Consider the following 454,545-nt stretch of genomic DNA (forward strand, 5'->3'; position numbering starts at 1 on the left):
AGGCGCTTGAGCAGCGGCGTCAGCGTGGCCGAGTCCAGGAACAGCTTCTCGCCGATGGCCGACACCGTCTGCCCATCGCGCTCCCACAGCACCAGCATCACCAGATACTGCGGATAGGTCAGGCCCAGCTCGGCCAGCAGGCCGCGGTAGGTGCGGCTGAGCGCGAGGTTGGCCGAATACAGCGCAAAGCACAGCTGGTTGTCCAGCTGCAGCAAATCGCGGGTCGGGAGGTCCTGGGAGGCCATGGCGCGTAATTTATATCGCACGCGATTCAATTGCAAGCGATGCGGCGCTAGGCGTTCAGCTGCCGCCGACGAAGCCCTGCTGGCGCCAGGCTTCGAACACCATGATCGCCACGGTGTTGGACAGATTGAGGCTGCGGTTGTCCGGCCGCATCGGCAGGCGCAGGCGCTGTTCGTCCGGGACCGATTCGAGCACCTCGGCCGGCAGGCCGCGGGTCTCCGGGCCGAACAGGAATGCGTCGCCCGGGCCGTACGCGACCGCGTCATAGCGATGGCGTCCGCGGGTACTCAGGCAGAACAGGCGGCGTGGGGCGATGGCCGCCAATGCCGCCGGCAGGTCGTCGTGCACCTGCAGGGCGGCGTACTCGTGGTAATCCAGCCCGGCGCGCTTGAGCTGGCGATCTTCAAGAGCGAAACCGAGCGGGCGGATCAGGTGCAGGCGTGCGCCGGTGTTGGCGCACAGCCGGATCACGTTGCCCGTGTTGGGCGGGATCTCGGGCTGGTAGAGCAGGACATCGAGCTGGAACGGGGCACTCATGCGGTGCGCACAACGGTTGCAGCGATGGCGGAACTGAAGCGTTGAATCGACATCGAGGTCACAGGTCGGAAAAAGCGGCCTGCGCAAGTCTAGAGGCTGGTGGCCTCCTTCACGGCAGGCGGGCGCGGCGCAGGGGATAGCGCACGTCGTGCCCGCACTGCGGCGCTCAGCGGGTGGCAACCTCGCGGGCGATGCTGCCGGCACGGGCGATCTGGCTGTCGATCTGGCGGGTGCCGGCCTGCACGGCGCGGGCCTCGATATCGGCGACCTGGCCAGCCTGATGGGCCAGGTAATAGGCCAGATCGTCGGCCGTCGGGCGCACGGTCACCGCCGCCAGGGTCACCACGCGCTGGGCGCCCTGGGCCGCGTGGTAGTAGGCCAGGTCGGCCATGTCGGGGTGCACCGTCACCGCCGGCAGGTCGACGACGCGCTGGCTGCCGGCGGCTTCGAAATACGCGAGGTCGGCCGGATCGGGGCGGACGCTGACGCTCGGCAGGTCGACGATGGCCGGAGCCGAGGTGCTCGCCGCGAGGGTGCTGGCGGTGCCGAGGGTCGGCTGCGAGTCAGCGCGCTGGGACAGGACCATCGAGCCGGCGCACAGGGCGAACAGGGTGGCGGCGGTCAGCGGCAGCAGGACGTTGGTGTTCATGGTTGCTCTCCTATCGGTGTAGTTGCGTGGTGTGGTAGTAAGGTAGAACACCTAATCAGCAAGATCAAGCCGGGATTGAAGAAATCCCTCATGCATTCATTTAATGTTCAGCAAATGGACTGAGCTGGCTGGGTGCAGGTTTATTGAAGCAGGCAGCGTGCCAATCACATCCTTTTGTTTTTGTTGGATTTCTTATGGGCTGGCCGGCTGTCCGGTGTCCGCTACGGTGTCCGCGAACACCTCGTCCGATGCGGTGTCCGCCCGCAGGGTTTGAATCGAGCGACGCGCGCCGTGGTGCTGGGCGGCGGCTTGGGATGGTTGACGGTCGTGACATCCATGGCTTAAGGCCTAGTGAAATCGCCGTCGCCGCGGCCTAGCATCGTTGGCCGATTCCCCCGTTCCGCAGGCGTCGTCTCGTCGCGGGCTTATATAGACAAGGAGTTCCATGCGCATTTCGACGCGTCCCCAGATCCGCCTGCTTTCCCTGGCCCTGTCCACCGCCCTGTTGGGGGGCGTGACCGCCACGGCGGGCGCCCAGGCGCCGACCGCCGCCACCGCGCCGGCCAAGGTCGACATCCCCTACGAGCAGTTCACCCTGCCCAACGGCCTGCGCGTGATCGTGCATACCGACCGCAAGGCGCCGATCGTGGCGGTGAACCTCTGGTACCACGTGGGCAGCAAGGACGAGCCGGCCGGGCGCAGTGGCTTTGCGCATCTGTTCGAACACCTGATGTTCAACGGCAGCGAGAACGCGCCGGGCGAGTATTTCGCCCCGTTCGAGCAGGCCGGTGCCACCGACATGAACGGCACCACTAATTCGGACCGCACCAACTATTTCGAGAACGTGCCGACCACCGCGCTGGACATGGCGCTGTGGATGGAGTCCGACCGCATGGGCCACCTGGTCGGCGCGATCGACCAGAAGACGCTCGATGAGCAGCGCGGCGTGGTCCAGAACGAAAAGCGCCAGGGCGAGAACCAGCCCTATGGCCAGCTGCGCGAAGTCGTCGCGCACACCATGTATCCGGACGGCCACCCGTACCACCACACCACGATCGGCTCGATGAAAGATCTCAACGCCGCCTCGCTGGATGACGTCAAGCGTTGGTTCAAGACCTGGTACGGGCCTAACAACACCGTGCTAGTGCTGGCCGGCGACATCGACCTGGCCACGGCCAAGGAGAAGGTCGCCAAGTACTTCGGCGACATCCCCGCCACCCCGACGATGGCCCAGCCCAAGGTCGACCTGGCGGTCCTCAAGCAGTCCGGGCGCACCGTGCTGGAAGACAAGGTCCCGCAGGTGATGATCCAGCGCATCTGGAACACCCCGCAGGCCGGCACCCGCGATTCGGACCTGCTGGACCTGGTGTCCGACGTGCTGGGCGGCAGCGCCAGCTCGCGCCTGGACGCGCGCGTGGTCCACCAGGACCAGCTGGCCGACAGCATCGGCACGGCCAGCTACAGCCAGCAGCTCAGCGGCACGTTCTTCATCCGCACCATGGTCAAGCAGGGCGTGGACGAGGCGAAGGTGGAGTCGGTGATCGATGAGGAACTGCAGCGCCTGATCACCGAAGGTCCCACCGAGGAGGAGCTGGAGCGCGCAAAGACCAACTACCGTTCTGGCTTCATTCGCGGGATCGAGCGGATCGGCGGCTTCGGCGGCAAGGCCGACGCGCTGGCGTCGTGCGCGACCTTCACCGGTGACCCGGGCTGTTTCCGCGAATCGCTGGCCAACGTGCAGTCGGCCACGCGTGAGCAGGTGCGCGAGGTGGCCGCCAAGTGGCTGGGCAAGCCGAGCCACACCTTCGTGGTCGAACCGGGCGAGCGCAAGCCGCTGGACGAGGCGGACACGGTGAAGGCCGCGCCGCTGCCGTTGCCCAAGCCCGATCCCAAGTACGCCACCGAGGCCACCGGCGTGGACCGCAGCAAGGGCGTGCCCAAGGTGACGAGCTTCCCGGACCTGAAGTTCCCGGCACTGCAGCACGCCACGCTGAAGAACGGCAGCACCGTGGTCCTGGCCGAGCGCCACGACATCCCGGTGGTCAACATCAGCTACGAGTTCGACGGCGGATATGCCAGCGATGCCGGTGGCAAGCTGGGCACGGCCGGCTTTGCCAACGCGATGCTCGACGAGGGCGCCGGCGACCTGGGCTCGCTGGCGTTCAAGTCGCGCGCCGAGGAACTGGGCGCCAAGCTGGGCGCCGACGCCTCGCTGGACGGCGCCAGCGCTTCGGTCTCGGCACTGAAGGAGAATCTGGACGCCTCGATCGGCCTGTTCTCGACCATGCTGCGTGACCCGCGCTTCGACCAGTCCGAGATCGACCGGGTCAAGGCCCAGTGGATCGCCGGCATCGCCCAGGAAAAGGCGCGTCCGCAGACTGCGGCCCTGCGCGTGCTGCCGCCGCTGCTCTATGGCGACGCCCATCCTTACGGCATCCCGTTCACCGGCAGCGGCACCGCCGCGGCGATCAACTCCATCGACCGCAACGACCTGCTCAATTACCAGCAGCAGTGGCTGCGCCCGGAGAAGGCCACGGTCATCGTGGTCGGCGACACCACGCTGGGCAAGATCGTGCCGATGCTGGACAAGTATTTCGGTGACTGGAAGGGGACTGGCACGGCCAAGGCCGGGGTGGCGATCCCGGAGGTCAAGCGCCCGGCCAAGCCGCGGGTGTTCCTGATCGACCAGCCCGGTGCGGTGCAGGCCAATATCTATGCGGGCGAGCTGATGCCCTCCACCAAGGACCCGGGTGCGGTGAAGCTGGAGATGAGCAACGAGGTGCTGGGCGGCTCGTTCACCTCGCGCATGAACATGAACCTGCGCGAAGACAAGCACTGGTCCTACGGGGCTCGCACCGTCCTGGTCGGCGCGCTGGGCCAGCGCCCGTTCCTCTCCGTGGCTCCGGTGCAGATCGACAAGACCGCCGAGTCGGTGGCCGAGATGCAGCGTGAGATCGCCGACTACACCACCGGCAAGGCACCGGCCACCGCGGCTGAAGTCGACAAGGTGGTGGCCAACGAGCTGCGCAGCCAGCCCGGTGCCTATGAAACCGCCTCGGCGGTGATGGGCACCATTGGCAGCATCGTGCGTTACGGGCGCCCGGACAATTGGGTGCAGGTGCGCAACGCACAGGTCGAGGCCTTCACGCCGGAACAGGCCAACGCCGCGGCCAGGGGCATCGACCCCAACGCGCTGACCTGGGTGATCGTGGGCGACCTGTCCAAGATCGAGGCGCCGGTGCGCGCGCTGAAGCTGGGGCAGGTCAGCGTGATCGACGCCGACGGCCATCCGGTGACCAAGACGCCGGCCAAGTAAGCCGACGGCTGGTGTGATCCGAAAGCCCCGGCCCGCCGTGTGCGGGCCGGGGCTTTTGCGTGTTGGTGGGAGTCGCCATGGCGGCGACGTCGCGTTTCCCGCCGAGGCCTGATCGCCACTGCGGCGGCTCCACCCCGCCGGCCTTGTCTTCCCCATTCATCCTGGGTCCGGCACCATGCAGGCCTTCCTTACGTCCTGCCTTCGACCGGAGCCTCCATGCGCCTGATCGTCCTGACCGCCGCTTTGCTGCCCGTCCTGTCCGCCTGCACTTGGGTGGAGCTGACCCCGCAGGGCCAGGCGATCAAGGTCCTGCCGGCCGGCACGCCCAGCAGTTGCCCCAAGCTGGGCGAGGTGTCGGTCTCGGTGAAGGACAAGATCGCCTTCTACGACCGCAACCAGCTCAAGGTGCGCGACGAACTGGAAACCCTGGCCCGCAACGAGGCCCTGAGCCTGCAGGCCGACACCATCCAGCCGCTGACCCCGCCCACCGATGGCGAGCAGCGCTTCGCGGCCTACCGCTGCCGCTGAAAGGCCACGTAGCCCCGCCAACGCACGTTGCGCGCCCGTAGCGCGACGTAGCCGACGCCTGCGCAGACGTTGCGCATTGCGTCAAAGATGCGTGAACCCCCGGAACCGGCTACCCTTGGCGCCCCTTCGCCTCCAGCCTGGGCACCCGTCCAATGCTTTTCGAGAACGTCTCCATCGCGGGACTGGCGCACGTCGATGCGCCGCACACGCTGACCTCCAAGGAAATCAACGCCCGTCTGCAGCCGACCTTCGACCGGCTGGGCATCCGGACCGACGTGCTCAACGATGTCGCCGGCGTGCACGCCCGTCGCCTGTGGGACGACGAGACCCAGGCCTCCGATGCCGCGACGATGGCCGCCCGCAAGGCGCTGGCCGATGCCGGCATCGGCGCCGAGCGCGTGGGCCTGCTGATCAACACCTCGGTCAGCCGCGACTTCCTGGAGCCGTCCACCGCCTCGATCGTCTCGGGCAACCTGGGCGTGGGCGACCACTGCATGGCCTTCGACGTGGCCAATGCTTGCCTGGCCTTCATCAATGGCATGGACATCGCCGCGCGCATGATCGAGCGCGGCGAGATCGAATACGCGCTGGTCGTCGATGGCGAGACCGCCAACCTGGTTTACGAAAAGACCCTGGAGCGCATGACCGCCCCGGGCGTGACCGAGGCGCAGTTCCGTGACGAACTGGCCGCCCTGACCCTGGGCTGCGGCTCGGTGGCCATGGTGATGGCGCGCCGCGAGCTGGTGCCCGACGCACCGGTCTACAAGGGCGGCGTGACCCGCTCGGCGACCGAGTGGAACAAGCTGTGCCGCGGCAACCTGGACCGCATGGTCACCGACACCAAGATGCTGCTGATCGAGGGCATGAAGCTGGCCCAGAAGACCTTCGTGGCCGCGCGCCAGGCGCTGGGCTGGGCGGTGGACGAGATCGACCAGTTCATCATCCACCAGGTCAGCCAGCCGCACACCGCCGCCTTCATCAAGGCCTTCGGCATCGACCCGAAGAAGGTCATGACCATCTTCGGCGAGCACGGCAACATCGGCCCGGCCTCGGTGCCGATCGTGCTGAGCAAGCTCAAGGAACTGGGCCGCCTGAAGAAGGGCGACCGCATCGCCCTGCTGGGCATCGGCTCGGGCCTGAACTGCACGATGGCCGAAGTGGTGTGGTGAGTTGATCTTGCCAACGGGTGGGGCAAGAGTTTTCCTTGCCCGGCCGGTGGTTCGTCTTAAGTAAGAATTTGGGGTATAAATTTCCTTATATGGAGTCCGACCTCCTGTAAGGAAACCCGCATGACGCGGCAAACGACCGGACATTACGTCTCAGGCTCTCTTGCAGGGAGCCGTTACCAGGCCTTCATCCCCGATCCGCTGCCGCCGGACCCGCCGCTGGATTTTTCACGGGTGGAACTGGTGTCCCGCAAGGAGCGGGCCGACCAGGCTTTGGGGCGCTTGGATGGCATCACCCTGATGCTGCCCGATCCCGAGCTGTTCCTTTATCAGTACGTCCGTAAAGAAGCACTGCTGTCTTCGCAGATCGAGGGCACACAGTCCTCGCTGTCGGACCTGCTGCTTTTCGAAGTGGACGCCGCGCCAGGTGTGCCGATCGACGATGTGGAAGAGGTGTCCAACTATGTCGCTGCGCTCAATCACGGCTTGCGCCGAATGCGCGATGACGACTTCCCACTGTCGCTGCGGCTGATCCGGGAGATGCACGCGCTGCTGTTGAAGGGCGGGCGCGGTGCAAGCAAACAGCCTGGCGAGTTCCGCACAGGCCAAGTCTGGGTGGGCGGAGCGTCACCAGCGTTGGCGCATTTCGTGCCACCGCCGCCGGATGTGTTGCCGGACGCGTTGTCCAGGCTCGAGCAATTCCTGCATGCGCCTATCGGACAGGTGCCGCCGCTGGTCAAAGCGGCGCTGGCGCATGTGCAATTCGAGACCATCCATCCCTTCAGTGACGGTAACGGACGGCTCGGACGGCTGTTGATCACCCTGATCCTGTGCAGCGAGGGTGTATTGCGCGAGCCGAGCCTGTACCTCAGTTTGTACTTCAAGCGTCGCCGTTCGGATTACTACGACCGCCTCAATGCCGTCCGCGTTGCGGGTGACTGGGAGGGCTGGTTGGGCTTCTTTCTCGATGGCGTGGCGGAAACCGCGCAGCAGGCCGTGGAAACCGCGCAAAGGTTGCTGGCTCTGCTCGCGCGCGATCGTGCGCGCATTGCCGCGCTTGGGCAGCGTGCCGGCAACGTCGGCCTCGTGTTCGAACAATTCGCCCGTCGCGTTGTCCTGACGGTTCCGCAGGTCGCCCCGCAACTTGCGCTGAGCGGCCCGACGATCCGCGCGGCCGTACGCACGCTACAAGAACTGGAAATCGTTAACGAACTGACCGGCCAACAGCGCCATCGCGTGTTCGCTTATCAGCACTATCTCGACATCCTCAGCGAAGGAGCGCAGCCGCTATGAGGACAGCAGCCGGATGGCCACTAAGCCTTAGCGAGATCAGGGGCTGTGCGAGCCTTTGCCAAGGTTGGTCAGGGCTGGCCGCAAGGCGCCCAAGCTGTCCACGGACGCGGGGCGGGTCGCGTTCCTGTTCGAGCGTTACCAAGCGCTGACCTGTTGCCGGTAGGCAGCAGGCCCGCCAAACGCAGGAAGAGCGTTCCGTATCGAGCCGGAGTGGCGCACAGCGTGAGCCGTGGGGCACATGGCAAGTGGTCTTTCTGGGGACGGCTCAATCGCCGCTCAGTTCGCCCCGCAGCACTTCTTGTATTTCCTCCCGCTGCCGCAGGAGCACAGGTCGTTGCGGCCGGGGGCGGCGTCGCGGCGGACCGGCTCGCGCGGGGTCTGGGCGTCCACGCGGTGGTGGTTGAGGTCGGCCAGCATGGACGGGATGCCGGAGATGATTTCCAGGCGCTCGCGGTAGCTGACCGGCGTGCCCTCGGCGGTCGGGTCGTCGGGGTTGATCGTCTCGCCACTGGCCAGGCGGTCGAGGTAGTCGAACAGCTCCTCGATCCAGTCGTTGTCATCCAGCCATTGATCCCACTCGGCCTCGCGCAGCCCCACGGCAGTGAAGAAGCCCAGCGCCCAGTCGCCGCCGACATCGAGTTCGTCCTCGCGCAGCGCGTCCTCGCCGGTCAGTTCCGGGTCTTCGGGCAGCCACATCAGGGGCGCCAGGTGGTCGGGCAGGCTGTCGCCATCGTGGCGGACGCGGGCCGTGCACATGTTCCAGTGGCCCAGCAGCAACTGCTGCACCTGCGCGGCTTCCTCGGGGCTGTCCCAGCGCGGCGCCTTGCCACCCCAGACCACCGGCTCCCATTCGCTGGGCGGGACCTGCGAGGGCGATACCGCGAGCGCCGACAGGAACCCGTCCAGCGCCTCCAGGTTGAAGCCCTTGAACGGCACCGCGCGTCGATCCAGCAGGTCGGACAGGCGCTCGATCTGCTGATCGTCGAGATGGGAGGGAGGCGTGGGCGAGGCAGACATGGCATTCGGCAGCGGGGAGTTGTCTACATGGTAGTCCCTGCGATGCGGTCGCACCCTGCCGGTGCGTCAACGATCCAGGAGCGGGGGCGTCCCGCCCGGCCGCGCAAACCAGTGCCCTACAATGCGCGCCCGTCCGCCATTCCCTGACGTCGCCCGATGCAGCTGCCCGGTTATCCCTTCACCCCCAAGCGCTTCGAGGTGCGGCCGGGCGTGTCCATGTCCTACCTGGACGAAGGTCCGCGCGATGGCGAGGTCGTGGTGATGCTGCACGGCAATCCGTCCTGGAGCTATTACTGGCGCAAGCTGGTCAGCGGGCTGTCGGATCGCTACCGCTGCATCGTGCCCGACCACGTGGGCATGGGGTTTTCCGACAAGCCGGACGATGGCGGCGGGCTCTCGCATCCGCATGGCAGGGGCGCGCCGGCCTACGACTACACCCTGCAATCGCGCGTGGATGACCTGCAGGCGCTGCTGCGCCACGCCGGCATCGACGATGCCACGCCGGTGACGCTGGCGGTGCACGACTGGGGCGGGATGATCGGTTTCGGCTGGGCGCTGACCCACGCCGCCCAGGTCAAGCGCCTGGTGATCACCAACACCGCAGCCTTTCCGCTGCCGGCGGCCAAGGCGATGCCGTGGCAGATCGCGCTGGGCCGCGATTCGCGGTTCGGCAGCTTCATCATTCGCGCCTTCAACGCCTTCTCCGGCGGTGCCTCGTACCTGGGGATCGAGCACAAGCTACCGGCCGACGTGCGCCACGCCTATGTGGCGCCGTACGACAGCTGGGCCAACCGGATCTCCACGGTGCGCTTCATGCAGGACATTCCGCTCTCGGCGGCCGACCGCGCCTGGCCGCTGCTGGAGGCCGCCGGCAAGGCCCTGCCGTCCTTCGCCGACCGCCCGGCCTTCATTGGCTGGGGGCTGAAGGACTTCGTGTTCGACCGGCATTTCCTGGCGGGCTTCCGCCAGGCCCTGCCGCAGGCGCAGGTCACCGCGTTCGACGATGCCGGGCACTACGTGCTGGAGGACAAGGCCGCCGAACTGGTGCCGGCGATCCGCGCGTTCCTGGACGCCCACCCGCTGTAGGACGCGTCGCGCGGAGCTTGGCTCCGCTGCTTTTGGGGCGGTCGCGCAGCGGAGCGAGCTCCGCGCTACAAGTTCTTCGGTATCCGTCCAGCGGAGCAAGCTCCGCGCGACGTGTGCGTTGCGCGATGGGGACAAGTGGCCCTGCACGGGGAATTCCCGTGGCCCCTGCAGCAGGACATCGGCTCCCTCAGGCCACGCGCAGCGGGCGCGGGCGCTCTGGATCGTGGTCGTGGTCGTGGTCGATGCCCGGGTCATCGTTGGCCGGGCCGTCGTCGCGGTTGGGCACGGGCACCGCCGGCCAGTCCGCGGGGGATAGGGCCGCCATCCCGTGGGCGATGCGCGCCTTGTCGCATTGCGGGCTGGCCACGCCGTATTCCCAGGAGGCATCCACTTCGCGGCACACGCTGGGGCGGTTGGCGTGGATGGAGCAACGCGAATAGGTCCCGATCTGCGCATCCAGGGCCACGCAACGGATCGGCGCGGCGTAGGTCCCGCGCATGCACAGGCGATGCGCATCCAGCGGCTCGGACATCGCCGCCGGGACCCCGCCGGGGGTGACGCTGTCCGACTCGAGCCAGTGGAAGGCGACGCGGTACTGGGTGCAGCAGGCGCCGCAGGTCAGGCAGGGATGCATGGCGATGTCCACCGGGCGGAGCGCGGCGCTTAGGGTGAGCGGGAATGCCGCGGATTCTGCCCGAATCCGGCGGCCGCGCAATGGGGCCTCCATCCCGGCGCCATCCAGCGGCGATAATGGCCCGATGACTGGCCCCTGCAACATTGCCGCCCGCCTGCCGGAGCTGGCCCGCGAACGTCCCGACCAGGTCGCCCTGCGCTGTCCTGGCCGGCACGGCGACTACGCCATCGCGCTGACCTATGCGCAGCTGGATGCGCGCAGCGACGCCATTGCCGCCGGCCTGGCCATGCACGGCATCGGCCGTGGCACGCGCACGGTGGTGATGGTGCGGCCCTCGCCCGAGTTCTTCCTGCTGATGTTCGCCCTGTTCAAGGCCGGCGCAGTGCCGGTGCTGGTCGACCCGGGCATCGACCGGCGCGCGCTGAAGCAATGCCTGGACGAAGCGCAGCCGGAAGCGTTCATCGGCATCCCGCTGGCGCAGGTGGCGCGGCTGGCGCTGGGCTGGGCGCGCAGTGCGAAGAAGCTCGTCACCGCCGGCCCCAGGTTGGGCTGGGGCGGGGTGACCCTGGCCCGGGTCGAGCGTGACGGCGCCGGTGCGGGCCCGCAGCTAGCGGCCACCGACGGCGAGGACGTGGCCGGCATCCTGTTCACCAGCGGCTCGACCGGCGTGCCCAAGGGCGTGGTCTACCGGCATCGTCATTTCGTCGGCCAGGTCGACCTGCTGCGCAATGCCTTCGGCATGACGCCGGGGGGAGTGGACCTGCCGACCTTTCCACCGTTCGCCCTGTTCGATCCCGCGCTGGGGCTGACCAGTGTGATCCCGGACATGGATCCCACCCGGCCGGCCAAGGCCGACCCGGTCAAGCTGCATGCGGCCATCGCGCGCTTCGGGGTGACCCAGCTGTTCGGCTCGCCGGCACTGATGCGGGTGCTGGCCAAGCACGGCAAGCCGCTGCCCACGGTCAAGCGGGTGACCTCGGCCGGTGCGCCGGTGCCGCCGCAGATCGTGGAGCAGATCCGCGCGCTGCTGCCGGCCGATGCCCAGTTCTGGACCCCGTATGGCGCCACCGAATGCCTGCCGGTCGCGGTGATCGAGGGCCGTGAGCTGGTCGCCACCCGCGCGGCGACCGAGGCCGGCGCCGGCACTTGTGTCGGCCGTGCGGTGGCGCCCAACGTGGTGCGCATCATCGCCATCGACGATGCGCCGATCCCCGAATGGTCCGGCGTGCAAGAGGTCGCCGCAGGCAGCGTGGGCGAAATCACCGTGGCCGGGCCGACCGCCACCGACAGTTACTTCAACCGCGAGGCCGCCACGCGGGCCGCCAAGATCTGCGAGACGCTGCCCGACGGCAGCACGCGCGTGGTGCACCGCATGGGCGACGTGGGCTATTTCGACGCCGAGGGCCGGCTGTGGTTCTGCGGACGCAAGACCCAGCGGGTGGAAACGGTGCACGGGCCGATGTACACCGAGCAGGTCGAGCCGATCTTCAATGTGCTCAAGCACGTCGCACGCAGCGCGCTGGTGGGTGTCGGTGCGCCAGGACGCCAGGTCCCCGTGCTGTGTTACGAGCTTGGTGCCGAGACCTGGCAGCATGAGGAAATCGACGGCCCGCCGGTGGTCAGTCGCGAACAGCTGCGCGCGGCCGCCACCGCGCACGCACACACCGCGTCGATCGAGCATTTCCTGCCGCATCCGGGGTTTCCCGTCGATATCCGCCACAACGCCAAGATCGGCCGCGAGCAGCTGGCCCGCTGGGCCGCCGAACAGGGAGTCCCCACCGCATGAAGCTATTGGTCACCGGAGGCGGGGGATTCCTCGGCCAAGCGTTGTGTCGCGGGTTGGTCGAACGCGGGCATGAGGTCATCAGTTTTCAGCGAGGGGATTACCCGGCGCTGGCGGCGATGGGTGTGGGCCAGATCCGCGGCGACCTGGCCGACCTCCATGCCATCACCCATGCCGTGGCTGGCGTCGATGCGGTCTTCCACAACGCGGCCAAGGCCGGGGCGTGGGGCAGCTATGCCAGCTATCACCGCGCCAATGTCGTGGGCACCGACAACGTCATCGCCGCCTGTCGGGCCAATGGCGTGAGCAGGCTGGTCTATACCTCGACCCCCAGCGTGACCCATCGGGCCACCCATCCGGTGGAGGGCCTGGGCGCCGACGCGGTGCCTTACGGAGAGGATTTCCAGGCGCCCTATGCGGCGACCAAGGCGATCGCCGAGCAGCAGGTGCTGGCGGCTAACGATGCGGACCTGGCGACCATCGCCCTGCGCCCACGTCTGATCTGGGGGCCGGGCGATCACCAGATCCTGCCGCGGCTAGTCGCGCGCGCGCGCAGCGGGCGGTTGCGGATCGTCGGCGATGGCATGAACAAGGTCGACACCACCTATATCGACAACGCCGCGCAGGCGCATTTCGATGCCTTCGACCACCTGGCCCCGGGCGCGGTCTGCGCCGGTAAGGCCTATTTCATCTCCAACGGCGAGCCCTGGCCGATGCGCGAGGTGTTGAACGCGCTTCTGGCCGCCACCGGCACGCCGCCGGTGGACAAGACGCTGTCCTTCAAGACCGCCTACCGCGTCGGCGCGGCTTGCGAGACGCTGTGGAAGCTGCTGCCGCTCAAGGGCGAGCCGCCGCTGACGCGCTTTTTGGCCGAACAGCTGTGCACTCCGCACTGGTACAGCATGGAGCCGGCGCGACGCGACTTCGGCTATGTGCCGCGCGTATCGATGCGCGAAGGCATGGCGCGCCTGAAAGCCGCGTGGAGGGAAGGCGGCTGATTCCTCACGCCGCGCGCATGCCGGTGGCGGGATGGTAGGGCCGCGCCGATCCGGCGCGACAGGAGCCACGCCATGCTGCATTACGCCATCGTCTTCTTCGTCATCGCGCTGATCGCCGCGTTCCTGGGCTTCAGTGGCATTGCCGGTGCGGCGTCCAGCGTCGCGTGGATCTGCTTTGTGGTGTTCCTGATCCTGGCGGTGGTGTCGCTGTTCCGCAAAGGCAAGGTATGAGGCGTGGCCAAGGCGCTCACAGCGCGCAAGTGAAGTAACCCACGCGCTTGCCGTTGGGCAGGTCGGCCTGGCCGATTTGTTCGAACCCCAGGCGTCGGTGGAACGCCACCGAGCCGGGGTTGGGCGGTGAGAGATTGATCTCACATGCGAGACGCACCTGCCCGTTCGCACGTGCCTCACGCTTGAGCATCTCGTAGAGTGCGCCGGCCAAGCCGCGTCCTTGCGCATGCTCGGCCACGACCACGCGGTCGATGTAGACGAACCGCTCGAAGCGGGCGGAGAGCCAGGCGAAGTTGGGGTTGTCGTATGCCGCATCCTGATCCAGCGCGATCAGCAGCGCCTCGGCATCGCCGCTGGTCCGCGCGAAGCAGGCCTTCTCGATCAAAGAGGAAAATGACGCCGGTTCCAGCCAGGACAGCGCCGCGGCGTGTTGGTTGTTCAACGCCAGCAGCGCGGGCAGATCGTCCGAGTTGACTTGGCGTAGCTGCGCCGCCGACATCATGCGTTCAGTGCCACGCTGCTGTGCAGAACGGCGTCGTCTGCGTGGCGCTCCAGCGCCAGCTCGATCAGGCGCGTGACCAACTGCGGATAGGTCATGCCGCTGGCCTGCCATAGCTTGGGATACATGCTGATCCGGGTGAAGCCGGGCAGAGTATTGAGCTCATTGATAACCACCTCGCCCTGTGGCGTCAGGAACACATCCACCCGTGCCAGCCCGGCGCAGTCCAATGCCTGGTAGGCACGCAAGGCGATGGCCTGGATGCGGGCCTGGGTGTCGGCGTCCAATTCAGCCGGGACGACGACCTCGGCGCCATCCTCGTTGAGGTACTTGGTGTCGTAGGCGTAGAAGGCATCGTGCACGACGACCTCGCCACACACGCTGGCCTGCGGCGCATCGTTGCCCAGCACCGCGCATTCGATCTCGCGCCCGGCGACGGCCGCTTCGACCAGCACCTTGTGGTCGTATCGGAAGGCCTGCGCCAGCGCCGCCGCCAGCCCGGCGGCCTCGGTGACGCGGCTGACGCCGACCGATGAGCCCTGGTTGGCCGGCTTGACGAACAGCGGCAAGCCCAGGCGCGCGATCAGTGCCTCGGCGTCCAGCGCGGCGGCGCTGCGCCGGGTCAGGCATTCGAACGGGGCCACCTGCAGGCCGGCATCGCGCAACAAGCGCTTGGCCACATCCTTGTCCATCGCCACTGCCGAGCCAAGCACGCCGGAGCCGACGAAGGGCAGATTGGCCACGCGCAACAGGCCCTGAAACGCGCCGTCCTCGCCCAGGGTGCCGTGGACAATGTTGAACACCACGTCGACCTGGGCCAGCGCGGCGCCCGCCTCGACCGGCTGCAGCTGCAGCCGTGGGGCGCCGGGAATCAAGGCCACGCCCTGGCCGCCGGGTTGCAGCGCGATGCGCTTGGGGTCATGGGCGTGCTGCAGCCAGGCCTGCGGATCGCACAGGTGCCATTGGCCCTGTTTGTCGATGCCGATCAGCACCGGCTCGAAGCGCGTGGTGTCCAGGGCCTCGACGATGTTGCGCGCCGACTGCAGCGAGACCTCGTGTTCGGCCGATCTGCCGCCGAAGAGAATGCCCACGCGTGTCCTGCCCATCGCACCGCCCATCCACTGTTGCCCTCGAGGCGCACAGCATGAACCGTCACGCGGCCGCTTGCCCATTCGCAGATGCGGGCGTAGCGCATGGCCCGGTTAGAATGCCCGCCATGTCGCCGCCCCCTTTCGATGCCCTCAAGCCGCTGGCTGGCCGTGCGCTGGAAACCGCGCTCAACCGCGCCATCGCGCTGGACCCGGACACCCGCGATGCGCTGGCCCCGCTGGCCGGGCGGCGGATCGCCATCGCCCTGGCCTCGCCGCCGCTGGCGCTGGAGATCGCGGTGGAGGCCCAGCGCCTGCACGTGGGCCCGGTCGATGCCACCAGCGAGCCCGACCTGGCCGTGCGCAGCACTCTGGGCGGCCTGCTGGGACAACTGCCGTTCCTGCGTCGCGATGACGCCGCGCCGGTGGGCAAGCTGCGGGTCTCCGGCGATGCCGAACTGGCGCGCCGGCTGCAGACCCTGGCCACGCGCTTCGATCCGGACTGGGACCGCCCCTTCGTCACGGTCTTCGGCCAGGTGCTGGGCGTGCAGGTCGCCAGCGCGGTGCGCGCGACCCTGCTGAAGCTGCGCGACACCGGAGGCGAGCTGGCCACCAGCGCGGCCGAGTACGTCACCGAGGAATCCCGCGATGTGGTCGCCCGCGCCGAGCTGGAAGCCTTCTGCGACGACGTGGACATCGCGCGTGACGACGTGGAGCGACTGGCCGCGCGCGTGGCCCGACTGGCGCTGCGCGCATGATGTGGCCGGGCATGAAGAGCTGGCGCGCGGCCCTGCGCGCCAACAAGATTGGCCGCGTGCTGATCCGCTACCGCCTGGACGCGCTGCTGGACGACACCCCGGCCGGTCCGTGGCTCAAGCTGGCGCGGCCGTTCGTGCCACGCGCGCGCGACGACGTGGCCGCAATGAGCCGCGGCGCGCGCCTGCGCATGGTGCTGCAGGAGCTGGGGCCGATCTTCGTCAAGTTCGGGCAGATCCTCTCCACCCGCCGCGACCTGATCCCGCCGGACGTGGCCGAGGAACTGACCCTGCTGCAGGACCGGGTCAAGCCGTTCGACGGACTCAAGGCCCAGGCCATCGTCGAGCAGGCCCTGGGCATGCCGATCGACGCGGCGTTCGCGCACTTCGACACCACGCCGCTGGCCTCGGCCTCGATCGCCCAGGTGCACGCGGCCACGCTGCACGATGGGCGCCAGGTGGTGGTCAAGGTGCTGCGCCCGGAGATCGAGGCGCAGATCGCCGGTGACATCGCCTTGCTCAAGTCCGGCGCGGCCCTGGTCGACTACGCACACCCGTCCGCCGACAAGATCCGCCCGAAGGAGATCGTCGCCGAGATCGAGACCACCCTGGCCGCCGAGCTGGACCTGCAGCGCGAGGGCGCCAACGCCAGCGTGATGCGCCGGTTCTGGAAGGATTCGCCGGACCTGTACGTGCCGGAGATCATCTGGAGTCATACCGCCGAGCGCGCGCTGACCATGGAGCGGGTTAGCGGCATCCCCTCCGACGACATCGCCGCGCTGGACGCGGCCGGAATCGACCGCAAGGCCCTGGCGGCCAAGGGCGTGCGGGTGTTCTACACCCAGGTATTCCGCGACAACTTCTTCCACGCCGATGCGCACGCCGGCAACATCTGGGTCGATCCGGACCCGGCGCGCAAGGACAACCCGCGCTTCATCGCGCTGGATTTCGGCATCGTCGGACAGCTCTCGCAGCAGGACCAGTACTACCTGGCCGAGAACTTCATGGCCATCTTCAACAAGGATTACCGGCGCATCGCCGAGCTGCACGTGGAAGCCGGCTGGATGCCGGCCACCGTGCGCATCGACGAGCTGGAGGCCGCCGCGCGCGCGGTGTGCGAGCCGTACTTCACCCGGCCGCTGAGCGATATCTCACTGGCGCAGGTGCTGATCAAGCTGTTCCGCACCGCGCAGAAGTACGAGCTGACCCTGCAGCCGCAGCTGATCCTGCTGCAGAAAACCTTGCTCAACATCGAGGGCGTAGGCCGCCAGCTGGACCCGCAGCTGGACATCTGGGCGGTGGCCAAGCCGGTGCTCGAGCGCATCCTGATCCGCCGCTACAGCCCCATGCGTGCGGTGCACGAGCTGCGCAAGCGTCTGCCGGAGATCATGACCCACGCCCCGGACATGCCGCGCCTGGTACACAGCTGGCTCAGGCAGCAGGTGGAAGGCAAGCACGAGCTGGCGATGCGCTCCAAGGACCTGGCCGAACTCAACCTCACCCTGCAGCGCCTGCAACGCCGGGTGGTGACCGCCATCGGCGGCGCCGGTCTGCTGGTGGTGGCCGCGGTGCTGCACGCCTTCGGCGTGGGCGGCCCGAGTCTGTGGGGTGTGCCGCTGTGGACCTGGTTCACCGGCGTGGCCGGCACCCTGGCGCTGCTCTCAGCGTGGCTGCGGCGCTGAAAATGCAATGACGATGTCCGGCGCCGCGTCGCTGCAGGCCCTGAAGGCTGAGCTGTTCGCTCACGGCGAACGCAACGACGCCGTGCAGCAGGCGCGTGACGCACGGATGCTCAATATCACGCCTGACACCGGCGAGTTCCTGGCGGTGTTGGTACGTGCCACGGACGCGCGCCGGGTGCTGGAAATCGGCACATCCAACGGTTATTCGACGCTGTGGCTGGCCGAGGCGGCCGCTGCACTCAGCGGGCGGGTCACCACGCTGGAATTCGCGCCCGATAAATGGCAGCTGGCACAGGCCACGTTCGCGCGCAGCGGTCTGGCCAAGACGATCACCTCGGTGCAGGGCGATGCCGGTGACTGGCTAGCATCAGCGCAGGAGGCGTCGGCCGACTTGGTGTTCCTCGATGCCGACCGCAGTCGTTATCTGGCCTGGTGGTCGAACCTGCGCCGGATCTTGAGGCCCGGCGGCACGCTGGTGGTGGACAACGCGATCTCACACGCCGCCGAGCTGGCGGCGTTCGAGGCCACGCTGCGCGCGGATGCGGACTTCACCTGCGCGCTCCTTCCGGTGGGCAAGGGCGAACTGGTAGCCGTGCGTGCGCCGGGCTGAGTGTCCTCAGCCGCCGGCGGCGACCTTGCTGAAGAAGTCGTAGATGCCTTCGTCACTCATCTTGCGCGCGTTGGCCAGTTCGCCCAGCTTGGTGGTGTAGACGACCTTGCCTTCAGGCGAGACCACCACCGCGGCGGGGATGCCCTTCTCGATCGGGTTGCCGTAGGCGTTGGCGACGTCGAGGTTGTGGTCCCAGTTGCCCACGTCGACCTTGACCACCTCGAAGTGCTGCTTGACCAGCGCGGCGTTCTTCTCACTGTGCAGGGACTTGTCCAACGCCCGGCAATCGCCGCACCAGTTGGCGCCGAAGATCAGCAGGGTCGGCTTGTGCGCCTGCTTGGCGGTGGCCAGCGCGTGGGCGACCTCGGCCTTGGCATTGGCCTGGGGATCGTAGGGCAGGTCGGCGGCCAGCGCCGGCAGGGCAGCCATCAGCAGCAACAGGGGCAGCAGTCGCTTCATCGTGGGGATCTCGTCGGGGTGAGTCCCTGATCGTCGGGACGGGGAGGGGCCGCGTCAACCTGTCGGTGTGCCGGTGGCGCAACGCCGTGTCCCGCCGCGCGAACCGCGATACTAAGCGGCCCGTTCTTTATCCATGCCGCCATGTCTGCCGCGCCGCCCATTCCCGTGCTCTACCTGGACGACCAACTGGCCGTGGTCGACAAGCCGGCCGGGCTGATGGTCCACGACAGCGGGCTGGCGCGCGGGGAGGACCAGTTCCTGGCCGATCTGCTGCGCGAGCAGCTGGGCCGGCCGATCTTCCTGATCCACCGCCTGGACCGGGCCACCAGTGGCTGCCTGCTGGTCGCCTTCGACCGTGACACGGCATCGCGGCTGGGCCAGGTCTTCATGTCGCGCGAAGTGGAGAAGGACTACCTGGCGGTGTGTCGCGGTTGGCCGGAGGACCGGTTCACTATCGACCATGCGCTGGATGGCGGCCCGGGCAAGCCGGCCAAGAAGCCCGCGCTCACCGACTTCGTGCGCCTGGGCACTGGCGAACTGGACGTGCCTTCAGGCGGCTTTGAGACCTCGCGCTATGCGCTGCTGCGCTGCCGGCCGCAGACCGGACGCTTCCGCCAGATCCGCCGCCACTTGAAGCACGCGTTCCATCACCTGATCGGCGACACCAGTCATGGCGAAGGGCGCCACAACCGCGCTTTCCGCATGCGCGGCGTGCATCGCATGCTGCTGCACGCGCGGCGGCTGTCTGTTTTGCATCCACATACCGGCGTGCGCATCGAGGCACTAGCGCCGCTGGATACCGAATTCATCAAGGCATTGGATCTGTTCGGCTGGGATCACGACCTGCGCTAGGGCGCGACTGTGATGACCGATTCACCCCACGCGCAGCGCCGCCAGCACCATCAGGGCAAGGGTGCAGCCGAGGCCGACGAACCACACCCCACTGCGCAGGCTGGCCAGGTTGGCGATGTAGGCCACGCCGTGGGCGATGCGCGACACCAGGATCAGCAGCGCCAGCGTCGCGACCGTGGCCGCACCAACGCCTGCCGAATGCGCCATCAGCACACCGGCAGCGAACAGCGGGAAGGCTTCAAAACCGTTGAGCTGAGCCGCATGCGCACGCTGCGAACGTGGGTTGGCCTGCTGTGCCTGCCAGGCGCGCGGATTGTGGTTGTCGTAGCGTCCGCCGGCGCTGGCCTTGGCGACCGTGGTCCACAGGTAAGGCAGCAGCGCAACGATCAACACGCACCAATACGCAATCGAATAGGACATGACGGGGGCTCGAACGGGAGAAGGCGCGCAGCTTAGCCCTCGCCGCACGTGCGTGGCGCCTCGCCGCTCAGGCCCGGCCTGTCGTTCCCTTTAAAAGGCACGGGCCCGCGATCTGCGGGCCCGTGCTTGAATGCATGGCGACACCTCGTGTGGCGTTTACTTTGCCGTCGCCTTGGGCTGCATCATCGCGTCGCGCGCGGCCTTGAACGCATTGCCGTCATACCAGTTCGGCCATTGGCCGTCGCTGGCCAGCGTCTTGCCGACCCCGTAGAGCAGGTCCAGGTCCTGCACGGTGCCGTCCAGCTTCCAGGTCGCCGGATCGTATTGATCGGCGGGCGAGTGATAGCGATGTTCGCCGTAGTCCTTGGCATAGGCCTCGCCGGCGGCCTTGCCGCCCTCGACCAGGTCCTCGCCGCCATCGGCATACAGTGCCGGCACGCCGGCCTTGGCGAAGTTGAAGTGGTCCGAGCGGAAGTAGAAGCCGCTCTGCGGCGAGGACTCGGCATGCAGCGTGCGGCCTTGCGCCTCGGCCAGCGGCTTGAGCAGGTCCTCCAGCTGCGAGGCGCCCATGCCGGTCACGGTCAGGTCCCGGGCCTTGCCGGCCACCGACATGGCATCGATGTTGATCACCCCGGCGATCTTGTTGAGCGGGAAGGTCGGATGGGCGACGTAATACTTGGAGCCCAGCAGGCCTGATTCTTCCAGCGTCACCGCCAGGAACACCACCGAACGCTTGGGCTTGGGGTCCTGATGGGCGAACGCATCAGCCACCTCCAGGATGCCGGCCACGCCGGTCGCGTTGTCGACCGCGCCGTTGTAGATGTTGTCGCCCGGCTCGCCCTCATGCTTGCCCAGGTGGTCCCAGTGCGCCATGTACAGCACGGCCTCGTCCGGCGTCTCGCTCCCGGGCAGCACGCCGACCACGTTGTGCGAGGTCTTGCGCGTGGTCGTGCTCTTCAGCTCGAAGGAGACGGTGGCCTTCAGCGGTTCGGGCTTGAAGCCGGGCTTGGAGGCGTCCTTGTACGCCTGGTCCAGGTCCAGGCCGGCCTTGGCGAACAGGTCACGGGCCACGTCCTGGGTGATCCAGCCCTGCGCGGGCACGCGGGGCTCGGGGTCATCCTCGGCCGGCAGGTCGTACTGCGCGCCGGACCAGGAATGCTTGACCACGTCCCAGCCATAGCTGGCGCCGGGCGTGTCGTGGATGATGATCGCCGCGTCGGCGCCCTTGCGCGCGGCTTCCTCGAACTTGTAGGTCCAGCGCCCGTAGTAGGTCATCTTGTCGCCGTCGAACAGCGCCTGGTCGTGGGTGTGGAAGCCCGGGTCATTGACGAACATCACCACAGTCTTGCCGTGCCAGTCGTCGCTGCCGGCGTAATCGTTCCACTGGCGCTCGGGCGCATCCACGCCGTAGCCGACGAACACCAGCTCGCTGTCCTTGATGCTGATGTCCTGCTTGCCGGTGCGCGTGCCGATCACCATCTGGCTGCCGAAGGCCAGGGTGCGCGTGCTGCCGTCGGCCTCGGTGATGGTCAGGGTGGTGCCCGGGTCGGCCGTGGTCTCGACCATGGGGACTTCCTGGGTCCAGCTTTCGCCGTTGCCGGGCTTCAGGCCGATGCGCTGCATCTGCTCAGTGATGTAGGCCACCGTCTTGTCTTCGCCCGGCGTGCCCGGGCCGCGGCCCTCGAAGTCATCGGAGGCCAGTGTCTTGACCAGCTCGCCAAAGTCCTCGGCGTTGATCTGCGGCGAAAACGCGTGCGCCTGGCCTTGATCCGACGGCGGCGTGGTGGTCGTTGGCTTGGGGGCGTCGGGCTTGCAGGCGCACAGGGCGCTCAGCGTGACCAGACCCAGCAACAGCTTGCGGGACATGCGGGTTCCTTGCGGGTGGCGTTAAGGAACCCGGGATTCTAGCCACGTGCCGGCGGGTGCACGCGCCGGCCGGCTGTCGGTTTGGACAGGTGCGACGGTCTGTCGCGCCTGTTCCCATGCTTGGGCTCAGTCCTCCGGCGCGGTGTTGCCACTGTAGGACTGCGCGGTGGCGCCGGTGACCTTGCCGATCCTGGCGCTGCTGTGCACGTAGAGCTTGACCGGCCGCTCGAACACCAGCGGCCCGTCGACCACCGCGTTGGGGCCGATGACCACGCGCGGCTCGGAGGTGCGCTTGGACGACCAGCCGTGGTTCTTCTCGATCTTGATCCCACCGTGCACGTGCGAGCCAACGCCGACGGTCAGGTCGCCATTGACCATCCCGATGTCTTCACCGACCTCGGTGCCGACCAGCCCGATGGCGCCGTTGACGTTCTCCAGGCCCTTGCGCACCTTGCTGCCCTGGTCGAGAAAGATGCTGCCGTTGACCGTCTCGATGCCGCCTTCCACGCGCGCCTCGCGTCCCAGCCGGATGCTGCCGTTGACCGTCTCCAGGTCGGCGGTGGTGATCTTGTCGCCGCCCTTGATCGAGCCGTTGACGGTGCCGGCGTCGGCGGTGGTGGCGCCATCTTCGATGGAGATGCTGCCGTTGACGGTCTGCAAATCACCATAGGTCTGCCCGGACTGCGCGGTGATGCTGCCCATGACCTTGTCGATGGACTGCTGGGCGGTGGCGTTGCCGGTGGCCAGCAGCAAGGCCAGGGCCAAGGGGGCCAGGAGGGGGCGGAAGGCGAGGGTCATGGGACGGACTCCGTTGGGTGGATTGCCTGGTGGGATGCACGGCGGGGGCGCAGGGTTTAAATGTCTCCCCACGGGCATGCGGGCCGTTGTGTCGACGGTCGCTACAATCGGGCGCCTGTTCCGTTCGAAGACCTTGCCGTGCCCCAGTCTCCCTCTTCCGGTCCTCTTGCGCACTTGGCCTCGCTGGGACTGCTGGTCCTGGCGGCGTGCGCATGGACGCCGGCGTGGGCCCAGAGCCAGCACGAAGCGCAGAAGAAGCTCGAGACCGTGCGCAAGGAGCTCAAGTCCATCGCCGCCGAGCGACGCGACCTGGAAGGCAAGCGCGGCGCGGCCTCGCGCGAGCTGCGCGCCGCCGACGAGCAGGTCGGCAAGAGCAGCCGCGCCCTGGCCCAGACCCAGGCGGCGCTCAAGGCGCAGGCCGCCGCGCTGGCCGATCTGCAGGCCAAGCGCGCGGACATGCAGCAGCACCTGGCCGGCGAGCGCAAGGAGCTGTCCGAACTGGTCCGCGCCGCCTACATGACCGGCAGCAACGCCCCGTTGAAGGTGCTGCTGTCCCAGGACACGGTGGCCGACGCCAATCGCGCCATGGTCTACCACCGCTACGTGCAGGGCGATGTCGCCCGGCGCATCGACGGGCTGACCGGCCAGCTGGACGATCTGCGCGCGCTGGAGCAGGACATCCAGGCGCGCACCGCCGAGCTGGAAGCCACGCGTGCGCGCCAGCAAGGCCAGGTGGTCCAGCTCAAACGCGATCGTGGCGAACAGGCCAAGCTGGTTGCCCAGTTGGATGCGCAATACGAAGACCGGGCAGACCGGGCCGAGGCCCTGGGCCGCGATGCCAAGTCGCTAGAAACCCTGCTCGCCAACCTGCGCGCCGCCGCCGCGCGCGCAGCGGCCGAACGGCGCGCCGCCGCAGAACGCGCCCGCCGCGAGCAGGCGGCACGCGAAGCCGCCGCCGCCAAGGCCCGCGCCGAAGCCCTGGCCGAAGGGCGACCGGCGCCGCCGCCCAAGCCCGAGCCTGCGCCCCCGCCCAAGGTGGCGACCGCACCGGCGCTCAAGGTGGGTGGTCTGGGCTGGCCGGCCTCGGGCAACCTGCTGGCGCGTTTCGGAGGGCAGCTGCCGGACGGGCGGACCAGCCAGGGCGTGCTGATCGGCGCGCCGGTGGGCAGCACGGTCACCGCCGTGGCCGATGGCACCGTGGTGTTCTCCGAGTGGATGACCGGCTACGGCTTGATCCTGATCATCGACCACGGCAACGGCTACATGAGCCTGTACGCCCACAACGAGGCGCTGCTGCGCGACGCGGGCGATGTGGTGAAGAAGGGCGACGCGGTGGCCAAGGTCGGCAGCTCGGGGGGCTGGGGCACGCCGGCGCTGTACTTCGAGCTGCGCAAGGGGGGCTCGCCGGTGGATCCGAGCAGTTGGCTGCAGCGCCGCTGATGTTTCATCGCTTGTGAAGCTGCTTCGGTGGGAGCCACCGTGGCGGCGATGGGGCTTTGCCGGTCAGGCTTTTCGCCGCCATGGCGGCTCCCACAAACGCTACACAACGGGCTCTTAGCCCGGCTTCGCGCATAATCCCACGTGTTTCGAACCCCACGATCCATCCGGAGTAACCGCATGCGCGTGTCCTTGTTGCTGACGTCCCTGCTGCTGGCCATCGCGCCGGCCCTGGCCCAGGAGGCCGCGCCGCAGGCGCAGGACACCCCGCAACAGGCGCCGGCCGCGGCCCCGGCCGACCCGCAGTCCGACACCCCGACCGACCCGGACGCCGATGCCCCGCAGGTCGGTTCCAGCGACGACCCCGATGCGGCCGAATCCACCCCGGCCGATGTGCCGCTGGATGAGATCCGTCGCTTCGTGGCGGTCTTCAACGCGGTCAAGCAGGCCTATGTGGAGCCGGTGGACGACCAGAAGCTGATGCACTCGGCCATCCGTGGCCTGCTACTGGACCTGGACCCGCACAGCGCCTACCTGGACAAGGAGGACGCCGAGAATTTCGACGAGCAGGCCAACGGCGCCTACGACGGCATCGGCGTGGAACTGCTGGCCCAGCCCGATGGCACCCTGCAGGTGGTCTCGCCCATCGACGGCACCCCGGCCGCGCGCGCCGGCCTGCAGTCGGGGGATGTGATCATCGCCATCGACGGCAAGCCGCTGACCGGCATGGAGGATTCCATGGACCCGCTGCGCGGCAAGGTCGGCACCCAGGTCACCCTGACCATCGTGCGCGAGAAGACACCCAAGCCCTTCGACAAGACCCTGACCCGGGAAACCATCCGGGTGACCAGCGTGCGCTCGCGCCTGCTCGAGCCAGGCTATGGCTACATCCGTATCAGCGCCTTCCAGGCCGACACCGGTGCCGACTTCCAGAAGGCGGTCGACGGGCTCAAGGCCAAGGGCCCGCTCAAGGGCGTGGTGCTGGACCTGCGCAGCAATCCCGGCGGCCTGCTGACCAGCGCGGTGCAGGTGGCCGACGACCTGCTGGAGGCCGGCACCATCGTCACCACCAAGGGCCGCATCGCGGTCAGCGACGCCGAGTTCGACGCCACCCCGGGCGATCGCCTGTCAGGCGTGCCCGTCGTGGTGCTGGTGGACGCCGGATCGGCCAGCGCGGCCGAAGTGCTGGCCGGTGCGCTGCGCGACAACAAGCGCGTGCGCATCATCGGCAGCCGGACCTTCGGCAAGGGCTCGGTGCAGACCGTGCTGCCGCTGGACAACGGCGACTCGGTCAAGCTCACCACGGCGCGCTATTACACGCCCAGCGGCAAGTCGATCCAGGCCACCGGCATCGTGCCGGACGTGGTCCTGCATCCCGACGCGCCGGCCGACAAGGACCTGCCGCCGGCGTTGACCGACTACAGCGAGGCGACGTTGCCGGGCCACCTGCGCGGCGATCAGGAAGGTGCCGAGGGCTACAGCGCCGGCGAGGTGCTCAACGGCGACAAGCCGATCGAACAGGCGCTGGCCGAGCTGAAGCATCCGGGCTCGGTCGCCGCTGCGCAAAAGGCCGCCGCCGCCAAGGCCGCGGCGAGCCAGCCCAAGCCTGCGGCGAAGCGTGACGCCGCGACCAAGCCTGCCTCCGCGCCGGTCAAGCCCGCCGCAGCCACGCCCACCGCGCCGGCGAGCAATGCGGCCCCGGAACCGGAAGCCGCGACGCCGCCCTCCAACTAATCCGTGGGAGCCGCCATGGCGGCGATCGGGCGTTATCGGGAAAGTTTCATCGCCGCCGTGGCGCTTCCCCCGCGCTCAGCGTGGCGACGGCAGCGCTTCCGGATTGACCAGGTTGCGCGGGGTGCCGGCGGCGAAGGCACGGACGTTGTCCAGCGCCGTGCCCAGGTATAGCGCGTAGCTGTCCTGCTCGACATAGCCCAGGTGCGGCATCGCCAGCACGCGCGGGTGGGTGAGCAGCGGTTCGTTCGAGGGTGTGGCCGGCTCGTGTTCGAACACGTCCAAAGCGGCCAGGCCGGGGCGGCCGGCGTTTAACCCGTCCAGCAGTGCACCTGGCGCCACCAGCTCGGCACGGCTGGTGTTGACCAGCAGCGCATCGGGCTTCATCAATCCCAGCAGGGCGGCATCGACTTGATGGCGTGTCGCGGCGACCAGGCGGCGATGCAGGCTGAGCACGTCGCTGCGGGCGAACAGGTCCTCCACCGAGGCGGCGACCTCGAAACCGTCGGCCCGCGCGGCAGCGCGCGCTGCTTCGCCGCCCCAGACCAGCACCTGCATGCCGAACGCACGTCCGTAGCCGGCGACACGCTGGCCGATCTTGCCGTAGCTCCAGATGCCTAGCGTGCGGCCGTGCAGGGTGCGACCCAGCGTGGCATCGCCGGTGTCCTGCCAGCGGCCGGCCTGCAGCGCGGCCCCATAAGCGGGCAGGCGACGCATCGCCGCCATGACCAAGGCCCAGGTCAGCTCGGCGGGCGCGATGGGTGAGCCGCTGCCTTCGACCACGGCCACGCCGCGGGCGGTGCAGGCGGCGACATCGACATGCGCGCCAATCTTGCCGGTCTGGCTGACCAGGCACAGTTGCGGCAGGCGTTCGAGCAGGGCGGCGTCGATGCGGGTGCGCTCGCGGATCAGCACCAGCGCCTGTGCATCTCCCAGCGCTTCGACGCAGGCATCGAGGTCGTCGGGCAGGGCGCCAAGCACCCGCACGTCCAGGCCCTGGCGGTGAGTCGCCAACGCCGGCAGCGCGGCGCTGGCGCGCTGGTAGTCGTCGGGAATGACGACGCGCATCGGGCTCAGCGCGGCTTGGCCGGCATCGGGAACGGCGTGACGACCTTCTCGCCGCTGGCCGCATCGCGGATGGCACTGGTGCCCTTTTTCTCCACTTCCTCCACGCGCACGATGCTCTGCATCGGCAGGTGCAGCACGCGGGTGTTGCCGAACTCCTCGCGCAGGCGCTCTTCGGTCGGGTCGACCACCAGCCCGTCATGCACGTCGAAAACCAGCTCGCCTACCTCGGTGAAGCCCCACAGCGCGTTGGAGGAGGCCACCTGCCGGGCGTACAGCTCGTACACCTTGCCGTGGTTGAGGAAGGTCACCTTGTAGAGCGGCTTGGACATGGGACAAAACGCAACGGAGAGAGGGAATGTGAAATGGGGGCGCGGGGCAAGGATTCCAGCGGTCAGTAGCCATGGCGTCGGCGCATGCGTCGGGCGATGGCGGTACGGACGATCAGGGCGAACACGATGCCGAACACGAACCCGGCCAGGTGCGCCGACCAGGCGACGGTGCCGAAGGCCGGCCCGATATAGGCGAACACGACCTGCAGCACGGCCCAGACCCCGATCAGCAGGGCGGCCGGCGCCTTGACGAACTGCAGGAACAGCCCCAGCGGCACCACCACGCCCAGCTTGGCGCCGGGGAACAGCGCCAAGTACGCCCCGATCACTGCCGAGACCGCGCCGCTGGCGCCGATGATCGCCCGGTCCGGGGTCCCGATCACCAGCACCGCGGCCAGGTTGGACACCGCCCCGCCCAGCAGGAACAACAGCAGGAAGCGCCACGGCCCCATCGCCCGCTCGGCTGGCAGGCCAAAGATCAGCAAAAACACCAGGTTGCCCAGCAGATGGGCCCAGTCCGCATGCAGGAACAGTGCGGTGAACAGGCGCAGCACCGAGCCGTCCAGCAGCGCCGCGCGCCATTCGTCCGGGCTGTCCAGGCCCCCGGTCAGGGCCCCCCACTGCAGCACCAGGCTGCGGTAAAGCCCCGGTGGCCGGGTGATCGCCCACAGGAACGCCACCCACAGCAGGGCGAACAGGGTCGGCGTGGCCCAGCGCAGGGACGGCTTGCGGCGTGACGGGGTGGCGACGAACACAGTGTGCGGCAGTGTGGCGGCGGGAGTGCGGAAACGAGATGAAACGCTCCGAATCCGACTAAAATCTAATCCTAACGTTAGGGTTTTGTTATCCCCGACAGGTATACTGGCATACGGCGTCGTATGTCGGGAGGGCTTCCGGCGCGAAGGATGCAGCTGCGGCTGCGTCCGTCGCGACGACGCCGACAGTTCCACCATCTGTCTTTCCGGAGATCATCCACATGCTGTCTTCCGCTTCTTTGTTCCGTTTCTCGCTGCTGGCCGCCGGCGTCGCAGGTGTCCTGTTCAGTGGCCATGCCCATGCTGCCGCGTTCCAGCTGAAGGAAAACAGCGCCAAGGCCCAGGGCCGCGCATTCGCCGGCTCGGCCAGCGCCCCCGGCGACATCGCCGTGGTGGTGAACAACCCCGCCGCGATGCGCCTGCTCGACGGCCGCCAGTTCTCGGTGGGCGTCAGCGCCATCAGCTTCTCGGCCGATTTCGACGGCGAAGGCCGCTACGTGGGCCCGACCGGCCCGGGCACCGGCGCCCAGATCAGCGGCGGCAACGGTGGGGATGCCGGCACCATCGCGGCGGTTCCGGCGCTGTACTTCGCCACTCCGCTGGGCGACAAGATGCACCTGGGTGCCTCGCTCACCGTGCCCTACGGCTTCAAGACCGAGTACGACCGTGACTGGATCGGCCGCTACCAGGGCATCAAGACCGAGCTGCAGGCGATCGACGCCGGTCTCTCGTTCTCCTATGACGTCAATCCGTGGGTGTCCTTCGGTGCGTCGGTGTTCGCCGAGCGCCTGGACGTGGACCTGAGCAATGCCATCGACTTCGGCACCGCGCTCTACGCCCAGGGCGTGCCCGGCTTCGCCCCGGGCAGCCAGGACGGCTACTCGCGCATCAAGGGCGACAACACCGAGGTGGGCTTCACCCTGGGTGGCCTGTTCAGCGTCGACGAGCACACCCACATCGGCCTGACCTACCGCTCGCAGGTCGACCACAAGATCGATGACGGCAAGGCCTACTTCGACGTGCCGGCCGCCGCCAAGGCCGTGCTGGCTTTCGCTGCGCCGGGTCAGTACGTGGATACCTCGGGCAAGGCCAAGATCATCATGCCGGCCACCGCCACGGCCAGCTTCACCCACGACATCAACGACCAGTGGACGGTGATGGCGGACGTGACGCGCACGGCGTGGAGCAAGTTCGACACGGTGACCGTCGACTTCGGCTCGGCCCAGCCGGACAGCGAGCTGGAGTTCAACTACCGCGACACCACCTTCGTCTCCATCGGTACCGACTACCGCATGAGCGATACGCTGACCCTGCGTGGCGGCCTGGCTTACGACCAGACCCCGACCACCACCCAGTATCGCGATGTGCGCGTGCCCGACCAGACCCGCAAGTGGCTCTCGCTGGGCCTGACCTGGACCCCGTCCGAGCGCACCGAGTGGAATGTGGGCTATACCCACCTGTTCGTCAGCGATGCGGATGTGTCCGGTTACTCGGTCACGGCCAGCTCGATCAACGGCTCGTTCGACGTCGGCGGCGACATCCTCGCCGGTTCGATGACCTACAAGTTCTGATTGGCGGGCTGGCCCTGCGGCCAGCCTCGTGGTTCCGAAAGACCCCGCCTCACGGCGGGGTCTTTGTTTTGGGCGTCAATCCGGCAGGCGCAGTTCGACGCGGTTGCGTCCGCCGTGCTTGGCCGCGTACATGGCCTGGTCGGCCAGGTCCATCAGGCGCGACACCGGGATCGGGCGCGCGGCGAAGGCCACGCCCACGCTGACCCCGACGTGCACGTCGTGGGGCAGGGCCAGGCGCTCGGTGGCGCGGCGGATGCGTTCGCCCAGGTCCAGCGCATCGGCCTGCTCCAGCCCGGCGGTGACCACCACGAATTCCTCCCCACCGGTGCGCGCGAACAGGTCGTCGTGGCGAATGCAATGGCGGACCGAATCGCAGAACGCCTGCAGGACCTGGTCGCCGACCTGGTGTCCGTGTGCGTCGTTGATCGCCTTGAAGCGGTCCAGGTCCAGGGCCAGCACCGCCAGCCCGCCGACCTGGTGCGGCTTGCCTTGCGCGCGTCGTTCCACCAGTCCCTGTTGCAGGCCGCGGCGGTTGAGCGCGCCGGTCAACGGATCGAGCAGGGCGCTGCGGCGCAGGACACTGGCGGCGTGGAAGCTGCTCAGCGTCAGCATGCAGAAGTTGAGCATGAACCACAGCGCCAGATCGCTGTCGACCCACGCCACGTCCAAACCGAACCGGCCCTGCAGCCAGCTCGGCAGGGCAGTGCTGTAGATGCCGATCAGCAGGATGCAGCCGGCCATCATCAGCCGGGCCGGGACGCGGTCGGGCGCTTCGCGCAGCGTCCGCAGCTGCCAGATCATGATGCACAGCGAAACGACCTCGACCGCGCTGAGCGCGATGCCCTGGCCGTATTCGGTGCCGTCGAGCCCCCAGGCCGCCAGCGCTGGCAGCATGGCCACCGGCAGCCAGGCCAGTTCCCAACGATGGAGCGAGCGCTGCTGCACGAACATGGTCAGCGCAATGGCGATGCCGGCCATGCCGGCGCAGGCCAGGGCGGCGCCCAGATTCACCGACAGCGTCACCCCCAGGGGCGCGCCGCGCCCACGCAGCATCTCGGCCAGCACATCGATGCAGTTGGTACCCACCGTGTAGGCCAGATGGGCCGCGCCCCAGGCGCGGATGCCATGCAGGTTGCGCGAGACCCGTGAGACGTAGGCGAACAGGAACAGCAGCACCACGGCCAGGGCCGTGTCGCTGAGCAGGCTGAACTGGATCTCTCGGGTCATGCCGCCTTGCCTTGGGCCACGCGTGATGGGTCCAAAGCATGACGCAAAGAACGTGCCAGCCTGGTCATGCAGGCACCGCGCGTCGCTGGCGGGGCTACCATGCGCGGCTTGTCGGGGCGAAGGGGAAGACGCGTGCTGCTGCAGGGCTGGCTGTTGTTGCTGGTGTCGCTGGGCTATCTGGGCGTGCTGTTCTGCGTGGCCTGGTACGGCGATCGCCATGCCGTGTATCCCAGCCGCGCCTGGCTGCGGCCGGTGGTCTACAGCCTGGCGCTGGGCGTGTACTGCACAGCCTGGACCTTCTACGCCTCGGTCGGCAGCGTGGTCACCAGCGGTTGGTACTACCTGACCATCTACGTCGGGCCGATCCTGCTGCTGCTGTTCGGCCATGGCCTCTATGCGCGCCTGCTGCGTCTGGCGCGTGCCCACAACGTCACTTCCATCGCCGACTTCATCGGCGCGCGCTACAGCAAGAGTGCCGGGCTGGCGATGCTGGTGACCTTCGTGGCGCTGGTGGCAATGCTGCCCTACGTGGCCCTGCAGTACCGCGCGGTGGCCTTTTCGGTGCGTGCGCTGTTGGGACCACCGCCGGAAAACCTGCCGGCCTGGGCCGGCGATACCTCGCTGTATGCGGCCCTGGTGCTGGCACTGTTCGCCGCGCTGTTCGGCACGCGCAAGGTCGATGCCACCGAACATCACCAGGGCCTGATGCTGGCCGTGGCACTGGAATCGCTGGTCAAGCTGGTGGCTTTCGGCGTGGTGGCCTGGCTGGCCTGGAAGGTGCTGCCAACGCTGGACCAGGCGCAGCTGCGCGCGCGCGATCTGCCGCTGGACCGGCAGCAGTGGCTGGCGCCGGAGTTCTGGCTGCAGGGGCTGCTGGCCGCACTGGGGTTCTTCTGCCTGCCGCGGCAGTTCCAGGTGGGGGTGATCGAATGCGCAGACCCGCGCGACCTGCGCTGGGGGCGTTGGGTGATGATCGCCTACCTGGCGCTGTTCGCCGTCCTGGTGCTGCCCATCGCGGTGGCCTCCACCCAGGTGCTGCGCCCGACCGCGATGCCCACCGATGCCCTGGTGCTGTGGCTGACCCAGGTCGAGGGCGGGCGCGGGATCACGCTGGTGGCTTACCTGGGCGGTCTGGCCGCGGCCAGTGGCATGGTCCTGGTGGTCAGCGTGGCCACCGCCACCATGGTCAGCAACGAGCTGGTCATGCCGCTGCTCTCGCGGGTGCGCAGGCTGGGCCTGGAGCAGCGCGAGGATCTGAGCCGCATCGTGCTGTGGATCCGGCGCATCACCATCGGCTGCATCGCCCTGGGCGCCTACGCCTATGCGCGCAGCCAGGTGGGGCAGGAAAGTCTGGCGACGCTGGGGTTCATCTCGATGGTGGCCGTGGTCCAGATCGCACCGGCCCTGCTGGGTGGCCTGTGGTCGCGCCGGCCGACCCGGCTGGCGGCTGCGGCCGGGCTGGTGGTGGGCATGGCGCTATGGGCCTACACCCTGTTCCTGCCCAGCATGGTGGCCGGCACCGGCATTGGCCAGGACTGGCTCCAGCATGGGCCGTTCGGACTGGCGCTGCTGCGGCCGCAGGCGCTGCTGGTGGGCGAGGGGATCGACCCGATCACCCACGGGCTGCTGTGGTCGCTGGGCGCCAACCTGGTGGTCTACGTGGGCCTGAGCCGGCTGCGTGCGCCGCAGCTGCACGAGCGTTTGTGGGCCGATGCGTTCCTGGCGCGCGACTCGGGCGAGGCGGCCCAGCCCTCGCGTGAGCGCCTGCCGTCTTCGGTGCGGGTGGTGGACCTGGAAGCGCTGATGGCGCGCATCGTGGGCAATGAAGCCTCCACGCGTGCGCTGGACGAATACCGCCAGCGCGCCGACCAACCGCTGCCACCGGGCGCCCCGGCCGATCGCGGCCTGCTGCAGCACGTCGAACGCACCCTGGCCGGTGCGCTGGGCACGCGTACCGCGCGGGTCGTGCTGGCCAGTGCCCTGCATCGCACCGGCGTGCAGATCGAGCAGGTCATGGGCCTGCTGGATGTCACCGGACAGGAACTACGCGCCAGCCGCCGGTTGCTCGAAGCGATGATGGAAAACGTCAGCCATGGCATCTCGGTGGCCGATGCCGATCGCCGCCTGGCGGCATGGAACCGTCGCTACCAGGAGCTGTTCGATTACCCACCCGGCATGCTCTACGTGGGCCGCCCGATCGCCGACCTGATCCGCTACAACGTCGAACGCGGCGAACTGGGAGCGCTGACGCCCGAGCAGATCGACGCGCAGATCCGCAAGCGCGAATCGCACATGGCCAGCGGCTCGGCCTATCGCGCCCAGCGCATGCGCCGCAACGGGCAGGTGCTCGAATCGCGCGGAATGCCGATGCCCGGTGGCGGCTATGTCACCACCTTCACCGACGTCACCGACTACAAGCGGGTGGAAAGCGAGCTGCGCGCACTGACCGGCAACCTGGAAGCGCGCGTGGCCGAGCGCACTGCCGAACTGGAGCAGGCCCTGGAGGCGCAGCGCCGGGCCAAGCAGGAGGCGCAGGTGGCCAACGTCTCCAAGAACCGCCTGCTGGCCGCGGCCAGCCACGACCTGCTGCAGCCGATGAACGCCGCGCGCCTGTTCGTCTCGGCCTTGCGCGACCATCCCGGCCTGGATGCACAGGCCGCCAGCCTGGCCGAGCGCGTGGACGCCTCGCTGCGCGCGGCCGAGGACCTGCTCGACAGTCTGCTGGGCCTCTCGCGCCTGGAATCCGGTGCGCTGACCCCGGACGTGCGCGCCTTCGCCCTGCAGCCGTTCCTGGAGGCGCTGGCCGAACAATTCGCGCCGCTGGCCGCGCGTCGCGGCCTGCAGTTCCGCGTGCACGCGCCGCCGGGGCTGGTGGTGTCCAGCGATCGCAAGCTGCTCCTGCGCGTGGCCCAGAACCTGATCGGCAACGCGCTGCGCTATACCGCCCGCGGCGGTGTGCTGGTCGGCGTGCGCCGCCGCGGCGATGGCCTGCAGCTGCTGGTGGCCGACACCGGCCCGGGCATCGCCCAGGAGCTGCATGCGCGGATCTTCGAGGAGTTCAGCCGGGTCGAACAGGCCAGTCCCTGGGGCGAGAAGGGCATGGGCCTGGGCCTGAACATCTGCGTGCGCATCGCGCGTCTGCTGGAGGCGCCCTTGACCCTGCGCAGCACGCCGGGACGCGGCAGCGTGTTCGCCCTGGGCCTGCGCCTGGCCACCGTGGCGGCGCCGCGCGCCGATGCGCGCATCGAGGTGGCCCCGCGCGGGCGCCTGGCCGGTCTGCGCGTGCTGTGCCTGGACAACGATCCTGAGATCCTGCACGGCATGCAGGCGCTGCTGGAGCGCTGGGGCGTGCAGGTGCAGGTCGCGCAGGACGTGGAGCAGGCGCAAGAAGTGCTGCGGTGCGTGCAGGTCGACGCGATCCTGGCCGACTACCAGCTCGACGACGGCCAAACCTCGCTGGACGCCTTGCCCCGGCTCGCCGCCCTCAGCACCGCGCCGGTGGCGATCATCGCGGCCGATCCAGGCGAGGCGGTGGAACGCGACACCGAGCAGCGCGGCATCCCGCTGCTGCGCAAGCCGGTCAAGCCGGCGATGCTGCGCGCGTGGCTGGCGGCCCTGCCACGCCGCGCGGGCGAGGACGCCCAGGCGCCGGCCTGAGGCGTGCGGTCAGTCCTCGTCGCCGTCCTGCGGGACGGGCGGGGGCGAGGCCGGATCGGACGCCAGGCGATGCATCAGCATCACCGCCTGGGTGCGGGTGCCGACATCGAGCTTGCGCAGGATCGCGCTGACATGGACCTTCACCGTGGTCGGCGCCAGGCCCATTTCCCAGGCGATCTGCTTGTTGAGCAGGCCCTGGCAGACCATGCCCAGCACCCGGAACTGCTGCGGGGTCAGCTCGGAGACCCGACGGGCCAGCGCGGTTTCCTCCGCATCGGCGCAGGGCGCGGCGGTGATGCCCGGCGGCAGCCACTCGTCGCCGGCGAGCAAGGCGTCGAGCGCCTCGTCCAGAACCGACAGGTTGGCCGATTTGGGAATGAAGCCCGCCGCGCCCAGGGCCATCGCGCGCTGGATGGTGCCCTGATCCTCGCGTGCCGACACGATCACCACCGGCAGCTGCGGGCGCACGCCGCGCAGGTGGGCCAGCGCGCTGAAGCCGTGTGCCCCGGGGATGTCCAGGTCGAGCAGCAGCAGCTCCGCACCCGGATGCGCCTCGACCAGCGCCATCAGGGTTTCCACGCTGTCGGCCTCGTCCACGCGCGCGTGCGGCATCACCCGTTCGATGGCCCGCACCAGCGCCTCGCGGAACAGCGGATGGTCGTCGGCGATCAGCAGTTGGGTGGGCGTGGGATGCATGCGAGGCGTCGGGGGCGAGCGGGCGGCACTGTAGCGCGAGTGGCGTGCAGGCGCTGCCGCGCTACTTCCAATGGCGTATGGCCTCCTCCAGCGCCGCTGCCTAGCCTCTCCCCACCGCCGCCACCGGCGGAACACCGTCATTCGGGGAGAGGAAACCGATGAATATCAAACCAGTCCGTACCCAGGGGCTGCGCCGGCAGCGCCTGGCGCTGGCCGTGTTGTCCAGCCTGGCCGTCGCGCCGATGGCCCATGCGCAGAGCAATACCGAGGCCGAGCTGCGCGCGCGCATGAGCCAGATGGAAACGATGATGCAGGAGATGAAGACCGAGCTGGACGCGCTCAAGGCCGAGAAGGCCGCGGCGGTCGCCGCGCCGGCACCTGCGCCGACCGCCACCGCGGCGCAGCTGGACGGCATGGGCAAGTCCAAGTCGTCCATCCAGTCCACCACCATCGTGCCCAAGGGCGACGGGGCGACCTTCAGCTATGGCGGCTTCGTACGCGCCGAGGCCATCTACACCAAGACGCCCGATGGCGAGATCGCCGAGAACAGCCTGGGCCGCCGCCAGTACGCGCCCAGCTCCATCCCGATCGGCGGCGATGGCGAAGGCATCGACCTGAACACCACCGCCCAGCACTCGCGTTTCTGGTTCACCCTGGACAACACCACGGCCAATGGCGACAAGGTCAAGGGTCATATCGAGATGGACTTCGGCACCGATCTCAACGGCAACCAGTCCAGCACCAACAGCTACACCCCACGTCTGCGCCACGCCTACGTGAGCTGGAACAACTGGTTGGCCGGCCAGACCTGGTCCAACTTCCAGGATCCCTCGGTGCTGCCCGAAGCCGGCCCGATCCTGGGCCCGACCGAGGGCACGGTGTTCGTGCGCCAGGTCCAATTGCGCTACACCCGCGGGCCGTGGGTGTTCAGTATCGAAAATCCGGAAACCATCCTGGGGCCCTACCAGGGCGGCAGCCGCATCAGCAGCGACGACAACAACATCCCGGACGTCACCGCGCGCTACACCGCCAAGGGGAGCGACGGCCAGTTCAGCGTCGCCGGCATCGTGCGCCAGCTGCGTTACCAGACCCTGGCCGGCAGCACCAACGCGACCGGCTACGGCGTGAGCGCCTCGGGCAAGATGGCCCTGGGCAAGCGCGACGCGATCATGGGCATGCTCACCGCCGGCAAGGGCATTGGCCGCTACCTGGGCTATTCGCTCAATCCCGACGGCACCCTGGACGCCAGCGGCGACATCGACGCCCAGGGCGTGGTGGCCGGCTTCGTCGGCTGGCGGCATGGCTTCAGCCCCAAGCTGCGCAGCAACGTCTACTACTCGATGGCCAGCTACGACAACGACGTGGACATCACCGGCCTGGCGATCAACAAGTCCTCACGCTCGGCCCACGCCAACCTGATCTATTCGCCGGTCAGCAACGTGGACATCGGCAGTGAGCTGATCTGGGGCCGGCGCGAGATCGAGTCGGGCGATTCCGGCGAGCTCTACCGCATCCATTCGTTCGTCAAATACAGCTTCTGATCGACCGCCCGCGCCGCACATGCAGCGGCGCGGGCCCACGAGGAGACCCGCATGAAATCCAGTATCCGCAACACCCTGACCGCCCTGGCCTTGGGCGCAACCCTGTTCGGCGTGGCCGCCTGTTCCAAGCCGCAGCAGAACGTCACCGTCCTGACCGGCGGCACCAGCGGCATCTACTACCCGATCGGCGTAGGCATCACCCAGATCATCGACAAGAACATGCCCGACGTGCGCAGCTCGGTGCAGGCCACCAAGGCCACCGTGGAGAACGTCAACCTGATCGAGGCCGGGCGCGGCGAAGTGGCCATCGGCCTGGCCGACACCGTCGACGATGCCTACAAGGGCAACAAGGAAATCGGCTTCGACAAGCCGCTGACCAAGCTGCGCGCCATCGCCAACGCCTACCCCAACTACGTGCAGATCGTGGCCCGCGCCGATTCGGGCATCAAGACGCTGGCCGACCTGAAGGGTAAGCGCATCTCGGTGGGAGCGCCCAAGTCCGGCACCGAAGTCAACGCACGCACCATCTTCAGGGGCGCGGGCATGAGCTATGACGACATGACCGTGGAGTTCCTGCCCTACGCCGAGTCGGTGGAGCTGATGAAGAACCGCCAGCTCGACGCCACCCTGCAGTCCTCCGGCCTGGGCATGGCCGCCTACCGCGACCTGGCCGCGACCCTGCCGATCGTGTTCGTGCCGGTGCCCGAGGACGTGGTCAAGGCGATCGGCAACACCGCTTACCAGCCGGGCACCATCCCGGCCAACACCTACGACGGCCAGACCGAAGACGTGCCCACGGTGAAGATCCCCAACCTGTTCTTCACCAGCGCCGACGTGCCCGAGGACACCGTCTACCAGATCACCAAGAACATCTTCGAGCATCTGGACCAGCTGGTCACCGCGCACGCGGCGGCCAAGGTGATCACCCTGGAGAACGCGCCCAAGGGCTTGCCGATCCCGCTGCATCCGGGCGCGGAGAAGTACTACCGCGAGAAGGGCCTGATCAAGTAAGCCCGCCCGTACGACCGGCGCGGCGCGGAGAGGGTCCGCGCTGCGCCGCATCGCCCTGTCCGTTTGACCGATCCAAAGTGAAGTCCCATGTCCAACCAGCCCCTGCTTGCCCGCACCGAACCCACCGACTGGCCACGCATCCTGTTCTTCATCGCGCTGGCGTTTTCGGTCTTCCAGATCGCCACGGCCGGCTTCCACCTGGTGTCCTCGCAGGTCCTGCGTGCCATGCACGTGGGGTTCGCCCTGCTGCTGACCTTCCTGATCTTCCCGCTGCGCGGTGACGGCAAGCCCAATCCTGTCCTGGCCTGGGTGCTGGGAGCGCTGGCGATGGCCGGGGCGGCCTACCAATGGATCTTCGAGGGCGACCTGATCCAGCGTTCGGGCACGCTGACCCCGGCGGACATGGTGATCGGCGTGGTGACCATCGTGCTGGTGTTCGAGGCCGCGCGCCGGGTCATGGGCTGGGGCCTGCCGATCATCTGCCTGCTGTTCCTGCTCTATGCGATGTTCGGCGAGTACATCCCCGGCGCGATGGGGCACCGGCCGTTCGGCTTCGACCAGATCGTCAACCAGCTGTCCTTCGGCACCGAAGGGCTCTACGGCACGCCGACCTATGTTTCGGCGACCTACATCTTCCTGTTCGTGCTGTTCGGGGCCTTCCTTGAGCAGTCCGGCATGATCCAGCTGTTCACGGATTTCGCCATGGGCCTGTTTGGCCATCGTCGCGGCGGCCCGGCCAAGGTGGCCGTCGCCTCTTCGGCGTTCATGGGCACCATTTCCGGTTCAGGCGTGGCCAACGTGGTCACCACCGGCCAGTTCACCATCCCGCTGATGAAGCGCTTCGGTTACGGCTCGGCCTTCGCCGGTGGCGTGGAGGCTGCATCCAGCATGGGCAGCCAGCTGATGCCGCCGGTCATGGGCGCGGTGGCCTTCATCATGGCCGAGACCATCAACGTGGCCTATGTGGAGATCGTCAAGGCGGCGATCATTCCGGCCGCGCTGTACTTCGCGGCGATCTACTGGATGGTCCAACTGGAGGCCAACCGCTCGGATCTGCGCGGCCTGCCCAAGGACCAGTGCCCCAATCCGTGGGCCGCCATTCGCCTGCGCTGGTATCTGCTGATCCCCTTGGCGGTCCTGGTCGGCCTGCTGATGACCGGACGCACGCCGATGCTGGCCGGCACGATCGGTCTGGCGTTGACGGTGCTGGTGATCCTGGGCTCGGCCATCGCGCTGAACCTCAAGGGCATGCCGCTGCGGGTAGCCTTCTGGATCGCCCTGGGACTGATCGCCGCGCTAGCGCTCAAGCTGGGCAACGGCCCGATCTTCATCGTCCTGGCGGTGCTGGCCGTGGCCTGTTTCATGCTCAAGACCCACGGCCGCGAGACCCTGCGCCTGAGCGTGCTGGCCCTGGCCAACGGCGCGCGCCAGGCGCTGCCGGTGGCGGTGGCCTGCATCCTGGTCGGGGTGATCATCGGCGTGGTCTCGCTGACCGGCATCGCCAGCACCTTCGCCGGCTTTGTGATCGACGTGGGCCGCAACAGCCTGCTGCTGTCGCTGGTGCTGACCATGGTCACCTGCCTGGTGCTGGGCATGGGCATCCCCAGCATTCCCAACTACATCATCACCAGTTCCATCGCCGCTCCGGCACTGCTGGCCCTGGGCGTGCCGCTGCTGGTCTCGCACATGTTCGTCTTCTACTTCGGCATCCTGGCCGACCTGACCCCGCCGGTGGCGCTGGCCTGCTTCGCCGCCGCGCCGATCGCGCGCGAGTCGGGGTTGAAGATCAGCTTCTGGGCGATCCGGATCGTGTTGGCCGGGTTCGTGCTGCCGTTCATGGCGGTCTACACCCCGGCGCTGATGCTGCAGGGTGGCACGGTGATCGGCACGGTGTACGTGATCTTCAAGGCAGTGGTGGCCATCGGCCTGTGGGGGATCGCCGGCATCGGCTACTGGCGTGTCGCCTCTCCGCTGTGGGAGCGCCTGCTCATGGCCGCGGCCGGGGCGCTGCTGGTGACCGCACTGCCCATCACCGATGAGCTGGGCTTTGCCGTGGCGGTGGCGGCGGTGGCCATCCACCTGGTGCGCGCGCGCCGCGCCCATGCGGCCACGGCAGCGCCCGTCGCATGAGTGCGCTGTGCCTGGGGCTGGCGGGGGTGGTGGCCGCCGCCCTGGCCGTGCCCGACAGCGGCTTCACCCTGGCGTGGATGCACAGCGTGGAGAAGATCCGCTGGGAGGAGCACTACGTCGTCCACGACGACGGCCTGGTACTGGACCGGGCGCGGGTGCAGGGCAGCGGGGCGGGGATGGAGATCCCAGACGATGCCACGTTCGCCGATGGCTTCTGGACCTACCACCCCAAGCTGCCGTCCCTGCAGCCGTTGCGGCTGACCCGCAGCGGCTATACGCGCGACTACGAGCTGTGCATCCAGGGCCGATGTGAATCGATGACCGCGCTGCTCGGGCCGCCCGACGCGCGCGGCGAAAGCGCGGTCGAACTGTGGAGCTGCCGGGCGAACGGGGCGACCCTGCCGGCCAATACGCCACGGGTGCCTTCGACCAAAGACTGAATCGTGCCGGGCGCCTGCGAAATTGTGCACTTGCACAATTTCGGAAAAGTTGCTTAGCGCTCCTGCGCACGGCTACCATTCAAGCGTTTTCCGCAGCACCACGGTGCAGCAGGACACATGATCGAAATCGCGCGACAGGGTCCGGAAGGACGCGGCGCGCAGCTTACGCTGCGACCCCGCCGGGCCCTGACTGCGCGCCAGTTCGTGGTGGTGTTCGCGCTGTGTTCCGGACTGATGTGGGCGGTGGCCGCGATGGGCTGGTGGGCAGGCAACGTATTCGCCCCGGTCTTCGCGCTGGCGCACAGCATTCTGGTCGCGGTGGCGTTGCGGGCGGTGTGGAAATCCGGGGAGCGCGATGAGGTCATCGCGATCGCCCCGGAGGTGGTGGAGGTGCGGCGTGATGCACAGCCGACCCCCGCGTTCCGGGCCCATCCCTACTGGGTGCGGCTGGGCGTGCGGGAGGGCGGCGAGCGGATCACCTTGTCCTCCAGCGGGCGGTCGGTGGAGGTGGGAGCGCTTCTGGGGCCGGCCGAGCGACAGGAATTGGCAACACAGTTACGCGCTTTACTGGCGGCCGCGCTGCGGCCGTGACCGATGACACTGGGTGGGGTCTAGGCAATGACGCAACTGATGGCGGGATGCAAGCGCGCTGGCGTGCTGGCAGGACTGACGGCACTGCCGGGGATCGCGATGGCCCAGGCCGCCGATCCCAAGGAATGGCAGCTCAACATGGGCAAGGGCGTGACCCATACCGCCCGAATGGCCTATGAGGCGCACATGGTGGCGCTGTGGGTGTGCGTGGTCATCGGCGTCATCGTGTTCGGCGCGATGGGCTATGCGATGTTCAAGTTCCGCAAGTCCAAGGGCGCGGTGGCCGCGCAGTTCAGCCACAACACCACCGCCGAGCTGATCTGGACCATCGTGCCGGTGATCATCCTGGTGGCCATGGCGTGGCCGGCCACGGCCAAGCTGATCGCCATGTACGACACCCGCGATTCGGAAATGACCGTCAAGGTCACCGGCTACCAGTGGATGTGGAAGTACGAGTACCTGGGCCAGGGGGTGGAGTTCACCAGCCGCCTGGACCGCGCCTCGGACCAGATGCGCCAGTCCGGCAAGGTGCCGACCGCGGCCTCCAATCCGCACTACCTGCTGGACGTGGACCATCCGCTGGTGCTGCCGGTGGACACCAAGATCCGCTTCGTGATCACCGCCGATGACGTCATCCACTCGTGGTGGGTGCCGGCGCTGGGCTGGAAGCAGGACGCCATCCCGGGCCTGATCAACGAGGCCTGGACCAACATCGAGCAGCCCGGCGTGTACCGCGGCCAGTGCGCCGAGCTGTGCGGCAAGGACCATGGCTTCATGCCGATCGTGGTGCAGGCGGTGTCCAAGGCCGAGTTCCAGCGGTGGCTGGCCTCGAAGAAGCCGGCAGGCCCGGTGCCGCCGGCCCCGGCCGAAGGCTCGCCCGCCCCGGATGTCACGCCCGAGCAAGCCGCGCCGTCCGACGCTGGCGCCACGCCCACCGAAGCCACGCCTGCGCCCGCGCAGGCCTGACCTTCCGCCACATCGCTGCTTTCGAGGACACGCCCCATGGCCCATTCCGCCGCAGAGCACCACGACGACCACCACGGCCACAGGCAGGGGTTCGTCGAGCGCTGGTTCTTCTCCACGAACCACAAGGACATCGGCACGCTCTACCTGCTTTTCAGCTTCGTCATGTTCATCATCGGCGCGGCGATGAGCGTGGTGATCCGCGCCGAGCTGATGGAGCCGGGGCTGCAGTTCGTCAAGCCCGAGTTCTTCAACCAGATGACCACCGTGCATGCGCTGGTGATGATCTTCGGCGGGGTGATGCCGGCCTTCGTGGGCCTGGGCAACTGGATGATCCCGCTGCAGATCGGGGCGCCGGACATGGCCTTGCCGCGCATGAACAACTGGTCGTTCTGGCTGCTGCCGGTGGCCTTCTCGATGCTGCTGCTGACCCTGTTCCTGCCCGGCGGCGCGGTGGCCGGCGGCTGGACGCTGTATCCGCCGCTGTCGCTGCAGGGCGGGGCCAACGTGGCTTTCTCCGTGTTCGCCATCCACGTGGCCGGCATCAGCTCGATCATGGGCGCGATCAACATCATCGCCACCATCCTCAACATGCGCGCGCCCGGCCTGGACCTGTTGAAGATGCCGATCTTCACCTGGACCTGGCTGATCACCGCCTTCCTGCTGATCGCGGTGATGCCGGTGCTCGCCGGCGCGGTGACCATGCTGCTGACCGACCGCTTCTTCGGCACCAGCTTCTTCAATGCGGCCGGCGGCGGCGACCCGGTGATGTACCAGCACATCTTCTGGTTCTTCGGCCATCCCGAGGTCTACATCATGATCCTGCCCGCCTTCGGCGTGGCCAGCGAGATCATCCCGACCTTCAGTCGCAAGCCGCTGTTCGGCTACCAGGCGATGGTCTACGCGACCGCCTCGATCGCCTTTTTGAGCTTCATCGTGTGGGCCCACCACATGTTCGCCGTGGGCATGCCGCTGGGCGGCGAGATCTACTTCATGTTCGCCACCATGCTCATCGCCATCCCCACCGGGGTGAAGGTGTTCAACTGGGTCTCGACCATGTGGAAGGGCTCGCTGAGCTTCGAGACGCCGATGCTGTGGGCGGTCGCCTTCGTCATCCTGTTCACCATCGGCGGGTTCTCCGGGCTGATGCTGGCCATCGTGCCGGCCGACTTCCAATACCACGACACCTATTTCGTGGTGGCGCACTTCCACTACGTGCTGGTGACCGGCGCGGTGTTCTCGATCATCGCGGCCACCTATTACTGGTGGCCCAAGTGGACCGGGCGCATGTACAGCCAGTTCTGGAGCAAGTTCCATTTCTGGTGGACGGTGGTGTTCGTCAACGTGCTGTTCTTCCCGCAGCACTTCCTGGGCCTGGCCGGCATGCCGCGCCGCATCCCGGACTACAACGTGGTCTTTGCCGACTGGAACTTCGTCAGCTCCATCGGCGCGTTCGGCATGTTCGTGACCCCGTTCATGATGGCCGCCATCCTGGGCTGGTCGCTGCGCAAGGGTGAGCGGGCCGAGGCGCGCTCCTGGGAAGCGGCCAAGGGCCTGGAATGGACCGTGCCCTCGCCGGCACCGGCGCATACCTTCACCACCCCGCCGGTGCTCAAGCCGGGCGATCTGGCCCACGAGGACATCGGCCACTGATGACCGCGCCGCGTGCCCCCGTGGATGAGCAGCAGCGCCGCCGCCGCGCCGCGCGCACGACCGCGCTGGTGGTCGGGGCGATCGCCGTGGCGATCTACGCCGCCTTCATCCTGTCCGGGGTGCTGCGGGCATGAGTGAGCACGCCACCCCCGGCGCCGACGCCAAAAGCCAGGGCCGCACCGCCGGCCTGCCGCGTTTGATCGGCGTGGCCGTGGCGGTGTTCGTGCTGACCTTTTCGCTGGTGCCGCTGTATCGGCTGGCCTGCGAGAAGGTCTTCGGCGTGCGCATGGAAAAAGGCCCCACCCAGGCCGTGGGTGTTGGCCCGGCGACGCAGTCGCGCACGGTGACCGTGGAGTTCGACGGTGCGGTCAACTCCAAGCTGCCGTGGTCCTTCCATCCCGAGCAGACCCGTATGCAGGTCGTCCCCGGCGAGCTCTACGACGCGCAGTTCTTTGCCCGCAATGACGGCAAGCGCGCGATCGTGGGCAATGCGGTGCCGTCGGTGGCACCGGCGCGGGCCTCGCAGTACTTCATCAAGACCGAGTGCTTCTGCTTCACCTCGCAGGAGCTCGACGCCGGCGAGAGCCGCGACATGCCGCTGCGCTTCATGGTCGATCCGGACCTGCCGGCGGACGTCTCGACGATCACCCTGTCCTATACCTTCTTCAAGAACGATGTCCTGACCTCGCGCCTGGGCGCGGGGGCAGGCACTCCAGCGGCGCGCTCGGCGCCGTAGCCACTGACCGAAAGGAACGCGTGATGGCGCAGACCCATTCCCACGATGCCGACGTCTATTTCGTCCCGCACCAGAGCAAGTGGCCCTTCGTTGGCTCCATTGCGATGTTCGTGCTGATGATCGGCGTGGCCAGCTGGCTCAACGATGCGGCGTGGGGGCGTTGGATGTTCTTCGCCGGCATCGCGATGCTGGCCGCGACCTTGTTCATGTGGTTCGGCGACGTGATCCGCGAGTCGGTCGCCGGCCACTACAACAAGCAGGTCGATGTCTCTTTCCGCATGGGGATGGTGTGGTTCATCTTCTCGGAGGTGATGTTCTTCGCCGCGTTCTTCGGCGCGCTGTTCTACACCCGCACTTACTCGCTGCCGTGGCTGAGCGGGCAGGGCGACGGGGTGATGACCAACGCGCTGCTGTGGGAAGGTTATTCGGCCGGCTGGCCGACCAATGGCCCGGGCGAGATCGGCGGGCACTTCCAGACCATCCCGGCCTGGGGCCTGCCGCTGATCAACACCCTGATCCTGCTCAGTTCCGGTGTGACCCTGACCATCTCCCACCACGCGCTCAAGGCCGCGCACCGCGGCGCGGTGCTGGTGTGGCTGGGCATCACGGTGCTGTTGGGCATCACCTTCCTGTACTTCCAGGCCACCGAGTACCTGCATGCCTACCACGAGCTCAATCTGACCCTGGGTTCGGGTATCTACGGCTCGACCTTCTTCATGCTCACCGGCTTCCATGGTGCGCACGTGTTCCTGGGCACCCTGATGCTGGCCATCATGTGGCTGCGCGTGCTCAAGGGGCACTTCACCAAGGACAACCACTTCGCCTTCGAGGCGGCCGCGTGGTACTGGCACTTCGTGGATGTGGTGTGGTTGGCGCTGTTCCTGTTCGTCTACGTGCTGTAAGCGGCCAGCGGCGCGCGCAGGCCCGCGTGGCTTTGAGCCTTGATCGGGCCTCAGCGCCCGATGCCGTGTGGCTGGATCACGCCACTCCAGATGCCGGCGATCACCAACAGGATCAGGGCGACCGACAGGCCGATACGCCAGCTCAACGCACGCACGGTGCGCGTGGTCTGGCCGCGGTCGATCAGCAGGTAATACAGGCCGGCGCCGAGGTTCCACACGATCATGATCAGGAACGCGACGATCAGCAGGGTCTTGAGCGAGTCGTTCATCCAGGCCTCGGTGCGGCACCGCGCCGCATGAGCGCATTATCCGCCCCCGCGCCGCGAACGGCATGAGGCGTCGCCTGCCCACGCCGGTTGGTTGGCTGCTGGCCGTGGTGGTGGCCGCCGGCTTCAGCGCGCTGGGAAGCTGGCAACTGGGGCGTGCGCAGGCCAAGCGGGCGTTGCTCGATCAGGTGGCGCAGGTCCTGCGCGCGCGCCAGCCGCGACCGCTCTCCGCCGCGGCGCAGCACGATCGCGCGCAGCAGCTCGACTGGGCCGCCGGCCGCGGTCACTTCGCCCCTGGCCCGGCGGTGTTGCTGGACAACCAGTCCCATGACGGCCAGCCGGGAGTGCGGGCCTATCGTCCCTTCGTGCCGGATGACGGGGGGCCCGCATTGCTGGTGGACCTGGGCTGGCAGCCGCTGGATGCCGCCAGGACGATGCCCGTCGTGCCGCCCTTGACGGGATCGCGTCAGATCGCGGGCCTGCTGGCGCCGCCGCCCGCGCCCGGGCTGATCCGGGGCATGCCGGCCGTGCAGGAGGATGGCGACCTGCTGGCCGTGGCGCTGGAGCCGGCCGTCCTGGCTGCACCGCTGGGCCGCAAACGCCTTGCCCCAAGGGTTTTGCGGCTGGACCCGGCGCTGCCCATCGGCTTTGCGCGGGACCTGGACGTGTTGCCCAACACCCTCCCGCCTGCACGCCATCTGGGCTACGCCGTGCAATGGTTCGGCCTGGCCCTGGCGGTGCTGGTCACCGCCGTGGTGCTCACCTGGCGGCGCCGGGGCGCCACCCGTGAGAAAATGGGGCATGACCCTGCCTGATGCCCCGCCTGGCCGCCGCCGCGGCCGGTTGATCCTGATCGCGCTGTTCGTGCTGTTCTTCGGCAGCGTGGCCGGGGCCGGCGCGCTGCGTTTTGCCGGCTGGCGCCCGGCCGGATTGAAGAACCATGGCGAACTGCTGCAGCCGCCGCGCGACGTGCGCCAGGTGCATCCGGCGCTGGCGGGCGGCGGGACCTATGCCTGGCAGCAGCCCCAGCGCACCTGGCGCATCGTGCTGGCCCCGCCGGGCGACTGCGTGGCGTCCTGCGTGGTCCTGTCCGAGCAACTGGACACGGTGTGGCAGCTGTTCGGCCACAACGCCGACCAGGTGCACATCCTGTGGCTGGGCACGCCGCCGCCTGGCGCCGCGCACCCGGCCGCGCTGCGCGTGCTGGCACGAGACCCGGCGCTGCTGGCCGCCCTGCCCGGCGTGGACGATCCGACCGGCGTGCCGGTCTACGTCATCGATCCCAACGGCTTTGTGATCATGCGCTTCGCCCCGGGCTTCGACCCGGCCGACCTGCGCAGCGACGTCGCCAAGCTGCTGAAACTCCTTTAGAGCGAACCCCACCGTAATGCCTGCCTCCCTACGCCTGCCGTTCCGGCACTTCCACCGCATCGCCTGGCTGGCGGCCTTCATGACCGCCAGCACGATCGTTTTCGGCGGCTTCGTGCGCCTGTCCGATGCCGGCCTGAGCTGCCCGGACTGGCCGACCTGCTATGGCCGCGCCGCATGGCCCGAGGCGCCGTCGGAGATCATCGACCACGCGCAGCTGAAGATCCGTCCGCTGGAGACCCACAAGGCCTGGCGCGAGCAGGTTCACCGCTTCCTGGCGGGCATGCTCAGCATCGAGATCTTCGGCCTGGCCCTGATGGCGGTGCGCCGGCGGCGGCTGGGGGTGAGCCAGGTGATTGCCTCGGCGGTGCTGGTGGCCGCCGCCATTCCGCTGTACATGCAGGGCCAACACGCCGCCGCCAGCGTGGTGGCGGCGCTGGGCGAAGGCATCCTGCTGCTGGCGGCCTGGCGCTGGAGCCAGGCCTCGGCGCCCGGCGGAAGCGGCGACCTGGCGCGGGTGGCGGTGCTGACCCTGGCGATGATCGTCTTCCAGGCGCTGCTGGGCATGTGGACGGTGACCTGGTTGCTCAAGCCGATCGTGGTCATGGGCCATCTGCTCGGCGGCCTGGCCACCTTCTCCCTGCTGGTGTGGATGGCCTGGCGCGCGACCGATCTGCCGATTCACCTGGGCCAGGCGCGCGCGCTCAAGCGCGTGCTGGGCGTGGGCCTGGGCCTGCTGGTGCTGCAGATCGCGCTGGGTGGCTGGGTCAGCGCCAACTACGCCGCGCTGGCCTGCGGGGGCGGCAGCTGGCGCGTGGCGAATTTCCCGCAGTGCGTGGGGCAGTGGTGGCCGCCGCACGATTTCCATGAAGGCTTCACCCTGTGGCGCGGTATCGGCGTGGACTACGAAGGCGGCGTGCTCGACGGGGCCGCGCGCATCGCCATCCAGATGACCCATCGGCTGATGGCCATCGTGGTGTTCTGCTGGCTGGCGTTCTGCAGCCTGCGCCTGTGGAAGGTGCCGGGCATGCGCGGTTGGGCCGCCGGCCTGCTGCTGGCGCTTCTCGCGCAGGTGTGCCTGGGCATCCTCAACGTCAAGCTGGCGCTGCCGCTGGCCGTGGCGGTGCTGCACAACGCCGGGGCGGTCGTGCTGCTGTTCGTGATGGTCTCGCTGCTGGCGCGGCTGAAGGTGCCGGAATGAGCGCCACACGCACCACGCTCCGCGACTACTGGGACCTGACCAAGCCGCGCGTGGTCGCGTTGATCGTGTTCACTGCCTTCGTGGGGATGATCCTGGCCATTCCCGGCCTGCCGACCTGGCGCAACGTGCGCGACGGGCTGCTGGGCTTCTTGGGCATCTGGCTGGCGGCGTCGGCCGCCGCGGCGATCAACCAGCTGCTGGATGCGCGGATCGATGCGCAGATGGCGCGCACCTCGTGGCGTCCGCTGGTGGTGGGCAAGGTCCAGCCCTGGCAGGTGCTGGCCTTCGCCACGGTGCTGACCGTGATCTCGATGCTGATCCTGGTGCTGTGGGTCAACGTCATCACCGCGGTGCTGACCTTCTTCTCGCTGATCGGCTATGCGGTGATCTATACCGTCTACCTCAAGCGCGCCACGCCGCAGAACATCGTCATCGGCGGGCTGGCCGGTGCCATGCCGCCGCTGCTGGGCTGGGCCGCGGTGACCGGCATGCAGGGGCCATGGGACTGGGGCCACAGCTTGCTGCTGGTGCTGATCATCTTCGTGTGGACCCCGCCGCACTTCTGGGCGTTGGCGATCTTTCGCCGCGAGGATTACGCCAAGGCGCTGATCCCGATGCTGCCGGTCACCCACGGCGTGGTCTACACGCGCTGGCAGATCCTGTTCTATACCGTGCTGCTGGTGGAAGCCACGCTGCTGCCGGTGCTGTTCGGCCTCAGTGGGCTGTTCTACCTGGCCGGTGCGCTGGTGCTGGGCGTGGGGTTCCTGTGGTACGCCTGGAGGATGCTGGACCCGCCGGACGAGTTCTTCGCCATGCGCACCTTCCGCTATTCCATCGTGTACCTGATGGCGCTGTTCGCCTTCCTGCTGGTGGATCACTGGCTCTCGCCCTGGCTGCCCGGACTGGCCGGGCGCAGCCTGGGATGAGCATGGCGACATTGCACCTGGGCCCTTGGCGGGCGAGGATGAACAGGTCGGTCCGTTCGTGTGCGGGCCGGTCGATTCCCGTTCCGCTATGTCACCTGTTCCCATGAGCGCCGAAGGCCGACGCCGCACCAAACGCGCGCCCCGTTTCACCGAGATCGCCATCGAGGCCGGGGTCAGCCCCAGCACCGTGGATCGCGTGCTCAATGAGCGCGGCAGCGTGTCCGATGCCCTGCGCCGCAAGGTAGTCGATGCCGCCAAACGGCTGGGCACCAATCGCATGCTGCCCAGCGTGCGCCATGGCGTGCTGCATTTCGACGTGATCCTGGTGCATAGCGATGTGCCGCACTTCCAGCGGATCAACCGCGCGCTGGAGCGCTACGCCAGCCTGATCGGGCCGCGGGTGACCGTGCACCGCAGCGCCTGGGGCGAGCGCGACGACGAGCGCCTGGCCGCGTTCCTGGAGCATCCGCCGTACCCGCGCCATGGCCTGCTGATCGTGGCACGCGACAGCGACCGCATCCGCCGCGCCCTACAGGTGGTCAATGCCGCCGGCACGCCGGTGGTCACCCTGTCCACCGACATCACCGGCGTGCGCCGGCTGGCCTATACGGGCATCGACAACACCCTGGCCGGGCGCACGGCGGGCTATCTGATCGGGCGCTTCACCCGCCAGGCCGGCAAGGTCTGGATCCCGGTGACCTCGCTGGATTTCCGCGCGCACACCGAGCGGGTGGAAGGCTTCAACCAGATCCTGGCCGAGCAGTTCCCGCACCTGGACCCGCTGCCGCCGGTGGAGATGTTCGATGACGTCGAGCGCGCGTACGCCCAGCTGCACGACGCCTTGCGCCAGCACCACGACATCGTCGCGGTCTACAACACCGGCTCGGCCTCGGCTGGAATCAGGCGTGCGCTGCGACGCCATCCGCTGGCGGTCGCGCCGGTCTGGGTGGGCCACGAGGCCACGCGCGAACACGCCGAGCTGCTCAACGCCGGCGACATGGCCGCCACCCTGGACCAGGATCCGGAGAGTCAGGTCCTGGCCGGCCTGCAGCACCTGATGCATGCCAACGAGGAGCTCGAGCAGGCGCCGGAAGGCCTGACCCGCTTCCGCGTGGTCACCCCGGCCAATCTGGATCAGTACACGCTGGTGATCTGAGCCGGCCTCACTCGGTCGCCGCGACCGCGCGGCCGCCGGCGCGCGCGTAGCGCTGGGCCACCACCGCGCAGGTGATCAGCTGCACCTGGTGGAAGATCATCACCGGCAGCACGATGGCGCCCAGCGCGCCCCCTGCGAACATCACCTTGGCCATCGGCACACCGGTGGCCAGGCTCTTCTTGGAACCGCAGAACACGATGGCGATCTCGTCGGCGCGGCCAAAGCCCAGCCTGCGGGCCAGCAGCGTGATCAGGCCCATCACCATGCCCAGCAGCACCGCGGCGAACACCACCACGCCCAGCAGCGCCAGCACCGGGGTCTTGTGCCACAGGCCCTCGACCACCGCGGCGCTGAAGGCGGTGTAGACCACCAGCAGGATCGTGCCCTGGTCGGTGTACTTCAGGACCGGCCGGTGGCGATCGACCCAGCCACCGATCAACGGCCGCAGCAGGTGACCGGCCAGGAACGGTACCAGCAGCTGCAGCAGGATCTTGCCCATGGCCGCGACCGGATCAGACATCTGGCCCTGGGTGCCGGCCATGAGGGCCATGATCATCGGGGTCAGGAACACGCCCAGCAGGCTGGACGCCGAGGCCGAGACCACCGCGGCCGGGACGTTGCCGCCGGCCATGGAGGTGAAGGCGATCGAGGACTGCACGGTGGAGGGCAGGGCGCACAGGAACAGCAGCCCCAGGGCCAGGCCGGGCGTGAGCAGGCGTTCGGCGACGGGGTGCACGGCCAGCCCCAGCAGCGGGAACAGCACGAAGGTGCAACACAGGATGGTCAGGTGCAGGCGCCAGTGCGTGGCCCCGGCCAGGATCGACTGGCGCGAGAGCCGCGCGCCATGCAGGAAGAACAGCGCGGCGATGGCGATGTCGGTGACCACGTCCATCCACGCGGCGGCCGTACCGCGCACCGGCAGCAGCGAGGCCAACAGGACCGTGCCCAGCAGCGTCAGGGTGAAGGGATCGATGCGCAGGCGCTTGAGCAGGTTCACGGCAAGGGAGTACGACGAGGGGGGCCGCCATTCTAGCCTCGGCGCCCGTCAGGCCTTGCCGCGTGGGCCTTGGGACCCGCCATGGCGGCGATGGGGTTTCCCCAGGAAAGCCATTCGCCGCCATGGCGGCTCCCACGGGATGTTTCCAGCGGCGACCCATCACCGCTTGGTGGGAGCTGCTGCTGCAGCGATGGCTTACCGGGAAAGCCGCACACTCATAAGAAGACAGTTGCTCCCACGAGGCGGGTGCTCAATGCCCGCCGGCGCGCACCTTGAGCAGTTCGCGCAGTTCGTACTTGTCGGCCTCGTCCAGCCCCTGTGCACGCTGCTTGGCCAGCAGCTCGTCCAGGCGCTGTTGCAGGGTCTGCTTCTCCAGCTGCAGCACCGCGTCGTGCAGCTCCTGGCGCCAGGCGGCTTCCTCACCCGGGAGGTCCTGCACGACCAGTTTCTGCAGGGCGGGCAGTTCCTCGCGCTCGGCGAAGTGCTCCAGCAGCGCGCCCGGACTGATCTCCGGGCGGGCCTGGATGATGTCCAGCAGTTCGGTCAGCAAGGCCACCCCGGGCTGGCGCAGCCCGGCGAAGGTATAGGGCATCGGCACTTCCAGCGCCAGCGAGGGGGCATGCAGCAGACGCACGATGGCGCTGCGCACCAGGCTGGGGCGCTGCTGCGGGCCGCGCGCGGCCTGCGCGCGCGCTGGTGGCCGGGACGGCGCCTGGGCCTGCGGTGCGTTGGCGCCCACACCGGTGACCTGGGTCAGCTGCGCGCGCATCAGGTCGCCGAAGGCGCCATCGGGGATCTGCGCCAGCAGGGGCTTGGCTTTCTCGGCCAGGCGCGCCTTGCCGTCCAGCGTGGCCAGGTTGATGTCCCGGGAAAGCTCGTCGAAGAAGAACTGCGACAGCGGCGTGGCTTGCCCCAGCCGCGTGGCGAAGCCCGCAGCGCCCTCCTTGCGCACGATGGTGTCCGGGTCCTCGCCCTGCGGCAGGAACAGGAAGAACGCCTGGCGCCCGTCCTTCATGCGCGGCAGCACCGACTCCAGCGCGCGCCAGCCCGCGCGCTGGCCGGCGGCGTCGCCGTCGAAGCAGAAATACACGTCGGCCGCGTTGCGAAACAGCAGTTCGGCGTGGTCGGACGTGGTTGCCGTGCCCAGCGTGGCCACCGCATAGGGCACGCCGAACTGGAACAGGCTCACCACGTCCATGTAGCCCTCGACCACCACCAGCTTGTCGATCTTCTGGTTGGCCTGGCGCACCTGCCACAGCCCGTACAGCTCGCGGCCCTTGTGGAACAGCGTGGTCTCGGGACTGTTGAGGTATTTGGGCCCGTCGTCCTTGTCCAGCACGCGGCCGCCGAAGGCGATCGTGCGCCCGCGGCGGTCGGCGATGGGGAACATCACCCGGTCGCGGAACTTGTCATAGACGTGGCCGCGATCGTTCTTGGAGAACATGCCGCCGCGTTCGAGCAGCTGCATGCGCCGCGCATCCGTCCCTAGCGCGTCCTTCAGCGCCGAATAGCCATCGGGTGCATAGCCGATGCCGAACAGCGTGCGCGTGGCCTCGTCCACACCACGTCCGTCCAGGTAGGCGCGAGCCTTTTCGCTGCCGGCGAGCTGGCGCTGGAAGAATTTGGCGCTGGCGTCCATGGCCGCGTACAGGTCGCGGCTATCGTCGGTGACGGCGTTGCGCGCGGCGGCTTCGCGGGGGACCTCCATGCCGGCGCGCTTGGCCAGCTCGTCGACCGCGTCGAGGAACTCGAGGCGGTCGTAGTTCATCAGGAAGCTGATCGCCGTGCCGTGCGCACCGCAGCCGAAGCAGTGATAGAACTGCTTGGTCGGCGAGACGGTGAACGAGGCCGAGCGCTCGTCGTGGAACGGGCAGCGCGCGGCGTACTCGCGGCCCTGCTTCTTCAGCGGCACGCGCGTGCCGACCACCTCGACGATATCCGTCCGGGCCAGTAGGTCGTCGATGAAGGCGTCGGGGATGCGCGGCATGGACCGCAGATTATCCCCGATCCGGCGCCCCGCACGGGGTGGCGCTATGGGGCCGCCTGGCCGCGATCACGGCGGCGGGTTCGTTGCCTGCCCGGGCACGTCGGTCTGCGGCAGCGGGCGTGAGTCCGGATCGGCGCCCGGCGCGGCGTCGCTGACGGTCTCGTGCGCGCGCTCGGCCAGCCTGCGCGCATTGCGCGCGTCGATGCGCTCGTCGATCACCGCGGTGATCAGCGCGCCGATGAAGAACACCACGGTGGCGTAGTAGAGCCACACCAGCATGATCACCATCGCCCCCATGGTGCCGTAGGCGCTGCCCGGCTCGGTCTGGGCCAGGTACACGCCGATCCCGTAACGGCCCAGGACGAACAGCCCGGCGGTGATGATCCCGCCCAGCAGCGCCTGGCGCCATTCGACCCGGCGGTCGGGCAGGTAGTGGTAGAGGAAGGCGAATGCCGCCGCGTACAGGGCGAAGGTCATGGCGTTGCCCAGGACCGGCAGCAGCGAGGGCACGTTATTGAGCACTACCTGCAACGCGGTGGCGGCCATCATCGACACGATCAGCAGGAAGCCCAGGCCCAGCACCACGCCGAAGGAAAACACGCGCTTCTTCAGGAATTCCTTGATGCCGCCATGCAGGTCGTTGCGGTCGGTGTAGAAGATCACGTTGAGCGCTGCCTGCAGGCGCGCGAACACCGCCGTGGCGCCGACGAACAGCAGCAGCGTGCTCCACAGTCCGGCCAGCGAGCCGACGCTGGGCTCGCGGTTGGCGTTGTCCAGCACCGTGCGCGCGACCGCGCCCGCCTGCGGCCCGGCCAGCCCGCCGATCTGCCGGAGCAGTTCATCCTGCGCCGGTGGATACAGCGAGGCGGTCATCCACAGCAGCAGGACCAGCAGCGGCGCCAGCGACAGCAACGCGTAGAAGGTCAGCGCCGCGGCCTGGGTCATCAGGTCGCTCTCGGCAAAGCGTCGCGCCAGGGCCACCGGCAGGCTGTCCTGCAGGCGCTGGATCTGGTGCTGGAATTTGTCGGTTGGCAGGCGCACGGCGTTCCGGGTGGGGAGGACCCTTCTGAGCATGCCAAACCTGTCCGTCGCCGCCGGGTGAGCGATGGATTCAGATTTCGTGCTGCGGACGGCGTGCCCACACGCTGTTGGGGTCTCCTTCGCGCGCACGTCGCGCGGCGGCGCGGCCCATGCGCCAGTACGCCCAGGCCAGCAGCAGGGCGATCACGCCGACGCTGAAGCGCGTCCAGTGCGCGTTCCACAGCGCGGCAAAGAAGTGCTCACCGGTGCCGATCCAGCCAGCCACCGGCACCAGCGCGGTCAGCGCGGCGCAGGCGTAGAGCAGTTCGGCGCCGGCACGCGCCGGTGCGCGCAACACGGCCCAGGCCAGCATTGCGCAGAACACCACGTAGTAGGCCAGTGAGGCCTGGGCGTCGGGCAACAGCGCGCCGGCGATGAACAGCGCCGACACCCCGCCCACGCAGCCCAGGCACACGCCCAGAGTCAGCCGCGCCATCACCTGGGTGCGCACCGGCTGTTGCGGCGTGCGTCGCTTGCGCCGGGCCTCGATCCACAGCAGGTTGCCGCTGTAGAACAGGAACGCGCCGCCCAGGCCCAGCACGAAGTACAGCCATTTCACCGGCTGGTGCCCGTAGCTGCCGAAGTGCAGGGCCTGCAGGCCACGCAGCATGGCCGTCCCCAGCGACATCGTGCGTGGGTCCATGACCTGCTGCACCTGGCCGGTGGCGCCGTTGAGCGCCACCATGCCCAAGGTGTTGAGCCGACGCTGGTCGACCTCGCCGTACACCTCGATCTGGGCATTGGCATCGCCGGTGTCGTGATAGGCCAGTGAGCTGACTTCCAGTCCCGGCAGGGCAACCTGCGCGCGCGCGACCAGATCGGCCACCGGCAGCGTCGGTCGGGCCACGCCTGCGGCCTCGGCGTGCGGTTTCATCCAGAAGTCCGACTCCAGCACCTGCAGCAACTTGCCGTCGAAGACCAGCGACTGGAACGGCACCAGCAACAGCAGGCCCAGCGCCAGCACCGCACCGGACCAGGCGAACACCACGTGGAAGGGCAGGGACAGCATGCCGATCACGTTGTGCGCGTCCTGCCACAGGCGCTTGATGTTGCGCCCCGCGCGCAGGGCGAACAGGTCCTTGAGCATCACCGGCGCATAGATCACCACGCCGGAGACCAGCGCCAGGCCGTACAGGATGCTCACCACCCCAAACAGATAGGTGCCCAGGGTGCGGGGAAGCCCGGCGGTGAAATGCAGGTCGTAGAGAAAATCGACGAAGCCGGTGCGCTGCGGCAGGGTCTGCACGTGGCCCTGGGCATCGAACTGGTACTGGTAGGTGTGTCGGTCGCCGGGCGGCTGATGGAAGATGCGCGGAACCGGGCCGTGCTCCCCGGCCAGCACCAGGAACATCGCCTCGCGCGTACTCGGATGCGCGCGCGCGGTCGCGTCCACCAGCGCCTGGGCCTGGGCCATCTCGCGCGCGGGATCGGGCGCCGAGCCGCGCAGCGCCGCCGCTGGGCGGGGCGCCCACTGGGTCAGCTCATGGGTGAACACCGTGAAGGCCCCGGCATAGAAGGCGATGAACAGCGCCATGCCAGCGATCAGCCCGACCCAGGTATGCAGCGCCAGGAAACTGCGGAGCGTGGCGGCCTTCATGCCGGCAGGCCCGTCCAGCCCAGGGCCTTGACCAGATGCAGCGCGACAAAGGCCAGGACCGTGATTCCGCCCAGCCATCCCCAGGCCCGCGCGCCACTGCGGCAGGCGAAGGCCAGCGACATCGCGCCCACCCAGACCGGGACGGCCAGCAGCAGCCACGGCAGCGTGGTCCGTTCCACCGGGCCCGGCCACAGCAGGGCCAGCAGCCCGATCACGCCGGTCGTGGCCGGCAGGCCCAGCACGATGGCGGCTGTCCACCTAGCCCACATCGCGCGTGCCTCCCGGGCCAGGACGCCAGGCGTCCAGGTAGGGCAAGGCGACCATGCCCAGCATGAGCGCGGTCAGGGCGGAGGAGACGCCGGCCAGCGGGCCGAGCGCGGCGATTCCAGCGGCCAACGCGACGCCGCACAGGGCCGTGCCGAGCCAGCGCAACGCGCGGGCGTGGGCGCGCAGCGAGGGGCGGAGTCGCTGGTGGGCGGTGGCGGCATAGAAGGCCAAGGCGGCCAGCAGGCTGCAGCACAGGTACAGAAGCGTCATCAAGCAGGTTCCATCAGGACGACCGGGCCATCACCGACCGGCTTGCGGCCCGTGCCGGGCGCGCGGGGCGCCACGGGCATTGCATTGGGGGTCTCGGCCCCGTCGCTCATGTCGTGCCGGTGCTTGGCGAACAGAGAGGCATTCCCGCCGGGATGCGTCCGCGAACTTGTGGTTGAGCCGCGTCCGGTACGCGTCACGGTCCGCATGCCCGGCTCGATGGAAGCTTCGGCCTGGGCCGGAGGCTGCTGTGCCACGTGTGGTGAGGCAGCCAGCACGGCGAGCGAAAGCAGCGGCGCCGGACGCTGTCCGACGGGGCAAGTGGGTGCAGACACGCGGAACATGACCCCGAAATCCGGCGCACCGGACGGCTCTAGGGCGCGGCAGGTGGCGTGCGCCCAGCGTGTGCGATTCTATATGGGAATCAGTTGCATTGACAGGCGACGCGACCACCCTGTGGGCGCGTCGGGGCGTGTGGCGCCGCCCCGGGGCCGGCGCCACACGCGGCGAAGTCAGCCGGCCAGCTTGGCCTTCACCAGCTTGGAGACCACGCCCATGTCGGCCTGACCGGCCAGCTGCGGCTTGAGCACGCCCATCAGCTTGCCCATGTCGGCCGGGCCGCTGGCGCCGGTCTGGGCGATGGCCGCGTCGATCGCGGCGCCAATCGCAGCCTCGTCCAGCTTGGCCGGCAGGTAGCCGTCGATCACGACCAGCTCGGCACGCTCGATCGCGGCCAGGTCCTCGCGCCCGGCGGCCTCGTACTGGCTGACCGAATCCTTGCGCTGCTTGACCATCTTTTCCAGCACGGCCAGCACCGCTGCGTCGTCCAGTTCGATGCGCTCGTCCACTTCCCGCTGCTTGATCGCCGCGTTGATCAGGCGGATCACGCCCAGGCGGTCCTTTTCGCCGGCCTTCATGGCCGTCTTCATGTCATCGGTGAGCTGCTGCTTGAGGGTCATGGGAAAACTCCTGGCGAACGCGCGCGGCATGGGCCGCGCGAAAAGGAAACGAAGGGACGACAAAAAGCCGGCGACGCTCACGCGTGCCGGCTCTTGGTCTGGCTTTCCGTCGATGGCCGCAAGCGGCCATCGCGCGGAACGACCTGCCGTCGCTCAGTACAGGCGCTGGCGCTTGGTGACGTCGCGCGAGGAGCGACGCAGCTGGCGCTTCACCGCGGCAGCGGCCTTGCGCTTACGCTCCTGGGTCGGCTTTTCATAAAATTCGCGCTTGCGGGTTTCGGCCAGCACGCCGGCCTTTTCGCAGGTGCGCTTGAAACGACGGAGCGCAAACTCGAAGGGCTCGTTTTCGCGGACTTTGACGCTGGGCATGGAATCTCCGGGACACAAAAGTACCGGGATCAAACCCGGTGAGCCGCGCACTATAACGGCTCGATTGGGGCCGTGCAAGTACGCGTGGCTGGAAAAGCCAATGGCCCGGGCGCATCCTTGTGCCCATGAAAGTCCTCGGCATCGAAACCTCCTGCGACGAAACCGGCGTAGCCGTCTACGACACCGCCCTGACCGGCGCGGCCGGGCTGCGCGCCCACGCGGTCTATAGCCAGATCGCCCTGCATGCGCAGTACGGCGGTGTGGTCCCGGAACTGGCCAGCCGCGACCACGTGCGCAAGCTGCTGCCGCTGATCCGCCAGACCCTGGACGAGGCGGGACTGTCCACGCGCGAGCTGGATGGCGTGGCCTATACCGCCGGCCCCGGGCTGGTTGGCGCGCTGCTGGTCGGGGCGGGCGTGGCCCGCTCGCTGGCCTGGGCCTTGGACCTGCCGGCCATCGGCGTGCATCACATGGAAGGCCACCTGCTGGCGCCGCTGATGGAGGACGATCCGCCGCAGGCGCCGTTCGTGGCGCTGCTGGTGTCCGGCGGGCATACCCAGTTGGTCGCCGTGGAGCGGATCGGGGAATACCGGCTGTTGGGCGAGACCCTGGACGATGCGGCCGGCGAGGCCTTCGACAAGACCGCCAAGTTGATGGGCCTGCCGTATCCGGGCGGTCCGCAGCTGGCCAGGCTGGCCGAAACCGGCACGCCCGGCGCCTATAGGTTCTCGCGCCCGATGACCGATCGGCCGGGCCTGGATTTCAGTTTCTCCGGCCTGAAGACCCAGGTACTGCTGGCCTGGCGCGACAGCGACCAGTCCGAGACCACGCGCGCTGACATCGCGCGTGGGTTCGAGGACGCGGTGGTGGACACTCTGGCCATCAAGTGCGAGCGCGCGCTGGATGCGGCCGGTAGCGACACCCTGGTGATCGCCGGTGGCGTCGGTGCCAACAAGCGCCTGCGCGCCAAGCTCCAGGCGATGTGCGCACAGCGCGGTGGACGCGCCTGCTTCCCGCGACCGGCGCTGTGCACCGACAACGGCGCGATGATCGCCTTCGCCGGCGCGCTGCGCCTGGAGGCCGGCCAGCGCAGCGATGCGCAGGTGCAGGTCACCCCGCGCTGGGACATGGCCACGCTGCCGTCGGTGGCGTGAAGTCGACCGCACTACACTGCAGGCTTTGAAGAAACGAGTTCCGCCATGCGCCTGGTTGTCAGTTGCCTGTTGATGCTCGCCGCCGCGACCACGACAGGGGCAACACCTGACCTGCACCAACGCGAAGTCGTGGCGAGGCTATATCACGACTTCGCCTGGGAAGCCGTGGTGGTCACGAACGAGACCGGGCTCGCCGAACAACCGAAAGACGTGCTGCTGCGCTACTTCACACCTGGCCTGGCAGGGCTGCTGGTCGAGGACGCACGTTGCAAAGCGCGCCGTCGTGAAATCTGTCGCCTCGATTTCACCCCGCTTTGGGCCTCGCAAGATCCCGCGGCGGAAGGACTCACGATCGTGCAGGCCAGCGGCGACACCGTCGGCGTCCAGTACGTGGTGCCTTCGACGCGCGAACATGTTTCCCTGGTCTTCCATGTGGTGAAGACCGCCGCCGGCTGGCGCGTCGGCGACATCACCTATCCCCAAGGTTCCTCGCTTGCCGGGCTGCTCTCGGCACCGATGGACTGAATCGCGAGATCCTGTTGACTCATGACCGACGACGACGCTTCCAACGCCCGCATCCAGCTTGAGCCTTCCTGGAAGGCGCGGGTCGGTGATTACCTGTTGCGGCCAGAGATGCAGGCGCTGTCGACGTTCCTGCGCCAGCGCAAGCAGGCCGGGGCGCGCGTGTTTCCACCGGGCCCGCAGATCTTCGCCGCTTTCGATGCCACGCCGTTCGATGCGGTCAAGGTGGTGATCCTGGGGCAAGACCCGTATCACGGCGCCGGCCAGGCGCACGGGCTGTGCTTTTCGGTGCAGCCGGGCACGCCGGTGCCGCCCTCGCTGCAGAACATCTACAAGGAACTGGCCAGCGATCTCGGCTTCACGCCGCCGGATCACGGCTGCCTGACGCCGTGGGCAGAGCATGGCGTACTGCTGCTCAACTCGGTGCTGACCGTCGAGGAGGGCCGGGCCGGCGCGCATCAGGGCAAGGGCTGGGAAGGCTTCACCGACCACGTGATCCAGGCGCTGGCGGCCGAGCGTGAGCACCTGGTCTTCCTGCTGTGGGGCAGCTACGCGCAGGCCAAGGGCAAGGTGATCGACCCGCGCACGCATCGCGTGCTCAAGGCGCCGCATCCCTCGCCGCTGTCGGCGCATCGCGGCTTCCTGGGCTGCCGGCACTTCTCCCAGGCCAACGAGTACCTGGCCCGCCACGGCCTGGGCGCGGTCGACTGGCGGCTGCCGCCGCGCGCCAGCCTGCCAGGCTGATCCGCGCGGGGGCTTACTTCTTCTTCTTGCTGGAAGCCTTCTTGGTCGACTTCTTCTTGGTGGTGCTGTGCGTGGCCGCCTTGCGCCGCTCCTGCGGCGGGGACACCGGCGGGGCGGGGATCGGCTCGGCCGACACGGTCTTGACCTCGGCCTGCAGGGCTTCGAGCTGCGGGATCATCTTCTGCTGGATGGCCACCATCAGCGTCTGCATCATCGCCGGGGTCTTGTCGAGCAGGTGCTGGCCGGCCTTGCTCTCGTAGAACTTGGTCATCGCCTTGACATCGTCGTCGTCGAAGGTTTCCCGGTAGACCTGCAGATACACCGGGCGCATCTGGTCCCAGGCCAGGGACTGGCGCACGATTTCCGAGGTGCGCGCCTGGATGCTGGCGATCTCCTGCTGCTGCTGCGGGGTGAGGGTCTTGCCTTCGGTGAGCTCGGCGAACTGCTGGCGCTGGATGGCCTCGACCTGTGGCTGGATGGCGGCCAGCATGCTTTGCGCGCGCGAAGCCGCCAGCAGGCGTTCGATCTCCTTGTCGGTCGGCTCGCGGGCCTGCGCCGCCGGCGCCAGGGCCGTCAACAGCAGGCACAGCAGCATCAGGACGGGGATGGATCGACAGCGTGGCATCGCGGCTCCGGGACGTGGGGCGGGAAGCGATGGTGCCGAGCGCGGTCGGCGCCCGTGTAAAAATTTCACTAAACCGCCGGGGATGTCATCGGCCGGTACAGCTTGGCCATCGCCTACAATGCCGCCCATGCCCGCTGGATTTCTGCAGATCTCGCCCACGCTGTCCATCCCCGACGACGAACTCGTCGAGCGTTTCGTGCGCGCCAGCGGCGCGGGCGGCCAGAACGTGAACAAGGTCGCCACCGCGGTGGAGTTGCGCTTCGACGTGGCCGGCTCGCCCTCGCTGCCCGAGGTGCTGCGCAGCCGCCTGCTGGCGCGCCGCGACCGGCGCCTGACCGACGCCGGGGTGCTGGTGATCGACGCCCAGCGCTTCCGCACCCAGGACCGCAACCGCCAGGACGCGCGTGAGCGCCTGGCCGGCATCATCGCTGCCGGCCTGTCGGTGCCCAAGCCGCGGCTGGCGACCCGCCCGAGCCGGGCTTCCAAGCTGCGCCGGCTGGATGCCAAGAAGTCCCGCGGCCAGATCAAACGCAACCGGAACGCCCGTGATTGGGACTGACATGACCCCGCCGCGGCCGCCGGGCGAAGTCCCGGTCGCACCGCCCGACATGCCGCGCGTGAAGCCCAACCGCTTCAACCGCTGGTGTGCACGCACGCTGCTGCGCCTGAGCGGCTGGCGCATTGCCGGCGAGCTGCCGGACATTCCCAAGCTGGTGATGATCGTGGCCCCGCATTCGTCCAACTGGGACGGCCTGTGGGGCATGGCGGTGAAGATCGCCTGCGGTTTCGAGGTCAAGGTGCTGGGCAAGGCCAGCCTGTTCTGGTGGCCGCTGGGCCCGCTCCTACACAAGCTGGGCGTGGTGCCGGTGGACCGGGCCAATGCCGGCGGCGTGGTGCGCCAGGCGGTGGAGACCATCCACGGCTACGAGCGCATCTGGTTCGTGGTCACGCCCGAGGGCACCCGCAAGCGCGTGGACAAGTGGAAGACCGGTTTCTGGAAGATCGCCCGCGCCGCCGACGTACCGATCCTGCTGGCCTACTTCCACTACCCCGAGAAGATCGTCGGTGTCGGCCCGGTGTTCTATCCCACCGGCGACATGGAGGCGGACATGGCCGCCATCCGCGCGTGGTACCGCCCGTGGATGGGCAAGACCCGCGGCACGACGTGAGCGACCCAAGCAAAGCACATGCGGGCCCGGCCGGTCGGCGCTAGCGCCGGATCGACGGACCCGATTTCCCCGATGACACGATCGACGTTTCCAGGAAACATCATGACCCGAACCCTCGTTCTCGCCGCCGCCATCAGCCTGGCGCTGGCCGCCTGCCAGAGCAAACAGGAGGCAGATTCCGTGAAGACCGCCGATGCCGCACCGGCCGCCGATGCCAAGCCGCAGCGCGCCAACCCGCTGCTGAGCCAGAGCCCGCTGCCCTTCCACGCGCCGCAGTTCGACAAGATCCAGGATGCCGACTACTTGCCGGCCTTCGAGCAGGGCATGCGCGAACATCTGGAGCAGATCAACAAGATCGCCGACAACCCCGATGCGCCGACCTTCGCCAACACCATCGAGGCGATGGAGCAGACCGGGCAGACCCTGGACCGCGTCTCGCGCATCTTCTTCGGCCTGGTCCAGGCCGACACCAACGATGCGCGGCAGAAGATCCAGGAGGACATCGCGCCCAAGCTGGCCGCCCACCAGGACGAGATCAGCCTCAATCCCAAGCTGTTCGCGCGGATCAAGGCGGTCTACGACCAGCGCGACAGCCTGAACCTGGATCCGGTGTCCCTGCGCCTGGTGGAGCGCGATTACCAGGAGTTCGTGCGCGCCGGCGCGCAGCTGTCCGATGCCGACAAGGCCACCCTGCGCAAGCTCAACGTGGAAGAGACCACCCTGTCCACGCAGTTCCACCAGCGCCTGGTCGCCGCCGCGGCCGCCGGTGCGGTGACGGTGGACGACAAGTCCCAGCTGGCCGGCATGTCCGACGGCGCCATTGCTTCGGCTGCGCAGGACGCCAAGGCCCGCGGTGAGGACGGCAAGTACCTGCTGGCCCTGCAGAACACCACCCAGCAGCCCGAACTGGGCGCGCTGAGCAATCGCGACCTGCGCACCCGGATCCTCGAGGCTTCCGAGACCCGTACCGAGCACGGCGACGCCAACGACACCCGTCAGATCATCCAGCGCCTGGCCCAGCTGCGCGCGCAGAAGGCCAAGCTGCTGGGCTTTGACAGCTATGCCGCCTACAGCCTGGCCGACCAGATGGCCAAGACCCCCGATGCGGCGCTCAAGCTGCTGACCGACACGGTGCCGGCGGCGACGGCCAAGGCCAAGGGCGAGGCGGCCGAGATCCAGCAGGTCATCGATGCGCAGAACGGCGGCTTCAAGCTGACCGCCGCGGACTGGGACTACTACGCCGAGCAGGTGCGCAAGCAGAAGTACGACCTGGACGAGTCGCAGATCAAGCCGTACTTCGAGCTGGACAACGTGCTCAAGAACGGCGTGTTCTACGCGGCCAACCAGCTCTACGGGGTCACCTTCAAGGAGCGCAAGGACATCCCGGTGTACAACCCGGACGTGCGCGTCTACGAGGTGTTCGACGCCGACGGCAAGTCGCTGGCGCTGTTCTACACCGACTATTTCAAGCGTGACTCCAAGTCCGGCGGCGCGTGGATGGACGTGTTCGTCGAGCAGGACGGGCTCACCGGCGACAAGCCGGTAGTCTACAACGTGTGCAACTTCACCAAGCCGGTCGACGGCCAGCCGGCGCTGCTGAGCTTCGACGACGTCACCACGATGTTCCATGAGTTCGGCCATGCGCTGCACGGCATGTTCTCCAAGGTGAAGTACCCGTCCATCGCCGGGACCAGCACCTCGCGCGACTTCGTCGAGTTCCCCTCGCAGTTCAACGAGCACTGGGCGACCGATCCGAAGGTCTTCGCCCATTACGCCAAGCACTACCAGACCGGCGAGGCGATGCCCAAGGAACTGGTGGAGAAGATCCGCAAGTCCAAGACCTTCAACACCGGCTACGCCACCACCGAGTACCTGTCGGCGGCGCTGCTGGACATGGCCTGGCACACGCTGCCGGCCGATGCGCCGTTGGAGGACGTGGACGCCTTCGAGGCCCAGTCGCTGAAGAAGTACAAGGTCGACCTGGCCGAGGTCCCACCGCGCTACCGGACCAGCTACTTCGACCACATCTGGGGCGGCGGCTATGCGGCCGGCTATTACGCCTACTTCTGGGCCGAGGTGCTCGACGACGATGCGTTCGAGTGGTTCCAGGAGCATGGCGGCCTGACCCGCAAGAACGGCGACATCTTCCGCGACAAGATCCTCTCGCGCGGCAACACCGTGGACCTGGCCACGCTGTACCGCGACTTCCGCGGCAAGGATCCCAGCGTCGATGCGCTGCTGGAGAACCGTGGGCTGAAGTGAGCCGCGGTGTCGCTGCAGGAAAACGAAGAAGGGACGGCGCAAGCCGTCCCTTCTTCGTTGCAGCGTCTGCAGGCCGCGCTCAATCCATGTGCAGGCCGCCATTGACCGCGTAGTCGGCGCCGGTGACATAGGCGGCCTCGTCCGAGACCAGCCACGCACACAGGCCGGCGACTTCCTCGGCCTTGCCCAGGCGTCGCACCGGCACGCTGGAGGCCAGCCGCTCCAGCACGTCGGGCGGGAAGCTGCTGATCGCCGCGCTGGCGATGTAGCCCGGCGAGATGGTATTGACGGTGACGCCGCGCAGCGCGACTTCCTGCGCCAGCGCGCGGGTGAAGCCGGTCATCGCGGCCTTGGCGGTGGCGTAGTTGACCTGGCCGATCTGGCCCTTGTGCGCACTGACCGAGCCGATGTTGACAATGCGGCCCCAGCCGCGCGTGGTCATGCCGTCGATCACCTGCTTGGTGATGTTGAACAGCGCGTGCAGGTTGGAATTGATGACCGCCTGCCAGTCGGCACGCTCCATCTGCCGGAACAGCAGGTCGCGGTTGCCGCCGGCGTTGTTGACCAGCACGTCGATCTCGCCGACTTCCGCCTTGACCTCGCGGAAGGCGGCGACGGTGGAGTCCCAATCGGCGGCGTTGCCCTCGGAGACGATGAAGTCGAAGCCGAGCGCGCGCTGCTCGCGCAGCCAGCCGGCCTTGCGTGGCGAGTCCTGGCCGCAGCCGACCACCACGGTGTGGCCGCTGCGGGCCAGTTTCTGGCAGATGGCCGTGCCGATGCTGCCCATGCCGCTGGTGACGTAGGCGATGCGCAATGTCATGTGCGTGTCCTTGGAAGAGTGAGGGTCAGCCCGCGGCCAGCGGGAACAGCGAGAACAGCAGTCCGCCCGCCATCAGCAGCAGCGAGACCAGCACGGCCCACTTGAGCGTGAACTTCTGGTGGTCGGCGAAATCCACCTTGGCCAGGCCCACCAACAGGTAGGTCGAGGGCACCAGCGGGCTGAGCAGGTGCACCGGCTGCCCGGCCAGCGAGGCGCGCGCCATTTCCACCGGGCTGATGCCGTATTCGCCCGCCGCCTGCGACAGGATCGGCAGCACGCCGAAGTAGAAGGCGTCGTTGGACATGAAGAAGGTGAACGGCATGCTGGCCAGCGCGGTGATCACCGCCAGGTACGGGCCGCAGGCGTCGGGGATGATCGCCAGGAAGCTGCGCGACATCGCCTCGACCATGCCGGTGTTGGACAGGATGCCGGTGAAGATGCCGGCGGCGAAGATCAGCGACACCACCGACAGCACGTTGCCGGCGTGGTTGACCAGGCGGCGGCGCTGCTCGGCCAGGTCTGGATAGTTGATCACCAGCGCGATGGCGAAGCCGATCATGAACAGCACCGGCATCGGCAGCACGCCGATCACCAGCGCGGCCATCAGCACACAGGTCAGGGCGAAGTTCACCCACAGCAGCTTGGGTCGCTTGATGTGCTCGACGTCCTGGACAGTTGGCAACGCGTCGCTGCCGTCCTCGGCGACCGAGGCATCCATCCAGTCCTGGCCGACCGGCAGCTTGACCACCCCCAGCCGACGGCGCTCCTGCATGCCCAGCCACCACGCCAGCGCCAGGATGCCGAGCAGGGCGATGACCATCGACGGCACCATCGGCACGAACACGTCGGCCGGGTCCACGTGCAGCGCGGTGGCCGCGCGCGCGGTCGGGCCGCCCCACGGGGTCAGGTTCATCACGCCGCTGGCGAGCATGGTCAGGCAGGTCATCGCCAGGGCGTTCATGCCGAGGCGGCGATACAGCGGCAGCATCGCCGAGGCGGTGATCATGTAGGTGGTCGAGCCGTCGCCATCCAGCGAAATCAGCATCGCCAGCACCGCCGTGCCCATGACGATCTTCAGCGGATCGCCCTTGACCACGCGCAGGATGCGACCGACCAGCGGGTCGAACAGGCCCGCGTCGATCATCACGCCGAAGTAGAGGATCGCGAACATCAGCATCACGCCGGTCGGTGCGATCTTCTTGATGCCTTCCAGCATCATCTCGTTGATGCCGCCGCCGAAGCCGCCGATCAGCGCGAACACGATGGGCACCGTGACCAGTGCCACCAGCGGCGAGAGCCGCTTGGACATGATCAGGTACATGAAGGTGATGACCATTCCGAAGCCCAGCGCGGTCAGCATCGATGTTTCCTCGTCTTGCGTGAGGCGCCGCATGCGCGCGGCGCAGGCGGGTTAGAAGTCGTACTGGAAGCGGCCGGTGAGCGCGCGGGTGTGGTCCAGCGTGGTGGCGGTGCGGTGATCGCGATTGCGGCTGTCGATCAGGTCGAACATCAGCCGCAGGTTCGGCTTGAGGTACCAGTTGGCGCCCAACGTCACCGCTTCCATCGAAGCGTCGATCGTGTCGGGCAGGCCATCGGGCCGCTGCTGGCCCCACATGCGGTCGTAACGCAGTGCCAGCTCGAACGCGCCGGCCTTGTTGCGCAGGCCCTTGATGCGCGAGAAGCGCCCTGTCTTGCGGTCGTAGCCGCGCGACTCACCGGTGACGAACCAGCTGACCAAGCCGTAGGCCGCCTGGATGTCGGCGCGCTGCGCGCCATCGTCCAGCACCGCGCCGCTGTATTCGCCCTGCCACGACACCGGGCCGTGCACTTCGGCGTATTCCAGCGACCACTTGTCCACGTCGGTATCGCGCCCGGCATCGAAGCGCGCCAGCGTCAGGCGGCTGTTCTCGGCCAGGTCGTTGGCCGGACGCGGGCGTAGCACCAGCGCGGCTGCATCGCGCGTGCCGGGATGGTCGTAGGCCTCGTGCGCCAGCGACAGGCCGACGTGCCGCAGCCTGGTGCCGGCATCCAGCGGCAGCCACGTCGCGCGGCCGCCGACCGCCGCGCCCTTGGTGGCACTGTTGTCGATGCTCTCCAGGCTGTAGGCGCTGGCTGCCCAGGTGCCATGCGGCAGCGTGGCTTGCCACGACACCGCCTTGCGGTAGATGGGCGCCAGTGTGCTGGCGCCCATGCCACGCTCCAGGAATGCGCCGTAGTTGGAGCCGGTGCGATCGTCCAGGCTGAAGTACTGCTTGAACTGGCCGACCGTCAGCGTGCCGGCGGAGAATTTCTTGGCGATGAACACATCGCGCGCCACGATGCCGGCGCTGCCCGGTTCGTCCTGCAGACCGGCCAGGTCGACCTCGGCCTTGTATTCCAAGCCGTAGAACTTGCCCGAGACATCCAGCCACACGCGGCGGAACTGGGTATCGTCCCGGTTCGGCGTGCCGCGATCGTCGTTGTCGAACGTGGCGAAGTCCCAGTGGATGCGGCCGCCGAGTGCGGCGGTGACCGGTGCACCGTCGTCGCCTTCTGCGGCGAAGGCAGGCACCGCCAGGTACAGAAACAGGCAGGCGGCGAGACGGCGGATGGTGGTGTTCGGTACTGGCACAGACCCTCCCAGGTGCTGGCGTGTCCGTGCCGTGCGGAATGCGTGGTGCGGACCGTGGTGGCGACCTTAGGGGCGCGAAGCTGTCATCGGCCTGTCGCTGCAGCGCGGCATTTTCCCGGTGAAATCATGGGGTTAGACCTTGGTCGCAAGCGCCGCGCGATGACAGGTGCACGACAGGAAGCGGCCGCTAGCCTCGCGCGACATGCACAGCGCGATCCGCGGATCGCGTGCACCTGGGAGGGCGCCGGCATGCGGGACGGATCGACGATGGCAGCAAGCTTTTTTGTTTCGATCCCGAATGCGTGATGCGCCGGACTGCACCCGGGCCTTGTCTCGCGATGGGCTTGCGTCCATCGCGGCGCACCTCGGGAAGCAGGACACTCATGCGAGCAATCCGGATTGAGCAATACGGCGGGCCGGAGGTCATCCAACGCGTCGAATGCGACGCGCCCACGCCCAAGGCCGATGAGGTACTGGTGCGCGTGGCCTGCGCCGGCATCAACTTCATGGACGTGCACACGCGCCAGGGCAAGTACCGCGATTCGCGCTCGTATCCGGTGCGCATCCCGCTGACGCTGGGCATGGAGGGCGCCGGCGAGGTGGTCGCGGTCGGACACGATGTCACGCGGTTCGCGCCCGGCGACCGCGTCGCCTGGTGCATCGTCTGGGGCGCGTATGCCGAGTACGCGGTGGTGCCGGCGGCGAAGCTGGCCCGGATTCCCGACGACATCGGCTTCGACCTGGCCGCCGCAGCAATTTTCCAGGGCTCGACCGCGCATTACCTGCTCGATGACGTCGCGCGCCTCAAGGCCGGTGACACGTGCCTGATCCACGCGGCGTCCGGCGGCATCGGCCAGCTGCTGGTGCAGATGGCCAAGCGGCGCGGCGTGACCGTGTTCGCCACCACCAGCACGCCGGACAAGGCGCGGGTCGCGCGCCGGCATGGCGCCGACCACGTGCTGGCGTACGACCACGGCGGTTTTGCCGATCGCATCCGCGCGCTGACCGAGGGCGTCGGCGTGGACGTGGTGTTCGACGCGGTCGGCAGGCCCACGCTGCGCGACAGCTTCCGCGCCACGCGCACGCGCGGGCTGGTGGTGAACTACGGCGCGGTCGCCGGTTCGCTGGATGACCTGGATCCGTACGAGCTGGGCGAGGCGGGATCGCTGTTCCTGACTCGGCCGCGGCTGGCCGATCACCTGGCCGACCCGGTCGCGATCCAGCGCCGCGCGGACGAGATCTTCGCCGCGATGCGCGAAGGCGCCCTGCAGATCGAAATCGTCAGGCGCTACACCCTGGACGACTTCGAGGCTGCGCACGAGGCCCTGGAGGCGCGGCGCCAGGTCGGCAAGGCCGTGCTGGAGATCGCCCGATCCGCGTAGCGGTGGCGACGCGGTCATCGACATGTCGCTGCGCACATCCGCCGCCGGGATGGACGCGGCGGCGCCCAACTGGAATGCTGCAGCGCCTTACGCTGCCCGCGACGAGTCCCATGCGCATTTTGCTGGTGGAAGACAACGTGGACCTGGCCGATGCCATCGTGCGGCGTATGCGCCGCAGTGGGCATGCGGTCGACTGGCAGCACGACGGGGTGGGCGCGGCCAGCGTGCTGCGCTACCAGAGCTTCGACCTGGTGGTGCTGGACATCGGTCTGCCGCGCCTGGATGGGTTGTCGCTGCTGGGCGACCTGCGCGAACGTGGTGACGCCACGCCGGTGCTGATGCTGACCGCGCGCGATGGCATCGAGGACCGCGTCAACGCGCTGGATGTCGGAGCCGACGATTACCTGGCCAAGCCGTTCGACTTCCGCGAATTCGAGGCGCGCTGCCGCGTGCTGCTGCGCCGCAGCCGCGGCCAGGCCACCGCCGCGGTGCAGGTCGGCGGGCTGGTATTCGACAGCGCCGCGCATACGGTGCAGGTCGACGGCGTGGCGCTGGAGCTGCCCAACCGAGAATTCCGCCTGCTGGAGATCCTGCTGGGCCGGCTGGACCAGGTGGTGAGCAAGGACGAGATCGCCAAGGGCCTGTTCGGCTTCGACGACGAAGCCGGGCCCAATGCGATCGAGCTGTACATCGGCCGGCTGCGCAAGAAGCTGGGCGATGCAGCGCCGCTGCGCATCACCACGGTGCGCGGCGTCGGCTACAAGGCCGAAACCGCCACGCCATGAGCGCCGCGCCGTCGACCGCGCCTTCGCTGCGCCGCACGCTGCTGCTGTATCTGGGCGCGCTGTCGGTGCTGGCGATCACCGGGCTGTTCTTCGCTGCGCGCGCCTACGGCAATCGTGCGGCCAACCAATCCTATGATCACCTGCTGGTGTCCTCGGCGCTGTCGATCCTGGACAGCGTGGCGCTGGCCGACGGGCAATGGCAGGTGGACCTGCCGTACGCGGCGCTGGACCTGCTGTCGATGGCACCGGAGGACCGCGTTTTTTATCGCGTGCTGGACGGGCAGGGCCGCACCATCACCGGCTATGACGACCTGCCGATGGCGCGGCGCATGCCGCAGGAAGGCAAGCCGGAACTGTTCGATGCACGCTACAGCGGCGAGCCGGTGCGCTGGGTGGTGGTGGGTCGTCGCATCGCCACGCCTTCGGCGCAGGCTCAGGTGCTGGTGGAGGTTGGCCAGACCAGGCGCGCGCGCGATGCGCTGGCCAGCGATTTGGTGCTGCGCGCGCTGGCCGCGCTGGCGCTGCTGTCGGTGCTCAGCGGGCTGCTGGTGTGGCTGGGCGTGCAGCGTGCGCTGCGTCCGCTGGCGCGATTGGAACGCGACCTGGCCCGGCGCGAGCCGGCCGACCTGCGTCCGCTGCCGGACGGCGCGCCGCAGGAAATGCAGCAGATGGTCGGCGCGCTCAACCACTTCATGCAGCGCCTGCAGGCCAGTAACGAGAACCTGCGCGCGTTCATGGCCGAGGCCGCGCACCAGATGCGCACGCCACTGGCGGCGCTGCGCGCGCAGGCGCAGCTGGGCCTGGACGAGGACGATCCAGCCGACATGCGCCGCAGCCTGGTCGCGGTGGAGCGCAACGCCACCCACATGAGCCGCCTGCTCAACCAGCTGCTCAGTGATGCCAGCGTGCTGCACCGGGCCAACCTGCAGGACTTTGAACGCTGCGACCTGGCCGAGGTGGTGCATCACGCGCTGCAAGACGCCTTGCCCGCCGTCGGCGCGCAGCCGCGCGTGCAGCGGGTGATCGACCCGACGCCGGCCCAGGTACGCGGCGATCCGCTGCTGTTGCGCGAGGCGATCAAGAACCTGATCGACAACGCGCTCAAGCACGGCGGCGCCGAAGGCCCGCTGCAAGTGACGCTCAACGTCGATGCCACCCACTGCATCCTGACCATCGCCGATCACGGCCCAGGCATCCCGGCGGCCGAGGCGAATACCGTGTTCGAACGGTTTGCCCGCGGCCAGCATGCGGTGCCCGGCGGCGCCGGGCTGGGGCTGGCCATCGTCAAGCGGGTCGCCGACAGTCACGGCGCGCGTATCGACCTGAGCAACCGGCCCGAGGGCGGCCTGGTGGTGACGCTGTGGTTCCCGAGGATCGCCTGATGTCGCGCATGCGTGTGTTGATCGCCTTGCTGGTGCTGTGCCTGCCGCAGGCCGCGCTAGCCGATCCGGGCGACGTGCGGCGCTTTCCCGCGCCCTCGGGCAACGCCGCCGCGCAGCTGCGCGTGCAGGGATCGACCGACCTGGAGGTCTTCGCCACGGTGATCGCCGATTACCAGCGCCTGCATCCGGACACCGAAGTGGTGTACGAGGACGTGATCGCCTGGGACATCGCCGCGCGCTATCTCAAGGATCCCTACGCGGCACGGCGGCCGGACATCATGATCAGCGCCAGCATGGATCTGCAGACCAAGCTGGCCAACGACGGCTACGCGCTGGCGCATCGCTCGCCGCAGACCGATGCGCTGCCGGACTGGGCGCAGTGGCGCCACGAGGTGTTCGCCATCAGCACCGAGCCAGTCGCCATCGTCTACAACACGCGCCTGCTGCCCGCCACCAAGGCGCCGCACACGCGCCGCCAGCTGCTGGATCTGCTGCGCGACCCGGCCGGTCCGCTGCGCGGGCGCGTGGGCACCTACGACGTGGAACGCAGCGGCACTGGCTATCTGTTCGCGACCCAGGATGCGCAGGTCGGCAGCGTGTCGACGGCGCTGCTGGCGGAACTGGGCCGCAATGCGGTGCAGTTGGAGGAGCGCACCGGCGTGCTGCTGGATCGCGTGGCCAGCGGCAATCTGGTGCTGGCCTACAACGTGCTGGGGTCGTACGCGAAGGCGCGCATCGATGCGGGCGCGCCGCTGGCCATCGTCCAGCCCGAGGACTACACGCTGGTCGCGCTGCGCACTGCGGTGATTTCGCGCACGGCGATGCATCCGGCCCAAGCGCGGCAGTTCCTCGATTACCTGCTGTCGCCGCGCGGCCAGCGCGTGCTGACCGAGCAGGCGCGCCTGGGACCGGTGCTGCCGGCCAGCGTGACCGGAACGCCCGCGCGCACCATGCGTCCGATCGTGCTGGGGCCGGGCCTGCTGGTCTACCTGGATACGCTCAAGCGGCGGCAGTTCCTGGAGAACTGGCGCACCATCGTGCAGCCGCAGGCGGCCACACCGTAGCGTCGCGTTACGAACGGCCGTTCGGGTGGCGTGCCTTCACCAGGGCCACGTCGTCGTCCACGCTGATGTCGTCGGGCGAACCCAGCCACGCGCGGATCTGCATGTCGTCCACTTCCTTGTCCAGGTCCAGCTGCATCTCGATCTTGCCGGTCGGATCGGGCAGCGCCCAGTGCTGGGCCAGCACCTTGCCCTCGCTGTCCATCGCTTCGATCCAGAACGCATGGTTGGGGCGATGCGAGGTGCTCAACGTGATCTGGTAGCTGCCCGGCGCGGTCTGGCGCAGGGCCGAGCCGACCATCACCGGCTGGCGTGGCGCCAGCCGGGTGCCGGCCAGGCGCTGTAGCGGCGCATCCACGCGGACACCGTGGGCCAGTTCGCTGCTGCGGTACAGGCGCGCGTCGCGGGCGTTGTTGACCAGCAGCGCACACCAGCCGCTGTCGGGCGAATCGTTGTCGAAGGCCGTGCATCGGTCGACGTAGGCCAGCGTGTTTTCCGGGCTGGACTTGCGGAAGCGGCGCGGGGTGTCCTCCAGGGTGATGTTCTTGAGGTTCCACTGCGCGTCGTAGTCCAGCAGCACCGGCGGGCGGACTTCCTGCACGCCGACCACGATGCGGTCGTCATGCACGCGCAGCGTTCGGGTCTCGTGTCCGGTCCACAGCTCGCGGGCATAGGCCAGGTAGCGCGGATAGTCGCGGCCTTCGTCGCGCGCATAGGCCGCACTGGCCCCCTGCGCATGCCTGGCCGCGTCCAGCAGCGAGCGGCCGAAGCCGATCGAGGCCATCGACGGATCCAGCAGCGACAGCAGGGTGGCGCCGGTGTCCAGGGTGCTGGCGCTGGCCACGTCCACCTGGCGCGGCGCGATGCCCTTGCCGAGCATCAGCAGCAGGTTCTCGCGCTGCATCTTGGTCAAGGTATCGGTCAGGTCGTTGGGCATGGCCAGGTGGTCGGAGGACACCACGATCACGGTGTTATCGCCCCACGGGCTGCTGCGGATCTTGTCGACCAGCTCGGAGATCAGCCGGTCCGAGCAGTGCAGCGCATCGAGCATGCCGATCTGGCCGAAGTCGCCGCCGCGGTAATGCTGCCCCTGGCAGGACACCGGCAGGTGCCCGGCCGGGTGGTGGGTATCCATGGTCAGCGCGGTCAGCAGGAAGGGCTGGTCGCCGCGGGCCAGGGTCTGGAACTGGTCCCACACCTGGTCGAGCATCACATCGTCATGCACGCCCCACGCCGAGAAGTGCGAGGGATCGATCTTGCGCTGCTTGAACCAGGCCAGGTCGCGCACGTCGTCGAAGCCGTGGCTGGTCAGGAAGCTGGCCTTCCCGGCGAACGCGCCATCGGCGCCACCGACGAAATCGTTGCGATAGCCCTGGGTGCGTAAGTAATCGCCCAGGCACTGGGCCTCGGGCAGAAAGCTGCCCATCCGCCCGTAACTGTTCTCATCGCCCGGCGCGGCGGTCAGCGGCACGCCGCACTGCGAGGACACCATGCCGGCGATGGTCCAGCCGCCGCCATCGGCCGAGGTGACATGACGGAAGTCCAGGCCCTCGCTGGCGAGCTTGCGCAGGTGGGGCATCAGGCCGGGGAAGGTCTTCTGGTCGAAGTAGGTCCGCTCCAGGCTCTCGCCGTAGATCCACACGATGTTGCGGCGGTTGCCCAGCGTGCCGCGCGGTGTGCGGTATTCCCCGGCGACCACGCTGCCGTCCACCGGCTGGGACAGCCGGTACAGACGCTTGCCGTCGTGGTAGAGCGGACTGGCGATCACCGCCACCACGGCAGCGGCCATGAAGCCACCCAGCACGCTCAGCCCATGCCCTGGACGGCGGAACCGGCGCACGCGCACCAGCGCCAGCGGCAGCAGGGACAGCAGGAGCAGGCCCACGTAGACGGCGATATCACCAGAGAAGTCCGCCACGCCGGCGCCTTCCATCCCGGCCTTGAGGTGATAGAGCGTGGCGGCGTTGAGCCCGTCCCCGCTGAGCCGGTCGATGAACCACCAGCTGGACAGGGCCAGGCCCAGCACGCTCAGCACGGCCGCCTTGACCCAGGCCAGCCGGCCGGACACCAGCAGCAGGGCGATCATCGACAGCAGCGCGGCGACCAGGACGAGTGGGTGCATCGAAGTCCAGGTTTCTTGGACGGGGGAAAGTGGACGATAGGCGCCAAATGCGCGCACTTACAACTTTTACATGAACATTGAGTGACACGTGGATGTCGGCATCGCGACATCCAAGCGTTTGGTTTTACAGCTTTTTTACAAGGCGCGACACGCCCCGGAGGATTGGCTGGCAAGCCCTGGCACGCTTGCGCGTGGCGAAAAATTCGCCACCCGGCCGGACGCTGCCGGGTGCCGCTTTAACGGGGTCTTAGCGCGGCCGAAAAGCGTGGTCTGGATCACGTCAAGCGCCGCGCGGCGTCGTCGCGCCCGACATGCGGGGCTGGATGGCACGCCCTAGACTGTCGCCATGACGCCTCCCACCTTGCTGGTCGCCGACGACCATCCGCTGTTCCGTGCCGCCGTCCTGCATGCGCTGGTGACGCGTTTTCCAGGCGTGGTCACGGTGGAAGCCTCCAGCGTCTCGACCCTGGGCGTGGCCCTGGACGAACACCCGGAGGTCGCCCTGGTCCTGCTGGACCTGGCGATGCCCGGCGCGCGTGGCCTGTCGGCCCTGGCCCTGCTGCGCGGCGAGCGTCCCGACCTGCCGGTCGTGGTGATCTCCTCCAACGACGATTCGCGCGTGATCCGGCGTGCCCAGCAGTTCGGCGCGGCCGGATTCATCCCCAAATCCTCGCAGGTCGATGCCATCGGCGAGGCGGTGGCCACGGTGCTCGATGGCGGCACGTGGTTCCCGCCGCTGACCGCCGAGCGCTCCGAATCCGACGCCCAGCTGGCCGCGCGCCTGGCCCAACTGACCCCGCAGCAGTTCCGGGTGCTGATGCTGCTGGCCGAGGGCCTGCTCAACAAGCAGATCGCCGCGGCGATGGGCCTGGCCGAGAACACGGTGAAGATCCACGTCGGCGCGGTGCTGTCCAAGCTCAACTGCCGCTCGCGTACCCAGGCCGCGGTGATGGTGCGTTCGCTGGAACTGGATGACGTGCCCGCGCCGGACGAAGATCCGCTTTAAGCGCTTCTTCGTGGAAGTCGCCATGGCGGCGACAGGCTTTCCCGAGAATGCTTCATCGCGCCGCCCTGGCGGCTCCCCCGAATGCAATGTGCTGACGCCTCAGCGCAGTCGCCCTGTGGCCATCAGCCGCTGGGTCACGACCGCACGCAACGCGGCCGGCGTGACCGGGCGCGCGAGGAAGCCATAGCCGTGTTCCAGCGCCTGGCCGCGTTCACCGGGTGCACCGATCAGTACCAGCGGCGGCGCGTCCTCTGGCGCCAGACGCATCAGGACAGCCGGGCCGTCGCCGCCATGCCAGCGCAGGTCCATCAGCACCAGGTCGGGCAGGGCCTGCTCGCGCGCCAACGCCTCCAGGGTGTCGTCCGCGCCATCGCTGGCGACCTCGCAGCCCCAGCTGCGCAGCAGCGTTGCCAGCGCGTTGCCGGTTTCGACATCGTGATTGAGGCACCACACGCGCGCGCCCTGCAGCGGTAACGCGGCGGCAGGCGCGGCGGGCACCGCAGTGACGGCATTGCGCGCAGGCGGCGCATCGGTGGCCAGCGGCACGCTGATGGCGAACACGCTGCCGCGCCCGGGCCAGGAACGCAGCGACAGCGGGTGCTCCAGCAAGCGCGCGGTGCGCTCGACGATCGACAGGCCCAGGCCCGCGCTGCGGCGATCATGGCGCAGGCCGTTGTCCAGGCGCGAGAACTCCTCGAAGATCGCCGCGCGCTTGTTCTCCGGGATGCCCACGCCGGTGTCCCAGACCTCCACGCGCATGCGCCCGGGCTCGCGCCGGCAGCCCAGCAGCACCCGTCCGCGCGGCGTGTTGTGCAGGGCGTTGGACAGGAAGTTCTGCAGCACCCGACGCAGCAGGCCGGCATCGCTGCGCACGATCGCGCGGGTACTCACCGCGTGCAGGGACAAGCCCTGCGCCTGGGCGAGGATGCCGAACTGCGCGGCCAGTTCGGCCAGCAAGGCGCCCAGGTCCACGTCCTCGATCCGCGGCTGCAGCACGCCGGCTTCCAGGCGCGAGACTTCCAGCATGCTGGCCAGCAGGTCGTCCTGGGCGCCCAGCGCGGCTTCGGCGCGTTGCAACAGGTTGGCCTCCTCGGTGCCGCCCAGGCGCGTGCGCAGCACACCCAGGAACATCCGCGCCGCGTTGAGCGGCTGCAGCAGGTCATGCACGGCCGCGGCGACGAAGCGGGCCTTGTAGCGGTTGGCGTTTTCCGCGCGCGCGGTGGCCGCGCGCAGGTCGGCGGTGCTGACCTCCACCCGGCGCTCCAGCGAACTGGCCAGGGTGCGCAGGTCGCGCGCGGCAGCCACGTAGGTGGTGATGTCGGCGAAGCTGGTGACAAAGCCGCCGTCGGGCATCGGATTGCCGCGGATCTCCAGCACCGTGCCGTTGGGCAGCTCGCGCTCGTGCATGTGCGCACCGCCGCTGCGCAGGTGGTCCAGGCGGCGCTGGATCGCTTCCTCTACCTGGCCCGGGCCGAGCCAGCCCTTGCGCGCGTTGTGGCGGAAGAAGTCCTCGATCGGGCGACCGACCTGCATCAGCTCGTTGGGGAACTGGAACATCTCCTGGTAGCGGCTGTTCCAGGCGATCAGGCGCAGCTGCGCGTCGACCACGCTCACGCCTTGCGGCAGGTGCTCCAGGCTGGACTGGCCCGAAGCCGCGGCACGAGCGGCGTCGACCAGGCCATCCTGCGCTGAGCGCAGCGCCTCGGCATGGTGGGCGACCATGCGCTCGAGCTCCTCGCGGCTGCGCCGGCGATGTTCGGACAGGCGCATGCGCTGGCGCACGAACAACCCCAGCAGGATCAGCGGCAGCCAGGAGGCCACCACCACGATCGCCGCGGTCCAGCCCACCGCGGTGCTGCGGTCGCGGCGCAGCGCATGCAGGGTCCAGTGCGGCTCGCTGAGCGGCAGCGACTTCCACAGCCACAGGCCCTGGGCCGCGGGTTCGCGCAGGCGCACGCGCTGGTCGCCGGTGGCCACGGTGTCCACTGGCTCCAGCTGGGCCAGGTGCAGGCGCTGGCCGGCGTACTGGCGGGTGGCGCGCAGGTCCTGTTCGTCGCGCGCGGTCAGCGGGCGCAGTTCGCTGTATTCCCACTTGGCCTGGCTGGAGAGGAATACGATGTCGTGCACGTCACTGAGCAGCAGCAGATCACGGCTGTCGTGCCATTCGCTGCGCAGCGTGTCCAGGGTGATCTTGACCACCACCACGCCCAGGCGCCGGCCTTGCGCGTCATGCACCGCCTCGGAAATGAAGTAGCCGGCGACGTTGGTGGTCACGCCGATGGCGTAGAAGGTCGCCGACCCATCGCGCATGGCATTACGGAAGTACGGCCGGAAGCCATAGTTCTGGCCGACGTTGCTGGCCGGCTCGTCCCAGTTGCTGGCGGCGATGGCACGCCCGGTGTGGTCGAGCAGGGTCAGGGTGGAGACATGGGTGGCGCCATTGGCCACCACCAGCTTGTGGTTGAGTGCGGCCACGTCGATGGCGTCCGGCGGGGCCTGCAGCGCACGCCGCAGCTCCGGGTCCAGCGCCAGCACCGTCGGCAGCACGCGGTAGCGCTCGACCAGGCGTTGCAGGGATTGGGCGCGCAGGTGCAGTTGGTCCTCCAGCGCGCGCTGCTCGCTGGCCAGGGTGGCGTTGCGCGCGATCAGGCCGCCGGCCACCGAGGTGGTGGCGATCGCCGCGACCAGCAGCGACCGGCCGGCGATGCGGATCAGGCGCGGGGACATGCAGGGGCGCGGCAGGGGGACATGGCGCGGCATGGTCGCACAGGCGCGTGGCCGGGCCGAGACCGCAGCCGGTGCGGCCTCAGCCTGCCTGTGGGCGGCGCAAACGCAGGCGGGACGGGCCTTTGCGCGGTGTCGGCCGGCCTGGCGCGGGGCACCTTAGTACCAATGTGCTATCGGCGCTGACCGGGGCGCGGGCTACAAATGCGCCCGTCCCATGGGGAAGGGCCGCCCGGCCACCCCGTGTCCAGATCACCAGGGAGCCCTTCGTCACATGCACATCCCCAGCTCGGGCGTCGCGCCCACCAAACCGCTTCCGTTCTACCGTCACCTGTATTTCCAGGTGGTGGTGGCCATCGTCATCGGCGTGCTGGTCGGCTATTTCGACCCGCAGCTGGGTGAGTCGCTCAAGCCGCTGGGCGATGCCTTCGTCAAGCTGGTCAAGATGATCATTGGCCCGGTGATCTTCCTCACCATCGTCACCGGCATCGCCGGCATGACCCACCTCAAGAGCGTGGGCCGGGTGTTCGGCAAGGCGATGGTGTACTTCCTGTTCTTCTCCACCCTGGCGCTGATCGTCGGCATGATCGTGGCGCACGTGGTCCAGCCCGGCGCCGGGATGAACGTCAATCCGGCCGACCTGGACCACAGCAAGATCGACCAGTACGTCAGTGCCACCCACGACATGACGGTCACCGGCTTCCTGCTGGAGATCATCCCCAAGACGCTGATCAGCCCGTTCGTGGGGGACAACATCCTGCAGGTGCTGTTCGTGGCGGTGCTGTTCGGCATCGCCCTGGCGATGACCGGCGAGCGCGGCCGCCCGGTGCTGGACTTCCTCAACGCGCTGACCACGCCGGTGTTCCGCCTGGTCCACATCCTGATGAAGGCCGCCCCGATCGGTGCCTTCGGTGCGATCGCCTTCACCATCGGCAAGTACGGCCTGGGTGTGCTGGCCAACCTGGCCTGGCTGGTGGGCAGCTTCTACATCACCGCGCTGCTGTTCGTGCTGGTGATCCTGGGAATCGTCGCGCGCCTGTGCGGCTTCTCCATCGTCAAGCTGATCCTGTACCTCAAGGCCGAGCTGCTGCTGGTGCTGGGCACCTCCTCGTCCGAGTCGGCGTTGCCCTCGCTGATGGAGAAGATGGAACAGGCCGGCTGCGAGAAGTCGGTGGTGGGCCTGGTCGTGCCGACCGGCTACTCGTTCAATCTGGACGGCACCAACATCTACATGACCCTGGCGGCGCTGTTCATCGCCCAGGCCACCAACACCGAACTGACCCTGGGTCACCAGATCACCCTGCTGCTGGTGGCGATGCTCAGCTCCAAGGGCGCGGCTGGTGTGACCGGCGCGGGCTTCATCACCCTGGCCGCCACCCTGGCGGTGGTGCCGGAAGTGCCGGTGGCCGGCATGGCCCTGATCCTGGGCGTGGACCGCTTCATGTCCGAGTGCCGCTCGCTGACCAACTTCACCGGTAATGCGGTCGCCACCATCGTGGTCTCGCGCTGGGAGAACGCGCTGGATCGCGACAAGCTCAAGGCCGCCCTGGACGGCAAGCTGATCGAGGATCCGGACCGCCTGCCCACGCCGGCCTGATCGATCGCGCCACCACTTCGGAAAGTCCGCTTTACGCGTCATCGCATCACCGCGGCGCCCGTCATGGGCGCCGCCACCTGGGAGGGAACATCACCATGCAATCCACACGTAAGCTGGGCCTGGCGGCCCGTTTGGTCCTTGCTTTTGCCTGCATTCCGGGCATCGCCGCGGCGCAGGAGGCCGCGCCATCGCAGACGCTCGAACTGTGGCCGGCCGGCACGCTGCCGCAAGTCACCCACGGACCCGAGCAGGTCGGCACCGATGGCAGCGCCACCGGTTCAGTGCGCAACATCTCCAATCCGCGCATGGAGATCTACCGTGCGGCCAAGCCCAACGGCAGCGCGGTACTGGTCCTGGGCGGCGGCGGTTACTTCCGCATCCAGATCGGCACGGCCGCGCGCCCCATGGCGCAGTGGCTGGCGGCCACCGGCACCACCGCGGCGGTGCTGTACTACCGCCTGCCCAACGATGGCTGGAAGGCCGAGGCGCCGTATCAGGATGGCCAGCGCGCCATGCGCCTGCTGCGCAGCCACGCGACCGAGTGGGGCATCGACCCGCACAAGATCGGCGTGATGGGCTCTTCGGCCGGCGCCAACCTGGCCGGCATCACCGCCACCCGCTGGGATCATGATTTCTACGCGCCGGTGGACGCGGCCGACACCCTGTCCTCGCGGCCGGACTTTCTGGCCATGCTCTACCCGGTGGTGTCGGTGAAGCCGCCGCTGGACCAGACCCGCACCTCGCGCGAGGTCTCCACCCAGCCCGACTACCAGACCGCCTATTCGGTGGAAGACCACGTGCGTGCCGACATGCCGCCGGTATTCATCGCCCAGGCGGTCAACGATCCCATCGTCGATGTCGGTCACGGCCTGCTGCTCTACCAGACCGCCCACCAGGCCAAGGTGCCGGTGGAACTGCACCTGTTCGAGACCGGCGGTCACAGCTGGGGCCTGGGCAAGCCGGGCACCGAGCCGGCGCAGTGGCCGCGCCTGTTCGCCACCTGGGCGCGGATGCACGGCTTTCTGGGCGGCACGCCCACCGCTGCGGGCGCCGACGTCGCCGGCGAATGAGCCGCGCGCTTCTTCTTTCACCCATTCACCGGGGACACCTTATGAATCCGATCCGATCCTCCGCGCTGGCCGCGGCCGTGGCCGTCGCACTGGGCGCCACCTCCCTTCCCGCCCTGGCCGCCGACGCGGCCACCGAGGCGCAACTGCGCAAGATGGTCGAGCTGCAGGCCCAGCAGATCGCCCAGCAGCAACAGCAGATCGCCGCGATGAACGCGCGCCTGTCCGCGCTTGAGCAGGGCGCGCCGGCCCCGGCCGATGCCGCCACCGGTACCCAGGCGCAGGTCGCCGCGGCCGTGGCCGACACCCGCCAGGACGATGACCTGGCCATCCTCAAGGCGCAGGTCGCGCAGATGGCGGTCAAGGGCACCGGCGGCAACGGAAACGTCAGCTGGCGCAAGGGAGGCCCAGAGTTCAAGTCCGCCGACGGCTCATTCACCTTCCATCCCCGCGGCCGCGCGCTGATGGACTTTTCCACCACCCGCGGCTCGGGTTACGACGACCGTAATGTCACAGGCACCGACTTCTCCAGTGTTCGCCTGGGTGCCGAGGGCACGATGGGCGCGCTGGGCTACAAGGTCGAAGCCGACTTCGCGGGCAACGGGGTCACCCTCAAGGAGGTCTACGCTTCCTATGACACCCGCATTGGCGGCCTGCCCACCGAGTTCTACCTCGGCAACAAGCTCAAGGACCGCAGCATCGAAGGCGCCACCGGTGGCACCACCACGCCGTTCATGACCCGAAACGCGGTGGCCTCTGTCGGCGGCATGGACAGCGGCTTCTTCGGCCTGGGCCTGACCACCAAGGTCTATGGCGACAACTGGCACGCCAGCCTGGCGGTCACCGGCGATGACGCCGGCAACGACAGCGATGCCAACGACACCATCGCCTACCTGACCCGCGTCCACTGGAATCCGATCAAGCGCGCGTCGGGCTTCATGCACGTCGGCGGCTGGTACTGGTACGAGAACCTGGGCCGCGACGTCACCAGCATCAACAAGACCTCCCCGGTCGCGCTGGGCTGGAACGGCGAGGTGCGCATCTCGGCCAGTTCCATCTCCGATCCGACCAACGACCACGCCTGGGGCGCGGAGCTGGGCGGCGTGTGGCGCAGCGGCTGGGCGTTCGCCGAGACCACCGTGCGCACCATCAACTCCTCCACCGAGGCCTCGCGCGACCAGAAGGCCAGCAGCTATTCGGCCGGCTGGCTGCTCACCGGCGAGAAGCCTGGCTTTTCCGACCGCTCCGGCGTGTGGGGCACTACCAAGGTCCTCAACCCGGTCACCGACGGGGGCTGGGGCGCGTTCGAGCTGGCGGCCCGCTACGACGACTACGACTACACCGACACCGCCCGCGGCGGCGAGGGCGATGCCTGGACGGTGGGCGTGAACTGGTACCTGACCAACTGGTCGCGCCTGATGTTCAACGTCGTGCACTGGAGCACCGACAACAAGGTCGGCAGCTACCGGGGGCCGGATTCGGGCAATACCGTGGGCCTGCGCGCGCAGGTGGTGTTCTGATTCAGCTTGGGCGGTCGTGCGTCCCGGGAGACGGGACGCACGGGCCGCCGCCCTCCGGCCGCGCCGTGGCGCGGCGGTAAACTCCTGCGTCCCAGCGACCTCACTGCCCACACGCCGATGTCCAAAGAAGAATTCAAGCAAGCCGCCCTGGACTACCACAGCCAGCATCCGCCGGGAAAGATCAAGGTCACCGCGACCAAGCCGATGATCACCCAGCGCGACCTGGCCCTGGCCTATTCACCGGGCGTGGCCTACGCGTGCGAGGAGATCGCCGCCGATCCCAAGCTGGCCAGCAAGTACACCGCGCGCGGCAACCTGGTGGCGGTGATCACCAACGGCACCGCCGTGCTGGGCCTGGGCGACATCGGCCCGCTGGCGTCCAAGCCGGTGATGGAAGGCAAGGGCGTGCTGTTCCAGAAGTTCGCCGGCATCGACGTGTTCGACATCGAGATCAACGAGAAGGACCCGCACAAGCTGGTCGAGATCATCGCCTCGTTGGAGCCGTCCTTCGGTGGCGTGAACCTGGAGGACATCAAGGCGCCGGAGTGCTTCATCGTCGAGCGCGCGCTGCGCGAGAAGATGAACATCCCGGTGTTCCATGACGACCAGCACGGCACGGCGATCATCGTCGGCGCGGCGGTGCTCAACGCCATGGTGGTCACCGGCAAGAAGATCGAAGAGGTCAAGCTGGCCACCACCGGCATGGGCGCGGCGGGCATTTCCTGCGTCAACATGCTGGTCTCGCTGGGCCTCAAGCCCGAGAACATCCTGGCCCTGGACCGCGACGGGGTGATCCACACCGGCCGTACCGACCTGGACCCGGACAAGCAGCGCTACGCGCGCGACACCGACAAGCGCACCCTGGCCGAGATCGTCGAGGGGGCCGATATCTTCCTGGGGCTCTCCGCGCCGGGCATCCTGACCCAGGACATGGTCCGCTCGATGGCGCCGCAGCCGATCATCTTCGCGCTGGCCAACCCGAACCCGGAAATCATGCCGGAGGAGGCCAAGGCTGCGCGTCCGGACGCGATCATCGGCACCGGGCGTTCGGACTACGCCAACCAGATCAACAACGTCCTGTGCTTCCCCTACCTGTTCCGCGGCGCGCTGGACGTGGGCGCCACGGGCATCAACGAGGCAATGAAGGTCGCCTGCGTCAAGGCCATCGCCGCCCTGGCGCGGCGCGAGGCCTCCGACCTGGGCGCGGCCTACGGCGGCGAGACGCCGAGCTTCGGTCCTGAGTACCTGATCCCGCGCCCGCTGGACCCGCGCCTGCTGGTGGAGCTGTCATCGGCCGTGGCCCAGGCGGCGATGGACTCGGGCATCGCCGAGCGCCCGATCGCCGACATGGAGGCCTATCGCGAGACGCTCAGCCAGTTCGTCTACCGCACCAGCCTGATGATGAAGCCGGTGTACGACCAGGCGCGCGCGGACCGCAAGCGCGTGGTCTACGCCGAGGGCGAGGAGGAAGTCGTCCTGCGTGCGGTGCAGACGGTGGTCGACGAAGGCGTGGCCTTCCCGATCCTGATCGGGCGTCCGGAGATCATCGAGCAGCGCATCGCGCGCATGGGCCTGCGCCTGACCGCGGGCCAGGATTTCGAAGTCACCAACATCAACGACGATCCGCGCTTCAACGAGTACTGGCAGACCTACCATGCGCTGACCGAGCGCAAGGGCGTCACCGTGGCGGCGGCCAAGAACCTCATGCGCTCGCGTCCGACCCTGATCGCCGCGGTCATGGTGGCCCGCGGCGAGGCCGACGCGATGGTCTCGGGCATCGTCGGCCGCTTCCACAAGAAGCTCGGCTATGCGCGCAGCGTGATTCCGCTGGAGAAGGGCGTGACCTCCACCTCGGCCATGACCGGGGTGATCAACCAGCAGGGCACGTTCTTCTTCGTCGACACCCACGTGCAGGACGATCCCACTGCCGAGCAGCTGTGCGAGGCCACCCTGCAGGCGGCCTATCGCCTCAAGCTGTTCGGCATCGAGCCCAAGATCGCGCTGCTGTCGCATTCCAACTTCGGCAGCCACGATTCCAAGGACGCGCTGAAGATGCGTGCGGTGCGCGAGTTGCTGCTCAAGCGCAAGCCCGACCTCAACGTCGATGGCGAGATGCAGGGCGACACCGCCTGGGACGAGGTGCTGCGCAAGCAGATCATGCCCAATGGGACGCTCAAGGGCCGTGCCAACCTGTTCGTGCTGCCCAACCTGGAGGCGGCCAACATCGCCTACAACCTGGTGCGCGTGTTCACCGACGGCGTGGCGATCGGGCCGATCCTGATGGGCATTTCCAAGCCGGTGCACATCCTGACCACCAGTGCCACCCCGCGCCGCGTGCTCAACATGACCGCCATCGCCGCGGTCGATGCGCAGATCCGCGAGCAGCTGGCGGCCAAGAGCGAGGACGCATAGGCCGCCGCCAGCGCGGCTTCCAGCGACCAGGGCCCGGTGTTGACCGGGCCTTGGCGTTTCTGGGCCCCGAGGCCCTCACACCTGGGCCATGCCGCCGTCGATGGACAGCTCGGCGCCGGCGATGAAGCTGGCGTCGGGCCCGAGCAGAAACACCGTGGCGGCGGCGACTTCCTCAGGACGGGCCATGCGTCCCAGCGGGATCGGGGCGATCAGCGCTGCGCGCATCTCATCGGGGACGCGCGCCATCATCTCGGTGTCGGTGGGGCCGGGCGCGACGACATTGACGCGGATGCGGCGTGGCGCCAGTTCGCCCGTCCAGGTGCGGGCATACGAGCGCAGCGCGGCCTTGGTCGCGGCATAGGTGCCATAGGAAGGTACGCCGATGCCGCCGGCGATCGAGCCGACCAGCACCACGGCGGCCCCGTCGCGCAGGAGCGGCAAGGCCGCCTGCAGGCCGAACACCGCGCCGCGCACGTTGACCGCAAACAGCTGATCGAAGTGCGCCGGCGTTTCCTCCTCCAGCGTCGCCGGCTCGCTGGTGCCGGCGTTGAGCGCCAGGGCATCGATCGGTCCGGCCTGGTCGGCGACCTGCGCCAGCGAGCGCGCCAGGGCTTCCGGCGCGCCGGCATCGACCACCAGCCCCTGTGCGGCCGGGCCGAGACGCGCGGCGGCCTGTTCGACGGCTTCGGCGTTGCGTCCGGTGAGGAAGACCCGCGCACCCTCGGCCGCCAGGCGCTGGGCGATCGCAAAGCCGATGCCGCCTGCGCCGCCGACGACGACGGCGGTCCTGTCTTTCATCATGTCCATCGTGGGTTCCTTTGCTTGACGAGGACATCAAAGATATAACTCGTATATCTAAGATCAAGAACGCACTATGGCTCGCCTAGATATCACGCACGATACCGACCCCGACGCATGCGCCACGCTCAGGGAGATGGCCCGCATCCGCGCGGTGCTCGACAAGATCGGCGACAAGTGGACGATCTTGATCCTCACCGTGCTGTGCCCGCGGCCCTCGCGCTTCAACGAGATCAAGCGGCGTCTGGGCGGCATCACCCACAAGTCGCTGGCCGATGCGCTCAAGCGACTGGAGTGCAACGGGCTGGTGACGCGTACCGTGCTGCCCACGCGGCCGATCGGCGTGGAATACCGCATCACGCCGCTGGGCCATTCCCTGCGCGAACCCTTCGAAGCGTTGTGCGCGTGGGCGCTGGAACACGGTGATGCGATCGCCCGGGCCAGGTTGGACCACGACGGTCAGGCGTAGGCGCCTTCGTCCGCGCATCGTCGGGTCGCGCCTGGATCATCCGTTCCCCAACCAATGCGTGGGAGCCGCCATGGCGGCGATGAGGCTTTACACGGGAAGCCCGATCGCCGCCATGGCGGCTCCCACAAGAGCGCCATCAGGCCTCGTTCCCGCTGAAGAAGGGAACCATGGTCGCGCTGGGTGGCCCGCGCGATCCAGCGCACTGCCTGCGCGCTCATGCGCTCGTCCTTGTTTGTCCGATCCTGTCGGCCTCCACGCGGTGACGCAAGACGCGCATGCATGCACGTTGTGGGAAGAGCCACCGGCCTGCCCATCCACCGCACCCACGCGACAAACCTGCATCCCTGCCAACCGCGGGCCAGCAGTGCGCTTGAAACCCTGTCATCCCGAACGCATTCCGTTGGCGCGCCCGCGGTTGGGCGCTCTTAGGAGAAATGCATGCCGCACCATGAAAAAGTCGCGTTGACCGGGGTCATCGAACACGTCTTCGCGCATCGCTTCACCCTGTTGTCCGACGAGCAAGCTTACCTGGCCGACCTGGGTCCCAAAGGCGCCGAAGCCTTCCAACTCCAGCAAGGGCTGTCGGTGAAGCTGGAAGGCGAGCGTCGCCCTTCCGAAATCAAGGTCACCCGCATCGGCAAGAAGGGCGGGCGTTTTGTCGAGGTGGAGCACAAGAAGCCCCACCACGGGCCCAAGCACCACCATCATCACCCCGACCTGCCCGCCGATCCGCGTGCCGCCCTGGCCGCCGTCAAACAGGCTGGATGGACCGCGCACGGCAAGCCCGAGCGCAAGCCAAAGCACTTCGAAGTGCTGGCCTACCAGGGTGAAGGCGACTGGACCGAACTGCACGTCGATTTTGGCGGCACGATCTACAAGCAAAAGCCCGCCGACGCCGACAAATGGGGTCTGGAAACCTGATGCACCCAAGCGCCCCGGCACTGCCGGGGCGCTTGCGTTTGTGGCTGGCGACCCGCGTCGGTCAAGCAGTGAAGCGCTCGCCCTGGTTCAGCGCCAGCGGCGAGTCATACAGTGCGGACGGGCAGGCGACCGCACGGAAGCGACCAGGTCGCCGGGTCAGGATCGATCCACGCGGACGAGCCTGACGATGGCTGAGGAGGGTTGAAAACCAGCGCCTTGGGCGCACTTCCTTTCCGGGCCGGGCGCTCCGCCGGTCAGCGGTCACGGGGAACCGATGGACGAAACATGGCTGTACAGCGCGCGGCGCTTCGTACACGACGCGCTGGCACTGGTGTTCCCGCAGCGGCTCGCGCTGGCACAGGTGCGGGCGCGCTGTGGGCGGCGCGGGAGCAAGGATGCGCTGCTGGAGGCGGCCTGGTTCGCGCGGATGCGTGCGCAGGGTTCGCATGTCGATGACCGGACCTGGGACGACCTGGAACTGCCGCAGGTCTTCGCCGAGTTGGACACCACGGTCACGCCCCTGGGCAGCCAGGTGTTGTATCAGCGTCTGCGGACCTTTGAGGACGACGCCGACGCGCTGGCGGCCCGCCATGCGGTGCATCTGCGCCTAGTCGATGACGCAGCATTGCGCGAGCGCCTGCAGCGTGACCTGCTGCGCATACAGGACCCGCTCCATGCGCACGTGGCCGATACCCTGCACGCCGCGTCCCTGGAAACGTCGACCCGGCGCGGCTGGATCAGCCTGTGGAGCGCGTGCCTGCTCGGCTGGCTGGTCACGGTGGTGGCCTGCGGCCTGTCGCTGTGGTGGTGGGCCGCGCTGATCCCGGTGAACCTGCTGATCCTCTACCGCTACAGCGGGCGCCAGCAGCGCGAGGTGGCTGGACTCAATGGCTGCGTGCGCCTGATGCGCACCGCCGATGCGCTCGCGCGGCGGCCGCAGCTGCCCATGCAGTACCAGCTGCAGGCCGAACGTGCCGCGCGCGATGACGTGCGCCGCAAGCTGCTGCTGGCCGACATGTTCAACTGGGTACCGCCACAGATCACGCTGGTGTTGAACGTGTGCTTCCTGCTGGAACTGATCGTGTTCCTGTGGACCTTCGAACGCTTCGCCCGCGTGCGCCATCGGCTGCATGCCAGCTTCGCGCTGGTCGGTGGCATCGATGCCGATATCGCCCTGGCCTCGGCTCTGGTCCTGCATCCGCAGCACTGCGCCCCGACACTGGCCGACACGCCGATGCTGGAGATCGTCGAAGGCCGCCATCCGCTGCTGCGCGAGGCGGTGCCCAACAGCGTGGCGCTGGCGCGCAGTTCGGCGCTGGTCACCGGCTCCAACATGGCCGGCAAGACCACCTTCGTGAAGATGCTGGCCATCAACGCCATCCTCGGCCGCACCGCCGGCTTCTGCCTGGCCACGCGCGCGGTGCTGCCGCGCGTGCCGGTGGTGGCCTCCATCCAGGGGCATCACGCGGTGGCCTCGGGCAAGAGCCATTACTTCGCCCAGATCGAAGCGATCCGCGGCTTCCTGGACCAGGCCGCGCGCAACGAAGGTGCCCTGATCGTGCTGGACGAGCCCTTCAGCGGCACCAACACGGTCGAGCGCGTGGCCATCGCCAAGGCCGTGCTGCAGGCGCTGGGCGAACGTGCGCTGGTGCTGGTGACCACGCACGATGTGGAACTGCAGGCACTGCTGGGCGCGCGCTATGCGCTGTATCACTTCCAGGAGGACCCGGACGTGGACGGCTACTTCGACTACCGCCTGCGCCAGGGCCCGGCGCAGGCACGCAACGCGATCCGGATGCTGGCGCGCTTGGGCTTTCCGCAGGACGTGGTCGCCGAGGCGATGTCGGTGGCACATGACACCGAGGCAGCACACACGCCAACGTCCAGCCACGCCTGGTGAATATCGCAAGCCACGTGGGGTCACGGCCAGGCAGCTCGCGCGCCACGGAGAACAGGCCTCAAAAGAAGCCTACCTAGTGTCGTCTCAGTCGGTGAACCCCTCCGGACTTTTCGAAGTCAGCGCGTCTCGGGTGATATGCGGGTCGCGGCGTGCTGCGCGGTCTGCCGTCCGCTGACATCGCGGATCAATCGCGACGCCACGTGCGTTGCGTCATCAGCAGCATGGCCACCAGTCCTGGCAGCCCGAGGGTCGCGCAGAACAGGGTCCATGCGAGCCGCGCCGGGCCGGTCAGCCCGCCACGCTGCGCGCGATAGACCGCCATCGCAGCCGACGCCAGCATGAGACACCCGGCCAGGACCGCGATGGGCGTGGGAGTCGGAGCAGGCTTTGCAGCGGACAGCGGCGAGGGCGGCGCGAACAGTGCTTGCGCTTGCTTCACTGCAGTGTGCAGCGCTGGCGAAGGCCACCAGCTTCGATAGCGGTGCAGGGCGGGATAGTCGAACGACAGGGGGCTGGCATGCACCACGGCCGGCCGCCCGTCATCGAAGCCGCGCAGCAGCCACAGAGAAGGGCGCGCGCCGTCCTCGGTATGCGCCAGCTCAGAGGACACCAGGCTGATCAGGACGCCGTCGCTCAGCGCGATCATGTCGAGGTTGCTCAGTCGTGCATTGGGAATGGGCAAGGGAATGCGCGTGGGGCCCCGCGCCCCGGCAGAACCTGTGCGAAACACATACAGGGCCTTGTCGCTCATCAGTACCCAACGCCGGCCGACAGCGCCGACCCCGGCGATCAGCTCGCCCGCGCGCACGCTCAGCCAGGGCAGGATGACCTGCCCGGCGCTGTCGTAGCGGTACAAGGTATCGCCCGCGAGCAGCACCGTGTCGTCTTCGGGCAAACCGGGCAGGTGGCCGAGTGGCACGGCCACGTGCGGAAAGGCGGCACCGCCCGATCCAACGCCCAGCATGCCAACGGCGCGTCCATTGAGCAGGTTCTCGCCGACCAGACGCATGCGGTCGTGGCTGAAGGTCCAGCGGACGTGGCGTGCCGGATCGTTGAACTGCAAAGGCGTGAGGTTGCCCAACGCGTCGCGCTGCGGCTGTTCGCGCAGGCGGGCGGCCAGGCCCTGCGGCTTGCTCGCCTTGACTGCTGCCTCCAGTCGGTCGACATCGGCGGGCATCGCCTCGCGCAGCGCCCGGAGCATGCGCGCACGCGGCTCCATCTTCTCCACCTCGGTATGGCCCCCACGAGGCGGAACGGCCATGTTGAGCGGATGCGATCCTTGCGCGATCCACAGGAATTCCACCCCGAACAGCACCAGCATCGCGACCAGATAGGCGCCCGCGCTCAAGGGCAGCGCGAGCAGTGCGTTGGCCCAAGGTCCACGCGGTGTCGCCTCGACATCGGGCTTGAACGCGCACAGCACCAGGGCGAGCAGCCAGGCCACGACAAGCAGCTCGAGCGTCAACATCGCCACGCCGGTTGCCTCGGCGAACACCAGCCAGACCAACAGCGCCGCGGCCGCCAGCGCCAGGCGCATGCCGCGCAACGCCCAGAACGCACCGGCGAGATATCCCGCCACCGCGACCAGCCATGCCGAGCCAGGCAGCAGCCAATGGCGATGGTCGACCACGCGCGCGGTGGTGCCCTGCTGCCAGGCGGCGAGCAGCAACGTCGGCAGCATGATCGCGACCAGCAGCACCACCCCCGCCGCGGCGCAGAGCGTGAGCGCAATCCGCCCTGCCGGCACCGGGCGATGCAGCAGCGTGACCCAGTGACTCCCGCGCCGATATCCCCCGATCTGATGCAGACCCAGCAGCACACCCGCCAGCGCGTAGACGGCACCGATCCCGCGATAGATGGGCAGGGTCTGTTGCGCCAGATCCAGCATGCGGGTGCCGAATCCCAGCGCGCACAGGTGCACGGCCGCGGCGATGAGGGCCCAGGTGCGGAAGCGCAGGCATTCGACCTTGAACAGGCTCCACATGGTGTTTCTCCAGGACGGGCGTCAGTGCGCGGGCGGGGCCGCGTGGCGCATGGACAGGAAGGCGTTGACCGCGCGGTCCAGGCTGACCGGCATGGCATTGATCGATCGTGCGCCCGCGGCGCGCAGGAACTCGGCGAAGGTCTCGCCCTGGTCGAGTACCAGGTAGTGGTGCAGGCCATCGAGCCTGCGCGCTTCCATCAGGCCGGGGATCGTCTCGTGCGGCGGCCCCTTGAACGGAACATCCGCGATCCAATAGGTGACCCGCTCGCAGAAGCCTTCCGGCGCCGACATATGCCTGAGCTTGCCGTCCTCGAGCAGGATCAGGTTGTCGGCGACGCGCTCGATCTCTTCCATCTGGTGCGAGCAATAGATCACCGTGCGATCTTCCATGGCGTTGGTATGCAGCAGCGATTCCAGGAAGGCGCGCTTGGCGACCACGTCCAGGCCCAGCGTGGGCTCGTCCAGGATCAGCAGTTCCGGGCACTGGGCCAGGCTCAGGGCCAGGTTGAAGCCGGCGCGCTCGCCGCGTGAGAGCTGGGCGATCTTCTGCGTGGGCAGCAGCGGGTAATGGCCGATCACCTCATCGAAGACCGACTGGCGCCACTGCGGATACTGGCGGCGCTGCATCGCGGTGATCTCCTCGACCCGCATCCAGCCCGGCAGCGTGTGTTCTTCGTTGACGAACCCGATCCTGGCCCGGTCGCCCGGCGTCAACCGCTGGCTGTCGCGGCCGAGGATGCGCGCCTGTCCGCCGCTCGGCGAGAGAAAGCCCAGCAGGATGCGGAACAGCGTGGACTTGCCCGCGCCATTGGCGCCCACCATGGCGTGGATCTGTCCGCGCTGGATGCGCAGCTCCAGCCCGTCCAGGGCGAACTTGTCGCCATAGCGCTTGCTCAGCTGCACAGTTTCGATCGCCAGATCGTGTGCGCCGTCCATGGCGCCAAAATGGTCAGAAGTCTCCATCACGCACGCTTGCGCGGCAGCGCGCGCTCGAATGCATCGGCGATGCGCTGCTGCACGGTCTTGGCCGGCAGCCCGAGCGGGACGACATCGTTGACGAACGTGGCCACCGCCTCGTCCAGCCGGCGTTCGCGCTCGGCATCGGAGAGCCGTTGCCTGGGCGGGGCGACATAGAAGCCCATGCCTTGCCTCGCATCGAGCCAGCCTTCGGACACCAGCTCGGCATAGGCCTTGGCCACGGTGTTGGGATTGATCGTCAGTTGCTGCGCCAGCCCGCGCACGCTGGGCAGCTGCTGGCCGTGGGCCAGCTCCCCGGTCGCAATCCGCATGCGGACCGCATCGGTGATCTGCCGCACGATGGGGCGCGGGTCGCCGGTGGCGATCTGGATCATCAGCGCTGCGGTACGGGCCACGTCGTCGCTCCTGTTGAAGTGTGCTAGTACAAATAGTACAGTTGACTTCGACGGCTGTCCACACCGGCCGCCGCTCGCGACGACGCCTACAAATGGAGGCGTCTTTTTTTCTCCTATCTGTACTAATTGTAGTAGTACAGATCAGCCAAGGAATCTTCGATGGACGTCTTCCGCAAGCTTGGTCAGGGCATACCGCGCCTGGCCGTTGTCGCGTTGTCCTGCCTGGTCCTGCCCGCGATCGCACGCTCGCCCGACGCGGGCCCCACGCGGTCCGCCGAGGTCGCGCGCTATTTCGAGAACTGCCATGCCGTGAGGGTCTGCAACGGCAGCTTCCTGGTCACGCAGCACGGCCAGGTGGTCTATCAGGGCGCCCTGGGGAATGCCGACGCGGACGCGCAGACACCGCTGACAGTGGAGGATGCCTTCGACATCGGCTCGATCAGCAAGCAGTTCGCGGCTGCCGCCGTGCTACGCCTGGCCGACCGCGGCCAGCTGGCGCTGGATGATCCGGCCATCAAGTACCTGCCGCAGCTGCCCTATGCCGACATCACCCTGCGCCAGCTGCTGACCCACACCTCGGGGGTCCCCGATGTCTTCCCGATGTACACGCAGATGTTCAAGCGGGGCGAGGTCACCGCGCCGATGCGGGGCGATGAGGCGGTCGCGCTGCTGGTCGAACACAAGGCGCCGCTGCGGTTCGCGCCCGGCGCTGCGTTCGAGTACAGCAACACCGGCTACATCCTGCTGGCGCAGATCGTCGGCCATGTCGCGGGCATGGACTACGCCGATTTTCTGCAGCGCGAGTTCTTCGCCCCGCTGGGCATGACGCATACGCGCGTGCGCCTGCCGGGCAACGAGGCGCAGATCCAGCCACGCGCGTGGGGCTTCATCGTCCGGCCGGACGGCAGCCGCAAGCCGTTCGACCAAATCCCGAACTTCTATCCCGTCGGCCCAGGCGACATCTACTCCACCACGCACGATTTGCAGCGGTGGGCCGACGCGCTCCAGCAAGGCCGGGCGATGTCCAAGGCGAACTGGGCGCTGGCCACGACACCGGCCAGGCTATCCGATGGCAGCACGGTGCCGTACGGCTTCGGCTTCAAGCTGGTGGACTCCGCGCTTGGCCAGCCCATGGTGACCCATGGCGGGGATTGGCGTGGCTTCAAGTCGGACCTGACCCTGCTGCCCGAACAGGGGATCCAGATCGTGATGCTCACCAATAATTCCCAGGACGACAGTGTCGAGGCGGCGCGCGACGCGGTGGAGGCCATCCTGGCGGGCCAGCCGCGCCCCACGCTGCGCATGTCCGTGCATTGGGACCTGTACAAGCAGGCGGAGCGCCTGGATGCGGAGCAGCTCAAGCATTGGCTCGATCAGCAGTGGGTGGCGGTCCCGCAGCACTACGACTTCCCCGGTCAGCCGCTGGAACAGGTCGCCGGCGCGCTGCTCAAGCGCGAGGCGACGGACAAGGCGTTGACCGTGCTGGAGTTCAACGCGCGGATCCATCCCAGCTCGCTCGACGCCCTGGACAGCCTGGCCGATGTCTATCGCGAAATGGGAAATCGCCAGGCGGCCATCGAGCAGGTCCAGAAGATGATCGCGCTCAAGCCCGACTCCAGGCGCCTGCGCCAGCGGCTCGCCGAGTTGCAGGCGCACTGAGCCGCTTGGCATCTTCGAGAACGCTTCTACGGGCGTTCCGGCGAACGCGAGACGCCATGGGCCGACACGCGCAAACATCAGGGCGCGGGTGCCCCTGCGCGGGGACTGCGGTTTGCCGTGGCGCGCGGTTCCAGCCTGGCGCGTGGGATCCAGGCCAGGCCGCGCGCCGATGCGCTGCCTGGGGGCTCTCAGCCGTTGGCCGGCCGCACGCCGCCGCGTGCGATGACGTATCGATCCCACAGCGTTTCGACGGTCTCGCCGGTGGCCTGGGTCCACAGCTGTGGCGAATAGGTGCCGCCGCGCAGCGCCGCGTCCAGTTGCTTGACCAGGCCCGGATGTTTGGCGTCGGCCCATTTGAGAAACGCACCGCTGACCCGGTAGCCGGTGTCGTAATGCTGCTTGTCCTTGATCTGGGTCGGCAGCGCCCAGCCGCCAGCGGCGTTGTCGACGCCATAGCGGTCGCGCGCGTAGTCGGCGATGCCTTCCACCAGCCAGGTCGGCGCCTGGTCGTTGCCGTAGTCCGGATAGCTCTGGACGATGTGCATGGCCTCGTGGCTGACCAGGTCGGTATCGCCCGGATGCTTCACCAGCCAGGCCGGATTGATCGTCATCTTGGCCCAGTCGTCGCTGCTCACGTAAGCGATGCCGTCGTAGGACGGATCGATGGTGATGATCGCCTTGGTCGGCGCCGCGGTGTTGAAGTCCGCACGCTCCCGCGCATAGGCATGGAAGAAGGTCTCGAGGATCTTCTCCTGCATGGCCGTGTCCAGCGCGCCGCTGGCATCGCGATAGGTGATGGTCACCCCGTCCTGGGTTCGGGTCACATCCTCGCGTGCCTGCGCAGCGACAGACACGAGCAGGGTGGCGCAGAACAGGGCGCTGGCGAGCGGACGTGGCATAGCGGACATCAGGGCGCCTTCTTCAGCGGGACCGGGACGTGCGGGGCCAGCAACTCGACCTCGGCCAGGGCCATGCGGCCGGGCGCGGTGAAGTGCAGGCGATAGGCGGTATAGGTGCCAGGCGAGGCGATGCGGAACGGCCGGGCCTGCAGGGCCCAGCGGAAATCCTCGTCGCTGCGCGTGTCCAGGGTCTTCCAGGCCCCCTCGCCATTGCGTGCCTGCAGGCGCCAGCTGGCGCCCTGGATCGGGCGCTGTCCACTGGTGAGCGTATAGAAGGTCGGCTGCGCGCCTTGCCCCAGCGTGATGTCAACATCGACCTGCTTGCCCATGACCGGGGCGCTGGTGTCGGCGTCGTCGTCGACCAGGGCCGGGGCGGCCTGGCCGTTGACGCTGACGCGCGCCTGCGGGCCGATGACATCGGCCAACGTGGTCGGTGCCTGGCCAGCTGGGGTCAGCGAGGGCGGCGCGTCGCCCGGCGCGGAACCCCACTTGGAGGGCGCCGGTCCCATCACGAAATCCAGTGTCGCGCCCTGCGCCAGCAGCGCGTGTGGGATCCAGGTCTTGGTCCACGGCTTGCCGTTGACCTTGAGCGACTGCACGTAGACGTTCTTGGCCGAATTGTTCGGCGCGCGCACCACCAGCTCCTTGCCGCCCGGCAGGGACAGGGTGCTCTGCTTGAACAGCGGCGAGCCGATCACGTAATCCGGCGAGCCCATGCGCAGCGGGTACAGGCCCATCGAGGCCAGCACGTACCAGGCCGACATCTCGCCGTTGTCCTCATCGCCCGGATAGCCCTGGCCGATGTCGCTGCCCAGGTACAGGCGCGCGAGGATCTCGCGGGTGAGTGTCTGGGTCTTCCACGGCTGGCCGGCATAGAGGTACATCCAGGCGATGTGGTGCGCGGTCTGGTTGCTGTGCGCGTACATGCCCATGCGCACGTCGCGCGCCTCGGTCATCTCGTGGATCACGCCACCGTAGGAACCGGTGAAGTCCTCGCCGGCCGTTTCCGGCGTGGCGAAGTACTGATCGAGCTTGCGCGCCAGCGCGTCGCGCCCGCCGTACAGCGCGGCCAGGCCATTGCCGTCGTGCGCGGCGGTGAAGGCGAAGGTCCAGCCGGCCGACTCGGTGTAGTCGTGGCCCCATTCGCGCGGATCGTAGTCCTTGGCCGGCACGCGCCAGCTTCCATCGGGCTTGCGGCCCTGGAAGAACTCGATGCTGCGGTCGAACACATTGGCGTAGTCCGCCGCGCGGTAGCGGAAGTACGCGGCCTCCTCGGCGTAGCGCTGCTTGTCCTTGCCGCTGGCCGAGCGGGCCAGCTGCGCGGCCATGTTGGCGATGCCGAAATCGTTGAGCGCGCCCTCCATGGTCCAGGACATGCCCTCGTGGGTCTCGGTGTCGGCGTAGCCGCGATACAGCGAGCGGTCCATGCCCTTGCGCCCGACGTGGCGATCGGACGAGACCACCGTGGCGTTCTTCAGCGCGGCCTCGTAGGCCAGCTCCGGGTCGAAGCCGCCGATGCCCTTGGCATAAGCGTCGGCGAAGGCGACGTCCGAGCTGGTGCCGACCATCAGGTCCGCATAGCCCGGCGAGGACCAGCGCGCCACCCAGCCGCCGGCCCGGTACTGCTCCAGGAAGCCGCTGATCAGGCCGCCGGCATCCTGCGCATCGAGCAGGCCGTAGGCCGGCCACGCCGTGCGGAAGGTGTCCCACAGGCCGTTGTTGACGTAGATCTGGCCGTCGCGCACCGGCGCGAAGCTGCGCACCGCGCTGCCATCGGTGGCGTCATCGGACCAGCTGTTCTGGCTGGCGTAGCGCCAGTCCGGCCTGTCGGCGGTGCCGACGTTCTCCGAGCCGGAGTTGGGATACAGGAACAGGCGATAGAGGTTGGAGTACAGCGTGGTGCGCTGGTCGTCGCTGGCCCCGTCCACCTGCACCTTGCCCAGCACCGCATCCCACTGCACCTGCGCGCGCGCGGCCACCGTCTCCACCGTGTCGGACGCCTGTACTTCCAGGGCCAGGTTGTGCTTGGCCTGCTCCAGCGAGATCAGCGAGGTGGCGATGCGCATGGTGACCGTGCGCGTGCCTTCTTTTGCAGGGGTTGCCGCGAACTTCACATAGCCGGTGGGCCGGCCGGTGTCGAGCTTGCCGCTGCGCTGCCACGGCGTATCGAAGGTGGCGTAGACGAACATGCGCGTGGCCCCGGTGGACAGCCCGCTGCGCACGTCGGTGTAGCCGGAAAGGGTCTGGGTCTTCTCGTCCAGGGTCAGCCCGGCGCGTGCGTCGACATTGTCGAACAGCAGGTTGGCATCGCCGTGGTCGGGAAACGCGAACTGGAACACCGCCGCATGGTCGGTCGGGGCCAGCGCGGTGGTGATGCCGTTGGCGAAGCGCACGCGGTATTCCTGCGGACGGGCCAGCTCATCGGCATGCGAGAACGCCAGGGCGCGCTTGTCCCGATCGGCCTGCGGCACGCCGGAATCGAGCGAGGGCATGACCTGGAAGGTCTGCCGGTCGCCCATCCACGGGCTGGGCTCGTGGCTCAGGCCGAAGGCCTGCAGACGCGGCTGGTTGTCGGCGTCGTTCTGCTCGTTCCAGCTGTACAGCCAGGACAGCGAGCTGGCGTCGGTCATCGGCGTCCAGAAATTGAAGCCGTGTGGCACCGCCGTGGCCGGGAAGTTGTTGCCGCGCGAGAACGTGCTGTTGGCCTGGGTGCCGCGCGTGGTCAGCACCCAGTCGGTCGGCGCCTGGTGTGCGACCGGGGCCGTCTCGCCCAGGGCCACATCGTCGATCCAGCCACGCGCGGTCTTGCCGGCCGGCGCGGCGGTTTCAAGTTCGATTGCCACCACGCGCTTGCCGCGCAAGGCGGGCACCTCGCCCAGGCGCACGGCCTTGCGCGCCCACTGCTGTGGGTAGAGCGACTTGGAGTCGCCCTGCGCCTGCGCGCCCACGCCGAAACCGTACTGGTCCAGTGCGGGCGTGGCCGACACGCGGGTGCCGTCCTCCAGCACCGCATCCAGTGAAACATAGGTACTGGACACCGTGTCGCCGTCGACGATCTCCGGCAGCACCAGCCAGGACAGCGTGGTGTCCGCATCGATGGTGGCGTCGACCTTGAACAGCGTCGTGCGCCCGGCGCTGCCGTCGTAGGCCAGCGCGTGTAGGCCGCTGTAGCCGGCCTTGGCCTTGGCCGCGTAGGGCGCTTGGGGTCCATCGCCCACCTTCACCGACGGCCCGCCGCCGGCGGACTGTGGAGCGGGTTGCCCGGGCTCGAACGAACTCCGGAAGTCGGCCGCCAGGGCAGCGGGGGTGCCAAGGGCGAGCGCGACGGCGCACGCCAGCGAGCCGCGCAGCAAGCGCGGCGTGTGTGTGATCTGGGTCAAGCGGTCGATCCTCCGGGACGGCTGCCGCGCGTGGCGCGGGCCTTGGTGGGCTTGGCCGGCGTGGGGGACTCCAGCGTGCGGGTGAAACTGAGCGAACTCTCGCGCGGCACCAATTGCACCGGCGCGATGGTATTGCGGGGCTTGGCATCGACCGGACGGCTGGCCATCACCATGCCCACGGCCTGGCGACCCAACGCGCGGGGCGCGGTGGCCAGCGTGGTCAGTGCCGGCACCGTGGCGGCGGCCTCGGGAATGTCGTCGAATCCGGTCAGGGCGAACTCGCGACCCGGCGCGATGTTGCGCGCGCGCAGGCCCATCATCAGGCCCAGCGCCACCGCGTCGTTGTAGGTCACCGCCGCGGTCGGCGCCGGATCGCGCGCGAACAGCGCCGCGGTGGCCGTGGCCGCCTGCAGGCGAGTCGGCGCGCACTCGACGATCCAGCGCGGCTCGGGGGTGATGCCCGCGGCCTTGAGCGCGGCGGTATAGCCTTCCAGGCGCTGTCGGCAGGAGCTGGAATCGCGATGCCCGCCGAAGAAGGCGATGCGCGTATGCCCCTGGGCCAGCAGGTGTTCGGTGGCCATGCGCGCGCCGGCCACGTTGTCGGCGCCCAGGTAGTCCCAGCGCGACTGGGGCACCTGGCGGTTGAACAGCAGCAGCGGCGTATGCAGGCCGACCACCGGGCTCAGGTCGGCCACGCTGGTGCCCTCGGCGGGGGTCAGGATCACGCCGGCCGGGTTGTGTTCCAGCAGCGAGGACAGCACGGCGCGCTGGCGCTCGATCGATTCGCCCGAGCTGCCCAGCAGCATCACGCAGCCGGCCTCGGCCAGCGCCTCGTCCACGCCGGACGCGAACTCGGCCACGAACGGGTTGGACAGGTCATTGATCACCAGGGCGACGCTGGTGGAGACCTTGCGCCGCAGGTTGGCGGCGCTGCGGTTGTAGACATAGCCTTGGCGGCGCAGCTCGGTTTCCACCAGCCGACGGGTCTTGGCCGCCACGGCCGGGTTGCCGCTGAGCACCAGGGAGACCGTGGCCGAGGACACCCCGCAGGCGCGGGCAATGTCGGCCAGCGTGACGCGCCGACGGCGCTGGTTGGAATCGGTCATGAGCCCCTGAATCGTTTGAAGCGATCAGCCGATCGTGCAGAACTTTCACGCGCATGGCAATCCGCAGCGGGGATTTGGGGCATCTTGCCCACGTTTTGATTCCTTTTAAAGTGACAGAGTGGTCGAAATCAAGTTGTCAGAACAACTTATCGTCATCCCGTTGACATACTTCATTTAAACGATTTAGAAAGCAATCGGCGCGACTTGCCCGGTCCTCGATAGTGCGGTGTCCGGGCCGCCGTTCCTGCGTCTTGCGCCATGGCAGCCACCGCCAGTGCACGACGCCGGGCCGAGCGCTGCCCGCAACAGGGCTGGGGAAATGCCCGCAGTGTCCAGCCGTGCCGCCCGCCGCCCCCGCGGCCGGCGAGCGCAGTTCCTTGCACCTCGATGGAGAGACCCGGATGAAGTTGAGACTGTTGTCGTTGATGATTTCCACCGCCCTGCTGCCGTGCGTCGCCCACGCGCAGGACGATGCGCCGCAGGCCACCGATGTCCCCACAGAAGGTGCCACCAGGAAGGCCGCCGAGCTCGATGCGGTCAAGGTCACCGGCTCGCTGATCCCCCGGGCGCAGATCGAAGGCCCCTCGCCGATCACCAGCGTGACCGCGGCGGACATGGAGAAGCAGGGCTTCACCAACGTGTTCGACGCGCTGCGCTCGCTACCCCAGTCCAACGGCTCGGTGCAGGACTCGCAGGGCACCGGCAACTACACGCCCGGCGCCAAGACCATCAGCCTGTTCGGCCTGGACCCAAGCTACACGCTGACCCTGCTCAACGGCCGCCCGATGAGCAGCTATCCGCTGGCCTACAACGGCAACACCTCGATCGTGGACATCGCCAACATTCCCATGGGCATGGTCGAGCGCGTGGATGTGCTGACCGGCGGCCAGTCTTCGGTGTATGGCTCTTCGGCCATCGCCGGCGTGGTCAACATCATCCTGAAAGATCACGTCGAAGGCACCCACTTCAAGTACCGGGCCGGCGGTTACAGCGACGGCGGCGGTGCCAACCAGCGCTTCGAGTTCAGTACCGGCACCTCGATCGGCGACCTGGACCTGAGCTTCGGGCTGCAGTACGACAAGCAGAAGCCGATCTACGGATTCGATCGCAGCTACCTGGACAGCGCCGCCGATGCGCATACCGGCAAGGTGGTCGATCCCTCGCGCACCTTCCTGCGGCGCGACATCACCGCGGGGGCTTCGCGGTACATCGATCCCGGCGCCGCCGCGTGCGCGCCGCTGGAATACCTCTACGGCGGCACCACCCAGTACGCCGCGCGCTCTGACGGCAGCAATGGCCGCTACTGCGGCAGCCTGGCCAATGTCGGGACCGCCTCGTTGCTCAACAAGGCCGAGAACGTCAACGGCAGCCTGTTCGCGCGCTACCACCTGACGCCGCAGACCGAGTGGTACACCGACATCCTGCTCAGCTATGGCCGCCCGACCTACACCGGCGGCAGCCCGTTCTGGAACCAGGATTTCTACAACCAGACCACCGGGACCTACGAGAGCTGGCAGCGCATCTTCGCGCCCGAGGAGGTCGGCCTGAAGTCCAAGGACCAGCGCGTGTTCACCCGCAGCTACAACATCGCCACCGGCGTGCGCGGCCCGCTGGGCGATACCGGCTTCGACTACGACATCTACATCAATCGCTCCGGTACCAGCGCCATCCGCAAGGCGACCGACTTCCTCAAGTTCAACGGCGTGGACGATTACTACCTGGGGCCGCAGCTGGGCGAGATGAACGGCTATCCGGTGTTCGCGCCCAACGAGGACCTGCTGTACCAGCCGATCACCGCCGAGCAGTACTACGCCTGGAGTGGCACCAATCGGGCCAAGTCCGCGGCCTGGACCCAGTCCGAGACCGCCACGCTGACCAACACCTCCCTGTTCGAACTGCCCGCAGGTCCGGTCGGCTTCGCCGCGATCGTCCAGGGCCAGCGCGAGTACTTCAACAACCGCTCCTCGGCGCCCAACTCGGAGAACATCTTCCGCGGCAACGGCGGGGCCACGGTCGCCCAGGGCCAGCGTGACCTGTACGCGGCGGGCATGGAATTCCAGGTACCGGTGACCAGCACCTTCAACGCCAACCTGTCCGGTCGTTACGACAAGTATTCGCTGCAGGGCGGCGGCGGCAACGGCAAGTTCACCTACAAGGTGGGTCTGGAGTTCCGCCCCATCGACACCCTGCTGCTGCGCGGCAGCTACGCCACCGCGTTCCGTTCGCCGGACATGTATTACCTGTACTCGTCAGAGTCCAGCGGCTTCACCACGGCGACCGATTACTACCTCTGCCGCCAGGCCGGCTATACCTCCGACAACTACGACGCCTGCGCGCAATCGGACAGCTCCATCCGTTCGGTGAGCTCGGGCAATCGCAACCTCAAGGACATCACCGCCAAGACCTTCACCTATGGCGCGGTGTGGTCGACGCTGGACAATGCGCTGACGCTGTCGGTGGACTACAACCACATCGAGATCGACGACGAGGTGAACCTGCTCGGCCAGGGCGACATCCTGGAGCTGGAAGCCAACTGCCGCCTGGGTGTGTCCGAAAACGGCGCCACCGCCTATGACGTCAATTCGCCGACCTGCCAGGACGTGCTTGGCCAGGTCGCGCGCAAGCCGGCCAACGATCCGGTCAACCCCAACGGCATCAATGAGGTCCAGACCTATCCGATCAACCTGTCCAAGCAAACGCAGACCGGCCTGCAGGCCAATATCGGATACAAGTGGCGCATGGACACCCTGGGCAACTTCGACGTCCAGGTCGGCCATTACCGTGCACTGACCCACGAGACCCAGTACAAGGAAGGCGACCCCACCTACGACCAGCTGTGCTGCGCCAACTCCAACGAGCTCCACGATCGCACCAGCGCCACCATCAGCTGGTATCGCGGCCCGCTCGGCGCCACGCTCTACGGCCTGCGCAATGCGCCGACCTGGAACCAGGCCGGTGACGATCGCAACATCGGGCCGTGGACGACCTACAACGGCAGCGTCACCTACCGCTTCAACGACACGTTCGGGGTGATGCTCTCGGTCAACAATCTGACCAACAAGCGTCCTCCGGTCGATGTCACCAATGGTGGGTGGCCCTTCTACGACACCGGCATCTACAACGCCTACGGGCGCTCGGCGCAGATCGAGTTCTCGGTCGACCTGTAACCCGGCGTAGTCTGCCCAGGCGCAGGGACGCGTCTGTCGTATTGTCGGACAAGTCGGCACGATCCAGGGTAGGATGGCTCCGCGCCGCGCGAGGCGGGCATGACGTGGAGGCTTCGATTCCATGCAGCACGATCCTGTGTCCCCGAGCCGACGGCAGTGGTTGCGCGTTGCGGCCATCGGCGGCGTCGCGGCGGGCCTGCCATTGGGCGCAGCCGCGTCCGATGCACCCGCGCCGGCCGCGGCATCGGCTACGTGGTTTCCCGTGGCACCGCTGGCACCGCAACCCTTCCAGCTGCTGCCCACCGGCGCGATCAAGCCTGCCGGCTGGCTGCGTCGCCAGCTGGAGATCCAGGCCGCCGGCCTCGGCGGCCACCTGGACGAAACCTGGCCCGATGTCGGCCCGGACAGCGGCTGGCTCGGCGGCACGGGTGAGTCATGGGAGCGCGGTCCGTACTTCGTCGATGGCCTGCTGCCGCTGGCATGGCAGCTCGACGCGCCGGAACTGAAGGCCAAGGCACAGCGTTTCATCGACTGGACCCTGCAGAGCGACTGGGGCGATGGCATGTTCGGCCCGCGCAGCAACGATGACTGGTGGCCGCGCATGGTCATGCTCAAGGTACTCACCCAGTACCAGGAGCTCAGCGGCGACGCGCGCGTGGTGCCCTTCATGACGCGCTACTTCCACCACCAGCTGCAGGCGCTGCCGGCACGGCCCCTGCGCGACTGGGGCCGCATGCGCTGGCAGGACGAGGTGGTCAGCGTGCTGTGGCTGCATGCGCGCACGCAGGATCCCAAGCTGCTGCAACTGGCCAGGCTGCTCAAGGCGCAGGGTTACGACTGGCAGGCGATGTTCGCCGACTTCCCGTTCAAGGAGAAGGTCGATCCGGCCAGGCTCAAGGCGCACGCACACGGTGACGACGTGTTCATGGAAGACCTCGGCCTGCAAGTCCATGGCGTCAACAACGGGCAGGCGCTCAAGGCTTCGCCGGTCTGGTCGCTGGTGTCAGGCAGCGCGGCCGATCGCTCCGCCGTCCACCACCAGCTGGCGATGCTGGACCAGTACCACGGCCTGCCCAACGGCATGTTCTCCTGCGACGAACACCTGGCCGGGCGCAGTCCGTCGCAGGGCGTGGAGCTGTGCACCGTGGTCGAGACGATGTACTCGCTGGAGCTGGCGTTGGCGATCACCGGCGATGCCGCACTCGGCGACCGGCTGGAGCGCATCGCCTTCAATGCGTTGCCCGGCACCTTCACCGACGACATGTGGGCGCACCAGTACGACCAGCAGCCCAATCAGGTCGAATGCAGCCTGCACCGCTCCCCGTGGACGACCAACGGGCCGGAGGCGAACCTGTTCGGCCTCGATCCGCATTTCGGCTGCTGCACGGCCAACTTCCACCAGGGCTGGCCCAAGCTGACCGCTGCGGCGTGGATGGCCAGCGACGATGGCGGCCTGGCGGCGATGGTGTACGTGCCGTGCCGCATCGCCACGCGCATCGGCGCCACGGCAGTGGAACTGGAACAGGTCACCGACTATCCGTTCCGCGATCGCGTGCGCATCGTCCTCCGGCCCGAAGCGCCCACGCCCTTCCCGTTGCACCTGCGCATTCCCGGCTGGTCGAAGGCCACGCGCGTGCTGGTCAATGGCGAAGCGGTCACGGCCAAGGATGGTTTCACCCGCATCGCGCGCACCTGGAAGGCTGGCGATGTGGTGGAGCTGAAGTTCAACGCGCAGGTCATCGCCGAAACCGGGCCGAACGATGCGGTGACCTTTTCGCGCGGCGCGCTGGTGTTCTCGCTGCCCATCGGGGCGGCCTGGGTGCCCTGGCGCAAACGCGGCCTGACCACCGACTGGCAGGTGTATCCGACCACGCGTTGGAACTACGCCATCACCGGCACCGCGCCTCAAGTCAGCGAACACCCGATCGGGCCGATGCCGTTCGCCGCGCAATCCGCGCCGGTGCGCCTGCAGGTCGAAGGCCGCCCGGTGCCGGCGTGGGTGGCGATGGAAGGCGCGGCCGAGCCCGTGCCCACCGGGCCAAAGCCGGCCAGCGACGAGCCGGCCGTGCCATTGACCCTCATCCCCTATGGCGCGGCCAAGCTGCGCATCACTGCATTTCCGCGCTTGCATGGCGCCCTGGAGTCCACATGAACTCGCTCACCGACGCTCGCCGCGGGGCAACCATGAAGATCCTGCTGCTGGTCGCCAGCGCGCTGCTGTGTGTCAGCGCGCCGGCGCTGGCCGGCCCGGACGCGCATTGGGTGGTGTCCTGGGGGCAGGCGATGACCGCACAGGTCAGCGTGCCGCGCGATGCCGGGCATCAGCCGCAGCGCGACACGGGCGGTGATCCGCTCCATCGGGTGCCCACCGTGCGCCAGGTCACCGTGCGCCAGCGCGTACGCCTGAGCCTGGGCGGCAGCCAGCTGCGCGTGCGGCTGTCCAATGTGTTCGGGACCGCGCCGCTCGAGGTGGACGCGGCCAGCATCGCGCGGGCGGCGCAGGGCGCGGCCGTCGTGCCGGGCAGCAGCGTGCGCCTGACCTTCGACGGCAAGCCCCGGGCACTGGTGCCGGCCGGGGGCGAACTGCTGAGCGATCCGGTGGCCTTCGACGCCCCCGCGCTGGCGCCGCTGAGCGTGAGCCTGTACTTCAAGGCTCCGGCGGCTTTGGCCGATGCCCATCCGCTGGAGCAGGGGCGGGTGACCTGGGCCGTGCAGGGGGACGCGGTGGATGCCGTCGATCTGGAAGGCCGCACGCCCGCCCAGGGCCTCAGCCCGTGGCCGGGTGACCATGTCTACGCCCTGACCGCGGTGGAAGTGGCGGCCAAGCCCGGCACGCGCAGCGTGGTGGCCTTCGGCGATTCCATCACCGATGGCTACCAGGCCACCCGGCCGGATACGCCGTGGCCGGCCGTGCTGGCCACGCTGGGCAACGCACCGGGCGCGGGTGGTTTGGCCGTGGCCAACATGGGCATCAGCGCCGACGAGTTGGCCTTCGACCAGGTCGGCGAACCGGCTTCTGGCATCGCCGGCCTCAAGCGCTACTACCGCGATGTGATCGACCGCCCCGGCGTCACCGACATCGTGGTGCTGTTCGGCGCCAACGACATCAACCGCGGCCCGGATACCGCCCTGCTCACGGCCGGTGCGCAGCCACGAGAACTGATCGCCAGCTTCCGCCTGCTGGCCGACGTCGCGCACCAGCACGGGATCCGGATCTGGGCCGGCACGGTGCTGCCGTTCTCCGACGATCCCAACTGGTACTCGCCGCGCCGCGATGCCGCGCGCGTGCAGATCAACGCCTGGCTCAAAGATTCCGGCGTGTTCGATGGCGTGGTGGATTTCGCCGATGCGGTCGAAGGTCCCTACGACACGCCGACCCCGCCGCCGGGCGCCCCGGTGCCCCAGGGCATCGCCACGGTGTGCGTGGCCGACGAAGGCGTGCACCCCAACGACCGCGGCTACGCGGCCATGGGTCATGCCGCCTTCAACGCGCTCACCGGCGCGACCATGCAGCCCCAGGCCCCCTGCCGCGCGCGGTGAAGCCGGTGATCGCTTGACAGGTTGCGCAATTGAAGACTTTAGATGCGGCGTTGTTGCGTATCGGGTGCAGGCTTTGCGCTCGTGTGTCGATCAGGGAAGGAGTCCGAGATGATAGGTCTGCGTTTGAAGCCCTTCGCGTGGGGCGTGATGAGCTTGCTTGCTGGTGGTGTCGGTGGCTTCGGCCGAATCGCAACGTATCGAGACGGTGACGTACACCGGGTTTGATGCCAAGCAGTACACAAGACTCTTCCAGCCCTTGTTGGACAACCCTCACATGCGGTTTAGCGATAACGAAAATACTTGGAAGCTGCAGACGGAGCGCTTGCGGACCGGTGCGTACGCCGCATTGGTGGTGCAGTTCAACGTGCATCGCACAGGGCCAGCCACGATGGACGCTCCGCTGGTGTCTCCTGACCACTTGCCGAAAGGCGTCGATGATGTGGCCACGCTGGTGAGCTGTGGCGATGCGGTCGGTGGCAGTGGATACCAGGCGACCATCGAGACCAAGTACAAACGTGACTCGAATGGTTGGGAGCCTGAGGCTTATCACTATCAGCAGGTCAAGGATTGTGCGTCTGCGATGCAGGCTTATGCGAAGCAGTGATTTCGTTCGGGCGGTCTGATTTGGGGCTCTGAGGCAAACGCTTCAGCGCCGCTCTGCGGCGAAGGGAAAAGGCTCTCGCGCCTACGGGCGCGACCTTCTTTTGTCGCGGCAAAAGAAGGCAAAACCGCTACTCGCCGGTCCCAAAAAGGGGATTGAAAACACTCGCCGATGCTGCGCATCGGTTCCCTGTGCTTCTCGGAGGCCAGGGCATTTATCCCTTTTTAGGGACGTCGCCCAAACTCGCTGCGCTCAAACAGGGCGACTCTTCGACCCTGGCTTCCTGCGATGCTCGGCTCGCTTTACGGCTTAGACAGGTAAAGCTGCAAACAACAGCAACAGCAACAGCAATGCTCTGCATCGTCATTCAGACGGGAAAGCGGGCCTGGGCTTGACGCTCTCTGCTTTTGTTTTTGCTTTGCTCTCAGATCCCCGTAAGGCACGGCGAAGGGACGAGGTTAAGACCCGCAGGGCGCCACACAAGGATGTGTGGCGTTTTTGGAAGGGACATGGATGTCCCTTCCAAAAATCCTCGGCCCGTAGCGGACCTGCGAAGCAGGCGTGCCACCCGGGGCGTGTTTCTTTGCCCAGCTTTCTTTGCACGAGCAAAGAAAGTGGGTCGGGCGGCGAAGCCGCACGAAAGCTTCTGCTTGAAGGAAAAATCCGCTTCAAGCCATGGAACAGCGCTAATGGCCCTACGGCCCTTCAGCCGCAGCGCAGAAAGCCTATCCCCTCAATCCTCATCCTCCACGCTGTCGGCGTGCTTCCAGTACCCGGTCGAGCGGATCCACCCTTTGGGCACCGAACGGTGGCCTTCCAGGAACTTGCGCATCATCCGCGCACGACGCGACTCGCAGGCGATCCACCAGAACGCATCGCCCTGCGGTGCCAGGTCGTCCAGCACCTGTTCCAGCAGCTCGCTGCGCTGCGGCGGCACGCCGTTGCGCGGCAGCCAGCGGATGTCCGCGTCGGCCTGGGTGGGCAGGGCCTGGCGGTCGGCGTCCTCGGGGACCTCGATCACCGCGGTGACCTTGCGCCCGGCCGGCATCTCGCCCAGCCAGCGGCCGATGGCCGGCAATGCGGTTTCATCGCCGATCAGCACGTAGTGGTCGAAGTCCTCGGCCACCATGAACGATCCGCGCGGCCCGCCCAGCGCCAGCGTAGCGCCGGGCTGCGCGGCCGCCGCCCAGCTGGCGGCCGGGCCATCGCCGTGCATGACGAAATCGATCGCCAGCGTGCCGGCGGCCGCGTCGTGCAGGCGCGGGGTGTAATCGCGCATGGGCGAGGCGACCTTGCCGGCCGGATACTCCAGCCCGTGCGCACCCAGGGTGGGGGTGACGAATTCGCCGTCCGGGTTGGGGAAGAAGACCTTGACGTGGTCATCCGGCGCGGCGCTATGGAAGCCGGCCAACGCCGGCCCGCCGACCACGATGCGGCGCATGTGCGGGGTCAGGTCGTGGACCTCCAGCACCTGCAGCTGGCGGAAGACGACCGGGTGGCTGAGCCTGTGGCTCTCGTGCAATGTCATGGGAAGCAAGCTCCAAACAATCGAAGGGAAAGCCGGCGCCGGTTTTAGTGAATCGGCACCAGGCGATAGCCCAGGTCGGCGGCGAGCGCGCGCAGCCAGTGGCTGGTGGCGGCCTCGTCCCCGGGCGTGGAAGGGGCTGGCTGGCACAGGCGCCACAACGTGCGGCCATGCGGGCTCGCGATCGCGACGGCGAGGTGCTGTTGTTCCAGCACATGCAGTACGCGATAGACGGTTCCCAGGCTGACGCGGTGTCCCTGCGCGCGCAGCTGGTGGTGCAGTGAAATGGCATCGCACGGCGCCGGCTGCTGTAGCAGCAGCGCCAGCAACGCGCGCCGCGGCGCGGTCATGCGCAAGCCGGTGGCCTGGAGCGCATCGGCGCCGACGGTCTCAGTCATGCGGCACCTTGGCGATGTCGGCGGCCGCCTGCAGCAGAATCTGCGCAACGCGCTCGCCGGACTCCGGCGTCCAGTGGGCGTGGTGGCTGATCAGGGCGCGCTTGATCGCGCTCATGCCACCACGGACCGGGGCGGGCAGGCCGGCCTTCACCACCATCCGCGCGCTGCGCTCGGTGCGCAGGCGCGCATTGGCCAGCGTCTCGGCGTGGGCCCGGGCGAAGGCGTGGCCGGCCTCGGTCAGCGTGTGCAGGCGCCGCGCGCCGTCCTCGCTGCTGGTGACCAGGCCATCGGCCTGCAACTGCGCCAGCGCCGGGTACATCGCCCCGGCCGAGGGCGTGTACTGGCCTAGGAACATCTCGCCGATCAGCTGGATCAGCTCGTAGCCATGGCGCGGCTGCGCCTCCAGCAGGCCGAGCAGCAGCAGGCGCAGGTCGCCGTGGGCCAGCATCCGCGGCGTGCGCTGGCGCTCGCCGCGTTCGCCCCGGTGTCCGCCACGCCGGCCGTGGCCGCGGCCTTCCTCGTGCGCCGGGTCGCGATGACCGGCGCGCGTTTCCGTGTCCGACGAGGCGTCGTCGGGCCGGCCGACGCCATCGGCGCGACTGCGATGCCCGTGGCCTTCGCGATGCCCGCGCCCCGGGTGCGGGCCTTCGCCGTGATGGTGTCTGCGGCCGCGATGTCGTGCATGGGGATGCATGGGAACTCCTGGAGATTCATTAGTGCCGGGCCGAACCGGCGGCCTGGCCCGCCTGGCGGCTCGCGCTGCACGCGGCCATGGCGGGGTGCGGTGGCCGGGCAGGCCGCAGGCGCCGCGTCAGCCGCCATCCATGGGCCGCCGTGTGCCGGCGGAAAAAAGATATATCGAAGTTCTGAGAAAAGATATAGCGAAATACAGCCGCCGATCGGCCCATGACATTTCTTCGTCATACGAAATCCTCACAACTGCAAGGCTCCGGCCGGGCGAAAGACGAAATTTCGTCACGAAAACCCCCGTTTGCGGCCTCCCTCAATGGTCGAACCGACGCCGGCCCCTGGCCTGGCTTACAATCACCGGCTCAGACAGATATCAGATGCCGCGATCGCGTCGCGGCTCACAGGCGAGGAGATGGCAATGAACTGGTTGAACGAGATGCTGCTCAGCGATCCGGACCCGGCAGAAACCCAGGAATGGATGGAATCGCTCAAGGCGGTCATCGATGCCGAAGGGCCGCTGCGGGCGCATCAGCTGCTGGAGGACATGGTCGAGCTGACCCGCCGCTCCGGCGCCTACCTGCCGTTCTCGCCCACCACCGAGTACGTCAACACCATCGCCCCGGCCCTGGAGGCCAAGAGCCCCGGCGACAGCGCGATGGAGTGGAAGATCCGCTCCATCATCCGCTGGAACGCCATGGCCACCGTCGTGCGCGCCAACCGCAAGCCGGGCGACCTGGGCGGGCACATCGCCTCCTTCGCCTCGGCCGCCACGCTCTACGACGTGGGCTTCAACCACTTCTGGCGCGCGCCCTCGGACAACCACCCGGGCGACCTGCTCTACATCCAGGGCCACAGCGCCCCGGGCATCTACGCCCGCGCCTTCCTCGAGGGCCGCATCAGCGAGAAGCAGCTGGACCACTTCCGCATGGAAGTCGACGGCCAGGGCATCTCCTCCTACCCGCACCCGTGGCTGATGCCGGACTTCTGGCAGACCCCCACCGTGTCGATGGGCCTGGGGCCGCTGAGCGCCATCTACCAGGCGCAATTCATGAAGTACCTGGAAAACCGCGGCCTGATCGAGAAGTCCGACCGCAAGGTGTGGTGCTTCATCGGCGACGGCGAGTCCGATGAGCCCGAGACCCTGGGCGCCATCGCCCTGGCCGGCCGCGAAGGGCTGGACAACCTGATCTTCGTGGTCAACTGCAACCTGCAGCGCCTGGACGGCCCGGTGCGCGGCAACGGCAAGATCATCCAGGAGCTGGAAGGCGTGTTCCGCGGCGGTGGCTGGAACGTCATCAAGCTACTGTGGGGTTCGTACTGGGATCCGCTCCTGGCCCGCGACACCGACGGCGTGCTGCGCAAGCTGATGATGGAAACCGTCGACGGCGAGTACCAGAACTGCAAGGCCTTCGGCGGCGCCTACACGCGTGCCAACTTCTTCGGCAAGTACCCGGAGACCGCCGCCATGGTCGCCAACCTGTCCGATGACGACATCTGGCGCCTCAACCGCGGCGGCCACGACCCGCACAAGGTCTATGCGGCCTACGACGCGGCGGTGAAGACCCAGGGCATGCCCACCGTGATCCTGGCCAAGACGGTCAAGGGCTACGGCATGGGCTCGGCCGGCGAGTCGCTCAACCCGACCCACCAGACCAAGAAGCTCGACGACGACGCGGTGCGCACCTTCCGCGACCGCTTCAACATCCCGCTGAGCGACAAGCAGCTGGAAGAAGCCGAGCAGGTGCCCTTCTACCACCCCGGCCCGGACTCGCCTGAGGTGCAGTACCTCAAGTCGCGCCGCGAGGCCCTGGGCGGCTACCTCCCCGCACGTCGCCGCAAGGCCGACAAGTCCTTCACCGTGCCCGGCCTGGACAAGTACGAGCGCCTGCTCAAGTCCAGCGGCGAGCGCAGCTACTCCACCACCATGGCCTTCGTGCAGACGCTCAACATCGCCCTGCGCGACAAGGAGCTGGGCCCGCGCATCGTGCCCATCGTGGCCGACGAGGCCCGCACCTTCGGCATGGAGGGCATGTTCCGCCAGATCGGCATCTACGCCCCGTTCGGGCAGAAGTACAAGCCTGTCGATGCCGACCAGCTGATGTACTACCGCGAGGACCAGTCCGGCCAGGTGCTGCAGCAGGGCATCAGCGAGCCGGGCGCCATCTCCTCCTGGCTGGCCGCCGGCACCAGCTACTCGGTGTCCAACGTGCCGATGCTGCCGTTCTACATCTACTACTCGATGTTCGGCTTCCAGCGCGTGGGCGACATCGCCTGGCAGGCCGCCGACATGCGCACCCGCGGCTTCCTGCTGGGCGGCACCGCCGGGCGCACCACGCTCAACGGTGAAGGCCTGCAGCACGAGGACGGCTTCAGCCAGGTCATCGCCGGCTCCATCCCCAACGTGCGCAGCTACGACCCGACCTTCGGCTACGAGGTCACCGTCATCCTCCAGCACGGCATGAAGTCGATGATGGAAGAGCAGAAGGACGAGTACTACTACCTGACCCTGATGAACGAGAACTACGCACACCCGGAGATGCCGGCCGGTGCGGAGGAGGGGATTCTCAAGGGCATGTACCTGCTCACCGACGCCGGCAAGCCCAAGAAGGGCGAGCTGCGCGTGCAGCTGCTGGGCTCAGGCACCATCCTGCGCGAGGCCATCGCCGCGGCCGAACTGCTGGACAAGGACTTCGGCGTCACCGCCGACATCTGGTCCTGCCCCAGCTTCAACGAGCTGCGCCGTGACGGCTTCGACGCCGAGCGCTGGAACCGCATGAACCCGGAAGCCAAGACCCCGCGCAAGGCCTACGTGACCGAGCAGCTGGAAGGCCGCCAGGGCCCGGTGATCGCCGCCACCGACTACGTGCGCGCCTTCAGCGACCAGATCCGCGCCTTCGTCCCCACCACCAACTACACCGTGCTGGGCACCGACGGCTTTGGCCGCAGCGACACCCGGGCCAACCTGCGCCGCTTCTTCGAGGTGGACCGCTACTACATTGCCCACGCCGCCATCGCCGCCCTGGCCAAGGATGGCAAGATGACCGGCAAGGACGTCGCCCGCGCGATCAAGCAGTACAAGATCGACGTGGACAAGGTGAACCCGGACGGGGCTTGATGGCCTTAATTGCGAGAGAGTGGACGCCGCCTGAGTGCGCGGGCGGCTAGTCCCTTTAAGAGTTGATTGGACAACTACTATTGGATGTGATTTAAGTCATTTCGGAGCAGTGTATTGACAAGGAATCCGATTCCAAAACCATCTTTCCTTGACGGGTGCTCTCGTGTGTCGCGGAAAGGCGTGGCTCGATGGGAGTCAACCGCTCGTGATCGTTACTTCGAGTGGGATGGATACCACGGTGAGATAGAGGTCTATGATCGGCGTGGAAATCATCTTGGCGTGATTGATGCGATCAATGGACAGATCATCAAGGGCGCTGTCAAAGGGAGGAAAATCGATGTCTCCTAATATGAATTTCATAGATAAGTGCATTCGCGGGCTGTCCTTGCCCGCTGATATTGATGATGCTGTGCAAACTTGGCACGATGATCCTGAAATAAGGGTAGATCTTTCAGATTATCTTGGCTTCGATAAAGAGGAATATTCCGCGTGGCTGGCTGACGGCTCGATTATTCAGTCTGTGATTGCCGCGCGAGTGTCCGGCCTATCGCTGTTCGAATACTTGCAGAGTGCTATGGAGCTTCCGATGGCGGCCAGAGGGCAGGGGCTTTCTGCGGATAGTGCGGTTATTAAATGGCTGCGCAAAACTGGAAGGCTTGGGTGATAGGTATAGATCTTTGTGAATCGGCAAGGAATTTCGCTCGATTACTAATTGATAGGCACGGAATTGCTGCGCCCGTCAATATCGAGTCGCTTCTTAGTCAATATGCGGACTTGGAGGTTGTTGACATACCATTCGATTTCGATGGAATAGCTCTTGATATAGGTAATTCATCTCGCCCCAAGGTCGTAATAAATGGCAATATTCCAGAGGCGAGGCGAAGATTCACGGCGGCGCACGAGCTTGGCCATGTGATTATCCCGTGGCACCGAGGGGTTTTTCTAGATGATATTGCGCTCGATGACTCTCAGCGATTCGCAAATCTCGATGCGTACATGGAGATGGAGAGGCAGGCGAATGCTTTTGCTTCTGAAATTTTGATGCCTCAAGCTTGGCTCCTTGAGACGATGGCGCAAACAAGGTTTTCTGACCTTCATGCGCGCGTAATTGATGAGGCTGGAGTATCGCCGGTAGCAGCGGCAATTAATATAATGCGATCCCTCCCGCCAGGACACATTTACGCGGTTGTTGATTCTTCAGGCTTGGTGCTAAATGCTGGAAGATCAGAGGGTACGTTGGCATCTGCTCCAGCTTGGCATGAGCCTTTGCAGGCTGGTGCATACGATTATGCCGAAGATTTTGCCTCGCTAAAACGTGCAGGGCGCACGTATATGTGGTGGAAACTGCCATCTAGCTACGACTATCCTGTTGAAAGTGAGGGCCCGCCTCTTGATTGGCGCATCGTACTTGATGAGATGCTGGCTGATATTTGTAGCTCGCCCGAACAGATTTCAGCGTATAAGATGAAGGTAAATGGCGTGATCGGGTACGTTAATAGCGCATGTAAGCGAGGGGCTAACTATACGGAGGGGGGGGTTAGGGCTGCAGCTATTCAGCGGTTTACGGGGCGTACCGAATACGCTAACTTCTCGGCACATGAAAAATTTCATGCGTTTGTTGCTGCGAGAGTTTCATACTTGTTCCGGGTGGAATAATAATTATAAAAAGCCTTCACTTCCTGCGGCGAAACAGGGGTCAGGTTGCACTTTTATCTTAACAAGCTTTGATTTTCGGCGGCCTGCCTGTTCGGAAAGGGGGCAGGCGCGATGACCGTGTTGGTGTTCTATGGGCGCCTGGAAGCGCTCGTCGCCAAGCGTATTGGGATTGTTATCAGGATTGGGGCGAAGGTGAGTGGACGCAGTTCCACATCGGACTTGCCTGGCTATTACTGTGCTCTATTAGGAGGTCTTAGTATTGGCGATGGATCCGCGAACCATGTGAGGCTGGATGCTTTCTAGGCTGTGGGAATTTATCGCCATGATAGGGAGATCTTAAAGATGCGATATTCGACTAATTCGATTGTTGGGAAAGTAGGCGCCAAGGCAATCATGCTGATTGTCCAGTGGGGCTTACTAATGTGTGTCACGTATCTCTTTGCGGGCGGGGCTAAGAGGGATTTATTGCAAAAATTTGTAGAGCAGGCAGTTGAGAGCGGAAACTCCATAGTTCCTTTTTTGGCTTCCTTTATTTGCGTGATTTTTGTTCTTGTAGCGTGGCTAATTAACTCCAGGCAAGGCAATGTCAAAGCGCACGCGCTTGGACTTATTGCCGATGTTGCGGGAGATCTGGGCTCAGCCCTGTTCTTGTACGGATACGTTGTCCTGATATACGTGTTCGCAAAGCCGTCTATGCATTTTCTTGCTCAAGCTGCTTTCGGACTGCTGTTTGGTCTAACGTTAATGGTGGCTTCCAAAATTTACGAAAACTAAACTTAGTCTGAAACGCGGAACAGGGGGCAAACGAGTCACGGGGTCAGGTTCTAAGGTTTCCCCACGTTTTTCCCTAGATGGATTGGAAAGCAGGGGTCAGAGTGCACTTTCCTCCCCCGTGGTCTTCTTGATCTTCGGCTGCCTTCCCGTCCGCACCGCTGGGCCCGCGCGCCGTCCGAGCTGCCGTTCGGTGGCGTTGCGGAAGCTGTCGTTGCCCAGCGCGTGCTGGCGCTGCAGGTTGAGGCGGATGGCAGCGGTCTCGTCCGGGGCGATGGCTTCCAGCACGAAGCCAGTAACGGGGTCAGGTTCACTTCTCGCGGTCTTTGGTGGCGTTGTGTGGACGATGGGCGGGCCTGACGCCAGCGAAGCGTTGGGTCTTGGTCTGGATCATGGCTTGGAAGGCGCTGCTGCCTAGGCGCGCTGTTGTTGCAGGGTCGCGCGGATGGTGGCGAGGTCGTCGGGACCCAAGGCCGTGTTCAACAGGACGTGGTAGGCCGCAGCACGGGTTTCCCTGTCGGCGCCCAGCGCCAGAAAGCTGGGGTGCGGCTGCGGGGCCCGAGCAGCTAACGGAGTCAGGTTCACTTCGTGATTGAAGCGGCTGGCTTTTTGGGGCGATGCGCACGCCTAACACCTGCGAAGCGTTGGGTCTTGGTTTCGGCCATGGCTTGGAAGGCGGCGCTGGTGCCCAGGGCGCGCAGCTGCTGCACGGTGGCGCGGATGGCGACGAGGGCTTCCAGGTCCAGGGTTTCGTGGAGCAGGGTGTGGTAGGCGTCAGTCCGGCTGGGCGCGTCGGTCAGCAAGGCTCAGGGTAGAAAAAGCGCGCTTCTACCTCTGTTTTGTTCTGCCCTTACACTAAGATCAACCAACATCCATTTGAACGGACTCACCGATGACACAGATATCGCCTGATCTGGCAGCTAGTGCTCTAGAGCGCGCCTTCTTTCCGTGCATTGCAGCGGTTGAAAGAGGGTCGGACCCGCTATGGCTGAAAGTTGTGGCTCCCGACGGCAGTAAGCTCATCGAGCATGCCATTCCGCTAGACGAGGCTTGCGACAGCGAACGACTAAGTCGCTCTATCGAATATTTCCGCGAAACAATCATTGCTCAACGAGGAACAGAGCTGGAGCACTGGACGCTGAGGATCGCAAATGTTTAGTGAGAAGGCATGGCTACTGGCGTCGTCTATCGCGGGCGTTGGCTCAGCCCTATGTTGGCTGCGGGCAAGCACCGTCAAAGTGAGCTACGCACAAGCGCTGAAGAAGCGGCGTAAGAAAGCTGGGCGAGACGAGGGCTGGTCACAGGCTGGTATTGAGTTGCATGGAGCAGAGCTAGGAGAAACTTTTGCAGCGCAGACCAAATGGGGCGCGGCCGGGGCCGCGTTAGCAGCGGTGGCCGTTATCGTGCAAACATTGGCAGCTTGGTACCAACCTACATAACGCCGAGTAACGGGGTCAGGTTCACTTCTCGCGGTCTTTCGTGGCCTTGCGTGGACGATGGGCGGGCCTGACGCCAGCGAAGCGTTGGGTCTTGGCTTGGACCATGGCCTGGAAGGCGCTGCTGCCCAGGGCGCGCTGTTGTTGCAGGGTCGTGTGGATGGTGGCCAGGTCGTCGGGACCCAGGGCCGCGTTCAGCGGGGCGCGATAGGCCGCAGCGCGGCCTTCTATGTCGGCGCCCAGCGCCAGAAAGCTGGGGTGCGACTGTAAGCCTGAGTGCGGCCGCAGGGCCAAAAGTAGCTAGGCCAGCTCACTCATGCATTAATATGCTGTAATGTGGTGCTGCTGACGCAGGGATGGGTCGATGAAGCAACCGAAACATGATGAAGGGCTGGAATCATGCCCCACTGTCCGGGCGTCTGTGAGTCTTCCGCATGAGCTTCATGCCGAGTTGGAACGAATCGCACGCGGCAAAAAGGTGTCGCTTGCGTGGGTCATGCGAGAAGCGGCGAAAAAGTATGTCTCAGACCAGTGGCCACTGCTGACGCGGCCAAAATGACGTATGGACAACGTTCCTCCAGCCCGGCGCTCGGAAATCATGGCGCGCGTGCGTTCACGCGATACCAAGCCGGAGATGATAGTTCGGCGGTTGGTCTACGCGATGGGGTATCGATATCGCCTGCATGCGAAGGACTTACCAGGAAAGCCGGATCTAGTGTTTCGTTCTCGCAAGAAGGTTGTGTTCATCCATGGTTGTTTTTGGCATCGGCATGCGAAGTGCGCGCTGGCTCGACTGCCGAAGTCTCGTCAGGGCTTCTGGCTACCTAAACTTGAAGCGAATCGGCAGCGTGATGCAAAAAATGAATCGTCGCTCCTCGATGCGGGCTGGGATGTACTCACGATTTGGGAGTGCGATTTGGAAGATCTCGCTCAGATCAGAACAAGAATAAGAGGATTTCTCGATGCGTAGCGTTGAACTTTTCGCCGGCGCGGGGGGGCTCGCCATCGGCATGGCGAATGCAGGATTCCAGCATGCGGCCGTCGTCGAATGGGATCACGACGCATGTGAGACCTTCCGCGAGAACCAACGTCATCATGCACACGCGGTCGAGGGGTGGCCGGTGCACGAGGTCGATGCGCGGAGTTTCAAATTTGAATCGCTCGGACAGGATATTGCGGTGGTTTCCGGAGGACCACCATGCCAGCCGTTCTCGATGGGAGGTAAACATCAAGCGCAGCGCGACGATAGAAACATGTTCCCCGAGGCAGTTCGAGCAGTGCGTGAGTTGATGCCGAAAGCATTCATTTTTGAGAATGTCAAAGGGCTGACGCGCAAAAGCTTTGCGTCGTACTTCTCACACATTCTCCTTCAATTGCAATACCCGGAACTAGCGCGGCGCAAGGGTGAGAACTGGATTCAGCATCGTGCACGCCTCGAACAGCACCATTCGGCTAACAAAGGCGCCGCCACATATAATGTTTTGTTCGACGTGCTCAATGCCGCTGATTATGGCGTTCCACAAAAGCGGGAACGCGTTTTCTTCGTTGGGTTTCGTTCCGACTTGGGTGCGCGATGGTCGTTTCCCGACCCCACGCATTCTGAGGGCGCGCTGTTAGTTTCGAAATGGATTGACGGCAGCTACTGGGACGAGCACGGGATTAGCCAAAAGCGGAAAGCGGAAGTGCTCCCGCGCTACGCGAAACGGGTAGAGCTTTTGCGCTCCGCTCCGGTTTTGTTGACTCTAGACCGTTGGCAAACGACTCGTGACGCGTTGAAGAATCTTCCAGACCCGGAGGCCGTTCGCGATCATGGAATTTCCAACCATGTGTTCACCCCGGGAGCCAGAGCATATGTAGGCCACACGGGGAGCGTTCTGGATGAGCCATCCAAGACGTTGAAGGCTGGGTACCACGGGGTTCCCGGTGGCGAAAACATGTTTATCAAGGATGATGGAACGCTTCGCTATTTCACTGTCCGAGAGTCCGCGCGGCTGCAGAGTTTTCCTGATGAATATGAGTTTCGCGGCTCATGGAGCCAAACCATGCGCCAACTCGGAAACGCCGTTCCCGTGAAATTGGCCGAGGTGGTTGCCCGCTCTGTTGCGGCCAGTCTGGAGGCATGCGACACCCTTGCCCAAACCACGAATTGATTAAGAGACCAGGACCGTCATGACTAACGATTTCGATCTGACTCCAGATCCCCGCGTTCTTCAAATTCTTGGCGAGATCAATTTAGACCAATGGAAGTGTCTCGCGGAGCTAATCGACAACAGCGTGGATGCTTTCATAAATGCGCGCCGTGGTGGAGAGCAGGTTGGGTCGCCGTCAGTATCCATTAGTCTTCCCACACAAGATCGCGCTGATGCTGCGGTAACGATCCGAGACAACGGTCCAGGGATGACGATCGAGCAATTGGAGAGCGCTGTTCGAGCGGGATGGAGTGGAAATAATCCACTCGATAACCTTGGCTTATTCGGCATGGGCTTCAATATCGCAACCGCGCGTCTGGGCATGGTCACCGAGGTCTATGCTACCCGCGCGGGGGACCATGAGTGGACAGGGCTACGAATTGATCTCAACGAGCTGCGTCGAACGCGCAGCTATCAAACGCCACGCCTGACACGACCCAAGTCAGATCCGTCCTCACACGGAACCGAAATAAAGATTCTGCAACTCAAATCGGATCAGCGTGTTTATTTCGCTAAAAACGCCAATCACCAAAAGATTCGTAGGCAGTTGGCGCGGGTCTACGCGCCGTTGCTTTTGTCCAAGGATGATTCGTTCGCTCTACAACTGAATGGGCAGAACGTTCAACCGAAGCGCCCCTGCCATTGGGACCCCGATCGTTCGGTTCAAGGTGGCGATGGCAAGCCCGTGCACGCGGTGGAGGCCTTCGACTACGCGCTCCCGTCCCGACACTACTGCCTGACATGCATGATTTCTTTCTCAGGGCAGCAAGGCTGCCCGACCGCCAGCTCCGATTGTAAGACCATTGAGGTCAAGCGCCGACTGCACGGTTGGGTGGGGTTGCAGCGTTACATGCATGAGGAGGATTTCGGCATTGACATTGTCAGAAACGGGCGTGTCATTGAAGTCCAGAACAAAGACTTGTTCGTGTGGACTGGAGGTGAGAGACCGGAGCGTGAGTACCCGATTGACGATCAGAGAAATCGAGGGCGATTCATCGGCGAGGTGCACCTCGACCATTGCCGAGTAAGTTACACCAAGGATCGATTCGAACGGGATGACGCGTCCTGGGCGGAAATGGTGACCCTGATCAGAGGCGAGGGGCCACTACAGCCACAGAAAGCGCGCGCTTTGGGATTTGAACCGCCCGATGCTCCACTCTATCGCCTGTTTCAGGCGTTTCGTCGAAGCAGTCCGCAAGGAAAGACTGGACGCTGGTCACGGATTCTCGCTGTTAAGAATAACGAGCGGGCCATGGAGATGGCCGATCTATTCAACAAGGGCGATCCGGAATATCAAGCGGACGATAAATGGTATGCGCTTGTCGAGGAGGAGGATCGCGGGATCGTTGGCGCGACGCCGGCAGCCACCGGCCCCGGGGCTGCGGCACCTGCGGCACCCGACGGTTTCCTTGATGATGGGGGTGCGGTGTCCCCAGGTAATTCAGGCCCGGTCTCACCGCCTAGTGGTGGCACGGAACCAGGTGAGACGGTGGTCGCTCCTACTCGCCAGAAGTTGCATGAGCTGTCGCGAGTCTATAAACACCCGCTTCTCAAGGTGGAATTTGCCGTTGAAGCATTCGTGGTTGGTCCCGGAGATCCGGACTTGCCGCGCAAGGCGCCTTGGACCCTGAAGATCGAGGACCCGGGTACACGGACGTTCTTGTTTCTCTTCAATCCCGATCATCCGGTGTTCCGTTCCGTTACGATGACGCCGATGGACGCCGTTCTTTGCGAACTGGCATTCAAGACGTATGAGTTTCTTCGGGATACAAGTCCCGGTTCGGCCGTGTTCGCTACGATTCTCGCGGACCTACGGGGCGAGTACGCCGATGACACCAAACTCGATCCGAAAAGCATTATTGCCTTGGCCGACAAGGCAATGCGGGACGTCGCCCAATCCATTTGCACAATTGCCGACGCGAGCGCATTTGGCGCTTTGTTCGCCGACATGCCGCAATCCGCGCAAGACAAGTTGCGTCGCAAAATCGCGTCGACGGGGATATCGAGTGCTCAGTCTGTTGTTGATTCCGGTGAATTCCTTGCGTACGCCGAGGCGGCTGATATTCGGCTGTTCACTTGCCGGCATCCGGAGTTGTTCTTTGATGGAAAATTCTGGGCGCAGCCATACGCCAGCCTGGATTATGGTGATGCGAAAGTTAACGACGAAGCCAGGGCGCGAGTGATCGAACGTTATGCCGCTTACTTGGCCGACGCCGTTTGGCTAGCCTCGCAGAGTCCGCGCGACCTTGACCGATGTGACAGGGATGAACTGATCCGCGCAACGCTTTCCGTGCGGCTTCTTGGTTCGGACGGAAACACGTGAAATGGAGGGTTACTTTCTCGATTCGCGACGGCTTCTCAACGGCTCCTGGCGAGCCTTCGAACGAGATATTGCCCGCCTCCTGGTGCAGAATGCTTTTGAAGATGTTCGCATAGTTGGTGGCTCGGGAGATCGGGGCGCCGACGTTCTTGGGGTGAAGAACGGACAGCTCTGGGTCGTCCAATGCAAATTTACAAGTGACAGCTACCCCGATCCTCATGCGGTCGATGAGGTGGTTGAGGCCTCGCGCTATTACGAGGCGGATCGTCTGGCGATCGCGACATCGCGCGCTTTCGGACCAGCCCTGAATGGGGCGATCGATCGGTATGGCCGTCTCGGTATCCGCATCGAGTCACTTCCACCTGGTACCCTGATCGACATGATGCGGCGCAGCCCGGAGTATCCGAGGGCGCGGCGCGAACTGCGGGACTATCAGGATGACTGCGTTCAGCGCCTTGGCGCCTCGCTTCGAGAGACCGGCCGGGGTCAACTGGTTCTAGCGACGGGGCTCGGAAAGACGGTGGTGATGGCGGAAACTACCGCTCAATTGCTACGGGACGGAGTGATCGACTCCGGGCGCATATTGGTGCTGGCCGATAAGCGCGAATTAGTTGAGCAACTTCAGCGGGAATTCTGGCAACAGTTGCCCAAGAACATTCCCAGCCACCTCCTGGTTGGAGGCGAGCAACCGACATTTTGGGACGGCATTACGTTCGCCACGGTTCAGAGTGTTCTGCCGCGCCTGGGCGGCTTGCCACAGTTCGGCCTCGTGTGGGTGGACGAAGCGCACCACATCGGTTCGGAAAGCTTCCGTCGCGTGATCGACCAACTGGCGGCCCCCATGGTGGGTGGCGCAACGGCGACGCCTTGGCGGGGCGACCGTTTCGACATCGACACTGTTCTAGGGCAGCCTGTCGCGAAAATCGGCATTGACGAAGGCCTACGCCGGGGCTTCCTGTGCGAGGCGGATTACCGCTTGTTAGCGGACAACGTTGACTGGGATTTCGTGCGCAAGCAATCGCGACACGAATACTCAATCAAGGAGCTGAACACTCGCCTGCTCATCCCGACACGTGACGAAGAGGCCGCGCGCGTCATCGCGGACACATTCAAGGCCGAGGCACGTCGCAGCGTCATCGTGTTCTGCGCCGGCGTTGAACATGCGAAGATCTTTTCCGCCATGCTGCGCCTGTATGGTTTCAAGTCGGCCTATATCACTGGCGAAATGGATCCCCGTGAGAGGGAGAAGACAATGGCGGGGCTGCGCAGGGGCACCATCAACGCGGTAACGACGGTGGACATCTTCAATGAAGGTGTGGACGTGCCTGACGTGGATATGCTTGCGTTCATGCGCGTGACGCACAGCCGTCGCATCTTCGTTCAGCAACTCGGCCGAGGCTTGCGCCTGGCGCCGAACAAGGACAAGGTTGTGGTGCTCGATTTCGTGAGTGATCTACGCCGCATTTCCGAAGTGATTGATCTGCAGAAGTCGATTTCCGGCGACATGGAACGAATCGACTTGGTGGAGCGCGTGGTCCAATTCTCGGATCAAGGCGCCGGGCACTTCATGTTCGAGTGGCTCCTTGACCAAGCCGATCTCTTCAGTCGAGAGGGAGATGCAAAACTGGAGCTTCCGGAGTTCAATTTTCCAGTGCCCGCCTCGCCGGGGTCTGTCCAATGAGTGCCGCATTGCCAACCGATATCAGAAATTGTATTCGGCAGAAAATTTGGGCCAAGGCGGATGAGTTGGATTGGCCAAGAATTTCAGACCTTGAGCGTACCGTTTGGTATGAGAACTGGACCAAAGACAAGGATGTGGGTGGCGTGCTTTCCCACTTCATGGATGCGAGGAAGGTCCGAGTTTATATCAAGGACTCGCTGCTCAAGCCTTATCTCCGGTCTCGACTGCAGGGCGACTGGGGTCGAGTGCTGCTCGCCATAAATATGAAGTCGCGTGAGGCTCTTATTAAAAAATCATATGATAAGCCACATGGACGTCAACTTATTGACGGGAAAATTATATGTTGGGGCAATAGCAGGGAGTGGAAGTCGATCCTGATATCGGTTTTTGAACGAGCATATCAACTGGACTCAGGGTGTCCCTACGCGGCGGTGCTGGTGGAAAACGGAAAAACCACGAGCTCCGGAATGCGGGGAATGATTATGGATGCGAGCCAAAAGCTTGGATTACGGCACTTGGCGTGGATTGATTAACCCCTCAGGGTGGTCAATGCGGCACTTTAAAGGTGATGAGATAGGACTGCTTTGGCGTCGTAGAGGTCGCTAAAAATCGGAGTCCAAGATTAGCCCCCTGTTTTTATTGAACGACGTACCCGCTACTGAAGGCGGGGGGGCGTCGGTTTGCGCTCCAGATCGTGACCGCAGGATTTCCGTTACATCGGGCCAGAAATGTCTTACAGGACGTCGGGGCCTTGTCCTACATACCCGCTTACGGGGTAAATGCAACATATATCTGTCGCCCAAGCCATCACACCCGCGGGACGCGTAATCAGATGAGGTCTATTCCAGCCGGCCTGTTACCAGGTCAGGCGGAACTCTGAAGGGGGTCGGCGGAAGGGATACCCCGCCATCAAGCGCTGGGGCGACAAGCCCTCCTGTCAAAGGGAGGGTTTTTTTTGCGGCCATTCAAGCTTTGAGCAGCTCGGTGATGTCCACTTCCAGCGCCTCCGCAAGCCGGCCAAGGCCACTGATCGAGATGTTGGTGACACAGCGCTCAAGCTGCGACACGTAGGTCCGGTGGAACTCTGCGGCTTCGGCCAGTTGCTCCTGACTCAATCCCTTTGCCTTTCTCAAGCGGCGAAGGTTGGTCGAGACGCGCTTGGCGGCGGTTGAAGGGTCGCGGTGTGGCGTATACGGGCCGGGTGGTTCCAGGACGTGCCACATCTGCGCCTCCGCTGGGAGGCGCAGAGGCGCATAGGCGATCTGAGGGCTCGCGTTTGTCGACATGGTGAGGATCAAAGGTGGCGGTGATGATTGGGCATCTTTGGCCATTCGTTCGCTGAAGAGCCGACATGGCTGTGCTTTGGAATGCTAGGCGCTATCAGTGCTTCAGTCTGCTACGAGATACGTAGCGTTCTGGCTGTCGCTCGCGGCGGGGCAGATATGCGGCATCGGCCGGATGGCGGCTACGCCAATGCATCGTGGAATCAGTAGAGCAATATGCAGTAGAACAATAATCTGTAGATCAGGATCCATGGCCCAGAGATGCTGGGGGGATGAAACTCAGGTCATCACCGTCGTCTCTGCCTACGGCCCGTGAGCTGATCGCGGCCAATATCCGCCGCCTTCGCAAGGCGAAGAATTTGAGCCAGGAACAATTGGCCGAGCTGGCACACCTGCACCGGACCTACGTGTCCCAGCTCGAGCGGTGCGTGACCAACATCTCCATCAATCGACTCGAGCGACTGGCCCGTGTCCTTGGTGTTGAGGTTTCCGAACTGCTGCACCCGCTTAGGTGAGGATGTGCTTAAGGGTGGATAAGGTGGCGGGCGCAATGTAGAGTCAAAGGCAGTAGAGATATAGTCTGTAGAAGTTTCATGCAGGTCTCACCACGCTAGGAAGTGGCTGGTTTACACACACTTCTGGGGCTGGAGAGGTTGCATGAAAAAGCGTTTTGGGGGGAGTCCGTCAGGGTCCGAAGCTGCTACGATCTTCGTGGCGCTGACGTTGTGCAGAGGCACGAATATCAACCGGCCTCGCGTTGTCAGCGCGCCCGACGCGTTGAACGGCAATGTCCCGACAGCGATAACGGTTCGGGCATGGCCGACGTTCCTTACGGGACGCGGTGCGCAGGGCCTGCCGCCTTGCCAGGGCAGCGGTGCGGCGCTGCTGCGGGCGGCAGGCCTGGCGCTTGGTCCTCGCGGGTCGGCCGACAGATGGTGGGGTGGAAAGCGGGCGCTGACGCGCAGCGCCCTTGCCGCTGCCCTGGCGGCACTCCTTCCTTTCTACGGCGCAAGTGCGCAGGAAGCCCAGGCCGACGCCACGCGCGCTCCCGATGCGGCGGAGGACCGCGCCGCAGACGGGAAGGCCACGCAGCTGGACACCATCGTCGTCACCGGCACCCGCATCAAGGGCGGCACCACGCCCTCGCCGGTGATCACCATCGGCAGCGAGCGCATCCAGGAAGAAGGCTTCACCGACCTGGGCGAGGTGATCCGCAGCGTTTCGCAGAACTTCAGCGGCGGGCAGAACCCGGGGGTGATTGGGGCGGTGTCCGGGTTGGGCAATCAGGATCTCACCGGCGGGTCGGCACTGAACCTCCGTGGCCTGGGCGCCGATGCTTCGTTGACGCTCCTCAACGGGCGGCGCATGGCCTATGACGGGTTTTCCCAGGCGGTGGACATCAGTGCCATCCCGGTGGAGGCGGTCGAGCGGCTGGAGATCATCCCGGACGGGGCTTCGGCACTGTATGGCTCCGATGCGGTGGGCGGCGTCGCCAACGTCATCCTCAAGCGTGATTTTAAGGGCGTGGCGCTCTCGGCAGGATACGGAGGGGCGACTTCTGGCGGCTTGGGCACGCGCGAGTACAACGTCACGGCCGGGACCACCTGGGCCAGCGGCGGGCTGATGGCGGCGCTTCGCGCAGCCGATGTCGACCCCATCTCGGCGGACCAACGCACTTACACCCGATATCTACCGCAGCCCTACACCATATATAACGCGAGCGATGCGCGTAGCGGTCTGGTCACCGCCCACCAGGCGTTGGGAGATGGGGCAGAGCTGCATCTGGACGCGATGCGTACCGAGCGCGACATGATCCGGTACATCACCGTCCCGGGTGCCTATTACCGCTATACCCCCCAGACCGAGATCTCTGTCGTTGCTCCCAGTGCGACCTTCTTCCTGGGCAGTGACTGGTCTGTCACGGTCGGCGGCGCCTTGGGGCGAAATGAAAATATGGACGTGCGGCACTACGTGACCGCTGCGTCTACGCAGCTGATCTCCAGGACGTGCTATTGCAACAAGAGCAACAGCTATGAGGTGGGCTTGGAGGGGCCGCTGTACGCCACGCCTGCAGGAGAGGTGCGCCTTGCTACTGGCGCGGGCTTGCGCCGGGACGAATTGGCGGTGGTGGCCCACGTGAGCGGACGGCGCTACGGCGGCGGCGAGCGGGCTCGATTTGCCTACGCGGAGCTGGGATTGCCTGTGGTGTCGGATGCGATGGGCATCCCCGGCGTACGCAGGCTGGAATTCAGTGCTGCGGTCCGAACTGAGGACTACGACAGCTTTGGCCAAGTGACCACGCCCAAGCTGGGTGTCCTGTACGACCCCAGCTCGGATCTCACCATCAAGGTCTCGTGGGGAAAGTCTTTCAAAGCCCCGACGCTGCAACAGCGCTATACGAACAGGACAGCCTATCTGTACAGCGCGTCCACCGTGGGCGGGAGCGGATTTCCAGCGGATGCCACTGCGCTGATGTCCTACGGAGGCAATGCCGACTTGCGGGCCGAGCGTGCGCAGACCCTAGCGGCATCGCTGGCGTTGCATCCGGGTGCCTTGCCGGGGCTGGATGCGGAACTGACCTGGTTTGCGATCGACTATCGCGACCGCGTGGTGCAGCCAGTCAATTACATGCAGGCGTTGAGCGACCCGATCTATGCGGACTTTGTGGAGCGGGATCCAACGCAGCAGCAGATGGACGCCTTGTTGGCGAACTATGGCAGCGCCTTCTACAACTACGCCAACGCACCGTACGATGAAGCGAATGTCGTGGCGATCATTCGCGACCAGTACGTCAATGCGGCACGTCAGAAGATCCGCGGTGTCGATCTGACCGGAAGCTACCTGCTTGAGCTGGGTAGTGGGACGTTGACGGCGCGCGGCTCGGCCAGTTGGCTGGACAGTGCACAGCAGAACAGCGCGGGACAGCCAAAGTTCGACCTGGCCGGCACGCTTTCCAATCCGGCACGATTCAACAGCCGCCTTGGGATGGTATGGATTGCCGGCGGTCTCAGCGCCTCGGGCTTCGCCAACTACACCAGCGGTGTCGTCCATCGCCTGGCAACTACGACTGAAAAGACGGCCTCGTTTACGACGGTGGATGCAACGCTGCGCTACCAATTTGGCGCGATGCGAAGCTTGCCTGGCGGGCTTTCCCTGGCGCTGTCCGTGCAGAACCTATTCAACCGGTCGCCGCCATTGCACACGCCGCCTAACGACACCTATGTGCCATATGACGCCACCAACTACTCCGCCATCGGGCGCTTTGCCAACGTCACGGTGTCCGCGCAATGGTAGGGGCAGACGTGACGAGGCCCCCGCGGTGGAGCCTCCGTAGGCTGGCTCCGACACGGGTAGACGCACCGCGAGCCGGTGGTCGGCTGTTTGGGCTTGCGCTGATCATCGGCATGACGGCGACATCCCATGCCGCAGTCGTGTCGCCAAGGCGCTTGCTGGAAGTGATTGACCTGGGCAACCCGGTAATCTCCCCGGACGGACGGCAGGTCGCGTTCCGCGCCGAGCAAGCCTCGGTCGAGCGCAATACCGTCGACACCACCTGGTATGTGCAGTCCCTTGACGGACGCCGGCCACCGCACCGCATATCTGATGGGGGCGCTCCATTACGAGAATTCATCAGTGGAGTGGTTTTGCCTTCCCCGGCGGTATGGTCGCCTGATGGTCATTGGGTCTACTACCGGGCCCTCATCGATGGCCGGATCTCTGTCTGGCGTGCCGCTGCAGACGGCACGGGCGCACGCGAAGTCACGAAGGATCCGGCTGACGTCCGTCGCTTTGTCCTGGCATCAGACGGCGGGACATTGAGATACGCCGTGGGAGCGACACGCGAAGAAGTGACTCGTGCGGAAGAGTCTGAATACGCGCGCGGTGTACATATCGACAAGACCATCAATGCGGGGGCGGGGCTGTTCCGCTCCAGTCTCGCAGGGGGAAGGCCTGCGACACAGCGCTTCGTGGACGACTGGTTTGGCGCTGGGCCCCTCTTGTTCGAGTATGCCGATCAGTGGCGCGAGGTGAATCTGCGTACGATGACGACGCGCGACGTCCCTGCCTCTGGCACGCCGCCGCGCGCGATGCAGCCGAGCGATGTTGCCGTCACCGGCCTGCCGACGCCGAGCAAGATTGCGGTCAATCCTGGCGACGGACGTATTGCGGTGATGCTACCTCCACAGCCGGATGACCAGGCGGAGGACAGTGAGCCACGATTGGCCCTTTTGCCGAATCGTCGGTCATCGCAGGCGATACCTTGCACGGATCCACTATGCATGAAGGCACGCATCAGTGATATCCGGTGGAGGCCGGGGAGCGATGAGCTGCTCTTTACGTCTATCAACTACCGCAATGGACGCGCGCAGGAGATCCACGCGTGGAATGTCGTCACCGGCGCAGTGAGAGCAGTCGTGCTGGCGGATGGTCTGGTCAGTGGAAGTCAGCGCTACTGGGACGTCCCATGCGCGACGTCGTACGACGCGCTAGTTTGCGTGGCGGCCGAAGCGGATCGGCCGCCACGGCTGGAGTCCATCGATCTGACGGCCGGCGAAAGGAGTGTTCTATTTGCGCCCAACAAGGGGCTAGAGCTGGACATCGCCAGCACTGCGCCTGCAAGGCTGATCCGTTGGCATGATGGGCAGGGCCGCGAATTCACCGGTTACCTTTACGAGGCCCGCCGTCTCGGCCCCGGCGCTCCGCCCCCATTGTTTGTGACGTTCTATACCTGTTACGGATTTCTTCGTGGGGGAGTCGGGGACGAATGGCCACTGGCGAGTCTGGCCGAAATGGGCATCGCCGCGCTTTGCATCAACGCAATCCCGGATTCAAGCAAGGACTTTGCTGTTCGTGTCGACCAAGGTCGGGCAGCTGTGGAGAGTGCCGTGGCCTTTCTCGCCAAGGAGGGCCGCATCGACGGGAATCGTGTTGGGATGGGTGGCCTCAGCTATGGGGCAGAGGTCACCATGTGGACGCTTGCGAACTCCAAAGCAATAACGGCAGCCTCAATCAGTAGCGTCTCGTCGTCCCCCAGCTACTACTTATTCAACAGCCTAAGCGAAGCATTTCGCACAAAGGTGATGGAGCTCTGGCAATTGGGTACGCCGGAGGAGACGCCGAATGCTTGGCGTCAGAACTCGCCCGCGTATCAACTCGACAGGATCCACGCGCCGATTCTTTTTCAGTTGCCCGAGCAAGAGTATCGCATGACGCTGGAATACCTGTATCCCCTGATTCGAAGGCATCAGGGGGACGCTTACGTATTTCCTGATGAGCCACATATCAAGTTCCAGCCTCGGCACAAGCTTGCCGTCTATGAGCGGAATCTGGACTGGTTTCGCTTTTGGCTGCAGGGCTACGAGGACCCGACGCCAGAAAAGTTTGACCAATACCGCGCATGGGAAGAATTGAATACGAAGGGGGGGCATGTCGATGAAAAGAGGCATGAGCCCTCGTAGCGGTGTGACTTCTGAGGAATATCTGAAGCGCTCAGAGCTCAGCGATCATGCAGATCGATCGTCACAGGCGAGCTAGGGCGACTGCGCTGCTCCTATGACAGAAGCAGCACTCAGCGGGCCTGGTTCCTGACCCAGTTCTCCGTCGCACAAATGTCGAGGATCCGGATGAAAGTGGTATCACGGGGTGCCTGTTCCCGCTCAAAAATCTGCGCCAGCTTGGAGCGATCTATGAGACCATTCGAGTGTAGTTCGCCATCGGCAAGGAACCGCTGCATGGCATGTCTGTGGCGAGCGTATATACCCGCGAGAACGCCGGTGTAGGAGCCCTTGCTGCGCCGCTCGATAATGCCGGTCGGCAACTGGTCGGCAAAGGCATCGCGCGCAATGGCCCGATTACGACCATGTGAGATCCACATCCACGATGGGACCTTCAGGCAAGCCTCCATAACTGGTTGCGACAAGAGAGGGAAGTGAATCACTCGACCGGCGCCACGAGGCGTGGCGGGCCTGAAAAGTTGTGTGCTGATGAGCTGTCTGATTTTTTCTCGATCACCCGGCAGCGCGTGCGGAGGTGCATTCATCCAGGGATGGTCGCCAGAGAGGCCGGACAGCGATGATCCGTAAAGGAGGGTGGTGTCACGCTTCCAGGTCGATGGCCGCCGCTGTCTGATCTTCTTATAGGTCAGCACTGCTGCTTGCCAGATGGTGCATTGATGGAGCGAGGAGAGGTCTTGCACTGCGGCGATGCCTTTCGCAACGCCCCGCTCCAGAAAGGCATCAGCTGCTGGCGCTGCGGTGCTGAGGTAACAGAAGATGCTGTCGCCGCCGCCGCCAGAAAAGAAGCTGTCTACCTTATAGCGCTCCCCCGCGGCCTCCCAGGCTTCGTTAACTGCGTGCTGCAATATGCCAATGGCTGGGCGCGTTGAGGAAGGCGGTTCACGATACTCAAAGCCGATCTTGTCGAAGTCTATGTCGATCGAAGACAACGGCTTTCCAAGCATATCCGTCATCAGGCGGGCGTACGGGCGTTCATCGGTACCGGCTACTGTCATCACCAGCGTGCAGAAGGTCGCACTATCAGCGAACTCACGCAGGCAGGTTGATACGATGGATGAATCCAGCCCACCAGAGAGCTCGACGACGAACCGATGCTGCAGCTTCGCCAGAGCCTTAACTGCCATGGTCACTGCTTGCCTTACTTCGTAGGCTGCTTCAGTGGTGTCGGTGTGGCGAGCCGGCCGCTCCGTGAAATGCCAAGGGGACCAAGCGAGATGGGTCGAAGCTCTTTGTGCGCGGATCCGTAACTCGATACCGGGTAGCAGTTCCGAGATGTTTGCAAGGCCTGTGCGGGATGTCTTGAAGTATGGGAACTCGAGGATATGAGCGATTGTCTGCCAGTCGATTTCCCGCTTGTAGATGCCAAGTTCAACGGCCAGACTAATGTCTGAGCTCACGAACCCGCACCTGCCGACGATTGAGTATACGCAGGGCACCGCGCCAGAAGGATCTCGCAATAGGGTCACTTGTACGGCACTGGCGTGGATTGCCAGGTACTGTCCCCACATCTTTGTCAGCAGATGCTCATGCGCCCTTTCGGCCGGCCCACTAAGTGTGGCGGGGGCGGACGTGAGCTGTAGGCCGTCGCTGTTGAAAACTTGTCCGATGATCATCGCGTGTGCATGTAGACGAATTATCGGCGTGTCAGGAGACACATAGACTCGAGCAACGGCCGATTCGAGTCTGCATGCCATGCCCATCGCGCGTACGCGTTCGTCTAAAGACTTATCGTATCCGGCGCGCCCGTCGCTGAGCAGCATGATGTAAGCGTGCTTCATCAGATCACCCTGATGGGCGTGTGCGCATTGGCGACAGTGAGCGTCTCGTTCAAGGCGAGGTCTCCTGCTTGTATCCAGCAATGCGCTCCAAACGGCTGGTGGGTGACGCCGAATACGATGCTGGCCGGAAGTCCGCGGCGCGAGAGGTAGCGAAGCAGTGCAAGTGAATCCAGTAGGCAGTTGCGTTCGATGGGGACGTAACGCCTCGTGTTGGCGAACCGGATTGCCGCATCGATGGCTTGTGATTCAAGTCGGATCGGATCTTCAGAGCTGAGTCTGTTCTTGCGTCGCTGCGTCGCCACGCCCCACAAGACGGTTTTCAGGCTGCTGGCTTTGAGCCATAGACGGGTCGTGTAGACAAGCCAAAAGGTCTCAGGCAGGCCCGCGTGGCGAGATGAGGTGACTGTTGTAGGTAGCTCCAAGGCACTTCGCGCTGGAGGCTGGTGACCTGCTTCCTGGTCGCACCGGAACCGATGGTCAGCTTTGATTGGAATCCGTTGGCTGGAGAGGAAGAAAAGCAGCTCTGGAGCCAGATCGGCTTGCTTTAGATATGCCCGAAGAGCAGCTTCGAGTCGTTGATTCAGTCGGAAATATCGATCTTGGGCGATATCTAGAAGAATGATCGTTCCGTCCACTTCACAGAACGAAAGATCCTTGCTGAGAAGATGGGGCACGATGGTTCTCCAAGGAAGGGCGCGCACCGTAGTGCGAGTGCGCGCCCTGCTTTTGCTATTCCTCAGAGATACCTGGGAACGCGATGCCGCCGACGCCGCCCGGCTCATTGGTGCCTTCGGCCCCTTGGGTCACCACACTGGCGACGCCGAGCACGATGACCTCTTCCTGCGTGTTGCTGCGGATGTTCTCGTTGCTGTCCATCTCAGTCTCCTTCGGATGCGTCATGGCCAATCCATGACCAGGCCAGCCTAGGAGCGGGGATTTTGTGTTTTCAAATAACTTTTGTTGTGCACTCACGTAACTCTCTGGTTGCGTGACGCACATCGTTTTCCGGATGCATCGGGCGCTGCAGCGATGCCGATTGGGCCGCTGCTCGATCGGGCGTTGGCGCCTGGGGGATGGCGTGGATCAGTGCAGCTGGCTGCGGCGCTCGGCCATGTGCGCCACGATGCACGGCACCAGCTGCCTCCTGCGCTGGTGATACGCGCGCAGCGTGCTGTCGAGGCGTGGCATGTCGTGGGCCTGCCACGCCCCCTCGAGGTCCGCGAGCTCCTCGGCGGCGTGGTCGATGAGCGCATGCTTGGCGCGGCGGATCGCGGCCAGGCGGTCGTTGGTCCGCTTGATCGCATGGTGCAGCGCGCCGTGTCGCGCCTGGCGGCCGATGGTGTCGAACAGCTTCCAGGTCTGCTTGGGGATGTCGTCGTCGCCTGGCATGGGGGCCGGTGCGGCTTCAAGCGGCCTGGCGGCAGTGAACTCGCAGGCCATGACCAGCAGCCGTTCCATCCAGTCGTACAGGTCGCGCAGCTGCATTTCGGTGGGCATGGGGACGTGGAAGCCGGCCCGCGGCTGGTCGCAGAGCATGCCGTAGCCGACCAGGCGGGACAGCGCGAATCTCACGGGCGTCAGGCTGGTCCTGTACTCCCCGGCGACGGTGGCCGGATCGATGCGCTGGCCCGGGAGATAGCGGCCGGCCTGCAGGTCGCGCCTGATCTGGCCGTACAGATAGGAACTCTTGGAGTGGATCGCATTCATCATCGAAGTCCTTTGTCGATGGGCGCCTGCGGCGTCGGAATATTACAAGTATTTGAAAGCTCGAATTGCGTCATGGCGCACGCCGCGTCGTCTTTCTCCCGTGGCCGCGCGCGATGCGTAACTGACCCGCGACGCGATCGTCTGCATCCCTTGGACAACTGCCGTAACGGGGAGAGGATCACTTCTCGCCGCTTTCCGTGATCTTCCGTGGCCGATGGCTGGCCCTGACGCCGGCGAAGCGTTGGACTTTGGCTTGGGCCATGGGCTGAAAGGCGCTGCTGCCCTGTGTGCTTTGATCTTCGGCGGCGCTCCCATCCGCGCCGCCGGCCCTGCGCGTCGCCTGAGCTGGAGATGGATGGCAGGGAGCTGACTCTCGTCACCGCCCAAACGTGATGACCCAGAACTTTGAAGGCTGCATCATCTGCGACTGTCAGCACATTCGGTCGGCACTGCCAGGTCCTAAGATCTTCATCTTCATGGAAGGGGAGCAAAGCAATGGGTAATGTCGGGAATAAGCCACTGCCGTTGGTCGAGCAGGTGCTGCTCAAATCCGGAGTCGATACAAAAAGCGGGCCGGATGCCGCGACGCTTCAGGGCGTCAAGGAATTCGTCAGGTCCGATACGCAGCATGGATACGGCTCCGATACCTCGATTGTTGGTCGATATCAGGCTTATTCCAGTCTCATGAAAGACATCGGCATGAGCCCGGAGCGCCGCCGTGAACTTCTTTCGCCCCTTTACGACAACATGAATCGAGGCGGGCAGCTTAAAGACGCCGGCGTCGTCTCGCCGCGGTTTCAAGAAACTCAGCCTGAGTCTTCCGCCGCACGAGAAAGCAACCTGGATCCAAAGGTCCTGGCTGAACTCAAGCCCATGTTGAATGAAGAGCAAAGCATCTTCAGGATGAAGGGAGTCACGCTGGAGCAGTGCGAGAAGATGCCAGAAGGCGATCTGAAAAACGCCATGCAGGCGCAGGTGGACTTTCGGGACGCGAGCCAAAACTACTGGCCGAAGCCCAACGGGGCTTCTACGCCCAGGCCTTCGTCAGATGTTCTGGACAGGTTGAAGGAACAGATCGCACATCTGGATGATGAAAAAATAATCAGCATGGGGTTGGCCCATGCGACAAATAAGGCCCCGATGGAAGCCGTACGTCGGTCCGGCGATTTGGTGGTCGCTGCTGCAGCGCAGGGCTATAAATACACGGATGGCGAAGGAATGCAGACGCTTCTGCAGGCCGGGCAACGCTTCAACATGGCGATTGAGCCGGTCAACACCCTGGCCAGTCGGGGCGTGGACACCCAGATGGCGATATCTCACGGTTTCGACGGACAAGCAGAGGTTGCTGCGACGCGCCCGAAACAAATGTGATTCTCCAAAGCCTTCGTCGGGACAGTAACGGTTAGGTTGACCTGACTCTGTTACTGCGATTGGTGATGGCCGCGCGCACCGATTGAGCTAGATGTAGCGACAACAGCGCAGGAGGTACTCGTCGTTGTCCACCAGACAGGCTTTGCAGCGCACTTCCGACAAGGTGCCTGTGCACCCGTGGCGGCCGTTGAACAAGGCGACGTCGCTGCGCCCAGCCGCTCGTGAGCTGCTCCGTCGCATGTGCGGTTGGGGGCGTCAGCAGCAGGTGGACATGGATGTCCATGAGCACGTAGGCATGTAACACGCAGCGTGTCTTGTGGAGTGCATCGCGCAGCAGTTGCAGGTCGCGCAGGCGGTCGCCGTCATCGAGGAAGCGCGGCAACCGATTGTTGCCCCGCTGCACCACATGCTGCGGCCTGCCTGGCAGCCGAATGCGAGGAAGCCGCGCCGTGGCACCAGCTTCGCCGTCGCGGCGCGCTGATGTGTCCGCAGACGGGCTAGGGCAGTGACAGCATTCGAGGGGACGTCACGTAGGGGAAGTAAACCTGACCCTGTTCGTCCACCTCATTCGTCGCGATGGCAGACGCGCGGCAGCAGAACTGCACACCGGCTCCGCTTCTGATACAAGGCAGAGCCAGCGGCACCTATCGGAGGGATGGAGGATGCGAGGGATTGATTTGCTGTCGTTGCAGCGCCTGCTGATCGCCACTGTTGTGACCTTGCCGGCGGTCGCGTGGGCGGACACGTGCCCCACGCCTGGCGCGGTGGCGGGCGGGCCCAGCAACGTGCATACCCGATACGTCGAGAGCAAGCTGCTGCCCCCGGTCATCAAACCAGGCGACACGCCATCGACCTTGGTCGATGAGATGCGTCGCGACGACGTCCCCGGCATCAGCGTCGCGGTGATCCGCAACGGCAAGATCGCGTGGGCGCGCGGCTGGGGTGTGCGCGATCTGGGCAGTTGCGCGCCGGTGACGCCGGACACCGCCTTCCAGGCGGCTTCGATCAGCAAGGTCGTCACCGCGCTGACGGCGCTGCGGCTGGTGGAGCAGGGCAAGCTCGGGCTGGACCTGGACATCAACCAGTCGCTGCGCAGCTGGCAGTTGCCGAAAGATCCGAAGCTGGCGCCAGACGGGGTCACCCTGCGCGAGTTGCTGAGCCACACGGCGGGCTTGGGCGTGCATGGGTTTGCGCCCGATTTCCAGCCCGGCGCGGTGCTGCCGACGACAGTGCAGATCCTGGATGGCGCGCCGCCCAGCCGCAATCCGCCGGTGCGCAGCATCCTGCCGGCAGGGGCGCAGTTCGCCTACTCCGGCGGCGGCTACATGGTGACGCAGCTGGCGCTGTCCGATGTGAGCGGCATGCCGTTCGCCGACCTCGCGCAGCGTGAGGTGCTGGGGCCGCTGCACATGACGCGCAGCGCGTTTTCCATGCCGCCGTCGGAGGCGATCCAGATGAATATGGCCTTCGGTTCCGCTGGCGGCAAACCCATCCCCGGCCACTATGCCGTTTATCCGGAGCTTGCCCCCGCAGGCTTGTGGACGAGTGCGAAAGACCTGGCGCGCCTGCTGGTGGACATGCAGGCGTCCGCCGCAGGCGAGCGGGGCCACCGCCTGACGCCCGCCATGGCACGCCAGATGTTCACACCGATCAAGGACAACTGGGGCCTTGGCGTGGCGCTGTATCCGGAGGGGCCTGCGCGCTTCATGCACGATGGCGTCAACGCAGGCTTCGACGCCTTCATGGTCGCCGAGCTCGGCAAGGGCAACGGCATCGTCGTGCTCACCAATGGTGGCGACGGCCGCCGGCTGACGGCGGACGTGGTTCGCGCCATCGCCGCGGACTATGGCTGGACCGGCATGGCGGTGCCCGCGACGCAGGAACAGGCCCTGACCCTCGCGCAGCTGTCCAGGGCATCGGGTCACTTCATCGGCGGAGGTCTGGATGTGAAGCTGGAAGCGCGCCCCGAAGGCCTGTTCGCCAACGCCGGCGCCCCGGTTGCCGAACGCCTCATCGCGCTGTCACCACGGCGCTTCCGCTCGGAGGCCCTGGGTGTGACCGTCGAGTTCTCCCCCGACTTTTCCAGCTGCACCATGATCGAAGGCGCGCCGCCGATGAAGCTGGTGCGCGTGGCGGACGCTCCGGCCAAATAGAGGAGCTGTTCTCCAGCGTTCCAAGCGCGCGCCATTGATCGCTCACGGCGACGATAGGACGCGTAGTAGCGAATTTGCACGCTGACCCTGATGCGGAACTCGGGTGGTTCGCTTTGGTGTGACGCTGGTACCGGGTCTGCTGACTCTGGTGATCAGGGCGACGGGCCCTGTGCCATTGCAGATCTGCCTCACTACTCGTGCTAGTGCCAGGGGTCGCCGCCCGCACAAGACGCTTACGCGGTACCGGTCCCAGGCTGTGCTGGCAATGCGCCAGCCTGGTGCCAGTCCCCGGCATGCTGCTTAGGTGGCCTGCTTCCAGCGTTCCAGCTTCTAACACCCATGTCAAAAGTCAGGGGGGCGGGAGGCACGCTCGCCGCAAGCGCAGGCGGGCCAGTCTCATGTTCTGACCCAGCTTGGCGTTCAAGACAATGCGTACGATTACGTCGACCCCGGTGAACCGCCGGCGCGAATTCATCAGTGCGATGGCCGCCGCGATGGTTGCTGCCGGAGCGGGAGGGTTGAGTCGTCCTGCCAGCGCGAGGAGCAGGATGCCTGGGTGGCCGATCTGGAAGCTGGAAAACGGGGCAAGCAAGATCTTCCTTCTCGGCGAAACGCCGCCGCGGCCGATGGCATGGCACGACGCGAGCATCGAGACGCTCGTGCCGAGCTGTTCGGTCGTTTGGACAGAAACCAACCAGCGCTATAGGGCGCCGCAGAAGGCTTTGCTTGAAAAGTTCGCCTTCAATTCCGCCGGCACATTGAGCACTTGGCTGAGCCAAGCTGACATGGCAAGGCTCAAACAGGCGGCGGCCCGCTGCCGGGTGGAATTGGCGGACCTGCAACCCTATCGACCCTGGTGCGTTGCCTCGCTTCTGCAGGAGTCTTATTACCAAGCTTCGGGTGCAAAGGGGGCCGCAGCCGAACAGGTCCTCAGGACCAAAGCCGAAATGGCCGGCGTTCCGCTGCGCAGCGAGTTTGCCGCGAAAGACGATGTGTTTGCGTGGTTTGGCGGAATGTCACGTATCGAAGAGGTGCAATTCCTGCGCTACACGCTCGACGAAATCCTGTCCGGCCCGTCTGCCAATGCCAGGATCTACGATGACTGGTCAGAAGGCAAAACAGAGGCCGCGGCCGCGGAAGTCGAGCGTTATACCTTGGCGTATCCGGAACTTGCCGCGAAGCTGACCAAGCAGCGAAATCAGGACTGGATCCCGCGTTTCAAGTCGATGCTCGATCATCCCGGCACCAGCCTTGTGATCGTTGGCCTTTATCACATGGTGGGACGAGATGGCCTCATCGCGCTTGCTGGTCGGAGCGGCCTGTCCTTTAGCAGGTGATGAGTCTCACCGGGCGCGAAGAGAGGCACTGTGGGCCGCGCTGATTTCAAGAGGAGTGAGTCGTCCCACTTTGCATTCACCCCTCCAGCGATCGTTGCCTAGCCCGAAAGCGCACGTCGACACGCATCCGGTGTAACCGAAAAGCGTGCCGCATCCATCTCAATGTGCTGAACTCTTATCGTGTCCCGGCCGATGGGCTTGAAGTGAATGATGTGCTCGCCCGACGCATCCAGCGCGGTCAACGTGATCGGAATTTCTGGATCGCCGAGGTTCCCACCGGATTGGGAAAGCAGCTTCATCCCGTTCCGCAATCCAGCGGCGTACGCGCGCGAATCCGGGGCGAGCCCTGTCACGATGTCTCCCTGTCGTATGGTTCTCTCGGTATCCCAGCCCCTCTCAAACACCAGTGCGTCGACGGAGACCACGCGTGCGCAATCGCCAAACGTGTCTTGCGGCAGAAGCACAGGCACTGCGCGCTCTACGTATTGGGAGATGTCCGGACGCAAGTCCAGCCCGTAGTGAGCGGCTGAAGCGATCAGCGCATCCTGCAGCGAAAACCTGGGATTGGCCCCCGCCAGCCTGTGTTGGAGGTGAAGAACATCGTCGAGGGTGACCTGCCCGACAGATCGCTGGCGGAGGCGCCGGTCCCAGACGGCTGCCAACAGCGCACCGCGTTGGTAGGGCATCATCCGGGCGCGATCGTTGTTCCAGAAGTCATCAGCCGCGGTCGAATTGCTTGAGGACCTGTAGGGCGAGCGGGCGTAGTTGGTCAAGACCTCATTCCACTCCTTGACGAATTGGGTGGGTGAAAGAATGCCTGCTCTGAGCATCAACCTGCGTGCAAAGAAATCCGTGAATCCCTCGCTGATCCAGTAAGTCCGGGCCTCGGTTGCATCTTCGGTATGCCCAAGCTGGCCTGGATTCCAGCTGTGGAAATACTCGTGCGCAAGGAACCAAGTCAGGTCGGGCAGAGGAGTGTTGCGTCCAATCCATGTTGCAAAAGCATCCCCCAACCCCGTCCCGCTGAAGCCAGTCTGTCCTGGTCGCGACCCAAGGGGAACGGCCGTGATCAGAAACGGCCCCGCGTGTTCATCACCCCAGAAAGCGCGTTCGGTCGAAATGACGCTTTTTGCGAGTCGCGCGAATGCCTCCATGTCGAAGCCGAACCGGCCGATGTGGGCGACACGTAGCTCATCACTGCCGATGAGCGTGCTCGACACCTGCAAGTCATGCCCGCCGATGACGACGCTTTCCCTGATATCTTTGCCGGTGCGGGGCTTGCGCATCAATCCACGCCCATATTGCGCGTCTGAGGCGAACTTGATGTCAACAGGACCGCGCCAAGTGAACGCCGCAGGTAGATCGTCGCGTCCCGATGGCTGAGCGTAGAGTGCGAAGCCAACCGCATAGAACCAATCTGGAAGGATGATCGGATCTGGCTGCCGACTATTCGAGACTTCGGGATCGGTTTGGTAGGCCGACACCACCTGATAACGCATCACCAGCGGAGCGCCAGGAGCCGAGTCGACGATACGCCCGCCATGTGGGGCCACCGAGGTCTGATACCCGCCTTCAACCGTGATATTCCGCGCCCATCGGCCAAGATGCGTTTCGCCCGCCCATTGGTCAGGCCAGTCGATGACGGTGTGGCCAGATGCATCGGCATCCAGCCGGAGGGTCACATGCAGCGTGCGGATGCGATCACCATCGGTCTCGGCGCTGAGCTCATAGCGTGTCGGTGAGTTTTCATGCGGCTGGCTGGCCGCCAGCGACGACAGCAGCAAGATGCCGCTTAACGCGTAATCAAGCATTGCCCTGATCTTTCATGTCGCGGTCTACCGCCTCGTCAGATAACGAAGCACGCAACGTGCCAATCGTGAGCCCAGCAGAGAGGGCCACGCTGGCGAGTCAAAGTGTCCGAGCGGACAGTGCAAGTGTCCGAACGGACATCGGGCCCTGTGCGACAACGGCGCCCGACCAGGCTGGATATTCTCTTGATTGACGCTCGCCTTCTGCAATCCGACGGCTTCGGCCGCACGTCCTAGTTGGGTGCTGCGGCTGCATGCCGTTGAACGCGCTGCATGTGGCAGTAGCGGGGTCAGGAGTAGCGGTGTCAGCTTCACTTATAGCCGCCTTTCGTGGCCTTCTCTGGCCAATGGGCAGACCTGACGCCGACGAAGCGCTGGATCTTGGCTTGGGCCATCGCTTGGAAGGCACGGCTGCCGAGGGCCCGCTGTTGTTGCAGGGATGCTCGGGTGGTGGCGAGCTTGTCGGGGCGCAAGGCCGCCTCCGGCAGAGCGCGATAGGCTACGGCCCGGGTTTCCATGTCGGCGCCCAGCGCCAGGAAGCTGGCATGCGGCTGTAGGCTGAGTAGGGCCGCAGGCCAAGGTTGGCTTGGCAACTGGACCATCGATAGGCGGCTGGGTCATTGGTGAAGGTCGCGCGCGCCGGTTTGAGCTCGATGTATCAATAGAGGCGCAGGAGGTACCGTTGTTGTCCACCAGATAAGCTTTGTAGCCCACTCCCCAAAAAAAGTTGCCTGTACGCCCCGTACCGGCCATTGAACAAGGCGACGTCGCTGCGCCCCAGTCGCTGCTTGAGCTGTCCCGTCGCATGCGCGTTTGGGGGTGTCGGCAGCAGGTGAACGTGGATGTCCATGAGCACGTAGGTATGCAAGGCGCAGCGTGTCTGCAGCTGCGCCGGGCGCTCCACCCGATGCGTGGCACTAAGACGCCTTTCGGCGGTTCGGCGGGGCCGCGCGCCGCCTGACACACGCAGACAAAGCGCGCTGACCTGGCGTGCACGGCGCCGCCGATAGGGTCGATGCGCCCCAACCACCCAAGGAGTCGCCATGCGCATCGTTCGCCCCTCCGCGTTCATCGCCGCTGCCTGCTTCTCGCTGGCCGCCTGCGCTTCGCACCCGCGTCCCGATGGCCCGCCGCCACCTCCGCCGCATGCCCATGGCGACCGGCAGCCACCCCCGCCGCCGCCCGACGACATGCCGCCGCCCCCGCCACCTCCGCCCGCCGTGCCAACGCAGAACCCGTAGCCATCTCGGGCCGACCCGCCGAAGCGCCGCTTGGCGGGTCGAAGCGGTCTGACGGATTCCCTCCACAATGCGCCCTGGGTACCAGGGCTTTTCTTGTAGGACATGAGGAAACCAGGGGCATGCTGCAGGCTGCGCCTCCGCACCTTGGTCTTCGGCGCCTCTTCCATTCGCGCCGTTGGTCCCGCGCGGCTTCCGAGTGTCCGGTTGGTGGTGGCCCGGAAGCGCTCGTCACTTGCGCGTCTCGGCGCCAAAGGATTGGGTAGGTGGCGACAGCAGCGTTGGAGCGCAGATTTCGCCCCTGTCGCCCCAGTCTTGGTCTTCGGCGGCCACCCATCCCAGCGACTGGTCCCGCGCGCTCTCCAAGCTGCCGATTGATCGCGTCACGAACGCGGTCATTTCATGGTGCGTGCTGGCGCCGCTGGTAGGGGCGGATGGTGGCGGTCCTGTCCGCGTCGATGCCCTCCATTACCAAGCGGCGATGTGTCTCTGCGCGCTTCGTTTTATCGGCGATGGCGCTGCGCCGAGGCGCTGATGCCGCGCAGGATCAAGTCGATCCCGGCCAGGAAATCTGCCCGGTCATCGTGCGCGGGCAGTTGTGCGGACACCTGCCGGGTGAACGGGAATGCCCGGGCATCCAGCGCCGCCCAGGTCTGCGACATTTCCGTCAGCAGGCTGGTGCGGTCGAATCCCTGCTTGCGTGCCAGTTGCGAGTGCGCGGCGTTCTCCCCGCCCACGCCGGTGATGTAGCTCATCAGCGCGGACGTCGTGGACCACTGCTGCTTCTGCGGCACGCCGAGTGCCTGTACCTGCTGGCCCAGCGATTCCAGGATGCGGACCGCCGGCAGCGTGCCGCCCGCCTGGGTCAGGGCACCCCCAATCCACGGATGCGCGTCCATGGCGTCGAACAGGCGCCCGGCGATGGTGCGGATCCTGTTTTCGGGCATGGTCTTCGAGGCGGGCGCGTCGACGGCGCTGGCGATGATGGCGTCGCACGCGGCGATCAGCAGGTCGCGCTTGTCGTCGATGTGCCAGTAGATCGCGCCTGCGCCGGTGGCCAGTCGATCGGCCAGGGCGCGGAAGGTCAGTCCCGGCTCGCCGCCCTCGTCTAGCAGCGCGACCGCCTCGGCGACGATGCGCTCGCGCGAGAGCGCGGATTCCTTGCGGCGGCCTGATGGGGTCTTGCTCATGGCGCCATCTTGACACAAATGGAATGTGGTTCCACGATTGTGGAATGGCGTTCCATTCGGGCCGTCACTTTGAAGTGGAGGCAAGGCATGGACAACGGCATCGCGATCGTCGGCGCAGGGCTTGGCGGCCTGACGCTGGCGCGCGTCCTGCACGTGCACGGCATCGCCGCGACGGTCTACGAAGCCGAGGCGTCCAGCGATGCGCGTCCCCAGGGCGGCATGCTCGATATCCACACGCACAACGGACAGCGCGCCCTCGAGGCCGCAGGCTTGCTTGAGGCCTTCCGGCGGATCATCCATCCCGGGGGCGAGGCGGTGCGAGTGCTGGATCGGCACGCAGGAGTGTTGTACGAGGAAGCCGACGATGGTGCCGGCGGCAGGCCCGAGGTGCCGCGCGGCGCGCTGCGCCAGCTGCTGCTGGACGCGCTGCCGGATGGCACGGTGCGCTGGGGCCACAAGCTCACCGCGGTGGCTTCGCTCGGGGAGGGGTGCCATCGCCTCGAATTCGCACATGGTGCTTCGGTCGAGACCACGCTGCTGGTCGGTGCCGATGGTGCTTGGTCCAAGGTGCGCCCGCTGCTGTCCAGCGCCACGCCCGCCTATGCCGGACTGATGTTCTTTGAGACCTGGATGTCCAACAGCAAGCGGCATCGTCCAGCGTCCGCGCAGGCGGTCGGTCAAGGCGCGCTGTTTGCGGTCGAGCCGGGCAAGGGCATCCTCGCGCATGCCGAACCCGGCGATGTCCTGCACACCTACGTGCAACTGCAGCGGCCGTTGGCATGGGTCGAGCGGCTAGCCGACCTCGATGCCAGAACGGCCGCCCTGCGCGTGGTCAACGAGTTCGACGGATGGTCGCCTGCGTTGACTGCGCTCATCACCGACAGCCAGGCCGAGCCTGTGATCAGGCTGATCCATGCGTTGCCGGTCGGGCATCGCTGGGACCGGGTCAAAGGTGTCACCCTGCTGGGCGATGCGGCACACCTGATGATCCCTTCTGGTGAGGGTGCCAATCTGGCCATGTTGGGTGGCGCCGAACTCGCCGAGGCGATTGCGCTTCACCCAGGCGCGCCGGAAGCCGCGCTCGACACATACGAGCAGGCCATGTTCGCAAGAGGCGCACAGGAAGCGGCCGAAGCGCTGAAGCTCACGGACACCATGTTGGGGGCCGGCAGTCCAGGCACGCTGTTGGACTTCTTCAGATCACATGGAAGCGATTGTGCGGGTTGAAGGCGTCGTCACGCGCACCTCTTCATTTCTCGGTCGCTGGGTGCCCTGGGGCCGCAGAAGCGTTGTGGCTTCGCTTTGATGGGCGACCACGGCGATGCGAGCGCTCGACGGCAAGGTCGAAGCGGACGTCAGTATCGAAGAGAGCGTCCAAGGGCTGGCGAACGTTCTGATGGTCGAAATGGGATGCGGCGAACATCGCTTGCTGGACTGGAAAGGCGAGCCACTGTCTGGTGAGCCACGGAAGTCGCAATGGCTGTCCTTGGCTGGTGATCGAGTGACCGGATGGATGCGATTCAGGCCACGCTGTCCAACACGGCACGCACCCGCTTTGCGAGCTGTTCAACGGTGAAAGGCTTTCCGAGCAGATAGACATCCTCGCGTATCACGCCGCTGAGCAGCGTGTCCTGGCGGGTGTAGCCGCTGGCGAACAGCACCTTCAACCCGGGGATTCGCTGACGCGCCTGCTCGGCAAGCTGCGGGCCGTTGACGTCGGGCATCACCACGTCGGTGAAGAGCAGCGCGACATCATCGTGCGCATCGAGCGCCTGCAGCGCTTCGGCGGCGCCGCTGCATGCGATGACCCGGTAGTCCAACGCCGCGAGCGCTTCGCGCGTGAACTCCCGCACCGCTGGCTCGTCGTCGACGAGCACGATCAGTTCCTGGCCTCCTCGGATCGCCGTCGGAGCGACAAAGTCGGGCTGGTCGGCCTGCTGGGCTTCTGTCAGCAGGCGGGGCAGGTAGATCGTCACGGACGTTCCGTGGCCCAGCTCGGAGCAGATCCGGATATGGCCGGCGCATTGTTGAACGAAGCCGTACACCTGGGACAGACCAAGCCCGGTGCCCCGTCCGACCTTCTTTGTGGTGAAGAACGGATCGAACGCCTGCGCGCGCACTTCCGGCGACATGCCCGTGCCGGTGTCGGACACCTCGATGGCGACGTATTGGCCCATGGGCAGGTCCAGTGCCTCGCTGGTGGTGGCGTCCGTCACCTCCAGATTAGACGCCCGGATGGTCAGGCGTCCTGCGCCTTCCATTGCGTCGCGCCCATTGACCGCCAGGTTGAGGACTGCGTTCTCGAGCTGGTTGGCATCGGTGCGCGACCACCAAAGGTCCGGGCTCTGGCAAATCTGCAGGCTCACCGCGCCGCCAAGCGAGTGGGCGAGCAGATCGGACATGCCCTCCAGCAGGTGGCCCACATTGACCGGCTCGGGCTGCAGCGGCTGTTGCCTGGAAAACGCGAGCAGGCGCTGGGTGAGCTGCGCGGCCCGGCGCGCGCCTTCCAGGGCCATGTTGATGAAGCGTCTGGCACGTGGATCGCTTTCACCTATGGTCATGTCGAGCATGTCCAAGGGGCCGATCACCGAGGTGAGCATGTTGTTGAAATCATGCGCGATGCCGCCTGTCAGCTGGCCCACCGCCTCCATCTTCTGGCTTTGCCGAAGCGCGCTTTCGACTCGCATCCGCTCGGCAACCTCCGAGCGGATGCGGCTCTCCAACTGCTCATTGAGCTCCTGTAGTCGCATTTCCGCGGTCTTCTTGGCGGTGATGTCCACCACCACCCCGACCACACGCGTGCACACGCCTGCCTCGAACACGCCGCGCCCCTTGGCCGCGACCCAACGGATGATCCCGTCTTCCTTGCCGACCGTTCGGTACTCGACGTCATAAAAGGCCCGCCTGGCGGGGTCAGCGGCCGCGAGGAAGGCCTCGCTGGTGGCAGCGCGATCCTCAGGATGAAGGCCTTCGTAGAAATCGCGCAGGGAGACCTCCACGTGCGGAGAAATCCCGAACATCGCCTTGGTCCTGGCCGGCCAGATCAGCAGGTCCTGCGTCAGGTCGACATCCCAGAAGCCCATGTCGCCAGCTTCGGTCGCCAAGCGCAGCCGCTCCTCGCTTTCGGCCAAGGCCCGCTCTGCCGCCTTGCGCGCCGAGAGGTCCTGCATCGCGCCGATCATCCGCACCGGCGCACCGGCGGCGTCACGCAAGACAGTGCCCCGGTCCAGCACCGTCGCAAAGCTCCCATCCTGCCGGCGGAACCGATACTCCCCGATCCAGGCCGAGTCGGGTCCATTGATCACCGCATGGATGTCCGCGTCGATACGCCCGCGATCATCGGGGTGGATGTGATCCAGCCACCATTGCGCGTCGGCCTCGGCGTGCGGGTGGCCGAACAGGGCGGTCAGGGCCTCGTTCCAGATCACCTGGCCATCCTCGATATGCCAATCCCAGATGGCATCGTTGGTGGCCTGGGCTGCCAGCCGGTAGCGCTCCATGATCTCCTGCTGACGTAACTCCATGAGCCGGCGATCGGTCACGTCCAGCGATGTGCCCACCAGGCCAATGATCTCGCCAGCGGGATTGCGCAAGGGCGCTTTGGTGGACAGCCAATAGGCGTGCTTGCCGTCCGGGAAGCTCACTTCCTCTTCGAGCTGCTCGGCGCGGCCGGTGCGCATGATGCGTTGGTCGGTTGCCATGATCTTGGCGGCCTGGGCCGAGTCGCCCAGAAGCTCGGCATCGGTGCGACCGATATAGGCTTCAGGGGCAAGACCGAGCAGTTCGCTGGTCCCCCGGTTTCCGACCAGGAGCCGTCCCTTCAGGTCCTTGGCATAGACCACGCCTGGCGCTGCTTCGACACACGAGCGCAGCAGTGCTTCTGCATGATCACGCTCGCTTTCATCGCGCCGGCGGTCATCGATGTCGATCACGACACCGGAGAAGCGGCGTGCCTGGCCGCTTGCGTCCAGTTCGACCCGGCCAATGGACTCGTACCAGCGGTATCCACCGTCCTTGCCATGCGCGCGGTACTGCCAGGCATAACGGCCGCCGCGGCGAAGCGCCTCATCGACGGCTGCAGCCAGTCCGTGTCGATCGTCGGGATGCACCGCTTCCATGACCTGTTCGAGCTTGGCCGGACGGTTGGCGAGTGCGGGATCCAGCCTCCACGCGCACGCCAAGGCCTCGTCGATGACCAGCCCGTCGCTGGCCAAATCCCAGATCCAGGTGCCCACGATCGCGCCAGCGGCCACCGCCATCTTGACGCGCTCAGTGTCGGAGCCGGCGCCCAGGGGCATGTCGTACGGGTCGGTCATGCTGCGCTCGTTGTTTTCATGGCTCTCGGCCACCCCTCAGGCAGTCTACCGACCGGTCGGGACCTCAGGGGTTGGCGACGGCGCTATTGTGAATGAGCACAGGCTGCCTAGGCAGGGGGCCTTTGGTTCGACTCTAGGCGGCTACCGGCGGACGCGCGCGCGCAATCACGGCGTGCATGGCGATGGGAGATGAGGCCGCTGCCAGCCGCCTTCTTCTCAGCCAAGTGAATCGAGGGGGCGCATGAGCTGGCGGAACCCTGGGCCAGCGGTGCCCGCTCCATCACGTCGGATCAGGTGCCTGCTGCGAAGCGAGCGACGAGCCGGCGGACAGGAGGATCGCGGTTGTTTCTTCAAGGTGCTCGGACATCAGGCGCACGGCTTCGTCTGCGCGCTTGCCCAATGCAGCATCGAGCATGGCGCGATGCTCGCCATCCAGGTCACGATCGAATTCGGCGAGGGGAAGGGAAAGCCGCCGATAGCGCTCGCTCTGTGCATACAACTGGCGACGGATCTGGTTGAGCGTGGGACTGTCGCAGGCCGACACCAGCGCCTCATGGAACTCCTCATGGACCGCACTCCACAGGTCGTTCATCCGCCTTGGGTCGGCCGGTTCGCGCTTGGCGGTGCGCACCAGCCGATGAAAGGCCGCGACAAGCCGAGACTCCCAGGCCACATCGCCGATCTCGATCGCGCGCCTCAGGCACATTCCCTCGATGTGAACGCGCACTTCGGTGAGGTCACGCAGTTGGTCGGCCGACAGCGGTGCGGCACGGAAACCGCGCTGGGGCTCGTTGATCACCAGGCCGTCGGAGCTCAGGCGCGCGAGCGCCTCCCTGATGGCGCCCAGGCTGACGCCTCGCTGCACCGCCATGTCAGAAATCTTCAGTCGCTCGCCCGGGGCGATGCGGCAGGCCAGCAGATCGGCGCGCAGGTCCTGGTAAGCCTGTTCGGTCAGGCTGGAAGAGGCGCGGGCGATGCGGGCGTTCATGCGGAGAGTGTATGTCGTCCGCCAGGGGCAACCTATGATTCGTAATAAAATATATTTTTAGTTGACAAGTCGATTTTGCGAGTTCACTCTACGATTCCATTCACGGGAGGGCTGGATATGCGGTTCATTGCCTACAGAAACGCCCAGGGCGTCGGCTTGGCCGCCCGGCACGAGGACGGCTCCTACCGCGGGCTCCTTAAGCACGCCCCGTCCTACCCGGGAGACCTGAACCTGCTGATCGCCACCGGCGACGCCCGGGTCCTGGCCGAAGCGGGTCGCGTCCTGCTCAAGGAGGGCGAAAAAGTGCAGCCGGACGCGGTGTCCTACCTGCCGCCGGTGTCGCGACCGCCGAAAATCATCTGTATCGGCCTCAATTACGCCGATCACACCAACGAAAGCGGCTTCAAACCGCAGGAGTACCCCACGGTCTTTGCTCGCTTCGCCTCAAGCCTGATCGGCCACGGCGCCCCCATCATTCGTCCGGCCGCCTCAGACCAACTGGATTACGAGGGCGAGTTGGCTGCGATCATCGGCAAGCGCGGACGCAACATCAGTAAGGCCGATGCGTTGGACCATGTTGTGGGCTATGCGCTGTTCAACGACGCTTCGATACGCGATTACCAGTTCAAATCGCCACAGTGGACGGTCGGCAAGAATTTCGACGACACCGGCGCGTTCGGTCCCGAGTTCGTCACTGCCGATGAACTGCCGCCTGGGGCCCGTGGCCTGATGTTGCGCACCAAACTCAATGGCCAGGTCATGCAGGAAGCCTCCACCGACGACATGGTGTTCGACATTCCGACGCTGATCGAAACGCTGAGCGAGGCATTCACGCTCGAACCTGGCGACGTGATTGTGACCGGCACGCCTGCAGGCGTCGGACTTGCGCGCACACCACCGGTCTGGATGAAGCACGGCGATGTCTGCGAGGTCGAGGTCGATGGGTTCCAGACGCTGATCAATCCGATCCGCAACGCCAACGACGTGGCAACGGAAGACGCAGGCAGCCAGCGCGCCGCCTAGGCGTCGTGCGCGCCCGCAGGATGGGCGCGGGTCGGGGAAAATTCGGTTACGACTTCACATGGTTCCTGGGAGGGAAACGCCGTGAATGCATCGCTAGCGCCCGCCTCCAGGCTGGCCGTCCATTCGATCGATCATTTCGCTCTGGTCGTCCCCGACCTGGACGCAGCCGAGGGATTCTTCTCCGCGTTCGGCCTGCGCGTGAATCGCCAGGACGGGGCCCTGATGCTGCGTGCGGCCTCCAGTGACCATGTCTGGGCGAAGATCCTGCCGGGCGATTTCAAGCAGCTCGGTTATCTGGCGCTCAATTGCTACGCGGCGGATTTCGATGCCCTGGTGGAGCAGGTCATCGCCGGTGGCGCACGGCGCGCGGATGCCCATCCGCAAGCGACCCACCAGGACGGCGCCTGGTTCCAGGATCCCGAAGGGAATCTGCTCCAACTCCGCGTTGGGCCCAAGACCACGACTGATGCGCGCGATCCGGAGCGCCCGCCGCCGCGTGCCAATGCAGACCGCGGCGTCATCGACCGCACCGCAAGGCAGCGCGTCGAGCCGACGCGGCTGTCACATATCCTGCTGTTCGCCAGGGATGTCGAAGCCCAGGTCCGCTTCTACGAAAGCACGTTCGGCCTTGGTCTTTCCGACAAGTCCGAGGGCATCATCGCTTTCATGCATGGGCGCCACGGCAGCGACCATCACCTGCTGGCTTTCGCCAAGTCCCACGGACGCGGCTGGCATCATGCTTCCTGGGACGTGCCCGGCTTCGAGGATGTCGGTCTGGGCTGGATGCAGATGCAGGAGGCGGGATACGACCGCGTGTGGGGCCCCGGCCGCCACGTCCTTGGCTCCAACTACTTCTGCTATGTACAGGACCCCTGGGGTTCTTTCTGCGAGTACTCGGCACACATCGACTATGTGCCCGCGGGCCATGTCTGGCCGGGCGGGAACTATCCCCCGGAAGACTCCCTATATCTGTGGGGGCCGGTGCCGCTGCCCAACTTCATCACCAATACCGAGATCCACCCCGATCAATCGCGCGCTGGCGATGACGCCCTGCCTGCGATTGCAGAGGTTTCCCCGGTTTCGAACGAGAAAGGTCTTTGAGCATGTACGACGTCGTCATCGTGGGCTACGGGCCGGTCAGCCAGGCGCTGGCCATCATGCTGGGGCGGCAGGGCAGGAGCGTGGCGATCGTCGAGCGCTGGCAGGAACGTTATCCCTTGCCGCGTGCGGTATGCATCGATCACGAGATGTTCCGCATGCTCAGCGACATCGGGCTGCGCGACAAGCTGCCGGCCGTCAGCCATCCGGCCCCGCCGTACCGTTGGTTCAATGCGCAATGGAAGGAGCTGCTGTCCATCGACTGGTCCGCGGAATCGATCTCGGGCGGGACCGAAGTGAACTTCATCCACCAGCCGACGCTGGAAGCGATGTTCGATGTGGCCGTCTCCGAGCAGCAGACCGTGGACGTCAACCTCGGCTGGGAGGCGACCGAGGTGGGGCAGGATGACGACTCGGCCTACCTGGTGGCCCGCGACATGCAGACCGGCGAGTCGCGCACCTGGCGCGGGCGCTACCTGGTGGGTGCCGATGGTGCCAACAGCCTGACCCGCCGCAGCATCGGCAGCGCGCAGGAAGACCGCGGTTTCCAGGCCGATTGGCTTGTCATCGATATCCTCCCCAACCCAGGCGTCACGCTGGACATTCCGCCCGCTGCTCAGTATTGCAACCCGGAAAGGCCGACGACGATCGTGCCGGCCGGGGTCCGCGACGGGCAGTACTTCCGTCGGTGGGAGTTCATGCGCCTTCCGCATGAATCGGTGCAGGACATCGAGAATGAGGCCACGGCGTGGGCGCTGCTCAAGCCGTGGGTCACGCCGGACCAGGCGCAGATGGTCAGGCACAAGGTCTATACCTTCAGGTCCCTGATCGCCAGCAAGTGGCGCGAACGTCGCCTGCTGATCGCCGGCGATGCGGCGCATGTCATGCCGCCCTTCATGGGCCAGGGCATGTGCGCCGGACTGCGCGATGGATGGAACCTGGCGTGGAAGCTCGACCTCATCCTCGACGGAAAGTCCGACGATCGACTGCTGGACACCTATCAGGAAGAACGACGTCCGCATGCGAGCGACATCATCGATCTGTCCATGTACCTGGGCAAGGTGATCTGCATCCCCGACAAGGAGGAAGCGGCGCGACGCGACGCGGCGTTCTTCGACCGCTCCGCTCCGCCGCCGCCGCCGTTCCCTTCCTTGACCGATGGTGTCCTGCGGAAGGACGCAGACGGCGCGCTGGAGCCGTTGGCCGGGAAGCTCTCGCCACATGGCATGGTCCGTAGGTTGGGCCACGTCGGCAGGTTCGACGATCTGGTCGGCCTGGGCTGGGTGTTGCTGACGAGCGTGCGCGATCCATTGCGTGCGCTATCGCCGGAGCAGCACGAGGTTGCCGCTTCGCTGGGTTTGCGCACGGTGTGGATCGACGCCGAGGGATCGGATCAAGCGGCAGGCGCGATCGTCGATGTCGACGGCAAATATGCCGACTTCCTGAAGACCCATGCCCTGGCCGCGATCCTGATCCGGCCTGACTTCTACATCTATGGGACCGCTTCGGAACCGGCAGGCATCGGCGCGCTCATCGAGGATCTGACCAATGACCTGCGCCGGCGTGGCGTGATGGTCAGGCAGGCCGGGAGCGCCCATCCGTTGCACATGGCGGGTTGATCGAACCTCCAACGCGTTACAGCCCCGGGGAGGGCACGACGTGGACAATCAAGGCGAGTGGGATACGCGTTACGAGTGGAAGGCCGTCGTTCTGCTGGCACTGGGATTCGGGCTGGTCGGCGTGGATCGGTTCCTGATCCTGCCGATGTTCCCGGTGATGATGAAGGAGCTGCACCTGGGATATGCCGACCTCGGCCATATCACCGGCATTCTTGCCATCACCTGGGGCATCGCTTCGCTGTTCATGGGAAGGCTCGCCGACCGCGTCGGGCGCATCCGGGTCGTGGTCTGGTCGATGGTGGCGTTTTCACTGCTGGCCGGCTTCAGCGGGCTGGTGCATGGCCTGGTGGGCCTGCTCATCATCCGTGCGCTGCTCGGCTTCGCCGAAGGTGCCTACACCCCGCCCAGCATCACCGCAACGCTGGAAGCCTCCAAGCCCACGCGCCATGGCCTGAACCTGGGGCTCCAGCAGGCCGCCATGCCACTGTTCGGGCTGGCCATCGCCCCCATCATCGTCACCCAGCTGCGGGTCATGGACTGGCGCTGGATCTTCTTCCTGGTCTCGGTGCCTGGCCTGATCGTGGCCCTGTTGCTGCGCAAGACCTTGCGCGAATCCGCCGAACGACGCCTGCAGACCGTCGATGCGCGACTGCCGGCGATGCACGGGGCGCCTCCGAGGTGGAATGAGATCCTGCGCTATCGCAACGTCCCGCTCAACATGCTGGGAATGCTGTGCTGGCTGACCTGCCTGATGGTGAGCAGCGCGCTGATGCCGAACTACTTGATGGACCATCTGCACCTGACGCTGCAGCAGATGGGCCTGGTGATGTCCGCCCTGGGCTTCGGGGCGACCTTGGGGACCATCGTGATGCCGGCGCTGTCGGACAGGCTGGGCCGCAAGCCGGTGATGCTGGTGTCGGTGCTGGCGGCGATCGGCTTCATGATCGCATTGATCCAGACCGGAGCCGACCCGCTGCGCCTGTTCGGGCTGCTCTTCGGGACGTGCTTCTTCAACTTCGCGCTGATCTGCCTCACGGTGGGGCCGCTCACCGCCGAAGCGGTCCCGGCCGAACTGCGTGCGTCGGCCTCCGGCGCGGTCGTGGGCGTTGGCGAAATCTTCGGCGGCGGCATCGCCCCTGCGATCGGTGGCTACATCGCCGCCGGGTATGGCATCCAGTACATCCCCTGGCTGGCCATCGGGGGGCTCATCCTGGGAATCGGCGTGGTGATCTTCCTGAAGGAAACCGCGCCCGCGCCCGCACCGCCCAAGGTCATCGGCGCGCTTTCGTAAAACGCACGCAACACCCCGCCTTCGAACGAAGCGACCGACGGCGGCCACCAGACAGCTCGGAGATGTCCATGTTCAAGCATGCACTGGTCGCCACGGCGGCCGCGAGGGCGCTTTGCCTGAATTCCAGCAGATTGGGCACCGAAGGCGGCGTCCAACGGGAGGTCGACGTTCGATCGCGTGGCTTGAGTGGCGATCACCACAGGCAGCTGATCGATGACCAAGTGAGGGACAAGTGTTGGTCGCGACGGGGACGTCGGCCGCATCCATGCGCTGGGCCCGAACTGAAGTCCCGTCCCGAACACCACCAAGCTCCCTGGGCCGGCAGCGGGAATGCTCAATCGAGAACCGCAGCGCCGACGACCGGACGTCGCGGAAGTTTGCCGCACCGCTTTGAAAGAGAAGAGTGAAAACCCGTCATGAGTGAAAAGCGTCCCGCTGCCGGATCCACCGGCAAGCTCCGTCCCGATGCCGCGACCGCCCTGGCCGACATCACCGCCGATGGCCAGACCCTGGCGGTCGGTGGATTCGGCCTGTGCGGCATCCCCGAGGCGTTGATCGCCGCCTTGCGCGACACCGGGGTCAAGGGCCTGACGGTCATTTCCAACAACGCCGGCGTCGACGGCTTCGGCCTGGGCCAGCTGCTGGCCACCCGCCAGATCCGCAAGATGATTTCATCCTACGTGGGCGAGAACAAGGAGTTCGAGCGCCAGTTCCTGGCCGGCGAGCTGGAGCTGGAATTCAATCCCCAGGGCACGCTGGCCGAGCGCCTGCGCGCCGGTGGCGCGGGCATCCCGGCCTTCTTCACCGCCACCGGCTACGGCACGGTGATTGCCGAAGGCAAGGAAACCCGTGAGTTCAACGGCAAGCACTACGTGCTGGAGACCGCGCTCAAGGCGGACCTGGCCCTGGTCAAGGCGGCCAAGGCCGACACCGCCGGCAACCTGGTGTTCGACAAGACCGCGCGCAACTTCAATCCCGCCTGCGCGATGGCCGGCAAGGTCTGCGTGGCCGAAGTGGAAGAGACCGTCGAGGTCGGTGAGCTCGATCCGGATCACGTGCATCTGCCGGGCATCTACGTGGACCGCATCGTGTTGAACGCGCATCCGGAAAAGCGCATCGAACAGCGCACCGTGCGCGAGGGTCGGTAGGTGCGCTGAGCCGATGCCATCAGGCATTGGCTGCGCCTGCGGACGTCCGGCCATGGATGGCCGGGCTGGGGTTCGGTGACGCGACGCTGTTTCGCCAGGGATGGCTGATGGATTTCACACACTCAGAGGACTCAAGATGGCCTGGACCCGCGAACAGATGGCCGCGCGCGCCGCGCAGGAACTGACCGATGGCGCCTACGTCAACCTGGGCATCGGCCTGCCCACCCTGGTGGCCAACTACATCCCTGAGGGTGTGGACGTGTGGCTGCAGTCGGAGAACGGCCTGCTCGGCATTGGCCCGTTCCCGACCGAAGACGAGGTCGATCCCGACCTGATCAATGCCGGCAAGCAGACCGTGACCGCGCGCAAGGGCGCGAGCTTCTTCGGCAGCCACGACTCGTTCGCGATGATCCGTGGCGGGCACATTGACCTGGCGATCCTGGGCGCCATGCAGGTCACCGACAAGGGTGACCTGGCCAACTGGATGGTGCCGGGCAAGATGGTCAAGGGCATGGGCGGGGCGATGGACTTGGTCGCCGGCGTCAAGCGCGTCGTGGTGATCATGGAGCACGTCGCCAAGGACGGCAGCCACAAGCTGCTGCCCCAGTGCGATCTGCCCCTGACTGGCGTGGGCGTGGTCGATCGGGTCATCACCGACCTGGGCGTGTTCGACATCACCTCTGAAGGCCTGAAGCTGGTCGAGCTCGCCGTGGGGGTCAGCCGTGAGGACCTCAGCGGCATGCAGTCCGTTGCCTTGATTTGAATTGCACCGGGGCATGCCCGGACCTTCGGTCGAAGCCGACATTCGGAGCGGCATGTGGCCGCCTCAACAAGAGCGTCCTGCTGATCGCTCGACAACATGGGAGGGAAGTATGAAAGACCTCGATCAACACCCCGGTGATGCACCGCCCGTCGAAAGCCAGGCTTCAACCTCGCTCGGGCCGCTCGATGCGGGGCGCCGCAAGGTGTTCGCCGGCCTTGCCGGCGTTGCACTCGCCGGCGTCATTCCCGCGGGTGTCGCGCAGTCCGGGTCGACCAAATCCGGTACCACCGGGGCCAGCGGCGAGCCACCGGCCTCGATTGGCCGCATCGATGTCCACGCCCATTATCTGCCGGCGGAATATCGCCGGCAGGCAGCGGCTGCGGGGCACAGCAAGCCCGATGGCATGCCAGGCCTGCCCGACTGGAACGTGGGCCGTGCGCTGGCGGCGATGGACAAGTTCGGCATCGCCTCGGCCCTGCTGTCCATCTCTTCGCCAGGCGTGCATTTCGGAGACGACGCGGCGGCACGCAAGCTTGCGCGGTTGGTCAACGAGGAAGGCGCGCAGGCCGTGCACGACCATCCCAAGCGCTTCGGCCTGTTCGCCTCGTTGCCGCTGCCCGATATCGATGGCTCCCTGGCCGAGCTGGACTACGCGATGGACGTGCTGCATGCCGATGGCATCGTCATGGAAAGCAACCACAAGGGCATTTATCCCGGCGACCCGCGGCTGGACCCGGTCTTCGACGCGCTCAACCGCCGCAAGGCCGTGCTCTTCCTGCATCCGACCTCGCCCGACTGCGCCTGCTGCACCAACGGCGGACTGGACTATCCGCGTCCGATGATGGAATTCATGTTCGAGACCAGTCGTGCGGTGACCAACCTGATCCTTAAGGGCACCCTGGAGCGTTATCCGGATATCCGCCTTATCGTGCCGCACGCAGGCGCCATGATGCCGGTCCTCATCGACCGCATCGTCGGCCTGTCACCGGCACTGGGGCTCCCCAAGCCTCTGGATCCCGAGCACGTCATGTCCCTGATGCGCCGCATGCACTACGACCTGGCCGGCTATCCCGTGCCGCGCCTGCTGGGAGCACTGCTGCAGATCGCCGATCCGGACCGCCTCCACTATGGCAGTGACTGGCCATTCACGCCGGATCCGGTGGTCCAGCGCTGTTCCAGGCAGCTCGATGAGACGCCGCTGCTTGCGGGCGAACTGCGCTCCAAGGTCCTGCGCGACAACGCCGCGGCGTTGTTCCCACGCCTGGCCTGACCAACGCCCATCGGGGAGCGCTGCTCCCCTCATTCAAGCCTATGTGACGGCAGCCAAGCTGCTGAAGGGGGTTCTATGGAACATGAAAAGCCATCCATGAAGTGCCGGTACACGTTGCCCGCGGTCCTGATCGCCGCATCGATACAGGGCGCGAGCGCCGCGGCGCCAGCGGCGGTCGATGCGCCAGTGCATACGATTGCGTGGCTCAACGATTTCAGCTACCTGGCCGATGCGTCCCAGCGCGATACGCTCTGGGAAAAGATGCGCTACATCCCGCTTGGAGACAGTCCCCAGCGCTATCTTTCGCTTGGCGGCGAGCTGCGCTATCAGTACTTGGACATGGACCATGCCCAATTGGGAGTTCGACCGGCCGATGGCAACAGCATGCTCCAGCAACGTATCCGCCTATCGGCCGATCTGCACCTCTCCCGCAGCTTCCGGGCCTTTGTCGAACTTGGCGACGACCGGGAATACGGCGCTGAATCCGTCACGCCTCCCAACCGCGGCGAGCTGGACGTGCAGCAGGCCTTCTTCGACGCGACCTTCAAGCTCGGAAAGGGCGCGCTGACCCTGCGGCCCGGTCGATTCGTGATGCCACTGGGCAGCGGCAGGATCGTCGCCCTGCGCGAGGGGGTGAACAAGCGCTACAGCTACCAGGGCCTTCGGGCGACCTACCGCACCGACAGTGTGCGCGTGGATGCCTTCTCGGTCCGGCCGATGGAGCTTCGTCCGGGACGGTTCGATGATCGCGGCGACACCTCGCGCAGCTTCTCCGGCGTCTACGCGAGCTTTTCACCCAAGGGTGCCCAGGGCATCAACTTCGACGTGTATGGCTATAGCGTGTCGCGCGAGGTGGCGCGCTATTCCAATGTCGCCGGTCCCGAGCGCCGCAACAGCCTGGGCGTGCGCATGTGGCGCAAGGGATCTCCTTGGGACTACGACGTGGAGGGCATCTATCAGTTCGGCAATACGAATGGACTGAGTGCACGCGCGTGGGGCGCGATGTTCGACGCCGGCTACACCTTCGGCCAGGCGTCGCTCAAGCCGCGACTGGGCCTGAAGGCCAATGCCTTCAGTGGCGACCGGGACCGCAACGACGGCCGCCTGGAGACCTTCTCTCCTCCTTCGCCGGGAGCTTTTGTCTACACCGACTCGGGCTTCTTTACGATGATGAACCTGTCGGACATCTCCCCGGTGGTGTCGATCCAGGCCACCCCGACGGTGCGGGTCAGCGCCAACCTGGATGTCCTCTACAGGACCAGCACCAAGGACGGCATTTACTTTCTTCCTAGCAGCGCGCCCTATGGACCAGTCAACGGCAGCGCCCGGCATGTGGCGACCAATGCCAATGCCGTGGTCGATTGGCGGGCGAACCGGTTCCTGAACCTGCACTTCTACTACACCCACGTCGATGCAGGAGAAGCGCTGCTGCAGGCAGGCGGCAAGGATTCGCACTACGTCGGACTGTGGGCCCAGTTGCTCTTCTAGGTTTGTAAGTCCAGTGCGATGGTGGCGCACGCCGAGCCTGCGCAAGCGTGGAAGCAGCGGGTCGCCAGCCGCCGCGTAGGGCGAAGATCAGCTGCGTGCCATCTGGGATGTAGGCGCCTGCATGGGTCGCGGTCGTTCCCTGTCCAGGCCAATCACGACATCAGTGCAGGCTGTACGGGGCGCGCGCGTGCACGTTCCCTTCGTGCCAATCGAGCGTCCTCAGAAAACCAGGTAGACCACCAGCACCAGCGCGAAGGCGACCAGCGATTCGATGGTTTGCTGGACGGTCCAGGTCTTCAGGGTGGTCTTGACGTCCATGCCCACCAGGCGTCCGACCAGCCAGAAGCCCGAGTCGTTGACATGGCTGGCACAGACCGAGCCGGCGGCGGCGGCGAGCGTGATCGCAGCGGTCTGGAGGGTGCTGAAGCCGCCGCCGATCACCGCTGGTGCCATCAGGCCCGCGGTGGTGACCAGGGCGACCGTGGCCGAGCCCTGGGCCACGCGCAGCATGACGGCGATCAGGTAGGTCGCCAGGATGACGGGCAGGCCCAGGTCGGACAGGACGCCCGCCAGCGCGTTGCCGATCCCGGACGCGCGCAGCACCCCGCCGAACATGCCGCCGGCGCCGGTGATGAGGATGACCGACGCCACCGGGCCGAATGTGCCTTCGACCAGCTTCTCCAGCGCGCTGCCTTTTTCGCCGCGCACGGTGCCCAGCACGACGAGTGCGACCAGGACGGTCACCAGCAGCGCCACGGGCGAGGTGCCGATGAGCGTGAGCGCCTGGACCCAGGTCGCATCGCCATCGACGATGCCTACTGACGCGAGCGCGGCCAGGCCGGTGTTGAGGAAGATCAGCACCAGCGGCAGCAGGAGCACGGCAATGACCGTGCCGGCCTTGGCGGGATGCTTGGGCTGGTCCTCGTCGAGCGTGCCGAAGAACGCGGGCACGATCATGGGGAAGCGCTTGTTGACGAAGCGGCCCCACAGATACCCGGAGATGTACCAGGTGGGGAAGGCGATCACCAGGCCGAGCAGCAGCACGATGCCGAGGTTGGCGCCGAAGAACTCCGTGGCCGCAACCGGGCCGGGGTGCGGTGGCAGGAACACGTGCATGACCGAGAAGGCCGCGATGCCGCTGAAGCCATACAGCAGGAGGTTCTGGCCGCCGATCCTGCGCGCCACCGCGAAGATGATGGGCAGCATGATGATGAGCCCGGCATCGAAGAAGATCGGGAACCCGAGCAGCAGGGAGGTCACGCCCAGCGCAAAGGCCGCGCGCTTCTCGCCGAAGATGCGCACCATGAGATCGGCTGCGGCCTTCGCGCCACCGCTGGACTCGATGAGGCGCCCGAGAATGGCGCCCAGCCCGATGAGCAACGCCACCGACCCGAGCGCGTTGCCGAAGTTGGCGACCAGGACCTGGTTCACGATCGCGCCAAGCGGAATACGTGCCGCCAGCGCGGTGAGCAGGGACACGAGAATCAGGGCCAGGAAGGCGTGCACCCGCAGCACGATGATGAGCGTCAGCAGCAGGGCCACCGCGCCCGCGGCGATGCCGAGCAAAGGACCTGCGCCCAGCGTCTGCGTCCATGCAGCGAGCGTCACGGGCGGGCGCTCCATCGAGCGGGTGCGTTGAAGATCGGCATGTGCGTCTGCATGGGGATCGCCCTCCTGGTCAGCGCCCGTCATAGCACATCATCGCAGTGAGGTGCGGTTGCCGAAGGCCGCAGGCGAAGAACGCGTATCGGTGGCAAGAGCCGAAACATGGCGCGGGATGCAAAGGGCGGTTTCCAGGTCGCAGGCCCTGGCCTGCGGCCGCGATGCGCGTGACAAGGCGCCGGACGCCCGAGTGGACTGCGATCGCAGACAGGCCTGGGTTAGAATGGGGCACGGCGATGTCCTGCCGCACTGCTCCGGATACTCCTTGATCACCACGCCACCCTGACCCATTGCGCTCGCGCGCCGCATCACCGCATGCGGTCAGGTTTCTCGTGCATTTCCCTTGTGATCGCGCCGGCCGTTGGCTGAGCGCAGGAGTCATCCCTATGCGATTTGATACCCCGCTGCGTCAGCAGTGGCTCGGCAACGTGCGTGCCGACATTCTTTCCGGCGCCGTGGTCGCCCTGGCGCTGATCCCCGAAGCCATCGCCTTTTCGATCATTGCTGGCGTCGACCCCAAGGTCGGCCTCTACGCGTCCTTCTGCATCTGTGTGGTCATCGCCGTCGCGGGCGGACGGCCGGCGATGATCTCGGCCGCCACCGGCGCCATGGCCCTGTTGATGGTGGACCTGGTTCGCGACCATGGACTCCAGTACCTGCTGGCCGCGACGCTGCTGACCGGCGTGCTGCAGGTCGTGGCGGGGTTGCTGAAACTCGGTTCGCTGATGCGGTTCGTCTCGCGCTCGGTGATCACCGGCTTTGTGAATGCCCTGGCGATCCTGATCTTCCTCGCGCAGCTGCCCGAACTGATCCACGTGCCCTGGGCGGTCTACCCGCTTTGCCTGGGTGCGCTGGCCATCATTTACGGCCTGCCACGGCTGACCAAGGCCATCCCCGCGCCCCTGGTCGCCATCGCGGTCATGACCGCCATCACCCTATGGCTGAAGATCGACGTCCCCACCGTCGGCGACAAGGGGCAACTCCCCGACAGCCTGCCGCACTTCCTGTTCCCCGACGTGCCGCTCACGTGGGAAACGCTGCGGCTGCTGCTGCCCACCTCGGCCACGCTGGCCGTCGTCGGGCTGCTGGAAACACTCATGACGACGCAGATCGTGGAGGACATGACCGAGACCCCGAGCCAACGCAACCGCGAATGCGCCGGGCAAGGGCTGGCCAACATCGGGTCCGGGCTGATCGGCGGCATGGCGGGCTGCGCGATGATCGGCCAGTCCGTGATCAACGTGAAGTCCGGCGGCCGCAGCCGCCTTTCGACCCTGGTGGCCGGGGTCGTGCTGCTGCTGTTGGTCGTCTACGGCGCGCCCTTGGTCAAACAGATCCCGATGGCGGCGCTGGTGGCGGTGATGATCATGGTGTCGATCGGCACCTTCAGCTGGAGCTCGTTCGCGAACCTTCGGATCCATCCCAGGAGTTCGTCGATCGTCATGATCGGGACGGTCATCGTGACGGTCGCCACCCATGACCTGGCCAAGGGTGAACTGACCGGCGTGCTGCTCTCGGCGCTCTTCTTCGCGCGGAAGGTGGGGCGCTTGCTGCGGGTCGAGATTACGCAGGAGGGGGACACGCGTCGCTACAGCGTCTCCGGCCAGGTGTTCTTCGCCTCGGCGGCCCAGTTCGCAAGCGCGTTCGATGTGGCACATGCACCGGCGCAGGTGATCATCGATGTCTCTGCGGCCCACTTCTGGGACATCAGCGCGGTGGGTGCGTTGGATCGCGTGGTGCTCAAGCTCAAGGCGCACGGGAGCGCGGTCGAAGTGCGCGGCTTGAATGCGGCGAGTGCGACCATGGTGGATGCGCATGGCACGCACCAGGAAGGGCGGATGCCCCAGCGTGGCGCCCACTGACCGCACTGCGAGAGATCCGACGACGCCAAGCGGCCAGGCTTGCCGCCTGGCGTTCCCCAGCGCGTCGCGCTGCTCGTGCCGCACCGGCCCATGGACATCTTGATCGCCAATAAGTGGCGCTCTATTCGGATGGCTTCTGCTTCGAGCGTCCACTGGTGCGCTTGGCCACGCGTTTGGCCGCTTTCTTGGTTGTCTTCTTCGAAGCCTTTGTGGTGGCTTTCTTCGAAGTCTTCTTGGTCGTCTTTTTGGTGGCTTTCTTCGCTGATTTCTTGGTGGCCTTCTTTGCGACCACCATGTTGTCCACCAGATTGGGATAAGGCCGTCCGGCTTTCTTCGCTCGGGATTTGGCCTCTGCCTTTTGGCCACTGGACAGTGTCCTCCCCGAGGACTTCTTGGCCGGGCTGGCCTTCTTCCAGGGTGCCTTTCGCGCGTGCTTGGTCGCTGCCATGTCAGCGCTCCTCCGCCTTGCGCATGCGCTGTTCGATCCGCTCAGCCCAGCGCCTTCCCGCGTCGCCACCCCACAGGAGCCACGCGATGTAGCCAGCCGAGGGGTGTTTCCGGTCGGCCCAGCCCTTGCCCCGCTTGTCGACCTGGTGGCGCGCGAAATACGAGGTCATGCGGCGGATCGTCGTGGGCGAAAGCGTATTTCGTGCAGCGAGATCGCGTGCGCGCGCAACACCCACTGTCGTGCCGCCACGTCCGTGCGCCTGTCTCAACGTCAGGCCGCGGCTTGCCGCCTGCGCGGCCCCTTTGGTTGGGGTGAAGTCAATTGCGTCATAACGCGATGAGCGGGCCACCGCAGCACCTCGCATGGGGAAAATTCGAGTGTGCTCAAGGGGTCAAGGCGAGCGCGTGAAAGCGCGTCTTGCATGTCCTCAAGGCAGGGACAAGGCGAGGGAAGGCATCGCAGAAGTTCAGCCTTGGGCGAACCCCAGCGCAGCGGCCGTGGAGCTGGTCATGACTTCAATCGCGCTTGAGACACGCAGGGCAGCGGCTCATCGTTGGTTCGGCGTGGGCGCGCGGCAGGCGCCCGCCTGCGTGCCTTGCCAGCTCAAGGCAGCTGCGGCGGCGAGCGAGCCGGCGATGAGCAGTGAGGCGATCGCGAATCCGTTGGCGACGTCTTGTGGGCTGGCGCCATCGGGCACCATCGAGAAGAACACGCCGCCCACCAGGGCGACCGACAGGGCGGCGCTGATCTGCAGCACGGCGCTGACCACGCCGGCCGCGAGCCCGGCCCACTGCGCTTCCACCTGGTCCACATTGAGCCGGACCAGCGCAGGGTGCGCGACACCTTGGCCAACGCCGATCAGGAGCAGGGGAGCCGGCAGCCATGCAGGCTGGGAGACTGCCCCCAGCACCGCCGCGATCGTCAGCCCTGCGGCTTCCAGGCTCATTGCGCACGCGGCCGTGCGCGCATGAAGTCGTCGCGCGACCCGCGGGCCGCTCAGCGCGCCCAGAAGTAGTCCCACGCCAACCGGCAGAATCGCAACGCCCGCCGCCAAGGGGCCGTGGTGCAGCCCCGCTTGCTGATAGACCGAGAAGATCAGGAAGAAGGCCGCGAGTGCATAGAAGAACAGCGTCGCCAGCAGCGTGCGTCGAAGTGCGCGGGACGAAAGCGCCGTCGGGGAGACCAGCGGTGAGGCCCCCGTCCGCTCGCAGGCCTTCTGATAGCGCCAGAAGGCCATCAACAGCAGCGGCGACAGCGCCAGCGCGCCCAGGCTCCACAGCGGCCATGCGCGCTCCCGTCCCTCGATGAGGGGAACCACCAGAGCGATCAGGCCCGACGCCAGCAGCGCCGCGCCCGCCAGATCCAGGCGTCCAGGGTTCGAGGCCTTGCGCTCGGGAAGCAGGATGAGCGCGGCGGGAATCGCGACCGCGATGACGGGCAGGTTGACCAGGAAGACGCTCCTCCAGCCAAGACCCCACGGGCTTGCCGCCACCAGCACGCCGCCCAGGAGCTGGCCCGCGGCCGATGCGAGTCCGAACGTGGCCCCGTACCAACTGAGCGCGCGATTTTTCTCGCTGGCCTGGAAGAGCGCATGAATGAACGCCAGCGACTGCGGCGCCATCACCGCGGCCGAGATGCCCTGCAGCAGCCTGCCTGCGACGAGGACCTCGGCCGAGGGCGCCAGCCCGCACACGCCAGACGCCACGCCAAAGCCGACCATGCCCGCCAGGAACGCGCGCTTTCGACCGAACAGATCGCCCAGCCGACCGCCCAGCACAAGCGTGACCGCATAGGCGGTGGCGTACACCGACACCACCAGCTGGGACACGCCTGGCGAGGCGCGCAAGTCGTCACGAATCGCCGGAAGCGCGACATTGACGATGAAGAAATCCAGTGGCGGCAGCAGCGTGCCGGTCAGCAGGACGACCAGGGCCATCCAGCGGCGCGAGTCGGGGCTCTCCCCCTCTGGGTTGACGACGGATGCGTTGTTCATCGGAGGAACCTTGCCCTGCGCGCCGCGGTGCGCGATCGCCTCAGCGCATGCCGCCGGAGGCGACGATGCATTCGCCGGTCACCCAGCCCGCGTCCTCGGACGCCAGGAACGCGACGATCGATGCGATATCGGCGACCTGGCCGATGCGCCCCAGCGGCGTCTGCGCCACATTCCACGCATGGAAGTCGGACCCCATGACGCCCGCGGCGTGGGTCCCATCCGTCTCGATCAGGCCGGGATTGACCGCGTTGACGCGAATCCCGCGCGGGCCGAGCTCGCGGGACAGGACACCGGTGATCGCGTCGATCGCGCCCTTGGTGCCGCTGTAGATCGCGCTTTCCACGGGAAGATTGCGGGTGACGAACGAGCTGATATTGATGATGCTGCCGCCCTGCCGAAGGAGCGGCACCGCGGCGCCAGTGACGAGCAGCGGCCCGAGCACATTGAGGTCGAACTGCTGGTGGTACAGCGCTTCGGTGCTCGCCTCGATCTTGGCGAACTGATAGACGCCCGAGTTGTTCACCAACACATCCAGCCCGCCGAAACGCTCGACGGTCGCCTGGACCAGCGCCTGGACCTCGGACTGGATGCGGGCATCGGCCTGCACTGCCATCGCATCCCCACCTGCGGCTTGGATGTCGGCGACGACCTGCTCGGCCGCGCGCTTGTCGGTGGCGTAGTTGACGACGACCTGCGCCCCGTCACTGGCGAGTCGGCGGGCGATCCCCGCACCAATGCCTTTTGAAGCGCCTGTGACCAAGGCGACTTTGCCGTTTAACTTGCTCAAGTTGTCTGACTCCAGATGGGATCGGCGGTACCGGCCGGTGAAGGCCGCAAGTCCCAGCAGGGCGGTCAAGGCACGGCACGCGCCACGCCCAGCGGACTGACCAGGCCAGCGCCAGGCGCCAGTGCAGGGGCGGGCATCGTGCGACTAACAGTGTTGTTTGTGCACTGCCATTCCTGCATATTTCGCGTTCAAATTTGAACGGCTGATGGCGATGGAATGGAGCGATGTCAGGATCTTTCTGGCGGTCGCACGCGCGGGCTCCCTGGGTGAGGCGGGCCGGCGCCTGGGCGTGAGCCATCCCACGGTCGGTCGGCGGATCAAGGCGCTCGAAGCGGAAGCCCAGCAGCCACTCCTGCGCCGGACCAAGGACGGCCTGGTGCTCACCGACGCGGGCGACCGCGTGCTTTCGCTGGCCCAGTCCATGGAGCACTCGGCGCTCTCCATGGAGCGTCGCCTGGCGGGCAATCACGAAAGGCTTGAGGGTCTGCTTCGCATCTCGTCGGCGGACTGGTTCGCCGCCTTCGTCCTGGCGCCGGTCTTCGTGGAAATGGGGCGGCTTCATCCGGCCGTCGTGCCGGAAGTGATCGCGAGCTATCGCCTCCTGGACCTTGCCCGCCGCGAGGCCGACGTTGCCTTTCGCCTCGTGCCTTTCAGCGAACCCGACCTGGTCCAGCGACGCCTGATGACCATGCACTACGGCCTGTACGCAACGCCGGACGTGGCCGCGGCGACAAAGCGCGATCCCGCGTCCGTGGGCCTGATCCTGATGAACACCGCGCAGAGCCATTTCCCGGACGTGGCTTGGCTGATCGAGCGGTTTCCCGAGTCGCCGCGTGTCTTCACCAGCACCAGCCGCAGTGTGCAGGCGCAGATGTGCCTGCGCGGGCGCGGGCTTGCGGTGCTGCCGCGCCCGCTCGGCGACGGCACCGCGGGGCTCAAGCGCATCGAGACACGGGGCACCCCGCCCACCCGGGACATCTGGGTCGGATATCACCAGGATCTCAGGCACATGGACCGGCTCAGGGCCATGCTCGATGTCACCGAGAAAGTCTTGAGCAGCCGGTCGACTGCTTAGCGTCCGTCCCGCACGGCAGGAGATCGGCGAGGGCAACGCCACTTGGTGTTTACAGCGAAAACACCTAGAGGGACGCCGCCGCATTGAATCCGGGCGAGCGTGTCCTGGTTCATTCGTTCGCATGGAAGCCCTCATGCGCGCTAGCGGATCGACTTTTTAGACTTCCCTGCAATGACAACCGCAGCGGCCCGAATGGGCGCGACGACGGTCAACCATGTTTCGCCCTATTCCCCCTTGTGGAGGCTTGATGACTCGCACCCTGAAGACGGATTTACTGGACATCGCCTATGTGTGTGGCGGGCCTGAGGAAGGGATGCCCGTGCTGTTGCTGCATGGGTGGCCGGATGATGCGCATGGTTGGGACAGGGTTGCGCCGGCGCTGGAAGCCGCTGGCTATCGCTGGGTCGCGCCGTGGTTGCGCGGTTTCGGCCCGACCCGTTTCCGGTCAACAGACGCGCTGCGCGATGGCACGGGTGTGGCGCTTGCGCACGATGCGATCGCGCTTGTCGATGCGTTGGGGTGGGAGCGCTTCGCGGTTGTTGGGCACGACTGGGGCGGACGCACCGCTTATGTGCTTGCGGCGCTCTGGCCCGAACGTGTGGCCTCCATCGCCTCGCTGGCGATCGGCTATGCGTCGCGTGGGCGGTTCGAGATCCCCGCGTCCTTCGAGCAGAGCCAGCGCTGGTGGTATCAGTGGTTCATGGCGACAGAAGGCGGCGCCGCGGCCGTCGCTGCCGACCCCATTGGCTTTGCGCGCCTGCAATGGGCCAGCTGGAGTCCGCCGGGCTGGTATGACGAGGAGGCCTTTGACCAGGCGGCGGAGAGTTTCCGCAACCCTGATTGGGTGGCCGTCACGCTGCACGGTTATCGCAGCCGCTGGCGACCCGAGCCACTGGATCCCCGCTACGCGGCTGCCCGGCAGCGGCTCGATGCGATCGAGACGCTGCCTGTGCCGACCCTCATGATCCAGGGCGGCGAGGATCGCTGCGACCCGCCGGCGGAGTCTGAAAACGACGCGCGCTTCTTTACCGGGACGTATCGTCGCGTCGTGCTGCCGGGCGTTGGCCACTTCCCGGCGCGCGAGGCCCCGGCCGCGGTGGCCGAGGCGCTACTCCAGCACCTGGGCGATCTGCCGCGCGGACCGGGGGCGGGCTCACTTCCAGGATGAGGAGACCGACCTGTCGCCTGCAGGGTGCCGCGTTGGCCACGCTTCCCGCGCCCGGGGCAGCTGCGCGCCCCTGACCTGCAATGACGTTGCCGCACTGGCGGGCACGGCAGATTCGGACGCTTCGACGTCGGTGTCCCTGGCAAATTGTCCAATTGGTATCTATTCAAGATCCCCTCGTTATTCGCCGAAAAACGGGAGAAGAACCTTTGATTGTTATAGATGTAGCCACTCAAACTAATTGACTATCTATTCATGGATCTATTCAATCGAGCCATGGATTCGCCCTCGACTTCCGATCTGCTCGCCTTGCTGCGCCGCCAGGACACCGCCACGGCGGCGCAGATCGGTGCGGCTCTGGGTGTCAGCCAACCAACGGTCTCGCGGCTTGTGTCCGCCGCCGGCGATGCGGTGGTCCGCATCGGCAAGGCGCGGGCCTCGCGGTACGCGTTGCGCCGGGAGGTCGGGCGGGCCGGCAGCCAGTGGCCGCTGTTCCGCATCACGGCCGATGGCCGTGCGCAGACGCTGGGACAGCTGCAGGCGCTGCACGGTGCGGGCATGGTGTTCGCCCCGGCGGTGCGGTGCCCTGCGTTGATGCATGGCCAATTCGCGGACGGGGTGTTTCCCGACCTGCCCTGGTTCCTGGATGACCAGCGCCCCCAGGGCTTTCTCGGGCGCGCGTTCGCGCGGCGGGTGGCGGCGGAGATCGGGGCGTCGCCCGATCTGGCCCGCTGGCAGGCCGACGATGTCGTGCTCGCGCTCCTGCGCCACGGTGAGGACGCGCCTGGTGACCTGGTCCTGGGCGAGCATGCTTTGCAGCAGGCGCTGCAAGACCTTGTCCAGCCGCGCGACACAATCAGGTCCACCGCGCGTGCGCTGGCCTACCCGCAGCGCGCCGAGGCGGCGCTACGAGGTGAGGACATCGGCTCGTCGGCCGCAGGCGAGCAACCCAAGTTCACCGCCACACTGGCGCTGGAAGACGGCGGCGCGCAGGCGGTCATCGTGAAGTTCAGCGAACGGGCCGGGACGCCGGCCGCAGCGCGCTGGGCGGACCTGCTGCGCTGTGAGGCGCTTGCGGGTGAGGTGCTGCGCGCACATGGCCTGGCCGCCGCGCAGAGCGAGCTCTTCCAGGCCGATGAGCGGGTCTTCCTGCAGTCCACGCGCTTTGACCGGACGCCCGGGCTCGGGCGGCGCGGCTTTGTTTCGCTGGCCGCGCTGGATGCGGCCTATTACGGGCATGGCCGCATCGATTGGTGGACGTTTGCCACCCATCTGCTGCGCGATCGCTGGCTCGATCGGGATGACGCGCGGCGCCTGGCGCTATACGGATGGTTTGGCGCCTTGATCGCCAATACCGATATGCATCAGGGCAATGCAGGGCTGTTGCTTGGCGATACGCGTCCCTTGGCGCTGGCACCAGCCTACGACATGCTGCCGATGGCCTTCCGGCCGTTGGCGACAGGCGAGGTGGTGGCGCGCGGCGATGTCGCCTTACCGTTGCCGACGCCGGCAGAGCGGGAGCACTGGCACGATGCGGCCAGCATGGCGCTGGTGTTCTGGCGAAGCGTCGTAGAGTGTGCCGCGATCTCGCCAGACTTTCGGGAAATCGCGCAGCGTGCGTGGGAGCAGCTTTCGCGGGCGGTGCAGCGCCTTTAGACCACAAGGGCGGGGCCGTGTGTCAGCGAACCCTCCTGCGGGACGCGCCCCTCTCGGCGACCGCCTTCACGACGGCTGCACCGCAAGCGGGCTGCGCTCGGCGAACTGCCCGCGCCAGTACGGGTAGTAGGGATACGGCGGTTCCACCGCGCTGGCGGCGTCGAGGCGGGCGACCTGCTCGGGCGACAGCGACCAGCCGACCGCACCGAGGTTGTCGCGCAGCTGGTCTTCGGTGCGTGCCCCGATCAGCACGGTGCTCACGGTCGGGCGCTGCAGCAGCCAGTTGATCGCCACCTGGGGCACGGTGCGGCCGGTCTCGGCGGCGATCGCGTCCAGCACATCGACGATGGCGAACAGGCGTTCGTCGTCGATGGCAGGGGCGAAGGCGGCGGTGTCGTGCAGCCGGCTCTGTGCCGGCAGCGGCTGGCCGCGGCGCAATCGGCCGGTCAGGCGGCCCCAGCCCAGCGGGCTCCACACCACCGCACCCAGGCCCTGGTCCAGGCCCAGCGGCATCAACTCCCACTCGTAGTCGCGTCCGGCCAGCGAGTAGTAGGTCTGATTGGCCACGAAGCGGCTCCAGCCATTCGCATCGGCCACCGCGAGCGACTTCATCAGCTGCCAGCCGGCGTAGTTGGACGCGCCCAGATAGCGGACCTTGCCGGCCCTGACCAGGCCATCCAGCGTGGACAGCGTTTCCTCCATCGGGGTCATCGCATCGAAGGCGTGCAGCTGCAGCAGGTCGATGTAGTCGGTGCGCAGGCGCCTGAGCGAGGCGTCGACCGCGCGCAGCAGGCGCAGGCGCGAAGCACCGGCATCGTTGGGTCCCTCGCCCAGGCGCAGCCCGGTCTTGGTCGAGATCAACACCTGTTCGCGGCGCCCGGCCAGCGCCGCGCCGAGGATCTCTTCGGAGGCGCCATCGGAATATACGTCGGCCGTATCGAACAGCGTCGCGCCAGCCTCCAGGCACAGATCGATCAGGCGCCTGGCCTGCTCGACGCCGGTGTCGCCCCAGGCCGAGAACAGCGGCCCCTTGCCGCCGAAGGTGCCGGCACCAAAGCCCAGCACGGGGACCTTCAGGCCGGAGCGGCCAAGCAGTCGAGTTTCCATCGGCATGATCGTGATCCTGTGTCGAGAAGGGGGAATGGGGCTGCCGGGCTCAGCCGGCCTGCTCGCCTTCGAGCCGTTGCGGGCAGGCGATGGCCTTGGCCGAGGCGCGTGTTTCCAGGCGCAAGGCCCAGGCCGCCACGACCAGCGCCGACAGCGGCACCAGCGCGCCGATCCACGGCAGCGTGGTCAGGCCGGCGCCGCGCGCGAGCGCCATGCCACCGAGCCAGGCGCCCAGCGCATTGCCCAGGTTGAACGCGCCGATGTTCAGGCTCGAGGCCAGGCTCTGCGCGCCGCGTGCCTTCTGCAGGACCCACAGCTGCAAGGGCGACACGGTGGCGAAGGCCGCCGCGCCCAGCAGGCCGGTCAGCAGCACCATCGCCCAGCGGCTGTGCAGCACCACGCCCATCAACGCCATCGCCACGGCCAGCGCCAGCAGTGTGCCCAGCAGCGCGGGACGCAGGCTGCGGTCGGCCAGGCGCCCACCCACCAGGTTGCCCACGATCATGCCCACGCCGAACACCAGCAGGATCGGCGAGACCGCCGCCTCGCCAAAGCCCGTCACCTGGGTCAGCAAGGGCTGGATGTAGGTGTAGACGGTGAACATCCCGCCGAACCCCAGCACGGTCATGAGCAGGCCCAGCAGGACCGGCGCGCGCAGCACGGCCGCGGCCTCCTCGCGCAGCGAACCCGGCGCCGGCGCATTGCGATCGTGTGGCACCAGGGTCGCGATCACCAGCGTGGCCACCACGCCGATCAACGCCACCGCCCAGAAGGTTGCCCGCCAGCCATGGTGCAGCCCCAGCCACGCCCCGGCCGGCACGCCCAGCAGCGTGGCCACGGTCAGGCCGGTGAACATGATCGAGATCGCCGAGGCCTTGCGCACCTCGGCCACCAGCGAGGTGGCCACCACCGCGCCCACGCCGAAGAACGTGCCGTGCGCCAGTGCGGTGACCACGCGCGCGGCCATCAGCAGGGCGTAATTCGGGGCGAGCGCGCAGGCCAGGTTGCCCACGGTGAAGACCACCATCAAGGCCACCAGCACCGCCTTGCGCGGCATGCGCGCGGTGGCGGCGGTCAGCACCGGCGCGCCGACGAACACGCCCAGCGCGTAGCCGGAGATCAGCAGCCCGGCGCTGGCGATGCTCACGTGCAGGTCGGCGGCGACCTGCGTCAGCAGGCCCATGATCACAAATTCGGTCGTGCCGATGCCGAAGGCCCCGGCGGTCAGGGCATAGACCGCCAGCGGCATGCGTGAAGAAGAGGGGGAGGCCGGCATGGGGGCGCCTTGGCTGGAAGGAGGACGCCACAGCCTGCGCCCAAGGCCGCGCAAGAAAAACCGCTGTTATGCTGAATCACTTTCAATATTTCATTGAGAATGGCCATGGATCGCGTCGGCGACATCGCCTTGTTCCTGCGGGTGCTGGACCTGGGCTCGATCAGTGCCGCCGCCCGCCAGTTGGACCTCTCGCCCGCCGTGGCCAGCCAGCGGCTCAAGCGCCTGGAGCGAGAACTGGACGTGCGCCTGCTGCACCGGACCACGCGGCGCCTGCATCCCACGCCCGAGGGCCAGGCCCTGGCCGAGCGCGGCCGCGTGCTGGTCCGCGACCTGGAGGCCCTGGGCGAGGACCTGCGCGAAAGCGCCCAGCAGGTCTCGGGCACCTTGCGCGTCACCCTGTCGGCGTCGTTCGGCATGCTCTACATCGCGCCACTGCTGCCGGAGTTCCAGCGCCTGCATCCCAGGCTGCGCGTCAGCGCGCACTTGAGCGACCACCTGGTGGACCTGGTGAAGGAAGGCTTCGACCTGGCCATCCGCATCGGCCCGCTGGCCGATTCGGGCCTCTACGCCCGCAGCCTGGCCTCCAACGCGCGGGTGCTGTGCGCCTCGCCGGATTACCTGCGCCGGATGGGCACGCCGAAGACGCCGGCCGACCTGGCGACCCACGACGGCGTGCTGCTGATGGGCCGCGACGGCCGCCAGGACGTCTGGACCCTGATCGGCCCGGACGGCCAGAGCGTGCGGGTGCGCATGGCCAGCCGCTTCGAGAGCAACTTCGGTGAGGTCCTGCGCGAGGCCGTGCTGGCCGGGCAGGGCATCGCCGTGCACTCGCTGTGGCACGTGGCCGCCGATCTGCGTGCCGGGCGCATGGTCGCCGTGCTGCCAGACTGGCGCCCACCGGCCACTCACATCAGCGCCGTGACCCCGGCGCGGCTGCAGCCGCCGCGGGTGCGGCGCTTCGTCGAATTCCTGACCGCCCAGCTGGGCGATCCGCCGCCGTGGGAACGACTGGAAGGACCGTAAGACCGCCCAACTCGGGTGTTGCAGTGCCGGACGTCTTCTCCAGCGGCATAGCGAAAGCAAGCAATCTATTACCCGGGTTCGGACGTTCCAGAGACGCTCCCACTAACGCCGGACACCCAATGCCGGCCAAGCTTCCTTGCGAGGGAACAGGAGCAGGCTATCGGGCTCCTCACGTTCACAGCGTCAGCGCCATCCATTTGCCAATTGCCGCAGGCGGTACGCGTAGGCGTTGGCGCCAACGTAATACAGGCTGCTTCGGTCAGGGTCTGAGTAAGACGATGCGCGATAGCCGCGGTCCACCGAAAGTCGCGGGCTAAAGCGCGTCGCGACAGCGGGACGGAGCCGACCTCGCCCGCCCGACGCATCAGGTCGCACCTGATCAAGGCATCGGCCCAGCGTGCTCGATGAGGCTCACTTCATGAAATCTTCTGCGACTGGCTCGATCGCTTGGCCGCCAGGACTGCTTCGCGGTTCTCATCGGCCCAGCCCAGGAGCGCGCGCAGGTGGGGCTCCAAGGACCGTCCCAGTGCCGAGATCTCATAGACCACGGCCACTGGTGCGGTGCTGACGAGGGTGCGCGTGATGAAGCCGCTGGCTTCCAGGCGTCGCAGGCATTGGGTCAGCGCTTTTTGCGTCGCCTTGGGAATGGCGCGCCTGAGTGCATTAAAGCGCAGTGGACCACTGCACAGACATGCCAGGACAGGCAGCGACCACTTGGTGGTGATTTCTTCGAGCACCAAGCGATTGACTTCAAGTGCGTCGTCACCGGGATGCGCCATAGGGATACTCCGCGCTACCTGGTAGCCCCAAGGTGCGCAATTGCTTGTAGGTAGTATCTGTATACCATGAGGCGCCTCATCTCCCACGAGGTCCACCATGACGGCACTTCCCTTCAATGCAACTTCCGCCACGCCACTCGATCCTTCGGGCCGTACCGTTCTGGTGTTCGGTGCCACGGGGCAACAGGGCGGGGCGGTGGCCAACGCGTTACTGAGATCGGGGTGGGGCGTGCGTGCGCTCGTCCGTGATCCGAACAGCGACCGCTCCAGGGCGCTGTCCGGTGCTGGGGTGGAACTCCGCTCGGGCGACCTGTCCGATGCGGCTTCGATCCGCCGGGCCATGGCGGGCGTCCATGGCGTCTTCAGCGTGCAGCCCAGCTCTGGCCAGGGCGCGGTCTATGGCGTCACCGATGAGCAGGAAGTCCGATATGGCTGCACGATCGCCGACCTGGCCGTGGAGCTTGGCGTGCAGCACCTGGTCTACAGCTCGGTCAATGCTGCCGGCGACACCCCGACGGGGATGGGGCACTTCGACTCCAAATCCGCAATCGAAGGCCACATCCGCGCGCTTGCGCTGACCAGCACCATCGTGCGGCCAGCAGGCTTCATGGAGTTGCTGATGCTGCCAGGCATGGGGCTCGAACAGGGCTCCTACACTTCGTTCCTCAGGCCGGATCAGACGGGCCAGGTCATCGCGGTACAGGACATCGGCAAGATCACCGCCCAGATCTTCTCCAAGCCGGAGCGTTACGCGGGGTGCACTTTCGAGATCGCAGGCGACGCCATCACCGGGCAAGGGTTACAGGACAGCCTCAGCCGCGCCGTGGGATATCCGATCGCCTATCAGCGGTTTCCTGAGGCCTTGCTCAAGGAAAATCGCTTCCTGGGACGGCTCGCCGAGCTCTTCGACGACGGACGGCTTGCGGGCAACGCCAACATCGCAGCGCTGGTTGAAGAATTCGGACCGCTTCTGAGCTTCGATGCGTGGCTTGAAGGACCTGGAAAACAGCTGCTGCAAATCGCCTTGAACACAAAGGATGCGCCACTCGCGCTGCGCTGACACCGAGATTGAGCTCGCCTATGCGGCTCTCCACGGAGGATCCCGTCGGGCGTCCGACGGGAAATGTGTGCGCAGGCGCACTTGGCGGCGCACCTCCTCCCAGCGGAGCGAAGGATGATGGTTACCGGGGCGATGGAGAGGGGGCTTCCGCTTTTCTGGGGAAAACTTCTGCAGGAAGGTGGAAGCGGGCCGGGCTCCGTCGCCCTTGTGTATCGACCCAAACGGGATGAAGAACACCCTGCGGGTCGTCGCACCATGCGTGGCGGAGCCAGTACATGCCTTCGGTCAGGTCGCGCGGTCCGGCCCGGCCAAAATTGGAATCCAGCAGGCTGCTTCTTTCTACGGCATTAACAGACTTGCGCTCTATCGCGCTTGTTCCGGGAATCCGTCAGTCCACCGGTGCGTGCGGCGATCGTCACGATGCGAGCGAGGTGATGGCCGGCATCGCGTCGTGTGGCAGCGGCCCTCGCATCAACTGGTCCGCATCGAGGGGCACGGAAAAGTAATAGCCCTGGATCTCGTCGCAGCCGCACGTGGCCAGTAGCTCGGCTTCCGCCAGCTGCTCGACGCCCTCGGCGACCACGCGCCAGTTCAGCTGGTGACACAGCGAGATGATGGTCCTCACCACGCCCCGGCGGATGGTCGATCGCTCGAATCCGGAGATCAGGCTCCGATCCAGCTTGATCGTGTCGATCGGCAGGCTGTGCAGGTAAGCGAAATTGCTGTAGCCGGCGCCAAAGTCATCGATCGAGATCCTGACCCCCATCTCCCGCAGCGCCTCCATCTGCGCCGCCGCCGCTGGGAGGTTCTCCAGCCATAGTCCCTCGGTCACCTCGACCTCCAGGCGATCCGCGGCGATTCCACTGCGGCCAAGCGCCGCCAGGACACGCTCGGGCACGCGCCCGTCCTGGAAGTCGCTCGCGGAGAAATTGACAGAGATCGTGGCGTCGGCCAGGCGCGCTCCCCAGGCCCGGCACTGTTCCATTGCTGCTTGAAGCACCCAATCGGTGACGGCGGGCATCGCCGCGGTCCGCTCAAGGACAGGGATGAATTCGCCCGGAGAGAGCTGCCCCAGTTCGGGATGATTCCAGCGCAACAGCGCTTCCACGCCCGTCATCTCGCCCGACGGCAGCGCAAGCCGCGGCTGGTAGAGCAGATAGAGCTCGTTGTTGCGCATGGCCGAGCAGATGCCGCCGGCGATCTTGTACTCACGTTGCAGGCGCTCGTCACGCGACGCGGTATAGCGGACCCAGGGGCGTCGTGTCTCGACCGCCTCGTGCATGGCCACGATGGCGCGCCGCAGCGCATCTGGCGCGCCTTCAGCATGAAAGGTGGCCAGGCCTCCATGACACATCGGTTGCAGGACAAGTCCGTCAACGTGGACCGGCAGTGTGGCGACGTCGCGTACCGCTTCCAGCAGCGCCGCCGTCGCCTGCGCGTCCTGGTCGATCAGGAGGAACGCATAGCGCGTGACACCGACATGGTAGAGCAGCGACTGATGGGGGAGCTGGGCGGCGATCCTGCTGCCGACCTGGCGGATGATCGATTCCACCGGACGCATGCCCAGCGTCTGCCCCAGGCGATGCGCGCTATGGATGTCGAAGATATCCGCCAGCGCCAGCTGGAACTCGCTCTCCGGGGCCGCGTCCACCTGGGCGCGCAGGTCGATGGAGAACTGCTGCCGATTGGGGTAGCCGCTGACCGCGTCGCGACGGCCCACCGAGCTCAACAGCGCAATCTGGTCGACCACCATCGCAGCGAAGGCTTCCAGCTGTTCATGCTGGACCCCGGTGAGCCTGCGGGGCTTGTAATCGATGAGGCACAGCGTCCCGATCGCGATGCCATGGCTGGTCACCAGGGGCGCGCCGGCATAGAACCGCAACCTGGGTTCCTCCACGACGAGCCGATTGCGGGAAAAGCGCGAATCCACCGTCAGGTCGCAGACCTCAAACACACCCCGTTGCTCGATCGCGTGCGCGCAGACCGACACGCTTCGCTCGGTTTGATTCACGCTGAACCCATGGCGGCCGAGGAAGTGCTGATCGTGTTCACCGACAATGGAAATCAGCACGGTAGGCACATCGAACAGCTGGCTGACCAGCTTGGTGATGCGGGTGAGCGAAGGGGCGTCTTCCAGACCCAGGACGTTCAGACTCCGGATCAGCGCCAGGCGTTCAGCTTCTTTGGTGGGCATGGCAGGCGTCCTTGGGCAACCGGTGCTTGGCAGCAATTTATGTGCCAGTCCTTCGGTGGTTTCCGCGTTCGTCTCCAAACGCGTTCTTCCGTTATCGGAATCGTCCTGCAAGGCTTGAGTGGCCGTGCGCCTGTCGACCGGCGCTGGTTCAGCGAAGGCGAGAACACCACAGGGGCGTGCGACGCCGACCAGGCCCGTCAGGCGCAACCCAGACGGCATGGTCAGTCAATGACGCGCGATGTCGGGATGGACCGCGTTGGATAGCCGACGCAGCGATTCAGTCGCCGATGCGCTTTTCCGGGTTCACACAACCCGCTCCGCGACATCGCTCAGCTGAACACGCTGAACACATCGAGTACCCAAGGATGCGCGGAGAGACACCGTGCGGGTTTTGCGTCGGCGCACGCAATCGCCGTCGGATTACCGGGCGCCATATCGCGGTCTGCAAGCCGCGCAGACTCGCCGTCAAAAAAATGCCGAGTCCAATCCGCAGGCGGCCGTGCTTGCCCCCCATTACGCGCTGAATCAGGCCGCGCCCGATGTGTCGGGCACTGACCCAGGCGCTCCCGCGGCGTCCCTCGGCACGCCGCGCCGCATCGCTGCGCGCGCTCAGCGATTCCGGCGAGAGATCCGCGCCTCCAGCACGACCCTGCCCTGTTCATTCCGGGCGCCAAGCGTGCCACCGTGCGCGCGTGTGAACTGGTCGGCGATGTAGAGCCCGAGCCCTAGGCCGCTGCTCGCACTGAACCGCCCTTTGAATGGCTCGAACAGGCGGGGAAGCAGGTCGCCTGGAATCGCGCCAGCATTGCTGACCAGCAGACGAAGCGTCGCATCGTCGGTCCCGTCCAGCCGCACGACCACAGGTTCGGTGCCCCCGTGTTCGATGGCATTGCCCAACAGGTTCGAAAGGATCTGCGTCACGCGATCCGCATCGATGTCCGCCTTGGTGTCGCCGGTGCACTCGAGCACGAGCTGGGCATCCGGCTTGGTCTGGTGAAACTCCGCCAAGGTCGCCTCGGCGACGGCGGCCACGTCCTGGCGGACGAAGGTCAGGCGCAGCCCACCACTGCGGATCCGTGAGAAATCGAGCAGCTGGGTGACCATGCGCGCCATGCGCCGCCCGCTGCTTTCCAGGTACCCGAGCGTGCGCCTGGCGGCGGCATCGTCCGGAAGCTCCATGGCGAGCTTTTCCGCGCACAGCGTGACCACCGACAGGGGCGTACGCAGGTCGTGCGTCAATACCGCACTCATCGTTTCGTTGAGTTCCAGCGCCCGTTCCAGCTCGGCATTGCGTCGCGCGAGCAGTCGGCGCTGGGCATAGAGTTCGACGAAGACCTTGACCTTTCCTGCGATCACCCGTGGCTCGATCGGCTTGTGCAGAAAGTCCACCGCGCCCGCTTCATAGCCCTTGAACGCCCGCAACGGATCGCTGGGGGAGGCGGTGAGAAAGATGATGGGCACATGCCGGGTGCGCTGGCTGCCGCGCATCAGCTCGGCCAGGGTGAATCCGTCCATCTCCGGCATGTGGACATCCAGAAGCGCCAGGGCCACCTCGTTGTCCAGCAACAGTTCCAGCGCCTGCGCGCCGGAGGAGGCACACAAAAGGTTGAGGTGCGGCTCGCGCAGCAAGGCCTCCATGGCGGTCAGGTTTTCCTGGATGTCATCGACGATCAGTAGGTTGATCGGTTCCGATTCCAAGGTGTCCTGGTGCGAAGAAACGAGATTCATCATGAAAGACCCGTCAGGCGCTCGCAGATCTGCGAGAGGGAAAGGGTGGCGTCTGCGCCGGCGTGCGCCAGCGCGGAGGCGGGCATGAGCGGGGATGCTGCGTCGGCCGGGCACTGGATCCAGATGGTGCCACCCGCCCCGCGCACTGCGGCGACTCCGGCGCTGCCATCGCTGCTTGCCCCGGTCAGAAGGATGCCCAACAGCCGCTCGCCAAAGACCCCGGCGGCCGATTCGAAGAGCGGGTCGATCGCAGGCCGCGAGAACAGGACGGGCTCGTCCAGCGAAAGCGCGACGTGGCCCCTGTCCTCGACGAGCAGGTGGTAGTCCGGGGGCGCGACCAGGACCTGGCCAGCGCTCAGCGGCTGCTTGTCCTGCGCCTCGGCGACCTCCAGCGCACAGTGCGCGCCAATGACCTCGGCGATGCGGCTGGGCCGGTCCCTCGGAAGATGCAGGACGATCAGCACGACCTGGCGCAGGGTTGCAGGGAGGCTGCCCAGCAACGCCTGAAGTGCGATCACGCCACCGGCGGACGCGCCGATCACGATGGCATCGATGTCTGCGGCACAGGGCTTCACGATGCGGTCTTCCGGTAAAGCCGCTGTTCGCGGACCAGGACATCGAAAAGAGCCGCGTGCTTGCCGAACTGCAGCGACTCCTTGCTGCCTAGGCCGAGAAAGCCGCGATGGACCAGCGCCTCGTGGAAGAGCCCGATCGCGCGGTCCTGGAGCTGGCGATTGAAATAGATCAGCACGTTTCGGCAGGACACCAGGTGGACCTCGGAGAACACGCTGTCGGTGGCCAGGCTATGATCGGCGAACACGATCTGCTTACGGAGGCTGCGGTCGAAAACGGCGCCGTTATATCCGGTCGTGTAGTGATCGGACAGCGAGCCGGTTCCGCCGGAAGCCAGATAATTCCGACTGAACATCGCGATGCGCTCGACCGGGAAAACGCCGCTTTCCGCCTGCGCAAGTGCCTCTGGATTGATGTCTGTCGCATAGAGCAGGGTGCGCTCCAGCAGACCCTCCTCCCGAAGCGCGATCGCCAGCGACCACACTTCCTCGCCCGTACTGCATCCTGCGACCCACAGCTTGAGCGAGGGATAGGTGCGCAGCACCGGAAACACATCGGTGCGCAGGGCACGAAAGTACTCCGGGTCGCGAAACATTTCCGAGACCTGCACCGTGAAGTACTGCATCGCCTGGGAGAAGGTCGTCGGATCGTGGAGCAGGACGCGTTGAAGATCGGCGACATGCTCGCAGTCGAAGCGCGTCATCGCATGACGCACGCGACGGCGCAGGGAGGAGAGCGCGTACTGGCGAAAGTCGTAGTGGTAGCGGCGGTAGATCGCCTCCAGCAGCAGTCTCAACTCCAGGTCGAAGAGCTCGGCCTCGTTCATTGCCGGGAACACCACACCCGGCAGAGTGAGATCAACTTCTCCACATCGATCGGCTTGGCGATGTAATCGTTGGCGCCCGCATCCAGGCATTGCTCGCGATCATCGGCCATGGCCTTGGCGGTCAACGCGACAATGGGCAGGCTGCGATGCCGATGGTCCTTCCTGATTTCCCGCATGGCGGTCAACCCATCCATCTCCGGCATCATGATGTCCATCAACACCAGATCGACGTCCTGGGTCGAGAGCTTCTCAATCGCCTCACGCCCGTTGCGTGCGATCTCGAGCTTGACGCCGAGCGGCTCCAGCACGCTGGAAAGGGCAAAGATATTGCGGACGTCGTCTTCGGCAAGGAGGATCGTACGGCCATCCAGGACCGTGTCGCGCTTGCGCGCCTCTCGAAGCAGTCGCTGTTGATCGCTCGGCAGGGATGCCTCGACGCTGTGCAGGAACAGGGTGACCTCGTCCAGCAGGCGCTCGGGCGAGCGCGCGCCCTTGATGATGATGCTCTTGGAATAGCGACGCAGGCGCTGTTCCTCATCGCGCGTCAGGGCGCGCCCGGTATAGACGATGACCGGCGGAAAAGCGCCGGAATCCCGTTCGGCCATCCGCTCCAGCAGGTCGTAGCCGCTGCCATCGGGCAGCGCCAGGTCGGTCACCATGCAGTCGAAGGTCACCGCCGACAGTTGCTCCATCGCTTCGGCGATGCTGCCGATGGCCGTGATCTCCAGTCCTTCATGGGCCAGTAGCCGGCGCAGGTTCTCACGCAGGCTACGGTCGTCCTCGACGATCAGCAGGCGGCGCACCGCACGGGCGCTGGTCTGTTCGAGCTGACGAATCGCGCCGACCAGGCGCTCGCGCGTGGCGGGCTTGAGCAGAAATCCCACCGCGCCCAGTTCCATGGCGACCTGGGTGCGCTCCTGCGCGGAGACCACGTGGACCGGGATGTGCCGCGTCACAGGATCGCGCTTGAGCTGTTCCAGCACGCTCAGGCCCGAAACGTCCGGCAGGCCGATATCCAGCAGGACGCCGCTGGGCCGAACCTCGGCAGCGAGCGCGATCGCCTCCTCCGCGGAGCCGGCGACCACGCAATCGAAATCCATGTCGTGCGCCAGGTCGACCAGGGCTTTGGCAAACGCCGGATCGTCCTCGACCGCGAGGATGGCCCGGCCCGGCCGGGACCTGCGCTCGCGGTCATCGAAGCGCGACCCCGCGGAGGAACTTGGAACAGAATCCTCCTTGGCCACCGACGCGCGCGAGGCAGCCGGGCGCTGGGCGACCGGGGCGGGGACGGGGCTCTCGATCGGTGTCGGCGTCTCCTGGCCCGACGGCGCTGGCGCACCGGCGACCGGCAGCTCCAGCGTGAAAACGCTGCCCCTGCCGGGCTCGCTCTCGACCTCGATGGTGCCCCCCATGCGTTGGGCCAGATCCCTGGAGATCGACAGGCCCAGGCCGGTGCCGCCGAAGCGACGCTGGGTGCTGCCGTCGGCCTGGCGGAACGCCTCGAAGATCACACCGGTCTGCGCCTTGGCGATCCCGATCCCCGTGTCGCTCACACTGAACCGGACCCGATGCGGCCCGTGCGCCAGCACCGTGAGCGTGACTTGGCCGTGCTCGGTGAACTTGATGGCGTTGGCAAGCAGGTTCTTGAGGATCTGCTGCAGGCGCTGGGCGTCCACGGTCAGGTGGGCGGGTGCGTCACTGTCTGCCTTGATGTCCAGTTGCAACGCCTTCTGCCTGGCCAGCGGCTCGAAGGTCTCGCTCAGTCGCGAGAGCATGGGCGTCAGCGCGACCCGATCCTCGACAAGCTCGACCTGGCCTGCTTCGATGCGGGAGAGGTCCAGGATGTCGTTGATCAGCGCCAGCAGGTCGTTGTTGGATGAGTGGATGGCGTGGGCGTACTTGACCTGTTCCCCGGACAGGTTGCCATCGCGATTGTCCGCCAGCAGCTTGGCCAGGATCAGCGAGCTGTTGAGCGGGGTGCGCAGCTCGTGCGACATGTTGGCCAGAAACTCGGACTTGTAGCGCGAGGCGGCCTCCAACTCCTTGCCGCTGCGGACCAGCTCTTCCTGCGCAACCAGCAGGGTGCGTCTTTGCGATTCGAGCTCGTGGGTGCGCTCTTCAAGATGCACGTTGATCTGCTCGAGCTCGGTCTGTTGCTGCTCCAGATTGGCTTGTGACTGCTGCAGGCTGCGACTTTGCTCCTCCAGCTCCTCGTTGGCCACGCGCAGTTCCTCCTGCTGGGCCTGGAGTTCTTCGCTCTGGCGCTGGGTTTCTTCCAGCAGCTCCATCAGCTCGGCACGGAGCTGCGCCGTGCGCAGCGCCACCCCGACGATTTCCATGCAGCGTCCCACCAGGACCAGGTTGCGCGCCGCCGAGGGGCTGGGCTGACCGAACCCGAGTTCCATGGCGCCCACCACGCGGTCATCCGCCAGCAGCGGCGCCAGGAGCAGCTCGCGGGGCGTGGCCGCGACCAGGGCCGTTTCGATGCGCAGCCCGGACTCGGTGTCGGTGGTCAGCCGCTTGGGCGCGTGAGTGCGCAAGGCTTCGCCAAGTTGCCCGCGCGAGGCCGGGATGTCCTGGCTGATCTCGGCAGGCAGCGCGATGCCACCTGAGAGGATCAGCCGCTCGCCGGCCAACCGGTAGATCGCGCCGACTTGCGCACCGGTCGCTTCGCAAAGCCGCGCCAGGGCGCCTTGCGCAAGCTGCTCTGGGGTCAGCTCGCCCTGCATGGCCAGCGCGACCGCATTCTTCCGCTCCTGCAGCCACAGTGCATCGTGTGCTGCAAGCCGGTACCGAATGCCTTGCATGATGATGAAGGCCATGCCGAGACAACAGAGCCCGGCGAAAGCCCGGTTCACCGACGAAAAAGAGGCGCTGTTGCTTTCGGGGGCGAAATAAAAGCCAAGCGCCAGCATCACGCAGGCGATGATCGCGACCAGGATCGGCAGCTTCGGCCGGGACTGAAAGCTGGTCAGCCCGACGGCGATGAAGTGCAGCAGCCAAATGGCGTAACCCAGCGGGGTGACGAGTTCCAGACTGATCGTGACGAGCAGCAGCGCAACGACAGCAGCCCAGATCCAGGCGTCCCGCTTTGAACTTGAAGGTTGCATGAGGTCGGCGCAGTGGGCTACATGAAAAGGGGACGGAATGTTATCGGACCACGGTGGCGTTGGAACAGCAGCGGCCAAGCGCCCTGCACGTGGATTTCACAGGCGCTTCAGCAGATTGCGATAATTGCCACTCCCCACGATTCTGCGTCCAGTCATCGACTGGCGCATCAAGCCCCTGTCCGCCCATGACGTTACACGCATCAAAGTCGCTAAGCGTTCTGTTTGTCGAGGACCAGGACGACCTGCGCGAACTGATGTCCGACGTCTTCAAGCAGATGGGGATGCAGGTGAGGACCGCGCCCGATGCAATGGCCGCGCTCGACATGCTTTCGGAGGGTCCGCAGGTGGATGTCCTGTTTACGGACGTCTATATGCCGGGGAGGATGAGTGGCGCGGAATTGAGCATGGTGGCCTCGCAGCGCTGGCCTGACATGAGGATCGTGCTCGCCTCCGGGCACGCGCGCCACCAGCTACCGCAGTTGCCTGACTGCGTTCGCTTCGTCCAGAAGCCCTATAGCCTTCAACAGGCCGCCCGGTTGATCGGTAATCCGGAGCCGGTCGCTCGCACCGCCTAGGCCGCGCGTCCCGGGTGCCGGTGGAGGGGCTGCGTGTCGCAATCATGGTGGATGTGGCGAAAGCCGCTCCAGACGTGGTTGCGAAGACGCACACTCGATCTGACATCTGAAAGGCCGCCATCGGCCGATCTTTTCGCCAACCATCCCGATGCCACAAGCCGCCCGCTTCCAGGGAAATGGTGCGCCCAGCAGCGTGGCCAGTCTCGCCCAGCCAGGTCTGCTGGCGCATCCAGCGCCTTCACAATGCGGCACACGTGTGCTGCCACCCGGGCAGTTGCTCACCAGGCGTCGCGCCTCCTTTCGCAGTGACGCCACATCGCGTCGGCTTGTCCGGGCGCGTTTGGCCGGATCTTCCCGCCCTGCTGCTCCTGCGTTATTCACCGCGCATCACCCCGGGCCCTGGCCGGGTTGGCGGACCATCCGCCGCTGATTCCATGGGCGCCGCAGAGCGCCGTAGGTGTCGCGGGCCAGTGCGGCACCAAGGCGTGCCTCGCAAAGCTGGCCACAAGGAAGTCGACGCAACAAGGCGAAAAGCCGGCCCCGGCAACGCGGTGCCTAGGCGGGAACGGCTTGATGCATCCCACGTGCGGACACGACGCATCGGGAAGGCGGGATGCGTTACACGCCTCCTGCACACCTCGCCGAGGAAGCTCGCGCGTCACGAACCGCGACGCTCTGCGGCCCGCCGCCCACTTTGAGTCCGCCCAATGCCCGATCCTGCGAGCGTCAGCTACGACACCCCTTCCCGTGCGCGCGAGGGGCGTCCCTACCCGCGCGGTGCCACGTTTGATGGCGAAGGCACCAATTTCGCGCTGTTCAGCGCACATGCCACCCGTGTCGAGCTCTGCCTGTTCGATGACCAAGGCCAGGAGCAGCGCATCGAGCTGCCCGAGTACACCAACGAGATCTGGCACGGCTATCTCCCCGGCGTCGGGCCAGGGCAACGCTATGGGTATCGCGTCCATGGGCCCTACGAACCGCAGCAGGGCCACCGCTTCAACCACCACAAGCTCTTACTCGATCCATATGCGCGGGAGATAGATGGCGATCTGGTCTGGGCGGACGAACTCTATGGCTACACGATCGGGCATCCGGACGGAGACCTGAGCTTTGACGAGCGCGACAGCGCGCAGTTCATGCCTAAGGCGGTGGTTGTGCAGGACGACTACGACTGGCAGGGCGACGCGCGCCTGATGACGCCCTGGAGCCGGACGGTGATCTACGAGACCCATGTCCGCGGCTTCACCAAAGGCAATCCCCACGTTGAGGAGGCGCTCCGCGGCACGTTCGCCGGACTTGGATCCGAGCCGGCGCTGGACTACATCAAGTCGCTGGGCGTGAGCGCGGTCGAGCTGCTGCCGGTGCATGCCTACCTGGACGACCAGTATCTGCAGGACAGGGGGCTGCGCAATTATTGGGGGTACAACACGCTGGCCTTCTTTGCGCTCAAATCGCGCTACCTGGCCTCCGGCCACCGCGACGAATTCCGCGACATGGTCAAGGCGATGCACCGCCAGGGTCTGGAAGTCATCCTGGACGTGGTCTACAACCACACCGCCGAAGGCAACGAGCTCGGCCCGACCCTGTCCTTCAAGGGCATCGACAACGCGAGTTACTACCGTCTTGCGGACGACCGGCGCTATTACATCAACGATACGGGCACCGGCAACACCTTCAATCTCAGCAACTTTCGCGTGGTGCAGTTCGTCAACGACTCCCTGCGCTACTGGGTCGAGGAGATGCATGTCGATGGCTTTCGCTTCGATCTGGCCACCATTCTCGGGCGCGAGCCCAGCGGCTTCGATCAGCGCGGGGGCTTTTTGGATGCCTGCGGCCAGGACCCGCTGCTCGCCCAGGTCAAGCTGATCGCCGAGCCGTGGGACTGCGGTCCGGGCGGATACCAGGTGGGTCATTTCCCGCCGGGCTGGGCGGAATGGAACGACAAGTTCAGGGACAACGCACGCGCCTTCTGGAAAGGCGACGAGGGGCAACTGGCCGAGTTCGCCACGCGCTTTACTGGTTCGGCAGACCTGTTCGACCGACGTGGCCGCAGGCCGTGGTCCTCAGTGAATTTCATCACCGCCCACGATGGCTTCACGATGCATGACCTGGTCAGCTACAACGACAAGCACAACGAAGCCAACGGCGAAGGCAATCGCGATGGCTCCAACCATGATGCGTCCTGCAACCATGGCGCGGAAGGCGACACGCAGGATGCCGATATCCTGGCGCTGCGCGAGCGGCAGATGCGCAACTTGATGGCGACCCTGCTGCTTGCCCAGGGCACGCCCATGCTGCTGGCCGGCGACGAGCGCGCGCAGTCCCAAAGTGGCAACAACAACACCTATTGCCAGGACAACGAGATCGCCTGGATCGACTGGGAGCGCGATCGGACCGAAGGCCGGCTGACGGACTTCGTGCGGGGCCTGATCGAGGTCCGCCGACGTTACCCGATTCTGACGCGCGGGCGTTTCCTGAATGGCCAGTACAACGATGAAGCAGGGGTCAGGGACCTGACCTGGCTCAACCCCGGTGGCAGTGAAATGTCCGAGCAGGACTGGCGCGACGGTGGCGCGCGTGCTGTCGGGCTGGTGCTGGAGGGCAGGGCGCAGAGCTCGGGCGTGCGCGAGCATGCGACCGACGCGACCCTCCTGATCCTGATCAACGCCTACCACGAGGGCGTGGTCTTCAAACTGCCGGACGATGAGCAATCCACCTTGCACTGGAAGCTGGTGCTGTCGACTGACGATGAACTGCATCTCGACTCGCTGCCGAAGGGCTCCACGGATTTTCTGGCGCCTCCCCGCAGCGTCACCCTGTTCGAGTGCGAGGCCCGCGCAGCATGATGCCAGACGCTCCTGGGCATCGTGCCCTGGACGTCCGCAGTGCATTGGAGCATCCCATCTGCGACCATCAGGCGCCTCGCCGCGATCGTCGGCACCTTTTTTCGCGAGTCCAAATCGATGCAAGGATTTATCGCGGAATGAACCGCATCAACCCCAAGGCGGTGGCCACGGCCGCCAGCGCAGCCCTCGTCACCTTCCTCCCTTCGGCATTTGCACAGACCGCCAGCCCGGCGAGCGTGCAGATGGTGCAGACCGGCGGGCAACTCACTGCCTGTGCAGTGAGTTGTGGCAAGGCCACCTCCAGCCAGGCGGCAGACCAGCGAGCGGGCATGCGCAAGAAATTTCTCGCAGATGGTATGTCGGCTTCGGCTTTCGACAGTGCTTACGAGGCGGCCTACGCCAAGGTAGCCGCTGCCGCAAAGTCCGATCCTGCACGCATGCAGCAGCTATGCGCGTAGCTCGATGCCAGACTCAAGGCCATGCAGGCCCAGAGCAAGGCCACGCCGTGACGGATCGCTAAGCGAAGCGGCCCCAGCGTTTAGCCCCGCGCTGGTTCAAAGTGATGGCGCTTTCATCGGCTGATGTGCTTCCCGTCGCGCTGACGGCCAGCAGATGGAGCCGCTTCTGACCTTTCGAGCCAGCGCGCAGCACCGCGATGGCGTGGCCGAGTGGTCTCAGACCGCCATGTAGCCGCCAATGCCCAAGGCGTGCCATCGGGATCAATTGTTCGAAGAACGCCTCGGTGCCCGGGTTGTTGTCCAGGTAGCGGTCCATGGCGGGCGTCTTGATCATGCCGGGGGACACTGCGTTGACCCGGATGCCGCGGTCCTTGAGGTCCGTGGTCCAGGTGCGGGCGAAGGAGCGCAGCGCGGCCTTGGTTGCGCTGTAGACCGAAAGCCCGGCAAAGCCGCTGCTGCCAGCGCCCGAGCCGGTGATGATCACCGTGGCACCACGGCCCATCAGCGGCAGCGCCTTCTGGACGGTGTGGATCACGCCCTTGATGTTGGTCGAAAGCAGCCGATCGACATGCGCCTCGTCGATCTCGCCCAGTGCCGCCGACTCGGAGACACCGGCGTTGGCGAACACCACGTCCACGCGGCCTTGGTCCTGCCGGATCTGCGCATAGAGCCGATCCAGATCCTCTGGATTGCCGACATCGCACTGCACGGCGGTGACCGACGAGCCGAGCTCGTCCAGGACCTCATCGAGACGTTCCTTCCTGCGCGCACAGATGTAGACCGTGCCGCCTTCCTGGGCAAAGGCCTGGGCCGAGGCCAGCCCGATGCCGTCGCTGCCGCCGGTGACCACGATCACCTTGCCGTCGAAACGCTTTGCCATTTCCAGTCCCTTTTTAAGTGGAGGATTGCTCCACTTAGGATATGGAGGCATCCTCCACTTTGCAAGTCAGGAGAATCCGCATGACCACCCAGCCCCCGCTCCGCGCCGACGCCCAGCGCAACCGCGAGCGCATGCTCGCGGCGGCCGAACGCGTGTTCCAGGCCAAGGGCGCCGGCGCTTCGCTCGAGGATGTCGCCAAGGAGGCGGGTGTGGGGATTGGCACGCTGTACCGCCGCTTTCCTACCCGCGAGGAGCTGTTCGCGGCGGTGTTCAGCGACAAGTTCCTTGCCTTTGCCGAGCGCTGGCGCGCCAGGGAAGGCGAGCTTGCCCCCGACAAGGCCCTGCGCGTCTATCTGGTGGAGCTGATCGTCCAGACCAACATCTATCGCGATCTGGCCGCGTCGGTCGGGACCGTCCTGCAGAGCCAGACGCCGGGGTGCGATGCCAATGCGCGCGTGGCCCAGCAGCTGCTGCACAGCGCCAAGCGCGCCGGCCTGGTCAGGAAGGAGGTCAGCTACGACGACATCGTCGTGGTGATCACCGCCGTGTGCCTGGCCGCGGGCCAGGGGGCCAACGCCAAGACCCGGATCCGGCGCCTGGTGGACCTGTTTCTGGGTGGGATTCTTCGCCCCCAGGCCGAAGCGGTCTAGCGCTTCCTTTTAACGGGGACCAGCTCGAAAGTCGAGCGCGACACCAGCGTTGAACTTGGCGATTCTCTGCCAAGGCTTTTCCCGGTGTCTTCCGCCTCCCGTGTTGGAGGCAGCCTGCCGTTGAACAGGCCGGCAATGTCATCGAGCATGGTGTTGCCGGCTAATGACAGGTCCATGCGCCTGGCCCGCAACTGGCGCAGCAGGCTGGTGGTAGTTCCGTTGCCGGCACCCTGCCAAGGCGCGTACGGATCGCTGAAACCACGGGTCCAGTTCAGCCGCTTCCCACATTGGCGCGTGGCAGGCCATTTCGCTGCAGCGGTCGTAGGTGAGGCGCTCGCACAGGAAGGCTGGCAACTTCCTCATCTGGCGCGCGTAGGCTTTCGGCGCAGCAACCGCGGTGCGGCCCTCGCTCCGACATAGGGGCGGTGGACCAACACGCGCGGGCTGACACGCGGTCTGTTGGACTCGCAGATCGCTGCCACAGGCAAAAAGGGGGCGCCGCCTGACGCCGGTCCTGGCACGGCACAGGCCCACGCCGGTCAGGGACAATCGGGTTGGGCGTCGCGCTTTACCCGCGAGGCCGAGCTCGGCACGCACGCGCCTGACATGGCAGGACGACAGGCTTCGCGCTATCGACGGCGAAAGAGCATCCCGCCATGGTGAAGCGTATCCTCGTCGACGAAAACGCCGTCGGCGGTAAAGCCGGTGTCGTCCCAGTAATCGATCCGGTTTCCCTTCACCTCGTAGCGTCCTCGATAGGCACTTTCACGCGAGCCGCGCGCCTCGTCGTAACGGCCATCGGGAAGAAGCTCATGGCGGATGCGACCGTCATCGGTCACCCACATCCCGACGTAGGGGTGCTTGTTCACTTGTGCATCTCCTCGCTGATCGATTGGAATCCGCTTGATGACATCGTCGTAGGGCACCAGGTCGAGAAACGCGGTGACTTCCACCGCACGCAGATCCGCTATTCGGAGGATCCAGACGTAGCTGTTCTGGTAGGGCGTCCCGTCGGCGGCCGTTGCGGCGCCATCCCAATGCACGATGACGTGGTCGCCTTCGGCCCAGATGCCCTTCACCGTCGGCTTGACCGGCGAGGAAAGGCGGGCTGCGAAGGGCGCGACCGCCTGTTCCAGGAATACATCACGACCCCTGTAGTGCCCGGCCGCTGGGCTCGTGCCCTTGATCGTCCAGGTTGCGTCTGGCGCCAGGACATCTTGGAAGAATGATCCGCCGCCGGCCGCCCACTGCTCGAAGGCGTGTGCGATAAAGCGGCGATTGCGCTGGGCGGTCGCGTCGTCGCAACTGGCCAGCGCGCAGCCGCTGACCAGCATGGCCAGCGTCAACATCCCGGTTGTGATGAGCTTTGGCATCGTCATGTCGTGGACTCCTGGAGACGTTGGAGCGCGCGGGATGGTCCTCCTGCGCGCCTGATGGGTCTTGCATGGCCGCGCTTGACCGCCGGGCACCTGGATGAGCGGGGCGTGGTGCTCCAGCCGGTACGACATCACCCGCAGGACGCGCAGGGGTGAAACCGTGAAGCTGACCGGGCAACGCCACCGATGACGCTCAGGTCATCCACCGTGCCGGGCGGGTCAGTGCGATGCAACGGTCACCCCGCTTCTACGTCTAAGTTGGTCTATGGAATCGGGATGACGGAATTCTGCCGTTGACCAAGACAAGTCCCGTAGTCAAATCATCCCGCGTTCTTGCACGATCATCCGAAAGTTGGCATCCGGTTGGCTGGCACGTCGGTCCCATCATTGAGCGGGGCCAGGATTGGCTCAGGCTGTCGTGCCCTTCTATGCGCGGGCGTCGGCCTGCTCACCGCTCCGATGAGCGAGCTTGTCTGCGTGCCTTGCGGAAGATGAACGATTGCCGGTCGGCTGGGCTCGCCCTCAGCGACACCGCGCCCGCGTTGTCTGACGCGGCGTGCCGGCTTGCGGCCCGGGCGCGGCAGGCCGGGGGATAGCGAGGCGCTGGCCCCGCAGGCGATTTGCGGGATGCTGGATCTTCGAGCGGCCGGTAGATCGGCGGACTTTCGCCTGGGGTCAAGTTCCCGGTGGCCAGGCCGATAGAAATTGCACAGTCTTGCCAGGCACGATGCGTGAACGCATTTCCCGACGTCGAGAATGACCGTCTGGCGCTGATCCGCAGCATGGATCTGCTCAAATCGGTCAACAATCCGGAATTGGAGCGCATCGCGGACCTGGCGTCCCACGCGTTTTCCATGCCGACGGTGCTGATCTCGCTGGTGGACCGCGATGAGCAGATCTTTCTGTGCCGGATTGGCTTCGAAGCCGAACGCACGGATCGTTCGATCTCGGTCTGCACGCATGCCATCCAGCAGCGGGGCGTGTTCGAGGTCGACGACCTCACCCTGGATGCACGCTTCAAGGCCAATCCGCTTGTGATCTCCGGGCCGCGCATCCGCTTCTACGCCGGCGCGCCATTGATCACCGCGTCCGGGCATGCCATTGGCACCATCTGCCTGATCGATTACGAGCCGCGCACCTTGACCGAGAGGGACCGCCAGCGGCTCCAGGCCTACGCCGGGCTGGTGGTGGACCAGCTCTCGTTGCGTCGCCTGGTGGGCAGGGTCGACGCGGTGACCGGGCGACCCAATCGCCAGCAGTTCATGGCCGACTTTGCAGCACCGGAAGTCGCTGACCAGCAGCAAGCCGCCCTGTATCTGGTCGAATTCATCGACGTGCACAGTGCGCACCTGCTGTCCCAGTCGCGTGGCATGCAGCCGATCGAGTCGCTGATTCGCCAGGCTTGCCAGCGCATCCGGGAGGCCCTGCCGCAGGCGTGCGAGCTCTACCACGTGGCCGTTGCGCGCTTTGCCTTTGTCCTCCCGCATGGCGCCGAACATCCCGAACAGCCCGTGGTGCAGCGGTTGTGCGGTGCCTTTGCGGCACCAATGGAAGCCGACGGCTTGCGTCTGAACGCCTCCATTCGGATTGGCGTGGCGCCGTTCGATCGCCGCCCCTGCCATGACGTGCTGCGCCGCGCCATCTGCGCGATGCAGGAGGCCATCGAGCGGGACCGCCCGTATTCGCGTTACGACCCTGACTATGACGCCAGCAAACAGCGCGCGCTTGGCATTGCCATCGATGCGGATCGGGCCTTGGTCCAGGGCGAGTTCCACCTGGTGTATCAGCCGCGCTATAACGTCAGACAGGGTACTTTTGGAAAAGCCGAGGTGCTGTTGCGCTGGCGCCACCCCACGCTCGGCGAACTGAGCCCAGGTGAGTTCATCCCGCTGCTGCAAAAGACTGCGGTCATGCCGCGCATCACGGACTGGGTGATCGAGCAGGCGCTGGCGCAGCTGGCCAAATGGCGTCAGCGTGGACTGGAGATGGGGATCTCGATCAACGTGACGGCCGCCGATGTGACCGACGGCGCACTGGCTGCCCGCTTGCAGCAGACCCTTGCGCGACACCAGCTGCCACCAGCGGTCATCGAGCTTGAAATCACCGAGGGCGAATGGCTCAAACCCGGCGGCAGTGCAGCGATACAGTTGGCGGCGCTGCGGGCTTCAGGGGTCTGCGTGTCGCTGGATGACTTCGGTGCTGGCTTCTGCAACTTCGGCTATCTCCCGCGCCTGCCCATTGACGGGCTCAAGATCGACCGGGCCCTGGTGTCCAATGCCCATGCCGACCCGGTGTTGGGCGGCGTGGCCCAGGCCATCTTGCGCCTGGCCCATGTCATGGGATTAAACGTGGTGGCCGAAGGGGTGGAGACACCCGATGAGCGGCGCTTCTTCGAACGAGAGGGCTGCGATGAAATCCAGGGCTATCTGTTTTCAAGGCCACTGCCCGCGGAGGATTGCTTTACCTTCATCAACACGGCGCGCGACAACGCCAGCATGCAGGACGCCGCGAAAGCGCTGCCGTCCTGAATCGATGACCGCTGGCTAGGCCAGCGGCGGAGTGAGCGGGGAAGGCGGATCGCGTGTGCCACCGCGGTCGATGCCGCGGAACCCGCGCCGGACCAGGTGTGGGCTGCACATCACGCCGCGCCCGACCCACCGCGGAGGGCGCTGGCCTGGCAAGGCGGGGTGAGGACCCTCAACATCGACGAGCGTTCCGGGCAGCTGGCGGGAGGCCCGAATGATCAGTCGCATGGAGAACAGGGGCGCGGTGAGGCTCAGGTCGCGGCAGTCGGGGCTAAAGACCCAAGACCGAGGGGATATCCCGCGATCGCCTTTGGCCTCGCCGTCCCGCGCGGCTCATTTGCGCTTCTTCAGGATGGTGATCTTGCCGGAGGTTTCCAGGATGGCGATGTCGATGTTCACGTCGTCGCGGCAGTCGGCGGTCCGCTTGGACACCTCGAAATCCTCATAGCTGACGTTGCGCTTCTTCAGCTCATCCCAATAGATCTGCCCGTCCCGGGCCAGGATGGCTGGCGTGCCCTGCACAACCCGGTCGAATCGGCGATAACGGGCGGAGATGTAGCCGACCATCCAGTTCATGGTCAGCAGCGTGGCGGCCAGGATGAGCCCGCCCCCCAGCGAGGTATCCGAGCCGATCAGCGAGTTCTGCACCGCGGTGCCCAGCAGGACGATGACCAGCATGTCGAAGGGCGTCGACTGCCCGACGGCACGCTTGCCACTCAGTCGTGTCATGCAAAGGACCACCAGGTAAACGGCGACCGCCCTGAGAACGAACTCCCACCACGGCATACCGAGCTTCAGCAAACCGTCCATCGCTTACTCCGTCTCGTCGATAGGTCAATGATCCGGTGTGCATCAGACCGGCAGTCGGGTTGAGGCAGCATGAAGTCTTCACCTCTCGCGCACCGGCGGGGTCCTCCAATGCGGGGCAACACCCATTACGGTGGCAGACATGAAGCTTGGTCCCTGTTTCGGATGGCTGGTGGTCGCAGCTGGATTGACAGGCTGTGGCCCGAAAGCGCCCGACCAGGCGCTGCAGATTTCCGGGGCCGTGCAGGGCCAGGCGATCACGGGTTTCGTCCTGCCCCAGACCGGGCAGGTGTCGGTGATGTTGGGTGACCAGGCTTGCCAGGGCGTGCTGTCGGACTTCAAGGACGATCCGCGCACGGGACTGCTGCTGTGCAAGGAGGCCAACGGCAGCGCGGCCTACCTCCTCAGCGCGAGGATGGAGAGGACGGATGCCGGCCACCTCGTGTTGCGACGGCGCGCCGACCGGCAGTCCTTCACGACCGAGCTCTCCAGCCAATTCGATGCGCCGCTGCCGAAGCCGTCCGCGCCCTGACCCTGGGTAAACCGCGCCTAGGGGAAGGCCACGCAGGTGGATTTCCGCGGTCGGGCGATGATGCGCTGACAGGCATGCGCGCGCTCGTTCTGTCAATGTGCGCTCGCTGGGCGCGTCAGGCCTTTTTGCCGGGCGCCACGCGCTGGGCGCCTGGCGCGATCACATCGGACAGGGCACTGTGTCCCTCATCGGTCCTGCCGGTAATGACGCTGAAGCTGCCGTCGGTTTCCAGCACCACGGCCTGCACCTGCGACAAGGCGTCAACGCCGGCGGCGCGGATGGCCGAATGGATTTCGTCCTCGGTCACCCGTGCGGTACGCGCGGCGCCGCGCAGCAGACGCCCGTGGTGGAAGAGCAGGGCCGGCTCACCGGTGACCAGCCGACGAAACCATCCGGCGCGGACGCTGGACCAGGTGACCAAAAACTGCAGGGCGATCAACAGCGCCAGCGCCAGGCTGCCCTGTGCCAATGACACAGTTTTGTTGAGCAGGATGGTGGCGAAGGTCGAGCCCAGCGCCACGGTGATCACCAGGTCGAAGGCATTCATCTTGGACAGTGTGCGCAAGCCCGAGAGGCGCAGCAGGACCACCAGGTTGAAATAGGCCAGGACACCGATCACCAGCGTGCGCAGCAACGTCGGCCAGCCGCTGAAGAACATGTCGCCCATCTCAATCTCCTTTAAAGGAATCGCATTGCGTCCGGGAGCGCCCGGCATCCGCGCCTGGCCGCACGCGCGGCTGAGCCAGATGCATGGAGTCAGTGCGCGCAACAGCATCCTGACGCGATGACTGCTGGCTGCAGGTGATCGAGACGACAAAAGCCTTCACGCACGCGCGCTGCCAGGTGCGACCTTGCGCGCTTCGCATCCCCTTGGCTGGTGCAGGGTTAGGGTGTGCGACCCATCCGCTGCAAGTTCAGCCATGTTCGCTTTCCAGCCGCTGCGTATCGGCCTGATTTCAGACACCCATGGGTTGCTGCGCCCGCAGGCGCTGGAGGCGATGCGCGGTTGCAGCACCATCGTGCATGCCGGCGATGTGGGCAAGCCGGAGGTGCTCGATGCACTGCGCACGCTTGCTCCGGTCCATGCGATCCGCGGCAACATCGACACCGCACCGTGGGCGCAGGCTTTGCCAGAGGTGCTGGAGATCGAGATGGCCGGCATGCACCTGCACGTGCTGCATGATCTGAAGACGCTGGCGGCGCAGGCGCGCCGAGTGGATGTCGTGATCAGCGGTCATTCGCACAAGCCGATGACGCAAACCCGCGACGGGGTGCTGTATGTCAACCCAGGCAGCGCTGGGCCAAGACGCTTCAAGCTGCCCATCAGTGTGGGCTATCTGCATCTGGAGGCGGGCGGGATCCGCGCCGAGCTGCGCGAATTGTGCTGATCCGGCGGGCGACCCCGAGACGATTCAAAGCGCGGTGGACGTGGTGCTGCGATCAAGCGCGCTTGAGAGGGCTTGGCGTTGCGCTTGATGTGCAGATCAATCGAGACGCTTGTCGTTGAACGCCGAGATTTGTCCCAAGGCGGCGATCACGCGCGGGCATAGGCGGCCAACTCTTCCGGTGTTCCCAGGGGGAATGCCGCTTTCAGCAGTTCCAGGAACGCGCCGACCCGCGCGCTCAGCAGGCGGCGTGAGGGGTAGAGCGCCCAGATCTCGATCGGCGGCACCTTGGCATCGGCCCATCGCACCAGCGTGCCGGCCGTCAGGTCGTGGGCCACCAGCGACAGGGGCAGCACCGCCGCGCCAGCGCCGGTGCGCACCGCATCGCGGATCATGATCAGCGAGGCCAGCTGCAGGACGGGCTCGATCGGTTGGCGCCAATCGCCTTGCTCGGCGGTCAGGTGCCAGGCCGATGCGTTGCCCGCCACCCGCACGACCGCGCGGACCGCTTCGTCGGGGGCGGGACGCGGCAGCGCCGGGCTTGCCACGGCCACCAGGCGATCGCGCAGCAGGATGCGTCCGATCAGGCTGTCATCCGGGTCCGGGTTGACCCGGATCACCAGGTCGTAGCCCTCCTCCACCATGTCCACCGGCCGGTCCTCGGTGGTGATTTCCAGACGCACCTGCGGATAGCGCAGGGCGAACTCGGCCGCCAGCTTGCCCAGGGCCAGCTGTGAGAACAGCAGCGGCGCGCTGATCCGCAACCTGCCCCTGGGCGTCGCCCCGCCCGAAGCGATGGCCGTTGTGGCCTCGCCCAGTTCGGTCAGCAGCGTCTCGGTGCGTTCGAACAGGGCGCGCCCCTCCTGGGTCAGCTTCAAGGTGTGCGAGCCGCGCTCGAACAGGCGCACGCCCAGGCTGGCCTCCAGGTCCGCCACCCGCCGGGAAAGCGTGGCCTTGGGCCGCTCGGCCGCGCGGGCGGCACGGCCGAAGCCGCCGTGACGCGCCACCAGGTTGAAGTCGGCCAGGGCGAGCAGGTCCATGTGTTCCACCAGTGAGACGGGTGGTCCAAATATACGGGCTATCGGGCCGGGAGTGGATCGACAACGATGGGCCTCCCAACCCAACAGGAGTCCTCTCATGACCATGCTCGTCACTGGCGCCACCGGAAACATCGGCCGGCACGTCGTCCAGCAACTTCTCCAGCGCGGCGCCAAGGTGCGCGCGCTGGTCCGCAATCCAGACACGGCCCAGCTCCCCGCCCAGGTCGAGGTGGCCCAGGGCGAACTGCTGGATGTCGAGGCCCTGCGCGCTGCGTTCCAGGGCGTGTCCACGCTGTTCCTGCTCAACGCGGTGGTGGCCGACGAATTCACCCAGGCGCTGATCACGCTCAACGTGGCTCGCGAGGCAGGCGTCAAACGGGTGGTCTATCTGTCGGTCATCCACAGCGACCGCTACGTGAATGTCCCGCACTTTGCCGGCAAGTTCGGCGTGGAGCGGATGATCGAGCAGATGGGCTTCAGCGCCACCATCCTGCGCCCGGCCTACTTCATGGACAACGACCTGACCATCAAGGATGTGGTGCTGGGTCACGGCGTCTACCCGATGCCCATCGGGAGCAAGGGGCTTGCCATGATCGACGCACGCGACATCGGCGAAGTCGCCGCGCTTGAACTGCTCGCGCGCGACCAGGCCGAAGAGACCGCCGCCCTGACCCGCATCAACCTGGTCGGCCCGGACACGCTGACCGGCGCCGATGTCGCCGGGATCTGGTCGCACGCCCTGGGGCGTCCCATCGCCTACGGCGGCGATGACGCTGCGCTGTTCGAGCAGAACCTGCGCCAGTTCATGCCTGGCTGGATGGCCTACGACATGCGCCAGATGGCCGAGCGCTTTGTCAGCGACGGCATGGTGCCCGAGCCGGGCGATGTCGAGCGGCTGACCGCGTTGCTGGGCAGGCCCCTGCACGCCTATCGCGACCTCGCCGCTGCCGTGGCTGCAGTGGCCTGACCCACCCCATCCACTTCGAGGAATGCATCATGATCTATTCAACCGCCACCCTGCCGGTCAACGTACCTGGCCAGGCGCCCCTGACCCGCGAGCAGCTCTGGCAGGGGCTGGTCCACAAGGCACGCGCCCCCGGCTTGTTTTTCCCGCCCGGTGAATGCACCGACAGCCGGATCGTGGAAGAAGGCACCTCACACCTGGTGCGCCAGGCCACCATCCTGGGCGATGACATCACCGAGATCATCACCTTCGAGGCGCAGCAAAAGGTCACGTTCTTCCAGATGAAGAGCCCACGCGAGGGCGCCATCATCAACGAGCTGCTGGAAGACGAACAGGGTCAGCTGCAGCTGCGCTTCTATGCCTACCTGGGACTGCGCGGCAAGGTGCCCCATGGGCCGGAGGAGCAGGCCGCCCAGGCCTGGATGGACAGCGACAAGGGGTTCAAGGCCGCCATTGCCTCCACGCTCGCTCGCATCCGCGCACTGGCCGCCGAAGGCACGCGCTGAGCGCGGCCCGCCAGAGCAAGCCGGGTTGCAGGCGGCTCCCGCCCGCGCGCCATTCGGGCCTTCGTTCGATCGCGTCGCCGAAGCAGTCGTTGCCGCATCCAGGCTGGATGTGCGCTCACGCCTGGTCGCGTTGCTTGCCTGCGTTCGACACGCACTTGATCCGCCACCTCGCTGCCCGCGATCCGGGCAGCGGAGGCGGCGTGCATCACGCGGCCTTGTGCGCGAGGTGTTGGGTCAGTTGTAGTGAATGGCCCGGAGAGTCCGTTGCGGACCAGGCTTGGGCGCGCCCACCCAGGTGACGATTCAGGAAGTCCTCGCACAGGGCGTTGAACGACATGCGGTTGGCTTCCCGCACAAAACCGTGGCCCTCGTCGGTATACAGCGCATAGGTCACCGCGATGCCGCCACGCTGCAGCGCAGACACCATCTGCTCGGACTCGGCCTGCTTTACGCGCGGGTCGTTGGCGCCCTGGGCGATGAGCAGCGGCGCGCGGATCTGCGCGGCGCGGTGCAGCGGCGAGCGGTCATGCAACTGCGCACGGCCTGCTTCGGTGCCGGGATCGCCCAAGGCGCGGTGCTGGCGCACCCGATCCGCTTCCCAGTAGGGGGGAATGGAGGCCAGCAGTGTTTCCAGGTTGGAAGGGCCGATCACATCGATGCCGCAGGCGTAGCGCGACGGGTAGCGGGTGAGGGCCGACAGCACCGCGTAGCCGCCGTAGCTGGCGCCAAAGATCGCCAGGCGTTTCGGATCGGCGATGCCGCGCTCCAGCGCCCAGTCGACGGCGTCTTGTAGATCCTCGTCCATCTTGCGCCCCCACTCGCCATCGCCCGCATTGACGAAGCGCTTGCCGAAGCCGGTCGAGCCGCGGAAGTTGACGCTGAGCACCGCATAGCCGCGGTTGGCCAGCCACTGGTGCATGGGGTTGAAGCCGAAGGTATCGCGCGACCAGGGGCCGCCGTGCACCAGTAGCACCAGTGGCAGCGGCGCGGCGGTGCGCAGCGCGCCGGCCTCGGTGCCCACCGGGACGGTCAGGTAGGACACCAGTGGCAGGCCGTCGCGCGCGGAGATGACGACCGGCTGCATGCGCGCCAGCGGCGCATCCGCCAGTTGTGGGCGCAGGTCCATCAGGTGCTGCAGCGTGCGCGCCTGGCGGTCGTACAGCCACGTGGACGAGGGCCGCGTGTCGGAGGAGATGGCGACAATCCAGCGCTGGTCGTCCTCGGTGCGGGCGGTCATGCGCCATTCGCCGCCACTGGCATGAGCGCCAAGGAAGTCGATGTCCGGCCGGATCGTCTCATCCAGGACATGCAAACTGAAGCGCTCGTAGGTGACACCGTAGGCCAGCGGGCGGTCGCTGGCCGCATCGACGATCAGGCCGCCGACGTCCGCACGCGGGTCTTCGCCGAGCACGGTGGCGACGCCGTCGACCCAGTCGACCGCGACCAGGGCGGCGGTGTCGCGGCCGCGGCTGTCGTAGAGGTAGAGCGTGCGGCCCCGCGCGTCGAAATGGGAGGGCCCCGAGCTGCGCCCGTCCTCCGCGGAAAAGACTTGCCAGGGCTGCCAGGTCCCCGCGCCGTCACGCCGCAGCCATTCGCTGCCGCCATCGGCGGTGTTGCGCACGGCCAACCGCGCCTGGTAGTGCGCGTCCAGCACGAAGCCGGAAAAGCCCGTGTTCTCTTCCACGCACTGCAGGGCACCGCTGCGTAGGTTCAGCACGTACACGTCGAAGAACCGCGCATCACGCGCGTTCATCACGATCGCGATCTCCTCGCGCCGCTGCCGGCTGATGTGCTGCACGCCGGTGCGCACGCCTGGCGCGGCCGGGGTCAGGGCGCGGAGACTGCCGTCGGCCAGGTCGGCGCCGAACAGCTGGAAGTTCTCGTCGCCGTCGCGGTCCTGCGAGAACAGCAGCACGCCTGGCAGATAGGTCCAGTGGAAACCCTGGATGCCGCGCCGGCCATCCGTGGTGACCTGCAGGGCTTGCTGCGGGTGGCTGCTGGGCGCGGCCCAGATGTTCATCACGCCATCGCCGTCGGCCAGCCAGGCTAGCCACTGGCCATCCGGACTGATGCTGATGGATGCCCGAGCGGGGTTGGCGAACAGGTGCTCGCGCGGGATGAGCGCAGGCGCCGTGGAGTCATCGCCGGTCAGCAGGATGGTTTCCAGCGCCTCGGCGGCGCGGCGCCACTGCTCGGCATATTGGCCGTTGTGGTACCTGTTGTAGGCGACCAGCCGCTTGGCTTCTTCCGGGTGCTTCTGCTCCAGCAGGGTGAAGACGTTGGTGTACTCGGCGTCTCCGGGCGGGCGGCTGGCCTTGTCCTCCGCATGCAAGGTGTCCAATAGCCGCTTCATGTCTTCATCGTCCGCCTTGCCCCAGGGATAGGCGGCCATGTGTGTCGCGACCCGCGCGTTCATCCAACCGCGCAGTGTGTCGGACACCGCGCTGCGCGACTGCATCGGGTCCCAGGCGGCTGCTTCGATGCACGCTCCCACCGATGCGGCCACCGATCCAGGCGTCTGGTCGTTGGTCTGCGCGACCGCAGTCCGGCGCGCCTGGCGCCACTGCGCGCTGCCGACGTCCTGGCCTGACAAGCGCGCCGCGTGCAGCGCGGCCACGGCCTCCAGGGTTTCGGCCAGGCCAGCGGCCGCCTCCAGGTTGCGCAGTCCGTGGGTCTGACCATTCAACAGCTCAAGCAGGCACCGGCTGCCGGCGGTGTCCAGCGGCATGCCGGGCGCAATGCCCTGCAGCAGGCGAATGCCCCAGGCCACGCCGTCCTTCCAGTTGGCACCGATCATGGAATCGATCGCCAGGGCCAGCCACTTCGGCAGGCCGAACTGCGCCTCCCAGCGCTCCAGGTCCTCGCCCTGCAACAGGCTGCCAACGAAGCTGCCTGCCTCGCCGTTCCAGTGAATGGGCCGGTGTATCCACACGCCGGCCTGGTCCAGCGATCGCAATGTGTCGAGCACCTGCAGGCGCAACTGCGGATCGCTGTGGTATGCGCGCATGGTCATGTCAGGCTTCCAGGCATTCGTCGATGAGCTGGGCGATCCGGGTCTTGGAGACCAGCCCCACCAGGCGGGCTTTTTCCTTGCCATCCATGAAGAGAATCATGGTGGGTAGGCCTCGCACCTGGAACTGCTGAATGGACGCCTTGTTCTCGTCCGCATTGATCTTGCAGATGCGGGCCTCGCCGACGTATTCCTCGGCGATGTCGTCCATGACGGGGAGCAGCTGCTTGCAGGGGCCGCACCACTCGGCCCAGAAATCCACCAGGACGGGGCAGGAGGCCTGGAGCACTTGCTCTGCGAAGTCCGCATCGGTGAGCTGGACAATGTTGGAGGGCATGGTGGGTTCCTTTGACTGGAAGAAGGGGGAAGAAGAAGGGGGCGAGCGCCGACGCCGTTTCAGCCACGCACAGCGGCGGGGGCGGCACCATCGCGGCTGGCCTAGGCGCCGTCCTTGCCGCTGAGGTCCAGCACGTGATCGTGATAGGAGGCCAGCGATTGGCGGTGCGCCACGCTGATCAAGGTGCTGTCAGGCAGCGCGTGCAGCAGAGCCTGGTAAAGCGCCTGTTCTGTGTCCGGATCGAGCGCGCTGGTCGCCTCGTCCAGGAACAGGTAATCGGGGCGCTGCAGCAGCGCGCGGCAGATCGCCAGCCGCTGCTGCTCACCACCGGAGAGCTTCTGCTGCCAGCGGTCGCTGTCGTGCAGCCGGTCAGCCAGTGCGGGTAGCTGTACTTCATGCAGCGCCTTACGCACGCGCCGGTCGTTGAAATCCTCGGGTTGTCCGGGGTAGCACAGGGCGGCCTTGAGCGTGCCTTGCGGAATGTAGCTGCGCTGGGGCAGGAACATCAGCCGATCGCCCCGCGGGTGGTCGATCTCGCCTTCGCCATACGGCCAGATTCCGGCCACGGCGCGCAGCAGCGTGCTCTTGCCGGTGCCCGAGGTGCCCCGCACCAGCCAGCGTTCCCCACGGCGCAGGCGCAGTTGGTCGAAGGAGGCCAGCGATTCGCCGCCCGGCTTTCTCAGGGACAGGCCGTGTGTCTCGATGGCGGTGCCGGATGTCTTCGCCACGTGGATGCCCGAGGGGCGGTCGTTCACCTCACGGATGCTGCCCAGCAGGTCGCGCAATCGGTTGCCCAGCGCCCACCATTCGGTGAAGGTCACATAGGCCTGGCTGAAGTACGCCAGGTTGCCGCTGACCCCGGTGAAGGCGCCGCCCACCCGGGTCACGTCGCCCAGGGTGATGGCGCCGGAGAGATAGCGCGGCATCGCCGCCGCCGTCGGCAGGAACTGGGTGGAGAGGGTATGCGTGTAGGTCTCGCGTGCCAGGATCAGCTTCACGTTGCGCACGATGATGTCGCGCCAGTTGGCGCGCACCTCTTCAAAGGCGTCTTCAAGCCGCTTGCGCTCCTGCACGCCGCCGTCGTAGAAGGCGATCTGCTCGGCGTTCTCGCGCAGTTGCATGCCGCGGTAGCGGAAGTTGGCCTCGACGGTCTGGCGTCGATTGAACAGATAGATCAGCGGACGGCCGGTGAAATGCGAAATCAGCAGCGAACCGGCCGAATACGCATAGACCAGGTAGACCATGTAGCCGGGAATGGCGAAGTCGATGCCCCAGAGCGTGAAGCGCAGCGTGCCGGACAGATGCCACAGGACGACGGTGAAGGACGCGGCGGTGACCACCACCTGGATGGGGTTGAGGAACAGTTGCAGCGTCAGTTCGATGAATCGGGGCACATCCTGCGAAATGCGCTGGTCCGCGTTGTCCAGGCAGCCGTCGCGCTCGATGGCGTAGTAGGTCCGCCGGCGGGTCCATGCGCGCAGCAGCCAGCGCGTCATGGCGGTGCGCCACTCGTACTGCTGTAGCTGCTCGACCGCGAACAGCAACACCATCGACACCAGCATCGCGAACATGCCGGCGACCCACGACAGGCCCAGGCTGCGCCAGATTTCCCCCCACTCCCGCTTCACCAGCGCATCGACGACCTCGCCCGAGAGCCGGTTGGCCCAGACGGCCACGTAGACACTGGTGAACATGAGCACCAGCCGGATCGCGAGCAGGATCCAGCCGCGCCAGCTTTCCCGCGAGGTCCAGTAGGGCAGGATCAGCTCGCGAAGACGGGGGCGATTGTGGGCATTCATGGACGGTGGGAACCTGGAAGGGGCGCAGGCAGGCCTAGGGTGCATGACGCGCGGACTTGCCGCGCGTCATGCGGCTGGAGCGTCAGAGCTTGCGCTGGTAAGTCAGCATGAATGTGCGTTTGTCGTAAATGGGAACGAACATGGTCGTAGAGGAATAGCCGTACAGGGTCCGGTCCGCCAGATTCTTCACCCCCAGTCGCAGCGACCAGGCCGGCTGCGTGTAGGAGATACTGGTGTCGATGCGGGCACCGCCGGGCGCGCGTAGCGCCGTCGCGGTGGTCCCCAGCAGGGACTTGTCCCAGGCGCTGATGCCAAAGGCCACGCCCAGGTTCCGCAACCGATCCGACTGGAAGTCGTAAGTGCTCCACAGGCTGACCTGGCTGCGTGGTTGTGCTCCTGGGCGCTGCGTCGGGTCCGACAGGCTCTCGATCTTGGTGTAGGAGTAGTTGAAGATCAGGTTGAGCCCGTCCAGGAGCTTGCCCGCCGCCTCCAATTCCGCACCACGGGATCTCTGTCCATCGATCAGGTCGTTGCAGTTGAGCGGGCGATTGCGCCGCAGCAGGTTCACCTGGTCGATCTGGAACACGGCGGCCGACCAGGAGAAGCGGTCCTCGACGTTGCTCTTGATGCCCACCTCCTTGCTCTTGGATTGGGTCGTCGGCACGGAGGTCGAATTGGTGCCGCAGACAACCAGGTCGGAGAACAGGGGCGAGAAGCCTTCGGCATAGCTTGCGTAGAGGGACGTATCCCAGCCGAGGCTGTAGATCAGTCCGGCATTGACGGTGTTCTTGCTGAAGGACTGCTTGTCGACCACCGACACCGAGGCGGGCGACGACGGCGTCGCATACACCGTGTTGGTGCCGGGGCCGATGTCCACGACGTTGTGGCGCAGACCCGCCACCAGCGCCCACTTGTCCCACTTCACCGTGTCCTGCAGATACAGGCCGCGCTGGGTCTGCGGCGAATAAATGCGGTAGGAACGCGTGTCTTCACTGCGCACGAGCGCCGGGAAGGGGTATTGCGTGGTCGCGTCGAAGCGGGTTGTTACCCGTGGGCCGGCGTACTGCGTCTGCTCGAAGGTGTAGCGGCTGTGGTTGACCCCCACAACCAGGCGCTGTTCCAGCGGTCCGGTCTTGAACGCGTAGCTCAGATAATGATCGCCACTGGTGGTGACCTGCTGGGACTGATTGAGGGTGCCGCTGTAGTTCAGAAGCAGGTCGGCGGTGCTGATGGGAAATTGCGCCGTCCACAGCGAGAGATCCAGGTCAGTGCTGTTGCGCTGCATGCGGCTGGTGAACTGCAGCGCGTCGGAGAAGGAATGCTGCAGCGTGTAGAACACCGAGCGGGTGTCCGTATCGACCCCGTCGCCCGGGGTGCCCGGCAACGTGGACGGCGACGGCTCGATGTAACCGCGGATCGCGACGGTGTAGCGGTCCGGCGGAACGTGCGACTTGTCCAGCGAAACGCCCGCGATGACATCGGTATCCGCATTCTTCCAGCGCACTTCGCCCAGGCCATAGCGCTGCGTGCGCCCGTCAAAGCCCGCCGTGCTGCCGTTGGCGCGCGTGGCCGACAGGATCAGGCGATAGCTCAGTTCCTTGCTGTCGTTGATGGCGCCGGCCAGGTCGATGCTGCCCGTCCGTTCGGCATGGCTGCCGTAGCTGGCCGTCACCTCGCGGATGGGCTCGGTCGTTGGCTTCTTGGTGACGATGTTCAGGGTGCCACCCAGCGCATTGAGGCCTGCGAGCAGCGCTTGCGGGCCCTTCAGCACCTCCACCCGCTCCACGCCGGCGATGTTGGTCTTGACCGAATTGGGATCGCTCAGCCCATTGGACAGCGTGCTCGTGGATGCGCCGAAGCCGCGGATGTTGAAGCCGCTGGCCCCCTGCGCGCCGGGCCGCACGATCACGCCAGCGACGTTCCTGAGCGCATCTTCGACAGTCGTGGCCTGCTGGGTCTCGAATACCTTGGCCGTCAGCACCGTGATCGATTGCGGCACATCGAGCAGATTGGCGTCGCCGCGCGTGGCGGTGGCCGAGCTGGATGCGCGGAAGCCGGTTTCGGCCTCGTCGCGTTTGGCGGTCACGGTAACGGAATCCAATTGCTGCACAAACACGCGGATCGAGCCGTCCGGGTCCGAGCGCATGGTCAAGCCGCTGGCCGATACCGCCGCCTGGACAGCGCCCTGCGCGGTCGTCTGGCCGGAGACGGCCGGCGCGCGGACATGCTGCACGTCCGCTTCGTCGAACCGGATCCGTGCCCCGCTGATGCTTGCGATCGCCTGCAGGGTTTCAGACAGGGGACCTGCCGGGATGGAAAAGCTGCTGATGCCGTCCGGGATGGCCCGCGTCGTCTCGGTGGGGCTGCCGCCCGTCTGCTGGGCGTACACGCTGGTGGGCAAGGCGAGCGTGAGAGCGGCGAAGAGCGCGGTCGAACGAAGTGGAGCCTGGCCGAGTGCTGGGGACTTGATCGGAAGCACAGCGTGATCCTCTGGGGTGGCGTGGTTTACAAGATCGCGGTCAACAGGTGCGACTCAGGTGTTCCATACACTTTTAATTCGATCTGCCTCTGGCGATCCCCTCGACATGCCGGCCTAGTGGCCAGCAAGTGGGCCGAGCATGCCACGCGGAAAGTGTTTGGTACAGTTGATCTTCGCCTTATTCACATCCCGGTAGGAACCAGGGTGTATACGCACCGTCCGCATAACCCGCGTTGCACCTTCCTGGGGCACGGCGACGCCGGAAGGCCCACGTTGTGGCCGAACTGCGCCAGCGTGGTGCGCTGGTCCGCGCCGCGTGCGGGACCTTCCCGTACGGCGGATCACTGTCGTCATCAATGCGTCGGGCGCGCCCGACGCTGGTGCTGGCGGTCTATCATTCGTGCGCTTTGCCCCCTCCCATTTCCTGCCCGCACACGCGCCATTCAATGCCAGCTCCCCCTGCTTCGAAGACCGGCGCCAAGCCAAAGCGCAAGGCGGCCCCGCCGACAGCCCGCGCCAGCGGACCGCTCATTGACCGGATCTTCGATGACGTCAGGAGCCGGATCGAGCAGCAGGTGCTGGAGCCCGGCGAGCGCCTGCCGTCAGTCAGGGCGATGGCCGCCAGCATGGCCATCAGCAATGAAACCGTGCTGCGTGCCTACGACAAACTGACGGCTGCGGGGTACCTGCAAGCCCGTCGCGGCTCGGGCTTCTATGTGTCGCCCCAGGCGCGCCAGGCGGGCAAGTCGTTCCCGGCCGGACGATGGGCCGGACCGCCGGCTTTCTGTTCCTGGAACCACCTGCTGCATTCGGACCATGCCCACGGCGACTCGGCGCTCGGGACGCTGCCCGCCGAATGGCTCGGCACCGAGGCGCTGGCCGAGGCGCTCCGGGCGCTGGCCGCGCGACCCCGCAGGAGCCTGTTCGAGTATTCCGACGTGCGCGGCTGGCTGCCCCTGCGCGAAGCCTTGAGCGCCAAGCTGCGCACGGTCGGTATCGGCGCCGCCGCCGACCAGATCATGACCACGGCAGGTGCCACCGATGCCCTGGACCTGGTGGTCTGGTCATTCCTCTACCAGGGCCAGTATGTGGTGGTGGAGGAGCCGGCGCCTTTCATCCACACCCAGCGGCTCTTGGCCAGCGGCCTGTGGGTGCTGCGCGTGCGCCGGCTGCACGATGGCCCCGACCTGGAGCAGCTGGCCGAACTGTGCGAGAAGTATCAGCCCAAGGCATTGTTCTGTAGCGCGGTGCTCCACAATCCGACCTCCACCAGCCTGTCGCCACGCAAGGCCCACCAACTGCTCAAGCTCGCCGAGCAGCACGACATGTGGATCGTGGATGACGACACCTATGGCGACCTGCTACCGCGCAGCGAGCTGGGCTCGGTCACGCGCCTGGCGGCGCTCGATCACCTCGAGCGGGTAATCCATATCGGCAGCTTCTCCAAGACCGTGGCCCCGGGGCTGCGCGCCGGGTTCCTGGCCGCGGGCAACCAGCATATGGAGCGGCTGCTGCTGATGCGCTCGGTGAGGTCCATCCAGTCCTCGTTGCTCACCGATCAACTCGTGCACCACCTGCTCACTGAGGGCGGCTACGAGCAACACTGCGAGAAACTGCAGAAAAAGCTGGCCGCCAGCGGCAAGGCCCTGATGACCAAGATCCGTGCCCGCGGCTGGCAGGCCGTGGAAACCGGGGCCGGCATGTATCTGTGGATGTCGTTCGGCGAAGGGGTCGATGCCCGGCCGGTGTTGGATGCCCTGCGCGCGGACGGTGTGATGCTCGCGAGCGAAAGCACGTTCTCGAGCAGTGCCGTCCCCCACCACGTGCGCCTTAATGTCGCGCGCACCGACGATGCGATGCTCGATCGGATCGCCGCCGCCGTTGCCAGGGTCGCCGCGCACTAGCGGCGGCGGACACCCGCTGGCTTATGCAGCAGAGCGAGTGCGTTCTGCGCGGATTGCGTCACCCGCCAACACCCCGTCGCCCGGCGTCTGGCGAGAAGGGTGGGTCAAGCAGACGGGGCGCGGAACGCCGCCAGCAGGCGTGAGGCATCCTGGGAGGGCGGCAGGCCGAAGGCTCTGGCGTATTCACGGCTGAACTGGGTGGCGCTCTCATAGCCGACTTCCATCGCCGCGGCAGTCACGCTGGCGCCCCGGGCCGTGAGCAGGTGGCGTGCCTGCATCAGGCGCAGTTGCTTCTGGTACTGCAGTGGGCTGAGCGCCGTTGCCGCCTTGAAGTGGCGATGGAAGGCCGACTCGCTCATCGCGGCCAGGCGGGCGAGGGCGCCGATGCGCAAGGGCGCGCTGTAGTGTTCGCGGATCCACTGGATGGCCTTGCGGACGCGCGCAAGAGCCGAGTCCGGCGTGGCGATATCACGCAGGAGTTGTCCATGCGGCCCCTGGAGCACGCGGTAGAGAATCTCGCGTTCATAGACCGGTGCCAGGGCCGCGATGTCAGCCGGGCGTTCCATCAAACCCAGCATGCGCACCCAGGCATCCATCAGTTCGGGCGTGACGGTGGCCACCGAGAATGCGGCGGTGGGTCGCGAGGCCACGCCGGTGGGAACAGAATCGGGCAGGTCGTCCAGCAGGCGGCCGAGGATGCCTGCATCCAGGGTCAGTGCCACGGCCAGATAGGGACTGCCGTCCGATGCTGCATGGACCGCGCCAACGGCCGGAAGATCCACCGTCATGACGAAGTAGGTGGCCGGGTCGTAATGGAGGGTGCTCTCACCGACGGTCATGGACTTCCCGCCGCGCAGGATCAGGTTGATCATGGGCTCATAAACTGCAGAGAGCGCCTGCTCGGGAATCTTTCCCTGCACCATCGCCACCCGCGGAATGCCCGTCTCCGTTTGCCTGTTCTGGGCAGTCGAAGCCAACCTCCTGAGTTCGTTGAGCTGCGATGTCATGGAGCGGATGAGACCGCAGCGCCTGAGGGCACGCAAGTCGGAAAGCAGGATTGGGCAGGTTTCCGCCAAGATCGGGCAGGCCATGCCGGCATCGGCCCAATACCGTGGTGCTCCACATCGAAACAGGAGCACATCCATGGGTGTCATCGTCATCACCGGCGGGAGCCGGGGCATCGGGGCCGCCGCCGCAAGGGAGTGCGCCCGGCGTGGGCTTGGCGTCATCCTGACCTATCACCGCAATCCCCAGGCCGCGCAGGACGTGGTCGCACAGATCACCGACCAGGGCGGGTGCGCCCGCGCATTGCCGCTGGATGTGGCGGACGTGGCGAGCTTTGGCGCGTTTGGCCACGCTGTCGAGCTGCAACTGGACAGGGTCTGGCAGACCGACACGCTTTCTGGCCTGGTCAACAATGGCGGATATGGTCTGTTCAATCCGATGGAGACCGTGACCGAGCAGCAGTTCGATGGACTGTTCAATGTCCATCTCAGGGGGCCCTTCTTCCTGACCCAGCAGCTGCTGCCGCTCCTTGGCCGCGACGCTTCGATCGTCAACCTGACCAGTGCCACCGCGCGCGTGGCCACCGCGGGCGTGGCGCCCTATGCCGCGTTCAAGGGCGGGCTCGAAGTGCTGACGCGGTACATGGCCAAGGAATTCGGCGAGCGCGGGATTCGTGCCAACGCGGTTGCGCCGGGACCGATCCGCACCGAACTGGGGGGCGGCCTCGACGAGGAATACGAGGCGCTGTTGTCCTCGCAGACGGCTTTGGGGCGCATCGGTGAGCCCGAGGAAGTCGCACGGGTGATTGCCACGCTCCTGTCGGCCGATGGCGCGTGGATCAACGCACAGACCATCGAAGTCGGTGGCGGCTACTTCGTCTGAGGAGGACGGCATGCTCGACCATCTATTCCTGACCGTCGCCGATCTACGGCGCGCCATCGTGTTCTACGAGGCCGCGTTGAAGCCGCTTGGGATCGTCAATCGCCTGGATTACGACGGCCGGGACGGGCCGCCTGGCCACCCTGATCTCAAGGGCTTTGGCGCCAACGGCAGGATGTTTTTCTGGCTGCGGCAGGGACCATCCTGCGGTGCCGCGGCGCATGTGGGCTTCGTTGCCCAATCCCGGGAGAGGGTAGACGCGGCCTATCGCGCCGCGATGCTGGCCGGCGCAACCGAGATTCATCCCCCCGGCGTACAGCTGCACCACGACCCCCGCTACTACGCCGCGCAGGTCAGGGACCCGGACGGCTACAGCCTGGAGTTTGTCTACAAGCGTTGGCAGCACGAGGACTGAAACCATGACAGCAAAGCAGCCATTGCAATCGACTGCGAACCGCTTCATCGCGGCGACCAACGCCTTCGACGCGCCGGCCGTGCTGGCGCTGTTCGCGCCCGACGCGGTGATCGACGACCCCTCCACCGGTCACACCTTCGTCGGTCACCCCAGCATCCGCGATTACGTGGAGCGCTACTTCGTGGGCTACAACACAGCCACCCGTCTGTTGTCGTTGACGCAGTCGGGCAAGAACCAGGCCGCGGTCCGGGTGGATTTCAAAGGGGACTTTGGCCACGAGATCGGTCTGTTGGTCATCACGCTCGGCGCGGGTGGGTTGATCACCCGCATCGATGCGGATCTGGAGTGAAGAGGACGGGCCCAGATGAAACACCTGATGAGCTTCGGTGCCTCGAGGGGCGCCGCCCGCTTGGTGGCGCCCCTCGCTGCAGGATCGATGTGTGCCGACGCCGCTGAAATGCTTCAGATCCTCCCTTCATCCACGCCGGAGGTCACGTGACGATCATCGACCACATCGAGTTCGCTGTCAGCGACGCGACACGTTCGCGCCGCTTCTATGAGGCTGCGCTGGCGCCGCTGGGCTTTGTTTGCATCATCACAGTTGGGCCGGAGAAAAGCAGAACCGGAGGTTTCCGGCACGGCTTTGGCAAAGGGGGCTATCCGAGCCTCTGGATCCACGAGAGAGCGACGGTTGCCCCAGGGACGCATATCGCCCTTGCCTCCAAGAGCCGCCTGGTGGTGGATGCCTTTCACAGGGCGGCGGTGGGAGCCGGTGGCATCGACAACGGCCCGCCCGGCGTGCGCGAGCACTATCACCTGCGCTATTACGCGGCCTATGTGCTGGATCCGGACGGCATCAATGTCGAGGTGGTATGCCAGCGCTAGTTGAGGCGGGCGTCTCCTGCGGCCGTCTGTTCCACACATGCTGGTCCCAGTGGGCGAGGATGGTTTGCCAGGGGGGAGACCGTGGTTCGACGGCGCTGCGAATTCAACGGTGGGAAGATGTGCGTCGCCCGGTGTGTCGGCCTCCAGAGGTATGTGCCGCGCCGGCCGGACGATCGCTTGCTCGCCTCGCGCTGAGTGGTGGGTGGTTGGCGATGGCGCCCTCCAACCTGACCGGATGCTTGGTTTTCCCTCGTTTCCGGTGGAACGCCATGGGCCTGGCTCACCCGATCCGGTGCTGGGTCTGATGTTGCGTCGGGGAGGTCCGACCGCGCGAGGCTCGCTGTAGAGCTGAATGGCGTGCCCGCTCATGGGCGCGTGTCCAGATGAAGGTGTCCCAGCAACGGCATAAGAGGCCAGACGATGTCCCCGCGCGTCCGCATCATGCAAACCTTCCTGTGGGCCTCCACGCTCGCCTGGGGGATCGGGCTGGGGGCGAAGCTCTTCGACCTGCTGGTCGTTGCTGGCGCCTGGGGGGCCGCCCCGCCCGCGTCGTTCGCGCTACTGCCCTATGGCCCCAGGTATCCGGTCAGTCCAGGCGACTTTTTCCAGCCACTGTCGGCCTTGATGGCGCTCACCGTGGTCGGTGCACTGGTCGCTGGGTGGCGCCAGTCACGGCCACTTCGTCGCTGGTTGCTGGTGGGCGTATCCGCCTTCGTCCTGATCTGGGCGATCACGCCCACGATCTTCTGGCCGATGATCAATGCTCAGTACGCCATCGCGACGGGAAAGGCGACCGCCAGCGCCGCGGAGGCAGCCGCGCTGACTGCACGCTGGATCGCGTGGGACGGGTTTCGCATCGCGCTCATCGCCATCGGATTTCTCGCGTCCCTCCGGACCTTGACGCTCGCCACGCAAGGCCTGATTCATACGCAAGTTCGGCCCTGATCCGCCACCGGTGCGACTGCGCCTGGCGGTGTGGCGCGCCCCGTCATTGCCGAGGGCAAGTGCGTTCGTGGTTGGGTGCGGGCCTCGAAGTGCGCCACGGCGTGCGCCTGCCGGACCGCCGCGTCGGCGCGTGGTTGGATGGGGTGATGCGCAAGGCCACGGGTACTTCGCGCCTCAGTCTTGGGATCGTTCAAGCGCCGTGTGAATTTGCTGGGGGGCTCTTCACCCGTGCCCAACCCGTGCAGGTACACGTTTGCGCGGCCCGCTTGAGGGCGAACTGAAGTGGAGCTCCACGATGGACAAGAATCGGACCGAGGGTGCCAAGAATCAGGTCAAGGGCACCGCCAAGGAAGTGGCCGGCAAGGTCACCGGCAATACCGGGAAGGAAGTCGAGGGCAAGGTGCAGAAGGGCGTAGGCAAGGCCCAGAGCGCAGTGGGCAAGAGTCGCGACGAGGCCAGGACCCATCGCTGAACTCCCGACGCCGGCTCCCGGGTTTTCCGGGGCCGGCGTGTAGCGGTATGGGAGCGGTCACGCCCTGCGCGTTGGCGCGCCGCGCGCACTTGCGCCCTCCCTGCCCGGTCGCTCAATCGCCCAGGCTCATGGGCTTCTCGCCGCCCGGGGACAGGCCAAAGCGCGCCCGGGTCCAGTTGAGGAACGCCCCGTAGGGCCGTCCGGTGACCAGCATCAACACGGTGGCGCCCAAGACGCCGCGGACCAGGCCGGCACCGGAGGCCCCGCTGACGGCGATGATGGCCGCATAGATCGGGACCTGGAAACTGACCAGCGCCAGGCTGTCCCAAAACAGCTGCGATGCGCGCGACGGCCCTGCATGCCGCATCAGGCGGTCCCGCCAAAGGCCATAGGGCCTGGCCACCGGAATCATCAGTGCGGCGCCCAGCAGGCGCGCATGCAGGATTTCGTCCCATGACATCCCGGAAACGAAGCGCTCGTTGAGAACGCCGGTCGCGGTGAAGAACACGATCAGCGCGGTGGTATCGGCGATGAAGGCCCGCAGCCGAGGTGCTGCGAGCGGTGTTGTGTCATGCATGGCCGGCAGTGTCGGTCGCGCGACGCCAACAAGGGGTGATGCCGTGCAGGGGGCGGGAGCGTTCGCATTCGAAGACGGACTGCCCCATCCGGCTGGAGCGCGAGCGCCGCCCAGCCGAGATCAAGGTCACCCGCCGGGCCCAAAATGCGGGGGCTTTGTCGGGCCGAACATCAAGGTCCTTCACGGATCCAGGGCGCCCCGGCCGCGGCAAAGCCGGGCAAGCCAGATTGAGGTGCTCGGCAAGACCCACCGCGACCAAGCCGCATGGCGCGGCGCAAGCGTCGAGAAGGTCGTGCCGGGCTGCTCTGTTCCCAGGGCTGGGACCTCGCCAGATCTACGCGGATCCCCGGCAGGCACGGTGGGAGGGATTCGCGGTTGAGCCCAAGCGGCGGTTGAGCGATTGGCGGCACCTGTCGAGCATGATCACGCTGGAACAGGCGGCTGCGTATTGCGAAGTGGGAGCTGTCCGTTCTTGCGTCCTCTTGCCCGTCGTGCGGCCTGCTGTCCATCGGCTCGGACGGGCGTAGGGAGATGCGCTTTGCGGCCGGCTTTGCCATGCTGGCGCCCCTTCCCGCCCCCGTGAACGTGATCGACCCATGAGCGAAGCCAGCCTGGATCCAGGCAAGGACAGCGACGTCTACAAGACCCTGCTCGAATCGACCAAGGCGATCCCGTGGCGGATCGACTGGAACAGCATGACCTTCAGCTACGTCGGTCCGCAGATCGAAGCGTTGCTGGGTTGGGAGCAGGGCAGTTGGGTCGGCATCAACGACTGGGTCGAGCGCATGCATCCGGATGACCGCGATTACGTGGTCAATTTCTGCGTATCCCAGTCCAAGGCCGGTGTCGATCACGAAGCCGACTATCGGGCCATGACCAAGGACGGCGACTACGTCTGGATCCGCGACGTCGTGCACGTGGTGCGCAAGGACGGCGAGGTCGAGGCGCTGGTCGGTTTCATGTTCGACATCAGCGAGCGCAAGAAGACCGAAGACCACCTGATGCGCCTGCAGAAACAGCTCGAGGAGTTGTCCTATCAGGACGGGCTGACCGGCATCGCCAACCGACGCATGTTCGACATCGTGCTGGAACGCGAGTGGGCCGCCGCGCAGCAACGCCAGACCCCGCTGTCGCTGCTCATGATGGATATCGATTACTTCAAGCAGTACAACGACCACTACGGTCATATCCGGGGCGATGAGGCGCTGCGCACCGTGGCCAGCACCCTGGCCCAGGCCGCCAACAACCCGCGGGACTTCGTCGCCCGGATCGGCGGGGAGGAATTCATCTGGCTGCTGCCGGACACCTCCGCCGCCAATGCGCGCCAGGTTGCGGAAAAATGCATGCAGCTGGTGCGCCAGCAGCAGATTCCGCACGCGCGCTCCAGCGTCTCGCCCCTGCTGAGCTTGAGCGTGGGAGTCGGTACCGTGACACCAGGCGCGGAGGCGCCCGCGCTGTCGTTTGTCGAAGCCGTCGATGCGCTGTTGTACCAGGCCAAGCGCAACGGCCGGATGCGAGCGGAGTCCGGCACGTTCTGAGCGCTTCGTTGGGTGAGTGCTGGCGGCACGGATCCGGCCGGCCTCCGCTGCAGCATCGGCACCTCACACCGATTGCGTCGCCGATGCCGACGCCGGCACTGCCGGGCGGCCATGGCGGAAGCGTCGGCTGAGGAAGGCGCCGGCCAGCGTGGCCAGCGGGATGCCCAGCAGCCAGGGCAGGCGCGGCGAGGTGCCATAGAGGAAGGTGCCGATGGCCGGGCCAAGCGAATCCTGCAGGTCGTTGCTGACCGAAGCGGCGGCCATGTAGCGCGCACGTTGCTGTGCCGGGGCCAGCGCGCTGATCGTGGCGGGCACCAGGGGGCCCAGCACCATCTGGTTGCACGACAGCAAGGTCATGCCGATGACCAGGCCGGCCACGCCGTGCACCAGCAACATCGCGGCGAAGGCCAGCACCAGCATCAGCGTGCTCAGCAGCACCAGCCGGGCCCCGCTGATCCTGGCGAACCCGCGTGCGGTCACCAGCTGCAGGACGGCCACCAGCGCCGCGCCGTAGGTGAACAACGCGCCGACCTCGCCCACGCTCAGCATCCCGGTGTCATGCGAGTACAGCGGCAGCACCGAGGGCACCCAGCCGGCACAGATCTCCAGGCACAGCAGGCCAAGCAGCAGCAAGGCCAGATGGCGGTCGCGGAAGGCCGGCAGCAGGCTGGACAGGGTTTCCTCTTCGTCGTCCTCGGCCTGGACCACGGCGGGCCGCGTCTCGGCCAGCCACGCCCAGGCGACCACCGCGCCCAGGAGCGAGGCGCTCGCCGCGGCGTAGAACACCATTCCTGGCGCGCGCGCGACCAGCAGCGTGCCCAGCGCCGGCCCGGCGATGTGTCCCACGCTGTCGAAGCTGCGCGCGATCGCGAAGGCCTGGTGGCTGCGCGAGGGCGGGACCACGTCGGCAATGACGGTGAACACCGTCGGGTGCAGCACGCTTTCGAAGATGCCGATGCCAAGCAGGGTCAGGGCGACCCATCCCACGCCGTGGCAGGCCGGCAGCAGGGCGAAGCCGAGTCCGACGCCGAGCATGGACACGATGAGGACCGGGCGTCGACCGCGGCGGTCGGCGATTCCACCGAGGAAGGGCGTGGCCAGCAGCTCACCGGCCGAGTAACACGCCAACAGTGTGCCCACGTAGCGGGCCGGGACCTGGGCACTGTGTTCGGCCCAGAGCGCCAGGAACGGCAGGATCACCCCGCTGGTCAGGCCGATGCACAGGAACAGCACGGCGGCGCACCATACGGGCGCGGGAAGGGCGGTCAAGGAGCGGGCGAGCCCGCGAAGAGGCGTTTGCATAGGTCATCCAGGCGTAAGCGAGTCCGGCAGCGGCAAGGGCTGCAATCACGACTCGATTGACGCGTTGGTTGACGTAAACGCTTACGGCCGGCGGGCCACTCCCGACGACGACGCGCAGCCTAGGACGCGCGTGCGGCTCGGTCAATCCCTCGCGCCCACGACCACGCCGGTCGCACCCGAGCGCGGGTCCGTGGCGATCGTGTGGCGGCTGGCAAGCCGGGGGAGGGACACCCGGGATGCGGGCGCAGCGTGTGCGTCGCGGGGCCTGGCACGCGTGCGCGTCAGTCGCCTCGCGCCGCCTCCTGGTTCAGGACCGCACCGGTGACCAGGGCGAAGATCCGGTCTGCGCGGGCGGCATGGGAGGGCTGCTCGCGCAGCCACGCCAGGGCGGCGATCAGATCGAAGAGCGCATCGCCATCCAGGTCTGGCCGCGCGCTGCCCTGCCGCTGGGCGCGCATCAGCAGGGCGGCACCGGACGCGCGCAGCCTGACGCAGGATCCATGCAGCGCGGACGCCTCATCCTCGATGGCGTGCATCATCGGCGCGATCACGCCGCGCTGGCTGTGGGTGAACGCGATGATCTGCTGGAGCCAGGCGACCAGCGCCGCGTCGGCGCTCTCGGCCTGCAGCAGGGCATCGGCCTGGGCGGCGAGTGCTTCGAACCCGTCGCGCAGCAGCGCTTCCAGCAAGGCCTCGCGCGTGGGGAAATGGCGGTACAGCGTCCCCAGGCCAACCCCGGCCTTGCGCGCGATGTCACGCAGCGACGCCTCCGCGCCGCTCTCCTGGAACACCTCCCGCGCGACCGACAGCAGGCGTTGATAGTTTTTCTGGGCGTCAGCTCTCATGGCATTCTTTACATTCGGAGCAGTGCTCCATATATTCGGAGCACCGTTCCGTTAAAGATCGCACATCCGCGCATGGGAGTGCACATGAAATTGATGAAAGCCGTTCGCCAATCGCAGTTCGGAGGTCCGCAGGTCCTGCGGTACGAAGACGCGCCTGTCCCCCGCCTGCAGCCGGGCGAGGTGTTGATCCGGGTCAAGGCCGTGGGCCTGAATCCACCGGACTGGTATCTGCGTGAGGGTTACAAGACGCTGCCGCCCGAGTGGCGCCCAGCTGTGCAGTTCCCACTGATCCTTGGGACCGATGTCTCCGGCGTGGCGGCGGCCGTGGCCGACGATGTCGATGCCTTCGCCGTGGGCGAGGCGGTCTACGCGATGGTGCGCTTCCCCAGCGGGTTGGCCGGTGGCAGCCAGGCGTACGCACAGTTCGTCACCGCGCCGGTATCGGAGGTGGCGCGCAAGCCGGCCGGCATCGACCATCTCCACGCCGCCGGCGCACCGATGTCGCTGCTGACCGCGTGGCAGTTCCTGATCGAACAGGGACACATGGTGCCCAATCCCCTGCAGGACCGCGCCCACGTGCCAGTCCCGCTGGAAGGCAGGACCGTGCTGGTCAACGGCGCCGCCGGCGGCGTGGGGCACTTCGCGGTGCAATTGGCCAAGTGGAAGGGCGCGCGGGTGATCGCGGTGGCCTCGGGTCGGCATGAGGCGTTCCTCAAGGACATCGGCGCCGATGTGGTTATCGACTACAAACGGTGCAGGCCCGAGACGCAGGTGCGTGACGTGGACCTGGTGCTGGATGCCGTGGGCGGGCCGACCACCGGACGCTTCCTGCAGACACTCAAGCCGGGTGGCGCCCTGTTCCCGGTGTTTCCGCTGGGCTATGAGGACGATGGCGAGGCCGCGCATCTGAGCGTGACCGTCTCGACCACGCAGGTCCAATCCAGCGGCAGACAGTTGGCCGAGATGGCGCCCCTGCTCGACGCCGGCACGGTGCGCGTGGCCATCGATGGTGTGTTCGACCTGTCCGAGGCCGCGCAGGCGCACGCGCGTGCCGCCGAAGGCCACGTGCAGGGCAAGCTCGTCATGACGGTGGCGTGAGCCATGGTCGCGCACGATGCGGGCACGGGCCGCCTCAAGGCGGCCATCGAGGACCTGCTCAACCACCGCCGGCTCAGCGTCGAGGATGCGATGTCCCGGCATTTCGATCCGGCGTTTCGGCAGCGGACCAACGGCGTGTGGGAAACCTATGCCCAGGCAGGCCAGCGCATCACTGGCCTGCGCGCCGTCCTGGACCATGCCACGCTCGCCGTCCTGGACGAGCACGTGTCTTTGGACCGTTATGCCCAGCGCCATCGCATCGTGCTGGCCATGCGTGATGGCAGCCGCCTGGACATTGAAGTGTTCGTCTTCGCCCGGCTCGCCGCGGACGGGCGGTTCCTGCAGATCGACGAGATGACCTGCGAATCTGCGTAGGCGGACAGACGCAAGCGTGAGGCTGGCTTGCGCTTGCTCCAGTATCCGCGCTCGCATTGGCCAACGGGGGCCATCGTCGCGTGGGATGAAGTCTTTCCTGGATTCCACAGTCCATCGGCCGGTGCCGACCCACCCAGGGGACACGCCTTCGACACGAGGGAATGGCTAGTCGCCCACCTGCCGCCAGAGGCTTGTCGACGGCGGTGCCCACCGGCCGAGCACGGAACCATGAATGGAGGTGGCGCAGGCCCCCGATCCGGGGCCTCGCCTGGAGGGTCCTGCTGATCTTCGTGCCGTTGCCGAAGGACGGCGCAAATGGACGATGCGCCCGCCCACCCACCGTGAGGCGGCGATTCTTCGCATGCACGCGCAGTGCAGGTGGTGTCGTCCGCTGGTCCCTCGAATGAAGCCACGGGCACGAGCGTCGGGGCGGCAGCGAGCGGCTAGACGCGGTCAGCGGACAAGGCGCAACGCCTCAGATCTGCCAAACCCAAGCAAGGCAGGACATCTAGTGACACAAGGGAGCAGGGACGACCCGCAAATTCCGTCACTTTGCGCCGATCGGCATTGGCGCTCGAAGGCGTCCAGCTGACACCCGGTGTCAAGAATCTGTCTTACCGGTGTCACGTGAAGTGGCACGCAACTTGCTCTGGCCATTCCGACCCTGCCATCGAGCAGGGCGCTCTGGGGATTGGACAGCCGATGTCCCGCGACGGCGGCGGTCCACACTATTCATGTCAGGAACTTTATGAACCGCATCTTTAAGATCGTCTGGAACGCTGCGTTGAATCAATTTGTCGTTGCATCCGAACTGGTGGGCTCGCGCAAGGCCTCCGGCCGGTCTGGGGGGACCCGTTTGATGACGCCGCTACGCCGCGGCGCGCTGGTGGCCGCACTGGCATCGGTGGTGCCGTTGGTCCAGGCGCATACGGTGTCGGTGGGCTACATCGCGCCGCTGGGAAGCAACAACACCATTACCTTCTGGTATGGCACGTACCACACCACCTCCGACAGTGGCGGACAAATCACGTTCGAAGGGCAGTTCCAGCTTACGGGTACCAACGGGTTTTCCCAGACGGTCGACTTCAGCCAGATCGCAGGATCCGGTCAGGCCGATCCGAATCGACCTGTCGGGCTCGAGGATGGCGCCAACAACTTTTACGCCGTTTCCCAGAGTGGTAGCGAGCTGACCGGCGTCGCGCCGTCTGCGGGCAGGTCGATGACCTGGCAGGGCGTGACCTTCAGCGGGCTCACTGCCGGTACCTACACCTATACCTATCTGCCGATCGCCAACCCGTCCGCCGTCTGGCATCCCTGGGACGCAGTGCTGAGCAACACGCTGGTGGTCACCGCCGCGGATCTCAACGGCTTCCCGATGCTTCCCGGCCATGTGTATACCCAGATCGATCCCGAGCTCAACCAGACTGACTCGATCGTGTTCAACGGCGGAACCTATGCGCCTACCGAGGACACCACCCACGATCAGCTGGTCACGATCCGCTCGGGTAATGGCACGGTCGATACCACCGGGGGCGATGTGACCTTTACCGGTGGAGTGGACGGGACCGGTGCACTGACCAAGGCTGGCGACGGGACACTCATCCTGGACGGCAACAGCACCTACACCGGTGGTACGACGGTCCAGGCCGGCACGCTGCAGGGTGACACCGACAGCCTGCAGGGCGACATTGCCAATAACGGCACGGTGGCCTTCGACCAGGGCAGCACCGGCACTTACGCCGGTGACATGACCGGAACCGGCGGCCTGGTGAAGGGCGGCAGCGGCACGCTGTTGCTGACTGGCGACAACACCTACAGCGGCGGCACGATGGTCCAGAGCGGCACGCTGCAGGGCGACACCGGCAGCCTGCAGGGCGACATCGCCAACAACGGCACGGTGGCCTTCAACCAGGGCAGCACCGGCACCTACGCCGGTGACTTGAGCGGAACCGGCAGCCTGGTGAAGGGCGGCAGCGGCACGCTGGTGCTGACCGGCGACAACACCTACAGCGGCGGCACGACCGTCCAGAGCGGCACGCTGCAGGGCGACACCGGCAGCCTGCAGGGCGACATCGCCAACAACGGGACGGTGGCCTTCAACCAGGGCGGCACCGGGACCTATGCCGGTGACATGACCGGAACCGGCGGCTTGGTGAAGGGCGGTAACGGCACGCTGGTGCTGACCGGCGACAACACCTACACCGGTGGCACGACGGTCCAGTCCGGCACGCTCCAGGTCAGCGCCGACGGCAACCTGGGCGATCTGTCCTCGGGCCTGGTCCTGAATGGCGGCGTCCTGCAGACCAGCGGCACGTTCCAGACCGGACGGGCGATGACCTTGAATGGCGGCGGCTTCGCCGTCGATGCGGGCAAGACGTTCACGAGCACCGGCACGCTTGCAGGCAGCGGTGGGCTGGTCAAGAACGGTGCCGGTACGATGGTGGTGGGCGGAAATGCTTCGCACCAGGGCGGTACCACGGTCAACGCCGGGACCCTGATTCTTTCCGGCGAAAACACCTACACCGGTGGCAATACCCTCAATGGCGGGTCGCTGCGGATCGATCGTGACGCCAACCTGGGCGATGCATCCAACGCGATCATCTTCAACGGCGGCGATCTCACCGTGACCTCGTCGATCACCAGCAGCCGTGACATGGTCATTGGTGCGGGCAATGCCTCGATCACCACGCTCGATGGGGTCACCCTGAACGCTCAGGGCGACATGAGCGGAACCGGTGGCCTGTTCAAGCGCGGCAACGGCACGCTGGTGGTCAGCGGGAACAACACTTTCACTGGTGGCACGCTGATTGATGGTGGCGTGATCAAGATCGACAGTGGTTCCTCGCTTGGGACCGGGACCATCGTGCTCAGTGGTGGCACGCTGCAGACCGTGCAGTCGTTGGGGACGGGTCAGACCGTGCTGATCAGCGGCGACTCCGGAGTGAACGTCGATGCTGGAACCTCGACCGAGCTCAGCGGGCAGATCCTGACCGACGGCGACGCCGGCTGCTTCGTCAAGAGTGGCCAAGGCACCCTCAACATGACCGGACGAGCCACGCTTGCGCATGGCACATGCGTCCAGGAAGGCCTGTTGCGCGCCAACGGCATGTTGACCAGCCAGGTGCAGGTCGACGCAATCGGAACCTTGCGTGGTGTTGGCGTGATCGATGGCGACGTCCATGTCGACGGCATCTTGGCGCCGGGCAACTCCCCAGGCACGCTGACGGTGAATGGTGCAGTGACCATGACCGACGCCAGCACCTTGCAGATCGACATCGATGGCTACGGGACGGAGGCTGGTGCAGGGAATTACTCGCGTCTGCTGGTGGGAGGGGTCTACACCGCGGCTGGCACGCTGGCGCCCACGCTGCGTGGCATCACGGGCAACGCGTCCAACACCTTTACTCCGGAACTGGGCGATGTCTACACCATCGTGCAGGCCCAGGGGGGCGTGCAGGGGAGCTTTGACACCCTGCTGCAACCGACGGCGGGCCTGGCCGACAACACTCGCTTCCAGGTGTTCTATGCAAACGGCAATACGGTGGAGCTGTACGTCACGCCAGCGTCCTATGTGACGTTGCTCGACGGCGTCGGCAACGGCAACGCCGTGCGCGCAGGTGAAGCGGTGGATCGCATGATGGCCGCGCAGGATGGGCACGCAGGCAATGCCAACCAGCCCGCGCTGCTGCAGGCCCTAGCCGGGCTGCGTGCGGCGGCATTGCCAGCGGTGATGCAGGGACTTGCCGGTGAAGTTCATGCGCATACCGCCGCGATGGCGCGTGAAGCCGGTCTGGGACTGATCGGCGACATGGGTGACCATCTGGCCGAGGCGCAGGTGGGTGGTGCCGATCATGGCAGCCGTGCGTGGGCGACGCTGTCACAGGATGGCAGCCGGACCAACGAGGACGCCAATGCCAGCGGCTACCGGACCCATCAGGACCGCGCGACCGCGGGCGTAGACATTCATCGTGGCGAGGCGAGCGTGTGGGGCGTGGGCGTGGCGCACACCGAAAGCAAGCTGGTGGACACCGAAGCCTCCGGCAGCGTGCGTGGCAATGGTGTGCTGCTCTACGGCGAGGTCGCGGTGGGCAGGGTGCTCATCGATGGAACCGCATCGTGGTCCAAGGACGACTGGCGCATGCGACGTGCCGATCCCCTTTCTCCTGCCATGCGTCTGGCCAGCCAAGCAGACGGCCATAGCACGGCAGCGAGTGTGACGGCCCGTCTGCCCTTCCAGCATGGCAGCCTGCGTATTGAGCCGATGGTCCAGGCCACCTGGCAGCGCGTCGACCGGGATGGGTTCTCAGAGTCGGGCGATGCGTTGACCAATCTTGAGATGGATCGCTACGACGAGACGGGAACCCGCGTCCTGGCCGGCCTCAATGTCGGCTCGGCGGCCCAGGATCCGCTCGCCTCGACCGTGACGTTCCGCGTCGGCGCCGCTGTCGGCCGTGAGTTTGGCAACACGTACAACCCCACCGTCGACGCCACGCTGGCGGGCGAGTCCTTTGCAGTTGATGCACCTGCGATGGGACGCAACCTGTACAAGCTGGATGCCAGTGGCACGGTTCGCATTGGACAGCGTAGTTACCTCTATGGCGGTTTGGGTGCCACGCAAGGCCACAACCGCTCGAGCCACGAGGTGAATGCAGGCGTGCGCGTGCAGTTCTGATCGCAGTCAAGGAAGGGAATCCAGCCGCCGCCGAAGTCATTCGGCGGCGGCATTTTTTTGCTGTCTCGTTGGCGCCCGACCAGACTCCAGCCGCGGCAGCAGGCATCGCTCAGTGCGCTGCCGCAGTAGGCGGATCGCACATCGCGGTCTGGACCTGGCTGCGCCATGTCGACACGCCGGAATTAAGTCGGAACCCGATGACATCTCGGGCGTTAGCAAGCCGTGCAGCCAACGTCATTAACCGGGTGCCGTAGATCTTCTGGCCTCGTCCAGGCGCAATAAAGATCGCGCCGTGGTCAAGCGCCGGCTCATGTCGTTACTTTTTGCATAAGGGGTTGCCGAGCACTCCGCAAGGGGTTGATGCACCGGTCGGTTATGCGCACGATGTCTCCAACCGCGCGCCTGCGCGGTTTTGTTTGGTGACTGCTGGATGGATTCGTGCTGCTTTTTTCACGCGCTTCGCAGCGTCCGGTCCCGGGTCGGACTGCGCGGCTGATTTTGACGACCTGTGCCGTTGTTTTTCTGGCCGGCTGCACTTCGTTGGACACCTCTTTTCCCGGCAGCACCGCGCCGGCCACCCCCGTTGGCGTGGGCCCACGCATGGTGCAGCCGGTCGTGTTGGACCCAGTGAGCGGCGAGCCACTGGTGCGCGGCCGCTATCGCCTGGTGGTCAAAGCCCAGGGCGAAGAACAGGTCGACATGCGCGGGGTCACCGATGTGCAGGGCCACACCGTGCCGGTGCGCCTGCCCCAGCAGGCGGCCGCCGATGCGTTGCAGGTCAGGCCCACGTATGGGCAGGGCGCCTACAATGCCCAGTTCCACCTGACATTGCCTTCTGGCAAGCCCAATTCAGGCGTGGTCTACCAGGTGCGTTTCAGCGATGGGTCGGTCTTCGTGGGGCGGGCCGATGCGCAGGGCAATACGGCCGAATTACTCAAGCCGACGGCCCTGGACACCCGCCTGCGCGTGCTCAATGTGGAAAGGATGCCCGATTGGCAGGTCGAAGCCCGCCTGGCCAATGCCAGTGTCACCGCCACCACGGCCGATGCGCGAACCAAGGCCCTGCTGAGGCTGTTCGAGCAGGCAAGCGAGGCGGGCACCGGGGCGGGCCGCCTGTTCGATGGCGAACAGGCCATGTCCCTGGTCCGGCATGCGGCGATGGATGCCAGTACGCGCATGCGCGACAGCGTGGGGCAGCGCTATGTGCAATGGATAGCGGCGCAGTGGCGCGCCAGCGCGCGGGTCGATGGCGCTGACCCGGATGCGTACGCGGAGCAGGGTCGCTTCATTGCCAGCCTGCATGTGATCGACGATCTGGTGGTCGGCCGGGCCGAACAGAGTCTGCTCGACGCTTGGCTTGGCAGGCTTGCGCGTAGTGCCGATGCCGTTGCGCAGGCCGATCGGCAGCGCGCCGCCGACGACGTGCTGCTGACCTGCGCGCGGATGGTCGACCAGCACCAGCGCGAGCCGTGCCAGGCGCTGGTGGAGTCCGCGCATCTGGACCGTCAAGCGTTGGACATCGGCGCGCGACTGGAGCTTGAGCGGATGATCGGTCCAGTTGGCATGGAGGACTGATGCCGACGGCATGCCCGGCGTGCGCGTTCCACCCGTCGCGCGTCGCGCGCTGCCAGGCATCGCTTGCGATGCAGGTCGCCTGCATCGAGGTGACCTCCGTCCAACCGGGTATTCCTGTAGGTACAGCGCAACGCGGCCCTGCAGCGCCTGGCCGATATGGTGGCGCTGGCGGCCGAGCCCTTGCGTGACCGCAACGTGCAGCCGTCGACCGGATGTCGGCCTACCCGGAGAAGCTGCCGGGGCTCGAGCGAGATGGCTCGCCGAACGTGTTCGCCCCGTTCGAGCCGCAGCTGAACCTACTGGCCGAGATCAGGCCGGATGTCTTACAGGCGCACCTTAGGGCGACAGGGCCAATTCCGTCTTCATATTCACGACGACACCCGCGACGAAGTCGAGGAAGGCCCGGCACTTCGCGGGCAGGTGGTGTCGCGAGGGATAAAGCGCGTAGAGCGAAAAGCGCTCATCGGACCACTCCGGCAGCACCTGTACCAGCTTGCCGCTGCGTAATAGCGGCTCGACGCCCAGTGCCATCACCTGGGCGATGCCATGGCCGGCTAGGCAGACGCTGTGCTGGGTCCCGACATCGTTGACGGTGAGCTGGCCATGGGTACTGACCTTGGTGACGCGCTTGCCGCGGTGGAATTCCCAGTCGAACGGGCGACCGGTGAGCGGATCGCGGTATTGAATGCAGATGTGCGCATCGGATTCCAACTCCTTGGGCGCGCGCGGCGTGCCGTGTCGGCGCAGGTAGGCAGGGGCCGCCACTGTTAGGATGCGGGTGTCCAGCAGGCGTCGCGCCACCAGCGAGGAGGCCACCGGCTCGTGGAAGCGCACCGCCATGTCGAAGCCATCGGCCACGATGTCTCCCAGCCTGTCCCGATTGATCAGCTCCAACTGGAGTTGCGGATGCGCGGCCAGGAAGCCGCCCAGCTGTGGCCCCAGCATGAGCCGCGAAAAATAGGGGTCCACGCTGACGCGCAGGCGCCCCCGGACCGCGGTGGCGCCGGCACTCACGTCGCTGGCGGCCTCTTCCAGGGCGGCCAGCAGTGGCAGTGCGCGCTCGTAGAGTCGATGCCCCTCATCGGTGAGTGAAACCGAACGCGTGGTGCGGTCGAAGAGCCGCACGCCCAGTCGGGCCTCCAACCTCGCCACGGCACGGCTGACACCGGGTTGGGACATGTCCAGGGCCTCTGCCGCCGCCGCAAAGCTGCCGCAGTCGACGATGGCAGACAGAACCCCCATGCCGTTGAGAACGCGTTCGTCAAATGCCATGGAGCATGCCGATTCGTCATCAATGAAATGACGTTCATGCTATCGCGTCATGCGAAACGTGCGCGGACAATGCGCCTCATCCGGCAGCCGCCGCACACGAAGAGGATCCATCACATGTATGCCATCACGGGAATCACCGGACAGGTGGGGGGCGTCGTCGGACGCAAATTGCTTGATGCCGGGCAGGCGGTGCGCGCGGTCGTGCGCGACGCCGACAAGGGCCGGCACTGGGCCGAGCAGGGCTGCGCGCTGGAGGTCGCCACGATGGACGATGTCGATGCCCTGCATCGCGCGTTCGAGGGGGCGGAAGGCGTGTTCGTCCTGCTGCCGCCCGCTTTCGACCCGGCGCCCGGATTTCCCGAGGCGCGGCGCATCATCGACGCCGTACGCGCCGCCCTCGCCGCGGCGCGGCCGGCACGCGTGGTCTGTCTGTCCACCATCGGAGCCCAGGCCGATCAGCCCAATCTGCTCAACCAGCTCGGCATGATGGAACAGTCCCTGCGCACCCTGGACCTGCCGATGGCCTTCCTGCGCGCTGGCTGGTTCATGGAAAACAGCCAATGGGACATTCAGCCCGCCCGCGAGCACGGCACGCTGCCCAGTTTCCTGCAGCCAACCCATCGCACGATCCCCATGGCGGCGACCGAGGACGTCGGCACCACGGCCGCGGCCCTGCTGCAGGAGCACTGGGAGGGCGTGCGGATCGTGGAGCTAGAGGGACCCTCGCCGGTGTCGCCGGATACGATCGCCGCTGCGCTGGCTGATCTGCTTGGACGGCCGGTGCGCGCCGAGGCCATCCCGCGCGATCAATGGGCCGAGCTGTTCCAGGCACAGGGCATGCAGCATCCGGTGTCCAGGATGCAGATGTTGGACGGCTTCAATCAGGGCTGGATCGCCTTCGAGGGTGGAAGCCTGGAGCAGCGCAAGGGCGTGGTCACCATTGAGGCGGTGTTGCGTGGCCTGGTTGCGCGCGCGCCATCCACCTGACGCATGTGCCGCTTTGGCCCTGGTGCTGAAGGTCCATCAGGAGCCCCCCGTCTCAGCCGTCCTTGCCCTGCGGCACTGGCTGCCAACTCGCCTCGGTGAAGCGCAACGTGCGCGTGCTGCCACCGCGGTGCACGTTGACCTGGTTGTCGATCTCCGGGAAGACATCGGCCAGCAGCGCATCGCGCACCTGCAGCGCGGCGCCGGGGTCCTTCAGCTGGCCGCGATAGCGCAGCTCGATGTCGTCGCCGGCCAGGGTGGTCTTGTCCAAGGTCAGGGCGACGGTCTGGTCGCCCTCGGCCAGCAGGAAGTGCTCACCGACATAGCCGGTCAGCGCGGCCAGTGCCTGCGGGTCGTCCAGGCTGGGCTGGGCCTGCGGGGCGATCTGGCGCAGCACGCCCGGCTCGATGTCGTGCGCGGTCAGGTGATGGGTGACCAGCACCTGGCCCTTGGCGTCGATCCGGACCACGCTGAGCGTGTCGTGGCCGCGATGGGCCAAGGCGCTGGCGCTGGCCAGGCAGGCCAACAGGCCCAGCAGCAGAGGGAAGTGAAACGGCTTCATGGCGGGGTTCAGTCCTTGCTGGGTGCGGGATAGGTCTGCAGCGAGTCGGGCAGCACCTTCAGGTCGTCCTCGCGCATGCGGTTGTCCTGCTTGGGCGGGCTGGCGATCTTCAGCGTGCGCGTGGCGATGGTGCCGGTGAACAGGTTGTTGCCGCGGTCGGCATCGGCCGTTTCCCACAGCGGATCCAGCTCGGCGCGGGTGAGGGTCTTGTCGGTCACGTATTCCCAGGTCACCTGGCGCGCGTTCTTGCGCCATACCTCGGCCGGGATGCGCACGACGGTGTCGCTGCCATCGGAGAAGGTGAGCTTGAGGATCACCGGCATCACCAGCCCGCCGACGTTGCGCAGGTCGAAGCGGTAGAAGCTGTCGCTAACCGCGCGCGCCCGTCGTTCCTCCGGGCTCAGCGCGGCGTCGTCTTTTTTTGCCTTGCGCCGCGCGCTGGCGGTGGGAGCGAAGCGCTCGGCGCGGTCGTAGTAGTCACGCGTGGCCGGGTCGGTCTCTACCACCGTCTTGCCGGTGTTGCGGGTGGCGGTCAGCGAGGGTGGCTCCTTTTGGTACTCGCCACGGCTCCAGCTGGCCTCGGCATCGGGGTTGCCGCTGTCCAGGCGCCAGCGCACCACCTGGTCCAGGGCGATGTCCACGTGGTCGGTGCCGTAGAACCAGCCGCGCCAGAACCAGTCCAGGTCGATGCCGGAGGACTCCTCCATCGTGCGGAAGAAGTCGTACGGCGTGGGATGCTTCATGTACCAGCGCTGGGCGTACTCGCGCAAGGCGCGGTCGAACAGCTCCCGGCCCATCACCGTTTCGCGCAGGATGGTCAGCGCGGTGGCGGGCTTGGCGTAGCCGTTGGCGCCGAACTGCAGCACCGAGTCGGACTGGGTCATCAGCGGGACCTGGTCCTGGCTGACCATGTACTCGACGATGTCCTTGGGCTCGCCGCGGCGCGAGGGGAAGTCGCGGTCCCACTGCTTCTCGGCCTGGAACTGCAGGAAGGTGTTGAGTCCTTCGTCCATCCAGGTCCACTGGCGCTCGTCGGAGTTGACGATCATCGGGAAGTACTGGTGGCCGACCTCATGGATGACCACGCCGATCAGCCCGTACTTGGCGCGCTCGGTGTAGGTCAGGTTGCCGGTCTTCTCGTCCTTGACCGGGCGCGGGCCGTTGAAGGTGATCATCGGGTATTCCATGCCGCCCACCGGCCCGTTGACCGACTGCGCGGTCGGATACGGATAGGGGAAAGTGAAGCTGGAATACACCTTGAGCGTGTGCGCGATGGACTTGGTCGAATACGCATCCCACAGCGGGCGCGCCTCCTTGGGGAAGAAGGACATCGCCATCACCGGCGGCTGGTCACCGCCGGCCTGGTGCACGCCCAGCGCGTCCCAGGCGAACTTGCGCGAGGACGCCCAGGCGAAGTCGCGCACGTTGTCGGCCTTGAACACCCAGGTCTTCTCGCCGCTGGCGCGGCCGCCTTCGGCGGCTTCCGCTTCAGCCGGGGTCACCACGAACACTGGCTCGGTGGCATCGCGCGCCTGCGCCAGGCGCTGGCGCTGGGCCGCGCTGAGCACGCGGTCGGCGTTCTGCAGCTCGCCGGTGGCGGCCACGACGTGGTCGGCCGGCACGGTCAGTGCCACGCGGTAGTCGCCGAACTCCAGGGTGAACTCGCCCGAGCCCAGGAAGGCCTTGTTGTGCCAGCCCTCGTAGTCCGAATACACCGCCAGGCGCGGGAACCACTGCGCGCCTTCGAAGATGCAGTTGCCGTCCTGGCCCTTGTCGGTGAAGCACTCGTAGCCGCTGCGCCCACCGACGACCTTGTTCTCGATCATCGGGAACGACCATTCGATGTGCACCTGGGTGCTGCCCCCGTTGCCGGCCACCGGCTGGGCCAGGTCGATGCGCAGCAGGCTGTCGACCACGGTGAACTCCAGCGGGCGGCCGTTGCCGTCGCGCACCGACGTGATGGTGAAGCCGCCTTCCCAGTCCTGGTAGCGCTTGGCGCGCCGCACCTGGCCCAGGCTGATGGACTCGCCGGACACCGTGCGGCTCAGGTTGTCCATGGAGTCGCGCTTGAAGCGGTTCTGGTCCAGCAGCAGCCACAGGTAGGGCAGGCTGTCGGGCGAATGGTTGTGGTAGACGACGGTCTCCGCGCCGGTGACCTGCTTGCTGGGCTCGTCCAGGCGCACCTGGATGTCGTAGTCCACCTGCTGCTGCCAGTAGCGGTAGCCCGGCGCACCGGCGGCGTTGCGATAGTCGGTCGGGGTGGGCCAGTCCTCGCCCTCGAGCTGACGGAACTTGTCCTCGAACGGCGCCTTGGTCTGGCGGATGGCATCGGCCTGGACGCCGAAGCTCAGCAACAGCAACGCGGCCGCACAGCCGCGCAGGAACAGGGTGGTCAATGCAGGATCCTCGTGGGGAGAGGCGGCGGGTGGCGGCACCGGCCGCGACGACGCGCTCCCGATCATTTCCTGTCAGGTGCCGCCAGATCAAGGCGCTGGCGCGCGGGAACGCTGCTGCGGGCGCAGCCTGTCGTATTTGTAAGCTTCATCCGGGTGGCCGCCAGGCCGTGTGCAGGGGCGGCTAGCGCCCCAGCGCGGTGCGCAGTGCCTGGGAGAGCTGTTCCAGCGAGTAGGGTTTCTTGAGGACTTCGAAGCCGTGGGCCGAATCGCTGGCCAGCATGTCGCTGTAGCCGCTGGCCAGGATCACCGGCAGCCCGGGGCGCTGCTCGCGCAGGTGTCGGCCCAGTTCCAGCCCGCTCATGCCCGGCATGACCACGTCGCTGAAAACAGCGTCGAAGCGGGCGACGTCTTCATCCAGGGCCGCCAGCGCCTGGTCGGCGTTGTGGGCCAGGACCACCACATAGCCCAGCTCGGACAGGGCCGAGGTCACGAATTCGGCCACGCCGGCGTTGTCCTCCACCACCAGGATCCGGGTGTCACCCGCATCGCGCGACGCGACCGGGGGCTCGGCGATGGCCCGCTCATCGATCGCCTGGTCCACGCACGGCAGGTACAGGGTGAAGCGCGTGCCACCGTCGCGGCGGCGACGCACCTCGATGTCACCCTCGGACTGCTTGATGAAGCCGAAGACCTGGCTCAGGCCCAGGCCGGTGCCTTCGCCGACGCCCTTGGTGGTGAAGAAGGGTTCGAAGATGCGCTCCAGATCGCCCTCGGCGATGCCGCTGCCGCGATCGGCCACCGAGATGGCGACGTAGTCGCCGGGGCGCGCGGCCAAGGTGCGCAGTGCCGGGATGCGGTACACGCGCGCCACCTTGATGGATAGCTCACCCCCGGCGGGCATGGCGTCGCGCGCATTGGCGGCCAGGTTGATCAGCGCCGTATCGAGCTGGTTGCGGTCCAGCAGCACCGGGACGGGCGCATTGGGGACGCTCAGATGGACCGCGACCCGCGAGCCGACCAGGGTGCGCACGATGTCGGCCACCTCGCCCATGCTGGCGGTCAGGTCGAAGACCTCCGGGGCCAGGGCCTGGCGCCGGGAGAACGCGAGCAGCTGATGGGTGAGCTTGCTCGCGCGCTGGGCCGCGCTGGCGATGGACTCGACAAAGCGCATGCGCCGGTCGGCGGGCAGGTCCTCGCGGCGCAGCAGGTCCACCGAGCCGGTGATCACCTGCAGCAGGTTGTTGAAATCGTGCGCCACCCCGCCGGTGAGCTGGCCGATGGCTTCCAGCTTCTGCGCCTGGCGCAATTGTTCCTGCGCACGCAGCAGCTGCAGTTGGGCCTCGCGCGCTTCCTCGGACATCGTGCTCAGGTGGCTCTGGTGTTCGCGCTCACTCAGCACGCGCTCGGTCTGCTCGCTGACGATGCAGAACAGCGCCACGACCTCGTCCTCGTTGCCACGCACCGGGGAATAGGAAAAGGTCCAGTAGGTGTCCTTCAGCGTGCCATCGCGGTCCATGCGCAGGGGCAGGTCGACATAGCGCGAGGCGCGTCCCTGGAAGGTGCCCTCGACGCTGGCCCGGACATCGGCCCACACCTCCCGCCAGACCACCTCGAGCCGTTCCCCCATCGCGCCTTCGAGCTTGTTGCCCAGTAGCGGCAGGTAGGCATCGTTGAAGAACATGCGCCGTTGCTCGCCCCAGGCGAACCACATTGGCTCGGGCGACTCCAGGATGAAGGTCAGCAGGCGCCTGAAGACCAGGGGCCAGTGTGGCGGCGCGCCGAGCGGCGAGGCCGCCCAGTCCACCTCGCAGAGTAGGCGATGGGCCTGGCTGTCGGGCGCAGCAGTGGGCAGGGGCAGGGTGAAGGACATGACGCGAGGACCAGCGCTCGGGCAGACAACCGCGCTAACACAACACGAGCGGCCCGCACATGTCTGTATTGCAAGCGTGAAAGCGGCAGGAGGCCTTGCCGGCCCGCGGCCGAGCTTGCGTTGCTGCAGGCACGACCGGTGCGCATCGCACCTGTCCACCACGGGCGGCGGGTATAGTGCGGCGCGCATGGTGGCCACACCGGCCGGCCAGGAATGACAGGAGAGCGGACATGGGGCTTGTACAGGCAGTGGCGGGGGCGGTGGGTGGCGTGCTGGCCGACCAGTGGAAGGACTTCTACACCATCCCCGAGAGCCTGCCGGCCACTGCTGCGGTGTTCGCCGCCGCACCGCAGGGCACCAACGCCGGCCGCGGCTCCAACACCCATGGTTCGTCCAACATCATCAGCAACGGGTCGAAGATCGTCGTGCCCGAGGGCTACGGCCTGTTGCTGATGCAGGACGGCAAGCTCACCGGCTTCGTCGCCGAGCCGGGTGGCTATGAGTGGCGCTCGGACGATGTGAACTCCAAATCCCTCTACGCCGGTGACGGGCTGATCGCCTCGCTGGTCAGCCAGAGCTGGGAGCGCTTCAAGTTCGGTGGCCAGCCGGGCGCGCAGCAGGCGGCGTACTTCGTCTCGCTCAAGGAGCTGCCGGACAACCGCTTCGGCACCCAGTCGGAGATCTACTGGGACGATGCCTTCCTCAACACGCAGGTCGGCGCGGTCACGCGCGGCGCGTACACGCTGAAGATCGTCGACCCGATCCTGTTCGTGAAGAACTTCCTGCCGGCGGCCTACCTCCAGCCCGGGAAGGTGTTCGACTTCACCGATATCGACAATGCTGCGGCCACCCAGTTGTTCAACGAGGTGGTCGGCTCGCTGGCGCCGGCCTTCAGCCTGTACTCCAACGATACGGCCAGGGGCAACCGCATCACCAAGCTGCAGCAGGACGCGCTCGGCTTTGCCAGGAGCCTGTCCGAGGCGGTGGAAGTCGGCTACCAGTGGACCTCCGACCGCGGCCTGGCCATCGTCAAGACGGCCATCGTGTCGATCGAGTACGACGCCAACACCCGCGAACTGCTCAAGACCGTGCAGCGCGCCGACGCACTGGCCGGCGCGCGTGGCAATTCCAACCTGCAGGCCTCGGTGGCGCAGGGCATGCAGTCGGCTGGCGAGCACGGCGGTGCGGCCGGCCTGGTGGGCCTGGGTATGGCCTCGGGCATGGCTGGTGGCCTGGGTAGCCTGCAACAGCCGGCGGCGCCGGCCGCGCCTGCGGCCGACGACCCGGTGGCCAAGCTCAAGAAGGCCAAGGAGATGCTCGACCTGGGCCTGATCACTCAGGCCGACTACGACGCGGCCAAGGCCAAGGCGCTGGGCCTGTAACGCGCAGCTTGCGGCCATGAATCAAGCCAAGGGGCCACCCCCGCCGCCGCCTTTGCCGCCGCGTGGGCCGGGATCGCCGCAGGACGTGCCGCCGTTGCCCGGTGATGCCGGCGTGGACCCGTCCACGCTGCCGCCGCCGATCCGCGATGAGCTGCGGGCGCCCGATCCAGCGGCCATCGACACGGCCAGTGACGCGCTCAAGGATGGCCTCAACCGCTGCCCGAAGTGCGGCTCGACCGACATCCGCCAGCGCCCCGGCACCGACATGCTGGTGTGCCTGTACTGCCGCAACGAGTGGCAGGGCCAGCGTGTGGAGGAGGCATTCGGCTTCGGCGAGGGCATCGACCAGCTGCGCGGCACGGTCATCGCCTCCGGCGCGCAGGACATCGATCCCGAGGCCGCGGCGCTGATGACCTTCAAGTGCAGCGGTTGTGGCGCGGAAGTGACGGTCAACACCAACAGCGACATGACCGCGCGCTGCCACTGGTGCCGGCATGTGTTTGGCGTCAACGAGCAGGTGCCCAACGGCGCGGTGCCCGACGCGGTGCTGCCGTTCCACATCAAGAAGGACGATGCGGTAGCGCGCATCCGCCAGTTCGTCGGCAAGCGCCAGCTGTTCGCGCTGAAGGCGTTCAAGGAGCAGTTCACCCCGGGCAACGTGGTCGGTGTGTACCTGCCCTACATGATCGTGGACGGCAACGTCAGCGCCGAGGTGGCCGGGCACGGGGAAATCCAGACGCGCCGCTATACGCGCGGCACCGACAAGAACAAGCAGACCTATTACGACGCCGACGTGTACCGCGTGGCGCGGCGCGTGGACTTCACCGTGGACGACCTGCCGCTGGAGTCCTCCGGCACGCGCGGCAACCTGGACACCCGCGCCAACACCAACAACATCATCAACACCATCCTGCCTTTCGACACCAAGAACGCGGTCAGGTGGAACGCCTCCTATCTGGCCGGTTTCACTTCGGAAAAGCGCGACCGCGACGTGGAGCACCTGCGCCCGCGCCTGGAGGACCAGCTGCTGTCCATCGCCCGTGCCCAGGTGCATGGCTCGGTCTCGCGCTATGACCGCGGCGTGCGGTGGGAGCGCGAACGCCTGCAGGTGCACGGCACGCGCTGGGTGGCGATGTATCTGCCGGTGTGGCTGTATTCCTACCACCAGCCCGGTCGCAACGGCGGCATGCTGCACTACATCGCGGTCAACGGCCGCACGGGGGAGACCATGGGCAGCGTGCCCGTCCAGCAGTGGAAACTGCTCACCGCGGCACTCACCGTCGGCACGATCCTGGAAGGCATCGCGCTGGCGATCCTGGCGCACGTGTCATGAGCGACGACGGTGGACTGTGGTTGCTCGCCCTCGGCCCCGCCGGTGCCACCGCGCTGTACTGGGCGCTGTATCGCTATTACCGCAACACCGACAAGTCGCATGCCTTCGAGCGCGAGACCACGGTGCAGGCACAGCCGGTGAGCGGCTCGGACGAGAAGGTCGACCGGGTAACCGGCACCCGCCGCACCCGCATCGAGGGCGACAACGTCGCCGCCTACCGCGCCCGCGTGCAGCGGGTGCGGGATGAAGACCCCGGCGGCGCATAGCCGAGGGGTTGATTGTTTTCAAGAACAAGCCGGGGGCTGACCCGGCTTGCATCCAGGTTTTGCTCCTAGAACCGTTTGTCCGCCGGCAGGTAGCGCCACTCCCCCGGCGCCAGCTTGCCCAGCGGGATGCTGCCGATCCGCAGGCGGCGTAGGCTGATCACCTCCAGTCCGACTTCCCGGCACATCGCCTGCAATTGGCCCGGTGCGATGGGCTTGATGGCGAAGCGCAGGCGATCCTCGTTCTGCCAGCTGACCTTGCACGGCGGCAACGGGCGCCCCTGGTAGTGCATGCCGCGCATCAGCCGTGCTAGGCCGTAGGGCGGCAGCTCGCCGCGGACCTCGACCACGAATTCCTGCTCGATCAGGCGCGCGTCTTCGGTCAGCCTGCGGATCACGCGTCCGTCCTGGCTGAGCACCAGCAGGCCGCTGGCCTCGGTGTCCAGTGCCAGTAGCGGCTGCAGGCGCTGAAAGTGGCGCTTGAGCATCCGCGTATGGGTCATGTCCAGTGCGCTGTGCGTGGCCGGGCCTGCTGCCGCGATGGTGTCTTCGGTACTGACGCCGGCGGGCTTGTGCAGCAGCAGGGTGACCGGCTCGATGGCATCCAGCGTGGCCTCGGCGTCCAGCGTCACCTGTTCGGGCGTGGCCAGCGCCTGCGGCTCCTCGGTCACCACGCCGTCCACGCTGACCCAGCCGCCTTCGATGTACTGCTGCGCCTCGCCGCGCGAACAGCCAGTCAGCGCAACGACGCACTTATCAAGGCGAATGGGATCGGACATCGACAGGCTCTACAGCAGGCGCGCAAGTGTACGTGCTGTTTGCAGGCCCATCGAGTGCAAGCCTCGCTTGATGTCAAGGCTGCACCTGGCTCCTGGGGCCAGCCCGACTGCAGGCAGGGGGCCCTTGTTCCGCCGTTTGTAGGCGGATCGGTGGCTCACAGCTTGGAAGAGGAAATGTGACACGAGTCAGAAAATAGCGTCTTCTACTTTTCGCTCACCCATCTAATTACGGTGCCAGAGCCTGCAGGGGTTCCAATTTGTTTACACATGTTCTTAACGTCGGATAACATCAATCAACGGGAAGAGTGCGCTCCTTCCCGTCTGCGCTGAGTCGCAGCTTCTTGGATTGGAAGTAACAGGGGAAAGGATGAGACGCATTGTCTGTGGTGCGAGCGTGTCGCTCGCGCTGGTGGTTGGGCTATCCGGATGTGCCACGGAAAGCCATCGAAGTATCGTGCCGGAAACGGTCGCAACTGCAGGACGCCCTTATTCGGGCATTCGTGCACCGATTGCGGTTGGTAAGTTCGACAACCGTTCGAGCTTCATGCGGGGATTGTTCTCCGATGGCGTCGATCGCCTTGGAAGTCAGGCAAAGACCATTCTTGTAACGCATCTGCAGCAGACCAACCGGTTTCGCGTGCTTGATCGCGACAATATGGCGGAAATCAAGCAGGAAGCCGAGATCAAGCAGCAGGCCCAGCAACTTAAGGGCGCCGATTATGTGATCACCGGCGATGTCACCGAATTTGGTCGAAAGGAAGTTGGCGACACGCAGCTGTTTGGAATCCTGGGTCGCGGCAAGGAGCAGGTCGCTTACGCGAAGGTCAACTTGAACGTCGTGGACATTTCAACTTCCGAAGTGGTTTATTCGGTGCAGGGTGCCGGTGAGTATTCGCTGTCCAGCCGCGAGGTCATCGGGTTTGGAGGCTCTTCCAGCTATGACTCCACACTCAATGGAAAGGTGCTGGATCTAGCCATCCGCGAGGCCGTCAACAACTTGACTGCCGGCGTCGATTCACAGGCCTGGAAGCCGGCCAAGTAACCTACGAAGGAGACGTCACATGATGAAGAACGATGCCAGCGCTTTGCGCTGGTTGATGGCGCTTGCGCTGCTGTTGCTGGTCGGCTGTGCTCATCAGCCGGTCTCGCTGTATCAATGGGGCAGCTATCAGGATCAGGTCTACCTGTATTTCAAAGGTGAAAGTCGCGAAGCACAGATCCAGGCCCTGGAAAAGGATCTGCAGGTCATGCAGGCCGCTAATCGGCCTGTGCCCCCCGGACTGCGCGCGCATCTGGGGATGCTGTACGCCGAGACTGGGAACGACGCCAAAGCGCAGGAAAACTTGCTGGCCGAAAAGGCCAGCTACCCCGAGTCGACAACCTATATCGATCTTCTTTTGAAGAAATATCAGAAGCAGGTGGCGTTGCCATGAAAAACATCTTGCAGATTTTGGCCGCAGCGGCGCTCATCCTGATGATGACCGGTTGCGCAACGACGCCTGTGGCCTATGACTACAGCGCATACAAGGCAAGCAAGCCACGTTCGATCCTTGTGCTTCCGCCAGTCAGCCACGCACCGGATATCGATGCAAGTCCCAGCATGCTCTCCGTTGCGACGCTGCCGCTGGCCGAGGCGGGCTACTACGTCCTCCCTGTGGCTCCGGTGTACGAAACTTTTAGGCAGAACGGTGTCATGGTGGCCGAAGATGCGCAGAGCATTGAGGTCAGGAAGCTACGGGAAATCTTTGGTGCAGACGCCGCGCTGTATATCACCGTTGAGAAGTACGGCTCGGTCTATCAAGTGCTTAGCAGTGCCGTAATCGTGTCCGCTGACGCCAAGCTGGTGGACCTGCGGACCGGCGAGATGCTCTGGCAGGGCCACGCCCAGGCCTCGAGTGCAGAAAACCAGAACAACGGCGGCGGTCTATTGGGGATGTTGGTATCCGCTGCGGTGAACCAGATCGTAAATCAGGTGACCGATAGAGGGCATCAAATTGCCGGGGTGGCTAGTGTGAGGCTGCTTTCCGCTGGCCATCCGAGTGGCTTGCTCTATGGGCCATACAATCCGAAGTACGAGGCGGAAAAGTAACGCTCAGGATGCCTGGCCCCAATTCGTGAGGGGCCAGGCTTGCACGCCGAGCGCGACCGTGGTGCGGGCGATGGCTAGGCCGCGGTGATGCTGACGGCCTTGGTGTTGAGGTAGGCCTCGACCGCTTCCGGGCCACCTTCGGAGCCGTAGCCGGAATCCTTGACCCCGCCGAAGGGCATCTCTGGGGTCGGCAGCGCCGGCTGGTTGATCCACAGCATGCCGGTCTCGACCTGCTGGGTCAGCAGGTGCGCGTTCCTGAGCGAACGCGTGAACGCGTAGGCCGACAAGCCGTAGGGCAAGCGGTTGGCTTCGGCGATGGCTTCCTCCAGCGTGTCGAAGCCGCGCACCGCGGCCACCGGGCCGAACGGCTCGTCGTTGAACACCGACGCCTCCAGTGGCACGTCGGCCAGCACGGTCGGGGCGAAGAAGTTGCCGGCGCTGCCCACGCGTTCGCCACCGGTGGCGACCTTGGCGCCCTTGTTGCGTGCGTCCAGCACCACCTGCGTCATCGCCTCCAGGCGCCGCGCGTTGGCCAGTGGGCCCAGCGTGGTGTCCGATTCCAGGCCGTTGCCCAGGGTCAACGATTCGGCATGCTTGACCAGGGCCTCGGTGAAGGCCTGCTTGATGCTGTTGTGGACCAGGAAGCGGGTCGGGGAGATGCACACCTGGCCGGCGTTGCGGAACTTGGCGCCGCCGCTGGCCTTGACGGCCAGGTCGACATCCGCGTCCTCGGCCACGATCACCGGCGCGTGGCCGCCCAGTTCCATCGTGGCGCGCTTCATGTGCTGGCCGGCCAGTGCAGCCAGCTGCTTGCCCACGGCGGTGGAGCCGGTGAAGGTGATCTTGCGGATCACCGGATGCGGGATCAGGTACGAGGAAATCTCGGCCGGATCACCGAACACCAGGCCGACCGTGCCGGCCGGGGCCCCGGCATCGACGAAGGTCTTGATCAGCGCGGCCGGCGAAGCCGGGGTCTCCTCCGGCGCCTTGACTAGGAACGAGCAACCGGCCGCCAACGCGGCGCCCAGCTTGCGCACCACCTGGTTGATCGGGAAGTTCCATGGCGTGAACGCGGCCACCGGGCCGACCGGCTCCTTGATCACCAGCGCCTGCGCGGCCAGATTGCGCGAGGGCACGATGCGGCCATACACGCGGCGGCCTTCGTCGGCGAACCATTCGATGATGTCGGCACCGGCCAGCGTTTCGACACGGGCCTCGGCCAGCGGCTTGCCCTGTTCCTGCGTCATCAATGCCGCGATGTCGTCGGCGCGCTCGCGCAACAGGGCGGCGGCGCGGCGCATGGTCGCCGCGCGTTCGTGCGCCGGCGTGTTGCGCCAGGCCTGGAAACCCTGGCTGGCCGCGGCCAGGGCGCGATCCAGGTCGGCCCTGCCGGCGTGCGCCACGGTGCCGATGACCTGGCCGGTGGCCGGGTTCAGCACGTCCAGGGTCTTGCCGCTGGCGGCATCGCCCCAGTCATTGCCGATCAGGAGTTGGGTGTTGGGATAGGACACGGACATGGGGGAATCCTTGTCGATGGAAAGGGCAGGCAAGGATAGAGACCAAGGCCGAGGTCGGCATGAAACGCCGCGTTCCGCGGTGCGATTGACCCGCTGGGCGAGACATGAGGCTGGGCACGCGGCATGCTCGCCGTTGGACACGGGTGTTTCGTCGGGGAATTAGAGATAAGCCATGCTGATGCAAAGGATGCTGGGAATCGCGCTTGTGCTGGCCGTGGCCGGTTGCAACCGGGACAACGCGCGTACGCTTCATGAGCCCGAATCACCGTTGCGCCGTATTTCGATCCGATACGAGCACACAGGCTGGGGGAGTTACCGGGAATCCTTCGAAGTGACGCCGGGCCGGTCTGGCGCCGGCTTCGAGATCACTGGCAGCTACGTGGATGCTGCGAACCACCAGCGTCATGTCAAGCAGGACGTCGATGCGGCTGAGTTACGCGCGTTCGTCGAGGCAGTGCGGGCTAGGCCGAAGGACAAGCGCGAGGGCCTGGGGAGGCTGGTGAAAGGGCTCAGTCGACCAAGCGCGGATTTCTCCGGCGCGACGTATCTCCCTGCGCCGCGATGCACCCCCCGGGAGCTCCGTCGGCTGGCGCGCCAGCATCTGCTGCGGGTTGGTGCCAGACGGATGCTCGACGATTTGTACGCTTCCGAGACGCGATGGACTGACGATTTTCCCTTTGTGCTGGTCCAGTTGGATTTCAATGACGGAGCGCGCACCGTGGTGTATTCGAAGGCACAGCAAGCGCTGATGCTTCCCTGGCGGATGGGACCTCCGGCATCCACAGATGCAGTACCTCCGCAGAACTGGTCACCTGCGATTAGCCAAGCGTTGCGTGTGATGCTGCCGCAGGTTTCGCGCCTGGCGATGCAGCTCGATGCAAACCGCATCGAAGAAGTGCAGCGAGACCTCAACACGCTCGTGGAACATTCGGCGTATGCGCAGTGCAATGCGATCCGTGCGGGTTGAGTGTGTTCGATCACACCATCAGTCGATCAACCCACACAGCGACGGTGGCCTGGAACGATGGAGACTGGTCGGCGGGCGCGCCAGCGTACGCGCCTGTGAACATGTGCCGCGCCTTGCACGACAGGGGGGCCCGAAAGCCCGCCTGTCCTGCATCGCGCACGGCAGGCGCCGGCTGGGTTACGCCGGGTCAGTTGATCTGGGTCCAGGCCACGCCGTCCGTGCCATGCTTGCGGCCCTCGCAGGCGTCTTCCACCACGTGGAAGGTCAACACCTTGCCGCTTTTGGTCCAGGTGTATTTGCCGACCTTACCCGTGCAGTCCTCCTTGATCGCATCGCCTTCCCAGATGTCGGTCACGGTGGCCGTATTGCCTTTGTGGGTGTAGGTACCCTTGACCCAGTCCTCGCCCTTGGGCGTGGTGCCGAGAAAGGTGCCGTCCGCATTGAAGATGACGATGGTGTTGTCGCTTTGGTAACGTCCGATGGGAAACGCGGTGGACTTGGTGGCAGCGTTGCTGGAACAAATCACTGCGAGCAGTGACAGCAGTGCCAGGGTGATGGCGGTGCGTGGCTTGGTTATCATGCGAAGCTCCATGAAAGGGCTGTGCAACGGGCGGCGCCTGAGGATCGGTGCGCCTGCTTGCCAGGACGCGGGAAGGCGGCTGAAACGGCCATCCCGCGTGTGTGACATGGCCTTGGCTGTGACCTCGACCGACGCGCCTGCTTCGGACCGCGCACGTGTCCGCCCCAACGCAGGGGCCGACGCGGCTCGGCCACTCGATGTTGTGCGGATGGAGCTGGTCGAATGAAGATGAACATGCCCGATGAGTCGTTGCTCGATCGCCCCGCCTGGGCCAGCCTGAACACTGCGCACCTGCCGCTGTCGGAGGGCACGCCGCTTGCGCGCCGTTATCTGCGCCAGGTCAATCGGTTCGCTTCCGCCCGCGACGATGGCCAGGCCGCACTGTTCGCCCTGGCGGCCTTGGTTACACCCGGAGAACAGGTCTATGTGCTGCAAGTGCCCAAGATCGTGGTGCCGCCAACGCTATCGGCCGTGAAGCGGGGGCTGTGCGTGCAACTGGTCGCCTCGGCGCCGTTGTCGCCCCCATCAGCGGCGGGTGAGGCCATCGTGTCGCTGGGCGCACACGATGCAGCCGAGATGCTGGCGCTGGCCATCCTCACCGAACCGGGACCGTTTCTTTCGCAGACTCACCGCATGGGCGACTTCGTCGGCATTCGCATCGATGGGCGACTGGCGGCGATGGCCGGGGAGCGCTTCCGCTTTCCCGGCTATACCGAAGTCAGTGGTGTGTGCACGCATCCGGACTTCCGAGGACGCGGGCTGGCGCGGCGACTCTCGCAACACGTGGCCGCCAACATCGCCGCGCGGGGCGACACGGCCTTCCTGCATGCCTGGAAGCACAACACCGGCGCCATTGCGCTGTACAAGGACCTGGGTTTCGCGTGGCGCTGTGACGTACAGGTTGCGGTGCTCGAACGCCCGGATACGCCGGTGTGAGGCGCTGGCCCGAACACGCATGTTCGGGCCAGGATCATGCAGCGGTCAGGAGCCGCCAAACCCTCGGCTGGATTGGGACGCGGCCACGGCCGGTTCCGGCTCCCAGCTGGCCGTTGCGGCGCCTAGCAGGGGATCCCCGTGCGGTGGGGTGAACTCGCCCAGGTCATGCTCGCTGGGATAGGACGTATCGGCGGCATCGGCCTGCCGACGCTTCCACATCCGATAGGCGACCACACCGGCAGCGCCGAGGGCGATCAGTCTCAATAGACGCATGTTGTAGTCCTCGCAGGCTGATGGAGTCATAGCCTGGCCAGATGGCGGTTAGGTGGATGTGACCACGCGGGCGTCCGGCGCCCAGCGGGGCTGACGATGCTGCAAGCCGCAGGTCATGATGTGCAGGCAGGGCGATGCCGGTGGCCAGACCGCGGCCGTGTCCAGCGAGGCGCAAGACGCGAGGCCGAGGGGGGGAGTGGTCGTCTGGACCGAGCGCATCGGCGTTCACCGGTGGGCTCCCCGGTACCCCAACTCGGGCGATTCACTCGAGGAGATCCCGGGCAGCGTGTCCTGTCCGGGCGTTGGCGTTGCGCATCAGTGCGACAGGCTGCTTGCCAGGACGTGCTGCAGCTTGCGCGCCGCGCCCGTCACCGCCGCGGCGATGGTGGCGGCCTTGTCGGTCACGGCGACCGGCTGGTGCCCGGAGGGGCGGGCTTCCATCGTGCAGACCTGGTCCTGCTCGCCGCCGCGCGGTCCGTTTTCGTCGCGCAGATGGACCTCCACCCGGGTGATGCGATCGCCGAAACGTTCCAGCGCCGAGGTGACGGTCTGTTCGACATGGCGCTCCACCGAGGGGTCGCGGTGCACGTTGTGGTCGGTGTTGAGTTGAATCTGCATGGTCTGATCCTGCTGTCGTTGCGTGTCTGCAAGCTAACGCCACCCCTGCAAGCCATGTGTGATGGGGCAGGACCTGCAACGCTTGCCAGCCTCCGGTAGCCTGTGCGGTTTTCGCACCGATGTGGTCTGGTCTTGGCGTTTCTGCAGTTTCTTCTGGAGGCATTGCTCATCGTCGCGATGCTGGTCGCGGTTGGTGGGCTCTGTTATCTGGCTTGGCGTCTGCTGGATGGCGTCCTGAAAGCGTGTGGCGTCCCCGCGCGGCGTGTGTGGGGCGACCGGGCGATGGTGGGTCTGACCGTGGTGGGGATCGGCCTGGCGGTCGCCGGTTTCGTCTGGCTGGCGCAGGTCCGCCCCAACCAGGCGCAGACGCGGGTGTGGCTGTCCAAGGTGTTTGGATATCCCGCCACGCGTATCACCGTGAACGTGGAGGGCCTGGGCGCGGCGACGCGACGCGCGCTGGTCGACGAGCTCACGCCGATGATGCGCGCCCAGCGTGCCCGCTTCCGCTATCGCATCGTCAGCTCACGCATGCACACCAGCACCACGGTGCGCGCCGATTTGCCCAGCCGCTACAGGCTTGGCAGGACGCGCCTGGAGATTGTCACCGGCAGACCGATCGATCCCGAAAAGCAGCGTGCACTGGGGCAGGTCCTGCACGCGGCCGGACAGCCGTCCGCACCGGCCTTGCCCGAGCCGCTGTGGGCCGACGTTCGCCAGGGGCAAGCGCCGGTGCTGGAAGCCGCGCTGTTGCCTCACACCGCGACACTGCGGGTGGACGATGTTGTTGGACCTGCTGGCTATGAACGACAGCAGCGATGCGCACTTCAGGTGCAGGGCTTGGTCTCGGTGGACGTGCTGGATGCGCATGGCGGGCCGCTGCGCCCCCCGCCCGCCGATGCGGACACACGGCTGATCCTGCGCACGCGTCCCCACGGCCTGCGGCAAACGCGCTTGCGCGTGCTGGACATGACCTACGTCCCCGGTGAGCACGGCCGGTTGATCAAGACGGCGCCGCACGACAGCTGGCGGATCTACATGGCCTTTTCGCTGGTGCCCGAAGGCACCTCACCTGATGGCGATGACTGCGACACCCGCCTGCTCGATGCGCTGGACCCGGCGTGGGTACAGGCCGACCTGCACCACCAGCTGCCGGCGCTGTCCCAGGCCAAGGGCGTCCGCGTGGCGCCTGTCGCCCGCTTCCTGCCCTGGCAGGCCGGCGATGGCTGGGTCGAGGTGCCGGCTCGCCCGTAAGCGGGTCCGGACCGACACGCCGAGGCGCATCGGCGCCGCAAGGCCACTAGGGCAGCCTCCCAATAAGCAGCGCCTGTCCGGCTCAGGCTGCGCGCTTCACGATCCGCACCGGCACGCCCTTGGAGGCCGGCGTCTTGGACGCCTTGTCGTGCAGCCATAGCGGGACCAGCGGGTTCATTTCCGGGTAGTAGCCGCCCAGGCAGCCGTCGGGCAGGTTGAAGGCGGTCACGGTCAGGTCATCCACCTGGCGCACCACCTCGTCGCCGGCATCGCCGACCAGGCTCACGACATCGCCCTCCTTCAGCCCGGCGCGTTGCATCTCGGTCGGATTGATCAGCAGGATCTGGCGGGAGCCTTCCAGGCCACGCAGGCGGTCGCTGTGGCCATAGATGGTGGTGTTGAACTGGTCGTTGGAGCGCATGGTGATGAGGTGGTAACGGCCCGGCGCATCGCCGATCCCCAGGGACGACATCACCGTGGGGTTGGTGAATTCGGCCTTGCCGCTGTCGGTCTTCCAGTCGCGTTCGCGGGCCGGGTTGCCGCGGTAAAAACCACCGGGCTGGAACATGCGCGCGTTGAAGTCATGGAAGTCGTCCGGATAGGTCTGCGCGATCAGCTCTCGCACCAGGCCGTAGTCGGCGGTCCAGTCGTCCCAGCGCCACTTGGGATGGGCCGGCAGGGTGGCCTTGGCGATGCCGGCCACGATGGCCAGCTCGGACAGCAGGTGCTCGTCGGCTGGCTTGCGCTTGCCGGTGGAGCCATAGATGTGGCTGAAGCTGTCTTCGATAGTGACTGACTGCGGCCCGCCGGCCTGCAGGTCTTCCTCGGCGCGTACCAGGCATGGCAGCAGGTAGGAGGCGTGCCCGTGGACCAGGTGGCTGCGGTTGAGCTTGGTGGCGATGTAAACGGTCAAGGCCTGCTGGCGCCAGGCCGGTTCCATCACGTCGCGGTCGGGGATGGCGCGCACGAAGTTGCCGCCCAGGCTGACGAAGCCCTTGACCGTGCCTTGCTTGATGCCTTCGCAGGCGTCCACGGTGGTTAGGCCGGTATCGCGCGGCGGCTCGAAGTCGAACATCTGCGCCAGCTTGTCCAGCGGGACCAGTTCGGGCTTTTCCGAGATGCCCACGGTGCGCTGGCCCTGCACGTTGGAATGGCCCCGCACCGGCGACATGCCCGCGCCCTGGCGTCCGATGTTGCCGCGCATCAGCATCAGGTTGACCAGCATGCCGATGCTCTGCGAGCCGTGCACGTGCTGAGTCAGGCCCATGCCATAGACGCCGATGACGTTCTTCGCTTGCGCGTAGACCTCGGCCGCCGCTTCAAGGTCGGCGCGCGCAAGGCCGCTGACCTGCTCGATTTGATCCCAGCCGGTGTCGCGCGCGGTCTTGACGAAGTCATCGAAGCCATGGGTGTGCTGGGCGATGAAGTCCCGCTCCAGGACGCCTTCCTTGCCCGCTTCGCGCGCGGCATCGTCCAGGGCCAGCACGTGCTTGCACAGGCCGGTGAGGGCGGCGATATCGCCACCGGGTTTGACCTGCAGATACATGTGGGCCAGCTCGGTCGCCTTGCCGGTGAGCATCTGACCCACGTTCTGTGGATTGACGAAGCGCACCAGTCCCTGCTCGCGCACCGGGTTGAACACGATGATCTTGCAGCCGCGCCTGACCGCCTCCTGCAGCGGATGCAAAAAGCGCGGACTGTTGGTGCCGGGGTTCTGGCCGAAATAGAAGATCGCATCGCAGTGCTCGAAGTCTTCCATCACGCAGGTGCCTACCGGCGAACCGATCACCTTCTTCAAGCCCACCGAGGTGGTCTCGTGGCACATGTTGGAGCTGTCGGGCAGATTGTTGTGGCCGTAGAAGCGGGCGAACAAGGCGTACAGGTAGGAGGTCTCCAGCGAGGCCTTGCCCGAGGCGTAGAACACCACCGACTTGGGGTCCAGCGCCTTGAGCTCGGTGGCGATGCCGGTGAACGCCTGCTCCCAGCTGCACGGCACATAGGTGTCGCTGGCCGCGTCGTAGCGCATGGGCTCGGTCAGCCGGCCCTGCATTTCCAGGTCGTAGTCGGCCCAATCGCGCAGCTCGGTTACGGTGTGGCGGGCGAAGAACTCAGGCGTGCAGCGGTCGCGGGTGAGATCCCAAATGGTGGCTTTGGCGCCGTTTTCGCAGAACTCGAAGGTGTGCGGATGCGTCGGCTTGCCCCAGGCGCAGGAGCTGCACATGTAGCCTTCGGCCTTGTTCTGGCGCATCAGGGTCTCGAGCACCGCCGGGCTGGACAGTTCTCGCGCGAACACCTGGCCCATGCCTTTCAGTGAGCCCCAGCCGCCGGCGGGACCTTCGTGTTGGATGGAGGGGTCTTGTTCGTCGCTCATCGTGCACCTCGGTGGTGGATTGGCTTGTGTGGTCGTGGCCGCCGCTTGCAGCCTGGGCAGCGCGGGCGAGCGCAGATGCGCAGGCGCCGCGCCTCATGCGTGTGGCTCGTGCGTTACATCATTCGCTGGTTCTGGTTGAAGATGATCCACAGCGAGCCGGCCACCATCAGCCCGATGATCAGGCCGGTGAACAGGATCAACTGCAGGTCGTCGCGGTGGGACTGCTTGAGGTCGATATGCAGGAAGAAGCGGAAGTGCGCCACGACCTGCAGCAGCGCCAGGCCTGCGATCACGCCCAGCAGTCCGTCGGGCGGCAGAGGGTGCCATGCCACCAGGGCAAAGGCCGCGCCGCTCAAGACCAGGGCCAGCACCAGGCCGACCACATAGCGACGCAGCTCACGGCCGAAGGCCTGCCGGTCTTCCATCACAGCAGCCCTCGCAGGAACACGAAGCTGAAAAGCATCACCCACACGATATCCAGGAAGTGCCAGAACAGCCCCAGCCGCAGCAGCCGGGTGCGGGTGGTATGGGTCAGGCCGAACACGCGCAGTTGCAGCATCACCACCACGATCCACACACAGCCAAAGGCCACGTGCAGGAAGTGGGTGGGCACCAGCGCGAAGAACGCGGACAGAAACCCGCTGACCTGCGGCAGCGCACCCTGCCTGGCCATGTCCATGAAGTCGTGGATTTCCAGTCCCAGGAAGATCACCCCCAGGCCCAGGGTCGCCGCCAGCATGCCCTGCAGCCACGCCATCGACTGGCGGTACTTCATCGCCAGCGAAGCCAGGCCGAAGGTGAAGCTGCTCAGCAGCAGCGTGCCGGTCTCCAGCGCGGCCGGCGCCAGCTTGAACACCTGGCGTGCATCCGGGCCATCAGCGGTGTTGCCCGAGAGGCTGGCGTAGACCGCGAACAGCAACGCGAACAGCACCGCATCGCTCATCATGAACACCCAGAAGCCGAACATCACCCCTTCGGTGGTCGGCTGCTGGTCGCCGGCGCGCAGGTTGATGCCCGGATGGATCCGCCCGTTCATGCGCCCCCCTGGGCCAGGCCGCGGTTGCTTGTCGCGTGTTCCGCATCGCGCGAGGCGGGCGTCGCTTCGGCGATCGCGGCGTACCAGCGTGCTTCAGTGCGCGCGACCTGCTCGGCGCTGAGGGTACGCTCGGGTCTTGGTACGAAGGTCCAGACGATCACCGCGCCGATGCTGCCCAGCACGCCCAGCCCGGCCATCCACCAGATGTGCCACACCAGTCCGAACGCGGCAGCCAGCGCCAGCCCGCCGAGCACCGGACCGATCGCGCTGGACTGGGGCAGCGCAATGGCGTCGTAGCGCGGGGGGGGCATGTAGGCCGTGCCGGACTGCTTCATCGCCCAGAAGGCATCGCGCGCGTCGACCTGCGGAATGCGTGCGAAGTTGTATTCCGGCGGCGGCGCCGAGCAGGCCCATTCCAGGCTGCGACCATCCCAGGGATCGCCCACCGGCACCCGATTGCGATCGCGATGGCGGATGCTCACCGCCAGCTGCAGCACCAGCGCCGCCAGTCCCAGCGTGATCAACACCGCGCCACCGGCCGCTACCAGCAGCCAGGGCCGGAGGCTGGGATCGAACACCTGCGCGCTGCGCCGGGGCATGCCTTCCAGGCCCAACACGTACAGCGGCATGAAGGCCAGGTAGAAGCCCACCACCCAGCAGCCGAAGGCGAGCTTGCCCCAGCGCTCCTCCAGGCGGAAGCCGAACGCCTTGGGGAACCAGAACTGGTAGGCGGCGATCATCCCGAACAAGGTGCCGGGGATCAGCATGTTGTGGAAATGCGCGACCAGGAAGGTGGTGTTGTGGACCAGGAAATCCACCGGCGGGATCGCCAGCAGGATGCCGGTCAGTCCGCCGATCACGAAGGTCACCAGGAACGCCAGGCCCCACAGCAGCGGTGTGGGAAAGCGCACCTGGCCGCGGAACATGGTGAAGATCCAGTCGTAGATCTTCACCCCGGTGGGGATGCCGATCAGCATCGTGGCGATCCCGAACACCGCGTTGATGTGGGCCGACTGGCCCATGGTGAAGAAGTGGTGCAGCCACACGGTGAACGAGAGGACCGCGATGGTCAGGGTGGCGATGACCAGCGAGGTGTAGCCGTAGAGCTGCTTGGCCGAGAACGTGGAAAACAGCTCGGAGAACACGCCGAAGGAGGGCAGCACCACGATGTACACCTCGGGGTGGCCGAACAGCCAGAACAGGTTGGCGTACAACATCATGTTGCCGCCGCCGTCGTTGGTGAAGAAATGCATGCCCAGGTAGCGGTCCAGGGCCAGCAGCGCGGTGGCCACGGTCAGTGCCGGCATGGCAAAGATCATCAGGATGCTGGTGCACAGCGCGGTCCAGCAGAACAGCGGCATGCGCATCAGGTCCATGCCGGGCGCGCGCTGCTTGTACAGGGTCACGGCGAAGTTGATGCCGGTCAGGGTGGAGCCGATCGAGCCCAGCGTCACCGCCCAGATCCAGTAGTCCACGCCCACCCCGGGACTGAAACTCAGTTCGGTAAATGGCGCATAGCCCGACCAGCCCCCGGTGGAGAACGGCGCCAGGATCAGCGAGATCATCACCAGGGCCGCGCCTGCCGCGGTCAAGGCCAGGCTGATGGAATTGAGCGTCGGGAAGCTCACATCGCGCGCGCCGATCTGCAGCGGCATCACGTAGTTGATGATCCCGGTCAGGAACGGCATGGCCATGAAGAAGATCATGATGCTGCCGTGGGTGGAGAACAGCTGGCCGAAGTGCTCGGCCGAGATGAAGCCGGACTGGTTGACCGCATCGGCCTGCTGCAGGCGCATGACCAAGGCTTCGATCACCGCCCGCGCCAGCATCACCAGGGCCAGCACCACGTACATGATGCCGATGCGCTTGTGGTCCACGCTGGTGAACCATTCCCGCCACAGATAGCGCCACTTCCCTTTCCAGGTGATGTAGCCAGCCATGCCCAGCGCGCCCAGGACGGCGATCAGGGCCGCGCCCATGGCCACGACGCTGTCAGTGGGCAAGGCCGACAGGCTCAGCTTGCCCAGCCAGGGGCTGACGCTGGCTTCAATGCCCATGCGCGGCCCCCGCGGCAGGAGGATGGTTGGCGGGTAGATGCGAGTGCCCGTGGTATTTGGCGACCAGGCCATCGAATAGGCCGTCCTGCACCTGGCTGAAATACAGCGGCTGATCCTGGACTTCGCGCGCAGCCACCTTGGCGTAGCGCGCCGCGTCCATGCGCTCGCCGTTCGCGCGCACGCCTTGCACCCACGTGGCGAAGTCTTGCGGGGGCATGGCCTGGGCGGTGAAGCGCTGGTTGGCAAAGCCACTGCCGTTGTACTGGGTGTTCTCCCCCAGATACCGGCCGGCCTTGTCCGCCTGGAAGGACAGTTGGGTCGTCATGCCCGGCATCGCATAGATCTGGCCGGCCAGCCTGGGCATCAGCAGGGAGACCATCACCGAGTCGCTGGTCAACTGCAGATGCACCGGGCGCCCCACCGGGAACACCAGCGCATTGACGGTGGCGATGTGCTGCTCGGGATAGATGAACAGCCACTTCCAGTCCAGTCCCACCACCTGGACCTCAAGCGGCGCGGTGTCCGCACTGAGCCGGTGGTAGGGATCCAGCGCCTGGGTCCGGGTCCAGACCTTGTAGCCCAGCACGGTCACCACGATGGCGGGCACGCCCCAGATCAGCACTTCGAGCAGCCAGGAAAACGACCACCCCGGCTGGTAGCGGCCGCGCGGGTTGCGGCGGCGGTAGCGCCAGGCCACCCACGGCGTGAGCACGAACACCGGCACCACCACGAACAGCATCACCGCCACCGCTTCGGCCAGCAGCTTGCGCTCGGCGCTGGCGATGGGAGCGGCAGGTGGCGTCAGCGAGGTGGCGGCGGCCTGCAGCGCGGGCAGGCCAAGCATCAAGGGCAGGACCAGCAGCGCCAGGCGCCTGGCCGGCAGCTGCACGCGTACGGGGACCCACCTGTGCACTTGATCTCCTCGGGAGGGGGGAGCGGAGTTGATGCCGCAGTTCCGGGCATCCGACTCTGGGTCGTGCCCTCGAAAATGACAGAACTGCAAGGCGTCGAGGGTAGGCAACGGGGCCGGCAAGAACACGTGAAGCGGGAAGTGTGCGTGTCCGCCGGCACGCATGCCGTCATGTGATCGCGCAATGCGCGCCTTGGCCGATGAGCGCGCGGCGGTGGATTTCGGCCGCATGAAGACAAGCGGCAGGCGTGGCAAGCGCAAAGATGAGCCATCGACGATGTGCACGGCAACGGCCACCACGTGGACGTCTTGAAGCCGTCACCTATTGGGCGTTTCCGGGCGTCACCCGATGACTTCGGTGCGGTAGCGCGAAGCCTAGGGCAGGGCGTCAGCCCGCTCGGCAGCGGGCCCTTAGAACAATGCGCCAATGCGTGTCAGCGCCGGCGAGGCCGCCATGTCGTTGGGATTGGTGCCGGGCTGGTCCTGCGGCAAGGCCATGCCGCGGGTCTTGTAGAAGTCGATCCAGTACTGCGAGATCTCGCCGGTCTGCGGGTTCTTGAAGTTCATCGGCTGCAGCGCGAAGACATGATGTGCGCGGAAGGCGCGCTCGATGAAGTCCGAGCAGTAGTAGCTGTCCTCGGACTGGACGTAGGTGACGTTGTACGGCTTGCCCAGCATCGTGCGCGCGGTGGCAATGGCGTCGGGGATCGTGTCGCGCTGGGCCTGCTTGAGGCGGTAGAGCACCACATGGCGATGCTTGGCGCGGGCCTCGTCCAGGAACGCGGACAGCGGCTGCTGGCGCGAGCCCTGCTCGTCGGCATGCAGCACGATGCGTTCGGATCCGTCATGCGCCACCAGCGCAACGTGGTCGTAGCTGAGCTGGCCCTGCTTGCCGGTGGCATCGTCGATCGCACCACTCAATCCTGTGCTGCCGGCGCTGACGAACAGCAGGTCGCCGTCGCGCACCTGCGGCGCCTTGGCCAGGGCCGGGACGATGGAGGAAAGCAGCAGCGAGAACAGCAGGACAAGCGCACGCATCGCAGGATGGCCTGGGCGGGAAGGAGCGCCATTATCACCGCGCAGGCAGCACGGCGGATTCAGCGCCGTGCCACCCAGCGCCGCAGCTTGGAAGCCGATCCGGGTGGCAGAGCGGTGGCGGCTTGGCCCGCCCAGGCCATGGGCGCGCGCCCGATGCGCGTGCTCAGGCCTGACGACCGATGCCATCCAGCTCGGCGAGGACGTCGCTGTCCAGGCTCAGTTCCGCAGCGGCCAGGTTCTGCTGCAGGTGCGCGACCGAGGAGGTGCCTGGGATCAGCAGCAGGTTGGGCGAGCGTGCCAGCAGCCAGGCCAGCGCCACCTGCATCGGCGTGGCGTCCAGGCGCCCGGCCACTTCGCGCAAGGTCTGCGACTGCAGCGGACTGAAGCCGCCCAGCGGAAAGAACGGCACGTAGGCGATGCCCTGGGCGGCCAGGGCGTCCACCAGCGCGTCATCGTCACGGTGGACCAGGTTGTACATGTTCTGCACGCAGACCACCGGCGCAATGCCCTGAGCCTGGGCCACCTGGGCGGCGGTGGCGTTGCTCAGACCCAGATGGCGGATCTTGCCCTGCTGCTGCAGTTCGGCCAGAACCTCGAACTGGGGGGCGACCGAGCCTTCGGACGGCTTTTCCACGTCGCCCATCAGACGCAGGTTGACCACCTCCAGCACGTCCAGGCCCAGGTTGCGCAGGTTGTCGTGCACCGCCTGCTGCAGCTGCTCCGGACGCTGCGCCGGAAGCCACGCGCCTTCCTCGTCGCGGGCGGCGCCGACCTTGGTCACGATCACCAGGTCCTCGGCATACGGATGCAAGGCCTGGCGGATGAGTTGGTTGGTGATGTGCGGGCCGTAGAAGTCGCTGGTGTCGATGTGGTTGACGCCAGCGGCGAGCGCCTGGCGCAGCACGGCCAGCGCCGCGTCGCGATCCTTGGGCGGCCCGAACACGCCCGGACCGGCCAACTGCATGGCGCCGTAACCCATGCGGCTGACCGGGCGGTCGCCCAGCAGGAAGGTGCCGGCGGAAGTTGAAGGATCCATAGCGTGCTCCAGCGATGTGAGGGATGAGCCGCCAAGATAGGCGCGCCAGAGCCGCTCGATAATCCGGCACAATCCGCACGGGCCGTACGGATCAGCGAACAATGACCGGTGACATGCAGGACCTGCACGCCTTCCTGGCCGTGGTCCAGGCCGGCGGCTTCCGCCAGGCCGCGCGCGCGGGCCAGGGCGCGGCGTCCAGACTCAGCGATGCGGTCAAGCGGCTGGAGACCCAGCTGGGCGTACGCTTGCTCCACCGCACCACCCGCAGCGTCTCGCCAACCGAGGCCGGTGCACGCCTGGCCGAACGGTTGGCGCCGGCCCTGGCCGAAGTGCGGGCCAGCCTGGATGTGGTCAATCTGTTCCGCGACCGCCCGGCCGGCACCCTGCGGCTCAATGTGCCGGCCAACGTGGCGCGGACCGTGCTGCCTGCCATCGTCACCCCCTTCCTCAAGCGCTACCCGGACATCCGCCTGGAAGTGATGGTCGAGGACAGCTTCGTCGACGTGTTGGCCGCCGGCTGCGATGCCGGCATCCGTTACGACGAACGCCTGGCCCAGGACATGATCGCCTTGCCGATCGGCCCAGCCACCCAGCGCATGGTCACCGCCGCCTCGCCCGCCTATCTGGCGGCGCACGGCCGGCCGCAGCATCCGAGCGACCTGCTGGGCCATGCCTGCCTGCGCGTGCAGTTCTCCGGCGGCACGGTGCCGGTGTGGGAGTTCGAACGCGATGGGGAGATCGTGCGGGTGGACCCGCAGGGGCCGCTGCAGGTGCGCCCCGGTGCCGCGCTCGACCTGGCCGTGCAGGCGGCAGTCGATGGCCTGGCCGTGATCCATCTGTTCGACGACTGGCTGCGCCCGCACCTGGACAGCGGCGCCCTGGAAGCCATCCTGGAGCCCTGGTCGGAGCGCTTCAGCGGCCCCTACCTCTATTACCCCGGCCGTCGGCATCTGCCATCGCCGTTGCGGGCCTTGATCGATTTCGTGCGCGCACCGGCACAGCAGGCGCGCCCGGTGGGCTGATGGCGGGCATGGTCTTGGCCGATGGCCATGCTTGGGCAACACTCGGGGGCACGACGGTGGGCCGGACTGCCATCGGAAGATCAATCGCCATGGGGAACCACATGCCCGCTATCCAGTTCGCCGGGGCGCACGCGCCGGTTCGCCGTTCGATCCGCCGCCTCGCCGTCTTCGCTGTCCTCGCCGCACTGCTGTGGTCCGCAGGCGTGCACGCCCAGCCCGCTCACGGGGAGCAGGCGCGCTGGCAGCGGCGGGCCCAGGCCGTCACCATCACCCGCGACGACTGGGGCATCGCCCACGTGCACGGCCGGACCGACGCCGATGCGGTGTTCGGCATGATCTACGCGCAGGCCGAAGACGACTTCAATCGGGTAGAACACAACTACCTGCTTTCGCTGGGACGCATGGCCGAGGCCGAGGGCGAGTCCGCCATCTGGCTGGACCTGCGGCAGAAGCTGTTCATCGACCCGGAGGTGCTCAAGCGCGATTACGCGGCCAGCCCGGGCTGGCTGAGGGCACTGATGGACGCCTGGGCCGATGGCCTCAATGCCTATCTGGCCGATCACCCGCAGGTGCATCCGCGCGTGATCACCCGTTTCGAGCCGTGGATGGCGTTGTCCTTCACCGAAGGCAGCATCGGCGGGGACATCGAGCGGGTGCAGCTGGACGGGCTGAAAGCGTTCTATGGCAAGGCCGGCGACGCGCCCCTGGCACAGGTGCAGATGCGCCCAAGCTGGATCGAGCCGACCGGCTCCAACGGCATTGCCATCGCGCCCAGCCGCACCATCGACGGGCATGCGCTGCTGCTGATCAATCCACATACCTCGTTCTTCTTTCGCTCCGAACTGCAGATGTCCAGCGACGCCGGGTTGGATGCCTACGGTGCGGTGACCTGGGGGCAGTTCTTCGTCTATCAGGGCTTCAACCGCCATGCCGGCTGGATGCACACCTCGACCGGCGCCGATGTGGTGGACGAGTTCGCCGAGACCATCGTGCGCCAGGACGGCAAGCTGTTCTATCGCTACGGCAAGGCGCTGCGGCCGGTGCGCACGCGTCAGATCACCGTGCCGTACAAGCGGGTTGATGGCACGCTGGAGCAGCGGACTTTCACCGCGTATTTCACCCACCACGGTCCGATCGTGCGCAGCCTGGGCGACAAGTGGATCGCCATGGCGCTGATGAACACGCCGGTGCCGGCGCTCCAGCAGAGCTGGCTGCGGACCAAGGCCGACGATTACGCCAGCTACATGCAAGTGGCCCGGTTCCAGGCCAACTCGTCCAACAACACGCTGTTCGCCGACGACAAGGGCGAGATCGCCTACCTGCATCCGCAGTTCGTCCCCAAGCGCGACGACCGCTTCGACTACACCAAGCCGGTCGACGGCGCGGACCCGGCCACCGACTGGCAGGGCCCGACCCCGCTGGAAGACCTGCCGCAGGTGGTGAACCCGCCCAACGGCTGGGCCTTCAACACCAACGATTGGCCGTACTCGGCCGCCGGGCCCTACAGCCCCAAACGCGCCGATTTTCCTCGCTACATGGACACCGTGGGCGAGAATCCGCGCGGCGTGAACGCCACGCGCCTGTTGACCGATATCTCCAACGTGACCCTGCCCTCGCTGATCACGGTGGCTTTCGACCCCTACCTGCCCGCATTCGCCCGGCAGGTCCCGGTACTGGTGGCCGACTACGACGCGCTGGCCGCGGACGATCCGCTGCGGGCAAAACTGGCCGGGCAGATCGAACTGCTGCGGCACTGGGACTATCGCTGGGGCGTGGCCTCGATGCCGACCTCGCTGGCGGTGTTCTGGGGCGACACGCTGTGGGACGAGGTGCGCAAGGACGATACCTTCGAAGGGATCTCCATCTACGACGCCATGGCCGACCAGGCCGGCCCACAGCGGCGCCTGGCCGCGCTGGTGGAGGCTTCGGACCGGCTGGAGCAGGACTTCGGCAGCTGGGGCGTGCCGTGGGGCGAGATCAACCGCTTCCAGCGCAACGATGGGGCCATCGTGCAGACCTTCGACGACGCCAAGCCGAGCATTCCGGTGCCGTTCGTGTCCTCGCGCTGGGGCTCGCTGGCGTCCTTCGGTGCGCATCGCTGGCCGGGCACCAAGCGTTACTACGGCACCAGCGGCAACAGTTTCGTGGCGGTGGTGGAGTTCGGGCCGAAGGTGCGCGCACGCGCGATCACCGCCGGTGGCGAGAGCGGGCATCCGGATTCGCCGCACTTCAACGACGAAGCCGAGCGCTACACCACCGGCAACCTGCGCACCGTGTATTTCTGGCCCGAGCAGCTCAAGGGCCACACCGAGCGGGTGTACCACCCCGGCGAGTAGGCGGGCGATTGAGTGGTGAATGAAAAGGGGCGGGCCATGTGGCCCACCCCTTTGCGCATGGCGCCGGCGAGGCGCCGCTCAGAAACGGACTTCGACGCCGAAGTCGACCAAGTCGGCACGATTGACCTGGACATCGTCGTTGCGGTCGTCGCTGTAATCGTTGGCGTAAACATAGGCGGTGTAAGCAAGCATCAGGCTGACATGGTGGCCAAGGTCCACGCCAAAGCCAAATCCGGCATAGCCGCCGTCGCCGCGTTCGGAGCCACCGCCCTTGGGCTCGGCATGCCAGTACCCGAGCCGTGCCATCGCGAACATGGGGCTGTCGCCGAAATTGAAACGTGCGGTAGCACCTGCCGAACCAAACTGCATCGCCGGCGCATAGTAGCCGTGGTAATCGCTGATGCGGTCCAGCTGTCCACCGGCGATTTCGAACCCGACCAGGGACGCGGCACCCGCACGCCACCGGTAGCCCGCGTTGAAGCCGTACATGGTCTGGTCCATGTCCTCATAGATCCAGCCCTTACCCGCCTGCACGCCTACGAACGCGCCGCTGTGGTTGCGCGGGGTCTCATGCCGGTGCGGTGGTGTGTATACCGGCGCCGGGGATGCAGGCAAGGGCGTCTGGCTCGTCGAAGGCGCGTCGGTATCCGACGCGGCTGCAGCGACAGATTGGGGCGCTTCGTTCGCCGAATCGTCTTTCGGCTGGACCGGCGCAACTTGCTGCTGGTGCTGCTCGCGTGCCTGCTTGCGGTACGCATCCCATGCGGGCGAGATGGATTGTGCGCTGGCCTGCGCGGCGAAGCCGAACGCCAGGCAGGCGATCAGTGTCGTGGTGGTGGTCTTCATGGTTCCCCTGTGTGGCGGTTCGATCATCCGGTGATTGTCCTGCTGTCCCTGCGCCGCACACAGAGGCGTCCCCGGCATCGCCGGATGCCGAGGCAGATGAAGAGAGCGGACGCGCGGCTTCTTGAAAAAGCTGCCACTCACGCCGCGCGACGCAGATGACGCCCTCGCCCTGCAATCCCCTGCAAAGCGGTTACACCCCCTAAACTGCGCGTGAACATAGGGGTGCTGCTGGCTGCCTGTCAAGCAGGGGCGTTGACGCCGAAACCGTGAACTCCATCAAGGGGTGGTACATGTGGATGCTGACAAGTGCGCCGGTTCGTCACGCCGGTGCTTTAAAGTCGGGAAAATTCACGACTTGAACATGACGACGGGGGGCGGAATTCCGAACCCTTTAGGTCGAGTTTAAGGCCGTGCAAAGCTCATTAATTCTTTCACTGTATTAAAATATTAAGCGTCGTGGCGAGACGACGAAAAAATTCAGGAATCTGCATGAAAAGGAATCAATGCAACCCGTTGGCTGTGGGGGTGAAAGTGCTTGGAATCGCGCTTTTCTTGCTGACATCAGCGTGCAGTCGCGCCGAGCCCGTTGCAGCAGATGCGGCTTCCACAGAAGCGCCGATCGCTGGTTCTGTTGCTGCCCCTCACTCTCCGCAAGCCGGTCCAGACGAGATTGATCACGCGGAACCCGAATCGGGCGCGTCGCCAGGCGAAGCACTGGATTCGTCTTTCACTGATTCGAACACGCGCCCGGAGTATCAGGCCTGTGTGGATGGGACCGGTGGAGAAACAGCTGCGCTGCAGGCTTGTGGTGACGAGGAGCTTGCGTGGCAGGATGCGCGATTGAATCGACTCTATAAGCTCGTCATTTCCAAGTTGCCAGACGCTGATCGCACGAAGCTCAGGTTGGCGCAGCGTGTCTGGTTGAAGCAGACGGATCAGAACTGCGCATGGGATGCCTCAACGCAGGGACAGGGTCAGATGCTCGATGCACAGTCATGTCGCTTGAATCGCACGACCAATCGTGCGGATGAACTTCAGAAGCTTGCAGGAAACTGATTTATTCCGGATCCAAAAAATCTGATTCGTTGACCATAAGGAAAGGTGGTAGCAATGGACGCATTGGAGCAGGCAAACGCGGCAGTCGCTTCTTGGAGTCTGGGCCAGACTTCAACACGTTATGAAACGGGCGGGCGCGGCGCAGGCACCGTCTCGTCAGGTGCTGGCGATCATGGCGGCGTGTCTTACGGGAGCTATCAATTTTCAACTAATACTGGGGGTGTGCAGGAGTACCTTGCGCAATCCAAGTACGGTGCGCAATTCTCTGGGTTGGATCCCGGAACCGCGAGTTTCAGCGCAAAGTGGAAGGAGGTTGCAGCGTCCGATCCCGGGTTTGCTTCGGACCAGCATGATTTCATCAAGAGTGCCTACTACGACGTTCAGCACGAGGCCTTGAAGGTTAAGGGCATCGACTTGAGTGATCGTGGGAAGGCGGTCCAGGACGCGCTGTGGAGCACTTCAGTCCAATATCGCGATCTGACGCCCGGAATTTTCGAGAAGGGGCTGCAAGCGAAGTTCGGCAAGGATTGCAAGCTGTCCGACATCACCGACGAGCAGATCGTGGGTGCCATACAGGATTACAAGGTCGATAACGTCAAGGCGCACTTCAAAAGCTCACCAAAGCTCTGGAATAGCCTTATCGAACGCGCCGAATCGGAGAAGGGAAGCCTGGTCACCCTTGCGCGATATGAAGACATCGCAATGCACCCTGATCAGAACCGGGGAAAGACTTACCGCGAAATCTATGGTGAGGAGCCTAGTCAAACCGGATCGCGTCGTCATAGCGATCCCATGGCCGACGGCATGCTCATCCAGGGTGAGCGCTGCGATGCCGTCGAGGCGATGCAGGAAAAGCTGGCGGGCCTGGGCGCCGTTGGCGTGGATGGAAGGCCGCTGGTGGCGGACAAAGACTTTGGCAGGAACACTTATTTTGCGGTCGAGGAGTTCCAGCGACAGCAGGGTCTTCATGTGGACGGCAAGGCAGGTCCGAGGACATTGGCCGCGTTGGATGCTGCGGTCAGAGCGAACTCCAGGGAGGAGGCAGTGTCCCCGCCTCTTGTGGAGCGGGTTACATCGACGCCCGTGGTTACGATGGCCGACGGCGGCCACCCGGAGCACGCGCGCTACGCGAATGTCGTGCAGAAGCTGGAAGGCCTGGAGGCGCAGCGTGCACAGGCGGGCTTGGCGCCGCTGTTCGATGATCGCAAGGCGCTGGAGAACGCGGCCGGTCAGGTGGCCTTCGAGAGCAAGGTCGCCGGCATGCGACAGGTCGATGCGGTGGTGGCGCGCCCCGATGGGGCCGGCGTCTTTGCGGTGCAGGGGGCGTTGGGCGATCCGGCCGCGCAGCGCGTGTATGTGGACCGTGCCCAAGCGGTTGGCCAGGACGTGGCGGCCAGCACGCAGCAACTGGAGGCGTTCAACCGCCAGTTCGCAATCGAGCAGGCGCAGCCCAACCAGGTCCAGGCACCGGCTCGCTGAGCGAACTGCGGATGCCTACATCGGGCGCCGGCAGGTCACTGCTGGCGTTCCTTTCTGGGCCTGCGGCACTTCTCCGATGCGCAGTGTGGGCGGGCGCGAGCAAGGTCGTTGGGCCGTCGCTAACGCATCAAGCGCACTTTCTGGCGCGTGCCTCGCCTGGCGTCCCATGCCTGCTTCGCCGGTTCACCGCAGCGAAGCAGACGTACCCCACGAAAAAGGCCGGTCCCGAGGGAGCCGGCCTTTTTCATGTCGCTGCAATTGGCTCAGTACCCGGCGGCAAGGCCCGCCGGGCGGCGGCGGTCGTTGGCGCCTTCCAGCAGGCCGGTCTTGGGATTGCGCAGGATGGCTTCGTCCGCGCCCCAGGACTGCACGTCGCGGAAGCTGTGGCCCATGCCCTCCAGTTGCTGCCTCACGTCGGGCGAAAGCAGGCCGGGCTCGACGGCGGTGACGTCGGGCAGCCACTGGTTGTGGAAACGCGGGGCATTGACCGACTGCTGCATGTTCATGCCGAAGTCGAACACGTTGACGATGCTCTCCATGGTGGTGGAGATGATCGTCGAGCCACCCGGGCTGCCGGTCACCATCGCCACCTGGCCGTCCTTGAGCAGGATGGTCGGGGTCATGGAACTCAAGGGGCGCTTGCCGGGCTCGATCTGGTTGGTCTTGCCCTGCACCAGGCCGAAGCTGTTGGGCACGCCGGGCTTGGAGGTGAAGTCATCCATCTCGTTGTTGAGGAAGAACCCGGTGTCCCCGGCGATCTGGCCGATGCCGAACAGGTAGTTGATGGTGTAGGTCACGCTGACCGCGTTGCCCTGGGCGTCCACCACCGAGTAGTGCGTGGTGTGGGTGCCTTCGTCCGGCCCCAGGCTGCCCTTGATCTCGCTGGAGGGCGTGGCCTTGTCCGGATCGATGGTGCTGCCCATCTGCGCCACGTGGGCCGGGTCGAGCATGCGCTCGATCGGATTGGTGACGAAGGCCGGGTCGCCCAGGTAGGTGTTGCGGTCGGCGAAGGCGCGACGCTCGGCCTCGACGATGTGGTGCACGGCCTTGGCCGAGCCATAGCCCCAACGGGAAAGCGGATAGGGCTGGACCATGCCCAGGATCTGGCACAGGGTCACGCCGCCGGAGCTGGGCGGCGGCGCGGAGACCACCTGGTAGCCGCGGTAGCTGCAGTTGATCGGGGTACTCCACGGGGCGGTGTACTGGGCCAGGTCCTGCAGGGTCATGATGCCGCCGTTGGCCTGGCTGGCCGCGACCAGCGACTTGGCGGTCTTGTCCGCGTAGAAGCCCTTGGTGCCCTGCTTCTCGATGCGCTCCAGGGTGTCGGCCAGCTGGGTCTGGACCAGGCGGTCACCCGGCGCGTAGGGCTGGCCGTCGGCCTTGAGGAAGATGCGCGCCACGTTGGGCGACTTGGCGAAGTCCTCCACACGCGAGTGCATGATCTTGACGTCGCCTTCCTGCAGCACGTAGCCCTTGCGCGCCAGTTCGATGGCCGGCCGCATCAGTTGCTTGCGCGACAAGGTGCCGTAGGTGGTGCGTGCGGTTTCCAGGCCCATCACGGTGCCCGGGACACCCACGCCCAGGTAGGTGTCGGTGCTGCGGCCCTTGACCACGTTGCCGTCGGCGTCCTGGAACATGGTCGGTGTGGCCGCCAGCGGGGCCTTTTCGCGGAAGTCCAGGAACAGGTTGCGCGCCGGCTTGCCGTCGGCCGCGGCCAGGTGCACCACCATGAAGCCTCCGCCACCGATGTTGCCGCAGCACGGGTGCACGACCGCCAGGGCGTAGCCGACCGCGACTGCCGCATCGACCGCATTGCCGCCATCCTTGAGGACCTGCACGCCGATCTGGGTGGCCAGGTGCTGGGCCGAGACCACCATCGCGTGCTCGGCTGTGACCGGCATCGCCTTGGACAGGGCCTCCAGCGTGGTCGGCGGTGCAGTGGCATCCAGCGCGCGCGCGGAAATCTGCGGGGTGGACTTGGTGGCGTCCTGGGCCAGCGCACAGGAGGCGACCGAGGCCAGGGAAACGGCAAGAAGGGTCGGGAGGAAGCTACGCATGAAGGTCCGCATCGACTGGTCGGGTAGGGGGCTGCAACCCTAGCAGGTGGTCGCCCACGGCGCCCCCGGTGCGGTGCCGATGGGACCGCGGTTGACGCGATTGCGCCAAGCCGGAGGGGCGGACGCCCGCCGGCGCCTCGCTCCCTTGTCGGAGGGAGGGGCATCCGCCCATGGCCGGTCGGTGATAGGTTTGCGGTTTCGCCTGCAGCCTGTCGGAGTTGTCATGTTCGGTTCCACGCCCGCCCCTTCCCCCTCCACCCAGCGTCGAGGGAGGGCGTGCCTTGCGGCGGCGGTCTTGCTGGCCCTGGGCAGCGGCGCCGCGTCGGCGCAGGCGAGGGGGCAGGCGGATGTGCCGGCGCCACGCGACGTGGCCTATCCGGGCACGGTGGCGCTGCACGTGGACGCCGGCGACACCCGCCAGGGCATCTTCCGCGTGCATGAGACCGTGCCGGCCAAGTCCGGCCCGATGACCCTGCTGTACCCGTCGTGGATCCCGGGCGACCACTCCCCGTCCGGCCCGGTGGCGATGATGGCCGGCCTGAAGATCACCGCGGGCGGCAAGCCGGTGGCCTGGACACGCGACCCCTACGACGTCTATGCCTTCCACGTGGACGTGCCGGCCGGTGCCCAGGCGCTGGAGCTGGACTTTCAGTACCTGTCCCCGCGCGGCGGCGGGTTCGAGATGACCGACCGCATGCTGGACCTGGAATGGAACAAGGTGGCCCTGTATCCGGCCGGCTACTACAGCCGCGGCATCACCTTCGCCCCCAGCGTGACCCTGCCCGACGGCTGGCAGTTTGGCAGCGCGCTGGAGACGGCCTCCACCCAGGGTGCCACGACCCATTTCAAGCCGGTGACCTTCAACAACCTTGTCGACTCGCCCATCTACGCCGGCCAGTACTTCAAGCGGGTGGACCTGACGCCGAAGGGCGGCGCACCGGTACACCTGGACGTGGTCGCCGATGCGCCCAAGTACCTGGAGATGACGCCCGAACAGGCGCAGGCGCACCGCAACCTGGTGGTCCAGGCCACCACGCTGTTCGGCTCGCATCACTACGATCATTACGACTTCCTGTTCTCCCTGTCCGACCAACTAGGCGGCAACGGGCTGGAGCACCATCAGTCCAGCGAGAACGGTCTGGGCACCGGCTACTTCACCGACTGGGACCAGGGTGCGCCGGACCGCGATCTGCTGGCGCATGAGTACACCCACTCCTGGAATGGCAAGTTCCGCCGTGGCGCGGACCTGTGGACGCCCAACTTCAACGTGCCGATGGGCGATTCGTTGCTGTGGGTGTACGAAGGACAGACCCAGTACTGGGGCTTCGTGCTGACTGCGCGCGCGGGCCTGTGGAGCGCGCAGCAGTTCCGCGATGCACTGGCGATGGTGGCGGCCAACTACGACCGCAACCGCGTGGGCTTCCAGTGGAAGACCCTGGAGGACACCACCAACGATCCCACCGCCGCGCACCGTGCCGGGCTGCCGTACCGCAGCTGGCAGATGAGCGAGGAGTACTACAGCGCCGGGCAGATGATGTGGCTGGGTGTGGATGCCAAGCTGCGCGCGCTCAGCCACGACAGCAAGTCGCTGGACGACTTCGCCAAGGCCTTCTTCGGCGTGGACAACGGCAGCTACGTCACCAAGACCTACACCTTCGAGGACGTGGTCGCCGCGCTCGACGCAGTGGTGCCCTACGACTGGGCCAGTTATCTGCATGCGCGCGTGGACGCGGTGAATCCGCCGCTGGACACTATCGAAGGCACCGGCTGGAAGCTGGTCTACACCGATACGCCCAGCACCTACCAGAAGCAGTACGACAGCCAGCCGCAGTCGCCGCGCCACCTGTACAACTTCACCTGGTCCATCGGCCTGACCATGGCGCCGGACGGCACGATCAACGACGTGCGCTGGGACGGGCCGGCGTTCAAGGCCGGTGTCAGCACCGGGGCCAAGCTGGTCGCCGTCGACGGGCAGGACTACAGCGTGGACGCCTTCAAGGACGCCATCGCCGCGGCCAAGACGCGCAAGGCGCCGCTCGAACTGCTGCTGCAGTACCAGGGCGTCACCCGCACCGTGGCCGTGGATTACCACGGCGGCCTGCAGTATCCGCACCTGGAGCGCGTGCCGGGCACCCCGGACTACCTGAGCCAGATCATCGCGGCGCGCAGGTAGCGTCAGGCCGGCGACGCCTTCGAGGAACGCGCGGGCGAAACACAAAGCCGGCGTGGACGCGTGCTGCCACGCGCCCCCGCCAGGATGGGACATGCCTAGTCTGCCTGGACCTGGACCGGTACGCCCTGCAGGTCATCCTTGGACAGGATCACCAGATAGCGTCGCTGCGCAGGCTCGCTGACATCCTTTACACGTTCGCGGATGGGACCGACGGCATTAACGATCGCGGCCCCCGCGGGATTTGCCTGGAACTCGGCAAGGGGCTCGCGCTGCCCGGTGCCGTTGGCCCGTTCCGCCAGGGCCAGCACGTAGGTCTGCTTGGGCTTGAGACCGGTCACCGAGGCCTGCAGGACCTGCGAGAGTCCCTGGTTGAACAGCGAGACACTGGTCGGCGGGGTCTGGTCCTTTGCCCCCCCTCCGACCAGGGAGATCTTGTCGACCTGCTCGCTGGATGCCAGTGGCTCCAGGCCAGAGGTGCCATCGCCATGCTCCACGGCGCGCGGCACGTAGGCGACCGCCTGCGGGGCCTGGCCGATCGGAATGGTCTTGATGACCTTGTTGGTGAGGGTATCGATGGCGACTAGGCCGTCATCGTTTTCCAGTCCGACATAGGCGCGGGTTCCGTCACCAGAGATCCAGACGCCGTGCGGAAGCCGGCCGACCTGGATCGTGGCAACCTGGGCGAAGGTGTCGGTGCGGTACACCTTGACTTCGTTGGTTCCGCCAACGGTGACGTAGGCGAAGCTGCCATGCTTGTTGACTGCGATGTTGACGTGGTTGGTGATCGGCCCGGTCACGAGGGTCTTCAAGAGCTTGAAAGGCGGGTGTGCGTCGAACACCTGGACCTTGCCGACGTCCTTCAGCGTGATCCAGACTTGGTTGCCATCCGGCGTTACGGCGATATTCGGGCAGAACGGGCTCTCCTGCTTCATCGTGCCAACGACCTTGTGGTCGGCCACGGAGACCACGCTGGTCACTGGATTGAACGACGAGCAGACATAACCGTACTTGCCATCGGGCGAGAACATCTGCATTCCGGGGCCGGCTGGCAGCTGGATGCGGTCGATCTCCTTGAACGTGGTTGCATCGATCACCGAGACATAGTCCTCACCTCGGATCGTGACCCAAACTTCCTTGCCGTCAGGCGTAAAGAACGCCTCGTGCGGTGCGCGGCCCACGTAGGTCTTGTGCTTGACCTGATTGGTTTCGGTATCGATGAAGGTCACCGAGTTCGTGCCGATCGAGACCACGGCCAGCGTCTTGTGGTCCGGTGAAAACCCCAGGCCGTGGACCAGTACTTCACCGCGGTAGAGCGGGCTGAGATTCTTCGGCTGGGTATCTCCCAGCCGGATCAGCCCCAGTAGGCGATTGCTGGCTGGATCGGTCACTGAGACCGTGTTGGAAAACTGCTCGGCCGCATAGACGCGATCCTGACTGCTGAGCGGGATGTTGGGCGCGTCGAGCTTTCCGGGGATCTGACCGGCGTTAGCTGACTGGACGCCGGCCAGCGCAAGTGCGCTGAAAAGGCAGATGGCAAGCGGATGTTGGCGCATGGGTGGTTCCTTTATCTGTGGTTGTGCACAGGCGCGTTACTGGGGCTGGGTTGGCGATGGAATGGAGGGGGGGAGGGGTTGGCCTAGCGCCAACCGCATGGCCGCGATCTCCTGCTGCTGGGTCACGATGATTTCCTGGGCAAGGCGGCGCAGTTGTGGATTTTTTCCGTGGCGAAGCAAGGCTTCGGCCATGTCAATGGCGCCCTGGTGATGCGGGATCATCATCGCCACGAAGTCGTGGTCCACATCCCCGCTCGGCGCGACTGCCATGTCTTGCATCATCGTGTCCATCGCGGCTTTGTTTTCAGCCAGGAACGGGGCCTCCTCCGTGCCGGAAGGCATGGTGTGCCCCGTGGCGGGGTGATGCATCGGGGCGGCGTTTTCCGGTTGGGACTGAGCGTTCGCATTGAGTGCCAGCCCAAGGCACAGTGCGAACGTTGGCGAAATGGTGCGGCCAGGTGTGAGCATGCGGACTCCTAAAGCGCGAGGTTTGAGTACGACGCTGCTGGTGCGGCTTTATTCCGTCACGCTTACGCTGTTGTTTCCGAGTGTGTCCTTGCCGTTGCGCTTCGGCGCGGAGAGGCTTTGAAGTGTCCCGGCCAGCATGGCCGAGGCGCGCACCTCGTGCGGGCAGCCCGCGGAAAAAAAAGAGGCGCTTGCACGGGATATTTTGGGATGCAGCCATTTTGGCCAGGATGCGCGCGGCATCGCCCGGATGACTTTTGAGGCATCGGGATGGCGCGCACCTAGCGGGCGCGACCGCCACCATGCGCCGCATGGCCTTCCCGATCCGCGTGGCCGGGCCCTGGACCGCCTGGATTCCGTCGCGACGCTGGCGTTGCTGCAGCATGCCGTGCGATCCGCGCGGCATGCTGCGACCATCGCCGATGAACACGCCGCCTCTGGAGGGAAGACGCACATGACGCGATGCATCGCGCGCTGGCTGCTGTCGGCGCTGTTGGCCTGCGCCGGCCCTGCTTGCGCGCAGGACGCGCTCTACACCTGGCAGGACAACACCCCCGGCTGGGCCAGTCCCGAGAACCCGCAAGCCGCCCAGGGCGCCGGTGGGGTCGAGAACCGTGGCGCCAAGGGCCATCCCTATCAGAGCATTCCGGCCGGCGGCACGCAGGTCCTGGCCGACGTGACCGGACCTGGGGTAATCGACCGCCTCTGGATGACGGTCAACGACCGCTCACCGGCGATGCTGCGCGCGCTGCGGCTGCAGATCACCTGGGACGATGCGGCCACCCCGGCGGTCTCGGTGCCGCTGGGGGATCTGTTCGGGGCTGGCGCCGGGGCGCTGGTGCCGATGGAGACCGCGCTGGTCGCCAGTCCGGAAGGGCGCTCGTTCGTCTCCTGGATTCCCATGCCGTTCCAGCGCCACGCCCGGGTGGAGCTGGTCAACGAATCAAGCCAGCGCCTGGACCAGGTGTTCTTCGACGTGGACTTCCATCGCGTCCGCCAATTGCCGAGCGGGACGCTGTACTTCCATGCCTGGTGGCACCGCGAGCGGGCGACCACGCCGGGCCGCGCGTTCCAGATTCTGCCGCCGGTGCAGGGGCGCGGCCGCTGGCTGGGCGCGCTGGTGACCGTGTTCACCGATCCGCGCTACGGCGCGACCTGGTGGGGCGAGGGCGAGATGAAGCTCTACCTGGATGGCGACACCACGCACCCGACACTGGTGGGCACGGGGACCGAGGACTACATCGGGACCGGCTGGGGGCAGGGCGCCTACGTGCAGCGCTTCCAGGGCGCGCCGGTGGCGGACGAAGCCCACGGGCGCTGGACGTTCTACCGCTTCCATGTGCCCGATCCGGTGTTCTTCGCCCACGACCTGCGTGTGGAGCTGCAGCAGATCGGCGGCGCGCCCAAGGCCGAGGTGCTGGCGATGCAGGCGCGTGGCGTGCCCTTGCAGCCGGTTTCGATCGACAGCGGCGGCGGGCGCGCCGGGTTCGTGCCGCTGCTGGCGGGCGCCGCGCCGATGCCCCTGGACCACCTCAGCCTGCCGCAGGAGGGATGGACCAACTTCTACCGCAGCGACGACGTCTCGGCCGTGGCGTTGTTCTATCTGGACAAGGCCGAGAACGGGCTGCCGCCCATCGCCCCAGTGGCCGAGCGCACCGCCGGCCTGCGCCCGCCGGCTCCCTGACCCCGGCGCCCGGGCGGGTGTCGCCCCGCGCCCGGGCCCGTTAAGGTGTGGCCGCCATGCAGCCCGCTCCCGTCAACACGCCTGCCTTCGCCCGTGCCGCGGTGCTGCTGCGCGCGGGCCTGCGCGTGGCCGCCATCGTGCTGGCCAGCCTCGTGTTGATGCCGCTGCAATGGCTGGTGATGCGGGTGACCCGGGGGCGCGGCGCGTTCGCCCTGCCGCGCCTGTGGTTCGCCTGCCTGCGACGTGCACTGGGCATCGACGTGGAACTGGTCGGGACGCCGCGTACGGGGGGAGGGACGTTGTTCGTGGGCAACCACGTCTCGCACTACGACATCGTGGTACTGGGCAGCCTGTTGCGTGCGCGGTTCATCGCCAAGGACGACATGGAGCGCTGGCCTGGCATGCGCGCGGTTGGGGCGCTGGCGCAGACCCTGTTCATCAGCCGCCGCAGCCGCGACGCGGCGGCGGTGGCCGCGGCCGTGACCGCGCAACTGCGGCCGGACCACGACGTGGTCCTGTTCCCGGAGGGCACCACCTCCTCCGGCGAGCGCGTGGCGCCGTTCAAGTCCAGCTTGTTCGCGTTGTTCCTGGCCGCGCCCGCAGGGACGGCGCCGTGGACGCTGCAGCCCTTCACCCTGGAGATCCTGGGTGTGGACGGCCGTCCACTGGCGCAGGGCGGGCAGCGCGATGCCTACGCGTTCTACGGGTCGATGGCGGCCGGCGACCACGTGCGGCGCTTCCTGTGCCTGTCCGGTGCGGTGGTACGGGTGACCTTCCACCCGCCCCGACAGGTCACGCCGGGCACCGATCGAAAGGCGCTGGCCGCGCAGCTGCATGAGGTCGTGGCGTCGGCCTTGCCCGGGTCATCGACGAGCGCCTGAACGCGATTCCCAGTGCGCCGCCGGCCGGCACTCCGCCGGGGCGCGGCTTAAGAATCCTGCCGCCAGGCCGACATTGAAGTACCCCCCTTCAAGCGTCACGGCTCGCGCCATGCTCATCATCGTCGGCTTCATCGTGGTCATTCTCAGTGTCGTCGGCGGCTACGTGCTGTCCCACGGACATCTGGGAGCCCTGTGGCAGCCCTATGAGCTGGTCATCATCGGTGGCGCGGCATTCGGCGCTTTCCTGGTCAGCACGCCGATGAAGACCGTCAAGGAGACCCTCGGCGGCATCATCGGGGTGCTCAAGGGGCCCAAGTACAAGGCCGAGGATTACAAGGCGACCCTGTCGCTGGTCTACGAACTGCTCAACAAGGCCCGCCGCGACGGCTTCATGTCGCTGGAGGACCACGTGGAGAATCCGTCCCAGAGCGCCGTGTTCGGCAACTATCCCAAGGTGCTGGCCGACCACCATCTGCTGGACTTCATGACCGACTGCCTGCGTCTGATGATCGGCAGCAACATCGAGCCGCACGAGCTGGAGCCGCTGCTGGAACTGGAGCTGGAAAAGCACCACCACGAGGCCCTGGCCCCGGCGCATGCGTTGTCCAAGGTGTCCGACGGCCTGCCGGGCTTCGGCATCGTGGCCGCGGTGCTGGGCATCGTAATCACCATGGGCTCGATCGGCGGCTCGATCGAGGAGATCGGCCACCACGTGGCCGCCGCGCTGGTCGGGACCTTCCTGGGCATCCTGATGGCCTATGGCTTCGTCGGCCCGATGGCCGCGGCCATGGAAGCCCGCGCCGAACAGGACAGCCGCATCTACGAATCGGTCAAGACCGCGCTGCTGGCCTGCCTGCGCGGCTACAACCCCAAGATCGCCCTGGAGTTCGCCCGCAAGACGCTGCCTTCGGACGTGCGCCCGGGCTTCTCGGAGTTCGAGTCGCACCTGAAGACCATCAAGTAGGCGTGTCGTCGTGGCCGAGACCAAGTCCACCGTCGTCATCCGGCGGGTCAAGAAAGTCCAGGGCGGCGGCCATCACGGCGGCGCCTGGAAGGTGGCCTACGCCGACTTCGTGACCGCGATGATGGCCTTCTTCCTGGTGCTGTGGCTGGTGGCGGCCACCAGCAAACAGGAGCGCGCGGCCATCGCCGAGTACTTCAAGAACCCCAGCCCGCTGGAGGGCAAGTCCATGGCGCCCTCGCCGGGCATGAACGGCCCGGGCGGCGCCAGCAACTCGATGATCAAGCTTGGCGGCACCATGGACCTGCCCAAGGGCAGCATGGACGAGCCGTTCGGCCGCGAGAAGAAGTCCGGCGCACAGGGCGAGCAGGACAAGCGCAACGAGGAGAAGCAGCGCCTGGAGGCGCTGATGCAGGACCTCAAGGAAGCCATCGGCAAGAGCCAGGCCCTGGAGCCGTTCAAGGACCAACTGCTGCTGGACCTGACGCCCGATGGCCTTCGCATCCAGATCGTGGACAAGCAGAACCGGCCGATGTTCGACGTGGGCAGCGCGCACCTGAAGGACTACACCATCGCGATCCTCCATGAGCTGTCCGGCTTCATCAATCAGGTGCCCAACCACATCAGCATCACCGGGCACACCGATACCACCGCCTACAGCAACGACGCCGGCTACACCAACTGGGAACTCAGCGCCGACCGCGCCAACGCCGCGCGCCGGGCGCTGATCGGCGGCGGCATGGAGCCGGAGAAGGTGACCCGCGTGGTGGGGCTGTCTTCCTCGGTGCTGTTCGATAAGACCAATCCCACCAACCCGATCAACCGGCGCATCAGCATCGTGGTCATGACCCACGACGCCGAGGCCGCCGCACTGGCCGGTAGCGGACAGGGCGTGGCGCTGAGCAAGCCGCTGCCCGATGCCGATACCAACGTGCCGGACCTGAGCACGCCGCCGGAGCAGGGCGAGGCCGCCGTCGCCCAGGCCGACGGCGCATCACCGGCCGATGGGCATGCCGAAGCTGAAGTTGCACGGGCCGCGCCGCAGCCCGGCGCCGACACCGGCAAAGTGACGGTGCTGCGCACCTCCACCCGCGCACAGGTGGCCGATGCCGGCGCCCTGGCCAGGGCGGCCGAGACCGCCGCCGCGCAAGCCGCGGCTCCCGAACACAGCGCCCAGGCGCACTGAGCATTTACGCGTTCGGTGCCTAGGGCGCGCGATACACCAGCCGCCAGACCACGCCGCCCGCGTCGTCGCTGACCAGGAGCGCGCCATCGGGCGTGCCGGTGACCGCGGCCGGCCGGCCCCAGACATGGGCATCGTCGACGACGAAGCCGGTCATCACGTCCTGGTAGCTCCCGGTGGGCGCGCCGTGGGCATCGACCGGGATGCGGATCAGCTTGGGGCCCGTGCGTTCGCGCCGGTTCCACGAGCCGTGTTCGGCAACGAAGGCCGAGCCACGCCAGTCGGCCGGCAGTTTGGCCTGCGGCGCGAAGCTCATGCCCAGCGAGGCCGAATGCGCCTGCAGCAGCACGTCTGGCACGGCGACCTTGCCCTTCAGGTCCGGGCGTTCGCCGGCGCGACGCGGGTCCTCGTGATCGCCCAGATACCACCACGGCCAGCCGAAGAAGCTGCCGGGCGGCACCCGGGTCACATAGTCCGGGACCAAGTTGTCACCCAGGCGGTCGCGCTCGTTGGTCGAGCACCACAGCGTGCCGGTGGCCGGCTGCACGGTCAGCCCCGAGCAGTTGCGGATACCGGTGGCGTAGGCGCGCTGCTGGCGGCCATCGGGCGAATACGCCCGCACCTGGGCGCGGTGTTCCTCTTCGCCCCAGGCCGCGCCCAATCCCTGCTGGGCCTCCCAGGCCTTTGCCTGCGCGGGGGATTTGGTGCCCATGCCATCGGCCACGTTGGAAGCCGAACCCACGCCTACGAAGAACCACTGGCCCTCCTGGGACAAGGCCAGGTCGCGATTGGAATGCCCACCGGTCCCGGGCGAGAACGCCGACACGATCACCTCAGGCTTGCCCTCGGCCGCACGCTGGCCGGGGCGATAGGGGTAGCGCACCAACTGGTTACTCTGCGCCACGTACAGCCAGCGCGGCTGTGCACCGGCCGGATAGAACGCCAGTCCGTACGGGCCGTCCAGCCCACTGGCGAAGGTCAGCGTGCGCGCAGCCTGGCGGCCATCGGCCGAGGGCACCAGCACCTGGATCCGGCCGCTGTCCGGCTCGGACACGAACACATCGCCATTGGGGGCGACCTTGAGGATGCGCGGGCCCTGCAGATCCTGGGCGAACACGCTGACCTCGAAGCCGTCCGGCACCTGGGGCATCGCGCCGGCCGGGCGCGGGACGACCCGGCTGGAATTGCTGGCCGACGTCTCCGGCGCGGGCGCCGGCAGGTCGGCGAGGCGGATGTGGTGCATCTTGCCCGGTGCATCCTGGCGCCAGCCGCCGAACACGCCGGTGTCGGCAGTCGCGCCGTTCCCGCCGGCCTGCTGGTTTACCGCAGGCTTCAGCGTGCCCAGGAAGGCCACGATGTCCGCGCGTGCCTGTTGCTGCTCCACCGCCATGGGCATGGAGGTGCCAGGCGCCATGGCCTGCGGATTGGCCAGGAAGGTCCGCAGCCGCTCGGCATCCCAGCGCCCGTCGAGTTTGCGCAGCGCCTGGGTGTAGCTGAAGTCCGCCCCGGCGACCTTGCGCCCGACCACGCCACCCAGCGCGGGGCCCTGGCCGCCTTCGCCGGCCGGACCGTGGCAGATCGCGCATTGCGCCTGGTAGAGCTGGTCGCCATGTCCGGGATCGGCCTGGGCGGCGCAGGCGGCCAACGGAACACTCAACAAGCCGGTGAGCAGGAGTCCATGCGCGGGCCGGCGCTTGGTGGGGGCGGGGTGTGAATGCGGAATCATGGACGGAGCGCTCCTCCGGGCGGCGTGGCCAGCGAGCATAGCCGCGCGCCTGTCGTCGCTGCGGATGCGGCGGCTCAGCCGCGCGGCGCGCTCGCGAAGCGCGAGTGCAGGAACTCCACGAACGCCCGCACCGCCCGCGAGGCCTGGCGATGCTGCGGATACACCGCATGGATGGCCGCCGGCGGTGGGCAGTGGTCTTCCATCACGCTGACCAGGCGCGCGTCGGCAAGCGCCTGGCCGACGATGAAGGTGGGCAGGTAGGCGATGCCCAGTCCGGCCACGGCCGCGTCGCGGACCAGCTCACCGTTGTTGACCCGCAGGCGGCCGCGCATGGCTTGCACCTCGCGCCGGCCGCCATGCTGGAAGGTCCACTCCACATGGCGGCTGTGTCCATACAGCAGGCAATCGTGGTCGCGCAGGTCGGCGGGCGTGGCCGGCGTGCCGCGCCGGGCCAGGTAGTCCGGGCTGGCGCACAGGCGGATCTGCATCGGGGCGATGGTGCGCGCGACCAGGCTCGAGTCGGGCAGGGTGCCGATGCGCACGGCCACGTCGTAGCCCTCGCCGATCAGGTCCACCGTGCGATCGCTCAGGTCCATCTCCACGCTGACCTGCGGATGGGCCAGCAGGAACTGCGGCAGCGCCGGGCCCAGGTGCAGGGTGCCGAAGGACATCGGCGCACTGATCCGCAGCAGTCCGCGCGGGGTGGTGTTCTGGTGGGCGATGGCTTCTTCGGTCTCGTCGAACTGGCGGATCAGCCCGCGCGCCTGCTCGAGATACACCAGGCCCAGCTCGGTAGGGCGCAGCTGTCGCGTGGTGCGGATCAGCAGGCGCACGCCCAGCCGCGCCTCCAGCGCGGCAACGCGCTTGCTCAGGAACTGCTTGGACAGACCCAGTCGATCGGCCGCGGCGGTGAAGCTGCCCGCGTCCACGATGGTCACGAACAGGCGCATGTCTTCGAGTTGGCTCATTGTCTCTTATAGGTTGACAGTGTGGCGCCACGCACATGGTTTTTCGCTATCGGAGGCGACACTAGCATGGCTCCACGGTTCGGCGGTCCCGCCACCGCCCTTTCCACCACCGCTTTGGAGCTTTGCCATGAACACCAAATCCTTCGCGTTCTCCGCTGCCGCCGGCCGTGTCCTGATCGGCGTCCTGTTCCTGATCAGTGGCGTCGGCAAGCTGGCCGCGCCGGCCGCCACCAAGGCCTACATCGCTGCCAGCGGCATGCCGCTGCCGGACCTGGCCTTCCTGGGCGCGATCATCGTCGAAGTCGGCTTTGGTCTGGCGCTGGTACTGGGCTATCGCACCCGGCTGGTCGCCGCGGTCATGGCGCTGTTCGCCCTGGTCACGGCGGTGACGTTCCACCACGCGCTGGGCGACACCAACCAGTTCATCCACTTCTTCAAGAACGTCTCCATCGCCGGTGGCCTGCTGCAGGTCGTGGCATTCGGCGCCGGTGCCCTGAGCCTGGATGCCCTGCGCGAGCGCCGCCAGCCGCAGCTGCGCGCTGCCGTCCTCTGACCTGCTTCACCCGGTGCGCCCTCCCGGCGCACCGGTCCCTGATCCGATTGTTTGATCCCTCCCCGCATTGACCAGGAGATTTCCCATGTTCGACGTCACCCAAGCCAACACCCGCGGATTGGCCAACCATGGCTGGCTGTCCTCCCGACACACCTTCTCCTTCGGCCACTACTACAACCCCAACCAGGTCGGCTTCTCGGACCTGCGCGTGATCAACGACGATCGCGTGGCCCCGGGCCAGGGTTTCGGCAAGCACCCGCACAACGACATGGAGATCTTCTCCTATGTGTTGGAGGGCGCGCTGGCGCACAAGGACTCGATGGGCACCGGCTCGGTGATCCTGCCCGGTGACGTGCAGCTGATGAGTGCCGGCACCGGGGTGGCCCATAGCGAGTTCAACGATTCGCAGAGCGAGGGCGTGCACTTCCTGCAGATCTGGATCGTGCCGGCCCAGCGCGGCACCCAGCCGCGTTACCAGCAGCGCAATTTTTCCACCGAGGAAAAGCGCGGCCGCCTGCGCCTGGTGCTCTCGCCGGACGGGGCGGAGGATTCGCTGCAGATCGGCCAGGACGCCCGCGTGTATGCCGGCCTGTTCGATGGCGCCGAAACCGCCACCCTGAGCCTGCCGCCGCAGCGCTACGCCTATGTCCACGTGGCCCGCGGCACCGTATCGCTCAATGGTCAGGTGCTGCACGAAGGCGACGGCGTGCGCATCCGTCAGGAAGAGCAGCTGGTCTTCAGCGATGGCCAGGACGCCGAGGTGCTGGTGTTCGACCTGCGTCCGCACGAACTGCCGCAGATGCCGTAACCAGGCGCAGGCTCGCCTTGTCCACCACGCCGCGCGGGGCAACCCGTGCGGCGTTTCTATCTGCGCACGGCCAGCACGCCGTCCAGTGCCAGCTGCGCCTTGAACCCGGCTTTCTCCAGGCGCCTGACCACTTCGCGCGGGACGTCGCGGCCGCTGGTGAGCTTGTTCGGACTGCCGGTGTAGTGGAACAGCCTGCCGCTGCGCTTGAGCACCCGCGCCAGCTGGTCGTAGAAGGTCTGGGCGTAGAGCTCTCCGGCGATGCCGAACCGCGGCGGGTCGTGCAGCACCGCGTCGAAGGCCGCATCGGGCAGCGAGGCGATCTGGGTGGACACATCGCCGTGGATCAGCTGCAGACGTCCGCCCGACTCGGCCGCAGCCGGATCGGGCGACCACGGGTTGAGTGTGCGCAGCCACAGCACGCTCTCGTTCTTCTCGAAGGACTGGAGCCTCGCCACGCCGGCTTCCAGGCAGCACGCGGCGAAGTAGCCCAGCCCCCCGCAGGTGTCCAGCACGGCCTTGCCGCGCGGTTCCACCAGGGCGACCTTGCGGCGCGCGTCGTCCAGCGGGGATTCCTTCGAGGTGGGCAGCATCTTGATGCCGTCGATCTCGAAGGTCGGCACGTTCCATTCGGTCGGCACCAGCTTGATCAACGCGCCCGCAAAGCGCGACACCGGCACGAAGTCCTCGCCGTCGAAGTGATACAGCGTGCGGTCGCGGGTCTTGTCCGGATACGGATACCGCACGCCATGCCAGTCCCAGCCATCGGCGTGCAGCCGCGCGGTGCCGGTTGAGCGACCGAGATCCAGTGAGCCGGTCCATTCGGCCAGGCCTGCGTCGCGCGCGGCGCTCAGGGCCTGCGCGGTGGAACGGGTCAGCAGCGGTGCGGTCGAGTGGGGCACGGCGGGGCGGGGCAGCGATCGGGCCCGCATCGTACCGGAGCACGACCGGCCCTGGCGGCCGGTCTGTACGCTCAGTCCGCGAGATGGATCGACAGGTCGCGCCTGCCCGGGGCGTGCTGCTCGGCCAGGGTGTGTCGGTCCGGGTAGTCGCCGCCGTTCTGCGGGCGGAAGCGCAGTGGCGCTTCATCGAACAGGTGGGCGACACGCGTGGTCCAGGCCGATGTCGCCGCCGCGACGCCCGCCGCGTCCTGCCGCCCGCTGTCATGGAGCGCGAAAGGCGCCAGCACCTGCATGCCGGGATAGAACAGCGTGCCGTGGGTGATGGGAAACAGCAGCTGGTCCAGACTGCCATTGATGCCGCGCGGGCCGTAGTCCGCGGCCGGGCCACCGATCGACACGGCCAGCAGCGCGCGCTTGCCGGCAAAGCCGCCCTCGCCGTAGCGGTAGGCATTGCCCGCACCGCGATAGCCGTAGGCCAGGCCGAACGCCCAGACCCGGTCGATCCAGCCTTTCAGGATCGCCGGCATGCCGAACCACCACATCGGGAACGCGAGAATCAGCGCATCGGCGGCCTGCAGCTTGCGCTGCTCGCCGGCCACATCGTCGCTCTGGCAGCCGTTCGCATACGCATGCTCGGATTCGGCGATGAAGGAAAGGCGGCTGGCATCGAGGCGGTCAGGGAAATCCTGCGCGTCGAAGACCGCCTTCCAGCCCATGGCATACAGGTCCGAGGTCTGGACCTCGTGGCCCTGCGCGAGCAGCACCTGCTGCGCGGTACGGGCAAGGTGGCTGGTCAACGAGCTGGGTTCGGGATGGGCGTGGACAATCAGGACATTCATGGCGATGGCCGGTCGGGAGTGAGACGCCACCATAGGAATGCGCTCGCTATAGTTGAAATGAATTCTCATGATTCCTGGTATAGCCATGCACGATCTCAGGCGCCTGGACCTCAACCTGCTGGTGACGCTCGACGCGCTACTGGCCGAGCACAACGTCACCCGCGCCGCGCAGCGCCTGCATTTGTCCCAGCCCTCGGTCAGCGTTCAGCTGGCTCGCCTGCGCGCGCTGCTGGACGACCCGTTGCTGTTGCCCGGACCACGCGGCATGCGTCCAACCGCCCGCGCCGATGCCCTGCGCGAGCCGCTGCGCGCCGCGCTGGAAACCTTGGGCCGGGCCATCGCGCCACCGGCACCGTTCGATCCAACCAGCGCCCGCCAGACCTGGCAGGTGGCCGCGACCGACTACGGCGCGACCACCATCGTGCTGCCGGTGCTGGCGCGTCTGCGGACGGCCGCGCCCGGCACGCGCCTGGCCGTGCGCGAAATGGTGCCCCAGCACATCACGCGTCAGGCCGAGGCCGGACGGATCGATCTGGCCTTCCATACCGTGGAAGGGGCGCCTGAGGGCCTGCGCCAGCGCATCCTGTTCGACGAGCGTTACGTGCTGGCCGGCCGCGCCGGCCATCCGGGCCTGAAACGGCGGCCGACGCTGGCCCAGTTCTGCCGACTCGACCATGTGATCGTCTCGCCCTACGGCGGCGGCTTCCACGGCCCGACCGATGCGGCCCTGGACACGCTGGGGCTCAAGCGCAACGTGGCCCTGTCGGTCCCGCATTTCCTGTTCGTGCTGTCGGCGCTGGCGTCCACCGATCTGGTGGCGATGTTGCCCGCCCGACTGGCTCACGGGCATCCGGCGCTGCGGGTCGTGGCCGCGCCACTGGCGGTCCCCGGCTACCAGATGGCGATGCTGTGGCACGAGCGCGTGCATCGCGATCCCGCGCACCAGTGGCTGCGCGCGCAGATCCTATCCGCCGTGCAGCCGCGCTAGCGCGTGTTCCTTGCACGTCGGCGGGCGGGTGATCGATGCCTTTTGCCGCGGGCATTACCACCCGCCGATTCTCGATCTTTGGCATCGAAAGATGATCTGTCGATGGACTGACCGCCTGCGGGTTGCGGCCGCGGCATTGGTGCAAAGTCGTCATCGATCCCCGCACGGGCGACGCGCCGTGGGCGTGGAACGTGTAGAGAGGCAAGCGAAGGGGTTCACATTCGCGCGCGATGTTGCGACCCTGAGTCCGCGAGCGGCCGGTTTCCTTGCGTGGGCGTGTCAGGCTTGTGCTTCGGGATGCCGCGCGCGCCATGCGGCGAGGCGTTCGCGATAGCGCGCCAGCTCCTCCGCGTAGAGGTCATACACGCACGGATCGCAGCCGCTGTCGCAGCAATCGCTGGGGAGCGGCGCCTCTGGCGCCACCGGGCACGGGTCGTGTTCGTCCATGCCCCGATTATCCCCGCGCGCCCATCGGCGCACCAACCTTCCTTCCCATTGGAGACATGATGAACTGGTTGAACGACTACACCGTGCTGGACAACAGCCTGCAGGCCTGGCTGACCGCCACCGGCATCACGGTGCTGATCCTGATCGTGCTGGCCATCGCCCGGCGGGTGATCGCCAACCGTCTGGGCGCGATCGCCAAGCAGGGCACCACGATCGACCGGGTCTTCGAGTCGCTGGCTTACATGGTGCGCGGCACGCGCACCTGGCTGATGCTGTTCGTGGCCCTGCACTTCGGCCTGCAGGTGCTGCACCTGCCCGAGCGTGCCTACAGCATCGCCGGCAAGGTGGCGGCGGTCGCGCTGCTGCTGCAGATCGGCGTGTGGGGCACGCGCCAGGTGAAGTTCTGGATCGACGACTACCGCGACCGGGCCACACAGGAAACCAATCTCGGCGCCACCACCAGCCTGGGCGCAATTAACTTCATCGGGCTGACCGTGCTGTGGGCACTGGTGCTGCTGACGGTGTTGCAAAGCATCGGCGTGAACATCACCGCGCTGGTGGCCGGTCTGGGCGTGGGCGGCATCGCGGTCGCCCTGGCGGTACAGAACATCCTGGGCGACCTGTTCGCCTCGCTGTCGATCGTGATCGACAAGCCCTTCGAGGTGGGCGACTTCGTGGTCGTCGATGCCTTCGCCGGCACCGTCGAACACGTCGGCCTGAAGACCACCCGCCTGCGCGCACTGAGCGGCGAGCAGCTGGTGTTCGCCAATAGCGACCTGCTGGGCGCGCGCGTGCACAACTACAAGCGCATGCAGACCCGGCGCATCGTGTTCGAGTTCGGGGTGTTGTATTCGACCCCGCATGACAAGCTGGCGGGCATCCCGGACACGGTCAAGGAGATCCTGGACGGGATCGACAACGCGAACCTGGATCGCTCGCATTTCAAGGCATTCGGGGCCTCGTCCTACGATTTCGAGACCGTGTACATCATGCAGACGCCGGACTTCAACGCGTACATGGACGTGCAGCAGGCGATCAACCTGGCCCTTGTGCAGCGCTTCGCCGAGCAGGGCATCGATTTCGCCTTCCCGACCCGCACCATCGACTTCTCCAATCCGCTGACGATTCGCCAGCTGGCCGACGAGAAGCAGGAGCGCGAAGCGGCGGGCGCGCAGGCCTCCTCGACCGGCTGAGGGCAGCCCCCGTCCAGGCCCGACGCCGGTGGGCCTGGACCAAGCCCGGTCGCGGGTAGGGGACTCGACGGCAATGCCGGAGTCGAGGCGAAGCGCGATCACATGGTCGATGTGCTGGCGTGCGGAGGCGGGACACGCAAGCGCATTTTCCGTCATCGCGTCGGTTCGCCTTCGCTGCGCCGGGTGCATGTGGCGGGCGCCTTGGGCAGAATAGGGCGCTCGTCATGTCTGCGCCGGAGTCTGCGCGGGCACCGTCCCTGCAGGAACCCCCATGTCCTTCGTCCGATCCGAACTGGCGCAATGGCGCCACAAGCCCGTGCGCGAGCTGCTGGCTGGCGCCGTGGCCACCTTTGCGCTGATCCCCGAAGTCATCGCGTTTTCCTTCGTGGCCGGCGTCGATCCGCAGGTGGGGCTGTATGCCTCGTTCGTGATCGCCATCGTGATCGCCTTCGCTGGCGGTCGTCCGGCGATGATCTCGGCGGCGGCCGGCTCGGTCGCGCTGGTGGCCGCGCCGCTGGTGGCCAGCCACGGGCTGAACTACCTGCTGGCTGCGGGTGTGCTGGCCGGTCTGATCCAGATCGTGTTCGGCCTGCTGCGGCTGGGGGCGCTGATGCGCTTTGTCAGCTCCTCGGTGCGCACGGGCTTTGTCAACGCGCTGGCGGTGCTGATCTTCAGCGCGCAGCTGCCGCAGCTGGCCGGGGCCACCCCGGCGACCTGGGTGATGCTGGCGCTGGGCCTGCTGATCATCTACGGCCTGCCGCGCGTGCCACTGCCTGGCGTCAAGGTCATTCCTTCTCCGCTGATCTGCATCGTGGTCCTGACTCTGATCGCGCAGGGCATGGACCTGCCGCTGAAGACCGTGGCCGACTTGGGCAAGCTGCCCAGCAGCCTGCCTGGCTGGCACGGCATCACCGTGCCGCTGGACCTGGCCACGCTGCAGGTGATCGCCGGCCCGGCCCTGGCCATCGCCATGGTCGGCCTGCTGGAATCGATGATGACCGCGCGCGTGGTCGATGAGCTCACCGACAGCCCCAGCAGCAAGAACCGCGAGTGCACCGGGCTGGGCCTGGCCAACATCGGCGCCAGCCTGTTCGGCGGCATCGCCGGCTGCGGCATGATCGGCCAGACCGTGGGCAACGTGAAATACGGCGGGCGTGGGCGGTTGTCCACGGCGTTTGCCGGCGTGTTCCTGCTGGTGCTGATGGTGCTGCTGAAGGATTGGGTCTCCCGGGTGCCGGTGGTGGCGCTGGTCTCGATCATGGTGATGGTCTCGGCCTCCACCTTCGACTGGGGCTCGCTGCGCAAGCTCATCGAGCATCCGCGCCTGTCGAGCATCGTGATGCTCTCCACCGTGGCCGCGACCTTGATCTCGCACGATCTGTCGCTGGGTGTCGGCCTGGGGGTGCTGCTCAGCGCACTGTTCTTCGCCTGGAAGGTCGGTGGTGCATTCCATGTCGAGCATGACGCGTCGAGCGGCAGCGACGGCGTGGTGGCGCACCGCTACCGGGTGCGCGGGCCGGTTTTCTTCGCTTCGGCCGATGCGTTCATCGACACCTTCGATCCGCGCGAGGCCGAGAACAGTCCGGTGGAACTGGATGTCTCCGACGCCCGCTTCTGGGATGTCACCGCGCTGGCGGCGCTGGACAAGGTCAGCGAGCGCTTTGCCCATCACGGGTGCCAAGTACACGTGACCGGCCTGGACCAGCGTGCGCTGTTGCCGGATGGGGCCGAGGAGATCGCTGGTTAGGCCATTTGCCCAATCAATTGAAAGAGCCCTCGATCACATCGAGGGCTCCGCTTCAGGGTGCTCGCGCTAATCAACCAGTGACCATGGCGGCCAAAGGCGTGCGAGGTGGAGTTCTGGAAGGCGAGGTCGGGCCGAGACTCTCTGGTTTGACGATTCCAAGAGCGCCCTCAGAAATGAGCTCAACTGGACACCACCTCAGGCAGACCGCATAACGGGTCTCGCAGTCTGTATTCCCTGCTGCGACGCAGGCTTGATACGCGGGGACGCACGAATTGCAGTTCGGGATAGCCAATGATTCTTCAGAAAAGGCAAGGGATGCGATTGCGGTGAGCGTCAGACTGCCGGCGAGAAGGCTAAATTTCATCCTGATATCTCCTTAACCGCTCCGTCATTGGAGCAGCCCGAGATTGATGCAAATCCCGGGGCTTATCTGTGATCCGCTGCAAGATACGCGTGTTCTCATCCCGGGGCTTAGCGGTACACGCGATGCTCACATGCGTGAGTGACAGATGCACTCAAGCGTACTGAATAGGGCAATTTGATGGACTCTTAGCGGGCGCTTCATCATAGGGGTGTGGACGAGGGGGAAGATGAGGAAACGTGGCGAAGACATCGTCGCGTCCGCTTCACTCTCAGAGAGAGGTCCCATGTCCGCGCTCCCCAAATTCGTCAATCCCGTTCGCCTTTACGTAGAAGACAGCGGCGGGCAGGGACGTCCGGTTGTCCTGATCCATGGCTGGCCACTGTCCTCTGCGGCTTGGCGGGCGCAGCTGGCGCCGCTGCGCGAGGCTGGGTATCGGGTGATCGCGTATGACCGCCGCGGCTTCGGGCGGTCGGACAAACCCGCGGCCGGATACGACTACGACCATCTGGCCGACGACCTGGCCAGCGTGCTGGACGAACTGGATTTGCACGATGTCACCCTGGTCGGCTTCTCCATGGGCGGTGGAGAAGTCGCGCGTTACATCCGGCGGTACGCCAGGCACGCCTGCGCAGCGTGGTGTTCGCCTCGGCCGTGCCGCCCTATCTGCTGAAGACGGTGGACAATCCGGAAGGCCCGCTATCCAGGCAGACGGCGCATGGCTTGGTCTCGGACCTGATGGCCGACCGCGAGGCATTCTTCGAGGATTTCACCAAAGGATTCTTTACCGCGCGGGGTGAGGTGAAAGCGACCGACGCGCAGCGAAGTGACACGGTGGCGCTTTGCCGCCAGGCCGACCAACGTGCAGCGGTGGGCTGCGCGGAGGCCTTCGGCTCCACTGATTTCCGCGAGGACCTCGCGCAGGTCGGTCTTCCTACCCTGGTGCTGCACGGCGATGCCGACGCCATCGTGCCGCTGGAAGGCTCTGGTGCACGCACGCATGCGGCGATCGCCGGCAGTGAACTGGTGGTGATTCCGGATGCGCCCCATGGCTGCAATCTCAGCCATGCCGGGGCATTCAACCGCGCGCTTCTGGACTTCCTGCGCCGCTAGGCCAAGGCGGTCGCCCCTATCGAGAGCCGACCGCAATACGTGCGGGGTGCGTACCGCACGATGCCGACGGGCGCTCAGTACCCCAGGGCTTCGGCGATCAGCCCGGTCGCAACCTCGACCAAGAGATACCGGTCATCGACCGGACGGACCCAGCGATAACCGCGCGGCGGCGGCGCCAGGTGATATTCGCGGTAGTCCACGTAGTAGCCGTCGTAGTCCCCGCGCGGCAGATGCTCGCCGCGCTTCCAGGCCTGCTTCTGCCAGCCCAAGTGCTTGCCATTGTCATGGCGCCCTTGAGCCTTGGGGTTGTGGCCATTGCCGTGACCATGGCCCTGGGCCATGGCCGGGGAGGCGGCCAGCGCTGCGGTGCACAGCAGCAGGCCGGCAAGTGTCGTGCGTGCGGTCATTCCGCGTCCTCCTTGCGGCTTAGGTGCACAGGACCCTAGGCAGTTCGACGTGAACCCCGGGTGCAGCCACGCTCGGGACAAAGCGCGTGGTCATGGGTCAGGCGCGTGGCTTGAGGTGGCCGATGGCTGGGCCGATCCGCCAAACGGTGTCTCATGGCCGGGCGCATGCCGAGATGCGCGGACCGGCAAGCGCCAGGGCCAGCAGGGCATGGGTCCAGGTCCGATGCGGGACAGCACGGGACATGTGCTTGGTCGATCGTGCTTTCCCCTGCGTCGCTGCTGCCGAACCGCTTCGCCGCATGTTGCAGGGTGTCATGGCGTTGCGGGACAGCCTGCTCATCGGGCGGCGGATCGGCGTGACAGGATGCCGGCCCCGCGTGCCCGTGCCACCACCGGCATCGCCCGTTGCGACGGGCGCGCGGCGTGATGGATCCATTCCTGCAGGCATTCCCGGCCATCGGCCGGTCAAAAGGAGAGATTGCATGCAACGTATCGCATCGTGGTTGATGGCCAGTTTGGCCCTATTGTTGCTGGGCGCATGGCTTCCGCAGGCGCGCGCCCAGAGTGCGGCCGACTACACCCAGGGCGTGACCGTGTCCGGCACCACCGGCACGATCTGGTTCGCGCCGACCGGCGGCATGACGTCCTGGGTGGACGTGCACTACGCGCTCAATGGCGGCGCCCAACAAAACCTGCGCATGAGCTACAACGCCGGCAACGGGCATTACGAAACCACCGTGGCTCCGGTCAATGCCGGCAACACCCTCGATTACTTCTTCACTTACAACAAGGGCAACCCGGCCTACGACAGCGCGCACTATCAGTTCACTGCCGGGACCGACGCGGGCACCGATCCGCCGGGCGACGATGGGGGGAATGCGGGTGGCAGCTGGAATGGCCAGACCACCTTCCATATCGTCAACCAGACCAATGGCCATTGGGCCGATGCGGACGTGTACTGGGCGATCATCGGCAAGGACTGGAACACTGGGCAGTTCGTCCATGTGGATGCCAGCGGCAACCTGGTCCCGATGGCGGTCGGCGACAACGGGGCGCTGACCAAGAACGGTGAGGGTTATACCAACTACTTCCACACCCTGGCTCAGTCCAGCCAGGTGACCATCCCGCCACTGGATTCGGCGCGCATCCTGTTCTCGGTCGGTTCGCCGATGTACATCAAGGTCCTCATCGACGGCGACGGCAACCTGGGCTATGCCGGAGCCAACATCGAGAACGCCTCCGACCCGAACATCGATGTGTACTTCGACTTCGGCGAGATGGCGATCCTGCCGCCGGGCGACCCGCAGCAGGGGATCTTCGTCAACACCACGCGGGTGGACCACTTCGGCTTTCCGCTCAAGCTGCGGGTGCAGGGGTTGGGCGGCTTCGACCAGACCGTGGGCGAGCCGTTGACCGAGTCGCGTGATGCGATCTTCTCCGCGTTCCAGGCCGCCGCACCGGCGCCGTTCGTGTCGCTGGCGCAGGCGCCGTACGCGCCTTACCGCATCGTGGCCCCGGCGCATGCCAGCTTCAACGCCGGTGGCGCCAACGGCAACTACCTGCAGTCCTACATCGACGCGATCTGGGCGCGGTATCGCAACGAGGACTTGGTGTTCACGTTGCAGAACCTGGGCACCTTCCACGGGCGGGTCAGCGGCAACACCTTCGTGTTCACCGGCGGCAACGCCAATGGCACGTACTACATCAATGGGCTACCGACGACCTCGGAGGTGTTCCTGGGCAACGGCCTGTTCAACGATCCCAACGGCGCCAGCAACGTCGATGTGCAACTGCAGATCCAGGCGCAGATCTCGGCGGCGATCAACCGTCATGTGCTGGAAACGCCGTCGCTGTGGTACGACCAGCCCTCGCATTACCCCGCCGGGCAGGCCGCCAACTGGTATGCGAAGTTCTGGCACGACCATGGCATCAACGCATTGGCCTATGGCTTCTCGTACGACGATGTGGGCGACTTCAGTCCCTCGCTGCACACCAGCGCACCGACCGACGTGACCTTCACGATCGGCTGGTAAGCCCTGCCGCGTCCGCATGCCGATTCGGCCATGCGGAGGTGTTTGACGACGCGGGTCTTCAAGCGGAGGCCCGCGTCGCCGTGCCGGCGCGTGGTGCAATGCATCATGCGTGAGGGTGGGCCGAGCCTTGCCTGAGGCGCACGGAGGGCTGGCCGATGAGGCACACTCGCGCCTCAGATTCCCATCACGGGCTGCCCATGCGCCTTCGCCATCGTTGTGCCATGTTGTCTCTGTCCTGCGTGGTGATGCCGGCGCTGCTGGCATCGTGTGCCAGCGCGCCTTTACCCGTGACTGCAGTGCCCGCCGCACCGGCGCCGGCTCCTATGCCGCGCACGCCCGACCAGTTGTATCCACAGCTGTTCCAGGCGGTGCAGATGGGCGAGGTGTTCGACGACCAGAAGCACTTCGTGGACATGACCGTGCGTGGCGATCCTGCGCAGGTGGAGGCGGCCTTCCTGGCCGAACGCGGTGCGCCGGGCTTTGACCTCAAGGCCTTCGTCGCCGCCCATTTCGACGAAGACCCACCGTTGCAGACGCCGACGCTGCGCCAGGATGACGATCTGCGCACGCACATCGATGCGCTATGGCCGGTGCTGACCCGTGATTTCAGCCACGTGCCACCGCACGGCAGCGCCCTGGCCCTGCCCGAGCCGACCGTGGTGCCCGGGGGGCGCTTTCGCGAGGTGTATTACTGGGACTCGTACTTCACCATGCTGGGATTGGCCGAGAGCGGGCATGACGATCTGGCGCGACAGATGCTGGACAACTTCGCCTACCAGATCGACACCTATGGCCACATCCCCAACGGCACGCGCAGCTATTACCTGAGCCGCTCGCAGCCGCCGTTCTTCGCCTACATGGTCAGTGACGCGGCCACGCGCGGGGGTGAGGGTGTGTATCGACGCTATCTGCCGCAACTGCAGGCCGAATACGCCTACTGGATGCGCGGCAGCGATGGCCTCACGCCAGGCGGGGCCAGCGAGCGGGTGGTGAAGCTGGCCGACGGCAGCGTGCTTAACCGCTACTGGGACGACCGCGATACGCCGCGCCAGGAGGCCTGGGTGCACGATATCAGGACCGCCGCAGAGGTCCGGGCAACGCGCCCGGCGGGCGAGGTCTATCGCGATCTGCGCGCGGCCGCCGAGTCGGGCTGGGACTTCTCCAGCCGCTGGTTCGACGACCCGCAGAGGCTGTCCAGCATCCACACCACGCAGATCGTGCCGGTGGACCTCAACAGCCTGATGTATCACCTGGAGACCACCCTGGCGGCCGCCTGCAGGCAGCAGCCCGGTGCCTGCACGATCGACTACGCCGCGCGCGCCAAGCAGCGCCAGGCGGCGATCGAACGGCACCTGTGGAATCCCGCTGGGTACTACGCCGACTACGACCTGCGTACCCGGGCGCCGCGTGCGCGGGTGACCGCGGCGATGCTGTTCCCGCTGTTCGTCGGGCTGGCCTCGCCGGCGCACGCGCAAGCCACCGCGCAGACCGTGCAGGCGCAGCTGCTTGGCCCGGGCGGGCTGGTGACCACGCCAGTACGGAGCGGCCAGCAGTGGGACGCGCCCAATGGCTGGGCACCGCTGCAGTGGGTCGCCGTGGCCGGCTTGCGCCGCTACGGACAAGACGCCCTGGCCGGGCGGATCGGACGCGGCTTTTTGGCGCGCGTGCAGGGCGTGTTCGAGGCCGAGCACAAGCTCACCGAGAAGTACGACGTGCTGGCCCAGGGCCAGGGCGCCGGTGGCGGCGAATATCCCAACCAGGACGGCTTCGGCTGGACCAACGGGGTCACCCTGATGTTGCTGGATCTGTACGGTCGTCCAGGGGCCTCCTCCGGGCCTTAGGCGTTGATGCGAAATCGGCATCGTGGTTGGCGCCGTCCCGTGGCCGGAACCGTAGACTGTGCACGGAAGGAGGCGCCACCCGGCGCCTGCCGTGATTGGCGTGGAGTCAAGGATGTTGAAGGGTGTGCTGCTGGGCTTTGCGTGCTACGCGGCCTACGCGATCAGCGATGCGTTCGTGAAGCTGCTCGAGGGCACGCTGCCCATCTACGAGGTGGTGTTCTTCGGTGCGATGCTGATGCTGGTCGCGTTGCCCTTCATCAAGAAGCCCGGCGACCGCTGGCGCGAGGTGGTGATGGCGCGCAAGCCGACGGTGTGGCTGTTGCGCGCCTTCTGCGGGGCGGTCGGCAACCTGACCTCGGCCATCGCCTTCACCGAGCTGCCGATGGCCGAAGCCTTCGCCCTGATCTTCCTCATGCCGATCTTCGTGACCGTGCTGTCGGTGCTGCTGCTGCGCGAGGAGGTTCACTGGCGTCGCTGGACGGCGGTGGTGGTGGGCTTCATCGGCGTCTTGGTGGTCCTGCGGCCGGGCTTCCGCCAGCTCAGCGAAGGCCACGTCGCGGCCATCATCTGCGGGCTGACCGGTGCGGTGGGCGTGATCAGCCTGCGCATGGCGGGCCCGGAGGAGAAGCGCATCACCCTGTATGGGGCTGGTGTGCTGGGTCCGCTGCTGATGGGCGGCCTGCTGATGCTGCCGCACTTCGTCTGGCCCACGGCCACCCAGTGGCTGCTGGTGGCCGGCTACGGCCTGCTGGCCGGGCTGGCGGCGATCCTGATGATGTATTCCACGCGCCTGGCACCGGTCAGCGCGGTGGCGCCCACCCAGTACAGCCAGATGTTGTGGGCGCTGGTGTTCGGCTACTTCCTGTTCCACAACCGGCTGGACTGGCCCACCGGCGTGGGCATCGCGCTGATCCTGGTATCCGGGCTGGTGACCTTTGTCCGCTGGAACCAGGTCACCACCTGGCGCCGCCGCACGCGGATCGTCTGATCCGCGCCGACGGGCACGGCCTTACTTGGCGACGACGCTGGTGCCGCTGGGCACCATGTAGCAGGCCGCGGCCTTGGTGCAGGCCTCGGCGTTGATCTCGGCGATCTGCCGGGCCAGGTACTGCTCGGGAGTGAGGTTCATCGCGTTGCGGTAGGCGTTGTCGGCATCGGCCATGGCCTTCTGTTCCTTGGCGCGCTGCAGTTCGGCATTGGTCGCCTCCACCAGGGTCTTGACCCGTTGCTGCTGGGCGGCGGTGAGGTTCATCTGCTGCAGCACGTTGGGGTTGGGCTTGGCTCGGCCCAGGGTGATGTTCATGATCTCCACGTCCAGGCCCTGGTCCCTGACCACCTTGCGGATGGCGCCGGTGACCGCGTCATCGATGCGCTGGGCGGTGGTGACATCGCTCATCATGCTGGTCATGTCGAAGCGCTTGACCTGGTCGCGCACGATGGCCGCGTACTGGCTGCTGATGTTGTTCTTGAACCAGTCCGGCCCGAACTTGCGCAGCAGGTTGGGCGCATTGGTGATGCGGTACTGGATGGTGGTTTCGAAGTCCAGCAGGATGTTGTCCGACGAGGAGAAATCATCGAAAGACACCGACAGCACCTGCGGGCTGACATCGACCACGATGGCGTCGGTGGTGAGCCAGGTGTAGGCCAGGCCTGGCTTGACAGTTTCGTCGCGGATGCCGCCTTCGCCAAACACGCGCGGCCGGTCGATCAACACGGCCTCCTGGCCGGGGTCGACCTTGACCACGGTGCAGCCGCCCACGCTGGCCGCGCAGGCCAGCGTCAGAAAAACACGCTTCATATTGTCCCCTTGGAATGTCCTTGCAAGCCTGCACGCCCCGCGGCGGCGGGTCGAAGCCGATGATAAGGGCCGGGTGGGCCGCGTGGCGGCCGATGCGGGGTTGTCCTACCCCGCCCGCCGCCCTTGCCCGATGCCGCCATCCGGTTCCGGGCGCGAAGCTTTCTCGGTGACGGGCTTGCAGGGAGCAGGGCGATGCGCGTGTTGTCGGGAATGTTGCTGGTGCTGTGCCTGGGTGGCCCGGTCTTCGAGGCCGGCGGCGCTACCCCGCCCCGGCTGATGCTGGCCACCGCTTACCACGGCCATGCCGAGGTCCAGGCGTATCTGGTCAGCGAGAAGCTCGATGGCGTGCGCGGGCGCTGGGACGGGCAGGTGCTGTGGACGCGGGGCGGCGAACGCATCCACGCCCCGGCCTGGTTTACCCGGGGCTGGCCGACGACGCCACTGGATGGCGAGCTGTGGATCGGCCATGGCCGCTTCGATGAGGCCAGTGCGCTGGTGCGCACCGATGATCCAGACGATCCGCGCTGGCAGGCTATGCATTTCATGGTCTTCGACCTGCCGGGCGACAGCGCGGCGTTCGCCTCGCGCGTCTCGCACCTGCAGGCCCTGATCGGGGCTGCCGGCAATCCGCAGCTGCGGATGATCGAGCAGCGCCGGGTGACCAGTGCCGCTGCCCTCGATGCATGGCTGCAGCAGGTGGTGGACGCGGGTGGCGAGGGTCTGATGTTGCACCGGCGCGACGCGCACTATGTCGCCGGCCGCAGCGATGCCTTGCTCAAGTACAAACCCTTCGACGATGCCGAGGCCAGGGTGGTCGGCTACGCCCCGGGTCAGGGCAAGTTCGCCGGGCTGCTCGGTGCGCTGCTGGTCGAAACCGCGGACGGGCGCCGCTTCCGCCTCGGCAGCGGATTCAGCGATGCCGAGCGGACCACGCCGCCGCCGGTGGGCACCTGGGTGACCTATCGCTACAACGGGCTGACCTCCAGGGGGCTTCCGCGTTTCGCGCGATTCCTGCGGGTGCGCGATGTCTTGCCGCCTCCCGATCCGGTGCGTTGACGCATCGGTCCCTACAGGCAACCGAGCCGGGTCAGCGGTCAGCGTCGCTGGCGTAGTGGGACAGGAACAGGTCCACCGCCGATGAGGCGACCTGTTCCTGCTGTGCGCGGCTCAGGGCCGGCTGGCCCATGGTCAGCTGCGGCCAGAACGCGAAACCCTTCACCAGCCCTTCCATCTGCTGCGCGGCGAAGCGCGCATCGCCCGGCTTGAGGCGGCCGTCGGCCATCGCTGCGGCGATCCAGCGGGCCAGGCCCACTTCCTTGTCGCCCAGCCGCGCGACCATGTCGCGTGCGCGCTCCGGCGCATGGATCGCCTCGGCGATCGCGACCCGGGCCAGTCCGAAGAAGTGCTCATCCTCCAGCATGCGCAACTTCTGCTGCATCAGCGCCAGCAGCTGCGGCCGCAGGGGAGCGTGCGCCGCATACGCGACATCGACGGCGGCCGCCGCCTGTTGCCACAGCCGCAGCATGATCTCGTCGAACAGCGCGTCCTTGCTCGCAAAGTGGTTGTAGACGGTGCGTTTGGACACGCCGGCCAGGGCGGCGATGCGGTCCATGCTGGTGGCCTCGAACCCGTGCGCGCGGAAGGCATCGATCGCGGCCTGGACGATGGCCTGGCGTTTGCGATCGGTCAGGCGGGCAGGTGCTGGCGGCGGGGACGGCGGGGCAGACATACGCGAATTTTACACTTGGCGGTTTACTTTTTCGAGCCGACAATTACACTGCTCAGTGTAGTTATCACCTCCACCGCTCCCTCCCAGGACGTCTCATGCAGACCCGTACGCTGCGCGCCACCGCCCCGAAGCCCGATTACGCGCACTCCCCACAGCATCAGGCAGGCCGGTTCCGCAACAAGGTGCCCACGCCACCGACCGGGTTGGGCAAGAGCCTGCGGCTGATGTGGACCTTCCTGTTCAACAAGCCGCGCAACACCGTCCCCGATGTCCCGCTGGAGGTCCGGCCGCTGACCCGGGCAGACTTGCTCGCCGCGCCGGATCGCAGTCTGTTCCGCCTCGGCCACTCCACGGTGCTGCTCAAGTTGAAGGGGAGTTTCTGGATCACCGACCCGGTCTTCGCCGAGCGCGCCTCGCCAGTGCAGTGGTTCGGGCCGAAACGCTTTCATGCCCCGCCGATCGCGCTGGAAGATCTGCCGCCGCTCAAGGGCGTGCTGCTCTCGCACAACCATTACGACCATCTGGACCGCGCCACCGTGCGCGCGCTGGCGGCAACCACCGAACACTTCATCGCGCCGCTGGGCGTGGGCGATACCCTGGTGGATTGGGGCGTGCCGGCGCACAAGGTGCAGCAGCTGGACTGGTGGCAATCCGCCCAGGTCGACGGGGTGCGCTTCACTGCCGCGCCCTCACAGCATTTCAGCGGCCGCGGCCTGCGCGACGCCAATGCCACGCTGTGGGCGTCGTGGGCGATCGTGGACGATGACCTGCGGGTGTTCTTCAGTGGCGACTCGGGATATTTCGACGGTTTCAAGGAGATCGGCGAACGGCTCGGGCCGTTCGACCTGACCCTGATGGAAACCGGCGCCTACGACCCGCAGTGGCCGCACGTGCACATGCAGCCCGAGCAGAGCCTGCAGGCGCACCTGGACGTGCGCGGCCGCTGGATGCTGCCGATCCACAACGGCACCTTCGACCTGGCCCTGCACCCGTGGTTCGAGCCGTTCGAGCGCATCAGCGCCCTGGCCGCCGAACGCGGCGTGCCCCTGGCCACGCCAGTGATCGGCGAGCGGTTGGACCTGGGGCAGCCGCATCCCGGTGATGCCTGGTGGCGCGAAGCCGCCGTCGCCGGCTGACGCGCCCGCCGCATTGGCGGTTTTGCTTGGCGTGAAGCCGCCGCGGCATGTGATTCACCCTCTGCACGCTTCGCCCTGCCTAGGCTGACTGCCTGGACAAGGCACATCGTGCGGGAGGGCACATGTCGGCAATGGCTCCAAGATCCGCTTCGCTGTATCGCATGGTGATGGACAAGCACGTCTGCCCCTGGGGCTTGAAGGCGCGTTGGTTGCTCAGGCGCGAGGGTTATCGTGTCGATGATCACTGGCTGCGCACGCGCGAGCAGACCGACGCTTTCAAGGCCGAGCACGGGGTCGAGACCACGCCACAGACCTTCATCGACGGACTGCGCATTGGCGGCTACGACGACCTGCGCCGATGGCTGGGCAAGCCGGTCAAGGATCCGGAGGCGACCAGCTACCGGCCGGTCATCGCGCTCTTCGGCATGGCCGCGGCGATGGCGCTGGCCCTGGGCTGGCTGATCGAGGGCGCGCCCTGGCAGGTCGGCACCCTGGGACGCTTCATCGCGCTGGCCATGTGCCTGCTGGCGGTACAGAAGCTGCAGGACGTCGACGGCTTCGCGACGATGTTCCTCGGATACGACCTGTTGGCGCGGCGTTGGGTGCCTTACGCGTATCTGTTCCCGTTCCTCGAAGCGCTGGCAGGGGTGCTGATGCTGGCGCAGGCGGGCACCTGGCTGGCGGCGCCGGTGGCGATCTTCATCGGGGGGATCGGTTCGGTCTCGGTGTTCTACGCCGTTTATGTGCAGAAGCGCGAGATCAAGTGCGCCTGCGTCGGCGGCGGCTCACGCGTGCCGCTGGGCTTCGTCTCGCTGACCGAAGACCTGATGATGGTCGCCATGGGACTGTGGATGGCGCTGGCATGAGATGTGCGCACCACGAGGGTTCTGCGTGCGGGCCGCTTGGGCGATGATGCGCGCATGAATGCAGCCAACGGCACGGCCGGCGTGGAGCCGCCGGTCCTCAATCGACGCCAGGAACAACTGGTCGCCCTGGTGCGCCAGCAGGGCTATGCCGAGGTGGAGGGGCTGGCGACCCAGTTCGAGGTCACCCCGCAGACCATTCGTCGTGATCTGGCGCTGCTGTGCGAGGCAGGCCTGCTGCGTCGCTACCACGGCGGAGTCAGCCTGCCCTCCAGCGTGGAGAACATGGCCTACACCACGCGCAAGTCGTTGCTGGCCGAACAGAAGCGACGCATCGCCATCGAAGTGGCGCGGCACATTCCCGATGAGGCGTCGTTGTTCATCAATCTGGGCACGACCAACGAGGACGTGGCCGCCGCCCTGATGCAGCATCAGGGGCTGCGGGTGATCACCAACAATCTCAACGTGGCGGTCACCATGAGCGCCAACCCGAGCTTCGAGGTCATCGTCGCCGGCGGCATGGTCCGGGCTCGGGATCAAGGTGTGACCGGCCAGCCGACCATCGACCTGGTGCGCCAGTTCACCGTGGACTACGGGATCATCGGCATTTCCGGCATCGAGCCAGATGGCACCTTGCTGGACTTCGATTTCCAGGAGGTGCGGGTGGCTCAAGCCATCGTCGAGCACTCCCGCCATGTATTCCTGGCCGCCGATTCGAGCAAGCTCGGCCGCAATGCGCTGTGCCGGCTGGGGCCGATTTCGCTGGTGGACGACTGGTTCACCGATCGCGCGCCCCCTGCGGAATTGGCCGAGATCCTGGACCAGGCCGGCACCCGGGTGCATGTGGCGCCGGAGCACTGACACCCTTCTGGCACGCGCGCGTTCAGTTTTCGTTTTTGTACGTTTCGCCTGCGTGAAGTCGGAGCGCTGCGCCGCAGCAGCCCCAGTGAGGGCGTGCGCTTTCCAATAAGACCAAAGCATTAGGCTTAGTTCGGCCCAGGGCGGGCCGCCATCACCAAATGTTCGTATTTGTTCGTTTAAGATCGTCCTTGCTCATTTCCAGCAGGTCATGAGCGCTGTCAGTGCCGGGCGGGTCCGGCGTCGAGGAGTTGGAAGATGGCTGAACGGTTTGATGTGCTGGTGGTGGGTGGCGGGATCAACGGCGCCGGGATTGCCCGCGACGCAGTGGGCCGTGGCCTGTCGGTGTGCCTGTGCGAGCGCGACGACCTGGCCTCCCACACCTCCAGCGCCAGCACCAAGCTGATTCACGGCGGCCTGCGCTATCTGGAGCAGTACGAGTTCCGTCTGGTCGGCAAGGCGCTGGCCGAACGCGAGGTGCTGTTGCGGCTGGCGCCGCACATCATCTGGCCGCTGCGTTTCGTCCTGCCGCACCAGCCGCACCTGCGTCCGGCCTGGATGATCCGCATCGGCATGTTCCTCTACGACCACCTGGGCGGAAAGCGCACGCTGGAAGGTTCCAAGCGCCTGAACCTGCGCACCGACGTGGTCGGCCAACCGCTTCGCGATGAACTCACCACTGGCTTTGCCTATTCCGATGCCTGGGTGCAGGACGCCCGCATGGTGGTCCTCAACGCGATGGATGCCCAGGCCCGCGGCGCCACTGTGCATGTGCGCACCAAGTGCGTCAGTGCGCGACGCCAGGCCGACCATTGGGTGGCCGAACTGGAGAACGCGCGGGGCGAGCGCATCACCGTGGAGGCGACCTCTCTGATCAATGCGGCCGGTCCCTGGGCCGTCAACTTCCTCGATGACGTGGCCACCGGGGTCAAGCACGAATATGCGCTGCGCCTGGTCAAGGGCAGCCACATCGTGGTGCCGAGGATGTTCGATCACGACCATGCCTACATCTTCCAGCAGCCCGACCGCCGCATCGTCTTCGCCATTCCCTACGAGCGCGACTTCACCCTGGTCGGCACCACCGACATGGAATACCACGCCGATCCCTCCCGACCGCAGATCAACCAGGACGAAGTGGATTACCTGTGCGAGGCGGCCAACCGCTACTTCAAGCAGTCCATCACCCCGGCCGACGTGGTGTGGACCTACAGCGGCGTGCGCCCACTGCTGGAGGACGAGGAGGACAACGCCTCGGAGGTCACCCGCGATTACCAGCTCGAGCTGGATGCCAAGGGGGCGCCGCTGCTGAGCGTGTTTGGCGGCAAGCTCACCACCTATCGCAAGCTCGCCGAGGAAGCGGTGGACAAACTGGTCGACCAACTCGGCCGCAAGGCCCCGGCCTGGACGGCGCATGGGGCGCCGCTGCCTGGCGGCGAGATGGCGCCATTCGACGAACGCTTGGCCGGCGTGCGCGCTGCACGGCCCTGGCTGCCGAGCGACATGGCCTGGCGCCTGGTGCGCAACTACGGTGCGCGGGTCGAGGCGATCCTGGGCAAGGCGGCCAGCCTGGACGATCTGGGCGAACATTTCGGCGCCGACCTCTACCAGGCCGAGGTCGATTACCTGCGCGCAAACGAGTGGGTCGTGGAGGCCGAAGATCTGCTATGGCGACGCAGCAAGCTGGGATTGCGCCTGTCCCCAGGCCAGCAGCAGCGCCTGTCCGCCTACCTCTCCACGCAGGTCGCAACGCCTGCGGCCCCCGCGTTCGTCGCAGGCTGAACACGCGTAGCGCGACACCATGCATTCCAGCGCCTGGCCCCCGCCGGGCGGTTTTTCAAGACGTCAACATCGGGAGGTCGATGACATGTGGAGCAAGAGGAGGCGGGCACTGGGCCACGCCGTCATGGAGCCCGCGCCATACCGCGCGGATGTGTGGGATGACAGGCGCGCGGAGGTGCGGGCATGAATCGCCAACTGCTCGGGGAGCTGATCTCCGAAGCCATCGCGGTGTTCATCATCATCGCCTTCGGCGATTCGGTCGCTGCGATGTACGTGCTGTACGACCCCAACCCCTACGCGGGCGGCTACTGGGGCGTGTGTATCGCCTGGGGCCTGGCGGTCACCATCGCGATCTACGTGACCGGTTCGGTCTCCGGGACGCACGCCAACCCGGCGGTGACCCTGGCCTTGGCGCTGTACCGCAAATTCTCCTGGAAGAAAGTGATCCCCTACTGTATCGCCCAGGTCATAGGCGGCCTGGTCGGTGCGGCGATCGTCTACGCGCTCTATGCGCCGGTGATCGACCACTACAACCAGGTCAACCAGCTGACCCGGGAAGCCGGAGGCGCGGCGGGTGTGTTCTTTACCGCGCCAGGCCTGGCGATCACCCCGATGCATGCACTGACCGACCAGATCATCCTGACCGCGTTCCTGATCTTCGGCATCTTCGCCATCACCGAGCAGTACAACGAGGCCGCGCCCACCGCCAATTCCGGTGCGCTGATGATCGGCCTGCTGGTGGCCACCATCGGCGCCTCGATGGGCTACCTGGAGGCCTGGGCGATCAATCCGGCGCGTGATCTGGGCCCGCGCATCTTTGCCTGGTTCGCCGGGTGGGGTCCGTCGGCCTTCCCAGCCGCCGGCAATTACTGGTGGGTGCCCATCGTGGGGCCGCTGATCGGTGGCGTCGTGGGTGGTGCTGCCTACCAGTGGCTGATCTACCCCTTCCTGCCCGCGCGCCAGCGTGCGCTGGAGGAGGCGGCGCAGCAGCGCCAGTCCTGACGCAGGCATCCGCCGCGCCTTTCCACCTTTGATGCCGGCCGGCGCAACCGCGCCGCCGGCCATGAAATACAGGAGTCTTCAATGGACAAGAAATACGTACTGGCCATCGACCAGGGCACCACCAGTTCCCGCGCGATTCTGTTCGACCATGCGGGCGCCATCGCCGGCGTGGCCCAGCGGGAGTTCACCCAGATCTTCCCGCAACCGGGCTGGGTGGAGCACAACCCGCGCGAGATCCTGTCCAGCGTGCTGACCACCATGACCGACGTGTTGACCCAGGCCGACATCGGGGCCGACCAGGTCGCGGCCATCGGCATCACCAACCAGCGCGAGACCACGGTGGTGTGGGACAAGCACACCGGCCAGGCCGTGTACAACGCCATCGTGTGGCAGTCGCGCCAGTCGCAGAGCGTCTGCAAGGAGCTGCGCGAGGCTGGCCACGATGAACTGTTCCGCGAAAAATCCGGCTTGCCGATCGATGCGTATTTCGCAGGGACCAAGCTCAAGTGGATCCTGGACAACGTCGAGGGCGCCCGCGAGAAGGCCGAGAAGGGCGACCTGCTGTTCGGCACCATCGACAGCTGGCTGATCTGGAACCTGTCCGAGGACAAGGCCCACGTCACCGACCTGACCAACGCCGGCCGCACCCAGATGTACGACATCCACACCCTGGAGTGGGACGACCAGCTGCTGGAGATCCTGGGCGTGCCCAAGTCGATGCTGCCCAAGGTGTGTTCGTCGAGCGAGGTCTACACGCATACCGCCGGCCGCCATTTCTTCGGCCAGAAGGTGCCGATCGCCGGGATCGCGGGCGATCAGCAGGCGGCCTTGTTTGGCCAGGCCTGCTACACCCCGGGCATGGTCAAGAACACCTATGGCACGGGGTGTTTCGTGCTGATGAACACCGGTGACAAGGCGGTCAAGTCCAAGAACGGGCTGCTGACCACCATCGCCTGGGGCATCGACGGCAAGGTGGAATACGCACTGGAAGGCAGCATCTTCGTGGCCGGCTCGGCGGTGCAGTGGCTGCGCGACGGGTTGCGCATGTTCGGCAAGGCCTCCGATACCCAGGCCTATGCCGAGCGCGTGCCCGATACCGATGGCGTCTACATGGTGCCGGCCTTCGTCGGCCTGGGCGCCCCGTACTGGGACAGCGACGTGCGCGGTGCGTTCTTCGGCCTGACCCGTGGCACCAGCAAGGAGCACTTCATCCGGGCCACGCTCGAATCGATGGCCTACCAGACCCGCGATGTGGTGACGGCCATGCAGGCCGATGCCGAGCTGGAACTGAAAGAGCTGCGCGTGGACGGCGGGGCGATCATGAACGACTTCCTGGCGCAGTTTCAGGCCGACATCCTGGACGTGGAGGTGATCCGGCCAAAGGTCGCCGAGACCACCGCCCTGGGTGCGGCCTACTTGGCCGGCTTGGCCACGGGCTTCTGGAAGAGCCGCGAGGAGATCGCGGAGAAGTGGGCGATGGATGCGCGCTTTGAGCCGAAGATGCCGGCCGAGGACCGCGAAAAGCGCTATGACGGCTGGAAGAAGGCCGTGCACGCGACGATGGCGTTCAAGGCCGACTGAGTCCGCGCTCGCGAGCCCCGCGGCACCTCGCAACGCCCGGCGCAATGCCGGGCGTTCACCAGACGGCGACCAACGTTTGGAACGGGCGCGCCAACAGCACGCTCTGGGCGTCGAAGTCATGCACGAGCCGTCCATCGACACGCACCGTGGTCGGCTTCCGGCGGCTGGGCCAATAGACCTTCAGCGCGCTGTTCGCCTTCAATCCCTGGCCCAGGGTGATCGTCAGGCGCTGGCCTTCCTGCCGCGCCTGCATCGCCAGCGTGCCGTAGGCGGTGGGCAGGCCGTCCACCTTCAAACCGGGGCCGGCGACCCACGATGGCGGCGTGCCAGGCAACAGCGACAACGCGTCGTCGCCTTCGAACATCAGCATGCCGAACAGGCTGCGTGCGTACTCGGCGCCGATCCAGGTATGCGGCATGTCGCCCAGATAGATCGCGTGGCGCTTGTCCGAGTACACGACCTCGGCCAGCTCCTGCCAGGCGCGCGGTCGCCTGTCGCCGGTGACGTGGCCGAGCATGAACTCGGCATCGGCCGGGCGATCCAGGTGCACGAATGTCAGCACGTTGCGCATCTCGTAGGGCGTATAGGCGTACAGCGCATCGGGGGCGTCGCGTTTGCGTACCTCGGCCAGGTAGCGGTCGAAGGTGTTGGTCAGCGCCTGCATCGGCAGCACGTCCTGCGCGCCGGTCGGGTCCAGCGCGATCGACACGCTCGTCGGGTCATTGCCGCCCTGGTCGGCGTCGGCGGGAACGGTATCGATGCCCTTCCACTGCATCGTCGCGCGGATCGATGCGGCCAGCGAGTCGTGCAGCAGCTTGTACTGCGCGCGCGCCCAGCTTGCCGTGGCGTGGTCGCCCCATTGTTCGGCCAGCCACGCGCCATCGTGCCAGCCGCGCAGCGCCCAGTAATTATCCCAGTAGCTATGGGTCGGCACCGAATAGCCTTCGTGGCTGATCGATGGCGCCAGGATGCCGGCGAAGCGCTCGGGATGAGGGCGATCGGACTGGTAGCCGGGCACCAACGTGCGTTCGCGCAGTTCCTGCAGGAACTTCAAGGCCCGGTTCACCTGCGGCTGATACTCGCGCACGGTCTGCGCACCGCCGTCCAGGCGTGCGATCTCGGCCACCAGCCACAGGTATTCGCCCTGCGCGTCGTATTCCAGGTCCGAGCCGAAGCCGTCGTTGACACTGCCATCGTCGTTGAGGAACGGCGACACCAGGCCGTTGTCGTGCACGGCGTGGGTGCTGTACCAGTGCAGATAATCGCGCGCCGTCTTCGCCATGCCCATGCGCAGCAGAACCACCGCGGTGGCCGAGCCGTCGCGGATGAAGGAACGGTTGTAGTTGCGCGGCCCCGGCTGCATCGCCGGGCCGCTCTGGTTGAGCAGCATGTAGGCGGCCTGCGCGCGCAGCATGTCCACCAGCGAGGGATCGGGCAGCGACAGGCCGATCCTGCCCAGGCGCTGTTCCCACAGCGCGGCCAGCGCATCGGCGAGAGCGTCGAACTTCGCGCCGGCCTGGTCGTCGTTGCCGAGCAGCTCGCCCACGTCCAGCGCGGGCGCGGCGGGCCAGCGCGCGGCCTGCACCGTCTTCGCATCGATCACCTCGTCGCCCAGCGCGAAGGCCAGCACGATGTCGCGCCGCGCGCCCGGCGCCAGGTGCACGCGATAGCCGAACAGCCCGGCGGCCAGGCCTTGCCGATCGCTGGCCTGCTGCGCGTCAGGTGCGCGGCCCGCAGCCGCGAAGCGGGTGATCTCGTCTTCGCCATACGCGCCGAACGCCGCGACGCCGTGCAGATCCGGGGTGGTGGCGCTTTGGAACAGCAACCGTCCGTTCACGCGCATGCCCGCGCCATCGTCGATCGCGATGTCGCGGATCGGCGAGAGCCCGCCGTTCTGCCACGGCGGGCTGACCTGTAGTGGTCGGGTCAGCAGCGACAGCGTGCCTTCGACCGGCGTGTTGCCGGTATTGGTCAGACGATGGCGCACCAGCACCACCGGTGCGCCGTCATGTTCAATCGCGATCGCGCTGCTGGTCAGCGTCAGCCCGGGCTGGGGCGACCATTGCACCTCGGGCATCGGCATCCAGCCGGCACGCAGGCGATGGGTGATCGGCGTGTCCGCGTTCGCCGCGGCCGCCTTGCCGCTGGCGTCGCGCCACACCGGTTGCACCAGCGGCGCGCCCTTGAACGCCTCGAGATTGCCGTACTCGTCGAAGACCGCCTTCTGCCGCCCGGCCGGAATGCCAACCACCGTCCAATACACCTGCTGCATCTGCAGCGATGACGGAAACAGCGCCGCGTCCTTGCCGGTCGCGGCCAGCTGGTAGCGCTTCATCGGGGTCATCACCGCTTTGGGGCCGAGCACGCGCAGACGGGTGACGCTCGGAGGCTTCCCGTCGGCTGCGTGCGTGACCAGGCGCAAGGCAGTCACCGTGCGCGGCGCATCGCCGGCCAGGTAGGACGAGGCGCCGAAAGACTGCGGCTCACGCGCCAGGGGCGACCACGCGCCGGACGCATCGCGGCTTTCCAGTGTGGCGCTGTCCGGCGCCTGGCCCCAGCCTACCTGCAAGCCAGCCACCTCTTGCGGCTGCGGGAACGCGATCTCGACACCGCTGCCATCGCGCCCTCTCCGAAGCGGACGCGCCGGCCCGGTGCTCCACAACGCTGCGGCATCTCGCTTGTCCGCCAGGCCGACGATGCGCGGGGCCTGCGTGGCGCTAAGCGGCTGGAATTCGAAGATGCCCACGCCCCAGTCCGCCGTGCGTGCCGGCGCGGCCAGTCGCAGGTAGCGGGTGCGCACGGCCGGGAACAGCACGAACTCGGTGCCGCCCGGGCTGTCATCGGTGGTGTAGATCGTGCGCCAGGCGCGGCCGTCGTGCGAGGCCTGGATCAGGTACCGATTGGCGTGGCTGGTGTCCCAGGCGATGCGCACGCCGCCGATGTCCGCGACGGCGCCAAGGTCCACCTGCAGCCAGTGCCCGGGCGAGAACGGTCCTCCCCAGCGCGTGGTCAGGTCGCCGTCGAAGGCATTGGCCGAGGCCAGCGCGGGCGTCTCGGTCGCCGAGCTGCTGGCCTGCCACTGACTGCGTGGCGGCAAATCATCGGCGGCTGTCGTCGTCATGCCTGGCGCTGCGATGGCCAGCAGACCAACCAGGACGCCCCGGCGCAGCGCAAGCCGCACCCCCATTGCCTGCATCGCCATGACGCCCTCGCACGTCGCCTTGCCCGGACAGGATCGTGGCAGCGCCGCTGCCCGCCGGCGAGCGGCAGCGCAGCATGGTCATCGGGGGCTTTCCTGAATGCTCTTCGCATGCGGTCGTGCCGCGTAACACAACCACATCAATTGACAGGACGGGGTTGCGCACAATGGCCGGTCACGCAACGCAATGGTTTGGACCTTGGCGGCAGTCGTAAAAGTCGAATGGTGGGACGAGTCGCGCCTGCGCGTGCCCGCCGCGCTGATGAGTCTGGCGATCCTGGCGCTGATGGCCTTGGTCTTGCTGGACACGCCGATGGCCAGGCTGGCGTCCAGTCCTGAGGCCGTGCCGGCCCGCATGCGTCTGGAGTTCGTCGCTCGGCCCGCGTCTTCGGTCCCCGCGGTTCGCGCACCGGAGCGCCCGCAGTCGAAGACGCCTGTGTCTTCCCCGTCTTCTCGCGTGGCCGCTGCGGCCGAGCGTCCGGCGGCGCCGGCCAGGCCCCCCCTTCCTGCGCAACGCGCGCCAGCGACCGAGCCGCCAGCGGTGCGAACGCCCGCGCCGGCGCGCGCTGCGGCGCGGGACGATGCGCTGGCCCGTTCGCTCTATACCCGCGATGGGCAGGCACGCCTCCCCCCCGGCGTGGCCGAGGCACCCGCGGGTGAGCCGGAGGGCAGTCCCCCGGGAATGGCCAACGCGCGCGATGCCGCCAAGGCCAAGCGGGTCCTGGAGCGCCCCAATCCGATCGACTACAAGGAAACACACTTCGAGAAGGACTGGGTCTCCAATGGCACGCTGGGTGACGTGGCCACCCAGAAGATCAATCGCGCGATCTCGGACATGTTCAAGAGCGATCGCAGCCAGGCGACGGCGCGGCCGCCGCCGGACACCCGCTTCAACCCCGCGCTGGCCCAGAACCGGGCGGACCTGGGCAGCGAAGCCACCGGTGACGCCTACAAGGCCGCACCGATCGCCTTCGAGAAAGCCCCGCAGCCACCGGGTGCGGCGGGCAAGGCCATCGGTGCGCAGCTGGCGACGCTGGAGCAGCGCGCGTCCGGCTGCAAGGACCCACGCCGCGACAAGTGGCTGGGCGATGTCCGCAGCAACCTGCAGACCCTGGACCGCAACGAAACCGCGCTGACCCACGGCGCCGACGGGATGCGGGCCAAGTACCTGCTGCCACAGGCCATCGATGCCGCCTACGACCTGTCGCGTCGTGCCGTGTGGTACGCCAACAAGCAGCTCGACGCCTGCGTCCGATAGGACGTGGCGCTTGGGCTGCACGCGGTGCGCACGGCGGGCCGGCTAGGTTGACCAGCCCCCTCCCGCCTGGCGTTGCCATGACCTCCCGCTCCCGTGACGCCGACGATCCACCGGAACGCCGTCTCATCATCGATCCCACCGCCCACGATGACGGCGGCGCCGAACTGACGGGCGAGGAAGAGGACGATGTCGAGGAAGCGAAGCCGCCGCGCGTGGCTTTGCTGCACGAGATCATCCGTCGCCAGGGCCAGGAGGAACTGGACCGCAACCTGGCCGCGTTGGCCTGGTCCTCGTTGGCGGCCGGCCTGAGCATGGGCTTCTCGATGCTCGCCCGCGGCGTGCTGCACGCCCAGCTGCAGGGGCTGCCGGGGGCGTTTCTCATCGAGTGCCTCGGCTATACCTTCGGCTTCCTGGCGGTGATCCTGGCGCGCCAGCAGCTGTTCACCGAAAACACCCTGACCGCCGTGCTGCCACTGATGTCCAAACCCAGCCTGCACCAGCTGGGACGGCTGATGCGTCTGTGGTCGGTGGTGTTCGCCGGCAATATCGTCGGCGTGGCGGTCTTTGCCTGGGGGCTGCTGCATCTGCAGCAGTTCGACGCGCCCACCCATGCGGCCTTCCGCGCGATGGGCGAGGAAGTCCTGCACAACACGCCGTGGCAGATGCTGACCAAGGGCATGCTCGCCGGCTGGGTGATCGCGATGATGGTGTGGATGCTGGCGGGGATCGAGCAGTCGCGCGTGTCGGTGATCCTGATCAGCACCTACGTGATCGCCATCGGCGGTTTCACCCACATCATCGTCGGCTCTGCCGAAGTGCTCTACCTGGTGTTCGACGGGCATGCCAGCGTGGGGGACTACGTCCTCCATTTCGCCTTGCCGACCCTGGCCGGCAACATCATCGGCGGCAGTGGCATCTTCGCCTTGATCAGCCACGCCCAGGTCCGCAGCGACGGCGATTGAGCCGTCGCCATGGGCGGTTTCACTCAGCTGGCCGGGAACAGCCTGGCCAACTGTGCGACGGCCGCATCGGTCGTCGCGCGGCTGACCGTGGTGTCGGCGTTGTTGAAGTCGCCGGGCATCTGCGCCTGGACCAGGATGCCGTCGCGGCGGGGCACCACGTTGAGGTTGTGCCCGCGCCAGTACAGGCCGTAGTCGACCTCCGGCTGCGGGATCAGCCGTGCGGTCTGTCCACGCACCGGGATGATGCTGGCATCGCCCAGCAGGTCCCGCGCGCCATAGCCGGTGCAGTTGAACAAGGTCTTCTCGCGCAGGTCGGCGAACTGGCGCGGGCTTTCGAATACGCGCGCGTGCAGTTCGCCCCCATCCTGCAGGAAGTCGTCCATCAGCATCCGTCCGTACGCGGCCAGGTTGAACACCATGTTGGTGTAGCGACGCGCATACGGGACCGGGAAGGGATGCTGCGCTGCCGACAGGGGCTGCGAGTGCGGGCGCAGGTCGTCGATCAGGTCGGACTCCAGCGACGGGTAGTCCGGCTCGTCGTCCTCGCCACCGCCGCCGGCCGGCTGGTTGAACGGCACGTCGGACAGTGCATAGCTGTCGCGCCATTCCACCGGGTCGCCGGGCAGTCCGAGCATGCGCTGGTACTGGGCGAAGGAGCCGCGCGCCATCTGGTTCCAGAGCGCACGGAACTGCGGCGTCGCGTGTTCGGTCGTGCAGATGCGTGAGTCCGGCGACCACACGCCGGTGGCCAGGTAAGATCGGGTGAGCGGCAGCCGCTCCTTGGCGTAGATCCTCACCTTCATCCCCGCGCGCTGGGCCACCCGCGCGGTGGTCAGGCCGATGGCGCCACAGCCGATCACCGCGACCTCGGTTTCCCCAGTGGCCTGCGCCAGGGCCACGGCCCGCTCGGCCGAGCCCCACGACAGCGACCAGCCGCTACCGCCATGGCCGTAGTGATGGATCACCGTGCGTCGGCCCATGCGTTCGGCCTCGATGCGCGGGCCCTGGGCGCGGAACGGCCGCGTGCACACGGTGACCGAGATGACCCGGTCGGCACTGGCGCGGATCGGCGCCAGCGGTTTGGGCTCGGCGAAGGGCTGCTGTCCCAAGGCCGGTGCCTGGACGGGCGCTGGCATGCTGCGGGGCGTCTGGGCCAGCAGGCCGCCGGAGGAGGCGACCGCGGCCAGGGCGCCGGCCTGGCGCAGGAAATGACGTCGTTGCATGAGGTTCCTTATGGATTGGGAGATCAGTCGGCGACCACGGTGGCCAGATCCTTGGTTGTGCTCAGCGCGGGATCGGCGTGGGCGAAGATCCGGCGTGGGATCTCTTCCGGTTGCGCGCTGTTGGGCGGGCTCATCCATCGCCGCACGTCGGACGTCAGCGTCTGGATGAGGGCGGCGTTGCGCTGAATTGCCAGCGCGATCGGCAGACCGCACGTCGGGACGGCCACGCGCTCCACGTCCCCATCGGTGGCCTCCGGCAGGCGGTGGAGCCCGCGTTGGCGCGTGGCTGCATCGATGAGGGCGGAAGACGCGGGCGTCATGAGGGCTCAGGCGATGGGACGATCCCCAAGCTTACGTGCCCATTCGGAGCGGGTGTGGCGTTGCCTTCAGGGGACGGCCGCATCAACGACGCGGCGGGGGACGCGGCGGGCGGCGCGGCCCGTACCAGAAGGCCAAGCGCTCGCGCGAGTGCAGCAGGCTCCTTCCATGCCGCGCGAGGGCGGCGAAGAGCTTCAGATGTTCCCAGGCACTGAAGCTGTGCAGCTTGCGGGCCGAGGTCCACACAGGGGCGCGGAGCAGGACAAAGCGGCCCTGTCGCGCCAGTGCGCGGCTCATGGCCACGTCCTCGCCCGCATAGAAGCGCAGGTCGAACCCGCCCGTCGCGTCGAAGGCACGTCGCGAGCAGAACAGGAAGCAGCCCGGCGCGATCCTGCCCAGCCGCAGCAAGGTGCCGAAGAAGGCTTCGCCGAGGCGTGCATGCCAGGCCACGGGACGCTGCAGGCGCACCCGGGCGCCGCCGCCGCTGGCGCCGGCCTCCAGCGCCCGCAGCGCCGCCTGCAGGACGGCGGCATCGACATGCGTATCGGCATCGATGAAGCACAGCCTGGGCGCCCTGGCGATCGTGGCCCCGGCATTGCGGGCCGCCGCGATGTGGCGCGCGTCGACCGAGACCACCTGGGCACCCGCCGCGGTCGCCACCGCGGCGGTGGTGTCGGTGGAGGCATCATCGACCACGATGACCTCGGCCTGGATCGCGGCCGTCCGCAAGGCGGTGAACAGGTGCGCCAGGGTCGCAGGCAACTGCTCGGCTTCGTCATGGGCCGGGATGACGATCGACAGCGTCGGGTGTCCGGCCGATGGGGGCGCGGGGACGGGGTCGTGAGCGTTCATCGACAAGCCGGGCTTGGCCCACACAGCACGACGCCGGGCGAACCCGGCGTCGGCATGGCTGTAGCGGCCGCGGGACGATTCAGTCGACCGTCCCGAGTTCGGTCAGTTCGCGCGCAATCTCGGCGTGGCGACGCTGCCGGCCCATCTCGCGCATGATGCGAATGTCCTCGTGGCGCAGTGGGCGACGGGCGGTCACGCGTTGTTTGTACTCGAGGACCTCCGGGTAGCGGCGCGCCATGTCCAGGGCCTCCTGGATCTGTTCGACCGAATCGCTCTCGGAGGTCACCGGTTCACGACTGGCGAAGGCGGTGACCCAGCGTGCGAAGCCGGCCTTCTGGTCGAAGACCTGGGCGATCAACCACAGCACGAACAACATGGCCACCCAGATCAGCAGGACCAGCACGATCTTGGGGAAACTGGGGTTGTAGCTGTGCTCCCACAGGTTGTCGGCGATGATCGCCAACGCGGTCAGTGAGGCCCCCAGCCACACGATCACCGAGCCGGCCAGCCATTGGGACTTGGCGGTGTCCAGCATGTGGACCTCGTGCTCGATGCCGCGATCGCTCTTGGTCAGCCAGTAGGCCGCCTGTTCCTGGAGCGGCTTGCGATGCAACTCGTTGTCCGAGAGCAACAGGTTCAAACCCTTGAAAAGATTGCTCATCTACGAATCCTCTTGTGGAACGGTGGCCAGATGGAAGTGCCGCCGTGCAAGGCCAGCATAGGCCGGGGGCGTGCGAAGTTTCCGTGAGACGAAGGTCGAAGATGAATGCCTATTTGGCGGGCGGATGCTGCTTTGCAGCATTCTTCACGTCGGCCTAAGCTGCCTGAGACGAAAGTCGAATCCGCCTCCACCCCCACGGAAGCTCCCCCCATGAATCGACAGACCGATCGGCGTGAAGACGCCGCCTGCATCATCGTCAATATCGGACGCGAGCGTGCGTTCTGGAAAGGTCATTACATGGCGCTGCCCGGCTGCGGCCCCGGCATCGAGTTCGAAGCCTTCTGGCCGCTGCTCGTGCGTGCCTATGACATCTATCTCCACCATCCGCATGCCGGGCGGGAAGTCGGCGCGGTGCTCTACGCCAACTCGCCCGAGGTGATCGAACAGCAGCTAGAGATGTCTATGGCCGGGCGCATCTTCGGCCGGGTCATGGACCGGATTCAGCAGGCCACGACCCGTCTGCAATACGCCGGCGCGATGCATGCCTGAGCGTCGGCAGGCCCGCGTCGGCAACGAATCGTTAGTGGATCATGAAAGTGTGACGTCGGTCAGATAAGGCTGGCGGTTTAACGAAAAAAATACGCCCGCGTTGACGTGGACCGTACAACTGCGCTGCAAGCCTGTTCGGGTTGATCACCCCCGCAATGGACCACGCAACGCATGAACTATTTGTCAGAAGACAACGACCGCGCCGTCCTGATCGATATCGATCGGGAGCGCGAGTACTGGCGCCGGCACTATGAGCGCATGCCGCGCGCCGGACAGCACCGCTCTTTTGAACTGTATTGGCCGGCGCTGTCCAGCGCCTATGACGTCTACCTCAACCATCCCCATACCGACCAGGACACTGGCTCGGCCCTGTATGCCAACTCGCAGGCGGTGCGCTCGCGCGGCCTGACGCTCGAAGAGGCCCGCGCGATCTACGCCGAGGTCTGGCAGCGCATCAAGGGCTGAGCGCCGCCCACTGGCACGGCTTTCCAGGGCGCCCGCATGGGCGCCCTGCTTCGTTTGGACCAGGGGATGACATGCGTCGCCGCGGACCACGCCGCTACGATGCTCCCATGACCGTGATGCAAACCTTGGTCCGCCCCGTCACCGCGCCCTTGCGCAGGTGGGTGCTGGGGGCGTTTCCGCGCGGGCAGTCCGGCCTGGACTACGACCATCCGGCCGGTGATCCCGGCTGGTTTGGCCCGGACAGCGTGACCTGGCGCATCCACGCTGACTTTCCCGGCATGCTCTCAGGCGGCCTGTCCGCGTTGATGCTGCAGGCGCTGCATCCGCGTGCGCTGGCCGGCGTCTACGACCATTCGAATTTCCGCGAGGATCTGGTCGGCCGGCTGCGGCGGACCACGGCCTTCGTGGCTGGAACCACGTATGCGGCAAGCGCACAGGTCGATCCCTTGGTGGAGCGGGTCCGCGCCATCCATCGTCGGGTGCGCGGACGGACACCGGACGGGATGGTGTATGCCGCCGATGATCCGGAACTGCTGACCTGGGTCCATGTCACCGAGGCCCATGGGTTCCTGCGGGGCTATCGCACCTACTGCCAAGCCGTTCCGGATCCGATGGCCGACCGCTACTACGACGAGGTTCGGCGTGTCGCCGAGGCGCTGGGCGCACGTGAGGTGCCTGCTTCGCAGGCCCAGGTCGAGGCCTATTTCGATCGCGTGCGGCCGCAGCTGCGCTTCGACGCGCGCTCGCGCGAGGTGATGGACGTATTGGCACAGATCCGTCTCCCGGTGCCGGTGGCCGGCCTGTCTCGCAATCTGTTCCTAGGGGCCGCCACGGCCTTGCTGCCTGCGTGGGCCACCCCGCTGCTGGGAATCGGGGCAAGGCGCCAGGCGCAGGCGCGCCTGGCCTCGGTCGCCCTGCGCGGCATGGCGCCCCTGTTCGCCCTGGCCTTGCGTGATGGCGTGTCGGCCCGTGCCTGCGCGCGCATGGGTCTTCCGGCGGCCCACCTGCGGCAGTGGCCCGCGCCATGCCTCACGTGAGGGGCGTGCCATGCAAGCCGGCGTCCGGGTCGCTGCGGGCGCTTGCCACGCTGGGGCCACAAGCGGGTATGCTCGGGCTCGACCCGCTTGCCTTGGGGATTAGGGCAGGAGAGGTCCGGGCTTCCTAACAAGGGGGGGAAGCGGGAAATCCCGTCCGCGCACGCCAACATGGATCGTCCAGACTCAATCCGTCGACCGCTTCGGTCCGTCATGCAGGCCAGGACGGTGCTGGTGTTCGGCTTGTTGCTGGCCATCGCCCTGGCCGTGGTCCTGGGCTACTGGGTCACCGACGACCGTCACAATCGCCTGGGCGCGGCACAACGCCAGAGCGATACCCTGGTCACCGGCATCGAGCGTGTCTTGACCGCCGAACTGCGCAACATCGAGCGCGCCATGCAGGGGATCTGCGAGGATGCGCGCGAGCTGATGGAGCGCGTCCCGGCCCAGGCGCCGAACCTGATCGGTCAGTCCATCGACGGGGTGGTATCCCGCCACCAGGAAATCCAGAGCATTGTCCTGGTGGACGATCGTGGCGTGGCACTGACCGAAGGCCAGGGGGAGCCCGACTTCGCGCACTGGATCGGCGGCGCACCGCACGGGAAGGAAGGCAGGCTGCGCTTCGGGTCGTTGCGCCTGGTCGATGGCAAGCGTTGGGTCCTGCCCCTGGCCCTGCCGCTGGCCCCGGTCGGCAGCGGGAGCCATCACTGGATCGTCGCTCGACTGTACCTGGATGAGCTGCAGGCCATGGTCGAGGGGCTGGATACCGGCCGCGATGGCATCGTCAGCGTGGTCGGCCCCGGCAACATCCTGATGGCGCGGACCCGTCGCGCCGGGCGCTCGCTGGTGGGCACGCCGGTGGTCGGTCCCACGCCGCAGGAGCTGAGAGGGGACGGCATCGTCGAGCGCACCAGCCAGATCGATGGCGTTCGCCGCATTGTCGCGGTGCGTGCGCTCGAACATTACCCTCTACAGGTCTGGTCCGGGCTGTCGGTACGCGAGGTGCTCGCGCCGTGGCATCGCTTTCTGGTCATCGCGATCGTGCTGTACCTGCTCTATTGGACGATGCTGCTGGTCCTGGTGCGGGTGGTGCGGCGCGCCGACCGCGACCAGCGCCGCGTGCTGGAGCAACTCCAGCGCAACAGCGAGCACCTGCGCCTGGCGCAGAACACCGGCAAGGTCGGCGCGTGGGCGATGGAGGAGGGCAGCCACCATCTGGTCTGGGGTGGCGACATCGCGCGGCTGTTCGGCCTTGGCGAGACGCAGGAGGTGTCGCTGCGGATTTTCCATCGCCACGTCCATGCGAGCGACCGGGCGATGCTGGCGCGCCGGTTCACCGCGGCCTGGCGCAGCCGCAGCGCATTTTCCAGCGAGTTCCGGCTCATGGACGCCAGTGGCGGCGAGCGCTGGGTGGTCGGGCGCGGCGGCGTGGTCGAGGACCAGGCCGGACGCCTGCGCATGACCGGCACCCTGGTGGACATCAGTGAGCGCATGGAGGCGATGTCCCGGGTCACCGATGCCGAGCGCCAGTTCCGCCTGATCTTCGACCGCAACCCGCTGCCATTCTGGGTGCATGACGCGCGCACCCTGCGGTTCCTGGAGGTCAACCGCGCCGCGACCCTGCAATACGGGTTCAGCCGCGAGGAATTTCTCACCATGCAGCTGGGCGATGTGTGTCCGGCTGGCCTGGCGGGCGCCAGCGGGATGGTGCAGGGCGCGGCGGCCGGCTTCGAGGACGCGCAGGTGTCCCAGCATCGTCGCAAGGATGGCTCCACCCTGCAGGCGCGCGTGTATGGCAGCGAGATCCGCTTCGGTGGCCATGACGCGCGTCTGGTCCTGTCCGAGGACGTGTCCGAGCGGCTCGAGTACGAACGGGAACTGGCCTACCGGGCGCGGCATGACCAGACCACCGGCCTGGCCAATGTCCAGACCCTGACCGACGAGCTGGACCAGGGCCAGCATCCCGGCTACCAGGTCGTCTACCTGCAGCTGCGCGGCCTACAGCCGATCCGTGATTCGCTGGGCCGCGAGACCGCCGACAACGTATTGCGCACGCTGGCCGCGCGCCTGCAGCAATGGGCCGACGACTACGGGCTGGCCGCGCACCAGCCGGACGAGGATTTCGTGCTGGCCATTCTCAATCCGGCGATGTCCGCCGCTGCGTTGCAGGCAGCCATCGAGGCCGTGCGCGAGCCGTTCAGCGACAGCGATGGGTCGATGCAGCGCCTGGACGCGCGTTTCGGCCTGGCCGAGGACGACGGCAGCGGCCTGCGCGCCGAGCGGATCATGGACAACGCCGCCCTGGCGGCGCATGCGTTGGAATCCAACGCCTTCGAGATCTCCCGCTACGACGGGGCCATCGCGCGACGCTACGAAGAGCGCCTGCGCATGGCCGCGCGGCTGCGCACGGCGATCGAGCAGAACGAGTTCGAACTGCATTTCCAGCCGATCGTGCGGACCTGCGATGGCAGCGTCGCGGCGCTGGAAGCCCTGGTGCGCTGGCCGCAGCGCGACGGCTCGCAGATTCCGCCGGGGGATTTCATTCCGCTGTGCGAGGACACGGGCCTGATCGTGCCGTTGGGCAACTGGATCCTGCGCCGGGCCGCCCAGGCCCAGGCCTGGCTGATGCGCCAGGGCTGCGACGATCTATCGGTGGCGGTGAACGTGTCCGCGGTACAGATGCTGCAGGCCGACCTGCCGGCCGAACTGGAGGCCGCGTGCGCGCAGGCCGGCATCACGCCAGATCGCCTGCACGTGGAGCTGACCGAATCGGTGGTGATGAGCCGCCCCGAGCAGGGCATGACGGCCATGCAGCGGCTGCGCGATGCAGGCGTGTGCATCTCGCTGGACGATTTCGGCACGGGCTTTTCCTCGATGTCCTATCTGCGCCACCTGCCGCTGAGCTCGATCAAGCTGGATCGGGCCTTCGTGCAGGACGTGGACCGCGACGCGCGCAATGCCAGCATCTGCAGCGCGCTGCTGACGCTGGGCCACAGCCTGGGCCTGGTGATGGTGGCCGAGGGCGTCGAGCGCCCCGAGGAGCTGGAGTGGCTGCGTCGCCACGGTTGCGATCAGGTGCAGGGCTTCCTGCTCGGTCGGCCGCAGCCCCTGGAACAGATCCTGCGGCGCGTGCAAGGCGTTCTGGCGCCCTAGGCGGGCCGATCCGTTGGACGACCGCACCGCGACATCAGCGCCGCGGTGTCGGATCGTCGGGCAACGGGGTCTGGCGCGCCGCCAGCGCATGCGCCTGCTGCAGGGCGTCCAGACGCGCCAATGCACGGTCCAGTGGCAACGCGAGCGCATCGCTGGTCCGCATGTGGGCGCGCAGCTGTGCAGGATCCCCCAGCGCGCCCTGGACGACGAAGGCGTACTCGCCCTCGGCGACCTGCCCATTGCGATGGGACAGCAGCACATGATCGACTTGGCTCAGCCCCTGCTCGTGCGCCAGTACCGCCAGCGCCGCGGCCAGCCGCGCGCTGGCGTCGTCGAATGGACGCCCCAGACCGGCCTCGAGTGCCTGCACGCCGGCCACGCATTGCTGGTGAAGGGCATCGACGGGCGCGGCGGGCGTCTGGGACATGGCATCAGCGTCTTGGGGGGAACCGGGCAAAGCATGACCGCGCGGCGCTGAGCGCGCGATGATCGCGCGCATCCCGGGTTCATCGGCATGCATCCCGGCGTCTCACGGATTGAGACGGCGCCCGGCGATGCTCTGGGCATCATGCAGGTCAAAGACAAGCTCGCCATCCTCGCCGACGCGGCCAAATACGATGCCTCCTGCGCGTCTTCCGGCGCGGACAAGCGGCACTCGCTCGGCAGCGGTGGCATCGGCAGCACCGAGGGCATGGGCATCTGTCACTCGTACACGCCCGATGGGCGCTGCGTGTCGCTGCTGAAGATCCTGCTGACCAACTTCTGCGTGTTCGACTGCGCGTACTGCGTCAACCGGGTGACCAGCAACGTGCGACGCGCGCGGTTCACCCCGGCCGAAGTGGTCCAGCTGACCCTGGACTTCTACAAGCGCAATTACATCGAAGGCCTGTTCCTCTCCAGCGGCATCATCCGCGACAGCGACTACACGATGGAGCAGCTGGTGGAAGTGGCGCGCAGCCTGCGCCAGGACCACAAGTTTGCCGGCTACATCCACCTCAAGACCATTCCCGATGCCGCGCCCGAGCTGCTGGCCGCGGCCGGCCGCTACGCCGACCGCCTGAGCATCAATGTCGAATTGCCGACCGAGGCCGGCCTGGCCCGCCTGGCCCCGGAGAAGAAGCCTGGCGGCATCCGCGCGGCAATGGGCGAACTGCGCTGGCGGATCGAGGAGAACGTCGAGCAACGGCGCGAGCAGAGCAAGCTCCGCGCCAAGCCGCCGCGCTTCGCGCCGGCCGGGCAGAGCACGCAGATGATCGTCGGCGCCGATGGCGCCGATGACCGCAGCATCCTGCACACCAGCACCAACCTCTACGGCAACTACCGGCTGCGGCGCGTGTACTACTCAGCCTTCAGCCCGATTCCCGATGCCTCCAGCAAGCTGCCGCTGCAGCCGCCACCGCTGCAGCGCGAGCATCGCCTGTACCAGGCCGACTGGCTGCTGCGCTTCTATGATTTTTCCGTGGAGGAGATCGCGCCGACGCAGGCCAGTGGCATGCTGGATCTGGACATCGATCCCAAGCTGGCCTGGGCGCTGCGCCATCCCGAACGATTTCCCGTGGATGTCAATCACGCGCCACGCGAGCTGTTGTTGCGCGTGCCAGGGCTGGGGACGCGCAATGTCGAGCGGATCATCGCCTCGCGTCGGTTCCGGCGTTTGCGGGTTGAGGATCTGACGCGGCTGCGGCTGCCGATGAAGAAGCTGCTGCCGTTCGTGCAGGTGCTTGATCATCATCCGCGCGCTGCGTTGGATGACCCGTTGAAGCTGCGGGCGGCGTTGGCGCCCAAGCCGCGGCAGATGGGGTTGTTTTGAGCTTGGCCATGTTCGCAATCGGACTGGCCAATGCGTGAGTCAAAAGCAAGTGCGTTCGCACCGGTTGGTGCGACCTACTTTTGTCTTGGCAAAAGTAGGCAAAACCGCCCCCGCCGGGACGCGCGCCGATGCTGCGCATCGGTTCCCTGCGCTTCTCGAAGAATCGGGCACGGCGCCCAAACTCGCTGCGCTCAGACAAGGGCGCCTCTGCGGCCCGATCCTCCCGCGATGCTCGGCACGCTTTACGGCTCGCCAGATCGAAAGCTCAGCAACAGCAACAGCGTCATGCCTGTCGATGATGCCGTATGGATTGTGGCTTGCTGATGTTCACCGCGCGGGTCGATCCACCGTGGGATCTGGAGGCGTGGCGGGTTGCGGCGCGGGCGGCGTGGGGTGCGCAGGTGCCGCCGGAGGCGATCGAGTGGAATGGGGATGCGCAGGGAGGCTTGCTTGCCGGGCAGGATGTTGCCGCGCTGCCGAGGCGGCGCGATGGCCTGCGGGTGTCGTCGGATTTTTTGTCCGTGGCGGCGGCGGTGTTGTGCCATCGCGATCCGCAGCGCTTCGCGCTGCTCTATCGGTTGCTGTGGCGGATGGAAATGGAAGGGCGCGACCTGCTGGCCCATGCGACCGATCCGGATGTCCGCCGTGCGCAGGTGCTGGCCAAGGCGGTCGGGCGCGACACCCACAAGATGAAGGCGTTCGTGCGCTTTCGCGAGGTGCCGGGGGAGGATGAGGCCTTCGTGGCCTGGTTCGAGCCCGAGCACCAGATCCTCGACCGGATCGCGCCGTTCTTTGCCAGGCGCTTTGCCGGGATGCGGTGGGCGATCCTCACTCCGTACCGCAGCGTGGCCTGGGACGGCACGGGGCTGGCCTTCGGACCCGGGGGGACCCGCGCCGATGCGCCGGCCGACGATGCGCGCGAGGCGTTGTGGAAGACCTACTACGCCAACATCTTCAATCCGGCGCGGCTCAACCCGACGATGATGCGCTCGGAGATGCCGCAAAAGTACTGGAAGCACCTGCCTGAGGCCCAATTGCTGCCGGACCTGATTCAGCAGGCCGGCGTGCGCGTGCGCGAGATGGCCGAGCGTGCGCCCGAAGCGCCACGGCGCCGCATCCCAGACGCAGCGCCCCAGCCGACGCTGCGCGCGGAGGACTCACTGGAGGTGGTACGCGACGCGGCCGCCGCCTGTCGTCGATGCGAACTGTGGCAGCCCGCCACACGCACGGTGTTTGGCGAGGGGCCCGTCGACGCGAAAGTGGTGTTGATCGGCGAACAGCCCGGTGACGAGGAGGATCTCAGCGGCCGTCCTTTCGTCGGCCCCGCCGGCCGCCTGTTGGACCAGATCCTGGCCGAGTTGGGGATCGACCGCCAGGCGCTCTACCTGACCAATGCGGTCAAGCATTTTCGCTTCGAACAGCGTGGCAAGCGGCGCCTGCATCGCAACCCGTCCAGCAGCCAAGTGGCGGCGTGCCGGCCATGGCTGATGGAAGAACTCTCGCGAATCGATCCGGCCGTCGTGGTGTGCCTGGGGGCGACGGCGGCACAGGCCGTGATGGGCGGCGGATTGAAGTTGATGGCCTCGCGCGGGCGCTGGCATCGGCTGGAATCAGGCGCATGCGTGTTGCCCACCGTGCATCCGGCCTGGGTGCTGCGCCAGCGCGACCCGGACGCGCTGGCACAGGCGCGCAGGGCGTTGGTCGATGATCTGCGGCTCCTGCAAATGTGGATGGCGCGGCAGGGCGAAGCGCTGGACGTTGCTGCTGGCCTCAGTCGCTCGTGATGCGCTGCCAGACCTCGCCGATGATTCGCTCGGCGCGGTGCCAGGGCAACTGCTCGTAGGGCAGGAGCTGCTCGTAGCGGCGATGCACGTCGGGCCAGATCGCGTCCAGCGACTGGTGCGGATGCAGCAGGTAGTTGTCGTAGGCGAACTTCAGCGTCGGCTCCGCCTGCGCGTAGGTCGTCCGACCCACGGGATACTGCAGATAATGGTCGCGCCACCAGCGCAATTCATGATTGATGTCGACCACCACGGCACGTGGGCCGGTGGCGTGCTGGACCTGCTGGACTACATTCATGAGAGCGGCGCGTCGCAATGGCGGGGGAGCCAAACTTTAGGAGCGGCACGGGTGAAGCATCCGTCAGTGCGCGCTGAACAGGCAGAGTTTCAGCGCGCCAGTTCCAGTGCACCTGGCGCGGCGCCCACGCGGTCGCGGACCTGGCCCATGTCGCGCACGGGACGGACTTCGATGCAGCCCACCGCCGCCCAGGGAAAGGTCCGTGCGATCGCTTCAGCCTGCTCGATGTCGGCTGCCTGGATGAGGTTGAAGCCGGCCAGCAGCTCCTTGGTCTCGGCGAAGGGGCCATCGGTGACGGTGGTCTTGCCACCGCGCACGCGGATCGCGCGCGCTGTCGAGGCCGCTTCCAATTGCTGGGAGGCCAACAGCACACCGTCACGCTGAAGCTGGTCGGCATGTTCGAAGCAGCCGCGCATCAGTTTGTCGAACTCGCCCTGCGGCAGGGCGTCGAGCAGGGCGTCATCGATGTGGATCAGGATCAGGAACTGCATGGTCCGGCGTCCTTCGCTGCGGCATCGTCAGGGGCGCATCATGCCCCACGGAAACGCGCCGGGTGCGACTGCGTGGTGTAACCGCCGAAACGCTCGCTTGGGAGTTGTCTGGCCGCTGTCGATTTTCGTCGCGCTGATTCGTCTAGGAGGTCAGAAACGCCAGCAGCGCCTGGCCGTGGACGGGAGTGATGCGATGAAGGTGATGGTGATCGTCAAGGCCAGCGCCGCCTCCGAGGCGGGCGTGTTGCCTTCGACCGAGTTGCTGGCGGCCATGGGTGCCTACAACGAGGCCCTGGTCCAAGCCGGGATCATGCTGGCGGGCGAAGGCCTGCATCCTTCAAGCCGCGGCGTCCGGGTGCGCTTCGGCGGCAAGGCCCGCACCGTGACCGATGGTCCGTTCGCCCAAACAACGGAGCTGGTCGCCGGCTTCTAGCTATGGCAGGTGCGCTCGCTGGACGAAGCCACCGAGTGGCTCAAGCGCGCGCCGTTCGATGGCGGCGTGGAGGTCGAGCTGCGTCCGGTCCTGGAGACGGCGGACTTCGGTGACGCCATGACCCCCACACTGCGGGCGCGCGAGCAGCAGCTGCGCGCTCGTACCCGCGGCATGTCCTAGATTTCAATCCCAAGGAGCAATGCGATGCACGTGATCCCGTACTTGTTTTTCAACGGCAACTGCCGCGAGGCCATGACGTTCTACGCGCGTATGCTGGGCGGCGAAGTGGTGGCCATGTCCACCTACGATCAGGCGCCGCCCGAGGCCAGGATGCCGGGCATGCCGGAGGGGGCGGTCATGCATGCCTCGCTGGTGGCCGGCGATGTGCGCTTGATGGCCTCCGATACGTGTCCACCCCAGGACTACGCACCACCGCATGGAATGACCGTGGCCCTGCATGCGGACAGCGTGGAGGAAGCCGAGCGGATCTACGCGGCGCTGGCCGAAGGCGCGCAGATCCAGATGCCGATGAGTGCCACCTTCTGGTCCAAGCGCTTTGCCATGCTGACCGATCGCTATGGCACGCCCTGGATGATCAACGTCGATGCCGAACCGGCCTGAGGAGTACGCCATGCCGACCCGGATGTTCGTCAACCTGCCCGTGCGCGACCTGCCGAAGGCCAAGGCTTTCTACACGGCGTTGGGCTACACCATCAATCCGCAATTCACCAACGACGATGCGGCCTGCGTGGTCATCAGCGAGACCATCTACGTGATGCTGCTGGTGCATCCGTTCTTCAGCACCTTCACGCCAAAGGCGATCTGCGACACCTCGCTGCAGACCGAGGCGATCCTGTGCCTATCGGCCGACGACAAGGCTGGCGTGGACGCGCTGGCCGAGCGCGCGCTGGCTGCCGGAGGTGGCGAGCCAAGCCGGTGCAGGACCTGGGCTTCATGTACGGGCGCAGCTTCACCGACCTGGATGGCCATCACTGGGAAGTGATGTGCATGTCAGGGCCGCCACCGCACTGAGCCGCGCGCTCAATCCCCCCTTCAAAGAAGAGGACAACCCCATGGCCTATATCGATGCTTACGTGTTGCCGCTGCCCCTGGCCAACCTGGCGGCCTACCGCAAGATGGCGCGGATGGGCGGCAAGATCTGGATGGAACACGGCGCGCTGCAGTACGTCGAATGCATCGCCGAAGACGTCAAACCGGGCAAGACCACCTCGTTCCCGCAGGCGGTCAAGCTCAAGGAAGGTGAGACCGTGATCTTCTCCTACATCGTCTTCAAGTCGCGCGCGCATCGCGACAAGGTCAACAAGCTGGCGATGGACGACCCACGGATGCATGCGTGGGGCCCGCACAACATGCCGTTCGACGGCAAGCGCCTGTTCTGGGGCGGGTTCAAGCCGTTGGTGCAGCGATGAGGTCGCGCCGATGAAGCTGGTCCTGGGGGCCTTCCTGAGCCTGGATGGTGTCGGACAGGGGCCGGGCGGCCCGCATGAGGATCCGCGTGGGGACTTCGTGCATGGCGGCTGGTCGGTGCCGTATTGGGACCAGGCCATGATGGACGTGCAGACCGCCTGGATCGAATGCCTGGACGCGCTGCTGCTGGGCCGGGTCACCTACGACATCTTCGCCGCGCACTGGCCGCACGTGGGCGATGACGATCCGATCGCCGCGCGCTTCAACCGCGTGCCCCGATACGTGGCCAGCCATGCGTCGCTGTCGCAGGCCTGGTCGGGCGCCACGCGGATCGAGGGCGATGTGATCGAGGCCGTGCGTGCGCTGAAGGCCAGGCCCGGGCGCCAACTGCAGGTGCATGGCAGCCTGGACCTCGCGCAGACCCTGCTGCGCGCGGGACTGGTGGACGAACTGCGGCTGTGGTGGTTCCCGGTGCTGCTGGGACAGGGCCGCAGGCTGTTCGCCGCGGGCACGGTGCCGGCCGGCCTGGAATTGCTGGACACGCTGCGCTTCGAGACCGGCGTGGTGTTCCAGCACTATCGGGTCGGTGGACTGCGCGGCTATGGCTCCTTCATGCATGACGATCCGCCGCCAGAGGAACTGCAGCGGCGTCTGGGACTGGAGGGCCGGTGATGGCCCGCGCGGCTCGCGCCGCATCGGACGGTCCCGGCGTGGAGGTCTGGCTGGCCACGTGCCGGCATCCGTTGCACGAGGTCATCCAGGCGCTGCGCACGATCCTGACCTCGCTGTCGCCCCAAGTGGGTCAGGCGATCAAGTGGAACGCGCCGAGCTTCCACACGTCCGAGCACTTCGCCACGCTGCATCTGCGCGACCCCGCGGCGATCCAGGTCATCCTGCATCGCGGCGCGCGCCCGCGGAAGGGCGGGGTGCAGATCGACGATCCATACGGCCTGTTGGACTGGTGCGGGACCGAACGCGCGATCCCGCGCTTCGCCAGGGTGGAGGAGGCCGAGCGCAAGCGTGCGGCCTTCGAGGCCATCGTGCGGCAATGGATGGCGCAGGTCTGAGCCTTGGCGCGATCCGGGCTGCCGACGCGCGGTTGCGCTGGTCGTGGGCCGGTGGTCTGATCGCCGCCCATGAGCAGCGACGTGCATCGCACCATCGAGACCCTCTGGCGCATGGAGGCCCCCCGGGTACTGGCCGTGCTGACCCGGATGCTGCGCGACATCGACCTGGCCGAGGAACTGGCCCAGGACGCGCTGGTCGCCGCCCTGGAGTACTGGCCGCGCGATGGCCTGCCCGACAATCCGGCTGCCTGGCTCACCGCCACCGCCAAGCGCCGCGCCATCGACCGCCTGCGCCAGCGCCAGCTGCACCAGCGCAAGCACACGGAGATCGCCTACGAACTGGAAGGGCAGGCGGTGCCCGGCCCTGACAGCGACGGCCACCTGGACGACGCGGTGGGCGACGACCTGCTGCGGCTGATGTTCATCGCCTGCCACCCGGTTTTGCCGCGCGAGTCGCGGGTCGCTTTGACCCTGCGCCTGCTCGGTGGCCTGACCACCGCGGAGATCGCCCGGGCCTTCCTGCAGCCCGAGGCCACGGTGGCCCAGCGGATCGTGCGTGCCAAGCGCACCCTGGCCCAGCAGCAGGTCAGCTACGACCCGCCGCGGCGCGGTGACCTGCCCGAGCGGCTGGACGCGGTGCTGGAGGTGATCTACCTGGTCTTCAACGAAGGGTATTCGGCCAGCGCCGGCGAGGACTGGATGCGGCCGGCGCTGTGCACGGAGGCGCTGCGCCTGGGCCGCGTGCTGGCCGGGCTGATGCCGCAGGCGCCGGAGGTCTTCGGCCTGCTGGCGCTGATGGAACTGCAGGCTTCGCGCACCGCCGCGCGGACCGCGGCCGATGGCACGCCGGTCCTGCTCGAAGCGCAACAGCGCGCGCGCTGGGACCGGCTGCAGATCGGCCGGGGCCTGCAGGCGCTGGAGCGCGCCGTGCAGCTGGGCGGCGCGCAGGGCCCCTACACGCTGCAGGCCGGCATCGCCGCCTGCCATGCGCGTGCGCTGCGCAGCGAGGACACGGATTGGACGCGCATCGCGGCCCTGTATGCGGTGCTGGCCCAGGTCAGTCCATCGCCGGTGGTCCAGCTCAATCGGGCCGTCGCGCTGGGGCGGGCGGCCGGGGCGCAGGTTGGCCTGGCCCTGGTCGATACACTGGCCGGAGAGGCGTCCCTGCGTGACTACGCCGCGCTGCCTGCGGTTCGCGGCGATCTGCTGGAACGGCTCGGCCGGCTGGACGAGGCGCGTGCCTGTTTCGAGCAGGCTGCCGCGCTCACCCGCAACGCGCGCGAGTCCGCGCAGATGCAGGCCCGCGCCCTGGCGTGCCAGGCGGGCGGGACGGCCTGATCGTCCGCACGGCAGGTCAGGGGTGGTTCCGCTCTGCGCGGGGCGGGGGGACACTGCGTCGCACTGGCCTGTATTGCCTGATCACGGCGGCGGCCTCAGGCTACGCGGCCTGCGCGCCTGGCGCGTCGTTCCATATCCGCAACACAGGAGCTGCCATGACCTCGGCCATCTCGGTACAGGGGCTGACCAAGACCTACGACTCGGGTTTCCAGGCGCTGAAGGGCATCGACCTGGAGATCCAGCGTGGCGAGATCTTCGCCCTGCTCGGGCCCAACGGCGCGGGCAAGACCACGTTGATCAGCATCCTGTGCGGCATCGTGCGCCCGGGCGAGGGCGTGGTGACCATCGAGGGCTGCGATGTCGTGCGCCAGTACCGCGCCGCGCGCAGCCAGGTCGGGCTGGTCCCGCAGGAGCTGTCGACCGAGGCGTTCGAGACGGTGTGGGCGGCGGTGCGCTTCTCGCGCGGGCTGTTCGGTAAGCCGGCCGACCCGGCCCTGCTGGAGCGCGTGCTGCGCGACCTGTCCCTGTGGGACAAGCGCGACACCAAGATCATGGCCCTGTCCGGCGGCATGAAGCGCCGGGTGCTGATCGCCAAGGCGCTGGCGCACGAACCCAAGGTGCTGTTCCTGGACGAGCCCACCGCCGGGGTGGACGTGGAGCTGCGCCACGACATGTGGAACCTGGTCCGCGGCCTGCGTGAGCGTGGCACCACCGTGGTCCTGACCACCCACTACATCGAGGAAGCCGAGGAGATGGCCGACCGCATCGGGGTGATCACCGGCGGCAAGCTGGTGCTGGTGGAGGACAAGACCACGCTCATGGCCAAGCTGGGCAAGAAGCAGCTGGCCCTGACTCTGCAGCAGCCGCTGCACGCCATCCCGCCCGCCTTGTCCGACCTGCCGCTGGAACTGCAGGCCGATGGCACCCAGCTGGTCTACACCTTCGACGTGCAGGCCGAGGAAACCGGCATCGCCGCGCTGCTGCGGCGCCTGGGCGAGCAGGGCATCGATTTCAAGGACCTGCACTCGTCCCAATCCTCGCTGGAGGAGATCTTCGTCAACCTGGTCCGGGAGGCCCGCGCATGAGCCTGAACCTGCACGCGGTGGCGGCGATCTACCGCTTCGAGATGGCGCGCACCTTCCGCACCATCACCCAGTCGATCGCCTCGCCGGTGCTGTCGACCTCGCTGTACTTCGTGGTGTTCGGCGCGGCCATCGGCTCGCGCATGGGCGATGTGGAAGGGGTGTCCTACGGGGCCTTCATCATTCCCGGCCTGATCATGCTCTCGCTGCTCAACGAGAGCATTTCCAACGCCTCCTTCGGCATCTACATGCCCAAGTGGTCCGGCACGATCTACGAGCTGCTCTCCGCGCCGGTGTCCTTCGTGGAGGTGGTGCTGGGCTACGTGGGCGCGGCGGCGACCAAGTCGCTGATGCTGGGCCTGCTGATCCTGGTGACCGCGCGGATCTTCGTGCCCTACGAGATCCAGCATCCGGTGTGGATGGTGGCCTTCCTGCTGCTGACCGCCCTGACCTTCTCGCTGTTCGGCTTCATCATCGGGCTGTGGGCCGACGACTTCCAGAAGCTGCAGGTGATCCCGCTGATGGTGGTCACCCCGTTGACCTTCCTGGGCGGAGCGTTCTACTCGGTGTCCATGCTGCCGCCGGTGTGGCAGAAGATCACCCTGTTCAACCCGGTCGTGTATCTGATCAGCGGCTTTCGCTGGAGCTTCTTCGGCCTGGCTGACGTGGAGGTCGGCATCAGCCTGGCGGCCATTCTGGGCTTCCTGGTGGTGTGCCTGGTGGCGATCTGGGCGATGTTCCGGACCGGCTGGAAGATCAAAACCTGAGGTAAATCCGGCAATGGCAGACGCCGCGGCGACATGGCGCTCTGCTAGCTTAATCAGATGCACTCGATCGAGATCGTCCTGGCGATGCTGCTGGCGGTGGCTGCCAGTGGCTTCCTGGTCCGGGTTTTGCCCTTCTCCCTGCCGCTTCCGCTGGTGCAGATCGCGCTGGGTGCGGTGATCTCCTTCTTCAACCGCGGGGTGGAGCTGGATCCGGAGCTGTTCTTCCTGCTGTTCCTGCCGCCGTTGCTGTTCCTGGACGGCTGGCGCATTCCCAAGCAGGGGTTGTTCCGCGACAAGGGGGCGATCCTGGAGCTGGCCTTGGGGCTGGTGGTGTTCACCGTGCTCGGGGCGGGCTTCCTGATCCACCTGATGATCCCGGCCATGCCGCTGCCGGTGGCCTTCGCCCTGGCGGCGATCATCTCGCCGACCGATCCGGTGGCCGTGTCCTCGATCGCCGCGCGCGCGCCGATCCCCAAGCGCCTGATGCACATCCTGGAAGGCGAATCCCTGCTCAACGACGCGTCGGGCCTGGTGTGCTTCCAGTTCGCCGTGGCCGCCGCGCTGACCGGGACCTTCTCCCTGGCCGGCGCCTCGGTCACCTTCGTATGGGTGGCGCTGGCGGGCCTGGCCTGCGGCGTGGGCGTGACCTATGCGGTCAACATCCTGCAGCGCTGGATCGCCCGGCATTTCGGCGAAGAGGGCGGCTCGTCGATCCTGGTCAGCCTGCTGATCCCATTCGCCGCCTACGTCATGGCCGAAGTGCTGCACGCCTCGGGCATCCTTGCCGCGGTGGCCGCCGGCATCACCATGAGTTACGTGGAGCTGTCCGGCCGCGCGGCGGCCAGCGTGCGCATCCAGCGCACGGCGGTGTGGGACATGGTCCAGTTCACCCTCAACGGCATCGTGTTCACCCTGCTGGGCGAGCAGCTGCCGGGCATTCTGAGCAACGCCATGCGCAGCGTGCACGAGACCGGGCATCGCGACCCCTGGTGGCTGGCGGTCTACGTGGTGGCCATCAGCCTGGGCCTGATGTTGCTGCGCTTTGTCTGGGTGTGGCTGTCGCTGCGCTGGAGCCTGCTTAAGGCCAAGGTGCGGGGCGAGACGCGAGTCAGCCCCAACTGGCGGATCATCGTGGCCACCTCGCTGGCCGGCGTGCGCGGCGCGATCACCCTGGCCGGCGTGCTGACCCTGCCGCTGGCCCTGTCCGACGGGACCCCGTTCCCATCCCGCGATCTGGCGATCTTCCTGGCCGCGGCCGTGATCATGGTCTCGCTGCTGGTCGCCGCGCTGGCCCTGCCGCGCCTGCTCAAGGACCTGCACGTGCCGGAGGAGTCCGACCTGCAGCATGAGGAGGATCTGGCGCGCAAGGCGGCCGCACGCGCGGCGTTGGTGGCAGTGGAAGGCGAGCGCCAGCGGCTGGCGGCCACCTCGGACCTGGTCGAGGATGGAGAGCTGTATGCGGCCTGCGCCGAGCGGGTCAGCCAGCTCTACCAGCGCCATGTGGATCGTCTTGGCGGCGAGGCGGACATCGCCCCCGAACAGGCGCGGCGCATTGAGCAGGTCGAGCGCCAGATGCGTCAGGCCGGCCTGCGCGCCGAGCGTGCCGAACTGTTCCGCCTGGCCCGACAGCGCAAGATCTCCGACGAGGTCTCGCGCAAGCTGGTGCGCAACCTGGACCTGCTGGAAACCCGCCAGCGCTGAGCCCGCGCGGCGTGTTGCAGCGCATGTTGCCAGCGGTCGGGCGGCCCTGCTAGTTTCGCCGCGCCCGCGACGGGCGCAGGGGATTAGGAATGAAATACACAGGGATGCGGCTGGTGGCCGCGCTGTTGGCGTGGCTGTCGATGTGGCCGGCGCTGGCGCTGGCCCAGGTGGACGTGGATGCGTTTCTCAGGCGCGACCGCTACGAACAGATCAAGATTTCGCCCACCGGCGAGTTCTACGCGGTCACCATGCCACTGGAGGATCGGACGGGCTTGGTGATTGTCCGTCGCAGCGATCGTAAGCCCACCGCAAAGGTGGTCGGGGGCGAAAACTCGCGCGTCGGTGGCTTCTGGTGGGTCAACGACACCCGCGTGGTGGTGGCCATGGACCGCCAGTTCGGAAGCCGCGCCCAGCCATATCCGACCGGCGAACTGCACGCGGTCAATGCCGATGGCAGTGGCGCGGCCCTTATTGCCAGTCCCTTTGCCATCGACGTCGCGACGGGGAGAGATCCTTTTCGGTCGGACGCGAAGAACGTGGTCTTCATGTTCGACACGATGCCCGGCGACGACCACAAGGTGCTCGTCGCATCTTCTCCGCTTTCACAGGCAGATCCGGTGACGCGTGTGGAGAGCCTGAATGTCTACAACCGGGGCCGGTTCGTGATCGCGACCGCCCCGGTCCGAAATGCCAGCTTTACTACGGATGTGCAGGGGCAAGTGCGTTTCGCACAAGGCGCCGGGGGTGACAACGTCAGCAAGCTCTATTACCGGGATGGCCACGGACAGGACTGGCGGCTTGTCAACGATGAGGCACAGAGCCATGTGGCTATGCAGGCGCTGGGTTTTTCCCGGGACGGCCGCACCGCCTATCTACGGACCGAACACCCGCAAGGCCCGGACAGTATCTTGGCCTGGGATGTGGAGACTGGCGCGCGCACGGAGTTGATGCGCGACGCCGTCGTTGATCCTGACAGCGTGATCTGGTCGGCGGATGGCCGCCAACCGATTGGCGCGCGCTTCACCCGGGAGCGGACTGTCAGTCGCTACTTCTCGGACGAGGACCCAGCTGCACGCCTGCAGCGTTCCTTGGAAAAGGCGTTTCCGGAGGAGGCTGTCGCGGTGACCTCGTCGACCCTGGACGGCCGCCTTGCGGTTGTGCAGACCTGGAGTGGCACCAACAGCGGGGACTTCTATCTCTACGACACCGTGAGCAAGAAGGCTGAAGGAATTTATAGCCTGAGGACATGGTTCGATCCTGCCAAGATGCCCCTATCGCATGAGGTCAGTTTCAGCGCGCGCGACGGCTTGACGTTGTATGGCTACCTCACCTTGCCCATGGCAGGCAATGGCAAGGACCTGCCGCTGATCATCAATCCGCATGGCGGGCCGTTCGGTATTTACGACGGCCCCGCGTTCGATGACGACAGCCAGTTGTTGGCGCAGGCAGGTTATGCGGTCCTGCGAGTCAACTATCGTGGCTCGGGGCATTACGGACGGGCGTTCGAGCAGGCGGGCGCCCGCCAATGGGGGCGATCGATGCAGGACGACCTCACCGACGCAACTCGCTGGGCGATCGACCAAGGCATTGCCGATCCATCGAGGATCTGCATTTACGGTGCCAGCTATGGTGGCTATGCGGCTCTTATGGGGGCGGCGCGGGACCCTGCGTTGTATCGCTGCGCGGTGGGCTATGTCGGCGTCTACGACCTGCCACGCATGGTCAGCGATGATAGCGATGGCGCGGCGTCCACGCAGACCTGGCTCAAGGACTGGGTCGGCGACAAGGACGCGCTGGACGAGGTTTCCCCGGTCAACCTGGCCGACCGGATCAAGGTGCCGGTGTTCCTGGCCTCGGGCGGCAAGGACACGCGCGCACCGCCGGTGCACACCGAGCGCATGGAAAAGGCGCTCAAGCGCGCGGGCGTGCCCGTGGAGACCCTGTATTACGAAGACGAAGGTCACGGCTATTTCGCCGATGCCCATCGGCGCGAATATTACCGCCGTCTGCTCGCGTTCCTCGGCACGCACCTGGGCGGCCAGACCGCAAAATGAACCTCAAGGCGGCGCGAGATGCGCCGCCGCCGGCGAGCGTCAGGGTGCCTCGGTCTTGAAGTACGGCTCCACCGTGCCCTTGATCTTCATCGTCATCGGCTGGCCGCGGCGGTCCAGGGACTTGCCCACCTGGACGCGGATCCAGCCTTCCGAGACGCTGTACTCCTCCACGTTGTCGCGCTCGGTGCCGTTGAAACGCACGCCCACGCCCCGGTCCAGCGCGGACTGATCGTGAAAGCGGCTGCGGGGGTCGACGGCCAAGCGGTCGGGAGGCGTATCGCTCATAGGTGCGCACATGCTGGAAAACGAGGGCGCACAGGATAAAGGGCGCGTCGCCAGGATGCATCCGCCAGGGGCGCGGTTACTGGAGGTGATCGCGCCCTCACTTTGCAAGCAGCGACGCACGCGCGATCCTTGTCGCACCTCCGATGCCTGTCCCTCCCCATGTCCCTGCCTGACAACACCGCTGACTACGAAGACGACTTCGAAGGATTCGATCCGGACGAGGCCGACGCCCCGGAAGCCCTGGCCTGGAACCTGCTCCAACTGATCAACCCGGGCGATGAGGACACCGCGCTACGCCAGTTCGACCTGCTGCGCGAGCGCATGGCCGCCGGGTCGGCCGAGTCGCTGCCCTGGCTCCTGCGCGATATCGTCGACTGGACCTCGGGGTTCTTCGTCATGCCCGACGATGTGGACGGCACGTTCGAGGTGATCGACGAACTGGCCGCGCGCTATGGCCTGCAGATCGAGTGGGGCGGTGACCGCGACGATGAGGACTTCATGGAGACCCTGGACGTGCCCGTGCTGCTGTCCCGGGCCTACGACAGCCTGCGCCCGCACGGTTACACGCTGTGGTGCTGGAACGCCGACGCGGACGGCTATGGCGGCTGGATGGCCCTGCGCCGCGACGACGATGGCATGCGCGCGCTGGCGCAAGTCCTGGGCTTCGAGTTGCGCACCGCCAATGAAGCGGGCTGAGCCGCTCTCGCGCGGCGCGGCGGTCTAAGGCGCCAGCCCACGTCCCTGGGCCTTGGCCACGGCGATCACCGCGCGGACCTTGGCGCGGTCGGCGTGGCGTGAGATGGGCTCGGCGCCCAGCTCGATCGCCCGCAGGCGCAGCTCGCTGGTGACGTCGTAGTGGGCGCCGCTGGTCTTGTCCTGGAAGGCGCGGCGCGGGATGCCCAGCCGCGCGGCGAAGGCATGCAGTTCTTCCAGCGTATCGGCCATCAGATGCGCCCAGCGCTGACCGCGCCAGGCCATCACCGCATCGTCCACGTAGACCGCCATCACCCGCTCCTGTTGCTCGTCTTGCGACCCCTGCTCGTAGGGCGCCCGGCCGCCTGGACGCCTCCTGTTTACATCCTGCTGCCGAACGCTTGACAGCTACCTAACCGCACAACGGCCACGGTGCGCATTCCAAGGCGGCACGGTGTCGCCGGAGAATTCACCATGGATCCGATCCGTCCCTTGGCCGCGCTGGCCATTTTCGCCTGTTGCGGCAATGCACTGGGCGCCGAGTCGATCCACGATCGCTTCATGTCGATGGACACCAACCACGATGGCCGGGTCGATGCGCAGGAACATGCCGCAGCCGCCAGCGCCATGTTCAAGCAGCTCGACCTGAATCTGGACGGCGCGATCAGCGTCGATGAAATGCAGGCCACGCGCAAGGCCATGGATCAGCCTGCCGACGAAGCCCAGGTCCGCCAAGCTATCGCCGCGATGGACCGCAATGGCGATGGGCGCGTGGATGCGCAGGAGCACTTGGCCATGGCCACCGCGCTGTTCAAGCGGACCGATGCCAACCAGGATAGCTATGTAACCGAGGCCGAGATGAAGCAGGCCGCGGGGCCCGGCGCGAACTAGCGATGGCCGGCCGTGCGATCGCCGGCGCACGGCACCCGGCGATCTGGTTCAGAATGGGGCCGCCTTTCTTTCTGGTTCCAAACCGCCCGCATGTTCAGGACTGTGTCGACCGCGTCGCTGTTGATTGCCCTGTCGACGCTGGCAGCGCCTGGCTGGGCGCAATCGGGTCAGGCACGCTTCCGCCAACTGGATACCAATCACGACGGTCTCGTGGATCAGGCCGAATACGACGCCGGAGCGCGGCAGTCGTTCGCTGCCCTCGATCGCGATCACGATGGTTACGTCAGCCTCGACGAACTGCGCGCCTCGATTGATCCCAACGCCGGCGGCATCGGTGCCGATGGCATGGCCCGGGCGCAGCTGATGAGCATGGACCAGAACTACGACAACCTGATCAGCGAGGCCGAGTTCGTCGACTTCGCCGATCAATCCATGTCCAAGTACGACCGCAATGGCGACGGGCGTCTCACCAGCGACGACTTCGCGCCGTTCTAGCGCAGTGGGCGCGGCCGGGACTAGGCCGCCTCGGCCAGTCCGGCTTCCGCACCGCCTCGCCCCAAGGGGTTGGGCAGCGGCGCGCCGGCCTCGGTGAAGGCCAGGGAGACCGAATTCAGGCAGTGGCGCTCATAGGTCGGGGGCGGGCCGTCGGGAAACACGTGCCCGAGATGACTGTCGCAGCGGGCGCAGGTGATTTCGGTACGGATCATGCCGTAGCTGGTGTCGCGGATCGTGCGCACGTGCGCCGGGTCGATCGGCTTGAAGAAGCTGGGCCAGCCGGTCCCGGAATCGAATTTGGCGCTGGAAGCGAACAGCGGCAACCCGCACAGGCGGCAGGTGTAGACCCCCTCCAGCTTGTTGTCCAGGAACGCGCCACAGAAGGGCGCCTCGGTCCCGTGCTGCAGCAGCACGTGGCGCTCCTCCTCGCTCAGTCCGGCGATCAACGCGGCGCGTTGCGTCGTGTCGGGAGGCGTGAGATCGAACGACTGCATGGCGATGTCCTGTCTGGCTCCGGGGCTGGCAACACAATGGAGGCGAACGCGGCCGCCTTCAACCGGCGCGGCCGGGCCGGACGCTATGGCGTGCTGGTCAGGGTGCGGGGGTTCCCCAACTCGCGATTGGTCCAGCGCTCGATCATGCGCTTTTCGTACCGCAGCGGGTCGCTGTCCAGGGGACGGGCGCCCATCAGGTAGGACATGTCCAGGAGCTTGGCCTGACCCTGGTCGACCACATGGCCATCAGCATCGCGCAGGGTGTAATCGAAGGTCATGCGCGGCGGGTAGATGTCCTTCATCACGCGAATGTGGTCGGCCGACGGGCCGTGCCAGGGCTCGTATTCGCCGGCACGGTCGATGTCGGTGATGCGCACGTCCAGGGTCTGGCCGGGCTGCAGGTCCTTGGCGGCTTCCTTGCGCAGGTAGGTGGCCAGGTCGTGCACCCAGTTGCCGCGCTCGGCCTCCCAGCGGTTGGTGCTGTAGCGGATGTCGCCGAACTGGGATGGATCGGTCCAGGAAACCGACACCGGGCCTTCCTGGGGCAATGCCCGCGGCTGGTCCGGGTCGGTAACGTTGCGCACGGCCGCCGAGGCGTCCAGGCTGGCAAGCGCCACCAGGGCGGTCGCGGTGAACAGGGCAAGACGTTTCATGGCGGTTCCTCCGTCATTGAGGAGGTCTTGGATGCTACGCCTGCCCCCGTGAATGTTCACGGCCTGGGCGACCGCCGTTTCGCCTGCGTTTCTCCAGCCTTGGCGGACGTGCGCATTCGGCTAGGATGACGGTCCCGACCCGTGGAGTGTCAGCATGTCCGATTGGCGCACGACCGCCCGATGTGCCTGCCTGCCGCTGGTCCTGGCACTGGCCATCCCGGCCGCGCTCGCACAGGAGGCATCGCGCATGCGTCACGCCACAGGAACCTTCGAAGTCAGTATTCAGCCCGAGGGCGCGATCGGACCGGCCGGCCATGACGGCAACGAACTGAGCCGCATGTCGCTGGACAAGACCTTCAGCGGCGATCTGGTGGGCAAAGGCGTGGGCGAAATGCTTGCTGCGCGGGCCAAGGTCCCGACCTCGGCGTCGTATGTGGCGATCGAGCGCGTCAGCGGCACCCTGGAGGGCAAGGAAGGGACCTTCGTCCTGGTCCATCGCGGCGTGATGCATGGCGACAGCCGTGCCCTGGAAGTCCAGGTCTCGCCAGGTTCGGGGACCGGTGCCCTGGCCGGCATCGCCGGCACGCTGGACATCAGGATCGAAGACGGCAAGCACTTCTACGACCTGGCCTACACGCTGCCCGACGCGGACTGAAGGCGCAGCCGGCTTGGCCGGCTGCCGTCACGACCCATCCACGGGCGCCGTTCGCACACTTGGGGCCTTGCGGCGCCTGCCGCGCTTCGCGTGCGAAAGACCTGCCATGGCCCGACCGATCTGGAGCGGCACCCTGACCTTCGGCCTACTCAACGTGCCGGTGTCGCTGATGTCCGGCGAGCGCAAGGTCGACCTGCACTTCCGCATGCTCGATGCGCGCGACAAGTCGCCGATCCGCTTCGAGCGCGTCAACGCCGAGACCGGCGAGGAAGTGCCGTGGAAGGACATCGTCAAGGCCTTCGAGTACGACAAGGGCAACTACGTCGTGGTCGAGCAGGAGGACATCAAATCCGCCGCGCCCGAAGGCCATGAGTCGGTCGAGGTGGAGACCTTCGTCGATGCATCCGAGATCGACGTGCGCTATTACGAGAAGCCCTACATCCTGGTGCCCGGCAAGAAAGCCGAGAAGGGCTACGTGCTGCTGCGCGAGACCTTGCGCGACACCGGACAGGTCGGCATCGCGCGGGTGGTCATCCGCACCCGCCAATACCTGTGCGCGGTGATGCCGCAAGGTGACGCGCTGGTGCTGATGCTGCTGCGCTACCCGCAGGAGCTGGTCGATCCCGACGACTACAAGCTGCCAAGCGGCAGCACCGGCGACTATCGCGTCTCGGCCAGGGAGAAGGACATGGCGCGCAAGCTGATCCAGTCCATGCGCGCGGACTGGAACCCCGACGAGTACCATGATGAGTTCCGCGAGCGGCTGCAGGCCCTCATCACCGAGCGCATCCAGGCCAAGGGCGCCACGGCACGGGTCGACGAGCCGGCGCACGAGCGCGAGGGCGATGCGACCAACGTGGTGGACTTCATGGCCCTGCTGCAGAAGTCGCTGGGTGAGAACAAGCGCACGCCGGCCAAGAAGGCGGCGGCCAAGAAGGTGGCAAGCGGGAAAGTCGCCAAGAAAGCCACCAAGAAGGCGGCCGCGAAGAAGGCCGCCAAGAAGACCGCGGCAAAGAAGACCGCCAGGAAGGCGCCGCAGCGCAAGGCCGGCTGAGGGCGCGGCCGTGTCCCTGCACGAATACGCGCGCAAGCGGCGCTTCGACCAGACACCGGAGCCAACGGGAAGCACGCGCGGCGCCCGCCATCGCCCGATCTTCGTCGTGCAGCTGCATCACGCCTCCTCGCGCCACTACGACTTCCGCCTGGAGGCCGATGGCGTGCTCAAGAGCTGGGCGGTGCCGAAGGGGCCATCGCTGCGCGCAGGGGAGAAGCGACTCGCGGTCGAGGTCGAGGATCATCCGCTGGATTACGCCAGCTTCGAGGGCGACATTCCCGCAGGCCACTACGGCGCCGGGCATGTGGACGTGTTCGACCACGGCCACTGGGCCAGCGAAGGCGATCCGCTGGCCGCGATCGCGGCGGGTAAGCTGGATTTCGTGCTGACAGGCGAGAAGCTGGGGGGTGCCTGGAAGCTGGTGCGCACGCAGATGAAGGGCCGGCAGAAGCAGTGGCTGCTGATCAAGCGCGATGATGCCTTCGCCGCCGACCAGGAGGCCGACGATCTGGTCGATCGCGCGCCGCCTGCCAAGCGGCCTTGCCCGAACCGGGCAAAGCCGCAGGGAGCGTCCCGACAAGTCGCCAAACCGCCCAAGCGATCCGGCACCAAGCGGGACGCCGCTTGGCGCAAGCGCGCGCTCGCGTTGGACGGCGCGCGCGACACGCAGTACCCGGCCGGTTTCGCGGCTCAGCTGTGCACCCTGCGCACGCACGCGCCGACCGGCGAGGACTGGCTGCACGAGATCAAGTGGGATGGCTATCGGCTGCTGGCCGATCTGGTTGAAGGCCAGGTCAGGCTGCGTTCGCGCAACGGCCTGGACTGGAACGACACCTTTCCCGAGATCGTCGAGGCCGTGCGCGCGCTGCCGCTGCGCGATGCACGCCTGGATGGCGAGCTGGTAGTGATCGACGCGCAGGGCCGCAGCGATTTTGCCGCCCTGCAACGCAGCCTAGAGGGCACCTCCAAGACGCCGCTGCGCTACCTGGTGTTCGACCTGCCCGGCGTGGCGGGTGTGGACATCAGCCGCGCGCCGCTGGTGCAACGCAAGGCGCTGCTCAAGGCGCTGATCGGCCCCAGGCCCGGCCTGATCGCCTATAGCGAACACGTGGCCGGGCATGGCGCGGAGGTGCTCGCCGCCAGTGCCAAGGCCGGCCTGGAAGGCATCGTCAGCAAGCGCGCCGATGCGCCCTATGCGGGCCAGCGCAGCGGCACCTGGATCAAGGCCAAGCATGAACAGTCCGACGAGTTCGCCATCGTCGGCTACACACCGCCCAAGGGCGCGCGCACCGGCTTCGGCTCGCTGCTGCTGGCGCGCGTGCAGGACGGCGTGCTGCAGTACGTCGGCCGTGTCGGCACCGGCTTCGACGATGCCACGCTGGCTGTGCTGCTGAAGCGCCTGCAAGCCCTGCACAGCGACCAGGCCGCCGTGGCGCTGCCGGCGCATGTGCCGTTCAACGCGCGCAGCGTGCATTGGGTCAGGCCCCGACTGTTGGCCGAAGTGGCCTATCGCGGCTGGGGCAAGGAGGGCCTGCTGCGCCAGGCCGCGTTCAAACGCCTGCGGGAGGACAAGACGATGGCCGATCTCAAGCACGACGCCGCGCCCGACAAGGCGGTGACGATCACCCACCCGGACCGGGTCGTCTATCCGGCCGATGGCATCACCAAGGGGCAGGTGGCCGATTACTACCGGCGCGTCGCCCGATGGCTGCTGCCGGAACTGGCCGGCCGTCCGCTGTCTCTGCTGCGCTGCCCGGACGGTGCTGGCAGCGAGTGCTTTTTCCAGAAACACCACGCCCCCTCGCTGGGGCCGGGCGTGCATGCGGTGCCGCTGAAGCAGAAGAGCGGCCAGGAGGATTACCTCTATGTGGAAGATGTCGAGGGCGTGCTGGCGCTGGTGCAGATGAACACGCTGGAGCTGCACCCCTGGGGGGCAACGGTGGCCGCGCCGGAAAGGCCGGATCGGCTGGTGTTCGACCTGGATCCGGGGCCGGGGGTGTCGTGGACCCAGACCAAGGCCGCCGCGCGCGAGGTGCGCGACAACCTGCGCAAGGCCGGGCTGGAAAGCTTCGTGCGCCTGTCCGGCGGCAAGGGCCTGCACGTGGTCGTGCCGATCACACCTGGACCTTCGTGGGAGACGGTCAAGGCCTTCTGCGAGGCCTTCGCCAATGCGATGGCCCAGCACCGGCCCGAGCGCTACGTCGCCACGATGCGCAAGGACCAGCGCGGCAACAAGATCTTCATCGACTGGTTGCGCAATGGCCGCGGCAACACCAGCGTCTGCAGCTGGTCGTTGCGCGCGCGCGAACACGCCACCGTGGCCGTGCCGCTTCGCTGGGAAGACTTGGGCAAGGTCAGTTCCCCTGGTGCGTTCACGCTGGACAAGGCGCTACAGCGCGCCGCGCGCCTGCGGCGCGATCCGTGGGAGGGCATGGCCGGGCTGAAGCAGGCGCTACCGCATGGTTGATGGGCTGGCGGCGCGGCTACTGCGCGCGGAGCCTGGCGATATCCCGCAAGGGCGGTGCGCCGAACAGGCGGCGGTACTCGCGGCTGAACTGCGAAGGGCTTTCATAGCCCACCGCATGGCCCGCACCGGCCGCATCGGACGCGCCGGCCAGCAGCAGGCGGCGGGCTTCCTGCAGGCGCAGCTGCTTCTGGTACTGCAGCGGGCTCATGGCGGTGATCGCCTTGAAGTGCTGGTGGAGCGATGACGGGCTCATGTGCGCGTACTGCGCGATGGTGTCGATGCGCAGCGGCTGCCGGTAGTGCGTCCGCAGCCAGCCGATCGCGCGGCTGATGCGCTGGCCCGGCGAGTCGGCCACGGCCATGTGGCGCAGCATGCCGCCCTGATCGCTGTGAAGCAGGCGATAGAGCAGTTCGCGCATCAGGAGCGGGGCCAGTGCGGGCAGGTCGTCCGGTGTGTCCAGCAGCCGCATCATCCGCACGGCGACCTCGATCAGGGCCGGATCAGCCGGTCCCAGGCTCAACCCCCGCGCGGGTGCGGGAAGCGCATGCGTCATCGGCGCCAGTTCGCTTACCAGTGTGGCGATCTCCAGCGGCTCCAGCCGCAGGATGAAGCATAGATAGGGCTGTGCCGTGCTGGCGTTGGTGACCCGGCCGGTGACCGGCAGGTCCACCGAGGCGAGCAGGTGGCGTGAGGCGTCGTACTCGAAGACCTCGCTGCCCAGCAGCACCTGCTTGCCGCCCTGGGCGATCAGGCAGAGTGAGGGCTCTTGGACCGCCACCGTGGCCATCGCCGCCGGTGCGTCGGCGCGGGCCAGGGTCAGGGGTGGCCACGCCGTGGCATGCACGCCATTGCCGCTGGTGGATCGTTCAATCCGCTGGGCCAGTTCGCGCAGCGGCGCGGAACGCAGGACATCGGCCGGCGGTGCATGGTGTGAGGAGGTCGAAGGGGGCTGCGCCATGGCGTCAGTCTAAGCAGCCGTCGCGATGCTCGGGCGCCAGTGGTGCAGGTTCGGAGGATCAGGCAATCGTGGCGCAGGAACCGGATACCGTCCGATCGGCGCCTCCGAGCATCGTGGCGGCTCCGGCCGGTCATGTCGCCCGGCCCTCGCAACGGAGCATTTCCATGTCCAACATTCAAGGCAAGACCGTCGTCATCACCGGCGCCAGCAGCGGCATCGGCGAGGCCACCGCGCGCGTGCTCGCCGCACAGGGCGCCAACGTGGTCCTGGGGGCGCGGCGCGCCGACCGCCTGCAGCAGTTGGTCGAATCCATCACCGAGTCCGGCGGTAGCGCCCGTTGGCGGGCCATCGATGTGACCGAGCTGGCCGATGTCGAAGCGCTCGTGGCCTTGGCCAAGGCCGAGTTCGGTGCTGTCGACGTGGTCGTCAACAACGCTGGCGTAATGCCGCTCTCGCGCCTGGATGCGCGCAAGGTCGACGAATGGAATCGCATGATCGACGTCAACATCCGCGGCGTGCTGCACGGCATCGCCGCCGGCCTGCCGGTCATGCAGGCCCAGGGCAGCGGCCAGTTCATCAACGTCTCCTCCATCGGCGGGCATTTGGTGTATCCCACCAGCGCGGTATACAGCGCGACCAAGTTCGCGGTGCTGGCCATCTCCGATGGTCTGCGCCAGGAGCATACGGACCTGCGCGTGACCGTGATCTCGCCCGGCGTGACCAGTTCCGAGCTGGGCCATGACATCAGCGATGCCGACGCACGCCGTTACATGGACGATTTCCGCGCCCTGGCGATTCCCGCCGAGGCCATCGCCAACGCGATCGCCTACGCCATCGGCCAGCCCGACGCGGTGGACGTGAGCGAGATCATCGTGCGTCCCACCGCCAGCCCTTACTGAGGGCTGCGTGTGCCATGGGCGAAGCGCTCGCGCATCCAGTGCGGGCGTCGCTTCACCGCCCATGGCCGATCCGCCACGTCCGGCAACGAAACGACCGGCACGCACGGCCCGCTGCCCGAGGAAATACCTCGGGCGGGTGTGCGACCCGGTATTGGCGGCCGCATCGAGTCCCGACGGTGCTCGATGCGGCGCCAGTGGCGATGTTCACTGCCGCGCGCGTTTTTCATGCCTGCCTGGCGTTGTCACGGCAGCCCGATGCATGGATGACGCGGCACGGAGCATCCCATTGGCAAGCTTGAGTCGGTGGGAGGCGCGCGCTGCAATGCGGGCTTCTTCAATCGAGACATCGCCATGAGCGCAACGCCTGCCGCCAGGCCGGTCGACGGACAGCCGGTCCGCGTGGATTTTGTATCCGACGTGGTGTGCCCATGGTGCGCGATCGGCCTGCAGGCCTTGCTGGCGGCCGCGCAGCGCATCGACGGCCTGCAACTTGAGCTGCATTTCCAGCCGTTCGAACTGGATCCGGACTTGGCGCCGGGCGGCGAAGATCTGCAGCAGCGGCTGATGCGCAAGTATGGGATGAGCGCCGAGCAGTACAAGGCCAGCAACGAGGCGATCCGCGCGCGTGGCGCCGAGCTGGGGTTCACCTTCGACCCGGACAAGCGCACGCGCAGTTTCAACACCTTCGATGCGCACCGCTTGCTGCATTGGGCCGGGGAACAGGGCGATGCGGCACAGCTGCGCCTCAAGCGGGCGTTGCTGACGGCTTATTTCACCGAAGGCGAAGACGTCTCCGACCACGAGGTGCTGGCCACCGCCGCCGCGCAGGCCGGGCTTTCGATTGATGCGGCTCGCGCGGTGCTGCAAAGCGATCGTTATGCAGAAGCCGTGCGTGCCGATGAAACCCGCTGGCGCCAGGCCGGGATCAATGCGGTGCCGTCGGTCGTCTTCAACAACCAGCACCTGCTGCAGGGTGGACAACCGGTGGAGACCTTCGAGCAGGCGCTGCGCCAACTGTCGGGGCTGTCGGCCTGAGCCTTGCCCGATCAGCCGTGGCGGGCGACCAGCACGGCTTCGCGCCCGGCCATGTCCATGATCACGGCGGTGGAGATCCCGTGCCGTTCGTGCAGGCTCGAGGCGATGACGCTGGCCGTGTGCAGGGCTTCGTCGCGATCAGTGAACCAGAATCGTCCGTGTTCCCCTTCGTACAGCTGCCATCCCTGGTCGCTTGCGGCAATGGTGAAGAGCACGCGTTGCATGGCGAACCTCGTCCGGTGCACGGGTGTGCACCACGGGGCATAGCGTGCGCGCCGTCACGAAGCGGGGCACTCGGCCGCCGCCTCGGACACGCGTAGGAAAAGTCTGATCCGCGGGTCGGCTTCGGCCTAGACGCCGTCTTTCGCCGGGCGAGTCGATCATGCGTGCCTGTCCCGCAGGAACGCTTCCATGAGCCAGCTTGCCCAACGTGTGCACACCCATCGCGACGAAATCGCCCGCCTCGAAGCCCTGGTCACCCAGTTGCCCTCCGAAGCCCGGGTCGAGCTGACCCTGGAAGACGGCGGTCAGCTGCGCGGGACGGTCGCAGTCCGGCCTACTGTCCAGACCTTTCGCGACATGGACGGCCAGGAGGGGACCAACAGCCTGCTGCGGCTGGACGACCTGGACGATCCTGCGCACCAGCACGTGGTCTGGCTTGATACCGTCGCCAAGGTCGAACCGCTCGGCTCGTTCTGATCTGCGGGAGATGCGTCAGGCGGCGACAGTTTCTTCGCTGCCCTCGAAGCGGCGGGCGTAGCCCCGCTCCTCGGCCACGCGCTGCACTTCCTCGCGCGGCAGATCCGGCGCGCCATAGACCGCGTAGACGACGTCGTCGGCCTGGGTGCCGATCAGTTGCAGGCGATAGCGCGGGCGGCCGGTGTGGCCGTTTTCCGGGTAGTGCACGGGCGGCTGCGGGCCGTCCATGTCCATCTCGCTGTTGTCCACCACGCCACCAACGAACAGGGCACGCAACATGGGAATTCTCCGATTGGGGAAGGCCGGCCGATCATCTCGGCCGTCATGTTGGATGGGCATGAAGTCCGCATTGGGAAAATGCAAAGGCCGCCCATTCGAGGCGGCCCTTGCTGGGGTACACCGGGTCGCGCCGGGTCAGTCCAGCAGCGGCGCCAGCCTGGGCCAGACGTAGTCGCGGATCCGCGGCTGCGCTGCGGCGGTAGGATGCAGGTTGTCGGCCTGGAAGTTGGCCCGGTCACCGGCCACAGGTTCCAGGAAGAACGGCACGAATGCTGTCCCATACCGCTTGGCCAGGGCGCTGAAGTTATCGGCAAAGCCCTCGGTGTAGGCGCGGCCCAGGTTGGGCGGCATGCGCATGCCCAGCAGCAGCACCTTGGCCCCGGCGGCCTGCGAGGCGGTGATCATCTTCTCGAGATTGTCCTTGGTCTGCGCCAACGGCAGGCCACGCAGGCCATCGTTGGCGCCCAGTTCGATCACCACCACCGCCGGCTTGACCCGCTGCAGCTGCGCGTTGATGCGTGAAGCGCCTCCGGCGCTGGTCTCCCCGCTGATGCTGGCATTGATGACTTTCCAGCCGGGCTTTTCCTTGCCGAGCCTGGCAACGGTCAGCGGCACCCAGCCCTCGTTCGGGCCCAGGCCATAGCCGGCCGAGAGCGAATCGCCCATGACCAGCACGGTCTTGGTGGACGCGGCCGGTGCGGCCTTGGGTGCCTGCGCCAGCAAAGGTGGCATGAATGTCAGCAGCACCAGGGCCAACCACCATTGCGTGGAGCGGCGGATGGCCGCATAAGCTGAAGGCATCGTCATCTTCCCGTGGTCCAAGACACTCCCATCATGGCTGACTCCCCCCTGCTGCACGCTGACAAGCCCCTCACTTCCGCGCGCACGCCCGTGCTGCAGGTCCAGTCACTGGGCAAGCAGGTCAGCCTGCCAGGCAGCACATTGACCATCCTCGATGGAGTGTCCTTCCAGATCGAGCACGGCGACACAGTCGCCATCGTTGGGGCCTCGGGCTCGGGCAAGAGCACGCTGTTGTCGCTGCTGGCCGGGCTGGATACACCCAGCAGCGGGACGGTCACGCTGGATGGCGCGGTGCTCTCGGCGCTGGACGAGGACGGCCGGGCGCGGGTGCGCGGCGAGAAGGTGGGCTTCGTGTTCCAGAACTTCCAGCTGCTGCCCTCGCTGACCGCGCTGGAGAACGTGATGCTGCCGCTGGAGCTGCGCGGCGATGCCGATCCGCAGGCGCCGGCCGAGAAAATCCTGGCCGATGTCGGCCTGTCCGGGCGCCTGAGTCACTACCCGCGCCAGCTCTCCGGGGGCGAGCAGCAGCGCGTGGCGCTGGCACGCGCGTTCGTGACCCGGCCGGCGCTGCTGTTCGCCGACGAACCCACCGGCAACCTGGACCAGCGCACCGGTCAGGCGATCGAGGAGCTGCTGTTCGCACTCAATGCGCAGGCGGGCACCACCCTGGTGCTGGTCACCCATGACGAAGCGCTGGCCGCGCGCTGTACGCGCGTGCTGCGCCTGGACAGCGGCAGCCTGGTCGCCGGCGCATGAGCACCCTGCGCCTGGCCTGGCGCCAGCTGCGCCGCGACCTGGCGGCCGGCGAGATCCGCATCCTGCTGGCCGCGCTGGTGCTGGCGGTCGTGGCGGTGACCTCGGTGGGTTTCGTGACCGATCGCGCCGGGCGCGCGCTGGCGATCGAGGCCAACCGCCTGCTCGGTGGCGACGCGGTGGTGCGCAGCGATACGCCGATCACCGGCAGACTCTTGGACGCGTCCCAGGCCGATGGCCTGCGCCGCACGCAGACCACCGAGCTCAACACCATGATTCGCGTGGGCGACGGCGACGACGCGCAGCTGCGCCTGGGCGACCTGCGCGCGCTTGGCGCAGGCTTCCCGCTGCGTGGCCACTTCACCATCACCACGGCAGCCGCGCCGGCCGAGCATGCCGCCGAGGGCATCCCCGCGCCCGGCACGCTGTGGATGACGCGCGCCGGCGCCGACACGCTGGGCGCGCGGCTGGGCGATCGCGTCAGCCTGGGTGATGCCAGCTTCACCCTGGCTGCCCTGGTGACCCAGGAGCCGGATGCGGCCCTGGACTACTTCAACGTCGCGCCCAAGGTGTTCCTCAACGCCGCCGACCTGGCCTCCACCGGCCTGGTGCAGTTGGGCAGCCGCGTCGGTTACCGGCTGGTGGTCGCCGGAGACGCCGGCGCGGTCGAGCGATTCACCGGCATCGCCCGTGACGCACTGGGGCGCGGCCAGCGCCTGGAGACCATCCAGGACGCGCGTCCGGAAGTGCGTTCGGCGCTGGACCGCGCCGGGCGCTTCCTGGGATTGGCGGCGCTGGTCTCAGTGATCCTGGCCGCCGTGGCGGTGGCAATGGCCGCGCGCCGGCACAGCGAGCGACATCTGTCCGGCGTGGCGGTGATGCGCTGTCTCGGCGCGCAGCAGGCGCGGCTGGTGGGCATCCATGTGGGCGAACTGATCCTGCTGGGGCTGATCGCCTGCACGATCGGCGTGGGCATCGCCTTCGCGCTGCAGTGGGGCATCGGCGGCTGGTTGGCGCAGGCCCTGAAGGTGGCGATCCCGCCAGCGGGCTGGCTGCCGGTGCTGCGCGGCTACGGCGTCGGGCTGGTGGTGCTGCTGGCCTTCGGCGCGCCGCCGGTGCTGGCGTTGCGGCGGGTGCCCGCGCTGCGGGTGCTGCGGCGCGATCTGGACCCGACCGAGCCCAGCGCCGTGCTGGTCGCGCTGGCCGGTTTCGCCGGACTGGCCGCGCTGCTGTGGTGGCAGGCGGGCTCGGCCACGCTGGGGCTGGCGATGCTGGCCGGGATCGCCGCCACGCTGGTGGTGCTGGCAGGCCTGGCGTGGCTGCTGATCCTGGCGGTGCGGCGCTTGCGCGGGCGCCTGCGTGGCGCGCTGCGCTACGGGCTGGCCAACGTCAGCCGGCGTGCAGGCACCAGCGTGGCGCAGATCTCGGCGCTGGGGCTGGGGCTGATGGCGTTGCTGCTGCTGACCTTCGTGCGCACCGACCTGCTGGACCGCTGGCAGCTGGCGCTGCAGGCCGATGCGCCCAACCGCTTCATCATCAACGTGCAGGACGACCAGGTGCAGCCGGTGGCCGATTTCGTACAGGCCCAGGGACTGGCGGCGCCGGTGCTGTTCCCGATGGTGCGCGGGCGCATGGTCAGCCACAACGGTCAGCCCAGCAGCGGTGCGGACTATGCGGACGACCAGGCCAGGCGCCGTGCCGAGCGCGAGTTCAACCTGTCCACCGCGACCACGCTGCGTGACGACAACACGATCACCGCCGGCAAGTTCTGGGGCCCGGCGCCCACGCCGACCCCGGAGCTGTCGGTCGAGGAGGGCTTCGCAAAGGATCTGCACTGGAAGCTGGGCGATACGGTGAGCTTCGACATCGCCGGGCAGACGCTGGAGGGCAGGATCACCAGCCTGCGCAAGGTGGACTGGGAAAGCTTCAAGCCGAACTTCTTCGTGATGGTCTCGCCGGGGGTGCTTCAGGACTATCCGGCCAGCCACATCACGGCGGTCAAGGTGCCGGACGGGCATCCGCGCTTCACCGCGCAGCTGGTGCAAGCCTTTCCCAACCTGTCGGTGATCGATATCGACCAGGTGCTCAAGCAGGTGCGCAGCACGGCCGACCAGGTCAGTACGGTGGTGCAAGTGGTGTTCTGGTTCTCGCTGGCCGCTGGCCTGCTGGTGCTGATGGCCGCGGTGAGCGCCAGCCAGGACGAACGCCTGCTGGAGGGCGGGGTGATGCGCGTGCTGGGCGGCAGCCGGCGCCAGTTGCGCGCGGCCCAGGCCTCGGAGTTCGCGGCGATCGGCCTGTTGTCCGGCCTGGTGGCCGCGGTGGCCGCCTCGGTGCTGGCTGGCGTGGTGGCGGTCAAGGTCTTCGACCTGCCGTGGGCGCCGAACTGGACCCTGGCCCTGGTCGGTGGTCTGGTCGGCGTCCTGGCCGCGCTGATTGCTGGCCTGTTCGCTACGCGCAAGGTGCTCGATGCGCCGCCATCGGTGACCTTGCGCGAACTGCAGGGGTGAGCGCGGCGCGCCGGGCGGGCTTCACTGCCCTGTGACCGGCCTGTTCACACAATCATGGTTGCCTTCCTCGAGACCTTCCGACCATGACCGAATCCGGGACCAGCCCCTCGCCGGCCGTGGCCGCCGCGCCACAGGGCGAGGGCGCCATGGAACGTCGCCGGCAGATCATGCGGTTCCTGTTCCGGTACCGGAAATCGGGGGTCTTTTCCGGGTTCTCCGATGATTCGCTGATCAAGGACGTGACCATCGACGATGGCACGCCCGAAGAGTTCAGCCGTGACCTGGAGGCCCTGGGGCCGACCTTCATCAAGCTCGGCCAGATGCTCTCCACGCGTCCGGACATCGTGCCGCCCGCGTACGCGGTGGCGCTGGAACGCATGCAGGAGGACGTCTCGCCGATTCCCTCCGAGCAGATCCGGGACGCGCTGGAAGCCGATCTGGGCGTGCGCCTGAGCAAGGTCTTCCAGGACTTCGACATGCAGCCCCTGGGCACGGCCTCCCTGGCGCAGGTGCATCGCGCGATCATGCGCGATGGCACGCCGGTGGCGGTCAAGGTGCAGAAGCCCGGCGTGGCCCAGCGCCTGATGTCGGACCTGTCGATGCTGCGCTCCATCGCCACGGCCGCCGACCGGCTGACCAAGGTGGGCCGCAGCGTGCGCTTCACCGACTGGCTGGAGGAGTTCGGCCGCACCCTGATGGCCGAGCTGGACTACGTGGCCGAGGCCGAGAACCTGGAGCGCTTCGCCTCGCACCTCAATGCCTATCCCGAATTGATGGTGCCGCGCCCGGTATGGGACCTCACCCGGCGCCGGGTGCTGGTGATGGAACTGGTGGAAGGCGTGCGCGTGGACCACGTGCCCGCCGTGCGCCGCATCGAACAGCCCATGCTGCCGATGGCCTCAGCCCTGCTGCGTGGCTATCTGGACCAGATCTTCGTGCATGGCGAAATCCATGCCGATCCACACCCGGGCAACCTGCGGGTGACCCCGGACAACCGCCTGGCGATCTTCGACCTGGGCATGGTGGCCAATGTGCCGCCCGGCCAGCGCGAGACGTTGCTCAAGCTGTTGTTCGCCGCGGTCGACGGCCGCGGCGAGTCGGTGGCGCGCGAGATGCTCGCCTTGGGCACGCAGCTGGAAGACTTCGACGGCGAACGTTTCAATCGCGAGATCGGCCAGCTGATCAGTCGCTATTCCGCGCATGCCGGCACGATCTCGGAAGGGCGCACCGTGCTGGACCTGGTCCGCACGGCCATGGCCTGTGGCCTGCGCACGCCGCCGGAACTGTCACTGCTGGGCAAGGCGCTGCTCAACCTGGACACGGTGTGCCGCGCGCTTTCGCCCGAGCTGGATGCCAAGGCGGTGGTCGAGGGCCACCTGCAGCACGTCATGCGCGCCCGCCTGCGCCAGTCCTTCTCCTCGCCCAACATGGCCAGCGAGCTGATGGACCTGCAGTCGCTGGCGCGCGAAGGCCCGCGCAGGCTCTCCGATATCCTCGGCCTGCTCTCGGAGAACAAACTGCAGATCCGCATCTCCGGGTTGGAGGAATCCCACCTGATGGAGAGCCTGCAGAAGATCGCCAACCGCGTCGCCGCCGGCGTGGTGACCGCTGCGCTGATCCTGGCCTCGGCGCTGATGATGCGCATCCCCACCGCCACCACGCTGTTCGGCTACCCGGCCGTGGCGTTGATTCTGTTCTTCATCGGCGCCATCCTCGGCGCCAGCATCGTCATCAGCGCGCTGCTGGGGGACCGGAAGGTCAAGAGCCGTTGACAGGGGACTGTGGCCCAGGGTGTCTTCACAGTGCCGCGATCAACGTTTTAGCCTTGACTTTCGAACACTCGCGAAGGAATGCGAAATGCGCGTTGCCGCCCCAATCGTCAGCATGACGCTGCTGTTGTTCACCACCTGCGTTGATGCGCAGACGCGGGAGGACACCTTCAGGCGCGCCGACCGCAATGGTGATGGTGTCATCGATCGCGAGGAGAACGCGGCCTTCGTCGACGTTGATTTCAACGAGCGTGATGCCGACCGCGATGGAAAGATCAGCCATGCCGAGCTCCAGGTCTGGCTGCGCACCCATGTCTACGGCCAGCAGCCGGGCACGCCGGTGGCCTTGCCCACAGCGGCAGTCAGCGCTGTTGCGGCCACGGACATTCAGCAAAAAGACCTGGACGGGGATGGGTTCATCTCACGCGACGAGCACCGCAAGGCGGCAAAGCAGTTTTTCCGCGCGCTTGACCGCAATGGCGACGGGCGGCTGACACACAATGAATTCGGAAGGCCGCCGGGAGGCCAGCGGCAATGAATTATTCTCGATGACTTGAGGGCAGCAGCTCTTCTGGACTATCGTGCTAGTACTGACATTGGGACGTTGGTCGGGCAGTTCGAGCCCTCTAAGGAGTTGTAAGCATGACCAAGAAGCGTTGGATTGCATTGGTTTTCGCGGGTTTGTCCGCTCACGCGGTCGCGCAGAGCGGCAACTTCTATGAAGTCATCAGATACCGCGACAACGATCCCTTTGTGTTTTGTACCGAAGGGTGGAAGCGCGACGGGGATTACTTCGATACCGCGTGGGAGCCAATTCCGCAGTATACCGGACCATGGATTCCACATTGGCCATTGTGGTGTTCGATCCCTACAACATCATGTCCAGAAAACTACGGATACTACCGCCCCAGAGACTGGACGCAGAAGGATCTTGACGCCTGGCAGCAATATACTCGCGTCTGTCCGGCGGCTATGAACTCCGGCAAGTGGAATGGGCAGGAAAACGCGAACGACACGCCAGGTCGGCATTGAATCGGCGCTCAGTTCGACATGCCACATCCGACACGCGGCTAGTTCTGCCGCATGGCTCCGGTCCCTCTGAGCAAGCTACGGCACTGATGGAGATGCCTGCATAATGAATTCCTTCCTGGATATCTTTCCATCATGATCCATGTCCATTGGGTCGAACATGTTCTTCTTTGACCACATTTCAAACTCTTCCCAACTCGCGGCGTCATCATGATTGGTATCCATGCGGGTCAGGTAAAGCTGCGCCACCTGCTGGGCAAGTGTTTCTGACTGCCCGAACTTGCGGTTCGCGGCTAGCATTTCGGCACGCGAAAATTGCCCGTCGCCGTTGGTGTCGAATTTGACAAAGCGTGCGCGGTTAGCTGCTTTGTCTTCCTCTCCATCAATGTAACCGTCGTGATTTTTGTCGACAGCGTTGAACAGCTCCGACACCGATGGAGTGTTGCTTTGAGCCAAGGCTGACATGGGAAGTCCCAAGACCGAAACGACGATCAACAGCGCGCCTGAATATTTTGTTCGAAGTTCCATTTCGCTCCTCGATGGTTGTGGTGATGTTGCGTCCTGCGGGGAAGCGTCGATAGGCAGGATAGCTACTTTAGCCCAGCTGGCGATTCATTGTCCTGCCTGCAGCCTTTGTCGCTTGGCGCGGTGTAATTCAGCCAGCCTTCTCGTTTAGGATGAACTCCTCGCGGATGAGCTTGCCATCGTGGCTGGTGTCAGCGACGTCAAAGATCGTCTTCTGGTCCTGGGCGTTCGTCGGGCCAGTCAGGCCAGCGACAAGCAAGGTGAGGACAGCGGCAGGCAGGCGCTTTTTCATGGTGAACGTTCCTTCGTAGCTAGGGTCCTTGGTCAGGATATCTCCTGCACGAAGAGGAGACCCTTGCAGCGGCAGATCGTAATTCACGCCCGTGACGCGTGCAGCAGCCTAGTGGATCTTAGCAACAGGCATGGAAAGAGCGTCACGGATTCACTCCGTGGCGCCCTGGGACTACCCCTTGATACACAGCACCTGGCGCAGGGTGTGGACCACTTCCACCAGGTCGGTCTGGGCGGCCATGACCGCGTCGATGTCCTTGTAGGCAGCCGGTGATTCGTCGATCACCGCCGCGTCCTTGCGGCATTCGACATGCGCGGTGGCCTGGCGATGCTCGGCCAGGGTGATGCTGGCGCGCGCCTGGGTCCTGCTCATCACGCGGCCGGCGCCATGGCTGCAGCTGTGAAAGCTCTCGCCATTGCCCAGCCCACGCACGATGTAGCTGCGCGTGCCCATGCTGCCCGGGATGATGCCCAACTCGCCCGCCTTGGCACTGACCGCGCCCTTACGGGTCACCAGCAGCGCCTGCCCCGCGTGCGTCTCCTTCTGCACGTAATTGTGGTGGCAGTTCACCGCCAGCTTCTCCAGTTGGAACTTCGGCAGGCGGTGACGCATCTCGGCCAGCACCCGCGCCATCATGGCCTCGCGGTTCTCGCGGGCGTAGTCCTGCGCCCACGAGACGGCTTCCACGTAGTCGTCGAACAGGGGCTCGCCTTCCATGAAGAAGGCCAGGTCCTTGTCCGGCACGTGGTAGCCCAGCACGCGATGTGCGAGCTGCTCACGCGCGCGCTCGATGAAGTACGTGCCGATGAGGTTGCCGGTGCCGCGCGACCCGCTGTGCAGCATGACCCACACCGCGCCGGTCTCGTCAAGGCACAGCTCGATGAAGTGGTTGCCGCCCCCCAGCGTGCCCAGTTGGCCGTCCAGCTTGTCGGTGCGGATCTTGCGGTGCTTGGCCTTGATGGCGTCCAGCCGCTCGACCAACCCCGACTGCGCCACGCGCGTGCCGATGCTGTCGGGCAGCTTGTGATGCTCGCCGCCGCGGCCGTTGCCGACCGGCACGCTGCGCTCGATGCTGTTGCGCAGCTGGGCCAGGCTGTCGGACAGGTCCTCAGCCCGCAGGGTGGTGCGCACCGCGGCCATGCCGCAGCCGATGTCCACGCCGACCGCGGCCGGGATGATCGCCCCTTGCGTCGGGATGACCGAGCCCACGGTGGCTCCCTTGCCCAAGTGCACGTCCGGCATCACCGCCACCCACGGCTCCACGAAGGGCATGGCCGCGATGTTGCGCAGCTGCGCGTGGGCCTTGTCGTCCAACGGCACGCCGCGCACCCAGCCCTTGATCGGCGTGGCGCTGCCCTCGGCATGCAGCAATTCGTAATGGATATTCATGAGTTTCACCTTGATCCTTGGTTTGAACCCGCGCGCGCCACGTCCATGCGGCGCGCGCGGGGTGTTGCTACTTCAGTGTGACCAGCTGCTTGAGCACGCCATCCAGGCCGCCGAACACGGTCAGGCGCTCGATCTTCTCGGTCACCTTCTCCAGGGCTTCCAGTTCCTTCAGGCGCATCAGCACCGGGCTCTGCTCCACCAGCTTGGCCGTGTTGAGCAGCGACCGGGTGGCGTTGGCCTCCTCGCGACGACGGATGACGTTGGCTTGCGCCTGCTTCTCCGCCTGCACCACCGCGTTGAGGATCTGGCGCATCTCGCCGGGCAGGATCACGTCCTTGATGCCCACGCCCAGGACCTCCACGCCGAATGCGTCGAGCTTGCCGCGCACGGCGGCGAAGATCTCCGCATCCAGCCCGGCCTTGTCGCCCAACAGTTCGTCGAGCGACTTGCACGAGACCGACTTGCGCAGGCCGTACTGCAGCTCGCGGTACACCTGGTCGGCGTACTTGGCGACCTGGGTGCGCGCAGCGACCGGATCGGTCACACGCACGCTCGCGGCCAGATTGACGCGCAAGGAGACCTTGTCGCGGGTCAGCAACTCCTGACCCTGCACCTCGACCGCCTGTACGCGCAGGTCGACCAGATCCACGACCACGTTCTTCTGGAAGTTCCAGAAGGCCGTGCTGCTCGGCGCCAGCGTGCGTGCCAGCTTGCCGTCGATGAAGACCAGGCCGGCGAACTCCGCCGGCACGTCGGCCACCACCGCGAGCTTGGACAACACGCCCAGCTGGCGCAGGCGCCGCATGACCTCGACCGGAACTTCCAGGTCGGCGGTCAGTGGCAATGCGCGCACCTCCACGTTGACCGGCCCACGCCAGTACAGCTTGCGTGTGCCGGGCGGCAGGACGTCTTCCAGCTTGCCGTTCTTCAGCACCAGGCCGACCTCATCGGCGCCCAGGTTGGCCAGCACGAAGGTCTCGTCCAGGCGCGCGCCCAACGCGGCGATCAGCACCTCGCTGTCCTTGCCGGCGTACTCGGCCGGTACGGTCGGATGCACGCGCACCTCGATCTTGTTGAAGGGGTCGAACAGGCGGTACACGCCGGCGCCGAGCGCCCGCTGGAATTGACGATTGGCAAACACCAGGCCGCGCTCGCCGTCACCGATCACGACCCGCTTGGTCCAGAACATGGCACTTTCTCCTTGTGGTCTGGTGTCGTCGATCTCTGCTGATGGTCCGCACGCCGGATCGACGAAGACCTGCGGACCTCGCCTGCGACACCGCGCCGCAGGCAGAAGGAAGAAGGTGGAAACACCGCTGCACGTCGATCGCACGGAGCGTGGTGCGCGCGATGGGTCGGGGCGGGCGGATCGGGTCGCCGGGCACCGCGGTGGGCTGCGAATGCCTGCGTTTCCGCTTCCGTCGCCGCGAGCCACGCGGGCATCGGCCCGGTGTGACCGCCGCTGCGCTGCGCCTGTCGCCCGGCATTCCGTCGCCGAGGCGACCCCGCTTGCGCACGGGGTGTTTCCTGGTGGGCTTGCGCCCGGTGTCATGACGTGACAGGTCATGTGCCCTTTCGGGCGTGGAGCGGGATTCGAACCCGCGACCGACGGATTAATCGTCCGTTGCTCTACCCAACTGAGCTATCCAGTGGTGGGCGTCCAGGACTCGAACCTGACCCTCCGGTGTGTTCCGGCGCTCTCTCCAGGTGAGCTACCGCCCGCGTCGTGTCCGTCCTGCTGTGCATCTCCGGCATACGCCACGGCAGCGCCGCGCGCACCGGGTGGGGACTCAACCCACGCCGCTGGAAATGCCAGGCAAAACGAACCCGATTACCTGCGTTGCTGCGCAGATAATGCTGTCCCTCGGAGTTAATCCGATGGAGTTAATGGTGATCCACGTTGCGCCGCCCGCATCGGGGCATCGGGACGCGGCGCACATGCGCCGGTTGCAGCCGCGCCCCTGCATCAGGCGCGCGGATGCACGCCCGGATGCCCCGGGGCGGAACCTGTCGGGTTCCAACGTTGGAAGGGGGTGGGGTGAAGCAGGGTATACAGCCCCGGATCCTTTGCAGACGCATTAAAAAAGCCCCCGGCGTGAATCCGAGGGCGTCTGCGTTGCCTCGGAAGATCGGAGTGACCGATCTTCCGTCAGGAGGATCCGGTCAGGTCAGTGGGCCATTGCCCGCAGGTTGCGACGGTCGCGCAGGCCATCGGTCGCGCTGCCGTGGCAGGGCCACAGGGCGTTTGGCTTGGCTTGGATGAAGGAGGGCTTCATGGCGGTCGTCGAAACAGAATGGGTCGCCGGTCGGCGAGGTGCGGGAAAGATAATGGGAGAAAATAAAAAGTGCAAGCACTTAATCGAAAATAATTTCGATGCGCGCGCCATCCGGAGAAGCGGTCGGGGCTGGTCGCCTGGTGGACGCGCGCGGCGGCCGCGCTCGTCAGCGGGTCACACGGCGATGGCGGCCCACCCGTGTGCGCCTGAAGCCCCGTGTCCCGCGCTGTAGAATTTTGCGCCCTGCTGTTGCCTGGTGAGTGCCTTGGCCTCCAACGACCTTCCCCTCGATGCCCTGGCCTACGCGCTGCAAACCGCGGCGTTTGCCACCGCAGTGACGCAGGCGCTGTTCCTGCGGGCCCGGCCGGGCCCGGCCCTGCGCGAGGTGCGCGGCATGCAACTGCGATGCACCCAAAGCTTCCGGCCGGCGTTCGACGCGCTGCAGCGCGAAGGGCTGACCGTCGCGGCGGATGCCTCCGCGCTGGCGTCCGCGCCGCTGGTGCTGCTGCTGCCGCCGCGGCAGAAGGACGAAGCCCGGGCACTGCTGGCGCAGGCGGTCTCGCTGTGCGCGGCCGGTGGGCGCGTGGTGGCCAGCGTGGCCAATGACGAGGGTGCCAAGTCGCTGGAAAAGGATCTGGCGCGGCTCACCGGGCTGGGCGGTTCGTTGACCAAGCACCATTGCCGTGTGTTCTGGAGCCCGCCGCTGGACGGGGCGCATGACGCGGCGCTGCTGGCGCAGTGGAAGGAATTGGACCGGGTACGTTCGATCCTGGGCGGACGCTTTCGCAGCCGACCGGGCGTGTTTGCCTGGGACCGCGTCGATCCGGCCTCGCAACTGCTGGTCGATGCCCTGCCGGCGACCCTGCGTGGCACGGCGGCCGACCTGGGGGCCGGCTGGGGTTTCCTGGCCGATGCACTGCTCACGCGCTGCGCCGGCATCACCGCGCTGGATCTGTTCGAAGCCGAAAAGCGCGCCCTCGACCTGGCCGAGGACAACCTCGCCCCACACGCCGCGCGCCTGCCGCTGGGCGTCCACTGGCATGACGTGGCCAGCGGCCTGCCGAAGCAGTACGACGTGATCGTCAGCAACCCGCCGTTCCATGCGCTCGGGCGCGGCGAGCGGCCGGACATCGGTCGGCGCTTCATCGAGGTGGCCGCCGCTTCGCTCAGGCGCCACGGCCAGCTGTGGCTGGTGGCCAACCGCCATCTGCCCTACGAAGCGGCGCTGGAGTCGCGGTTCGAGCAGGTGCGCGTGGCGGCGGAGGGCGCGGGCTTCAAGGTGATCGCCGCGACCGGGGCGCGCGCATGAAGATCGTGCGTCACATCGCCAACCTGGGCTATGGCAGCCGCAAGCAGGTGCAGGCGCTGTTCCGCGAGGGGCGTGTCACCGACGCGGACGGCGAGGTGCTTTACACCGACGATCCCGTCGACCATGACGCCATCCGAATCGATGGCGAGCCGCTGGATCCGGCCCCCGGGTTGTGCGTGCTGCTGCACAAGCCGGTCGGCTACACCTGTTCGACCAAGGACACGGGGCGGCTGGTCTACGACCTGCTGCCCGCGCGCTGGCGTCTGCGTGATCCGGTGCTGTCCACCGTGGGCCGGCTGGACCGTGACACCAGCGGCCTGCTGCTGCTCACCGATGACGGTGGCCTGCTGCACCGGATCATTTCGCCCAAGGCGCAGTTGCCCAAGGTGTACGAGGCCACGCTGGCCCAGGACCTGCGCGGCGACGAGGCAGCGACGTTCGCCAGCGGCGCGCTGCTGCTGGAATCGGAGACCAAGCCGCTGCTGCCGGCCGAACTGGAATCGCTGGGCCCACGCCAGGCGCGCTTGACCCTGCACGAGGGCCGCTACCACCAGGTGCGGCGGATGTTCGCCGCGGTGGGCAATCACGTGGAGGCGCTGCATCGCAGCCAAGTGGGCGGGCTGGGCCTGGGCGACCTGGCGCCGGGTCAGTGGCGGGCGCTGGATGCCGGCGACCTGCAGACCCTGTTCGCGGGGCGCGGCGCATGAGCCAGGTTGCGGCGCTGCACTTCCTGCCCGAGGCGGTGATCTTCGACATGGACGGGCTGATGCTCGATACCGAGCGCGCCTCGCTGCAGTGCTGGCAGCAGGCGGCGGCCGAGGCCGGGCTGCGGATCGAGGAGGCCTTCTGGCTGCGCATGGTCGGTCACAGCGGCCCGGCCTGCCGCGCGATCCTGCGTGAACGGCTCGAGGATGCGCAGATCGACCGCCTGCTGGAGCGCTGCTACGCGCTCTACCACGCGGTGGTCGAGGCCGGCGTGCCGCTGCGCCCGGGCATCCACGAGCTGCTGCAACTGCTCGCCGCGCACGGGGTGCCTTGCGGGGTGGCCACCTCCACCCAGCGTCCGCTGGCGCCGAAGAAGCTGGAGGCCGCCGGGCTGCTGCCGTATTTCCGTGCGGTCACCGCCGGCAACGACGTGGCCCACCCCAAGCCCGCCCCTGACATCTACCTGCTGGCCGCCCAGCGCCTGCAGGCCGATCCGGCGCGCTGCCTGGCCCTGGAGGATTCGCCGGCCGGGGTGACCGCCGCGCTGGCCGCGGGCCTGATCGTCATCCAGGTACCGGACCTGGTGGTGCCCGATGCGGCGCTGCGCGCGCGCGGCCACCGCATCGTGGCCTCGCTGCACGACGCGCGCGGCTTGCTGGAGGCCCACCTGCCAGCGCCCCGGCGCGACGCTTAAAACCGCGGTGAATGCAAGGGCGACGCGGGCGTCCGGGCTGCCTACAATGCCGCCCCCTCGCACGCCCGGCAGTTGCATGAACATCGTCGTCAGAGAAGACCTCAAGGCCTACATCGATCCATTGACCCCCGACGAGCACGCGGCGCTGGAGCGCAGCCTGTTGGAAGAGGGCTGCCGCGATGCCCTGGTGCTGTGGGGGGACATCCTGGTCGATGGCCACAACCGCTACGGGATCTGTCAGAAGCACGGCGTGCCGTTCAATACCGTGCAGAACACGCGCTTCACCTCGATCGAGGACGTCCACCTGTGGATGATCGACCAGCACCTGGGCCGGCGCAGCGTGTCCGACTTCCAGCGCGGCGTGCTGGCGCTGCGTCGGCGCGACATCCTGCTCGAGCGCACGCGCCAGGTGCCGGCCGAGGCGCCCGCGGCCGAAGCCGCCGATGACGGCAACCCGCCCTGGGATACCTCGGCGCCGTCCACCACACCGGTGGCTTCGGCCGCGCTGCCCACCCGCGAGGAGCTGGCCAAGGCCGCCAAGCTCAGCAACAGCCAGGTCGCGGCGATCGAGAAGATCCAGAAGCAGGCCGCGCCGGAAGTCATCGCCGCCGTGCGTGCCGGCGAACTGTCGATCAACACCGCCGCGGTGGTCGCCACGCTGCCGGCCGAGGAGCAGCAGGCCGCCGCGCAGGGCGGGGTGGCCGAGCTGAAGGAAGCCGCCAAGCGCGTGCGCGAATCCAAGCGCCGGGCCAAGCCCGAGCGTGCTGCCGAGACCTCAGCCGAAGCGGCCACCCCGGCCGAGGAAAGCCTGCCGCAGCTGCGCCTGCGCCTGGACCAGCTGCAGCAGGAAGTGACCCGCCTGAAGGCGCGCATCGCCGAGATGGAAGCGGCAGAAAAGCCGGCCTGGTAAGCCGGTGCGCCGGACGACGGCCGGCGATCAGGCGTACTGCATCTTGCGCGTCATGCCGCCATCGACCAGGAACTCCTGTCCAGTGACGAAGCCGGACAGCGTCGGCGCCAACAGCTGGACGGCCAGCGTGGCGATGTCCTCCGGGGTCCCGACGCGCCCGACCGGGTGCTGGGCGTGGTCGGCCTTGGACAGTTTGGGCTGACGCCGACGCTGCGGCGCGCGCCAGGCGTCGGTGGCGATCCAGCCTGGACTGATGCAGTTGACCCGCACCTGCGGGCCCTCGCTCACTGCCAGCGCGTGGGTGAAGGCGACCAGTCCGCCTTTGGCGGCGGCGTAGGCCTCGCTGTGCGGCTCGGACTGCGTTGCGCGGGTGGAAGCGATGTTGACGATGGCGCCCTGGTCCTGGCGCAACGCCGGCAGCGCGTGCTTGCTGCACAGGAAGGCGCCATGCAGGCTGGCCAGGCGCTGGTTCCATTCGCCCGCATCCATTGTGTCCAGCGGCGGCACGTGCGGGTCCGGCGGGCCGGCGTTGTTGACCAGCCCATGCAGCTGGCCGAAGTGCTTGAGCGCTGCGGCGACGAAGGCGGCCACGCTGCGCTCGCTGGCCGCGTCCAGGCGGCGGAAGAACGCGTCCCCACCGCGCCCCCATTCGTCCAGGCAGGCCTGGCCGGCCTCGGCGTCCAGATCGCCGATGGCGACCCGACCGCCGGCGCCCAGCACCGCCTGGGCGATGCCACGGCCGATGCCCTGCGCGCCGCCGGTGATCATCACCACGCGTCCGGCCAGCGGGGCAGGGTTCCAGGGCGTGATCGGCGGTGTCAGCGACATTTATGCGGTCCTGTGTGGAAAGTCCCAGTGTCGCCACGCACGCATGCACGGCGCGTGCAGCGCGGCGTGGACCGATCAGGACTCCAGCAGGCGCCGCCAGCCCTCCACGCCCAATGCGTCGAGCGTGGCGATATTGCGGTCCACGATGACGTCCGGATCGGGATAGGCCGCCACCGCGCGCTCCACACTGTCCTCGCGTAACAGATGCAGCGTGGGCCAGGGCGAACGATTGGTGTAGTTGGACACATCGTCGGGCGCGGCCCCGGCGAACTGATAGCCGGGGTGGAAACTGGCCACCTGCAGGATGCCGTGCAGGTCCAGCTGCTCGACCGCCATGTCGGCGTTGTCCAGGAAGTCGTTGTAGTCCAGGAAGTCTTCCAACACCTGCGGATGCACGATCAGGGTGGTGTCGAGGACCTCGGCCGGCGTATCGCGCAGCAGCACCAGCTCTTCCATCAACTGCTCCAGCAGTGCCTCGGGCGTGGTCGCGTCGCTGAGCACCATTCGCACCTGCTGCTTGACGTAGACCGCCTTGGCGAAGGGGCACAGGTTCAGGCCGATCACCGCTTTCTCCAGCCAGTGGCGGGTATCGGCGATGGGGTCGTGCAGGGGGGTGTTGTCGACGTCGAGGGGCTGCATCAGGAAATCCTAGGGCACGTGCAGCCGATTGTAGGAGGTGTCCAGCCACGCCGGCTTTTCCGCGTACATCTCGCGAACCAGTTGTTTGAGCAGATTGATCAGCGCCTCGTCCTCGTTGTGACGGTAGCTCATGATGATCGGCGAGGTGGCGTGCTCGTCATCGACCAGGCGGTAGTGCAGGTCGGCGCGCAGGAAGCGGGCGGCCGCCGGGATCATGCAGACCCCTGTCTCGGCGGCGACCAGGCCCATCGCGGTCTGCAGTTCGCGGACTTCCTGGACCTCGGCCGGCCGCACCCCGTGATCGCGCAGCAAGGACAGCACCTGGTCGGCAAAGCTCGGCCTGGGCGCGCTGGGATAGACGATCAGGGTCTGGCCTTTCAGCGCGGCCGGTGCCAGCGGTGTGTCCTCGGCCGCCAATGCGAACGCGGGCGGGATGGCGACCACCAGGCGCTCCTCGCGCAGGACCAAGCGCTCGACGCTGGTGTCGGCGGTGCGGATGCGGCCAAAGCCGATGTCGATGCGTCCGCTCTTGAGGCCCTCGGCCTGCTGCAGGGACATCATCTCGACCATGCGGATCTCGGTGTCCGGCAGGGCCTGGCGCAGGCGTCGGATCACCGTGGGCAATCCGCCGTACCAGGTGGACGCCACGAAGCCGATGTTGAGCACCCGCCGCTCGCCATGACCCACGCGGCGTGCGGCGTCCTTCATCTGCTCCACGCGGCCCAGGATCTGCTGGGCTTCCTCGTAGAACAGGCGCCCGGCGTCGGTCAGGCGGATGGGCCGGCTGCTCCGCACCAGCAGCTGCACGCCAAGCTCTTCCTCCATTTGCTGGATCTGCCGGCTGAGCGGCGGTTGGGCGATATGCAGGTGCTCGGCCGCGCGCGTGAAATTGCGCTCGCGGGCGACGGTGACGAAGTACTTGAGCTGCCGGAGATCCATGCCTTCGACCAAAGTCTAGGTTATGCCTTGAGGGCCATGTTGCGCCGCATTAAATCGAGTATCTGCGGCGAATTCGGCTAGATCATACCTAATAGGTATTTTGAAAGACCGAGATCGTCTTGGACGTAAGCGGGAGCGCGTCACAAGAATCGATCCCATGGAACGTGCCCTCACCCCCGTGCCCCCCGCCGCGCCCATCATCGAGCGCGTCGAGACCTTCCTGTTGGACCTGCCGACGATCCGGCCGCACAAGCTGTCGATGGCCACCATGCAGGGCCAGACCCTGATGATCGTGCGCCTGCACTGCTCGGACGGGATGGTCGGTATCGGCGAGGGCACCACCATCGCCGGCCTGGCCTACGGCCCGGAAAGCCCGGAAGGCATGAAGCTGGCCATCGACACCTACTTGGCGCCGGTGCTGGTCGGCAGCGATGCCACTCGCGCCCAGGCGCTCATGGCGCGGCTGGGCAAGCTGGTCAAGGGCAACCACTTCGCCAAGTGCGCGGTGGAGACCGCCTTGCTGGACGCGCAGGGCAAGCGCTGCGGCCTGCCGGTGTCCGAACTGCTCGGCGGCCGCGTGCGTGATCGCCTGGGCGTGGCCTGGACCCTGGCTTCGGGCGAGACGGCCAAGGACATCGCCGAGGCCGAGCAGATGCTCGATGCCCGCCGACACAACGTGTTCAAGCTCAAGATCGGGCGCAAGTCGGTGGCCGAAGACGTGGCGCATGTCGCCGCGATCAAGCGCGCCCTCGGCGACCGCGCCGCGGTGCGCGTGGACATCAACATGGCCTGGAGCGAGCCCGATGCGGTGCGCGGCCTGCCGGCGCTGGCCGATGCCGGCTGCGAACTGGCCGAACAGCCGGTGGCCTCGGCCGCGTCGCTGACCCGGTTGATGCGGCGCTTTCCGATCGCGCTGATGGCCGACGAGGTGCTGACCGGTCCGGACAGCGCCTTCGCCCTGGCCCAGATGGCCGGCGCGGACGTGTTCGCGGTCAAGATCGAGCAGTCCGGCGGTCTGATCGCCGGGCAGAAGGTCGCCGCCATCGCCGATGCCGCGGGCATTGGCCTGTATGGCGGGACCATGCTCGAAGGCGCGGTCGGCACGATCGCCTCGGCGCACGTGTTCGCCACCTTCCCCAACCTGCAGTGGGGCACCGAGCTGTTCGGCCCGCTGCTGATCACCGAAGAGATCCTCGCCACCCCACTGGCCTACCGCGACTTCCATCTGGAAGTGCCGACCGGGCCCGGGCTGGGTATCGCGTTGGACGAGGACCGCGTGGCCGCGTTTCGTCGCGACGGGGCCCGCGTGCAGGTCGCCGTTTCCTCCGCTTCGCACTCAGGAGTCTGACCATGCTGTTCCACATCCGCATGGATGTCCGCTTGCCGCAGGACATGCCGGCCGAGCAGGCCGCCACCCTCAAGGCCACCGAGAAGGCGCGCTTCCAGACGCTGCAGTCCAGCGGCAAGTGGCGACACATCTGGCGCATCGTCGGCCAGTACTCGAACGTGTCGGTCTTCGACGTGGACAGCCCGACCGAACTGCACGACCTGCTGCTGTCGCTGCCCCTGTTTCCGTACATGGACATCGAAGTGATGCCCCTGTGCCGGCACCCGTCCTCGCTGCACGAGGACGACCGCTAAGCCCGATCCGCAACATCCGATGCGCTCCTGGGGAGGGAACGCGTCCAGGCCGCAATCGCTACCAAGAGGAGCAACCGCATGAGCGTCACCATCTTCGCCAAACCCGATACGCAGGCTTTCCTGCGCACCATCAGCAACCTGGACGCGAGCGAGGGCGACGCGCGCACCAAGCAGGTCGTGCACCGCCTGATGTCCGACCTGTTCAAGGCCATCGAAGACCTGGATCTGACTCCCGACGAGATCTGGACCGGCATCAACTACCTCAACAAGCTCGGCCAGGACAGCGAGGCCGCGCTGCTGGCCGCCGGCCTGGGCCTGGAGCACTACATCGACATGCGCCTGGACGAGGAAGACCGCATCGCCGGCATCACCGGCGGCACCCCGCGCACGATCGAAGGCCCGCTGTACGTGGCCGGCGCGCCGGTAAGCGAGCGCCGCGCGCGCATCGACCAGGATGCCGATCCTGACGCCGGACCGCTGCGCATCCACGGCACCGTGACCGGCCCGGACGGCAAGCCTGCTGCCGGTGCGCTGGTGGAGTGCTGGCATGCCAACTCCAAGGGGTTCTATTCCCACTTCGATCCCACCGGCTCGCAGAGCGAATTCAACCTGCGTGGGGCGGTGCGCACAGGTGACGATGGCACCTACGAGTTCCTGACCAAGATGCCGGTCGGTTATGGCTGTCCGCCGCAGGGCGCCACCCAGCAGCTGCTGGACAAGATGGGGCGTCACGGCAACCGCCCGGCGCACGTGCACTTCTTCGTGACCACCGACCGCTATCGCAAGCTCACCACCCAGTTCAACATCGAGGGCGACCCGCTGCTGTGGGACGACTTCGCCTTCGCTACCCGCGATGGCCTGGTGCCGCCAGTGGTCGATGCGACCGGTGGGCAGGCGCTGGGCTTTGCCGAAGACGCCTACAAGGACATCACCTTCGACTTTGAGCTGACCTTGAAGGTGCAGGGGGAAGACAACCAGCTGGTCGAGCGTCTGCGCGCGGCCGCCTGATCCCACTCGCCACCGGCGTGGCCTGGCTAGTTAGGGGCAACGCCGGTGGCCAAACGCCATTGCATCAACACACCGCGCGCCCTCTGGCGCCGTCCGGGAGGGCCATGTCATGTCCGCGATCCTTGAGAACACCCCCACCGATCTGGAGCACCTGCTGGCCAACGCCCTGCAGGACGACCCGCAGGCCGGCGTCTACCGCTGCCGTCGCGAGATCTTCACCGACGCCGAGCTGTTCGAGCTGGAGATGAAGCACCTGTTCGAATCCAACTGGGTGTACCTGGCCCACGAGAGCCAGATCCCCGAGAACAACGACTACTTCACCACCTACATCGGCCGCCAGCCGGTGGTGATCACCCGCGACAAGACCGGTGAGCTGCATGCGGTGATCAACGCCTGCGCGCACCGCGGCGCGATGCTGTGCCGGCGCAAGCACGGCAACAAGGGCAGCTTCACCTGCCCGTTCCACGGCTGGACCTTCAGCAATAGCGGCAAGCTGCTCAAGGTCAAGGACGCCAAGACCACCGAATATCCGCCGCAGTTCGGCGAAGGTGGCTCGCACGACCTCAAGCGCGTGGCGCGCTTCCAGAGCTATCGCGGCTTCCTGTTCGGCAGCCTGTCCGATGCGGTGTTGCCGCTGGAAGAGTTCCTGGGCGAAACCAAAGTCATCATCGACCAGATCGTCGACCAGGCACCCGATGGCCTGGAGGTGCTGCGCGGCAGCTCGTCCTACCTCTACGACGGCAACTGGAAGCTGCAGATGGAGAACGGCTGCGACGGCTACCACGTCAGCTCCGTGCACTGGAACTACTCGGCCACCATGGGCCGGCGCAAGGAGACCGGCACCAAGGCGGTGGACGCCAACGGCTGGAGCAAGAGCGTGGGCGGGGTGTATGGCTTCGAGCACGGCCACATCCTGCTGTGGACCAACTCGCTCAATCCCGAGGTACGCCCGGTATGGGGTCGCCGCGAGGAGATCGCCGCGCGCGTGGGCGCCGAACGTGCCGACTTCATCACCCGGCAGACGCGCAACCTGTGCCTGTATCCCAATGTCTACCTGATGGACCAGTTCTCCACCCAGATCCGGGTCACTCGTCCGATCAGCGTGGACAAGACCGAGGTGACGATCTACTGCTTCGGCATCAAGGGCGAGAGCGCGGCCGACCGCGCCACCCGCATCCGCCAGTACGAGGATTTCTTCAACGTCTCGGGCATGGGCACGGCCGATGACCTGGAGGAATTCCGCGCCTGCCAGCAGGGCTACGCCGGCAGCGCGGCCGAATGGAACGACCTGAGCCGCGGTGCGCCGCTGTGGGTGCAGGGCGCGGACGAGAACGCGCAGAAGATGGGCCTCAAGCCGCTGCTGAGCGGCGGCCGCAGCGAGGACGAAGGCCTGTTCGTGCGCCAGCACGAGTACTGGGCCAGGGCGATGCGCAAGGCGCTCGCACGCGAAGCTGGCGGGGATGCGACGTGAGCCACGACCTGCCCTCGATCGCGGCCTTTCTCTACCGCGAAGCCCGCCTGCTCGACGATCGCCAGTGGGACGACTGGCTGGCGCTCTACGCCACGGACGTCACCTACTGGATGCCGGCCTGGGACGACGACGACTCGATCACCGAGGATCCGCATTCGCAGATCTCGCTGATCTTCTATCCCAGCCGCGACGGCCTGGAAGACCGGGTGTTCCGCATCAAGACCGAGCGTTCCGGTGCCTCCACGCCCGAGCCGCGCACCAGCCATGCGGTCAACAACATCGAGGTGGTGGAAGACCGCGGGGACCAGATCGACCTGCGCTACAACTTCCACACCCTGAGCCACCGCTACAAGACCACCGATCAGTTCTTCGGGACCTGCTTTGTGACCCTGCGCCGCGACGGCGAGGGCTACCTGATCAGCAGCAAGAAGATCGTGCTGAAGAACGACTACATCCGCCAGGTCATCGACGTCTACCACATCTGACCGGCGTGGAAGGAGGACAGCCATGAGCTATCGCATCGCACTGAACTTCGAGGACGGGGTGACCCGCTTCATCGACTGCCATCCCGGCGAGAAGGTGCTGGACGCAGCGTTCCGCGCCAAGGTCAACCTGCCGATGGATTGTTCCGACGGCGTGTGCGGCACGTGCAAGTGCCGCGCCGAGGGCGGCGCCTACGATCTGGGCGAGGATTACATCGACGAAGCGCTGACCGAGGACGAAGCGCAGGCCGGCCTGGTGCTGACTTGCCAGATGGTGCCTTCCAGCGACTGCACGCTGGCCGTGCCGGTGACCTCGGCGGCCTGCAAGACGGGCACGTCCAGCTTCAAGGCCGCGGTGGTGGACGTGGTGCCGCACCAGGACGCCGCACTGGAGCTCAAGCTGGAGGCGCTGGGCGATGCGCCGGCGTTCCTGCCCGGCCAGTACGTCAACATCGCCGTGCCCGGCAGCGGTGGGCAGACGCGCTCGTATTCGTTCAGTTCGCCGCCGGGCTCGGATGCCCCCGCGTTCCTGATCAAGCGCGTGCCGGGTGGGCTGATGAGCGGCTATCTGAACAGCGCCAGTCCGGGACAGGTGCTGGAGCTGACCGGTCCGTTGGGCAGCTTCTACCTGCGCCCGGTCACCCGCCCGGTCTTGATGCTGGCCGGTGGTACCGGCCTGGCGCCGTTCCTGTCCATGCTGGCGCAGCTGGAAGCCAGCGGCTGCGAGCAGCCGGTGTACCTGATGTACGGGGTGACCCGCGGCGCGGACCTGGTCCTGGTCGAGCAGTTGCAGGGGTTCGCGCAACGCCTGGATTTCTTCAGTTTCGACACCTGCGTGGTCGATCCGGCCTCGCGGCACCCGAGGATCGGCTACGTCACCGATCACCTGATGCCCGAAGCACTGCATGACGGGCAAGTCGACGTGTACCTGTGCGGACCGCCGCCGATGGTCGATGCGGTGCGCAACCACTTCACCGATCTCAAGGTCGAGCCGGCCGGCTTCTACTACGAGAAGTTCACCCCCAACGCGCCGGCCAACCGGTCGCAGGACCTGGCCGCGTGAGCCAGCGCTTCGCCAACCAGGTGATGGTGGTCACCGGGGCCGCGCAGGGCATCGGGCGCGCGGTCGCGCTGCGCGCGGCGGCCGAGGGCGCCAGGGTCGTTTTGGTGGACCGGGCGGACTTCGTCGCGGACGTGGCGGCCGAAGCCCAAGGCCCGGCGGCGGCCTTCAACGCCGACCTGGAAACCTACGAGGGTGCGCGCGATGCGATGGCCTTCGCGGTCGAGACCTTTGGCGGCATCGACATCCTCGTCAACAACGTCGGCGGCGCGATCCGCATGCGTCCGTATGCCGAGTTCGAGCCGGCCCAGATCGAGGCGGAAATCCGCCGCTCGCTGATGCCCACCCTCTACAGCTGCCACGCAGTGCTGCCACATCTGCTGGCGCGCGACGGCGGCACCATCGTCAACGTGTCCTCCAACGCCACCCGTGGCATCTACCGGGTGCCGTACTCGGCCGCCAAGGGGGGCATCAACGCGGTGACCCAATCGCTGGCGATGGAGTACGCCGACCGCAATATCCGCGTGGTCGCCACCGCGCCCGGGGGGACGTCGGCGCCGCCACGCCGCGTGCCGCGCAACGCCGCCGGCGACACCGCGCAGGAGCAAGCCTGGATGGCCGAGGTGGTCGAGCAGGTCACCACCTCGAGCTTCCTCAAGCGCTACGGAACCCTCGACGAGCAGGTCGCGCCGATCCTCTTCCTGGCCTCGCGCGAGGCGTCCTACATCACCGGCTCGGTGCTGCCCGTTGCCGGAGGCGACACCGGCTGAACATCCATGGCCAGCCTTCCGGGGCGGCCTTCATCAACCGCAGTGTGTTCCTGGGAGGGAGATCATGCGCAGCATCGATGTCAACGATTTCATCGACAAGGGTCGATTCAGTGGGTTCCAGTGGTCGGTCGTGGTGCTGTGCGCACTGCTGCTGATCGTGGACGGGTATGACGTGTTCGTGGCCGGCACCGTGTTGCCGACCCTGATGCGGGAGTGGGGCCTGAGCAAGCCCGAGGCGGGCATCCTGCAGGCCTGGGCGCTGTTCGGGATGATGTTCGGTGCACTGGTGCTGGGGCCGCTGGCCGACAGGATCGGCCGCAAGCGGGGCATCGCCATCAGCTTCCTGTTGTTCACGGTGGCGACCCTGCTGACCGGCTTCGCCAGCAATCCGGACCAGTTCAAGGCGCTGCGTTTCGTCGCCGGGCTGGGCTGCGGCGGCCTGATGCCCAATGCCGTGGCCCTGATGAACGAGTACGCCCCCAAGCGCATGCGCGGGACCATGGTCGCGCTGATGTTCAGCGGCTACTCGGTGGGCGGCATGGTCGCGGCGATACTCGGGATCTGGCTGATCCCCAGCATGGGTTGGCAGCCCATGTTCTGGGCCGCGGCCGTCCCGCTGCTGGCGCTGCCACTGATCCTGTGGAAGCTGCCCGAGTCGCTGGGCTTCCTCATCCGCCAAGGCCGCCAGCAGGAGGCGCGCGTCATCTTCGCCAGGCTCGACGGCGCCACCGCGCTCGGCGCCCAGGACGAGCTGGTCTTCTCCGAGTCCAAGGGTCCGGCGGCATCGGTGGCCGAGCTGTTCCGCCATGAACGCACCCTGCGCACCCTGATGCTGTGGCTGTCCTTCTTCTGCTGCCTGCTGCTGGTGTACCTGCTGAGCTCCTGGCTGCCCAAGGTCATGCAGGAGGCCGGCTACGCGCAGAAGGCCAGCCTGCTGACGCTGTTCTCGCTGAACTTTGGCGGCATGGCCGGTGCGATCGCGGGCGGCTGGCTGGGGGACCGGTTCGGCCTGCCCAAGGTGGTGGTGGGCTTCTTCGTGGCCGCCGCCCTGTCCATCGCGCTGATCGGCCAGGTGCCGGCGGTGCCGGTGCTGTTCACCCTGGTCTTCGTGGCCGGCGCGACCACGATCGGGACGCAGATCCTGCTGTATGCCAGCGTCGCCCAGCTCTACACGCTCTCGGTGCGTTCCACCGGGCTGGGCTGGGCCTCGGGCGTGGGCCGCATCGGCGCGATCGTGGGACCGACGCTGGGCGGCGTGTTGCTCGCACGCGAGCTGCCGCTGCATCAAAGCTTCATGATCTTCGCCATCCCCGCGGCGGTGTGCGCCCTGGCCATGCTGGTCTTCGCGATCAGCCAGCAACGTGCCGCGGCGCGTCCGATCGGCGTGGTGATCGCGCCGAACGCGCCCTGAGCCATTGCCATGCCGATCCTCTCCCGGCTCTTGCGTGACGCCTCGCTCCCGGCCGTACTGGCCGGGGTGATCGCCACCCTGATCTCCTTCGCCGGGCCGCTGGTGATCGTGTTCCAGGCCGCCTCGGGGCTGCCGCCGGCCCTGCTGGCCTCCTGGGTCTGGGCGATCGCCATCGGCAGTGGCGTGCTGGGCGTGGTGCTGAGCCTGTGCTACCGCGTGCCGGTGGTGGTGGCCTGGTCCATCCCCGGTTCGGTCCTGCTGGTGGGGCTGTTGCCCACCGTCGCGTTTCCCGTGGCGGTGGGCGCCTATCTGGTGGCCAGCGCGGTGGTGCTCCTGGTCGGCCTGTCCGGAATGTTCGACCGGGTCGTGTCGCGACTGCCGCCGCCGATCACCGCCGCCATGCTGGCCGGCCTCCTGTTCGGCTTCAGCAGCAAGCTGTTCGTGGACATGGCCGGCCAGCTGCCGCTGGTGCTGACCATGTTCGCGGCGTTCTTCATCGGGCGCCGGTGGTTTCCCCGCTATGCGGTGGTGGCGGTCCTGGTGGCCGGGGTCGGTGTGGCGATCGCGACCGGCCAGGTGCACGGGCCGATGCCGACGCTCGCATTGACCCGGCCGGTGTGGGTCACCCCGCAGCTGGACTGGCAGGCGGCGGTGAGCATCGGCATCCCGCTGGTCGTGGTGGCGTTGACCGGACAGTTCGTGCCGGGCGTGGCGCTGCTGCGCAACGAGGGCTATACGCGCCCGGGCGCTGGCCCGCTGGTGGCGTGGTCGGCGGCAGGCTCGGCGCTGCTGGCGCCGTTCGGTTGCCATGGACTCAATCTGGCCGCGGTGACCGCGGCGATCTGCACTGGGCCCGAATCCCATCCCAACCCGGCGCGGCGCTACATCGCCGGTGTCGCCGGGGGTGTGGTCTATCTGTTGCTGGGCGCCTGTGCCGGGACGGTGCTGGCGCTGTTCGCGACGCTGCCGAGGGAGCTGATCGCCACCCTGGCGGGCCTGGCGCTGTTTCCCACCATCGTCGGTGCGCTGACCACCGCGGTCGCCGATGCGCGCGATCGCGATGCCGCGCTGGTGACCTTCATCGTCTGTGCGTCGGGCATGTCGCTGTTCGGGCTGGGGGCGGCGTTCTGGAGTCTGTTGTTCGGGATGGGGACCCACGTGCTGCTGCAGTGGCGACGCGGGCGGGTTCCCGCGGCGCCGGTGGTATCGACGTCGCGCTGAGGCATCAGGGGAAACCCACACACCGCTGGATCCGGCGACGCGCCACCGATGCGCTCGCCGGGCCTGCCCATCGAAGTTCCACCGCGTCGCCGCGTTCGGCGGCGCTCCATCCACACATCACCGTTGTTCCTGGGAGGGAAGCATGGATTCATTGACCATGGCCGTGCGGCGCGCATCGCTCGCCTGCGCCATCACGATTGCGTTATCCGCACCTGGCGTGGCCTGGGGCCAGTCGGCAAGCGACCAGGCCCAGGATGCGCGCATCGCGCAGCTGGAGAACGAGGTCCAGGCCCTCAAGCAGATGGTCCAACAGCAGCAGGGGCAGCTGGTCGATGCCCGTCAGCAACTGCAGGCCGCGACAGTCGCCGGCAACACGCCGCTGAAGGGACCTGGCGTGCAGGCCAGTGGCGCGCTCGCGCCCTCGCCGGCGCTGGCCGCAGGCACGCCGCCACGCGCGCCCATCCAGAACACCGCCATCGTGGCCGGTGGCGACAGCCACTTCAGCTTCGGCGGTTTCATCAAGCTGGACATGATGTCCACCTGGACCAGCGACGGCACCATCACCGACAGCACGCCCGGCCGCCTGTTCTATTTTCCGGCCGGGACGCCGGTCGATGCCGGCCCCAGCGACAGCTATACCGACTTCCACGCGCAGTTCTCGCGCATCTGGTTCGGCGTGGACCGGATGACCGACGCCGGCGACAAGCTCAAGGGCTATGTCGAGTTCGACTTCTTCGGCGGCGGCAACAACAACGTGGCCAACGAGAAGTTCTCCAATGGCTATCCGCCTACGCTGCGCCATGCCTACGTGCAGTGGAACCACTGGCTGGCCGGCCAGACCTGGACCAACCTGATGGATCTGGGCTCGTTGCCGGAAACGGTCGATTTCGTGGGCATTGTCGACGGCACGCTGTTCGCGCGCCAAGCGCAGATCCGCTACAGCACCGGCAACTGGTCCTTCTCGCTGGAGAACCCGCAGACCTGGTATCAGGCCGGCAGCCCGGCCCAGGTCAGCAGTGGCGAGAACACCGTGCCGGATGTGACCGCGCGTTGGATGACCAAGGGAGATTGGGGCCACTTCAGCGTGGGCGGCATCGCGCGCGAGTTGCGCACCCGCGACGACCGGGCGACCGGCTTCGGCCTGAGCGTGGCTGGCTCGTTCAAGGTCAGCCCCAGCGACCTGTTCCAGTACACGGTCAGCGGTGGTTCCGGGCTGGGGCGCTATCTGGCCTTCGGCCTGGTGCCCGATGCCTATCTGGATGGCAACGGCTCACTGAAGGCGCAGGACACCTACGCCGGCTTTGCGGCGTGGCGTCACAACTGGACCGGCAACCTGCGCAGCACGCTGGCCTACTCGGCGGCCTACATCGCGGTGGACGAGGCCGCCGTGGGCCAGTCGGCGACCGAGCGCACCCAGTCCTGGCGCGTGAACCTGATCTACTCGCCGTTCCCGCGGTTGGACGTGGGCGCCGAGCTGAGTTGGGGCACGCGCGAACTGGCCAACGATGCCGAGGGCGAGCTGGCGCGTTTGCAGACCACGGTCAAGTACACCTTCTAGCGCGCCGGCCGTGGCCGGCACTGCCCGGTATCTGGACAGTGCCGGCGCGGCGATGACGCGCCGAGGCGGGTTCGCGGGCTTGAGCGATACAGAGGATGGGCCGCATGCGGCCGGACACGCGGGCTCGCGTCATCGCCTCCCGATCGGGCTTAGGAAATGGCAATGACGCAAGACGACTTCCTCTCGCCGCCGCTGTGGCAGGACACGGGATTCACCGGCAGCAGATTCCCGCCGACGTCCGCCAGGACGTGATCGAGCCTGCCACCGGCACGGTGCTGAGCCGGTGGCGCGCGGCCCCTACGCTCAGTCGCGGAAGTTGTCGAACTGCAGCGGCTGTTCGAACTCGGACTGCTTGAGCAGGGCGATGGCGGTCTGCAGGTCGTCGCGCTTCTTGCCGTTGACGCGCAGCTTGTCGCCGTTGATCTGGGTGTCGACCTTGATCTTGGATTCCTTGATCTTGGCGGCGATCTGCTTGGCCAGCTTCTGCTCGATGCCTTGCTTGACGGTGATCTTCTGGCGCGCGCCGGCCAGGTTGGTCTCCACCTCGCCGAACTCCAGGCAGCGCGCATCGATGCCGCGCGCGATCAAGCGCGCGCGCAGGATGTCTTCCATCTGCTTGAGCTGGAAATCGCTGGGCGCGGACTGGTTGATCACGCTGTCCTCCAGCACGAATTTGGCGTCCACGCCCTTGAAGTCGAAACGGTTGGACAGCTCGCGATTGGCCTGATCCACCGCGTTGGTGAGCTCGTGGCTGTTGACCTCGGAAACCACGTCGAAAGAGGGCATGGGCGCACCTGCTGTGAAAATGGGTCGCAAAGGGTAACGCGAAGCTCGCGCCAACGTCCTTGCATGCCTGGCTGCGGGGCATAATCGCCCACCATGGACTCCCACGCTCCGCCATGGCGCGCCGCGGGGCTGATGCTCTGCGCCGTGGCGTTGTTCGCGGTGATGGACGTGGGCCTGAAGCTGCTCGCCGCCCGCCATGCCCCGCTGCAGGTCGCCGCGCTGCGTGGAGCATCCTCGCTGCCCTTGGTGCTGGCCTGGGCGCTGGTCACGGTGGGACCGCGCGCGCTGCTGCGGGTGCGCTGGCCGCTGCACCTGCTGCGGGGCGTGCTGAGCATCGGGATGATGGCCGGCTTCGTCTATGGCGTGGCGCGCATGCCGCTGTCCACCGCCTACGCGCTGACCTTCGCGGCCCCCTTGCTGGTCACCGCGCTGGCCGGCCCGGTTCTGAACGAGCACGTGGGACCGCGGCGCTGGACCGCCATTGTCCTGGGGCTGCTGGGCGTACTGGTGGTGCTGCGGCCGACCGGTGCGGGCCTGTGGACGGCGGCTGGCGCGGCGGTGCTGGGCGCGGCGGCGTGCTATGCGGCCAGTATCCTCACCACCCGCGCGATGGCCCCGCGCGAAAGCAGCCAGGCGATGGTGGTCTGGCTGGTGGCGATGATGGCGGTGTTCGCAGGCGTGCTGGCGTGGGCGGACTGGACGCGGCTGGTACGCGCGGACCTGTGGCCGGTGATCGCCATCGGCATTTCCGGTGCACTGGCGCAGATGGCGCTGACCGAGGCCTTCCGCCATGGCGAGGCGTCGCGCATCGCGCCGCTGGAGTATTCGGCCCTGATTTGGGGCGTGCTGGCCGACCTGCTGCTGTGGCGGCAGCTGCCCGACGCGGTGACCTGGCTAGGCGTGGGCATCATCGTGACCAGTGGCCTGTACCTGCTGCGGCGAGAGCGTCGTGTCGCCGCGGACGGGCAGGTGCACCCGTGAGGCGCGCCACGCCCGCAGTGATGCAGGAGCGTGCCGCGTGCCGTTGCTGATCGTGGCCGTGGTGGTGTTGGTGGTCCTGCTGGCCTGGGTCCTGCTGCTGCCGCTGTGGCTGTACCTGCGGTTCCGCCAGGGCAAGGCCAGGCGCCGCCTGCTGCCCTGGCTGGTGCGGCTCAATGCCTGGTTCGCCCTTGCGTCGACCGTCCTCTACCTGATGGGCATGGCGGTCACCGGGCACTGGTGGCCGGGCGCGCTGACCTATGCGGCGATCGGCCTGGGTGCTGGCCTGTGTACAGGCGGGCTGGGGATTGTCCTGGGCCGCGTGGAGCATACGTCCCAGGGCAGCTTCCACACGCCCAGCCCGTGGCTCGCCGCGGTCCTGGTGCTGCTGGTGCTGGTCCGCCTTGCGGCCGGCGTGGTCGACGCCTGGCGTCGCATCGGCGATCAACAGGCGTTGCCGTGGCTGCCTGCGTTCGACCACACCACGCTGTTCGCGCTGGGTGGCTTGCTGCTGGGACACGGGCTGGCCACGGCCTGGGGCTTGCGCTGGCGATTGCCGCGCGGTCGGCGCGGTGGCGCGCGCTAGATTTCGTCGTCTTCGTCGTTGAGCACTTCGATGGCGCTGCCGGTGACCCGCGCGACGCGCTCGGCCACCTCGCGCACGCGACGGACGCCTTCATCGTTGGGTGCCTCGACCTCGATCACCGAATAACCCGGGGCGGCATCGTCGCTCAGGCCGGCCGAGCTGGAATCCTCGTCGTCCATGTGCGGCATCAGGTCTTCGATTTCCTCGACGTGCTCGATGCCTTCGATGGCTTCCAGCGCGTGGGTCAGTTGCAGGGTGGCGTCCTGGTCGCCGGTCATGCGCAGGCGGACGATGGGCATGGAAATCTCCTGGTCGGAATCAAGGCAGACGATGCTGACCAGCCTCGCGCGAAGGTGTGGTGAGCGCATCGTGTGCACCGCGTGCTTCTGCCGCACCCACGCGCAAACGAAAACGGCGGCGGGCACAGGGCCCGCCGCCGTTGGTGTCAACGTCGTTGTTCAGTGCTTAGAAGCGCGCACCGATACCCACGCCCACGGTCCACGGATTCAGGTCCAGATCCTGACCGGTACCATGACCGTTGACGGTCACCTCCGGCGAGCTGTCCATGTAGCGCGCGTCGACGCGGGCGAACCAGTTCGGGTTGATATTCATGTCGACACCGACCGTACCGATCGCACCCTTGGCGTCATTGACGGCCACGTGCTGACCCGGGACGCTGCCCAGCTTCTCGTTGCTGAAGTTGGACTGGTAGTAGCCCACGCCGACGAACGGACGGAACACCTGGTCCGAAGTGCCGAAGTGGTACTGGCCACTGATGGCCACCGGCAGCTGCGACACGCTGCCGATCTTGCCGTTGTTGTCGCCGACGTCATGCTTGAACTTGTCGGCCGCGCCCCAGAGCTCCACGGCGATGTTGGGAGTCGCGTAGTAGCTGGCCGAGATGGTCGGCGCGGTGTCGCCGTCCACGTCCAGACTGGAGCCATCCAGCGGGCGCGAGGAAGGCTTCATCATGGTGGCGCTGCCGACCACGGCCCACTTCTTGTAGGCGGCCGCGGCATCACCGCCGGTGGTGCTGTTGGTGGCCACGCCATGGGGCGTGCCGTCGTCGGTGGCGGCACCGACCATGTCCTGCGCGAAAACCGGGGGAGCGTCGAGCAGCGGCACCAGGGCCAGGCCAATGAGGCGAATCGAATTCATGGGGTGTACCTCTTCGTTTCTTGTTTGCGGTAGGCCCACCAGCGGCGGGACGGAGCACACCGTAGGAATTTGCAGATGAACACTTCCCGGCATGCCGAGTGCGGTTCAGGCTGCCGAACAGGGACGCTTCATGTTGATGCACGCCCCGTCCCGCGCAAGGCTAATGCCGACGTAGAAAAACGTTAAATGAAGGCGATTTTCTTCACGCTGACGCGGTTGTAGGTGCGGAGGCCCGGTTCAGCTGGCAGGCGCGATTCGAGCGCCTTGTGCGCAAGGTGGCGACTTCTCAATTGCACTTCGAGATGTCCGGTCGCCGCTCCGTCTCGTGCTGGAGCGTGTCGCTTTTCAGCGATCTGGAAGGTGAATGCCGCGCGGCCGCGAGCGTGCAGGGAGCGACGCTTGGAGCTGTCTCGCCGCAGCATGGGGCGGGTGTCGATTCGACGCCGCCGCCGACCCGAAGTCCGGCCAGTGCGGCGAGACCGGAACCGCCATTGCCGGGCCGGGCATTGCGGAAGGCCGGCATCGCTGATGCCCGTCACCTACAGGGCAGGGCACGCCCCTGTGCGTGGAACGCGCTTCGCTGCGCGGAGGGCAGTCCACATCGGAACCCATCACGCTGGAGAACGTCGACCTCGACGCCCCGGGGCGCGCCTCAGGCCGCTTCCAGCGCCTGCAGGTAGGACTGCCGCCAGGCATTGATGTCGTGGCGCTCCAGGTGGTCCATCATCGCGCGCCAGCGTTCGATGCGCTTGGCCTTGGGCATGTCGGCGCCCGTGGCGATGGCGTCGGCAACGCCGTCCAGGTCGTGCGGATTGACGATCAGTGCTTCGCTCATCTCGTCGGCGGCACCGGCCAGGATGGACAGGATGAGCACGCCCGGATCCTCGGGATCCTGCGCGGCGACGTACTCCTTGGCGACCAGGTTCATGCCATCGCGCAGGGGCGTGACCAGGCCGAGCCGCGCGGTGCGGTAGAAGCCGGCCAGCTGGGTGTGGCTGTAGTTCTGGTTGACGTAGCGGATCGGGGTCCAGTCGGCCTCGGCATAGGCGCCGTTGACGTGGCCGGCGATCTGCTCGAGCTGGCTGCGCAGGATCTGGTACTCGGGCACCTCGCCACGCGAGACCGGCGCGACCTGCAGGAAGGTGAGGCTGCCGCGCTGATCGCGGTGCCGCTCCAGGTAGCGCTCGAAGGCATGGAAGCGCTCGGGCAGGCCCTTGGAATAGTCCAGCCGGTCCACGCCGATGGCCAGCAGCCGCCCACGCAGGCTGCCACGCAGGTCGCGCACAGCGGGCTTGGTGGCTGCAATGCGGGCCTGCTGTGCGATCAGAGCGGTGTCGATGCTGATCGGGAACGACCCGGTGCGGAACCGGCGCCCGCCGGGGGCTTCCAGCTCGCCATCGGCGATCACCCGGCCGCCACCGTAAAGACGGACGTAGGCCTGGAAGCGCTCCATGTCGCGCCGGGTGTGGAAGCCCACCAGGTCATACGCATACAGCGTGCTGAAGAAGCGCTGATGGTCTGGCATGGCCGAGACCAGGTCGGCCGAGGGCATCGGGGTGTGCAGGAAGAAGCCGATCCGGCAGCCGATGCCGCGCTCGCGCAGCAGGGCCGCCAGCGGGATCAGGTGGTAGTCGTGGATCCAGACGATGTCATCGTCCTTGAGCATCGGCGCCAGCCGGTCGGCAAACAGCGCGTTGACCCGTCGGTAGCCCTCGCGGGTGCCGCGGTCGTAGTTCACCAGGTCCAGGCGGAAATGCAGCAAGGGCCACAGCGCGCCGTTGGAGAAGCCCAGGTAATAGGCATCGTGGTCCGGGCGCGACAGGTCCATGGTCACGTAGGTGGTGTTGCCATCGCGGTGTTCGTGCAGCGTGCCGCTGGCTTCGCGGCTGACCTTGCCGCTCCAGCCGAACCACAGACCGCCGCGTTCGGCCAGCGCCGCGCGCAGGCCAGTGGCCAAGCCGCCGGTCTGTGGTTCCCCCGGGAGTGCGACCCGGTTGGAGACCACGACCAGTCGACTCACGAGGCCTCCTGCCAGGAGCGCGACAGGCGCATGGCGGCGATGATCAGCCCCACGTGCGAATAGGTCTGCGGGAAGTTGCCCCAGGCCTCGCCGTCCTCGAAGGCCAGGTCCTCGGACAGCAGGCCCAGGTGATTGCGCCGCGCCAGGATGCGCTCGAACATCGCCCGCGCCTCGTCCTTGCGGCCGATCGCGGCCAGCGCGTCGATGTACCAGAAGGTGCAGATGGTGAAGCTGGTCTCCGGTTCGCCGAAGTCGTCCGGGGCCACGTAACGGAACAGCGCGTCGCCCTTCTTCAGGGTCTGACCGATGGCCTCGACGGTGGAGACGAAGCGCGGATCGTCGGCCGCGACGAAGCCGATATCGGCCAGCAGCAGCAGCGAGGCATCCAGGTAATCGCTCTGGAACGAAGCGCTGAACCAGCCCTGCTCCTCGCGCCAGGCCTGTTCCAGGGTGGTGGCGCGGATGGTGTCGGCGCGCTCGCGCCAGTAGGTGGCGCGGTCGTCGCGCTGCATGCGCTGGGCGATCTTGGCGAGGCGGTCGCAGGCGGCCCAGCACATGGCCGCGGTATAGGTGTGGACCTCGGCGCGACCGCGGAACTCCCACAGGCCGGCGTCGGGGATCTCGTATAGCGCCGCGGCGCGCTCGCCCAGCGCTTCGAGCCGCTCGAAGGCATGCACGTCGCCCGGGTCGGCCAGGCGCTGGTCGAAGAACAGCTGCGTGGAAGCCAGCACCACCGAGCCGTACACGTCGTGTTGCTTCTGGATCCAGGCCAGGTTGCCGCGTCGCACCGGCCCCATGCCGCGGTAGCCGGCCAGGCTGGGCACATCGTGCTCGTGCAGCTCGACCTCGAAGTTGATGCCGTACATCGGCTGCAAGGTGCCGTCGTGGGTGGCGATGTTGAAGATGTAGGACAGGAACTGCTCCATCGTCCGGGTCGCGCCCAGGCGGTTGAGCGCGCGCACCACGAAGGCCGCGTCACGCAGCCAGCAATAGCGGTAGTCCCAGTTGCGCGGCGTATCGGCGGCCTCCGGGATGGAGGTGGTCATCGCCGCGATGATGCCGCCGCTGTCCTCGTACTGGCACAGCTTGAGGGTGATCGCGCTGCGGATCACCGCGTCCTGCCAGTCCAGCGGGATCGACAGGTAGCGCACCCATTCGGTCCAGTAATGGCGGGTGTTCTCCTCGGCCTCGCGTACGTACCCTGCCAGCGAGCGGCGCAGGGATTCGTCCACGCCCAGCACCAGATGCACCGGGTGGCTGAGGATGAAGGGCGTCTCCTCGCGCAAGAAGCGCACCGGGACGTCGGTGGTCAGGCGCAGGGTGAACTCGGGCAGCAGCCAGCGGATGTGGTTGCTGCCCCAGGTGGTCTCCGGCTTGCGCGCGCCCCAATCGGCCAGCGGACGGGCGCGGATGGTGATGCGTGGCGTGCCGCTGATCGGACGCACCTGGCGAATGATGCTGACCGGTCGGTAGAAGCGCTGGTTCTCGCGCCAGCGCGGAGCGAAGTCGATGATCTCCAGCGCATTGCCGTGGGTGTCGCGCAGGACGGTGCGCAGGATTGCGGTATTGGTGAGGTAGTGCTGCTCGCTGGAGGCGAAGTCCTCCAGTTCCACCGCGAAGTCGCCCCCCTCCTGTTGGACCGGCGAGAGCAGGCTGCAGAAGGCCGGATCGCCGTCGAAGGCGGGCATGCAACTCCAGACCACCCGTGCCTGCTTGTCGATGAGGGCGCCGAAACTGCCGTTGCCGATGACGCCCATGTCCAGGGTGGGGTGGCTCATGCTTGCTCCGTGGGGGTAGTGGGGGTGGGGACCGCTAGAGGTGGGACCGCAGCCAGGCGTGGACCGCCGAGACGTCGGGCAGGGCGTACATCGCATGGCTGTTGGCGCGCCGGCCGACCAGCACGCTCCAGCCGCCCAGTGCATTGGCCGCCGCAAAGCCGTACTCGTCGGTCAGGTCATCGCCCACGAACACCGGCCTGCGGCCGGCGAAGGGGGATGCTTCCAGCAGCCTACGCATGGCGCGGCCTTTGTCCACATCGTCCGGCACCAGTTCTATCACTTGGTTGCCCGGCTGCAGGCGGTAGCCCGGCAGATCGGGCAGGTGGCGGGCGGCCAGCGCTTGCAGGGCATCGGCGGCGGCCGGCGCGGCGCGCCAGTGCAGGGCGATGTTGCTGTGCTTGTTCTCCACCCGCACCCCGGGATAGCGGTGGGAGAGGATCGTCGCCTCACGGCGCAGCGCCTCCAGGGCCTGGACCGGCACCGCGCGCGCCGAGTCGGGGGCGCCGCGCAGTTCCTGACCATGCATCCCGGCTGCCGGCAGGGCGTGGGGTGTGAAGACCGCATCCAGTTCGCTCAGGGGGCGGCCGCTGATCAGGGCCAGCGCGCCGCCGAGGCGCTCGGACAGGCGCAGCACCGTGTCCAGCCCCCCTTCCGGGAGCGCGACTGCGCTGGGGTCGTCCTGGAACTCAAGCAATGTGCCGTCCACGTCCAGGAACAGGGCGTGGTCGCCCGAGAGGTGTGGCGGGGCTGGAAAGCGGTTGGGGGAAGCGGGCATGGGGGCTTTGCAGGCGTCTTCCGCATGAAAACGTTGCAGCGCATTGTTCGCGGACGCCGGTGAACACGCGGTGTTGAAGCAGGTGTCTAGGCAATTGGTCGAGCAAAGACGAAATTTCGTCCGATCCTGACAGGATTTCGGCCAGTTGCCATGAGCCAAGCTTGGCGACGCGCGCGACGGTCGTACAATGGCCGGCCCAGTCCCACAAGAATCCAACCGGAGTTCAGCAGATGGCTCAAGCCCAGGAAGCACGCGTCCCCGACATCGGTGACTACAGCGACGTGCCTGTGATCGAGGTGCTGGTCTCCGTCGGGGACACGGTACAGAAGGACCAGGGGCTGATCACCCTGGAGTCGGACAAGGCCACCCTGGAAGTGCCCGCGGCCTTCGGCGGCGTGGTCAAGGAATTGAAGGTCAAGGTCGGCGACACCCTCTCCGAGGGCGCGGTCGTGGCCATGATCGAGCCGCAGGACGACTCGGCCCCGGCGCCCAAGGCCGAGGACAAGCCGGCCCCGGCCAAGGCGTCTGCCGCCCCGCCGGCCAAGGCGGCCGAGCCGGACAGCCCGGCCGAGCCGGTCCAGACCGGTTCCCCCGACAAACTGACCCAGCGCGAGATCGCCCAGTCGCAGTCGCGCGTGGCCTCCGGCGCCACCGCCGGCCAGGATGCGCCGCCGTCCCCGCCGACCAGCACCCCGCCGGTGGCCTTCGATGCCGACCGGGTAATGCCCGACAAGGTCCCGCATGCCAGCCCGGTGGTGCGCGTGTTCGCCCGCGAGCTGGGCGTGGACCTGTCCAAGGTGTCCGGCAGCGCCCGCAAGGGCCGCATCACCAAGGAAGACGTGCAGGGCTACGTCAAGCAGGCCCTGGCCGGTGGCGGTGCCAGCGCAGCCGCGCCTGCCGCCGCGGCCGCCGGCGGTGGCAATGGCCTGAACCTGCTCGCCTGGCCCAAGGTGGACTTCTCCAAGTTCGGCCAGACCGAGGTCCAGCCGCTCTCGCGCATCCAGAAGATCTCTGGCGCCAACCTGGCGCGCAACTGGGCGATGATCCCGCACGTCACCCAGTTCGACTCGGCCGACATCACCGATCTGGAAGACCTGCGCGTGCAGCTCAACAAGGAGGCCGAGAAGTCCAAGTCCGGCGTCAAGCTGACCATGCTGGCCTTCCTGATCAAGGCCAGCGCCGCGCTGCTGAAGAAGTACCCGACCTTCAACGCCTCGCTGGATGCGGCCGGGGAGAACCTGACGCTGAAGAAGTACTTCCACATCGGCTTTGCCGCCGATACGCCCAACGGGCTGGTCGTGCCGGTGATCCGCGACGTGGACAGCAAGGGTGTCAACGACATCGCCGCAGAGACCGGCGCGCTGGCCAAGAAGGCGCGCGACGGCAAGCTCGGCCCGGCCGAGATGACCGGCGGCTGTTTCTCCATCTCCTCGCTGGGCGGCATCGGCGGCACCGCGTTCACGCCGATCGTCAACGCGCCGGAGGTGGCGATCCTGGGCGTGTCCAAGTCGGCCATCCAGCCGGTGTGGGACGGCAAGGCGTTCCAGCCGCGCCTGATGCTGCCGCTGTCGCTGAGCTACGACCACCGCGTAATCGACGGGGCGCTGGCCGCGCGCTTCACTGCCGACCTGGCCCGCGTGCTGGGCGACATGCGCCGGGTCCTGCTGTGATCCTGGCCTGTCCACCGCGCCGCCGGGCACGCTGAGCCCCATGCCGGGGCTGCTCGCCGCCGCCGCTGCCCCGCAGGACGCCAGCGGCGCTGGCGACTGGGTGCGCGATGCCGCGCGCGAGCATTCGGCCGGGCTGCTGCCGGTCCTGGACTACAAGCTGCTGACCGTCTCGGGGGTGCCGATCACAATCGGTGGCCTGGTGGCCGCCGCGGTGGTGCTGCTGCTGACCTGGGTGGTATCCAGGCTGGCCCGGCGCGGCTTGGCCCGCTATGGCGCCCGGCATCCGCGCACCAGCCAGGCCTCGCTGTACACGGTCTCGCGCATCGTCCAGTACGCGCTGCTGGCGGCTGGCCTGCTGATCGCGCTGGCGGCGATCGGGATGCCGGTGGGCAAGTTCACCGTGTTCGCCGGGGCCATCGGCGTGGGCCTGGGCTTTGGCCTGCAGGCGATCTTCAACAACTTCATCTCCGGCCTGATCCTGCTGTTCGACAAGTCCCTGCGCGTGGGCGACTTTGTGGAACTGGAGTCCGGCGTGCACGGCGAGGTCCGCGACATCCACATCCGCGCCACCACCATTGTCACCAACGACAACATCGACATCCTGGTGCCCAACTCGGAGTTCGTCAGCGGCCGGGTGGTCAACTGGACCCACGGCGATGGCTCGCGACGGATCAAGGTGCCGTTCGGCGTGGCCTACGGCGTGGACAAGGACACGGTCAAACAGGCCGCGCTGGAGGCGGCCGCCGAGGTGCCCTTCACCCTGACCCTGGAAGGCGCGCGGCGCCCGCAGGTGTGGCTGGTGAACTTCGGCGAGAGCAGCCTGGATTTCGAACTGGTGATCTGGCTGACGCCGGAAGCCACCAAGCGTCCCTCCACGGTCAAGGCCGCGTATTTCTGGGCCTTGCACTCGGCCCTGGCGCGGCATGGGCTGGAGATCCCCTTCCCGCAGCGCGACCTGCACCTGCGCAGCGTGTTCGGCCTGGATGGCGAGCAGGCCCTGCGCGCGCTGCGCCTGGACACCGCGCCGGCCCAGGAGGCCGACGCACGACCCCTTCAACCTTCCACCGCAGGCAACGACGCGGTGGACGACGTACACCGCGCGATCCGGGACGAGCAGGCACGCCATCCCGACGCCGCCCCGGAAACAGGAGAGCAATGACATGGCAAACACGATCGAAGTAAAGGTTCCCGATATCGGCGACTTCACCGATGTGCCGGTGATCGAGGTCCTGGTTTCGGTAGGCGACACCGTGTCCAAGGAGCAGGGCCTGGTGACGCTGGAATCGGACAAGGCCACCCTGGAGGTGCCGTCCTCGGCCGCCGGCGTGGTCAAGGAGATCAAGGTCAAGGTGGGCGACACGCTGAGCCAGGGCGACCTGGTGATCGTGCTGGAAGCAGAAGGTGATGCAGGTACCGCATCGCCGGCCGCGGCCGAGACCCCCAAGGCCGCCGCGCCCGCACCGGCCAAGGCCGAAGCGCCCAAGGCGGCGCAGGCCTCCGCCCCGGCCCCCGCAAAGGCGTCCGGCGGCGGTCCCATCGAGGTCAAGGTGCCCGATATCGGTGACTTCACCGACGTACCGGTGATCGAGGTCCTGGTCTCGGTGGGCGACACCGTGTCCAAGGAGCAGGGCCTGGTGACGCTGGAATCGGACAAGGCCACCCTGGAAGTGCCGTCCTCGGCCGCCGGCGTGGTCAAGGAAATCAAGGTCAAGGTGGGTGACACGCTGAGCCAGGGCGACCTGGTGCTGGTCCTGGAAGGCGAGGGTGGCGAAGCATCTGCTGGTGCTTCGCCGGAAGCCCCGGCGGCCGAGGCCCCGCGCCCGGCCCCGGTCACCCCGTCGCTGGCCCAGCCCGATGCCGCCGCCGCGCCCAAGGCCGCCGCCGGCACCGGCAAGCCGGCCGACATCGAGTGCCGCATGGTCGTGCTGGGCTCCGGCCCGGGCGGCTACACGGCGGCCTTCCGTGCCGCCGACCTGGGCCTGGACACCGTCCTGATCGAGCGTTACGCGTCGCTGGGCGGCGTGTGCCTCAACGTAGGCTGCATCCCGTCCAAGGCGTTGCTGCATTCGGCCAACGTCATCGACGAGGCCGCGCATGCGACCGAGTGCGGCATCGAGTTTTCCAAGCCAAAGATCAACCTGGACACGCTGCGCGAGTACAAGGAGAAGGTGGTCGGCAAGCTCACCGGCGGCCTGGCCGGCATGGCCAAGCAGCGCAAGGTCAGGGTCGTGCAGGGCACCGGCGTGTTCGTCTCGCCCAACGAGATCGAGATCACCGGCGAGGACGGCAAGACCCAGTTGCTGCGCTTCGAGCAGTGCATCATCGCCGCCGGCTCGCAGGCGGTGAAGCTGCCCAACTTCCCGTGGGACGACAAGCGCGTGATGGATTCCACCGACGCGCTGGAACTGGCCGAAATCCCCAAGAAGCTGCTGGTCGTCGGCGGCGGCATCATCGGCCTGGAAATGGCCACCGTCTACAGCGCGCTGGGCAGCCAGGTCACCGTGGTGGAGTTCATGGACCAGCTGATGCCCGGCGCCGACAAGGACCTGGTCAAGCCGCTGGCCGACCGCCTCAAGAAGCAGGGCGTCGTCGTTCACCTCAAGACCAAGGCCAGCGGGGTCAAGGCCGAGAAGAAGGGCATCACGGTGACCTTCGAATCGGCCACCGAAGGCGCCAAGCCTGAGCTGGAATCGGGCACCTGGGACCGCGTGCTGGTCGCCGTGGGTCGTGCACCCAATGGCAAGAAGATCGGCGCAGACAAGGCCGGCGTGCAGGTGACCGACCGCGGCTTCATCCCGGCCGACCAGCAGATGCGCACCAACGTGCCGCACATCTTCGCCATCGGCGACATCGTCGGGAACCCGATGCTGGCCCATAAGGCCACCCACGAAGGCAAGCTGGCCGCCGAAGTGGCCTCGGGCGAGAAGAAGGAATGGGTGGCTCGCGTGGTGCCGTCGGTGGCCTACACCAATCCGGAGATCGCCTGGGTGGGCGTGACCGAAACCGAGGCCAAGGCCAAGGGCCTCAAGGTTGGCGTGGCCAAGTTCCCGTGGGCGGCCAGCGGCCGCGCCATCGGCATCGGCCGCACCGAGGGCTTCACCAAGTTGATCTTCGACGAGGCGACCCATCGCATCGTCGGTGGCGGCATCGTCGGCGTGCATGCCGGCGACCTGTTGGCCGAGATCGGTCTGGCCATCGAGATGGGCGCCGAGGCAGAGGACATCGGCCACACCATCCACGCCCACCCGACCCTGAGCGAGTCGGTCGGCATGGCTGCCGAGGTCTACGACGGCACCATCACCGATCTGTACATCCCGAAGAAGAAGTAAGCGTTCGCTGCAACGCCTGCCGTGACAACGCCCCGCTCGCCGGGGCGTTGTCATGTGGCGATGGCGGGACATCGTGGCCTTGCGGTAATTTCCGTATTCCGCTGGGTTGATGGAGTGTTGTGTTGATCAGGAGGCTGCTAAAGGGTGCGCTGCTGCTCGTGCTGGCGATGCCGGCCCTGGCCGAAGACGATCCCGAGCTCGCCGCTGCGCTGGCCAAATGCCCCGGGGCGGCGCAATTTCGTCAACACCATCCGCATGAGGATGCCCCGCCGGAACAGGAGGCCGCGCCACCGACCGACCCCGCCCTGCGCAAGCAGTTGCTGGACATGGTGGCGCCCGACCAGCAGGCGCGTGATGCGGTCAATGCCGCAGGGTGGTCGCGCGAAAGCGTGGAGGCGATGTCGCGCGTGGACGCGGCGAACCTGCCGCGGATCAAACGGATTGTGGAAGCACACGCCGGCCTGCCCCTGCCATCGGAAGTGGGCCAGGACGGTGTCGACGCGGCATGGCTGCTGGTCCAGCACGCCGACGCCGATCCGGCTTTCCAGGCGCAGGTGCTGGATCAGGTGCAGTCGCGTGTCGGCCACGGTGGCCTGAGGGGTCAAGACTTCATCCTGCTGACCGATCGCGTGCTGACCAATCAGGGCAAGCCACAACGTTACGGCAGTCAGCTCATCGCTCGGGATGGAAAGTGGGTGCCCAAGCCGTTGGAAGACCCCGCCCAGGTCGATGCACGGCGGGCGGCGGTTGGTCAGATGCCGCTGGCCGACTATCTCTGCGTGGCGCGCCAAATGTTCCAGCCGCCCGCTCAGCAGTAGATAAGCACTTGCCAGCGCGCCGCGATGCGGATTAAACAGGCAGGCGGCCGTCCCAGGGACGGTCGCCTGTCTTCTTCGGGGATCATCGATGCAATCGCTTGCTGCCTGCGTGCTGGGCCTCGCCCTGAGCGCACCTGTCGCCGTCTTCGCCCAGACCACGCCGGCGCCTGCGCCGCAGACCGTCGTGGTCACCGCCGCGCATCTGGTCGATGTGCTCAAGGGGACGATGGTCGACGATCCGCAGGTGGTCATCATCGACGGCCGCATCGCCCGTGTCGGCCACAAGGGCGAGGCCGTCCCGGCCGGCGCGCAGCGCATCGACCTGGGGCCACGCACCCTGCTGCCGGGCCTGATCGACCTGCATGTGCACCTGACCTCCGACCCCACCATCAGTGGCTATCGCGGCCTGGAATACACCGACAACTTCTGGACCATCGTCGGGGTGGCCAACGCGAAGAAGACCCTGCTGGCCGGCTTCACCACCGTGCGCAACGTCGGCTCGGCCAACTACGACGATGTGGCGCTCAAGCAGGCCATCGGCGCCGGCTACATCGTCGGCCCGCGCATCGTGCCGGCGACCTATGCCGTCGGCGCCACCGGCGGGCATTGCGACGCCACCGAATTCCCGCCCTCGGTCAGCGTGCCCTCGCCGGCGGTGGCCAATGGGCCCGAAGAAATCCGCAAGGCCGTGCGCACGCTGCGCAAGTACGGCGCCGAGGTGATCAAGTTCTGCGGCACCGGCGGGGTACTGTCCAAGACCGACAGCGTCGGCGCGCAGCAGTATTCGCTGGAGGAGATGCAGGCCTTGGTGGAGGCCGCGCACATGCTGGACATGAAGGTCGCCGTGCACGCGCATGGCAAGGCCGGTATCGATACCGCCATCCGCGCCGGGGTGGACACCATCGAGCACGCCAGTCTGGCCGATGCCGAATCGTTCAAGCTGGCCAAGGCCCACGGCACGGTGTTCGACATGGACATCTACAACGACGACTACATCCTGGCCGAGGGCGAGAAGAACGGCGTGTTCGCCGAATCGCTGGAGAAGGAGCGCCAGGTCGGGTTGAAGCAGCGCCAGACCTTCCAGGCCGCGCATGCGGCCGGCGTCACCCTGGGTTTTGGCAGCGACGGCGGCGTCTATCCCAATGGCGACAACGCACGCCAGTTCGCCAAGATGGTGCAGTGGGGCATGCGCCCGATGGAGGCGATCCAGGCCGCGACCGTGACCGGTGGCAAGGTGCTGGGCAAAGAGGGCGATGTCGGTGCCATCGCGCCCGGGCGATACGGCGACCTGATCGCGGTGTCCGGCGATCCACTGGCCGACGTGACCGTACTGGAGCACGTGGAGTTCGTCATGAAGGGCGGGGTGGTCGAGAAGGCGCCGGACTAGCGCAAGTCCCCGAACGCAACGAGGCCGCGACGATGCGCGGCCTCGTGCCAGTCAGGGTGGCGCGGATCAGAAGGCGAGGGTGACGCCGGCCATCGGACCCTTGAACTCCAGGTCGATACCGCCGGAGGCGTCCCGCCCGGACTCGTTGTAGTTGATCTTGAACCAGTCGTAGCCGGCGAACACACCGAAGTTGTCGGTGATGCGATACTCGGCGATCGCGTTGGCGCGCTTGATCTTGCCGTCGTAGTCGAAGCTGCCCCAACTGGCGTCCAGGTACTGGCCCTGCACGTTGATCAGCCAGCGATCGCCGGGGGTGAAGGTCAGGCGGGTGCCCACCACCGGAGCCTCGCCGTCTTCCTTGGCATCGCCATAGAAACTGCCCACGTCCGGGCCGGCGTCGGCCGTGACCTTGCCGTCCAGCTTGGCCCACTCGGCGCCCAGCTGCAGGCCCCACGAGAACTGTTCGGTGTCGACCACGGAGAAGTCATAGATCAGGCTGGCCAACTGGAAGCGCGTCTCCAGCTTGGCGTAGCTGCCGGCCGGGACGGTGGTGCCGTCGTAGCTGATGTCCTCACCCAGGGTCTGGGTGTTGTCCTTGTCATAGCGGAAGTAGTCGAAGATCACCCGGTTGCGCGGGCTGATATGCCAGACCCCGTCCACGCGCGGCGACACCTCGTTGCTGCCGAAGTCGAAGTCCTGGCTGAAATCGACGTCATTGCCCATCAGCTCGCCGCTGCCCTTGAGGCGGCCGCTGCCGTCCGCGCTCATCGCGCCCAGGCGCAGCGTGAAGGTGTCATCGCCCGGCGTCTGCGCATGGGCGGGAGCGGCAAGCGTGGTGAGGATGGCAACGGACAGGCCGGCCAGGGCCAGGGACGCGAAGGCTTTCATCGGAACTTCTCCTGCGGGGTTTGAAAGACCGGCCCGCTTGGCCGGCGAAGGGGCGCCAAGCTGCGCCCGGCACGGTGCAGGCGCGGTGAAGAAGTGAGACTTCGATGTTCAGTCTTGCGAAAGTCGTGACGGGAGCCCGCTTTTGCCTGCGTGCCGGGCGCCGCCACGTGCCGAAAATTGACGCTGCATTGGCGGCGATGCTATTTCGGTGCGTGGGAGGGGTTGGCATGCGTCGTGGAGGACGTGCGTCCCGCATTCCCGGGCTGGCGTCAGAGGGACGTCTGGCGGGCCAACGGCACGCATCGCAGCAATGCGGACGGCCGTGGCCCGAGGGGGTCATGGACCTCCTGCCGGGCGGGTGCGTGCGCGTGGCGAGTGCCGAACGTGGGAATGCTTGACCGATCGTGCGCGCCGGCTGGCCCGGGCGCATGCCACGCCGTTCGTTTGATTCGCTGGAGCCTGTGCATGAACCCACCCTTCCCCCGCCTGCGACGCCACCCGCTGGCGCTCGCCACCCAGCTGATGCTGGCCGGCCTGGCGCTCCCCGCCCTGGCCCAGCAGGCCGATCCGCCCCGCAGCGCCAAGGACCTGGACACGGTGACCGTGACCGCGACCCGGCGCGCGGCCACCGTGCAGGACGTGCCGCTCAACCTGACGGCCACCACCGGGCTGGACATCGAGCAGCAGAACCTCACCGACCTGGCCGACCTGGTGAAGACCGTCCCGGGCCTGTATCTGGTCGACCAGGGCGGACGTGATGCCAACCTGCTGACCGTGCGCGGGCTCAACACCAATTCGCTTACCGGCAGCGAGGGCGTTGGCCAGGACGGCGGCGGCGTGGTCGCCCAGTACCTGGGCGACATCCCGCTGTACCTGGACCTGCGCCTGACCGACATCGAGCGGGTCGAGACCCTGCTCGGGCCGCAGGGCACCCTGTACGGGGCCGGCACCCTGGGCGGCGCGATCCGCTATCTGCCGGTGCGTCCGCAGTTGGGCGAAACCAGCGTCCAGGCGACCACGGGTCTGTCCAGCAGCAGCCACAGCGGCGATACCGGCATGGAGGTCAGCTCCATCCTCAACCTGCCGATCGGCCAGCACGGCGCCCTGCGCGCCTCGTTCGGCAAATACCATGATCCGGGCTGGGTCGATTACGACTTCCTGGTGCGCGAGCCGGGCGTGTCCAATCCGCAGCCGGACTTCTCCGATCCGGATGCGGTCGCGGCCAACCTCAAGCGCAGGCGCGACGCCAACGACCTGACCACCAGCAGCGCGCGTGTCGGCCTGCGCTGGATGTTTGGCGACGCGGTCGATGCCAACCTGACCTACTACTACTACCAGCGCCAGGAGTCCGGCGGGCGCACGGTCAACCAGGTCGATTCCTTCGGCACCGGGCGCTACGAGTCGGCGTATCGCTTCCTGGAGCCCAACGACCGCAAGAGCCAGTTGCTGGCGCTGGAAGTCACCGCCGATCTGGGCTTTGCCACGCTGACCTCGGCCAGCGGCTATTCCGAATACGACGAGCTGGGCCAGCGCGACCAGACCGACCTGCTGCTGGACTTCCAGTACGGTTACGAGGACTTCCCCAGCTTCGCCGCCTATACCCGCGAGGAAGTGGAAACGCGTCGCTTCACCCAGGAGGTGCGCCTGGTCTCCAACGACACCGGCCCACTGACCTGGATCGTCGGCGGCTTCTACGATCGCTCGGACCTGACCGCCTACTCCAGCGAATTCGTCCCGGGCATTCCGGAATTCTGGGGCATCGACCGCCCCGACAACCTGGAGTACTTCCAGGCTACCTTCGACAAGCCGGAGGAGAAGGCCTTGTTCGGGGAGATCGGCTACGACTTCACCGACAAGTGGAACGTCACCGTGGGCGGGCGCTGGTTCAAGTACGACGACGAACAGAAGGTCGGCTTCGCCCTGCCGCTGATCGATGGCTCGGCCCCGGACGAGATCGCCGTGACCTACGACCCGGTCAACGTCTCGGATAAGGACTCGATCTTCAAGTTCAACACCTCCTACCAGTTCACGCCCAAGCTGCTGGGCTATGCGACGGTCAGCGAGGGCTACCGCTCCGGCGGTGCCAACGCGGTCCCGGCCTGCCTGGACCCCTTGCCGGATGGGCAGAACGTCTGCGCACTGCCCAACGAGCGCCTGATCAAGCCGGACAAGACCACCAACCACGAGTTGGGCCTGCGCAGCAGCTGGCTGGACAACCGGCTGGTCGTCAACGGCGCGCTGTATTACATCGACTGGGACGATGTGCAGGTCGCCGGCACCACGGTCAATGGCGCCATTCCCATCACCGTCAACGGTGCCAAAGCGCGCAGCCAGGGCGTGGAGTTGACCACCCAGGCGCGCCTGCTGCCAGACCTGCGCCTGACCGCCTCCTACACCTACAACAAGGCCGAACTGGCCACCGATGCGCCGGGCATCGTGTCCGGCGAAGATGCCTTCGACGGCGACCGCCTGCCGGGTTCGCCTCAGCACATGGGCAACGTGTCGCTGCAGTACACGCACTCGCTGTCTAGCGGCCTGATCCTGGGCGCGAACTATTCGGTGGCCGCGCAGAGCGACGTGGACTCGCGCGTGGGCCTGCGCAACGGGGGCGAGGTGCTGCCGGGCTTTGCCGTGCACAATGCCTCGATCAGCCTGTCCGGTGTGGCATGGAAGGTGAACCTCTATGCCAAGAACCTCTTCGACCGCTATGCCGAGACCGCGGTGCGCAACACGCCTGCCTATATCGAGACCATCGAGGGCGACGGCACCTCGTTCGCGGTGCGCAGCTACAGCAAGGCGATGATCGCGCCGCTGCGGGTCGGGGCGAGCTTCACCTACTACTTCCAGTAGCGCTCCAGGGGCTGTCTATACTCGGACGCGCGGCGTGGTTGCCGCGCGTCCGGGGCGCCTGCCAGGCACGATGAGTTCGTCTTTTCCGCAGCCCCCTGAGGCGCAGGCCCGGCGTCTGGCCGGGCAGGGGCGATGGGTGGAACTCGCAGGGCTGTGCCGGCAGTGGCAGGCCCAGGCGCCGGACCTGGTCCTCGCCCATTACTTTGGTGGCGTCGCCGCGCTTGAACAGCGCCAGCTGCGCGCTGCGCTCGAGCACCTCGCACGGGCGGTCGCGCTGGCACCGCAGGAGGGTGACATCGCGGCCGAGCATGCCCGCGCGCTGTCCCTGGCCCATCGACAGGCGCAGGCCCTGGAAGAGGCGCGCCGCGCGCTGCCCCTGTGTGCCGCCGCGCCGCGCGCGCTGGGGCTGCTGGGCGTGGTCTTCAGCCGGGCCGGCGACCATGCGCAGGCCGAGCGCGTGTTCAGGGCCGCTGCGGCGCTGGACCCCGACGATCCCGGCCACCAGTTCAACCTGGCGGCGGCGCGCAAGTTCCTGGGAGACTTCGATGGTGCCGAGCAGGCGTATCAAGCCTGCATCGCGGCACAGCCGACACACTGGCGTGCGCAGTCGGCGCTGGCACTGCTGCGCAGGGCCCAGCCCGAACAGAACCGCATCGACGCGCTGACGGCATTGCTGCCCGAGGCGGCCGGCCAACCCGAAGCACTGGCCCATGTGCATCACGCACTTTCGCGACAGTACGAGGACCTGGGCCAGTACGACCAGGCCTGGCGGCACCTGCTGGATGGCAAGCGCCCGCATCGGGCCCGGCTCGGCGATGTCGCAGGGCGCGACGCGGCCTTGTTCGACGCGCTTGAGCGCGCCTTCCCCGACGCGATCGCGGCCCCCGATGACGCGCCGGAGGGGCCGATCTTCATCGTGGGCATGCCGCGCAGCGGCACGACCCTGGTCGAGCGCATCCTGTCGAGCCACCCGCAGGTGCAGGCCGCAGGCGAGTTGCAGGTCTTCGGCGTTGCCCTCAAGCGAGCCAGCGGCAGTCCCACGCGGGCGTTGCTCGATCCGGAGACCATCACGCGTGCCGCCGGGCTGGACTGGGCTGCCCTGGGCCAGGACTACCTGCAAGGCGCCGCGCCGATGCTGCATGGCGGCGAGGCGCGTTTCACCGACAAGTTGCCGCACAACTTCCTCTATGCCGGCTTCATCGCCCGTGCCTTGCCCCGCGCGCGCATCGTCTGCCTGCAGCGCGATCCGCTGGACGTGTGCCTGGGCAACTTGCGCACCCTGTTCGCCATGGGCACTCCGTACTTCCACTACGCCAGCGATCCGCTGGATACCGCGCGCTATGTGAGGCGCTTCGAACGCCTGATGGCGCACTGGCAGCGCGTGCTGCCGGGGCGCTTCCTGCGGCTAGGGTACGAGCGGCTGGTCGAAGACCAGCAGGCCCAGACCCGGGCGCTGCTGGCGTTCTGCGGACTGCCCTACGATCCGGCCTGCCTGGACTTTCATCACAATCCGGCGCCGGTGGCCACCGCCAGCGCTACCCAGGTGCGCGGAACCCTCAACCGCGATGGCATCGGCCGCTGGCAGCGTTACGCCGCCCATCTGGAACCCCTGCGCCGGATCCTCGAGGCCTGAGGCGGCATCGTTAACAAGAGAAGCCCCGGCGAGGAGGCCGGGGCTTCGGGGAGGTCTGCGGCGGAGCATCGACGAGGAAGTAGGCGCAGACCTCATGCAGATGGACCGTGCGGACCGCGGAAAGTTCCTGTACCGGTCGGGACAAGAAGCGGCTGGCGAAACCGCTTCCATGCCGGAGCCGACGCGCTTTGCGCTGTTCCGGGGTTTTTCCAAGACAAATCAAACTTTTGGAGGTTGTCGGTGCAAGGGGCGCGCTGCTATACTTTCGCCGCTTGACGGGCCACCCGCACGCCCGTTCCCGCAACCCCGCCAAGGCCATCGCACGTGCTGAACTCCGTCTACACGGGTCGGCAACTGGCACAGCGGGCGACAGCCTGGCAGGCTGCCGCCTCCGTGCTGGTCGCACTGGCCTGGCTTGCAGCGTCACCCGCTTCGGCCCTTGGGGCCTGGCTGGGCGGCATGGGGCTCACCGCTGGTTCCTGGGCTGCCGCGAAAGTGGCGCTGGGCGGCGGGGTCGCCCCAGCCGGCACCGCCTTCGCGCGGCTGCTGATGGGAATGGCGGCGAAGTGGGTGGTGGTGTTGCTGGTGCTGGTGGCGGCGTTGGCAGGGTTCCGGTTACCGGGCCTGCCGGTCATCACCGGGGTTTTGGGTGCCGCACTGGGTTTGGTGCTGGCCAATGTGGTTCGACGGAAAGGTGTCGCTTCGTGAATGAATCGAATAGTTCGGGCGGTTTGACCGAATACATCAACCATCATTTGACGCACAACAGCGTCCAGCTGGTGGGCGAGGGCGCGCTGGGTCGTTTCAATCTGGACAGCTGGCTGATCGCGCTGGTGCTGGGCCTGGTGTTCGTGGCCTGGTTCGCGTTCTTCGCGCGCCGCGCCACCCCGGGCGTGCCGTCCAAGGGCCAAGCCTTTGTCGAGCTGGTCATGGAATTCGTCGATGGCCAGGTCAAGGACACCTTCCACGGCAACCGCAGCTCGGTCACGCCGCTGGCCCTGACCATCTTCATGTGGGTGGTCTTCATGAACACCATGGACCTGATCCCGCTGGATCTTCCGTCCTTCGTGGTCCAGACCACGGCGGGTCATGAAGCGGCGCACCATTCCTACCTGCGCCTGGTCCCCACCGCGGACCTGATGACGCCCGCCGCGCTGTCGGTGACGGTGTTCTTCATCCTGATCGGCCATTCGCTGGCCGCCAAGGGCGGCTTCGGTTTCGGCAAGGAGCTGCTCACGGCGCCCTTCCACGCCCATGGCCCGCTGTCCATCGTGCTGGCCCCGGTCAATCTGGGCATGAACATCATCGAGTGGCTGGTCAAGCCGATCTCGCTGGCCATGCGACTGTTCGGCAACATGTATGGTGGCGAGCTGGTGTTCATGCTCATCGCCGGCCTGCTCAGCAGCTGGATCACCTTCGTGCCGGGCGTCATCGCCAACGCGGCCTGGGGTGTCTTCCATATCCTGATCATCCTGCTGCAGGCCTTCATCTTCATGATCCTCACCGTCGTCTACATCGCCGGCGCGCGTGAGAGTCACTAAGATCGCCCCACTTTTCGCTTCACCCTTTCGTTCTTAACCAACAACTCGCTGGAGAGATTTCAATGGAATTTGTCGCACACCTGCAGGGCATGACCGCCATTGCCATCGGCCTCATCATCGGCCTCGGTGCACTGGGCGCCTGCCTGGGCATCGCCATCATGGGTTCCAAGTTCCTGGAATCGGCCGCCCGTCAGCCGGAGCTGATCCCGGTGCTGCAGGGCCGCATGTTCCTGCTGGCCGGCCTGATCGACGCCGCGTTCATCATCGGCCTGGCCATCGCGCTGTTCTTCGGTATCGCCAACCCGCTGCTGACCCCGGTCCTGAACGCCGCTCAGGGCGGCTAATCGCGCCCAGGTCCTGGGCCGCAGCCGCGGCCCATGCAGCAATACCCGTCATGCATCCACGCATGGCGGGTTGAACGAACCCGTTGAGGACACGTCATGAACATCAACATGACCTTCTTCGGCCAGATGCTTTCCTTCGTGATCCTGATCTGGTTCACGATGAAGTTCATCTGGCCGCCGCTGAACGCGGCGCTTGAAGAACGGCAGAAGAAGATCGCCGAAGGCCTGGCCGCTGCCGATCGCAGCCAGAAGGATCTGGCGCAGGCGCAGGAGAAGGCCAACGAGGCCCTCAAGGACGCCCGCGTCAAGGCCAACGAGATCATCGACCAGGCCCACGCCCGTGCCAACCAGATCGTCGAGGCCGCACGCAATGAAGCGGTCGCCGAGGCGAACCGGCAGAAGGAACTGGCCCAGGAAGAGATCGCCGCCGCCGCCAATCGGGCCCGCGAGGAGCTGCGCAAGCAGGTGTCCGCGCTGGCCGTGAGTGGTGCCGAGAAGCTGCTGCACCGCGAGATCGATCCGGCCGCCCACAAGGCGCTGCTGGACGAACTGGCCGCGCAGATCTGACCCGGGTGATCCGATCATGAGCCAGTTCATCACGCTTGCCCGTCCCTACGCCCGTGCCGCCTTCGGCGCGGCGCAGGACGCGCAGCAGCTGCCGGCGTGGTCGCAGGCCCTGGGCTTTTCCGCCCAGATCGCCAGCGAGCCGCAGGTCGCCGCGTTGCTGCTCAATCCGCAGCTGACCCGCGAGCAGGCCCTGATGTTGCTGTCGCCGCAGGGTGTCGATGAAGCCTTCACCCGGTTTCTCGGTGTGCTGGCCGATGCGCGTCGCCTGCCGCTGCTGCCGGAGATCGCCGCGCTGTACGAGCAGCTGCGCGCCGAAGCCGAGCGTATCGTGCTGGCCAAGGTGACCTCGGCCAGCGAACTGCCGCCGGGCGAGCTGGACGTGATCAAGGCCGCCCTGGCCAAGCGTTTCGGTCGCCAGGTGGATGTGACCACCGAGGTCGATGCCTCGCTGATCGGCGGCGCCATCATCGATGCCGGCGACGTGGTCATCGATGGCTCGCTCAAGGGCAAGCTGGCGCGCCTGCAGACGGCGCTGGCGGGCTGATTCCAGGCGCCGCCGCCCCGCGCACGACGCGGAGCGGCAGGCGACAGGCACACGCTTTCATTTATCCGCAGCCGCGCAACGGCTGCACAAGGGAAACCATCATGGCCACCACGCTCAACCCCTCTGAAATCAGCGACCTCATCAAGACCCGCATCGAGCAGGTCAAGCTGGCCGCCGAGTCGCGCAACGAAGGCACGGTCACCAGCGTGGCCGACGGCATCGTGCGCATCTTCGGCCTGGCCGACGTGATGCAGGGCGAAATGATCGAGCTGCCGGGCAACACCTTCGCCCTGGCCCTGAACCTGGAGCGCGACTCGGTCGGCGCCGTGGTTCTGGGTGACTACGAGCACCTGCGCGAAGGCGACATCGCCAAGACCACTGGCCGCATCCTGGAAGTGCCGGTCGGTCCGGAACTGCTGGGCCGCGTGGTCAACGCGCTGGGCGAGCCGATCGACGGCAAGGGCCCGATCAACACCCCGCTGACCGCCCCGGTCGAGCGCGTGGCACCGGGCGTGATCTGGCGCCAGTCGGTCGATGAGCCGGTGCAGACCGGCTACAAGTCGGTCGATGCCATGATCCCGATCGGCCGTGGCCAGCGCGAGCTGATCATCGGCGACCGCCAGACCGGCAAGACCGCGATGGCCATCGACGCGGTGATCAACCAGAAGGATTCGGGCATCAAGTGCGTGTACGTCGCCATCGGCCAGAAGGCCTCGACGGTGGCCAACATCGTGCGCAAGCTCGAAGAGAACGGCGCGCTGGCCCACACCATCGTGGTGGCCGCCACCGCGTCCGAGTCGGCCGCGATGCAGTACATCAGCGCCTACTCGGGCTGCACCATGGGTGAGTACTTCCTGGACCGCGGCGAAGACGCGCTGATCGTGTACGACGACCTGTCCAAGCAGGCCGTGGCCTATCGCCAGATCTCGCTGCTGCTCAAGCGCCCGCCGGGCCGCGAAGCCTATCCGGGCGACGTGTTCTACCTGCACTCCCGCCTGCTCGAGCGCGCCTGCCGCGTCTCGCCGGCCTACGTGGAGAAGTTCACCGAGGGCAAGGTGACCGGCAAGACCGGTTCGCTGACCGCACTGCCGATCATCGAAACCCAGGCTGGCGACGTGTCCGCGTTCGTGCCGACCAACGTGATCTCGATCACCGACGGCCAGATCTTCCTGGAAACCGACCTGTTCAACGCCGGCATCCGCCCGGCGGTCAACGCCGGTATCTCGGTGTCGCGCGTCGGTGGTGCGGCCCAGACCAAGATCATCAAGAAGCTCTCCGGCGGTATCCGCATCTCGCTGGCCCAGTATCGCGAGCTGGCGGCCTTCGCCCAGTTCGCCTCGGACCTGGACGAAGCCACCCGCAAGCAGCTCGAGCGCGGTCAGCGCGTGACCGAGCTGATGAAGCAGAAGCAGTACGCCCCGATGGGCATCTGCCTGCAGGCGCTGTCGATCTACGCCGTCAACGAGGGTTATCTGGACGACGTGCCGGTGAACAAGCTGCTGTCCTTCGAAGAAGGCCTGCATGCCCACTTCATCAACACCGCCGGCGAGCTGGTGAGCAAGGTCAACGGCACCGGCGCCTGGAACGACGAGATCGAGGCGGCGTTCAAGAAGGGCATCGAAGAGTTCAAGCAGACCGGCAGCTGGTAAGCGACGGTTTGGTGTAGAGCGGAGCTTGCTCCGCTTTACGTGTAGCGGAGCAAGCTCCGCTCTACAAAGCAGCGGAGCTTGCTCCGCTCTACGGGAAACGGAAGATGGCTGGCGGACGCGAAATCAAGAACAAGATCAAGAGCGTGCAGAACACCCGCAAGGTGACGCGCGCCCTGGAGATGGTCTCGGCCGCGAAGATCCGCCGCGCCCAGGACCGCATGAAGACCTCGCGCCCCTACGCGCGGGCGATGCGTCAGGTCATCGGGCACCTTGCCCAGGCCAACACCGATTTCCAGCATCCCTACCTGGTGGAGCGGGAGAAGGTCGAGCGCGTCGGCTACATCGTCATCTCCTCCGACCGCGGCCTGGCCGGTGGCCTGAACAACAACCTGTTCCGCAAGACCCTGGGTGAAATGCGCCAGTGGCAGGACAAGGGCGCGCAGGTCGACGTGGTCACCATCGGCCAGAAGGCGGCGGTGTTCTTCCGTCGGCTCAAGGTGGACATGGTCGGCAGCATCAGCCACCTGGGCGACGTGCCGCACCTGGAGCAGCTGGTGGGCGTGGTGAAGGTGATGCTGGAGGCCTACGAGTCGGGCAAGGTCGACCGGGTGTTCCTGGTTTACAACCACTTCGTCAACACGATGTCGCAGAAGGCCTCCTTCGACCAGCTGCTGCCGTTGCCGCCGGCCGAGGAGACCGTCGCCAAGCACGACTGGGACTACCTGTACGAGCCCGATCCCAAGACCGTGCTCGAGCACGTGCTGGTGCGTTACGTGGAGTCGTTGGTCTACCAGGCGGTGCTGGAGAACGTGGCCTCCGAGCACGCCGCGCGCATGGTGGCGATGAAGGCCGCCAGCGACAACGCCAGCAAGCTGATCGGCACCCTGCAGCTGTCCTACAACAAGGCGCGCCAGGCGGCGATCACCCAGGAAATCTCCGAAATCGTCGGCGGCGCAGCGGCGGTCTAAGCGCGCGCGGCCACAGGTCTTTATCTAGAGGATGCAGCAATGAATCAGGGCAAGATCGTTCAGATCATCGGCGCGGTCGTCGACGTCGAATTCCCGCGCGGCGACGTGCCGAAGGTGTACGACGCGCTGAAGGTGGACAACACCGAGATCACGCTGGAAGTCCAGCAGCAGCTGGGCGACGGCGTGGTCCGCACCATCGCGCTGGGTTCCACCGATGGCCTCAAGCGCAACCTGGTGGCCACCAACACCGGCAAGGCGATCTCGGTGCCGGTCGGCAAGGCCACGCTGGGCCGCATCATGGACGTGCTGGGTCGCCCGATCGACGAGGCCGGTCCGGTCGAAGGCAGCGACAGCTGGGAAATCCACCGCGCCGCGCCCTCGTACGAAGACCAGTCCTCCTCCACCGAGCTGCTGGAAACCGGCATCAAGGTGATCGACCTGATGTGCCCGTTCGCCAAGGGCGGCAAGGTCGGCCTGTTCGGCGGCGCCGGCGTCGGCAAGACCGTCAACATGATGGAGCTGATCAACAACATCGCCAAGGCGCACGAAGGTCTGTCCGTGTTCGCCGGCGTGGGCGAGCGTACCCGCGAGGGCAACGACTTCTACCACGAGATGAAGGACTCCAACGTCCTGGACAAGGTCGCGATGGTCTACGGCCAGATGAACGAGCCGCCGGGCAACCGCCTGCGCGTCGCGCTGACCGGCCTGACCATGGCCGAGTACTTCCGCGATGAGAAGGACGAGTCGGGCAAGGGCAAGGACGTGCTGCTGTTCGTCGACAACATCTACCGCTACACCCTGGCCGGTACCGAGGTGTCCGCGCTGCTGGGCCGCATGCCGTCGGCGGTGGGCTACCAGCCGACCCTGGCCGAGGAAATGGGCGTCCTGCAGGAGCGCATCACCTCGACCAAGAACGGTTCGATCACCTCGATCCAGGCCGTGTACGTGCCCGCGGATGACTTGACCGACCCGTCGCCGGCCACCACCTTCGCGCACCTGGATTCCACGGTGACCCTGAGCCGCAACATCGCCTCGCTGGGTATCTATCCAGCGGTCGATCCGCTGGATTCCACCAGCCGCCAGCTGGATCCGCTGGTGATCGGCAACGAGCACTACGATGTCGCCCGTCGCGTGCAGGCCACCCTGCAGAAGTACAAGGAGCTCAAGGACATCATCGCGATCCTGGGCATGGACGAACTGTCCGAAGAGGACAAGCAGGCCGTGTCGCGCGCGCGCAAGATCGAGCGCTTCTTCAGCCAGCCCTTCCACGTGGCCGAAGTGTTCACCGGCGCCCCGGGCAAGTACGTGTCGCTGAAGGACACCATCCGCGGCTTCAAGGGCATCCTGGACGGCGAGTACGACCACCTGCCCGAGCAGGCGTTCTACATGGTCGGCAGCATCGACGAGGCCGTGGAAAAGGCCAAGAAGCTGGCCGAGAAGGCCTGATCCGCACAGCGTCGAAGGCGAGCCGACCGGCTTGCCACTGACGCGGCAGAGGACATTGCATGAGCACCATCCGTTGCGACATCGTCAGCGCCGAGCAGGAGATCTACCACGGTGAAGCCACCCTGGTGGTCGCCACCGGTGAGTTGGGCGAACTGGGTATCGCGCCCAAGCACGCGCCGCTGATCACGCGCCTGAAGCCGGGCAAGGTCGTGGTGACCACTGCCGGCGGCGAGCAGCTGGACTTCGCCATCTCCGGCGGCATCCTGGAAGTGCAGCCGCAGGTCGTCACCGTGCTGGCCGACACCGCCATCCGCGCACAGGACATCGACGAGGCCGCCGTCAAGGCCGCCAAGGAAGAAGCCGAACGCGTGCTGGCCAACCGCGGCGAGACCGAAGACCTGGCCGAAGCCCAGCGCAAGCTGATGGAAGCCGTGGTCCAGCTGCAGGCGCTGGAGCGCCTGCGCAAGACGCTCAAGCACTGAAGCGGAAACCCGCGGTCTCCCGACCTGATTTCCCGCGAGAAAACGCCGGCGCAAGCCGGCGTTTTTTGTTTCCGGTCTCACGTGCTGGCGGCTGGTCCGGGCCAACGGCCTGGTGCGGGTTGGCGCTGGCTTCTGCGGGGCGCCGATGACCACATCGGCACGACTTATCGGCTTTTTACCGTGCCAACTGGTAATGGGGTCGCGGATTTCGCCGGTGGTCGAGCAAGCCACGTCCATGGAGGACGTGCAGGCGTCCGTCTCTCACCGGTAGATCACGTAGCGTCCGGCCAGGAAGGTCAGCACCGCCAGGCCGCCTTCGACCACTGGCTTGGCCAGCCAGGTCAGGCGCAGGCCGAGATGATGTTCGGCCAGCACGATCAGCCAAGTGCTCAGCGCTGTGGCGATCAGCCACACCACGAGAAACCGGCCAAAGCGGCGCCAGCCCAGGCGCGCGCCATCCTCGTGCGAGGCGAAGGTATAGCGCCCATTGAGCCAGAAGCCCAGCAGCGCGCCAGAGACACGGCCCACGAGATTGGCGGGCATGGCCTGGATTCCCAGCGCGCTCAAGGCGACGAAGACGCTCCAGTCCAATGCGAGTTGAGCCACGCCAACGATCAGGAAGGAGCGGCCTTGGCGGACGAGGTGGCGCGAGGAAGCAGTCGGCATTGCCTGATTCTATCGATGTGCTGAAAGTTCGGTCGGTTGGGCTGCTGGCGTAGCAGCGATGCGTTCCGGGCCGGGATCCGTCCGGCTGGGAGGTCGTGCGTCAGGCGCCTGTTCGGGCCGCGTCACACGCCGAGGCTGGCATCGCAACGCGCTTCAATGGGCAGATCTGAAGCTTGCCAGGGCGGAGCGAGTCCTCGACCTTGCTGCACTGACCATCGATCTGAAGCCCGTAGCGCTGGTAGCGGTCTGCGAACGGGTCGGTGTGATCCTGGTCGAGTTCCATGAGCAAAAACACGGGGCCGCTATGGGACCGAATGGTTCGCTCGGCGCGCTGCTGTAGATGCGTGCAATGCTGCGGGTCCATGAAATTGTTGGCGATCGCAACGGCCTGTACCTTCCTTGGGAGGTAGGGCACGGCGTGGCCGAGTGGGTGAATGCTGGATAGCACCACCAGCGCATCCTCTGGCAATGCAGGGAACCGCACCTTCACCATCGGCGTGGTGAAGACATGATCGCGCCCCCAACTGGGGCGATCCGTCACGGCGATGATCAGCACGGCGGCCACGGCCAGCAGCCCACGCGGCCAGCGAGCAGGCCAGACCTTCCAGACCATCGCACAGATGGCGACGCTACAAAGCAGCTCAAAAGCAAAGAGATAGCGGTAGATGCCGTAGATCAACACCCAACAGACAAAACTTGCCAAAGCAAACGCCACGAGCATGCGCTTGCCTGTGCGTGGCGTTGCGGCCGCGTCTGGGTGGGCTGCACGTTGGCGTGTCTCGAACCATGCCATTGCAAAGGCGGCAAGGCCGAGCAGGACGCGTGGATCGGCCAGCTTGCTTTCCGAGTAGCGGTTGCTGCTGGAGAGCAGATGGACCGGCACCAGGAGCGCATCAATGCCGTGTGGAATGAATTTCGCATCGCTGTAGGAAAGCGGCAATCCGTCGGCTGAGCGGAAGATCTGGTTGAAATACGGGAACAGCGGATTGCCGTGTGCCTGCCACATCATCCAGGCCCACGGTCCGGCGGTGATCAGCACACCGGTGACACCCCCTGCCGCCAGCGCGAGCGTGCGCTGCGGAAGGCTTCGCAGAGGCCCCGCGACGACCATGGCGGCGGCCAGCCCGATACAGTAGATCCCACCGGTGAGCTTGAGTCCTGCGGCGGCGCCCGCCATGAGCCCAGCCGGTATCCAGACCGACAAGGCGCCACGTTGCGCATGTGACCCGATCACCCAGTACAGGGCGGCCAGCGCGCCGGCGGCGACGAAGGCGTCGTTGAACGTGCTGCCCAGGGTCGGTCCCACTGCCGCCCCGGTCAGGGCCACGACGGTCGCCCAGCCAGTGCGCCATCGGCTGGACCCGTCGGGCCAGAGCAGGTCCATGATGCGCAGCGCGAATACCAGTGCGAAGCAGGCAGGCACGGCCAGCCATACCGTCACCAGCCAGCCCGGTGCGCCGACCTGCACCAACCAGGCGAAGGGGAAATCCACCGTCGGGTTATGCCAGGTCTGCAACTGGGCCACCGCGATGTCGCTGTCATACCGGCCTTGCATCAAGGCAGAGGCGGTATAGAGGTGATAATTGCGCAGGTCCCAGTTGTGATCCTGGCCTGTGGCCAGGGTAAAGATCAGGGTGAGCAGGCCGGCAATGACGAGTATCGGCTTCCATGAAGCAGGGCGGCTTGCGGGTGCATTCGTGGGGGCTTCCATGCGACTGGATGAGTCCTGGCGTGAATCTGGGCTGCCTATGCTAGGGCAAAGTTCACTGCAGCCCGTAGAGGGAGCGGCTTAGACTAGGCCGCTGTTTCCTGGCTTTTTGGGTTTTCCATGACTTTGCCCCTGCACGTGATCATCCTGGCCGCCGGTGAAGGCAAGCGCATGAAGTCCGCGCTGCCCAAGGTGCTGCAGCCCGTGGCGGGGCAGCCGATGCTGGCGCACGTCATCCAGGTCGCGCGGGCCCTGGAGCCCGCCGCCATCCACGTGGTCTACGGGCATGCCGGCGAAGAGGTGCGCGATGCGTTCGCCGGCCAGCCCGACCTGATCTGGGCCGAGCAGGCCCAGCGCCTGGGCACCGGCCATGCCGTGCAGCAGGCCATGGAGAACGTGCCCGATGCCGCCACCGTGCTGGTGCTGTATGGCGATGTGCCGCTGATTCGCCCCGAGACCCTGCTGCGGCTGTTGCACGCGCCCGGACGCCTTGCGGTGCTGGTGGCCGAACCGGACGATCCGACCGGCTACGGCCGCATCGTGCGCGACGCCAACGGCAAGGTCGGTGCCATCGTCGAGGAGAAGGACGCCGACGACGACCAGCGCCGCCTGCACACTGTCAACACCGGCATCCTCACCGCCGAATCGACCGCGCTGCACCGCTGGCTGGATCAGCTGGACAACGACAACGTGCAGGGCGAGTACTACCTCACCGACATCTTCGGCATGGCCGCGGCCGAGTTCAGTCCGGCCGAGATGGTGGTGGTCGCCGATCCGCTGGAGGCCGAAGGCGCCAACGATCCCTGGCAGCTGGCGCACCTGGAGCGCACCTGGCAGCTGCGCCAGGCCAAGGCGCTGTGCCTGGCCGGTGCGCGCCTGATCGACCCGGCGCGGGTGGACCAGCGCGGCCGCGTGCGCGTGGGTCGCGATGTGCAGATCGACGTCAACGTGGTGCTGGAAGGCGACGTTGACCTGGGCGATGGCGTCCTGATTGGGCCCTTCGTCCGGCTCAAAGACGTCAAGCTCGGTCCGGGCACCGAGGTGCGCGCGCACTGCGACCTGGAAGGCGTGGTGACCGAAGGGGCCGTGATGATCGGCCCGTTCGCGCGCCTGCGCCCGGGCACGGTGCTGGCCGACGGCGTGCACATCGGCAATTTCGTGGAAACCAAGAAGGCGGTCCTCGGCGTCGGCACCAAGGCCAACCACCTGACCTACCTGGGCGATACCGTGATCGGCAGCGGGACCAACATCGGCGCCGGCACCATCACCTGCAACTACGACGGGATCAACAAGTTCACCACGACCATCGGCGACAACGTATTCGTGGGCAGCAACTCGGCGCTGGTGGCCCCGATCACGCTGGGCGATGGCGCTACCCTGGGAGCGGGCACCGTGCTGGTAAGCGACGCCCCGGCCGGCAAGCTGACCGTGGCGCGCGCGCGCCAGAACACCATCGAGACCTGGGAACGGCCGAAGAAGAAAACTTCCTGAGCGGGCTGGCGGTTGCGCGCGCCAGCGGTTAACGTCGGGTGCACGGGCGATGCACGGGGAGTGGGCGTCTGATCGAACCTGGCAGTTCCCGGTCGCACGCTGCTGCGCTTGATGCGCGCGGGTGGCCGGGGACATGCCCGCGACTGGATGCACGCGATCCGGGCGCACGCTTTCCCCACGCAGAGGTTGTCGCATGAAGTCGCATCGCTTTTCGCTCCGTGTCCTGGGTTTTGGCTGCCTGCTTGGCGTCGCGCTTTCCGCCCAGGCGGCAGATCTGGAATATCACCGTCCCGCCGGCAGCAAGGCACCGTATGCGGCCGCCGTGCGCGCGGGCGACACGGTGTACGTGTCCGGCCAGCTCGGTGTCGGCGCCGATGGCAAGCTCCCGGCCGATTTCGCGAGCCAGGCCAGCAACACCATGGCCAACGTCGCCAAGGTGCTGGGCACGGCCGGCGCGTCCATGGACCAGGTGACCCAGTGCACGGTGATGATCGCCGACATGAAGGACTGGGCCGAGTTCAACAAGCTCTACGTGGCCGCCTTCAAGCCCGACCATCTGCCCGCGCGCAGCGCGATGGCTGTCAGCGCCCTGCCGATGCAGGCCGCGCTGGAAGTAGGCTGCACGGCCTACGCGCCGGCCGGCTGACCACGCAGGCGACCTATCCGCGGGAGCGGACTACAAAGGCGCCATCAGTGCTGCTGACCTCTGGCACACGTGTTGTGCCGGAGGTTGGCATTCAATGACCTCATGGATGGAAACACAACCTGCCGCGTCTTCCGCCGCATCGGCCGGATGCATCGCCACGCCGGCGCACCGAAGGGCCTGCGCGCGCGCCCGGCCTGGCGGCGCTGACGACATGGCGGCGATGCGCTACTCGCAGGCGGCCAAGGCCCGGGCGCTCCAACAGGTGCATGCGCTGGCGGCCAACGGTTACTCGCGACGCGGCGCGGTCCAACACGTTGCAAAAGGCCTGGGTTGCCGCAGCGAGACGCTCAATGCCTGGCTGCGACGCGAAGCCAGCCAGCAGCGCGGTAGTGCGCATCATGACGTGCATGGCGCTCGCCTGCGCCAACTCGAACGCGAACTCCAGGAGCTGCGACGCCTCACCGCCGCCCTGCAGCGCGCCTTGCGGGCGGCGCTCGACGCGAAGGGCGAAGACGCTTCGCTAAACGCGCCCATCCCGTGGGACGCTAGCCAGCGCTGAGGTCGGCGAGGCTGGTCAGGTACTGGGCAGGTGCAGGCTGACGCACAGTCCGCCGCCCTCGCGGTTGTGCAGGGCGATGCGCCCATCGTGGGCCTCGACAATCTCACGGGTCAGCGCCAGCCCCAGGCCGGTGCCGTTGCGCTTGGTCGAGTAGAAGGGCACCAGCGCGTTCTGCAGGACCGCTTCGTTCATGCCGCTGCCGCGGTCGAGCACCTCCACACGCACCTGTCCGTGCAGGGGGGTGACGCGCACGGTGACCTCGCTGCCTTCGCCTCCGGCCTCGTGCGCGTTCTTGACCAGGTTCAACAGCGCCTGGCCCAGCTGCGCCGGATCGATGCGGCTGCGCACGCCCTCAGCATGGCCCTCGATGGTGAAGCCGATCTGCTGCTGCAGCCCACGTAGAAAGGCGGCCCATTCGATGGCCTGCTTCTGCGGCTGTGGCAGCTTGGCAAAGCGCGCGTAGCCACGGATGAATTCCTCCAGATGGCGCGCGCGCTCTTCGATGGTGGCGAACACATGCTCGAGCTGATCGTGCCGGCCGCGTCGCACCAGTTCGCCGCCGGAGTGCGCCAGCGAGGCCACCGGCGCCAGTGAGTTGTTGAGCTCGTGGCTGATCACGCGGATGACCTTCTTCCAGGTCTGCACCTCCTGGCGGCGCAGCTCGGTGGTCAGCCGCCACAGCTGCAGCAGCTCCTGCTGGCGGCCGTTGAGCTGGAAGCGTCGCCGTGCCAGGTGATAGATCTGCTCCTCGCCGCCTTCTTCCTCCGCGCCCACGGCGAACAGGCTGTCCCCGCCGCGTTCCATCGCCTCGACCAGTTCCGGCTCGGCGTGTTCGAGCAAGGTCTCGAAGCGCTGCCCCTCCATGCGCCGGCCGCCGAACAGCAGGTTGCGCGCGGCCAGGTTGGCGAACACCACGCGCATGCCGCCATCGCCACCGGGCGCCAGCAGCAGCATCGCCACGGGTGAGTGCTGGATCATGCTGTCCAGCAGCAGTTCGCGCTGGGCCAGGCCCTGGCGCTGGTCGCGCAGCACCTGGCCCAGTTCCTCGTGGGAGAGCACCAGATCGTTCAGTTCGTCGTTGCCGGACCAGTGCACGCCGAAGTTGAACTCGCCATCGCGATAGCTGTTGACCGCGCCGGACAAGGCACGGAACAGCGAGTTCACCGGCATCAGGGCCTGACGAATGACCCAGGCGGCCAACGGCAGCAGCACGACCGCGGAGATGATGGCGCTGAGCCATACATCCTCCAGCCAGGTCTGCATGGCCAGCGGCAGGGCGATGGCCGCGACGCCCAGTGGCAGCAGCCACAGCATCAGGCGACCGGCCAGCGAGCGCTTCATGGCCGCGCGCTCATTGCGGCTTGATTCCATGCCGGTCCATGCGCCGGTACAGCGCCTGCCGGCTCAGGCCCAGCTCGGCGGCGGCCTGGGCGATCACGCCGCCAGCGCGCGCCAGCGCACCTTCGATCTGGGCCTTGTCCGGCTCGGCCGAGGGCGCGTGTACGCGTGCGGCCGGCGCGGCGGCCGGCAGCTGCAGGTCGGCCGCCTCGATATGCGCGCCGGGACTGAGCAGGCTGGCGCGCTGAATGACGTTGCGCAGCTCGCGCACGTTGCCCGGCCAGGCATGGCGCAGCAGCGCGGCGCGGGCCGATTCGCCAATGGGCTTGTCGGCGAAGTGCGCGGCCAGCGGCAGGATGTCGCCGGGACGTTCGGCCAGCGGCGGCAGCGCCAGTTCGATCGCGTTGAGGCGGTAGTAGAGATCCTCGCGGAAGCTGCCCTCGCGGATCATCGTCTGCAGGTCGGCATTGGTCGCACTGACCACGCGCACGCGCACGCTGCGCTCGCGGTTGGAGCCCAGCCGCTCGAAGCGCCCGGTTTCCAGCACGCGCAGCAGCTTCATCTGTCCGGCCGGCGGCAGGTTGCCGATCTCGTCCAGGAACAGCGTGCCGCCATCGGCCGCCTCGAACTTGCCCTCGCGTGCCTTGTTGGCCCCGGTATAGGCGCCGGCATCGGCACCGAACAGTTCGGCCTCGATCAGCTCGCTGGGCAGGGCGCCGCAGTTGAGCGTCACGAACGGCCCGTGCCGTACCGAGGAGTTGGCCTGCACGATCTCGGCGATCTTTTCCTTGCCACTGCCGTTGGGGCCGGTGATCAGCACCGGCAGGTCGCTGCGCGCCACCTGGCAGGCCAGCGCCAGCACGCGCTCGCTGGCCGGGTCATTGAACACCAGGCCGCGCAGGTCGTACTTCTCCTCCAGCTGCGCACGCTGCAGCCGGTCGCGCGCACGGCGGCGGTCCAGCTCCTCGCGTGCCTCGGCCAGCTCCAGCAGGGTGTTGACCGTGGCCAGCAGGCGGCGGTCGTCCCAGGGCTTGCCCAGATAGTCGGCCGCGCCGGCCTTGACCAGTTCCACGGCCGCTTCCAGATGGGTCCACGCGGTCAATAGCACCACCGGCAGGTCGGGATGGCGCGCGCGGATCTGCGCGAACAGCGCCTGGCCCTCCTCGCCACTGGTGGTGTCGGCGGAGAAGTTCATGTCCTGGATCACCAGGTCGATCGCCTCGCGGTCGAGGATGGCCAGGCCGGCGTCCGGACTGGCCGCGTGCAGGGTATCGATCTCGTGCAGCGAAAACAGCACGTCCAGGGCGTGGGCTACGGCGGGGTTGTCGTCGATGATGAGCAGGGTCGGCATAGGTCCTTCGCCTTACTGGCGGATGGCCTTGAGGGTGGTGCCGCCTTGGGTGAGCAAGAGGTGGCTGACACGATCGTTGGCACCGAAGACGAACTCCACGCGCGCCTGCTGCCCGCTGGCATGGAAGACGGTCTCCGAGTCGGCCACCAGCGCCACGGCGCCGCCGCCGGCCGGGCGCAGCATCAGCGTGCTGCCTTCGTGCCAGACCTCCAGCGCCAGGCCGTTCACGGCGGCATAGCGGCCGGTGTAGCCATCCAGCGTGCCCTCGGAGACCAGCACGCCATCGGCGGCCGGCGCGGCCTGGTCGGCCAGCGCGGTGCCGACGCAGCAAAGGGCTAGCAGCATGCCCAGCAGGGAGGACGGGCGGACGGACATCACATGCTCCGGGGTGGTGGGTGAACCGGCACAGGATACCGGCCTGCGGCAGCAGGCGATCCGGCTCACGCGCCGGGTGCCGGCGGGGGTGGTGGTGGCAACGGTGGCGGCGGGGGCGCGGGAGGAATCAGGTCCACGTAATCACTGGCCGACAGATGCGCCACACGCACGCTGCCATCGCGCGCGTCGACCTGCAGCGCCGTGCTGTGACCATGCAGGGCGCGCAGGGCCGAAATCAGCGCAGCCACCGTCTGGACCGGCTTGCCGTCGACCGCGCGGATCACCTCGCCGGCGTGTAGCGGCAGTCCCTTCGCATCTTTCACCACGACGCCCGCCTGGACGTCACGCAGCTGCAGGCGACGCTCCAGGCCTTGCCAGCGGAGCTGATGGTCATCGACCTGCAGGTGGCCAAACTTCGCCTCGGCAGACGCGGGTTGAAGCGTTGCGCACAGGGCGCACAGCACGGTGGCGATGAGCAAGCGGCGTGAGGTTGGCATATGCATCTTCATGGAACGTCAGCCGGCCCGCGTGGCGATGGCCGGCGGGACGCGCGAGGCGCGCAGGGCGGGCCCGAGCACGGCGACCTGGCCCAGTGCCCACAGCAGCAGCGCACCGACAGGCAGGTAGAGCAGCGGCAGGCGCGCGAGTTCGTACTGGCGCATCAACAGCTGGTTCAGGCCGTAGGCCAGCAGCATGCCCAGCACGACGCCGGCGCCGACGATCAGGAAGTTCTCGGCCTGGAAGTGGCGCAGGATGTCCCCGCGCGTGGCGCCCACCGCGCGGCGGATACCGATCTGCCGCGTGCGCTGGCCAACCCAGAAGTTCGCCAGCCCGCCGATGCCCAGCGCGGTGACGAACAGCAGCGCCAACGACGAGGTGATGAGCAGACCGAGCATGGTGACGTCGCGCTGGAAGTATTCGCGGCGCACCTGGGTGTAGGTGCGTCGCTGCTCCTCGGGAATCAGGCGCACCGGGCCGGCCTTGTCCAGCGCGGCGGCCGCTTCGCGCAGCACGCGCTGACGGTCCTGGGGGGCACTACGCAACAGATAGGTCGAGGAGATCTGTCCCTTGCTGGTGGAGGTCAGCAGAAGCATCGTGTCGTCCGGCACGCCGGAGACCATGGGCGCCAGCACGTCCTGGATCATGCCCACCACTGGAACCGGGCCATTGAACCCGTACAGCAGCTTGCCTACCGGGTTCTGCCCAGGCCACAGGCGGTGGGCCATGCTGCGGGTCACGATGACGGCCTGGCCGGCCTTTTCGGCGGCGCGCTCCTCGTCGGTGAAATCGCGCCCCGCGAGCAATTTCAGGCCCATTGCGCTGAGCAGGTCCGACGAGCCGGAATAGCTGGGAAACGAAACGCAGCCACTGATGCCGTCGATGCCGCGGGCGGCTTTGGCGCGATCAAATCCCTCCTGCGATGTGCACGCCCCCGTACCGGAATAGTTGCGCGACAGCGGCATGCTGCCATTGTCCAGCGCCGCCGCGGCCTGAACGCCATCGATGGCGCGTAGCGCCGTCAGGTCGGTCCGCCGCTGTGCCTGTGCATTGGCCGCATCGTCCAGTCCACTGACGCTGATCAGGGACAACTGGTCTTCCGGAAGGCCGGAGGCCGCGGTGATCTGCTGGATCCGTCCGACCAGCATGAAGCCTGCATTGATCACAATGGCGCAGGTCAATGCGACCTGTAGCGTCAACAGCGCGGCGGTGAGCCGGTGATGACGCAGCGCCGACAGGATGGGCATGAGGGGCAACGGCATGATTCAGACTCCCTTGATCTGCAGCGCAGGTGAGATCCGGCTCGCGCGCCATGCCGGCAGCAGGCCGGACAGCAAGGTCGCCACCACGGCCAGCGTGACGGTGGAGAACAACATCGGCGCGTCCATCTGGGCGATCCGGGCGTAGTCGTCGGGACGTTGGCGCACGCTCCACAGTCCGAGCTGGGACAGGGCGATGCCCAGCAGCCCTCCGCTCAGGCCGATCAAGGCGGCTTCGGTCCCAAGCTGGACCAGGATGTCCCGGCCACGTGCGCCCAGGGCGCGGCGCACGCCGATCTCGTTGCCGCGGCGCAGGAACTTGGCCAGCAACAGGGCAATGATGTTGACCAGGCACACCAGCAGAAAGCCCAGCGCCAGCCACAGCTGCAACTGCACTTCCGAAGGCACCAGCTTGCGATAGGCCAGCCAGTCCATCAACGGATACAGGCGCACGGTCTCCGGATCGCGCTCGAAGCGCCCGCTGGCATGCTGCTGGGCGGCGTAGTCATGCAGGAAGCGCGTGTAGTCGGCGACCTGCTGCGGGGTGTCGAGCTCCACCCAGAATTGCAGCCAGCTCGACGAAGGCGATTTCAGGACGTCTTCCATGTCCGACTCGGCCCAACTGGATTGGTTGCCGGAAATGTCGAACCGAAGTTCAACCGCGACCGACAGAGGCAGGAAGAACGCATCGCTCTGGCCGAACGAATCGCTGCTGCCCAGGTCGGCGTAAAAGCGCGGCTGTGGCGACCACGGTGCGGTGACGCCCACCACCCGGAAAAGCGTGTCCTTCAGGCGCACCGTGCGCCCGACGACATCGGTCGTTCCGTATAGCTTGACCGCCAGGTCGTGTCCCAGCACCGCCACGCGCGCATGCTCATCGTCCTCGTGCGCGGTCCAGCCTTGGCCATGCTCAAAGGGGACCTGGAACATCGCAAAGAAATCCGCGGTGGTGAAGCGGCCCTCGTAATAGTTGGGACGGGCCACGGCCTTGGTCGGCCACACCAATAGCCTGCCGCCGGCCATGGCCGCCTGATGCGTCGCCTTGCCATGCGTGAGCAGCGCCATCGCGTCGGGATAGGTGAAGTTGTTTGAAGGATTTCCCCACCTGCCACCATCGGGATACTTCAGCGGCAGCGGATCAAGGTGCGGATAGAACAACCCCCCGCTTTTCTCGGGAATCGGATCTTGGGTCATGACATGCAGCACGGTGAGCATGGTCATGCTGGCGCCGATCCCCAGGCCGATGGCGCACACCATCAGCGCGGTCATCACCGGCGTGCGCCGCAGGCTGCGCAGGGCCAGGCGGAAGTAGTAGCCGATCAAGGTTCGCTCCTGTGCACTGTTACGTTGAAGGCCTTCAGGCGCTGCGGGTGGCAATCGCCGGCGGCACGGCAGCGGCCTTGCGCGCGGGCCAGAACACGGCGACCTGTCCCAGCGCCCACAGCAGCACCGCGCCCACGGGCAGGTACATCAGCGGCAGGCGTGGCAGCTCGTACTTGCTCATCAGCAGCTGGTTGATGGCGTAGGCCAGCAACATGCCCAGGGCGATGCCGGCGCTGACCAGCATCAGGTTCTCGGTCTGAAAGTAGTTGAGGATCTGACGCTTGCTGGCGCCCAGCGCGCGGCGGATGCCGATTTGTCGGGTGCGCTGTTGCACCCAGAAGCTGGTCAGTCCGACGATGCCGCCGGCGGTGACCAACAGCAGCACCACGCAGACGGTCACCAGCAGCCAGGCCATGGTGCGGTCGTCGTCGTAGTAACTGTGGCGCGCCTGCTCCAGCGTGCGTGCATCATCGCTGGACACCAGCCGGGTGGGGCCATGCGTACGTAGCGTCTGAAGTGCGGTCTTGAGGATGGCCTGGCGCTGTGCGGGATCGGCCACGCGCAGTAGATAGGTGCCGCGCGAATAGGGCAGGTTCGACGGCATCAACACGGCGTAGTCGTACTGGGCCGACCTGCCGTTGTCGCGAGGTTGCACGAGTCGGTCAACCACCCCCACCACCGGGTTGGTGCCATCGATGTAGAGCGTCTTGCCGACCGCGTTTTGTCCTGGAAACAACCGCTCCGCCAGCGCCTGGCTCAGGATCACCGGGGTGCTGCTGCTTTCAGGCGTCGAGGTGGGGTTGGTCTGGAAGTCGGTGAATTCATTGGCGTTGAACGGGCGTCCTGACACCACGCGCAGGCCGAGTGTCTCGATGACTTGCGTGCCGCCCAGGTATCGTGTCTCGGTCGCCGTGGGCTTGTCCTGATCGGGGCGCAGGCTGATGCCACTGACCCCGAAATTTGAGCCGAACACGGTCTGGTTGATGATGGAAGCGGCCCTCACACCGGGAATCGCGCGCAGCGCGCTCAGGTCATCGCGGGTCACGGCCAAGGCATCGCTGTCCTTGCCAATGCCGCTGACATGCAGCTCCACCAGGTGGGATTCATCGAGCCCCGTCGGCCGCTGGATGCGCTCCAGACGCTGTCCGATCAGGAACAGTGCATTGCAGACCACCGCACAGCTGAAGGCGATCTCCAGCACGATCAGCGTGGTGGCGATCTTGTGGCGGCGCAGGGTGGAAAGGATCGGTCGCAGTTCCATGGGGATCTCCGGTTACTGCGATTTGAGTTGGATGGCGGGTGTGACGTGCATGGCCTGCCAGGCCGGCAGTGCGCCGGCCAACAGGCTGCTCAGGAGCGCCAGGCCAAAGGTGGCCAGCAGCATCGTCAGATCCATGTGCGCCATGGGCGCGTAATCGGCCGGTTGCTTGCGGACGATGGCCAAGCCGAGCAACGCCAGGCCCAGCCCCAGGCTGCCGCCGGTCAGACCGACGATGCCGGCTTCGACCAGGTATTGGGCGAACACGGTCCTGCGGCTGGCCCCCAAGGCGCGGCGCACGCCGATCTCGCTGCTGCGGCGCAGGAACTTGGCCAGCAGCAGGCCGATGGTGTTGAGCAGGCAGATCACCAGGAACCCCAGCGCCAGCCACAGCTGCAAGCGCACATCGGACGGCACCACGTGATTGCGATCCAGCCACTGCATCACGTTGAGCAGCTTGAGGTCTCCGGGGTGCTTGAATCGCCCCGCGTCGTGCTGGCGGGCGATGTAATTGTCCAGATAGCGGCGGTAATCGGCGGCATCCGATCCGGCGCCCAACTCGGTCCAGTACTGAAGCCAAGCACAGGGCGCGGACAGGGCGGTCTTGCCTTCTGGTGTATCGCCCCAGCACCACATCGAACCACTCAACGGGAACGCCAGGTCCATCGCGGTGGAGAAGGGAACGAAGATCTCCTCGCTGTTGCCGAACTCGTCGTTGGTCAAATCGTAGAAGCGTGGATTGACCGCCCACGTGTTCAACACCCCGATCACCTGAAGCGACTGTCCGCTGACCTGGATGGTGCGGCCGGTGCCGTCGGCACCACCGAAGAGCTGCTGATTGAGTTTTGAGGAAATCACCGCCACGCGCGCGTGATCGGCATCGTCGCGCGCTGACCAGGCATGGCCATGCTTCAGCGGCACATCGAACATGGGGAAAAAGTCGGCCGTCGTGTAGCGCGACTCGACCCGGAACGCGCTCTGTCCGGCCGCGGTCGGGAGAATGACCACGCTGCCGGCGGACATCATCGCCTGGCGCTTGCCATGGCCCTGCTTGAGCAGGCTTTCGGCATCCAGGCGGGTCATTTGCAGCAGCTCGTCCCGGTCGCCAGGGTCGTATTGGCTATCGGGCAGGGCGTTCATCTGAACATAAAACAGCCGCTCACTCTTGCCTGGAATCGGGTCGCTGGACAGCACGTGAAACACGGTCAGCGTGGTCATCGACGCACCGATGCCCAGCGCTATGGTTAACACCATCAACGCGGTCAGTGCCTTGTTGCGACGGAAACTTCGCAAGGCCAGATTCAAGTAGTAGGCAAGCATGTGGAGCTCCTGTGCGGCCGGTTAGGCGCTGCGCGTGGCAATTGCCGGCGGCACTGCGGCAGCCCTGCGCGCTGGCCAGAACACGGCAACCTGCCCGAGCGCCCACAGCAGCACCGCGCCCACGGGCAGGTACATCAGCGGCAGGCGCGGTAGCTCGTACTTGCTCATCAGCAACTGGTTGATGGCGTAGGCCAGGCCCATGCCCAGCACGATGCCCACGGTGGCCAGAATGAAGTTTTCGGTCTGGAAGTAGCGCAGGATCTGGGCGCGGGTGGCGCCCAGGGCGCGGCGCACGCCGATCTGGCGCGTGCGCTGGGCCACCCAGAAGCTGGCCAGGCCGATGATGCCCAGCGCGGTCACCACCAACAGCGCGGCGCTGACCGCCACCAGTAGCCAGGCCATGGCGCGGTCGTTGCGGTAGTAGCGGGTGCGCAGGTCTTCCAGGGTGCGGCTGGTGTTGACGCTGACGATGCGGGTCGGGCCGATATGCGACAGCACCTGCTTGGCTTGATCCAGCACCGCGTCGCGGCGGGCCGGGTCGGCCACGTTGATCGCGTAGATGCCGCCGTCCATGTAGCTGAAGCGCACCGGGAACAGCATGGACATGTCGTATTCGGCGCCGGGGCCGGCATCGCGCGGCTTGGCCAGGTGCTCGATGATGCCGACCACGTGATGCGGCTGGTCGCCAAAGACGTAAATCGACTTGCCCAGTGCGGACGCGCCGGGGAACAGGTGCGCGGCCAGTGCCCGGGTCAGGATGACCGATGGATAGTTGTTGTCGTCCGCATTGCGGTACTCGTCGGGCTTGAAGTCCCGGCCTTCCACCAGCTTCAGGCCCAGCGCATCCAGGCCACCCTCACCAACCATGTAGTTGGTGGTGGCCATGGTGCTGTCCTCCTGGTCCGGGCGCAGCTTGATGCTGCTCATCCACATGGAGTTGGCGAACGTGGCCTGGTTGATCGTGGTGACCGCGCGCACACCGGGGATGGCGCGCAGCGCGTTCAGGTCGGCGCGGGTGACGGCGTTGCCCTCGGCGTCGTGGCTGATGCCGTTGATGCGCAGAAACACCAGGTGCGACTCGTCCAGCCCGCTGGGCCGGTGCATGCGTTCCAGACGGTTGTTGATGAGGAACAGCGCGTTGCAGACGATGGCGCAGCTGAAGGCGATTTCCAGCACGATCAGGGCCGCGGCCGTCTTGTGGCGCAGCAGGGTGGACAGGATGGGGCGCAGTTCCATGATGCGGCTCCTTATTGCGTCTTGAGCTGGATGGCGGGAGTGACCTGCATCGCGCGCCAGGCCGGCAATGCGCCGGCCAGCAGGCTGCTGACCAGGGCCAGGGCAAAGGTGCCCAGCAGCATCGGGGCGTCCAGGTGGGCCAGGGTGGCGTAGTCGGTGGGTTGCTGGCGCACCGCCCACAGGCCCAGCAAGGCCAGGCCCAGGCCGAGGACACCGCCGGCCAGGCCGACCGTGCCGGCCTCGACCAGGCACTGGACGAAGATGTCCCGGCGCGAGGCGCCCAAGGCGCGACGCACGCCCAGCTCGCTGCCGCGGCGCAGGAACTTGGCCAGCAGCAGGCCCACGGTGTTGAGCAGGCACACGCCCAGGAAGCCCAATGCCAGCCACGCCTGCAGACGCACGTCGCTCGGCACGACCTGGTTGTGGTCCAGCCAGGTCATCACGTCGCTCAGACGCACGTTGGGCGCGCGCTGGAAGCGGCCGGCGTCGTGCTGGCGCGCCGAGTAGTTCTCCAGGTAGGCGCGGTAATCGGCAGCCTTGGACGGGGATGCCAACTGCACCCAGTACTGGACCCAGGCGCAGCCGGCGTTCAACGCCAAGGCGTCATCGCCGGCATCGCTCCAGCAGTTGGTGTTGCCGCTGTTGCCCCAGTGCAGGTCCATGGCAGTGGAGAAGGGGACGTACACGTCTTCCGGCCCTTCGTTGTAGCGGCCGTTGGTCAGGTCGTAGAAGCGCGGGTTGGGATTCCAGTCGCCATCGACCACGCCCAGCACGCGGAAGGCGGTCTTGCCCAGCTGCAGCGTGCGCCCGGTGGGGTCGGCCTGGCCGAAGAGCTTTTGTGACAGCGGCTGGCTGATCAACACCACGCGCGCACGCGCCTCATCATCGGCCGCGGTCCAGGGATGGCCGTGTACCAGCGGCACCTCGAACATCGGGAAGAAGTCCGCCGAGGTGTAGCGCGCATGCAGGAGGAAGGGCGTCAGGCCCGGCGTGTCCGGCTCGATGGCCGCGCCACCGGCCGACATCATCGCCTGCAGGTCGCCGCGCTTTTCGCGCAGCAAGGCTTCGGCGTCGAAGCGGGTGAGCTGGTCGCTGGGGTCCTCGCCCGGCTTGGCGCCATTGAGCGGCCGCGGATCCAGCTGCACGTAGAACAGGCGGTCGCTCTTGTCTGGAATCGGATCGCCGGAGACCACGTGGAAGACGGTCAGCGTGGTCATCGACGCACCGATGCCCAGGGCGACGGCCAGCACCATCAGCACGGTCAAAGCCCGGTTGCGGCGGAAGCTGCGCAGGGCGAGATTGAAGTAGTAGGCGAGCATGGCGGCTCCAGTGGGTCAGGCGCTGCGGGTGGCGATGGCAGGCGGGATGGCGGCGGCGCGACGGGCCGGGTAGAGCACCGCCAGCTGGCCCAGCACCCATAGCGCCAGCGCGCCGACGGGCAGGTAGGCCAGCGGCAGGCGCGGCAGTTCGTAATGGCGCATCAGCAGCTGGTTCAGGGCGAAGGCCAGCACCATGCCCAGGGCAATGCCCAGGGTGACCAGCAGGAAGTTCTCGGTCTGGAAATAGCCCAGGATCTGCCCGCGTGTGGCCCCCAGCGCGCGGCGCACGCCGATCTGGCGCGTGCGCTGGCCTACCCAGAAGCTGGCCAGCCCGACGATGCCCAGCGCGGTGACCACCAGCAGCGCCACGCACAGGGTGATCAGCAGGCCCATCATGTCGCGGTCGTTGCTGAAGTAGTCGGCGCGACGCTCGTCGAAGGTCTGGTTCTGCATCACCAAGCGGCTCGGATCGACGCGGTTGACGGCGTCCACCGCATCGCGCAGAACCTGCGCGCGGCGCGCCGGGTCGCTCACGCGCAGCACATAGAGCCCGCCCTGGTCGTAATGCTTGCGCAGCGGCATCAGCATCGAATAGCTGGTGTTGCCATTCCAGTTGTTGGGCCGGCGCAGCTGCTCGACCACCCCGACGATGATCAGCGGGATGTTGGCCATGTACACCTGACGCCCGACGGCGGCTTGTCCGGGGAAGAGTTTTTCGGCAGTGGCCTTGGTCACGATCAGCGGCATGGTCTTCAGTGGCATGCCGTTGTGGGTACCCAGCTGGTCCATCAACTCGGACCAGTTCATGAACTCATCCGGCCTGAAGTCGCGCCCGGCCGCCAGCCGTAGACCCAGCGTACGCAGCGTGCCCTCGTCGCCCACGTACATCGCCGCACTCAGGGTCGGGGTGGGCTGGTCGGGGCGAGTGCCCAGCGAGGAGTTGTTGGAGCCATAACGGAACGGCAGCTGGTCGACCATTGCCACGCTGGTCACCCCCGGCACGGCGCGCAGCGCGGCCAGGTCTTCCTGCGCCCTGGCATCGGCGTTGACCTGCTTGCCCACCCCACTGAGCGAGAGGACCACCAGCTCGTGTTCGGCCACACCGCTGGTCTGGTGCAGCGACTCCCAGCGCTGGCCGACGATGAACAAGGCGTTGCAGATGATCGCGCAGGTCAGCGCGATCTCCACCACGATCAGGGCCGCGGCGGTCTTGTGCCGGCGCAGGGTCGACAGGATCGGTCGGATTTCCATCAGGCAGTCCTCCGGTTACTGGGTCTTGAGCTGGACGGCGGGGGTGATCTGCATGGCCCGCCAGGCCGGCAGCAGGCCCGCCAGGACGCTGGCCACCAGCGCCAGGACGAAGGTCAGCAGGAGCATGCTCGCGTCCAGGTGGGCAAGCGCGGCGTACTGGGTGGGACGATGGCGCACGGCCCACAGGCCCAGTTCAGCCAGGCCCAGGCCCAGCACGCCACCACTCAGGCCCACGGTTCCCGCCTCGACCAGGCACTGCTTGAAGATCTCCACGCGGCTGGCCCCAAGGGCACGGCGCACGCCGATCTCGCCGCTGCGGCGCAGGAACTTGGCCAGCAGCAGGCCCACCGTGTTGACCAGGCACACCAGCAGGAAGCCCAGCGCCAGCCACAGCTGCAGGCGCACATCGCCGGGCACGGCCTGGTTGAAATCCAGCCAGTCCATGACATCGCGCAGGCGCACATTGGGCGGGCGCTGGTAGCGGCCGGCATCGTGCTGCTGCTGCGAGTACTGGGTCAGGTAGGTGCGGTAGTCGTCGGCCTGTCCCGCGCTGGCCAGTTCCACCCAGTACTGGATCCAGGCGCAGGACGCCTCGCGCTCGGTGCCGTCCACCGTGGCCTCCTGCCCATAGCAGTTCATGCTGCCCGAGCGCGACTGCTTGAGGCCGATGGCGGTCTGGAACGGCTCGAAGACCTGCTCCTCGGTGCCGTAGGTGCTCAGGTTGAGGTCGTAGAACAGCGGCTTGGGGCTCCAGTGATCGATCACCCCGACGATGCGGAAGTCATGACCATCCAGGCGCAGGGTGCGACCGGTGCTGTCCGCGCCGCCGAACAGCTTGTCGTTGAGGCGCCTGGCGATCACCACCAGCCGGGCCTGGCCTTCGTCCTCGGCCGCCGACCAGGCGTGCCCATAGAGGAAGGGCACATCGAACATCGCAAAGAAGTCCCGCGTCGTGTAGCGCGCATCCAGCATGAAGGGCTTGAGCGCGCCGCCGGCCGGTTCGACCGTCACGCTGCCGCCGGACATCATCGCCTGGCGCTGCCCGCGCGCCTGCTGCAGTAGCGTCTCCGCATCGTGTCGGTTGAGATCGGCCTGGGGCTCGTCGCCCGGCGTGTAGCCGGCCAGCAGCTCCGGATCGAGCTGCACGTGGAACAGGCGGGTGCTCTTGGCCGGGATCGGGTCGCCCGACAGCACGTGGTACACGGTGAGCATCGTCATCGACGCGCCAATGCCCAGCGCGATGGCCAGCACCATCAGCGCGGTGAGCACCTTGTTGCGGCGGAAGCTGCGCAGGGCCAGTTGACAGTAGTAGGCGAACATCGGCGTGCTCCGGTAGTCAGGTGCTGCGAGTGGCGACAACGGGGGGGATGGCGGCCGCGCGCAGGGCCGGGCCGAGCACGGCCAGCTGGCCCAGCAACCACATCGCCACCACGGCGATGAGCACCGGGACGGCGCTGAGGCGTTCAAGCTCGAAGCGCTGCATCAGCCACTGGTTCAGGGCGAAGGCCAGCAACGCCCCCGCCACCACGCCGGCGCCCACGATCAGGAAGTTCTCGATCTGGAAGTAACGCAGGATGTCGGTGCGCGTGGCGCCCAGCGCACGACGGATGCCGATCTGCCGGGTGCGCTGCTGTACCCAGAAGCTCGCCAACCCACCCACGCCCAGCGCGGTCACGGTCAACAGGATCACCATGATCCCGGCCAGCATGCGATTGAGCGCGGTGTCGCCGCGAAAGGTGTCCTCGCGCAGCTGGGCCATGGTCTTGACCATCTGCTGCACGTGGCCCGGGTTGGCCTGCTGCAGCGCCTTGGCCGCCAGCGGCAGCACCTGTGCCAGCTGTCCAGGCTGGCTGCGCAGCATGTAGCCCCCGCCCAGGCCTTCGCCGGCCACCTTGAATTCGGTCACGACCGCCATCGCATCGTCGGGATGGCCGGTAATGGCCGCCCGCAGCGGCGCAATGACGCCAACCACGCGCAGGCTGATCGGCGTCCCCCACATGTTGGTGTACAGCACCTTGCCCAGCGCGGATTGCGTGGGGTACAGCTGCTCGGCCAGTGCCTGGGTCAGCAGCGCCGGGAACTGGCGCGTGTCGGCCGAGCCGCCCGACGTATCGCCGAACGTCGACATGAGCCCGGGAAGCTCGGCGTCCTGGAGATCGCGTCCCTGGATGACCCGCGTGCCCAGCGTGCGATTCAGCCCCTGGCTGCCGTTGAGCAGATACGGGCGTGCCAGGGGCTGCTCGGCATCGGGCGAGGCGAACAGCGCGGCGCGGTCCACACGCCACAGCGGAGGCGCGCCAAACGCCGCGGCCGCCACGCCGGGCACCGACTGCAGCGTGGCCAGGTTGCTGCCGGCCGTGCCGGGGTTGTCCTCGCCGATGACGCCGATGCTCTGGATCACCGCGATGTCGGCCTCGTCCGTGCCGGTGGGCGTGCGGGCGCGCTGCAGGTTGCCGGCCACGATGAACATCAAATTGCACAGCACCGCCAGGGTCAGGGCGATTTCCAGCGCCAACAGCAGCGCGGCGGCGCGGTGGCTGCGCAGCGCGCGCACGATGGGGCGGATCGAATCGATCGGGCTCATAGCGACTTCACCTGGAGGGCGGGGGCGATACGCGCCGCTCTCCACGCTGGCCACACGCCGGCCGCGAGTGCGGCGACCATGGCAGTGAGCAGGGCGAAGCCCAGCATCGGCGCGTCCAGCCCAACCTGCGCGGCATAGGGCACCGGTTGCTGGCGCACCATCCACAGGCCCAGCCAGGCCAGCGGCGCGCCCAGCAGCCCGCCGGCCAGGCCGATCAGCCCGGCCTCGACCAGGCACTGGATGAACACCGCGCGGCGGCTGGCACCCAGCGCGCGACGCACGCCAACTTCGCCGGCCTTGCGGCTGAACTTGGACACCAGCAGCCCGACCGCGTTGACCAGGCACACCAGCAGCACGCCCAATGCGATCCATGCCTGCATACGCACCAAACTTGGCACCACGCGCTTGTAATCAAGCCACTCCAGCAGCCCGCGCACACGCACATTGGGTGCGCGCTGGAAGCGGCCCAGCTGATGTTGCTGCGCGCTGTAGTTCTCCAGGCGCTGCCGATAGGCGGCGACCTGGGTCGCATCGTCCAACTGCACCCAGAATTGGGCCCAGGTGCAGTTGGGCGCCTTGGGATCGTGGGTGCCATCGCCGTGGTCCCAGCAGGCCATTGGTCCGTAGCCGTAGTCCTGGGGCAGGTCCAGCCAAGTGAAGAACGGCATGTACAGCTTGGCTGGTTCGCTGAAGGCGCCCGAGCCCAGGTCGTAGAAGCGCGGCTGTGGGTTCCAGTCCTCCACCACGCCGACCACGCGGAACACCTTGGTGGCGATCACCAACGTGCGGCCCACGCTGTCGGCCCCGCCGAACAGCGTGTCGTTGAGCGAGCGGGTCAGCACCACCACCAGCGCGCGCTGTTCGTCATCGGCCTGCGACCAACCGGTGCCGTAGACGAAGGGCACGCCGAACATGGCGAACATGTCCGCCGTGGTCGCCCGCGTATCCATCATCGCCAGCGCACTGCCTGGTGCGTCGGCGCGGGTGGGCAGCCAGTTGGTGCTGGTCAGCACACGCCGAGTGGCGCCGGGCAACGCGTAGAGATTGACCGCGTCCTGCCAGGTCAGATCGTCCGGTGGCTCGGGATCGGCCCCGGGCAACCGCGCCGGGCGCGGATCGACCTGCGGATGGAACAGCACCGCGCTGCGTGTGGGCAGCGGATTGCCAGACAGGTTATGCAGGACGGTAAGCATGGTCATGGACGCGCCAATGCCCAGCGCAATGGCCAGCACCATCAGCGCGGTGAGCACTCTGTGCCGGCGGAAGCTGCGCAGGGCGAGATGGCAGTAGTAGGCGAGCATGCGGCAGTCCTTCGCTCAGGTGCTGCGAGTGGCGACAACAGGGGGGATGGCGGCCGCGCGCAGGGCCGGCCCGAGGACGGCCAGTTGGCCGACGATCCACAGCAGCAGCGCACCGATGGGGAGGTAGGACACGGGCAGGCGCGCCAGCTCGAAGTAGCGCATCAGCAGTTGATTGCCGCCGTAGGCCAGCAGCATGCCCAGGACGATGCCGCCGCTGGCCAGCAGGAAGTTCTCGGTCTGGAAGTAACGCAGGATGTCCGTGCGCGTGGCGCCCAAGGCGCGACGGATGCCGATCTGCTTGGTGCGCTGGGCCACCCAGAAGCTGGCCAGGCCGACGATGCCCAGCGCGGTGACCAGCAGCATCGCGGCGATGACGGCGACCAGCAGGCCGGCCATGGTGCGGTCGGTCTGGAAGTACCGCTCACGCAGCTGCACGAGCGGTGCGCTTGCCGCCTGGTCGATGACGGCCTCGGGCACCGCGCGGGCCGCGGCTGCCTTGGCCGCCGCCAGCACGCGGGGCAGGTCGAGCGGATCGGCACGCAGGACGAACAGGCCGCGCTGGACGTAGGCGCCCTGCCAGGCATCGGGCGCGATCGGGACGATGATCGACCACTCCGCGCTGACCACGCCGTTCTCACTGCGCCCCGGGTCCGGACGTGCGAAGTGCGCCAGGACTCCGGCCACGCGGAAGTGAAACTGGGCCAGCCAGAACTCGCGTCCCAGTGGGTCCTGCCCGGGCCACAGGTGTTCGGCCAGCGCGCGGGTGATCCACACCTGCGAGTCGGCCGGGAAGAAGCCCTCCGAACCCTGGTAGTCGGCCGGCGTGAAGTTCCGCCCGGCGACCACTTTCAGCCCCAGCGTGTCTGTCGCGCCCCGGGTGAAGGCATAGAAGTGCGGCACGCCGGCGAACTGCTTGCATTCGCTGTCCAGGCAGATCCCGGCGTTGCCGGTGGGTTCGCCGAACGGGACGGTGTTGACCATCGCCGCCGACTGAAGACCCGGCACCGACTGCAGCGCCTGCATCACCCGGCCCTGCAGATCGGCAGCGTTGCATTCCTCGCAGCCGCGCAGCTTGAGCGTCGCTAGCGAGGCTTCGTCCACGCCACTGTCGATGCGCATCAGGTCCAGGCGCGAGCTGACCAGGAAAAACGCATTGCACAGCACCGCGCAGGCCAGCGCAATTTCCAGGGTGATCAGCATCGCGGCGATGCGATGCCGGGCCAGCGCGGAGAGGATCGGTCCGATGGTCATGGGCACCCCTACAGACTCTTGAGCTGGATGGCTGGCGCGATGCGGCTGGCGCGCATGGCCGGGAACAGGCCGGCGCCCAGACTGGCGACCAGCGCCAGGGCGAAGGTGGCCGCGAACATCGCCACGTCCAGATGGATCAGGGGGGCGTATTCGACCGGCTGCAGGCGCACCGCCCACAGCCCAGCCAGGGTCAGCAGCAGCCCCAGTACCCCACCGGCCAGGCCGATCACCACCGCCTCGGTAAGCAGCTGGCCGAACACCGCGCCACGGCTGGCGCCCAGCGCGCGGCGCACACCGATCTCGCCGCCGCGACGCAAAAACTTGGCCAGCAGCAGGCCCACGGTGTTGAACAGGCAGATGGCCAGGAAAGCGACCGCCAGCCAGCTCTGCAGGCGCACGTCGCGCGGCACCACCCGGTTGAAGTCCAGCCATCCCATCAGGCTGCGCAGGCGAGTGCGGTCGACGTGGGCGATGCGCCCCAGGGTGTGTTGCTGGGCAACGTAACCGTCCAGGAAGCGGCGGTAGGCGGCCACCTTGTCGGCGTCGTCTAACTGCACCCACAACTGCAGCCAGACGCAGGGAGACTGTCTCAGATAGCCGGGGATCGAGGGCACCTCCCAGCAAGTCATGGGCTGAAAGTGACCGTCGTTGATGTCCAGTCCTGTGGAGAGCGGCGCCAGCACATCGGCCGGCTTGGCGTAATACCCGGCGGTATCGCCCTGGGCGAAGCGACCGCCGGCCACCGAGTAGTACTGCGGAGAAGGCCGCCACGGTGCCAGCACGCCAACTATGCGCAGATCCGCGTCGCGCACGTGCAGGATGCGGCCGACGCTGTCGCCCCCGCCGAAGAGCTTGTCGTTGAGATCAGCGGAGATCACCGCCACCCGTGCATGCCGGTCGTCGTCCTCGGCGGTCCAGCCGGCGCCGTGCGCGAAGGGCACATTGAACATCGGGAAGAAGTCCGCGTGCGTGGACAGCATCGTGGACATCAGCGCATTGGTGCCGCTATCGGCGGCGCGCAGCTTGATCTCGCTGTTTACCACTAGCGCCTGGCGATCGGCACGCTGGGCGCGCCACAGGTCCATCGCCGAGGTGTAGTCGAGCATGTCGAACGGTTCGGTGTTCTGCACGCCTGCCGGCGAGGCATCCACCTGCGGATAGAAGATGTGCTGGCTGCGCCCCGGCAGCGGATCGCCCGAAAGCAGGTGCATCACCGTCAGCGTGGTCATCGCCGCGCCGATGCCGACCGCGATGGACAGCACCATCAACCCGGTCAGCACCGGGTTGCGGCGCAGGCCGCGCAGGGCCAGTTGCAGGTAGTAGGCGAACATGGTCGCTGGCGCCTCCTTGCCGGGGTGGCGGTCAGGCCTGGGCCGAGGTGCGTTCGGCGGCGGACATCAGCCCGGCTTCGCGCACCAGGTCGGTGGCCTGGCCATCGACGATGTGCACGTTGCGCTGGGCGCGGGCGGCCAGCTCTGGGTCGTGGGTCACCATGACGATGGTGCTGCCGGCGGCGTTGATCTCTTCCAGCAGTTCCATCACGCCGCGGGCCATCTGCGAGTCCAGGTTGCCGGTCGGTTCGTCGGCCAGCAGCAGGCGCGGGCTGCCGGCCAGGGCGCGGGCGATGGCGGCGCGCTGCTGCTGACCGCCGGAAAGTTCGGCCGGGTAGTGCTTCATGCGCGAGCCCAGGCCCACGCGCTCCAGCGACTCGGTGATGCGCTGCTTGCGCTCGGCCGCGGCCATGCCGCGATAGCGCAGCGGCACGTCGACGTTGTCGAACAGGTTGAGGTCGGGGATCAGGTTGAAGCTCTGGAAGATGAAGCCGATCTTCTGGTTGCGCAGCTTGCTGCGCGCGTTGTCCGACAGGTTGGACACATCCTCGCCATCGAGCTTGTAGGTGCCGGAGGTGAAGGTTTCCAGCAGGCCGGCGATGTTGAGGAAGGTGGTCTTGCCCGAACCGGACGGACCGGTGACGGCGACGAATTCGCCTTCCTTCACGTGCAGGTCGAGCGAGCGCAGGGCGTGGGTCTGCACCTGCTCGGTGCGGAAGACCTTGGAGACGGTGTGCATGTCGAGCATGGGAGTGTCCTTGTCAGTGATGCGGGTGGCGGGGATGACGGTGAGGCAGGGGCTGTTTGTGGGAGCCGCCACGGCGGCGACGGGGCTTTGCCGGTCAAGCCCTTCGCCGCCATGGCGGCTCCCACGTCAGTGGATGGTCACGCGCTCGGCGTCGCCGAACTGGTCGGCCCCGGAGACGACCACGCGGTCGCCTTCCTTCAGGCCGGAGAGCACTTCGGTTTCCGACAGGCTCGACACGCCCAACTGCACCGGCTGGCGCACCGCGCTGGAGCCGTCCATGACGTAGGCGTAGCGCCCGCCGGACTGCTCGACGAACGGACCGCGCTCGACCTTGAGTACGTTCTTGCGGGTATCGAGCAGGATGCGTGCGCTCATGCGCTGGCTCTGGCGCAGGCCCGGCGGCTGCTTGCCATCGAAGCGCACGCGCGCGGTGACCTCGCCGGACACGACCTCGGGCGAAACTGCCGAGATCTTGCCCGGATAGGGTTGGCCGCTGCCGGTGGTCAGCTGCGCGGGCACGCCGATGGCCAGGTCGCGGGCGAAGCTCTCCGGCACCTTGATCTCGACCTCGAACTCGCTCAGGTCCACCACGCTCAGGATCGGCGCGTTGATCGCCACGTTGGTTCCCTGGGCGATCTGCACCTGGCCGACCTGGCCATCGAAGGGCGCGCGCATGGTTAGTGCGTCGACCTGGCGCTGCAGCTCTTCCACCACCGCATGCTGGCGCTGGGCCAGCAGCTGCTTGTTGCGTGCTTCCAGCTGCGCGGCCTGCTGCTTGAGCGCGGCATCCTGCTGGGCGTGGCCCAACTCGATCTCGGCCTTCTTCAGCGTGTCCTGTGCCTTGGCGAGGTCGACCTGCGGCAGGGCCCCGGCATCGAAGGCGCGCTGGTAGCGTTCCACGTCACGTGCGGCGGCCTGGCGGTCGATCTTGCCCTGGTCCACCAGCTTGCCGGCGTCCGAGCGCGCCTGGGAGACATCCAGCGTGGCGCGGCTGGCTTCGGCCTGCATGCCGGCCAGGGTGGATTCCTCCTGGGCCAGCTTGCTGCGCAGCTCGGGCGAGTCGATCACCGCCAGCGGCTGGTCCTGCTTGACCACATCGCCGGCCACCACCTTGAGCGTGACCGTGCCGCCGGCGATGGCGTAGAGCGTGGGGCTGTTGGCGGTGATGACGCGGCCGTCGGCGGCGAGGTCGCGGACCAGGTCGCCGCGGGTGACGGTGGCGATACGCACGCGGCTGGCATCGAACGAGCGTCCACCGGACATCCAGCCGCTGACCACCCAGCCCAGCGCCACCAGCACGACCAGCGCGGCGCCGCCGATCAGGCCCCAGCGCTTCCAGTGGGCGCCGCGCCCGGTCTCGACCACGATGTCCTGGGCGGCGGTGTCACGGATGCGGAAGGGGGAGTCGTTCTGCATATCGGGGGGCTGCGTGGCGGAGTTCAACGAGAGCTGAAGCAGATCGCGTGCCAATCGCAAGTGATTGAAAAACAAAGGTGTCCGTCTGCGGACACTGTCCGCCCGGACAGTTCCGGCGTCCGCCCGGACAGCCCGCCGCCCGCCCACTCCTGTAGAGCGGAGCTCGCTCCGCTGCCTTGCGGTCCGGTCGCCAGGAAACCCCCCGCAGCCGTAGAGCCGAGCTTGCTCCGCTGCCTTTCGGCCGGATCCCCAGGAAAGCCCCCGCAGCCGTAGAGCGGAGCTTGCTCCGCTGCTCTCCGTCCGGTCATCGGGGAAGCTTCAGCGGAGCGAGCTCCGCTCTACATGGGCATTACGGGGAAGCTCCAGCGGAGCGAGCTCCGCTCTTATCTGCTGTGGATCTGTCAGGTTAGGTGTCGAGCGCCGGCGTGGGCCACCGTCTCCGCTCTGGATCTGACGATCGCTTTGTAGCCTGGTGCCCACGCCGGAAGCTCCCTTGATCCGCCCGAACAGTTGCCCGAGCCGACACTCGGATGGATAAGACTGGGCAAGCGGGGGAGTGCTCGACCCTTCCAGCCTAACGGAGATGCGCCATGCACGGGATCGGGATCGATGTGAGCAAGGCCACCTTGGAGGTGGCCGTCTACCATGGCCCTTGGCGGCAGTTCGACAACACCGTCGCCGGTCATCGCAAACTGGCCGCTTGGCTCAAGCCCCTGGCCGTGCGCCGGGTGGTGTTGGAGCCCACCGGCGGCTATGAGCAGCAGGTGCTCGATGCCCTGCATGCAGCAGGCCTGCCGGTGGTGCGGGCTAACGCGCGCCAGGTCCGTGACTTTGCCCGGGCCACCGGACAACTGGCCAAGACCGATCGGTTGGATGCGGCCGTGCTGGCTCAGATCGCCCAGGTCCTTGATCTGCCGCTTTATCAGCCGGCGCATCCATGGCAGCGCCGGCTGGCCGAGTATGTGCAGAGCCGTCGTCAGGTCGTCCAGATGCTGGTCAGCGCCGAACAACAGCTGGGTTGGGTCAAGGACCGCCAGCTACGCGGTGCGTTGCAGGCCAATGTCCTCCAACTCACCAAGAGCAAGGCCTTTCTGGATCAGCAGATTGCCCAACAGGTGCGCCAGCAGCCACAACTGGAGGCGATCCAGACGCTCAAGGGCGTGGGGCCGGTGTTGTTGGCGGTCCTGGCCAGCGAGCTTCCTGAACTGGGCAGGCTCGATGGCAAGGCCATTGCCAAGCTGGTCGGGGTGGCGCCACTGGCACGCGACAGCGGCACCCTGCGCGGCACCCGCAGCATCTGGGGTGGCCGCGCTGACATCCGCCAGGCCCTGTACATGTCGGCCCTGTCGGCTTTGCGCTACGAGCCGCGTCTACGCCAGTTCTACCAATCCCTGCGTGCTCGCGGCAAAGCGGCCAAGGTGGCCATCGTGGCGGTCATGCGCAAGATGCTGGTGATCCTCAATGCGCGTGCACGCGACGCCTGGAGCGTGCTGCCGGCGGGGGAGTGAGGAAGACAGTTGCTACATGGGCATTACGAGAAAGCCCCAGCGGAGCGGCTCCGCTCTACAGGGGCGTTACGGGGAAGCCTCAGCGGAGCGAGCTCCGCTCTACAGGGCCCTCCACCGAGGGCCCGGCTACACTTACGCGGTTATCCCTGTTCGTTCGAAGGAAGTGCTCCATGTGCGGCATCGTTGGCGCGATCGCGGATCGCGATGTGGTCCCTGTCCTGATCGAGGGCCTCAAGCGCCTGGAGTATCGCGGCTACGATTCGGCGGGGATCGCCGTGGTCGCCGGCGATGACGTGCGCCGCGTGCGCCGCACCGGCCGGGTGGCCGAGATGGAGGCCGCCGCGCAGGCCGAGCACTTCAGCGCCACCCTGGGCATCGGCCATACCCGCTGGGCCACCCACGGCGGAGTGACCGAGGCCAACGCCCACCCGCACATCAGCCACGGCGCGCTGGCGCTGGTCCACAACGGCATCATCGAAAACCACGAGGCCCAGCGCGAGCAGCTGGCCGCGCTGGGTTACAGCTTCGAGTCGCAGACCGATACCGAGGTCATCGCCCACCTGATCCACCATCACCAGCGCCAGGGCCTGGATCTGCTGGGCGCGCTGCAGGCCGCGGTGAAGGAACTCACTGGCGCCTACGCGCTGGCCGTGGTGTCCAAGGACGAGCCCGGGCGCCTGGTCGCCGCGCGCATGGGCTGCCCCTTGCTGGTCGGGCTGGGCGAGGGCGAGAACTTCGTCGCCTCCGATGTCTCGGCCATCATCCAGGCCACACGCCGGGTGATCTTCCTGGAGGAAGGCGACACGGTCGATGTCAGCCGTGAATCGGTCGCCGTGTTCGATGCCGGCGATGCTCGCATCGAGCGCGAGGTGCATGTCTCGGACGTGTCGCTGGCCTCGCTGGAGCTGGGCCCGTATCGCCACTTCATGCAGAAGGAAATCCACGAGCAGCCGCGCGCCATCGCCGACACCATCGAGGCGGCCGTGGATGCCAATGGCTTCCCGGCCACACTGTTCGGCCAGCACGCCGAACGCGTGCTGCGCGACATCGAAGGCGTGCAGATCCTGGCCTGCGGCACCAGCTATTACGCCGGCATGACCGCGCGTTACTGGATCGAGGCCATCGCCGGGCTGCCGTGCAATGTGGAGATCGCCAGCGAGTACCGCTATCGCGCCGCCTACGCCAACCCGAAGCACCTGGTGGTCACCATCTCCCAGTCCGGCGAAACCCTGGACACAATGGAGGCGCTGAAATACGCCAAGTCGCTGGGCCACCTGCATACGCTGTCGATCTGCAACGTGCCCGAGAGCGCCATCCCGCGCGCCAGCGAGCTGGTCTGCTACACCCGCGCCGGCGCCGAGATCGGCGTGGCCTCGACCAAGGCCTTCACCACCCAGCTGGCGGCGCTGTTCCAACTGGCCGTGGTGCTGGGCAAGCTGCACGGCAAGGTCGATGACGCGGCCGAGGCCCAGTACCTGGACGAGCTGCGCCACCTGCCCGGCAGCGTGCAGCACGCGCTCAACCTGGAGCCGCAGATCGCCGCCTGGGCCGAACGCTTCGCGCCCAAGGAAAACGCGCTGTTCCTCGGTCGCGGCCTGAGCTATCCCATCGCGCTGGAAGGCGCGCTCAAGCTCAAGGAAATCTCCTACATCCATGCCGAGGCCTATCCGGCGGGCGAGCTGAAGCATGGTCCGCTGGCGCTGGTGGACGACACCATCCCGGTGGTGTTCATCGCGCCCAACGACCGCCTGCTGGAGAAGGTCAAGTCCAACATGCAGGAAGTGCGTGCCCGTGGCGGCGAGTTGTTCGTGTTCGCCGACCAGGACAGCCACTTCAGCGAGTCGGCGGGCGTGCACGTGATCCGCACGCCGCGGCATACCGGCGTGCTGTCGCCGGTGGTGCACACCATCCCGGTGCAGCTGCTGGCGTATCACACCGCGCTGGCGCGCGGCACCGACGTGGACAAGCCACGCAACCTGGCCAAGGCGGTGACGGTCGAGTAGGCGTCGCAGCGCGTGCCGCACGATCCATTGAGCCTGCTGTTGGTGTGCGCCGTCCTGGTGCTGGCGGGCTGGGTGAAAGGCGTCGCCGGCATGGGTCTGCCAGCGGTGGGCATGGCCGCGCTGGGATTGATGATGTCGCCCGTGCAGGCGGCCACGCTGATGGTCGTCCCGCTGGTATTGACCAATGTCTGGCAGGCGTTCTCTGGCCCGGCGCTGGGCGCGCTGGTGCGCCGGTTGGCCTGGATGCTGGTCGGGATCGTGGCCGGCACCTGCGCCGGGATCGGCCTGCTGACCGCGCGCGGCTCGCCCTGGCCGGGGTTTGCGCTGGGTCTGGCGCTTGCCGCCTATGGCGTGGTCGGCCTGTGGTTGCCGCCGTTGTCGCTGCCGCAGCGCGCAGCGCGCTGGGCCGCGCCGGTGGTGGGGGCGTGCACCGGGGTGCTGTGCGGCGCGACCGGGGTCTTCAGCGTGCCGCTGGTGCCTTATCTGACGGCGCTGGGGCTGGGCCGCGACGCCCTGATCCAGGCCATGGGCCTGTCCTTCCTGGTGTGCAGCGCCACGCTCGGGGCCGCGCTGGCGGTCCGTGGACATTACCCGGGTGGCGTGGCCTGGCAGTCGTGCTTGGCGGTGCTGCCCGCCCTGGCGGGCGTGGCCCTGGGCCAGCGCACCCGCCAGCGCATGGATCCGGCGCGATTCCGCTTCTGGTTCTTCGTGTCGCTGGTCCTGGTCGGTGGCTTCATGGCGGTGCGCGCGCTCGTGTAGCGCGGAGCCCGCTCCGCTGCCCGTTCCCGTCCGTCTGTGCGGAAAGCCCGGCGGACCCCGGTCCGCTCGACGGTGAAGCGTGGGCTGCCGTGGCGCGTGCAGGTCTCAGATGTGCGTAGGACGAGCTCGCTCCGCCGGAGTCTTCTCCAAGCGCCGACCGCAACGGCGCTGATCGGCGCCGCGCACACCACTTGCAGTCCATTGTGCGGCGCCGCAGCGTTCCTTCTTCGCGCCGCCTGTCTATGATCGCCGCCGGTCGCCGCCGTGGATCTGGGAGGGGCACGGCAGGCGACGTTTCTTCAGGGCCGTCCACGGTTCGTTGTCCGGCGTCGCGTGCGTCCGGCGCGGGCGCGGGCGACGCGCTGACCCATTCCCGAGGAGTGTCATGAACGACGCCGCATCGCGCCAAGAAGAAAACACCGGCTTCATCATCTTGATCAGCTGCGTGGCCACGCTGGGCGGATTCCTGTTCGGATTCGACAGCGGGGTGATCAACGGCACCGTCGACGGCCTGCGCGCGGCCTTCAACTCCGACAGCATGGGCACCGGTTTCAACGTGGCCTCGATGCTGCTGGGCTGTGCGGTGGGTGCGTTCTTCGCCGGGCGACTGGCCGATCATTACGGCCGGCGGGTCGTGCTGATCGTGGCGGCGGTGTGCTTCATCATCTCGGCCTGGGGCTCGGGCGTGGCCACCGGCTCGCTGGAGTTCGTGATCTATCGCATCATCGGCGGCCTGGCGGTCGGTGCGGCCAGCGTGATGTCGCCGGCCTATATCAGCGAGGTGGCCTCGGCGCGCTATCGCGGGCGGCTGGCCACGGTGCAGCAGATCGCCATCATCAGCGGGCTGTTCGCCGCCTTCCTCAGCAACTACCTGCTGGCGCGCGTGGCCGGCGCGTCCACCCAGCCGTTGTGGAATGGCTTCGAGGCCTGGCGCTGGATGTTCTGGGTGGAGATCCTGCCGGCGGGCCTGTTTCTGGTCGCGCTGCTGTTCATTCCGGAAAGCCCGCGCTATCTGGTGGTCAAGGGTCAGTTGCAGCGCGCCCAGGCGGTGCTTGCCCGGCTCTATGGCGCGCGTCAGGCCGAGGCCAAGGTGCGTGAGATCGACGCCAGCCGCGCCGGCGAGGCGCATCGCCCGCGCTTGTCGGACCTGATCAGCAAGACCACCGGCAAGGTGCGGCCGATCGTGTGGATCGGCATCGGCCTGGCGGTGTTCCAGCAACTGGTCGGCATCAACGTGGTGTTCTACTACGGCGCGGTGCTGTGGCAGGCGGTGGGCTTTTCCGAGAACGACGCGCTGCTGATCAACGTGCTCTCCGGTGCGCTCAGCATCGGCGCCTGCCTGGTCACGGTGGTGTTGATTGATCGGGTCGGGCGCAAGCCGCTGCTGTGGATCGGCTCGGCCGGCATGGCGCTGACCCTGGCGGCGGTGGCCTTCGCTTTCGCAAGCGGGCATCTGGACGCCAACGGTCGCCTGCAGTTGTCCGATGGCATGGGGGTGTTCGCGCTGGTGGCCGCCAACGCCTACGTGGTGTTCTTCAACGCCTCGTGGGGACCGGTCATGTGGGTGATGCTGGGCGAGATGTTCCCCAACCAGATCCGTGGCTCGGGCCTGGCGGTGGCCGGCCTGTTCCAGTGGGCGGCCAACTTCGCGGTGACCATGACCTTCCCGATCATGCTGGCCGGGGTCGGCCTGGCGGCCGCCTATGGCTGTTACGCCGCCGCGGCGCTGGTGTCGGTGTTCTTCGTGCTGCGCTACGTGCACGAGACCAACGGGCGCGAGCTGGAGCAGATGGAGGGCTGAGCCGGCGCTGCGGGCCGCCGTCACGCTTTGGATGATTCTGGCGCGGCCAGGCCCGCTCAGGCATTGGCGGCTTCCCGGGGCTGGCTATACTCGATTGCGTCCAGGGTGCACCAGGGGAGCCGATGCGAATCTTGAAGCCGCCTATGGCAGGCGCTGTCGTGGTCCTGGTGATTGGCCTGCTACTCAGTGCAGCGCTGGCGACCCACCAACTTCGCTCCAATCAGCGGCAGATCAGCACACGACTGGATGCGCTGGCCGACAGCGCCGCCACCGACCTCAAGGCTCGGTTTGGCCTGTATGAGTACGGCTTGCGCGGTGCCCGCGGCGCGGTCATCAGCGCCGGCGACCATCAGGAAACCCGGGCGGGGTTTTTGCGCTACGCGCGATCGCGCGAAATCGACCGCGAGTTCCCCGGCGCGCGCGGTTTCGGCTATATCGCGCGGGTGCCTCGCGGGAGTGAGGAGGCCTTTGTGGCGGCCGCGCGCGCCGACGGGTTCCCGGACTTCGGCATTCGCTATCTCTCCCGCTACGAAGGCGAGCGCTTCATCATCAAGTACATCGAGCCGGTCGATCGCAACCGGGCGGCGGTCGGGTTGGACATCGGTTCAGAGAAGAACCGGCGGCAGGCCGCGCTGGCGTCCGCCGCCAGCGGCCGGCCGACCCTCACCGGGCCGATCACCCTGGTCCAGGCAACCGGCCAGCAGAACCGCTCGATGTTGCTGCTGCTGCCGGTCTACGCCGGCGATGCGCCGGCGGGCGCGACCGGGATGGAGCACACCCTGGGTTGGGTGTATGCGCCGCTGGTGACCGACGAGATCCTGGCCGACTTCGAGCAGGCGCATTCGGCTTACGGCTTCACCCTGCAGGATGTCACCGATCCGGAGCACGTGCAGGATATCTTCCAATCTTCTCTGGCTGGTGGCTCGGAGGGCGGACTGCACCGCACCCGCGAGGTGAGGATCTTCGGCCGTGTCTGGCGGGTAGATCTGATGGCCAGTCCCGCGTTCGTGGAGAGCCTGGGCTTGGTCAGCCCAGGTCAGATCGGTGCGACCGGCGCCCTGTTCTCGCTGCTGCTGGCGCTGGCGGTGTACCTGCTGATGTCGCTGAGTGCGCGCAAGCGCCGCAGCCAGCAGCAGCAGGCGCGCACGGCGGCCATCGTGGACAGCGTGCAGGACGCGATCATCGCCACCACCTCGGGGGGACGGGTGATCGAATGGAACCGCGCGGCCGAACGCATGTTCGGCTACCCGGCGCAGGAGGCGATGGGCGCGGTCCTGGCCGATCTGATCGTGCCGCCGGCCGCGGCGGGCCAGGACGCGGCGATCCTGCGCAGCGTCGCGGCGGGGCAGCAGGTCGAGCCGCAGGAGACCCAGCGCCGCCATCGTGATGGCACCGTGCTGGATGTGGAGGTGACCGCAGCGCCAATACGCGAAGGCAGCCGGGTCGAGGGCATTGCCACCACGCTGCGCGATGTGGCCGAGCGGGTGCGCTCGCGGCGCGAGGTGCTGCGGCTCAACGCCGGCCTGGAACGGCAGGTCGCCGAGCGCACCCGTGCGCTGCAGGAAACCTCGGCGCTACAGCAGGCGACCCTGTCCAATGCGGGCTTTGCCATCATCGCCACCGATTCCCAGGACCGGGTGACCCTGTTCAACCCGGCCGCGGCGCGGATGCTGGGCATGGCCGAGGCATCGGTGGTGGACAGGCGCGACTCGGCCAGTTTCCTGTTCTGCGATGGACAGAAAATGGGCTTTGGCGCGTTGCTGACGGCCGCACCCGACCAGGCGCCGGTCGTGGTGCGCGAGTGCGACTACCTGGCTGCCGACGGTGAGCGCATCCCGGTGCTGCTGACCATCACCGAGCTGCGCACCGACGACGGGCGCGGCCTGGGCTATCTGGGCATCGCCGCGGACCTGCGCGAGCTGCGTCGCAGCCAGCAGGCCCTGCAGGTCAACGAGACCAAGCTGCGCGGGCTGTTCGAACTGTCCCCCCTGGGCATCGTGCTGACCGATCAGGACGGTTGCTTCGTTGAGTTCAACGAGGCCTTCCGCGCGATCACCGGGTATACGCAGGACGAGCTGACCGGCATGGACTATCGCCAGCTCACCCGTCCCGAAGGCGCCGAGCTGCAGCGCGAGGCCACGGTGCGCGAGCAACTCCAGGGCGTCGGGCGCTATGGGCCGTTCGAGACGACCTACCTGCGCAAGGACGGGCGCGCGGTGCCGGTGCGGCTCAACGGGGTGGCCATGCACATGGAGGGGCGTGTGTTCGCCTGGTCGATCCTGGAGGACATCTCCAGCCAGCGCGAGGTGGAGACCGCGCTGCGCGAAGCGGCCAAGGCGGCCGAGGCGGCCAGCCGCGCCAAGGGGGACTTCCTGGCCAACATGAGCCATGAGATCCGCACCCCGATGAACTCGGTGCTGGGCATGCTGCAGCTGATCCAGCGCACCGACCTGGACGCTCGCCAGCGCGACTACCTGGGCAAGGCTGAAACGGGCGCGCGCGCGCTGCTGGCGATCATCAATGACATCCTGGACTTCTCCAAGATCGAATCCGGCCACCAGGAGCTGGAGCTGCACGAGTTCGCCATCGAGGGCCTGTTCAACGACCTGGCCGCCGCGGTGGCCGGGACGGTGGGCGACAAGGACGTGGACCTGGTGTTCGACGTGGATGAGCGCATCCCGCGCGGCCTGCTCGGCGACTCGGTGCGTTTGCAGCAGGTGCTGGTCAACCTGGCGGGCAACGCGGTCAAGTTCACCCAGGTTGGCGAGGTCCTGGTGCGCGCGGTGGCGGTGGAGGCCGGCCTGGGCGCCACGACGGTGCGCTTTGAAGTACGCGATACCGGGATCGGCATCGCCCCGGCGCAGTTGGACAAGATCTTCGAGGGGTTCACCCAGGCCGAGGCTTCGACCAACCGCCGCTTTGGTGGCACCGGCCTGGGCCTGGCGATCAGCCGGCGCCTGGTGGCGATGATGGGGGGCCAGCTGGAGGTGGAGAGCGAGCTGGGCCGGGGCAGCTGTTTCCACTTCCAGATCGAGCTACAGGCTGGATCGAGCGGTGCGCACACCATCCGCCATCTGCCCGAGGCACTCGCGCACATCAAGGCCCTGGTGGTGGACGACAACGCTGCGGTACGCGAGGCGGTCTGCGGCATGACCCGCACGCTGGGCTGGGAGGTCCAGGCCGCGGCCAGCGGCGAGCAAGCGCTGGTGCTGGTCGAGCAGGCGCTGGCGGCCGGGAGGCCGTTCGAGGCGATCTTCCTGGACTGGCGCATGCCGGGCCTGGACGGTTGGCAGACCGCGCAACGGATCCGGGCGTTGATGGGGGACGCGCCGGCGTCCGCGCCGCTGATCGTCATGGTGACCGCGCATGGCCGCGAGGCCCTGGCCGCGCGCACGGCCCAGGACGAGGGCACGATGGATGGGTTCGTGGTCAAGCCGGTGACCACCTCGCTGCTGGTCGACGCCCTGGCCGACACCCATGCCGCGCGTGTGCATGGCCGCCAGGACGGTGCCGCGACGCTGTCCGCACACGGCTTGCGTCTGGCCGGGCTGCGCCTGCTGGTGGTCGAGGACAACCTGGCCAATCAACAGGTCGCCCGTGCCCTGCTGGAGGCCGAGGGCGCCGCGGTGCACATGGCCAGCGGGGGACTGCAGGCGCTGGAAATGCTGCGTGCCGATCGCGACGGGTTCGACCTGGTCATCACCGACATCCAGATGCCCGACCTGGATGGCTACGAGACCGCTCGCCGCATCCGGGGCGAACTGGGGCTGCAGGCCTTGCCGATCGTCGCCATGACCGCCAATGTCCTGGCCTCGGCTCGTGAAGCCTGCTTTGCGGCTGGGATGAACGCGTATGTTAGCAAGCCATTCGATCTGGATCTTCTTGTCGCCACGATCCGCGCACAGCTCGGTGTCGGCACGCTGGACGAGGTGCCGGCCGTCGCCGAGTCGCCCATCGTGCCCGAGTCCGTGCTTGCGGCTTCGATCGACGCGGGGCAGGACGCCCCGACGCTGGACTGGCAGCGGGCGCTGGCGCGCTTCGGTGGCGACCGGCAGGCGTTTTCCTCCACGCTCGGCGGGCTGGAAGGCAACCTGCAGCTGGTGCTGGCCGACCTGGAAGTCGCCGTAAGAGACAACGACCGCGATGCGGCCGCATTGCAGCTGCATACGCTCAAGGGGGTGACCGCCACCTTTGGCGCCATGCGGTTGTCGCAGATGGCGCGCGCCATGGAAATGGAAGTCGCCCTGGACGGCGAGGATTGGCGCAGGCACGTGGATCTGCAGGCACTGCGGGACCAGACCGTGCCGATGCTGGCCCAAGCCCAGGCGGCGCTGGCCGAGCTGGCGCCGGCCAGTCGCGGTACGCCCGAGGCGGTGGCGGCGGCGCTGGACGTGCCCGCCCTGGAGGCCCTGCTGCGCGAGTTGCGACAATCGCGGCTGGATGCCTTGAGCGATTTCGCGAAAATCGGCCCCAGCCTGCGGCGGTACGACCCCGAGCAGCACGCGCGCATCGACCAGGCGTTGGCGCGCATGGAATTCCAGGAGGCCGCCGAGGCCGTGACCGAACTGCTCGAGGAGCTCAAGAGACGTGCGACGTGATCGATGAAACCCACCCCGGCCCGCGCGCGGCCACCCTGCAGCCACTGCCGGCGCGGATCCTGATCGTCGACGACCAGGCGATCAACATCCATGCCATGCACCGGATGCTGTCAGGCGGCAACCACGAACTGTTCATGGCCACCAGTGGTGAACAGGCCCTGGCGCAGTGCCGCGATAACGTGCCGGACCTGGTCCTGCTGGACGCGATGATGCCGGGCATGGGCGGGCTGGAAGTCTGCCGCCGGCTGGCCGCCGACCCGGCCACGGCCGATATCCCGGTGATCTTCGTCACTGCGCTCAGTGCACTGGAAGACGAAGCCAAGTGCTGGGACGCCGGGTGCGTGGACTTCATCACCAAGCCCTTTCATGCTCAGACCCTGCTCAACCGCGTGCGCGTGCATCTGTTGCTCAAACAACAGGCCGACCAGCTGCGCGAGCTGGCCTGGCTCGATGGGCTCACCGGGCTGTGCAACCGCAAGCGTTTCGATGATCGCCTGGGCGAGGAACTGCGGCGCTGTCGTCGTTCGGGCCAGCCGCTGTCGGTGGTGATGATGGACGTGGACCACTTCAAGCACTTCAACGACACCTATGGGCACTTGGCCGGCGACGAATGCCTGCGCGCGGTCGCCGCGGTGATCGGTCAGACCCTGCGCCGCTCGCACGATCTGGCCGCGCGCTACGGCGGCGAGGAGTTCGTCTTCCTGCTGCCCGATACCGGGCTCGTCGGCGCAGAGCATGTGGCCCAGCAGGTGGTCCAGCGGGTCCGTGCGCTGCAGCATCGCCACGAGGGCGTGGACGCCGGCATCGTCACCCTCAGCGCCGGCTTCTCCGAATGCAGCCCCGACACCGTGCAATCGCCGGAGGCCTTGCTGGAACGTGCCGATCGCGCGCTGTACCGGGCCAAGGCCGACGGGCGCGACCGTGCGGTCGCCGCGTCCTAGCCACCGCCAGGCCGTTCAGGGCGTGGCGCGCTGGTACTGGCCCGCCTGCCCGTCATAGCGGAATTGCGTGGTCTTGCTGGTCGCCGCCGGGCCGGTGAGCGCCACCTGCAGCAGTGGCAGGTCCTGGCCGCGTTCCATGGCGAAACTCAGCTGACCGGTGATGTCATCGCAGTCTGGATGGGCGCGCCTGGCGGGGCAGTCCGGATTGCCTTCCTGGCCGGCATGCAGGCTGCCCACGTAGCGCCAGGCCTGTCGGTTGCGTGCGTGGGCCAGGTGCGGATCGAACAGGATCAGGTCGAAGTCGCGCAACCGCCGCTCGCCGCGCGAGTACACGGTGGGCACGGCCAGCAGCAGGTCGCCGGAAGGCGTCTGGAAGCTCTTCAGTTCGCGCGTGCCATCCAGTTCGCTGGGTGCCAGCACATCGGGCACGGTGCCCACGCGCCAGGCGCTCAGGAGCTTCCAGGGGTCGCGCGTGTCGCCCGGGTTTGCCACGAAGGTGGCCTGGCTCAGGCCCAGCCCCGCGCCCGCCGGACCCTCGTCGGACAGGTCCCAGGCAAACCCGGTGTAGTAGTGCTTGCCTTCCAGCTCGAACGGGAAGCCGAACCAGAAGTCCGTCAGCGTGCGCGCCTGTCCGTCTTCGGCGTTGCGGACGAAGTAGCGCACCGTGTCGCCATCGGGCACCGGCAGATTCTGGACGTCCATGGCCGCCTGTCCGGCGGGCACGGCCATCTCCGCGGGTGGGCCGGAAGCCGGCGCTTCGGCAAGACGGTCGGAAGGGGCGGGCTGTCCGGTGCAGGCGCTGATCGCCAGCGCGGCCAGCAGGAGCGGGATGGGACGTCGCTGCATGAAAGGGCGCGGGGGAAGACAGCCCCCGATTCTAACGTGCCGATCCGGTTCGATCATGCCGCGCTGGCACTGTGCGCGATGGGCTGCCAACACGCGGCCGGGTCGTCGCGCTAGCGTCGGAGCACGGGGCCAACGGAGGATGCGCGATGACAGAGGCGAAGCTGCGGCAGGGGGCCGCGCTGGAGCTGTGGCAGGCACTGGTGCGCGAGGCGGCCGATCGCCATGGGCAGGCGCTGGCCGAGGCACAGGAGGCGTACCTGGTGTTCGTGCTGCTGCGCTATCAGCGCGAGCACGGCCTGCTGGCGCGCACCCAGGCTTTGGAGTGGCTCCATGCCCAGCAGCAGATCGGCCAGCAGCGCGCCGATGCGCTGCGCGACGTGGGCGACCGCTGCCTGCTGATCGCCGGGCTGTTCCCTGGCCTGGCCCGGCGCAGGCGGGTCAGCGCGGATTACTTCATCGACCTGGGGCGCGGGGCCTACGCCGAGGTGGCCGACAGTGGACGCAGCGCCACGGCCGACCTGTTCGCGCAGTTGGCCGCGGGCTACCTGGGCCTGGTCGGCACCTTGCGCGCGATGCGTCCCGCGCCGCCGGATCTGCAGTGGGCCTGATCGCCGATCAGGCCGTGGGCAGGAGGAGCTCCAGGTAGCGCGTGCCGGGCACCGGGTTGTGCCGGTATGGCGCGATCTCCACGAACCCCAAGCCTGCGTACAGCGCCTGGGCGGCCCGCATGTCCGGCAGGGTATCCAGGCGCACGGCGCAGTAGCCCAGCGTCCGGGCGGCCTCGATCGCGGCCTGCGACAGGCGCCGGCCCAGCGCGTGGCCGCGTCCGTCTGGGCGGACGTACAGGCGCTTGAGTTCGGCGATGCCGGGCGCATCGGTGCCGCGCAGGCCGACGCAACCCAGGGCCTGTCCGTCACCTTCGGCCAGGAACAGCGCCCCGCGCGGCGGGCCGTACTGCCGGCCGAGGTCGGCCAGCTCGGCGTCGAAATCCTGAAAGGCCAGATCCACCGCCAGCGAGGCGGCGTATTCGCTGAGCAATGCCTGCGCGATGGCGGTGTCCTGCGGGAAGACCGCCTGGCGCAGCGCGATCGCGCTGGCGCTGCTCACGGGGTGGCATCCTCGCGGCAGAAGCGCGGCACTGCGCGGCCGTCCAGTTCCACGGTGGAAAAGAACATGGCGTGGGGTCGCACCCACAGGCCGCCTTCGCCATACAAGGCGCGGTACAGCACCAGCGGTTCGAGCGTCTCGCTGTGGCGCACGCAACCAATGACCTCATAGCGACCGCCCTTGTAGTGGACGTAAAGGCCGGGCGGTGTGTCGGGCAGGGCGGCCAAGTCGGACATGAAGCGCTCGTCTGCGGGAGGGTGGACAGGATACGGCTGGCTTAGCCCATCGTTGAGTGGTGGCGCGCACATGCGCCGGCCGACAATGGCGCTGATTCCAAGCGGAGCATCCGATGGCAACGCCCGATGGCTGGGCCGGCACGCGCGCCGGCATGTCCGCACCAGGCGTCCGCGCCCAGTACCGCCGCACGGTCTCGATACAGGCTGTGGGCGACCTGACCCGCGCCACTGGGAATCGCCACCCGCTGCACGACGAGGGCGCGGTCGCCAGGGCCTCGCGCTTTGGTGGGCTGACCGTGCCCGCGAACACGCCGATCCGCACCGCCAACCCGCACGGCGAGGCCTATCGGCAGGGCGAGGCCAGCACCGACGCCATCCTGCTCGCCGGCCGATGAGCAGCCCCGCGATCGACCTGCCTGCCGCCGACGCGGGCCGCTGGCGCGCGCTGGCGCTGCTGGCCCTCGCCCTGGTGTTGTCGATGAGCCCCTGGTTCTCGGCCACGGCCGTGCTGCCACAGCTGCGCGCGCTATATGGCTTCGGCGATGGCATGGCGGCGTGGCTGACCATCGCGGTGCAGCTGGGCTTCGTGGTCGGTGCGGTCGGCGCCAGCGTGCTGGGCATCGCCGACCGCTATCGGCTGCGGGCGGTGGTGGGCGTGGCGGCGCTGGGCGTGGCCGCCTGCAATGGCGCGCTGCTGCTGGCGCACACGCCGGCGCAGTGGCTGCTGCTGCGGGTGGCGACCGGGGTGTGCCTGGCCGGGGTCTATCCGCCGTCGATGAAGCTGGTGGCGACCTGGTTCGCGCAGGGGCGCGGGCTGGCGCTGGGCGTGCTGATCGGCGCCATCACCATCGGTTCGGCCTTGCCGCACTTGGTCCACGCCAGTGGCGGGGCGCAGTGGCGCGCGGTGATCGTGGCCACCAGCGTGGCGGCGCTGGCCGGCGCGCTGATCCTGGCCGGGCTGGTCCGCGAGGGGCCGTATCCGTTCCCGCGTACGCCGTTCCACGCGGGCGACGCCTTACGCGCGGTGGGCAATCGAGGCGTGCTGCTGGCAATGGCCGGCTATTTCGGCCACATGTGGGAGCTGTATGCGATGTGGGGCTGGTTCGCCACCTACGCACGGCAGGCGCCGGCACTGGCCGGCTTCAACACCGCCGCGGTGGCCTTCGCGGTGATCGCCTCCGGCGCGCTGGGCTGTGTGCTGGCCGGGCGGCTGTCCGCACGCTGGGGCAGTGCACGCACGGCGGCAGCGGCCATGGCGATCTCGGCGGCCTGTTGCGTGGCCGCGCCGCTGGCCTTCGCCGGACCGGCGTGGCTGTTCATCGCGGTGGCGCTGGTGTGGGGGATCAGCGTGATCGCCGATTCGGCGCAGTTCTCCGCGCTGGTCTCGCAGAACGCCGACCCGCGCTTCGTCGGCACCGCCCTGACCCTGCAGGTCGGCCTGGGCTACGTGCTGACCGCCGCCACTCTGTGGCTGCTGCCGTGGCTGGCGAGCGCCGCTGGGAGCTGGCGCTGGACCGTGCTGGTGCTGGCCCCGGGCCCGCTGCTGGGCATCTGGGCGATGGCCGGCCTGGGCGCGCTGCGGCGGGAGCCTGCTTGATGTGTATGGTCTTCGTTGCGGCTGAAGCTCCGGTATGGATCACTTGTATCTTTCCACATCTCAATAGCGACGGATTGTCTGGCAGGACGTAGGGCAGCACGTTTATGTTGTTTCAATCCACGCGCGACGTGCTACTCCGCCGAGGTGCAGGCCGAATTCAAGTTTCAATCCACGCGCCCGTGAGGGCGCGACGCAACCACCCATCCGGCACGCCGGCAGGCTGGGAGTTTCAATCCACGCGCCTGTGAGGGCGCGACGGGCATGCCTGGCTGGGTCAATACGCATTTCTGGTTTCAATCCACGCGCCTGTGAGGGCGCGACGAGCTTAGGCTGGAGATCAAGGCATCCAGCAACGTGTTTCAATCCACGCGCCTGTGAGGGCGCGACGCTGGGCTGGCCGGTGCGCGCTCGGGCCTGTTCCACGTTTCAATCCACGCGCCTGTGAGGGCGCGACGCTTCAGCGCTATCTCAACCCCGACAAGCCGAGTGGTTTCAATCCACGCGCCTGTGAGGGCGCGACCCGTCAGAGTCTTTCGACTCGTTAGGGTCGTTGGGGTTTCAATCCACGCGCCTGTGAGGGCGCGACCTTCGCAGCGCGCTTGGTGTACGCCCAGACCAGCAGTTTCAATCCACGCGCCTGTGAGGGCGCGACGATATCGCTCCTTTGTCGCGCATTCGGTGCTGCAGTTTCAATCCACGCGCCTGTGAGGGCGCGACTCGATGTTCGCGCTCGATGAGCTGTCCAAGTACAAGTTTCAATCCACGCGCCTGTGAGGGCGCGACTGTTGCGGCGGGAGATCAAGAGGAGGCGGAAGGGTGTTTCAATCCACGCGCCTGTGAGGGCGCGACGTGCAGCGCATCGTTGAGGTCGCAACGCCATACACGGTTTCAATCCACGCGCCTGTGAGGGCGCGACGCGTTCCTTCCTGCGTCGCCAGGCCAACAACGTCAAGTTTCAATCCACGCGCCTGTGAGGGCGCGACCGGTCATTGAAGCCCAGCAAGCAGCCCGGGCCAAAGTTTCAATCCACGCGCCTGTGAGGGCGCGACGCGGTCGCCGATTGCAACGCGTTGGCTGCAGCATAGTTTCAATCCACGCGCCTGTGAGGGCGCGACGGTCAGTGAGCACGCAGCGGCACCAGATGTTCCACGGTTTCAATCCACGCGCCTGTGAGGGCGCGACCCCCGCAAAGTTCGATGTGCTTATCGAGCCGCACGTTTCAATCCACGCGCCTGTGAGGGCGCGACGCCGTGTCTCGCCCCTGGTCAAATCCAGATGCAACGTTTCAATCCACGCGCCTGTGAGGGCGCGACCTACCTGTGTGTGCACTGCGGGCACAGGTTCGAGGTTTCAATCCACGCGCCTGTGAGGGCGCGACTGGCCCAGATCGGAGAGCAGCATGAGCAGGATCGAGTTTCAATCCACGCGCCTGTGAGGGCGCGACCCTGATCGCGGCCTTGGGGGATCGATGAGCATCGGTTTCAATCCACGCGCCTGTGAGGGCGCGACCACGCTGGCCGCCACCGGCCTGGCGCTGGTCATCAAGTTTCAATCCACGCGCCTGTGAGGGCGCGACCGCGCCTGCTGTCCTACAGCGGCATCGTCACCGAGTTTCAATCCACGCGCCTGTGAGGGCGCGACCCGCTTGTGCAAGGCGCCGGCTATACGCCAGGTGAGTTTCAATCCACGCGCCTGTGAGGGCGCGACGCGTCCGCTACGCGACCGAGCAGGCCGCGCTCAAGTTTCAATCCACGCGCCTGTGAGGGCGCGACTGGCGCTGGTCATCAAGAACAGCATCGACGCGCAGTTTCAATCCACGCGCCTGTGAGGGCGCGACAATATGGATCTCAGGCCGATGCGGTTAAGTCCTGGTTTCAATCCACGCGCCTGTGAGGGCGCGACTGCTGGAAATCTACTACCACCTCGCCAAGCTGCAGTTTCAATCCACGCGCCTGTGAGGGCGCGACCCAGGCCTGCGCGGCGACGGCACAGGCTGGCAAAGTTTCAATCCACGCGCCTGTGAGGGCGCGACCATCGTGGTGGCCGAGAACAGGCGCCTGGCCAGGTTTCAATCCACGCGCCTGTGAGGGCGCGACCCGAGACCGTCCAGCTGTACAACATCCTCGAGGAGTTTCAATCCACGCGCCTGTGAGGGCGCGACGTCGGTTTTACAACTGGCGCGTTGGTCTGCGCGTGTTTCAATCCACGCGCCTGTGAGGGCGCGACACATCGAGGATCCCACCATGAAGCAGCAGTACCTGTTTCAATCCACGCGCCTGTGAGGGCGCGACCGCCGGCGGAGGGCACCGACCTGCAGGTGACCGAGTTTCAATCCACGCGCCTGTGAGGGCGCGACACTCGATCGAGGGCATCTCGCCGGACATGGCCGGTTTCAATCCACGCGCCTGTGAGGGCGCGACCGGCAAAGGACGATGGACGCAGGCGGGTGTAGCCGTTTCAATCCACGCGCCTGTGAGGGCGCGACGTCGCGAAAGCAACGTCAGGCGAGCCCTCCTCACCGTTTCAATCCACGCGCCTGTGAGGGCGCGACCTCTCCCAGGCACACACAGACGCGCCACTCAAACGTTTCAATCCACGCGCCTGTGAGGGCGCGACGCGGTCAGCATACGAACGCGCGTGGCGAGTGCGAGTTTCAATCCACGCGCCTGTGAGGGCGCGACAGCCAGGGGAAACCAAGGTCGACGGCGTGTGCAAGTTTCAATCCACGCGCCTGTGAGGGCGCGACCACGGCGGACAGCGCCATCACCGTGGAGCTCAAGTTTCAATCCACGCGCCTGTGAGGGCGCGACTTCCGTCACCGTGCGGGGGCATGCCGATAAGGAAGTTTCAATCCACGCGCCTGTGAGGGCGCGACCGGTGCCGGCTATCGCGATCACCAGCCCGGGCTGGTTTCAATCCACGCGCCTGTGAGGGCGCGACCCGGTGGGGCCATGAAGCATGAAGGACAGCTTGTAGTTTCAATCCACGCGCCTGTGAGGGCGCGACTGCGCCACGATAAGCGTTGGACGGGCAAGGGAAAAGTGGGGCCGTTTCGCGAACCAGGCGACCTGCGCTTTGGTAAGAGAGGCTTGCGCGGTTTCTCAGCATGAGATGCTTTCTGATTCAACCGCTTGGAGGTGCGCGAACCTCCCGGGCTTTTGCCCGTAGCTTGGGGTTCGCGTTGCGTGGTCGGCCTCAGAAGATCAGGGGGCCTTTCAGGTCGGTCGCGGGCTTGGCGCCGATATGCTCGATGCGGCCTTGCCACTTCGCGCCTAGATGATAAAAGCGCAGGCTGTCCAGCTCTGGATCGATCAGTTCACATAGACGCTGGCGCAGTTGTACCCATTGGGCCGGCTCGACTTCAACCTCGAAGACCGAGTACTGCACGCGTTGCCCAAGATCTCGGCAAGCCTTGGCCACCTTGCGCAGTCGCTTTTCGCCACCGGGCGAGCTGGTGCTGACATCGTAGCTGACCAAGACCATCATGGCGGTGAGCGTCCTTTCATTTCCAGAAGAAGGCGGGATAGCCGTCCAGGTCGCCGCGCAGGTGCCGCGCCAGCAGTTGTGCCTGGACGAAGGGCAGCAGGCCGATGTCGACCTTTTCGTCGAGGAACGCGTGATGCAGTTGCTCGCGCTTGCGCTCCTGGTAGGCGATCAGGACAGTCTTGCGGGCGTCGTCCTTCAGCAGGACCGCGCCGTTGTCGAACACCTGGAAATCGCGCACGTTCAACTGCCGGCGATTGATCAGCGACAGCGCCAGGCGTTCGCCCAGGAGCGGGCGGAACTCTTCGGCGAGGTCCAGTGCCAGGCTGGGACGTCCTGGGCGGTCCCGGTGCAGGAAGCCCACCGCCGGGTCCAGGCCCACGGTTTCCAGGGCCGAGCGGCAATCGTGGGTGAGCAGGGTGTAGAGGAACGAGAGCAAGGCATTGAATGCGTCGCGCGGCGGCCGCCGGTTGCGCCCGCCGAAACGTAGCAGCGGCGGGTCGGCGCGTACCAGTTGGCCGAACACGCCGAAGTAGGCTTGCGCCGCTTCGCCTTCCAGTCCGCGCAGAACGTCCACGTCGGTTTCGGCAAGGATGCGTTGCGGAATGCGCTTGAGCCGCTTCAGTGCGTGCTGGAACGCGGCGGCGTCGCTCAGGCGCTCGCCGTGGTCGCGCCAGCCGCGCGCCAGGACCGCCCGCTGGTTATGAATCTTGCCGGCCAACAGGTGGCGGACGATGGCGGCGCAGCCGGCCGGGTCGTCGCTGCGGCGGTACTGTGCGCGGCGCAGCAGCACGTTGCCGGAGACCGGTCCTTCGACTCGCGCCAGGAAGCGGCCCTGCGGGGTCAGGTAGCAGATGCTGATGCCCTGTTCGGCGCAGAAGCCCAGCAACTGCGGGGAGACGGCGACACGGCCGATGCAGACCAGGCTCTCCAGCATGTGCACGGGCAGGCGGGCGCGCTCCTGCCGCTCCACTTCCATCACCACGTTGGCGCCGTCCTTGCGCAGCCATGCGCCGTCGGTGGTGGCGTAGAGGGTGTTGAGTTGGCGGCGCATGGTCAGTCCTCGTCGGCGTCGAGCTGGCGCCGCAACCAGTCTGCGATATGGCCGCGGCCGAGCAGGCGCGGCTGGCACAGCTCGATCAGCGAGCAGGCATCGCAGCGCTTGGCCTCGTAGCGGGCGCTGGGGGTGGTGCCAGCGTGCAGCATGGCGCGGGTATCGTCGATGGTGCGCAGGGTGAGCGCGCGCAGCACCGCATCGAAGGCGACCTCCTTGCGCCGGCGCGTTTGCCCGTAGAACAGCGCGCCGGCGGGGACGGCACGCCCCAGCATGTGTTCCAGGCATAGCGCTTGCGCGCACAACTGCACTTCGTCCGCCCGATGCGCCTTGGGGCGGCCGCGCTTGTATTCCACCGGAAAGGCCACTTCGCCATCGACGTCCTGGTGGAACTCGACCACGTCGGCTTTGCCGGTGATGCCCAGCTCCAGGGCGAGCAGCGGCATTGCGGTGACGGTGCGCACTCCGCGCCGGCGCTCGGCCTGTGGTGCGTCGGCGCGCTGATGTAGCAGGCGCCCTTCGGCCGTCTGTCGGTTCTCTGCCCACTGCCGCTCCACGTGGATGAGCGCACATTGGCGTTGGCAGTACAAGTAGTGCTGCAGGGCGGAGAGTGGGGTCAGGTCGGCGTCGTCCATGTCCCGCTCCGCGGCTTCGTCAGAACAGTTCGTCGACGCTGACGCCGCTCGGCAGGTCGCGATCGATCGTGACCCGGTAGTCGGCGAAGCTGCGCGCCGGCCCGGCATCCGCCCCGGTTACGCGTTCGACCGTGACCTTGTCGAACAACACGTGCGCCGGAGCATTGCCCATCGCATGTTCGTGCTTGAACACGATCAGCTTGCGCGCCGACATCTCGCCGCGCGCGGCGGAGCGGTCATGCTCGAACAGGTTGGTCAGTGCGCGCCACAGCAGTTGCAGGTCGTCCTCGGAGAAGCCGGTGCGCTCGGCCAGCTTGGCGGAGACGAAGCCATGCGCGCGGTAAAGGCCATAGGGCAGGATGTGCTTGCGGCCCATGGTGCGTTCCTTCTCCAGATCCTTCTCGTTGGTCACGGCCACGCGGGTGATCGACACTTCCAGCGGCAACACCGGCTCCACCGAACTGGCGAAGGCCAGTTGCACCGGGCCGCGGACCTGGCCGGAATTGACTTCGGTGGTCATCACTGCGCCGAAGGTGCGCACGTCGAAGAAGTTCTTGCACATCCACGCGGTCAGTTTGCGCGCCTTGTCGTCGTCCTTGGGCAGCTTCTTGGCTTCCGGCTCGATCTCCAGCGCGGCATAGGCTTGCTTGTGCTGGTTGTTCAGCACCGACTTCTCCTGCATGTAGATCGCATGGCCGGGCTGGCCTTCCTGCTCCAGCGCCACGTAGTTGCGGATCTTGCGCTTGAGCGCCACGTCGGTGACCAGGCCGCGATTGGTCTCCGGATCCAGCCGCGGCAGGTTGCCAGCGTCGGGGTCGCCGTTGGGGTTGCCGTTGGTGACGTCGAACAGGTAGACGAATTCGTAGCGGTTGGCGATGGCGCTCATGCGGTCTCTCCTTCGGAAGCGGTGTCGGTGGCGTCCTGGCTGTCGTTGCGGGCGAAGCGCGCCCGGCTTTGGTGGTAGTAGCCGATCGCGAAACGGCCTTGTTCCTGGATCGGCAGGCTGCGGGGAAAGCTTGGCGGCAGCGCATCGACGATCTGGCCGATCTCCTTTTCGAGATTGACCGCAAGGCCGGCCTTGTCCTTGCGCAGCTTGCCGAAGTGGTTCTGCGCGCTGCGCAACAGCACCGGGAAGATGCTGGCCGGTGTGGCCGAGGCGGCGCCGTAGTAGCGATCGCGGATGGTGGCGTTGATACGATCGCCGAGTGCGGCGCGTTGCAGATTTTCCAGCGAGGAAAACAGCCGCCCCAGCAGGTAGCCGGGATCGGTATTGCCTGTATCGAGACTCATGGGTGGTTCCCTCTGTTCGGTTGACAGTCCTTGTTGCCTGCGCAAGCGCGCTTCACGTGCTAGGACGGCCCGGCACAGCGCGATGCGCAATGGGGTGAGTTGCCCGTCGGCGCGGAAGCGCATCACGATGCTGCCGAGCAGGCTCCGCGGGTAGCGGCTGCCGGTCAGGATGGCCCGGGTGAGCTCGCCGGCGAGCAAGGGCGCAATGTCCTCGGCCTTGGGCTTGCCGTGTTCGCCGTAGACCGGAGCGGTCTGCATGGCGAGGTAGGACGGCGTGGGAGCGCGCTTCCAGGCCGGTGGCGTCAGCGTGAGGTCGTGGTAATGGTCAGCCAGGCGCTTGGCGAATCCGGCCAGCGTCTGCGTTTCCCAGAGGCGGATGGACAGGCGCGAGGCGTTCGGCGCCAGGCCGAGGACGAAGATGCGCGCTTCGTCGTCCAACCCGTCATCCAGATCGCGCAAGGGGCGAGCCTGCCGGACCTGCTTCAGGATCAGTTCCAGGCGCCGGGTGGCCCGTCCGTCGGCGATGGCGGGATCGTCGGTCTCACTGCCACGCATGAACTCTGCGAAGACGTCCTCGGCGTTCTCCGCCTGTGTCAGGGTGCCGGCCTGCGCCCAGAACACCACGGTGGTATCGCCGATCTGCACGCGCTGGCGATTGTGCGTGTCGCGGCGCAGCAGATGGTTGAGTGCCGTAGTGTAGGCGAAGGCCGCCTGTTCGGAGATCGGTGCGTTTTCGCCTTGGCGCTTGCCATAGGAGGTGAAGGCATCGAGATTGAACGAGACGATGGACGCGCCGGAACTCTGTGCGCCGTTCACGCCCTTGATGGCCGGATGCAGCCGGGCCAACGGCGCCCGTTTGCCACTGACCAGGCAGACGCCCGGTTCGCCGTCGGCGCCTTGGCCTTGCTGCCGGTCCCAGGCCGCACGTGCGGCGGCACGCTCATGCAGATGGCCGGCATCGCCTTCCAGCCGGAAGACCAGATTGGCGTCCAGCAGCGCCTCGCCGTGCGGAGCGAACGCCAGGTGGTCGGCGTACTGCGCGGGTGTCCAGGCCGCCAGAAACGCCAGCAGCGCCTGCAGGCCAGGATCGTTGGTGCCGGCCAGCGCCTGCTGGTGCAATGCCTTGAACGCGGCGTGCTCCTGATCGCTACGCTTGCTAGTGGCGCTCACGCCGAGGACATAGCTGGTCTTGTCCCAAAGGAAGAACGACTTCGTGCCGGTTCCAGGTCGCTTGAACGATGCGGGCACCGAAGCTGACTTCGCCAAGCGCTTCTTGCCGTCGTAGGCGTGTTCGTCTTCTACCGCGACGAGCTTGCCATCGGCATCCAGCACGATGGTGTAGCCGATTTTCTCCTGGCTATAGCCGGGCGCGGCGATGCCCGATTCCGGATCGTCCAGCAGTCGCTGGTAGTAATCGACGAGCGCGGACAGGATCATGCGCGCACCTCGCCATCCTGCGGCGGCGGCACCGCGACCCTGCCATCGACCATGTGCGCACGAAAGAAGCGCGGGGTCATGCCGTCGGCGAAGTCGATGTCGTGCAGCATCCAGCCCAGGTCGCGTTCGCCGGCCAGCGTGGGGTCGGTGGACGGAACGGCAGCGTCATCCTCGATCAGCGCGAAGCTGGCGGGAAACTCGCGCGTGCCCAGGCAGGGCGCCTGGAAGCACTGCCCGCGGCGTGCGCGGCGGTTGAAGATGTCCAGATGCTTGCCGACGTTGTCGTCCGGGCCGGCCTTGTCGGTCAACTCGAAATGCGCGGCAATCACGTAGCCGACATCGCGAAGGAGGGTGGTGGCGCGTTGCTGCCGGTCCTCCTCGATATAGCTGACCAGGCCATCGGTGCGCCCGGCCTTGATCGCCTTGCCGACGCTAGCGGCGGACAACTTGCCGCCGACTTCGTTGCGGCGGATCGACTCGAAGCGGATTGGCTTGAGCACCTGAATGCCGTCCACTACCCAACGGATCGCCGGCTTCCAGTGAATCGCTTCGAGGATGCCACGTGCGGCCGAAGGCGTGATGATGTCGTAGGACACCCGCTCCACTTTCATCTCCGGACGCGTGAACAGCGCCCGATCGCCCCAGACATGGAGCCTGACTCCGTAACTCATCCTTGTTCCCCCAATGGTTCAGGTGTCGCCATTTCCAGGCTATTGCACCGTTTTCTCACTGATTGAGATGCGTCCGATGCGGGCACGTGTCGCAGTTGATGGCGACACGGCAATAACCGTTCTTTCTCGTTGATCGAAGTCTAAGCACAAGCGCCGCTTCGCCTACCAGCACAATCGCTCTCCTTCCAGAAACTGCGGATCCTCCCAATGCAGCCCGAACCGGGCTTCGTACAGCCGCGAATTGACCAAACGCACGAACTGCTCGCCGTAGCGCTCCGGCGCGACCGGGACAATGGCATGCGCCTGCCACAGCGCTTTGTATGCCTGCTCGGGGACTTGTACCAGCCACGGCTGCAGGCGCCGGCCCGCGCCGGCCACGCCGATCCGCTCGGCGTGCTCTAGCTGCAGCAGGACCTCGACGACCTCGGGGACCTCCTTGTCCGGGTCGGTGGCGTAGGGCGCGTAGGGCACGATCACCGAGCGCATGCTGGTCTGGATCACCCTGAATTTCTGCGCCAGCGTGTCGAACGGCAGGTCGTCGAGGCCGGCGCTGCGCAGTTGGGTCAGGATCGCCGTGTTGTCCAACAGTTCGTCGCCCAGGCGCCGATACAGCGCCTTGAAGTAGGCATGGAGCGCATCCATTGCCAGCAGGTCGTCGCGATGGGTGCGCTCGACCTCGCGGAAGACTTCGGTGAACAACTTCAGTTCCTGCGGCGGCTGCCACTGCACTGGGGCGAACACCAAGACCTCGCTGGCATCGGCTGGATGTCGGCCTTCGCGGTTGCAGCGCCCCGCCGCTTGCGCCACCGAATCCAGACCGGCTTCCGCGCGCAGGACGGTCGGGAAGTCGACGTCCACGCCCGCTTCGATCAGGCTGGTCGCGATCAGCCGGCACGGTCTGCCCGCTTTCAGGTCGTCGCGCACCTGCGCCAACGCCACACTGCGATGCCGTGCGTGCATCAGCGTGGTCAGGTGGCGCGCGCCGGGCTGTTCGGCGATGGCGTCGAACAGGGCTCGGGCATGGCGACGATTGTTGACGATGCACAGTACCTGCGCGCGTTCACGCAACTGCTCGCCCAGCGCGGCGTCGTCCAGCGTGCCGACATGGCGCACTCGCACGCGGCGTAGCTGCGCATATAGCGTCTCCGGTTCCGCCACCAGTTCCTCGACCTGCTCCAGGCCGTCGGGGAAGCCCTGGTCCTGGCGCAACGCTGGCTGAGTGGCGGTGCACAGCACCGGGCTGACCCGGTAGTTGCGGGCCAACTCGTCCAGCAGCGCCACGCACGGGCGCAACAATTTCTGCGGAAGGGTTTGCGCTTCATCCAGGATCACCACGCTGGCGGCGATGTTGTGCAGTTTGCGGCAGCGCGCGGGGCGGTCGGCGAACAGGCTCTCGAAGAACTGCACCGAAGTGGTGACCACGATCGGCGCGTCCCAGTTCTCCATCGCCAGCTTGCGCTTGTCGATCGCCTGCAACTCCTTGGACGGATCGTCGAAGAACGCGCTGTGATGTTCCAGCACCACGTCGTCGCGGTCGAGGACGTCGAGTGCATGGCGGAACACCGCGGCGGTCTGATCGACGATGCTGGTGAAAGGAATCACGTAGATCACCCGGCGCAAGCCATGCGCAAGGGCGTGATCCAGCGCGAATGCCAGCGAGGTCAGGGTCTTGCCCCCGCCGGTCGGTACGGTGAGCGAGAACAGGCCGGGGCGCGCGTGCGCCCTGGCCCGCGCGTCGCGCAGGATCTTGGTGCGGAGCGGGTTGATGCCGCCTTCGGTAGGAAAGCCGGCCAGATGCCGGTCCAGCCGTTCCCGCAACTGCTGCAGCGTCGGTCGCGTGCCTGCGTCCTCGACGCGTGTCTTGCGTCCTTCCACACGCCGATAGAAGTCGTCGGTATCGACGAAATCGGCATCGACCAGACAGGAGAACAGCATGCGCGCGAGGACCGTCATCTGGAACGTGCGGCGCTCGGTGCGAGGATGGCCGCTGAATCCTGTCGGGAATTCCAGCTTGGCGGGCAGCACGATCTCGCGCTGCCAGTCCGGCAGCAACGGCGGCAGCGCGTGTGCGAGGTACTCGTCCGAGAGCCGTTCGCGCAGCGAGGAGCGGGAGGTCAGATCGTCACGCTGTCCGTCTGCCAGCCCTGCATGGTGCCCGGCGATGCCGTAGGCCAGCAACGTTCCACCCTTGCCGTACAGCTCGCACGCCTTCCGTGCACCCCAGGTCGCATGGTCCACCCTGGATGGGTCGCCATTCAGGCGGGCCTGGAATTTTTCGGTGTACTTGCCCAGATCGTGCAATTGCCCGGCCGCGCGCGCCATCACCTGGCCGCCGAATGCGGCGGCATGGTCCGCGGCGCGTTCGCCGACGCCGTTCAGATGTTCGGCCAGCCCCTGCCAATCGCTGCGATCCCGGCGCTCGGTCGAGTGCGCATAGAAGTCCATGTCCCCATCTCCGTACACCGCCCGCGCTCGCGGCAGGCGATCGCCTCACAGCATAGTCCGCTTGAATCGCATCGGCTCAGACCGGGCGCTGCGCGGGCGGCGGCGCGTGTGAGGGCGATACAATGACGCGTCCTCTCACCGATGTTCAGTCCCATGTCGCAGCGCGACTGGGTGGCCGCCGCCATCCACAAGATCGAGGCCGACTTCAACCGCTCGGCCGACACCCACCTGATCCCGCTGGCCCTGCCGGGCTATCCGGGTATCGACGTCTATCTGAAGGACGAGTCCAGCCACCCCACCGGCAGCCTCAAGCACCGGCTGGCGCGCTCGCTGTTCCTGTACGCGCTGGCCAACGGTTGGCTGCGCGAGGGCGCGCCGGTGATCGAGGCCTCCAGTGGCTCCACGGCGGTGTCCGAAGCCTATTTCGCGCGCCTGCTGGGCCTGCGCTTCATCGCGGTGATGCCGGCCAGCACCTCGCCGGAGAAGATCGCCGCGATCACCTTCCACGGCGGGCAGTGTCACCTGGTGGACGACCCCGGCGCGCTCAATGCCGAGTCCAACCGCCTGGCGCGCGAGAGTGGCGGGCACTTCATGGACCAGTTCACCTACGCTGAGCGCGCCACCGACTGGCGGGCCAACAACAACATCGCCGAGTCCATCTTCAAGCAGATGGCGGCCGAGCCGCACCCGGTGCCGGCGTGGATTGTGTGCAGCCCGGGCACCGGCGGCACCAGCGCCACCCTGGGCCGCTACGTGCGCTACCGGCGCCATCCCACGCAGATCCTGTGCGTGGATCCGGAGCACTCGGTGTTCTTCGACTATTACCGTGACGCGCTGGCCGGCAACGCCGATGCCGCGCGTCGCCACCACTGTGGCTCGCGCATCGAGGGCATTGGCCGCCCGTGCGTGGAGGCCAGCTTCGTGCCGACCTGCGTCGATGCCATGGCCAAGATCCCCGATGCCCTGAGCTTGGCGGCGATGCGCTGGACCAGCACGGCCCTGGGGCGGCGCGTGGGCGGCTCCACCGGCACCAATCTGGTCGGCGTGCTGCACGTGGCCCAGGCCATGCAGGCGGCCGGCCAGGCCGGGTCCATCGTCACCATCCTGTGCGATGCCGGCGATCGCTACGCCCACAGTTACTACGATCCGGCCTGGTACACGCGCTGCGGCATCGACACCGCCGACAGCGACGCGGCCTGGCACGCCGCCGTCAGTGGCGCGCCACTGCCTGAGCTGGCCACCGCCCAGGCCTGAGTCCGGGGCCTGGGCGACGGCGGCGAGGGCCGCTGGCCGAGGGTCATTCGCCCGCTACAAATCGGGATCAGGCGATCTGTTGCGCCGCCGCATGCACGCAGGCAGTCGAATCATTACTCTGTAATTACGAAGTAATTCCTGGTGATGCAATGGCGGATTGGAACACCCTCAGTGCCGACCGGACCGAGCGTCTGCAGGCCGCGTCGAAGCTGGCCCGGGGCCGGCTGGTGCGCAGCGAGAACGTGGTGGCGCTGCTGGAGGCCGTGCTGCGCCCCGGCGACCGCGTCTGTCTGGAAGGCAACAACCAGAAGCAGGCCGATTTCCTGGCCGAGTGCCTGACCCGGGTCGATCCGGCGCGCGTGCACGACCTGCACATGGTGCAGTCGGTGCTGTCGCTGGCCTCGCATCTGGACGTGTTCGAGAAGGGCATCGCCAGGAAGCTGGATTTTTCCTTCTCCGGACCGCAGTCGGTGCGCCTGGCCCGGCTGCTGGGCGAGGGCCGCCTGGAACTCGGCGCGATCCACACCTACCTGGAGTTGTTCGGTCGCTACTTCATCGACCTGACCCCGCGGGTGGCGCTGATCGCCGCGCACGCGGCCGACCGCCACGGCAACCTCTACACCGGCCCCAATACCGAAGACACCCCGGCGATCGTGGAGGCCACCGCGTTCAAGGGCGGCATCGTCATCGCCCAGGTCAACGAGATCGTCGACACGCTGCCGCGCGTGGACATCCCGGCCGACTGGGTGAACTTCGTCACCCACGCGCCCAAGCCCAACTACATCGAACCGCTGTTCACTCGCGACCCGGCGCAGATCAGTGAGGTGCAGGTGCTGATGGCGATGATGGCCATCAAGGGCATCTACGCCGAGTACGGGGTCAACCGCCTCAACCACGGCATCGGCTTCGACACCGCGGCGATCGAACTGCTGCTGCCCACCTATGCCGAGTCGCTGGGACTGAAAGGCAAGATCTGCCAGCACTGGGCGCTCAATCCGCATCCGGCCCTGATCCCGGCGATCGAATCGGGCTTCGTCAAATCCGTGCACTCGTTCGGCTCGGAGCTGGGCATGGAGGACTACATCGCCGCGCGCGCCGATGTGTTCTTCACCGGCGCCGATGGCTCGATGCGCTCCAACCGCGCCTTTTCGCAGACCGCCGGCCTGTATGCCTGCGACATGTTCATCGGTTCGACGCTGCAGATCGACCTGGCCGGCAACAGCTCCACTGCCACGCGCGATCGCATCGCCGGCTTTGGCGGTGCGCCCAACATGGGCTCGGACGCGCGTGGGCGTCGTCACGGCAGTCCGGCCTGGCTCAAGGCCGGCCGCGAGGCCGCCCGCCCCGGCGAGATACCGCGCGGGCGCAAGCTGGTGGTGCAGATGGTGGAAACCTTCCGCGAGCACATGGCGCCGGCCTTCGTCGACAAATTGGACGCGTGGGAACTGGCCGAACGCGCCAAGCTCGACCTGCCACCGGTGATGATCTACGGCGACGACGTCAGCCACGTGCTGACCGAGGAAGGCATCGCCAACCTGCTGCTGTGCCGCACCCCGGAGGAACGCGAGCAGGCCATCCGCGGCGTGGCCGGCTACACCGCCGTGGGCCTGAGCCGAAACAAGCGCATGGTCGAGAACCTGCGCGACCGCGGGGTGATCAAACGTCCCGACGATCTGGGCATCCGCACCCGCGATGCCACGCGCGACCTGCTGGCCGCGCGCACGGTCAAGGACCTGGTGCGCTGGTCCGGCGGCCTGTACGACCCGCCCAAGCGCTTCCGCAACTGGTAAGAGGCACGCGATGGAAACCTTGCGCTACCGCTACGACGGCCGCACCGCGCCCAACGGCACGCTCGATCACGTGCTGGTCGGCGTGGTGGCCTCGGGCAACCTGGAAGTCATGATCGAACCGACCGCGCTGGACGGGGCGATGGAGATCGAGATCGTCACCGCCGCACGTGGCTTCGGCCAGATCTGGCAGGCGGTGCTGGACGACTTCGCCGCGCGCCACCCGCTCAAGGACGTGCGCATCTCCATCCACGATGTCGGTGCCACCCCGGCGGTGGTCACCCTGCGCCTGGACCAGGCGGTGGAAACCCTGCAGGAGGGCGCGGCATGAGCACGGCACGCAGCTTCTACGAGGCCGATGCCCGCGAGCGCATCGATGGCCTGCTGGACGTGGGCAGCTTCCGCGAATTCGTCGGTCCGCGCCGACGCATGATGAGCCCGCACCTGGCCCAGCTGGACCAGCCGGGCGCCTTCGACGATGGCGTGGTCGTCGGCGAAGGCCTGCTGCAGGGGCGCAAGGTCCTGATCGCCGCGCAGCAGGGCCAGTTCATGGGCGGCGGCGTGGGCGAGGTGCATGGCGCCAAGCTGGTCGGGTTGCTGGAGCGCGCCGCCCAGGTCAAGCCCGAGGCGGTGCTGCTGCTGCTCGACACCGGCGGTGTGCGCCTGCACGAGGCCAACGCCGGGCTGATCGCCATTTCTGAAATCATGCGCGCCACCCTGGCCGCGCGCGCAGCCGGGGTGCCGGTGCTGGCGCTGATCGGCAGCGGCAACGGCGCGTTCGGCGGGATGGGCATCGTCGCGCGCTGCTGCAGCGCGGTGCTGATGTCCGAGGAAGGGCGGCTCTCGCTGTCCGGCCCCGAGGTGATCGAGACGGTGCGAGGCGTGGAGGAATTCGACGCGCGCGACCGCGCGCTGGTGTGGCGCGTGACCGGTGGCAAGCACCGCGTGCTGCTGGGCGAGGCCGCGCTGCTGGTGTCCGACCGCATCGATGCATTCGTCCAGGCCGCGATCAAAGTGCTCGACCAGTTGCGTCCCGCCGACGACCAAGCGCAACAGCTGCAGGCGCTGGAAGGCGAACACGCGCGCCTGGCACAGCGCATTGCGGCCTTTGGCGGTTGCCGCGATGGTCTGCAGGTGTGGGAGGCGTTGGGAATCGCGCAGCCGCAGCAGTTGCCACTGCTGGATACCGACGCCTTCCTGGAAGCCACCGCCGGCCGGAGGATCACATGGTATTGAACGAACTACTGGAGCGGCTGTTCCCGCTGGGCCATCGCGTCCGCGTGCGCGACGATGTGCTGACCGGCACGGCCACCACCGCGCTGGGCGAGGTCACCGTCATTGGCACGGCCAACAAGCTGGAGGTCGGCGTCGACCACGCCCTGGCCCTGGCCGCCACCGTCATCGCCAGCACCAAGGCCCATCCGCAGCGCCCGATCGTGATGCTGGTCGATACCGCCGGCCAGCGCCTGGCGCGGCGCGACGAGCTGCTGGGCATCAATGGTTACTTCGCGCACCTGGCCAAGTCGCTGGAGCTGGCGCGCGGCCGTGGCGCACCGCTGGTCTCGCTGGTCTATGGCGAATCGGTCAGTGGCGGCTTCCTGTCCTTCGGGCTGATGGCCGATGCGGTCTATGCGCTGCCCGAGGCCCAGGTGCGGGTCATGGACCTGCGGGCCATGGCGCGGGTGACCAAGCAGCCGCTGGAAAAGCTGCAGGCCCTGTCGCAGAGCTCGCCGGTGTTCGCGCCGGGCGTGGAGAACTACGTGGCGATGGGCGCGGTGCGCGCGATCTGGGAGGGCGACCTGGCCCAGGCTTTGGTCGATGCGCTGCAGGCCCCGCGCGAAGGCGATACCCGGCGCGCGCTGGGCGCGCAGCGCGGCGGGCGCACGCTGGCCGCCGATGTCTCCGCTGCGGTGGCCGCCGGCGATGCCTGAGCCGCTGCGCCGCCATACGCTGGTCTGGCTGCCGCCAGACGCCGTGCAGGCGGTCTCGCCGGCGCAGGCGGTGCGCCTGCGCGCATGGTGTGCGCAGGGGCATCCGATGATCGTGGCCCGGCGTCCACCCGGCACGCCGGGCGATCCGGTGCACCTGGGCGTGCCGCTGCCGCCGGCCGAGGGCAAGCAGCGCCTGGCGGCCCGCGCAGCGGCGAGCGCGGTGGTGCGGACCGCGCCGCTGCCGCCACTGGCGCAGGTGATCGACGCGGCGCCGCGCGCCCTGCAGCCGGCGCTGGCATCGCTGCGTGCGCGGGCCGAGGCGCTGGGCTGTACGCCGCGCGTGTTCGGCGCCTTCGCCTGGCAGACGCTCACCGGCCTGGACTACGTCCACGCAGCCTCCGACCTGGACCTGCTGTGGGACATCGACCAGCCCGAGCGGATCGAGGCCATCGTGGCGCTGCTCGCCGATTGGGAGCAGGGCAGTGGGCAGCGCGTTGACGGTGAACTGCGCCTGCGCGATGGACGTGCGATGAGCTGGCGCGAACTGGCCTCCGGTGCGCCGCGCGTGCTGGTCAAGACCGACGACGACGCCCGCCTGGAGCCGCGCCTGGACCTGTTCGACATCCGCCAGGTGGCCGCATGAGCATGCGCGATCCACAGCGCGCACTCGCCTTCAGCGGGCAGCGGGCAGGCGATGCCCGAGTGGCAGGCCTGGGCCGCCTGGCGGTGGCTAGCCTGCACGCCGAATTCGCGCTGTCTCCCAAGCCGGGACTGGTCACGCCCTGGGACGCCGGCAGCCATGCCGACATGGATGCGCGCACCTTCTGGCGCAGCCTGATGGCGCTGCGCGGTTATTTCGATGCGATCGCCCGCGCCGGCCAGGCGCAGGCGCCGTTCGCGACGCTGCGCCAGTTAGGTGTGCAGGCCGAAGCGACGATGCTGCGCACGACCGGCGGCATCAACACCCATCGCGGCGCGATCTTCAGCCTGGGCCTGTTGACCGCCGCGGCCGGGCGCCTGCACGCGGTGGCAGGCGGCGCGCCCGAGGCCGAAGCGGTCTGCCTTGCGGTCCGTGACTGGCGCGCCGAACTAGACGCCGCTCCGCTGGACCCGGACAGCCCCGGCCAACGCATGCGCCGGGCGCATGGCGTGGCCGGCGTGCGCGAGCAGGCGGCGCTTGGCTTCCCGCTGTTGCGCCAGGTCGCGCTGCCGGCCCTGCGCTTGGCGTGCGAGACGGGCCTGCCATCGGAGGCGGTGCAGTCCCATGTGCTGATGGCATTGATGGCCCAGGTGGATGACCTCAACCTGCTGCACCGTGGCGGCGCGGAGGGGCTGCGGTTCGCCCAAGAACAGGCCCGTGCCTTCCTCGCGCGCGGCAGCGTGTGGCAGCCCGACTGGCACGCACAGCTGCAGGCGCTGGGCGACGCCTTCGTCGCGCGGCGGCTCAGCCCGGGCGGCAGTGCCGACCTGCTCGCCTGCACGCTGTTCCTCGACCGGCAGGCGCGCGGATGAGCCTGGCGCTGCTATGTCCGGGGCAGGGCGCACAGCATCCGGACATGTTCGCGCGGCTGCGTGGGCAGGCGGCCGCCGACGCGGTGCTGAAGCAGGCCGCCTCGCTCCTGCAGGCCGCGCCGCAGTCGCTGGCAGCCGGCGAGACACGCTTCGACAATGCCATCGCCCAGCCGCTGGTGTGCGCGGCGACCCTGGCCACCTGGGCCGCGCTACAGCCACGGCTGCCCAAGCCGATCCTGGTCCTGGGCTACAGCGTGGGCGAACTGGCCGCGCACGGCGTCGCCGGCAGCATGACGCCGCAGGCCTGCCTGGCTTTGGCCCAGGCGCGCGCGGCATGCATGGACGCTGCCAGTCCCGCCGACGGCGGCCTGCTGGCGGTGATCGGCCTGTCGCGACGCACGATCGAGCGGCTGTGCGACACGCACGACCTGGCCGTGGCCATCGTCAACGACGAGGACCATGTCGTGTTGGGCGGACGCGAGGCGGGCCTGCGCGCGATACAGCGCGATGCCGACGGGTTTGGCGCCCGGACGGTGCGCCTGCCCGTGCGTGTGCCCGCGCATACGCGCTGGCTGGCGCCGGCCGCTAAGAACTTTGCCGACACGCTGGCCAAGGCGCAGCTCCAGGCGCCGGTGCTGGACGTGCTGGCCGGCATCGATGGTCATCGCCTCGCCGATCGCGCGGACGTGATCGACAGTCTGGCCCGGCAACTGGCCGAGCCGGTGGAGTGGCGCAGCGTGATGACCCAGGCGGTCGAACGCGGGGCGCGCGTGTTCCTGGAACTGGGCCCGGGGACGGCCCTGGCGCGCATGGCGCGCGATGGATGGGCCGGGTGCGAGGCGCGCGCGGTCGAGGAATTCCAGACGCTGGAAGGCGTTGCGGAGTGGGTGGAGGGCGCGCGCGAGCGCGTGATGCATTAGGCGGGTGGATGGCGCAAGCCGACTTCAACATCAGGACGCAACGGCGTCCGGCTAGGCTCGGGAGGGCAGCTTCATGGTGATCTTTGGTGTGGCAATCCTGGCGATCTGTACGATCGTCGGGCTGTTCTTGGGAGAGCTGCTGGGCCAGCTGCTCGGGGTCAAGGCGAATGTGGGCGGGGTGGGCTTCGGCATCGTGCTGCTGATCGCCGCCTCCACGTGGTTGCACAAGCGGGGTCGCACGCCGCTGACCGATTACGGCGTCAACTTCTGGAATGCCATCTACATCCCGATCGTGGTGGCGATGGCCGCGCAGCAGAACGTCATCGGCGCGCTCAAGGGCGGGCCGGCCGCGCTGCTGGCCGGCCTGCTGGCCACGGTGGCCTGTGGGGCGTTGATCGTGGTGTTCAACAAGCTGCGGCGCACGCCCATCGTGCCGCTGCCGCCGATCAAGGAAGGAGAACTGCCATGATCCTCGACGCCTTCATGAAGGTGGTGGACAAGAACAGCCTGCTGGCCGGCTTTGCCATCATCGGCGCAATCATGCTGGTCGCCCAGCTGATCTCCAAATATCTCACCGGCGGGCGCGTGCATGCCTCGGCCATCGCCATTGCGATGGGCCTGGTGCTGGCCTGGTTCGGCGGGCTCAAGACCGGTGGCAGCAAGGGCATGGCCGACATCCCGCTGTTCGCCGGCGTGGCGGTGATGGGCGGCGCGATGTTGCGTGATTTCGCGATCATCGCCACCGCCTTCGGCGTGGATATCCGCGAGCTCAAGGGGGCGGGCATTCCCGGCGTGATCTCGCTGCTGCTTGGCGTGGTGGTGAGCTTTGTGATCGGCGCGGCGATCGCCTACGCGTTCGGCTATACCGATGCGGTGAGCATGACCACCATCGGCGCCGGTGCGGCCACCTACATCGTCGGTCCGGTGACCGGCGCGGCGATCGGTGCCAGTTCGGACGTGATGGCGCTGAGCATCGCCGCCGGCCTGATCAAGTCGATCCTGGTGATGGTGTGCACGCCGTTCGTGGCCAAGTGGATCCAGCTCAACAACCCGCAGACCGCGATCGTGTTCGGTGGGCTGATGGGCACCACCAGCGGCGTGGCCGGTGGCCTGGCGGCGACCGATCCGCGGCTGATGCCGTACGGGGCGATGACCGCGACCTTCTACACGGGCCTGGGCTGCCTGATGTGTCCGTCGATCCTGTTCCTGGCCACGCGCGCGGTGATGGGCGGCTAGCCTTCGCTGCAGCGTTTTGCAAGACGGCCCGATGGCCCGCCAGTGATGGCGGGCCGTCGGCGTTGGTGCGTCAGCGCGCGCCGCTGCGCGGCAAGGGCGCGGGCACGTTGAGCTTGCCGCCGGCGGCGACGTATTTGGCCAGCGCATCGCCCTGGCTGAGCAGGTGGCGGTTCATGGTGCGCTCGGCTTCGGCGGCATCGCCGTTGCGGAAACACACCATCAGTTCGCGGTGTTCGCTCAGCGACATGGCCATGCGCCCGGGCGTGAGCAGCTGACGGCCGCGGTGCATCTTGAGGATGCGGTGCAGGTCGTGGGTGACCCGGATCAGCCAGGGATTGTCGGCGTGGTCCTGCACGGCCTCGTGGATGAGGTAGTTGTTGCGGTAGAACTCGGCCATGTCGCCGCGCTCGGCGGCCGCTTCCATCGCCGCATGCAGGGATTCCAGGCGGGCCAGACCATCGGCGTCGATCTTGCGCACCGCTTCGAAGGCGCAGCGGCCTTCCAGCATCGCCATCACCGGGAACAGCTCGTTGAGGTCTTCCAGGGTCAGCCTTGTCACGCGTGCGCCGCGCCCGGGTTCGATCTGCACCAGACCTTCGGCGGCCAGCAGCTTGAGGCTCTCGCGCAGCGGCGTGCGGCTGATACCCAGTTCCTGCGCCAGCGCGGGCTCGTCGATCCAGTCGCCCGGCGGCAGCACGTAGTCGTAGATCTTCTGGCGCAGGGTGTCGGCCACTTCCTCGTACATCGGCACGCGCCGGCGGGAGCTGGTGGACTTGTCGGGCGTCAGGGTCATGGACGGGCGCAGGCCGGTGCGAAAGATCAGACCGCCATCTTAATCCTTGGGGGCACGCCCCGCCGTGCGCGATCCCGGGATTCGGGGCGGCGCCGTATCATGGCGCGCGCGCTTGCCCGCGGGCCGTCGCGTCCCCAGATTGGTCGCCTGCCCCACGCTTTTGGAGTCCTCCACCATGAATCCGCTGCTCGATTTTTCCGGCCTGCCCAAGTTCGATGCGATCAAGCCCGAGCACGTCGCACCGGCCATCGATACGCTGCTGGCCGACGCGCAGGCGGCGGTGAAGCACGCCGAGACCGTCAGCCCGGTGACCTGGGACAGTTTCGTGGTGCCGCTGGACGATGCGACCGAAAAGCTCTGGCGCGCCTGGGGCCAGGTCAACCACCTGCAGGGCGTGGTCAACTCACCCGAGCTGCGCAAGGCTTACAACGACAACCTGCCCAAGGTGACGCGCTTCGGCAGTGCGCTGGGGCAGAACCTGGCGCTGTTCTCGCAGTACCGCGCCCTGGCCGAAAGCCTGGACCCGGCCACGTTGGACCCGGCGCGCGCCAAGACCCTGGACAACGCGTTGCGCGATTTCCGCCTCGGCGGTGCCGAGTTGCCCGAGGCGCAGAAGGCGCGTTTTGGCGAGCTGCGCGAGGAACTGGCCAGCCTGTCGGCCAAGTTCTCCGAAAACGTGCTCGACGCCACCGACGAGTACGAGTTCTGGATCAAGGACAAGCAGCACCTGTCCGGCCTGCCGGAGGACGTGATCGCGGCCTGCCGCGCGGCGGCCAAGGCCGATGGCGAGCCGGGCTGGAAGTTCACCCTGCAGATGCCGTGCTTCCTGCCGGTGCAGAGCTACGCCGACGACCGGGCGCTGCGCGAGACCCTGTACCGTGCCTACGCGGTACGCGCCTCGGAGGCCGGCGAGGAGAAGCTGGATAATTCGCCGCTGATCGACCGCATCCTGGCCCTGCGCACCGAGCTGGCCCAGCTGCTGGGCTTTGCCTCCTATGCCGAGTATTCGCTGGCCACCAAGATGGCGGCCAGCCCGGCCGAGGTGCTGGCCTTCCTGCGCGATTTGGGCACCCGCGCGCTGCCGTATGCGCGGCAGGACCGCGCCGCGCTGGAAACCTACGCGCGTGCCGAGCTGGGCCTGGAGACGCTGGAGCCGTGGGACGTGGCCTATGTCAGCGAGAAGCTCAAGCAGGCGCGTTACAGCTTCTCGGCGCAGGAGGTGAAGCAGTACTTCACCGAGGACGCGGTGCTGGCTGGCCTGTTCGGCGTGATCAAGTCGCTCTACGGCGTGGACGTGGTGGCCGATACCGCGCCGGTGTGGCACCCGGATGTGCGCTTTTTCCGCCTGCAGAACGCCGACGGCACCCTGGTGGGCCAGTTCTACCTGGACCTGTACGCGCGTGAAGGCAAGCGCGGCGGCGCGTGGATGGACGATTGCCGCAACCGGCGCCAGCGCGCGGACGGTGACCAGACCCCGCTGGTGTATCTGGTGTGCAACTTCGGCAAGGGCGTGGGCGGCGCGCAGGCGACCTTCAGCCACAATGATGTGATCACCCTGTTCCACGAGATGGGCCACGGCCTGCACCAGCTGCTGACCGAAGTCGGCGAGCTGTCGGTGGCCGGCATCAACGGCGTGGAATGGGACGCGGTGGAGCTGCCCAGCCAGTTCATGGAGAACTTCTGCTGGGAATGGTCGCGCGTGGAGGGCATGACCCGGCATGTGGAGACCGGCGAGGCGTTGCCGCGCGCGCTGTTCGACAAGATGATCGCGGCCAAGAACTTCCAGAGCGGCATGCAGACCGTGCGCCAGCTGGAGTTCGCGCTGTTCGACATGGAACTGCACAGCGCTTTCGATCCGTCCACCGACAGCGTGATGGACCTGCTGGAGCGGATCCGCGATGAGGTCGCGGTCAACCGCGCGCCCAAGTGGGGGCGTTTCCCGCATGCCTTCAGCCACATCTTCGCCGGCGGCTATGGCGCGGGTTATTACAGCTACAAGTGGGCCGAGGTACTCAGCGCCGACGCCTATGCCGCCTTCGAAGAGGCGCCGGACCAACTGGCCGACACCGGTGCTCGGTTCCGTGCCGAAATCCTCTCGCGTGGCGGCAGCCGCACGGCGCTGGAGAACTTCACCGCCTTCCGCGGCCGCGCGCCCAGCATCGACGCACTGCTGCGACACAACGGCATGGCCGCCTGACCCCGCGTGCCCCGTAGCGCCGAGCTCGCTCGGCGGGGGCTTTCCCAGGAGGGCGGCGGCAGAGAGCAGCGGACCAAGGTCCGCTCTACAGACAGGCCCGGTGTAGCGCCGAGCTTGCTCGGCGGGGCTTTCCCAGGAAAGCGGCGGCAGAGAGCAGCGGACCGAGGTCCGCTCTACAGACAGGCCTGGTGTAGCGCCGAGCTTGCTCGGCGGGGGCTTTCCCGGGAAAGCAGCGGCAGAGAGCAGCGGACCAAGGTCCGCGCTACAGACAGGCCCGGTGTAGAGCCGAGCTTGCTCGGCGGGGGCTTTCCCAGGAAAGCAGCGGCGGAGCGCAGCGGACCGAGGTCCGCTCTACAGACAATCCCGGTGTAGCGCCGAGCTTGCTCGGCGGGGCTTTCCCAGGAGGGCGGCGGCGGAGCGCAGCGGACCAAGGTCCGCGCTACCGCGAGATCTGGACCGGCATCTTGCGGCGCTGGGCGATGGCACACGCTGCCACCGCGTATCCTGTTCGGCCCCACTGCTGTCCCGATGAGTTCCGTGCCCGGTCCCCCCATTTCCGCGCCGCATTACAAGACCGCCGCCGCACGTCGCGCCGACCTGATCGTCCACGTCGCCGGGCTGGCGCTGGCCATCGCCGGCGGGGCGCTGATGGTGTGGCGCGCACTCGCCAACGAGGCATTGCTGCTGGCCACCTGCGTGTATGCGCTGGGGCTGCTGGTGATGTTCGCCTGTTCGGCCGCGTACAACTTCGCCGCGCCCGCGCGCCAGCCGGTGCTGCGCAAGCTGGATCATGCGGGGATCTTCGTGATGATCGCCGGCTCGTACACGCCGTTCCTGGTGCTGGCGCTGTCCGGCGCGTGGGTGTGGACGATGATCGCGGTGGTGTGGGGCGTGGCGCTGTTCGGGGTGTTCGCCAAGCTGTGCCTGCCCGGGCTGGGCAAGGGCTTCTGGGTGGCGATCTACCTGTTGCTGGGCTGGGTGGGCATCGTGGCGATCAAGCCGATGATCGCGGGATTGCCTGCGCCGGTGCTGTGGCTGATCGCCGCCGGCGGCCTGATCTACACCATCGGCGTTGGGTTTTACGTGCGCAAGGCGATGGTCTACAACCGCGCGCTGTGGCATGCGCACGTGCTCGGGGGCGCACTGGCGCACTGGATCGCCATCTGGCTGTGCCTGAGGCCGTTGCCGCAGGGTTGATCCTGGCGCTCGAAGCCCGCGTCGATGCAGCGCCTCGCCTGCATCCTCAGCACTGCGATCTCCGCGTCTTCCCGCCAGCGCGCACGGCCGGTCCCGCGTGAAAACGCAACACGCCTCTGACGATCCTGCAGTGCCAGCGCGATCGCTTCGGCGCGTGCCGCCCCGTCCCAGGCCACACTTAAAATTTTTAACTTGCACTGCGGCTTGCCATGACTTGCAGGCGCGTGGAATG

396 protein-coding genes, 1 tRNA gene, 5 pseudogenes and 1 CRISPR repeat array (1 of these 403 only partly in view) are annotated in these 454,545 nt (G+C 66.9%); of the genes and pseudogenes, 231 read left to right on the plus strand and 171 right to left on the minus strand.

Annotation, left to right across the window (positions count from 1 at the left end):
* The 3 genes from PJ250_RS09270 to PJ250_RS09280 form a co-directional block, all read right to left on the minus strand.
* Positions 1-245, minus strand: the 5' portion of a protein-coding gene (locus PJ250_RS09270) for a MarR family winged helix-turn-helix transcriptional regulator (RefSeq protein ID WP_271648290.1). Its footprint begins 220 nt before the window's first position; 245 of the gene's 465 nt are visible here — the first part of the coding sequence; its start codon is at positions 243-245; its stop codon lies off the left edge, out of view.
* 55 nt (positions 246-300) lie between these two features.
* Positions 301-780, minus strand: coding sequence for a tRNA (cytidine(34)-2'-O)-methyltransferase (locus tag PJ250_RS09275; RefSeq protein WP_271648291.1), 480 nt, complete (start codon positions 778-780; stop codon positions 301-303).
* 166 nt (positions 781-946) lie between these two features.
* Positions 947-1,429 (minus strand): hypothetical protein, encoded by a 483-nt coding sequence (locus tag PJ250_RS09280; protein WP_271648292.1) that lies wholly within the window; start codon positions 1,427-1,429, stop codon positions 947-949.
* Positions 1,430-1,874: 445 nt separating this feature from the next.
* Between PJ250_RS09280 and PJ250_RS09285 the strand changes: the two genes are divergently transcribed.
* The 4 genes from PJ250_RS09285 to PJ250_RS09300 all read left to right on the plus strand — a co-directional run bounded on the left by PJ250_RS09285 (position 1,875) and on the right by PJ250_RS09300 (position 7,732).
* Positions 1,875-4,745 (plus strand): M16 family metallopeptidase, encoded by a 2,871-nt coding sequence (locus PJ250_RS09285; RefSeq protein ID WP_271648293.1) that lies wholly within the window; start codon positions 1,875-1,877, stop codon positions 4,743-4,745.
* A gap of 216 nt (positions 4,746-4,961) precedes the next feature.
* Positions 4,962-5,273, plus strand: a complete 312-nt coding sequence (locus tag PJ250_RS09290; protein WP_271648294.1) for a DUF4156 domain-containing protein — start codon at positions 4,962-4,964, stop codon at positions 5,271-5,273.
* Between the two features lie 152 nt (positions 5,274-5,425).
* On the plus strand, positions 5,426-6,442 hold the full coding sequence (locus tag PJ250_RS09295) for a 3-oxoacyl-ACP synthase III (protein WP_271648295.1): 1,017 nt from the start codon (positions 5,426-5,428) through the stop codon (positions 6,440-6,442).
* Positions 6,443-6,562: 120 nt separating this feature from the next.
* The gene (locus PJ250_RS09300; protein WP_271648296.1) at positions 6,563-7,732 is read left to right on the plus strand and encodes a Fic family protein; all 1,170 of its coding nucleotides are present in this window, start codon (positions 6,563-6,565) and stop codon (positions 7,730-7,732) included.
* A 276-nt stretch (positions 7,733-8,008) separates the two neighbouring features.
* On the opposite strand, the gene PJ250_RS09305 is transcribed toward PJ250_RS09300, so the two are convergent.
* Positions 8,009-8,749, minus strand: a complete 741-nt coding sequence (locus PJ250_RS09305; RefSeq protein ID WP_271648297.1) for a UPF0149 family protein — start codon at positions 8,747-8,749, stop codon at positions 8,009-8,011.
* A gap of 156 nt (positions 8,750-8,905) precedes the next feature.
* On the opposite strand from PJ250_RS09305, the gene PJ250_RS09310 reads away from it, so the two are divergent.
* The gene (locus tag PJ250_RS09310) at positions 8,906-9,835 is read left to right on the plus strand and encodes an alpha/beta fold hydrolase (RefSeq protein ID WP_271648298.1); all 930 of its coding nucleotides are present in this window, start codon (positions 8,906-8,908) and stop codon (positions 9,833-9,835) included.
* Between the two features lie 187 nt (positions 9,836-10,022).
* Here PJ250_RS09310 and PJ250_RS09315 read toward each other — a convergent pair whose 3' ends face one another.
* Entirely contained in the window at positions 10,023-10,469 is a 447-nt protein-coding gene (locus PJ250_RS09315) for a YkgJ family cysteine cluster protein (RefSeq protein ID WP_271648299.1), read from the minus strand.
* A 124-nt stretch (positions 10,470-10,593) separates the two neighbouring features.
* Here PJ250_RS09315 and oleC point away from each other — a divergent pair, with 124 nt between their 5' ends.
* From oleC to PJ250_RS09330, 3 genes are all read left to right on the plus strand, one after another.
* Positions 10,594-12,255, plus strand: coding sequence for an olefin beta-lactone synthetase (gene oleC, locus PJ250_RS09320; RefSeq protein ID WP_271648300.1), 1,662 nt, complete (start codon positions 10,594-10,596; stop codon positions 12,253-12,255).
* A complete protein-coding gene (oleD, locus tag PJ250_RS09325) occupies positions 12,252-13,250 on the plus strand; it encodes a 2-alkyl-3-oxoalkanoate reductase (protein ID WP_271648301.1) in 999 nt (332 codons plus the stop codon). Before oleC ends, oleD begins: the two co-directional genes overlap by 4 nt.
* A 72-nt stretch (positions 13,251-13,322) precedes the next feature.
* Positions 13,323-13,481 (plus strand): DUF1328 domain-containing protein, encoded by a 159-nt coding sequence (locus PJ250_RS09330; protein ID WP_271648302.1) that lies wholly within the window; start codon positions 13,323-13,325, stop codon positions 13,479-13,481.
* A gap of 16 nt (positions 13,482-13,497) precedes the next feature.
* Here the strand turns inward: PJ250_RS09330 and PJ250_RS09335 are convergent, their stop codons facing one another.
* Together PJ250_RS09335 and ddlA are read right to left on the minus strand one after the other, a co-directional pair.
* Complete coding sequence (locus PJ250_RS09335) at positions 13,498-13,980, minus strand: GNAT family N-acetyltransferase (protein ID WP_271648303.1); 483 nt, start codon at positions 13,978-13,980, stop codon at positions 13,498-13,500.
* A complete protein-coding gene (ddlA, locus tag PJ250_RS09340) occupies positions 13,980-15,086 on the minus strand; it encodes a D-alanine--D-alanine ligase (protein ID WP_271648304.1) in 1,107 nt (368 codons plus the stop codon). The genes PJ250_RS09335 and ddlA overlap by 1 nt, the downstream gene beginning before the upstream one ends.
* Positions 15,087-15,196: 110 nt before the next feature.
* On the opposite strand from ddlA, the gene PJ250_RS09345 reads away from it, so the two are divergent.
* Genes PJ250_RS09345 through PJ250_RS09355 form a run of 3 tightly spaced genes read left to right on the plus strand, consistent with a single transcriptional unit; the run spans position 15,197 to position 18,115 of the window.
* A complete protein-coding gene (locus PJ250_RS09345; RefSeq protein ID WP_271648305.1) occupies positions 15,197-15,826 on the plus strand; it encodes a ubiquinone biosynthesis accessory factor UbiJ in 630 nt (209 codons plus the stop codon).
* An 11-nt stretch (positions 15,827-15,837) separates the two neighbouring features.
* Entirely contained in the window at positions 15,838-17,505 is a 1,668-nt protein-coding gene (ubiB, locus tag PJ250_RS09350) for a ubiquinone biosynthesis regulatory protein kinase UbiB (RefSeq protein ID WP_271648306.1), read from the plus strand.
* A 13-nt stretch (positions 17,506-17,518) separates the two neighbouring features.
* On the plus strand, positions 17,519-18,115 hold the full coding sequence (locus PJ250_RS09355; protein ID WP_271648582.1) for an O-methyltransferase: 597 nt from the start codon (positions 17,519-17,521) through the stop codon (positions 18,113-18,115).
* A gap of 6 nt (positions 18,116-18,121) precedes the next feature.
* Here PJ250_RS09355 and PJ250_RS09360 read toward each other — a convergent pair whose 3' ends face one another.
* Positions 18,122-18,574: a thioredoxin family protein gene (locus tag PJ250_RS09360; RefSeq protein ID WP_271648307.1), complete on the minus strand. Its 453-nt coding sequence runs from the start codon at positions 18,572-18,574 to the stop codon at positions 18,122-18,124.
* Between the two features lie 141 nt (positions 18,575-18,715).
* On the opposite strand from PJ250_RS09360, the gene PJ250_RS09365 reads away from it, so the two are divergent.
* Positions 18,716-19,426 (plus strand): pseudouridine synthase, encoded by a 711-nt coding sequence (locus PJ250_RS09365; protein WP_271648308.1) that lies wholly within the window; start codon positions 18,716-18,718, stop codon positions 19,424-19,426.
* Between the two features lie 21 nt (positions 19,427-19,447).
* On the opposite strand, the gene PJ250_RS09370 is transcribed toward PJ250_RS09365, so the two are convergent.
* From PJ250_RS09370 to PJ250_RS09380, 3 genes are all read right to left on the minus strand, one after another.
* Positions 19,448-19,846, minus strand: coding sequence for an MAPEG family protein (locus PJ250_RS09370; protein ID WP_271648309.1), 399 nt, complete (start codon positions 19,844-19,846; stop codon positions 19,448-19,450).
* Between the two features lie 156 nt (positions 19,847-20,002).
* On the minus strand, positions 20,003-21,712 hold the full coding sequence (locus PJ250_RS09375; protein WP_271648310.1) for a M28 family metallopeptidase: 1,710 nt from the start codon (positions 21,710-21,712) through the stop codon (positions 20,003-20,005).
* A 126-nt stretch (positions 21,713-21,838) separates the two neighbouring features.
* Positions 21,839-22,510, minus strand: a complete 672-nt coding sequence (locus tag PJ250_RS09380) for a DUF4097 family beta strand repeat-containing protein (RefSeq protein ID WP_271648311.1) — start codon at positions 22,508-22,510, stop codon at positions 21,839-21,841.
* A gap of 174 nt (positions 22,511-22,684) precedes the next feature.
* Between PJ250_RS09380 and PJ250_RS09385 the strand changes: the two genes are divergently transcribed.
* Positions 22,685-23,950, plus strand: a complete 1,266-nt coding sequence (locus PJ250_RS09385; protein ID WP_271648583.1) for a murein hydrolase activator EnvC family protein — start codon at positions 22,685-22,687, stop codon at positions 23,948-23,950.
* 177 nt (positions 23,951-24,127) lie between these two features.
* The gene (locus tag PJ250_RS09390) at positions 24,128-25,681 is read left to right on the plus strand and encodes a S41 family peptidase (protein ID WP_333909512.1); all 1,554 of its coding nucleotides are present in this window, start codon (positions 24,128-24,130) and stop codon (positions 25,679-25,681) included.
* 75 nt (positions 25,682-25,756) lie between these two features.
* Here PJ250_RS09390 and PJ250_RS09395 read toward each other — a convergent pair whose 3' ends face one another.
* The 3 genes from PJ250_RS09395 to PJ250_RS09405 form a co-directional block, all read right to left on the minus strand.
* Positions 25,757-26,746: a D-2-hydroxyacid dehydrogenase family protein gene (locus tag PJ250_RS09395; RefSeq protein WP_271648312.1), complete on the minus strand. Its 990-nt coding sequence runs from the start codon at positions 26,744-26,746 to the stop codon at positions 25,757-25,759.
* A gap of 5 nt (positions 26,747-26,751) precedes the next feature.
* On the minus strand, positions 26,752-27,075 hold the full coding sequence (locus PJ250_RS09400; protein ID WP_271648313.1) for a DUF1820 family protein: 324 nt from the start codon (positions 27,073-27,075) through the stop codon (positions 26,752-26,754).
* Positions 27,076-27,137: 62 nt separating this feature from the next.
* Entirely contained in the window at positions 27,138-27,830 is a 693-nt protein-coding gene (locus tag PJ250_RS09405) for a rhomboid family intramembrane serine protease (protein WP_271648314.1), read from the minus strand.
* Between the two features lie 221 nt (positions 27,831-28,051).
* Between PJ250_RS09405 and PJ250_RS09410 the strand changes: the two genes are divergently transcribed.
* Positions 28,052-29,401, plus strand: a complete 1,350-nt coding sequence (locus PJ250_RS09410) for an outer membrane protein transport protein (protein ID WP_271648315.1) — start codon at positions 28,052-28,054, stop codon at positions 29,399-29,401.
* A gap of 75 nt (positions 29,402-29,476) precedes the next feature.
* On the opposite strand, the gene PJ250_RS09415 is transcribed toward PJ250_RS09410, so the two are convergent.
* Positions 29,477-30,628, minus strand: a complete 1,152-nt coding sequence (locus PJ250_RS09415; RefSeq protein WP_271648316.1) for a GGDEF domain-containing protein — start codon at positions 30,626-30,628, stop codon at positions 29,477-29,479.
* 135 nt (positions 30,629-30,763) lie between these two features.
* Here PJ250_RS09415 and PJ250_RS09420 point away from each other — a divergent pair, with 135 nt between their 5' ends.
* Positions 30,764-34,285 carry a PAS domain-containing hybrid sensor histidine kinase/response regulator gene (locus PJ250_RS09420; RefSeq protein ID WP_271648584.1) on the plus strand — a complete coding sequence of 1,174 codons (3,522 nt, stop codon included), beginning with the start codon at positions 30,764-30,766 and terminating at the stop codon, positions 34,283-34,285.
* 9 nt (positions 34,286-34,294) lie between these two features.
* Here PJ250_RS09420 and PJ250_RS09425 read toward each other — a convergent pair whose 3' ends face one another.
* Complete coding sequence (locus PJ250_RS09425) at positions 34,295-34,981, minus strand: response regulator transcription factor (RefSeq protein WP_271648317.1); 687 nt, start codon at positions 34,979-34,981, stop codon at positions 34,295-34,297.
* 158 nt (positions 34,982-35,139) lie between these two features.
* Here PJ250_RS09425 and PJ250_RS09430 point away from each other — a divergent pair, with 158 nt between their 5' ends.
* The 10 genes from PJ250_RS09430 (at position 35,140) to PJ250_RS09475 (ending at position 44,948) form a co-directional block, all read left to right on the plus strand.
* On the plus strand, positions 35,140-36,522 hold the full coding sequence (locus PJ250_RS09430) for a DcaP family trimeric outer membrane transporter (RefSeq protein ID WP_271648318.1): 1,383 nt from the start codon (positions 35,140-35,142) through the stop codon (positions 36,520-36,522).
* A 51-nt stretch (positions 36,523-36,573) separates the two neighbouring features.
* Positions 36,574-37,533: a TAXI family TRAP transporter solute-binding subunit gene (locus PJ250_RS09435; protein WP_271648319.1), complete on the plus strand. Its 960-nt coding sequence runs from the start codon at positions 36,574-36,576 to the stop codon at positions 37,531-37,533.
* Between the two features lie 87 nt (positions 37,534-37,620).
* Positions 37,621-39,663 carry a TRAP transporter permease gene (locus tag PJ250_RS09440; protein ID WP_271648320.1) on the plus strand — a complete coding sequence of 681 codons (2,043 nt, stop codon included), beginning with the start codon at positions 37,621-37,623 and terminating at the stop codon, positions 39,661-39,663.
* The gene (locus PJ250_RS09445) at positions 39,660-40,103 is read left to right on the plus strand and encodes a DUF1850 domain-containing protein (protein ID WP_271648321.1); all 444 of its coding nucleotides are present in this window, start codon (positions 39,660-39,662) and stop codon (positions 40,101-40,103) included. Before PJ250_RS09440 ends, PJ250_RS09445 begins: the two co-directional genes overlap by 4 nt.
* A gap of 117 nt (positions 40,104-40,220) precedes the next feature.
* The gene (locus tag PJ250_RS09450; protein ID WP_271648322.1) at positions 40,221-40,694 is read left to right on the plus strand and encodes a DUF2244 domain-containing protein; all 474 of its coding nucleotides are present in this window, start codon (positions 40,221-40,223) and stop codon (positions 40,692-40,694) included.
* Between the two features lie 99 nt (positions 40,695-40,793).
* Positions 40,794-41,660, plus strand: a complete 867-nt coding sequence (coxB, locus tag PJ250_RS09455; protein ID WP_271648585.1) for a cytochrome c oxidase subunit II — start codon at positions 40,794-40,796, stop codon at positions 41,658-41,660.
* A gap of 36 nt (positions 41,661-41,696) precedes the next feature.
* Positions 41,697-43,310 carry a cytochrome c oxidase subunit I gene (gene ctaD / locus PJ250_RS09460; RefSeq protein WP_271648323.1) on the plus strand — a complete coding sequence of 538 codons (1,614 nt, stop codon included), beginning with the start codon at positions 41,697-41,699 and terminating at the stop codon, positions 43,308-43,310.
* Positions 43,310-43,444, plus strand: coding sequence for a hypothetical protein (locus PJ250_RS09465; RefSeq protein ID WP_271648324.1), 135 nt, complete (start codon positions 43,310-43,312; stop codon positions 43,442-43,444). Before ctaD ends, PJ250_RS09465 begins: the two co-directional genes overlap by 1 nt.
* Positions 43,441-44,046, plus strand: coding sequence for a cytochrome c oxidase assembly protein (locus PJ250_RS09470; protein ID WP_271648325.1), 606 nt, complete (start codon positions 43,441-43,443; stop codon positions 44,044-44,046). The genes PJ250_RS09465 and PJ250_RS09470 overlap by 4 nt, the downstream gene beginning before the upstream one ends.
* Before the next feature lie 23 nt (positions 44,047-44,069).
* The gene (locus PJ250_RS09475) at positions 44,070-44,948 is read left to right on the plus strand and encodes a cytochrome c oxidase subunit 3 (protein ID WP_271648326.1); all 879 of its coding nucleotides are present in this window, start codon (positions 44,070-44,072) and stop codon (positions 44,946-44,948) included.
* A gap of 50 nt (positions 44,949-44,998) precedes the next feature.
* On the opposite strand, the gene PJ250_RS09480 is transcribed toward PJ250_RS09475, so the two are convergent.
* The gene (locus PJ250_RS09480; protein WP_271648327.1) at positions 44,999-45,217 is read right to left on the minus strand and encodes a twin transmembrane helix small protein; all 219 of its coding nucleotides are present in this window, start codon (positions 45,215-45,217) and stop codon (positions 44,999-45,001) included.
* A 62-nt stretch (positions 45,218-45,279) separates the two neighbouring features.
* On the opposite strand from PJ250_RS09480, the gene PJ250_RS09485 reads away from it, so the two are divergent.
* The 5 genes from PJ250_RS09485 to PJ250_RS09505 all read left to right on the plus strand — a co-directional run bounded on the left by PJ250_RS09485 (position 45,280) and on the right by PJ250_RS09505 (position 49,865).
* The gene (locus PJ250_RS09485) at positions 45,280-46,029 is read left to right on the plus strand and encodes an SURF1 family protein (protein WP_271648328.1); all 750 of its coding nucleotides are present in this window, start codon (positions 45,280-45,282) and stop codon (positions 46,027-46,029) included.
* Positions 46,016-46,585: a redox-active disulfide-containing membrane protein gene (locus PJ250_RS09490; protein WP_271648329.1), complete on the plus strand. Its 570-nt coding sequence runs from the start codon at positions 46,016-46,018 to the stop codon at positions 46,583-46,585. The genes PJ250_RS09485 and PJ250_RS09490 overlap by 14 nt, the downstream gene beginning before the upstream one ends.
* 16 nt (positions 46,586-46,601) lie before the next feature.
* Positions 46,602-47,783, plus strand: a complete 1,182-nt coding sequence (locus PJ250_RS09495; protein ID WP_271648330.1) for a COX15/CtaA family protein — start codon at positions 46,602-46,604, stop codon at positions 47,781-47,783.
* Positions 47,780-48,709: a heme o synthase gene (cyoE, locus tag PJ250_RS09500; RefSeq protein ID WP_271648331.1), complete on the plus strand. Its 930-nt coding sequence runs from the start codon at positions 47,780-47,782 to the stop codon at positions 48,707-48,709. The genes PJ250_RS09495 and cyoE overlap by 4 nt, the downstream gene beginning before the upstream one ends.
* 103 nt (positions 48,710-48,812) lie before the next feature.
* Entirely contained in the window at positions 48,813-49,865 is a 1,053-nt protein-coding gene (locus PJ250_RS09505) for a LacI family DNA-binding transcriptional regulator (RefSeq protein ID WP_271648332.1), read from the plus strand.
* A 7-nt stretch (positions 49,866-49,872) separates the two neighbouring features.
* Here PJ250_RS09505 and PJ250_RS09510 read toward each other — a convergent pair whose 3' ends face one another.
* The 8 genes from PJ250_RS09510 to rpsU all read right to left on the minus strand — a co-directional run bounded on the left by PJ250_RS09510 (position 49,873) and on the right by rpsU (position 57,388).
* Positions 49,873-50,862: a bile acid:sodium symporter family protein gene (locus PJ250_RS09510; RefSeq protein WP_271648333.1), complete on the minus strand. Its 990-nt coding sequence runs from the start codon at positions 50,860-50,862 to the stop codon at positions 49,873-49,875.
* A gap of 250 nt (positions 50,863-51,112) precedes the next feature.
* Entirely contained in the window at positions 51,113-52,849 is a 1,737-nt protein-coding gene (gene dnaG / locus PJ250_RS09515; RefSeq protein WP_271648334.1) for a DNA primase, read from the minus strand.
* Between the two features lie 66 nt (positions 52,850-52,915).
* On the minus strand, positions 52,916-53,884 hold the full coding sequence (locus PJ250_RS09520; RefSeq protein ID WP_271648586.1) for a YihY/virulence factor BrkB family protein: 969 nt from the start codon (positions 53,882-53,884) through the stop codon (positions 52,916-52,918).
* A gap of 76 nt (positions 53,885-53,960) precedes the next feature.
* Entirely contained in the window at positions 53,961-55,526 is a 1,566-nt protein-coding gene (locus PJ250_RS09525) for a PepSY-associated TM helix domain-containing protein (RefSeq protein ID WP_271648335.1), read from the minus strand.
* Complete coding sequence (locus PJ250_RS09530) at positions 55,523-55,795, minus strand: hypothetical protein (RefSeq protein WP_271648336.1); 273 nt, start codon at positions 55,793-55,795, stop codon at positions 55,523-55,525. The genes PJ250_RS09525 and PJ250_RS09530 overlap by 4 nt, the downstream gene beginning before the upstream one ends.
* Complete coding sequence (locus tag PJ250_RS09535) at positions 55,785-56,063, minus strand: hypothetical protein (RefSeq protein ID WP_271648337.1); 279 nt, start codon at positions 56,061-56,063, stop codon at positions 55,785-55,787. The genes PJ250_RS09530 and PJ250_RS09535 overlap by 11 nt, the downstream gene beginning before the upstream one ends.
* A 509-nt stretch (positions 56,064-56,572) precedes the next feature.
* Complete coding sequence (locus PJ250_RS09540) at positions 56,573-57,019, minus strand: GatB/YqeY domain-containing protein (RefSeq protein ID WP_271648338.1); 447 nt, start codon at positions 57,017-57,019, stop codon at positions 56,573-56,575.
* 153 nt (positions 57,020-57,172) lie between these two features.
* The gene (gene rpsU, locus PJ250_RS09545) at positions 57,173-57,388 is read right to left on the minus strand and encodes a 30S ribosomal protein S21 (protein ID WP_002808376.1); all 216 of its coding nucleotides are present in this window, start codon (positions 57,386-57,388) and stop codon (positions 57,173-57,175) included.
* 125 nt (positions 57,389-57,513) lie between these two features.
* On the opposite strand from rpsU, the gene tsaD reads away from it, so the two are divergent.
* From tsaD to ung, 3 genes are read left to right on the plus strand one after another with little or no spacing between them, the layout of a single operon-like run.
* A complete protein-coding gene (gene tsaD, locus PJ250_RS09550) occupies positions 57,514-58,542 on the plus strand; it encodes a tRNA (adenosine(37)-N6)-threonylcarbamoyltransferase complex transferase subunit TsaD (RefSeq protein ID WP_271648339.1) in 1,029 nt (342 codons plus the stop codon).
* 45 nt (positions 58,543-58,587) lie between these two features.
* Positions 58,588-59,067, plus strand: a complete 480-nt coding sequence (locus PJ250_RS09555; RefSeq protein ID WP_271648340.1) for a hypothetical protein — start codon at positions 58,588-58,590, stop codon at positions 59,065-59,067.
* Between the two features lie 21 nt (positions 59,068-59,088).
* Positions 59,089-59,808, plus strand: a complete 720-nt coding sequence (ung, locus tag PJ250_RS09560; RefSeq protein ID WP_271648341.1) for a uracil-DNA glycosylase — start codon at positions 59,089-59,091, stop codon at positions 59,806-59,808.
* A gap of 13 nt (positions 59,809-59,821) precedes the next feature.
* Here the strand turns inward: ung and PJ250_RS09565 are convergent, their stop codons facing one another.
* Complete coding sequence (locus PJ250_RS09565; RefSeq protein WP_271648342.1) at positions 59,822-60,433, minus strand: DUF2059 domain-containing protein; 612 nt, start codon at positions 60,431-60,433, stop codon at positions 59,822-59,824.
* 127 nt (positions 60,434-60,560) lie between these two features.
* Here PJ250_RS09565 and arfB point away from each other — a divergent pair, with 127 nt between their 5' ends.
* The 3 genes from arfB (at position 60,561) to dcp (ending at position 63,864) form a co-directional block, all read left to right on the plus strand.
* Positions 60,561-60,992 (plus strand): alternative ribosome rescue aminoacyl-tRNA hydrolase ArfB, encoded by a 432-nt coding sequence (arfB, locus tag PJ250_RS09570; protein ID WP_271648343.1) that lies wholly within the window; start codon positions 60,561-60,563, stop codon positions 60,990-60,992.
* Position 60,993: 1 nt separating this feature from the next.
* Positions 60,994-61,602, plus strand: a complete 609-nt coding sequence (locus PJ250_RS09575) for a lysophospholipid acyltransferase family protein (protein WP_271648587.1) — start codon at positions 60,994-60,996, stop codon at positions 61,600-61,602.
* 102 nt (positions 61,603-61,704) lie between these two features.
* A complete protein-coding gene (dcp, locus tag PJ250_RS09580; RefSeq protein WP_271648344.1) occupies positions 61,705-63,864 on the plus strand; it encodes a peptidyl-dipeptidase Dcp in 2,160 nt (719 codons plus the stop codon).
* A 79-nt stretch (positions 63,865-63,943) separates the two neighbouring features.
* On the opposite strand, the gene phbB is transcribed toward dcp, so the two are convergent.
* From phbB to PJ250_RS09595, 3 genes are read right to left on the minus strand one after another with little or no spacing between them, the layout of a single operon-like run.
* The gene (gene phbB, locus PJ250_RS09585) at positions 63,944-64,684 is read right to left on the minus strand and encodes an acetoacetyl-CoA reductase (RefSeq protein ID WP_271648345.1); all 741 of its coding nucleotides are present in this window, start codon (positions 64,682-64,684) and stop codon (positions 63,944-63,946) included.
* 25 nt (positions 64,685-64,709) lie between these two features.
* Positions 64,710-66,044, minus strand: a complete 1,335-nt coding sequence (locus PJ250_RS09590) for a CitMHS family transporter (RefSeq protein WP_271648346.1) — start codon at positions 66,042-66,044, stop codon at positions 64,710-64,712.
* Positions 66,045-66,095: 51 nt separating this feature from the next.
* Positions 66,096-67,295, minus strand: coding sequence for an OprO/OprP family phosphate-selective porin (locus PJ250_RS09595; RefSeq protein WP_271648347.1), 1,200 nt, complete (start codon positions 67,293-67,295; stop codon positions 66,096-66,098).
* 383 nt (positions 67,296-67,678) lie between these two features.
* Between PJ250_RS09595 and PJ250_RS09600 the strand changes: the two genes are divergently transcribed.
* The 4 genes from PJ250_RS09600 to PJ250_RS09615 all read left to right on the plus strand — a co-directional run bounded on the left by PJ250_RS09600 (position 67,679) and on the right by PJ250_RS09615 (position 71,908).
* The gene (locus tag PJ250_RS09600) at positions 67,679-68,677 is read left to right on the plus strand and encodes a quinone oxidoreductase family protein (protein ID WP_271648348.1); all 999 of its coding nucleotides are present in this window, start codon (positions 67,679-67,681) and stop codon (positions 68,675-68,677) included.
* 110 nt (positions 68,678-68,787) lie between these two features.
* The gene (locus PJ250_RS09605) at positions 68,788-69,462 is read left to right on the plus strand and encodes a response regulator transcription factor (protein ID WP_271648349.1); all 675 of its coding nucleotides are present in this window, start codon (positions 68,788-68,790) and stop codon (positions 69,460-69,462) included.
* The gene (locus tag PJ250_RS09610) at positions 69,459-70,844 is read left to right on the plus strand and encodes a sensor histidine kinase (protein WP_271648350.1); all 1,386 of its coding nucleotides are present in this window, start codon (positions 69,459-69,461) and stop codon (positions 70,842-70,844) included. Before PJ250_RS09605 ends, PJ250_RS09610 begins: the two co-directional genes overlap by 4 nt.
* Before the next feature lie 8 nt (positions 70,845-70,852).
* The gene (locus tag PJ250_RS09615) at positions 70,853-71,908 is read left to right on the plus strand and encodes an ABC transporter substrate-binding protein (RefSeq protein ID WP_271648588.1); all 1,056 of its coding nucleotides are present in this window, start codon (positions 70,853-70,855) and stop codon (positions 71,906-71,908) included.
* A gap of 7 nt (positions 71,909-71,915) precedes the next feature.
* On the opposite strand, the gene PJ250_RS09620 is transcribed toward PJ250_RS09615, so the two are convergent.
* Positions 71,916-74,027, minus strand: coding sequence for a phosphoglycerol transferase I (locus PJ250_RS09620; protein WP_271648351.1), 2,112 nt, complete (start codon positions 74,025-74,027; stop codon positions 71,916-71,918).
* A gap of 346 nt (positions 74,028-74,373) precedes the next feature.
* Here PJ250_RS09620 and PJ250_RS09625 point away from each other — a divergent pair, with 346 nt between their 5' ends.
* The gene (locus PJ250_RS09625) at positions 74,374-75,033 is read left to right on the plus strand and encodes a LuxR C-terminal-related transcriptional regulator (RefSeq protein WP_271648352.1); all 660 of its coding nucleotides are present in this window, start codon (positions 74,374-74,376) and stop codon (positions 75,031-75,033) included.
* A gap of 99 nt (positions 75,034-75,132) precedes the next feature.
* Here the strand turns inward: PJ250_RS09625 and PJ250_RS09630 are convergent, their stop codons facing one another.
* Positions 75,133-77,760: a PAS-domain containing protein gene (locus tag PJ250_RS09630; protein ID WP_271648353.1), complete on the minus strand. Its 2,628-nt coding sequence runs from the start codon at positions 77,758-77,760 to the stop codon at positions 75,133-75,135.
* Between the two features lie 271 nt (positions 77,761-78,031).
* On the opposite strand from PJ250_RS09630, the gene PJ250_RS09635 reads away from it, so the two are divergent.
* From PJ250_RS09635 to PJ250_RS09650, 4 genes are all read left to right on the plus strand, one after another.
* On the plus strand, positions 78,032-79,354 hold the full coding sequence (locus tag PJ250_RS09635) for a dicarboxylate/amino acid:cation symporter (RefSeq protein ID WP_271648354.1): 1,323 nt from the start codon (positions 78,032-78,034) through the stop codon (positions 79,352-79,354).
* A gap of 95 nt (positions 79,355-79,449) precedes the next feature.
* On the plus strand, positions 79,450-80,424 hold the full coding sequence (locus PJ250_RS09640; protein ID WP_271648355.1) for an alpha/beta hydrolase: 975 nt from the start codon (positions 79,450-79,452) through the stop codon (positions 80,422-80,424).
* 41 nt (positions 80,425-80,465) lie between these two features.
* Entirely contained in the window at positions 80,466-81,941 is a 1,476-nt protein-coding gene (locus PJ250_RS09645) for an OprO/OprP family phosphate-selective porin (RefSeq protein ID WP_271648356.1), read from the plus strand.
* Between the two features lie 117 nt (positions 81,942-82,058).
* Positions 82,059-84,353 carry an NADP-dependent malic enzyme gene (locus tag PJ250_RS09650; RefSeq protein WP_271648357.1) on the plus strand — a complete coding sequence of 765 codons (2,295 nt, stop codon included), beginning with the start codon at positions 82,059-82,061 and terminating at the stop codon, positions 84,351-84,353.
* Between the two features lie 75 nt (positions 84,354-84,428).
* Here PJ250_RS09650 and PJ250_RS09655 read toward each other — a convergent pair whose 3' ends face one another.
* Positions 84,429-85,160 (minus strand): SDR family NAD(P)-dependent oxidoreductase, encoded by a 732-nt coding sequence (locus tag PJ250_RS09655; RefSeq protein ID WP_271648358.1) that lies wholly within the window; start codon positions 85,158-85,160, stop codon positions 84,429-84,431.
* Positions 85,161-85,227: 67 nt separating this feature from the next.
* On the opposite strand from PJ250_RS09655, the gene PJ250_RS09660 reads away from it, so the two are divergent.
* From PJ250_RS09660 to PJ250_RS09670, 3 genes are all read left to right on the plus strand, one after another.
* Positions 85,228-85,620 carry a winged helix-turn-helix transcriptional regulator gene (locus PJ250_RS09660; protein WP_271648359.1) on the plus strand — a complete coding sequence of 131 codons (393 nt, stop codon included), beginning with the start codon at positions 85,228-85,230 and terminating at the stop codon, positions 85,618-85,620.
* Positions 85,621-86,058: 438 nt separating this feature from the next.
* Complete coding sequence (locus PJ250_RS09665) at positions 86,059-86,541, plus strand: hypothetical protein (protein ID WP_271648360.1); 483 nt, start codon at positions 86,059-86,061, stop codon at positions 86,539-86,541.
* A 274-nt stretch (positions 86,542-86,815) separates the two neighbouring features.
* Complete coding sequence (locus tag PJ250_RS09670; protein WP_271648361.1) at positions 86,816-88,441, plus strand: MutS-related protein; 1,626 nt, start codon at positions 86,816-86,818, stop codon at positions 88,439-88,441.
* A gap of 184 nt (positions 88,442-88,625) precedes the next feature.
* On the opposite strand, the gene PJ250_RS09675 is transcribed toward PJ250_RS09670, so the two are convergent.
* Genes PJ250_RS09675 through PJ250_RS09685 form a run of 3 tightly spaced genes read right to left on the minus strand, consistent with a single transcriptional unit; the run spans position 88,626 to position 91,798 of the window.
* Positions 88,626-90,425: a hypothetical protein gene (locus PJ250_RS09675; protein ID WP_271648362.1), complete on the minus strand. Its 1,800-nt coding sequence runs from the start codon at positions 90,423-90,425 to the stop codon at positions 88,626-88,628.
* 21 nt (positions 90,426-90,446) lie between these two features.
* On the minus strand, positions 90,447-91,388 hold the full coding sequence (locus PJ250_RS09680) for an ABC transporter ATP-binding protein (protein WP_271648363.1): 942 nt from the start codon (positions 91,386-91,388) through the stop codon (positions 90,447-90,449).
* Positions 91,388-91,798 carry a GntR family transcriptional regulator gene (locus PJ250_RS09685; RefSeq protein WP_271648364.1) on the minus strand — a complete coding sequence of 137 codons (411 nt, stop codon included), beginning with the start codon at positions 91,796-91,798 and terminating at the stop codon, positions 91,388-91,390. The genes PJ250_RS09680 and PJ250_RS09685 overlap by 1 nt, the downstream gene beginning before the upstream one ends.
* Before the next feature lie 159 nt (positions 91,799-91,957).
* Here PJ250_RS09685 and PJ250_RS09690 point away from each other — a divergent pair, with 159 nt between their 5' ends.
* Positions 91,958-93,457: a serine hydrolase domain-containing protein gene (locus PJ250_RS09690; RefSeq protein WP_271648365.1), complete on the plus strand. Its 1,500-nt coding sequence runs from the start codon at positions 91,958-91,960 to the stop codon at positions 93,455-93,457.
* Positions 93,458-93,645: 188 nt separating this feature from the next.
* Here PJ250_RS09690 and PJ250_RS09695 read toward each other — a convergent pair whose 3' ends face one another.
* Genes PJ250_RS09695 through PJ250_RS09705 form a run of 3 tightly spaced genes read right to left on the minus strand, consistent with a single transcriptional unit; the run spans position 93,646 to position 98,842 of the window.
* Entirely contained in the window at positions 93,646-94,365 is a 720-nt protein-coding gene (locus tag PJ250_RS09695) for a basic secretory protein-like protein (protein WP_271648366.1), read from the minus strand.
* Positions 94,365-97,736, minus strand: a complete 3,372-nt coding sequence (locus tag PJ250_RS09700; RefSeq protein ID WP_271648367.1) for a GH92 family glycosyl hydrolase — start codon at positions 97,734-97,736, stop codon at positions 94,365-94,367. Before PJ250_RS09700 ends, PJ250_RS09695 begins: the two co-directional genes overlap by 1 nt.
* On the minus strand, positions 97,733-98,842 hold the full coding sequence (locus PJ250_RS09705) for a LacI family DNA-binding transcriptional regulator (RefSeq protein ID WP_271648368.1): 1,110 nt from the start codon (positions 98,840-98,842) through the stop codon (positions 97,733-97,735). Before PJ250_RS09705 ends, PJ250_RS09700 begins: the two co-directional genes overlap by 4 nt.
* A 401-nt stretch (positions 98,843-99,243) precedes the next feature.
* Here PJ250_RS09705 and PJ250_RS09710 point away from each other — a divergent pair, with 401 nt between their 5' ends.
* The 4 genes from PJ250_RS09710 to PJ250_RS09725 all read left to right on the plus strand — a co-directional run bounded on the left by PJ250_RS09710 (position 99,244) and on the right by PJ250_RS09725 (position 106,153).
* On the plus strand, positions 99,244-102,009 hold the full coding sequence (locus PJ250_RS09710; protein WP_271648369.1) for a TonB-dependent receptor plug domain-containing protein: 2,766 nt from the start codon (positions 99,244-99,246) through the stop codon (positions 102,007-102,009).
* A 262-nt stretch (positions 102,010-102,271) separates the two neighbouring features.
* Positions 102,272-104,161, plus strand: a complete 1,890-nt coding sequence (locus PJ250_RS09715; RefSeq protein WP_271648370.1) for a glycoside hydrolase family protein — start codon at positions 102,272-102,274, stop codon at positions 104,159-104,161.
* Positions 104,158-105,549, plus strand: a complete 1,392-nt coding sequence (locus tag PJ250_RS09720; protein ID WP_271648371.1) for a GDSL-type esterase/lipase family protein — start codon at positions 104,158-104,160, stop codon at positions 105,547-105,549. Before PJ250_RS09715 ends, PJ250_RS09720 begins: the two co-directional genes overlap by 4 nt.
* A gap of 157 nt (positions 105,550-105,706) precedes the next feature.
* Positions 105,707-106,153 (plus strand): hypothetical protein, encoded by a 447-nt coding sequence (locus PJ250_RS09725; RefSeq protein WP_271648372.1) that lies wholly within the window; start codon positions 105,707-105,709, stop codon positions 106,151-106,153.
* Between the two features lie 730 nt (positions 106,154-106,883).
* Here the strand turns inward: PJ250_RS09725 and PJ250_RS09730 are convergent.
* From PJ250_RS09730 to PJ250_RS09740, 3 genes are read right to left on the minus strand one after another with little or no spacing between them, the layout of a single operon-like run.
* Positions 106,884-107,678 (minus strand): siderophore-interacting protein, encoded by a 795-nt coding sequence (locus PJ250_RS09730; protein WP_271648373.1) that lies wholly within the window; start codon positions 107,676-107,678, stop codon positions 106,884-106,886.
* Between the two features lie 44 nt (positions 107,679-107,722).
* Complete coding sequence (locus PJ250_RS09735) at positions 107,723-108,073, minus strand: transcriptional repressor (RefSeq protein WP_271648374.1); 351 nt, start codon at positions 108,071-108,073, stop codon at positions 107,723-107,725.
* Complete coding sequence (locus tag PJ250_RS09740; protein ID WP_271648375.1) at positions 108,066-108,767, minus strand: PadR family transcriptional regulator; 702 nt, start codon at positions 108,765-108,767, stop codon at positions 108,066-108,068. The genes PJ250_RS09735 and PJ250_RS09740 overlap by 8 nt, the downstream gene beginning before the upstream one ends.
* 414 nt (positions 108,768-109,181) lie before the next feature.
* Between PJ250_RS09740 and aceE the strand changes: the two genes are divergently transcribed.
* The 4 genes from aceE to PJ250_RS09760 all read left to right on the plus strand — a co-directional run bounded on the left by aceE (position 109,182) and on the right by PJ250_RS09760 (position 114,308).
* Positions 109,182-111,878, plus strand: coding sequence for a pyruvate dehydrogenase (acetyl-transferring), homodimeric type (gene aceE, locus PJ250_RS09745; protein WP_271648376.1), 2,697 nt, complete (start codon positions 109,182-109,184; stop codon positions 111,876-111,878).
* Between the two features lie 349 nt (positions 111,879-112,227).
* Positions 112,228-112,542 (plus strand): hypothetical protein, encoded by a 315-nt coding sequence (locus PJ250_RS09750; RefSeq protein ID WP_271648377.1) that lies wholly within the window; start codon positions 112,228-112,230, stop codon positions 112,540-112,542.
* Positions 112,512-113,534 carry an ImmA/IrrE family metallo-endopeptidase gene (locus PJ250_RS09755; RefSeq protein WP_271648378.1) on the plus strand — a complete coding sequence of 341 codons (1,023 nt, stop codon included), beginning with the start codon at positions 112,512-112,514 and terminating at the stop codon, positions 113,532-113,534. The genes PJ250_RS09750 and PJ250_RS09755 overlap by 31 nt, the downstream gene beginning before the upstream one ends.
* Before the next feature lie 342 nt (positions 113,535-113,876).
* Positions 113,877-114,308 carry a hypothetical protein gene (locus PJ250_RS09760; RefSeq protein ID WP_271648379.1) on the plus strand — a complete coding sequence of 144 codons (432 nt, stop codon included), beginning with the start codon at positions 113,877-113,879 and terminating at the stop codon, positions 114,306-114,308.
* 96 nt (positions 114,309-114,404) lie between these two features.
* Here the strand turns inward: PJ250_RS09760 and PJ250_RS09765 are convergent, their stop codons facing one another.
* The 3 genes from PJ250_RS09765 to PJ250_RS09775 all read right to left on the minus strand — a co-directional run bounded on the left by PJ250_RS09765 (position 114,405) and on the right by PJ250_RS09775 (position 116,035).
* Complete coding sequence (locus PJ250_RS09765) at positions 114,405-114,593, minus strand: hypothetical protein (protein ID WP_271648380.1); 189 nt, start codon at positions 114,591-114,593, stop codon at positions 114,405-114,407.
* Between the two features lie 293 nt (positions 114,594-114,886).
* Entirely contained in the window at positions 114,887-115,108 is a 222-nt protein-coding gene (locus PJ250_RS09770) for a hypothetical protein (RefSeq protein WP_271648381.1), read from the minus strand.
* A 657-nt stretch (positions 115,109-115,765) separates the two neighbouring features.
* The gene (locus tag PJ250_RS09775) at positions 115,766-116,035 is read right to left on the minus strand and encodes a hypothetical protein (protein ID WP_271648382.1); all 270 of its coding nucleotides are present in this window, start codon (positions 116,033-116,035) and stop codon (positions 115,766-115,768) included.
* A 70-nt stretch (positions 116,036-116,105) separates the two neighbouring features.
* Here PJ250_RS09775 and PJ250_RS09780 point away from each other — a divergent pair, with 70 nt between their 5' ends.
* Genes PJ250_RS09780 through PJ250_RS09805 form a run of 6 tightly spaced genes read left to right on the plus strand, consistent with a single transcriptional unit; the run spans position 116,106 to position 122,464 of the window.
* Positions 116,106-116,300, plus strand: coding sequence for a ribbon-helix-helix domain-containing protein (locus PJ250_RS09780; protein ID WP_271648383.1), 195 nt, complete (start codon positions 116,106-116,108; stop codon positions 116,298-116,300).
* Positions 116,301-116,303: 3 nt separating this feature from the next.
* Positions 116,304-116,711, plus strand: a complete 408-nt coding sequence (locus PJ250_RS09785) for a very short patch repair endonuclease (protein WP_271648384.1) — start codon at positions 116,304-116,306, stop codon at positions 116,709-116,711.
* Positions 116,704-117,891, plus strand: coding sequence for a DNA cytosine methyltransferase (locus tag PJ250_RS09790; protein WP_271648385.1), 1,188 nt, complete (start codon positions 116,704-116,706; stop codon positions 117,889-117,891). The genes PJ250_RS09785 and PJ250_RS09790 overlap by 8 nt, the downstream gene beginning before the upstream one ends.
* A 19-nt stretch (positions 117,892-117,910) precedes the next feature.
* On the plus strand, positions 117,911-120,253 hold the full coding sequence (locus PJ250_RS09795) for an ATP-binding protein (RefSeq protein ID WP_271648386.1): 2,343 nt from the start codon (positions 117,911-117,913) through the stop codon (positions 120,251-120,253).
* Position 120,254: 1 nt separating this feature from the next.
* Entirely contained in the window at positions 120,255-121,931 is a 1,677-nt protein-coding gene (locus PJ250_RS09800; RefSeq protein WP_271648387.1) for a DEAD/DEAH box helicase family protein, read from the plus strand.
* Positions 121,928-122,464, plus strand: a complete 537-nt coding sequence (locus tag PJ250_RS09805; RefSeq protein WP_271648388.1) for a hypothetical protein — start codon at positions 121,928-121,930, stop codon at positions 122,462-122,464. The genes PJ250_RS09800 and PJ250_RS09805 overlap by 4 nt, the downstream gene beginning before the upstream one ends.
* Before the next feature lie 432 nt (positions 122,465-122,896).
* Here the strand turns inward: PJ250_RS09805 and PJ250_RS09810 are convergent, their stop codons facing one another.
* Positions 122,897-123,154, minus strand: a complete 258-nt coding sequence (locus PJ250_RS09810; RefSeq protein WP_271648389.1) for a type II toxin-antitoxin system RelB family anti-toxin — start codon at positions 123,152-123,154, stop codon at positions 122,897-122,899.
* A 332-nt stretch (positions 123,155-123,486) separates the two neighbouring features.
* Between PJ250_RS09810 and PJ250_RS09815 the strand changes: the two genes are divergently transcribed.
* The 3 genes from PJ250_RS09815 to PJ250_RS09825 all read left to right on the plus strand — a co-directional run bounded on the left by PJ250_RS09815 (position 123,487) and on the right by PJ250_RS09825 (position 128,673).
* A complete protein-coding gene (locus tag PJ250_RS09815; protein ID WP_271648390.1) occupies positions 123,487-123,729 on the plus strand; it encodes a type II toxin-antitoxin system RelB family anti-toxin in 243 nt (80 codons plus the stop codon).
* Positions 123,730-123,871: 142 nt separating this feature from the next.
* Positions 123,872-126,508: a TonB-dependent receptor plug domain-containing protein gene (locus PJ250_RS09820; RefSeq protein WP_271648391.1), complete on the plus strand. Its 2,637-nt coding sequence runs from the start codon at positions 123,872-123,874 to the stop codon at positions 126,506-126,508.
* A gap of 110 nt (positions 126,509-126,618) precedes the next feature.
* Positions 126,619-128,673, plus strand: a complete 2,055-nt coding sequence (locus PJ250_RS09825) for an Atxe2 family lasso peptide isopeptidase (RefSeq protein WP_271648392.1) — start codon at positions 126,619-126,621, stop codon at positions 128,671-128,673.
* A 110-nt stretch (positions 128,674-128,783) separates the two neighbouring features.
* Here the strand turns inward: PJ250_RS09825 and PJ250_RS09830 are convergent, their stop codons facing one another.
* The 4 genes from PJ250_RS09830 to PJ250_RS09845 form a co-directional block, all read right to left on the minus strand.
* Positions 128,784-130,508, minus strand: a complete 1,725-nt coding sequence (locus tag PJ250_RS09830) for an asparagine synthase-related protein (RefSeq protein WP_271648393.1) — start codon at positions 130,506-130,508, stop codon at positions 128,784-128,786.
* Complete coding sequence (locus PJ250_RS09835; protein ID WP_271648394.1) at positions 130,508-131,182, minus strand: lasso peptide biosynthesis B2 protein; 675 nt, start codon at positions 131,180-131,182, stop codon at positions 130,508-130,510. The genes PJ250_RS09830 and PJ250_RS09835 overlap by 1 nt, the downstream gene beginning before the upstream one ends.
* 55 nt (positions 131,183-131,237) lie before the next feature.
* The gene (locus PJ250_RS09840) at positions 131,238-131,384 is read right to left on the minus strand and encodes a benenodin family lasso peptide (RefSeq protein WP_271648395.1); all 147 of its coding nucleotides are present in this window, start codon (positions 131,382-131,384) and stop codon (positions 131,238-131,240) included.
* Between the two features lie 207 nt (positions 131,385-131,591).
* A complete protein-coding gene (locus tag PJ250_RS09845; protein ID WP_271648396.1) occupies positions 131,592-132,215 on the minus strand; it encodes a GntR family transcriptional regulator in 624 nt (207 codons plus the stop codon).
* Between the two features lie 495 nt (positions 132,216-132,710).
* Here PJ250_RS09845 and PJ250_RS09850 point away from each other — a divergent pair, with 495 nt between their 5' ends.
* From PJ250_RS09850 to PJ250_RS09870, 4 genes are all read left to right on the plus strand, one after another.
* Positions 132,711-133,586 carry a hypothetical protein gene (locus PJ250_RS09850; protein WP_271648397.1) on the plus strand — a complete coding sequence of 292 codons (876 nt, stop codon included), beginning with the start codon at positions 132,711-132,713 and terminating at the stop codon, positions 133,584-133,586.
* A 316-nt stretch (positions 133,587-133,902) separates the two neighbouring features.
* Positions 133,903-134,067 (plus strand): hypothetical protein, encoded by a 165-nt coding sequence (locus PJ250_RS09860; RefSeq protein ID WP_271648730.1) that lies wholly within the window; start codon positions 133,903-133,905, stop codon positions 134,065-134,067.
* Positions 134,068-134,272: 205 nt separating this feature from the next.
* Positions 134,273-135,739, plus strand: coding sequence for a serine hydrolase domain-containing protein (locus PJ250_RS09865; protein ID WP_271648398.1), 1,467 nt, complete (start codon positions 134,273-134,275; stop codon positions 135,737-135,739).
* A gap of 413 nt (positions 135,740-136,152) precedes the next feature.
* Complete coding sequence (locus PJ250_RS09870) at positions 136,153-137,076, plus strand: TraB/GumN family protein (protein ID WP_271648399.1); 924 nt, start codon at positions 136,153-136,155, stop codon at positions 137,074-137,076.
* Positions 137,077-137,174: 98 nt separating this feature from the next.
* On the opposite strand, the gene PJ250_RS09875 is transcribed toward PJ250_RS09870, so the two are convergent.
* The 3 genes from PJ250_RS09875 to PJ250_RS09885 all read right to left on the minus strand — a co-directional run bounded on the left by PJ250_RS09875 (position 137,175) and on the right by PJ250_RS09885 (position 141,312).
* Positions 137,175-138,887: a M61 family metallopeptidase gene (locus PJ250_RS09875; protein WP_271648400.1), complete on the minus strand. Its 1,713-nt coding sequence runs from the start codon at positions 138,885-138,887 to the stop codon at positions 137,175-137,177.
* A gap of 308 nt (positions 138,888-139,195) precedes the next feature.
* A complete protein-coding gene (locus PJ250_RS09880; protein ID WP_271648401.1) occupies positions 139,196-139,486 on the minus strand; it encodes a hypothetical protein in 291 nt (96 codons plus the stop codon).
* Between the two features lie 1,139 nt (positions 139,487-140,625).
* On the minus strand, positions 140,626-141,312 hold the full coding sequence (locus tag PJ250_RS09885; RefSeq protein ID WP_271648402.1) for a TetR/AcrR family transcriptional regulator: 687 nt from the start codon (positions 141,310-141,312) through the stop codon (positions 140,626-140,628).
* Positions 141,313-141,399: 87 nt separating this feature from the next.
* Here PJ250_RS09885 and PJ250_RS09890 point away from each other — a divergent pair, with 87 nt between their 5' ends.
* Positions 141,400-142,539, plus strand: a complete 1,140-nt coding sequence (locus PJ250_RS09890) for an FAD-dependent oxidoreductase (RefSeq protein ID WP_271648403.1) — start codon at positions 141,400-141,402, stop codon at positions 142,537-142,539.
* Between the two features lie 293 nt (positions 142,540-142,832).
* Here PJ250_RS09890 and PJ250_RS09895 read toward each other — a convergent pair whose 3' ends face one another.
* Together PJ250_RS09895 and PJ250_RS09900 are read right to left on the minus strand one after the other, a co-directional pair.
* Complete coding sequence (locus PJ250_RS09895) at positions 142,833-145,628, minus strand: PAS domain-containing hybrid sensor histidine kinase/response regulator (RefSeq protein WP_271648404.1); 2,796 nt, start codon at positions 145,626-145,628, stop codon at positions 142,833-142,835.
* Between the two features lie 280 nt (positions 145,629-145,908).
* On the minus strand, positions 145,909-146,616 hold the full coding sequence (locus PJ250_RS09900) for a GntR family transcriptional regulator (RefSeq protein ID WP_271648405.1): 708 nt from the start codon (positions 146,614-146,616) through the stop codon (positions 145,909-145,911).
* Positions 146,617-146,733: 117 nt separating this feature from the next.
* Between PJ250_RS09900 and PJ250_RS09905 the strand changes: the two genes are divergently transcribed.
* The 8 genes from PJ250_RS09905 to PJ250_RS09940 all read left to right on the plus strand — a co-directional run bounded on the left by PJ250_RS09905 (position 146,734) and on the right by PJ250_RS09940 (position 156,316).
* The gene (locus tag PJ250_RS09905) at positions 146,734-147,639 is read left to right on the plus strand and encodes a fumarylacetoacetate hydrolase family protein (protein ID WP_271648406.1); all 906 of its coding nucleotides are present in this window, start codon (positions 146,734-146,736) and stop codon (positions 147,637-147,639) included.
* Positions 147,640-147,861: 222 nt separating this feature from the next.
* Positions 147,862-148,740 (plus strand): VOC family protein, encoded by an 879-nt coding sequence (locus PJ250_RS09910; protein WP_333909513.1) that lies wholly within the window; start codon positions 147,862-147,864, stop codon positions 148,738-148,740.
* 2 nt (positions 148,741-148,742) lie between these two features.
* Positions 148,743-150,356 (plus strand): bifunctional 3-(3-hydroxy-phenyl)propionate/3-hydroxycinnamic acid hydroxylase MhpA, encoded by a 1,614-nt coding sequence (locus tag PJ250_RS09915; RefSeq protein ID WP_271648408.1) that lies wholly within the window; start codon positions 148,743-148,745, stop codon positions 150,354-150,356.
* A 40-nt stretch (positions 150,357-150,396) separates the two neighbouring features.
* A complete protein-coding gene (locus tag PJ250_RS09920; RefSeq protein WP_271648409.1) occupies positions 150,397-151,647 on the plus strand; it encodes an MFS transporter in 1,251 nt (416 codons plus the stop codon).
* 416 nt (positions 151,648-152,063) lie between these two features.
* Complete coding sequence (locus PJ250_RS09925; protein WP_271648410.1) at positions 152,064-152,795, plus strand: CoA transferase subunit A; 732 nt, start codon at positions 152,064-152,066, stop codon at positions 152,793-152,795.
* A gap of 136 nt (positions 152,796-152,931) precedes the next feature.
* The gene (locus PJ250_RS09930) at positions 152,932-153,558 is read left to right on the plus strand and encodes a CoA transferase subunit B (protein ID WP_271648411.1); all 627 of its coding nucleotides are present in this window, start codon (positions 152,932-152,934) and stop codon (positions 153,556-153,558) included.
* 109 nt (positions 153,559-153,667) lie between these two features.
* The gene (locus PJ250_RS09935) at positions 153,668-154,828 is read left to right on the plus strand and encodes an amidohydrolase family protein (RefSeq protein ID WP_271648412.1); all 1,161 of its coding nucleotides are present in this window, start codon (positions 153,668-153,670) and stop codon (positions 154,826-154,828) included.
* Between the two features lie 96 nt (positions 154,829-154,924).
* Positions 154,925-156,316 (plus strand): alginate export family protein, encoded by a 1,392-nt coding sequence (locus PJ250_RS09940; protein ID WP_271648413.1) that lies wholly within the window; start codon positions 154,925-154,927, stop codon positions 156,314-156,316.
* Positions 156,317-156,535: 219 nt separating this feature from the next.
* Here PJ250_RS09940 and PJ250_RS09945 read toward each other — a convergent pair whose 3' ends face one another.
* Positions 156,536-157,924, minus strand: a complete 1,389-nt coding sequence (locus tag PJ250_RS09945; RefSeq protein ID WP_271648414.1) for a GntP family permease — start codon at positions 157,922-157,924, stop codon at positions 156,536-156,538.
* A gap of 440 nt (positions 157,925-158,364) precedes the next feature.
* On the opposite strand from PJ250_RS09945, the gene PJ250_RS09950 reads away from it, so the two are divergent.
* Positions 158,365-159,840 (plus strand): SulP family inorganic anion transporter, encoded by a 1,476-nt coding sequence (locus PJ250_RS09950; protein ID WP_271648590.1) that lies wholly within the window; start codon positions 158,365-158,367, stop codon positions 159,838-159,840.
* Between the two features lie 121 nt (positions 159,841-159,961).
* On the opposite strand, the gene PJ250_RS09955 is transcribed toward PJ250_RS09950, so the two are convergent.
* The 4 genes from PJ250_RS09955 to PJ250_RS09970 all read right to left on the minus strand — a co-directional run bounded on the left by PJ250_RS09955 (position 159,962) and on the right by PJ250_RS09970 (position 163,137).
* Entirely contained in the window at positions 159,962-160,288 is a 327-nt protein-coding gene (locus PJ250_RS09955) for a hypothetical protein (RefSeq protein WP_271648415.1), read from the minus strand.
* Between the two features lies 1 nt (position 160,289).
* Positions 160,290-160,652: a hypothetical protein gene (locus PJ250_RS09960; protein WP_271648416.1), complete on the minus strand. Its 363-nt coding sequence runs from the start codon at positions 160,650-160,652 to the stop codon at positions 160,290-160,292.
* 183 nt (positions 160,653-160,835) lie between these two features.
* Positions 160,836-162,281 (minus strand): MFS transporter, encoded by a 1,446-nt coding sequence (locus PJ250_RS09965; RefSeq protein ID WP_271648417.1) that lies wholly within the window; start codon positions 162,279-162,281, stop codon positions 160,836-160,838.
* A gap of 40 nt (positions 162,282-162,321) precedes the next feature.
* Complete coding sequence (locus PJ250_RS09970) at positions 162,322-163,137, minus strand: glucose 1-dehydrogenase (protein ID WP_271648418.1); 816 nt, start codon at positions 163,135-163,137, stop codon at positions 162,322-162,324.
* 136 nt (positions 163,138-163,273) lie between these two features.
* Here PJ250_RS09970 and PJ250_RS09975 point away from each other — a divergent pair, with 136 nt between their 5' ends.
* From PJ250_RS09975 to yjjJ, 3 genes are all read left to right on the plus strand, one after another.
* A complete protein-coding gene (locus PJ250_RS09975; RefSeq protein WP_271648419.1) occupies positions 163,274-164,143 on the plus strand; it encodes a LysR family transcriptional regulator in 870 nt (289 codons plus the stop codon).
* 247 nt (positions 164,144-164,390) lie between these two features.
* Complete coding sequence (locus PJ250_RS09980) at positions 164,391-165,311, plus strand: alpha/beta fold hydrolase (protein ID WP_271648420.1); 921 nt, start codon at positions 164,391-164,393, stop codon at positions 165,309-165,311.
* A 273-nt stretch (positions 165,312-165,584) separates the two neighbouring features.
* Positions 165,585-166,964, plus strand: a complete 1,380-nt coding sequence (gene yjjJ, locus PJ250_RS09985; RefSeq protein ID WP_271648421.1) for a type II toxin-antitoxin system HipA family toxin YjjJ — start codon at positions 165,585-165,587, stop codon at positions 166,962-166,964.
* Between the two features lie 66 nt (positions 166,965-167,030).
* Here yjjJ and PJ250_RS09990 read toward each other — a convergent pair whose 3' ends face one another.
* A complete protein-coding gene (locus PJ250_RS09990) occupies positions 167,031-168,071 on the minus strand; it encodes an aldo/keto reductase (RefSeq protein ID WP_271648592.1) in 1,041 nt (346 codons plus the stop codon).
* 49 nt (positions 168,072-168,120) lie between these two features.
* Entirely contained in the window at positions 168,121-169,347 is a 1,227-nt protein-coding gene (locus PJ250_RS09995; RefSeq protein WP_271648422.1) for an MFS transporter, read from the minus strand.
* Positions 169,348-169,452: 105 nt separating this feature from the next.
* Here PJ250_RS09995 and PJ250_RS10000 point away from each other — a divergent pair, with 105 nt between their 5' ends.
* Positions 169,453-170,370: a LysR family transcriptional regulator gene (locus PJ250_RS10000; RefSeq protein ID WP_271648423.1), complete on the plus strand. Its 918-nt coding sequence runs from the start codon at positions 169,453-169,455 to the stop codon at positions 170,368-170,370.
* Between the two features lie 416 nt (positions 170,371-170,786).
* On the opposite strand, the gene PJ250_RS10005 is transcribed toward PJ250_RS10000, so the two are convergent.
* On the minus strand, positions 170,787-171,149 hold the full coding sequence (locus PJ250_RS10005) for a winged helix-turn-helix transcriptional regulator (protein WP_271648424.1): 363 nt from the start codon (positions 171,147-171,149) through the stop codon (positions 170,787-170,789).
* Between the two features lie 97 nt (positions 171,150-171,246).
* On the opposite strand from PJ250_RS10005, the gene PJ250_RS10010 reads away from it, so the two are divergent.
* Positions 171,247-172,209 (plus strand): NmrA/HSCARG family protein, encoded by a 963-nt coding sequence (locus PJ250_RS10010; protein WP_271648425.1) that lies wholly within the window; start codon positions 171,247-171,249, stop codon positions 172,207-172,209.
* Positions 172,210-172,624: 415 nt separating this feature from the next.
* Here the strand turns inward: PJ250_RS10010 and PJ250_RS10015 are convergent, their stop codons facing one another.
* The 5 genes from PJ250_RS10015 to PJ250_RS10035 form a co-directional block, all read right to left on the minus strand.
* On the minus strand, positions 172,625-174,403 hold the full coding sequence (locus PJ250_RS10015; RefSeq protein ID WP_271648426.1) for a sensor domain-containing phosphodiesterase: 1,779 nt from the start codon (positions 174,401-174,403) through the stop codon (positions 172,625-172,627).
* 609 nt (positions 174,404-175,012) lie between these two features.
* Positions 175,013-176,131 (minus strand): hybrid sensor histidine kinase/response regulator, encoded by a 1,119-nt coding sequence (locus PJ250_RS10020; RefSeq protein ID WP_271648593.1) that lies wholly within the window; start codon positions 176,129-176,131, stop codon positions 175,013-175,015.
* Positions 176,131-176,706: a chemotaxis protein CheB gene (locus PJ250_RS10025; protein WP_271648427.1), complete on the minus strand. Its 576-nt coding sequence runs from the start codon at positions 176,704-176,706 to the stop codon at positions 176,131-176,133. Before PJ250_RS10025 ends, PJ250_RS10020 begins: the two co-directional genes overlap by 1 nt.
* A complete protein-coding gene (locus tag PJ250_RS10030; RefSeq protein WP_271648594.1) occupies positions 176,703-177,554 on the minus strand; it encodes a CheR family methyltransferase in 852 nt (283 codons plus the stop codon). Before PJ250_RS10030 ends, PJ250_RS10025 begins: the two co-directional genes overlap by 4 nt.
* Complete coding sequence (locus tag PJ250_RS10035) at positions 177,527-180,640, minus strand: response regulator (RefSeq protein ID WP_271648428.1); 3,114 nt, start codon at positions 180,638-180,640, stop codon at positions 177,527-177,529. Before PJ250_RS10035 ends, PJ250_RS10030 begins: the two co-directional genes overlap by 28 nt.
* Before the next feature lie 185 nt (positions 180,641-180,825).
* On the opposite strand from PJ250_RS10035, the gene PJ250_RS10040 reads away from it, so the two are divergent.
* The 3 genes from PJ250_RS10040 (at position 180,826) to PJ250_RS10050 (ending at position 184,519) form a co-directional block, all read left to right on the plus strand.
* Positions 180,826-181,215 (plus strand): response regulator, encoded by a 390-nt coding sequence (locus PJ250_RS10040; protein ID WP_271648429.1) that lies wholly within the window; start codon positions 180,826-180,828, stop codon positions 181,213-181,215.
* 707 nt (positions 181,216-181,922) lie between these two features.
* Complete coding sequence (gene glgX, locus PJ250_RS10045; protein ID WP_271648430.1) at positions 181,923-184,061, plus strand: glycogen debranching protein GlgX; 2,139 nt, start codon at positions 181,923-181,925, stop codon at positions 184,059-184,061.
* A gap of 137 nt (positions 184,062-184,198) precedes the next feature.
* Complete coding sequence (locus PJ250_RS10050) at positions 184,199-184,519, plus strand: hypothetical protein (RefSeq protein ID WP_271648431.1); 321 nt, start codon at positions 184,199-184,201, stop codon at positions 184,517-184,519.
* 58 nt (positions 184,520-184,577) lie between these two features.
* Here the strand turns inward: PJ250_RS10050 and PJ250_RS10055 are convergent, their stop codons facing one another.
* Positions 184,578-185,399: an SDR family NAD(P)-dependent oxidoreductase gene (locus tag PJ250_RS10055; RefSeq protein ID WP_333909522.1), complete on the minus strand. Its 822-nt coding sequence runs from the start codon at positions 185,397-185,399 to the stop codon at positions 184,578-184,580.
* 80 nt (positions 185,400-185,479) lie between these two features.
* On the opposite strand from PJ250_RS10055, the gene PJ250_RS10060 reads away from it, so the two are divergent.
* On the plus strand, positions 185,480-186,049 hold the full coding sequence (locus tag PJ250_RS10060; RefSeq protein ID WP_271648433.1) for a TetR/AcrR family transcriptional regulator: 570 nt from the start codon (positions 185,480-185,482) through the stop codon (positions 186,047-186,049).
* A 629-nt stretch (positions 186,050-186,678) separates the two neighbouring features.
* On the opposite strand, the pseudogene PJ250_RS10065 reads toward PJ250_RS10060, so the two are convergent.
* Positions 186,679-186,909: pseudogene (locus tag PJ250_RS10065) on the minus strand (Atu4866 domain-containing protein); the annotation flags it as partial.
* Between the two features lie 99 nt (positions 186,910-187,008).
* Positions 187,009-187,557, minus strand: a pseudogene (locus tag PJ250_RS10070) (nuclear transport factor 2 family protein); the annotation flags it as partial.
* A 599-nt stretch (positions 187,558-188,156) separates the two neighbouring features.
* Here PJ250_RS10070 and PJ250_RS10075 point away from each other — a divergent pair.
* Positions 188,157-189,953, plus strand: coding sequence for a putative bifunctional diguanylate cyclase/phosphodiesterase (locus PJ250_RS10075; protein ID WP_271648434.1), 1,797 nt, complete (start codon positions 188,157-188,159; stop codon positions 189,951-189,953).
* Positions 189,954-190,283: 330 nt separating this feature from the next.
* Here the strand turns inward: PJ250_RS10075 and PJ250_RS10080 are convergent, their stop codons facing one another.
* Positions 190,284-190,760: a DUF421 domain-containing protein gene (locus PJ250_RS10080; protein ID WP_271648435.1), complete on the minus strand. Its 477-nt coding sequence runs from the start codon at positions 190,758-190,760 to the stop codon at positions 190,284-190,286.
* A gap of 139 nt (positions 190,761-190,899) precedes the next feature.
* Between PJ250_RS10080 and PJ250_RS10085 the strand changes: the two genes are divergently transcribed.
* Entirely contained in the window at positions 190,900-191,289 is a 390-nt protein-coding gene (locus PJ250_RS10085) for a hypothetical protein (protein WP_271648436.1), read from the plus strand.
* Positions 191,290-191,404: 115 nt separating this feature from the next.
* Here the strand turns inward: PJ250_RS10085 and PJ250_RS10090 are convergent, their stop codons facing one another.
* On the minus strand, positions 191,405-191,956 hold the full coding sequence (locus tag PJ250_RS10090) for a DUF421 domain-containing protein (RefSeq protein WP_271648437.1): 552 nt from the start codon (positions 191,954-191,956) through the stop codon (positions 191,405-191,407).
* Between the two features lie 253 nt (positions 191,957-192,209).
* Between PJ250_RS10090 and PJ250_RS10095 the strand changes: the two genes are divergently transcribed.
* Positions 192,210-192,677 (plus strand): metallophosphoesterase family protein, encoded by a 468-nt coding sequence (locus tag PJ250_RS10095; protein ID WP_271648438.1) that lies wholly within the window; start codon positions 192,210-192,212, stop codon positions 192,675-192,677.
* A gap of 146 nt (positions 192,678-192,823) precedes the next feature.
* On the opposite strand, the gene PJ250_RS10100 is transcribed toward PJ250_RS10095, so the two are convergent.
* Positions 192,824-193,714, minus strand: coding sequence for a LysR family transcriptional regulator (locus tag PJ250_RS10100; RefSeq protein ID WP_271648439.1), 891 nt, complete (start codon positions 193,712-193,714; stop codon positions 192,824-192,826).
* A gap of 97 nt (positions 193,715-193,811) precedes the next feature.
* On the opposite strand from PJ250_RS10100, the gene PJ250_RS10105 reads away from it, so the two are divergent.
* Together PJ250_RS10105 and PJ250_RS10110 are read left to right on the plus strand one after the other, a co-directional pair.
* Positions 193,812-194,681, plus strand: coding sequence for an SDR family oxidoreductase (locus PJ250_RS10105; protein WP_271648440.1), 870 nt, complete (start codon positions 193,812-193,814; stop codon positions 194,679-194,681).
* A 29-nt stretch (positions 194,682-194,710) separates the two neighbouring features.
* Entirely contained in the window at positions 194,711-195,184 is a 474-nt protein-coding gene (locus PJ250_RS10110; protein WP_271648441.1) for an AtaL-like protein, read from the plus strand.
* Positions 195,185-195,389: 205 nt separating this feature from the next.
* On the opposite strand, the gene PJ250_RS10115 is transcribed toward PJ250_RS10110, so the two are convergent.
* From PJ250_RS10115 to PJ250_RS10130, 4 genes are all read right to left on the minus strand, one after another.
* On the minus strand, positions 195,390-198,197 hold the full coding sequence (locus PJ250_RS10115; protein ID WP_271648442.1) for a S9 family peptidase: 2,808 nt from the start codon (positions 198,195-198,197) through the stop codon (positions 195,390-195,392).
* Position 198,198: 1 nt separating this feature from the next.
* A complete protein-coding gene (gene trxA / locus PJ250_RS10120) occupies positions 198,199-198,531 on the minus strand; it encodes a thioredoxin (RefSeq protein ID WP_271648443.1) in 333 nt (110 codons plus the stop codon).
* A gap of 101 nt (positions 198,532-198,632) precedes the next feature.
* Complete coding sequence (locus tag PJ250_RS10125) at positions 198,633-200,330, minus strand: ABC transporter ATP-binding protein/permease (RefSeq protein ID WP_271648444.1); 1,698 nt, start codon at positions 200,328-200,330, stop codon at positions 198,633-198,635.
* A gap of 82 nt (positions 200,331-200,412) precedes the next feature.
* Positions 200,413-202,731: a TonB-dependent siderophore receptor gene (locus PJ250_RS10130; protein ID WP_271648445.1), complete on the minus strand. Its 2,319-nt coding sequence runs from the start codon at positions 202,729-202,731 to the stop codon at positions 200,413-200,415.
* A gap of 353 nt (positions 202,732-203,084) precedes the next feature.
* Between PJ250_RS10130 and PJ250_RS10135 the strand changes: the two genes are divergently transcribed.
* On the plus strand, positions 203,085-204,713 hold the full coding sequence (locus PJ250_RS10135; RefSeq protein ID WP_271648446.1) for an aminotransferase-like domain-containing protein: 1,629 nt from the start codon (positions 203,085-203,087) through the stop codon (positions 204,711-204,713).
* A 104-nt stretch (positions 204,714-204,817) separates the two neighbouring features.
* On the opposite strand, the gene PJ250_RS10140 is transcribed toward PJ250_RS10135, so the two are convergent.
* A complete protein-coding gene (locus PJ250_RS10140) occupies positions 204,818-205,942 on the minus strand; it encodes an AraC family transcriptional regulator (protein WP_333909514.1) in 1,125 nt (374 codons plus the stop codon).
* Between PJ250_RS10140 and PJ250_RS10145 the strand changes: the two genes are divergently transcribed.
* The 6 genes from PJ250_RS10145 (at position 205,857) to PJ250_RS10170 (ending at position 209,314) form a co-directional block, all read left to right on the plus strand.
* The gene (locus PJ250_RS10145; RefSeq protein WP_271648447.1) at positions 205,857-206,600 is read left to right on the plus strand and encodes an SDR family NAD(P)-dependent oxidoreductase; all 744 of its coding nucleotides are present in this window, start codon (positions 205,857-205,859) and stop codon (positions 206,598-206,600) included. The genes PJ250_RS10140 and PJ250_RS10145 overlap by 86 nt on opposite strands.
* A gap of 10 nt (positions 206,601-206,610) precedes the next feature.
* Positions 206,611-207,012 (plus strand): VOC family protein, encoded by a 402-nt coding sequence (locus PJ250_RS10150; protein ID WP_271648448.1) that lies wholly within the window; start codon positions 206,611-206,613, stop codon positions 207,010-207,012.
* Between the two features lie 4 nt (positions 207,013-207,016).
* Positions 207,017-207,361: a nuclear transport factor 2 family protein gene (locus PJ250_RS10155; protein WP_271648449.1), complete on the plus strand. Its 345-nt coding sequence runs from the start codon at positions 207,017-207,019 to the stop codon at positions 207,359-207,361.
* A 146-nt stretch (positions 207,362-207,507) separates the two neighbouring features.
* Positions 207,508-207,897, plus strand: a complete 390-nt coding sequence (locus PJ250_RS10160) for a VOC family protein (protein WP_271648450.1) — start codon at positions 207,508-207,510, stop codon at positions 207,895-207,897.
* Positions 207,898-208,317: 420 nt separating this feature from the next.
* A complete protein-coding gene (locus PJ250_RS10165) occupies positions 208,318-208,842 on the plus strand; it encodes an anthrone oxygenase family protein (RefSeq protein ID WP_271648451.1) in 525 nt (174 codons plus the stop codon).
* Between the two features lie 295 nt (positions 208,843-209,137).
* Positions 209,138-209,314 carry a CsbD family protein gene (locus tag PJ250_RS10170; protein WP_271648452.1) on the plus strand — a complete coding sequence of 59 codons (177 nt, stop codon included), beginning with the start codon at positions 209,138-209,140 and terminating at the stop codon, positions 209,312-209,314.
* Between the two features lie 112 nt (positions 209,315-209,426).
* Here the strand turns inward: PJ250_RS10170 and alaE are convergent, their stop codons facing one another.
* Positions 209,427-209,891: an L-alanine exporter AlaE gene (alaE, locus tag PJ250_RS10175; protein WP_271648453.1), complete on the minus strand. Its 465-nt coding sequence runs from the start codon at positions 209,889-209,891 to the stop codon at positions 209,427-209,429.
* A 596-nt stretch (positions 209,892-210,487) separates the two neighbouring features.
* Between alaE and PJ250_RS10180 the strand changes: the two genes are divergently transcribed.
* Positions 210,488-211,429: a sensor domain-containing diguanylate cyclase gene (locus tag PJ250_RS10180; protein WP_271648454.1), complete on the plus strand. Its 942-nt coding sequence runs from the start codon at positions 210,488-210,490 to the stop codon at positions 211,427-211,429.
* Between the two features lie 63 nt (positions 211,430-211,492).
* Here PJ250_RS10180 and PJ250_RS10185 read toward each other — a convergent pair whose 3' ends face one another.
* The gene (locus PJ250_RS10185) at positions 211,493-212,662 is read right to left on the minus strand and encodes an MFS transporter (RefSeq protein WP_271648455.1); all 1,170 of its coding nucleotides are present in this window, start codon (positions 212,660-212,662) and stop codon (positions 211,493-211,495) included.
* Between the two features lie 350 nt (positions 212,663-213,012).
* Positions 213,013-213,576, minus strand: a complete 564-nt coding sequence (locus PJ250_RS10190) for a TetR/AcrR family transcriptional regulator (RefSeq protein ID WP_271648456.1) — start codon at positions 213,574-213,576, stop codon at positions 213,013-213,015.
* An 84-nt stretch (positions 213,577-213,660) separates the two neighbouring features.
* On the opposite strand from PJ250_RS10190, the gene PJ250_RS10195 reads away from it, so the two are divergent.
* From PJ250_RS10195 to PJ250_RS10210, 4 genes are all read left to right on the plus strand, one after another.
* Positions 213,661-214,674, plus strand: coding sequence for an NADP-dependent oxidoreductase (locus PJ250_RS10195; RefSeq protein WP_271648458.1), 1,014 nt, complete (start codon positions 213,661-213,663; stop codon positions 214,672-214,674).
* 3 nt (positions 214,675-214,677) lie between these two features.
* Positions 214,678-215,049, plus strand: coding sequence for a nuclear transport factor 2 family protein (locus PJ250_RS10200; RefSeq protein WP_271648459.1), 372 nt, complete (start codon positions 214,678-214,680; stop codon positions 215,047-215,049).
* Positions 215,050-215,797: 748 nt separating this feature from the next.
* Positions 215,798-219,721 carry an autotransporter-associated beta strand repeat-containing protein gene (locus PJ250_RS10205; RefSeq protein ID WP_271648460.1) on the plus strand — a complete coding sequence of 1,308 codons (3,924 nt, stop codon included), beginning with the start codon at positions 215,798-215,800 and terminating at the stop codon, positions 219,719-219,721.
* Positions 219,722-220,261: 540 nt separating this feature from the next.
* Positions 220,262-221,296, plus strand: a complete 1,035-nt coding sequence (locus PJ250_RS10210) for a hypothetical protein (protein ID WP_271648461.1) — start codon at positions 220,262-220,264, stop codon at positions 221,294-221,296.
* Positions 221,297-221,632: 336 nt separating this feature from the next.
* Here PJ250_RS10210 and PJ250_RS10215 read toward each other — a convergent pair whose 3' ends face one another.
* Positions 221,633-222,568 (minus strand): LysR family transcriptional regulator, encoded by a 936-nt coding sequence (locus PJ250_RS10215; protein ID WP_271648462.1) that lies wholly within the window; start codon positions 222,566-222,568, stop codon positions 221,633-221,635.
* On the opposite strand from PJ250_RS10215, the gene PJ250_RS10220 reads away from it, so the two are divergent.
* Positions 222,467-223,555, plus strand: a complete 1,089-nt coding sequence (locus PJ250_RS10220) for an NmrA family NAD(P)-binding protein (RefSeq protein WP_271648463.1) — start codon at positions 222,467-222,469, stop codon at positions 223,553-223,555. The genes PJ250_RS10215 and PJ250_RS10220 overlap by 102 nt on opposite strands.
* Positions 223,556-223,607: 52 nt before the next feature.
* Here the strand turns inward: PJ250_RS10220 and PJ250_RS10225 are convergent, their stop codons facing one another.
* The 3 genes from PJ250_RS10225 to PJ250_RS10235 all read right to left on the minus strand — a co-directional run bounded on the left by PJ250_RS10225 (position 223,608) and on the right by PJ250_RS10235 (position 228,380).
* The gene (locus PJ250_RS10225; RefSeq protein ID WP_271648464.1) at positions 223,608-224,114 is read right to left on the minus strand and encodes a DUF6702 family protein; all 507 of its coding nucleotides are present in this window, start codon (positions 224,112-224,114) and stop codon (positions 223,608-223,610) included.
* 8 nt (positions 224,115-224,122) lie between these two features.
* Complete coding sequence (locus PJ250_RS10230; protein WP_271648465.1) at positions 224,123-226,510, minus strand: M1 family metallopeptidase; 2,388 nt, start codon at positions 226,508-226,510, stop codon at positions 224,123-224,125.
* A gap of 181 nt (positions 226,511-226,691) precedes the next feature.
* Positions 226,692-228,380 carry an ATP-binding protein gene (locus PJ250_RS10235; RefSeq protein WP_271648466.1) on the minus strand — a complete coding sequence of 563 codons (1,689 nt, stop codon included), beginning with the start codon at positions 228,378-228,380 and terminating at the stop codon, positions 226,692-226,694.
* A 230-nt stretch (positions 228,381-228,610) separates the two neighbouring features.
* Here PJ250_RS10235 and PJ250_RS10240 point away from each other — a divergent pair, with 230 nt between their 5' ends.
* From PJ250_RS10240 to PJ250_RS10250, 3 genes are read left to right on the plus strand one after another with little or no spacing between them, the layout of a single operon-like run.
* Complete coding sequence (locus PJ250_RS10240) at positions 228,611-229,762, plus strand: SPFH domain-containing protein (RefSeq protein WP_271648467.1); 1,152 nt, start codon at positions 228,611-228,613, stop codon at positions 229,760-229,762.
* Positions 229,763-229,778: 16 nt separating this feature from the next.
* Positions 229,779-231,095: a TFIIB-type zinc ribbon-containing protein gene (locus PJ250_RS10245; protein WP_271648468.1), complete on the plus strand. Its 1,317-nt coding sequence runs from the start codon at positions 229,779-229,781 to the stop codon at positions 231,093-231,095.
* A complete protein-coding gene (locus PJ250_RS10250; protein ID WP_271648469.1) occupies positions 231,092-231,361 on the plus strand; it encodes a hypothetical protein in 270 nt (89 codons plus the stop codon). The genes PJ250_RS10245 and PJ250_RS10250 overlap by 4 nt, the downstream gene beginning before the upstream one ends.
* A gap of 65 nt (positions 231,362-231,426) precedes the next feature.
* Here the strand turns inward: PJ250_RS10250 and PJ250_RS10255 are convergent, their stop codons facing one another.
* On the minus strand, positions 231,427-232,137 hold the full coding sequence (locus tag PJ250_RS10255) for an rRNA pseudouridine synthase (protein ID WP_271648470.1): 711 nt from the start codon (positions 232,135-232,137) through the stop codon (positions 231,427-231,429).
* A 394-nt stretch (positions 232,138-232,531) separates the two neighbouring features.
* Here PJ250_RS10255 and PJ250_RS10260 point away from each other — a divergent pair, with 394 nt between their 5' ends.
* The 3 genes from PJ250_RS10260 to PJ250_RS10270 are packed head-to-tail and all read left to right on the plus strand — an operon-like array spanning position 232,532 to position 234,226.
* On the plus strand, positions 232,532-233,179 hold the full coding sequence (locus PJ250_RS10260; protein ID WP_271644424.1) for a CsgG/HfaB family protein: 648 nt from the start codon (positions 232,532-232,534) through the stop codon (positions 233,177-233,179).
* A gap of 19 nt (positions 233,180-233,198) precedes the next feature.
* The gene (locus PJ250_RS10265; RefSeq protein ID WP_271644425.1) at positions 233,199-233,570 is read left to right on the plus strand and encodes a DUF4810 domain-containing protein; all 372 of its coding nucleotides are present in this window, start codon (positions 233,199-233,201) and stop codon (positions 233,568-233,570) included.
* Positions 233,567-234,226, plus strand: a complete 660-nt coding sequence (locus PJ250_RS10270; protein WP_271644426.1) for a DUF799 domain-containing protein — start codon at positions 233,567-233,569, stop codon at positions 234,224-234,226. The genes PJ250_RS10265 and PJ250_RS10270 overlap by 4 nt, the downstream gene beginning before the upstream one ends.
* Positions 234,227-234,300: 74 nt before the next feature.
* On the opposite strand, the gene PJ250_RS10275 is transcribed toward PJ250_RS10270, so the two are convergent.
* The gene (locus PJ250_RS10275) at positions 234,301-235,743 is read right to left on the minus strand and encodes an NAD-dependent succinate-semialdehyde dehydrogenase (RefSeq protein WP_271644427.1); all 1,443 of its coding nucleotides are present in this window, start codon (positions 235,741-235,743) and stop codon (positions 234,301-234,303) included.
* 172 nt (positions 235,744-235,915) lie between these two features.
* Here PJ250_RS10275 and PJ250_RS10280 point away from each other — a divergent pair, with 172 nt between their 5' ends.
* The gene (locus tag PJ250_RS10280; protein WP_271644428.1) at positions 235,916-236,710 is read left to right on the plus strand and encodes a hypothetical protein; all 795 of its coding nucleotides are present in this window, start codon (positions 235,916-235,918) and stop codon (positions 236,708-236,710) included.
* A 187-nt stretch (positions 236,711-236,897) separates the two neighbouring features.
* Here the strand turns inward: PJ250_RS10280 and PJ250_RS10285 are convergent, their stop codons facing one another.
* Entirely contained in the window at positions 236,898-237,290 is a 393-nt protein-coding gene (locus tag PJ250_RS10285; RefSeq protein ID WP_271644429.1) for a hypothetical protein, read from the minus strand.
* A 222-nt stretch (positions 237,291-237,512) separates the two neighbouring features.
* On the opposite strand from PJ250_RS10285, the gene PJ250_RS10290 reads away from it, so the two are divergent.
* The gene (locus tag PJ250_RS10290; RefSeq protein ID WP_271644430.1) at positions 237,513-238,226 is read left to right on the plus strand and encodes a GNAT family N-acetyltransferase; all 714 of its coding nucleotides are present in this window, start codon (positions 237,513-237,515) and stop codon (positions 238,224-238,226) included.
* A gap of 45 nt (positions 238,227-238,271) precedes the next feature.
* On the opposite strand, the gene PJ250_RS10295 is transcribed toward PJ250_RS10290, so the two are convergent.
* Together PJ250_RS10295 and PJ250_RS10300 are read right to left on the minus strand one after the other, a co-directional pair.
* Complete coding sequence (locus PJ250_RS10295; protein WP_271644432.1) at positions 238,272-238,499, minus strand: hypothetical protein; 228 nt, start codon at positions 238,497-238,499, stop codon at positions 238,272-238,274.
* Positions 238,500-238,814: 315 nt separating this feature from the next.
* Complete coding sequence (locus PJ250_RS10300; RefSeq protein ID WP_271644434.1) at positions 238,815-239,117, minus strand: HPF/RaiA family ribosome-associated protein; 303 nt, start codon at positions 239,115-239,117, stop codon at positions 238,815-238,817.
* Positions 239,118-239,249: 132 nt separating this feature from the next.
* Between PJ250_RS10300 and PJ250_RS10305 the strand changes: the two genes are divergently transcribed.
* Complete coding sequence (locus tag PJ250_RS10305) at positions 239,250-240,368, plus strand: hypothetical protein (protein WP_271644436.1); 1,119 nt, start codon at positions 239,250-239,252, stop codon at positions 240,366-240,368.
* An 82-nt stretch (positions 240,369-240,450) separates the two neighbouring features.
* Here the strand turns inward: PJ250_RS10305 and PJ250_RS10310 are convergent, their stop codons facing one another.
* The 7 genes from PJ250_RS10310 to PJ250_RS10340 form a co-directional block, all read right to left on the minus strand.
* Positions 240,451-242,739, minus strand: coding sequence for an FdhF/YdeP family oxidoreductase (locus PJ250_RS10310; protein ID WP_271644438.1), 2,289 nt, complete (start codon positions 242,737-242,739; stop codon positions 240,451-240,453).
* Between the two features lie 113 nt (positions 242,740-242,852).
* The gene (locus PJ250_RS10315; protein WP_271644439.1) at positions 242,853-243,164 is read right to left on the minus strand and encodes a cytochrome o ubiquinol oxidase subunit IV; all 312 of its coding nucleotides are present in this window, start codon (positions 243,162-243,164) and stop codon (positions 242,853-242,855) included.
* Positions 243,164-243,775, minus strand: a complete 612-nt coding sequence (locus tag PJ250_RS10320; RefSeq protein ID WP_271644440.1) for a cytochrome c oxidase subunit 3 — start codon at positions 243,773-243,775, stop codon at positions 243,164-243,166. The genes PJ250_RS10315 and PJ250_RS10320 overlap by 1 nt, the downstream gene beginning before the upstream one ends.
* Positions 243,772-245,832, minus strand: a complete 2,061-nt coding sequence (locus PJ250_RS10325) for a cbb3-type cytochrome c oxidase subunit I (RefSeq protein ID WP_271644441.1) — start codon at positions 245,830-245,832, stop codon at positions 243,772-243,774. Before PJ250_RS10325 ends, PJ250_RS10320 begins: the two co-directional genes overlap by 4 nt.
* Entirely contained in the window at positions 245,822-246,745 is a 924-nt protein-coding gene (locus PJ250_RS10330; protein WP_271644442.1) for a COX aromatic rich motif-containing protein, read from the minus strand. The genes PJ250_RS10325 and PJ250_RS10330 overlap by 11 nt, the downstream gene beginning before the upstream one ends.
* Positions 246,746-247,153: 408 nt before the next feature.
* Positions 247,154-247,780: a YiiX/YebB-like N1pC/P60 family cysteine hydrolase gene (locus PJ250_RS10335; RefSeq protein WP_271644443.1), complete on the minus strand. Its 627-nt coding sequence runs from the start codon at positions 247,778-247,780 to the stop codon at positions 247,154-247,156.
* A gap of 163 nt (positions 247,781-247,943) precedes the next feature.
* Positions 247,944-248,816 (minus strand): aldo/keto reductase family oxidoreductase, encoded by an 873-nt coding sequence (locus tag PJ250_RS10340; protein ID WP_271644444.1) that lies wholly within the window; start codon positions 248,814-248,816, stop codon positions 247,944-247,946.
* 122 nt (positions 248,817-248,938) lie between these two features.
* Here PJ250_RS10340 and PJ250_RS10345 point away from each other — a divergent pair, with 122 nt between their 5' ends.
* Complete coding sequence (locus PJ250_RS10345; protein ID WP_271648596.1) at positions 248,939-249,838, plus strand: LysR family transcriptional regulator; 900 nt, start codon at positions 248,939-248,941, stop codon at positions 249,836-249,838.
* A gap of 101 nt (positions 249,839-249,939) precedes the next feature.
* On the plus strand, positions 249,940-252,174 hold the full coding sequence (locus tag PJ250_RS10350; RefSeq protein ID WP_271644445.1) for a penicillin acylase family protein: 2,235 nt from the start codon (positions 249,940-249,942) through the stop codon (positions 252,172-252,174).
* 78 nt (positions 252,175-252,252) lie between these two features.
* Here PJ250_RS10350 and PJ250_RS10355 read toward each other — a convergent pair whose 3' ends face one another.
* The gene (locus PJ250_RS10355) at positions 252,253-253,020 is read right to left on the minus strand and encodes a putative outer membrane beta-barrel protein (protein ID WP_271644446.1); all 768 of its coding nucleotides are present in this window, start codon (positions 253,018-253,020) and stop codon (positions 252,253-252,255) included.
* A 489-nt stretch (positions 253,021-253,509) separates the two neighbouring features.
* Between PJ250_RS10355 and PJ250_RS10360 the strand changes: the two genes are divergently transcribed.
* Entirely contained in the window at positions 253,510-254,076 is a 567-nt protein-coding gene (locus PJ250_RS10360; RefSeq protein WP_271644447.1) for a lysozyme inhibitor LprI family protein, read from the plus strand.
* A gap of 54 nt (positions 254,077-254,130) precedes the next feature.
* On the plus strand, positions 254,131-255,555 hold the full coding sequence (locus PJ250_RS10365; RefSeq protein WP_271644448.1) for a peptidoglycan-binding domain-containing protein: 1,425 nt from the start codon (positions 254,131-254,133) through the stop codon (positions 255,553-255,555).
* Between the two features lie 263 nt (positions 255,556-255,818).
* Here PJ250_RS10365 and ggt read toward each other — a convergent pair whose 3' ends face one another.
* Positions 255,819-257,612, minus strand: coding sequence for a gamma-glutamyltransferase (ggt, locus tag PJ250_RS10370; protein ID WP_271644449.1), 1,794 nt, complete (start codon positions 257,610-257,612; stop codon positions 255,819-255,821).
* A gap of 223 nt (positions 257,613-257,835) precedes the next feature.
* Between ggt and PJ250_RS10375 the strand changes: the two genes are divergently transcribed.
* Complete coding sequence (locus PJ250_RS10375; protein WP_271644450.1) at positions 257,836-259,785, plus strand: M61 family metallopeptidase; 1,950 nt, start codon at positions 257,836-257,838, stop codon at positions 259,783-259,785.
* A 95-nt stretch (positions 259,786-259,880) separates the two neighbouring features.
* Here the strand turns inward: PJ250_RS10375 and PJ250_RS10380 are convergent, their stop codons facing one another.
* Both PJ250_RS10380 and PJ250_RS10385 read right to left on the minus strand, forming a co-directional pair.
* Positions 259,881-261,338: a YncE family protein gene (locus tag PJ250_RS10380; RefSeq protein ID WP_271644451.1), complete on the minus strand. Its 1,458-nt coding sequence runs from the start codon at positions 261,336-261,338 to the stop codon at positions 259,881-259,883.
* A 36-nt stretch (positions 261,339-261,374) separates the two neighbouring features.
* A complete protein-coding gene (locus PJ250_RS10385) occupies positions 261,375-261,806 on the minus strand; it encodes a CopM family metallochaperone (protein ID WP_271644452.1) in 432 nt (143 codons plus the stop codon).
* 451 nt (positions 261,807-262,257) lie between these two features.
* Between PJ250_RS10385 and PJ250_RS10390 the strand changes: the two genes are divergently transcribed.
* From PJ250_RS10390 to motB, 4 genes are all read left to right on the plus strand, one after another.
* On the plus strand, positions 262,258-263,487 hold the full coding sequence (locus PJ250_RS10390) for a glycoside hydrolase family 172 protein (RefSeq protein WP_271644453.1): 1,230 nt from the start codon (positions 262,258-262,260) through the stop codon (positions 263,485-263,487).
* 107 nt (positions 263,488-263,594) lie between these two features.
* Positions 263,595-264,368, plus strand: coding sequence for a lysophospholipid acyltransferase family protein (locus PJ250_RS10395; RefSeq protein ID WP_333909523.1), 774 nt, complete (start codon positions 263,595-263,597; stop codon positions 264,366-264,368).
* 109 nt (positions 264,369-264,477) lie between these two features.
* Entirely contained in the window at positions 264,478-265,332 is an 855-nt protein-coding gene (gene motA / locus PJ250_RS10400) for a flagellar motor stator protein MotA (protein WP_271644455.1), read from the plus strand.
* Between the two features lie 10 nt (positions 265,333-265,342).
* Positions 265,343-266,515: a flagellar motor protein MotB gene (gene motB / locus PJ250_RS10405; protein WP_271644456.1), complete on the plus strand. Its 1,173-nt coding sequence runs from the start codon at positions 265,343-265,345 to the stop codon at positions 266,513-266,515.
* Between the two features lie 19 nt (positions 266,516-266,534).
* On the opposite strand, the gene PJ250_RS10410 is transcribed toward motB, so the two are convergent.
* Both PJ250_RS10410 and PJ250_RS10415 read right to left on the minus strand, forming a co-directional pair.
* The gene (locus PJ250_RS10410; RefSeq protein ID WP_271644457.1) at positions 266,535-268,238 is read right to left on the minus strand and encodes a PQQ-dependent sugar dehydrogenase; all 1,704 of its coding nucleotides are present in this window, start codon (positions 268,236-268,238) and stop codon (positions 266,535-266,537) included.
* Between the two features lie 74 nt (positions 268,239-268,312).
* Positions 268,313-269,206 carry a LysR family transcriptional regulator gene (locus PJ250_RS10415; protein WP_271644458.1) on the minus strand — a complete coding sequence of 298 codons (894 nt, stop codon included), beginning with the start codon at positions 269,204-269,206 and terminating at the stop codon, positions 268,313-268,315.
* 127 nt (positions 269,207-269,333) lie between these two features.
* Between PJ250_RS10415 and PJ250_RS10420 the strand changes: the two genes are divergently transcribed.
* Positions 269,334-269,759: a DoxX family protein gene (locus PJ250_RS10420; protein WP_271644459.1), complete on the plus strand. Its 426-nt coding sequence runs from the start codon at positions 269,334-269,336 to the stop codon at positions 269,757-269,759.
* 85 nt (positions 269,760-269,844) lie between these two features.
* Positions 269,845-270,567, plus strand: a complete 723-nt coding sequence (locus PJ250_RS10425) for a pirin family protein (RefSeq protein WP_271644460.1) — start codon at positions 269,845-269,847, stop codon at positions 270,565-270,567.
* Positions 270,568-270,623: 56 nt separating this feature from the next.
* On the opposite strand, the gene PJ250_RS10430 is transcribed toward PJ250_RS10425, so the two are convergent.
* Positions 270,624-271,466 (minus strand): class I SAM-dependent methyltransferase, encoded by an 843-nt coding sequence (locus PJ250_RS10430; protein WP_271644461.1) that lies wholly within the window; start codon positions 271,464-271,466, stop codon positions 270,624-270,626.
* A gap of 71 nt (positions 271,467-271,537) precedes the next feature.
* Complete coding sequence (locus PJ250_RS10435; protein WP_271644462.1) at positions 271,538-272,305, minus strand: NAD(P)H-dependent oxidoreductase; 768 nt, start codon at positions 272,303-272,305, stop codon at positions 271,538-271,540.
* A gap of 85 nt (positions 272,306-272,390) precedes the next feature.
* Here PJ250_RS10435 and PJ250_RS10440 point away from each other — a divergent pair, with 85 nt between their 5' ends.
* Entirely contained in the window at positions 272,391-273,293 is a 903-nt protein-coding gene (locus PJ250_RS10440; RefSeq protein WP_271644463.1) for a LysR family transcriptional regulator, read from the plus strand.
* A gap of 279 nt (positions 273,294-273,572) precedes the next feature.
* Here the strand turns inward: PJ250_RS10440 and PJ250_RS10445 are convergent, their stop codons facing one another.
* On the minus strand, positions 273,573-273,740 hold the full coding sequence (locus PJ250_RS10445) for an oxidoreductase-like domain-containing protein (protein ID WP_271644464.1): 168 nt from the start codon (positions 273,738-273,740) through the stop codon (positions 273,573-273,575).
* Between the two features lie 59 nt (positions 273,741-273,799).
* Between PJ250_RS10445 and PJ250_RS10450 the strand changes: the two genes are divergently transcribed.
* The 3 genes and pseudogenes from PJ250_RS10450 to PJ250_RS10460 all read left to right on the plus strand — a co-directional run bounded on the left by PJ250_RS10450 (position 273,800) and on the right by PJ250_RS10460 (position 278,154).
* A complete protein-coding gene (locus tag PJ250_RS10450; protein WP_271644465.1) occupies positions 273,800-274,933 on the plus strand; it encodes a mechanosensitive ion channel family protein in 1,134 nt (377 codons plus the stop codon).
* A gap of 271 nt (positions 274,934-275,204) precedes the next feature.
* Positions 275,205-276,680, plus strand: coding sequence for a SulP family inorganic anion transporter (locus PJ250_RS10455; protein ID WP_333909478.1), 1,476 nt, complete (start codon positions 275,205-275,207; stop codon positions 276,678-276,680).
* Positions 276,681-277,327: 647 nt separating this feature from the next.
* Positions 277,328-278,154 (plus strand): annotated as a pseudogene (locus PJ250_RS10460) (alpha/beta hydrolase).
* A gap of 74 nt (positions 278,155-278,228) precedes the next feature.
* On the opposite strand, the gene PJ250_RS10465 reads toward PJ250_RS10460, so the two are convergent.
* The gene (locus PJ250_RS10465) at positions 278,229-278,561 is read right to left on the minus strand and encodes an RcnB family protein (protein WP_271644466.1); all 333 of its coding nucleotides are present in this window, start codon (positions 278,559-278,561) and stop codon (positions 278,229-278,231) included.
* Positions 278,562-279,043: 482 nt separating this feature from the next.
* Between PJ250_RS10465 and PJ250_RS10470 the strand changes: the two genes are divergently transcribed.
* The 3 genes from PJ250_RS10470 to PJ250_RS10480 all read left to right on the plus strand — a co-directional run bounded on the left by PJ250_RS10470 (position 279,044) and on the right by PJ250_RS10480 (position 283,423).
* Complete coding sequence (locus tag PJ250_RS10470; protein ID WP_271644467.1) at positions 279,044-280,594, plus strand: glycoside hydrolase family 64 protein; 1,551 nt, start codon at positions 279,044-279,046, stop codon at positions 280,592-280,594.
* Between the two features lie 197 nt (positions 280,595-280,791).
* Entirely contained in the window at positions 280,792-282,435 is a 1,644-nt protein-coding gene (treA, locus tag PJ250_RS10475; RefSeq protein ID WP_271644468.1) for an alpha,alpha-trehalase TreA, read from the plus strand.
* A 112-nt stretch (positions 282,436-282,547) separates the two neighbouring features.
* Positions 282,548-283,423, plus strand: a complete 876-nt coding sequence (locus PJ250_RS10480) for a DMT family transporter (RefSeq protein ID WP_271644469.1) — start codon at positions 282,548-282,550, stop codon at positions 283,421-283,423.
* 21 nt (positions 283,424-283,444) lie between these two features.
* Here the strand turns inward: PJ250_RS10480 and PJ250_RS10485 are convergent, their stop codons facing one another.
* Positions 283,445-284,233 (minus strand): SPFH domain-containing protein, encoded by a 789-nt coding sequence (locus PJ250_RS10485; RefSeq protein WP_271644470.1) that lies wholly within the window; start codon positions 284,231-284,233, stop codon positions 283,445-283,447.
* A gap of 192 nt (positions 284,234-284,425) precedes the next feature.
* Between PJ250_RS10485 and PJ250_RS10490 the strand changes: the two genes are divergently transcribed.
* A complete protein-coding gene (locus tag PJ250_RS10490; RefSeq protein WP_271644471.1) occupies positions 284,426-285,289 on the plus strand; it encodes a DNA ligase in 864 nt (287 codons plus the stop codon).
* 31 nt (positions 285,290-285,320) lie between these two features.
* On the opposite strand, the gene PJ250_RS10495 is transcribed toward PJ250_RS10490, so the two are convergent.
* Positions 285,321-285,962 (minus strand): TetR/AcrR family transcriptional regulator, encoded by a 642-nt coding sequence (locus tag PJ250_RS10495; RefSeq protein ID WP_271644472.1) that lies wholly within the window; start codon positions 285,960-285,962, stop codon positions 285,321-285,323.
* A gap of 95 nt (positions 285,963-286,057) precedes the next feature.
* Here PJ250_RS10495 and PJ250_RS10500 point away from each other — a divergent pair, with 95 nt between their 5' ends.
* The 6 genes from PJ250_RS10500 (at position 286,058) to glpK (ending at position 293,181) form a co-directional block, all read left to right on the plus strand.
* Positions 286,058-287,098 carry an MBL fold metallo-hydrolase gene (locus tag PJ250_RS10500; RefSeq protein WP_271644473.1) on the plus strand — a complete coding sequence of 347 codons (1,041 nt, stop codon included), beginning with the start codon at positions 286,058-286,060 and terminating at the stop codon, positions 287,096-287,098.
* A gap of 131 nt (positions 287,099-287,229) precedes the next feature.
* Positions 287,230-287,964, plus strand: a complete 735-nt coding sequence (locus PJ250_RS10505; RefSeq protein ID WP_271644474.1) for a MauE/DoxX family redox-associated membrane protein — start codon at positions 287,230-287,232, stop codon at positions 287,962-287,964.
* A 54-nt stretch (positions 287,965-288,018) separates the two neighbouring features.
* Positions 288,019-288,822 (plus strand): DeoR/GlpR family DNA-binding transcription regulator, encoded by an 804-nt coding sequence (locus tag PJ250_RS10510; RefSeq protein WP_271644475.1) that lies wholly within the window; start codon positions 288,019-288,021, stop codon positions 288,820-288,822.
* 255 nt (positions 288,823-289,077) lie between these two features.
* Positions 289,078-290,598: a glycerol-3-phosphate dehydrogenase gene (glpD, locus tag PJ250_RS10515; RefSeq protein ID WP_271644476.1), complete on the plus strand. Its 1,521-nt coding sequence runs from the start codon at positions 289,078-289,080 to the stop codon at positions 290,596-290,598.
* A gap of 183 nt (positions 290,599-290,781) precedes the next feature.
* Positions 290,782-291,600 (plus strand): MIP/aquaporin family protein, encoded by an 819-nt coding sequence (locus tag PJ250_RS10520; protein WP_271644477.1) that lies wholly within the window; start codon positions 290,782-290,784, stop codon positions 291,598-291,600.
* An 81-nt stretch (positions 291,601-291,681) separates the two neighbouring features.
* Positions 291,682-293,181 carry a glycerol kinase GlpK gene (gene glpK / locus PJ250_RS10525; RefSeq protein ID WP_271644478.1) on the plus strand — a complete coding sequence of 500 codons (1,500 nt, stop codon included), beginning with the start codon at positions 291,682-291,684 and terminating at the stop codon, positions 293,179-293,181.
* A 55-nt stretch (positions 293,182-293,236) separates the two neighbouring features.
* Here glpK and PJ250_RS10530 read toward each other — a convergent pair whose 3' ends face one another.
* The gene (locus PJ250_RS10530) at positions 293,237-296,302 is read right to left on the minus strand and encodes a discoidin domain-containing protein (RefSeq protein ID WP_271648597.1); all 3,066 of its coding nucleotides are present in this window, start codon (positions 296,300-296,302) and stop codon (positions 293,237-293,239) included.
* Positions 296,303-296,579: 277 nt separating this feature from the next.
* Here PJ250_RS10530 and PJ250_RS10535 point away from each other — a divergent pair, with 277 nt between their 5' ends.
* Positions 296,580-297,638, plus strand: a complete 1,059-nt coding sequence (locus PJ250_RS10535) for a hypothetical protein (protein ID WP_271644479.1) — start codon at positions 296,580-296,582, stop codon at positions 297,636-297,638.
* A 77-nt stretch (positions 297,639-297,715) separates the two neighbouring features.
* Entirely contained in the window at positions 297,716-298,600 is an 885-nt protein-coding gene (locus PJ250_RS10540) for a formate/nitrite transporter family protein (RefSeq protein ID WP_271644480.1), read from the plus strand.
* A gap of 23 nt (positions 298,601-298,623) precedes the next feature.
* Here the strand turns inward: PJ250_RS10540 and PJ250_RS10545 are convergent, their stop codons facing one another.
* From PJ250_RS10545 to PJ250_RS10560, 4 genes are all read right to left on the minus strand, one after another.
* On the minus strand, positions 298,624-299,823 hold the full coding sequence (locus PJ250_RS10545; RefSeq protein WP_271644482.1) for an FAD-dependent oxidoreductase: 1,200 nt from the start codon (positions 299,821-299,823) through the stop codon (positions 298,624-298,626).
* 23 nt (positions 299,824-299,846) lie between these two features.
* Positions 299,847-300,143, minus strand: coding sequence for a hypothetical protein (locus tag PJ250_RS10550; RefSeq protein ID WP_271644483.1), 297 nt, complete (start codon positions 300,141-300,143; stop codon positions 299,847-299,849).
* An 82-nt stretch (positions 300,144-300,225) separates the two neighbouring features.
* Positions 300,226-300,993 (minus strand): glycosyltransferase, encoded by a 768-nt coding sequence (locus tag PJ250_RS10555; RefSeq protein ID WP_271644484.1) that lies wholly within the window; start codon positions 300,991-300,993, stop codon positions 300,226-300,228.
* A 79-nt stretch (positions 300,994-301,072) separates the two neighbouring features.
* Positions 301,073-301,654, minus strand: coding sequence for a hypothetical protein (locus tag PJ250_RS10560; RefSeq protein WP_271644485.1), 582 nt, complete (start codon positions 301,652-301,654; stop codon positions 301,073-301,075).
* A gap of 210 nt (positions 301,655-301,864) precedes the next feature.
* On the opposite strand from PJ250_RS10560, the gene PJ250_RS10565 reads away from it, so the two are divergent.
* The 4 genes from PJ250_RS10565 (at position 301,865) to PJ250_RS10580 (ending at position 306,855) form a co-directional block, all read left to right on the plus strand.
* Positions 301,865-302,203: a hypothetical protein gene (locus tag PJ250_RS10565; protein WP_271644487.1), complete on the plus strand. Its 339-nt coding sequence runs from the start codon at positions 301,865-301,867 to the stop codon at positions 302,201-302,203.
* Positions 302,204-302,374: 171 nt separating this feature from the next.
* Positions 302,375-302,668 (plus strand): hypothetical protein, encoded by a 294-nt coding sequence (locus tag PJ250_RS10570; RefSeq protein WP_271644488.1) that lies wholly within the window; start codon positions 302,375-302,377, stop codon positions 302,666-302,668.
* Between the two features lie 107 nt (positions 302,669-302,775).
* A complete protein-coding gene (locus tag PJ250_RS10575) occupies positions 302,776-303,705 on the plus strand; it encodes an oxygenase MpaB family protein (protein WP_271644489.1) in 930 nt (309 codons plus the stop codon).
* A gap of 210 nt (positions 303,706-303,915) precedes the next feature.
* Positions 303,916-306,855, plus strand: coding sequence for a bifunctional diguanylate cyclase/phosphodiesterase (locus PJ250_RS10580; RefSeq protein WP_271644490.1), 2,940 nt, complete (start codon positions 303,916-303,918; stop codon positions 306,853-306,855).
* A 34-nt stretch (positions 306,856-306,889) separates the two neighbouring features.
* Here PJ250_RS10580 and PJ250_RS10585 read toward each other — a convergent pair whose 3' ends face one another.
* A complete protein-coding gene (locus PJ250_RS10585) occupies positions 306,890-307,282 on the minus strand; it encodes an XVIPCD domain-containing protein (RefSeq protein WP_271644492.1) in 393 nt (130 codons plus the stop codon).
* 141 nt (positions 307,283-307,423) lie between these two features.
* Here PJ250_RS10585 and PJ250_RS10590 point away from each other — a divergent pair, with 141 nt between their 5' ends.
* Positions 307,424-308,665, plus strand: coding sequence for a putative DNA modification/repair radical SAM protein (locus PJ250_RS10590; protein WP_271644493.1), 1,242 nt, complete (start codon positions 307,424-307,426; stop codon positions 308,663-308,665).
* Positions 308,666-308,988: 323 nt separating this feature from the next.
* Positions 308,989-310,449, plus strand: a complete 1,461-nt coding sequence (locus tag PJ250_RS10595; protein ID WP_271648598.1) for a UdgX family uracil-DNA binding protein — start codon at positions 308,989-308,991, stop codon at positions 310,447-310,449.
* Here PJ250_RS10595 and PJ250_RS10600 read toward each other — a convergent pair.
* Both PJ250_RS10600 and PJ250_RS10605 read right to left on the minus strand, forming a co-directional pair.
* Positions 310,436-310,744 carry a hypothetical protein gene (locus tag PJ250_RS10600; protein ID WP_271644494.1) on the minus strand — a complete coding sequence of 103 codons (309 nt, stop codon included), beginning with the start codon at positions 310,742-310,744 and terminating at the stop codon, positions 310,436-310,438. The genes PJ250_RS10595 and PJ250_RS10600 overlap by 14 nt on opposite strands.
* 89 nt (positions 310,745-310,833) lie before the next feature.
* Entirely contained in the window at positions 310,834-311,235 is a 402-nt protein-coding gene (locus PJ250_RS10605) for a YciI family protein (protein ID WP_271644496.1), read from the minus strand.
* A 193-nt stretch (positions 311,236-311,428) separates the two neighbouring features.
* Here PJ250_RS10605 and PJ250_RS10610 point away from each other — a divergent pair.
* From PJ250_RS10610 to PJ250_RS10660, 11 genes and pseudogenes are all read left to right on the plus strand, one after another.
* A pseudogene (locus tag PJ250_RS10610) lies at positions 311,429-311,848 on the plus strand (YciI family protein).
* Between the two features lie 24 nt (positions 311,849-311,872).
* Entirely contained in the window at positions 311,873-312,289 is a 417-nt protein-coding gene (locus PJ250_RS10615; RefSeq protein WP_271644497.1) for a VOC family protein, read from the plus strand.
* A gap of 10 nt (positions 312,290-312,299) precedes the next feature.
* Positions 312,300-312,700 (plus strand): annotated as a pseudogene (locus PJ250_RS10620) (VOC family protein).
* Between the two features lie 41 nt (positions 312,701-312,741).
* Positions 312,742-313,098, plus strand: coding sequence for a DUF1428 domain-containing protein (locus PJ250_RS10625; RefSeq protein ID WP_271644499.1), 357 nt, complete (start codon positions 312,742-312,744; stop codon positions 313,096-313,098).
* Between the two features lie 10 nt (positions 313,099-313,108).
* Positions 313,109-313,768, plus strand: a complete 660-nt coding sequence (locus PJ250_RS10630) for a dihydrofolate reductase family protein (protein ID WP_271644500.1) — start codon at positions 313,109-313,111, stop codon at positions 313,766-313,768.
* Positions 313,768-314,163: a DUF1801 domain-containing protein gene (locus PJ250_RS10635; RefSeq protein ID WP_271644502.1), complete on the plus strand. Its 396-nt coding sequence runs from the start codon at positions 313,768-313,770 to the stop codon at positions 314,161-314,163. Before PJ250_RS10630 ends, PJ250_RS10635 begins: the two co-directional genes overlap by 1 nt.
* A gap of 69 nt (positions 314,164-314,232) precedes the next feature.
* On the plus strand, positions 314,233-315,501 hold the full coding sequence (locus PJ250_RS10640; protein ID WP_271644503.1) for an RNA polymerase sigma factor: 1,269 nt from the start codon (positions 314,233-314,235) through the stop codon (positions 315,499-315,501).
* Between the two features lie 155 nt (positions 315,502-315,656).
* The gene (locus tag PJ250_RS10645; protein ID WP_271644504.1) at positions 315,657-316,586 is read left to right on the plus strand and encodes an ABC transporter ATP-binding protein; all 930 of its coding nucleotides are present in this window, start codon (positions 315,657-315,659) and stop codon (positions 316,584-316,586) included.
* Between the two features lie 2 nt (positions 316,587-316,588).
* Positions 316,589-317,350, plus strand: a complete 762-nt coding sequence (locus PJ250_RS10650) for an ABC transporter permease (RefSeq protein ID WP_271648599.1) — start codon at positions 316,589-316,591, stop codon at positions 317,348-317,350.
* Positions 317,351-317,407: 57 nt separating this feature from the next.
* Positions 317,408-319,051 (plus strand): Na+/H+ antiporter, encoded by a 1,644-nt coding sequence (locus PJ250_RS10655; RefSeq protein WP_271644505.1) that lies wholly within the window; start codon positions 317,408-317,410, stop codon positions 319,049-319,051.
* A gap of 89 nt (positions 319,052-319,140) precedes the next feature.
* The gene (locus PJ250_RS10660; RefSeq protein WP_271644506.1) at positions 319,141-321,105 is read left to right on the plus strand and encodes an alpha/beta hydrolase family protein; all 1,965 of its coding nucleotides are present in this window, start codon (positions 319,141-319,143) and stop codon (positions 321,103-321,105) included.
* A 39-nt stretch (positions 321,106-321,144) separates the two neighbouring features.
* On the opposite strand, the gene PJ250_RS10665 is transcribed toward PJ250_RS10660, so the two are convergent.
* Positions 321,145-321,390 carry a DUF3297 family protein gene (locus PJ250_RS10665; protein ID WP_271644507.1) on the minus strand — a complete coding sequence of 82 codons (246 nt, stop codon included), beginning with the start codon at positions 321,388-321,390 and terminating at the stop codon, positions 321,145-321,147.
* 165 nt (positions 321,391-321,555) lie between these two features.
* Between PJ250_RS10665 and PJ250_RS10670 the strand changes: the two genes are divergently transcribed.
* Positions 321,556-322,086 carry a DUF6630 family protein gene (locus tag PJ250_RS10670; RefSeq protein WP_271648600.1) on the plus strand — a complete coding sequence of 177 codons (531 nt, stop codon included), beginning with the start codon at positions 321,556-321,558 and terminating at the stop codon, positions 322,084-322,086.
* Positions 322,087-322,110: 24 nt separating this feature from the next.
* On the opposite strand, the gene PJ250_RS10675 is transcribed toward PJ250_RS10670, so the two are convergent.
* Positions 322,111-322,395 (minus strand): DUF4031 domain-containing protein, encoded by a 285-nt coding sequence (locus tag PJ250_RS10675; protein ID WP_271644508.1) that lies wholly within the window; start codon positions 322,393-322,395, stop codon positions 322,111-322,113.
* Positions 322,396-322,557: 162 nt separating this feature from the next.
* On the opposite strand from PJ250_RS10675, the gene PJ250_RS10680 reads away from it, so the two are divergent.
* Entirely contained in the window at positions 322,558-322,974 is a 417-nt protein-coding gene (locus PJ250_RS10680; RefSeq protein WP_271644509.1) for an EF-hand domain-containing protein, read from the plus strand.
* A 12-nt stretch (positions 322,975-322,986) separates the two neighbouring features.
* Positions 322,987-323,469 carry an EF-hand domain-containing protein gene (locus PJ250_RS10685; protein WP_271644511.1) on the plus strand — a complete coding sequence of 161 codons (483 nt, stop codon included), beginning with the start codon at positions 322,987-322,989 and terminating at the stop codon, positions 323,467-323,469.
* Positions 323,470-323,489: 20 nt separating this feature from the next.
* On the opposite strand, the gene msrB is transcribed toward PJ250_RS10685, so the two are convergent.
* Positions 323,490-323,963 carry a peptide-methionine (R)-S-oxide reductase MsrB gene (msrB, locus tag PJ250_RS10690; protein ID WP_271644512.1) on the minus strand — a complete coding sequence of 158 codons (474 nt, stop codon included), beginning with the start codon at positions 323,961-323,963 and terminating at the stop codon, positions 323,490-323,492.
* 83 nt (positions 323,964-324,046) lie between these two features.
* Complete coding sequence (locus PJ250_RS10695) at positions 324,047-324,616, minus strand: DUF3016 domain-containing protein (RefSeq protein ID WP_271644513.1); 570 nt, start codon at positions 324,614-324,616, stop codon at positions 324,047-324,049.
* A 154-nt stretch (positions 324,617-324,770) separates the two neighbouring features.
* On the opposite strand from PJ250_RS10695, the gene PJ250_RS10700 reads away from it, so the two are divergent.
* The 3 genes from PJ250_RS10700 to ligD all read left to right on the plus strand — a co-directional run bounded on the left by PJ250_RS10700 (position 324,771) and on the right by ligD (position 328,792).
* Positions 324,771-325,271 carry a DUF3224 domain-containing protein gene (locus PJ250_RS10700; RefSeq protein ID WP_271644514.1) on the plus strand — a complete coding sequence of 167 codons (501 nt, stop codon included), beginning with the start codon at positions 324,771-324,773 and terminating at the stop codon, positions 325,269-325,271.
* 106 nt (positions 325,272-325,377) lie between these two features.
* A complete protein-coding gene (locus PJ250_RS10705; RefSeq protein ID WP_271644515.1) occupies positions 325,378-326,325 on the plus strand; it encodes a non-homologous end joining protein Ku in 948 nt (315 codons plus the stop codon).
* Positions 326,326-326,335: 10 nt separating this feature from the next.
* Positions 326,336-328,792, plus strand: a complete 2,457-nt coding sequence (gene ligD, locus PJ250_RS10710; protein ID WP_271644516.1) for a DNA ligase D — start codon at positions 326,336-326,338, stop codon at positions 328,790-328,792.
* 16 nt (positions 328,793-328,808) lie between these two features.
* On the opposite strand, the gene PJ250_RS10715 is transcribed toward ligD, so the two are convergent.
* Entirely contained in the window at positions 328,809-329,750 is a 942-nt protein-coding gene (locus PJ250_RS10715) for an AraC family transcriptional regulator (protein ID WP_271644517.1), read from the minus strand.
* 164 nt (positions 329,751-329,914) lie between these two features.
* Between PJ250_RS10715 and PJ250_RS10720 the strand changes: the two genes are divergently transcribed.
* Both PJ250_RS10720 and PJ250_RS10725 read left to right on the plus strand, forming a co-directional pair.
* Entirely contained in the window at positions 329,915-330,649 is a 735-nt protein-coding gene (locus PJ250_RS10720; RefSeq protein WP_271644518.1) for an SDR family oxidoreductase, read from the plus strand.
* A 351-nt stretch (positions 330,650-331,000) separates the two neighbouring features.
* The gene (locus PJ250_RS10725) at positions 331,001-331,684 is read left to right on the plus strand and encodes a DsbA family oxidoreductase (RefSeq protein WP_271644519.1); all 684 of its coding nucleotides are present in this window, start codon (positions 331,001-331,003) and stop codon (positions 331,682-331,684) included.
* 11 nt (positions 331,685-331,695) lie between these two features.
* On the opposite strand, the gene PJ250_RS10730 is transcribed toward PJ250_RS10725, so the two are convergent.
* The gene (locus PJ250_RS10730; RefSeq protein ID WP_271644520.1) at positions 331,696-331,908 is read right to left on the minus strand and encodes a hypothetical protein; all 213 of its coding nucleotides are present in this window, start codon (positions 331,906-331,908) and stop codon (positions 331,696-331,698) included.
* A gap of 187 nt (positions 331,909-332,095) precedes the next feature.
* On the opposite strand from PJ250_RS10730, the gene PJ250_RS10735 reads away from it, so the two are divergent.
* Positions 332,096-332,383: a DUF3247 family protein gene (locus tag PJ250_RS10735; RefSeq protein WP_271644521.1), complete on the plus strand. Its 288-nt coding sequence runs from the start codon at positions 332,096-332,098 to the stop codon at positions 332,381-332,383.
* Positions 332,384-332,398: 15 nt separating this feature from the next.
* On the opposite strand, the gene PJ250_RS10740 is transcribed toward PJ250_RS10735, so the two are convergent.
* Positions 332,399-332,662: a hypothetical protein gene (locus PJ250_RS10740; protein ID WP_271644522.1), complete on the minus strand. Its 264-nt coding sequence runs from the start codon at positions 332,660-332,662 to the stop codon at positions 332,399-332,401.
* 135 nt (positions 332,663-332,797) lie between these two features.
* The gene (locus PJ250_RS10745) at positions 332,798-333,463 is read right to left on the minus strand and encodes an arylesterase (protein ID WP_271644524.1); all 666 of its coding nucleotides are present in this window, start codon (positions 333,461-333,463) and stop codon (positions 332,798-332,800) included.
* Positions 333,464-333,496: 33 nt separating this feature from the next.
* Here PJ250_RS10745 and PJ250_RS10750 point away from each other — a divergent pair, with 33 nt between their 5' ends.
* From PJ250_RS10750 to PJ250_RS10770, 5 genes are all read left to right on the plus strand, one after another.
* Positions 333,497-334,219, plus strand: a complete 723-nt coding sequence (locus tag PJ250_RS10750) for an ABC transporter ATP-binding protein (RefSeq protein ID WP_271644526.1) — start codon at positions 333,497-333,499, stop codon at positions 334,217-334,219.
* Entirely contained in the window at positions 334,216-336,723 is a 2,508-nt protein-coding gene (locus PJ250_RS10755; RefSeq protein WP_271644527.1) for an ABC transporter permease, read from the plus strand. The genes PJ250_RS10750 and PJ250_RS10755 overlap by 4 nt, the downstream gene beginning before the upstream one ends.
* A gap of 83 nt (positions 336,724-336,806) precedes the next feature.
* The gene (locus PJ250_RS10760) at positions 336,807-338,495 is read left to right on the plus strand and encodes an ABC1 kinase family protein (protein WP_333909479.1); all 1,689 of its coding nucleotides are present in this window, start codon (positions 336,807-336,809) and stop codon (positions 338,493-338,495) included.
* 85 nt (positions 338,496-338,580) lie between these two features.
* Positions 338,581-339,030 (plus strand): EF-hand domain-containing protein, encoded by a 450-nt coding sequence (locus PJ250_RS10765; protein ID WP_271644528.1) that lies wholly within the window; start codon positions 338,581-338,583, stop codon positions 339,028-339,030.
* Between the two features lie 104 nt (positions 339,031-339,134).
* The gene (locus PJ250_RS10770; protein WP_271644529.1) at positions 339,135-339,524 is read left to right on the plus strand and encodes a hypothetical protein; all 390 of its coding nucleotides are present in this window, start codon (positions 339,135-339,137) and stop codon (positions 339,522-339,524) included.
* A 75-nt stretch (positions 339,525-339,599) separates the two neighbouring features.
* Here the strand turns inward: PJ250_RS10770 and PJ250_RS10775 are convergent, their stop codons facing one another.
* The 5 genes from PJ250_RS10775 to PJ250_RS10800 form a co-directional block, all read right to left on the minus strand.
* Entirely contained in the window at positions 339,600-340,049 is a 450-nt protein-coding gene (locus PJ250_RS10775) for an EF-hand domain-containing protein (protein WP_271644530.1), read from the minus strand.
* A 127-nt stretch (positions 340,050-340,176) separates the two neighbouring features.
* Positions 340,177-340,425, minus strand: a complete 249-nt coding sequence (locus PJ250_RS10780) for an EF-hand domain-containing protein (protein WP_271644531.1) — start codon at positions 340,423-340,425, stop codon at positions 340,177-340,179.
* Positions 340,426-340,509: 84 nt separating this feature from the next.
* On the minus strand, positions 340,510-341,727 hold the full coding sequence (locus PJ250_RS10785; RefSeq protein ID WP_271644532.1) for an RtcB family protein: 1,218 nt from the start codon (positions 341,725-341,727) through the stop codon (positions 340,510-340,512).
* A 67-nt stretch (positions 341,728-341,794) separates the two neighbouring features.
* On the minus strand, positions 341,795-342,916 hold the full coding sequence (locus tag PJ250_RS10790; protein WP_271644533.1) for a slipin family protein: 1,122 nt from the start codon (positions 342,914-342,916) through the stop codon (positions 341,795-341,797).
* 461 nt (positions 342,917-343,377) lie between these two features.
* Positions 343,378-343,448: transfer RNA gene (locus PJ250_RS10800), tRNA-OTHER, on the minus strand.
* A gap of 850 nt (positions 343,449-344,298) precedes the next feature.
* Here PJ250_RS10800 and PJ250_RS10805 point away from each other — a divergent pair.
* From PJ250_RS10805 to PJ250_RS10820, 4 genes are all read left to right on the plus strand, one after another.
* On the plus strand, positions 344,299-345,312 hold the full coding sequence (locus PJ250_RS10805; RefSeq protein ID WP_271648601.1) for a class I SAM-dependent methyltransferase: 1,014 nt from the start codon (positions 344,299-344,301) through the stop codon (positions 345,310-345,312).
* Positions 345,309-346,019: a pseudouridine synthase gene (locus PJ250_RS10810; RefSeq protein ID WP_271644534.1), complete on the plus strand. Its 711-nt coding sequence runs from the start codon at positions 345,309-345,311 to the stop codon at positions 346,017-346,019. The genes PJ250_RS10805 and PJ250_RS10810 overlap by 4 nt, the downstream gene beginning before the upstream one ends.
* Positions 346,016-346,711 (plus strand): HAD family hydrolase, encoded by a 696-nt coding sequence (locus PJ250_RS10815; protein ID WP_271644535.1) that lies wholly within the window; start codon positions 346,016-346,018, stop codon positions 346,709-346,711. Before PJ250_RS10810 ends, PJ250_RS10815 begins: the two co-directional genes overlap by 4 nt.
* Positions 346,712-346,787: 76 nt before the next feature.
* Positions 346,788-347,621 (plus strand): ParB N-terminal domain-containing protein, encoded by an 834-nt coding sequence (locus PJ250_RS10820; RefSeq protein WP_271644536.1) that lies wholly within the window; start codon positions 346,788-346,790, stop codon positions 347,619-347,621.
* A gap of 27 nt (positions 347,622-347,648) precedes the next feature.
* Here the strand turns inward: PJ250_RS10820 and PJ250_RS10825 are convergent, their stop codons facing one another.
* From PJ250_RS10825 to PJ250_RS10835, 3 genes are all read right to left on the minus strand, one after another.
* Positions 347,649-348,449, minus strand: coding sequence for an SDR family oxidoreductase (locus PJ250_RS10825; RefSeq protein ID WP_271644537.1), 801 nt, complete (start codon positions 348,447-348,449; stop codon positions 347,649-347,651).
* A gap of 75 nt (positions 348,450-348,524) precedes the next feature.
* Positions 348,525-349,088, minus strand: a complete 564-nt coding sequence (locus tag PJ250_RS10830; RefSeq protein WP_271644538.1) for a DUF1415 domain-containing protein — start codon at positions 349,086-349,088, stop codon at positions 348,525-348,527.
* 9 nt (positions 349,089-349,097) lie between these two features.
* On the minus strand, positions 349,098-350,027 hold the full coding sequence (locus PJ250_RS10835; RefSeq protein ID WP_271644539.1) for a LysR family transcriptional regulator: 930 nt from the start codon (positions 350,025-350,027) through the stop codon (positions 349,098-349,100).
* A 157-nt stretch (positions 350,028-350,184) separates the two neighbouring features.
* Here PJ250_RS10835 and PJ250_RS10840 point away from each other — a divergent pair, with 157 nt between their 5' ends.
* The 10 genes from PJ250_RS10840 to PJ250_RS10885 all read left to right on the plus strand — a co-directional run bounded on the left by PJ250_RS10840 (position 350,185) and on the right by PJ250_RS10885 (position 360,649).
* On the plus strand, positions 350,185-351,375 hold the full coding sequence (locus PJ250_RS10840) for a muconate/chloromuconate family cycloisomerase (protein ID WP_271644540.1): 1,191 nt from the start codon (positions 350,185-350,187) through the stop codon (positions 351,373-351,375).
* Positions 351,376-351,377: 2 nt separating this feature from the next.
* Complete coding sequence (gene catC / locus PJ250_RS10845) at positions 351,378-351,668, plus strand: muconolactone Delta-isomerase (protein WP_271644541.1); 291 nt, start codon at positions 351,378-351,380, stop codon at positions 351,666-351,668.
* 78 nt (positions 351,669-351,746) lie between these two features.
* Entirely contained in the window at positions 351,747-352,676 is a 930-nt protein-coding gene (gene catA / locus PJ250_RS10850; protein ID WP_271644542.1) for a catechol 1,2-dioxygenase, read from the plus strand.
* A 109-nt stretch (positions 352,677-352,785) separates the two neighbouring features.
* Entirely contained in the window at positions 352,786-354,147 is a 1,362-nt protein-coding gene (locus tag PJ250_RS10855) for a Rieske 2Fe-2S domain-containing protein (protein ID WP_271644543.1), read from the plus strand.
* Positions 354,144-354,632, plus strand: a complete 489-nt coding sequence (gene benB / locus PJ250_RS10860) for a benzoate 1,2-dioxygenase small subunit (RefSeq protein ID WP_271644544.1) — start codon at positions 354,144-354,146, stop codon at positions 354,630-354,632. The genes PJ250_RS10855 and benB overlap by 4 nt, the downstream gene beginning before the upstream one ends.
* Before the next feature lie 22 nt (positions 354,633-354,654).
* Positions 354,655-355,692, plus strand: coding sequence for a benzoate 1,2-dioxygenase electron transfer component BenC (benC, locus tag PJ250_RS10865; protein ID WP_271644545.1), 1,038 nt, complete (start codon positions 354,655-354,657; stop codon positions 355,690-355,692).
* Entirely contained in the window at positions 355,689-356,459 is a 771-nt protein-coding gene (benD, locus tag PJ250_RS10870) for a benzoate diol dehydrogenase BenD (protein ID WP_271644546.1), read from the plus strand. Before benC ends, benD begins: the two co-directional genes overlap by 4 nt.
* Before the next feature lie 64 nt (positions 356,460-356,523).
* Positions 356,524-357,870 (plus strand): MFS transporter, encoded by a 1,347-nt coding sequence (locus tag PJ250_RS10875; RefSeq protein ID WP_271644547.1) that lies wholly within the window; start codon positions 356,524-356,526, stop codon positions 357,868-357,870.
* Positions 357,871-357,879: 9 nt separating this feature from the next.
* The gene (locus PJ250_RS10880; RefSeq protein ID WP_271644549.1) at positions 357,880-359,091 is read left to right on the plus strand and encodes a benzoate/H(+) symporter BenE family transporter; all 1,212 of its coding nucleotides are present in this window, start codon (positions 357,880-357,882) and stop codon (positions 359,089-359,091) included.
* Between the two features lie 142 nt (positions 359,092-359,233).
* Positions 359,234-360,649, plus strand: coding sequence for a DcaP family trimeric outer membrane transporter (locus PJ250_RS10885; protein WP_271644550.1), 1,416 nt, complete (start codon positions 359,234-359,236; stop codon positions 360,647-360,649).
* 303 nt (positions 360,650-360,952) lie between these two features.
* Here PJ250_RS10885 and PJ250_RS10890 read toward each other — a convergent pair whose 3' ends face one another.
* A complete protein-coding gene (locus PJ250_RS10890) occupies positions 360,953-361,435 on the minus strand; it encodes a YajQ family cyclic di-GMP-binding protein (protein WP_271644551.1) in 483 nt (160 codons plus the stop codon).
* 93 nt (positions 361,436-361,528) lie between these two features.
* Between PJ250_RS10890 and PJ250_RS10895 the strand changes: the two genes are divergently transcribed.
* Together PJ250_RS10895 and PJ250_RS10900 are read left to right on the plus strand one after the other, a co-directional pair.
* Entirely contained in the window at positions 361,529-362,416 is an 888-nt protein-coding gene (locus PJ250_RS10895; protein WP_271644552.1) for a DMT family transporter, read from the plus strand.
* A gap of 37 nt (positions 362,417-362,453) precedes the next feature.
* Complete coding sequence (locus PJ250_RS10900; protein WP_271644553.1) at positions 362,454-362,999, plus strand: DUF1453 domain-containing protein; 546 nt, start codon at positions 362,454-362,456, stop codon at positions 362,997-362,999.
* Here PJ250_RS10900 and PJ250_RS10905 read toward each other — a convergent pair.
* The 5 genes from PJ250_RS10905 to otsB all read right to left on the minus strand — a co-directional run bounded on the left by PJ250_RS10905 (position 362,996) and on the right by otsB (position 368,730).
* Positions 362,996-363,298 (minus strand): hypothetical protein, encoded by a 303-nt coding sequence (locus tag PJ250_RS10905; RefSeq protein WP_271644554.1) that lies wholly within the window; start codon positions 363,296-363,298, stop codon positions 362,996-362,998. The two genes, PJ250_RS10900 and PJ250_RS10905, sit on opposite strands and share 4 nt — an antisense overlap.
* Positions 363,299-363,464: 166 nt before the next feature.
* Positions 363,465-364,157 carry an OmpW/AlkL family protein gene (locus tag PJ250_RS10910; protein WP_271644555.1) on the minus strand — a complete coding sequence of 231 codons (693 nt, stop codon included), beginning with the start codon at positions 364,155-364,157 and terminating at the stop codon, positions 363,465-363,467.
* 652 nt (positions 364,158-364,809) lie between these two features.
* Positions 364,810-366,177: an alpha,alpha-trehalose-phosphate synthase (UDP-forming) gene (gene otsA / locus PJ250_RS10915; protein WP_271644556.1), complete on the minus strand. Its 1,368-nt coding sequence runs from the start codon at positions 366,175-366,177 to the stop codon at positions 364,810-364,812.
* Positions 366,174-367,955 carry a glycoside hydrolase family 15 protein gene (locus tag PJ250_RS10920; RefSeq protein ID WP_271644558.1) on the minus strand — a complete coding sequence of 594 codons (1,782 nt, stop codon included), beginning with the start codon at positions 367,953-367,955 and terminating at the stop codon, positions 366,174-366,176. Before PJ250_RS10920 ends, otsA begins: the two co-directional genes overlap by 4 nt.
* Positions 367,956-367,989: 34 nt before the next feature.
* Positions 367,990-368,730, minus strand: a complete 741-nt coding sequence (gene otsB / locus PJ250_RS10925) for a trehalose-phosphatase (protein WP_271644560.1) — start codon at positions 368,728-368,730, stop codon at positions 367,990-367,992.
* Between the two features lie 230 nt (positions 368,731-368,960).
* Between otsB and PJ250_RS10930 the strand changes: the two genes are divergently transcribed.
* The 5 genes from PJ250_RS10930 (at position 368,961) to PJ250_RS10950 (ending at position 375,934) form a co-directional block, all read left to right on the plus strand.
* On the plus strand, positions 368,961-370,400 hold the full coding sequence (locus PJ250_RS10930; protein ID WP_271644562.1) for a dihydrolipoyllysine-residue acetyltransferase: 1,440 nt from the start codon (positions 368,961-368,963) through the stop codon (positions 370,398-370,400).
* 40 nt (positions 370,401-370,440) lie between these two features.
* On the plus strand, positions 370,441-371,559 hold the full coding sequence (locus tag PJ250_RS10935) for a mechanosensitive ion channel family protein (protein WP_271644564.1): 1,119 nt from the start codon (positions 370,441-370,443) through the stop codon (positions 371,557-371,559).
* Position 371,560: 1 nt separating this feature from the next.
* Positions 371,561-373,729, plus strand: a complete 2,169-nt coding sequence (gene lpdA / locus PJ250_RS10940; protein ID WP_271644566.1) for a dihydrolipoyl dehydrogenase — start codon at positions 371,561-371,563, stop codon at positions 373,727-373,729.
* A gap of 167 nt (positions 373,730-373,896) precedes the next feature.
* Entirely contained in the window at positions 373,897-374,547 is a 651-nt protein-coding gene (locus PJ250_RS10945) for a DUF6624 domain-containing protein (RefSeq protein ID WP_271644569.1), read from the plus strand.
* An 88-nt stretch (positions 374,548-374,635) separates the two neighbouring features.
* Complete coding sequence (locus PJ250_RS10950) at positions 374,636-375,934, plus strand: Xaa-Pro dipeptidase (protein WP_271644570.1); 1,299 nt, start codon at positions 374,636-374,638, stop codon at positions 375,932-375,934.
* 66 nt (positions 375,935-376,000) lie between these two features.
* Here PJ250_RS10950 and PJ250_RS10955 read toward each other — a convergent pair whose 3' ends face one another.
* Positions 376,001-376,822, minus strand: coding sequence for a hypothetical protein (locus PJ250_RS10955; protein ID WP_271644571.1), 822 nt, complete (start codon positions 376,820-376,822; stop codon positions 376,001-376,003).
* 465 nt (positions 376,823-377,287) lie between these two features.
* On the opposite strand from PJ250_RS10955, the gene PJ250_RS10960 reads away from it, so the two are divergent.
* From PJ250_RS10960 to PJ250_RS11010, 11 genes are all read left to right on the plus strand, one after another.
* Positions 377,288-379,672 (plus strand): TonB-dependent receptor, encoded by a 2,385-nt coding sequence (locus PJ250_RS10960; RefSeq protein WP_271644572.1) that lies wholly within the window; start codon positions 377,288-377,290, stop codon positions 379,670-379,672.
* A gap of 70 nt (positions 379,673-379,742) precedes the next feature.
* Positions 379,743-381,305, plus strand: coding sequence for a tetratricopeptide repeat-containing sulfotransferase family protein (locus PJ250_RS10965; protein ID WP_271644573.1), 1,563 nt, complete (start codon positions 379,743-379,745; stop codon positions 381,303-381,305).
* A 324-nt stretch (positions 381,306-381,629) separates the two neighbouring features.
* Positions 381,630-382,013, plus strand: a complete 384-nt coding sequence (locus tag PJ250_RS10970; protein WP_271644574.1) for a hypothetical protein — start codon at positions 381,630-381,632, stop codon at positions 382,011-382,013.
* The gene (atpB, locus tag PJ250_RS10975; protein ID WP_271644575.1) at positions 382,010-382,846 is read left to right on the plus strand and encodes a F0F1 ATP synthase subunit A; all 837 of its coding nucleotides are present in this window, start codon (positions 382,010-382,012) and stop codon (positions 382,844-382,846) included. The genes PJ250_RS10970 and atpB overlap by 4 nt, the downstream gene beginning before the upstream one ends.
* Positions 382,847-382,908: 62 nt before the next feature.
* On the plus strand, positions 382,909-383,190 hold the full coding sequence (gene atpE, locus PJ250_RS10980; RefSeq protein WP_271644576.1) for a F0F1 ATP synthase subunit C: 282 nt from the start codon (positions 382,909-382,911) through the stop codon (positions 383,188-383,190).
* 96 nt (positions 383,191-383,286) lie between these two features.
* Positions 383,287-383,757 (plus strand): F0F1 ATP synthase subunit B, encoded by a 471-nt coding sequence (locus PJ250_RS10985; protein WP_271644577.1) that lies wholly within the window; start codon positions 383,287-383,289, stop codon positions 383,755-383,757.
* Positions 383,758-383,773: 16 nt separating this feature from the next.
* Positions 383,774-384,301 (plus strand): F0F1 ATP synthase subunit delta, encoded by a 528-nt coding sequence (locus PJ250_RS10990; RefSeq protein WP_271644578.1) that lies wholly within the window; start codon positions 383,774-383,776, stop codon positions 384,299-384,301.
* A gap of 101 nt (positions 384,302-384,402) precedes the next feature.
* On the plus strand, positions 384,403-385,950 hold the full coding sequence (gene atpA / locus PJ250_RS10995) for a F0F1 ATP synthase subunit alpha (RefSeq protein ID WP_271644579.1): 1,548 nt from the start codon (positions 384,403-384,405) through the stop codon (positions 385,948-385,950).
* Positions 385,951-386,054: 104 nt separating this feature from the next.
* The gene (gene atpG / locus PJ250_RS11000) at positions 386,055-386,918 is read left to right on the plus strand and encodes a F0F1 ATP synthase subunit gamma (protein WP_271644580.1); all 864 of its coding nucleotides are present in this window, start codon (positions 386,055-386,057) and stop codon (positions 386,916-386,918) included.
* A gap of 39 nt (positions 386,919-386,957) precedes the next feature.
* On the plus strand, positions 386,958-388,364 hold the full coding sequence (gene atpD / locus PJ250_RS11005; protein ID WP_271644581.1) for a F0F1 ATP synthase subunit beta: 1,407 nt from the start codon (positions 386,958-386,960) through the stop codon (positions 388,362-388,364).
* A gap of 59 nt (positions 388,365-388,423) precedes the next feature.
* Positions 388,424-388,846: a F0F1 ATP synthase subunit epsilon gene (locus PJ250_RS11010; protein WP_271644583.1), complete on the plus strand. Its 423-nt coding sequence runs from the start codon at positions 388,424-388,426 to the stop codon at positions 388,844-388,846.
* A 261-nt stretch (positions 388,847-389,107) separates the two neighbouring features.
* Here the strand turns inward: PJ250_RS11010 and PJ250_RS11015 are convergent, their stop codons facing one another.
* Both PJ250_RS11015 and PJ250_RS11020 read right to left on the minus strand, forming a co-directional pair.
* Positions 389,108-389,512: a GtrA family protein gene (locus PJ250_RS11015; protein WP_271644584.1), complete on the minus strand. Its 405-nt coding sequence runs from the start codon at positions 389,510-389,512 to the stop codon at positions 389,108-389,110.
* 100 nt (positions 389,513-389,612) lie between these two features.
* A complete protein-coding gene (locus tag PJ250_RS11020; RefSeq protein ID WP_271644585.1) occupies positions 389,613-391,223 on the minus strand; it encodes a hypothetical protein in 1,611 nt (536 codons plus the stop codon).
* Positions 391,224-391,340: 117 nt separating this feature from the next.
* Between PJ250_RS11020 and glmU the strand changes: the two genes are divergently transcribed.
* The 3 genes from glmU (at position 391,341) to PJ250_RS11035 (ending at position 393,916) form a co-directional block, all read left to right on the plus strand.
* Positions 391,341-392,711, plus strand: coding sequence for a bifunctional UDP-N-acetylglucosamine diphosphorylase/glucosamine-1-phosphate N-acetyltransferase GlmU (glmU, locus tag PJ250_RS11025; protein ID WP_271644586.1), 1,371 nt, complete (start codon positions 391,341-391,343; stop codon positions 392,709-392,711).
* Positions 392,712-392,904: 193 nt separating this feature from the next.
* Positions 392,905-393,357 carry a RidA family protein gene (locus PJ250_RS11030; RefSeq protein ID WP_271644587.1) on the plus strand — a complete coding sequence of 151 codons (453 nt, stop codon included), beginning with the start codon at positions 392,905-392,907 and terminating at the stop codon, positions 393,355-393,357.
* A 211-nt stretch (positions 393,358-393,568) separates the two neighbouring features.
* On the plus strand, positions 393,569-393,916 hold the full coding sequence (locus tag PJ250_RS11035; protein WP_271644588.1) for a transposase: 348 nt from the start codon (positions 393,569-393,571) through the stop codon (positions 393,914-393,916).
* A gap of 15 nt (positions 393,917-393,931) precedes the next feature.
* Here PJ250_RS11035 and PJ250_RS11040 read toward each other — a convergent pair whose 3' ends face one another.
* The 18 genes from PJ250_RS11040 to PJ250_RS11125 all read right to left on the minus strand — a co-directional run bounded on the left by PJ250_RS11040 (position 393,932) and on the right by PJ250_RS11125 (position 415,075).
* Positions 393,932-395,257: a sensor histidine kinase gene (locus PJ250_RS11040; RefSeq protein ID WP_271644589.1), complete on the minus strand. Its 1,326-nt coding sequence runs from the start codon at positions 395,255-395,257 to the stop codon at positions 393,932-393,934.
* A 10-nt stretch (positions 395,258-395,267) separates the two neighbouring features.
* A complete protein-coding gene (locus PJ250_RS11045; protein ID WP_271644590.1) occupies positions 395,268-396,605 on the minus strand; it encodes a sigma-54-dependent transcriptional regulator in 1,338 nt (445 codons plus the stop codon).
* Between the two features lie 12 nt (positions 396,606-396,617).
* Positions 396,618-396,980 carry a hypothetical protein gene (locus PJ250_RS11050; protein ID WP_271644592.1) on the minus strand — a complete coding sequence of 121 codons (363 nt, stop codon included), beginning with the start codon at positions 396,978-396,980 and terminating at the stop codon, positions 396,618-396,620.
* A 65-nt stretch (positions 396,981-397,045) separates the two neighbouring features.
* Positions 397,046-397,477, minus strand: a complete 432-nt coding sequence (locus PJ250_RS11055; RefSeq protein ID WP_271644594.1) for a PDZ domain-containing protein — start codon at positions 397,475-397,477, stop codon at positions 397,046-397,048.
* 18 nt (positions 397,478-397,495) lie between these two features.
* The gene (locus tag PJ250_RS11060; RefSeq protein WP_271644596.1) at positions 397,496-398,740 is read right to left on the minus strand and encodes an ABC transporter permease; all 1,245 of its coding nucleotides are present in this window, start codon (positions 398,738-398,740) and stop codon (positions 397,496-397,498) included.
* A 3-nt stretch (positions 398,741-398,743) separates the two neighbouring features.
* The gene (locus PJ250_RS11065; RefSeq protein ID WP_271644597.1) at positions 398,744-400,060 is read right to left on the minus strand and encodes an ABC transporter permease; all 1,317 of its coding nucleotides are present in this window, start codon (positions 400,058-400,060) and stop codon (positions 398,744-398,746) included.
* A 34-nt stretch (positions 400,061-400,094) separates the two neighbouring features.
* On the minus strand, positions 400,095-401,321 hold the full coding sequence (locus PJ250_RS11070) for an ABC transporter permease (RefSeq protein ID WP_271644598.1): 1,227 nt from the start codon (positions 401,319-401,321) through the stop codon (positions 400,095-400,097).
* Between the two features lie 12 nt (positions 401,322-401,333).
* The gene (locus PJ250_RS11075) at positions 401,334-402,638 is read right to left on the minus strand and encodes an ABC transporter permease (protein WP_271644599.1); all 1,305 of its coding nucleotides are present in this window, start codon (positions 402,636-402,638) and stop codon (positions 401,334-401,336) included.
* Between the two features lie 21 nt (positions 402,639-402,659).
* Positions 402,660-403,874: an ABC transporter permease gene (locus PJ250_RS11080; RefSeq protein WP_271644600.1), complete on the minus strand. Its 1,215-nt coding sequence runs from the start codon at positions 403,872-403,874 to the stop codon at positions 402,660-402,662.
* A gap of 11 nt (positions 403,875-403,885) precedes the next feature.
* Positions 403,886-405,193 carry an ABC transporter permease gene (locus tag PJ250_RS11085; protein ID WP_271644601.1) on the minus strand — a complete coding sequence of 436 codons (1,308 nt, stop codon included), beginning with the start codon at positions 405,191-405,193 and terminating at the stop codon, positions 403,886-403,888.
* Positions 405,194-405,208: 15 nt separating this feature from the next.
* Positions 405,209-406,444, minus strand: coding sequence for an ABC transporter permease (locus PJ250_RS11090; protein ID WP_271644602.1), 1,236 nt, complete (start codon positions 406,442-406,444; stop codon positions 405,209-405,211).
* 15 nt (positions 406,445-406,459) lie between these two features.
* The gene (locus PJ250_RS11095) at positions 406,460-407,764 is read right to left on the minus strand and encodes an ABC transporter permease (RefSeq protein ID WP_271644603.1); all 1,305 of its coding nucleotides are present in this window, start codon (positions 407,762-407,764) and stop codon (positions 406,460-406,462) included.
* A 16-nt stretch (positions 407,765-407,780) separates the two neighbouring features.
* Positions 407,781-409,028: an ABC transporter permease gene (locus PJ250_RS11100; RefSeq protein ID WP_271644605.1), complete on the minus strand. Its 1,248-nt coding sequence runs from the start codon at positions 409,026-409,028 to the stop codon at positions 407,781-407,783.
* Positions 409,025-410,329 carry an ABC transporter permease gene (locus PJ250_RS11105; RefSeq protein WP_271644607.1) on the minus strand — a complete coding sequence of 435 codons (1,305 nt, stop codon included), beginning with the start codon at positions 410,327-410,329 and terminating at the stop codon, positions 409,025-409,027. The genes PJ250_RS11100 and PJ250_RS11105 overlap by 4 nt, the downstream gene beginning before the upstream one ends.
* A gap of 15 nt (positions 410,330-410,344) precedes the next feature.
* On the minus strand, positions 410,345-411,580 hold the full coding sequence (locus PJ250_RS11110; RefSeq protein ID WP_271644609.1) for an ABC transporter permease: 1,236 nt from the start codon (positions 411,578-411,580) through the stop codon (positions 410,345-410,347).
* A gap of 8 nt (positions 411,581-411,588) precedes the next feature.
* A complete protein-coding gene (locus PJ250_RS11115; protein ID WP_271644611.1) occupies positions 411,589-412,911 on the minus strand; it encodes an ABC transporter permease in 1,323 nt (440 codons plus the stop codon).
* Between the two features lie 31 nt (positions 412,912-412,942).
* The gene (locus tag PJ250_RS11120; RefSeq protein ID WP_271644613.1) at positions 412,943-413,659 is read right to left on the minus strand and encodes an ABC transporter ATP-binding protein; all 717 of its coding nucleotides are present in this window, start codon (positions 413,657-413,659) and stop codon (positions 412,943-412,945) included.
* A gap of 126 nt (positions 413,660-413,785) precedes the next feature.
* On the minus strand, positions 413,786-415,075 hold the full coding sequence (locus PJ250_RS11125; protein WP_271644614.1) for an efflux RND transporter periplasmic adaptor subunit: 1,290 nt from the start codon (positions 415,073-415,075) through the stop codon (positions 413,786-413,788).
* 590 nt (positions 415,076-415,665) lie between these two features.
* Here PJ250_RS11125 and PJ250_RS11130 point away from each other — a divergent pair.
* From PJ250_RS11130 to PJ250_RS11155, 6 genes are all read left to right on the plus strand, one after another.
* Positions 415,666-416,583 carry an IS110 family RNA-guided transposase gene (locus PJ250_RS11130; RefSeq protein WP_271644615.1) on the plus strand — a complete coding sequence of 306 codons (918 nt, stop codon included), beginning with the start codon at positions 415,666-415,668 and terminating at the stop codon, positions 416,581-416,583.
* Positions 416,584-416,753: 170 nt separating this feature from the next.
* Positions 416,754-418,586, plus strand: a complete 1,833-nt coding sequence (glmS, locus tag PJ250_RS11135; RefSeq protein ID WP_271644616.1) for a glutamine--fructose-6-phosphate transaminase (isomerizing) — start codon at positions 416,754-416,756, stop codon at positions 418,584-418,586.
* 12 nt (positions 418,587-418,598) lie between these two features.
* Positions 418,599-419,345: a sulfite exporter TauE/SafE family protein gene (locus PJ250_RS11140; protein ID WP_271644617.1), complete on the plus strand. Its 747-nt coding sequence runs from the start codon at positions 418,599-418,601 to the stop codon at positions 419,343-419,345.
* A 385-nt stretch (positions 419,346-419,730) separates the two neighbouring features.
* Positions 419,731-421,146: a sugar porter family MFS transporter gene (locus tag PJ250_RS11145; RefSeq protein ID WP_271644618.1), complete on the plus strand. Its 1,416-nt coding sequence runs from the start codon at positions 419,731-419,733 to the stop codon at positions 421,144-421,146.
* Between the two features lie 143 nt (positions 421,147-421,289).
* Entirely contained in the window at positions 421,290-425,744 is a 4,455-nt protein-coding gene (locus PJ250_RS11150) for a CHASE domain-containing hybrid sensor histidine kinase/response regulator (RefSeq protein ID WP_271644619.1), read from the plus strand.
* Positions 425,741-426,685, plus strand: a complete 945-nt coding sequence (locus tag PJ250_RS11155; protein WP_271644620.1) for a diguanylate cyclase domain-containing protein — start codon at positions 425,741-425,743, stop codon at positions 426,683-426,685. The genes PJ250_RS11150 and PJ250_RS11155 overlap by 4 nt, the downstream gene beginning before the upstream one ends.
* Positions 426,686-426,700: 15 nt before the next feature.
* Here PJ250_RS11155 and PJ250_RS11160 read toward each other — a convergent pair whose 3' ends face one another.
* The gene (locus PJ250_RS11160) at positions 426,701-427,531 is read right to left on the minus strand and encodes a hypothetical protein (protein ID WP_271644622.1); all 831 of its coding nucleotides are present in this window, start codon (positions 427,529-427,531) and stop codon (positions 426,701-426,703) included.
* Positions 427,532-427,677: 146 nt separating this feature from the next.
* Here PJ250_RS11160 and PJ250_RS11165 point away from each other — a divergent pair, with 146 nt between their 5' ends.
* The gene (locus PJ250_RS11165; protein WP_271644623.1) at positions 427,678-428,139 is read left to right on the plus strand and encodes a hypothetical protein; all 462 of its coding nucleotides are present in this window, start codon (positions 427,678-427,680) and stop codon (positions 428,137-428,139) included.
* 7 nt (positions 428,140-428,146) lie between these two features.
* Here the strand turns inward: PJ250_RS11165 and PJ250_RS11170 are convergent, their stop codons facing one another.
* Together PJ250_RS11170 and PJ250_RS11175 are read right to left on the minus strand one after the other, a co-directional pair.
* Positions 428,147-428,638, minus strand: coding sequence for a GNAT family N-acetyltransferase (locus tag PJ250_RS11170; RefSeq protein ID WP_271644625.1), 492 nt, complete (start codon positions 428,636-428,638; stop codon positions 428,147-428,149).
* Complete coding sequence (locus tag PJ250_RS11175; protein ID WP_271644627.1) at positions 428,635-428,874, minus strand: DUF1653 domain-containing protein; 240 nt, start codon at positions 428,872-428,874, stop codon at positions 428,635-428,637. Before PJ250_RS11175 ends, PJ250_RS11170 begins: the two co-directional genes overlap by 4 nt.
* A 113-nt stretch (positions 428,875-428,987) precedes the next feature.
* Between PJ250_RS11175 and PJ250_RS11180 the strand changes: the two genes are divergently transcribed.
* Positions 428,988-429,269, plus strand: a complete 282-nt coding sequence (locus PJ250_RS11180) for a hypothetical protein (protein ID WP_271644628.1) — start codon at positions 428,988-428,990, stop codon at positions 429,267-429,269.
* Entirely contained in the window at positions 429,266-430,471 is a 1,206-nt protein-coding gene (locus PJ250_RS11185; protein WP_271644629.1) for an MFS transporter, read from the plus strand. The genes PJ250_RS11180 and PJ250_RS11185 overlap by 4 nt, the downstream gene beginning before the upstream one ends.
* A 109-nt stretch (positions 430,472-430,580) precedes the next feature.
* Positions 430,581-433,477: direct repeats of the CRISPR family, unit length 31 nt; unit sequence GTTTCAATCCACGCGCCTGTGAGGGCGCGAC.
* Between the two features lie 189 nt (positions 433,478-433,666).
* Here the strand turns inward: PJ250_RS11185 and cas2 are convergent.
* From cas2 to cas3, 7 genes are all read right to left on the minus strand, one after another.
* Positions 433,667-433,957 carry a CRISPR-associated endonuclease Cas2 gene (gene cas2, locus PJ250_RS11190; protein ID WP_271644630.1) on the minus strand — a complete coding sequence of 97 codons (291 nt, stop codon included), beginning with the start codon at positions 433,955-433,957 and terminating at the stop codon, positions 433,667-433,669.
* A 16-nt stretch (positions 433,958-433,973) separates the two neighbouring features.
* Positions 433,974-435,008, minus strand: a complete 1,035-nt coding sequence (gene cas1c / locus PJ250_RS11195) for a type I-C CRISPR-associated endonuclease Cas1c (protein ID WP_271644631.1) — start codon at positions 435,006-435,008, stop codon at positions 433,974-433,976.
* Positions 435,009-435,010: 2 nt separating this feature from the next.
* Positions 435,011-435,643, minus strand: coding sequence for a CRISPR-associated protein Cas4 (gene cas4, locus PJ250_RS11200; RefSeq protein ID WP_271644632.1), 633 nt, complete (start codon positions 435,641-435,643; stop codon positions 435,011-435,013).
* Between the two features lie 19 nt (positions 435,644-435,662).
* Positions 435,663-436,529 (minus strand): type I-C CRISPR-associated protein Cas7/Csd2, encoded by an 867-nt coding sequence (gene cas7c, locus PJ250_RS11205; RefSeq protein ID WP_271644633.1) that lies wholly within the window; start codon positions 436,527-436,529, stop codon positions 435,663-435,665.
* Positions 436,526-438,370: a type I-C CRISPR-associated protein Cas8c/Csd1 gene (gene cas8c / locus PJ250_RS11210; protein ID WP_271644634.1), complete on the minus strand. Its 1,845-nt coding sequence runs from the start codon at positions 438,368-438,370 to the stop codon at positions 436,526-436,528. The genes cas7c and cas8c overlap by 4 nt, the downstream gene beginning before the upstream one ends.
* Positions 438,367-439,041: a type I-C CRISPR-associated protein Cas5c gene (gene cas5c / locus PJ250_RS11215; protein ID WP_271644635.1), complete on the minus strand. Its 675-nt coding sequence runs from the start codon at positions 439,039-439,041 to the stop codon at positions 438,367-438,369. Before cas5c ends, cas8c begins: the two co-directional genes overlap by 4 nt.
* A 162-nt stretch (positions 439,042-439,203) precedes the next feature.
* Positions 439,204-441,486, minus strand: coding sequence for a CRISPR-associated helicase Cas3' (gene cas3, locus PJ250_RS11220; RefSeq protein WP_271644636.1), 2,283 nt, complete (start codon positions 441,484-441,486; stop codon positions 439,204-439,206).
* A gap of 153 nt (positions 441,487-441,639) precedes the next feature.
* Here cas3 and PJ250_RS11225 point away from each other — a divergent pair, with 153 nt between their 5' ends.
* From PJ250_RS11225 to madM, 10 genes are all read left to right on the plus strand, one after another.
* Complete coding sequence (locus tag PJ250_RS11225; RefSeq protein WP_271644637.1) at positions 441,640-442,740, plus strand: PLP-dependent cysteine synthase family protein; 1,101 nt, start codon at positions 441,640-441,642, stop codon at positions 442,738-442,740.
* 149 nt (positions 442,741-442,889) lie between these two features.
* Complete coding sequence (gene mdcA, locus PJ250_RS11230; protein WP_271644638.1) at positions 442,890-444,530, plus strand: malonate decarboxylase subunit alpha; 1,641 nt, start codon at positions 442,890-442,892, stop codon at positions 444,528-444,530.
* Positions 444,531-444,540: 10 nt separating this feature from the next.
* Positions 444,541-444,858 (plus strand): malonate decarboxylase acyl carrier protein, encoded by a 318-nt coding sequence (gene mdcC, locus PJ250_RS11235; RefSeq protein ID WP_271644639.1) that lies wholly within the window; start codon positions 444,541-444,543, stop codon positions 444,856-444,858.
* On the plus strand, positions 444,855-445,763 hold the full coding sequence (locus PJ250_RS11240; RefSeq protein ID WP_271644640.1) for a biotin-independent malonate decarboxylase subunit beta: 909 nt from the start codon (positions 444,855-444,857) through the stop codon (positions 445,761-445,763). Before mdcC ends, PJ250_RS11240 begins: the two co-directional genes overlap by 4 nt.
* Complete coding sequence (mdcE, locus tag PJ250_RS11245) at positions 445,754-446,458, plus strand: biotin-independent malonate decarboxylase subunit gamma (protein WP_271644641.1); 705 nt, start codon at positions 445,754-445,756, stop codon at positions 446,456-446,458. The genes PJ250_RS11240 and mdcE overlap by 10 nt, the downstream gene beginning before the upstream one ends.
* A complete protein-coding gene (gene mdcG / locus PJ250_RS11250; protein ID WP_271644643.1) occupies positions 446,451-447,101 on the plus strand; it encodes a malonate decarboxylase holo-[acyl-carrier-protein] synthase in 651 nt (216 codons plus the stop codon). The genes mdcE and mdcG overlap by 8 nt, the downstream gene beginning before the upstream one ends.
* Before the next feature lie 2 nt (positions 447,102-447,103).
* Positions 447,104-447,970 (plus strand): triphosphoribosyl-dephospho-CoA synthase MdcB, encoded by an 867-nt coding sequence (mdcB, locus tag PJ250_RS11255; RefSeq protein WP_271648602.1) that lies wholly within the window; start codon positions 447,104-447,106, stop codon positions 447,968-447,970.
* A complete protein-coding gene (gene mdcH / locus PJ250_RS11260) occupies positions 447,967-448,890 on the plus strand; it encodes a malonate decarboxylase subunit epsilon (RefSeq protein WP_271644644.1) in 924 nt (307 codons plus the stop codon). Before mdcB ends, mdcH begins: the two co-directional genes overlap by 4 nt.
* Before the next feature lie 73 nt (positions 448,891-448,963).
* Complete coding sequence (gene madL / locus PJ250_RS11265) at positions 448,964-449,359, plus strand: malonate transporter subunit MadL (RefSeq protein ID WP_271644645.1); 396 nt, start codon at positions 448,964-448,966, stop codon at positions 449,357-449,359.
* A complete protein-coding gene (madM, locus tag PJ250_RS11270; protein ID WP_271644646.1) occupies positions 449,356-450,126 on the plus strand; it encodes a malonate transporter subunit MadM in 771 nt (256 codons plus the stop codon). The genes madL and madM overlap by 4 nt, the downstream gene beginning before the upstream one ends.
* Before the next feature lie 70 nt (positions 450,127-450,196).
* Here madM and PJ250_RS11275 read toward each other — a convergent pair whose 3' ends face one another.
* Positions 450,197-450,919: a GntR family transcriptional regulator gene (locus tag PJ250_RS11275; RefSeq protein ID WP_271644647.1), complete on the minus strand. Its 723-nt coding sequence runs from the start codon at positions 450,917-450,919 to the stop codon at positions 450,197-450,199.
* Between the two features lie 175 nt (positions 450,920-451,094).
* Here PJ250_RS11275 and PJ250_RS11280 point away from each other — a divergent pair, with 175 nt between their 5' ends.
* Positions 451,095-453,116, plus strand: a complete 2,022-nt coding sequence (locus PJ250_RS11280; protein ID WP_271644648.1) for a M3 family metallopeptidase — start codon at positions 451,095-451,097, stop codon at positions 453,114-453,116.
* Between the two features lie 528 nt (positions 453,117-453,644).
* Positions 453,645-454,313, plus strand: a complete 669-nt coding sequence (locus PJ250_RS11285) for a PAQR family membrane homeostasis protein TrhA (RefSeq protein ID WP_271644649.1) — start codon at positions 453,645-453,647, stop codon at positions 454,311-454,313.
* Positions 454,314-454,545 lie beyond the last annotated feature (232 nt).

Origin of the sequence: Pseudoxanthomonas sp. JBR18 (genome assembly GCF_028198165.1) — a bacterium.
Taxonomy (GTDB): Bacteria; Pseudomonadota; Gammaproteobacteria; order Xanthomonadales; family Xanthomonadaceae; genus Pseudoxanthomonas_A.

Bases quoted from the DNA above. Each gene is read 5' to 3' on its own strand.
- PJ250_RS09275 (WP_271648291.1), bottom strand. From the start codon at position 780: ATGAGTGCCCCGTTCCAGCTCGATGTCCTGCTCTACCAGCCCGAGATC.
- PJ250_RS09280 (WP_271648292.1), bottom strand. From the start codon at position 1,429: ATGAACACCAACGTCCTGCTGCCGCTGACCGCCGCCACCCTGTTCGCC.
- PJ250_RS09285 (WP_271648293.1), top strand. From the start codon at position 1,875: ATGCGCATTTCGACGCGTCCCCAGATCCGCCTGCTTTCCCTGGCCCTG.
- PJ250_RS09290 (WP_271648294.1), top strand. From the start codon at position 4,962: ATGCGCCTGATCGTCCTGACCGCCGCTTTGCTGCCCGTCCTGTCCGCC.
- PJ250_RS09295 (WP_271648295.1), top strand. From the start codon at position 5,426: ATGCTTTTCGAGAACGTCTCCATCGCGGGACTGGCGCACGTCGATGCG.
- PJ250_RS09300 (WP_271648296.1), top strand. From the start codon at position 6,563: ATGACGCGGCAAACGACCGGACATTACGTCTCAGGCTCTCTTGCAGGG.
- PJ250_RS09305 (WP_271648297.1), bottom strand. From the start codon at position 8,749: ATGTCTGCCTCGCCCACGCCTCCCTCCCATCTCGACGATCAGCAGATC.
- PJ250_RS09310 (WP_271648298.1), top strand. From the start codon at position 8,906: ATGCAGCTGCCCGGTTATCCCTTCACCCCCAAGCGCTTCGAGGTGCGG.
- PJ250_RS09315 (WP_271648299.1), bottom strand. From the start codon at position 10,469: ATGCATCCCTGCCTGACCTGCGGCGCCTGCTGCACCCAGTACCGCGTC.
- oleC (WP_271648300.1), top strand. From the start codon at position 10,594: ATGACTGGCCCCTGCAACATTGCCGCCCGCCTGCCGGAGCTGGCCCGC.
- oleD (WP_271648301.1), top strand. From the start codon at position 12,252: ATGAAGCTATTGGTCACCGGAGGCGGGGGATTCCTCGGCCAAGCGTTG.
- PJ250_RS09330 (WP_271648302.1), top strand. From the start codon at position 13,323: ATGCTGCATTACGCCATCGTCTTCTTCGTCATCGCGCTGATCGCCGCG.
- PJ250_RS09335 (WP_271648303.1), bottom strand. From the start codon at position 13,980: ATGTCGGCGGCGCAGCTACGCCAAGTCAACTCGGACGATCTGCCCGCG.
- ddlA (WP_271648304.1), bottom strand. From the start codon at position 15,086: ATGGGCAGGACACGCGTGGGCATTCTCTTCGGCGGCAGATCGGCCGAA.
- PJ250_RS09345 (WP_271648305.1), top strand. From the start codon at position 15,197: ATGTCGCCGCCCCCTTTCGATGCCCTCAAGCCGCTGGCTGGCCGTGCG.
- ubiB (WP_271648306.1), top strand. From the start codon at position 15,838: ATGAAGAGCTGGCGCGCGGCCCTGCGCGCCAACAAGATTGGCCGCGTG.
- PJ250_RS09355 (WP_271648582.1), top strand. From the start codon at position 17,519: ATGTCCGGCGCCGCGTCGCTGCAGGCCCTGAAGGCTGAGCTGTTCGCT.
- PJ250_RS09360 (WP_271648307.1), bottom strand. From the start codon at position 18,574: ATGAAGCGACTGCTGCCCCTGTTGCTGCTGATGGCTGCCCTGCCGGCG.
- PJ250_RS09365 (WP_271648308.1), top strand. From the start codon at position 18,716: ATGTCTGCCGCGCCGCCCATTCCCGTGCTCTACCTGGACGACCAACTG.
- PJ250_RS09370 (WP_271648309.1), bottom strand. From the start codon at position 19,846: ATGTCCTATTCGATTGCGTATTGGTGCGTGTTGATCGTTGCGCTGCTG.
- PJ250_RS09375 (WP_271648310.1), bottom strand. From the start codon at position 21,712: ATGTCCCGCAAGCTGTTGCTGGGTCTGGTCACGCTGAGCGCCCTGTGC.
- PJ250_RS09380 (WP_271648311.1), bottom strand. From the start codon at position 22,510: ATGACCCTCGCCTTCCGCCCCCTCCTGGCCCCCTTGGCCCTGGCCTTG.
- PJ250_RS09390 (WP_333909512.1), top strand. From the start codon at position 24,128: ATGCGCGTGTCCTTGTTGCTGACGTCCCTGCTGCTGGCCATCGCGCCG.
- PJ250_RS09395 (WP_271648312.1), bottom strand. From the start codon at position 26,746: ATGCGCGTCGTCATTCCCGACGACTACCAGCGCGCCAGCGCCGCGCTG.
- PJ250_RS09400 (WP_271648313.1), bottom strand. From the start codon at position 27,075: ATGTCCAAGCCGCTCTACAAGGTGACCTTCCTCAACCACGGCAAGGTG.
- PJ250_RS09410 (WP_271648315.1), top strand. From the start codon at position 28,052: ATGCTGTCTTCCGCTTCTTTGTTCCGTTTCTCGCTGCTGGCCGCCGGC.
- PJ250_RS09415 (WP_271648316.1), bottom strand. From the start codon at position 30,628: ATGACCCGAGAGATCCAGTTCAGCCTGCTCAGCGACACGGCCCTGGCC.
- PJ250_RS09425 (WP_271648317.1), bottom strand. From the start codon at position 34,981: ATGCATCCCACGCCCACCCAACTGCTGATCGCCGACGACCATCCGCTG.
- PJ250_RS09430 (WP_271648318.1), top strand. From the start codon at position 35,140: ATGAATATCAAACCAGTCCGTACCCAGGGGCTGCGCCGGCAGCGCCTG.
- PJ250_RS09435 (WP_271648319.1), top strand. From the start codon at position 36,574: ATGAAATCCAGTATCCGCAACACCCTGACCGCCCTGGCCTTGGGCGCA.
- PJ250_RS09440 (WP_271648320.1), top strand. From the start codon at position 37,621: ATGTCCAACCAGCCCCTGCTTGCCCGCACCGAACCCACCGACTGGCCA.
- PJ250_RS09445 (WP_271648321.1), top strand. From the start codon at position 39,660: ATGAGTGCGCTGTGCCTGGGGCTGGCGGGGGTGGTGGCCGCCGCCCTG.
- PJ250_RS09450 (WP_271648322.1), top strand. From the start codon at position 40,221: ATGATCGAAATCGCGCGACAGGGTCCGGAAGGACGCGGCGCGCAGCTT.
- coxB (WP_271648585.1), top strand. From the start codon at position 40,794: ATGGCCCAGGCCGCCGATCCCAAGGAATGGCAGCTCAACATGGGCAAG.
- ctaD (WP_271648323.1), top strand. From the start codon at position 41,697: ATGGCCCATTCCGCCGCAGAGCACCACGACGACCACCACGGCCACAGG.
- PJ250_RS09465 (WP_271648324.1), top strand. From the start codon at position 43,310: ATGACCGCGCCGCGTGCCCCCGTGGATGAGCAGCAGCGCCGCCGCCGC.
- PJ250_RS09470 (WP_271648325.1), top strand. From the start codon at position 43,441: ATGAGTGAGCACGCCACCCCCGGCGCCGACGCCAAAAGCCAGGGCCGC.
- PJ250_RS09475 (WP_271648326.1), top strand. From the start codon at position 44,070: ATGGCGCAGACCCATTCCCACGATGCCGACGTCTATTTCGTCCCGCAC.
- PJ250_RS09480 (WP_271648327.1), bottom strand. From the start codon at position 45,217: ATGAACGACTCGCTCAAGACCCTGCTGATCGTCGCGTTCCTGATCATG.
- PJ250_RS09485 (WP_271648328.1), top strand. From the start codon at position 45,280: ATGAGGCGTCGCCTGCCCACGCCGGTTGGTTGGCTGCTGGCCGTGGTG.
- PJ250_RS09490 (WP_271648329.1), top strand. From the start codon at position 46,016: ATGACCCTGCCTGATGCCCCGCCTGGCCGCCGCCGCGGCCGGTTGATC.
- PJ250_RS09495 (WP_271648330.1), top strand. From the start codon at position 46,602: ATGCCTGCCTCCCTACGCCTGCCGTTCCGGCACTTCCACCGCATCGCC.
- cyoE (WP_271648331.1), top strand. From the start codon at position 47,780: ATGAGCGCCACACGCACCACGCTCCGCGACTACTGGGACCTGACCAAG.
- PJ250_RS09505 (WP_271648332.1), top strand. From the start codon at position 48,813: ATGAGCGCCGAAGGCCGACGCCGCACCAAACGCGCGCCCCGTTTCACC.
- dnaG (WP_271648334.1), bottom strand. From the start codon at position 52,849: ATGCCGCGCATCCCCGACGCCTTCATCGACGACCTACTGGCCCGGACG.
- PJ250_RS09525 (WP_271648335.1), bottom strand. From the start codon at position 55,526: ATGAAGGCCGCCACGCTCCGCAGTTTCCTGGCGCTGCATACCTGGGTC.
- PJ250_RS09530 (WP_271648336.1), bottom strand. From the start codon at position 55,795: ATGTGGGCTAGGTGGACAGCCGCCATCGTGCTGGGCCTGCCGGCCACG.
- PJ250_RS09535 (WP_271648337.1), bottom strand. From the start codon at position 56,063: ATGACGCTTCTGTACCTGTGCTGCAGCCTGCTGGCCGCCTTGGCCTTC.
- PJ250_RS09540 (WP_271648338.1), bottom strand. From the start codon at position 57,019: ATGACCCTCAAGCAGCAGCTCACCGATGACATGAAGACGGCCATGAAG.
- rpsU (WP_002808376.1), bottom strand. From the start codon at position 57,388: ATGCCCAGCGTCAAAGTCCGCGAAAACGAGCCCTTCGAGTTTGCGCTC.
- tsaD (WP_271648339.1), top strand. From the start codon at position 57,514: ATGAAAGTCCTCGGCATCGAAACCTCCTGCGACGAAACCGGCGTAGCC.
- PJ250_RS09555 (WP_271648340.1), top strand. From the start codon at position 58,588: ATGCGCCTGGTTGTCAGTTGCCTGTTGATGCTCGCCGCCGCGACCACG.
- ung (WP_271648341.1), top strand. From the start codon at position 59,089: ATGACCGACGACGACGCTTCCAACGCCCGCATCCAGCTTGAGCCTTCC.
- PJ250_RS09565 (WP_271648342.1), bottom strand. From the start codon at position 60,433: ATGCCACGCTGTCGATCCATCCCCGTCCTGATGCTGCTGTGCCTGCTG.
- arfB (WP_271648343.1), top strand. From the start codon at position 60,561: ATGCCCGCTGGATTTCTGCAGATCTCGCCCACGCTGTCCATCCCCGAC.
- PJ250_RS09575 (WP_271648587.1), top strand. From the start codon at position 60,994: ATGACCCCGCCGCGGCCGCCGGGCGAAGTCCCGGTCGCACCGCCCGAC.
- dcp (WP_271648344.1), top strand. From the start codon at position 61,705: ATGACCCGAACCCTCGTTCTCGCCGCCGCCATCAGCCTGGCGCTGGCC.
- phbB (WP_271648345.1), bottom strand. From the start codon at position 64,684: ATGACATTGCGCATCGCCTACGTCACCAGCGGCATGGGCAGCATCGGC.
- PJ250_RS09590 (WP_271648346.1), bottom strand. From the start codon at position 66,044: ATGCTGACCGCGCTGGGCTTCGGAATGGTCATCACCTTCATGTACCTG.
- PJ250_RS09600 (WP_271648348.1), top strand. From the start codon at position 67,679: ATGCGAGCAATCCGGATTGAGCAATACGGCGGGCCGGAGGTCATCCAA.
- PJ250_RS09605 (WP_271648349.1), top strand. From the start codon at position 68,788: ATGCGCATTTTGCTGGTGGAAGACAACGTGGACCTGGCCGATGCCATC.
- PJ250_RS09610 (WP_271648350.1), top strand. From the start codon at position 69,459: ATGAGCGCCGCGCCGTCGACCGCGCCTTCGCTGCGCCGCACGCTGCTG.
- PJ250_RS09615 (WP_271648588.1), top strand. From the start codon at position 70,853: ATGCGTGTGTTGATCGCCTTGCTGGTGCTGTGCCTGCCGCAGGCCGCG.
- PJ250_RS09620 (WP_271648351.1), bottom strand. From the start codon at position 74,027: ATGCACCCACTCGTCCTGGTCGCCGCGCTGCTGTCGATGATCGCCCTG.
- PJ250_RS09625 (WP_271648352.1), top strand. From the start codon at position 74,374: ATGACGCCTCCCACCTTGCTGGTCGCCGACGACCATCCGCTGTTCCGT.
- PJ250_RS09630 (WP_271648353.1), bottom strand. From the start codon at position 77,760: ATGTCCCCGCGCCTGATCCGCATCGCCGGCCGGTCGCTGCTGGTCGCG.
- PJ250_RS09635 (WP_271648354.1), top strand. From the start codon at position 78,032: ATGCACATCCCCAGCTCGGGCGTCGCGCCCACCAAACCGCTTCCGTTC.
- PJ250_RS09640 (WP_271648355.1), top strand. From the start codon at position 79,450: ATGCAATCCACACGTAAGCTGGGCCTGGCGGCCCGTTTGGTCCTTGCT.
- PJ250_RS09645 (WP_271648356.1), top strand. From the start codon at position 80,466: ATGAATCCGATCCGATCCTCCGCGCTGGCCGCGGCCGTGGCCGTCGCA.
- PJ250_RS09650 (WP_271648357.1), top strand. From the start codon at position 82,059: ATGTCCAAAGAAGAATTCAAGCAAGCCGCCCTGGACTACCACAGCCAG.
- PJ250_RS09655 (WP_271648358.1), bottom strand. From the start codon at position 85,160: ATGGACATGATGAAAGACAGGACCGCCGTCGTCGTCGGCGGCGCAGGC.
- PJ250_RS09660 (WP_271648359.1), top strand. From the start codon at position 85,228: ATGGCTCGCCTAGATATCACGCACGATACCGACCCCGACGCATGCGCC.
- PJ250_RS09665 (WP_271648360.1), top strand. From the start codon at position 86,059: ATGCCGCACCATGAAAAAGTCGCGTTGACCGGGGTCATCGAACACGTC.
- PJ250_RS09670 (WP_271648361.1), top strand. From the start codon at position 86,816: ATGGACGAAACATGGCTGTACAGCGCGCGGCGCTTCGTACACGACGCG.
- PJ250_RS09675 (WP_271648362.1), bottom strand. From the start codon at position 90,425: ATGTGGAGCCTGTTCAAGGTCGAATGCCTGCGCTTCCGCACCTGGGCC.
- PJ250_RS09680 (WP_271648363.1), bottom strand. From the start codon at position 91,388: ATGGAGACTTCTGACCATTTTGGCGCCATGGACGGCGCACACGATCTG.
- PJ250_RS09690 (WP_271648365.1), top strand. From the start codon at position 91,958: ATGGACGTCTTCCGCAAGCTTGGTCAGGGCATACCGCGCCTGGCCGTT.
- PJ250_RS09695 (WP_271648366.1), bottom strand. From the start codon at position 94,365: ATGTCCGCTATGCCACGTCCGCTCGCCAGCGCCCTGTTCTGCGCCACC.
- PJ250_RS09705 (WP_271648368.1), bottom strand. From the start codon at position 98,842: ATGACCGATTCCAACCAGCGCCGTCGGCGCGTCACGCTGGCCGACATT.
- PJ250_RS09710 (WP_271648369.1), top strand. From the start codon at position 99,244: ATGAAGTTGAGACTGTTGTCGTTGATGATTTCCACCGCCCTGCTGCCG.
- PJ250_RS09720 (WP_271648371.1), top strand. From the start codon at position 104,158: ATGAACTCGCTCACCGACGCTCGCCGCGGGGCAACCATGAAGATCCTG.
- PJ250_RS09730 (WP_271648373.1), bottom strand. From the start codon at position 107,678: ATGACATTGCACGAGAGCCACAGGCTCAGCCACCCGGTCGTCTTCCGC.
- PJ250_RS09735 (WP_271648374.1), bottom strand. From the start codon at position 108,073: ATGACTGAGACCGTCGGCGCCGATGCGCTCCAGGCCACCGGCTTGCGC.
- PJ250_RS09740 (WP_271648375.1), bottom strand. From the start codon at position 108,767: ATGCATCCCCATGCACGACATCGCGGCCGCAGACACCATCACGGCGAA.
- aceE (WP_271648376.1), top strand. From the start codon at position 109,182: ATGAACTGGTTGAACGAGATGCTGCTCAGCGATCCGGACCCGGCAGAA.
- PJ250_RS09750 (WP_271648377.1), top strand. From the start codon at position 112,228: ATGAATTTCATAGATAAGTGCATTCGCGGGCTGTCCTTGCCCGCTGAT.
- PJ250_RS09755 (WP_271648378.1), top strand. From the start codon at position 112,512: ATGGCTGCGCAAAACTGGAAGGCTTGGGTGATAGGTATAGATCTTTGT.
- PJ250_RS09760 (WP_271648379.1), top strand. From the start codon at position 113,877: ATGCGATATTCGACTAATTCGATTGTTGGGAAAGTAGGCGCCAAGGCA.
- PJ250_RS09780 (WP_271648383.1), top strand. From the start codon at position 116,106: ATGAAGCAACCGAAACATGATGAAGGGCTGGAATCATGCCCCACTGTC.
- PJ250_RS09785 (WP_271648384.1), top strand. From the start codon at position 116,304: ATGGACAACGTTCCTCCAGCCCGGCGCTCGGAAATCATGGCGCGCGTG.
- PJ250_RS09790 (WP_271648385.1), top strand. From the start codon at position 116,704: ATGCGTAGCGTTGAACTTTTCGCCGGCGCGGGGGGGCTCGCCATCGGC.
- PJ250_RS09795 (WP_271648386.1), top strand. From the start codon at position 117,911: ATGACTAACGATTTCGATCTGACTCCAGATCCCCGCGTTCTTCAAATT.
- PJ250_RS09800 (WP_271648387.1), top strand. From the start codon at position 120,255: ATGGAGGGTTACTTTCTCGATTCGCGACGGCTTCTCAACGGCTCCTGG.
- PJ250_RS09805 (WP_271648388.1), top strand. From the start codon at position 121,928: ATGAGTGCCGCATTGCCAACCGATATCAGAAATTGTATTCGGCAGAAA.
- PJ250_RS09810 (WP_271648389.1), bottom strand. From the start codon at position 123,154: ATGTGGCACGTCCTGGAACCACCCGGCCCGTATACGCCACACCGCGAC.
- PJ250_RS09815 (WP_271648390.1), top strand. From the start codon at position 123,487: ATGAAACTCAGGTCATCACCGTCGTCTCTGCCTACGGCCCGTGAGCTG.
- PJ250_RS09820 (WP_271648391.1), top strand. From the start codon at position 123,872: ATGAAAAAGCGTTTTGGGGGGAGTCCGTCAGGGTCCGAAGCTGCTACG.
- PJ250_RS09825 (WP_271648392.1), top strand. From the start codon at position 126,619: ATGACGGCGACATCCCATGCCGCAGTCGTGTCGCCAAGGCGCTTGCTG.
- PJ250_RS09830 (WP_271648393.1), bottom strand. From the start codon at position 130,508: ATGAAGCACGCTTACATCATGCTGCTCAGCGACGGGCGCGCCGGATAC.
- PJ250_RS09840 (WP_271648395.1), bottom strand. From the start codon at position 131,384: ATGGACAGCAACGAGAACATCCGCAGCAACACGCAGGAAGAGGTCATC.
- PJ250_RS09845 (WP_271648396.1), bottom strand. From the start codon at position 132,215: ATGAATGCGATCCACTCCAAGAGTTCCTATCTGTACGGCCAGATCAGG.
- PJ250_RS09850 (WP_271648397.1), top strand. From the start codon at position 132,711: ATGGGTAATGTCGGGAATAAGCCACTGCCGTTGGTCGAGCAGGTGCTG.
- PJ250_RS09875 (WP_271648400.1), bottom strand. From the start codon at position 138,887: ATGCTTGATTACGCGTTAAGCGGCATCTTGCTGCTGTCGTCGCTGGCG.
- PJ250_RS09880 (WP_271648401.1), bottom strand. From the start codon at position 139,486: ATGGTCCAGTTGCCAAGCCAACCTTGGCCTGCGGCCCTACTCAGCCTA.
- PJ250_RS09885 (WP_271648402.1), bottom strand. From the start codon at position 141,312: ATGAGCAAGACCCCATCAGGCCGCCGCAAGGAATCCGCGCTCTCGCGC.
- PJ250_RS09890 (WP_271648403.1), top strand. From the start codon at position 141,400: ATGGACAACGGCATCGCGATCGTCGGCGCAGGGCTTGGCGGCCTGACG.
- PJ250_RS09895 (WP_271648404.1), bottom strand. From the start codon at position 145,628: ATGACCGACCCGTACGACATGCCCCTGGGCGCCGGCTCCGACACTGAG.
- PJ250_RS09900 (WP_271648405.1), bottom strand. From the start codon at position 146,616: ATGAACGCCCGCATCGCCCGCGCCTCTTCCAGCCTGACCGAACAGGCT.
- PJ250_RS09905 (WP_271648406.1), top strand. From the start codon at position 146,734: ATGCGGTTCATTGCCTACAGAAACGCCCAGGGCGTCGGCTTGGCCGCC.
- PJ250_RS09910 (WP_333909513.1), top strand. From the start codon at position 147,862: ATGCTGCGTGCGGCCTCCAGTGACCATGTCTGGGCGAAGATCCTGCCG.
- PJ250_RS09915 (WP_271648408.1), top strand. From the start codon at position 148,743: ATGTACGACGTCGTCATCGTGGGCTACGGGCCGGTCAGCCAGGCGCTG.
- PJ250_RS09925 (WP_271648410.1), top strand. From the start codon at position 152,064: ATGAGTGAAAAGCGTCCCGCTGCCGGATCCACCGGCAAGCTCCGTCCC.
- PJ250_RS09930 (WP_271648411.1), top strand. From the start codon at position 152,932: ATGGCCTGGACCCGCGAACAGATGGCCGCGCGCGCCGCGCAGGAACTG.
- PJ250_RS09935 (WP_271648412.1), top strand. From the start codon at position 153,668: ATGAAAGACCTCGATCAACACCCCGGTGATGCACCGCCCGTCGAAAGC.
- PJ250_RS09940 (WP_271648413.1), top strand. From the start codon at position 154,925: ATGAAGTGCCGGTACACGTTGCCCGCGGTCCTGATCGCCGCATCGATA.
- PJ250_RS09950 (WP_271648590.1), top strand. From the start codon at position 158,365: ATGCGATTTGATACCCCGCTGCGTCAGCAGTGGCTCGGCAACGTGCGT.
- PJ250_RS09955 (WP_271648415.1), bottom strand. From the start codon at position 160,288: ATGGCAGCGACCAAGCACGCGCGAAAGGCACCCTGGAAGAAGGCCAGC.
- PJ250_RS09960 (WP_271648416.1), bottom strand. From the start codon at position 160,652: ATGCGAGGTGCTGCGGTGGCCCGCTCATCGCGTTATGACGCAATTGAC.
- PJ250_RS09965 (WP_271648417.1), bottom strand. From the start codon at position 162,281: ATGAACAACGCATCCGTCGTCAACCCAGAGGGGGAGAGCCCCGACTCG.
- PJ250_RS09975 (WP_271648419.1), top strand. From the start codon at position 163,274: ATGGCGATGGAATGGAGCGATGTCAGGATCTTTCTGGCGGTCGCACGC.
- PJ250_RS09980 (WP_271648420.1), top strand. From the start codon at position 164,391: ATGACTCGCACCCTGAAGACGGATTTACTGGACATCGCCTATGTGTGT.
- yjjJ (WP_271648421.1), top strand. From the start codon at position 165,585: ATGGATTCGCCCTCGACTTCCGATCTGCTCGCCTTGCTGCGCCGCCAG.
- PJ250_RS09990 (WP_271648592.1), bottom strand. From the start codon at position 168,071: ATGGAAACTCGACTGCTTGGCCGCTCCGGCCTGAAGGTCCCCGTGCTG.
- PJ250_RS09995 (WP_271648422.1), bottom strand. From the start codon at position 169,347: ATGCCGGCCTCCCCCTCTTCTTCACGCATGCCGCTGGCGGTCTATGCC.
- PJ250_RS10000 (WP_271648423.1), top strand. From the start codon at position 169,453: ATGGATCGCGTCGGCGACATCGCCTTGTTCCTGCGGGTGCTGGACCTG.
- PJ250_RS10005 (WP_271648424.1), bottom strand. From the start codon at position 171,149: ATGGCGCATCCCGGTGACGACGCACTTGAAGTCAATCGCTTGGTGCTC.
- PJ250_RS10010 (WP_271648425.1), top strand. From the start codon at position 171,247: ATGACGGCACTTCCCTTCAATGCAACTTCCGCCACGCCACTCGATCCT.
- PJ250_RS10015 (WP_271648426.1), bottom strand. From the start codon at position 174,403: ATGCCCACCAAAGAAGCTGAACGCCTGGCGCTGATCCGGAGTCTGAAC.
- PJ250_RS10020 (WP_271648593.1), bottom strand. From the start codon at position 176,131: ATGAATCTCGTTTCTTCGCACCAGGACACCTTGGAATCGGAACCGATC.
- PJ250_RS10035 (WP_271648428.1), bottom strand. From the start codon at position 180,640: ATGCAACCTTCAAGTTCAAAGCGGGACGCCTGGATCTGGGCTGCTGTC.
- PJ250_RS10040 (WP_271648429.1), top strand. From the start codon at position 180,826: ATGACGTTACACGCATCAAAGTCGCTAAGCGTTCTGTTTGTCGAGGAC.
- glgX (WP_271648430.1), top strand. From the start codon at position 181,923: ATGCCCGATCCTGCGAGCGTCAGCTACGACACCCCTTCCCGTGCGCGC.
- PJ250_RS10050 (WP_271648431.1), top strand. From the start codon at position 184,199: ATGAACCGCATCAACCCCAAGGCGGTGGCCACGGCCGCCAGCGCAGCC.
- PJ250_RS10055 (WP_333909522.1), bottom strand. From the start codon at position 185,399: ATGGCAAAGCGTTTCGACGGCAAGGTGATCGTGGTCACCGGCGGCAGC.
- PJ250_RS10060 (WP_271648433.1), top strand. From the start codon at position 185,480: ATGACCACCCAGCCCCCGCTCCGCGCCGACGCCCAGCGCAACCGCGAG.
- PJ250_RS10080 (WP_271648435.1), bottom strand. From the start codon at position 190,760: ATGGACGGTTTGCTGAAGCTCGGTATGCCGTGGTGGGAGTTCGTTCTC.
- PJ250_RS10085 (WP_271648436.1), top strand. From the start codon at position 190,900: ATGAAGCTTGGTCCCTGTTTCGGATGGCTGGTGGTCGCAGCTGGATTG.
- PJ250_RS10090 (WP_271648437.1), bottom strand. From the start codon at position 191,956: ATGGGCGACATGTTCTTCAGCGGCTGGCCGACGTTGCTGCGCACGCTG.
- PJ250_RS10095 (WP_271648438.1), top strand. From the start codon at position 192,210: ATGTTCGCTTTCCAGCCGCTGCGTATCGGCCTGATTTCAGACACCCAT.
- PJ250_RS10100 (WP_271648439.1), bottom strand. From the start codon at position 193,714: ATGGACCTGCTCGCCCTGGCCGACTTCAACCTGGTGGCGCGTCACGGC.
- PJ250_RS10105 (WP_271648440.1), top strand. From the start codon at position 193,812: ATGACCATGCTCGTCACTGGCGCCACCGGAAACATCGGCCGGCACGTC.
- PJ250_RS10110 (WP_271648441.1), top strand. From the start codon at position 194,711: ATGATCTATTCAACCGCCACCCTGCCGGTCAACGTACCTGGCCAGGCG.
- PJ250_RS10115 (WP_271648442.1), bottom strand. From the start codon at position 198,197: ATGACCATGCGCGCATACCACAGCGATCCGCAGTTGCGCCTGCAGGTG.
- trxA (WP_271648443.1), bottom strand. From the start codon at position 198,531: ATGCCCTCCAACATTGTCCAGCTCACCGATGCGGACTTCGCAGAGCAA.
- PJ250_RS10125 (WP_271648444.1), bottom strand. From the start codon at position 200,330: ATGAATGCCCACAATCGCCCCCGTCTTCGCGAGCTGATCCTGCCCTAC.
- PJ250_RS10145 (WP_271648447.1), top strand. From the start codon at position 205,857: ATGGGTGTCATCGTCATCACCGGCGGGAGCCGGGGCATCGGGGCCGCC.
- PJ250_RS10140 (WP_333909514.1), bottom strand. From the start codon at position 205,942: ATGACGCCAAGCCCACGCCGGGCGCACTCCCTTGCGGCGGCGGCCCCG.
- PJ250_RS10150 (WP_271648448.1), top strand. From the start codon at position 206,611: ATGCTCGACCATCTATTCCTGACCGTCGCCGATCTACGGCGCGCCATC.
- PJ250_RS10155 (WP_271648449.1), top strand. From the start codon at position 207,017: ATGACAGCAAAGCAGCCATTGCAATCGACTGCGAACCGCTTCATCGCG.
- PJ250_RS10165 (WP_271648451.1), top strand. From the start codon at position 208,318: ATGTCCCCGCGCGTCCGCATCATGCAAACCTTCCTGTGGGCCTCCACG.
- PJ250_RS10170 (WP_271648452.1), top strand. From the start codon at position 209,138: ATGGACAAGAATCGGACCGAGGGTGCCAAGAATCAGGTCAAGGGCACC.
- alaE (WP_271648453.1), bottom strand. From the start codon at position 209,891: ATGCATGACACAACACCGCTCGCAGCACCTCGGCTGCGGGCCTTCATC.
- PJ250_RS10180 (WP_271648454.1), top strand. From the start codon at position 210,488: ATGAGCGAAGCCAGCCTGGATCCAGGCAAGGACAGCGACGTCTACAAG.
- PJ250_RS10190 (WP_271648456.1), bottom strand. From the start codon at position 213,576: ATGAGAGCTGACGCCCAGAAAAACTATCAACGCCTGCTGTCGGTCGCG.
- PJ250_RS10195 (WP_271648458.1), top strand. From the start codon at position 213,661: ATGAAATTGATGAAAGCCGTTCGCCAATCGCAGTTCGGAGGTCCGCAG.
- PJ250_RS10200 (WP_271648459.1), top strand. From the start codon at position 214,678: ATGGTCGCGCACGATGCGGGCACGGGCCGCCTCAAGGCGGCCATCGAG.
- PJ250_RS10205 (WP_271648460.1), top strand. From the start codon at position 215,798: ATGAACCGCATCTTTAAGATCGTCTGGAACGCTGCGTTGAATCAATTT.
- PJ250_RS10215 (WP_271648462.1), bottom strand. From the start codon at position 222,568: ATGGCATTTGACGAACGCGTTCTCAACGGCATGGGGGTTCTGTCTGCC.
- PJ250_RS10225 (WP_271648464.1), bottom strand. From the start codon at position 224,114: ATGAAGCCGTTTCACTTCCCTCTGCTGCTGGGCCTGTTGGCCTGCCTG.
- PJ250_RS10235 (WP_271648466.1), bottom strand. From the start codon at position 228,380: ATGTCCTTCACCCTGCCCCTGCCCACTGCTGCGCCCGACAGCCAGGCC.
- PJ250_RS10240 (WP_271648467.1), top strand. From the start codon at position 228,611: ATGGGGCTTGTACAGGCAGTGGCGGGGGCGGTGGGTGGCGTGCTGGCC.
- PJ250_RS10245 (WP_271648468.1), top strand. From the start codon at position 229,779: ATGAATCAAGCCAAGGGGCCACCCCCGCCGCCGCCTTTGCCGCCGCGT.
- PJ250_RS10250 (WP_271648469.1), top strand. From the start codon at position 231,092: ATGAGCGACGACGGTGGACTGTGGTTGCTCGCCCTCGGCCCCGCCGGT.
- PJ250_RS10255 (WP_271648470.1), bottom strand. From the start codon at position 232,137: ATGTCCGATCCCATTCGCCTTGATAAGTGCGTCGTTGCGCTGACTGGC.
- PJ250_RS10265 (WP_271644425.1), top strand. From the start codon at position 233,199: ATGATGAAGAACGATGCCAGCGCTTTGCGCTGGTTGATGGCGCTTGCG.
- PJ250_RS10270 (WP_271644426.1), top strand. From the start codon at position 233,567: ATGAAAAACATCTTGCAGATTTTGGCCGCAGCGGCGCTCATCCTGATG.
- PJ250_RS10275 (WP_271644427.1), bottom strand. From the start codon at position 235,743: ATGTCCGTGTCCTATCCCAACACCCAACTCCTGATCGGCAATGACTGG.
- PJ250_RS10280 (WP_271644428.1), top strand. From the start codon at position 235,916: ATGCTGATGCAAAGGATGCTGGGAATCGCGCTTGTGCTGGCCGTGGCC.
- PJ250_RS10285 (WP_271644429.1), bottom strand. From the start codon at position 237,290: ATGATAACCAAGCCACGCACCGCCATCACCCTGGCACTGCTGTCACTG.
- PJ250_RS10290 (WP_271644430.1), top strand. From the start codon at position 237,513: ATGAAGATGAACATGCCCGATGAGTCGTTGCTCGATCGCCCCGCCTGG.
- PJ250_RS10295 (WP_271644432.1), bottom strand. From the start codon at position 238,499: ATGCGTCTATTGAGACTGATCGCCCTCGGCGCTGCCGGTGTGGTCGCC.
- PJ250_RS10300 (WP_271644434.1), bottom strand. From the start codon at position 239,117: ATGCAGATTCAACTCAACACCGACCACAACGTGCACCGCGACCCCTCG.
- PJ250_RS10310 (WP_271644438.1), bottom strand. From the start codon at position 242,739: ATGAGCGACGAACAAGACCCCTCCATCCAACACGAAGGTCCCGCCGGC.
- PJ250_RS10315 (WP_271644439.1), bottom strand. From the start codon at position 243,164: ATGGAAGACCGGCAGGCCTTCGGCCGTGAGCTGCGTCGCTATGTGGTC.
- PJ250_RS10320 (WP_271644440.1), bottom strand. From the start codon at position 243,775: ATGAACGGGCGGATCCATCCGGGCATCAACCTGCGCGCCGGCGACCAG.
- PJ250_RS10325 (WP_271644441.1), bottom strand. From the start codon at position 245,832: ATGGGCATTGAAGCCAGCGTCAGCCCCTGGCTGGGCAAGCTGAGCCTG.
- PJ250_RS10335 (WP_271644443.1), bottom strand. From the start codon at position 247,780: ATGCGTGCGCTTGTCCTGCTGTTCTCGCTGCTGCTTTCCTCCATCGTC.
- PJ250_RS10340 (WP_271644444.1), bottom strand. From the start codon at position 248,816: ATGGATCCTTCAACTTCCGCCGGCACCTTCCTGCTGGGCGACCGCCCG.
- PJ250_RS10350 (WP_271644445.1), top strand. From the start codon at position 249,940: ATGCCCGCTATCCAGTTCGCCGGGGCGCACGCGCCGGTTCGCCGTTCG.
- PJ250_RS10355 (WP_271644446.1), bottom strand. From the start codon at position 253,020: ATGAAGACCACCACCACGACACTGATCGCCTGCCTGGCGTTCGGCTTC.
- PJ250_RS10360 (WP_271644447.1), top strand. From the start codon at position 253,510: ATGAAAAGGAATCAATGCAACCCGTTGGCTGTGGGGGTGAAAGTGCTT.
- PJ250_RS10365 (WP_271644448.1), top strand. From the start codon at position 254,131: ATGGACGCATTGGAGCAGGCAAACGCGGCAGTCGCTTCTTGGAGTCTG.
- ggt (WP_271644449.1), bottom strand. From the start codon at position 257,612: ATGCGTAGCTTCCTCCCGACCCTTCTTGCCGTTTCCCTGGCCTCGGTC.
- PJ250_RS10375 (WP_271644450.1), top strand. From the start codon at position 257,836: ATGTTCGGTTCCACGCCCGCCCCTTCCCCCTCCACCCAGCGTCGAGGG.
- PJ250_RS10380 (WP_271644451.1), bottom strand. From the start codon at position 261,338: ATGCGCCAACATCCGCTTGCCATCTGCCTTTTCAGCGCACTTGCGCTG.
- PJ250_RS10385 (WP_271644452.1), bottom strand. From the start codon at position 261,806: ATGCTCACACCTGGCCGCACCATTTCGCCAACGTTCGCACTGTGCCTT.
- PJ250_RS10390 (WP_271644453.1), top strand. From the start codon at position 262,258: ATGACGCGATGCATCGCGCGCTGGCTGCTGTCGGCGCTGTTGGCCTGC.
- motA (WP_271644455.1), top strand. From the start codon at position 264,478: ATGCTCATCATCGTCGGCTTCATCGTGGTCATTCTCAGTGTCGTCGGC.
- PJ250_RS10410 (WP_271644457.1), bottom strand. From the start codon at position 268,238: ATGATTCCGCATTCACACCCCGCCCCCACCAAGCGCCGGCCCGCGCAT.
- PJ250_RS10415 (WP_271644458.1), bottom strand. From the start codon at position 269,206: ATGAGCCAACTCGAAGACATGCGCCTGTTCGTGACCATCGTGGACGCG.
- PJ250_RS10420 (WP_271644459.1), top strand. From the start codon at position 269,334: ATGAACACCAAATCCTTCGCGTTCTCCGCTGCCGCCGGCCGTGTCCTG.
- PJ250_RS10425 (WP_271644460.1), top strand. From the start codon at position 269,845: ATGTTCGACGTCACCCAAGCCAACACCCGCGGATTGGCCAACCATGGC.
- PJ250_RS10435 (WP_271644462.1), bottom strand. From the start codon at position 272,305: ATGAATGTCCTGATTGTCCACGCCCATCCCGAACCCAGCTCGTTGACC.
- PJ250_RS10440 (WP_271644463.1), top strand. From the start codon at position 272,391: ATGCACGATCTCAGGCGCCTGGACCTCAACCTGCTGGTGACGCTCGAC.
- PJ250_RS10445 (WP_271644464.1), bottom strand. From the start codon at position 273,740: ATGGACGAACACGACCCGTGCCCGGTGGCGCCAGAGGCGCCGCTCCCC.
- PJ250_RS10450 (WP_271644465.1), top strand. From the start codon at position 273,800: ATGAACTGGTTGAACGACTACACCGTGCTGGACAACAGCCTGCAGGCC.
- PJ250_RS10455 (WP_333909478.1), top strand. From the start codon at position 275,205: ATGTCCTTCGTCCGATCCGAACTGGCGCAATGGCGCCACAAGCCCGTG.
- PJ250_RS10465 (WP_271644466.1), bottom strand. From the start codon at position 278,561: ATGACCGCACGCACGACACTTGCCGGCCTGCTGCTGTGCACCGCAGCG.
- PJ250_RS10470 (WP_271644467.1), top strand. From the start codon at position 279,044: ATGCAACGTATCGCATCGTGGTTGATGGCCAGTTTGGCCCTATTGTTG.
- treA (WP_271644468.1), top strand. From the start codon at position 280,792: ATGCGCCTTCGCCATCGTTGTGCCATGTTGTCTCTGTCCTGCGTGGTG.
- PJ250_RS10480 (WP_271644469.1), top strand. From the start codon at position 282,548: ATGTTGAAGGGTGTGCTGCTGGGCTTTGCGTGCTACGCGGCCTACGCG.
- PJ250_RS10485 (WP_271644470.1), bottom strand. From the start codon at position 284,233: ATGAAGCGTGTTTTTCTGACGCTGGCCTGCGCGGCCAGCGTGGGCGGC.
- PJ250_RS10490 (WP_271644471.1), top strand. From the start codon at position 284,426: ATGCGCGTGTTGTCGGGAATGTTGCTGGTGCTGTGCCTGGGTGGCCCG.
- PJ250_RS10495 (WP_271644472.1), bottom strand. From the start codon at position 285,962: ATGTCTGCCCCGCCGTCCCCGCCGCCAGCACCTGCCCGCCTGACCGAT.
- PJ250_RS10500 (WP_271644473.1), top strand. From the start codon at position 286,058: ATGCAGACCCGTACGCTGCGCGCCACCGCCCCGAAGCCCGATTACGCG.
- PJ250_RS10505 (WP_271644474.1), top strand. From the start codon at position 287,230: ATGGCTCCAAGATCCGCTTCGCTGTATCGCATGGTGATGGACAAGCAC.
- PJ250_RS10510 (WP_271644475.1), top strand. From the start codon at position 288,019: ATGAATGCAGCCAACGGCACGGCCGGCGTGGAGCCGCCGGTCCTCAAT.
- glpD (WP_271644476.1), top strand. From the start codon at position 289,078: ATGGCTGAACGGTTTGATGTGCTGGTGGTGGGTGGCGGGATCAACGGC.
- PJ250_RS10520 (WP_271644477.1), top strand. From the start codon at position 290,782: ATGAATCGCCAACTGCTCGGGGAGCTGATCTCCGAAGCCATCGCGGTG.
- glpK (WP_271644478.1), top strand. From the start codon at position 291,682: ATGGACAAGAAATACGTACTGGCCATCGACCAGGGCACCACCAGTTCC.
- PJ250_RS10530 (WP_271648597.1), bottom strand. From the start codon at position 296,302: ATGACGACGACAGCCGCCGATGATTTGCCGCCACGCAGTCAGTGGCAG.
- PJ250_RS10540 (WP_271644480.1), top strand. From the start codon at position 297,716: ATGACCTCCCGCTCCCGTGACGCCGACGATCCACCGGAACGCCGTCTC.
- PJ250_RS10545 (WP_271644482.1), bottom strand. From the start codon at position 299,823: ATGCAACGACGTCATTTCCTGCGCCAGGCCGGCGCCCTGGCCGCGGTC.
- PJ250_RS10550 (WP_271644483.1), bottom strand. From the start codon at position 300,143: ATGACGCCCGCGTCTTCCGCCCTCATCGATGCAGCCACGCGCCAACGC.
- PJ250_RS10555 (WP_271644484.1), bottom strand. From the start codon at position 300,993: ATGAACGCTCACGACCCCGTCCCCGCGCCCCCATCGGCCGGACACCCG.
- PJ250_RS10560 (WP_271644485.1), bottom strand. From the start codon at position 301,654: ATGAGCAATCTTTTCAAGGGTTTGAACCTGTTGCTCTCGGACAACGAG.
- PJ250_RS10565 (WP_271644487.1), top strand. From the start codon at position 301,865: ATGAATCGACAGACCGATCGGCGTGAAGACGCCGCCTGCATCATCGTC.
- PJ250_RS10570 (WP_271644488.1), top strand. From the start codon at position 302,375: ATGAACTATTTGTCAGAAGACAACGACCGCGCCGTCCTGATCGATATC.
- PJ250_RS10575 (WP_271644489.1), top strand. From the start codon at position 302,776: ATGACCGTGATGCAAACCTTGGTCCGCCCCGTCACCGCGCCCTTGCGC.
- PJ250_RS10580 (WP_271644490.1), top strand. From the start codon at position 303,916: ATGCAGGCCAGGACGGTGCTGGTGTTCGGCTTGTTGCTGGCCATCGCC.
- PJ250_RS10585 (WP_271644492.1), bottom strand. From the start codon at position 307,282: ATGTCCCAGACGCCCGCCGCGCCCGTCGATGCCCTTCACCAGCAATGC.
- PJ250_RS10590 (WP_271644493.1), top strand. From the start codon at position 307,424: ATGCAGGTCAAAGACAAGCTCGCCATCCTCGCCGACGCGGCCAAATAC.
- PJ250_RS10595 (WP_271648598.1), top strand. From the start codon at position 308,989: ATGTTCACCGCGCGGGTCGATCCACCGTGGGATCTGGAGGCGTGGCGG.
- PJ250_RS10600 (WP_271644494.1), bottom strand. From the start codon at position 310,744: ATGAATGTAGTCCAGCAGGTCCAGCACGCCACCGGCCCACGTGCCGTG.
- PJ250_RS10605 (WP_271644496.1), bottom strand. From the start codon at position 311,235: ATGCAGTTCCTGATCCTGATCCACATCGATGACGCCCTGCTCGACGCC.
- PJ250_RS10615 (WP_271644497.1), top strand. From the start codon at position 311,873: ATGCACGTGATCCCGTACTTGTTTTTCAACGGCAACTGCCGCGAGGCC.
- PJ250_RS10625 (WP_271644499.1), top strand. From the start codon at position 312,742: ATGGCCTATATCGATGCTTACGTGTTGCCGCTGCCCCTGGCCAACCTG.
- PJ250_RS10630 (WP_271644500.1), top strand. From the start codon at position 313,109: ATGAAGCTGGTCCTGGGGGCCTTCCTGAGCCTGGATGGTGTCGGACAG.
- PJ250_RS10635 (WP_271644502.1), top strand. From the start codon at position 313,768: ATGGCCCGCGCGGCTCGCGCCGCATCGGACGGTCCCGGCGTGGAGGTC.
- PJ250_RS10640 (WP_271644503.1), top strand. From the start codon at position 314,233: ATGAGCAGCGACGTGCATCGCACCATCGAGACCCTCTGGCGCATGGAG.
- PJ250_RS10645 (WP_271644504.1), top strand. From the start codon at position 315,657: ATGACCTCGGCCATCTCGGTACAGGGGCTGACCAAGACCTACGACTCG.
- PJ250_RS10655 (WP_271644505.1), top strand. From the start codon at position 317,408: ATGCACTCGATCGAGATCGTCCTGGCGATGCTGCTGGCGGTGGCTGCC.
- PJ250_RS10660 (WP_271644506.1), top strand. From the start codon at position 319,141: ATGAAATACACAGGGATGCGGCTGGTGGCCGCGCTGTTGGCGTGGCTG.
- PJ250_RS10665 (WP_271644507.1), bottom strand. From the start codon at position 321,390: ATGAGCGATACGCCTCCCGACCGCTTGGCCGTCGACCCCCGCAGCCGC.
- PJ250_RS10675 (WP_271644508.1), bottom strand. From the start codon at position 322,395: ATGGCGGTCTACGTGGACGATGCGGTGATGGCCTGGCGCGGTCAGCGC.
- PJ250_RS10680 (WP_271644509.1), top strand. From the start codon at position 322,558: ATGGATCCGATCCGTCCCTTGGCCGCGCTGGCCATTTTCGCCTGTTGC.
- msrB (WP_271644512.1), bottom strand. From the start codon at position 323,963: ATGCAGTCGTTCGATCTCACGCCTCCCGACACGACGCAACGCGCCGCG.
- PJ250_RS10695 (WP_271644513.1), bottom strand. From the start codon at position 324,616: ATGAAACGTCTTGCCCTGTTCACCGCGACCGCCCTGGTGGCGCTTGCC.
- PJ250_RS10700 (WP_271644514.1), top strand. From the start codon at position 324,771: ATGTCCGATTGGCGCACGACCGCCCGATGTGCCTGCCTGCCGCTGGTC.
- PJ250_RS10705 (WP_271644515.1), top strand. From the start codon at position 325,378: ATGGCCCGACCGATCTGGAGCGGCACCCTGACCTTCGGCCTACTCAAC.
- PJ250_RS10715 (WP_271644517.1), bottom strand. From the start codon at position 329,750: ATGGCGCAGCCCCCTTCGACCTCCTCACACCATGCACCGCCGGCCGAT.
- PJ250_RS10720 (WP_271644518.1), top strand. From the start codon at position 329,915: ATGTCCAACATTCAAGGCAAGACCGTCGTCATCACCGGCGCCAGCAGC.
- PJ250_RS10725 (WP_271644519.1), top strand. From the start codon at position 331,001: ATGAGCGCAACGCCTGCCGCCAGGCCGGTCGACGGACAGCCGGTCCGC.
- PJ250_RS10730 (WP_271644520.1), bottom strand. From the start codon at position 331,908: ATGCAACGCGTGCTCTTCACCATTGCCGCAAGCGACCAGGGATGGCAG.
- PJ250_RS10735 (WP_271644521.1), top strand. From the start codon at position 332,096: ATGAGCCAGCTTGCCCAACGTGTGCACACCCATCGCGACGAAATCGCC.
- PJ250_RS10740 (WP_271644522.1), bottom strand. From the start codon at position 332,662: ATGTTGCGTGCCCTGTTCGTTGGTGGCGTGGTGGACAACAGCGAGATG.
- PJ250_RS10745 (WP_271644524.1), bottom strand. From the start codon at position 333,463: ATGCCTTCAGCTTATGCGGCCATCCGCCGCTCCACGCAATGGTGGTTG.
- PJ250_RS10750 (WP_271644526.1), top strand. From the start codon at position 333,497: ATGGCTGACTCCCCCCTGCTGCACGCTGACAAGCCCCTCACTTCCGCG.
- PJ250_RS10755 (WP_271644527.1), top strand. From the start codon at position 334,216: ATGAGCACCCTGCGCCTGGCCTGGCGCCAGCTGCGCCGCGACCTGGCG.
- PJ250_RS10760 (WP_333909479.1), top strand. From the start codon at position 336,807: ATGACCGAATCCGGGACCAGCCCCTCGCCGGCCGTGGCCGCCGCGCCA.
- PJ250_RS10765 (WP_271644528.1), top strand. From the start codon at position 338,581: ATGCGCGTTGCCGCCCCAATCGTCAGCATGACGCTGCTGTTGTTCACC.
- PJ250_RS10770 (WP_271644529.1), top strand. From the start codon at position 339,135: ATGACCAAGAAGCGTTGGATTGCATTGGTTTTCGCGGGTTTGTCCGCT.
- PJ250_RS10775 (WP_271644530.1), bottom strand. From the start codon at position 340,049: ATGGAACTTCGAACAAAATATTCAGGCGCGCTGTTGATCGTCGTTTCG.
- PJ250_RS10785 (WP_271644532.1), bottom strand. From the start codon at position 341,727: ATGAATATCCATTACGAATTGCTGCATGCCGAGGGCAGCGCCACGCCG.
- PJ250_RS10790 (WP_271644533.1), bottom strand. From the start codon at position 342,916: ATGTTCTGGACCAAGCGGGTCGTGATCGGTGACGGCGAGCGCGGCCTG.
- PJ250_RS10810 (WP_271644534.1), top strand. From the start codon at position 345,309: ATGAAGATCGTGCGTCACATCGCCAACCTGGGCTATGGCAGCCGCAAG.
- PJ250_RS10815 (WP_271644535.1), top strand. From the start codon at position 346,016: ATGAGCCAGGTTGCGGCGCTGCACTTCCTGCCCGAGGCGGTGATCTTC.
- PJ250_RS10820 (WP_271644536.1), top strand. From the start codon at position 346,788: ATGAACATCGTCGTCAGAGAAGACCTCAAGGCCTACATCGATCCATTG.
- PJ250_RS10825 (WP_271644537.1), bottom strand. From the start codon at position 348,449: ATGTCGCTGACACCGCCGATCACGCCCTGGAACCCTGCCCCGCTGGCC.
- PJ250_RS10830 (WP_271644538.1), bottom strand. From the start codon at position 349,088: ATGCAGCCCCTCGACGTCGACAACACCCCCCTGCACGACCCCATCGCC.
- PJ250_RS10835 (WP_271644539.1), bottom strand. From the start codon at position 350,027: ATGGATCTCCGGCAGCTCAAGTACTTCGTCACCGTCGCCCGCGAGCGC.
- PJ250_RS10840 (WP_271644540.1), top strand. From the start codon at position 350,185: ATGGAACGTGCCCTCACCCCCGTGCCCCCCGCCGCGCCCATCATCGAG.
- catC (WP_271644541.1), top strand. From the start codon at position 351,378: ATGCTGTTCCACATCCGCATGGATGTCCGCTTGCCGCAGGACATGCCG.
- catA (WP_271644542.1), top strand. From the start codon at position 351,747: ATGAGCGTCACCATCTTCGCCAAACCCGATACGCAGGCTTTCCTGCGC.
- PJ250_RS10855 (WP_271644543.1), top strand. From the start codon at position 352,786: ATGTCCGCGATCCTTGAGAACACCCCCACCGATCTGGAGCACCTGCTG.
- benC (WP_271644545.1), top strand. From the start codon at position 354,655: ATGAGCTATCGCATCGCACTGAACTTCGAGGACGGGGTGACCCGCTTC.
- PJ250_RS10875 (WP_271644547.1), top strand. From the start codon at position 356,524: ATGCGCAGCATCGATGTCAACGATTTCATCGACAAGGGTCGATTCAGT.
- PJ250_RS10880 (WP_271644549.1), top strand. From the start codon at position 357,880: ATGCCGATCCTCTCCCGGCTCTTGCGTGACGCCTCGCTCCCGGCCGTA.
- PJ250_RS10885 (WP_271644550.1), top strand. From the start codon at position 359,234: ATGGATTCATTGACCATGGCCGTGCGGCGCGCATCGCTCGCCTGCGCC.
- PJ250_RS10890 (WP_271644551.1), bottom strand. From the start codon at position 361,435: ATGCCCTCTTTCGACGTGGTTTCCGAGGTCAACAGCCACGAGCTCACC.
- PJ250_RS10895 (WP_271644552.1), top strand. From the start codon at position 361,529: ATGGACTCCCACGCTCCGCCATGGCGCGCCGCGGGGCTGATGCTCTGC.
- PJ250_RS10905 (WP_271644554.1), bottom strand. From the start codon at position 363,298: ATGCCCATCGTCCGCCTGCGCATGACCGGCGACCAGGACGCCACCCTG.
- PJ250_RS10910 (WP_271644555.1), bottom strand. From the start codon at position 364,157: ATGAATTCGATTCGCCTCATTGGCCTGGCCCTGGTGCCGCTGCTCGAC.
- PJ250_RS10920 (WP_271644558.1), bottom strand. From the start codon at position 367,955: ATGAGCCACCCCACCCTGGACATGGGCGTCATCGGCAACGGCAGTTTC.
- otsB (WP_271644560.1), bottom strand. From the start codon at position 368,730: ATGCCCGCTTCCCCCAACCGCTTTCCAGCCCCGCCACACCTCTCGGGC.
- PJ250_RS10930 (WP_271644562.1), top strand. From the start codon at position 368,961: ATGGCTCAAGCCCAGGAAGCACGCGTCCCCGACATCGGTGACTACAGC.
- PJ250_RS10935 (WP_271644564.1), top strand. From the start codon at position 370,441: ATGCCGGGGCTGCTCGCCGCCGCCGCTGCCCCGCAGGACGCCAGCGGC.
- lpdA (WP_271644566.1), top strand. From the start codon at position 371,561: ATGGCAAACACGATCGAAGTAAAGGTTCCCGATATCGGCGACTTCACC.
- PJ250_RS10945 (WP_271644569.1), top strand. From the start codon at position 373,897: ATGCCGGCCCTGGCCGAAGACGATCCCGAGCTCGCCGCTGCGCTGGCC.
- PJ250_RS10950 (WP_271644570.1), top strand. From the start codon at position 374,636: ATGCAATCGCTTGCTGCCTGCGTGCTGGGCCTCGCCCTGAGCGCACCT.
- PJ250_RS10955 (WP_271644571.1), bottom strand. From the start codon at position 376,822: ATGAAAGCCTTCGCGTCCCTGGCCCTGGCCGGCCTGTCCGTTGCCATC.
- PJ250_RS10960 (WP_271644572.1), top strand. From the start codon at position 377,288: ATGAACCCACCCTTCCCCCGCCTGCGACGCCACCCGCTGGCGCTCGCC.
- PJ250_RS10965 (WP_271644573.1), top strand. From the start codon at position 379,743: ATGAGTTCGTCTTTTCCGCAGCCCCCTGAGGCGCAGGCCCGGCGTCTG.
- atpE (WP_271644576.1), top strand. From the start codon at position 382,909: ATGGAATTTGTCGCACACCTGCAGGGCATGACCGCCATTGCCATCGGC.
- PJ250_RS10985 (WP_271644577.1), top strand. From the start codon at position 383,287: ATGAACATCAACATGACCTTCTTCGGCCAGATGCTTTCCTTCGTGATC.
- PJ250_RS10990 (WP_271644578.1), top strand. From the start codon at position 383,774: ATGAGCCAGTTCATCACGCTTGCCCGTCCCTACGCCCGTGCCGCCTTC.
- atpA (WP_271644579.1), top strand. From the start codon at position 384,403: ATGGCCACCACGCTCAACCCCTCTGAAATCAGCGACCTCATCAAGACC.
- atpG (WP_271644580.1), top strand. From the start codon at position 386,055: ATGGCTGGCGGACGCGAAATCAAGAACAAGATCAAGAGCGTGCAGAAC.
- atpD (WP_271644581.1), top strand. From the start codon at position 386,958: ATGAATCAGGGCAAGATCGTTCAGATCATCGGCGCGGTCGTCGACGTC.
- PJ250_RS11010 (WP_271644583.1), top strand. From the start codon at position 388,424: ATGAGCACCATCCGTTGCGACATCGTCAGCGCCGAGCAGGAGATCTAC.
- PJ250_RS11015 (WP_271644584.1), bottom strand. From the start codon at position 389,512: ATGCCGACTGCTTCCTCGCGCCACCTCGTCCGCCAAGGCCGCTCCTTC.
- PJ250_RS11020 (WP_271644585.1), bottom strand. From the start codon at position 391,223: ATGGAAGCCCCCACGAATGCACCCGCAAGCCGCCCTGCTTCATGGAAG.
- glmU (WP_271644586.1), top strand. From the start codon at position 391,341: ATGACTTTGCCCCTGCACGTGATCATCCTGGCCGCCGGTGAAGGCAAG.
- PJ250_RS11030 (WP_271644587.1), top strand. From the start codon at position 392,905: ATGAAGTCGCATCGCTTTTCGCTCCGTGTCCTGGGTTTTGGCTGCCTG.
- PJ250_RS11035 (WP_271644588.1), top strand. From the start codon at position 393,569: ATGGCGGCGATGCGCTACTCGCAGGCGGCCAAGGCCCGGGCGCTCCAA.
- PJ250_RS11040 (WP_271644589.1), bottom strand. From the start codon at position 395,257: ATGAAGCGCTCGCTGGCCGGTCGCCTGATGCTGTGGCTGCTGCCACTG.
- PJ250_RS11045 (WP_271644590.1), bottom strand. From the start codon at position 396,605: ATGCCGACCCTGCTCATCATCGACGACAACCCCGCCGTAGCCCACGCC.
- PJ250_RS11050 (WP_271644592.1), bottom strand. From the start codon at position 396,980: ATGTCCGTCCGCCCGTCCTCCCTGCTGGGCATGCTGCTAGCCCTTTGC.
- PJ250_RS11055 (WP_271644594.1), bottom strand. From the start codon at position 397,477: ATGCCAACCTCACGCCGCTTGCTCATCGCCACCGTGCTGTGCGCCCTG.
- PJ250_RS11060 (WP_271644596.1), bottom strand. From the start codon at position 398,740: ATGCCGTTGCCCCTCATGCCCATCCTGTCGGCGCTGCGTCATCACCGG.
- PJ250_RS11070 (WP_271644598.1), bottom strand. From the start codon at position 401,321: ATGGAACTGCGACCGATCCTTTCCACCCTGCGCCGCCACAAGATCGCC.
- PJ250_RS11075 (WP_271644599.1), bottom strand. From the start codon at position 402,638: ATGCTTGCCTACTACTTGAATCTGGCCTTGCGAAGTTTCCGTCGCAAC.
- PJ250_RS11080 (WP_271644600.1), bottom strand. From the start codon at position 403,874: ATGGAACTGCGCCCCATCCTGTCCACCCTGCTGCGCCACAAGACGGCC.
- PJ250_RS11085 (WP_271644601.1), bottom strand. From the start codon at position 405,193: ATGCTCGCCTACTACTTCAATCTCGCCCTGCGCAGCTTCCGCCGCAAC.
- PJ250_RS11090 (WP_271644602.1), bottom strand. From the start codon at position 406,444: ATGGAAATCCGACCGATCCTGTCGACCCTGCGCCGGCACAAGACCGCC.
- PJ250_RS11095 (WP_271644603.1), bottom strand. From the start codon at position 407,764: ATGTTCGCCTACTACTGTCAACTGGCCCTGCGCAGCTTCCGCCGCAAC.
- PJ250_RS11100 (WP_271644605.1), bottom strand. From the start codon at position 409,028: ATGAGCCCGATCGATTCGATCCGCCCCATCGTGCGCGCGCTGCGCAGC.
- PJ250_RS11105 (WP_271644607.1), bottom strand. From the start codon at position 410,329: ATGCTCGCCTACTACTGCCATCTCGCCCTGCGCAGCTTCCGCCGGCAC.
- PJ250_RS11110 (WP_271644609.1), bottom strand. From the start codon at position 411,580: ATGACCATCGGACCGATCCTCTCCGCGCTGGCCCGGCATCGCATCGCC.
- PJ250_RS11115 (WP_271644611.1), bottom strand. From the start codon at position 412,911: ATGTTCGCCTACTACCTGCAACTGGCCCTGCGCGGCCTGCGCCGCAAC.
- PJ250_RS11120 (WP_271644613.1), bottom strand. From the start codon at position 413,659: ATGCTCGACATGCACACCGTCTCCAAGGTCTTCCGCACCGAGCAGGTG.
- PJ250_RS11125 (WP_271644614.1), bottom strand. From the start codon at position 415,075: ATGCAGAACGACTCCCCCTTCCGCATCCGTGACACCGCCGCCCAGGAC.
- PJ250_RS11130 (WP_271644615.1), top strand. From the start codon at position 415,666: ATGCACGGGATCGGGATCGATGTGAGCAAGGCCACCTTGGAGGTGGCC.
- glmS (WP_271644616.1), top strand. From the start codon at position 416,754: ATGTGCGGCATCGTTGGCGCGATCGCGGATCGCGATGTGGTCCCTGTC.
- PJ250_RS11145 (WP_271644618.1), top strand. From the start codon at position 419,731: ATGAACGACGCCGCATCGCGCCAAGAAGAAAACACCGGCTTCATCATC.
- PJ250_RS11150 (WP_271644619.1), top strand. From the start codon at position 421,290: ATGGCAGGCGCTGTCGTGGTCCTGGTGATTGGCCTGCTACTCAGTGCA.
- PJ250_RS11160 (WP_271644622.1), bottom strand. From the start codon at position 427,531: ATGCAGCGACGTCCCATCCCGCTCCTGCTGGCCGCGCTGGCGATCAGC.
- PJ250_RS11165 (WP_271644623.1), top strand. From the start codon at position 427,678: ATGACAGAGGCGAAGCTGCGGCAGGGGGCCGCGCTGGAGCTGTGGCAG.
- PJ250_RS11175 (WP_271644627.1), bottom strand. From the start codon at position 428,874: ATGTCCGACTTGGCCGCCCTGCCCGACACACCGCCCGGCCTTTACGTC.
- PJ250_RS11180 (WP_271644628.1), top strand. From the start codon at position 428,988: ATGGCAACGCCCGATGGCTGGGCCGGCACGCGCGCCGGCATGTCCGCA.
- PJ250_RS11185 (WP_271644629.1), top strand. From the start codon at position 429,266: ATGAGCAGCCCCGCGATCGACCTGCCTGCCGCCGACGCGGGCCGCTGG.
- cas2 (WP_271644630.1), bottom strand. From the start codon at position 433,957: ATGATGGTCTTGGTCAGCTACGATGTCAGCACCAGCTCGCCCGGTGGC.
- cas1c (WP_271644631.1), bottom strand. From the start codon at position 435,008: ATGCGCCGCCAACTCAACACCCTCTACGCCACCACCGACGGCGCATGG.
- cas4 (WP_271644632.1), bottom strand. From the start codon at position 435,643: ATGGACGACGCCGACCTGACCCCACTCTCCGCCCTGCAGCACTACTTG.
- cas7c (WP_271644633.1), bottom strand. From the start codon at position 436,529: ATGAGCGCCATCGCCAACCGCTACGAATTCGTCTACCTGTTCGACGTC.
- cas8c (WP_271644634.1), bottom strand. From the start codon at position 438,370: ATGATCCTGTCCGCGCTCGTCGATTACTACCAGCGACTGCTGGACGAT.
- cas5c (WP_271644635.1), bottom strand. From the start codon at position 439,041: ATGAGTTACGGAGTCAGGCTCCATGTCTGGGGCGATCGGGCGCTGTTC.
- cas3 (WP_271644636.1), bottom strand. From the start codon at position 441,486: ATGGACTTCTATGCGCACTCGACCGAGCGCCGGGATCGCAGCGATTGG.
- PJ250_RS11225 (WP_271644637.1), top strand. From the start codon at position 441,640: ATGTCGCAGCGCGACTGGGTGGCCGCCGCCATCCACAAGATCGAGGCC.
- mdcA (WP_271644638.1), top strand. From the start codon at position 442,890: ATGGCGGATTGGAACACCCTCAGTGCCGACCGGACCGAGCGTCTGCAG.
- mdcC (WP_271644639.1), top strand. From the start codon at position 444,541: ATGGAAACCTTGCGCTACCGCTACGACGGCCGCACCGCGCCCAACGGC.
- PJ250_RS11240 (WP_271644640.1), top strand. From the start codon at position 444,855: ATGAGCACGGCACGCAGCTTCTACGAGGCCGATGCCCGCGAGCGCATC.
- mdcE (WP_271644641.1), top strand. From the start codon at position 445,754: ATGGTATTGAACGAACTACTGGAGCGGCTGTTCCCGCTGGGCCATCGC.
- mdcG (WP_271644643.1), top strand. From the start codon at position 446,451: ATGCCTGAGCCGCTGCGCCGCCATACGCTGGTCTGGCTGCCGCCAGAC.
- mdcB (WP_271648602.1), top strand. From the start codon at position 447,104: ATGCGCGATCCACAGCGCGCACTCGCCTTCAGCGGGCAGCGGGCAGGC.
- mdcH (WP_271644644.1), top strand. From the start codon at position 447,967: ATGAGCCTGGCGCTGCTATGTCCGGGGCAGGGCGCACAGCATCCGGAC.
- madL (WP_271644645.1), top strand. From the start codon at position 448,964: ATGGTGATCTTTGGTGTGGCAATCCTGGCGATCTGTACGATCGTCGGG.
- madM (WP_271644646.1), top strand. From the start codon at position 449,356: ATGATCCTCGACGCCTTCATGAAGGTGGTGGACAAGAACAGCCTGCTG.
- PJ250_RS11275 (WP_271644647.1), bottom strand. From the start codon at position 450,919: ATGACCCTGACGCCCGACAAGTCCACCAGCTCCCGCCGGCGCGTGCCG.
- PJ250_RS11280 (WP_271644648.1), top strand. From the start codon at position 451,095: ATGAATCCGCTGCTCGATTTTTCCGGCCTGCCCAAGTTCGATGCGATC.
- PJ250_RS11285 (WP_271644649.1), top strand. From the start codon at position 453,645: ATGAGTTCCGTGCCCGGTCCCCCCATTTCCGCGCCGCATTACAAGACC.